The organism is Streptomyces sp. NEAU-sy36 (assembly GCF_013423905.1).
GTDB classification, from domain to species: Bacteria; Actinomycetota; Actinomycetes; order Streptomycetales; family Streptomycetaceae; genus Streptomyces; species Streptomyces misionensis.
In genome coordinates, this window is sequence record NZ_CP058977.1 from 6740705 (window position 1) to 7191318 (window position 450614).

The window sequence follows — 450614 nt, forward strand, 5'->3', positions numbered from 1 at the left end:
GGATGGCTTCGACGGCACCGTTGATGACGGAGCTGTCGTAGCCGAAGAGGAAGCCGCCCATGGCGGCGGCGGCCGCGATGAAGATGACATGCCCGAGATGTTCGGGATGAGCCGTCCCGGCTCCTGACTGAGGTGCCTGCGCTGTGCTGGTCACGTGAAACTCCTCGGGCCACGGCAACGCTGCCGGGGTGGGGGTGAGCCCTTCCAGGTCTCCAGTGGCGCACACGTCGGCGTCACTTACACCTGAAGGAAAAAGCAACGTTGCAGAGACTATGTCTTCAACTTTCGAAGTCAATAGGGGAACGGCTGTGAGTTTGTAGATAGATCACCTCACTCCGCGTTCAAGAAGTGAACGAGGAGCGGGGCGATCCCAGCCCTGCTATCGAATGGATCTTGAAAACGGGTCAGCGAAGGCGCTGCGAGATGACCTTCGACACACCGTCGCCCTGCATCGAGACGCCGTACAGCGCGTCCGCCACCTCCATCGTGCGCTTCTGATGCGTGATCACGATGAGCTGCGAGGCCTCCTGCAACTCCTGCATGATCCGGATCAGCCGCTGGAGGTTGGTGTCGTCCAGGGCCGCCTCGACCTCGTCCATGACGTAGAAGGGGCTCGGCCGGGCCTTGAAGATCGACACCAGCAGCGCGACGGCCGTCAGCGACCGCTCGCCGCCGGAGAGCAGGGACAGCCGCTTGACCTTCTTGCCCGGCGGGCGCGCCTCCACGTCGACGCCCGTGGTGAGCATGTCGTCCGGGTCCGTGAGCACGAGCCGGCCCTCGCCGCCCGGGAACAGACGGGCGAAGACCCCCTCGAACTCGCGGGCGGTGTCCCGGAACGCCTCGGTGAAGACCTGCTCGACCCGTTCGTCGACCTCCTTCACCACCTGGAGCAGATCGGCGCGGGTCTTCTTCAGGTCCTCCAGCTGCTCGCTGAGGAACTTGTGCCGCTCCTCCAGTGCCGCGAACTCCTCCAGCGCCAGCGGATTGACCTTGCCGAGCTGCTGGTACGCCCGCTCGGCCGCCTTGAGCCGCTTCTCCTGCTCGGCCCGTACGAAGGGGCGCGGCTGGTTGCGCGGGTCGTCCGGGTCCTCCGGCAGCCGCTCGCCGTCGGCGGGGGGCGAGGGCGGCACCGGCCGGTCCGGCCCGTACTCCGCCTCAAGCCCCGCCGGCTCGACACCCAGTTCCTCCAGCGCCTTGGTCTCCAGCTGCTCGATCCGCAGCCGCTTCTCGGCGCCGAGTACCTCACCGCGGTGTACTGAATCCGTCAACTTGTCGAGTTCCGACTTCAGTTCGCGTCCGGCGGTGCGGGCGGCGGCCAGTTCCTGCTCGCGCCGCGCCTTGGCGGCCTCGGCGGCGGTGCGCTCCCGGTCGGCGCGGGCGAGGGAGACCTCGACGTGCGCGAGCAGGGTGCGGGCGCCGTCGGCGACCGCCTGGGCGACGGCCGCCTCGTGCCGCAGCCGGGCCCGGCGCTGCTCGGCCCGCGCCCGCGCCTCGCGCTCCGTGCGGGCGGCCCGGTCGAGCGAGTCGGCCCGCCCGGCGATCCCCTTGACCCGCTCCTCGTGGGTCCGGACCTGGAGGCGGGCCTCCATCTCGGTCTGGCGGGCGTTGGCGCCGTCGATGGCGAGCCGGTCCCGCGCGGAGCTGTCCGGCTCCTCCTCGACGGGCATCTCCTCGGCGACCGCCAGCCGCTCCGCCAGTTCCTCGGCCTCCTCCACGGCCTTGTCCAGCGCCTCCTGTGCCCGCGCGGCAGCGGCGGCGGAACGCTCGGCCTCCCCGGCCGCGGCGCGTGCCTGGCCGGCGAGCCGGCCGAGCTGCTGGGCGGTGGAGGACTTCTGCCGGTCGGCGGCCCGGCGGCGTTCGCTCAGCTCTTCGGCGAGGGCCGCGGCCTCGGTACGGCGCTCGGCCGCCGCGCGCTGTTCCCCGGCCAGCTCCGCGCAGCGGACCTCCAGCTCCGCCAGTTCCGCCGCCGCCTCGTCCACGGACGCCTGGACCTCCAGCAGGCTGGGGGCGCCGGCCGAGCCGCCCTGCGCGAAGTGGGCGCCCAGCAGGTCGCCTTCCGCGGTCACGGCGGTGAGGTGGGGGTGGGCACGGACCAGGTCCTCGGCGACTTCGAGGGTGTCGACCACGACGATGCCGCGCAGGAGCCGGTGGACGGCCGGCATCAGGTCCTCCGGGGCGCGGACCAGTGCGCCCGCGGGGATCGCGCGTGCGCCGGGCGCGACATCGTCACCACCGGGCGCACCCACACCGCGGCTGCCGCACGCCGGGCACGGCTCCGCGTCCGTGCGGGGCGCGTCCGGCGAGCCCGCGAGGAGCAGGGCCGCCCGGCCCCCGTCCTGCTTGCGCAGGAGGCGAATGGCGTCCGCCGCGGAGGCCGGGTCGCTCACGGCGACGGCGTCGGCCGCGGCTCCGAAGGCCGCCGCCAGCGGGATCTCGTAGCCGGGGGTGACGGTCAGCAGTTCGGCGGCCGGACCCAGGACACCGGTGAGCCGGGCGTCCAGCAGGGTGCCGGTGCCGTCCTTGCGGCGCAGCCCGAGGGCCAGCGCCTCGTGACGGGCCTGGGTGGCGGCCCGGCGGCGTTCGGCGGCGGTGGCCGACTCGCGGGCCGTGGTCAGGGCGGCCTCGGCGGCGGCCAGCTGCCGTTTGGCGGCCTCGTGCCGCTCGGCGAGTTCGGTGTCGTCGGCGTCGAGCCCGTCGACCTCGGCCCGCAGCGCCTCGTACTCCTGCTGTGCGCGCACCGCGCGCTCCTGGGCCTCGTCGCGGGCCGTGGCCAGCCGTTCGACCTCGGCCTGGGCGGAGGCGGCGCGCGAGCGGGCCGCGTTGACCTGTCCGTGCAGCCGGGCCAGGCCCTCGCGGCGGTCGGCGATGGCGCGGGCCACGTCCTTGAGCCGGCGTTCCTCGACGGCCAGTTCCCGCTCCAGCTCGGCGCGGTGGGCGACCGTGTCGTCCAGGGCGCGCCGGGCCGCTTCGAGGGCGGCCTCCAGTTCGGCCTCCTGCTCGCGGACGCGGGCGGCCTCGCGCTCCAGGTCCTCGGGGTCGCGGCCGCGGCGCTCCTCGGGCGGTGCGGAGGTGGCGCTCCTGACCCGGGCCTCGGCCAGCGAGATCGTGCCGCGCACCCGCTCGGCCAGCTGGGACAGCTCGTACCAGGTCTGCTGGGCGCGCTGGAGGCGCGGGGCGAGCCGCCGCACCTCGTCCTCCAGGAGGGACTCGCGGTGCAGGGCCTTCTTCAGCTCCTGCTCGGCGCTCTCCTTGCGTTCCTTGAGGGCGGCCTCGTCGGCGATCTCGGCGTTGAGCGCCTCGCGCAGTCGTACGAGGTCGTCGGCGAGCAGCCGCAGCCGGGCGTCGCGCAGGTCGGCCTGGATGACGGCGGCCCGCCGGGCCACCGCCGCCTGCCGGCCGAGCGGCTTGAGCTGGCGGCGCAGTTCGTCGGTGAGGTCCTGGACGCGGGCGAGGTTGGCCTGCATCGCGTCCAGCTTCCGCAGCGCCTTCTCCTTGCGCTTGCGGTGCTTGAGGACGCCGGCCGCCTCCTCGATGAAGGCCCGGCGGCCCATGGGGTCGGCGTGCAGCACGGAGTCGAGCTGGCCTTGGCCGACGATGACGTGCATCTCGCGGCCGATGCCGGAGTCGGAGAGGAGTTCCTGGATGTCCAGCAGGCGGCAGGTGTCGCCGTTGATCTGGTACTCGCTGCCGCCGTTGCGGAACATGATCCGCGTGATGGTGACCTCGGCGTACTCGATGGGCAGCGCCCCGTCGGAGTTGTCGATGGTCAGCGACACCTCGGCGCGCCCCAGCGGGGGGCGCCCGGTGGTGCCGGCGAAGATGACGTCCTCCATCTTTCCGCCGCGCAACGACTTGGCGCCCTGCTCGCCCATGACCCAGCTCAGCGCGTCCACCACGTTGGACTTGCCCGAGCCGTTGGGTCCGACGACACACGTGATCCCGGGTTCGAAGCGGAGCGTGGTCGCGGAGGCGAACGACTTGAAGCCGCGCAGGGTCAGGGCCTTGAGGTGCACGCCGGTGGACTCTACCGGCCGCCGCTATCTCACTCCATGAACCCTCGCAAGCCCGCGGTTTCGCCGTTGGACATGCAGGGCACACCAGTTGTTGAAGAAGGTGAAAGGATGCGCGGGGGCAAGAAAGAAGGGACGCCGAAGCGTCCCTTGCGATTCTGAGGGGACGGCCTTGGTGCCGACCGTCCGATCGACTGAGCGGTTGTTACGGGCACCCTGGCCGCTGCGACTGCTGTTGTGGAGCTGATGCAGCGATCAGGTGAGCGCAGGCTCCGCCTGGTGTGCGTCGATGCTCTCCATGATCCTGTCCTGAGAGGCGGCAGCCGACAGCGCTTCGTTCTCCGCCTGGATCCTGACCAGCTCGGACTCCAGGTCCTGGACACGCTGCTGCAGCCGTCGCATCTCGGCGAGGAGTCGAGGGTCGGAGCCGCCGACGTAACCGAGAAGCGCCTTTGCCATGATGGATGGTCCTCCACACTGAGTGACCGACCGATGCGGTGTGGGTCGTGAGGGATTTCGCACCCGCGGTGCTTGGCACATCCGTGTTGCTCTGCTGTTGCTCGATGCCAAACAGCTAAGGTGCGCGGGGCTTTCAGCGTCTCACCAAAAAGTTTGACGGTCAACACGATCACACCCCGTATTGGGGGGCGAACCGGGGCGCGCGGCCGGGAGATGCGGCGGCGCTGCGAGTCATCCGGGCCCTCGGGGCTCAGCGATCAGCTGTACCCCGGGAGCCTGCCACGCTGCGCCCTTCTTGGCAACCACCAGGCCGTTTCTGCTCCCGGCGGCCACCGCCCGGGGTTGGTGCGCCGCGGCCGGGCGGCTCCGGCTCAGCGGACGGCGAAGCCGTCGTAGCCGCCGCGAGGTGTGTCCCAGATCTCGGTGACACCGTCGACGCGGCCGGGCGTGTCGTCGCCCTGGAGCCAGTCGAGCAGTCCCTCGCAGCCCTCGCGCGCGCCCTCGGCGACGACCTGGACCCGGCCGTCCGCCAGATTGAGAGCAAAACCACTCAGGCCGCCGATCTCCAGTGCCTTGGCACGCGTGAACCAGCGGAATCCCACGCCCTGTACGTGTCCTCGCACCCAGGCGACCAGTCGAACATCCTCGCTCATGGGTGCAACCTAACCGGCCGGTGTCGTCCGGCACACATCGCCTCCGCGGGGCATGAGGTACCGTCCGCTTCCGGGGCATCTCATACGAAACTCACTCGATCGAGTGGATTGGGATGCTCGTAAGGACGTACGAGGAAGAGGACCAGGACATGGGACGCCACCGACGCTCGGACGCCGGCCGCGCCGGGGACGGCGACGCCGCGCAGGGCTCCGCCGCCGAGGGCGGGCGGCCGCCGTTCCCGTCGCGGTCTCCGTCCCCCTCCGCGCACCCGGCCCCGCCCTCGTCCCCCTCCTCGGACACGGTGCCGATCCCGATGGGCACCGTGCCCGGTCCCGACCCGGCCTACGCGGAGGCCAAGGCCAAGGCCGAGGCGTACCTCTTCGCGGCGCAGGACCCGGCGCCGGCGGACGCGGGACCGCAGGCGCCCGGAGCCGATGGCGACGGACCCCGGGACGATGAGCACCAAAAGCGCGCCGGCCGTTCGGTGAGCGTGGCCCTGCTCGGGCTGTCCGTGGCCGTCGTCCTGGGCACCGCCGCCGTGGCCGCGGGCGTGGTCCCGGGCTTCGACGGCTACCGGCTCGGGGACGGCGCCCACGCCACCGGGGACCGGACCGTGGTCGCGAGCTCCCCCGGCAACACGGCCGCCGCACAGGGCGGTACGTCCGGGAGCGCGAGCACCGGCGTCGGCGGCGCGACGTCCGGCGGGGACGCCGTACGGCCGTCCCCCGCCGCTCCGACGGCGTCCTCCTCCCCCGTACCGCCGAAGTCCGCACCGGCCTCGCCGGCCCCTTCGCGGTCGGCGTCACCGTCCGGGAAGCCCGGCACGAAGGCCACCGCTCCGAAGCCCCGCGCGCCGAAGAGCGACGCCCCCGGGACCGCCGCCCCGAAGAGCGACACCCCCGGGACCGCGGCCCCGAAGACCACGGCGCCGAGGACCAGCCCCGCGGCCACCCCGTCGCCCGCCCCCTCGTCCGCGAAGCCCCGTCCGTCCCGCCGTACGACCAAGACTCCCGCCGCCCCGGCGATCACGGTGTCGGCACGGGCCGCCGCCGAGGCCGAGGTGCTGAAGCTGGTCAACGACGAGCGGGCGAAGGCGGGACTGGGCGCGCTGTCCGCGAACTCCTCGCTGACGAGGCTCGCCGAGGCGTTCAGCGACGACATGGCGGCGCGGGGCTTCTTCGGCCACACCGACCCGGGCGGCAGGTCGCCCTGGGACCGGGCGGCGGCGGCCGGCGTCACCGGCCTCGGCGGTGAGAACATCGCCCGCGGTCCGGCGGACCCGAAGGCCGTGGTGAAGGCGTGGATGGCCGACCCCGGCAATCGCGCCGCCATCCTGAACCGTGATTTCAAGACCCTCGGCGTCGGTGTGCACTACGGTCCGGGCGGGCCGTGGTGGACCGAGGAGTTCGGCTCCTGAGGCCCCGGGGCGTCCGGGGCCCGTGAGCCCCCGGGGCCCGGGACGGCCGGTGGGACCCGAGGCCGCCGGGGCCCCGCTCACGCGGCGGCGCGACCCCGCGCGAACGTCAGCGCCGTCCGCGTCACCCGGCGCCCGAGGTGCTCGGCCGTGGCTATGTCCGCCTTGTGCACGCCCTCCGGGCCCTGGTCCGTGTCGGTCTGGGCGCCTGCGCCGGCGAAGATCCCGAGGCGGTTGAGGTCGTTCTCGGAGGCGGTGCTGGAGTTCCAGCCCGGAAGCAGGCCCAGGTTCACCCAGTGCATGCCGTGCTGCGCGGCGAGGATCTGGAAGAACTGAAGGGTGTGCAGCTTGTCGCCGCTCTTGGAGCCGGAGTTGGTGAAGCCCGCGGCCAGCTTGTCCTGCCAGTCCTGACCGGCCCAGCGCGAGGAGCTGGCCTCGGCGAAGCCGTGGAAGGCGCCGGAGGCGGTGCCCATGTAGGTGGGCGAGCCGAAGACGATCGCGTCGGAGCGGTCCAGCGTCCCCCAGTCCTCCTCGGTGATCTCGTCCACCTTGATCAGGTGCACCTCGGCGCCGGCCTCCGCGGCACCGGTGCGGACGGCCTCGGCGAGGACGGCGGTGTGGCCGTAACCGGAGTGGTAGGCGATGGAAACGACAGGGGTGGTCATGACTCTCCTCGGAAGGGCAGCTCAATGCGGTGTGGAAATGAAAGCACTAACCAGAAGTTAGTGCAACCCAGCAGTGAGCGCTGCGGACGCGTACCCTTGGGGTATGACCGCCTGTCCTGAGGAGCACGAAGAGCTCGCCTACAACGTCTTCGCCAAGGCCTGCCCGTCCCGGGGCACGCTGGAGCACGTCACCGGCCGCTGGGGCGCGCTGACGCTCGGCGCGCTGCACGAGGGCTCACTGCGCTTCAACGAGCTGCGCCGCCGCGTCGACGGGGTGAGCGAGAAGATGCTGTCCCAGACCCTGCACGCGCTGGAGCGGGACGGGCTGGTGCACCGGGAGGCGCAGCCGACCAACCCGCCCCGCGTGGACTACGAGCTGACCGCGCTGGGCCGCGAGATCGCCGGCCGGCTCCTCGCGCTCATCGAGTCGGTGGAGGGCTCCATGGACGAGGTGCTGGCGGCCCGCGGGCGTTACGACGAGGCGCGCGGCGCCCGCTGACACTTCGGGCAGAAGTAGCTGGAGCGGTTCATCCAGGGGCGGCGCCGGATGAGGGTGCCGCAGCGGTTGCAGGGCTCGCCCTCGCGGCCGTAGGCGTCCAGGGAACGGTCGAAGTAGCCCGACTCGCCGTTGACGTTCACGTACAGGCTGTCGAAGCTGGTGCCGCCGACGGCGAGGGCCGCGTTCATCACGTCCCTGATGTGGCCGAGGAGTTCGGCGGTGACCGGGCGGGTGAAGTTCGCGGTCGGGCGCTCGTAGTGGATGCGGGCGCGCCACAGCGCCTCGTCCGCGTAGATGTTGCCGACGCCGCTGATCAACGACTGGTCCAGCAGGGCCCGTTTGACGGTGGTCCGCTTGCGGCGCAGGGCCTGGTGGAAGGCGTCGTCGTCGAACAGCGGGTCGAGGGGGTCGCGGGCGATGTGCGCGATGACGTCGGGCAGGCCCTCGGGGGTGTTGTCGTGCAACGACAGCCCGCCGAAGGTGCGTTGGTCCACGAAGCGCAGTTCGGTGCCGAGGGAGTCGGCGAACCGGACGCGGATGCGCAGATGCTTCTCGTCCGGCGCCTCGTGCGGCTGCACCAGCAGCTGGCCGCTCATGCCGAGGTGCGCGAGCACCGACTGGTTGGTCTCCTCCAGCGGCAGCCACAGGTACTTGCCGCGCCGGCTGGGCTCCCCGATGTGGTGCCCCTTGAGCCGCTGCGCGAAGTCCTCGCCGCCGGCCACGTGCCGGCGCACGGCACGCGGGTGCAGCACCTCGGTCTCGGCGACGGTGCGGTGGGCGACCCACCGCGCCAGCCCACGCCGGACGACCTCGACCTCGGGCAACTCGGGCATCGGGACCCCCGTGGAAAGCGCTGGGTGAACCGAGCGCCCGCCCCTCGCGAAACGGTGGGGCGGGCGCTCGGGTGTGCTGCTCGTCAGGCGGTGGCGGACGACGTGTCGTCGTCCTTGACAGCTTCCGCGACGGCCTCCTTGGCCTGCTGCACCGTCGTGGCCCGCTCGTCCGCGGCGGCCTTGATGGCCCGCCAGGCGGACTCGGCGGCCTGCTGCTCCGCCTCCTTCTTGCTGCGGCCGGTGCCGGTGCCGTACGAGACGCCTCCGACGCGGGCGGCAGCAGTGAAGGTCTTCTCGTGGTCGGGGCCGGTCTCCGTGACCAGGTACTCGGGCACACCGAGTCCCTCGATCGCGGTCAGCTCCTGGAGGGACGTCTTCCAGTCCAGGCCGGCGCCCAGGTTGGAGGACTTCTCGATCAGCGGGTCGAAGAGCCGGTGCACCAGCTCGGACGCCGCGTCGAGGCCCTGGTCGAGATAGACCGCGCCGATCACCGCTTCAAGGGTGTCGGCGAGGATGGACGCCTTGTCCCGGCCGCCCGTGCCCTCTTCACCCCGGCCGAGCCGGATGAAGGCGCCGAGGTCGAGGCCACGCCCCACCTCCGCCAGCGCACGCGAGTTCACCACCGCGGCCCGCAGCTTGGCCAGCTGGCCCTCGGGCAGGTCGGGGTGGGTGCGGTACAGCGTGTCCGTGACGACGAGACCGAGCACGGAGTCCCCGAGGAACTCCAGCCGCTCGTTCGTCGGCAGACCGCCGTTCTCGTACGCGTAGGAACGGTGGGTCAGCGCACGCACCAGAAGGGCGGACTCGAGCTGATACCCGAGCCGCCCTTCCAGAAGCGTGTGGGACGAGGCCTGGTTGTCCGTGCCTCCACCGGCGCGGGGAGTGTTCTTCTTCGGACTGGACACAGTGCCTCTCACCAGCCCGCTCAGACTTCGAGGACCTGGCGCTTGTTGTAGGTGCCGCAAGACGGGCACGCGATGTGCTGCTGCTTGGGCTCGTGGCAGCGCTCGCACGCAACCAGGGTGGGGACCGCAGCCTTCCACTGCGACCGGCGGTGGCGCGTGTTGCTGCGCGACATCTTCCGCTTCGGAACAGCCACGGCTACTTCTCCTGCTTCTCGTCGACGCCCGCTTCGGCGCCGCTCATCTCGTCCTTCTCGCCGTCCGTCATGGTGTCGGCGAGTCCCTGCAAAGCCGCCCAACGGATGTCGACGGCGTCATGGTGGTGGTCCGGGTCGTCCGCGAGCCGCGCCCCACACTCGGAGCACAGGCCCGGGCAGTCTTCCTGGCACACCGGCTGCATCGGCAGTGCGAGCACCACCGCATCGCGCAGCAGAGGTTCGAGGTCGATCAGGCCGTCCTCGATGAAGAGCCTGTCCTCGTCGTCCTCGGCGTCGTCGCCCGGTTCCGCGATCACGCGGCCCCGGTCGTCGGCGTCAGGGTACGAGAACATCTCCTGGAAGTCCGCTTCGAGCTCCAGCTCGACCGGCTCCAGACACCTTACGCACTCCCCCTTGGCCGTTGCACGGGCGGTGCCTGTGACAAGCACCCCTTCCATGACCGACTCCAGGCGGAGTTCGAGTTCCACCGGGGTGCCTTCCGGCACTCCGACGACTCCCGGGATGCCGAGATCCGCGGGGGCGTCGATCTCACGGGTCAGGCGCTGCAGCGCACCAGGACGCCGACCCAGCTCGTGCGTGTCGATCACGAGGGGGTTGCGGTGGTCGAGGCGGGCGTTGGAAGCCATTCCTGCTTTCGATCTACGTACTCGAAGGGACACCGCCCGTAGGTGTTTCCGGGCAGCGGCGGTCGCGGACGGCTCCGCACTCAGCATGAGGGCACGCGCGACCGAAGAGCCAGGATACTGGACCTTGGCCCCAGGACCCAATCCGGTCGGTCAGCTCAGCCCGCGGCCCTGCTCGTACGCCCGCAACTGCTCGGCGCTGATCATGCTGGTGTCGAAGAGGCTGGTCTCGTCCAGAGCGTAGTCCTGCTGCCCCTGTGACTGCTGGGGCACCTGGGCCTGCTGTGGCTGCGGCGGGTCGTAGGGGGCCTGCTGGGGATACCCCTGGTAGGCGTAGGGGTCCTGCTGCTGGTAGCCGTAGGGGTCCTGCTGCTGGGCCCCCTGCTCGTAGGCGGTCTGCTGCGGGAAGCCGGCGTATCCGCCCTGCTGCTGGTCGTACGACCCGTACGCGGGCTGCGGCTCGTACGACGGCTGCTCCGGCACGGGGTCGTAGACGGGCTGGTCCGCCGCCGGCTCGTACGCGGGCTGCTCCGGCCGGGGCCGCGCCGCCGGGCGCTCGGCCGGGGTGTCGGCGAGGGCGGCCAGGTCGGCCAGGTAGTCGGCGTCACTGGAGTGCTGGAAGGTCGTGGTGTCGTCGGCCAGGGCGCCGAGGTCGTCGGTGGCGATCCGGCCGTGCAGCTTCTGCCGGCCGCGGCCGACCGCCTCCAGGGTCTTGGCGAGCACCGCCTCGAAGGCGCCCAGCTTGGCGTCCACGTACGCGTCGGCGTTGTGCCGCAGGGTCTCGGGGTCCTGGCTGCGCTCGGGGGCGTCCTCGTCCTCGTAGCCGTGCTCGTCCAGGCCGGGGCCGGTGCCGAGCAGCTTCTCCCGGCCGCGGCCGACCGAGCCGAGGGTCTTGGTCAGGACGACCTCGAAGTTGGCGAGCTTGGAGTCGACGTAGTCGTCGGCCTCGGCGCGCACCTCCTCGGCCTCCCGGCGGGCCTCGGCGAGGATCCGGTCCGCCTCCGCCTGGGAGCGGCGGGCGATCTCGGTGCCGGAGATCAGCGAGCCGCGCTCGGCGTGCGCGCTCTCGATGATCCGCTCGGCCTCCTGCCGGGCCTGCTCGACCATCTGCTCACGGTCGCCGATCAGTTCCTGCGCCTGCGCGAGGGAGCCGGGCAGCGCCTGGCGCACCTCTTCCAGCATCGCGAGCAGATCGGCGCGGTTGATCACGCAGGACGCCGACATGGGCATGGCCCGGGCGCCGGCGACCGCGGAGACGATCTCGTCGAGCTTCTTCTGCACGTCCACCTGTGCTCGCCACTCTCTACAGCCGGGTTGGAGACGGACGGGACGACTGTAGCCCCCGCGCCCATCAGTCCTTGCGCAGACGCCTGTTGAGGGCGGCGACGACCTCCGGCGGCACCAGGTGGGAGACGTCGCCGCCCCAGGCCGCGACCTCCTTGACGAGCGAGGAGGACAGGAAGCTGTAGGTGGGGTTGGTCGGCACGAACAGCGTCTCGACGCCGGTGAGGCCGTTGTTCATCTGGGCCATCTGCAGCTCGTAGTCGAAGTCGCTGACGGCGCGCAGGCCCTTGACGATCGCGGGGATGTCACGCTCTTTGCAGAAGTCCACGAGCAGGCCGTGGTGGGACTCGACGCGCACGTTGGCGTAGTCGCCGGTCACCTCGCGGATGAGCGCGATCCGCTCGTCGACGTCGAACAGGCCCTTCTTGGACTGGTTGATCATCACCGCGACGTAGACCTCGTCGTACAGCCGGGAGGCTCGGGCGATGATGTCGAGATGTCCATTGGTGATCGGGTCGAACGACCCGGGACAGACGGCGCGGCGCACTTGAGATCCCTCGCTCTCCGGTCCGGTCATCGTGCGTCTTCGCACGTAGAGGCGGCGCGACCGTACCAAAACGTTCCCTCGCCGTAACGACGGGAGCGGATCGCCTCGAAGCCGTCCGGCCAGTGGAATTCGCCGCCTCTGGTGCTGCGCTCCACGGTGACGAGGGCGTTCTCCGCGAGCCAGCCCTCCGAGTGGAGTGTGAGGAGAATCTCGCGAAGATCGTCGTCTGTGACGGCATATGGGGGGTCCAGGAAGACCAGGTCGTACGGCTGGGCGGGGGGCGCGGTCCGTACGACCTGTTCCGCTTTGCCCGCTCTGACCTCCGCGCCGGGCAGGCCCAGGTTCCGCACGTTCTCCCGGACGGTTCGCGCGGCGCGGGCGTCGGCCTCCACGAGGAGGGTGTGGCTCGCGCCCCGGGAGAGGGCTTCCAGGCCCACGGCGCCGGAGCCGGCGTAGAGGTCGAGGACGCGTTCGCCCTCCAGGGGGCCGCCGAGGAGGGATTGCCAGGTGGAGAAGAGACCTTCGCGTGCGCGGTCGGAGGTCGGCCGGGTGCCGGTTCCCGGCGGGACGGCCAGGCGGCGTCCGCCGGCTGCGCCGGCGATCACGCGGGTCATGTGTGGTCCTTCGTGGTGGGCGGCTTCGACGTTCCATTGTGGCGGGTGACGCGGCCGCCCGCGCCCCTGGTCAGGATCGCTTCACCCCTTCTCCAGGTACTGTTCGCGCTCGTCGTCCAGCAGCGCGTCCAGGGCCGTCCGCAGGCCCGGCAGGTGCTCCAGCTCCGGGTCCGCCTCGACGACCCTCGCCGCCTCCTCCCGCGCCTGCGCGATGACCTCCTCGTCCTCGATGACGGCGAGGACGCGCAGGCTGGAGCGGGCGCCGGACTGGGCCTGGCCGAGGACGTCGCCCTCGCGGCGCTGTTCCAGGTCGATTCGGGAGAGTTCGAAGCCGTCGAGGGTGGAGGCGACCGCGTTCAGGCGCTGGCGGGCGGCGCTCGCCTCGGGCATCTCGGTGACCAGGAGGCACAGGCCCGCGGCCGAGCCCCGGCCGACCCGGCCGCGCAGCTGGTGGAGCTGCGAGACGCCGAAGCGGTCGGCGTCCATGATCACCATGGCGGTGGCGTTCGGGACGTTCACGCCGACCTCGATGACCGTGGTGGCGACCAGGACGTCGGTCTCGCCGGCGGCGAAGCGGCGCATCACCGCGTCCTTGTCGTCGGGGTGCATACGGCCGTGCAGGACCTCGACCCGCAGGCCCTTGAGGGGGCCCTTGGCCAGGTGGTCGGCCACGTCGAGGACCGCGAGCGGGGGGCGCTTCTCTGCCTCGTCCTCGGGGGACTTCTTCCCGGCCGCCTTCTTCGGGTCGTCCTCCTCGTCGCCGATGCGGGGGCAGACCACGTACGCCTGGTGTCCCGCCGCCACCTCCTCGCGGACCCGTTCCCAGGCGCGGGCCAGGAAGTGGGGCTTGTCGGCGGCCGGCACGACGTGGCTGGCGATCGGGGAGCGGCCGGCCGGGAGCTGGTCGAGGACGGAGGTCTCCAGGTCGCCGAAGACGGTCATGGCGACCGTGCGCGGGATCGGGGTGGCGGTCATCACCAGGAGGTGCGGGGGCTGTTTTCCCTTGCCGCGCAGGGCGTCGCGCTGTTCGACGCCGAAGCGGTGCTGTTCGTCCACGACGACCAGGCCGAGGTCGTGGAACCGGACCTTGTCCTCGATCAGGGCGTGGGTGCCGATGACGATGCCGGCCTCGCCGGTGGCCAGGTCGAGCAGGGCGTGGCGGCGGGCCGCGGCGCCCATCGAGCCGGTGAGCAGCACCACCTTGGTGGCGTGCTCGGTGCCGCCCAGCATGCCGCCCTCGGCCAGCTCGCCCATCATCTCGGTCACCGACCGGTGGTGCTGCTGGGCCAGCACCTCGGTGGGCGCGAGCATGGCGGCCTGCCCGCCGGCGTCGACCACGGCGAGCATGGCGCGCAGGGCCACCATGGTCTTGCCCGAGCCGACCTCGCCCTGGAGCAGCCGGTGCATGGGGTGTTCGGTGGCGAGGTCGTCGAAGATCTCCCGGGAGACCTTCCGCTGGCCCTCGGTGAGGGTGAAGGGGAGGCGGGCGTCGAAGGCGGCCAGGAGACCGTCCGGCGCGGGGACGCGGGCGACCGCGGGGAGCTGGGCGTCGGCGTGCCGGCGGCGGGCCAGGGCGACCTGGAGGACGAAGGCCTCGTCCCACTTCAGGCGGGCGCGGGCGTCGGCGATGTCGGCCTTGGTGTGCGGGCGGTGGATCTTGAGCAGTGCCTCGGAAAGGGGCAGCAGGCCACGGCCCTCGCGGAGGGCCGGGGGCAGCGGGTCGACGGCCTCCTGGGCGGTGGGCAGGACCGTCTGGACCGCCTTGCCGATCTTCCAGGACTCCAGTTTGGCGGTGGCCGGGTAGAGGGGGATCAGGGCGCCGGCCCAGTTCTCGACGGTCTCCTCGCCGTCGCCGCGCAGCAACTCGTAGGCGGGGTGGGCGAGCTGGAGGCGGCGGTTGAAGACGGAGACCTTGCCGGCGAACATCGCGCGGGTGCCCGGCAGCAGCTCCTTGTGCGGCTTGTGCACGCCGTTGCCGAAGAAGACCAGCTGGAGGCGGCCGCTGCCGTCGGTGATCGTGACCTCCAGGCGCTGGCCCTTGCCGCGGGGCGCCCGGGCGGAGGCGAAGCTGTGCAGCCGGGCGTCGGCGACCTGGGCGACCACGGTGACGTGTTCGTCCATGGGCAGGTCGGCGAGGTGGGTGAGCTGGCCGCGCTCCTCGTATCTGCGCGGGTAGTGGTGCAGGAGGTCGCCTACGGTGTGCAGGCCGAGGTGCTCGGCCATCACCTTGGCGGTGGCGGGGCCGAGCACTGACTTCAGCGGCTGTCTCAGTGGTTCTTCCAGTGCGGGCACGAGTCCCATTGCACACCACGGCACCGACAACGCGGCGGCACGCCCGCCCGCGAATGCGCCGCGGGGTCCGGCTACTCCACGCCGATGAGCAGCAGGCTGCCCTGGCCGCCGCCCCGGTAGACCACCGTGTCCACGGCCAGGTAGGACTCCCGTACCCGGGTCTCCAGGTGTCCCGCGACGGTCTCGGGCGCCTCGTCGCCGACGACGAGGGTGACCAGCTCGCCGCCGGCCTGGAGCATGCGGTCGAGGACGGTCTCGGCGGTGGCGGTGACGTCCGCGCCGATCACCGCCACGTCCCCGTCGATCAGGCCGAGCACGTCCCCGGCCTGGCAGATGCCGGCCGTGGTCCAGGAGCGGTGCTCGGCGACGACGACCTCGGCGTACCGGGTGGCGCCCGCCGCCGAGGTCATCTGCACGACGTCCTCGTCGAAGCGGCGTCCGGGCTCGTGCACCGCGAGCGCGGCGATGCCCTGGACCGCGGAGCGGGTGGGGATCAGCGCCACCCGGACGCCCTCGGCGCGGACCTGCTCGGCCGCGGCGGCCGCGGTGTCGCGCAGCTCGGCGTCGTTGGGCAGCAGGACGACCTCGCGCGCGTGGGCCCGGCGCAGGGCCGCCACCAGTTCCCCGCTGGCCGGCGGCTCCCCGGGGCGCGCGAGGACGGCGGTCGCGCCGGCCTCGGCGTACAGCCCGGCCAGGCCCCGGCCCGGCACGACGGCGACGACGGCCCGCTGGGCCCGCTCGGGCGCCGGTCCGGGGCCGCCGGTGTGCACGTCCCCGGCCCCGAAGTGGGTGATCCGGATCCGGTACGGCCGCCCGGCCTCCACGCCCGCCTCCACGGCGGCGCCCGCGTCGTCCACGTGCACATGGACGTTCCACAGCCCGTCGCCGCCCACCACGACCAGGGAGTCCCCGAGGGCGTCGAGCCGGTCCCGCAGCCGGGCCACGGCGGCGTCGTCGGCCTCCAGGAGGTAGATCACCTCGAACGCGGGGCCGCCGGGCCCCTCGTCGCACCCCTCGGTTCCGGTGTCCGGGACCCCGGTGACCTCCGGGGCCCCGGCGGTCTCCCGCACCGCCTCCCCCGTGCACGCCTCCACCAGCGCCCCGAGGACCGCCACCAGCCCCCGGCCGCCCGCGTCGACCACCCCGGCCCGGGCGAGGACCGCCAGCTGGCCGGGGGTCGCCGCCAAGGCCGCGCGGGCGCCCTCGTAGGCGGCCCGGGCCACCGCCGCGCAGTCGCCCGCCGCCCCCTCGGCGGCGTCGGCGGCGGCCGAGGCGACGGTGAGCACCGTGCCCTCGACGGGGTGGGCCACGGCCCGGCGGGCGGAGTCGGCGGCCCGGCGCAGGGCGAGCCGCAGGCCGGGGCCGTCGCAGCGGGGCTCCGCGCCGTCCGCGGCGAGGACCTGGGCCATGCCGCGCAGCAGCTGGGCGAGGATGGTGCCGGAGTTGCCCCGGGCGCCGATCAGCGCCCCGTGGGCCATCGCGCGCACCGCGTCCGCGAGCCGGGGCCCGGCGGGGTCCGTCTCGTACCCGGCGAACACGGCCTCCACGGCCGTCGCGGCCGACTCCAGGGTGAGGTAGAGGTTGGTGCCGGTGTCGCCGTCCGCCACCGGGTAGACGTTGATGGCGTCGATCTCCTCGCGCGCGCGGCCCACCGCGCGCAGCGCCAGACCGCACCAGGTGCGCACCGCGAGAGCATCGAGGAATGTCTGCGGCACCTGCGCCACCTGCGCCTCCCTGAGCTGGCTGGACGTGCTCGCAGCGTAGACCCCGGGGCGGTGCCCGCCGGAAGTGGGCCGGGGGCGGGACCCCGCTCCGCCATGGTAGTTTCGCTTCCCGGACGCAGCCTTGGTATGCTGCTCCGGTTGCCCGATCCGATCGGGCTCTTCCCCCTGGCACCGCCACTCAGATCTCAGGTCGTACGATCTCGATCCCGGCATGCCGGGATTATCCGTAAGTGCATCTGAAGTCTTTGGAGTGACCCGTGGCTGCCAACTGCGACGTCTGCGGCAAGGGGCCGGGCTTCGGCAACAACATCTCGCACTCGCACCGCCGTACGTCCCGTCGCTGGAACCCGAACATCCAGCGTGTGCGTACCGTGGTGGGCGGGACGCCGAAGCGCGTGAACGCTTGCACCTCGTGCATCAAGGCGGGCAAGGTCTCGCGCTGACGCTACAGCAGCGCGCGGCCACCGCTTGGTTCGCTGCACTGAGCCGGTCCACCTCAGGGTGGGCCGGCTTTTTGCCGTGCCCGCAGGCACCCCCGGCGCGCCCGCCCCGGGTCAGCCCCGCAGCCGCCACCCATGGTCCACCGGCCCGATCCCGGCGCCCAGCGGGAACCCCGCCGCGATCGCCCCGGTGACGTACTCCTTGGCCGCGGCGACCGCCTCCGGCACGGCGAGGCCCCTGGCCAGCCCCGAGGCGATCGCGGAGGCCAGGGTGCAGCCCGTGCCGTGGGTGTGCCGGTTGTCGTGACGGGGCGCCCGCAGCCAGTGTTCCTCGGCGCCGTCGGTCAGCAGGTCCACCGCGTCGCCCGCCAGATGGCCGCCCTTGATCAGCACCCAGCGCGGGCCGTACTCCAGCACCGCCGCGGCTGCCCGGCGCAGATCGCCCTCCGACTCGACCGCGACCCCCGTGAGTCGGGTCACCTCGTCCAGGTTCGGGGTGGCCACGGTCGCCGCCGGGAGCAACCTGGTGCGCACGGAGTCCAGGGCGGAGGCGGCGAGCAGCGCGTCGCCGTGCTTGGAGACGCCCACCGGGTCGACCACGGCCGGCACGTCCGTGCCGGAGATCAACTCGGCGACCGCCTCGACCAGTTCCGCCGACCCCAGCATGCCGGTCTTCACGGCCTGGACGCCGATGTCGTCCACGACGCTGCGGTACTGGGCCCGGACCGCCGCCACCGGCAGTTCCCAGGCGCCCTGCACGCCCAGTGAGTTCTGCGCGGTCACCGCGGTGATCACGCTCATGCCGTGGACGCCGAGCGCCAGCATGGTCTTCAGGTCGGCCTGGACACCCGCGCCGCCGCCCGAGTCGGAGCCGGCCACGGTGAGCACCCTGGGCAGGCTCATGACTCGATGTCCCCGAAGTGGTCCCAGCCGCCCGCGCTGGTCCAGGGCGCGCCGTCGACGGTCACCTGGGGCAGCGCGGAGGGGTTCAGCACCTCTCCGATGACCTTCCAGCGGGCCGGGAGCTTGGTGTCCGGCGGGAAGGTCGCCACGATGGCGTGGTCCTCTCCCCCGGTCAGCACCCACTGCATCGGGTCCACCCCGACGGCCTGCCCGATGTCGTTCATCTGCGTGGGCACGTCGATCGCGCCGGAGCGGATGTCGATGCGGACCTTGCTCGCCTCGGCGATGTGTCCGAGGTCGGCGATCAGCCCGTCGCTCACGTCGCACATCGCGGTCGCCCCGAGCGAGGCGGCGGCCGGGCCCGCGTGGTACGGCGGCTCGGGGCGCCGGTGGGCCTCCACGAAGGCGCGCGGCGAGCGGAAGCCGCGCGAGAGCACCGCGTAGCCGGCCGCGGACCAGCCCAGCCAGCCCGTGACGGCCACCAGGTCGCCGGGCTGGGCGCCGGCCCGGGTCACCGGCTCCTGGTTGCGCAGATCGCCGAGCGCGGTGATCGACACGGTGATGCCGTCGCCGCGCACCACGTCCCCGCCGACCACGGCGGCGCCCGCCACCTGGCACTCGTCGCGCAGCCCGTCCATCAGCTCGGTCGGCCAGCTGACCGGGAGTTCGGCGGGGACGACCAGGCCGAGCAGCAGCGCGGTCGGCACGGCGCCCATCGCGGCGATGTCCGCGAGGTTCTGCGCGGCCGCCTTGCGCCCGACGTCGTAGGCCGTGGACCAGTCGCGGCGGAAGTGCCGCCCCTCGACCAGGACGTCGGTGCTCGCCACCACCCGCCGGTCGGGCGCGGCCACCACGGCGGCGTCGTCGCCCGGACCGATCCGCACCGCCGGGGTCGTGGTGAGACGGGAGGTGAGCTCCCTGATGAGCCCGAATTCCCCGAGCTCACCAACCGTGCCCTTCATGTCCCTGACTCCCCTTCTCTGCCTCTGCCTGACCGTGCGAACTCGCGCGTCATCAGTGTCCCCGATACCGTCGAGATGACCCCGACGCGGTCCGCGGGGCCGCCGTCCGGTCCCGGCCGACCGTCAACTTCCGTCGTGCCTGCACCCTGGCGCGCAAGCCCGGTCCCCGCAGGTCTCCCCGCGGGGAGCGGCGACGCGATACCGTGGCGTTCCTTTCCCCCCACATGATCCTCGTGGCCGCCCTGGAGGTTCCGTGGTACAGGCGTACATCCTGATCCAGACGGAGGTCGGCAAGGCGTCGACCGTCGCCGAGACGATCAGCAAGATCCCTGGAGTGATCCAGGCCGAGGACGTGACGGGTCCGTACGACGTCATCGTGCGCGCCCAGTCCGACACCGTCGACGAACTCGGTCGCATGGTGGTCGCCAAGGTCCAGCAAGTGGACGGCATCACACGCACCCTGACCTGTCCGGTCGTGCATCTGTAGCCCCCGTCTACGCTTGGCCGGTGAACTTCTTCCGTCACCGGCCCATCGCCCTCGCCGCCCCGCTCGTGCCGGCCCTGCTGCTCGCGGTCGCGGGCTGCTCCGGGGACGGCGGCACCACGGTCGCGGCTCCCCGTCCCGACGCGAAGACCGCCCCGCTGTGCCGGGATCTGCACAAGGTGCTGCCCGCCGAGGTGGACGGGCGGCACCGGGCCGACCCCGAACCCCGGTCCGTCTACACGGCGGGCTGGGGAAACCCGGCGATCATACTGCGCTGCGGGATCGTCCGGCCGCCGAAGATGGTCGACCCGAAGGTGGCACAGGGACAGGACCCCGACGCGATCGCGGGCGGGGTCAACGGCGTGGACTGGCTGATGGAGAAGGAGTCCGACGGCACCTGGCGGTTCACCACGTCGGGCCGCCGCGCCTACGTCCAGGTGACCCTGCCGAAGAGCCTGTCGGGGCCGGACCACAGCACCCAGGTCCTGGAGGACCTGGGCCCGGCCGTGAAGAAGGCGATCCCCGGGGGGATCGCCTCCATGCGCGGTTGAGCGGTCGGTCCGGTCAGCGAAGACCGGTGGAGCGCCGCAGCGCGGCCTGCACCAGCCGGTCGATCAGCTCGGGGTAGCCGACGCCGGTCGCCTGCCACATCTGCGGGTACATCGAGATCGGCGTGAACCCGGGCAGGGTGTTGATCTCGTTGATGACGAACTCCCCGTCCTCGGTGAGGAAGAAGTCCGCGCGGACCAGTCCCTCGCAGGACGCCGCCTCGAACGCCTCCACCGCGAGCCGCCGCACCTCGGCGGTCTCCTCCTCGGTGAGCGGCGCCGGCACGATGCCGGGCGTGGAGTCGATGTACTTGGCCTCGAAGTCGTAGTACGCGTGGGTGTCCGGCGGCGGGATCTCGGCCGGCACGGAAGCGCGCGGGCCGTCCTCGAACTCCAGGACGCCGCACTCGATCTCGCGGCCGACCAGGGCGGCCTCGACGATGATCTTCGGGTCGTGCGCCTGCGCCTCGGCGATCGCCTCGTCCAGGCCGGACAGGTCGTCGACCTTGGTGATGCCGATGGACGAGCCGGCGCGGGCCGGCTTCACGAACAGCGGCCAGCCGTGCTCGCCGGCGAAGTCGACGATCTTCTTGCGGGCGGCGGCCTCGTCCCGCTGCCACTCGCGGGGCCGGATCACCACGTACGGACCGACCTTGAGCCCGAAGGAGGTGAAGACCCGCTTCATGTACTCCTTGTCCTGGCCGACGGCCGAGGCGAGCACGCCCGCGCCCACGTACGGCACCCCGGACAGCTCCAGGAGACCCTGGAGGGTGCCGTCCTCGCCGTAGGGGCCGTGCAGCACCGGGAAGACGACGTCGACCTCGCCGAGCGCCTTGGGCACGGAGCCGGGCTCGCTGTAGACGACCTCGCGGTTGGCGGGGGCGACGGGGAGCACCACGTCGCCCTCGTGCGACTCCGCCAGTTCCTCGACGGCGGGCAGGGAGCGGTCGGTGATGGCCATCCGCTCCGGCTCGTCCGCCGTCAGCGCCCAACGGCCGTCCCGGGTGATGCCGATCGGCAGGACGTCGTACTTCGTCCGGTCGATGGCCTTGAGGACGGCGCCGGCGGTGACCACGGAGATCCCGTGTTCGGAGCTGCGGCCACCGAACACGACGGCCACGCGCGGCTTGCGCTGCGGCTGCTCAGGGCTCTGGGGAAGGTTCTCGGTGCTCATATCGCGTTGAGAGTACCCGTTGGTAGAGCCCGGATACAGCGTCGGCTCCGCCCGAGAACGCACGAAAACGGGTGGATTTCGTTCAGCGTCCGTGCGGATTCGCTCAGCGCCGTTCGGGCTTCGCGCTGCGCGACATCAGTTCCTTGAGCGCGACGACCGGCGGCTTGCCCTCGTGCACGATGCCGGCGACCGTCTCCGTGATCGGCATGTCGACGCCGTGCCGGCGGGCCAGATCCAGCACGGACTCACAGGACTTGACGCCCTCGGCGGTCTGCTTGGTGACCGCGATGGTCTCCTCCAGGGTCATGCCCTTGCCGAGGTTGGTGCCGAAGGTGTGGTTGCGGGACAGCGGGGAGGAGCAGGTGGCCACCAGGTCGCCGAGACCGGCGAGCCCGGAGAAGGTCAGCGGGTCGGCGCCGAGCACCGTGCCGAGCCGCGCGGTCTCCGCGAGGCCCCGGGTGATCAGCGATCCCTTGGCGTTGTCGCCGAGCCCCATGCCGTCCGCGATGCCGACGGCGAGCCCGATCACGTTCTTCACGGCACCGCCCAGCTCACAGCCCACCACGTCGGTCTCGGTGTACGGCCGGAAGTAGGGCGTGTGGCAGGCGGCCTGGAGGCGCCGGGCGACGGCCTCGTCGGCGCAGGCCACGACCGCGGCGGCGGGCATCCGGGCGGCGACCTCGCGGGCCAGGTTGGGCCCGGTGACCACGGCGATGCGGTCCGCGCCGACCTTGGCGACGTCCTCGATGACCTCGCTCATCCGCATGGCGGAGCCGAGTTCGACGCCCTTCATCAGGGAGACCAGGACGGTGCCCGGGGCGAGCAGCGGAAGCCACTCGGCGAGGTTCTGGCGCAGGGTCTGGGAGGGGATGGCGAGGACGGTGAACTCCGCGTCGCGCAGCGCCTCGGCGGCGTCCGCGGTGGCGCGCAGGTTCTCCGGGAGTTCCACACCGGGCAGGTAGTCGGGGTTGACCCGGGTGGAGTTGACCGCCTCGGCCAGCTGCGGCCGGCGGGCCCACAGGGTCACCTCGCAACCGGCGTCGGCGAGCACCACGCCGAAGGCGGTGCCCCAGGAGCCGGTGCCCATGACGGCCACCCGCACAGGCGTGCTCACTTGCTCTGCTCCTCTTCCTGCCGGGCCTTGTTCTGCCGCTGGGTGCGGCGGCGCTGCTCGATCCGCTCGCGGCGCGGGTCGTACGGCGTCTCGGGCGCCTTCTCGCCGCGGATCTCCTCCAGGAGGCGGGTGATGGCCGCCATGATGACCTCGGTGGCCTCCTTGAGGAGGTCCGGGGTCATGTCCTTGCCGTAGAAGCGCGACAGGTCCACCGGCGGGCCCGCCAGCACATGGTGGGTCTTGCGCGGGAAGAGGTTCGGCTTCTTGGCGTACGGCGGCAGCAGTTCGTTGGCGCCCCACTGGGCGACCGGGATCACCGGGCACTTGGTCTGCAGGGCCACGCGGGCGGCCCCGGTCTTGCCGGTCATGGGCCAGCCGGCCGGGTCGCGGGTGAGGGTGCCCTCGGGGTAGAAGGCGACGCACTCGCCGCGCTCCACGGCGTCGATCGCGGCGCGGAAGGCGCTCAGCGCGTCCGTGGACTCGCGGTAGACCGGAATCTGTCCCGTGCCGCGCATGGCGGCGCCGACGATTCCCTTCTTGAAAAGCCCGCTCTTCGCCAGGAATCGCGGAACCCGTCCGGTGTTGTACTGATAGTGCGCGTATGCGAAGGGGTCCACGTGGGAATTGTGGTTCACCACCGTTATAAATCCGCCCTCGGCCGGAATGTGCTCCATTCCACGCCAGTCCCGCTTGATCAGAACCACCAGCGGCGGTTTGCAGATCACCGCGGCGAAGCGGTACCAGAAGCCGATTCTGCGGCGGGGCACAAGGACACCTTCCTCTAGGGCAGCCACCCCGGCGGGGGCCGCACAAGTGTCGCCCCGGAGCGCCGGTCTGTCGAGAACACCGTACGCCCGCCCGTCACCCGCCCCCGTCCTTGCGCGGGGCTTCGCGCGCCTCCCCGTGCCCCCGTGGCGGGCGGGGGCGGGTGACAATGATCGCGACGAGAGAGGGACGGTACGCCGGTGCAGTGGACGTTGGTCATCCCCCTTAAGCCCCTGTCCCGGGCCAAGAGCAGGCTCGCGGACACCGCGGCGGACGGGGTCCGCCCGGGACTGGTCCTCGCGTTCGCCCAGGACACGGTGGCCGCGGCCCTGGCGTGCGAGGCGGTCGCGGATGTGGTGGTCGTCACGGACGATCAACGGGCCGGGCGCGCGCTGTCCGAGCTGGGCGCTGGGATCGTGCCGGACACCCCGGCGCGCGGTCTGAACGCGGCGCTCGCGCACGGGGCGAGCACCGTGCGCCGATCGCGCCCGGGTGCGGCCGTGGCGGCCCTGAACGCCGATCTGCCGGCGCTGCGGGCGGCGGAACTCCAGCGGGTGCTTTCCGCCGCCGCGGAATTCCCCCGGGCATTTCTCGCGGACGCGGCGGGGGTCGGTACGACGCTGCTGGCGGCCGGGGCGGACGAGGAATTGCGGCCGGGCTTCGGGACGGGATCGCGGGCGCGGCACCGGGCGTCGGGCGCACGGGAACTTCTGCTGGCGGACGTGGATTCGGTGCGCCAGGACGTGGACACCGGGGACGATCTGCGGGCGGCGCTGGCCCTGGGGGTCGGGCCGCGCACGGCGGCCGTGTGCGCGGAATTGCCGGTTCCCGGTGCCTGACCGCCAGGGGGCCGGATCACTTGTCCGCGCGGTCCCCCGCAAAACGGTGGCCCGCGGTCCGGACGGCTACGCTGAACCCCATGCAGGCGACCGCGTACACCTACGACACCGAGACCCGTAGCGGACAGGTGCTGCTCGACGACGGCACCCCGGTGCCCTTCGACGGGGCGGCGTTCGACCGCGGCGGTCTGCGGCTCCTGCGGCCCGGGCAGCGGGTGCGGATCGAGACGGAGGGGACCGGCGAGGGGCTGCGGATCACGCTCGTGACCCTCCAGACCCTGTGACCGCCCCTGCACACGCCGCGGGCCGGACTCCCCGAGGAGTCCGGCCCGGCGCGTGAGTGCCCAGGTCGGTGACGTGGCGCCTAGCGGGCGGTGGCCTTCTTGGCGGTGGTCTTGCGGGCCGTCGACTTCCTGGCCGGGGCCTTCTTCGCGGTGACCTTCTTCGCCGGGGCCTTCTTCGCCGTCGCCTTCTTGGCGGTGGTCTTCTTCGCCGCGGTGGTCTTGGCGGTCGCCGTGGTCTTCTTGGCGGGCGCCTTCTTCGCGGTGGTCTTCTTCGCCGTGGCGGTGGTCTTCTTCGCCGCCGTCTTCTTGGCGGTGGTCTTCTTCGCGGCCGCCTTGGTGGTCTTCTTCGCGGCGGCCTTCTTCACCGTCGCGGCGGCGCCGCCGGTCAGGCTGCCCTTGGGCGCCTTCTTCACGGAGACCTCACCGCCCCGCGGCAGCTTCTTGGAGCCGCTCACCAGGTCCTTGAAGCCCTGCCCGGCGCGGAAGCGCGGCACGGAGGTCTTCTTGACCCGAACCCGCTCGCCCGTCTGGGGGTTGCGGGCGTAGCGGGCGGGGCGGTCCACCTTCTCGAAGGACCCGAAGCCGGTGACCGAGACCCGCTCGCCCGCGACGACCGCGCGGACGATGGCGTCCAGGACATGATCGACGGCATCGGCGGCCTGCTGGCGGCCGCCCACCTTGTCGGCAATCGCTTCTACGAGCTGCGCCTTGTTCACGTCTTCCCCTTCGGAGACATCGCCAGAACGAATGTGTTCAAGCTTTTTCGCACGTTAGGCAGATATATACCGCAAATCAAACACGAAACGGGCTTATCACCCTTGTGCCGCAACAGACTCGGCGTTCTCGGGCTGTTCAGCGGTCCTCGCCGGGGATCCGACCCTCGTCGAGGTCCGCGTTGAACCGCTCAAGCCGCCTTGCCGCACCGGCGAGATCGTGCTTGGCCGCGGCCGTAATGACCAGCAGCTTCCGGGTCAGCGCCATCCGTACGCCCTCCGGGACTTGCAGTGCGCGCACTCGTGAGTGCGCTTCCTTGAGTTGGTTCGCGACCGCCGTATAGAGCTGGAGTTGGCCGTCGTGTTCCATGCACAGATTGTGCCATCTGGGGCGAGTTGTCGCCTGCCCAGGGGGCAACTCCCGCCACAAATGGCCTTCCGGGCTCTTGCGGAAGGCATGATCCTCTGCCTCATCTACCCTGCCAACGCCCTTCATAACACGGGAAGTTGAGAGCGTCCCCAGAGGTGAGCGCGGCCGGAGGGGCCCGGACATGCCTGTACCCCCGATCGGGGCGATCGGGGGTACAGGTGGGTTGGTTGGAGTGGCCGAAACCCGACCCTCTGGGGGCCCGGGACAGGCTACCCGGTCAGCTCTGGAGCGTCCGCGGCTTGTAGGCGGGACGCTTCGCCTCGTACGCGGCGATGTCGTCCTCGTTCCGGAGCGTGATGGAGATGTCGTCCAGGCCGTTCAGCAGGCGCCAGCGGGAGTTCTCGTCCAGCTCGAAGGAGGCGGTGACGCCCTCGGCACGCACCTCGCGCGCCTGGAGGTCCACGGTGATCTCGGCCGTCGGGTCGGCCTCGGTCAGCTCCCACAGCGCCTCCACGACCTTCTGGTCCAGGACGACGGTGAGCAGGCCGTTCTTCAGCGAGTTGCCGCGGAAGATGTCCGCGAAGCGGGCGGAGATCACGGTCTTGAAGCCGTAGTTCTGCAGCGCCCAGACGGCGTGCTCACGGGAGGAGCCGGTGCCGAAGTCGGGGCCGGCCACCAGGACGGTGGCGCCCTGCCGCTCGGGACGGTTGAGGACGAACTCGGGGTCCTTGCGCCAGGCCTCGAACAGCCCGTCCTCGAACCCGTCCCGGGTGACCTTCTTGAGCCAGTGGGCGGGGATGATCTGGTCGGTGTCGACGTTGCTGCGGCGCAGCGGCACGGCCCGGCCGGTGTGGGTGGTGAAGGCTTCCATCGTTCTCAGACTCCAGCGGGCGTACGGTCGTCGGTCAGGTCGGCCGGGGCGGCCAGGTGGCCCAGGACGGCGGTGGCGGCCGCGACCTGCGGCGACACCAGGTGGGTGCGACCGCCCTTGCCCTGCCGGCCCTCGAAGTTGCGGTTGGAGGTGGAGGCGGAGCGCTCGCCCGGGGCCAGCTGGTCGGGGTTCATGCCCAGGCACATCGAGCAGCCCGCGTACCGCCATTCGGCGCCGGCCTCCTTGAAGACCACGTCCAGGCCCTCCTCGGCCGCCTGGAGGCCGACCCGCGCGGAGCCCGGCACGACCAGCATCCGTACGCCGTCGGCGACTTTGCGGTCCTTCAGGATCGCGGCGACGGCGCGCAGGTCCTCGATCCGGCCGTTGGTGCACGAGCCTACGAAGACGGTGTCCACCTTGATGGAGCGCAGCGGGGCTCCGGCCTCCAACCCCATGTACTCCAGGGCCTTTTCGGCGGCCAGGCGCTCCGATGCGTCTTCGTACGAAGCGGGGTCGGGGACGGACGCCGAAAGCGGCGCGCCCTGGCCGGGGTTGGTGCCCCAGGTGACGAACGGGGACAGCTCGGCGGCGTCGATGACGACCTCGGCGTCGAAGACCGCGTCCTCGTCGGTGCGCAGCGTCTTCCAGTACGCGACGGCCGCGTCCCAGTCGGCGCCCTCGGGGGCGTGCGGACGGCCCTTGAGGTACTCGAAGGTGGTCTCGTCGGGAGCGATCATGCCCGCGCGGGCGCCGGCCTCGATCGACATGTTGCAGATGGTCATCCGGGCCTCCATCGAGAGCTTCTCGATGGCGGAGCCGCGGTACTCCAGGACGTAGCCCTGGCCGCCGCCGGTACCGATCTTCGCGATGATCGCCAGGATCAGGTCCTTGGCGGTGACGCCCTCGGGCAGCTCGCCCTCGACGGTGATCGCCATGGTCTTGGGGCGCACCATCGGCAGCGTCTGGGTGGCCAGCACGTGCTCGACCTGGGAGGTGCCGATGCCGAACGCCAGCGCGCCGAAGGCGCCGTGCGTGGAGGTGTGGGAGTCGCCGCAGACCACGGTGGTGCCCGGCTGGGTCAGGCCCAGCTGCGGGCCGACCACGTGCACCACGCCCTGCTCGACGTCGCCCAGCGGGTGCAGTCGCACGCCGAACTCGGCGCAGTTCTTGCGCAGGGTCTCCAGCTGGACGCGGGAGACCGGGTCGGCGATCGGCTTGTCGATGTCGAGGGTCGGGGTGTTGTGATCCTCGGTCGCGATGGTGAGGTCGAGGCGGCGCACCGCGCGGCCGTTCTTGCGCAGCCCGTCGAAGGCCTGCGGGCTGGTCACCTCGTGCAGCAGGTGCAGATCGATGTAGAGGAGGTCGGGCTCGCCCTCGGCGCGCCGGACGACGTGGTCGTCCCAGACCTTCTCCGCGAGTGTCCTACCCATCGCTTTCCCTCCGGCCGGCATGCGTGCACCGGCCCAACTAGAGATCTTGAGGACGGCGCCCGCGCCCCTGCTTCCGGGCGTCCGCCGCCGGGCCCGTCGATGGACGGGCCGCCGTGTTCAACCAGAGTGGCGCGTTCCGCGGAAAATTGAACTTGCGTTTCACAGAGTGAGACGCGAGTATCGTTGCATGGACAACAGTAGCGGCGTCGGCGTTCTGGACAAGGCGGCCCTCGTCCTGAGCGCTCTGGAGTCCGGTCCGGCCACCCTCGCGGGTCTGGTCGGGGCCACCGGACTGGCACGACCCACGGCCCACCGCCTGGCCGTGGCCCTGGAACACCACCGCATGGTGGCACGCGACATGCAGGGCCGGTTCATCCTCGGCCCCCGGCTGTCGGAACTCGCGGCGGCGGCGGGCGAGGACCGCCTGCTGGCGACGGCCGGCCCGGTCCTCACCCACCTGCGGGACGTCACCGGCGAGAGCGCCCAGCTCTACCGGCGTCAGGGTGACATGCGCATCTGCGTGGCCGCGGCGGAGCGCCTGTCCGGCCTGCGGGACACCGTCCCGGTCGGCTCCACGCTCACGATGAAGGCCGGCTCCTCGGCGCAGATCCTGCTCGCCTGGGAGGAGCCCGAGCGCCTGCACCGGGGCCTCCAGGGCGCCCGCTTCACGGCGACGGCCCTGTCGGGCGTACGGCGCCGCGGCTGGGCCCAGTCCATCGGGGAGCGCGAGCCGGGCGTCGCGTCCGTCTCCGCGCCCGTGCGCGGCCCCTCCAACCGCGTGGTGGCCGCCGTCTCCGTCTCGGGTCCCATCGAGCGCCTCACCCGCCACCCGGGCCGCATGCACGCCCAGGCCGTCATCGACGCCGCCGCGCGCCTCTCCGAGGCCCTGCGCCGCTCGGGCTGACCTCCACCGCCCGGAAAACACCGGGGAGGGCCCGCCTCAACGCCGCGGCGGCCCCTCCCCTTTTTTTTCCCGCTCCCCCGCCCTCCCCCTTCCCCGCTCCCCCGGCCCCCGGCCCCCCGGCCCCCGGCTCAGTCGGCCTTCTCGCGCACCGGCTCGCGCCGCGGCCGCGCCGCGCGGTAGGCGAACCGGTCCGCGGCGTACCGCCCCCGCCGCTCCAGCGGCACCTGCCCGTACGCCTCCGCCAGCCCGAACGCCGGCATGTCCGCGTAGATCGCCTCGTACGACCCCTCCGGCACCACGTACGCCTCGTGCCAGATGCCGACCTGCCCGCGCAGCCTGCCCGCCCGCTCCGCGCGGTTGACCCGGGCCCACACCTCGTGGTGGAAGGCGTCGGGCGCGGCGGCGTAGGCGTACAGCTTCTCCTTGGACTCCCAGTACTGAACGACGTAGTACGTGCGCGGCGACGCCGTCAGCAGCACCTTCGCGCGCAGCCCCCGGGAAGGGTCCCGCGCCAGTTCCCGCAGCATTCGCAGCATCGCGAGCATCACCGGCACCCACAGGTGGACCGCCCGGAAACGGTTGATGCGCATGCCGATCAGCAGGACGACGACGTCGCCCTCCGCGCCGGCGGTCGTACGGGACACCATCGCTTCCCCCCTCGTTGGTGAGCGGCACTATCCAAACCGCGATGCTTGGATAGTGCTCCTGTCCAAGAGGAGATGCAAGAGATGCGGCTCGCCGAACTGAGCAGACGCAGCGGGGTGTCCACCGCGACGATCAAGTACTACCTGCGTGAAGGGCTGTTGCCGCCGGGCCGCCGGCACAACGCCACCACGGCCGAGTACGACGAGGAGCACCTGCGCCGGCTGCGGCTGGTGCGGGCGATGATCCAGGTCGGCCAGGTGCCCGTGGCGAAGGTGCGCGAGGTGCTCGGGCACGTGGACGACGACTCCCTGGGCCGCACGATCCGCCTGGGCGCGGCGCTGTGGGCGCTCCCCCAGGTGCCGGAGCCGGACGCGGACGACGAGCACGTCCGGGCCGCGCACGAGGAGGTCACCGCGCTCCTGGACCGGCTGGGCTGGGAGAACGCCAAGCGGCTGACGACCATCTCCCCCGCCTACCGCTCGCTGGTGGTGGCGGTCGCCGCGTTCCGCCGGCTCGGCTACCGCTGGGGCGCCGAACAGCTCGCGCCGTACGCCGAGTTGATGTACCGGACCGCGGTGCTCGACCTGGACAACATGGAGACGCATCCGTCCGAGGCCGAGGGGATCGAGTTCGCGGTGCTGGGGGCGATCCTCAACGAGCCGGCACTCCAGGCGTTGCACCGGCTGGCCCAGGAGGAGGAGACGGCGCGGCGGTACGGCTTCGAGTGAGCCGGACCGGCGCCGGGTACGGCGAAGGCCCCCCACCGAAGTGGAGGGCCTACCCGAGATGTACCCCCGACCGGATTCGAACCGGCGCTACCGCCTTGAGAGGGCGGCGTGCTAGGCCGCTACACAACGGGGGCGTGGACGCTGCGTTTCCGCAGGTCCGAGCTGGTCTACCTGGACTCGAACCAAGACTAACTGAACCAGAATCAGTCGTGCTGCCAATTACACCATAGACCAATGATGGTTTAGACCAGTCAGTACCCCCGACCGGATTCGAACCGGCGCTACCGCCTTGAGAGGGCGGCGTGCTAGGCCGCTACACAACGGGGGCCCTAGCGATCCCGACAAGATCAGGATCAGTACCCCCGACCGGATTCGAACCGGCGCTACTGCCTTGAGAGGGCAGCGTGCTAGGCCGCTACACAACGGGGGCTTTGCAGATAAGCTCTGCGAGCTGGCCTACCTGGACTCGAACCAAGACTAACTGAACCAGAATCAGTCGTGCTGCCAATTACACCATAGGCCACTGGAACTCAAGCCCCTGCGGGGTTCTCGTTCTAGCTTGCTCCTCGGGGTTCCGGCCTTCCGGCCCGTTCCCCTCGGCGCAGGAAGAACATTACCCGAAGGTGGACGGGGCTCCAAAACGAGTATCCGAGCGCAGCAGGGCGGGCAGTTCGGCGAGGCTGGTGATCCGGTGCACGCCCGCCTCCGCGGCGGCCCGCGCGGACGCCGCTCCCCGGTCGATCCACACGGACACCAGGCCGGCCTCGGCGGCGCCCCGCCCGTCGATCTCCGGGTGATCGCCGACGTACGCCACCCGGTGCGGGGGCAGGCCCAGCGCCTCGCAGGCCGCGAGGAAGGCGCCGGGGCGGGGCTTGGAGACGCCCAGCTCGGCGGCGCACAGCACGGCCTCGAAGCGGTCCAGCAGACCGAGGACGCGCAGCTTGCGCTCCTGGACGGTGATGCTGGAGTTGGACAGCACCGCGTGCCGGTGCGTGCCCGCGAGCGCCTCCAGCGCGGGCAGGACGTCCGGGAACAGGCCCCAGGCGGCCTCGTAGTGCCCGACGTACCGCTGGAACCAGGCGTCCGCCTCGGCGTCTTCCAGCTCCACGCCGAGGAACGTCCGTACGCGGTCGCGCCGCTGCTCCTGCCAGCCGCACTCCCCCGCCGCGTGCCGCGCCCAGTGCAGGTCGGTGATCCGCCGCCAGTGGGCCAGCGCGTCCTCCACGGTGCCGTACCGCCCGAGCAGGCCCTCGACGGCCAGGTGTGCCCGCATCCCGTGCCGGTCGGCGCCGGTGTAGTCGAAGAGGGTGTCGTCCACGTCCCAGACCACGGCTTCGATGCTCACGCCTTCGACCGTAACGCCGGGTGGCGGGGCGCGTCCGGGGAACCGGCGCGCGGCACCGGCCGGTGAGCGACCTCACACCGCGGGTGCCCGGACGCGCCGAGGGGCGGCACCCGGGGTTCCGGGTGCCGCCCCTGTCGTGCGGCGGACGGGCGCGGTTACGCGGCCAGCCTGGTCAGGGCCGCGTCGATGCGCTCCAGGGTCTTCTCCTTGCCCAGGACCTCGAGCGACTCGAAGAGCGGCAGGCCGACGGTGCGGCCGGTGACGGCGACGCGGACCGGGGCCTGGGCCTTGCCGAGCTTGAGGCCGTGGGCCTCGCCGGCGGCCAGGACGGCCTCCTTGAGGGACTCGGCCGAGGTCCAGTCCGCGGACTCCAGCTTCTCGCGGGCCGTGCGCAGCAGGGCGTCGGAGCCCTCCTTCATCGCCTTGGTCCAGGACGCCTCGTCGAAGACCGGCTCCGGCAGGAACAGGAAGTCGACGTTCTCGGTGATCTCCGACAGCACCTTCAGCCGGGTCTGCGCGTGCGGGGCGATGGCCTGCCACTTCGCCTCGTCGAAGGCCTCCGGGGCCCAGGGGGCGAAGGGCGCCTTCAGCCAGGTGCGGCAGCGCTCGGTGAACTCCTTCACATCCAGCATGCGGATGTGGTCGGCGTTGATCGCCTCGCACTTCTTCAGGTCGAAGCGCGCCGGGTTGGGGTTCACATCGGAGATCTCGAAGGCCTCGACCATCTCCTCGATGGTGAAGATGTCCTTGTCGGCCGAGAGCGACCAGCCCAGCAGGGAGAGGTAGTTGAGCAGGCCCTCGGGCAGGAAGCCGCGCTCGCGGTAGAGGTTCAGCGAGGACTGCGGGTCGCGCTTGGAGAGCTTCTTGTTGCCCTCGCCCATCACGTACGGCAGGTGGCCGAAGGCCGGGACCCGCTTGGCGATGCCCAGCTCCATCAGCGCCTTGTACAGCGCGATCTGGCGCGGGGTGGAGGAGAGCAGGTCCTCGCCGCGGAGCACGTGCGTGATCTCCATCAGCGCGTCGTCCACGGGGTTGACCAGCGTGTAGAGCGGGGCGCCGTTGGCGCGGACGATGCCGTAGTCCGGCACGTTCTCCGCGGTGAAGGTCAGCTCGCCGCGCACCAGGTCGTCGAAGGTGATCGTCTCGTCGGGCATCCGGAAGCGGACGATCGGGGAGCGGCCCTCGGCCTGGTACCGCTCGACCTGCTCGGCGGACAGGTCGCGGCAGTGGCCGTCGTAGCCGGAGGGCTTGCCGGCGGCGCGGGCGGCCTCGCGGCGGGAGTCCAGCTCCTCCTGGGAGCAGTAGCAGTGGTAGGCGTAGCCGCCGTCGAGGAGCTTGCGCGCGACGTCGGCGTAGATGTCCATGCGCTGCGACTGGCGGTACGGCGCGTGCGGGCCGCCGACCTCGGGGCCCTCGTCCCAGTCGAAGCCGAGCCAGCGCATCGCCTCGAGCAGCTGGTTGTAGGACTCCTCGGAGTCGCGGGCCGCGTCGGTGTCCTCGATGCGGAACACCAGGGTGCCCTGGTGGTGCCGGGCGAACGCCCAGTTGAACAGGGCGGTGCGGACCAGGCCCACGTGGGGGTTACCGGTGGGCGAGGGGCAGAAACGGACGCGGATGGGAGACGGGGAGGCGGGTGCGCTAGCCACGCTTGACAACCTTGTTGGTGAGAGTGCCGATGCCTTCGATGGTGACGGCGACGTCGTCGCCGACGTTGAGGGGGCCGACCCCTGCCGGGGTGCCGGTGAGGATGACGTCGCCGGGCAGCAGCGTCATGGCCTCCGTGATGTTGACGATCAGGTCCTCGATGGGGTGGATCATCTCGCTGGTGCGGCCCAGCTGGCGCTGCTCGCCGTTGACGGTGAGCTGCACGGTGAGGTCGTTGGCACGGGCGAGGTCCAGATCGGTCTCCACCCAGGGGCCGAGCGGGCAGGAGCTGTCGAAGCCCTTGGCCCGGGCCCACTGCTTCTCGCGGCGCTGGACGTCCCGGGCGGTGACGTCGTTGGCACAGGTGTAACCGAAGATCACGTCCTTGACGCGCTCGCGGGGCACCTCCCGGCACATGCGGCCGATGACGACGGCCAGCTCGGCCTCGTGGTGCAGCTCCTGCGAGAACGACGGGTACCGGATCTCGTCACCGGGGCCGATGACCGAGGTGGACGGCTTGAAGAAGGCGAACGGGGCCTCGGGCACCTCGTTGCCCAGCTCCCGCGCGTGTTCCGCGTAGTTGCGGCCGAACGCCACGACCTTGTTGGGGAGGACCGGGGGGAGCAGCCTGACCTTGCTCAGCGGCACCTTGGTACCGGACAGCTCGTGGTCGGCGAAGGGGATGCCCTTGATGATGTCGAGGACGAGTTCGTCCTGCTTGTCGCCCTCGACCGCGCCGAAGGCTACGTTCCCGTCGATGGAGAACCTGGCGATGCGCACGGGTGCTTGCGCCCCTCACTGAGAACCGGCGTACTGACGCCCAAGGTTAACCGGTCGGGCGGCCCGGCGTTCGGCCGGGAGCGCATGGCGAGCTGTTTTTCCGGCGCCGTAAAGCGCTTAACGGGAATTCCCGTTTCCGGTGATTTCGGGGGCGTGGCGACCGTCTCGCGGGACGCCTCATGGGCGTGTGACCTGCGGCGACGGCATCCCGTGCGACCCGGCGGGCGAGGGCGGGAAGGGTGCGGGGGCCCGGGCCGGCGCCGCGGATAAACCCGGCGGCGCGAATGCGCCGGAAAAGATGTGCGGCGGCTCGTCCGCCGATCCGTCCACCGAAAAGACGAGCGCGGCCCGGAAGATCATCATCAGCGGTTGATGATCTTCCGGGCCGCGCCGGGTACCTCCGCGGGGTGTCCGCCGGTCACTCGCCGGCCGGGGCCGCCGCGGGCTCGGGGACGTCGACCAGGATGGTGCGACGGGGGTTGGCCGTCTGGGCCGGGAGTTCGACGGACTGCTCCGGCAGCGCGGGCGTCTGCAGTTCGCCGGCGTCCTTGAGGTGCGCCAGGGTCGTGCGTCGCGGGTTGGCTATCTTGTGGAACATCATCGTCGTCTTCACGGTTGTACGAGTCCTAGTCCTGTGTCGGCGGATGCCAGAGCGGCGTGACAGATACGTCCCTCATGTAAAGCGTCAGGCTAAACATCCGATTCCCCGACGAACTCGCCAACCGGCCTCGATCTTGGTGTGATTTTGCTCACCAACTCGCGGGCAAACCGGTCAATTCCGGCCGACAACCCGCCCTAACGAAACGGACATTGGGGTCTGGAAGCCACCATTCCGCTGCCGATCATGGCGACTCAGACACGTGCCACCGGACGACGACTCGCAGGGATACGCCCGTTATGGGAGAGATCGACTTCCACGACTGGTGACCGGACACTCACCCCTTGTCACAGTTGTCACAGCTCGCCACTCGGCCCTTGTTGGAGATCCGGCACTGTGCTGGAATTCCACGGACCGCCGCGGGATCGAGCCGGCGCGCAGGGGGCGCAACGCAGCGCCGAGTGGCGGCGAGACAAGGGGGAACCAGCGCCGGTCACTCAAGACCACCGGGGGGCGTTTTCAGGGCGCCCGCCACGACGCCGACACCGTGTTCCTCCGCTCACGCGGAGGGGCGCCTGGTCCAGAGGTTGCGACGCTAGTGCAGGGACGTTTCAAGAGGGATGGCAGCGCTTCGGCGGAGCCGGAGGCGCACGACGGGACTGGCCCCGGCAAGGGCAGCGCCTCTCCCCAGCACGCCCAGAACCCGGGCACGGCCCCGTCCGCGGACGGCGGTGAGCGCACCCGCCCCGGCGCGTCGGCCCCCTCCGCCGCCCAGGGCGCCGCGAAGCCCGCGGGCCCCGCGCCGGCCGCGAAGTCCGCGTCGGCCCCCTCCGGCACCGGCTCGCGCATGGCCCTGCGCAACTGGCGCATCTCCACCCGTCTGGTCTCGCTGCTCGCCCTCCCCGTGGTCGCGGCGACCTCGCTGGGCGCGCTGCGCATCAACGAGAACCTGAACGACATCCAGCAGCTCGACAACATGAAGCTGCTGACGGACATGACCAAGCAGGCCACCGAGCTGGCCGCCGCGCTCCAGGAGGAGCGCGACCAGTCCGCCGGTCCCCTGTCGCACGGGCTCAGCGCCGGCGACTACACGGTCAAGGGCTACCAGCAGAAGACCGACCGGGCCCGCGCCAACTTCCTCGACGCGTCCGAGCAGATCGACGAGGCCAGCAAGAACGGCCAGTTGCAGGGCGTGCGCGACGCCCTGGTGGGCCTCGCCAACCAGTTGGACGACCTGGCGAAGATCCGCCGGTCCGCCTATCAGTCCAAGGCCAACTCGTCCCAGACGATCGAGTCCTACCACCGGCTCATCACCCAGCTGATCGACCTGTCCCAGGACATGGCCGAGGCGTCCAGCAACCCGGAGATGATCTCGCGCACCCGCGCCCTGGCGGCCTTCTCCACCGCCAAGGAGTACGCGTCCGTGCAGCGCGCCACCATCGCCGCGGCGCTGCCCTCGACCACCTCCAGCAAGGCCGACCTCTCGGAGAACGACCGCCTCTACGGCGAGTCCGCGTACGAGAGCGAGAACTCCGAACTCGCCATCTTCCGCAAGATCTACGCGAGTCAGAACGCCGAGGAACTGCTCAAGCCGATCGACGAGGGCAACCCGACGATCGAGTCCGCGGACACCTACGCCAAGCGCGCCTTCGAGCAGCGCGGCGGTCTCGCGGACCTGCCCCCGCGGTCGTACCGCGACTGGGTGGACGACAGCTCGACCAAGATCGAGCAGATGAAGAAGATCGAGCACACGCTGCTCGAGGACATGGAGCAGAAGGCGCGCGAGCTCAAGAGCGCCACCCAGCGCGACGCCATCATCTCCGGTGCGCTGATCCTGCTGGTGCTCGGTGTCTCGCTGGTCGGCGCGTTCGTCGTGGCCCGCTCCATGATCCGTTCGCTGCGCCGGCTTCAGGAGACCGCCACCAAGGTCGCCCAGGAACGCCTGCCCGAGCTGGTCAAGCACCTGTCCGAGTCCGACCCGCAGGACGTGGACACCTCCGTGGAGTCGGTCGGCGTGCACTCCCGGGACGAGATCGGCCAGGTGGCCGCGGCCTTCGACGACGTGCACCGCGAGGCGGTCCGCCTCGCCGCCGAGCAGGCCCTGCTGCGGGGCAACGTCAACGCGATGTTCACCAACCTCTCGCGTCGCTCCCAGGGTCTGATCCAGCGTCAGCTCTCGCTCATCTCCGAACTGGAGTCCCGCGAGGCCGACCCGGACCAGCTGTCCTCGCTGTTCAAGCTGGACCACCTCGCCACCCGTATGCGCCGTAACGGCGAGAACCTCCTCGTCCTCGCGGGCGAGGAGCCCGGCCGCCGCTGGACCCGTCCGGTCCCGCTGGTCGACGTGCTCCGCGCCGCCGCGTCCGAGGTGGAGCAGTACGAGCGCATCGAGCTGGCCTCCGTGCCGACGACCGAGGTCGCCGGCCGGGTCGTCAACGACCTCGTGCACCTGCTCGCCGAGCTGCTGGAGAACGCCACCTCGTTCTCCTCCCCGCAGACCAAGGTCAAGGTCACCGGTCACGCGCTGCCCGACGGCCGGGTGCTGATCGAGATCCACGACACCGGCATCGGTCTGTCCCCCGAGGACCTGGCCGCGATCAACGAGCGGCTGGCCTCGCCGCCCACCGTGGACGTCTCCGTCTCCCGTCGCATGGGCCTGTTCGTGGTCGGCCGGCTGTCCCAGCGGCACGGCATCCGCATCCAGCTGCGCCCGTCCGACTCCGGTGGCACGACCGCGCTGGTCATGCTGCCGGTGGACGTCGCCCAGGGCGGCAAGAAGCCGGCTCCGGGCAAGCCCGGCGGGCCCGGCGCGAGCGGCGGTCCGGCCGCCGCGCAGGCGGCCGCGGGTGCCGCCGCGGCCCGGCGCGGTGGCGCGGGCGGCGGTGGCCAGGGCGGTGGGCTGCTCGGTTCCGGCCCCGGCTCGCGCGGCCAGGTCGGCACCGGCCAGGGTCCCCGGGCCGCGCTGCCCGGCACCGGCCAGGGCGGCGGCCGTCCGAACGGCCCCGGCGGCCCGCGCGGTCCGCAGCGCGGCGGCCCCGGCTCCCCCGCCGGCTTCGGCGCGCAGGCACCGGGCGGCCCGCAGGGGCTCCAGGCCGCAGACCCGGCCGGCCCGCAGCAGGACCTCTTCTCCGGCCGCGGCCCGCAGCGCGGCTCCGGCAACTCCGGCGAGCAGGGCCGCCAGGCCCAGCTGCCGGCCCGCGGCGGCCCGCGTGCCGAGCTGCCCGGCGGCGACGCCCGGCGCACCCAGGACTGGAACGACGGCCGGGCCTCGCTGGACACCCCGCGCGGCCACGACGAGCAGGACCCCTCGGGCACCGCGCCCATGCCGCGGATCGACGACCGGCAGGGTCCGGGCTCGACCGCGGAGATGCCCCGGATCGACGCCCAGGGCCCCGGCGCCACGGGCGAGTTCACCCGCCCGGAGCTGCCCGGCACCCCCGGCTCCCAGGGCACCGGCCAGTTCGAACTCCCGCAGCACACCGGGCAGTTCCCGCGTCCCGACGCCGGCCGGCAGCAGTACGGCCGTCCGGAGGCGGCGCAGGACACCGGTCAGTACCAGCGCCCGGACGTCCCGCAGGAGACCGGGCAGTACCAGCGCCCCGACCTCGGGCACGACACCGGCCAGTACCAGCGTCCCGACGTCCCGCAGGAGACCGGGCAGTACCAGCGCCCCGACCTCGGGCACGACACCGGCCAGTACCAGCGTCCCGAGGAGACGGGCCAGCACCGGCGTCCCGACGCCGGTCAGCACACCGGTCAGTTCCCGCAGGCCGAACTCCCGCGGCAGACCGGGCAGTTCCCGCGTCCGGACGCCGCGCAGGCGCCGGGCCGGTTCGACGGTGCGAACGGCGGGCAGGGCGACGGATCGTTCGTGCGCTCCGACATCTTCGGCACGCCCGCGCGGCAGGAGCAGCCGGCCCAGGACGACGGCCGGTTCGCGGCCCCGCAGCAGTACGACGGCGGCTTCGGCGACAACGGCACCGGTCGGCACGCGCTGCCCGGCCGCCAGGACCCCGCGCACACCGGCCAGTTCGAGCGCCCCCAGCCGCCGGTCCGCGACGACTTCGGCGCCCCGCGCCCGCCGGCCCCGCAGCCGGCCCCGGTCCGCCAGGAGCCGGAGGCGCTGCCGCCGGCCAGCGGCCCCGGGGACGGTCGTACCCCGCTGTTCGACACGCTGGAGACCAACTGGTTCCACGGCCAGCAGCAGCAGAACCCGGCCGCTCAGCAGCAGCCGCAGAACCCGCAGCGCCCCGCCGACGCCACCGGCTCCTGGCGCACCTCGCCGAACGACGAACTCGTACGGCAGGCCGAGCGGGTGCGCCAGCCCGCCTCGGGCGGTGTCACCACCTCCGGCCTGCCGCGCCGGGTGCCCAAGGCCAACCTGGTCCCGGGCACGGCTCAGCAGCAACAGCACCAGGCTGGTCCGCAGGTGTCGCGTGCGCCCGACGACGTACGCGGCCGGCTGACCAATCTCCGTCGGGGCATCGCCCAGGGCCGTCAGGCCGGCAGCGGCCAGACCGGCAGCTACCCGAGCCCCACTCACCAGCAGGAGCGTTAGTTGAGTCCGATGAGCCAGGCGGCACAGAACCTGAACTGGTTGATCACCAACTTCGTGGACAACACCCCCGGGGTGTCCCACACGGTGGTGGTCTCTGCCGACGGCCTGCTGCTGGCGATGTCCGAGGGCTTCCCACGGGACCGCGCGGACCAGCTGGCGGCCGTCGCCTCCGGGCTGACCTCGCTGACCGCCGGGGCGTCCCGGATCTTCGAGGGCGGCACCGTCTCCCAGACGGTCGTGGAGATGGAGCGGGGGTTCCTCTTCCTGATGTCCGTCTCGGACGGCTCGTCCCTCGCGGTGCTGGCTCACCCGGAGTGCGACATCGGCCTCGTCGGCTACGAGATGGCACTGCTCGTCGACCGCGCGGGAGCGGTACTCACCCCCGACCTGCGCGCCGAACTACAGGGCAGTCTGCTCCACTGACCGGCCCCGGCACCACCCACCTCACAAAAACACCGTCCGGCCGCCACAAACCCCCCACCGGCCCCGTCAGACGGCTTGACTGACCGACTTGCTGTCCCGCCCGGAGGATCCATGACCCCGCCCACCGCCCATCACGATCCGTACGCGGAACCGTACGGCGACGAGGGCGACCAGCCGCTGGTGCGGCCGTACGCCATGACCGGCGGCCGGACCCGGCCGCGGTACCAGCTCGCCATCGAGGCGCTGATCAGCACGACGGCCGACCCGGCGGCGCTCATGAGCCTGCTCCCCGAGCACCAGCGCATCTGCCACCTGTGCCGTGAGGTCAAGTCGGTGGCGGAGGTCTCCGCGCTGCTGAACATGCCGCTCGGCGTGGCCCGGATCCTGGTCGCCGACCTCGCCGAGGCCGGCCTGGTCGCCGTGCACCAGCCGGGCGGCGACGAGAACAACGGCGGCGCACCGGACGTGACGCTGCTCGAAAGGGTGCTCAGTGGACTTCGCAAGCTCTGACGCGGGCCGGGCCACCACCTCGGCGAAGATCGTGGTGGCGGGCGGCTTCGGCGTGGGCAAGACCACGTTCGTCGGCGCCGTCTCGGAGATCAACCCGCTGCGCACGGAGGCCGTCATGACGTCCGCTTCGGCGGGCATCGACGACCTGACCCACACCGGGGACAAGACCACCACCACGGTGGCCATGGACTTCGGCCGCATCACTCTGGACCAGGACCTCATCCTGTACCTCTTCGGCACCCCCGGCCAGGACCGCTTCTGGTTCATGTGGGACGACCTGGTCCGCGGCGCCATCGGCGCGGTCGTCCTCGTCGACACCCGCCGGCTCGCCGACTGCTTCCCGGCCGTCGACTACTTCGAGAACAGCGGCCTGCCCTTCGTCATCGCGCTGAACGGCTTCGACGGCCATCAGCCGTACTCCCCCGACGAGGTGCGCGAGGCACTCCAGATCGGCCCCGACACCCCGATCATCACCACCGACGCCCGCCACCGCGCCGACGCCAAGAGCGCGTTGATCACGCTGGTGGAGCACGCGCTGATGGCGCGGCTGAGGTAACACTCAAGTACAACGCCCCGTACGGCAGTTGTCGTAGGAGTGAAGGAGCCGACTGTGGCCTTTGACACGGTCGGCTCCGGTGTTCATAACAGTTCGGCAGAGGAATCGCCCGAGTTCACCACGCGACGCGGTCGTGCGATGCCGCTGCGCGCACAATTGCCCCGCCTTTTGGCGGGGCTCGCTCTTTATGACCGTTTTATCTCTCGCTTACAACGGAGCCGTCACAGGGTCTCCACTGTTTGGAACTGCGCTGGTCCACGTGCTGGAATGCCTGAACTGCCCCATGGTCAAAGACGTAGCGAGCGATCGATGACGAACCGGGCTCTGAGAGACTGCGGCACGAGGTAGGTGCCGACCGCCGAGAGGTTGTTGGTCGAGTGAGGCGAAGCAAGAACGGTCCCGAGCCGTCGGCACGGGGCAACTTCACCCCGCCGCCGCGCGCCGCGGCGCCCACCCCGGCGCCCGCGGAGCCGACGGCCGCGCCCGCGCCCCGCGGCGGCCGTTTCTCCCCGCGCAACTGGCGGGTGCCCACCCGTCTGAACGCGATCCTCCTCATACCCGCGGCCGTCGGCCTCGTCATGGGCGGCTTCCAGGTCAACAACTCGATCGACACCTGGCAGCAGGCCCGCGACGCCGAGAACACCGCCCGCCTGGTGCGCGCGGCCCTCACCTATGCCGACGCCGTCGAGAACGAGCGCGACATCACGGCCGAGCCGCTGCTGCTGAACAAGAAGGACGCCAAGAGCAAGACCGCGATCGCCAACGCGCGCAAGGCGACCGACGAGGCCGCCGCCGGCTTCGACGCGGCGACGAAGAGCATGCCGCACACGGCGGGCCTGGAGCGCCGCCTCAAGCTCTTCCGCAAGGCCGAGCCCGAGATCCAGGAGCTGCGCAAGAGCGCGTACACCTCCAAGCTCACCGGTGTGCAGACGGAGGAGCGCTACGTCGACGTCGCCCACCCCCTGATGGAGTTCGCCAACGAGCTGGGGCTGGGCACCGGCAACATCACCTCGTACGGCCGTACCGTCTACGCCATCTCGCTGACCAAGGCGGCGCTGTCGCTGGAACGCTCCATCGGCATGCATCTGCTGGTCAAGCCGGGTCCGGACGCGCCGAACCTGGCCACCCAGCGGGTCTCCCTGTCCTCGTACGCCTACCTCGAGCGCATCGCGATCGAGGAGTACAAGGGCGGTGGCACCGCGGCCGACTCGCAGGTGCTGGCCGACGCGGAGAAGAAGGTCACGGCGGACGCGGCGGCACAGGCCGCGCAGGCCAGGCAGAGCGACCCCAACTACGTGCCGCCGCCGTCCAACCCGACCAGCATGGTCTCGGCGCTGGCCACGCTGAAGGACACCAGCCCGGCCGCCCGGGACGCGCTCGCCGCGAACGGGGTCACCGCCGACAACTGGTGGGCGGTCAACACGCTGAAGTACCAGGCGTACCGCACCATCGAGTCGGACATGGCCGACAAGGCGGTGACCGAGGCGTCCGGCATCGCCGACGACGCCAAGACCTCGGCGCTGATCACCGGTACCGTCGTGGTGCTCGCCCTGCTGCTGGCGTTCTTCCTGGCCGGTGCCGTCGCCCGGCAGATGAGCCGCTCGATGCGCCAGCTGCGCAACGCGGCCTTCGGCATCGCCGAACAGCGCCTGCCGATGCTGGTCGACCAGCTCTCGCGCACCGACCCCGGCCGGGTGGACACCCGGGTCGCCCCGATCCCGATCCACACCAAGGACGAGATCGGCGAGGTCGCCCGCGCCTTCGACCAGGTCCACCGGGAGGCCATCCGGCTCGCCTCCGAGCAGGCCCTGCTGCGGGGCAACATCAACGCGATCTTCACCAACCTCTCGCGCCGCAACCAGTCGCTGATCGAGGGCCAGCTGACCCTGATCACCGACCTGGAGAACAACGAGGCCGACCCGGACCAGCTGGAGAACCTCTTCCGGCTGGACCACCTGGCCACCCGTATGCGGCGCAACGGCGAGAACCTCCTCGTCCTCGCGGGCGAGGAGCCCGGCCGCCGCTGGGACCAGCCGGTCCCGCTGGTCGACGTGCTGCGCGCCGCCTCCTCCGAGGTGGAGCAGTACGAGCGCATCGAGCTGTCCGGTGTGCCGGAGGCCGAGATCCACGGCCGCGCGGTCACCGACCTCGTGCACCTGCTGGCCGAGCTGCTGGAGAACGCCACCACGTTCTCCTCGCCGCAGACCAAGGTGCGCGTCACCGCCACCCGGCTGCCCGACGGCCGGATCATGATCGAGATCCACGACAAGGGCATCGGCCTGACCGCCGAGGACTTCGCGGACATCAACCACAAGCTGGCGAACCCGCCGACCGTGGACGCCGCGATCTCCCAGCGCATGGGCCTGTTCGTGGTCGGCCGGCTGTCCGACCGGCACGGCATCCGGGTCCAGCTGCGCCCCTCCGGCGAGCAGGCCGGCACGACCTCCCTGGTCATGCTGCCGGACGCGATCACGCACGGCGGTGGCGGCGAAGCCCCGCTGGAGCGCGAGGAGTTCACGGTCTCGCAGATCATCCCGGAGCAGCAGTTCCGGTCCGAGGCCCCGCAGCCGCAGCAGCCGCTGCGCACCGCCGCCGAACTCGGCTTCGACGACAGCCGGTACGGGGAGGTCCCCGACGACCTGCGCGAGCTGGACCCGGTCGGGCGCTCCCTGCTGCGCGAGGGCCGCCGTGCCGCGCTGGAGGCCCAGGCCCAGGGCCAGCAGCAGCCGGCCGAGCCGCAGCACGACACCGCGGAGACGTACGCGGACCCGCTGTTCGACGGGCAGAGCACCGGCTACCACGAGCAGCCGCAGCAGCCCCAGCAGCCCCAGCAGCCGTACGAGGAGACCCCGTACCAGGAGACTCCCTACCAGGAGGCCGCGTACCAGGAGGCCACGTACCAGGAGCCGTACACCGAGACGCACTCGGCCTCGTACGAGCGGCCGTACGACGAGCAGTTCTATGCGCAAGGCGGCCAACCGGCGGGCGCCGACGGCTACTCCGCGAACGGCGGTTACCCCCAGAACGGCTATGCGGAGCCGGTGCAGAACCCCGCTTACCAGGGCGAGTGGCAGCAGCAGGACGGTTACCAGAACGGCTACCCGGCCCACTACGCTCCGGAAGCGGAATCTTCGCAGGCCGCTGACGCGGGTGAGCAGAACCGCGTAGGCTTCGACAGTCCGGGAACGGCTTCTCCCGCCGCACACGAGCTGACCGACGCCGGGCTGCCCCGCCGGGGCTCCGTCGCGAGCGGTGCCGACGGCGCGAACGGCGCGGGACGTGTGCAGCAGGAAGCGCCGGCTCCCGCGGCCGAGACGGCGGAGACCGCGCCGGGGAACAACGGTGCGGGCGACTGGCGTTCGGCCAATGACGAGCGCTGGCAGCAGGCCTCCCAACTGCGCAAGCCCAAGGCAGGCGGGGTCACCGCCTCCGGGCTGCCGCGGCGGGTGCCCAAGGCCAACCTGGTCGAGGGCAGCGCCGAATCGACCCCCCAGGGAGGCCCCCAGGTCTCCCGCGCCCCGGAAGACGTCCGGGGCAGGCTGAGCAACCTGCGCCGGGGCGTCCAGCGCGGACGCAACGCAGGAACTGATACGAACGGCCAGGGCTTCGGTCCTGACAGCACCTACAACCAGGAGCGTTAGTGTGAGCCCGATGAGCCAGGCGGCACAGAACCTGAACTGGTTGATCACCAACTTCGTGGACAACACCCCGGGGGTGTCCCACACGGTGGTGGTCTCCGCCGACGGACTCCTTCTGGCGATGTCCGAAGGCTTCCCCCGTGACCGCGCCGACCAGCTGGCGGCCGTCGCCTCCGGTCTGACGTCGCTGACCGCCGGTGCCTCGCGCATCTTCGAGGGCGGCAGCGTGAACCAGACGGTTGTGGAGATGGAGCGGGGATTCCTCTTCATCATGTCCATCTCGGACGGTTCGTCCCTCGCGGTCCTGGCCCACCCGGAAGCGGACATCGGCCTCATCGGGTACGAGATGGCCCTTCTGGTGGACCGCGCGGGCACGGTCCTCACCCCGGATCTCCGCGCGGAGCTCCAGGGCAGCCTTCTCAACTAGTAATCGGACGGTGCGTATTCGCGTCCCGGGGCCGTAAGGTTTCGGGACGCGGCTCCACACGGATGGGTGCCCGGCACAGTCGGAGGAGGAGAAAGTGGCAACACCCCCAGGAGGTTCGCCCTCGGGCAATTGGTCGTACGGCCCCGCACAGGGACACGGCGACGGCTCGGCGAACCCGTACAACTTCCCCTCCGCTCCCCAGCACCGGCAGCCGTACGTCCCGCAGGGCCCCGGACCCTCGCCGTACGACCAGCCGCCGGCCCCGCGCATCCAGCCGGTCCAGCCGCAGCGCCGCCCCGAGCCGGCGCCCGCGAGCGCATCGAACAACCCCTTGGTGCGTCCGTACGCCATGACCGGCGGCCGGACCCGCCCGCGCTACCAGCTCGCCATCGAGGCGCTGGTGCACACCACCGCTGCTCCGCACCAGATGCAGGGCCAACTGCCCGAGCATCAGCGGATCTGCAACCTCTGCCGGGAGATCAAGTCGGTGGCCGAGATCTCGGCCCTGCTGACGATCCCCCTCGGCGTGGCCAGGATCCTCGTCGCCGACTTGGCGGAGGCGGGCCTGGTCGCCATCCATCAGCCCGGCGGCGACGAGAACGCCGGTGGCCAGCCAGACGTGACACTGCTCGAAAGGGTGCTCAGTGGACTTCGCAAGCTCTAGCGGAGGGCCGGTTTCTCAGAGTCGCTCCACCACCTCCGCGAAGATCGTGGTGGCGGGCGGCTTCGGCGTGGGCAAGACCACGTTCGTCGGCGCCGTCTCGGAGATCAACCCGCTGCGCACAGAGGCCGTCATGACGTCCGCTTCGGCCGGCATCGACGACCTCACCCACACCGGGGACAAGACCACCACCACGGTGGCCATGGACTTCGGCCGCATCACCCTGGACCAGGACCTCATCCTGTACCTCTTCGGCACCCCGGGCCAGGACCGCTTCTGGTTCATGTGGGACGACCTGGTCCGCGGCGCCATCGGCGCGGTCGTCCTCGTCGACACCCGCCGGCTCGCCGACTGCTTCCCGGCCGTCGACTACTTCGAGAACAGCGGCCTGCCCTTCGTCATCGCGCTGAACGGCTTCGACGGCAACCAGCCGTACTCCCCCGACGAGGTGCGCGAGGCACTCCAGATCGGCCCCGACACCCCGATCATCACCACCGACGCCCGCCACCGCGCCGACGCCAAGTCGACGCTGATCACGCTGGTGGAGCACGCGCTGATGGCGCGGCTGCGGTAAGGGCACGCACGACCACCGGACCGCCCGTGACGGCTGGACGCCGTCCGCGGGCGGTTCGCGCTCTCCCGGCCCGCGCCGCGGTGCCGCACGTGCCGGACACAGAAGCGGGGCCCCTCCGAAGAGGGGCCCCGCTTCTGTGTCCGGTCGGCTCAGTGCCAGCTGTGCGGCGCGCGGAAGCCTGGCTCGCGCTCCAGGCGGCGCCAGGCGGCCTTGGGGCGGGGACGGTGGTGGGCGGTGGGCTCGGGGCGGGCGGCCGCGCGGGCCAGAAGGACGGCCGTGATGGCGGCGACCTCCTCGGGCTCGGCGTGGCCCTTCTCGACGCGGATGTCGGCAGTGCTCATGGGTGTCAGTCTCCGTGAGAGGGATGTCCGCTCGGTTACTGCGGGGGGTTGCCGTGCTTGCGGGACGGGAGGTCGGCGTGCTTGGTCTGCAGCATCGCCAGCGACTTCACCAGCACCTCGCGGGTCTCGGCCGGGTCGATGACGTCGTCGACCAGGCCGCGCTCGGCGGCGTAGTACGGGTGCATCAGCTCGGACTTGTACTCCTTGACCATCCGCGCGCGCATGGCCTCGGGGTCCTCCGCCTCGCCGATCTGGCGGCGGAAGATGACGTTGGCCGCGCCCTCCGCGCCCATCACCGCGATCTCGTTCGTGGGCCAGGCGTAGGTGAGGTCGGCGCCGATCGACTGGGAGTCCATGACGATGTAGGCACCTCCGTACGCCTTGCGCAGGATGAGCGAAATCCTCGGCACGGTGGCGTTGCAGTAGGCGTAGAGCAGCTTCGCGCCGTGCCGGATGATTCCGCCGTGCTCCTGGTCGACGCCGGGCAGGAACCCGGGCACGTCCAGGAAGGTCACGATCGGGACATTGAAAGCGTCACACATCTGGACAAAGCGTGCAGCTTTTTCACTCGCCTCGATGTCCAGCACGCCCGCGAGGACCTGCGGCTGGTTGGCGATGATGCCGACCACCTGGCCGTCGAGACGGGCCAGCGCGCAGATGATGTTGCGGGCCCAGCGCTCGTGGACCTCCAGGTACTCGCCGTCGTCGACGATCTCCTCGATCACCTTGGCCATGTCGTACGGCCGGTTGCCGTCCGCCGGGACCATGTCGAGCAGGACGTCCGAGCGGCGGTCGGCCGGGTCGGTGCACTCCACCCGAGGCGGGTTCTCGCGGTTGTTCTGCGGCAGCAGCGACAGGAGGTAGCGCACCTCCGCGATGCAGGTTTCCTCGTCGTCGTACGCGAAGTGGCAGACGCCGCTGGTCTCCGCGTGGACGTCCGCGCCGCCGAGGCCGTTCTGGGTGATCTCCTCGCCGGTCACGGCCTTGACCACGTCCGGACCGGTGATGAACATCTGCGACGTCTCGCGGACCATGAAGACGAAGTCCGTCAGGGCGGGGCTGTACGCCGCGCCGCCCGCGCACGGGCCGAGCATCACGCTGATCTGCGGGATGACGCCCGACGCCTTGGTGTTGCGCTGGAAGATGCCGCCGTAGCCGGCGAGGGCGCTGACGCCCTCCTGGATGCGGGCGCCGGCGCCGTCGTTGAGGGAGACCAGCGGTGCGCCGGCTGCGATGGCCATGTCCATGATCTTGTGGATCTTGGTGGCGTGGGCCTCGCCCAGCGCGCCGCCGAAGATCCTGAAGTCGTGCGCGTAGACGAAGACCGTACGGCCCTCGACCGTGCCCCAGCCGGTGATGACACCGTCGGTGTACGGCTTCTTCGCCTCCAGGCCGAAACCGGTCGCCCGGTGCCGGCGCAGCTGCTCGACCTCCTGGAAGGAACCCGGGTCCAGGAGCAGCTCGATCCGCTCCCGTGCCGTCAGCTTGCCCTTGGCGTGCTGCGCCGCGGTCGCCTTCTCACTGGGACCGGCCACGGCCCGCGCACGGATGTCGTGCAGTTCGGCGACCCGTCCGCGCGCGTCCGTCGGCTCGCCGGTCGGCTCACCCGTCGTCTCTTCCAAAACGGTCATGTAGCGACCTTACGAAGGACAGCAAGGAAAGCGAGCCGTCGACTCCGTACAGTCTCCGGCCCGTTTTCCTGGTGCGAGTGAACAGAACCGCGGCAGCGTGCAGCCGTTCCGACTGCTCAGAGGCGCCTTGCGTTGTAGGGACACCACAAAGGCGAGACCATGGACCCGCCCCACATTAGTGGGTCGGGCGTGCCATCCCTGGAGTGACACCGCCCCTCGGACGGCCCCCTGCCACCCCCGCTCCCCCCACCGTATGCGCTCGGAGCGAGGCGCGCGCACAGTGACCGAGTGTGACCTGTCCGACACCGCGCGGATGAAGTTGAATTCTAAACGGAATAGGTCTACCGTCGGATCCGTTGGGTTCATTGAACGTTAAACAAGTAACCTCCGGGAGGAACGTCATGGGCATCTTCGGCCGCAAGGACAACCGCACCACCGCGCCCGCGCAGGCCGCCGGCGGCGACCTGGCCGCACTGACCGGCGACTACACGATCGACCCCGCGCACACCACGATCGAGTTCGTGGCCCGCCACGCCATGGTCACCAATGTGCGGGGCAGCTTCCAGGACTTCACCGGAAGCCTCCACCTGGACGGCCAGGACCCCGGTAAGTCCACCGCCACCCTCGACATCAAGATGGCCAGCATCGACACCGGCAACGCCGACCGCGACGGGCACCTGAAGTCGGCCGACTTCTTCAAGATCGACGAGTACCCGGACATGACCTTCCGCTCCACCAAGGCGGAGTCCCTCGGCGGCGACGACTACCGCATCACCGGCGAACTCTCCCTGCTGGGCGTGACCAAGCCCATCACCATCGACCTGGAGTTCAACGGCGTGGCCAAGGACCCGTTCGGCAACGAGCGCGTCGGCTTCGAGGGCAAGGCCGAGCTGCTGCGCTCCGAGTGGGGGCTGACCTGGAACGCGGCGCTGGAGACGGGCGGCGTCCTGGTCTCCGACAAGATCAAGCTGAACTTCGACGTCTCCGCGATCAAGAACGCGTGAACCGGCGGCGGCCGGACGGGCCGCGCGACCCCGGCACCGCGAGCGTGCCCGCCACCCCGTAGCCAGGGGACGGCGGGCACGCTCGACTGCTGTTCGGGGCGGCGAGCCCACACCGGTATGCGAGCAGCGCCGGAACTTCTTAAGTACTGCGTAGCAGTCCCCGGGCAACTGGCCGAGAACAGAGCCTGAGAGACGGCCATTTGATAAGCGCGTGCGTACGATGCCGCCATGGATCATCTCGCGGAAGCCGCCGCTCTGCGCCGTGCCGTCGTCCGGATCAACCGGCGGCTGCGACAGGAGCACGGCGAGGGGGGCCTGAGCCCCAACCAGCTCGCGGTGCTCGGCCATCTGCAAGCACACGGGTCGGCCACGCCGGGACGGATCGCGGCGCGGGAACGGCAGCGGCCGCAGTCCCTCACCCGCGTCTTCGCGGAACTGGAGGCGGCGGGACTGATCGTACGGGAGCCGGACCCGGACGACCGGCGGCAGTCCGTGCTGACCCTCACCGAGGCGGGACGGCGGACGCTGGAACGGGACATGGCCGAACGGGACATCTGGCTCGCCGCGGCTCTGAGCACGCTCGGCGAGACGGAGCGGGGGGTGCTGACGCTGGCGGGGGCCCTGCTGGAGCGGCTCGGCGCCATGGACATACCCGGCACCGAGGCCTGACACGGTCGGGCCCGGCGCGGGCCCGCCCGCCTCAGTCGCCGAAGCCGCCCCCGAAGTCGCCGCCCCCGCCGAAGTCCCCGCCGTCCCCGAAGCCGCCGCCGAAGTCGCCGGGGTCGAAGTCCGTGCCGGAGACGTCACCGCCCTGGTAGTCGCCGCCGAACCCGCTGAAGTCCCCGTATCCGGCGCCGTAGTCGGCGGCGTAGGACGGGGTGGCCATCATGGAGCCGAGCAGGGTGCCGACCAGCAGGCCCGGGAGGATGCCGCCGCCGAAGTAGCCGCCCGCCCAGGGGCCGTAGGCGGGACCCGCGTCCCAGTAGGGGCGGCGGCCCTGCTCGGTGTCCACCTGGCGGATCACCGGGGCGAGGCCGTCGGCGAGCCGGGCGGCGTCGGCGGCGCAGACCGGCACCTCGCGCGGGGCGCCGCCGGGCGGTGTCCAGACGGCGTCCGCCACCGAGGGGCCGTGACGGGGGTCGAAGAAGCAGGGCGGCCGGCGCTCGGGCAGCGGGCGGCCCGAGCGCCGGGCGGCCAGCCGGGCGAGCGAGAACCGGCCGTCCTCCAGCGCCTGGGTGACCGGGCGGACGTCCTCGGGCCTGGCGGCCTCGGCCATCCGCTGCTTCGCGGTCTCGTAGGCGTCCAGGGCGTGTTCGTAGTCGGCGCGCATGGCGTCGTCGGCGCCGGGTTCGGCGGGGTGGAAGTCCAGCCGGTCCAGTTCCTCGCCGAAGGCGGTGATGTCCTCGTCCACCACCACCCGCAGCCGCTCCAGGGCGGCCCGCTGCTCCTCCTCACGGCGCCGCCGGTTGCGGCGGACCAGGGCGTACGCGCCCGCGCCGCCCAGCACCAGCACCGCGCCGACCGCGATCAGCCCGGCGCCGGACCCGCCGGACCCGCCGGCCGCGTGCCAGCCGCGCGGGGCGTGGCCGCCCAGGTTGGCGAGGGCGCGGTCGGTGAAGTCGGTGAGCTGCGTCTTGGCGTCCTCGCCCTGGACGCTGTTGACCAGGTTCTGCCGGGCGGTCGGCGTCATCACCGAGGCGTCGGCGCGGGCGTCGAAGCGGTCGCCGAGGCGGATGCCGTACAGGCCGGTGATGCCGGTGGCGGCGCGGAGGTCGGCGAAGAGGTGCGCGGTGGGGTAGCCGGCCGGCAGGACGGCGATGAACAGCGGCTTGTCCGCCTTCTTGATCCGGTCGGCCAGCGCGTCGGCGTCCGCCCGGGACAGCTGGGCGGACGCCGCCGGGTCGACGTAGACCGGGCCGGTGCGCAGGGCGCGCGCGATGGTGGAGACGCTGGTCTGCGCGCTCGCGCCGGGGGCGAACGCGGTCGTCAGGACCAGGACGAGCACGGCCAGCAGGAGTGCGGTCAGGCTTCGGGTCCGCGGGACGGCGTTCATGTCTCGACGCTACCCGAAGCCTTCCGCGAGGGCTGGTTCAGGGCGGTTTGGCGGTCAGGCCGCCCGGTACGCCTGCGTCAGCTTCCGCACCGCCTCCCGGTAGTGGCCGGTGAGCAGCAGGTGGTCCGCGTCGGCGAAGGGCTTGGCCAGGGCCGCCGTCATCCGCTCCCCCGCCTTCTGCTGGACCAGCAGCCGGGCCTGGGTCACCAGTTGCCGCCCCTGCCGGTCGTCACCGCGCCGCTCGGCCGCCGCCGCCCGCGCGGCCAGCGACTTCAGGGCGGCCGCGCCCCCGTGCGGGACGGGGATACCGGTGGTCAGGCCCCACCCGTAGGGGAACTGGGGGTCGTACGACGCGTCGCCCACGTTGATCGGCAGCTGGGACTCGGACCTCGGCCAGGTGACCGGCAGCTGCCCGGTGAAGGGGCGGTCGCCGTAGAGGACGTCGGCGACGCCCTCGCCCTCGGTGCCCGGCAGCCAGGAGGCCACCAGGGAGTCGATCTCGCCGAGCCGGTCGCCGATCAGCTGGGGCCGGCCGGAGACGATCAGCACCACGCACTTCATGGCGCCGCACACCTTGTCCACGGCCGCCCGGTCGGCAGCCGACAGGGACAGGGAGTGGCCGTTGCCGACGTCGCCGACGCCCTCGGCGTACGGGGTCTCGCCGACGACGACCACGCCGACGTCGTAACCGCCCGTCGGGGCCGAGGCGTCCTTGGAGTAGGTGACGTTCCCGCCCGCCTCGCGCATGCCCTGGAGGATGGTGGTGCCCGGGACGGTGTTCCCGGAGGCGCCCTGCCAGGTGAGGGTCCAGCCGCCGGTCTGGTTGCCGATGTCGTCCGCGTCGGACCCGGCGACGTACACCTTCTGGCTCTTCTTCAGCGGCAGCAGCCCGCCGCTGTTCTTCAGCAGCACCTGCGACTCGGCGGCGGCCTGGCGGGCGACGGCGCGGTGGGCCGGCGAGCCGATGGCGGCGGCGCCGCTGGTGTCGGCGTACGGGTGCTCGAACAGGCCCAGCTCGAACTTCTCGGTGAGGATGCGGGAGACGGCGTCGTCGATCCGCGCCGTGCCGACCCGGCCCGCCTGCGCCTCGTCGACGAGCGTGGTGCTGAACTTCTTGTAGGTGGAGGGCACCATCATCATGTCGACGCCCGCGTTCACGGCGGTGCGGACCTGGTTCGGGTAGTCGCCGGGGAGCTGGTCGATGGCGTTCCAGTCGCTGATGACGAAGCCGTCGAAGCCCATCCGGTTCTTCAGCTCGCCGTTGATCATGTCGCCGCGGGCGGTCATCCTGACCGCGCCCTTGCCGTCGCCGGTGATGTCGAGGGAGGAGAACGACGGCATGACCGTGCCGATGCCGCGCCGGACGGCGGTCTTGAACGGCGCCAGGTGGATGTCCTCCAGCTGCTGCCGGGTGACGGTGGTGACGCCCTGGTCGATGGTGTACGTGCCGGTGGTGGAGGACCCGTAGGCGGTGCCGCCGTCGCCGACGTAGTGCTTGGCGGTGGCCAGGACCTTGTCGTCGCGGCTCAGGTCGCTGCCGTCGGCCCGGCCCTGGAGTCCCTGGATCACCGTCTCCATCGACTCGACCAGGGCGGGGTCCTCGCCGAAGGACTCGTAGGAGCGGCCCCAGCGTTCGTCGCGGCTCACGCAGACACAGGGCGCGAAGTCCCAGGGGACGCCGGTCGCCCGTACCTCGGCGGCCGTGACCGCGCCCGTTCGCTCGGCGAGGGCGGGGTCCCTGGTGGCGCCCAGGCCGATGTTGTGCGGCATGACCGTGGCGCCGTAGAGGTTGTTGTGGCCGTGCACCGCGTCCACGCCGTAGATCAGCGGGATCTGGAACCGCGTCGCCCGCGCGCGCAGCTGGAAGCCGTCGATCATCCGGGCCCAGGCCTCGGGGGTGTTGGGCGTGGGTGTGGAGCCGCCGCCGGACAGCAGGGAGCCGAGGTCGTAGGCGGCGATGTCGCCGGGGACCAGGCCGTCGCGCTCGGCCTGGGTCATCTGCCCGGCCTTCTCCTGGAGGGACATCCGCGACAGCAGATCGGCGACCCGCTTCTTCACCGGCAGCTTCGGGTCCAGATACGGCAGTCCGTGCGCGTCGATGACGATCTGCGGGGTCTCGGCGGGGGACTTGGCGCCGGTCACGGTGAGCTTGAGCGGGATCGTCTCGGCGGACTCGCCCGCCTTGTCCTTGCGGGTGGGCACCTGGACGGTCGCCGAGGCGCCGGAGGCGGTACCCGCCGGGAAGGTGAGGGTGCCGGAGACCGGGGTGTAGTCCTGGCCGGCGGTGGCGGTGCCGCCCTCGGTGCGGTAGGAGACGGTCACCGGTTCGTCCACGGGGCGGTCGCCGGTGGTGGCCAGGGTGACCCTGACCTTGGCGGTGCCGCCCTCCCGCACCGGGTAGACGGGCGCGTCGGTAGTCACGGCGGCGCGCAGGGCCTGATCCGCCTTGCCGTACAACTCCACGTCGTCCATGGCGAATTCGCCCTTGGCGCCCGCGGGGAGCGTCACGGCGTAGCCCCACATCCGGGTGAGGCCGAGGACGTGGTCGATACCGCCGACGGGCTGGTAGTCGGTGCGGTAGGTGAAGTCGCCGAACGGGAGCCGGATCTGCTTCCAGCCGGTGAAGTCGTCCGTGAAGGAGGTCGTCCACAGCTCGGAGGCCTCGCCGTTCGCGCCGCCGTCCTTGATCTCGAAGGCGACCTTGCGGCCGGTGTCGTGCCCCTCCCACCAGAAGCCGATGCCCTGGTGGGCGGACCAGTCGTGGGCCGGCCGGCCGGCGGCGAAATCGTGGGTGAAGCCACCGTAGCCGCTGATGTCGTAGGTGCCGGCGAGCACCTTGGCGCCCTCGGGGGCGTCGGCGCGGTCGGCGAGGCGGAGCGTGGGCGGGTCGTCGGTGTCGCCGCCCCAGGTGAAGATGCCGTCGGCGGGCTGGGACGCGAAGGGCACCTCGCCCTCGAAGCGGTCGACGGGCACGGGCGGCGGGTCGTCGGCGGCCCGGGCCGTCGCGGACAGGGGCAGCAGGGCGGCGAGCAGGGCCCCGGGGAGAAGCAGGGCCGTTCTTGGTCTTGGCATAGACCTTCCCTCGGCTCTCATGGTTCACTCATGGCTTAGCTCACGGCGTGAGTTAACTGACGCCTCCCCAACTCGTCAAGATGGCCCACCCGTTGGCGACCCCACTGTCGACCCGAGAGGAAGGGCGACGCACCATGAGGAGATCCCCCCGCGCGGTCCGGCTGCTGCTGGCCGGACTGCTCTCCGCCGCCGGTTTCACCGCGGCCGTTCCCCCCGCACACGCGGCCGGCGAGCAGGTCACGGCCTGGCTCACCACGACCGACGACTCCGCCGGACGCCATGTCGTCCGCGGCCTCCAGGCGCAGACGCCGTTCTCGTTCCAGTCCGGGACGGGTGGCGGCGGCACGAACATCACCGTGGACGAGAACACCCGCTACCAGACCTTCACCGGCGGCGGCGCCTCCTTCACGGACACCGCGGCCTGGCTGCTGAACAGCAGCGGCGCGCTGTCCCCGACGACCCGGGACGCGACCATGCGCAAGCTGTTCTCGCCGACGGACGGCATCGGGCTGTCGTTCCTGCGCAACCCGATGGGCGCCTCCGACCTCGCGCGCTACGGCTACACGTACGACGACGTGCCCGCCGGGCAGTCGGACCCGGACCTCGCCAAGTTCTCGATCGCGCACGACCTCGCCGACGTCGTACCGCTCACCAAGCAGGCGCTCCAGCTCGACCCGTCCCTGACGGTGATGGCCTCGCCCTGGACCGCCCCGGCCTGGATGAAGGACAGCGGCTCGCTCAACGGCGGCTGGCTGAAGGCGGAGGACTACGCCGCCTACGCCGCCTACTTCGTCAAGTACCTCCAGGCGTACCAGGACCAGGGGGTCAAGGTCGGTTACGTGACCCCGCAGAACGAGCCGACCTGCTGCTCCGGCTATCCCTCGATGAGCTGGAACGCCGACGGGCTGTCCTACTTCCTCAAGACCGACCTGCTGCCGCGGCTCCAGTCGGCCGGCCTGAGCACCAAGGTCCTGGTCCACGACTGGAACTGGGACGGCTACGACTCCTGGGCCGCCCCGCTGCTGGACGACACGGCGATCCGCAGCCACCCCAACTTCGGCGGCATCGCCTGGCACGGCTACGGCGGTGACGTCGGCGAGCAGACCACCGTCCACGACACGTACCCCTCGGTGGACGCCTTCGACACCGAGCACTCCGGCGGCACCTGGATCGCCGACCAGCAGCACGAGGACATGACCGACATCATCGACTACACCCGCAACTGGGGGAAGTCGGTGACCAAGTGGTCCCTGGCGGTGGACCAGAACATGGGACCGCACAACGGCGGGTGCGGCACCTGCACCGGGCTGGTCACCGTGCACAACGGGGACGGGCAGAGCGGGACCGTCGACTACACCGTCGAGTACTACGACATGGGCCAGCTGACCAAGTTCGTCCGCCCCGGCGCGCAGCGGATCGCCTCCACGGCGTCCACCACGGTGCCGAACGTGGCCTGGCGCAACCCCGACGGCAGCAAGGCGCTCATCGCCTACAACGGTTCCTCCGCCGCGCAGACGGTGACCATCGACTGGGGCTCCCAGCACGCCACCTACTCGCTGCCCGGCAAGACATCCGCCACCTTCACCTGGTCCGGCACCCAGAGCGGCGGCGGTGCCCGCACCGGCTCCTTCGTCGGCCTGGCCGGCAAGTGCCTGGACGTGGCGGGCGCCTCCAGCGCGAACGGCACGGCCGTCCAGCTCTACGACTGCAACGGCACCGCCGCCCAGCAGTGGACCGTCATGGCCGACGGTTCCGTCCAGGCGCTCGGCAAGTGCCTGGACGTGACCTCGGGCTCGACGGCCGACGGGGCCAAGGTGCAGCTCTACGACTGCAACGGCACCGGCGCCCAGCAGTGGTCGTACAACGCCGCCACCCACGACGTGGTGAACGTCGCCGCGAACAAGTGCCTGGACGTCACCGACAACTCCTCGGCGAACGGCGCCCGCGCCCAGATCTGGTCCTGCACGGGCGCGTCCAACCAGAAGTGGCAGTTGCAGTGACGCGTGGCCGGGGGACGACCGGGGAACCACGGGGAAACCGGCGTCCCCCGGCCGGACCATCGCTCGCCCGGGAGAGGAGGCGGGCCTCGGCGTGTGGCGCGCCGCCGGTGCCGGGCGGCATGCGAGGGTGCTCGGTACGCTGTGGCCCCGGCGACCTGGAGTCCTCATGACCACACCGCAGGATCTGTTCCTCGTCAGCGTCGACGTCCCCGGCGAGCGCCCCGTCGAGCAGGGGGACCTCTCGCTGGCCCTCGCGGGGGCCGAGCTGATCGATCTGCTCGGGACGCGGGCCGTGACCCTCGACGGCGAGCGCATCGTGCCAGGCCCGCCGCTGCCCACCGGCGACCGGATGCTGGACGAGGCGGGGGCGGCGCTGGTGCGCGAGGAACCGTACGAGACGGTCGAGGACTGGCTGTGGCGCCGGGGCCGCGGGCTGGCCGGGGCGTACCACGACTTCCTGGATACCGAGGGGCAGCTCACCGGGAAGCGGCGGCGCTGGCTGCCCCGCCCGGCCGAGACGCCCCCGGCCGACACCCCCGCGCGGCGGCACGCGGCCGAACGCTGGTGGTCCCACGAGCCCGTGCTGGCCGGTCTCGCCGACCCGCTGGGCATCGGCGAGGACCGGCCGCAGACGGAGTACGCGGACGACGCGGTCCTCACCGTGCTGACCGCCGTCGGCGACGCGGTGACGGAGCTGACGGCCGTGCGGGAGCGGCGGCGCATCGAGAACGCCGCCTTCGACAACATCTGGCGGGCGCCCTGACCGCCGCACCCGCGGCGCGCCCGCCGGCTACGCGGCCGGTGCCACGCCCGCCCGCAGCAGCCCGTACGTGTACGCGTCCTCCAGCGCCTGCCAGGACGCGGCGATGACGTTGTCCGCGACGCCGACCGTGGACCACTCGCCGGTGCCGTCCGAGGTGGAGATGAGCACGCGGGTGGTGGAGGAGGTGCCGTGCCGGCCCTCCAGGATGCGGACGCGGTAGTCGACCAGCTGGAGGCCGGCCAGCTCGGGGTAGATCTTCTCCAGGGCGACGCGCAGGGCCCGGTCGAGGGCGTTGACCGGGCCGTTGCCCTCGGCGGTGGCCACGATCCGCTCGCTCTTGGCCCACAGCTTGACCGTGGCCTCGTTGGCGTGGGTGCCGTCGGGGCGGTCCTCGGCGATGGCCCGCCAGGACTCGACGTCGAAGTACTTCAGCGCCCTGCCCTCGACCTCGCCGCGCAGCAGCAGCTCGAAGGAGGCGTCGGCGGCCTCGTACGTGTAGCCCTTGAGCTCGCGCTCCTTGACCCGGGCGACCACGCGCCCGATCAGTTCGCGGTCGCCGCCGAGGTCGACGCCGAGTTCCTTGCCCTTCAGCTCGACGGAGGCGCGGCCGGCCATGTCGGAGACCAGCATCCGCATGGTGTTGCCGACCAGCGCGGGGTCGATGTGCTGGTACAGGTCCGGGTCGACCTTGATGGCGGAGGCGTGCAGACCGGCCTTGTGCGCGAAGGCGGAGACGCCCACGTACGGCTGGTGGGTGGAGGGCGTGAGGTTGACGACCTCGGCGATGGCGTGCGAGATCCGGGTCATCTCCCGCAGCCGGCCCTCCGGCAGCACCTTCTTGCCGTACTTCAGCTCCAGGGCGGCAACCACCGGGAAGAGGTTGGCGTTGCCGACGCGCTCGCCGTAGCCGTTGGCGGTGCACTGCACGTGGGTGGCGCCGCCGTCGACCGCGGCCAGGGTGTTGGCGACCGCGCAGCCGGTGTCGTCCTGGGCGTGGATGCCGAGCCGGGCGCCGGTGTCGGCGAGCACGGTGGCGACGACCGCGTGCACCTGGGCGGGCAGCATGCCGCCGTTGGTGTCGCACAGCACCACCACATCGGCGCCCGCCTCCGAGGCCGCGCGGACGACGGCCTTGGCGTACTCGGGGTTCGCCCGGTAGCCGTCGAAGAAGTGCTCGCAGTCCACGAACACCCGGCGGCCCTGCTCGCGCAGGTAGGAGACGGTGTCGCGGACCATCTCCAGGTTCTCGTCCAGGGTGGTGCGCAGCGCCATCTCGACATGCCGGTCATGCGACTTGGCGACCAGGGTGATCACCGGGGCGCCCGACTCCAGCAGCGCTCTGACCTGGGGATCGTCGGCGGCCTTGGCACCGGCGCGGCGGGTGGCACCGAAGGCGACCAGCTGGGCGTGGCGGAAGTCGATCTCGTCCTTGGCACGGGCGAAGAACTCGGTGTCGCGGGGATTGGCACCGGGCCAGCCGCCTTCGATGAAGCCGACGCCGAAGTCGTCCAGGTGCCGGGCGATGGCGAGCTTGTCCGCGACGGTGAGGTTGATGCCCTCCCGCTGCGCTCCGTCGCGCAGCGTCGTGTCGAAGACGTGGAACGAGTCGTCGAGCTCGCTGGTTGCCGTCTCGGTCATGGTCTCAGGACTCCTGTTGTGGATCTTCGGTCTTACCGGAATGACCGGCTCCACCGTCCCCCCAATACTCCCCCGCGCTCGGTTCACGGCTGAAGGTGGGCCGTAAAACGAAAAAACCCCTCGCGGATGCGAGAGGTCTGCGCGCGGGTCGAGGACGACGGTGGCCACCCGCACCTGGTCGTACGAGATGGTCACTGCGGACCGGCGCGCCTGCTGCCAATAATCATGGCGGACGTAAGCACGGGGGCAGTCTGGCACAGCACCGCCCCCGGATCACCGTCCGTCTCAGGATGCGGTCGTCACGGTGGACTCCCCCGCACCCATGGTCCCCCGCTTTCCGGCCAGGTCCAGGTCCTTCGTCTCCCGCATGGCGACGTACACGACCAGCGACACGGCGGCACAGCCCGCCACGTACCAGAAGAATCCGGACTCGATCCCGGCGTTCTTGAACCACAGGGCGACGTATTCGGCGGTGCCGCCGAAGAGGGCGTTGGCGAGGGCGTACGGCAGGGCGACGCCCAGGGCGCGGACACCGGTCGGGAACAGCTCGGCCTTCACACAGGCGTTGATCGAGGTGTAGCCGGTGACGACGACCAGGGCGAGCAGGGAGAGGCCGAGGGCGGGCCAGTAGCCGTCGGCGTGCTTGAGCAGGGTCATGACCGGCACGGTGAGGACGGTGGAGCCGATCGCGAAGGTGATCAGCAGCGGCCGCCGGCCGATCCGGTCGGACAGGGCCCCGGCGAGCGGCTGGAGAGCGGCGAAGACGATCAGCGCGGTGAAGGAGACGAGGGTGGCGGTGTCCTTGGACAGGCCCGCCGAGTTGGAGAGGTACTTGGTCAGATAGGTGGTGTACGTGTAGTACGCGACCGTGCCGCCCATGGTGAGCGCGATGACGAGGAACGCCTCGCGCCGGTGCCGCCACAGGGCGCGCAGGGTGCCGCGCTCCTCGGCGGCCTCGGTCCGTCCGGCGTGGGCGGCGTCCTCCTCGTAGATCTCACTCTCCAGCATGGTGCGGCGCAGGTAGAAGACGACGGCCGCGCCGAGGGCGCCGACGACGAAGGGGATGCGCCAGCCGTAGCTGTGCAGGGCGGAGTCGGACATGGTGCGCTGGAGGATGATCTGGAGGCCGAGGCCGACGATCTGGCCGACGGTCATGGACACGTACTGGAAGCTGGAGGCGAAGCCGCGTTTCCCGGGGTCGGTGGCCTCGGTGAGGTAGGTGGCGCTGGCCGCGTACTCGCCGCCCACCGAGAGGCCCTGGAGCAGCCGGGCGACGAGCAGTACGAGGGCGCCGCCGTAGCCGGCGACGGCGTACGTGGGCGCGACGGCGATCAGCACCGCGGAGGCCGACATCAGTGTGACGGTGAGCGTCAGCGCCGCCTTGCGGCCCCTGCGGTCCCCGACCCGCCCGAGCAGCCAGCCGCCGACCGGCCGCATGAAGAAGCCGACGGCGAAGATCCCGGCGGTGTTCATCAGCTGGGCGGTGGGGTTGCCGCTGGGGAAGAACGCCCCGGCGAAGTAGGTGGCGAAGCTGGCGTACACGAACCAGTCGAACCACTCGACCATGTTCCCCGCCGAACCGACCCAGATCTTCTTCCAGTGTTCTCGTCCCATGGGCCGTTACCTGCCCGGCGGCCGAGCGGACGATTCCTCTACGCGAGAAGCCCGTCCGCCACGAACTCCCTCACATGGGCGAGCACTTGCTCCCGGTCGGTGCCGCGCAGCCCGATGGCGACGTGGATGGAGAACCCGTCGAGCAGCGCGCGCGTCCTGGTGGCGAAGCGGTCCGCGTCGACCGGCCGGAACTCCCCGCGTGAGATCCCCTCGGCGATCAGCGCGACGAGGTCCCGGTGCCAGGCCCCCTCGATCGCGCACTGGCGGGCGCGGGCGTCGTCGTCGGCGTTCTGGGACCGGTTCCAGACCTCCAGCCAGAGGGTCCAGTGCGGGTCGCGGTGGCCGTCGGGCACATAGAGGTCGACGTAGTCCTCCAGCCGCTCCCGCGCCGGCGCCGCCCGGGCGAGCAGCCGGGCCCGCTCGGCGCCCAGCCGCCCCTCGCTCCACTCCAATGTCTGCAGGAGCAGTTCGTCCTTGGACCGGAAGTAGTAGAGCAGATGGCCGCTGCTCATCCCGACCTCGCGCCCGAGCCCCGCCATGGTGAGCTTCTCCAGACCGTGCTCGGCGATCATGCGCATGGCCGCGGCGAGCAGGTCCTCGCGGGGCGGGGCGGGGGTGCGCCGGCGCGGCGCGGGGGCCTCGCTCATGCGGGCACCATGCGTACGGCGTCGGGCAGGAAGTGGGTCTCGTACGGCCCGTAGCACTCGGCGAACAGCGTGGCCACCGGTGTCCCGCAGCCGGGGCACCGGAAGTTGGGTCCCTTCCGCCCGGTGGGGCCGCAGCAACCGTAGTCCCGGCAGTCGTCGTTCCCCACCAGATGGCCGCGGGTGTCCTCGGGGTGCACCACCAGGGTGTCCCGCGGTCCGGCCGACATCAGGCAGCCCGGCCCCTCGGGATCCGCGATGGTCACGCCGGGCACCCCCGCCCCCATCCACTCGGGGTCGGGGTGCGGGACGAACGGCGCCCCGGACGGCTCGGGATCCACCGCGCAGGTCCCCGGCGGCACGGTGGAGGGGGCCTGCCGGAACCCGTCGGCGTCCTTGCGCCCGTTGTTCACGGGGCGCTCGGGCAACTCGGGCAACAGCCGGACCGGTTCGCTGAGCCGATGACCGCAGCAGGCACACACCAAGAGGTTCACCCGTATGTTCTACCCGACCCGGGACACCGGCGGCTGCCGGGCGGCCGGTTCCCCTATGCCCGGCGGGAGCGCGGCTGCTGCTGGGTGATGCAGTGGATGCCGCCGCCCGCGGCGAAGATCCGGCGGGCGTCGACCAGGGTGACGGTCCGCTCGGGGAAGAGGCGGCGGAAGATCGCGGCGGCGGTCTCGTCGCGGGGGTCGTCGAAGGCGCACAGCACGACGCCGTCGTTGCAGAGGTAGTGGTTGATGTAGGAGTAGTCGGCCCAGTGGCCGTCGGCCTCCAGCACGGTCGGGGCGGGCACCTCCACGACCTCCAGCGGGCGGCCGTGCGCGTCGGTCGAGGACCGGAGCAGGCCGATGACCTCCTTGGTGACCTCGTGGTCCGGGTGCGCCGGGTCCGGCTGGTGGTGGGCGACGACGACGCCGGGGCGGGCGAAGGCGGCGACGATGTCGACGTGGCCCAGGGTGCCGTAGCCGTGCGGGGGGTAGTCGGCGGTCAGGCCGCGCGGCAGCCAGATGGCCTTGCGGGTGCCGAGGTGGGCGTGGATCTCGGCCTCGACCCGCTCCCTCGTCCAGTGCGGATTGCGCTCGGGGCCGAGCTGCACGGTCTCGGTGAGCAGCACGGTGCCCTCGCCGTCGACATGGATCGCGCCGCCCTCGTTGACCAGCCGCGAGGCGTACGTCCGCGCCCCCGCGAGGCCGGCGACGTACGAGCCGATCTCGGCGTCGTGCTCCCAGCGGGCCCACTCCTGGGCGCCCCAGCCGTTGAACGTCCAGTCCACGGCGGCCAGTTCGCCCCGGTCGGAGGTGAGGAACGTGGGGCCGATGTCGCGCATCCAGGCGTCGTCCAGCGCGCGCTCCACGGTGTCCACGTCCGGGCCGAGCAGCTCCCGCGCCTCGGCCGACCGGCCGGGGCCGCAGACCACGGTGACCGGCTCGAAGCGGCGGATCGCGCGGGCGACCGAGGCCCAGGCGCGCCGGGCGGCGGCCAGCTCCTCACCGTCGTCGAAGGTGGGGTTGGGGCCCGGCCACGCCATCCAGGTGCGCTCGTGCGGGGTCCACTCGGCGGGCATGCGGAAGCCGTCGGCGGCGGGGGTGCTCATCGGTGCGGGTCCGTTCCGGGTTCAGAGGAAGTACAGGCGGTTGAGGGAGACGGAGTCGGCGGGCGCCGAGCGCAGCGGGTCGCCGTCGAGGGTGACCAGGCCGGTGCGCTGGTCGACGTCGACCGCTCCGGTACGGGCGTTGAGCCGCAGGTCGGCGGGGCCGATGCCGCGCGTGCCGCGGACCGCGACCCGGCGGCGCCGGGTGGGCATCGTGTCGTTGCCCTGGTCCACGGCCGCGCGGGCGACGAACGCCACGGAGAGGTCGGCCGCGGTGGCCCCGTACGCCCCGAACTGCGGGCCGAGGACGAGGGGTTCGCAGGTGTCCGTGGCCGCGTTGGGGTCGCCGACGACACCGTAGGCGGGGAAGCCGGACTTGAGGACGAGCTGCGGCTTGGCGCCGAAGTACTCGGGCCGCCACAGCACGATGTCGGCGAGCTTGCCCACCTCGATGGAGCCGACCTCGTGCGACAGGCCGTGCGCGATGGCCGGGTTGACGGTCAGCTTGGCCATGTAGCGCAGCACGCGGGCGTTGTCGTCGCCCTCGCCGTCGCCCTCCAGCGGGCCCAGTTCGGCCTTCATCTTGCCGGCCATGGCGAAGGTGCGCCGTACCGTCTCGCCCGCGCGGCCCATGCCCTGCGCGTCGGAGGAGGTGATGCCGATCGCGCCCAGGTCGTGCAGCACGTCCTCGGCGCCCATGGTGCTCGCCCGGATGCGGTCGCGGGCCATGGCCGCGTCGCCGGGCAGGTCGGGCTTGAGGTCGTGGACGGAGACGATCATGCCGTAGTGCTCGGCGACCGCGTCCCGGCCGAAGGGCAGGGTGGGGTTGGTGGAGGAGCCGATGACGTTCGGCACCCCGGCCATCTTGAGCACGTTGGGGACGTGTCCGCCGCCGCAGCCCTCTATGTGGAAGGCGTGGATGGTGCGGCCCTCCAGCACCTTCAGGGTGTCCTCGACCGACAGGCATTCGTTCAGCCCGTCGCTGTGCAGGGCCACCTGCACGTCGTGCTCCTCGGCGACCCGCAGCGCGGTGTCCAGCGCGCGGGTGTGGGCGCCCATGTCCTCGTGCACCTTGAACCCGCAGGCGCCGCCCTCGGCCAGCGCCTCGACGAGCGGTGCCTCGTGGGAGGACGAACCCCGGCCCAGGAAGCCGATGTTGACCGGCCAGGCGTCGAAGGCGTTGAAGGCGTGGCGCAGCGCCCAGGGGGAGTTGACGCCGACGCCCCACACCGGGCCGAACTCCTGTCCGATGATCGTGGTCACGCCGGAGGCGAGCGAGGCCTCCATGATGCGCGGTGACAGCAGGTGGACGTGGGTGTCGACCGCGCCCGCGGTGGCGATCAGCCCCTCGCCGGAGACGATGGACGTGCCGGTGCCGACGACGACGTCCACACCGTCGAGCGTGTCCGGGTTGCCCGCCCGTCCGATCGCGCTGATGCGGCCTTCCCGGATGCCGATGGACACCTTGCGGATGCCCTGCACCGCGTCGATCACGACGACGTTGCTGATCACGACGTCGCAGGTCTCGCGCACGGCGGCGGCCTTCAGATGCAGCCCGTCGCGGGCCGTCTTGCCGAAGCCGGCCAGGAACTCGTCGCCGTGGTGCTGGGCGTCGGACTCCACCCGGACGGTCAGGCCGGAGTCGCCGAGCCGGACGCGGTCCCCGGCGCGCGGGCCGTGGGTGGCGGCGTACGCCCGCGGATCGACATGGATCGCCCGGCTGACCTCGCGTCCCTTGGAGCGGCTCATCGGTCCTGTCCTTCCTCTTCCTCGCTGCGGGCGCCCAGATAGCCGCAGGCGGCGGCCCGGCGCAGCGCCTCCTGCCGGGCGCCCGGCGCGTCCAGCGGCCCGTCCACCAGCCCGGCGAAGCCGATCGCGATCCGCTCCCCGCCGATCGGTACCAGGCCGACCTCCTCGCTCTCGCCCGGCCCGAAGCGCACGGACGATCCGGCGGGCACGGCGAGCCGCATGCCGTAGGCGGCGGCGCGGTCGAAGTCGAGGCGCGGGTTGGCCTCGAAGAAGTGGAAGTGGGAGGTGACCGAGACCGGCACCGCCGCGGTGTTGGTGACGGTGAGCCGGACGACGGGCTCCGGGTCGGCGTGCGCGGGCCCGGGCAGCAGCGCGCCGGGGGCGTCGTCGCCCAGGCCGCCGCCGATGGGGTCGGAGACCACCGCGAGCCGGGAGCCGTCGTCGAAGACGGCCTCGACCATCACCTCGGTGACCACGTCGGCGACGCCCGGCAGCACGTCCTCGGGGCCGAGCACGGCGCGGGCCGCCTCGATGGCCTCCGCGAGCCGCCTGCCGTCGCGGGCGGCCTCGCAGACCGTGTCCGCGATCAGCGCGGTCGCCTCCGGCACGTTCAGCCGCAGCCCGCGGGCGCGGCGGGCCCGGGCCAGTTCGGCGGCCCCGAACAGCAGCAGCCGGTCACGTTCCGTGGGGGTCAGTCGCACGGCGCGGCGCCTCCTTCTCGGCAGCGGTTTAGAGCAGCACTCTAAACGCATGGCCCGTGAAAGAGAAGGTCTCGGCGGCAGCATCGAGGGTGATGGATCGAACACTGCTCAAGAAACGGCGGAGGGCCGCCGCGGACCCCCGGTGGGGTCCGCGACGGCCCTTCGTTGCCGTGCGGGCGTCAGCCGACGCGGTGCATCCAGCCGTGCTTGTCCTCGTCCATGCCGCGCTGGATGCCGAGCAGGGCCTCGCGCAGCCGCAGGGTGACCTCGCCGGGCGTGCCGTCGCCGTGGGTCCACTCGCCGGACTTGGTCTTGACGTGGCCGATCGGCGTCACCACGGCGGCGGTGCCGCAGGCGAAGACCTCGGTGAGGGCGCCGGAGGCGGCGTCCGCGCGCCACTGCTCCAGGGTGATCACACCCTCCTCTGCGGTGTAGCCGAGGTCGCGGGCGACCTGGAGGAGCGAGTCCCGGGTGATGCCCTCCAGGATGGAGCCGGTCAGCGCGGGGGTGACGATCCGGTCGCCGTAGACGAAGGCGACGTTCATGCTGCCGCTCTCCTCGACCTTGGTGCGGGTGACCGCGTCGAGGTAGACGACCTGGTCGCAGCCGTGCGCGGCGGCCTCGGCCTGCGGGAGCAGGGAGGCGGCGTAGTTGCCGCCGGTCTTGGCGTCGCCGGTGCCGCCGGGGACGGCGCGGACGTGGTCCTCGGAGACCCAGATGGTGACCGGCTGGACTCCGCCGGCGAAGTAGGCGCCGGACGGGGAGGCGATCAGCAGGAACAGGTACTCGTTGGCCGGGTGCACACCGAGCGCGGCCTCGGTGGCGATCATGAACGGGCGCAGGTAGAGGGCCTCCTCGCCGCCGTGCGGCGGCACCCAGTCGGCGTCCTGCGTCAGCAGCGCGTCCAGGGCCGCGATGAACAGCTCCTCCGGCAGCTCGGCCATGGCCATGCGGCGGGCGGAGGTGCGGAACCGGCGGGCGTTCGCCTCGGGGCGGAACAGCGCGATCGAGCCGTCGGGCTGGCGGTAGGCCTTCAGCCCCTCGAAGATCTCCTGGCCGTAGTGGAGCACGTGGGTGGAGGGGTCGAGGGAGATCGGGCCGTACGGAACGAGCTGTGCGTCGTGCCAGCCGCGGCCCTCGGTCCACCGGATCGTCACCATGTGGTCGGTGAAGTGGCGGCCGAACCCGGGGTTGGCCAGGATCGCCTCGCGCTCTGCGGCGGCGAGGGGACTGGCGGAGGGCTTGAGCTCGATCGTGGGCATCGTCATGAGTGGTTGTCCTTCACCGGTTGTTGTGACGGGCCGCGCTCACGTCTCGCGCACCGGCTGGCCGGTGCTGGGACGTCCGAGCATTCCCTCATACCGCGGCTCCGCGTTCGATTATCGCGCGGCGCTCCGGTCGACGGAATCGGGTGGTGGCGGCCCGGGGTCGATGGTTCCTACCCGGCGGAGACATGCGGAAGCCGCCGGGTGGTCGTCCGACCCGGCGGCTTCTTGCGGAGGAGCGCCGGGTCAGCCGGCTACTCGGGCGGCGAGCGCGTCGCCGATCTCGGACGTGCTGCGGGCGGGCTTGCCGGCGCGCTCGGTGAGGTCCGCGGCGACCGCCGTGTCGATGCGCTCGGCCTCGGCGTCGTAGCCGAGGTGGCGCAGCAGCAGGGCGACGGACAGGACCGTGGCGGTGGGGTCGGCCTTGCCCTGCCCGGCGATGTCCGGGGCCGAGCCGTGCACCGGCTCGAACATGGACGGGAACGCGCCGCTCGGGTTGATGTTGCCCGAGGCGGCCACGCCGATGCCGCCGGAGATGGCCGCGGCGAGGTCGGTGATGATGTCGCCGAAGAGGTTGTCGGTGACGATCACGTCGAAGCGCTCGGGCTGGGTGACCAGGAAGATGGTGGCCGCGTCGACGTGCAGGTAGTCGGTGGTGACCTCGGGGAACTCCTCGGCCACCTTGTTGAAGGTGTTCGACCACAGGTGGCCGGCGAAGGTCAGCACGTTGTTCTTGTGGACCAGCGTGAGCTTCTTGCGCGGGCGGGCCTGGGCGCGGGCGAAGGCGTCCCGGACGACGCGCTCGACGCCGTAGGCCGTGTTGACGGACACCTCGGTGGCGACCTCGTGCTCCGTGCCCTGGCGGATGGTGCCGCCGTTGCCGGTGTACGGGCCCTCGGTGCCTTCCCGGACGACGATGAAGTCGATCTCCGGCTGGCCGGCGAGCGGGGTGGCCACGCCCCGGAGCAGCTTGCTCGGCCGCAGGTTGACGTGGTGGTCGAAGGCGAAGCGGAGCTTGAGCAGGAAGCCGCGCTCCAGGACGCCGGAGGGCACGGACGGGTCGCCGAGGGCGCCGAGCAGGATCGCGTCGTGCCGCTTGAGCCGCTCCAGGTCCGCCTCGGTGAGGGTCTCACCGGTGGCGTGGTAGCGCTTGGCGCCGAAGTCGTACTCCTCGGTCTCCAGCTTCACGTCCCCCGGGAGGACGGCGGAGAGGACCTTGAGACCCTCGGCCACGACTTCCTGGCCGATGCCGTCACCGGGGATCACTGCGAGATTGATGCTGCGAGACATGCGGGCACCCTACTCCTCGTCCCAGGTGATGACACGGGCTGTCCACGATCCGGACGCCCCGTGTCGGCGCGACGGCGTGGCGCGAGCCTCGCGGGCGAGGTCAGTGGCCGGTCTGACCGCCGTTGTCCCGGCGGTCGAGGGCGCGCTGGAGGGCGGCGGCGGCGTTCTTGCGGTCGGACTCGCTCGTGCGGGACACGTGGCGGACGCGGCGGCGGACGGTCGTCTCGGCCATGGGAATCGACTCCTCGGATATGAAGGGAGTACGGCAATGACGGGTGTTCGAGACGCCGGAGCAGGCGGGGAGCACTGAGGCCGCAGGGGTTGCCTGCACAGGGCCCGGCTCACGACCGCCAATCGCTGGATCGAGCGAGACGTTCGGCTTGTTCCAAGCTAAGGGAGCGGCCCGCGTCTGTCTGCATCATTACTCGGACTTCCTACTATCTGAGACGGCGAACCGGCTGACCCCCCTCTGAGCTGGGCTTTTCCCGTCAGGTCACGTCGCCGTCGCGCCAGTCGAAGACCAGTGCGCGGGCGGGGTCGAGGGCTGCTGCGGCGGGCGTCGCCGGCCACACGTGGACGGCTCCCTCGTCGTCCGGCAGCCGGACGATCCCGTGCTCCGGCGAGAGGGCGTGCACCTGCCCCTCCCACCGCCGCCAGCCCCGGGCGGCGTACAGCCGGGCACCGTCCTCGCTGGCGGCCAGCGCGCCGAGGTCGTAGGCCCGCTCGATCACCCGCTCCAGCTCCGCCATCACCCGCCCGCCGAACCCGGTGCGCCGGACGTCGGCGCGTACGGCGACGGCCTCGACGTACCCGGTGCGCAGCCAGCGCCCCGCGTGCCGCACCCGCCGCATCACGACCGAGCCGTGGGCGGCGAGCCCGGCCGCGTCATGGATCAGTACGTGCAACCCCCCGAGCCCGTGGTCCCAGTCCTCGTCGGCGAAGTCCCCCTCGAAGGCGTCGTCCAGCAGGGCGCGCGCGGCGGTGAGTTCGTCGGGGCCGAGGTCCGCGGTGTGCGCGAGACGCATCCGATCGGTCATGACCGCATTGTCGCCACCGGGCGGTTGGCGGTCGAGTGCTTTACCGGCTGCGCGGCGGGGGCGAGTTGGGGAGGGACCCGCTCGTCACCGGGCCGCGGGGGCATGGAAACGGGCCGGGAAGCCTGCTCGGTGGCAGCCTTCCCGGCCCGTCGCTCGGGAGGGGCGGGGATCAGCCCATGTGCGGGTACGTGTAGTCGGTCGGGGCGACCAGGGCCTCCTTGATGGCGCGGGTCAGCGTCCAGCGCAGGAGGTTCTGGGGGGCACCGGCCTTGTCGTTGGTGCCGGAGGCGCGGCCGCCGCCGAAGGGCTGCTGGCCGACGACGGCGCCGGTCGACTTGTCGTTGATGTAGAAGTTGCCCGCGGCGAAGCGGAGCTTCTCCATCGTGTAGGCCGCCGCCGCACGGTCGTTGGCGATGACCGAGCCGGTGAGGGCGTAGTCGGAGACAGACTCCATCTGGGTCAGCATCTCGTCGTACTTGTCGTCCTCGTAGACGTACACGGCGAGGATCGGGCCGAAGTACTCGGTCGTGAAGACCTCGTTCTCCGGGTCGGTGCACTCGATGACGGTCGGGCGGACGAAGTAGCCGACCGAGTCGTCGTAGCTGCCGCCCGCGACGATGGTGCAGGTCGGGTCGGCCTTGGCGCGGTCGATCGCGGCCTTGTTCTTGGCGAAGGAGCGCTCGTCGATGACGGCGCCGATGAAGTTCGACAGGTCCGTCACGTCACCCATGGCGAGCGAGTCGACCTCGGCCGCGAACGCCTCCTTGAAGCCCGAGTTCCAGATGGAGGCCGGGATGTAGGCGCGGGAGGTGGCGCTGCACTTCTGGCCCTGGTACTCGAAGGCACCACGGGTCAGCGCGGTCTTCAGCACGGCGCGGTCGGCGCTCGGGTGGGCGACCACGAAGTCCTTGCCGCCGGTCTCGCCGACCAGACGCGGGTACGAGCGGTACTTCTCGATGTTGTTGCCGACCGTCTTCCACAGGTACTGGAAGGTCTTGGTCGAACCGGTGAAGTGGATGCCCGCGAGGTCGCGGTGCTCCAGGGCCACCTTGGAGACCTCGATGCCGTCGCCGGTGACGAGGTTGATGACGCCCTTGGGCAGACCGGCCTCCTCCAGCAGCTGCATCAGCAGCACGGCGGCGTGGGTCTGGGTCGGGGACGGCTTCCAGACCACCACGTTGCCCATCAGGGCCGGGGCGGTGGGCAGGTTGGCCGCGATCGCCGAGAAGTTGAACGGCGTGATCGCGTAGACGAAGCCCTCCAGCGGGCGGTGGTCCAGCCGGTTCCACACGCCCGGGGAGTTCGCCGGGGGCTGCTCGGCGAGGATCTGGCGGGCGTAGTGCACGTTGAAGCGCCAGAAGTCGACCAGCTCACAGGGGCTGTCGATCTCCGCCTGCTGGGCCGTCTTGGACTGGCCGAGCATGGTGGAGGCGGCGATCGTCTCGCGCCACGGGCCGGACAGCAGCTCGGCGGCGCGCAGGATGATCGCGGCGCGGTCGTCGAAGGACATCGCGCGCCAGGCCGGGGCGGCGGCCAGGGCGGCGTCGATCGCGTCCCGGGCGTCCTGCTGGGTGGCGTGCCGGCCGGTGCCGAGGACGGCCTTGTGGTTGTGCGGCTGCACCACCTGGAACGGCTCGCCGCCGCCCAGCCGCTTCTCGCCGCCGATGGTCATCGGCAGGTCGACCGGGTTCTCGGCCAGCTCCTTGAGCTTGGCCTCCAGGCGGGCGCGCTCGGGCGAGCCGGGGGCGTAGCCGTGCACCGGCTCGTTGACGGGGGTGGGGACCTGGGTCACAGCGTCCATGAGATCCGAACTCCTTGTACGTGAGCGGGTGGTGGGGCTCAGCCCTTGCTGACCATGCTGCGCAGGAAGAAGCGCAGGTTCGCCGGCTTCTCCGCCAGACGGCGCATGAAGTAGCCGTACCAGTCCGTGCCGTACGCCGTGTAGACGCGCATGCGGTGGCCTTCGGCGGCCAGTCGCAGGTGCTCGTCGCCGCGGATGCCGTACAGCATCTGGAACTCGTACTCGTCGAGCTTACGACCGGCCTTGTGGGCGAGCTCCTGTGCGATGGAGATCAGGCGCGGGTCGTGGGACCCGACCATCGGGTAGCCCTCGCCCTCCATCAGCGTCTTCAGGATGCGCACGTAGGCCTTGTCGATCTCGTGCTTCTGCTGGTAGGCGACCTCGGCGGGCTCCTTGTAGGCGCCCTTGACCAGGCGGACCCGGCTGCCGGCCTCGGCCAGGCGCTTGGCGTCGGCCTCGGTGCGGAACAGGTAGGCCTGGATCACGCAGCCGGTCTGCGGGAAGTCCTTCCGCAGTTCCTCGTGGATGGCGAACATCGAGTCGAGGGTGGTGTGGTCCTCGGCGTCCAGCGTCACGGTCGTGCCGATGGCGGCGGCGGCCTCGACGACGGGCCGGACGTTGGCGAGCGCCAGCTCGTGGCCGCCCTCCAGCGCCTGTCCGAACATCGACAGCTTCACCGACATCTCGACCTTCTCGCCGAGCTCCAGCTCCTTGAGGTGGTCGATCAGCGCCAGGTAGGCGTCGCGGGCGACCGTGGCCTGCTCGGGGGTGGTGATGTCCTCGCCGACGACGTCCATCGTCAGCTCCAGGCCCTTGCCCGTCAGGTCCTTGATGATCGGGACGATGTCGGACACCGTCTCCCCCGGGATGAAGCGGTCGACGACCTGCTTGGTCACCGGGGCCGCCGAGATCAGGCGTCGCATCCGGTCGCTGCGCGACGCGGCGAGAATCACGGGACCCAGCACGGGGCACCTCCACAGACAAGCACCGAAGAGGCCGTTGCCCGACGATTCGGGTACGGCACGGAGAACCACCGTGAAACCTACGGACCCTCGTGATCGTCAGCCATCGACAGCTGTCACGCATCCGTGCCCGAGATCTCAGACATCTGTATGAAGATGGCCGGAAAATGGGGGAGAATGCCCGAGTGGCGGCGGATTACAAGGGTGACTACCAGGAGCTGGTGGACGAGATCTCGGAGCTGCTGGGGGTCCCGGCGACCCTGGAGAACCGCGACTTCGAGCTGATCGCCTTCGGCGCGTACGACAGCGACGACGAGCTGGACGCGTCCGCGCTGGACCCGGTGCGCACCCGCTCGATCCTGACCCGGCGCTCCACGGCGACCGTGCGCTCCTGGTTCGAGGGCTTCGGCATCACCCGCGCGACCGGCCCGGTGCGCATCCCGCCGAGCCCCGAAGCCGGGGTCTACCGCGGCCGGATCTGTCTGCCGGTGCGCCACCGGGGCGTCGTCCTCGGCTACGTCTGGCTGCTCGACGGCGACCCGGGCCCGACGGACGCCCAGCTGACGGCGGCGATGCGGGTGGCCGGCCGGATCGGCGCGCTGCTCGCGGACGAGGCGGAGGCCGGGGCGGGGCTCAGCCGGGAGCTGCGGGCGGTGCTCACGGCGGAGAGCGGCTGGCAGCGGGACATGGCGGTGGCCGAACTGCGCACGGCGCTGGGGCCGCGGGCGGACGGCCCGCACACGCTGGTGTGTGTGGCCCCCTGGCCCTCCCCCGACCCGGACGACGCGCCGTCCGCCCGCTCCATCCCGCACGCGGCGGCGCTGTGCACGATTCCCTGGGGCGCGGCGGGGCAGAGCCTGGCGGTGCTGGTACGGCTCCGCTCCACGACGGTGGGCGCACCGGCGCTGGCGACGGCGGCGCGGGTGCTGGCGGAGGCGGAGGGCACGCGGGGCGCCACGGGGGCGAGGACGCGGGACCGCGCGGGCACGGGCGGCCGGGTGAAGGGTACGGCGGCGGCGCGAGGGGCCGGGGCCGCGGTGGCCGCGGCGGTGGCGGCCGGGATCGCCGGGGCGGGCGGCTTCGCGGCGGCCGCCGGGCCGACCGGTCCCGCCGCCGGTGTCGGCGAGCCGCGCACCGGCCTCGCCGAGCTGGGCACGGTGTGGCTGGAGGCCCGCGCGGCGGCGCGGGCGGCGCTGGCCGAGCCGCGCCTCGGGCCGGTCGCCGAGTGGCGGGGCATCGGGCCGTACCGCCTGCTGACCGCGCTTCCGCCGGAGTCCGCCCACGACCCGGCGGCGGGCGCCCTGCTCTCCCCCGCCCACCGGGAACTGGCCCGCACCGCCGAGGTCTACCTGGACTGCGCGGGCCAGGCGGGCCGCACGGCATCGGAACTGGGCATCCATCGCCAGACCCTCTACTACCGCCTCAACCGCGTGGAACAACTGACGGGCCTCGACCTGGACGACGGCGAGGACCGCCTGCTGCTGCACATGGCGTTGAAGAGGGCGCGGCTGTAGGGGGGACGGCGAGAGCCTTCGCGGATGACCGGAGCCGCTATGCGTCCCGGTCGCCGCGCGCCGCGCCTTCGCCGAGCCCCTGGGGGCTTTCGGGCCGCGTGTACAGAACCTCCCGTGCCTGTTCCGCCGCCCGGGTGATGCTCTCGGAGACGAAGTCCACGAAGCGGGCGACGTTTTCGAGGCGGGTGGCGGCCCGGGTGCCGGGGCCGAGGACGCCCACGCCCTGTCGTGCGACCTCGACGACCAGGGCGTTGGAGCGGGCGGCGGACATCATCGCCTGGTACCAGATGTCGTCGTCCACGAGATACCGCTCCCGGCGGCGTTCGTCGCGCTCGCGGCGCACCAGGCCCTGGCTGTCCAGGAAGGCGATCGCCTTGGACACGGACGCCGGGCTGACCTGGAGGCGCTGGACGAGTTCGGCGGCGGTGAGGCTGCCCGAGTCGGTGGTGTAGAGGCAGACCAGCACCCGCGCCATCATCTTGGGCAGCCCCGACTGGATGAAGACGTCGGCGAGTTTCTCCTCGTACGCGCGCACGGCCTGCGCGTCGCGCCCGTCGGGTCGCGCGGCCGTCTCCGTGTCCCGGGGCGCGCTCTGCCCGCGCCGGTGGGCGCGGCGCTCCGTGGCGCGGTGGGCCGCGTCCGCGCGGTAGGCGGTGGGGCCGCCGTTGCGCATGACCTCGCGGGTGATGGTCGACGTCGGACGGTCGAGGCGTCGCGCGATCTCCGCGTAGGCCAGGCCGTCGGCCAGTCCCAGCGCGATCCGCTGGCGTTCCTGCTGGGTGAGTCTGCCTCCCGGCATCCGCGCTCTTCTCCCTCACATCGGTGGTGCCCGGCCCGCAGCTTAGCGTTCAGCCCCAACCCATTGCAACGATCGACGAGTGCTCGTTGCATTAGCCCGGAGCGCCATTGCAATGAAATAGGCCATCTAGCCTGCGAGTTCAAGGATTCGTGGCGCTTAGGTCGTTGCCTGAATCGTGAATGCAACGTAGCGTTTCCATCACCGGAAACAAAGAAGCCAAGGAGTTCACGATGCAGAAGTTCGACACCCCCGCCCCCGTCTCCGTCGTCCTCGACATCCCCGCCGGACGCGTCCAGCTCATCGCCGCCGACCGGGCCGACACCACCGTCGAGGTCCGGCCGTCCGACGCCTCGAAGGGCCGGGACGTCAAGGCGGCGGAGCGGACCGAGGTGGCCTACGGCGACGGGGTGCTGCGGATCGAGGTCCCCGCGGCGGGCAACCGGATCCTCGGCCCGTCCGGCTCGATCGAGGTGACCGTCCAACTGCCCGCCGGCTCACGCGTCGAGGCGAAGACGGCCAGCGGCGAGTTCCGCGGCGTCGGGCGCCTCGGGGACGTCGTGTTCGAGGGCGCGCAGGGCACGGTCAAGCTGGACGAGACCGCGAGCGCTCGCCTCGCCCTCCAGGCCGGCGACATCTCGGTCGGCCGGCTGGGCGCCGACGCGGAGATCAGCACCCAGAAGGGAGACCTCCAGGTCACCGAGGCCATGGGCGGCACCGTCACCCTGCGCACCGAACACGGCGCCATCTCGGTCGGCGCCGCCCGCGGCGTCTCCGCGACCCTGGACGCCGGCACCTCCTACGGCCGTGTCCACAACACCCTGAAGAACGCCGAAGGCTCCGGCGCGGACCTGCACATCCACGCCACGACCGCCTACGGCGACATCACCGCCCGCAGCCTGTGACACCAAGGGAAGGAAGGCGTAGCGGATACCCGGGCGGGGCCCGCCCTGCCCGGCCCGCGAGCCGCCTGCCACGCCACCGGCTGCTCCGGCGTCGCGGGCCCTCTCGTCAGGAACGGCCTCTGCACCCAAGGTGCCGGGGCACCCACCACGTCCTACGCGCCTTCCTCGTTCTCTGCGGAGATCTCACCACGGCAAGGGGTCGGGACGGCGGTTCCACCACCAGCCGTGTGCTCCGGCGGTGCCCCTCACATGAGCCAGTTCCTTGCGGAGGAGGCCGCCGGTGTCATCAACCGTCAACTTGGCGAAGCGGGCGTCCAGGGAACCAAGGGCAGTGTCGAGCCACTCGCGGACATTCCCCGGAAGTTGACTGCGCATCCGCTCCAGCCCCTCCCGCGCGTCCAGCCGCTCGCCATAGAGATCGGACGGATACCAGCCGGATGGCGCCCAGGCCGCTTCCATCTGACGGACGAGTTTCTCCCAAGCGCCCAGAGCGCTGGTCGCCTTCCAGAACGGTGTGCCGGGAGTACTCGTCTCCTCGCCATACATGCGGTGCAGGTGCTCGGCGAAATCATCGCTCAGCGGAGTGGCGATTTTCGCTTCGCGGACCACCTCAGGGATACGGGCGACTGTGACCTGCGGAAGTCGATCGACGCGGTCCTCGATTCTGTCTATCGTGTAGCGAATTTCTTCTTCATCGGACTCGTAGAGACGTGCCCGCGTAACAAGGCCGGACTCGGTGACCAACCAATAAGCACTCGGCAGCTCTTCTTCGGCGGGGAAGAGAACAATGGCACCAGCCGCCCGGGCGAAAGCAGAAGCCAGTTCGCGCTCGCTGGGCTGCGGCTGTACAGACTCTTGGACGTAGATGTCAAGAGACGTAGCCAGGTCCCCCCGGACGGTCGCCTTATCGCACAAGACCGAGGCATCCCAGTTGCGCGCATCCTGGTCGGTGTCGTCATCGGCGGCATCCACCTCTTGCCTGCCCACACGCAGACACTGTGCGAGTGCCGCCGCGATGACGTCGAGAGGCAGGGACTCGACGGTTAGGAGGTTGTACGTCATGGTGGGTAGGTCCCGTTGTAGATGTCCAGAGCCTTTTGCACGACTCCTGGGTTGTCTGTGAAGCGACCCACGCACCAACCGGCTCCAGCAGGCTTACCCAAGCCCGATGCGGCACTCGCCCACAGAACAGCCGCCTGGTGTCAGCTGCGATTCGCCGCCGCCATCACCTGCCGCAACCCCTCCGTCAGCGCCTCCGCGTCCGGGGCGGTCTTCGGGTCGAAGGTCCACTGGGAGATCAGGCCCGTCATCAGGGTCACGTAGAAGCGGCCGAGGGTGTCGGCGGTCCCGTCCGAGACCTCCTCCTCCGCAACCCCCATCAGCAGTGAGACCAAGCCCCGGCCGGCCTCGCGCTGTGCGCGGGACAACTGGTCGCGCACCTCGGGCAGTTGATCGCCCATCGCGAGGATCTCCACGCTGAGCCGCCAGATCGAGCCCGGCTCGCGCAGGCTGTCGACGACGTTCGACCACACCTCGCGGAACCGCTCCAGCGAACCGGGGGCGGCGCTGATCCCCTCGCCGCCCTCCAGGGGCACGTCCTCCACCAGCGCGACGTACGCCTGCGCCAGCAGCGCGTCCTTCGAGCCGTAGTGGTAGCCGATGGAGGCCAGGTTCGTGCCCGAGGCCTTCACGATGTCGCGCGCCGTGGTCCGCGCGAACCCCTTCTCCAGCAGGCAGCGCTTCGCACCTTCGAGCAGATCCTCGCGATGTCCCATGCCGGGCAGCCTACCCCGCCTTCCATACAACCGTCTCAGACACATGACCTATACAAGCGTTCTAGACGTCTGTTTAAGACGTCCGTACATTGCCTGTCATGAAGCGTGAATGGACCGCCCTCTACGTGCTGATGCTGCCGCTGCTCCTGGTCTCGATGGATGTCTCGGTGCTGTACTTCGCCGCCCCGGCGATCAGCGCCGATCTGCACCCCACCGGCACCCAGCAGCTGTGGATCTTCGACATCTACGGCTTCTTGCTCGCCGGGCTGCTGATGACCATGGGGTCGCTCGGGGACCGGATCGGCCGCCGCAGGCTCCTGCTCATGGGCGCCGCCGCGTTCGGCGGTGCCTCGCTCCTCGCCGCCTGCGCCGACAGCGCCGCGACCCTGATCGCCGCCCGCGCGCTCCTCGGCGTCGGCGGGGCGACCCTGATGCCGTCGACCATGGCCCTGCTGCGCACGATGTTCACCGACCCGGCCGAACGCGCGAAGGCGATCGGCCTCTGGTCCGGCGTGATGACCGGCGGCGTGGCCCTCGGCTCGGTGATGAGCGGCATCCTGGTCGAGCACTTCTGGTGGGGCTCGGTGTTCCTGGTCAACCTGCCCGCGATGGGACTGCTGCTGGTGCTCGGCCCGGTGCTGCTGCCCGAGTCGAAGAACCCCTCCCCCGGCCCCTTCGACTGGCCGAGCGTGCCGCTGTCCCTGGCCGCCGTGCTCCCCGTGGTCTACGGCCTCAAGGAGATCCCCTCCGAAGGCTGGCACCCGCGGTACGTCGTCCCGGTCGCCGTCGGCCTGCTCTTCGCCGCCCTGTTCACGCACCGCCAGCGCACCCACGCCACCCCGCTGGTCCCGCCCGCCCTGCTGAAGGGCCGGGGGTTCGCCCCCGCCCTGGTGCTGAACCTCGTCGCGTCGCTGGCCATGATGGGCTCGGCCGTCTTCACCACGCAGTACCTCCAGTCGGTGCTGGGCAAGAGCCCGCTCTCGGCCGCCCTGTGGAGCCTGCTGCCCTCGGTGTTCATCGGCGTCGCCGGTCCCCTCACCGCACGGCTCGTGCGGCGGGGCGTCGACCGGGGGTATGTCGTCGCGGGCGGCTTCGCCGCGATGGCGGGCGGCTTCGCGCTGCTCGCCCTGCTCGGCACCGACTCGCTGTGGCTGGTGCTGGCCGGGGCCGGCGTGCTGGCCTGCGGGATGGTCGCGGTCATGTCCCAGCTGACCGACCTGGCCATGAGCGGCGCCCCGGTGGAGCGGGCCGGTACCGCCTCCTCCCTCCTGGAGACCAGCGCGGAGTTCGGCGGGGCGCTCGGAATGGCGGTCCTCGGGTCGATCGGTACGGCGGTCTACCGGCACCGGATGCCGGGCACGGCTCCGGCGGGGGCCCGCGAGACCCTCGGCGGCGCGCTCGCCACCGTCACCCGGCTGCCCGGCGAGGCGGGGCAGTCCCTGCTCGCCGCCGCCCGGCAGGCGTTCACCACCGGGATGCGGGACGCCGCGCTGGCGGGGGCGGTGCTGCTGGTGCTGGCCGCGGTGGGGGCGGCCGTGACCCTGCGGAAGACCGAGGGGTAGCGGACGCGCGAACGCCGGACGGGCCGAGGAAGACCTCGGCCCGTCCGGCGTTCGGGGATGCTCAGACCAGGTTCACCGAGCGGGCGGACGTCGCCCCGATCTCCTCGGCGACCTCGGCCAGCACGGCGGCCGTCACCGTGTCGTCCACGGTGAGGACGGCCAGCGCCTCGCCGCCCACCGTGGCGCGGGCGACCTGCATGCCGGCGATGTTCAGGCCCGCCTCGCCGAGGATGCGGCCGACGGTGCCGACGACACCGGGACGGTCCTCGTAGCGCAGGACGACCATGTGGTCGGCGAGGGCGAGGTCGACGTCGTACTCGCCGACCGCCACGACCTTCTGGACGTGCTTGGGGCCGGCCAGCGTGCCGGAGACCGACACCTCCTCGCCGGTGCCGAGCGTGCCGCGCACGGTCACCACGTTGCGGTGCTCGGTGGCCTCGGAGCTGGTGGTGAGGCGGACCTCGACACCACGCTCCTGGGCGAACAGCGGGGCGTTGACGTACGACACCGTCTCGTCCACGACGTCCTCGAACACGCCCTTGAGGGCGGAGAGTTCGAGCACCTTCACGTCGTGCTGGGTGATCTCGCCGTAGACCTCGACGTCCAGCCGGACCGCCACCTCGCCGGCCAGCGCGGTGAAGATGCGGCCGAGGCGCTCGGCGAGCGGGAGGCCGGGCTTGACGTCCTCGGCGATGACACCGCCCTGCACGTTGACCGCGTCGGGCACCAGTTCGCCGGCGAGCGCGAGGCGCACCGACTTGGCGACCGCGATGCCCGCCTTCTCCTGGGCCTCGTCGGTGGAGGCACCCAGGTGCGGGGTGCACACGACCTGGTCCAGCTCGAACAGCGGGGAGTCGGTGCACGGCTCCTTGGCGTAGACGTCGAGGCCGGCGCCGGCGACGCGGCCCTCCTTCAGCGCCGCGTACAGCGCCGCCTCGTCCACGATGCCGCCGCGCGCGGCGTTGACGATGCGCACGCTCGGCTTGACCTTGCGCAGCGCCTCGTCACCGATGAGGCCCAGGGTCTCGGGGGTCTTGGGCAGGTGGACGGTGATGAAGTCGGAGACCTCCAGCAGCTCGTCCAGGGAGACCACCTTGACGCCCATCTGGGCGGCGCGCGCGGGCTGCACATAGGGGTCGTAGGCGACGACCTTCATGCCGAAGGCGGACATGCGCTGCGCGACCAGGGCGCCGATGCGGCCGAGGCCGACGACACCGAGGGTCTTCTCGGCCAGCTCCACGCCCGTGTACTTGCTGCGCTTCCACTCGCCGTTCTTCAGCGCGGCGTTCGCCTGCGGGATGTTGCGGGCGGTGGACAGCAGCAGACCGCAGGCCAGCTCGGCGGCGGTCACGATGTTCGAGGTCGGGGCGTTGACGACCATCACGCCGGCCTTGGTGGCGGCGGAGACGTCGACGTTGTCCAGGCCGACGCCGGCGCGGGCGACGACCTTCAGCTTCCTGGCGGCGGCGATGGCCTCGGCATCGACCTTGGTCGCGGAACGGATCAGGATCGCGTCGACTTCGGCGATGGCGGGCAGCAGCTCAGCCCGGTCGGCTCCGTTGCAGTGCCGGATCTCGAAGTCCGGGCCGAGGGCGTCGACGGTCGCGGGCGAAAGCTCTTCGGCGATGAGTACGACGGGTTTCGAGCTCACGTGGGTCCTCACAAGTCCAATGCGGACGGCCGTCCCGACGGCCGCTGGCGGAGGGGTGCTAGCCGCGTGGAAGACGCACGACGCTGTGGGCCTGACGCGTTTGTTGTCAGCAGTCTAGTGGCGCCGCGGTCGTCGGTTTGCGCCGCTGCGGAAGGATCACCCGGACGGGGAACTCCATTGTGGAGTCATACCGGGAGGTCGTGGCGAAAGGGGGCCGGAGCAGCATGCCCCGGCCCCCTGACATGAGGCTTACGCCTCCTCGTTCACCCAGCTCATCAGCTGGCGCAGCTGCTTGCCCGTGGTCTCCAGCAGGTGCTCGGAGTCCTGCTTCTTGTACTCGTTGTACTTCTTCAGGCCGCCGTGGTACTCGTCCATCCAGTTCTTGGCGAAGGTGCCGTCCTGGATCTCGGCGAGGATCTTCTTCATCTCCGCCTTGGTGGCGTCGGTGATGATGCGCGGGCCGGTGACGTAGTCGCCCCACTCGGCGGTCTCGGAGATGGACCAGCGCATCTTCTCCAGGCCGCCCTCGTACATGAGGTCCACGATCAGCTTCAGCTCGTGCAGGCACTCGAAGTAGGCGATCTCCGGCTGGTAGCCGGCCTCGGTCAGGGTCTCGAAGCCCGCCTTGACCAGGGCCGCGGTGCCACCGCACAGCACGGCCTGCTCGCCGAAGAGGTCGGTCTCGGTCTCCTCGGTGAAGGTGGTCTTGATGACGCCGGCGCGGGTGCCGCCGATGCCCTTGGCGTACGACAGGGCCAGCGCGAAGGCGTTGCCGGAGGCGTCCTGCTCGACGGCGGCGATGCAGGGCACGCCGCGGCCCTCCTCGTACTGGCGGCGGACCAGGTGGCCCGGGCCCTTGGGGGCGACCATGCAGACGTCCACGCCGGCCGGGGGCTTGATCAGACCGAAGCGGATGTTGAAGCCGTGGCCGAAGAACAGGGCGTCGCCGTCCTTCAGGTTGGCGGCGATGGACTCCTCGTAGACCTGGGCCTGGATCGGGTCCGGGACCAGGATCATGATGACGTCGGCCTCGGCGGCGGCCTCGGCCGGGGTGACCACGCGCAGGCCCTGCTCCTCGGCCTTGACCTTGGACGTGGAGCCCTCGTGCAGACCGACCCGGACGTCGACACCGGAGTCGCGCAGCGACAGGGCGTGCGCGTGACCCTGGCTGCCGTAGCCGATGACCGCGACCTTGCGGTTCTGGATGATGGACAGGTCGGCGTCAGCGTCGTAGAACAGCTCGGCCACTTTGGGTTCTCTCCCTATGTGTGCAGGTGGTGCGTCCCACCGTATGCCGGTGAGCGGTGAGGTGGTTCGGGGGTCTCGGCATACGGGCGGCGATGATCGGGAGCCGCCCGTACGCGGTCGTGCTCGGTCTTACGCGGACCGGTCGAGGGCGCGCAGCGATCGGTCCGTGATGGAACGGGCGCCGCGGCCGATCGCGATGGTGCCGGACTGGACCAGCTCCTTGATGCCGAACGGCTCCAGCATCTTGAGCATGGCGGACAGCTTCTCGCTGGACCCGGTGGCCTCGATGGTCACGGCCTCCGGGGAGACGTCCACGGTCTTGGCGCGGAACAGCTGGACGATCTCCACGATCTGGGAGCGGGTCTCGTTGTCCGCGCGGATCTTCACCAGGACGAGTTCGCGCTGGACGGCCTGTGCCGGGTCCAGCTCGACGATCTTCAGCACCTCGACGAGCTTGTTGAGCTGCTTGGTGACCTGCTCCAGCGGCAGTTCCTCGACACCGACCACGATGGTGATGCGGGAGATGTCGGGGTGCTCGGTGACGCCCACCGCGAGCGAGTCGATGTTGAAGCCGCGGCGGGAGAACAGGGCGGCGATGCGGGCCAGGATGCCCGGCTTGTTCTCCACCAGGACGGAGAGCGTGTGCTTTGACATGGTCTTCCTACGTCTCTCTCGCTCAGTCGTCTTCGCTGTCGCCGAAGTCGGGGCGGACGTCCCGGGCGGCCATGATCTCGTCGTTGGAGGTGCCGGCGGCGACCATCGGCCACACCATGGCGTCCTGGTGGACGATGAAGTCCACGACGACCGGGCGGTCGTTGATGGAGTTGGCCTCTTCGATGACCTTGTCCAGGTCCTCCGGGCGCTCGCAGCGCAGGCCCACGCAGCCCATGGCCTCGGCCAGCTTCACGAAGTCCGGCACCCGCGTGCCCCGGGCCTCGGGGTTCACGTCGTCCGGGCCGCTGTGCAGGACGGTGTTGGAGTAGCGCTGGTTGTAGAAGAGGGTCTGCCACTGGCGGACCATCCCGAGGGCGCCGTTGTTGATGATGGCGACCTTGATGGGGATGTTGTTCAGGGCGCAGGTGGTCAGTTCCTGGTTGGTCATCTGGAAGCAGCCGTCGCCGTCGATCGCCCAGACGGTCCGCTCGGGCCGGCCGGCCTTGGCGCCCATGGCGGCCGGCACCGCGTAGCCCATGGTTCCGGCGCCGCCGGAGTTCAGCCAGGTGGCGGGGTGCTCGTACTGGATGAAGTGCGCGGACCACATCTGGTGCTGGCCGACGCCCGCCGCGAAGATGGTGCCCTCGGGGGCGAGCTGTCCGACGCGCTCGATCACGGCCTGGGGGGACAGCGAGCCGTCCTCGGGCTGGTCGTACCCGAGCGGGTAGGTCTCGCGCCAGCGGTTGAGGTCCTGCCACCAGGCGCTGTAGTCGCCCTTGTGGCCCTCGCTGTGCTCCTTCTGCACCGCCTGGACCAGGTCGGCGATGACCTCGCGGGCGTCACCGACGATCGGCACGTCGGCCTCGCGGTTCTTGCCGATCTCGGCCGGGTCGATGTCGGCGTGGACGATCTTGGCGTACGGGGCGAAGCTGTCCAGCTTGCCGGTGACGCGGTCGTCGAAGCGGGCTCCGAGGGCGACGATCAGGTCGGCCTTCTGCAGCGCGGTGACGGCGGTGACCGCACCGTGCATGCCCGGCATTCCCACGTGCAGCGGGTGGCTGTCGGGGAACGCGCCGAGCGCCATCAGGGTGGTGGTGACGGGCGCTCCGGTGAGTTCGGCGAGGACCTTCAGCTCGGCGGTGGCCCCCGCTTTGATGACACCGCCGCCGACGTAGAGGACGGGCCGCCGGGCGGCGGTGATCAGCTTGGCGGCCTCGCGGATCTGCTTGGCGTGCGGCTTGGTGACCGGACGGTAGCCGGGCAGGTCCATGACCGGCGGCCAGGAGAAGGTCGTCTTCTTCTGGAGGGCGTCCTTGGCGATGTCGACGAGGACCGGGCCGGGCCGGCCGGTGGAGGCGATGTGGAAGGCCTCCGCGATCACCCGCGGGATGTCCTCGGCCTTGGTCACCAGGAAGTTGTGCTTGGTGATCGGCATGGTGATGCCGACGATGTCCGCTTCCTGGAAGGCGTCCGTGCCGATCGAGGAGGAGGCGACCTGACCGGTGATGGCGACCAGCGGGACCGAGTCCATGTGCGCGTCGGCGATGGGGGTGACCAGGTTGGTGGCGCCCGGGCCGCTGGTCGCCATGCAGACCCCGACCTTGCCGGTGGCCTGGGCGTAGCCGGTGGCCGCGTGGCCCGCGCCCTGCTCGTGGCGGACCAGGACGTGGCGCACCCGGGTGGAGTCCATCATCGGGTCGTACGCCGGGAGGATCGCGCCGCCGGGAATGCCGAACACCGTGTCCGCGCCGACCTCCTCAAGGGAGCGAATGAGGGACTGCGCGCCCGTGACGTGCTCGACGGGGGCGGAGTGCTGTCCTCCGGATCGGGGCCGGGGCTGCGGATGGTGGGCCCCGGTGGCCTGCTCGGTCATCGGCTTCTCTTCTCGATGCTGAGGTTTTTGCGAGGTTCGGGCGGAGTTCGTGTGCCGCACGAGGGTCACTCGTGCAACAAAAAACCCCTCGTGCCGTAAGGCAAGCGAGGGGAGCGCGCCGGTGAGGGTCGCTGGGGATTCCGGATCGCCTTCCGGTGGGTCCCAGCTCAGCCGACGCGCTGTCCAAGTACGAGAATTCGGGTGCGCATAGAACTGACCCTCCACCCGGCACACACCACGTGTCAAGTAGGTGGGACGGGAGTCTCAGAATGTGAGCGAAGGGCACTGCCGCCTCCGAAAACAGCGGGTACTCCTCCGGTGTACACCCCCGCGGCGCCCTTCGCGCCGAGACGCCCCTGCATGTCTCTCGCCCGGCCCGCGAACGCCGGTTCGGCCGACGCGTGCGGCACCGCACAGGGCCCGGCGCCGAGCGTCCGGCGCAGCCGGTACTCGTCCAGCGGCCCGGAGAAGGCCATGCCGGTGCCGTGCGTGCAGCCCATCGCGCGCAGTGCCACCGCCTGTTCGGGCAGGTCCACACCCTCGGCGACCGACTGGAGCCCGAGGTCGCCGGCGATCCGCAGCAGCCCGCTGGTGATCTTGTGCAGCCGGGCGGACTCCACCACGCCGTCGACCAGGCTCCGGTCGAGCTTGAGGATGTCCACGGGCAGCCGTCGCAGGGCGGTGATGGCCGCCTGACCGCTGCCGAAGCCGTCCAGCGCGATGCGCACCCCGAGCCGGTTCAGCGCGGTCAGCCGCCGCTCCAGCTCGTCCAGACCGAGCCCGGGGTCGGTGTCGGACAGCTCGACGACCAGCGCCCCGGGCGGCAGCCCGTGCCGGGTCAGCAGCGCCTCCACCGAGCCCGGCGGCAGCGAACGGTCCAGCAGCCGCCGGGCACTCATCCGCACCGCCACCGGTACGACGAGCCCGCTCGACGCCCGTTCGGCGGCCTGTGCGACGGCCTCCTGGAGGATCCAGCGGTCCAGCTCGGCGGTCTTGTCGCCGTCCTCCGCCACCCGCAGGAACTCCGCCGGGGTGAACAGCACGCCCTGCGAGGAGCGCCAGCGGGCCTGCGCGCCGACCGCCGTGATCCGGCCGTCCTCAAGGCGCACCACCGGCTGGTGCAGCAGCGTGAACTCTCCGTCGTGCAACGCGGCGCGCAGCCGGTTGGCCAGCTCCGCCTTGCGTACGACGTCCTGCTGCATCTGCGGCCGGTACAGCTCGACCCGGCCCTTTCCGGCCGATTTCGCGCGGTACATCGCGAGGTCGGCGTTGCGCAGCAGCTCCCCCGCGCCGAGGCCGGGCTCGGCGAAGGCGACCCCGATGGAGGCGTTGACCCGGACGTCCCTGCCGTCGATCGCGTACGGCTGGGAGAGGGTCGTCCTGAGCCGGTCGGCCAGCTCCAGGATGTTGCGCTCCCGGGCTTCCCGGTCGTGGGTGCCGTCCCCGACGATCAGGGCGGCGAACTCGTCACCGCCCAGCCGGGAGGCGGTGTCGCCCTGGCGGACCGCGTCCTGGAGCCTCCGGGCGGCCTGGATCAGGAGTTCGTCGCCGGCCTGGTGCCCGATGGTGTCGTTGACGGCCTTGAAGCCGTCGAGGTCGATGAAGAGCACCGCCGTACCGCGCAGGGCGTCGCCCCGGTCGGTGGCCCGGCGCCCGGACAGCGCCTGCTGGACGCGCCGGGTGAACAGGGCGCGGTTGGGCAGGTCGGTGAGCGGGTCGTGCTCCGCGTTGTGCTGCAACTGGGCCTGGAGGCGCACCCGTTCGGTGACGTCCCGGCTGTTGAAGATCAGCCCGCCGTGGTGCCGGTTGACGGTGGACTCGACGTTCAGCCAGCCGCCGTCGCCGGAGCGGAAGCGGCACTCGATGCGGGTGGTCGGCTCCTCCGCCGGGCTGGCGGCGAGGAAGCGGCGCACCTCGTGCACCACACAGCCCAGGTCCTCGGGGTGGATCAGGGCGGCCAGCTCGGTGCCCACCAGGTCCTCGGCGGGGCGGCCGTACACCCCGGCGGCGGCCGGGGAGACGTAGCGCAGTATGCCGTTGGGCGCGGCGATCATGATGACGTCGCTCGACCCCTGCACCAGGGAGCGGAAGTGGTTCTCCTTCTGCGCCAGTTCCTGGGTGAGGGTGATGTTGTCCAGCAGCATGATGCCCTGGCGGATCACCAGCGCGAGCACGACGCAGCCCGCCGTGATCAGCACCACGTGATCGGGTCTGCGGCCGTTGAGGACGTTGTACAGGATGCCCAGGGTGCACACGGCCGCGGCGAGGTACGGGGTGAGCGCGGCGAGCGAGCCGGTGAGCGGCCGGCCCGCCGGATAGCGGCCGTGCTCGGCGCCCGGCACCGGCGCGAGGCCCGGGTGGTGGCCGGTCGCGCGCGGGCCCCGCGACTGCTCGGGGATCGCGCGGGCGTGCTCCTCCACCGCCTCGGCCCGCGGCGTGCTCCCGGGCCGGGGCGCGGCCCAGGGGGCGTAGGCGAGCAGCAGCGAGCCGGCGAACCAGCCCGCGTCCAGCAGTTGTCCGGAGCGGTAACTGCTGTGCAGCAGCGGCGAGGTGAACAGCGCGTCGCACATCACGGTCAGGGCGAGCGCGCCGATCGCGGTGTTCACCGCGGTGCGGTTGCCCGGGGCCCGGCGGAAGTGCAGCGCGAGCACCATGCTGACGAGGACGATGTCCAGCAGCGGGTACGCCAGCGACAGCGCGGTGTGCGCCACGCTCGGCCCGTCGAACCGGGCCGCCTGGGCGAGCGCGAGGCTCCACGAGAGGGTGAGCAGCGAGCCGCCGATCAGCCAGGCGTCCAGCCCGAGGCAGATCCAGCCGGCCCTGGTCACCGGCCGTTTGGCGAGCACCAGCAGACCGACGATGGCGGGCGGCGCGAAGCACAGGAAGAACAGATCGGCGTACGACGGGCTGGGCACGGGCCGGCCGAGCACGACCTCGTACCACCCCCAGACCGCGTTGCCGAGGGAGGCCATGGTCGAGGACAGGCCGAACAGCAGCCAGGCCGAGCGGAAGCGCACCCGGCGGCCGCGGGCGTACAGGAAGCAGGAGACGGCCGCGATCCCGGCCGCGGCGCTGAGCCCGAAGTCGCCCATGACCAGGGCGATCTCGTCCGTGCCCCAGTCGAACGCGGCGCCGACGGCGTACGCCGCGCAGACCAGGGCGAGGACGAGTTGTTCGGTGGCGCGGACGCGTTCGGAGCGGACCGGTCCGCACGGCTCCGGGTCCTGCTGCGGGTGCGGTGCGCGCACCTCTTCGTCGACGGTGGTGGTCACCGTGGTCGGCGCGTTCACCGGGGCCTCCCGGTGGACGCGCCCGCGTAGCGCCGGTCCCGGTGCGCCGGGTGGGCGTGCTTGCGCCGCTCGGCCGGCCGTCGCGGGTGGTGGGTGTGGTGGCCGGTGTGATGACCGCGCCTGCGCGCGGCCGTGCGGTAGGGCCGCCGTCGGCGGGTCCGCCGCGTCGGATCGTTCGTCCATAGGCCGTGCATCGCCCGTCGCCCCCCTCGCAGTTCTGGAATGTCATCCCCGGCGCCGTGGTAGGCGGCGCTGCCCCTGTCGGGACGATACACCAGTATCGTCACTCAGGGACATAGCTTCTCTACGCTCCGTGACGACCAGCGGCGATGCGGGCACGGGCCGCGTCCGAGAGGTCGCGGAGGGTGCCGGAAACGCCTTAACGCCCGTTCGTTCCGGGGGTGTCCAGGCCCGCCGGATCTATTCCGCCGGGTCCCTCCGGGACCGTTCCCGCCGGGTCCGTACCGGTCGTGAGGATCACGTTCCGCAGTGGCTCGCGGCGCGCGAACCGGGTCAGCTGGTCGACCAGCAAACGCTTGGCGCGCGGCAGGAAAGCCGAGGAAGGACCGCCCATGTGCGGGCTGATCAGCACACCGGGCGCCCGCCACAGGGGGTGGCCCGGCGGCAGCGGTTCGGGGTCGGTGACGTCCAGGGCCGCGGTGATCCGGCCCCGTTCCAGTTCGGCGAGGAGCGCCCCGGTGTCCACGACCGGACCGCGCGCCACGTTCACGAGCAGCGCCCCGTCCTTCATCCGCGCCAGGAACTCGGCGTCCACCAGTCCGCGGGTGGTTTCGGTCAGGGGGGTGGACAGAATCACGACATCGGCGTCCGGAAGCAGCGAAAGCACGTCCTCGGTCGCGTGCACAAGACCACGCGCCGTGGTGCGCCGGGAGCGTGCGACGCGTGCCACCCGCGCGACCTCGAAGGGCGTGAGCCGGTCCTCGATGGCGGCGCCGATGGGACCGTAGCCGACGATGAGCACGTTCTTGTCGGCGAGCGCCGGCCGGAACCCGCTCGCCCAGCGCTCCTCCGCTTGCGCCCGCACGAACTCCGGAATGCCGCGCAGCGCGGCGAGGGTCAGGGTGAGCGCCAGCTCGGCGGTGCTCGCCTCGTGCACCCCGCGGGCGTTGCAGAGCCGGACGCCGGGCGCGATGGAGGACAGGTTCGCGGTCATGTCGTCCACCCCCGCGGTGAGCGTCTGGATGACCCGGACGTTGGTCAGCCGCCGCAGCGGGCGGACCCGCACCGGCAGGGGGGTCATGTACGGCACCACGTACATCACGCACCGCGCCGGGTCCCCGGGAAAGGCCTGTTCACCGTCCTGTCCACCGTCCCAGAACAGATACCGGAACCCCTCGGGCAGGCCCTCGATCTCCTCCGGCGGGAGGGGAAGCCACACGTCTTCGCTCATGGTCAGGAGGCTATGTCAGGTACGCGCGGGCGCAGAGGTTAGGTTGGGGGCCGGGCTAAGGGAGGTTCCAGAGCAGGTGGAGCGCAGGACGATCGGCGCGGGGGCGCTCGCGGTGGGGGCCGTCGGACTCGGGTGCATGCCGATGAGCTGGGCGTACAGCGGGTCCAGGCGGCGGGGTGACGAGTCGCTGAGATGCGTCAACCGGGCGCTGGACCTGGGGTCGAGCCTGCTGGACACCGCGGACATGTACGGCCCGTTCACCAATGAGCTGCTGCTGGGCCGGGTGCTCAGACAGCGGCGCGCGGAGGCCTTTGTCTCCACCAAGGTGGGGCTGCTGGTGGGCGAGCAGCACATCGTGGCCAACGGCCGCCCGGGGTATGTGAAGCGGGCCTGCGACGCCTCGCTGCGCCGGCTCCAGACGGACGTGATCGACCTCTACCAGCTGCACCGCCCCGACCCCGAGGTGCCCATCGAGGAGACCTGGGGCGCGATGGCGGAGCTGGTGCGGGCGGGGAAGGTGCGGGCGCTGGGCCTGTGCGCCCTGGGAGCGCGGGGCGGACGCCGCTCGGGCGCGGGCCTGTACGACGGCACACTGCGCCAGTTGCAGCGGGTGCAGCAGGTGTTCCCGGTGACCGCGGTCGAGGCCGAGCTGTCGGTGTGGTCGCCGGAGGCGCTGCGGGCGCTGCTGCCGTGGTGCGAGACGCGGGGCGTGGGCTTCCTCGCGGCGATGCCGCTGGGCAACGGCTTCCTGACCGGCACGCTCACCCCGGGCGAGGGTTTCGAACCGGACGACGTGCGCGCCCGGCATCCCCGGTTCACCGCCGAGATGATGGCGGCCAACCAGCCGATCGTCGCCGGGCTGCGCCGCGTCGCCCGGCGGCACGGCCCGGAGGTCACCCCGGCGCAGGTGGCGCTGGCCTGGGTGCTGGCGCAGGGCCGCCATGTGATCGCGCTGCCGGGCACCAAGCGGGAACGGTGGGCCGCGGAGAACGCGGCGGCGGCCGGGTTGCGGCTGTCGGCGGCGGACCTGGTCGAGATCGCGCGGCTGCCCGCGGCGCAGGGTTCGTGGGACTGAGGGACCCTGGGGAGGGGAAGACCTGCCGCTGGAACGCCGCTCCGAAGGGACCGTGATCGTGCGACGTCGAGCTGTGCCGGCCGTGCTGGCCGCCTCCCTGCTGCTGGCGGCGGGCTGTTCGTCCGGCTCGTCCGGAGTGGGATTCCCCGGCCAGGGGCCGCGCACGGCGCCCCCGAGCACCGCCCCGGCCTCCCCGGCGACCGAGTCGGCGGCACCGGCCAAGGGCTCGGTGCGGGTGCTGCGCACGGTGGCCCGGAACCTCAAGTCGCCCTGGGGCCTCGCGGTGCTGCCCGGCGGCGATCTGCTGGTCTCCTCCCGCGACGACGCGACGATCACCCGTGTCGACCCGGGCAACGGCCGCACGACCGAACTGGGCACCGTCTCCGGGGTCTCCCCGGCCGGCGAGGGCGGTCTGCTGGGCATCGCGCTCTCCCCGCACTACGCGTCGGACCGCATGGTCTACGCCTACTTCACCTCCGCCTCGGACAACCGCATCGTCCGCATGCTGTACGACCCGCGCAAACCGGCCGGTGAGCAACTGGGCGCTCCCGACACGGTGTACAAGGGCATCCCCAAGGGCCCCATCCACAACGGCGGCCGGATCGCCTTCGGCCCGGACGGGATGCTGTACGCGGGCACCGGCGAGAGCGGCAAGCGGGGGCTCGCCCAGGACAAGAACTCACTGGGCGGGAAGATCCTCCGGCTGACCCCGGACGGCGAACCGGCCCCCGGCAACCCCTTCCCCGACTCCCCGGTCTACTCGTACGGCCACCGCAACGTCCAGGGCCTCGCCTGGGACGACCGGCAGCGGCTGTTCGCCTCCGAGTTCGGGCAGGACACCTGGGACGAGCTGAACGCGATCAAGCCCGGCGGCAACTACGGCTGGCCCGACGCCGAGGGCAGCTCCTCCGACCCCCGCTTCCAGAACCCGATCGCCCAGTGGCACACCGACGACGCCTCCCCCAGCGGCATCGCCTACGTGCACGGCGTGATCTGGATGGCCGCGCTGAAGGGCGAACGGCTGTGGCGCGTCCCGCTGCGCGGCACCCGGGCCGCGGCCGCGCCGCAGGCCTTCCTCACCGGCACCTACGGCCGGCTGCGCACGGTGGCCCCGGCCGGTGACGGCAGGCTGTGGCTGATCACCGACAACACCGACGGCCGCGGCCACCCGAAGAAGGGCGACGACCGCATCCTGGAACTCCAGGTGCGCTAGCGGGCCCCGTCCGGGGACTCGTCCTCCTCCCCCTCGTCCTCCTGCCCCTCGTCCTCCTGCCCCTCGTCCTCCTGCCCCTCGTCCTCCACCCCCTCGGCCGCCGCCTCCGGTTCGGCGGCGGCCGGCAGGCGTATGACCGCCTTGCCGGAGGTGAGGTCTATCGGGCCGCGGCCCGGGTCGCTGTCGCCGACCTGCTCACGGGTCAGTTCGAGACGGTTCTGCTCCTCCCGGGTGTGCTTGCGGCCGGGTGTGAACAGTTCGCTGAAGGCATCGAACACGGTTTCTCTCCCCTGCCTGGCGTCCGGTCGTCATTGTCCCGCCGCCACCGGGTCCTGGGCACGGGCCGGGAACAGGCCGAGCCGGTGGGCGAGTGCCGCCGCCTCCCCGCGGCTGGACACCCCGAGCTTGGCGAGGATGTTGGAGACGTGGACGCTGACGGTCTTCGGCGAGATGAACAGCTCCTCGGCTATCTGCCGGTTGGTGCGGCCGGCCGCGACCAGGCACAGCACCTCCCGCTCCCGGGTGGTGAGACCCAGGGCCGCGACCGGGTCGGCCGGGGCGGGTTCGGGGGCGGCGCCGGGAGCCAGGACCAGGCGGGCCCGGCGGGCGAGACGGGTGACAGCGGCGGCGAGGGGGCGGGCACCGAGGTGGTCGGCCACCGCCGAGGCCAGCCGGAGCAGTTCCAGCGCGCGGTCGCGTTCGTCGCCGCCGCCCTCCTCCAGCAGCGCCCCGGCCAGCCGGAGGCGGACCCGGGCGAGGTCGTAGGGACGGTCCAGGCACTCGAAGGCGGCGACCACCGGGGCCCAGGTGTCCGCCGTGTCCCGGCCGTCGGCCCGGCACAGTTCGGCGCGGGTCCAGTGCTCGTACGCCGCCCACACGGGGGCGCCGGTGGTGAGGGTGCGCACGGTCGACGCGAGCCGTCCGAGCAGTTCGGCGCGGCCCGGCTGGGCGGCCGGCAGGGCGCGGGTGTCGGCCTCGGCGGTGGCGGCGGCCAGCAGCAGCGGCCAGCCGTAGCGGTGTGTGCCCGGCGGGAGGCCGGTGTCCAGGGCCCGGAGCAGTTCGGCGCGGGCGTCGGCGATGCGGCCCTGCGCCGCGGCGGTCGCGAGGGCCACGCGGGCCAGGGGGAGGGACTGCTGGGGCATGGGGTCGTCGGTGCCGTAGCGGGCGCGGGCGGCGGCGAGTTGGCGTGCCGCCTCGGGGAGGTCGCCGCGGGCCAGGGCGAGCTGGGCCAGTTTGAGGGCGCCCGCACCCCCGGGTTTGGCTCCGTGCCCGGCCCGGGTGGCCTGTGCCGCCGCCTCGGCGGCCGCCGGCCACTGTCCGAGCGAGTAGAGCGCGTCGGACAGATTGCCCCACATCCAGGCCTCGGAGTCGGGCAGTCCGTGCCGGCGGGCGAAGGCGATGCCCTCGCGCAGCAGGGGGACGGCCTCGCGGTCGCGGCCGACGCTCATCAGCTCGGACGGCAGGTTCACATAGGCGCGGTCGGCGACATGGGGCACGCCCTCGGCGAGGGTGTCCGTGAGGACCTGCCGCATCTGGGTGAGCCCGGCCTCGTGTTCCCCGGCGTCCACCAGCAGTCCGCCCAGGGTGAGGCGGGCGTGCAGTTCTATGTCGCGGGCGCCGACCATCCGCGCGTACTGCACCGCCTGTTCGGCGGCGGCGAAGGCTTCCGGGCCCGGCCGGTGCAGCATGGACCAGTTGGCGGCCAGGGCCAGCACCTCGGCGTGCACCTCGGACGGGGGCAGGCCGCGCACCAGTTCCTGGGCGGTGGCCAGTTCCCGCCGGCCGTCGCCGCGGGCCAGGGCCTGGACGAGCCGGGAGCGCTGCATCCAGAACCAGGCCGCGCACAGCGGGTCCGGCTCGTCCTCCAGCAGGCGCAGGGCCCGCTTGGTGATCGCCAGGGCGCGCTCGCGTTCTCCGCCGAAGCGGCCGGCGACGGCCGCCTCGGCCATCAGGTCGAGCAGGCGCGGCGGGGCTCCGGTGTCGCCGCAGGGGGCGCAGGCCTCGGCGCCGGTGACGGGGCGCAGACCGGCGCGCACCTCCTCGGGAGCGCTGTCCCACAGTTCCATCGCCCGCTCCAGCAGGCGGAGTTGTTCGGTGTACGCGTGCCGGCGGCGGGCGACGACGGAGGCGTCGAGGACGGCGGGCAGGGCCTTGGCGGGATCGTGGGCGTGGTACCAGTAGCCGGCCAGGCGCGGGACCCGGGCGTCTGCCGGGACGAGGGCGGGGTCGGCCTCCAGCGCCTCGGCGTAGCGGCGGTTGAGGCGGGAGCGTTCGCCGGGCAGCAGGTCGTCGGCGACGGCCTCGCGGACCAGGGAGTGCCGGAAGCGGTAGCCGTCGCCGTCCGGGGCGGGGGTGAGGATGTTGGCGCCGACGGCGGCCCGCAGCGCCTCGATGAGGTCGTCCTCAGGGAGTCCGGCGACGGCCGCGATCAGCCGGTACTCCACGGTGGAGCCGGCCTCGGCCACGATCCGGGCGATCCGCTGGGCGGGTTCGGGCAGGGCCTCGACCCTGACCAGCAGCAGGTCGCGCAGGGAGTCGGTGAGGCCGGTGCGGCAGCCTTCGCAGGCGGCCGCGGCGAGTTCCTCGATGAAGAAGGCGTTGCCGTCGGAACGGGCGAAGACGGCGTCGACCTGGGCGGGGTCGGGTTCCGCGGCCAGGATGCCGGCGAGCTGGCGGGCGGCCTCCTCCCGGGTGAAGCGGGGCAGTTCGAGCCGGCGGACGGTGCGCAGCCGGTCCAGTTCGGCGAGCAGGGGGCGCAGCGGGTGGCGGCGGTGGATGTCGTCGGAGCGGTAGGTGGCGAGGACGAGGAGCCTGCCGGTGCGCAGGGTGCGCACCAGGTAGGCGAGCAGATGGCGGGTGGAGGCGTCGGCCCAGTGCAGGTCCTCCAGGACGAGCGCGACGGTGTCGGCGGCGGCGATGCGCTCCAGCAGTCGGGCGGTGAGTTCGAACAGGCGGGCCATGCCCTGTTCGTCATGGCGGCCCGCGCCGCTGTCGCCCAGTTCGGGGAGCAGCCGGGCCAGTTCCTCCTCCTGGCCGGCCGCCGCGGCGGCGAACGCCGCGGGCCGTGCGTCCCGCAGGGCGCGCAGCGCGGCGGAGAACGGGGCGAACGGGAGCCCGTCGGCACCGATCTCCACGCAGCCGCCGACGGCCACGATCGCGCCCCGGCGCCCGGCCGCGGCACCGAACTCCTCGACGAGGCGGGTCTTGCCCACGCCCGCCTCACCGGCGAGCAGCAGGGCCTGCGGCTCGCCCGCATCGGCACGGGCGAGCACTTCGTTCAGCACGGCCAGCTCTTCGGTGCGGCCGACGAACACGGGACTGACGGACCTGGTTTCCACGGGCCCGAGCATCGCACGCGGCCGCGGGACCGGGGCGCCGGTTTTCCACAGGCTCGGTGTGATCGTCGTACCGATGCCTGGGGGTGGGGCGAGAGACACAGCGGAACGCGTCGCGCCGGGGGCGCGCGGTGCCGTCGTCATGCGCGGTCCCCCGGCCGGTGGAAGCCGTGGTGCCCGCGCCTTCCGGTGCGGCGCGCCGCGCGCCGGGCCCGGGTCGCCGCGCGGGCCAGGCGGTGCCGGTCGGCCTCCAGCAGCAGCTGGTCGGTGTGCATACGGGCGTGGTTCTCGATCTCGATCACGGCGGGTCCTTCGTGAGAGGCGGGTCGGTGACGCCTCCACACTCCGCCCCCGGCCGGGTCCGGCGCATCGGGCGAGTTCCGCATCTTCGGGCGTCCGCCGGGCCCTGCCGCACGCATAAGGGGCCTCAGGGAACCGGTGACATGTGCACGGGTTCCCTAAGGCCCCTGGGGCTCGTGCCCGGTCAGCTCGCCGACGGCAGGGCGAGCAGCGCGTCCGAGTACTTCAGGACCGCGAGGATCAGGCCGACGACGCCGAGCGAGACGCCCGCCCAGGCCACCGACTTGATCCAGGGCGCCTGCGGGCGGCCGGGGGTGCCGAACGCGGGCCGGGCGAGCACCACCACGCCGGTGACCAGCGCGGCCAGCGCGAACAGGCCGGCCCACAGCGCGGTGGCGTGCCAGGCGTCGCCGTAGACCGCCTTGATCTGCTGGGCGACGCCCGCCGTGGAGGACGTCCGCAGCTGGCCGACGAGCTGCTGGCGGGCGCCGGCGACGGTGCCGACCCAGCCGCCGCTGAGCGAGACCAGGCCCAGTACGGCGGAGACGACGGCCCCGGCGCCCTGGCCGACCCCGGACGGGGTCTTGGCGTCCGTGGCCTCGTCCCGCGGGCCGTCGGCCGTCTCGTGCGCACCGCCGGCCACCGCCTCGGCGCCGTCGGCCGTCTCCTCGTCGGTCGCGCCCCCGGCCGTGGCCGCCGAGGCGTCCCGTGTGCCGTCCACCGCCCGCTCGGCGGTGCCGATCCCCTCCGTCGTCTCGTCCTCGTGCCGCACCGCGGCGTCTTCCGATGTCTTCGTTGCCATGCACAGCACCGTACGGACGCCGTCTGAGAGGTCCATTAATGATCGTCAATGGGCGTGTTGCCCGGTGTCCTCGCGTGCCTTGGCCCATTCGGGGGCGAGTACCGCCCAGATCTCGGTGCTGGTGCGCACGCCGTGGTGCGGATGGTTCTCCCGAAGTACACCCTCGCGGGTCATGCCGAGCCGCCGGGCCACGTTGATGCTGGGCTGGTTGCCGGGTGCCACGTGCCACTCGACCCGGTGCATGCCGCGTTCCCCGAAGGCCCAGTCGAGCAGCAGCCGCATGCCCCGGGTGACGAGCCCGCGTCCGGCAGCCGCGGGCTCCAGCCAGCAGCCCGCCTCGCACACCCCGCTCGGCGTGTCCCAGACCCGGAAGAGCAGCCCGCCGACGAGCGTGCCCTCCTGCCAGATGCCGTGCAGGGAGCCGCCGTCCACGGCGCGCTTGTCGGCGTACGCCCGCAGCCAGGCGCGGGCGCCGTCCAGATCGGCGACCACCTCGGGCAGGCCGACGTGCCGGCCGATGAACTCGCGCCCGCGGTCGATGTTGGCCAGCAGCTCCTCGGCGTGCCAGACCTCAAGCGGGCGCAGTTCGGCGCCGTCACCCAGGGATATCGCGTACATCGCGCTGCTCTTCCTCCCGCAGTTCGTCCAGGTGGACCCGGCCGAGCCTCTCATGCGCGGCCCGGCACTCGGGCGGCTCGATGCTGATGTGCGGCAGCCGGCGGTCCAGCCAGCGGGGCAGCCACCAGTTGGCGGCGCCCAGCAGGTGCATCAGGGCGGGCACCAGCAGGGTGCGCAGCACGAAGGCGTCGAGGGCCACGGCGGCGGCCAGGGCGATGCCGAACATGGCGATCACCCGGTCGCCGCTGAGGACGAAGGCGAGGAACACCGAGATCATGATCACGGCCGCGGAGTTGATCACCCGGCTGGTCTCGGCGAGGCCCACCCGGACCGCGCGCCGGTTGTCGCCGGTCTCCAGCCACTCCTCGTACATCCGGCTGACCAGGAAGACCTGGTAGTCCATGGAGAGCCCGAAGAGCACCGAGACCATGATCACGGGCAGGAAGGGTTCGATGGGGCCCTCGCGGCCGAGCCCGAGGAGTTCGCTGCCCCAGCCCCACTGGAAGACGGTGACGACGACACCGAACGCGGCGGCGACCGCGGCGATGTTCATCACGGCGGCCTTCAGCGGGATGCCGAGGGAGCGGAAGGCGAGGAGCAGCAGCAGACAGCCGAGCCCGATGACCGTGCCGACGAACAGCGGCAGCTTGCCGATGATCACGTCGGCGAAGTCGTCGTATCCGGCGGAGACCCCGCCGACCTGGATGTCGAGGGAGGTGCCCCGTTCGGCCTCGGGCAGCACCTGCCCGCGCAGCCGGTCCACGAGGGCGCTGGTCCGCGCCGACTGGGGCGCGGAGTCGGGCACGACGGTGAGGTAGGCGCTCTCGCCGCCGGTGGCGTAGGCGGCCGGGGTGGCGGCGGCGACGCCGGGGGTGTCGCGCAGGGTGGTGTCGAGGTTGTCCAGGGCGATCCGGTCGGCCGCGCCGTCCACCCGGGTGACGAGGGTCAGCGGACCGTTGACGCCGGGGCCGAAGCCTTCGGCGAGCAGGTCGTAGGCCTTGCGGGTGGTGGAGGTGCGGGGATCGTTGCCCTGGTCGGAGGTGCCGAGGTGGAGCGAGAGGGTGGGCAGGGCGAGCAGCGCGATCACGGCGACGGCGAGCGAGCCGAGCAGTTTGGGGCGCCGCTCCACCAGCGCGGACCAGCGGGCCGCGAAGCCGGTGGGCACCTCGGGGCGCGGGCCCTGGGTGGCGAGCCGGCGCCGTTCGCGGCGGCTGAGGGCGCGCGGGCCGATGAACGACAGCAGGGCGGGCAGCAGGGTGACCGAGGCCGCGACGGTGAGCAGGACGGTCAGACAGGCGGCCACGGCGACGCCGTTGAGGAAGCTCAGCCGCAGGATCAGCATGCCGAGCAGGGCGATGCAGACCGTGGCGCCCGCGAAGACGACGGCGCGTCCGGTGGTGGCGACGGCGTTCGTGGCGGCCTCGGTGACGCCGAGCCCGCGTTTGAGTCCGCGCCGGTGCCTGGTCACGATGAACAGCGCGTAGTCGATGCCGACGCCGAGACCGATGAGCATGCCGAGCATGGGGGCGAAGTCGGCGACCGTCATCGCGTGGCCGAGCAGCCCGATGCCCGCGTGGGCGGTGCCGACGCCGATCAGGGCGGTGGCGATGGGCAGCAGGGAGGCGGCGAGGGAGCCGAAGGCGAGGAGGAGGACGACGGCGGCGACGAGCACGCCGACCACCTCGGCGGTCTTGTCGTTCGGCGCCTCGGTGAGCCCGATCGCGCTGCCGCCCAGCTCGACCTGGAGGCCGTCGCCCTCGGCGGCCTTGGCGGTCCGTACGACGGAGTCGGCCTCGGGCTTGCCGATGTCCTCGGCCTGCTGCGCGAAGGTGACGGTGGCGTAGGCGGTGTGGCCGTCCCGGCTGATCTGATCGGCGCCCTGGGCGCTGTAGGGGCCGTCCACCGAGGACACGCCGGGCAGTGCGGCGATCCGGTCCAGGGCGCGGGTCATGCCCTGTTCGACGTCGGCGGCGCGCACGGTGCCGCGGGTGGTGTGCCAGACGACGGTGTCGCTGTCGCCGCCGAGTCCCGGGAAGCCCTCGTGGAGCAGTCGGGCCGCACGGCCGGACTCGGTGCCGGGGACGGAGTAGTCGTTCGAGTACGACGTGCCGGCCACGGAGGCGGCCGCGGTGGCGCCGCCGAAGGCGCACAGCCACAGCAGGACGGCGATCAGTCGGTGCCTGACGCACCAGCGCGCGAGGGCTGCCACGGACGTGCTCCCAGGGGGATGTGGGGATCTTTGACCGGGAAAAGTCGTCCATGAACCGAACGGCCCGCAAAGAACGCATGAGCAATCGCTTGCCACTCTTGCAGGCAGAAGAGATCGTTTGCTGTGTTCGTGGGCTTATTCACAGCAGCCGGGTGACATGCCGAAGGGGGACGCGCCGGACACGGCACGTCCCCCTTCGGGTCGGACGGTGGTTCAGCCCTCGCTGACGCCGAGCTTCTCCAGGATCAGCTCCTTGACGCGGGCGGCGTCGGCCTGGCCGCGGGTGGCCTTCATGACCGCGCCGACCAGGGCGCCGGCCGCGGCCACCTTGCCACCGCGGATCTTGTCCGCGATGCCGGGGTTGCCGGCGATGGCCTCGTCCACGGCGGTGCCGAGGGCCGAGTCGTCGGAGACGACCTTCAGACCGCGCTTGTCGACGACCTCGTCCGGCGTGCCCTCGCCCGCGAGGACGCCCTCGATGACCTGGCGGGCCAGCTTGTCGTTCAGATCGCCCTTGGCGACCAGCTCGGTGACCCGGGCCACCTGCTGCGGGGTGATCGCCAGTTCGTCCAGCGACGTGCCGGACTCGTTGGCGCTGCGCGCCAGTTCGCCCATCCACCACTTGCGGGCGGACGCCGCGTCGGCGCCGGCCTCGATGGTGGCGACGATCGGGTCCAGCGCGCCGGCGTTGAGGATCGCCTGCATGTCGGTGGCGGAGATGCCCCACTCGGCCAGCAGCCGGGTGCGGCGGGCCAGCGGCAGCTCGGGCAGCGCAGCGCGGATCTGCTCGACCCACTCGCGCGAGGGCGCGACGGGCACCAGGTCGGGCTCCGGGAAGTACCGGTAGTCCTCGGCCTCCTCCTTCACCCGGCCCGAGGTCGTGGACCCGGTGTCCTCGTGGAAGTGGCGCGTCTCCTGGACGATGGTGCCGCCGGAGGACAGCACGGCCGCGTGCCGCATGATCTCGAAGCGGGCCGCGCGCTCCACCGAGCGCAGCGAGTTGACGTTCTTCGTCTCCGAGCGCGTGCCGAACTTGTCGGCGCCCTTGGGCATCAGCGACAGGTTCACGTCACAGCGCATCTGGCCCATCTCCATGCGGGCCTCGGACACACCGAGGGCACGGATGACCTCGCGCAGCTCACGGACGTACGCCTTGGCCACCTCGGGGGCGCGCTCGCCGGCGCCCACGATCGGCTTGGTGACGATCTCGATGAGCGGGATGCCGGCGCGGTTGTAGTCCAGCAGGGAGTGGGACGCGCCGTGGATACGGCCGGTGGCGCCGCCGACGTGCGTCGACTTGCCGGTGTCCTCCTCCATGTGGGCGCGCTCGATCTCCACGCGGAAGGTCTCGCCGTCCTCCAGCTGCACGTCGAGGTAGCCGTCGAAGGCGATCGGCTCGTCGTACTGGGAGGTCTGGAAGTTCTTCGGCATGTCCGGATAGAAGTAGTTCTTCCGGGCGAAGCGGCACCATTCGGCGATCGAGCAGTTCAGCGCGAGGCCGATCTTCACGGCCGACTCGACGCCGGTCGCGTTGACGACCGGGAGCGCGCCGGGCAGGCCGAGGCAGACGGGACAGGTCTGCGAGTTGGGCTCGGCGCCCAGCTCCGTGGAGCACCCGCAGAACATCTTGGTCTTGGTGCCGAGTTCGACATGGACCTCAAGGCCCATGACGGGGTCGTACGACGCCAGCGCGTCCTCGTACGACACCAGGTCGGTCGTGGTGGTCACGGTGAAAACTTCCCTCTCAGCCCAGCAGGACGTCGTCGTCGCCCAGCCGCTTCAGCTCGCGGTAGAGGATCGCGAGGCCGGTCACGATCGCGACGGCGGAGACCGTGGCGTCGATCAGCCGCAGCGTGTCGTGCTCGGCGCGGGCCTTCTTGATCTGCTTGGTGACACCGATCGCGCCGAACGCGGTGGTGGCCATGGACAGGTACGTACCGGACTTGGACTTCTTGAAGTCCTTGGCCTTGGACAGCTTGCTCACAGCGACGGAGCCTCCTCAAGCAGCGGGTGTCCCCACTTTTCCACGAAGGCGGCCTCGACGGCGGCGCCCACCTTGTACAGGCGATCGTCCTGCATCGCCGGGGCGATGATCTGCAGACCCACCGGGAGGTTGTCCTCCGGGGCGAGACCGCAGGGCAGGGACATGGCCGCGTTGCCCGCCAGGTTGGTCGGGATGGTGCACAGGTCCGCGAGGTACATCGCCATCGGGTCGTCGACGCGCTCGCCGATCGCGAAGGCGGTGGTCGGGGTCGTCGGGGAGACGATCACGTCGACCTGCTCGAACGCCTTCTCGAAGTCGCGCGTGATGAGGGTGCGGACCTTCTGCGCGGAGCCGTAGTAGGCGTCGTAGTAGCCGCTCGACAGGGCGTAGGTGCCGAGCATGATGCGGCGCTTGACCTCGGGGCCGAAGCCGGCCTCGCGGGTCAGGGAGGTGACCTCCTCGGCCGAGTGCGAGCCGTCGTCGCCGGTCCGCAGGCCGTAGCGCAGGCCGTCGAAGCGGGCGAGGTTGGAGGAGCACTCGGAGGGGGCGATCAGGTAGTACGCCGACAGGGCGAGGTCGAAGGACGGGCAGTCCAGCTCGACGATCTCGGCGCCCAGCTCCTTCAGCAGCTCGACGGACTCGTCGAAGCGCTGGATGACGCCGGCCTGGTAGCCCTCGCCGCGGAACTGCTTGACGACGCCGACGCGCATGCCCGCCACGCTGCCGTTGCGGGCGGCCTCGACCACCGGCGGGACCGGGGCGTCGATGGAGGTGGAGTCCATCGGGTCGTGGCCGGCGATGACCTCGTGCAGCAGGGCCGCGTCCAGGACCGTGCGGGCGCAGGGGCCGCCCTGGTCGAGGGAGGAGGAGAAGGCCACCATGCCGAAGCGGGAGACCGCGCCGTACGTCGGCTTCACGCCGACCGTGCCGGTGACGGCGGCCGGCTGGCGGATGGAGCCGCCGGTGTCGGTGCCGATGGCCAGCGGGGACTGGAAGGCGGCGAGCGCGGCGGAGGAGCCACCGCCGGAGCCGCCGGGGATCTTGGTGAGGTCCCAGGGGTTGCCGGTCGGGCCGTAGGCGCTGTTCTCGGTGGAGGACCCCATGGCGAACTCGTCCATGTTGGTCTTGCCGAGGATGACGACGTCGGCGGCCTTGAGGCGCTTGGTCACGGTCGCGTCGTACGGCGGGATCCAGCCTTCGAGGATCTTCGAGCCGACGGTCGTGGGCACGCCCTCGGTGGTGAAGATGTCCTTGAGCGCGATCGGGACGCCGGCCAGCGGGCCGAGCTTCTCGCCGCGGGCGCGCTTCTCGTCCACGGCGCGGGCCTGGGCGAGCGCGCCCTCGCGGTCGACGTGCAGGAAGGCGTGCACCTTCTCGTCGACGGCGTCGATGCGCGCGAGGTGGGCCTCGGTGACCTCGACCGCGGTCAGCTCGCCGGAGGCGATCTTCTCGGCGATCTGTGCGGCCGTGAGCTTGATGATGTGGTCCGTCATGGTGGTCACTCCTCCCCCAGGATCTGCGGCACCTTGAAACGCTGCTGCTCCTGGGCGGGGGCGCCGGAGAGCGCCTGCTCGGGGGTGAGCGAGGGACGGACCTCGTCCGCCCGCATGACGTTCGTCAGCGGGAGCGGGTGCGAGGTCGGCGGTACGTCTTGGTCGGCGACCTCGCTGACGCGGGCGACCGCGCCGATGATGTCGTCCAGCTGTCCCGCGAAGTGGTCGAGCTCTTCGGGCTTCAGCTCCAGACGCGCCAGCCGGGCGAGGTGGGCGACCTCCTCGCGCGTGATGCCAGGCATGCAGCGATCCTCTGGGGTGAGTGTGTGTGTTTTGGGGCCAATCCTATGGGGCCGGGCGGGGTGGCCGTTAAACGGTTTCCCCGGGCACGCCGCCGAACGGTGCCGGCCGGCGCGCCCGGGGGGCCGGTCAGGCCGCGAAGAGCAGCGCGGCGCTGACCAGAACGACGACGGCGGTGGCGAGGTGGACGCCGAACGCGACGGCCTTAGGGCCGCGGTGGCGCAGGACTATCCGGGTGTCCAGGAGCGGGACGAGGGCCACGCCGGCCATGAACCAGGCCTCGGCCCGCGCCCCCGCGAAGGCGAGCAGGAGCAGGCCCACCACGCCGAAGGTGCCATCCCTGAGGCCCTTGACGGACAGGTAGGCACCGGCGTCTCCCCGAGGATCGGCCGGGACGCCGTAGCCGGCGGCGGCGGGGCCGGGCCGGAACCAGAAGCGGTAGCCGAGGAACAGGCAGAACAGATCGAGCAGCACGGCCAGGGTGTAGGCGGTGACGGTCACGACTCCCCCTTTTTGCTAGCAACGCTAGGAATGAGAGTGACGCTAACAGAGCGCCGACAGAATGGCTAGCATTGCTAGAATCACCGCCATGACGATCCAGACGCGCCGGGAGCGCGAACGAGCGGAGCGCAGGCGGCTGATCGTGACGGCGGCCCGGGAACTGGCCGAGGCGGAGGGCTGGGACGCGGTGACCACGCGCCGGCTGGCCGCCGAGATCGAGTACAGCCAGCCGGTCCTCTACAGCCATTTCAAGGGCAAGGGCGCGATCATGGCGGCGGTCGCGGTGGAGGGCTGCGCGGAGCTGGCGGTGGAGATGCGCCGCGCGCGGGAGGCGGCGCCGGGCACACGGTCCGCCCTGGCGGCCGTGGCGCAGACGTACACGTCCTTCGCCCGCCGCCGGCCCGCCCTCTACGACGCGATGTTCACCCACCTGGTCGACCTGCCGTTCGCGACCCCGGAGGCCCCGGCGGCCCTCCAGGAGGCCTTCGGCCAGCTGCTGGCGGTCGTGACGCCGGTCACCGCGCCCGGCGAGGAACCCGGCCTGGTGGCGGAGACCTTCTGGGCCGCGCTGCACGGCCTGGCGACACTCGTGCGCAGCGGCCGCCTGCCGGAACCGGCCCACGCCCGGCGCCTACACCTCCTGGTGGACCGCTTCGCGAAGGCCGGGGACGAGTAGCGGGAGGGGCACGGGGACCCGCGCGACGGGCCGCGCCGGGCCCGGGGCCGGCGCCGGGCCTGCCGTCAGGGGCGGGCCGGAGGAAGGGCCGAGGCGCCGCACGCGCTCGCTTCCCGGGCCCGGAGCCACCCCGTCGTCTCGTCCGCCGGCATCGCCGCCGCGACCAGCCAGCCCTGTACCGCGTCGCAGCCGAGGTCGCGCAGCCGTTCCCAGGTCTCGTCGTCCTCCACGCCCTCGGCGACGACGAGCAGGCCCAGGGAGTGGGCGAGGTCGACGGTACAGCGCACGATCTCCGCGTCCTCGGTGTCCACGGCCAGCCGGGCCACGAAGGAGCGGTCGATCTTCAGCTCGCTGACCGGCAGCCGGCGCAGGTGCACCAGCGAGGAGTACCCGGTGCCGAAGTCGTCCAGGGACATCTTCACGCCGTGCCCGGTCAGCGCCGCGAGGGTGTCCGCGGCCCGCTGCGGGTCCTCCAGCAGGACGTGCTCGGTGATCTCCAGTTGCAGCGCGCCCGCCGGGACCCCGTGCCGGGCCAGCCGCGCGGCGACCGAGCCGGCGAAGCCGGGGGTGTGGACGTCGCGCGGGGAGACGTTGACCGCGACCGGGACCCGCAGGCCCTGCGCCCGCCAGCGGGCGACCTGGGCGAGGGCGGTCTCCAGCACGTACTCGGTGAGGTGAGGCATCAGCCCGGACGACTCGGCGATCGCGATGAACTCGTCCGGCGGCACCTTCCCGCGTTCGGGATGCACCCACCGCACCAGCGCCTCCAGACCCGCGACCTGGCCGTCGAAGCGGACCTTGGGCTGGTAGTGCAGCTGCACCTCGTGCGCGTCCAGCGCCCGGCGCAGATCGCCGAGCAGGCCGAGCCGGTCGGGGGTGTTGGAGTCCCGCTTGGACTCGTAGACCTCGACCCCCGTGCGGTCCCTCTTCGCCTGGTACATGGCCACGTCGGCCCGGCGCAGCAGCCCCTCCGCCTCCATGGCGTGGTCCGGGAAGACGGCGACCCCGGCGCTGGCCTCCAGGACGAGGGTGAGGCCGTCCAGGTCGAGCGGGGAGCTGAGCGCGGTGACCAGGCCGCGGGCGACGCGCATCGCCGACGTGGTGGAGTCGGCGACGGGCAGTAAGACGGCGAACTCGTCCCCGCCGAGCCGGGCCGCCTCCGCGCCGCGCGGCAGGGCGAGCCGCAGCCGCTCGGCGATCTGCAACAGCAGCCGGTCGCCGGCGAGATGGCCGAGGGTGTCGTTGACCGAGCGGAAGCGGTCGAGGTCGATCAGCATCAGCGCGGAACGGGCCCCGACGCGGTCCGCCTCGTCCAGCGCGGTCCAGATCCGCTCCTGGAGCCACTGCCGGTTGGGCAGCCCGGTCAGCGGGTCGCGCAGCTGCTCCTCGGCCCGCGCGCGGGCCATCCACAGCGCCGAGTCGATGGCGATCAGCGGGATCGCGAACAGCGGCAGCAGGATCGGCTGGGCGTCGGCGACCACGCACAGCAGCGGCGCGATCCCGAGCAGGGCCACCGCCACCAGGCCCTGTCTGACCAGCGCGGGACGGGCGATGGCGGGCAACGCGCCGTCACGCGGGGCGTTCAGGTACCACAGCAGACCCCGGCTGACCGCCAGGTAGGCGACGGCGACCAGGACGATCTCGGGCACGGTGGCGACGCTCCAGCTGTGCGTGCGCCAGGGCGCCTCGACGCTGGGGAACCGGCCGAACGCGGCGAGCAGCAGGGCTCCGACGGCGATGCCGAGCAGGTCCGCCGCGCCGTGCAGCACGCCCTGCCGCCAGCGCTGCCGGCGGGCTATGCCCACCAGGACGACGACGGTGAGGCTGATCATGCCCGCGCTGACCCAGCCGAAGAGCAGCAGCACGGCGAGGGTGAGGGCGGCGCCCGAGCCGGTGCCGCCCCACCAGCGGGCGCGGCCCAGCATCACGAGGTGGCCGACGATGATCCCGGTGAGCAGGGCCAGCGACCAGCCGGCGGTGCCGGACGGGAAGAGGGCGTGCCGGCCGCTGAAGGCGCCGTAGAAGCCGGCGCCCAGGACGACGGCCGCGGCGGCGACGACGGCGGCGGGCAGCGCGGGCCGGGCCAGTCGGCGTCCGGGCTCCTGGCCGGCGCCGAGGCCGGGGACGGGTTCGACGGTCAGCGGCGGACGGGGAAGCGGCCGGGCGGCGCCGGCCGCGGCCGGGCGGACGCGCGGGCGGGTGCGCCCGGCGCCCGGACGCAGGATCTCCCGCCAGGCGACGGCGCGGCGGCGCAGGCGCAGCCGTGAGTCCGGGGCGACGCTCTCGGTCGGTTCCATTCCCGTCCCTCTCACAGCCGGCGGTGCCCACGCCACGCGGCCCGATGTCCGACACCATCGGCGGCTTCGCGCTGAAGAACCCTTGCCGCGCCCGCGGCGGGCAGGGGGATGCCCCGGCCGCCGCCGGGCTCGGCAGGTGCACATCTCAACACTAGGCCGCGCAGGGCTTCCACGGGCACCGGTCGTCGGCGGTTGCCCGAATGCGCCCGGACCACCCGTATGCAACTGGTATGCGCCGATCGGGTGGCCTTCAACCGCTACTCCTCGGTCGGAAGCGCCACTTCGGCCGCGGCCTCGGGGCCCTGCTCCAACAGGACGCCGAATCCGTCCTCGTCGAGCACCGGTACCTTCGATTGCACGGCCTTGTCGTACTTCGAGCCCGGGTTGTCACCCACGACGACGAACGACGTCTTCTTGGAGACCGAGCCGGTCACCTTGGCGCCCCGGCTCTGCAGCGCCTCCTTGGCGCCGTCCCGGGTGAACTTCTCCAGGGTGCCGGTGACCACGACGGTGAGCCCCTCCAGCGGACGCGGACCCTCCGCCTCCTCGCTGACCTGCTCCTCCAGCGGGACGCCCGCGGCCTTCCACTTGCGCACGATCTCCCGGTGCCACTCCTCCGCGAACCACTCCTTGACCGCCGCGGCGATGATCGGGCCGACGCCGTCGGTGGCCGCCAGCTCCTCCTCGGTGGCCTGTTCGATTCGGTCGACGGAGCGGAACTCGCGGGCGAGGGCCTGCGCGGCGACCGGTCCGACGTGCCGGATGGACAGTCCGTTCAGGAAACGGGCGAGCGGGCGGGACTTGGCCGCCTCGATGTTCTCCAGCAGGGCCAGGGTGTTCTTCTTCGGCTCGCCCTTCTGGTTGGCGAAGACGGTGACGACCTTCTCCTCGCCCGTCTTGGGGTCGCGCTTGGGCAGTCCGCTGTCCTGGTCCAGGACGTAGGCCTTGATGGGGAGCAGCTTCTCCACCGTCAGGTCGAACAGGTCGCCCTCGTCCACCAGCGGCGGGTCGGCCGGCTCCAGCGGGCGGGTGAGCGCGGCGGCGGCCACCTCGCCGAAGTGCTCGATGTCCAGGCACTCCCGGCCCGCCAGATAGGAGACCCGCTCGCGCAACTGGGCGGGACACGTACGGGCGTTGGGGCAGCGGAGGTCGATGTCGCCCTCCTTCATGGGCCGCAGCGGGGTGCCGCACTCGGGGCACTCGCCCGGCATCACGAACTCCCGCTCGCCGCCGTCCCTGAGGTCGACCACCGGGCCGAGAATCTCCGGGATGACGTCACCGGCCTTGCGGATGACGACCGTGTCCCCGATGAGGACGCCCTTGGCCTTGACGACCTCCTGGTTGTGCAGGGTGGCGAACTCGACCTCGCTGCCCGCCACCGTGACCGGCTCGACCTGGGCGTACGGCGTGACCCGGCCGGTGCGGCCGACGCCCACCTTGATGTCGATGAGCTTGGTGTTGACCTCCTCGGGGGCGTACTTGTAGGCGATGGCCCAGCGGGGCGCCCGCGCGGTGGAGCCGAGGCGGCCCTGGAGGCGCAGCTCGTCCAGCTTGACGACGACGCCGTCGATCTCGTGCTCCACGGAGTGGCGGTTCTCGCCGTAGTAGGCGATGAACTCCCTTACGCCGTCGAGGTCGTCGACCACCCGGTTGTGCCGCGAGGTGGGCAGGCCCCAGCTCTTCAGCAGGTCGTACGCCTGGGAGAGGCGGGTCATGCCGGTGAACCCCTCCAGGGCGCCGATGCCGTGCACCACCATGTGCAGCGGGCGGGTGGCGGTGACGCGGGGGTCCTTCTGGCGCAGCGAACCGGCCGCCGCGTTGCGGGGGTTGGCGAAGGGCTTGTCGCCGGCCGCTACCAGGCGCTCGTTGAGTTCGAGGAACTTCTCCATCGGGAAGTAGACCTCGCCGCGGATCTCCACCAGGGCGGGGACCTCGTCGCCCGTCAGACGGTCCGGGATCTCCGCGATGGTGCGGACGTTGGGCGTGATGTCCTCGCCGGTGCGGCCGTCGCCGCGGGTGGCGGCGCGGGTGAGGCGGCCGTGCTCGTAGGTGAGGTTGACCGCGAGGCCGTCGACCTTCAGCTCGCACAGGAAGTGGTACTCCTGGTCGCCGAGTTCACGGGCGATGCGGTCGGCCCAGGCGGCCAGCTCGTCGTCGTTGAAGGTGTTGTCGAGGGAGAGCATGCGCTGGCGGTGTTCGACCGCGGTGAACTCCGTCTGGTACGACCCGGCCACCTTCTGGGTGGGCGAGTCGGGGCCGCGCAGCTCCGGGTACTTCTCCTCCAGGGCCTCCAGGGACTTCAGGAGCTGGTCGAACTCCGCGTCGCTGATGACGGGAGCGTCCTTCACGTAGTACCGGAAGCGGTGCTCCTCGACCTGCTCCGCCAGCTGCGCGTGCCTGTCGCGGGCCTCTGCGGGCACCGCCGTCGTCTCCGCCTGCTTGTCGCCGGCCACCGTGTTGTCCTCCCGTTACTCTGGGTTGTCCGCGAGGGATCTCGCCGCCCGGACGCAGTGGGCGAGCGCCTGGCGCGCGTAGGCGGGGGAAGCGCCCGCGAGACCGCACGCCGGGGTGAGGGTGACCGCCTCGGCGAGCAGGCCCGGGTGCAGCCCCAGCCTGCGCCACAACGTCCTGACACCCATGACGCTACCGGCAGGGTCCGACAATGGGCCGTCCGTGCCCGGCACGACACCGGCGAACAGGCGGGTGCCGCCCTCCACGGCCTCGCCGATCGCCTCGTCGTCACGTTCGGTGAGGAGCGCGAAGTCGAAGGAGATCGCGTCGGCCCCGGCCCGGCGCAGCAGCGCGAACGGCACGTCGGGGGCGCAGGAGTGGACGGCCACGGGACCGCCGGGGTGGGCGCCGATCACGTCGCGCAGGGTCGCCTCCACGGTCTGGCGGTCGACGGCGCGGTGGGTGCGGTAGCCACTGGCGGTGCGGACCTGCCCGCGCAGCACGGCGGTGAGGGAGGGCTCGTCGAGCTGGAGCACGATCCGGGCGCCGGGGACGCGGCGCCGGACCTCGGCGAGGTGCAGCCGCAGTCCCTCGGCGAGGGAGGCGGCGAGGTCCCGGCAGGCGCCGGCGTCCGAGAGGGCCGCCTCGCCGCCACGCAGCTCCAGGGCGGCGGCGAGCGTCCAGGGCCCGACCGCCTGCACCTTCAGATCGCCCTCGTACCCCTGGGTGAACTCCTCGAGGGCGTCCAGGTCCTCGCGCAGGAACGACCACGCCCTGCGGGTGTCCCGGCCGGGCCGGTCCCCGAGCCGCCAGCCGCTGGGTTCCACGCGCGCGTACAGCTCGACCAGCATTCCGGCGGTGCGGCCGATCATGTCGGCGCCGGGGCCCCGGGCGGGCAGCTCGGCCAGAAACGGGAAGTCCTCGAAGGACCCGGTGACGGTCTTGGCGGCCTCCCGGGCGTCCCCGCCGGGCATGGACCCGACTCCGGTGGCCCCGGCGAACCTGAACACGCTGTTTTCGCTCACCAGGGAAGCCTACGGAATGCGTAGGCGCCGGTCAGCGGCCCGGGCGTACCGTCAGGTCGTTGACCTCGGCGTCACGGGGCAGGTCGAGGGCCATGAGGATGGTCGTGGCGACCGATTCGGGGTCGATCCACTTGCCGGCGTCGTACTCCTTGCCCTCCTGCTGGTGCACCTTGGCCTGCATGGGGCTGGCGGTGCGGCCGGGGTAGACGGAGGTGACGCGGACGCCGGCGGCGTGCTCCTCCTGGCGCAGCGCGTCGGCGAGGGCCTTGAGACCGTGCTTGGAGGCGGCGTAGGCGCCCCAGCCGGCGTTGGCGTTCAGGCCGGCCCCGGAGTTGACGAAGAGGACGTGTCCGCGGGACGCGCGCAGCTGGGGCAGCAGCAGCCGGGTCAGCTCGGCGGGCGCGACCAGGTTGACGCCGAGCTGGTGGTGCCAGGACTTCGGGGTCAGCTCGCCGATCCCGCCGAGGTCCACCACGCCGGCGATGTGCAGCAGGGAGTCCACCCGGTCGGGCAGGGTCTGGTGGGAGAACGCCCAGGAGAGCCGGTCCGGTTCCGCGAGGTCGCCGACCAGGGTGCGGGCGCCGGGGAACTCGGCGGCCAGTTCCTTGGCGCGGCCCGCGTCGCGGGCGTGCAGGACGAGTTCGTCGCCGCGCGCGTGCAGGCGGCGGGCGACGGCCGCGCCGATGCCGGAACCGGCCCCGGTGATCACATGTGTAGCCATACCCGCCATGCTCGCATCAGCGGGTGCCCGTCTGCTCCTCCAGGTAGGCCATCGCCCCGACCGGCTCCTCGGCGAAGAACACCAGGTCGGCCAGGGGCCGCGGCAGGAAGCCCTCGTCCTCCATGCGGCGGAACTGCTCGCGCAGGCCGTCGTAGAACCCGGCGGTGTTCAGCAGCACCACGGGCTTGTGGGTGCGGCCGTGCTTCTTCAGCTCCAGGATCTCGGTGGCCTCGTCCAGGGTGCCGGTGCCGCCCACCATGATGACCACGGCGTCGGCCTTGTCCAGGAGCAGCTTCTTGCGCTCGGCGAGGTCGGGGGCGATCACCATCTCGTCGGCGCCGGGCCGCGTCTTGTTGGCGAGGAACTCCACGGACACGCCCACCAGGCGGCCGCCGGCCTCCTCCACGCCGTCCGCGACGACCTTCATCAGACCGACGTTGGAGCCGCCCCACACCAGGGTGTGGCCGCCCTTGCCGATCAGTTTCGCGAACTCGCGGGCGGGACGGGTGTAGCGCTCGTCGAGGTCGGCGGCGGACAGGAAGACGCAGATGTTCATGGCCTCTACCGTACGCGGGAAGAACTCCTGCCCGTACGGCGCTGTCCAGGTATGGCCGAAGGACACACCATCACCATCGAACCCGGCGAGCGGCACGTGCGCGTGGTGCACGGCGACCAGGTGCTCGCGGAGACCGACCGTCCGCTGCTGCTGCGCGAGACGGGCTGCCCGGTGCGGTACTACATCCCGGCCGAGGACGTGCGCCTCGACCTGCTGACCCCCTCGGGGACGCACACGGTCTGCCCGTTCAAGGGCACGGCGTCCTACTGGTCGCTGCCGGACGCGCCCGATCTGGCCTGGGCCTACCCGGACCCGAAGCCGGAGGTCGCGCCGATCAAGGACCACCTCTGCTTCTACGACGTCGACGTGTCGTGACCGCCGTCCCCGCCGTCGTGCGGCAGTCTGCACCGACATGGACAACAAGACGACTTCCCGCGACGGCACCTCTCTCGCGTACCGGGTGACGGGCGAGGGGCCCGTGGTGATCCTGGTGAGCGGCGCGATGTCCACCGGCGGCACGCTGGCCCCCCTGGCCGAGCGGCTCGCCGGCCGGGTGACGGCCGTCGTCTACGACCGCCGGGGCCGCGGTGCGAGCGGCGACACGAAGCCGTACGAGGTGGCGCGCGAGGTCGAGGACCTGGCCGCGCTGCTGGCCGCGGTGGGCGGCGAGGCGGCGCTGTTCGGGGTCTCCTCGGGCGGGGCGCTGGTGCTGGACGCGCTGGCGGACGGCCTGCCGGTCACCCGGGCCGCGGTGTACGAGGTGCCGTACGCGGACCATCTGGCGGGCGGCGCCGAGCGGGAGGCCGTCTACAAGGAGAACCTGAACCGGGCGCTCGCGGAGGGCCGGCGCGGGGACGCGGTGGAGCTGTTCCTGCGGCTCACCGGGCTCGGCGAGGAGGTGATCCGGCGTGCCCGCCAGTCCCCCATGTGGCCCGGCATGGAGGCGGCCGCGCCGAGCCTCGCGTACGACGACGCCGTCATGGCCGACGGCCTGCTCCCGCGCGACCGGCTGGCCGCCGTCCCGGTGCCCCTGCTGGCGCTCGCGGGCGGCGCGAGCCCGGAGTGGATGCGCCGGGCCTGCCGGGACATCGCGGAGACGGTGCCCCGGGGCGAGTGCCGGGTCCTGGAGGGCCAGACCCACATGGTCGAACCGGACGTCCTGGGTTCGGTACTGGCCGACTTCCTCACGTCGTAGCCGGCGCACGCCGCGGTCCCGCCCGGTGGGTCCGCGGCGAACGCCGGGACGGGCGGACGGCCCTCAGGGGCCGGGTGGGGTCACGCCGCCGCCGTCGCCCGGGTGGTGGAGGCGATCGTCGCCGAGCCGACCACGCGGGTGCCGTCGTAGAGCACGATCGCCTGGCCGGGTGCGACGCCGCGGACCGGCTCGGTGAAGGTGACGCGCAGTTCGCCGTCGACCGGTTCGGCGCGCACCTCGGTCTCGCCGCCGTGGGCGCGCAGCTGGGCGGTGTAGGTGCCGGGGCCGGTGGGGGCGGTGCCGCACCAGCGGGGCTTGATCGCGGTCAGGCCCACCACGTCCAGGGCGTCGGCCGGGCCGACGGTGACCGTGTTGGTCACCGGGGAGATGTCGAGGACGTAGCGGGGCTTGCCGTCGGGGGCCGGGGTGCCGATGCGCAGTCCCTTGCGCTGGCCGATCGTGAAGCCGTACGCGCCCTCGTGCGTGCCCAGCCGGGTGCCGGACTCGTCCACGATGTCGCCCTCGGCCTTGCCGAGCCGCCGGGCGAGGAAGCCCTGGGTGTCGCCGTCGGCGATGAAGCAGATGTCGTGCGAGTCGGGCTTCTTGGCGACCGCCAGGCCCCGGCGCTCGGCCTCGGCGCGGATCTCCTCCTTGGTGGTGACCGTGTCGCCGAGCGGGAACATCGCGTGCGCCAGCTGCTTCTCGTCCAGCACGCCGAGGACGTACGACTGGTCCTTGGCCATGTCGGAGGCGCGGTGCAGCTCGCGGGAGCCGTCCTCGCGGACGATCACCTTGGCGTAGTGGCCGGTGCAGACGGCGTCGAACCCGAGGGCCAGCGCCTTGTCGAGCAGCGCGGCGAACTTGATCTTCTCGTTGCAGCGCAGGCAGGGGTTGGGGGTGCGGCCGGCCTCGTACTCGGCGATGAAGTCCTCCACGACGTCCTCGCGGAAGCGGTCGGCGAGGTCCCAGACGTAGAAGGGGATGCCGATGACGTCGGCGGCGCGGCGGGCGTCGCGGGAGTCCTCGATGGTGCAACAGCCCCGCGCGCCGGTGCGGAAGGACTGGGGGTTCGCGGAGAGCGCGAGATGGACGCCGGTGACGTCATGGCCGGCTTCCGCGGCACGCGCGGCGGCGACGGCGGAGTCCACCCCGCCGGACATGGCGGCGAGGACGCGGAGGGGGCGCTGCGAGGTCTCAGTCATAACGCTTCCAGGGTACGGGGCGGCGGGAACCGGGCCCGGAAAAATCATGGACCAGACCCTTTATGTCTGGTATGTGCGGTTCTATTCTGGACGCAGGCCTACGGGACGAGTGAGGGAGTCCAAGCGGAGTAGCCGACGTCAGCGTGACACCGCGAGGTATCCGCTGGTGCCGACGTCGACGCTCGGGCTGAGAGGCCGGAAGGTCGCGAGACCGGAAGGCGACCCCCAGTACCTGATCCGGACAATGCCGGCGAAGGGAACCCGCCTCGTAGGTCGTTTCGTGTGTCCGGGGCCGGTGCGCGGGGCTCAGGTGAGACCGGCCGCCCGGGCGCGTTCCACCGCCGGGCCGATGGCCTCGGCGACCGCGGCCACGTCCGCCTCGGTGGAGGTGTGGCCGAGCGAGAAGCGCAGGGTGCCGCGGGCCAGGTCCGGGTCCACCCCCGTGGCGAGCAGGACGTGGCTGGGCTGGGCGACGCCCGCGGTGCAGGCGGAGCCGGTGGAGCACTCGATGCCCTGGGCGTCCAGCAGGAGCAGCAGGGAGTCGCCCTCGCAACCGGGGAAGGTGAAGTGCGCGTTGGCGGGCAGCCGCCCGCCGGGCGCGGGGTCGCCGCCGAGGATCGCGTCCGGCACGGCGGCGCGCACGGCGTCCGCCAACCGGTCGCGCAGCGCGCCGACTTCGCTCGCGAACCGCTCCTGCCGCGCGGCGGCGATCCGGCCGGCGACGGCGAAGGAGGCGATGGCGGGGACGTCGAGGGTGCCGGAGCGCACGTGCCGCTCCTGACCGCCGCCGTGCAGCACGGGGACCGGGGTGTGCTCGCGGCCGAGCAGCAGCGCGCCGATGCCGTAGGGGCCGCCGATCTTGTGGCCCGAGACGGTCATCGCGGCCAGGCCCGAGGCGCCGAAGTCCAGCGGGACCTGCCCGAAGGCCTGGACCGCGTCGGCGTGCAGCGGGACACCGAACTCGGCGGCGACATCGGCGAGTTGACGGATCGGCATGATGGTGCCGATCTCGTTGTTGGCCCACATCACGGTGGCCAGGGCGACGTCCTCGGGGTTGCGGGCGATGGCCTCGCGCAGGGCCTCGGGGTGGACGCGGCCGTGGGCGTCGACGGGCAGGTACTCGACGGTGGCGCCCTCGTGCTCGCCGAGCCAGTGCACGGCGTCGAGGACGGCGTGGTGCTCGACGGGGCTGGACAGCACGCGGGTGCGGGCAGGGTCGGCGGCGCGGCGGGACCAGTACAGGCCCTTCACGGCGAGGTTGTCGGCCTCGGTGCCGCCGGAGGTGAAGACGACCTCGCTGGGACGGGCGCCGAGCGCTTCCGCGAGGGTCTCGCGGGATTCCTCGACCGTACGGCGGGCCTGGCGGCCGGAGGCGTGCAGGGAGGAGGCGTTGCCCGTGATGCCCAACCGGGCGGTCAGAGCCTCTGCCGCCTCCGGGAGCATGGGGGTGGTCGCGGCGTGGTCGAGGTAAGCCATGGTGTGCAGAGTCTACTTTGACCGGCCGGCACACCCCGGCGCGGCCGGACGTGGCGGCGGGGTCGCGGCGGCGCGGCGGCCGCCCGCCCGCTGCCGCGTCACAGGCTCCAGGAGACCGTGTGGGACATCTGCATCGCGGCCAGCAGGACCGCGAGGTCGGCCACGCCCAGGGCGAGACCCAGGTAGGCGCGGCCCCGGCGGGCGGTGCCGCGCCACAGGGAGACGGCGGCCAGGACGATGGCGACCGGGCCGAGGAAGAGGTTCAGCACGAGCAGGCCGAGCAGGCCGAGGATGAAGGACGCGACAGCCATGCCGTCGGCGTCGCGGGTGCGGGTGCGGGCCGGGGTGTCGGTGCGGCTCGTGGCCGGTGCGGTGAGTTGCATGGTGCTCAGCTCCCGATGGTGGTCGTCGGACGGTCAGTCGGCCGAGGTGTGGCGGCGGCGGCCGAGGCGCTCGCGGACGGCGAAGACGCCGAGCCAGACGGCGATGACGGCGGCCAGCGCGCCGGTGACGGTCAGCGGCGCGTGGGCCACGGTGCCCAGCACCACACCGAGCAGCATGAATGCGGCGACGAGGAACAGCATGGGAATCGGGTCCCCCCTCTGGGATGCCTCGCGTTCCGGTCTCTGTGAAGTCTCGGTGAACAGTTGTAGTAACAGTTGTTCACTGACTTCGAGGATAACCCGTCGGACGGCTTTCCAATTCCAGAGAACAGTTGTTAACTGGATGACATGAGTCACACCCTCGGCATCCGGCAGGCGCAGAAGCAGAAGACCCGGCAGGCGTTCCTCGACGCGGCGCTCGCGCTGCTGGCGGAGCAGAGCCTGAGCAGCCTGGGCCTGCGCGAGGTCACCCGGGCCGTCGGCGTCTCCCCCACCGCCTTCTACCGGCACTTCCGCTCGATCGCCGACCTCGGTGTGGCCCTGGTCGACGAGGCGCTGGGCAGCCTGCACCCGATGGTGCGCGAGACGGTGGCGACGACCGGCGACAGCGAGGAGCGCATCGCGCGCGGCATCGAGCTGATCGCCGACTACGTGGCCGCGCACCCCGCGCACGTGCGGTTCATCGCCCGCGAGCGCAACGGCGGGGTGCAGCCGGTGCGCGAGGCCATCGGCGGCCAGCTGGACCGGTTCGCCGAGGAAGTGAAGGCCGAGCTGGTCAAGGACCCGCAGACGGAAGGCTGGAGCGAGGCGGACGTGCTGATGCTCGCGCACCTCTACGTCGACCAGATGCTGATCACCGCCTCCCTGTTCCTGGAGGCGCTGGAGGGCCCGGCCGAGGAGCGCGCACGGGTCACCCGGCGGGCCACCCGCCAGCTGCGGCTCATCACCATCGGCCGCGACCACTGGCTGGACTGAACTCCCCGGCCCGTCACGGCCGTTCGTACAGCGCGCCGACCGCGCGCACCCCGTCGAGCAGTTCCGCGCGCGCCTCGGGCGGGTCCACGATCTCCACCTGGTCGGAGAACGCGAGGAGTTGGCGCACGGCGCGCAGCACCGGGTAGGTCAGCCGGGCGGTGACCCAGTCGCCCTCGCCGTCGTCCTCGGGCAGGTCCGTGAGGTCGGCCGCGGCCATCCGGCGGAACATGTCGAGCCGTTCCCGCCGCACCCGCACCGTGACCTCGATCCCGCCCGGCCGCTCCTCCACCTGGCGGCGCAACACCTCCCACACGTCCGCGAGTTCGACGCCGGGCCTGCGCCGTACGGGATCGTCGAGCAGCCGGGCCGAGCGGACCCGGTCGGCGCGGAACAGCCGGGGCCGCGCGCGGGCGTCGGCGACCAGGTACCAGATGCCGGCCTTGGCGACCAGGCCGTACGGGTCCACGGTGTACGCCCGTGCCTCCCGCTGCCCGCTGTGCCGGTAGCGCAGCGCGAGGCGCCGGTCGCTGAACACGGCGTCCCGCAGCACCTCCAGGTCGACGGCCTGCCGCGGGCCGCCCTTCCAGCGGGTGGCGTCGACCAGGACGCGGCGGCTGGTCACCTCGGCGGCGGGCCGGTACGGCGCCGGCAGCGCGGCCATCACCTTGCGCAGGGCCGAGCCGAGGGCCGCGTCGAGGCCGAGCGCGGCATGGGCGCCCTCGGCGGCCAGCACGAACAGGGCGCGGGACTCGTCGGCGGTCAGCCCCGTGACGTCGGTGCGGAACCCGGCGAGGAGCGCGATGCCGCCGTGCCGCCCGCGCTCGGCGTAGACCGGGACACCGGCGGCGGACAGCGCCTCGACGTCCCGGTAGACGGTGCGCACCGACACCTCCAGCCGCTCGGCGAGTTCACGCGCGGGCACCCGGCCCCGGGTCTGGAGGAGCAGCAGGATCGACAGCAGCCGGTCGGACTTCACGGGGCCAGCATCGCCCGGTCGCGGAACGGCCCGCAAATGTTGACGGATTCTGTCAGGTTATCGGCGCACCCTCGTCCCGTGACGCCTTACGAGAGGAACGCCATGACCACCGGTTTCACCGACCCCCGCCCCGTCTACACCCGCGCCACCGAGCAGGCGGCGGCCGTCATCGCGGCGGTGCGGCCCGAGGACCTCGCCGGGCCCACCCCCTGCTCCGAGTTCGACGTGCGGGCGCTGCTGAGCCATGTCGTCGGCGGCACCCGCCGGATCGCGGTCGTCGGGGAGGGCGGTGACGGACCGGCCGTCGAGCCGGTCGCCGAGGGCGTCCCGGACGACGGCTGGCCGGCCGCCTACGACGAGGTGCGGATCCGGGTGCTGAAGGCATGGGAGGGCGACGAGCGGATGACCGCGCCGGTGACGGTGCCCTGGGGCGAGTCGATCCCCGGGCACGCGGCCCTGTCCGGTTATGTGATGGAGCTGGTCACCCACACCTGGGACCTCTCCGAGGCGCTCGGCCACCCGCTCCCGCTCGACGCGGAGTTGGCCGAGTTCGCCCTCGCGACGGCCCGCCGGGTGCTGCCGGACTCGCGCCCCCGGGACGAGCGGACGCCGTTCGGCGCCCGCCGGGAGGCTCCCGGGGACACGGGCCCCTACGAGCAGCTGGCGGCCTGGCTGGGCCGCGCCCCGCTCAGCCGAGCCTGACCCGGGCGAGCTGCCGGGACTGGGCCACCAGCCGGTCCGCGCTGTCCCAGACCTCGGCGTCCTCCTCCAGGAAGCCGCCGGCCAGGTTGCGGGTGGTGATCGACACCCGCAGCGGGCCGGGGGCCGGGCGGTGCCGGACGTGGACCGTCAGTTCGACGGTGGGCACCCAGCCCGCGAGGCCCATCTCGAAGGCGGTGGGCGGCAGGGCGTCCACCGCGAGCAGCAGGGAGAGCGGGTCGGCGTCACGGCCGTCGGCGAGGCCGAACCAGGCGCGCATCTCGCCCCTGCCGGAGGGCCGGCCGAGCGCCCAGCCGAGGGTCGCGGGGTCCAGCCGCAGCATCAGCCGGTCGGCGATGGCGGAGCCGCCCTGGAGCGGATCGGGGCCGTCCTCGGGACCGAAGCACTGCTCCATCGGCGGGATCGAGGGCGGCGTCGCGGTCGTGCGGACGTCGTCGGGGAGACGGGCGAGGTCGCCGTAGGAGGCGAGGACGCGGATGCGCTCGACCTCGTTGCCCTCCTCATCGTACTGGAAGAGCGAGGCCTGGCCGGTGGAGAGGGTGCGCCCGGTGCGGACCGTCTGGGTGCGCACGACGGCCTTGCCGGGCCGCGAGGCGGTCAGGTAGTGCGCGGAGATGGTGAACGGGTCCGGGTGCGGGAGGGCGTCCCCGAGGGCCCGGCCGAGCACGGCCAGCAGATAGCCGCCGTTGACGGCGCCGAGGATGGTCCAGCCGGCCGAGAGTTCGAGGTCGTAGACCCCCTCCTCGCGGCGGAGGACGGCGGTGTCGCGGTCGAACTCGCTGTCGCCGATCAGGGCCCGTGCGGCTGCTGCGGAAGCTGCGTCAGACATGGCTTGAACGGTACAACAAGCAATTACTAAGCGGTAGCTTTTTAGGCTCCCGAGTGAGGTTCCGGCAATATCTCGGTAAGTGTCCGGACACGTCCGTAACCCCGGGCCCCTGTTTTCCCTCTATGGGGACATGAGCCTCACCGGGACTCCGTTCCTCTACACGACCGTCGTGCTGGCGGTGGTCGCCCTCATACTGCCGCTTCTGCTCTGGTCGCGCACACGCGGGCCCCGGCCCCTGCGCGTCGCGACCCGGGTGCTGATGCTGCTGTTCGCCCAGGGCACCGCCGTCACGCTGGTCTTCGTGCTGGTGAACAACCAGAACAACCTGTACGACAACTGGGCCGATCTCTTCGGTACCGGCAACCACGTCCAGCAGGCCGCCGACCTCGGCCGCGACGGCACCGGCGGCATAGCGGTGAAACGGTTGCCCAAGGTCAGGCAGACCTTCACGGCGGCCACCGGGCCCGGCATGCGCGCGGCCGGCGGGGTGCGCGTCACCCAGCTCAAGGGCCGCGTCTCCGGGGTGAACGCCGAGGTCTACGTCTGGCTGCCGCCGCAGTACGACGAGCCGGCCTACCGCGACAAGAAGTTCCCGGTGGTCGAGCTGCTGCCCGGATACCCCGGCTCGGCGAAGGCCTGGTTCGGCTCGATGAAGACGCACGAGCAGCTGCTGCCGCTGATGCGCAGCGGCCAGGTGGCGCCCTTCATCCTGGTCGCCCCGCGCACCAACCTGCTGGCCGGCGTGGACACCGGCTGCGCCAACATCCCGGGGCAGGTCAACGCCGACACCTGGCTCAGCATCGACGTGCCGAAGATGGTCATGGACAACTTCCGCGCCCAGCCGGCGCCGCAGGGCTGGGCCGTGGCCGGCTACTCGGCGGGCGCGCACTGCGCGGTCAAGCTGGCCGTGGCGCACCCCGACCGGTACCGGGCCGCGGTGAGCATGTCCGGTTACAACGACCCGATCGGCGAGCGGAACTCGCTGGCCGCGCAGAACCCCGCGCTGCGCGCCGAGAACAACCCGTTCCTGCTGCTGAAGAAGGCGGCCGTGCCGCCGCCCGTCGCCCTCTACGCCTCCGGTGAGTCCGGCGACGGCTACGAGGCGGGCCTGGCGCTGGAATCGGTCGCCAAGGCGCCGACCACCGTGCACGTGGTCTTCCTGCCGCGCAGCGCGGGCGGTCACACCATGGCGCTGTGGCGGCCGCAGGTGCCCACGGTGTTCCGCTGGCTGACGCTCCAGATGGGCCAGAACCGCGCCCGGGGCACGGACCACTCGCTGACCGGCCGCGCCGGACCGGCCCACGGCGAGGCCGGCTCTCCCACCGGCACGGCCGGCACCACCGGCAGCGCCGCGGGACCGGACGGGACTACTCCTCGGTCACCGTCGACCGGCGGTTCCACGCGCGCGGCGCTCGCCAGTGGTACCGCATCGCGAGCAGGCGCAGCACAAAGGCCGTGACGGCCGCGAGCCCACTGGTGAGGGGGGTCAGCGCGTCGTAGCGGATGCACAGCACCACCATGCCCGCGCCGACCATCGCCGGGACCGCGTACAGGTCGCGGTCCCAGCGCAGCAGCGAGGGGACCTCGTTGGCGAGGACGTCGCGCAGCACACCGCCGCCGACCGCGGTGGCGAGGCCCAGGGTCGCCGACGCGGTCAGGCCGAGGCCGTAGCCGTACGCCTTCGTCGTACCGCTGACGCAGAACAGGCCGAGGCCGGCCGCGTCGAAGACCAGGACCGCCGTCTGGATCCGCTCCACGTGCGGGTGCAGGAAGAAGACGACGAGCGTGGCGAGCAGCGGGGTGACGAAGTACCCGAGGTCCGTGAAGGCCGCCGGGGGCACGGCCCCGATGACCAGGTCCCGGAAGAGCCCCCCGCCCAGCGCGGTGACCTCGGCGAGGACGGCGATGCCGAAGACGTCGAAGTTCTTCCGGACGGCCAGCAGCGCGCCGGAGATCGCGAAGACGAAGATGCCGATCACGTCAAGCGTGTGCTGGACGGAGGGGCTGAAGAACTGTTGGAGCTGCACCCTGACATTCTCACCTGTCGCCCGGCCTGAACCTTACAAAGCCAGGCTCACAGGGCAGGTTTACCTGTGGTGAACAGCCAGGTGTCGAACAGGTCGTCGAGCTGCTGCCCGCTGACGCGCTCGGCGAGGCGGATGAAGTCGGCGGTGTCCGCGTTGCCGTACCGGTGGAGCTTCGTCCAGGCGGGCAGCAGTTCGAAGAACGCCTTGTCGCCGATCCGCTCGCGGAGCACCTGGAGCGTCATGGCGCCGCGGTCGTAGACGGCCGACGCGAACATGGTGTCCCGCTGCGGGTCGGCGACCTTGGTCCGCCAGAAGGAGGAGCCGGCGGGCGTGGCGTTGTACTCGGCGAGGAAGGAGTCGTGCGCCGAGCGGGTGCCCCGGTGCTCGGACCACAGCCACTGGGCGTAGGTGGCGAAGCCCTCGTTGAGCCAGACGTCCTTCCACCGCGCCACGCTCACCGAGTCGCCGAACCACTGGTGGGCCAGCTCGTGCACGATGGTCGCCTCGCCGCGCACGGCCGAGTACGCGGGCTTGGACTGCACCTCCAGCGAGAACCCGGCCTCGGGCATGTCGTCCACGATGGCGCCGGTCTCCTCGAACGGGTAGGGCCCGAAGAGCTTCGACCAGTAGTCGGTGGCCTCGGCGGTGACCGCGTACACGTCGACGCCGTTGCGGTTCTTCAGCACCGGGTCGATGGCGACGTAGACCGGGGTGCCGCCGGGGGTACGGCCGGTGCGCACGTCGAACCTGCCGATGGTGGCGGTGGCCAGATACGTCGCCATCGGCCTCGACTCGCGCCAGTGGGTGTACGTCGAGCCGCCCTTGTCGCGGGTCGAGACCAGCACGCCGTTGGAGACGCCGGTCAGGCCCTCGGGCGCCTTGATCCGGATGTCGTAGGTGGCCTTGTCGGACGGGTGGTCGCTGGACGGGAACCAGGTGGAGGCGGCGTTGGGCTCGCAGGCGACGAAGACTCCGTCGGCGGTCTTCATCCAGCCGTACTCGGAGCCGAAGACGATGGGGCCGCTGAGGGGCTGGGGTACGCCGCCGTAGGTGACGGTCACGGTGAAGCGCCGGCCCTTGGCCAGCGCGCCGCGCGGGGTGACGGTGACCTCGTCGCCGTCCCGGCTGAACGCGGCCCGTCTGCCGTTCACCTGGACCTTGGTGATCTCCAGTCGCTGGAGGTCCAGGTCGAAGGAGGAGAGGGCCTCGGTGGCGCGCGCGGTGAGGGTCGTACGGCCGTCCAGGCGGCCGGTGTCGGGGGCGTAGGCGATGTCGAGGTCGTAGTGCAGGGCGTCGAAGCCGCCGTTGCCCAGGTTCGGGAAGTAGGGGTCGCCGATGCCGGGAGCGCCCGGGGTGGGGGCGGGGGCCGCGCCGATCAGGAGGAAGGAGACCGCCGCGGTGGCGACGGCCCCTGCACGTGCCGAACGGGAGAGTGCCATGAGTCGTCCCTTTCGAGCGTGTACCGACCAGATGTCGGACACGGACGACTCTGCACTCTCCCGTTCAGGCATGTACATGCCCTTGCGTGGAGCTTCTGGGCTACTTGCCGCGCGGCTTCCTCGCCTTGGCCGGCTTCGCGGGCTCCTCCGAGGTCTCGGCGGCGGCCGCGGCCTCCGGCCCGGCGGGGGCGTCGGCCTCCGGCCCGGACGCGGAAGCGGACCCGTCGGACGCCTCTGAGGCGGACCCGGGAGCGGCCTCGGGGGCCGACTCCGGCCCGGAAGCGGACTCCGGCTCGGAAGCGGCCGCGGCCCCGGCCTCCGCCGAGGTCTCCGGCGCGGCCTCCGCCGAAGTCTCGGACTCGGCCGCGGGCTCCGCCTTCGTCCCGGACACCGCCTCGGACTTCGCGCCGCCGGGCTCGGCGTCGGGCTCGGCGTCGGCCTTCGCTTCTGCCTCAGTCTTCGCTTCTGCCTCGGGCTTCTCGTCGGCCTCGGCCTTCGCGTCCGCGTCAGGCTTCTCGTCGGCCTCGGCCTTCGCGTTCGCGTCAGGCTTCGCGTCCGCCTCGGCCTTCGCGTCCGCCGCAGGCTTCTCTTCCGCCTCGGCGTTCGCGTCCGCCCCGGCCTCCGCCTTCGGGCCGCTCGCCGCACCGGACCCGGGCTTCGCGTCGCCCGCGGATCCGGACGCGGTGTCCGTCCCGGGCTCCTCGGCACCACCGGACGTCACCGCGTCCGGCACCAGCTCCGACGCCTCCTTCGCCGCCGACAGCAGGACCGTGTCCTGCGGGGCCTGGTCGGCGAAGTTCTCCGGGTGGTGGCAGGCGACCCGCTGACCGGGCTTCAGCTCCACCAGCTTCGGCTCGGTCGTCTTGCAGATCTGCGTCGCCTTCCAGCACCGCGTGTGGAAGCGGCAGCCCGACGGCGGGGCGATCGGCGAGGGCACGTCCCCGCGCAGCAGGATGCGCTCGCTCTTCTGCCCCCGGCGCTGCGGGTCCGGCACCGGCACCGCGGACATCAGCGCCTTGGTGTACGGGTGCATCGGCGCCTCGTACAGCGCGTTGCGGTCGGCCAGTTCGACGATCTTGCCGAGGTACATCACCGCGATCCGGTCCGAGACGTGCCGGACCACCGAGAGGTCGTGCGCGATGATGACGTAGGTCAGGCCCAGCTCCTCCTGGAGGTCGTCCATCAGGTTGACGACCTGGGCCTGGATCGACACGTCCAGCGCGGAGACCGGCTCGTCGGCCACGACCAGCTTCGGCTTCAGGGCGAGCGCGCGGGCGATGCCGATGCGCTGGCGCTGGCCGCCGGAGAACTCGTGCGGGTAGCGGTTGTAGTGCTCGGGGCTCAGACCGACCAGTTCCAGCAGCCGCTGGACCTCCTTCTTCACCCCGCCCTCCGGCTCGACGCCCTGGAGCCGGAACGGCGCCGAGACGATCGAGCCGATGGTGTGCCGGGGGTTCAGGGAGCCGTACGGGTCCTGGAAGATCATCTGGATGTCGCGGCGCAGCGGGCGCATGTCGCCGGTCGACAGCCGGGTGATGTCCTGGCCCTCGAAGGTGATCTGTCCGCCGGTCGGGTCCTGGAGGCGGGTGATGACCCGGCCCATGGTCGACTTGCCGCAGCCCGACTCGCCGACCACGCCCAGGGTCTCGCCCCTGCGCACCTCGAAGTCGATGCCGTCGACGGCCTTCACCGCGCCGACCTGGCGGCGCAGGATGCCCTTCTTGATCGGGAAGTGCTTGGTCAGGTTCTCGACCTTGAGCAGCACCTCGCGCTCGTCCGGAGCCGACGCCTGCCCGGGGACCGTGGCCTCGGCGACGGAGTCCGTCTTCTTCGTCTCACTCACAGCTTCGGCGCAATCTCTTCGGTCCAGATCCGCTCACGGTCCTCGGCCGACAGGTGGCAGGCGGACCAGTGTCCGGCGCCGACCAGTTCCAGCTCGGGGCGCACCGTGCGGCTGACGTTCCCCTCGGGGATGTCCGCGTACGGGCAGCGCGGGTTGAAGGCACAGCCCGAGGGGACGTTGATGAGGCTCGGCGGCTGACCCTTGACGGGGATGAGCCGTTCGGAGGTCTCGCGGTCGATGCGGGGCATCGAGCCGAGCAGGCCCCAGGTGTAGGGGTGCTGCGGCTTCTCGAAGACCTGCGCGGCCGGGCCGCGCTCCACGCACCGGCCGCCGTACATCACGAGGACGTCGTCGGCGATCTCGGCGACCACGCCGAGGTCGTGGGTGATCATGACGACCGCGGAGCCGAACTCCTTCTGGAGGTCCCGGATCAGGTCGAGGATCTGCGCCTGGACGGTGACGTCGAGGGCGGTGGTGGGCTCGTCCGCGATGAGCAGTTCGGGGTTGTTCACCAGCGCCATGGCGATCATGGCGCGCTGGCGCATACCGCCGGAGAACTCGTGCGGGTAGCCGTCGACGCGCTTGGCCGGCTCGGGGATGCCGACGCGGTCGAGCATCTCGATGGCGCGCGCCCGGGCGACCTTCTTGCTGACCTTGTGGTGCACCCGGTAGGCCTCGACGATCTGGTCGCCGACCTTGTAGTAGGGGTGCATCGCGGACAGCGGGTCCTGGAAGATCATCGCCATCTCGCGGCCGCGGAGCTTGCGCACCTCGTCCGGGGAGGCGCCGACCAGTTCCTTGCCGTTCAGCCAGATCTCGCCGGACATCCGCACGTTCTTGCCGCGCGCGCCGAGCCGGTGCAGGCCCATGACGGCGAGCGAGGTGACGGACTTGCCGGAGCCGGACTCGCCGACGATGGCCAGGGTCTTGCCCTTCTCCAGCGAGAAGGAGAGCCCGTCGACGGACTTGACGACGCCGTCGTCGGTCGGGAAGTGCACCTTGAGGTCGCGGACCTCCAGGAAGGCCGAGGGCGCCTTGTCGCCGGCGGTCTCGTCCTTGGTGGTCTTGGAGAGTTCGGTCACGAGAGCCTCACCCGCGGGTCGGCGGCGGCGTAGAGCACGTCCACCAGGAGATTTGCGATGACGACGAAGGCGGCGGCGAGCAGGGTCACGCCGAGGATCTTCGGCAGGTCGTTGTCGGTGATGCCCTGGACCGCGTACTGGCCGACACCGGGCAGCGAGAACACGGACTCGGTGATCACCGCACCGCCGAGCAGCAGGCCGACGTCCATGCCGAAGACGGTGATGATCGGGGTGAGGGCGGCCCGCAGACCGTGCCGGACGACGACGGTGCTCTCGGGCAGGCCCTTGGAGCGGGCCGTGCGGATGAAGTCCTCGTTCATCGTCTCCAGCATGCCCGAGCGGGTGAGCCGGGCGTAGATCGCGGAGTACAGCAGGGCGAGCGAACACCAGGCGGGGAACAGGGTGTTGGCCCACTGCGCCGGGTTCTCGGTGAACGGGACGTAGGTGCGGCCGAAGATCGGCCACTTGTAGGTGAAGAGCAGGATCGCCAGGTTGCCCGTGAAGAACATCGGGAGCGAGACGCCCGCGAGGGCGACGCCCATGAAGGTGCGGTCGAACAGCGAGCGCGGCTTGAGCGCGGAGACGACACCGACCGCGACACCGGAGAGCAGCCACAGCACGGCGGCACCCGCGGCCAGCGAGAGGGTGATCGGGATGCGCGAGGTGAGCTGCGACCAGACCGCGACGTGATCCTTGAAGGAGTAGCCGAAGCAGGGAACGTCGCAGTGCACCGTCTTGGGGCCGAGGTTGTAGTCGGTGCCGACCACGATCCCCTTGATGAAGTGCCAGTACTGGACGTAGACGGGCTGGTCCAGACCGAGGTTGTGCTTGACCGCGGCGATGTCCGCCTTCGACGGGCTCTTTCCGATGTACTGCTGCGCCAGTTGGTCCGCTGTCTGGCCGACGAGCCGTGGCAGCAGGAAGAAGATGGCGAAGGTGACCGCGGTGACGACCAGCAGCAGGATCACTGCCGCGAACGTCCGGCGGAGGATGTACGAGATCACGGGGACCGGCGCTGGTGCCCGCGGGCCGCGAAGCCCGCGGGCACCAATGCCTTCACCTGCCTTCCGGGGCTGCTACTTCTTCGTGGTGCCGAGGTTGAGGTAGTCGTACTGACCGCTGAAGGCGGCCGTGGAGACCACGTTGGTGGCGTACGGCGAGCGGTACAGCAGAACCTTGAAGTAGGTCAGCGGGACCAGCGCGGCGTCGTCCATCGTCTGCTTGTCGATCTGCGCGTACAGGGCGTTGCGCTTGGCCGTGTCCGGCTCGGCGATCGCCTGCGCGAGCAGGCCGTCGACCTTCTTGTTCGAGTACTGCGACAGGTTGGTGTTGCCGGACTGGCTGATCGCCTTGCTGTTCAGGATCTGCTGCAGGAAGCCGTAGCCGGAGGGCCAGTCGGCACCCCACTGCATCATCATCAGGCCGATGTTCTGCTTCTCGGTGAACTTCGGCACACCGGCGTAGTCGGTGAAGTACTTGCCCGCCGGGTACTGCTTGAGGGTGGCGTTGATGCCGACCTTCTTCAGCGAGTTGATGATCGCGGTGGCCGCGTCGACCTCACCCGGGCGGTCGGACCGCGCCGTGATGTTGGTGTTGATGGTCTTCTGGCCGCAGGCCTTCATCTGGTCCTTGGCCTTGGCGATGTCGCCCTTGTTGCCGGCGGTCGCGTAGACGTCCGCCTTCTGGTAGCCGGTGATGTCCGGCGGCAGCACGGTGGAGGCGATGTCACCGCGGATCGGGCCGCCCATGGCGGTCTGCACGGAGACCTTGTCGATGGCGTACTCGACGGCCTTGCGGCAGGCGACGTTGTCGAACGGCTTCAGCTTGGTGTTGATCGCCGCGTAGACCAGACGGCCGCCGTAGGTGTTGTCCGTGCTGGCCTTGCCGTCGGCGGAGTTGAGCAGGTCCGCCTGGGTGGAGGCCTGGACGCCGGTGCCCACGAGGTCGACGGTGGCGTCGCCGGACTGGAGGTCCTTGTCGATCGTCTCCGGGTTGACCTTCAGGTTGACGACGATCTTGTCGGCGAGCTGCTTGCGCAGCGGGTCGGTCTTCGGGTCCCAGTTCTTGTTCGGGACCAGGACGGCCTGCTTGCCCTCCTGGTAGCTCTGGAACTGGTACGAGCCGGAGGACACGATGTGCTTGACGTAGTCGACGCCGTCGTCCTTGGCCTGCGGCACCGGGGCCGTCTGCGGCGTGGCGACCAGGTAGTCGAACTCCTGGAAGGCCCGGTTCAGGTGGAAGACGATCGTGGTGTCGTCCGGCGTCTCGATCGAGGACAGGCCCTTGGCGCTCTTGTCCTTGTAGGGGCCCTTGTACTTGTCGCCGTCCTTCATGAACTGCTGGAAGTAGTTCGGACCGAGCGAGAGCACGTCACGCGCGAAGTTGGACCGCTCGACGGCGTACTTGACGTCCTTCGAGGTGATCGGCGTGCCGTCCTGGTACTTCAGGCCCGCGCGCAGCTTGTACGTCCAGGTCTTGCCGCCGTCGCTGGCGACACCCTTGCTCGCGGCGAGGTCCGGGACCAGGGTGTTGCCCTTGGAACCGGGGCCGGGCTCGAACGTCATCAGCGGACGCGCGTAGAGACGGCTGAAGTTGTACATGTACGCGTAGTACGTGTTGCCGGGGTCGAAGGAGTCCGGCACGTCCGACATCTCGTAGGTGACCGTGCCACCCTTCTTGTCGGACGCGTTGACGACGCCCTTGGTCGCCGCGTTGGCGCCGGCCGCCTTCGGTGTGTCCTTGTTGTCATCGGCCTTGCTGCAGCCTGCGAGCAGCAAGCTTGCGGAGCCGATGGCCGCGACCGCGGCCAGCGCTGACCTTCGCATGATGGTCTGCTTCCCCTCCATTGATCGGAAACTTGATGGGCTCTCTGGCTGCCTAGCGGCTGCGCGGGTCGAGAGCGTCGCGGAGACCGTCGCCGAGCAGGTTGAACGCCAGGACGGTGATGAAGATGGCCAGGCCCGGCACGATCATGTACTGGGGATCGACCTGGTAGTAGGTGACCGCTTCGCGGAGCATGCCGCCCCAGGAGGCCTGCGGGGGCTGGATGCCGACGCCGAGGAAGCTCAGGGACGCCTCGAACAGGATGTTGGTCGGGATGAGCAGCGTCGAGTAGACGATGATCGGGCCGACCAGGTTCGGCAGCAGCTCGCGGAAGAGGATGTACGGGCCCTTGGCACCCATGCCGCGGGCCGCGTCGACGAACTCGCGCTCGCGCAGGGCCAGCGTCTGGCCGCGCACGATCCGGCCCAGATAGGGCCAGTTGAAGAAGCCGATCACGAAGATGAGCACCGCGAGGTGGAGCGGCAGCCCGTTCAGACCGAAGGCGCCGCCCTGGAGGGTGGCGGAGATCGCGATGGCGAACAGCAGCAACGGGAAGGCGAGGAAGACGTCCATCAGCCGGCTGATGATCGAGTCGACCCGGCCGCCGTAGTAGCCGGCGATCACGCCCATGATCGCGCCGATCACGTTGGACAGGATCGTGGCGCCGAAGGCGACGACGAGGGAGACCCAGGAGCCCTCGATGACACGGGTGGCGATGTCCCGGCCGAACTTGGGGTCCACGCCGAGCGGGTGGTCCATGCTCATGCCGCCCCAACTGCCCTTGGGCAGCGAGGTGTCCGGGACGATCAGGTCCTGGTGGAAGGCGTTGGGGTCGAGGCCGAAGAGTGCCTGGATGGGGCGCGAGAGGATGGCCAGGAGGATCAGCAGGATCACGATGACCCCGCCGGCCACGGCGACCTTGTCCCGCTTGAACCGGGCCCAGGCGATCTGGCCCAGGGAACGACCCTCGATCCGCCCCTTGTCGGCTCCCGCGAGCACAGCCTCCGGCTGCGCGTCGGCTGCCGCCCCGGTGGTCTCGATCGGTGCGGTCACGATGTGCGACCCCTCTCGCCGGTGGTGACCGGCCTGCGCTGCCGCGGTTTGCGGCTTTGTCGACTTGCCATCGATCACGAGGCTCGGCCTCATGTCTGAGTCGGGAGTCTTCAGCGTCGTTGCGATCACTCGCCAGAGCTGACGGTGAAAGTATGCGCAACCGTGATGCACTCCGGAGGATTCCGTTATCCGAACAGTGGGTAACGCCCCCCGGACACGGGGCAGTTGGGACACAACGCCGTAATGCCGCGGTTCGGGAGGTACGGCGGCAGGGGCGCCCGTACCGGTGGTGGCTCAGTAACCGCCGTGCACCGGGGGATAGCCGTACCCCGGGGCGGGGGCCCGGAGTTGGGGCTGGGGCGCGGGGGCGGGCGCGGCGGCGTGGGCCTCGCGGTCGTAGAAGGGCCGGGCGTTGGCGCGCATCCACATCACCACCGGGTCGTGGTCGTCGGTCAACGCGACCGTGGACACCGGCAGGCCCTCCGGGACGGCGCCGACGGACTGCTGCATCATCGCGCGCACCGAGTCGACGGCGGCCGGCGAGGCGTCGTACAGGTCGAGGCCGATGGCGAGGTACGGCGCGCCGAGCGCGGGCTGCACCCAGGCGCGGCGCAGGGAGCGCAGCGCGGGGGTGCGGTGGGCGTGCTGGGCGAGCAGAGCGTAGAACTGCGGGATCTCGATGCCCGGTTCGGACAGCCGCAGCGGTCCGGCGGGCTGGCGGTCCAGCCCGGTGGCGATGCGGCGCAGGTCCAGCCAGGGGATGCCGACGCCGCCGCCGGGGGCGTGCGGGTTGAGCCAGAGGCCGTAGTGGTCGGGGTAGAGGGTGCGGGCGACGTCCAGGCCGTCGATCACCTCGTAGGAACGGTTCCAGCCACTGGCCGACAGTTCCTGGGCGGAGGTCACACAGGGGGCGTAGTGGAAGCCGTCGACCTCCATGTTCCCGTACTGGGCGTCCGGGGAGCCGGCCTGGCCGTGCCACAGAAGCATCCAGATCTGGCCGGCGGAGGGGGTGGCGAGGGCGCGGAGGAGGGCCTCGTAGGCGTCGTAGCGTCCGGGCGTGACGTGGCGCAGCGTGTGTTCGACGCTTCCGCTGTGGGTGGCGCTCACCTTGTCATGCCCTTCTTTTTCATCATGCCCCGCGTGTGGGGACAGCTTATGCGCCGATGAGCTCCGGCCCCGTTGTCCGTACGCGGGTGCCCGGCCTACCGAACGTAGAAGGGTCGGACGCTTGACTTCAGCCACTCGGCGACCGGGTCGTCCGTGACGTCGAGGAGGATCAGGTTGACCGGCCACCGGACCGGGACCCGGCCGAGGGCGCGGCCCAGGGCCTCCAGCGGGGCGGCGCGGAAGTCCCCCTCCCACTGGGAGAGTTCGACACCGACGAACATGACCGGGTCGGCCGTCTCGATGGCGGCCAGGCAGCGGCGGGCGGTGAGCACCACGCCGGTCGCGGCGAACTCGGCGGACGCGGCGGAGAAGAAGTCGACCGGGTCGTCCTGCCAGTCGGGCTCGAAGAGGCGGACGCGGCCGCCGCCCGCCGGGCCGTCCAGCGGGGTGGCGCCGGCGCGGCACAGCTCGGCCACGGCCTCGGGCGGCAGCGGGATGCCGACCGTGCCGCCGGGGTTGACCGCGATGCCGGCCTGCGGGGGCAGTCCGCGGGCGAACTCCACGGCCGGGGCGATGGTGTACGCCATGTGGGAGCCGGTCGCCTGGCGCAGCTGCTCCTCGGAGCTGAACACCGGGACGTACGCCTGGCCGCCGATCTCCAGGCCGGGCAGGTCCAGCGGGCCGCTGCCCGGACCGCCGCCGTTGGGCAGCGGCACCCAGAGAAAGCTGCGGCCGAGGACCTCGATGATCCGGCCGCCCGCCGCGGGTATGCCGAGGGAGGCCGACAGCACCTCCTCCAGTTCGTTGCCGGGCCAACCGCCGTGCGGGTGGGGGTGCGTCTGTGCCGGGAAGTCAGCGGGAATGTCCGCCGGGAAGTCCATCTGCCTACCGCCTGCTGGGAACCACTGCTGTGACCACGAAGGCTATCGGGTGACGGTGACGAAGCCGCTACCCCGTGAACACGATCCGCTGTATCGCGTCCGCCGCGGGCCGGTCCAGCAGCACCGCGGAGCCGCAGCCCGCGGGCAGCTCGCCGCGCTGCACCGCGCCGAGCAGCCGGGCCGTGGTGCGGCGGTGGCGGGCGAAGGCGTACCCGGAGACGCCGCGGCCGCGCTCGCGCTGGCCAGCGCGGGCCGTCTGCTCGGGCACGTCCAGCAGGACCAGGTGCAGGGTGCCGCCGGCGCGCCGGGCCGAGCGGGCGAGCCAGGCGCGCACCCAGGGCTGGGTGCCGCAGTCGTGCACCACCACCGGCTGCCCCGTGCGCAGGGCGCGGCGCAGCGCGAGGTAGTGGGCGGCGCGCACCAGGGGGCGGTAGAGGGCGTACGGCAGGCAGCGGGGCAGCCGGGCGGCGAAGCGCTCGCGGGTGTCCTGGGAGTCGACGCGGCGGCCGGTGACCGCGCGGCGCATCAGCGTGGACTTGCCGCTGCCGGGCAGTCCGCTGAGAACCACGAGGTCGCGCGGGCCGAAACGCAGGGTGCGGGGCGCGTGGTCCGCCCGCTCGCGCAGGTCCCACGCCCGTGTCCGGTCCGCCATGCCCGCCCCCTCGTCCCCTGGCCCGGGTCGGCTCCCCCGCCCCCGGCCGGCCGCCCCGGTCTGTTCTCTGCCCGCCGGCGGTAAAGAGAAGGTAATGGAGCCCGTGCGACGGGCGGGTGCGCGCGCTGCCACGGGCCGGTCACGGATACGGGCCCTGACGGGCACGGGTGCGACGTGCAATGATGTGGCCGCCAACTGCATACCGGCCGCTTGAATCCGCGCGGGAGAGTCCCCAGCCGTCTGCGCTGGGGCGCCGAAGGAGCAAGTCCCTCCCTTGAATCTCTCAGGCCCCGTTACCGCGCGGGCGAGGCACATCTGAAAAGCGGGTCGCTGTGACAGTGGCTCCACCCAAGGTGCAAGCCGTGGTCGCCCCCGTGGCGGTCCCGGCGAACCTCTCAGGTTCCGATGACAGATGGGGAGGAACGTTCCTCGCCCCATCCCTGTTGCCCTGGGAGACGACCGACCGATGAGCAGTACCGAACTCCGACACACCGCGCTGGACGCCGTGCACCGCTCGCTCGGTGCGACGATGACCGACTTCGCGGGCTGGGACATGCCCCTGCGCTACGGCTCCGAGCGCGACGAGCACGTGGCCGTACGCACCAAGGCGGGTCTGTTCGACCTCTCCCACATGGGCGAGATCACCGTCACCGGCGCCGGGGCGGCCGCCTTCCTGAACCACGCCCTGGTCGGCAACATCGCCTCCGTCGGCGTCGGCCGCGCCCGCTACACCATGATCTGCCAGGCCGACGGCGGCATCCTGGACGACCTGATCGTCTACCGGCTCGCCGAGACCGAGTACATGGTCGTCGCCAACGCCTCCAACGCCCAGGTGGTCCTGGACGCGCTGACCGAGCGCGCGGCGGGCTTCGACGCCGAGGTCCGCGACGACCGGGACGCCTACGCCCTGATCGCCGTGCAGGGCCCCGAGTCCCCCGGCATCCTCAAGTCGCTCACCGACGCCGACCTGGACGGCCTGAAGTACTACGCCGGGCTGCCCGGCACGGTCGCCGGCGTCCCCGCGCTGATCGCCCGCACCGGTTACACCGGCGAGGACGGCTTCGAGCTGTTCGTGAAGCCCGAGCACGCCGTCGAGCTGTGGCAGGCGCTGACCAAGGCCGGCGAGGGCGCCGGTCTGGTGCCGTGCGGCCTGTCCTGCCGCGACACGCTGCGCCTGGAGGCGGGCATGCCGCTGTACGGGCACGAGCTGACCACCGCCCTGACCCCCTTCGACGCCGGGCTCGGCCGCGTGGTCAAGTTCGAGAAGGACGGCGACTTCGTCGGGCGCGCGGCGCTCACCGAGGCAGCCGCCCGCGCCGAGCAGAACCCCCCGCGCGTCCTCGTCGGCCTGGTCGCCGAGGGCCGCCGCGTCCCGCGCGCCGGGTACGCGGTGGTCGCCGGCGGCCAGGTGATCGGCGAGGTCACCTCCGGCGCCCCCTCCCCCACCCTGGGCAAGCCGATCGCCATGGCCTACGTCGACGCGGCGCACGCGGCGCCGGGCACCGAGGGCGTCGGCGTGGACATCCGCGGCAACCACGAGCCCTACGAGGTCGTGGCGCTGCCGTTCTACAAGCGCCGGAAGTAGCCGGCGAGCGCGGTCCCGCCCCCGCCCGGCCCCGGGCGGGCACGTGACCCTGCGCACATTCACCCGCCCAGCGGCGGTCCCCGCACTCCCCCCGTCATCAGCACTCCCGCGCGTACAGGAGAATTCAGGCCATGAGCAACCCCCAGCAGCTGCGTTACAGCAAGGAGCACGAGTGGCTGTCGGGCGCCGACGAGGACGGCGTCTCGACGATCGGCATCACCGAGTTCGCGGCCAACGCGCTCGGCGATGTGGTCTACGCCCAGCTCCCGGCCGTCGGCGACACCGTGACCGCGGGCGAGACCTGCGGTGAGCTGGAGTCCACCAAGTCGGTCTCCGACCTGTACTCCCCCGTCACCGGCGAGGTCACCGCGATCAACGAGAACGTCGTGGACGACCCGTCGCTCGTGAACTCCGAGCCCTTCGAGGGCGGCTGGCTGTTCAAGGTCCGCGTTTCCGAGGAGCCGCAGGACCTGTTCTCCGCCGCCGAGTACGACGCCCACATCGCCGGCTGAGGAGTCGTAGCCCCATGACTGTCCTGAACACGCCCCTGCACGAGCTGGACCCGGAGGTCGCGGCCGCGGTCGACGCCGAGCTGCTGCGCCAGCAGTCCACGCTGGAGATGATCGCGTCCGAGAACTTCGCGCCGCTCGCGGTGATGGAGGCGCAGGGCTCGGTCCTCACCAACAAGTACGCCGAGGGCTACCCGGGCCGCCGCTACTACGGCGGCTGCGAGCACGTCGACGTCACCGAGCAGATCGCCATCGACCGGATCAAGGAGCTGTTCGGCGCCGAGTACGCCAATGTGCAGCCCCACTCCGGCGCCTCCGCCAACCAGGCGGCCCTGTTCGCGCTGGCCCAGCCCGGGGACACCATCCTCGGCCTGGACCTGGCGCACGGCGGCCACCTCACCCACGGGATGCGGCTGAACTTCTCCGGCAAGCAGTTCAACGTGGTCGCGTACCACGTGGACGAGGAGACCGGCCTGGTCGACATGGCCGAGGTCGAGAAGCTCGCCAAGGAGCACCGCCCCAAGGTGATCATCGCCGGCTGGTCGGCGTACCCGCGGCAGCTGGACTTCGCCGCGTTCCGCCGGATCGCCGACGAGGTCGAGGCCTACCTGTGGGTCGACATGGCGCATTTCGCGGGCCTGGTCGCGGCGGGTCTGCACGCCAACCCGGTCGAGCACGCGGACGTGGTCACCTCCACGACCCACAAGACCCTGGGCGGCCCGCGCGGCGGCATCATCCTCGCGAAGAAGGAGTTCGCGAAGAAGCTGAACTCCTCCGTCTTCCCGGGCTTCCAGGGCGGCCCCCTGGAGCACGTGATCGCGGCCAAGGCGGTCTCCTTCAAGGTCGCCGCCTCGGAGGACTTCAAGGAGCGCCAGCGCCGTACGGTGGAGGGTGCCCGCATCCTCGCCGAGCGCCTGACGGCCGACGACGCCCGCGCGGCCGGGGTGAACGTGCTGTCCGGCGGCACGGACGTGCACCTGATCCTGGTGGACCTGCGCGCCTCCGAGCTGGACGGGCAGCAGGCCGAGGACCGCCTCCACGAGGTGGGCATCACGGTCAACCGCAACGCGGTCCCGAACGACCCGCGGCCCCCGATGGTCACCTCGGGTCTGCGGATCGGCACGCCCGCCCTCGCCACCCGCGGCTTCACGGCCGAGGACTTCGCCGAGGTCGCGGACGTGATCGCCGAGGCGCTCAAGCCGTCCTACGACGCGGAGTCCCTCAAGGCCCGGGTGAAGGCCCTGGCCGACAAGCACCCGCTTTACCCGGGTCTGAGCAAGTAAGTCACCTGGCGGGGCACTCGACGAGGAGTGCCCCGCCACTGCCCCAAGGAGTGACCGTGGCCATCTCGGTCTTCGACCTGTTCTCGATCGGCATCGGTCCGTCCAGTTCCCACACGGTGGGCCCGATGCGCGCGGCGCGGATGTTCGCCCGCCGGCTGCGCAACGAGGGACTGCTGGAGTCGGTCGCCGCCCTGCGCTGCGAGCTGTACGGCTCGCTCGGCGCGACCGGGCACGGCCACGGCACCCCCAAGGCGGTCCTGCTCGGCCTGGAGGGCGCCTCCCCGCGCACGGTGGACGTGGAGACCGCCGACGAGCGGGTCGAGTCGATCAAGCGGGCGGGCCGGCTCTCCCTGCTCGGCGAGCACGAGATCGCCTTCTCCTTCGACGACGACCTGGTCCTGCACCGCCGCAAGGCCCTGCCCTACCACGCCAACGGCATGACGGTGTGGGCCTACGACGCCTCGGGCGCGGAGGTGCTGAGCAAGACGTACTACTCGGTCGGCGGCGGCTTCGTCGTGGACGAGGACGCGGTCGGCGCGGACCGGATCGTGCTGGACGACACGGTCCTCAAGTACCCCTTCCGCACGGGCGACGAGCTGCTGCGCCTGACGAAGGAGACCGGCCTGTCGATCTCCTCGCTGATGCTGGAGAACGAGCGCGCCTGGCGCACCGAGGACGAGATCCGCGCGGGCCTGCTGGAGATCTGGCGCGTGATGCGCGCGTGCGTGCAGCGGGGCATGACCCGCGAGGGCATCCTGCCCGGCGGCCTCAAGGTGCGCCGCCGCGCGGCCGTCTCCGCCCGTCAGCTGCGCGCCGACGGCGATCCGCTGGCGCACGCGATGGAGTGGATCACGCTCTACGCGATGGCGGTGAACGAGGAGAACGCGGCCGGCGGCCGGGTGGTGACCGCGCCGACCAACGGCGCGGCCGGCATCATCCCCGCCGTTCTGCACTACTACATCAACTTCGTGCCGAACGCCGACGAGGACGGCGTGGTCCGCTTCCTGCTGGCCGCGGGCGCGATCGGCATGCTCTTCAAGGAGAACGCCTCCATCTCCGGCGCCGAGGTCGGCTGCCAGGGCGAGGTGGGCTCCGCGTGCTCCATGGCGGCGGGCGCCCTCGCCGAGGTGCTGGGCGGCACGCCCGAGCAGGTGGAGAACGCGGCCGAGATCGGCATGGAGCACAACCTGGGCCTGACCTGCGACCCGGTCGGCGGCCTGGTGCAGATCCCGTGCATCGAGCGCAACGGCATGGCCGCGGTGAAGGCGGTCACGGCCGCCAAGATGGCGATGCGCGGGGACGGTTCGCACAAGGTCTCCCTCGACAAGGTCATCAAGACCATGAAGGAGACCGGCGCGGACATGTCGGTGAAGTACAAGGAGACGGCGCGGGGCGGGCTCGCGGTGAACATCATCGAGTGCTAGGGCCTCTCGTTCTCCTGGCGGCCGGCCGCCAGGAAAGGGCGGAGCAGGGCGAGCAGTGCCCGCGGCCGGTGCAGCGGGATGATGTGGCCGCAGTCCTCGATGACGTGCCCGGTGAGGTCGTCGGCTATGGGACGGAGCTGGTGTTCCAGCGCCGCGCCCACGGGATGCGCGCCCACCGCCATCGTCGGCACCGTCAGCCGCGCGGCCGCCACGGCCTGCTCGATCTGGGTCGCGCTCTGCGGCAGTGCCCGGTAGTAGGAGAACGCGCGGCGCAGCGCCCCGCGGCCGGTGTAGGCGCGGACGAAGGCGTCCCGCAGCGGCGGGCGCAGCCCGTCCCCGAGGGTGCCCGTGCGCAGGAACCAGTCGACGTAGCGGGCCTCTCGGCCTTCCAGGACCGTCTCGGCCAGGCCCGGAACAGCGTGGAAGCCGAACCACCAGGGCGGGCCGCCGGCGAGGAAGTCCTCGGCGCCGGGCAGCCCGCCCAGCAAGGACTCCATGACGACGAGCCGCCGCACCCGGTCGGGACGGCGCAGGGCGAGGAGGAAGGCCGGCGGGGTGCCGGCGTCGATGCCCACCACGGCGGCCGAGGACACCCCGAGCGCCGTGAGCAGGGCCGCGGCGTCGTCGGCCAGGGACTGCGCGTCGTACCCGGTCCCGGCCCGGCCGCTCGCGCCGAACCCCCGCAGGTCCGGCGCGATGACCCGGTACCGGTCGGACAGGTCCGCCATGACGTCCGTCCACACCTCCCAGGTGTGGGGGAAGCCGTGCAGCAGCAGGACGGCCGGACCCGATCCGGCCTCCGCCACGTTCAGCTCGATGCCGTTGACGGACACGGAATGCAACTCGGGCATGGAAAGCTCCAGGTGCAGGCTGGTAACCATCGGTGACAACCGCACGCTAGGGAACTAACCTTGGCCCTCCAAGAAGGCACTTCTCCCACAGGTGGTGAGCTGCGGGTGACCACGGCGAAGCCGGCCCGGCGCGGGGACCTGTTCGACCCCCGGTGCCCGACGCGGCAGTTACTCGACCGCATCGGCACCAAGTGGACCTCGATGGCGGTCAAGGTGCTGGCCGAGGCCGCCCCGGGCGAGGTCCGCTTCGCGGAACTGCGGCGCCGCATGCCGGGCATCTCGCAGAAGATGCTCTCCGTCACCCTGCGCGGCCTCGTCCGCGACGGCCTGGTGGCCCGCCGCGTGGAACCCACCGTGCCGCCCGGCGTCCACTACCGGCTCACCGACCTCGGCCGGTCACTCGAAGCACCGCTGTCCGCGCTGCGCGCCTGGGCCGAGGCGCACATGGCGGACATCGAGCACAACAACCGGCTCGCCGACGACGTCGACCAGCCCGCCGACGACGCCTGAAAGGGCGTCAGCACCGGCGCGCGCCCCGGGGCGCGCCGTACCGCGCCGACGGGGTTCACCGGGCTCCGGCGTGAGCGGACGCGCCGCCGCCGGCGGTTGCGGCCGGCCGCGCATCGATGGGGTCCGGCGTCCTGGGCGCCCCGCGACCGGGGCAAGTTTCCGGGGGGTCGTGCGGCGGGCACACACTCTGCATGCTCCACGGCATCGACGTAAGTTCCTTCCAGTCCACGTCATATGACACGGACGGTCTGTCGTTCGTCTTCATGAAGGCGACGGAGGGCCGTTCGTACGTCAATCCCCGGCTCACCGCCCAGACCAAGACAGGCCGCGACGCCGGGCTGGTCGTGGGTTTCTACCATTTCCTGTGGCCCGGCGACCTCGACGCCCAGGCGGACCACTTCCTCCAGCACGCCCCGGACCGCCCCGGCGACATCCTGGCCGTCGACTGGGAGAACACCAGCGACGGCAGCCACGCCGGCAACGCGGAGAAGGACTCCTTCATCCGCAGACTGAAGCATCTGCGGCCGCACAACCGGGTCATGCTCTACTGCAATCGCGAGTTCTGGCTGAACGTCGACCGGACGTCCTACGCGGGCGACGGTCTGTGGATCGCCGACTACGTGACGGCGGGCAAGCCCCGCATCAAGGCGAAGTGGCGCATCCATCAGTACTCCAGCCAGCCCCACGACAAGAACGTGGCCGACTTCGCCTCGAAGGACGCGCTGAAGGAGTGGGCGGGGGGCTGACGCACACAGGGGTGCCCGCTCCGGGCAGAAGGGGCACCCCTGTCGAGCCGCGTCACTTGTTCAGGTAGGTCCAGAACTCGTCGAAGGACAGGACCTTGTCGCCGTTGAGGTCGCGGGAGCCGATGATGGCTTCGGCCACCGTGTCGGTGACGTTCCAGTCGCCCCCCTGGGCCAGGGCGGACTTGAACTCGGCGGCGGTGATGAACCCGTCGCCGTCCGCGTCGATCCGCTGGAATTCCTTGCGTGCTGCCTCGATGTCCGCCACCGATCCGCCCCTTTTCGTTCGTGTTTCTCGTGCCGTGCAGGCGTACTGACGCTGGTCAGATTAGCTGTCCGCGCGGGCGCGGAGTGCGGCGACCACCCAGGCGAAGTCCTCGGCGTGCGGCGGCGCCGGGGTGCGGCCGACGAGGGCGATCAGTTCGCGGTAGCGGGCGACGCGCTCGTTGAAGCCGGCGGTCATGCGGTCCAGGACGTCCTTCCGGTCGGCGTCCCCGAAGAGGTCGTGCAGGACCGCGTCCGCCTCCGGCGACTCGGGGTCGATGCCGCGTGCGCGGGCCGGGGCGGCCACCTCCACCAGCCGCTTGGCGAGCCAGGTCGAACGGCCGTGGGTCCGGCCCGGCTCCCCGTCCGCCGCGTTGAACTCCATCGCCCGGCGCAGCTGCGCGCAGAAGTCCGGGTCCTGCATCATCTCCGCCAGCTCCACCCACGCGTCGACCTCCTCGGGGGTGGGATCCTCCGCCGGCTCGACGGTGATGGCGCGCACGCGTTCACGCACCTCGGGGTCGACGGGGCCGAGCCCGTGCAGGGTCCTCGCCGTGAACTCCGTGATGATGCGCCGCCGTTCGCCGGCGGACAGCCGGGCCAGCCTGTTCATCAGGGTCGTCTCCTGCGTGGTCGAGCCGCGCCGTGCGATGGTCGACAGCACCGCGCGGGTCACCCTCAGCGACCTGATCTGCGCGTCGAGGGCCGCCACATGGGTGGCCGCCACCTCCGCCACGGTCCGCTCCCCCGCCAGCACCCGGCGCACGTCGTCCAGGCCGAGGCCCAGCTCGCGCAGGGTGCGGACCAGTTCCAGGCGGGCCACCGAGGCGGCGTCGTAGAGGCGGTAGCCGCCCGGCGAACGGGTCACCGGGGCGAGCACGTCCTCGTCGGACCAGTAGCGGATGGTGCGCACGCTCAGTCCGGTGGCCCTGGCCAGCTCGCCGATGGTGAGAAGTCCGGTGCCGTCGTCGTTCATGTCTGGGAGTCTGGGCCTTCCAGTGGGTGGAGACTCAAGGAGCGGTCTTGGAGACCTTGCGGGACATTCTGGACCGCGCCGCGCGGGACGTCTTCCCGGCCGCTGACGGCCGTACGCGCGTCGTGCCGCAGCCCTCCCCCCGGGACGCGGGGGTGCTGGCGTTCACCGCGCACAGCGTGGTGGTCACGGACGAGGACCCCGCCTGGGTGGCGCAGGTGCTGCGCTCGCTGGACTGCGACCCGCCGGCGGGCGCCCTGCACCCGGCGTTCCTGGCCGCGCTGCTGGAGCGGACCGGGCGGCGGGCGGAGACGGTGGACGCGCTGCTGGTCGGCGCCCCGCTGCCGGGTGCCCCCGCGCTCGCGCTGAGCGAGATCCGGGACGCCGGCCATCCGCGGATCCGGTACGCGCGCGAGCGCCGTGACGAGGTGCGGGCCTGGCAGGCGGACGGCGGGGTGCTGGTGCTGGGGCGGGGGATGGCCGGGCGGCTGGAGGTCGCCGTGGAGGTGGACGAGCAGGCGCGGGAGAAGGGGCTGGGACGGCTGCTCGCGGGGGCCGCCCGGCGGCTGGCCGGCGAGCCGCTGTGGGCGCAGGTGGCGCCGGGGAACGCCCGGAGTCTGCGGGCGTTCCAGGCGGCCGGTTACCGTGCGGTCGGCGCGGAGCTGCTGCTTCAGCGGAAGATGCCCGTGTGCCCCAGTGAGTAGCGGCCGGGCTGGGGGTAGACGGCGAGGCCGTGCGGGCCGCTGCCGACCGGGATGCGGGCCAGCTCCTTCCCGGTGCGGGTGTCGATGGCGTACACCTCGGCGTCGTACCGGCCGGACAGCCACAGGACCTTGCCGTCGGCGGAGACACCGCCCATGTCGGGGCTGCCGCCGCCGGGCAGTTCCCACCTCTTCGTGAGCCGGTTCCGGGCGAAGTCGAAGACGGAGATGGTGCCCTCGCCCCGGTTGGAGACGTACATCTCGCGGGAGTCGCGGCTGATGTAGAGGCCGTGGGCGCCCTTGCCGGTGGGCAGGAGCCGGGGCCGGGTGAACTTGTCGCCGTCCAGGACCCACACGCCGTTGGCCATCATGTCGGCGATGTAGAACAGCTTGCCGTCCGGGGAGACCTTGACGTCCTGCGGCATGGAGCCCTGCACGGGGAGCTTCTCCTGGCGGACCACCTCCATCCGCGCGGTGTCGACCTTGAGGATCTCGCCGCTGAACTCGCAGGAGACGATGAAGTAGCGGCCGTCGCGGGAGAAGTCGGCGTGGTTGACGCCGTAGCAGCTGACGGGGACCGCCTTGACGGTCTTCATGGTGTGGGCGTCGCGGAAGACCAGCTGGCGGTCCATGGAGGCCATGACGACGGCGTACTTGCCGTCGGGCGTGAAGTACAGGTTGTACGGGTCGTGCACGTCGACCGGCTTGCCCGCCTTGCCGGTGCGCGGGTCGATGGGGGTCAGGCTGTTGCCGAGGTCGTTGTTGACCCACAGGGTCTTCAGGTCCCAGGAGGGCACGACGTGCTGGGGCTGGCGGCCGACCGGGATGGTCTCGATGACCTTGTAGGTGGCGGGGTCGATGACAGTGACGGTGTCGGAGTTGGTGTTGGGGACGTAGATCCGCGAGGGGAAGTCCTTGACCACCGGGGACAGGCGGCCCGGCCGGTCGGCCGCGTAGACGTCGTCGGGGTCCTGGACCGGGGGCATGCCGGGCAGCACGTTCACCCGGGCCCGGTCCACCTGCGGCTGGGCGGGCGGCTTGCTGCCGAGCGCCGCGTTCCCGGAGTGCGTGCCGCCGCCGCTGCACGCGGAGACCAGGGCCAGTGCGGTGAGGGCGGCACCGGCGGCCAGCCGGCGGGCGGCTTTCGTGGTTCGCATCAGCTCAGCAGCTCCGTGGTGGTGACGGCGCGCAGGCCGCGGCGGTCGAGTTCCGTCAGGACGTCGGGGAGGGCGGCGACCGTGTCCTCGTATCCGAAATGCAAACTCACCACCGAACCCCCGCGCACCTCCGAGAGGACCTTGCGGGTGACGGCGGCGGCGCCGGGGCTGGTGTAGTCGAGTGAGTCGACGTCGTACGACAGCACGTGCGGGTAACCGGCCTGCTGGGCCAGGCGGGTGACGAGCGGGGAGGCGGTGGGCGAGCGGGAGGGGCGGAACCAGGTGCCGATGGAGCCGGTGAGGCGTACGAGCCGGTCGGCGCAGTCGGTGATCTCCTTGCGGGCCTCGGCCTCGGGGAGGTCGTTGACCGAGATGTGGTGCTGGGTGTGGTTGCCGAGGTCGTGGCCGCCGTCGAGGATGCGGCGGGCGAGATCGGGGTGTGCGTCCAGCCAGGTGCCGACGGCGAGCACGGTGAGGTGGGCACCGTGCCGTTCGGCGGTGGTGAGCAGGTCGTGGGCGAGGGCGGGTTCGCCCTGGCCGTGGAAGGTGAGGGCGACCCGGGGGCGGTTGCGCGGGCCGTGGGTGATCTGGGCGGGCTGCCCGGGGTAGGCGCGGGGGGCGGGGGCCGGGCGGGCGGAGGTCTTCGCGGCGGGGGCGGGGGGCTTCGGGGACGGGGCGGTGGGGGCGGCGGACCGGGCGGCGGGTTCGGTGCCGCAGCCGGCGGCGAGCGCGCCGCCCGCGACGAGCCCGGCACCCGCGCGCAGCACATCGCGACGGTTGGTGGTGGTCACGCGGGCCATTTAAAGCAGGAAAGGTAAGAAAATCGCGTTTTGCCCGAATTAGCCGACCGATCACGCGTCGCGCCACCGCGCCGCCGGTGGACCTCCCGGCATCCGGCTCCCCAAGCACGCGGCGTCCCGGCGGCGCCCCCTACCGGTCGCTCACCCTCATCTCGAACCACGTCGTCTTGCCGCGCGGCAGCAGATCGACGCCCCAGCGGTCGGAGAGCTTGTCGACCAGGAAGAGGCCGCGGCCGCTGACATCCAGCTCCTGGACCGGCAGCAGACAGGGCAGCCCGCGCGAGGGGTCGCGGACCTCGACCCGCATCCAGCCGGGGCGGCAGCGCATCCGCAGCCCGAAGACCCGGGCGCCGGTGTGCCGTACGGCGTTGCCGACCAGTTCCGAGACGAGCAGGACGGTGTCCTCGGTCAGCTTGGGGCCCAGCCGCCAGGTGCGCAGTACGACGACCTGGGCGAGGCGGCGGGCGGTGGCGGCGGATTCCGGGCGGGACGGCAGCTGCACCTCGCGCTCCGTCGGATCGCCGAACAGTTCGAGCGCCTTGAGCGCCTGTTCGTCCTCGACCGTGGGCGACCAGCGTGCCGCGGACGCGCGGCTGTGTCCCCGCGGCTGTTCGATGCCCTCCAGCCCCGCCATGCCCCCATGATGGCCGTCCGGCGCCGTCTTGGTGGGCGTTCCGGAGGAATACGCCCCCCGCACGCCCCCGCCCCGCACCGCCCGATCGGCATATGCCGCTGACATCTCAACGGTCGGTACGCACCGCCTGAGCTGCGATGACGGCTCGCTTTCGGGCAATCGCCGGGCTCCCTCGACGTGACGGACTTAAGGGTGCCTTAAGGCTCCCATAATCCGCCCCATCGAGGGACGCGAATGAGACGACGCGTCAACTACGAGTGGACGCAAGGTAGTTCATTCAACTATCACCGGTCGTTGAACGCGAACTCCCCGCCCTTCACAGGAACTTGGCCTTGCCCGGCCCCTCCTCGACGAAGCTGCGCATGCCGCGCTCGCGGTCCTCGGTGGCGAACAGGCCCGCGAACCAGTTGCGCTCGACGGTGAGCCCGGTGTCGATGTCGGTCTCCAGACCGGCGTCGACGGCCTCCTTGGCGGCGCGCAGCGCGATGGCCGGGCCCTGGGCGAGCCGCGCGGCCCAGGCGTGCGCCTGCTCGTAGACCTCGGCGGCCGGGACGACCCGGTCCACCAGGCCGATCGCGAGGGCCTCGTCGGCCTTGACCATACGGCCGGTGAAGATGAGGTCCTTGGCCTTGGAGGGGCCGACCAGGCGGGGCAGGCGCTGGGTGCCGCCGGCGCCCGGGATCAGGCCGAGCAGGATCTCGGGCTGGCCGAGCTTGGCGTTCTCGGCGGCGATGCGGTAGTCGGCGCACAGGGCGAGTTCGCAGCCGCCGCCGAGCGCGTAGCCGGTGACGGCGGCGACGACGGGCTTGGGGATGCGGGCCACGGCGGTGAAGGAGTCCTGGAGGGCGCGGGCGCGCAGGACCATCGCGGTGTGGTCCATGTTCTGCATCTCCTTGATGTCCGCGCCCGCCGCGAACACCCGCTCCCCGCCGTAGATCACCACGGCGCGCACGTCCTCGCGGCGCGTGGCCTCCTCGGCGAGTTCCTTCAGCCGGTCCTGGGTGGCGACGTCCAGCGCGTTCATCGGGGGACGGTCCAGGCGCAGGGTGCCGACGCCTTCGGCGACTTCGAGAGTGACGGTCATGCAGGTCAGGTTAACGGCGACTAACGGCGGCGGGCCCGGTGCCGTAGGTCACAGCACCGGGCCCGCACACGGAGCGTCCTACTTCTTCCAGTCCGCCCAGGACATGTTCCAGCCGTTGAACCCGTTGCCCGGGTCCACGGTGCGCTCGTGGGAGCGCTTGACGACCACCACGTCCCCGATGATCGAGTGGTTGAAGAACCAGGCGGCCGGGGTCGAGGAGTCGTAGCCGCCCTTCACGTCGCGCAGGCCGATGCACCCGTGGCTGGCGTTGTAGTTGCCGAAGGCGCCGCCGCCCCAGTAGTTGCCGTGGGCGAAGGTGCCGGAGGTGGTCAGGCGCATGGCGTGCGGGACGTCCTTGATGTCGTACTCGCCGCCGTAGCCGACCGTCTCGCCGTTCATCCGGGTCACGGTCAGCTTCTCGCTGATGACCATCTGGCCGTTCCAGGTGTCGTAGCCGGGCTTGCCGGTGGTGACCGGGAGGGTCTTGATCGTCTTGCCGTCCCGGGTGACCGTCATCGTGTGCCTGCTCGCGTCCACGACGGAGACCTGGCTGCGGCCGATGGTGAACTTCACGGTCTTGTGCTGCTTGCCGTAGACGCCGTCGCGGCCCTCGACGCCGTCCAGGTCGAGGTCGACGGTGACCTTGGTGCCGGCCTTCCAGTAGTGCTCGGGACGGAAGTCCAGGCGGTCGTTGCCGAACCAGTGGCCCTCGACGTCCACCGGCGGGTCGGTCTTGATCCTGATGGACTTCTCCACGGCGTCCGGGTGGGTGATGCCCCGGGTGAAGCTGACGGAGAACGGCATCCCGACGCCGACGGTGGAACCGTCGTCCGGGGTGAAGTTGCCGACGAAGGTGCTCTTCGGCGTGAGGGTGGTGAAGCTGGAGTCCTTGGCGGTCGCGCGTCCGTCGGTGTCCTTGGCTACCGCGTGCACGGTGTACCTCGTGCCGGCCGCCAGATGCGAGGACGGCGTCCAGGTGGTGCCGCCGCCGGTGATGCCGCCGGCGACCGTCGCGCCCTTGGCGTCCTTGACGGTGACCTCGGCGAGCTTGCCCCGGGCCGCGCTGACCTTGAGCGCTCCGCTGGTGTCGACGTCCGTGGCGCCCGCGGCGGGCGCGATGCTGACGGCGGCGGTGGACGCCCTGCCCTGCTGGGTCGTGGCGCCCTTGTCCTTGCCGGCGTCCTTGCCGCCGCCGCAGGCCGCGAGCGACAGCACCAGCGCGCCGGCTATGAGCCCCCCTGCCGCGCGCCCCCGCCGCCCCGCCACCGACGCCCCCGATATCGGCCGCACGTTCAAGTTGTTCTCCCCTCGCCGGGCCTGCTCGGCCCGCTCCCCACCACATCGGTGCGCGCATATTAACTGCCCGTGTTTGAGCGGGGTGTCAGGCGTAGGTCACCGTTCCGTCGCAACTTCCGCCCGGCACCCGCACCGTCCCCCCCGCGCGCCGCCGTGTGGCCGTTCCCCCGGGGTCACTTCACCGCGGCACCCGCCTTCCACGCCGCCCAGGTCATGTTCCAGCCGCTCAGACCGTTGCCCGGGTCGACGGTCTTGTCCCGGCTGTTGACGATCTCGACGACGTCACCGATCAGACTGCGGTCGAAGAACCACCCGGCGGGCGTGTCCGAGCTGCCGCCCTGGACGTCCCTGAGGCCCACGCAGCCGTGACTGACGTTGGAGACGCCGGGCGCGGTCGGGTCCCAGTAGTTGCCGTGCAGGAAGGTGCCGGAGTCGGTGAGCCGCATGGCGTGCGGGACGTCGGGGATGTCGTACTCGCCGCCGAAGCCGACCGTCTGACCGTTCATGCGGGTCTCCTCCAGCATGTCCATCACCACCATCTTCCCGTTGTAGGTGGGGGTGTCGGGGGCGCCCGCGGTGATCGGGACGGTGGCGAGCAGCCGGCCGTCGCGCCGCACCTCCATGGTGTGCGCCGCCGCGTCGACCAAGGAGGTCTGGCTGCGCCCGATGGTGAAGGAGAACGACTTGGCCTGGAGCCCGTAGACGCCCTTGGCGGCCTCGACGTCGCGCAGGCCCAGGTCGACGGTGACCTTGGTGCCCGGCTTCCAGTACCGCTCGGGCCGGAAGTCCAGCCGGTTCTTGCCGAACCAGTGCGGGCGGATCTCCACCGGGGGCCGCGCGCTCACGCGCACCGCGCGTTCGACGGCGGCCTTGTTCACGATGTCCGTGCTGAAGGCCAGGGAGACGATCATCCCGGTGCCGACGACGGAGCGGTCCTCGGGGGTGGCGTAGGCGATGAACCGCTTGTCGGGGACGTAGGTGGTGAACCAGGTGTGCCGGGCCGAGCGGTGGCCCTCGGAGTCCAGCGCCACCGCGTCCACGGTGTATCTGGCGGCGAGCGCCAGCCGGTCGTCGTCCGGCCGCCAGGTCAGCCCGTCGGTGCTGAGGTGCCCGGAGACCGGGGTGGCCCGCGCGTCCTGCTCCTTGACGACCTTCACCTTCTCCAGGCGCCCGTCGGGCACCTGCACCCGCAGCCGCCGGCCCCGCGGGACGGCCGTGCTGCCGTCGTCCGGGGTGACGCGGATCGCGTCCCGGGGTGCCGGTGTTCCGCCGGACCCACCGCCGAGGCCCAGCGGGCCCGAGCCCGCGGAGCATCCGGCCAGCAGTCCAACCCATGTCAGTACGGCGGCCAGTGCGCCCGCCGCGCGCCGTGCGCGTCCATTTACGTGCCTCACGCGGTACCCAACGACGGGGCACGCTCCCGGGAAACGTGAGTGCGAGCCATGCGGTGGGCAGAACAGTGGGAAGGACGACACGTCAGGGAAGCCGCGCCCGCACCGAAGCCGCCGGGCCGTGGCCGCACCGGGTGGCCGAAGGGGCCGGCGGCCCGGCGCGGCGGCCCGCGCCGCTCCCGGGCCGAGCCACGGGAAGAGGGGCCGACAGGTGACGAGCGCAGCCGAGCAGCGGGCACCGGCCACGGCGCCCTCCACGAACGGCGTCCGGCGTGCCGCGGTGCCCGCCCCGGTGGTGTGGCCGGGGTCGCCCACCCCGCTGGGGGCCCGCTTCCGGACGGGTCCGGACGGGGTGGCGGGCACCAACTTCGCGCTGTGGGCGGCGGGAGCGGAGGCGGTACGGGTGTGCCTGTTCGACGCGGAGGGCCGGGAGACCCGGATCCCGCTGACCGAGCTGACGCACGAGATCTGGCACGGCTTCGTGCCCGGGGTGCTGCCGGGGCAGCGGTACGGCTACCGGGTGGACGGCCGCTGGGACCCGTGGACCGGCGCCCGCTGGAACCCGGCGAAGCTGCTCCTGGACCCGTACGCGCGTGCGGTGGACGGCGAGTTCACGCTGCCGCCGCAGGTGTACGGGCATGTGCGGGACTGGCCGGAGCAGCATGTCGCCGACACCGTGCGCGACGAGCGGGACTCGGCGCCGTACGTCCCGAAGGGGGTCGTCGTCCACGACGACGACGACTGGTCCGACGACCGCCGCCCCAAGACGCCGTGGGCGGACTCGGTCATCTACGAACTGCACGTGCGCGGCTTCACCAGACTCCACCCGGACATCCCCGAGGAGCTTCGCGGCACCTACGCGGGCCTCGCCCATCCGGCCGCCGTCGAGCACCTGGTGAAGCTGGGCGTCACCGCCGTGGAGCTGCTGCCGGTGCACCAGTTCGCGCACGAGGACCACCTGCTGCGCCGGGGCCTGAGCAACTACTGGGGCTACAACTCCATCGGCTACTTCGCCCCGCACGCGGCCTACGCGGCCACCGGGACGACCGGGGCGCAGGTGGGCGAGTTCAAGCGGATGGTGCGCGCGCTGCACGCGGCCGGCATCGAGGTCATCCTCGACGTGGTCTACAACCACACCGCCGAGGCGGGCGAGCTGGGCCCGACGCTGTCCCTGAAGGGCATCGACAACCGCGGCTACTACCGGCTCCAGGCCGACGCCCGCCGCTACGCCGACTACACCGGCTGCGGCAACACCCTGCACGTGGTGCGGCCCCAGGTGCTGCGGCTGATCACCGACTCGCTGCGGTACTGGGTGACCGAGATGGGCGTGGACGGCTTCCGCTTCGACCTGGCGGCGGCGCTGGCCCGCTCCATGCACGACGTGGACATGCTCTCCCCGTTCCTCGCGGTGATCGCCCAGGACCCGGTGCTGCGCCGGGTCAAACTCATCGCCGAGCCCTGGGACATCGGCTCCGGCGGCTACCAGGTGGGCGCCTTCCCGCCGCTGTGGGCGGAGTGGAACGACCGCTACCGCGACGCCGTGCGGGACTTCTGGCGGCACGCGCTGCCCGACGTGCGCGAGATGGGCTACCGGCTGTCCGGCTCCAGCGACCTGTACGCCTGGGGCGGCCGGCGCCCGTACGCGTCGGTCAACTTCATCACCGCGCACGACGGTTTCACGCTGCGCGACCTGGTGTCGTACGAGCGCAAGCACAACGAGGCCAACGGGGAGGAGAACCGGGACGGCACCGACGACAACCGGTCCTGGAACTGCGGGGTGGAGGGCGAGAGCGACGACGAGGCGGTCCGCGCCCTGCGCCGCCGCCAGCTGCGCAACCTGCTCACGACCCTGCTGCTGTCCACGGGGGTGCCCATGCTGGTGGCCGGCGACGAGTTCGGCCGCACCCAGGGCGGCAACAACAACGCCTACTGCCAGGACAACCCGACCAGCTGGCTGGACTGGTCGCTGCCGGCCGAGCCCGGCTGGCGGGCCCTGTACGACCTCACCGCGCGGCTGATCGGGCTGCGCCACCGGCACCCGGTGCTGCGCCGCCGCGCCTTCTTCTCCGGCCGGGCGCAGAGCGCGGACGGGCTGCGGGACCTGGCCTGGTTCACGGCGCGCGGCGCGGAGATGACCGAGGGCGACTGGTACGCGCCCGCCGCCACCCTCGGCATGTACCTCTCCGGGCGGGACATCCCGGGCCGCGACGAGCGGGGCGCGCCGGTGACGGACGACAGCTTCCTCGCCGTGCTGCACGCGGGCGAGCGGCCGACCGGCTTCGTGCTGCCGGGCCCGCCGTGGGCCGAGCGGTACGAAATGGTGGTGGACACCTCCCGCGAGGACCAGGCCGGTGCGCCAGGCACGGTGCTCGCGGCGGGCACGGAACTGACGGTGCCGGGGCGGACGGTGCTGCTGCTGCGGGTGGTGTGACGGCGGGGGTCCGCCGTGCGTGACGCGGATCACGCCCGCCGGGTGCAGCGTACGAGGGGGTCCAGGGCCTTTCCCCTGGTGAAGAACGCCGGCGAGAACGGGGACCGTGGGAATGGAGCAGGCTCGGGCCGGTGAGTACGACGCGTTCGTGGCGGCCCGCTGGTCGGTCCTGTGCCACCTGGCCCGTCTGCTCACCGGGGGCGATCGGCACCGTGCCGAGGACCTGTTGCAGGAGGCCCTGGTCAAGCTGTGGTTCGCCTGGCCGCGGGTGGCCGACGAGGCGCCGGAGGCGTATGTGCGCACGGTGCTGGCGCGGGCCGCGGCCCGCTCGGCCCGCCGGCGCTGGTGGGGCGAGCGGCCGGTGGAGGAGCTGCCCGAGGTGGCGGCGGCCGGTGATCTGTCGGCGACCGTGGCGGAACGCTCCCGGCTGGAGGAGGCGCTGGCCCGGCTGACGCCGCGGCAGCGGGCCGCCGTCGTGCTGCGCTACTACCAGGACCTGCCGGACCGGCAGGTCGCCCAGACGCTGGGCTGCCCGGTGGGCACCGCCCGGTCCCATGCCGCGCGCGGGGTGGCCCGGCTGCGGCAACTGCTGTCGGACGTCATCGAGCCGGTGGGGTGAGAGGGGTCATGAAGCCCGGGAGTCATGTGGACGAGATCGACGGCGGGGACGGATTCGAGCGGCAGCTGGCGACGCTGATGCACGGCACGCTGCGGCCGGCCCCGTTCGAGCCCCGGCACCGCGAGCGGCTGCGCGCGGGCGTGCGTGCCCGCCGCCGGGTGCGCGCGGTGTACCGGGCCGCGGGCTCGGCGGCGGTGGTGGCGGGGCTCGGGCTCGGCCTGTTCCTGTGGCCGCACGGGCACACCGGGAACCTGCCGGGCGCGCCGGTGCCGGGGCCCGCCACCAGCCCGGCACCCGGACCGTCCGGCTCCCGGACGCCCTCGCCGGCCACGCCGCCCCCGAGCCCGCCGGACACCTCGCCGGACACCTCGCCGAGTTCGACGCCGACCGACCGGCCGAGTTCGACGCCGAGCACGTCGTACCCGCCGGCCGGCCCCACGACGAGCATCGCGCCGCCACCCACCACCACCATGTCCGCCCACCGTTGACGGGGAACCACCTGATGAACCTCCGACCGGGCCGGGTCCCGGCCCCGGCGCCCCGGCGCGCCCCGCTGCCCACGCACCACGACGAGCCCGTGCTGGACGTGGTCGTGCCGGTGTTCAACGAGGAGAAGGACCTGGCGCCGAACGTCCGCAGGCTGTACGCCCATCTGCGGGACACGTTCCCGTACCCCTACCGGATCACGATCGCCGACAACGCGAGCACCGACCGCACCCCGCTCATCGCCGCCGAGCTGGCCTCCGCCATCGCGGAGGTGACCTCGCTGCGGCTGCCCCGCAAGGGCCGCGGCCGGGCGCTGCGGGCGGCCTGGTCGGGTTCGCGGGCGCCCGTACTCGCGTATCTGGACGTCGATCTGTCCACCGGTCTGACGGCGCTGCTGCCGCTGGTCGCCCCGCTGATATCGGGCCACTCGGACCTGGCCATCGGCACCCGGCTGGCGAGCGGCGCCCGGGTGGTGCGCGGACCCAAGCGCGAGGTCATCTCGCGCTGTTACAACACGCTGCTGCGCTGCACGCTCGCCGTCGGCTTCTCGGACGCGCAGTGCGGGTTCAAGGCGGTGCGGCGCGAGGCCGCCGAGCGGCTGCTGCCGCTGGTGCGGGACGGCGAGTGGTTCTTCGACACCGAGCTGCTGGTGCTGGCCGAGCGGGCCGGGCTCAGGATCCACGAGGTGCCGGTGGACTGGGTGGACGACCCGGACAGCAGCGTCGACATCCTCGCCACCGCGCTGGCCGATCTGCGCGGCATCGTCCGGATGCGGCGCACCCTGGCCGCGGCCCGCCGCCGCCCGGGTGCGGCCCTGTGACCGCGATCCTGCCGCGCCCGCGGCCCCTCGCCCCGGCCACCGGACCCGGCTCCCGGTTCCGGGCGGCGGCCCGCCGGCACGGCCCGGTGCTCGCCCTGTTCGGGGCGCTGAAGCTGACCGGTTTCTGCTCGTTCATGTACCTGCTGTCCTCCGCCGGCGACTACCGCGCCAAGGACCCCCGGTTCGGCGGCGGCGCGCACGCCTGGGACGTGCTGGCCACCTGGGACGGCTGGTGGTACCAGCAGATCGCGCTGCACGGGTACGACCCGAAGCTGGTCCCCGTGCCGGGCGCCACCGGTCTGATCACGCTGGAGGGCAACTCGGCGGCGTTCTTCCCGCTGTACCCCGCGCTGATGCGGCTGACCTCCGCGGTGACCGGACTCGGCTCGTACGGCGCCGGGATGCTGGTGTCGGTCCTCGCCTCCTTCGCGGCGGCGCTCGGCGTGTACGCGGTGGCGGAACGCTTCGGCGGCCGGCGTGCCGGGCTGGCGGCGGCCGGGCTGTGGGCGGTGTGGCCGGGCTCGGGCGTGGAGTGGGCGGTCTACTCGGACTCCCTCTACGTGGCCCTGGCCGCCTGGGCCTGCCATGCCGTGCTGACCCGGCGCTGGCTCACCGCCGGGGTGCTCACCTTCGCGGCGGGCCTGAACCGGCCCACGGCCGGCGCGCTGATCGCCGCGCTCGCCGTGGCCGCGCTGCTGGCACTGCGCCGCCGCGAGGACGGGGTGCTGCGTCCGCTGCTCGCGCTGGCCGTCGCCCCGCTCGGGCTGCTCGGTTATCTGCTGTGGGTCGGCGACCGGATGGGCGACCTCGGCGGCTACTTCAAGCTCCAGTCGGGCGCGTGGGCGCACAGCTTCGACTTCGGCAGCCAGACCCTGGACGTGCTGACCTCGGTGCCGGTGGGCCACTTCGGCGGCTATCTGTTCGCGTACCCGTTCGCGGACATGATCGGGGTCGCCGTCGTGGTGCTCGCCTTCGCGCTGCTGCCGCTGCTGCTGCGGCTGCGCCCGCCGGCGGTGCTGGTCGTATACACCGTGCTGACCCTCGCGCTGGTCCTCGGCAGCCAGCAGATCTTCGCCAACGTCTCGCGCTATCTGCTGCCCTGTTTCCCGCTGTTCCTGCCGCTCGCCGCGGCCCTGCGCCGGCTCTCGCCGCCCGCGCTGTGCACCCTGCTCACGGTGGCGGCGCTGGCCTCCGGCTCGTACGCGGGGTACGCGCTGTTCGAGCTGGGAGTGCCGTGACCGTGCCCCGCCACAGCACCTCGCCCTCGTCCACCCGGTCCGTCGCGCGCAGCCCGAGCGACCGGGCGATGCCGGCCGACGCCCGGTGCCCGGGGTGGATGTGGGCGGTCAGTGCGTCCACCCCGTGCTCGCGCAGCCAGCGGGCCATGGCCAGGGCCCCTTCGCCGCCGTAGCCCCGGCCCTGGTGGGCGACGCCGATCACCCAGGCGAGCTCGGCCGCCGGCCCGCCCCGCTCGGGGCGGGAGAGGGTGGCCTGGACGGTGCCGACGAGCCGCCCGTCGGCGAGCCGCCGCAGCATCCAGTTAAGCCAGCCGTGCCGGCCGTCCGGGGACCGCCCGGCCGACTGCCGCCGGTACCTCGCCTCCAGCTCGTCGAGGGTGCACGGCGCCCCGCCGGTCCATTCGTGCAGGCGTACGTCGTCGAAGAGGGTGACGGCCTCGCGGGCGTGCCCCACCCGCAGCGGTTCGAGGCGCAGGCGGGCCGTCGCCACGGGGGTGGCGCTCGGCCAGAGCGGAGTGTCGGTCACGGGGTCCCCCTCAGGCCAGGCTGTCCCGCCAGGCCTTGTGCAGGCCCGCGAAGTTCCCGCTGCCGGCGACGAGTTCGGCGGGGCGGCCGTCCTCGATGATCCGGCCCTCGGCCATCACCAGCACGCGGTCGGCGATCTCGACGGTGGACAGGCGGTGCGCGATGACGACGGCGGTTCGGCCGCGCAGCACCGTGGACATCGCGCGCTGCACGGCCCGTTCGCCGGGGATGTCGAGGGAGCTGGTGGCCTCGTCCAGGATCAGGACGGCCGGGTCGGCGAGCAAGGCGCGGGCGAACGCGACCAGTTGGCGCTGACCGGCGGAGATGCGGCCGCCGCGCTTGCGGACGTCGGTGTCGTAGCCGTCGGGCAGGGCGCTGATGAACTCGTGGGCGCCGATGACCTTCGCGGCTCGCTCGATCTCCGCCCGGCTCGCGTCGGGGCGGCCGATCGCGATGTTGTCGGCGACCGTGCCGGAGAACAGGAACGCCTCCTGGGTGACCATCACCACCCCGCGCCGCAGCTCGGCCGTTGGCAGGTCGCGCAGGTCCACCCCGTCCAGCAGCACCCGTCCTTCGGTGGGGTCGTAGAAGCGGGCGAGCAGCTTGGCCAGCGTGGACTTGCCCGCACCCGTGGAGCCGACGACGGCCACCGTCTGCCCGGCCGGGAGGGTCAGGTCGAAGCGGGGCAGCACCTCGCCGCCGGTGCGGTAGGCGAAGCGCACCCCCTCGAAGACCACCTCGCGGCCCGGGAAGTCCCGCGCGGTGGCCGGGAGTTCGCGCGGCTCCCGGGGCTCGGGCACCGACGGCGTCTGCGCCAGCAGGCCCGCGATCTTCTCCAGGGAGGCGGCGGCCGACTGGTAGGAGTTCAGGAACATCCCGAGCCGGTCGATCGGGTCGTACAGCCGGCGCAGATACAGCACGGCCGCCGCCAGCACGCCCAGCTCCAGCGTGCCGTCCGCCACCCGGTAGGCGCCCCAGAGCACGATCCCCGCGACCGCCGTGTTGGCGACCAGCCGGGAGCCCACCACATAGCGGGCCATCTCCAGCAGCGAGTCGCCGTTGGCCCTCTCGTGCCGGCGGTTGAGCACCGCGAACTCGGCGTCGTTGGCCGCCTCCCGGCGGAACGCGCGCACCGGCCGGATGCCGTTCATCGTCTCCACGAACTTCACGATCACCGCCGCGATCGCCGTGGAGCGCGCCCTGAACACCCGCCCCGCGCGCCGCTGGTAGAGCCGGACCAGGAAGTACAGCGGCACGAAGGAGGCCACCGCGACCGCGCCGAGCCCGAGGTCCAGCCAGAGCAGCATGGCCGCGATGTAGACGAACGACAGCACGACCGTGACCAGTTCCTGGAGCCCCTCCTCCAGGAGTTCGCGCAGGGACTCGACGTCCGTGGTGGAGCGGGAGATCAGCCGCCCGGAGGTGTACCGCTCGTGGAAGTCGACGCTCAGCGCCTGAGCGTGCCGGAAGATGCGTCCGCGCAGGTCGAGCAGGACGTCCTGGCTGACCCGCGCGGAGGTCTGGACGAACGCGACCTGGAGTCCGCCGGAGACCAGGGCGCACAGCAGATAGCCGGCGCCCACCGCGATCAGCGGCCCGTGCCGGTGGTCGCGGAACGCCGGTACGGCGCGGTCGATGGCGTACGCCACCAGCAGCGGGCCCGCCTGCACCGCCGCCTGCTGGAGCAGCAGCAGGGTGCTGGTGAGGGCGACGCGGGCCCGCATCGGGGCGAGCAGGGAGCGCAGCAGGGCGGCCGTGGCGCCGGGCGGGGTGGGCAGCACGTCCCGGTCGAAGGGGTCGTCGCCGTCCCGGCCGCCGGGGGGCGCGGTGGTGTTCGCGGGGGTGGTGGCGGTCAACGGGAGTCCTCCTGTTCCCCGGACATGAGGTGGGCGTACTCGGCGTTGCCGCGCAGCAGTTCCTGGTGGGTGCCGACGGCGGCGATCCGGCCGCCGGACAGCAGGGCGACCCGGTCGGCGAGCAGCACGGTGGAGGGGCGGTGGGCCACGATCAGCGCGGTGGTGTCGGCGAGCACCCGGCGCAGCGCGGCCTCCACGGCGGCCTCGGTGTGCACGTCCAGGGCGGACAGGGGGTCGTCCAGCACGAGGAACTCCGGCCGGCCGACGACCGCGCGGGCCAGCGCGAGCCGCTGGCGCTGGCCGCCGGACAGGCTCAGGCCCTGCTCGCCGACCCGGGTGCCGGTGCCCTGCGGGAGGGCGTGGGCGAAGTCGGCCTGCGCGATGGCGAGGGCGCGGTCGAGTTCGGCCCCGCCGGTGCCCTCCGGGGCGCCCATCAGGACGTTCTCGCCGACGGTCGTGGAGAACAGGGTCGGTTCCTCGAAGGCCACGGCGACCTTCCTGCGCAGTTCCTCGCGGGGCATCTCGGTGATGTCGACGCCGTTCAGGGTGATCCGGCCCGAGGTGATCTCGTGCAGGCGGGGGACGAGGGAGGTGAGCGTGGTCTTGCCGCTGCCGGTGGCGCCGACCAGGGCCATGGACTCGCCGGGGCGGATGTGGAGGTCGATGCCGGTCAGCAGGGGCGGGGAATCGGGGGGCGCGTCGGGGTAGCGGAACCGGACGCCCTCGAAGCGCAGCCCATCGCCCGGCCGGCCCGGGCCGGTGGTCCGGGCCGGGGCCTGCCGGTCCTCCGGCTCCTCGTCCATCGCCTCGAAGTACCGCTCGGTGGCGGTCGCGGCCTCCTGGCTCATCGCCAGCAGGAACCCGATGGAGTCGACCGGCCAGCGCAGCGCGAGCGCCGTGCTGAGGAAGGCCACCAGCGTCCCCGCCGACAGTCCCCCGTCGGCGACCCGCACCACGCCCAGCACCAGCGCCGCCCCGATCGCCAGCTCGGGCAGCGTGACGATGACCCCCCAGATCGTCGCCAGCAGCCGCGCCTTGTGCAGTTCGGTCCCGCGCAGTTCGGCGCAGAGGGCGGAGAACGCCCGCGTCTGGGCGCGGTGCCGCCCGAACCCCTTGACGATGCGGATGCCGAGCACGCTCTCCTCGACCAGCGTGGTCAGATCGCCCACCTGGTCCTGCGCCCGCCTGGCCGCCCGCGCGTACCGCCCCTCGAAGACCACGCACGTCCACAGCACCGGAACGGCGGGCCCGAGCACGACCAGCCCGAGCACCCAGTCCTGGGCGAGCATGATGGCCACCCCGACGAGGATCGTGACGCCGTTGACCAGCAGGAAGGTCAGCGGAAAGGCGAGGAACATGCGCAGCAGCATCAGGTCGGTGGTGCCGCGCGACAGCAGCTGGCCGGAGGCCCAGCGGTCGTGGAAGGCGACCGGCAGCCGTTGCAGGTGCCGGTAGAGCGAGGACCGCATGTCCGCCTCGACGCGCGACAGCGGCCGGGCCACCAGCCAGCGCCGGACGCCGAACAGCACGGCCTCGGCGATCCCGAGCAGCAGCAGGTACAGCGCGCCGAGCCAGACCCCGGCCGGGTCCCGGCCGGCCACCGGGCCGTCGACCATCCACTTGAGGACCAGCGGGATCACCAGCCCCGTGCAGGAGGCGACGACCGCCACGAAGGCGGCCGTGCACAGCCGGGCGCGCACGGGCCGCACATACGGCCACAGCCGCAGCAGGGTGCGTACGGCGGAGCGGTCCTGGGTGGTTGCGGGTGTCGTGGGCATCACAGGCGAGCGTACGGACCGGCCCCGGCCTCGCCCACCGAGTTTTGGCCGGACCCGGATCGGCCGCTGGTCCTACGACCGTGCCGGGTGCCGGCCTCGTCCGAGGGGTCGTAGGGCGCATCATCCGATCGGCCGATGCCGGTTCGAGCGGGCCGGCCGATGCCGCGCGCCCGGCCCGCGCGGGAGTCTCGGAGCATGCCATCCGTCATCGAAGTCACCGATCTGCGCAAGTCGTACGCGGGCCGCTCCGTGGTCGACGGGGTCTCGTTCGCCGTCGAGGAGGGCGAGATCTTCGGGATCCTCGGCCCGAACGGCGCGGGCAAGACCACCACCGTCGAGTGCGTGGAGGGGTTGCGGGAGCCCGACGCCGGCCGGGTCCGGGTCGCCGGGTTCGATCCCGTGGCGGACCACGAGCGGGTCGCCCGCGTGCTCGGCGCCCAGCTCCAGCAGAGCGAGCTGCAACCGAAGCTGACCGTGCGCGAGGCGCTGGAGCTGTACGCGTCGTTCTACCCGGACCCGGCCGACTGGCGGCCGCTCGCCGAACGCCTCGGGCTCACCGCCAGACTCGGCACCCGGTTCGCCAAGCTGTCCGGCGGTCAGCGCCAGCGCCTGTTCATCGCGCTGGCGCTCATCGGGAACCCGCGGGTCGTCGTGCTGGACGAGCTGACCACCGGCCTGGACCCGCGCGCCCGCCGGGACACCTGGCAGCTGATCGAGGACGTCCGCGCGAGCGGGGTCACCGTGCTGCTCGTCACCCATTTCATGGAGGAGGCGCAACGGCTGTGCGACCGGATCGCGGTGCTCGACAAGGGGCGGGTCGCCGCCCTTGACACCCCGGCCGGGCTCATCCGCCGCTCGGCGGGCGCCACCGTCATCAGCTTCACCCCGTCGGCCCCGCTGGACGACCACGAACTCGCCGCCCTGCCGGCCGTCGCCTCGATCGCCCGCAAGGACGGCCGGATCACCCTCTCGGGCACGGACGAGACCGTGAACGCGGTCGTCACCCTGCTCGTCCGCCACCACGTCACCGCCCATGAGCTGCGCGTCACCGACGCCACGCTCGACGACGCGTTCCTCGACCTGACCAAGGAGGCCACGGCATGAACACCGCCGTCCTGCGCACGGAGTTCCGGCTGTTCCGCCGGGAGCCCGGCGCCGTGTTCTGGATCTTCCTGTTCCCGACGCTGCTGCTGGTGATCCTCGGCTCGATCCCCTCCTTCCGGGAGGCGGACAAGGCCCTGGGCGGGCTGCGGCCGGTCGACGCCTACGTGCCCATCGCGGTGCTGATCGCCCTGATCATGTCCGGGGTGCAGTCGCTGCCCCAGGTCCTGACCGGGCACCGGGAGCGCGGGATCCTGCGCCGGATGCGGCTCACCCCGGTGCGGCCCGCCGTGCTGCTGTCCGCGCAGATGGTCATGACGGGCACGGTGGCGCTGGCCTCGGCACTGCTCGCGCTGGTCGTCGGCCGGCTCGCCTTCGACGTACGGCTGCCCGCCCGGCCGGCCGGGTATCTGCTGGCCCTGCTCCTGGCCGCCGCGTCGGCGCTCGCCCTCGGCTCCGTCGTCTCGGCGCTGTCCCGGACCACGAAGATCGCGAGCGCGATCGGCACGGCGGTGTTCTTCCCGATGATGTTCTGCGCGGGCGTGTGGCTGCCGGTGCAGGAGATGCCGCACGCGCTGGCGCGCGTGGTGGAGCTGACCCCGTTCGGGGCGGCGGCCCGCGCGCTGGGCGAGGCGGCGGCCGGGGACTGGCCCGGCTGGGGGCACCTGGGGGTGCTCGCGGCCTGGACGGTGCTGCTGACGGCGGCCGCGGCCCGCTGGTTCCGCTGGGAGTGAGCGTGGGGTGGCCGACACTGTGGACATGACCGACACCGCTCGACAGCAGTCCCGGGTCTCCTTCAACAAGTGGGGGCCCTGGGCGCTGCTGGGCGTCAGCGTCGTCGCGGCGGCCATGTCCGCCCGGGCGACCGGCATGGACCGCACCGGGGCGGTCGTGTCGGTGGTGCTGGTGCCCGCGGCCGTCGTGCTCCAGGGGTGCTGGGCGTGGGTCCGGCGCAGACAGCCGGGCCCGAGCCGGACGGGCGTGTGCCTCTACGCCCTGCGCTGGGCCATCGGCTTCGTGCTGACCTGGGCCAACCCGTTCTTCGCCTTCTACGCGGTGACCGGCTACTACACCGCCGGCCTCGACCTGCCCCGCCGCCTGGTGCTGCCCGGCCTGTTCCTGACCGCCGTCACCATGTCGGGCAGCGAGATCGGCGGCTGGCCGCCGCACGGCCTGGTCCTGTGGCTGGGCTTCTTCCTCGTCCTCGCCGTGAACATGGGCATGGTCAGCGTGTTCACCCGGTACGCCCAGCAGGAGCAGGAGCACGCCGTGGTGCAGGCCGACACCATCGGCGAGCTGGAGCGCACCAACGCGGCGTTGCAGCGGGCGCTGGACGAGAACGCCGCGCTGCACGCCCAGTTGCTGGTGCAGGCCCGGGAGGCGGGCGTCGCGGACGAGCGGCGGCGGCTCGCCGCCGAGATCCACGACACCATCGCGCAGGGCCTGACCGGCATCATCGCCCAACTCCAAGTGGTCGCCGGCGCTCCCGACCTGATCACCGCCCGCACCCATCTGGAGCGCGCCGCCGCGCTCGCCCGGCACAGCCTGGGCGAGGCCCGGCGCTCGGTGCACAATCTGGCCCCGGTCGAGCTGGCCGCCGCCGGGCTGCCCGAGGCACTGCGCAAGACGGTCGTCGAGTGGGGCGAACGCACCGGTGTGCGAGCCGAGTTCACCGTCACCGGCACCGCCGAGACGCTGCACGAGGAGGTCTCGGCGACGCTGCTGCGGATAGCCCAGGAGGCGCTGTCCAACGCGGCCCGGCACGCCCGCGCGAGCCGTCTCGGCCTCACCCTGTCCTTCATGGGGGACGTGGTCAGCCTGGACATCCGCGACGACGGCACCGGCTTCGACCCGGCCGCCGTCCCCGTCCGCACCCGGGCCGGCGGCTTCGGCCTGGACGGCATGCGGGCGCGCGCCGAGCGGATCGCGGGCACGCTCACCGTGGAGTCCGAGCCGGGGCACGGCACGGCGGTGTCGGCTCGCGTACCGTTGGTCCGCGATGACCAGTGAATCCCTCATCACGCTGCTGATCGTCGACGACCACCCGGTGGTCCGCGACGGGCTGCGGGGCATGTTCGAGTCGGCGCCCGGCTTCCGGGTCCTCGGCGAGGCCGCGAGCGGCCCGGAGGGGGTGGCCCGGGCGGCCGAACTGGACCCCGACGTCGTCCTGATGGACCTGCGCATGCCGGGCGGCTCCGGCGTGGCCGCGATCCGCGAGCTGACCCGGCGCGGCGCCCGCGCCAAGGTGCTGGTCCTCACCACGTACGACACCGACTCCGACACCCTGCCCGCGATCGAGGCGGGCGCCACCGGCTACCTCCTCAAGGACGCCCCGCGCGACGAGCTGTTCACCGCGGTGCGCGCCGCCGCCGAGGGCCGTACGGTGCTCTCCCCCGCCATCGCCTCCCGGCTGGTGCGGGCGGTCCGCGCCCCCGCCCCCGGCAACGAGCCGCTGTCCGCCCGCGAGCGCGAGGTCCTCGCCCTGGTCGCCAGGGGCGCCGCCAACCGCGAGATCGCCCGCGAGCTGTTCATCAGCGAGGCCACGGTCAAGACCCATCTGACCCATCTGTACGCCAAGCTGGGCGTCAACGACCGCGCGGCGGCGGTGGCGGTGGCGTACGACCGGGGCATCCTCGGCTAGGGCCTCTCGTCTGGATCATGCCGGGCTCGCGGGGTCTGGCACGCACATCTGCGGCGTTGCCCCTCGGTCGCCAACTCCCCCACGCTCGGCTTCGCTCGCGCGGGGGCACCCCCATCGCGCTGACTCCCTCCTCCGCCTTGCATCTGCACGCACCAGACCCCGCTCCCTGATCCGGCCTGATCCAAACGAAAGACCCTAGAGCCCGTTCGCGGCGCGCCTTATTCGATGGAGCGGCCGCCGCCGCCCCGGCTACCGTCGGGAACTCCCGGGAAGTCCGAGGCGATCGGGGGTCGGATGGTCGACGCGTACGAGGATCCGGGGACGCCCGAGACGCGCGGCGGCTGGTGGTACCTGTGGTGGCTGGTGGCGCGGCAGCCTGGGCGGGCGGCGGCCGGGGCGGGCCTCGGCATCGTGTGGATGACGCTGCTGGCCGCGCAGCCGTACCTGATGCAACGGGCCGTGGACGGCGCTCTGGTGCCCGGGCGGCCGGGGGCGCTGGCCGGGTGGGCCGGGGTGATGCTCGCGGTGGGGGCGGTGACCGCCTGGCTGAGCGTCCTGCGGCACCGGACGATGACCCGGCTGCGCATGGACGCCTCTTTCCGTACGGCGAAGGTGGTCGTGGGGCATGTGGTGCGGCTGGGCGCCGCGCTGTCCGACCGGACCGGGGCCGGCGAGGTGGTGACGATCGGCGTCGGCGACGTGAAGTCCGTCTCGGACGCGCTCACCATGGTCGGGCCGGGCGTCGGCTCGCTCGTCTTCTACGGGGTGGTGGCCGGGTACGGGGTGGTGGCCGGGCTGCTGGTGACGGTGTCCCCGCCGCTCGCCCTGGTGGTGCTGCTCGGTCTGCCGGTGCTCGCGCTGGTCACCGGTCCGCTCACGCGCAGGCTTCAGGGCGTGGAGAGCGAGTACCGGGAGCGGCAGGCCGTGCTCACCGCCCGGATCGCCGATCTCGCGGGCGGGCTGCGGGTGTTGGGGGGCCTCGGCGGCAAGGGGCTGGTGGCGGACGCCTTCCGCGCGGACTCGCGGCGGCTGCTCGACCAGGGCTACCGGGTGGGCGCGGTGGCCAGCTGGGTGCAGGCGCTCGCCGTGGGGCTGCCCACCCTGTTCCTCGCGGTCGTCACCTGGCTGGCGGCCCGGATGACAGCCCAGGGCGAGCTGAGCGTGGGCCAGCTGGTCGCGGTGTACGGCTATGTCGCGGTGCTGGTCGGGCCGGTGACGTTCTTCGTGGAGATGGCCTACGACCTCAACCGGGGCGTGGTCGCCGCGCGCCGTGTCGTGGGGCTGCTGCGGCTGGCGCCCGACCCGGACGAGGGCACGCTGCCCGCTCCCGCGGGACCGGCCGAACTGTACGACCCGGCCTCGGGGTTGCGGGTGGCGCCGGGCCGGCTGACCGCCCTGGCCGCCGCCCGCCCCGCCGACGCCACCGCCGTCGTCGACCGGCTCGGCCGCTACGGCCCGACCGACGCCACCTGGGGCGGGGTCCGGCTGGACGCGATCCCACTGGCCGAGGTGCGTCACCGCGTCCTGGTCGCGGACCACGAGGCCCACCTCTTCGCCGGCCCGCTGCGCGAGATGCTGGCCACGGGGGAGCCGCCCGGCGGAGGCAGGGAGGCGGCCGGTGCGGGCCTGCCCGGCGGGAGCGCCCCGCACCGGGCGGCGGCCGCCCCCGGCACCGGCCGTCCGGTGGCCGGCCCGTCGCCCGGGACGCCGGGCGCCGAACGCCCGCGCGGTGCGGACGCCCTGCGCCGGGCGGTGTACACGGCCGCCGCGGAGGACGTCGTGCGCGGGCTGCCCGAGGGTTTCGACTCGGTGGTCTCCGGCCAGGGCCGCAGTCTGTCCGGCGGGCAGCGCCAGCGGTTGCGGCTGGTGCGGGCGCTGCTGGCCGACCCCGAGGTGCTGCTGGCCGCCGAGCCGACCTCCGCGCTGGACGCGCACACGGAGGCGACGGTGGCCGGGCGTCTGCGGGCGGCCCGGGACGGCCGCACCACCCTGGTCACCAGCACCTCCCCGCTCGTGCTCGACCAGGCGGACACCGTGGTGTTCCTGGCCGACGGCAAGGTCGTCGCGAGCGGCCCGCACCGGCGGCTGCTGGCGGAGCAACCGGGCTACCGCGCCCTGGTGGCCCGCGACACCGGCATCACCGGCACGGAGGCGAGCACCCCATGACCACGGACGAGACGCCGCTGCCGGTCGCCGGGCGGGCGCAGGTGCGACGGGCGGTGGCGCGGTTGGTGCGCGCCGATCCGCGGGCGTTCGCCGGGACACTGTCGCTGAACGCGCTCGCCGCGGCCGCGGGGCTCGCCGGGCCGTGGCTGGTCGGCCGGATCGTCGACGAGGTGCGGGCCGGGCGCGGGGTCGGCGCGGTGGACCGGCTGGCCCTGTGGATCCTGCTGTGCGCGCTGGCCCAGCTGGTGCTGGCCCGCTGGGCGCGCCGGGCGGGTTACCGGTTCGGCGAGCGGACGCTGGCGCGGGTGCGCGAGAGTTACGTCGACCGGGTGCTGGCGCTGCCCTCCGCCGTGGTGGAGCGGGCCGGCACCGGCGATCTGACCGCGCGCGGCACGGCGGACGTGACGGCCGTCGGCAACACCCTGCGGGACGCGGGCCCCGAGCTGCTGGTGAACACCGTGCAGGGGCTGTTCGTGCTGGGCGCGGTGTTCGCGCTCGATCCGCTGCTCGGCGCGTTCGGGGTGCTCGGGCTGACCCCGATCTGGCTGGTGCTGCGCTGGTACCTGCGGCGCGCCCGGGACGGCTATCTCGCCGAGGGCGCGGCCGGTTCCGCGGTCGCCGAGATCATCGCGACGACGGCCGAGGGCGCCCGTACCGTCGAGGCGTTCGGTCTCGCCGGGCGGCGGACCGCGGCGAGCCGGGACGCCCTCGACCGGTCCCGGCGGGCCCGGCTGTACACGCTGTTCCTGCGCACGGTGTTCTTCCCGGTGGTCGAGACGACGTACACCGTCCCGACGGTCGGTGTGCTGCTGCTCGGCGGCTGGCTGTACACGCGGGGCGCGGTCGGGGTCGGCACGGTGGTGGCGGCGGCTTTGTATCTGCGCCAGCTGGTGGAGCCGTTGGACCAGATCCTGATGCGGGTGGAGCAGATGCAGTCCGGCGGAGCCTCGTTCGCCCGGGTGGAGGGGCTGGCCCCGGCCCCGGGCGGCGCGGCGGAGGGCGACGGCGCGAGGCCCGCGGACGACCGGATCGAGGTGCGCGGTGTGCGTTACGCCTACGAGCACGGCGACGAGGTGCTGCGCGGGGTGGACCTGGCCGTGCGCCCCGGTGAGCGCCTCGCCGTGGTGGGCCCGTCGGGCGCCGGGAAGACGACGCTGAGCCGGCTGATCGCGGGCGTCGACCGGCCCGGGAGCGGCACGGTGACGGTGGGCGGGGTGCCGGTCGCCGGGCTGTCCCCGGAAGTGCTGCGCCGCCATGTCGTCCTGGTCACCCAGGAGCACCATGTGTTCCTGGGCACCGTCCGGGACAACCTGCGCATCGCCGAACCGGACGCCACGGACGAGCGGTTGTGGGCGGCGTTGGCGGCCGTGGGCGCCGACGGCTGGGTCGGCGAGCTGCCCGACGGGCTCGACACCCGCCTCGGCGCGGGAGGCCGCCCGACCGACGGCTCCCAGGCGCAGCAACTGGCGCTGGCCCGCGTGGTGCTGGCCGATCCGCACACCCTGATCCTGGACGAGGCGACCGCACTGCTGGACCCGGCGACGGCCCGGCACACCGAGCGCGCCCTCGCCGCCGTGCTGCGCGGCCGTACCGTCATCGCCGTGGCCCACCGCCTGCACACCGCGCACGACGCGGACCGGGTGGCGGTGATGGAGGGGGGCCGGCTGACCGAACTGGGCACGCACGAGGAGCTGGTGGCGGCCGGCGGTGCCTACGCGGCGCTGTGGCGGACGTGGCACCAGGACGCCCTCCGGCCATGACCGGTGGGCGAATCGGCCAACAGCGGAGAAGTTCTCGTGGACATGTTCCGGCCACGCCCGGCATAGGCGCGCGAGGCGACCGGAACCTGACGTTCCTGTGAATCACTTCCCAAAGCCCTGGTAATTCAAGGTCGTTGAGGGATTGACGCCTCTCGGAGTACCCCTGTTCACACGCCCGCAACATTTACCGGACAGTCGACTTCCAGCCAACATCACTTCAGGGTCATGACATGTACGCGCCCTTGATGTCACTCTCTCTCCACGCCGCAAGCAGCACAGCAGCTTCACAGCGAAATACTTCCCGGCCAGTAACCCCACGCTGACCGGTCTCCCCCACGAGAAGGAGCTTGCGTGAGCCCCCTCTACGCGCGTCACAAGCGCACCACCCTCGCCATCGCCACCGCCGTCGCCGCCGGAGCCCTGATCTCCGCCGGTATGGCCACGAGCGCCTCGGCCACCCCCGCCCCGGCCGCCGCCAAGGTGCCGGCCGCCGCCCCGGCGATGCTGTCCGCCTCGGCCCACACCTCGCTGATCAAGCAGGCGCAGGCCGACGCCCCCGAGACCGCGCAGCAGATAGGTCTCGGCGCCAAGGAGAAGCTGGTCGTCAAGGACGTCGTCAAGGACCTCGACGGCACGGTCCACACCCGCTACGAGCGCACCTACGCGGGCCTGCCGGTCCTCGGTGGCGACCTGGTCGTCCACACGTCCAAGGCCGGCAAGACCGAGGGCGTCACCAAGGCGAACAAGGCGACCATCAAGGTGGCCTCGCTCACGCCCAAGCTCACCCCGGCCAAGGCCGAGAAGCAGGCCGTGTCCGCCGCCAGGACCCTCGGCTCCGAGCAGTCCACCGCGGACGGCGCCCGCAAGGTGATCTGGGCCGGCTCCGGCACGCCCGTCCTCGCCTACGAGACCGTCGTCGGCGGCCTCCAGGACGACGGCACCCCGAACCAGCTGCACGTCATCACCGACGCCGCCACCGGCAAGAAGCTCTTCGAGTACCAGGGCATCGAGAACGCGACCGGCACGGGCAAGACCCTGTACTCCGGCACCGTCAGCCTCGACACCACCCTGTCGGGCTCGACGTACCAGCTCACCGACGCCGGCCGCGGCGGCCACAGCACCTACAACCTGGCGCACAAGACGTCCGGCAAGGGCACGCTGTTCACCGACGCCGACAACGTGTGGGGCACCGGCGCCGCCTCCAGCTCCTCGACGGACCAGACGGCCGCCGCGGACGCCGCCTACGGCGCCCAGGAGACCTGGGACTTCTACAAGAACACCTTCGGCCGCAACGGCATCAAGAACAACGGCGTCGGCGCCTACTCCCGCGTCCACTACGGCAACTCGTACGTGAACGCGTTCTGGGACGACAGCTGCTTCTGCATGACGTACGGCGACGGCTCCGGGAACAACCACCCGCTGACCGCGCTGGACGTGGCCGGCCACGAGATGAGCCACGGTGTCACCTCCAACACCGCGGGCCTCAACTACAGCGGCGAGTCCGGCGGCCTGAACGAGGCCACCTCGGACATCTTCGGCACCGGCGTGGAGTTCTACGCCAACAACTCGACCGACAAGGGCGACTACCTCATCGGCGAGAAGATCAACATCAACGGCGACGGCACCCCGCTGCGCTACATGGACAAGCCCAGCAAGGACGGCGGCTCGGCGGACTACTGGTCCTCCTCCGTCGGCAACCTGGACGTCCACTACTCGTCCGGCGTCGCCAACCACTTCTTCTACCTGCTGTCCGAGGGCAGCGGCGCGAAGACGGTCAACGGGGTCTCGTACAACTCCCCGACCTACAACGGCTCCACGGTCACCGGCATCGGCCGGGACAAGGCGCTCCAGATCTGGTACAAGGCGCTGACGACGTACTTCACGTCGACCACCAACTACAAGTCGGCCCGCACGGGCACGCTGTCCGCGGCGGCCGCCCTGTACGGCTCCGGCAGCACCGAGTACAACGCGGTGGCGGCGGCCTGGTCGGCGGTCAACGTCAACTGACCCCCGTACGGCGGTGACGAGGGCAGGGTTGTGAAGAGGGCGGCACCCGGAGCGGATCTCCTCCGGGTGCCGCCCTACTCTTGGGCCCCATGTCCTCGGCACCCTTCACCCACGAACCGGTCGGAGCCACCCGCGACGACCTGACCTTCTGCCCGCCCGGCTACCGCCCCTTGCTGGTGCGCGCCCGCCTCGGCGAGGGCCGGCGGGTCTTCGACCGGGCCGCCGAGGCGGTCCTCACCTGGGAGATGCACCGCGCGATAGGCGTCGGCATAACCGCCGCCGCCGACCGCGCCGCCCCCGGCGTGGACGTCACGGTCTCCCTGGCCGGCCTGGTCAGGGCCCCCTGCCGGATCATCTGGACCACCGAGGAGCCGCGCCGCGCGGGCTGGGCCTACGGCACCCTCGCCGGCCACCCCGAGTGCGGCGAGGAGGCCTTCGTCGTCGACCGCACCGGCGACGGCACGGTCTGGCTGACCGTCGCCGCGTTCAGCAAACCCGCCAGCTGGTACGCCAGGGCCGGCGGCCCGGCCACCCGGGGGCTGCAACACGCCTACGCCCGCCGTTGCGGCGCGGCCCTTCGCAGGCTGTGCGAGGGGCTGACGGAGGAGTGACGCGGCGCGCGCTGCCGGTCCCCCTGCTGACGCTCCTCTCGGCCGCCCTGCTGGCGGCGCACCTCTCCTTCGGCTCCGACATCTACCGGGACTGCGCCTACGTCGGCCCGTCCACCCGGATGTACCTCACCTCCTGGGCCGGTCTCGCCTGCGCCCTCGGCGCCCTGCCGGCCTTCGCCGGGCTGCCCCGGACCGAACGCCGCGGACTCGCGCTGCTGTCCGCGGTGGCCGCCGTGCTGCTGGCCCTCGCGGCCCTGACGACCACCTACTGGCTGTACGCCCCCGACCCGGCCGGCGGAGACGACTGCTCGGGCCTCGCCCGCCTGATCACGTCGTGGCGGGCTTTTCCTCCCTAGTGCTGTGACCGGAAGGGTTCACCGGCTCGCGACGCCCGGCACAGCACGGCACAACTCGGCACGGCACTAGCGCAGCAACACCCCCGAGTGCTCCACCAGTTCCTCCGACGGCAGTGCCACCAGGCCCAGTTCCGCGCCGGATGCCAGCAGGCGGTGGGTGGGCAGGATGCGGACCGTGTAGCCGTAGGGGCCGGTGCGGTCGAGGGCGAGGGGGCCCTCGTAGAGGTGGCGGCCCTCCAGGTCGGGGGTGCCGGCCGGCTTCAGCGGGACGACGGTGGCGTCGGTGATGCGGTCCTGCGCGTCCACCCGCCCGGACACCGCCTGCACCTCCACGTCGTCGGGGGTCAGCCCCCCGAGGCCGACCCGGACCCGCAGTCCGAGCGTCGTGCCCAGTTCGGCCGTGGCCGTGGTCTCGGTGGTCTCCACGTGGTCGACGCTCACCCCGTGCCAGGCCTGTCGCACCCGCGCCTTCCACCCGGCCAGCTCCCGCGCGGCGTCCGGGGTCAGCGCGCGGTGCGAGCGGGCTGCCGGGGTGTACAGCCGGTCGACGTACTCCCGGACCATGCGGCCGGCCAGCACCTTGGGGCCGAGCAGGGTGAGGGTCTGGCGGACCATCTGGATCCAGCGGTCCGGCAGTCCGCCCCGCCCGCGCTCGTAGAAGCGCGGGGTGATCCGCTGCTCCAGCAGGTCGTACAGGGCCGCCGCCTCGATGTCGTCGCGCCGCTCCGGGTCCGTGCCGGGGCCGTCGGCGGTCGGGATGGTCCACCCGAAGTCCGGCCGGAACCATTCGTCCCACCAGCCGTCGCGCACCGAGAGGTTCAGACAGCCGTTGAGCGCCGCCTTCATCCCGGAGGTGCCGCAGGCCTCCAGCGGACGCAGCGGGTTGTTCAGCCAGACGTCGCAGCCCGGGTAGAGCTTCTGCGCCATCGCCATGCCGTAGTCGGGCAGGAAGACGATCCGGTGGCGCACCTTCGGGTCGTCGGCGAACCGGACCAGCTCCTGGACGAGGCGCTTGCCGCCGTCGTCGGCCGGGTGCGCCTTGCCCGCCACCACGATCTGCACCGGCCGCTCCGGATGCAGCAGCAGCTCCCGCAGCCGGTCGCGGTCGCGGAGCATCAGAGTGAGCCGTTTGTACGACGGCACGCGCCGGGCGAACCCGATCGTGAGCACGTCCGGGTCGAGCACGCCGTCGATCCAGCCCAGCTCGGCGTTGCCCGCCCCGCGTTGCCGCCAGGAGGCGCGCAGCCGCTCCCGCACCTCCAGCACCAGTTGTTCGCGCAGGGTGCGGCGCAGCTCCCAGATGTCCTGGTCCGGGATGTCCGCCGCCGCGTCCCAGCGCTCGGAGCCGCCGACGGTCAGCGCGTCCTCGGCCCGCTGGGAGCCGATCCGCCGGGCGCCGAGCCGCAGCACCTCGGGGGCCACCCAGGTGGGCGCGTGCACCCCGTTGGTCACGGAGGTGATCGGCACCTCCTCGGCGTCGAACCCCGGCCACAGTCCGGCGAACATCTCCCGGCTGACCCGGCCGTGCAGCAGCGACACCCCGTTGGCGCGCTGGGCGAGGCGCAGTCCCATCACCGCCATGTTGAACAGGTTCGGCTCGCCGCCCGGGTAGGTCTCCATGCCGAGCGCGAGGATGCGCTGCGTCTCGATCCCGGGCAGCTCCGCGTCCGCCCCGAAGTGCCGGGCGACCAAGTCCCGTTCGAAGCGATCGATGCCGGCCGGTACGGGGGTGTGCGTGGTGAACACGGTGCCGCCCCGCACCGCCTCCAGCGCCGCGTCGAACTCCAGGCCGCCGGCGCACAGTTCGGCGATCCGCTCCAGGCCGAGGAAGCCGGCGTGCCCCTCGTTGGTGTGGAACACCTCCGGCGCCGGGTGCCCGGTGAGCCTGCAGTACACGCGCACCGCGCGGACCCCTCCTATGCCGAGCAGCATCTCCTGGAGCAGCCGGTGCTCGCTGCCGCCGCCGTACAGCCGGTCGGTGACGGAGCGTTCGCCGAGGTCGTTCTCCTCCACGTCGGAGTCGAGCAGCAGCAGCGGCACCCTGCCGACCTGGGCCAGCCAGATCCGGGCGTGCAGGGCCCGGCCGCCGGGCAGGGCGAGGGAGACGCGCGCACAGCTGCCGTCGGTCTCCTTCAGCCGGGTGAGGGGCAGTTCGTTGGGGTCGAGCACCGGGTAGTGCTCCTGCTGCCAGCCGTCGCGGGACAGGGTCTGCCGGAAGTAGCCGTGCCGGTACAGCAGTCCGACCCCGATCAGCGGCACCCCGAGGTCGCTGGCCGCCTTGAGGTGGTCGCCGGCGAGGATGCCGAGCCCGCCGGAGTACTGGGGCAGCGCGGCCGTGATGCCGAACTCCGGGGAGAAATAGGCCACCGCGGCGGGCAGGCCCTCGGCCTGGGCCTGGTACCAGCGGTCGCCGGTCAGATAGTCGTCCAGGTCGTCGGCGGCGGCGTTCAGCCGTCGCCGGAACCGCCGGTCCCCGGCCAGCTCGGCCAGCCGCGCGGGCCGCACCCGGCCGAGCAGCCGCACCGGGTCACAGCCGGCCGCGGCCCATGCCTCGGGGTCGACGGACTGGAAGAGGTCGCGCGTTTCCGCATGCCAGGACCAGCGCAAATTGTGCGCGAGGTCGCTCAACGGCCGGAGGGGTTCGGGGAGAACGGGACGGACGGTGAACCGACGGATCGCCTTCACATTCCACCTCGGACGCGTTACGGGATGAGACGTACGGCGGCGTACGTCTCGTTCGTCCCTCCCGACGGTAGTGGTTACCGGGGCGTCGGTGGGGACGTACCAACGGGGGTGTCGGGGCGTGGGGAGGCGGCGCCGGGGCACTCGTGGAAGTGGGCCGGTCTTGCGGGTGGACATACGCGCGAGTAGTTAACAAAGTTCCGGATTGCCCACCCGAAAAGGGTGGGAAGGCTCCTCCATATCCACCCCACAGGTCGCGCCCAGCACCTCCCGCAGGACCCACCTCCCCATAGTCATCCGCCCACAGCCTCGTTGACGCGGACAGGAGCGGTCATGCCCGCCACGAACCATTCGTCAGCAACCCCGCCGGGTCCCAGGGCCACGGCGTCCGGGAAGAAGCCTGCGGACCGGAAACGTCCGAAGTCCCCCGCCCCGAAGCCACCGGGGCCCGCCCCCGTGACCGGCCGCATCCCGGTCCTCGACGTGCGCCCCGTGGTGCAGCACGGGCGCCGGCCCGCCAAGGCGGTGACCGGGGAGTCCTTCGAGGTGTCGGCCACCGTGTTCCGGGAGGGGCACGACGCGGTCGCGGCGAACGTGGTGCTGCGCGACCCGGCGGGCCGGGCCGGGCCCTGGACGCCGATGCGGGAACTCGCCCCGGGCACCGACCGCTGGGGCGCCACCGTCACGGCGGGCGCGCCCGGCCGCTGGACGTACACCGTGGAGGCCTGGGCCGATCCGCTCACCACCTGGCACCACCACGCCCGGATCAAGATCCCGGCCGGGATCGACACCGAACTCGTCCTGGAGGAGGGCGCCCGGCTGTACGAGCGCGCCGCCGCCGGGGTCCCCGGGGCACGGCGCCGGCGCGTGCTGGAGGCGGCCCGCGCCCTGCGGGACGAGGAGCGCCCGGCCGCCTGGCGGCTCGCGGAGGCGCTGCGGCCGGAGGTGCGGGAGGTGCTCGCGCGGTATCCGCTGCGGGAGTTGGTGACCGCGTCGGATCCGATGCCGCTGCTGGTCGAGCGCGAGCGGGCGCTCTTCGGCTCCTGGTACGAGTTCTTCCCCCGCAGCGAGGGCACCGACCAGTGCCCGCACGGCACCTTCCGCACCGCCGCGCGGCGGCTGAAGCCGATCGCGGACATGGGCTTCGACGTCGTCTACCTGCCCCCGATCCACCCGATCGGCCACACCTTCCGCAAAGGCCGCAACAACAGCCTCACCGCCACCCCCGACGACGTCGGCGTGCCCTGGGCCATCGGCTCCCCCGAGGGCGGACACGACACCGTCCACCCCCGGCTCGGCACCATCGAGGACTTCGACCACTTCGTCGCCCGGGCCCGCGCGCTGGGCCTGGAGATCGCCCTCGACTTCGCCCTCCAGTGCTCCCCCGACCACCCCTGGGTGCACAAGCACCCCGAGTGGTTCCACCACCGGCCCGACGGCACCATCGCCCACGCCGAGAACCCGCCGAAGAAGTACCAGGACATCTACCCCATCGCCTTCGACGCGGACATGGACGGCCTGGTCGCCGAGACCGTGCGCGTGCTGCGGCACTGGATGGACCACGGGGTGCGGATCTTCCGCGTCGACAACCCCCACACCAAACCGGTCGTCTTCTGGGAACGCGTCATCGCCGAGATCAACGGCCGCGATCCCGACGTCATCTTCCTGGCCGAGGCCTTCACCCGCCCCGCCATGATGCACACCCTGGCCCAGATCGGCTTCCAGCAGTCCTACACCTACTTCACCTGGCGCACCACCAAACAGGAACTCACCGAGTACTTCACGGAGCTGACGGGCGAGGCGGCCGCCTACATGCGGCCCAACCTCTTCCCCAGCACCCCCGACATCCTGCACGCCTACCTCCAGCACGGCGGCCGCCCCGCCTTCGAGGTCCGCGCCGTCCTCGCCGCCACCCTCTCCCCCAGCTGGGGCGTCTACAGCGGCTACGAACTGTGCGAGAACACCCCCCTGCGCGAAGGCTCCGAGGAATACCTCGACTCCGAGAAGTACCAGCTCACCCCACGCGACTGGGACACCGCCGCACGCGAGGGCCGCACCATCGCCCCGCTGATCACCCGCCTCAACCACATCCGGCGCCACAGCCCCGCCCTGCGCCAGCTGCGCGACCTGCACTTCCACCACGCCGACCAGGACGCCGTGATCGCCTACTCGAAGCGCGGCGGCTCGAACACGGTTCTGGTCGTCGCCAACCTCGACCCCCACCACACCCAGGAGGCCACGGTCTCGTTGGACATGCCGCAACTCGGCCTGGACTGGCACGAGTCGGTGCCGGTGCGCGACGAGCTCACCGGCGAGACCTACCACTGGGGCAGGGCCAACTATGTGCGCCTCGAACCGGGCCGTCGGCCCGCGCACGTCTTCACCGTCCTGCGACCGTCCAACCCGCAGATCGGAGGGTCACCCATCACATGATCGTCAATGAGCCCGTCCCGGACACCTTCCAGGACACTCCGGCCGGGGACCGGGACCCGGACTGGTTCAAGCGCGCCGTCTTCTACGAGGTGCTGGTCCGCTCCTTCCAGGACAGCAACGGCGACGGCGTCGGCGACCTCAAGGGCCTGACCGCCAAGCTCGACTACCTCCAGTGGCTCGGCGTGGACTGCCTGTGGCTGCCGCCGTTCTTCAAGTCGCCGCTCAGAGACGGCGGTTACGACGTCTCGGACTACACCGCCGTGCTGCCGGAGTTCGGCGACCTCGCCGACTTCGTGGAGTTCGTGGACGCCGCCCACCAGCACGGCATGCGCGTGATCATCGACTTCGTCATGAACCACACCAGCGACCAGCACCCGTGGTTCCAGGAGTCCCGCCGCGACCCGGACGGCCCGTACGGGGACTACTACGTCTGGGCAGACGACGACAAGCAGTACCAGGACGCCCGGATCATCTTCGTGGACACCGAGGCGTCCAACTGGACGTACGACCCGGTACGCAAGCAGTACTACTGGCACCGCTTCTTCTCCCACCAGCCGGACCTGAACTACGAGAACCCGGCGGTGCAGGAGGAGATGATCTCCGCGCTGAAGTTCTGGCTGGACCTCGGCATCGACGGGTTCCGGCTGGACGCGGTGCCGTACCTGTACCAGCAGGAGGGCACCAACTGCGAGAACCTGCCCGCGACCCACCAGTTCCTCAAGCGGGTGCGCAAGGAGATCGACGCCCAGTACCCGGACAAGGTGCTGCTGGCGGAGGCCAACCAGTGGCCGGAGGACGTGGTCGACTACTTCGGCGACTACACCTCGGGCGGCGACGAGTGCCACATGGCCTTCCACTTCCCCGTGATGCCGCGGATCTTCATGGCCGTACGGCGCGAGTCGCGCTACCCGGTCTCCGAGATCCTCGCCAAGACGCCCGCGATCCCGTCGAGCTGCCAGTGGGGCATCTTCCTGCGCAACCACGACGAGCTGACCCTGGAGATGGTCACCGACGAGGAACGCGACTACATGTGGGCCGAGTACGCCAAGGACCCCCGCATGCGTGCCAACATCGGCATCCGGCGCCGGCTCGCCCCGCTGCTCGACAACGACCGCAACCAGATCGAGCTGTTCACCGCCCTGCTGCTGTCCCTGCCCGGCTCGCCGATCCTCTACTACGGCGACGAGATCGGCATGGGCGACAACATCTGGCTCGGCGACCGCGACGCCGTGCGCACCCCCATGCAGTGGACCCCCGACCGCAACGCCGGCTTCTCGTCGAGCGACCCGGGCCGGCTCTTCCTGCCCACGATCATGGACCCGGTCTACGGCTACCAGGTCACCAACGTGGAAGCCGCCATGTCCTCGCCGTCCTCACTGCTGCACTGGACCCGGCGCATGATCGAGATCCGCAAGCAGAACCCCGCCTTCGGCCTCGGCACGTACACCGAACTCCAGTCGAGCAATCCCGCCGTGCTCGCCTTCCTGCGCGAGTACGAGGACGACCTGGTGCTGTGCGTGCACAACTTCTCCCGCTTCGCCCAGCCCACCGAGCTGGACCTGAGCCGGTTCGGCGGGCGGCACCCGGTCGAGCTGTTCGGCGGGGTGCGCTTCCCGGCGGTGGGTGAGCTGCCGTATCTGCTGACCCTCGCGGGACACGGCTTCTACTGGTTCCGGCTGCGCCGGGAGGCGGTGTAGTCCCGCCGCTCGCGCCGCGGGGCGTTTCCCCCGCCCCGCCCCGGGCACGCGACAGTGACACCCCGACGACCCGGGGAAAGGACGTGACGCCCATGACGGAAGCGGTCACCCCTCCGACGAGCACCACCCTCGACGCACTGGCCCCCCTGCTGCGCGCCTGGCTGCCCCGGCAGCGCTGGTTCGCGGGCAAGGGGCGCCCGGTCACCGGCATCACCCCGGCGGCCGTCACCCAACTTCTGCCGCCCGAGGGGCAGTTGGGCCTGTACCACGTCCTGGTGCGGGTCCATCAGCCACCGGGGCCGCAGCCCGGCCACTGCTACCAGCTCCTCATAGGCGTGCGCGAGGCGCTGCCGCCCCGGCTGGCGCCCGCGCTGATCGGCCATGTGGACAGCGGCCCGCTCGCCGGACACACGGTGTACGACGCCCTCCACGACCCCCGGCCCGCCGAAGTGCTCTTGGAGGCCCTGCGCACCCGGGCCCGCATCGGCGGGCTCGTCTTCGAGCGGGACCCGCGCCGGGAGATACGCCCGCACCTGGTGGCCCGGCTGCTGGCCGCCGAGCAGTCCAACTCCTCGGTGGTGTACGGGGACGCGTACATCCTGAAGGTGCTGCGCCGGGTGGTCCCCGGGATCAACCCCGACCTGGAACTGCCGCTGGCGCTGGCCCGTGAGGGCTGCCCCCGGGTGCCCGCGCCGACGGCCTGGCTGCACACCGAACTGGACGGGGAGCCGCATGTGCTGGCGGTGCTCCAGCCGTTCGTGAGCGCAGCCGCCGACGGCTGGGAGCTGGCGCTGCGCGCCCTCGCCAAGGGCGAGGGCTTCGCCCCCGAGGCGCGGGCGCTGGGCCGGGCCACCGCGGAGGTGCACACCGCGCTCGCCCGCGCCCTGCCGACGGTCACCCTCGGCCCGGCCCAACTGGGGCCGCTGGTCCAGGGAATGACCGAGCGGCTGGCGGCGGCCGTCCAGGCGGTGCCCGCGCTGGTGCCCTACGAGGAGGGGCTGCGCTCGGCGTACACGGCGCTGGGCGAGCTGGTGACCCAGGGCCGGACCTGGACGGCGCAGCGGGTGCACGGGGACCTGCACCTCGGGCAGTGCCTGCGCGCGCCGTCCGGCGACTGGTCCCTGATCGACTTCGAGGGGGAGCCGGCCCGGCCGCCGGCCGAGCGGCGGATGCCGCAGCCGCCGGTGCGGGACATCGCGGGGATGCTCCGCTCCTTCGACTACGCGGCCCGCTCGGCGAGCCCGCCCGCATCGCGCTGGGCGCACGACTGCCGGGCCGCCTACTGCTCCGGGTACGCGGAGGTGACCGGGCGCGACCCGCGCACCGATCCGGTCATGCTGCGCGCCTACGAGACCGACAAGGCCGTCTACGAGGTGGTGTACGAGGCCCGCCACCGCCCCGACTGGCTGCCCGTGCCGCTGTCGGCGGTCCGCCGCCTCGCCGCGTCCGACCCGAACTGACCCGATCCACGCCCGGGAGACTCGCTCGTGACGTCGAAGAATCACGTATCCACCGCCGCCGGGACCGCCGCGCCCTGGGAGGCCGGGGACCGCGACCGGCTGCTGCACGGCACCCACCACGACCCGCACGCGGTACTCGGCGCCCATCCGGCGCCGGACGGTGTGGTCTTCCGGGCCCTGCGCCCGGGCGCCCGCTCGGTCACCGTCGTCACCGGCGAGCTGCGCGCCGAGCTGCGCGACGACGGCGACGGCTTCTTCTCCGGCCTGCTCCCGCTGACCGCCGTACCGGACGCCTACCGGCTGCGGGTGGCGTACGACGGCGGGGAGCACGAGACGGAGGACCCCTACCGCTTCCTGCCCACGCTCGGCGAGCTGGACCTGCATCTGATCGGCGAGGGCCGGCACGAGCAGCTGTGGCGGGCCCTCGGCGCCCACGTCCTGACCCACCAGGGGGTGAGGGGCACCCGGTTCGCGGTGTGGGCGCCCGATGCCCGGGGGGTGCGGATCGCCGGGGACTTCGACTTCTGGGACGGCACCGGCTTCCCGATGCGTTCGCTGGGTTCCTCCGGGGTCTGGGAGCTGTTCGTACCGGGGATCGGCGAGGGCGAGCTGTACAAGTTCGAGATCACCCGGCCCGACGGCTCCCGCACCCTGCGCGCCGACCCGCTGGCCCGCCGCACCGAGGCACCGCCGGCCACCGCGTCGGTCGTGCACGTCTCGCACCATGTGTGGCACGACGCGGAGTGGATGGCCCACCGGGGGGACGTACCGGTGCACGAGGCGCCGTTCTCGGTCTACGAGGTCCATCTGCCGTCCTGGCGTCCCGGCCTGACCTACCGCGACCTCGCGGAGCAACTGACCGCGTACGTCACGGAGATGGGCTTCACCCATGTGGAACTGATGCCGGTCGCCGAGCACCCCTTCGGCGGCTCGTGGGGCTACCAGGTCACCGGCTTCTACGCGCCGACGGCCCGCCTGGGCACCCCGGACGACTTCAAGTACCTGGTGGACCGGCTGCACCAGGCCGGCATCGGGGTGCTGATGGACTGGGTACCGGCCCATTTCCCGCGCGACGAGTGGGCCTTGGCCGAGTTCGACGGGCGCCCGCTGTACGAGCACCCCGATCCGCTGCGGGCCGCGCATCCCGACTGGGGCACGCTGGAGTTCGACCTGGGCCGGCGCGAGGTGCGCAACTTCCTGGTCGCCAACGCCGTGTACTGGTGCGAGGAGTTCCACGTCGACGGCCTGCGGGTGGACGCGGTCGCCTCCATGCTCTACCTGGACTACTCGCGCGAGCCGGGCCGGTGGACGCCGAACGAGCACGGCGGCCGGGAGAACCTGGACGCGGTCGCGTTCCTCCAGGAGATGAACGCCACGGTGTACCGGCGCTGCCCGGGCGTGGTGACCATCGCCGAGGAGTCCACCGCCTGGGACGGGGTGACCCGGCCGACCGGCAGCGGCGGGCTGGGCTTCGGGCTGAAGTGGAACATGGGCTGGATGCACGACTCGCTCCAGTACATGTCCCACGACCCCGTGCACCGCGCGTACCACCACCACGAGATGACCTTCTCGATGATGTACGCGTACAGCGAGAACTACGTCCTGCCGATCTCCCACGACGAGGTGGTGCACGGCAAGCGGTCCCTGGTCTCCAAGATGCCCGGCGACTGGTGGCGGCAGCGCGCGGACCTGCGCGCCTACCTGGGCTTCATGTGGGCCCATCCGGGCAAGCAACTCCTGTTCATGGGCCAGGAGTTCGCCCAGGGCGCCGAGTGGTCCGAGGCGCACGGCCCGGACTGGTGGCTCCTCGACCCGTCGTATCCCGCCGAGCCCGACCACCGGGGTGTCCGCGACCTCGTGCGCGACCTCAACGCCCGCTACCGGTCCACCGCGGCGCTGTGGCAGCGGGACACCGATCCGTCCGGGTTCCGGTGGGTCACCGGCGACGCGGCCGACGACAACGTGCTCGCCTTCCTCCGGCTCTCCGCCGACGGCGCCCCCGTCCTCGTCGTCTGCCACTTCTCCCCCGTGCCCCGCCCCGACTACGCGATCGGCGTCCCGGACGACGTCCCGGCCTGGTCGGAGATGCTGAACACGGACGCCGAGCGCTACGGCGGGAGCGGTGTGACCAGTCCGGGGCCGCTGAAGGCGGAGCCCCGGGCCGCCCACGGCCACCCGGCCTCCGTCCGGCTGACCCTGCCCCCCTCGGCCACGGTGTGGCTGCGGCCGGCCTGACGGCCGGGCGCCCCGCGGCACGCCGTCGCGGAGCGCCCGGCCCCGTGCGCCGGGCCGGCTACGCGGGCTGCCCGGCCAGGGCCGCGGGCAGGTCGCCGGTGTACAGCACCCCCAGCCGCTGGGTCGCCCGGGTCAGGGCCACGTAGAGGTCGCTGGTGCCGTACTCGCCCGGCTCGACCACCAGGACCGAGTCGAACTCCAGGCCCTTCGACTGGCGGGGGTCCAGCAGGACGACCGTCCGGGTGAGGTCGGGTTCCGCGCCGGCCGTGACGCCGTCGAGGCGGGCGGCGACCGCCCGGTGCAGGCGGCGTGGGGCGATGACCGCCAGGCGGCCCTCCGCCGGGGCGAGTTCGGCGACCGCCTTGGCCACCGCGCCGGGCAGGTCGTCGTCCGCCCGGCGCACCCAGGGCCGTACGCCCGTGGAGCGCACCGAACTCGGCGGCCGGAACCCGGGGTCCTCGGCCCGCACCACGGCCGCGGCGAGGTCCATGATCTCGGACGGGGTGCGGTAGTTGACGCCGAGGCGCGTGTGCTCGTAGCGGTCCCCGACGTACGGGGCGAGGATCTTCGCCCAGGAGCCGACGCCGGCCGCCTCCGCGGTCTGCGCCGGGTCGCCGACCAGGGTCATGGAGCGGGTCGGGCAGCGCCGCATCAGCAGCCGCCAGGCCATCGGCGACAGCTCCTGCGCCTCGTCCACGATGATGTGCCCGAACGCCCAGGTCCGGTCCGCGGCGGCCCGCTCGGCCGCGCTGCGGTGGTCGGCCTCCTCCTGCCGCTCGGCGAACCGCTCGGCGTCGATGATGTCGTGCGCGGACAGCACCTCGGAGGCTTCCGGGTCGTCCTCCTCCTTGTCCTCGAACTCGTACGTCCGCGAGGCGTACGACACGTCCAGCACTCCCTGCGCGTAAGCGATCTGCTCCTCGCGCTCCCGTTCCGCGCGGGAGCGGGCCAGCCGGTCGTCCTCGCCGAGGAGTTCGGCGGCCTCGTCGAGGAGCGGCACGTCGGCGACGGTCCACGCGCGGGTCACCGGGCGGCGGATCGCGGCGGCGTCCTCGGCGCGGAGGTACCCCTCGGGCTCGGCCAGGAAGTCGGCGACCAGCCGCTGCGGGGTGATGCGGGGCCACAGCCGGTCGATGGCGTCCCAGACCTCGGGGTTCTCCGCGAGTTCGTCGCGGATCTGGGTGATGTCGGAGGCGTCCAGCAGGCTGCCGCCGTCGTACGGGTCGGTGCCGACCCGCTCGGCGTACAGCTCGGTGAGGGTGTTGAGGATGTGGCCCTCGAAGTGCTCGCGGGCCGCGTTGTGCGGCAGCTTCGCGGCCCGGGTGCGTTCCCGGGCGACGCTCACCAGGCCGTCGTCCAGCATCAGCACCTCGCGGTCGTGCTCGATCGCGATGACCGGGTCGGGCAGCGCCTGCCGGTCGCGCACCACTTCGGCGAGCACGTCGGCCATCGCGGCGTCGCCCTTGACCGCGGCGGCCTCCGGGGTGTCGGCGGCGGTGGCCTTCACTCCGGGGAACAGCTCGCCGACCGTGGCCAGCAGCACACCGGTCTCGCCGAGGGAGGGCAGCACCTCGCCGATGTAGCCGAGGAAGGCCGGGTTGGGTCCGACGATCAGCACGGCGCGCCGGGCCAGCAGCTCCCGGTGCTCGTACAGCAGGTACGCCGCCCGGTGCAGCGCCACGGCGGTCTTGCCGGTGCCCGGGCCGCCCTCCACCACCAGCACGCCGCGGTGCGGCGCCCGGATGATGCGGTCCTGGTCGGCCTGGATGGTCCGCACGATGTCGCCCATCCGGCCGGTGCGCGCCGAGTTCAGCGCGGCCAGCAGCACGGCGTCGCCGTTGTGGTCCTCGTGCCCGGTGCGGGTGGCGTCGCCGAGGTCCAGGATCTCGTCGTGCAGGGCGGTGACGGTGCGCCCCTCGGTGGCGATGTGGCGCCGCCGCCGCAGCCCCATCGGGGTGTGCCCGGTGGCCAGGTAGAACGGCCGGGCGACCGCTGCCCGCCAGTCGACCAGCACGGGGGTGCGCTCGGCGTCGTCCTTCCGCAGTCCGATCCGCCCGATGTGATGGCTCGCGCCGTCGGCGAGATCGATGCGTCCGAAGCACAGCGATCCGTCCACGGCGTTCAGCGCGGCGAGCAGCCCGGACCGCTCGGCGACGAGGATGTCCCGCTCCAGCCGGGCCTGCATGGGCTTGTCGCCCTGTGCGAGCGCGTCCCCGACCGAGGCCTCCGCCTCCCCGCGCAGCACGTCCACGCGCGCGTACAGGCCGTCGATGAATTCCTGTTCGCGGCGCAATTCATCGTCTGGAAATTCGGTGTTTGACAATTCCGCTCCCGCCCGGATATACTGTGCTCACAAAGCTTTCCGTGACTCCGTGAACAGGAAGTCACGAACCACCGAATATACGCAAAGAAATCCCCCGGGCGCAATTGCCCGGGGGATTTCCGCGTTTCTCGGCCCGCTCAGAGCACGTCCGCCAGCTCGGCCAGCAGCCGCCGCTTCGCCCGCGCCCCCACCATCGACCGCACCGGCTCACCGCCGCGGAAGACCATGAGCGTGGGCGTCGCCAGCACCCCGTGGGCCATCGTGGTCCGCGGACTGCGGTCCACGTCCACCTGGACGACCTTCAGCCGGTCGCCCTCCTCGGCGGCGATGTCCCTCAGCACCGGTGCCAGCTGCCGGCACGGCCCGCACCACTCGGCCGTGAACTGCACCAGCACCGGCAGTTCGGCGCCGAGCACCTCCGCCTCGAAGTCGGCGTCGGACACCTCGGCCACTGCGCTCGTCACACTCACACCCGCTGCCCTCCCAGTTCGCACACGGGTTCCGGACCCCCCGGAACCGATGCCTCGGCGGCCAGCCCGTCCCGGGCCCGCTCGGCCCGCCGCAACTGCCCCGCGACCGTCTCCCGCACCGTCGTCAGCTGCCCGATCAGCGCGTCCAGCTCCGCGAGCTTGCGCCGGTAGACCACGAGCGACGCCGGACACGCGTCGCCCTGCGGATGCCCCGCCCGCAGACACTCCACGAACGGCCGCGTCTCCTCCAGCTCGAACCCGAAGTCCTGGAGCACCCGGATCTGCCGCAGCAGCCTGAGGTCGTCCTCGTCGTAACTCCGGTGCCCCTTCTCGTCCCGCCGTGCCGGAAGCAGCCCACGCGCCTCGTAATAACGCAGGGCACGCGTGGTGGTCCCGGCCCGGGCGGCCAGCTCGCCGATTCGCATGCGTGCGACGGTAGGCGTTGACGCCGGGGTCAAGGCAAGCGGCCGGACGTCAGACCAGCACCCCCGCCGACTCCTCCACCTCCAGCAGGGACGCGCTGTGGCGTTCCTCGTCGAATTTGCGGCGGCCGCCGCGCAGGCCGAACAGGCGCTTGGCGAGGGCGATGTAGAGGACGGCGAGGATGTTGAGGGCGAGGGTGGCGATCTTGAGGTAGCTGATCTTCTCCGTCAGCTCGTAGATCTCCAGCGGGAGGAACGCGGCCGTGGCGACGACCGTGAGGTATTCCGCCCAGCGCTTGGCGCGCCACAGGCCGACCGCCTCGACCAGTTCGATCAGGGCGTAGGCCAGCAGCACGCCGGCGACCAGGAGGAGCGTGGAGTGCTTGTAGCCGAAGGCCTTCTGGATGGAGCCGACCACGGGTGAGTGGTCGAGGTCGTAGTGGAAGTGGCGGAAGACCGGCCGCAGGACGGTCAGGTACTCGTTGAACAGCCGGCGTACCGCGTCCTGGCTGTTGCTGAACTTCCACACCGCCACCGCGACCAGCACTATGAACACCCCGCGCACGGCCCGCTCGACCGCGAGGAAGCGCAGGATGAACAGGTCCCGCAGCACCTTGCCGCGCGGCACCAGCGGCGCGTCCTCGGCCGGCCCCGAGCCGTCGGGCTCGCCGAGCACGAAATCACCACAGCGCAGACAGCGCCAGACGTCCCCGAGCCCGGTCCGCGCGTGCAGCCGCACCCGCAGCCGGGGGTCGTCGGGCGCGTAGGTCACGTGCCCCTTGCGGGCGCAGGTGCGCCGGTCCCAGTCGATCTTCATCCCCCGTGCCTCCATGCTCTCAGTGACGCCACGCGACGGCGTGCCGTTCCGGTCGATCCGGAACGGCACGTTAACCGATGCGGGTGGGAAGCCTTCAGCGAGCCGAGGTGTCCGCGGGTTCCTTCTCCGCTTCCGTCGCCTCCGCCGCCTGCGCCACCTTGGAGTGGCGCGGCAGCAGCAGGGCGACCAGGACCGTGCCGACGCCGAGCACGACCGCGCCGACGAGGCTGGTGTGGGCGACGGCGTCGGAGAAGGAGGAGCCGACCGCGTCGGCCATCTGGCGGGCGCCGGCGGCCAGTTCGCCGGCCTGCTGCTTGAGCTGGGCGGCCTGCTGGGGGCTGCTCGCGTGGGCGGCCTGCGCGGCGACCTGGTGCGCCTTGTCGGCGATGCCCTGCGCGACGGCGTACCCGGCGCCGACCGAGTCCTGGGCGGTGTCGAGGGCGCTCGGCGGGAGCTTGCTGCCGGCGGTGGCGTCGCCGAGGTGGTTGCCGTACGACGTCGCGAGCAGCGAGCCGAGGATGGCGATGCCGAGCGAGCCGCCCAGCTCCAGCGAGGTGTCGTTGACCGCGCCGCCGACGCCCAGCTCGGACTCCGGGAAGGCGCCCATGATCGCGTCGGTGCAGGGCGAGAGGGCGAGGCCGATGGCGAGGCCCAGGATGATCAGCGAAGCCAGGAAGTCGCCGTACGTGGAGCCCGCGTCCACCCGGGTGAGCAGGGCGAGCGCCACCGTGCCGAGGACCATGCCCGCGCCGACCGTCCACCGCATGCCGACGCGCGGGGTGAGCCAGCCGGTCAGGGCCGAGCCGACGAAGACCGCGCCGGCCAGCGGCAGCATCCGCACGCCGGTCTGGAGGGCGTCGTAGCCGAGGACGAACTGGAGGTGCTGGGTGAGGAAGTAGAACGCGCCGAAGACGGCCAGGAAGAACAGGGCCACGGCCAGGTTGGAGCCGGCGAAGCGGCGGTTCGCGAAGCGGCGGACGTCCAGGATCGGACGCGGGTGGCGCAGCTCCCACAGGACGAACGCGACCAGTCCGGCGCCCGCGATCACGGCGGCCGTGACGGCCTTGGCGCCCCAGCCGAAGTGCGGGCCCTGGATGATCATGTAGACGAGCGCGCCGGTCCAGAGCACGGACAGCAGGCCGCCCACGTAGTCGATGCGGTCGTGGTGGCCGGCCTTGGACGGCGGGACCAGGACGAAGGCGGCGACCAGGGCCACGGCCGCGATCGGGACGTTGATCAGGAAGGTCGAGGACCAGCCGTGGTCCCGCAGCAGGGCGCCGGCGACCACCGGTCCGGCGGCGATGGCGAGGCCGGCGGTGGCGGTCCACAGCGTGATCGCCTTGGCCCGCTCGGCCCGCGGGAAGGTCGCCGCGAGCAGCGACAGCGTGGCCGGCATGATCAGCGCCGCGCCGACGCCCATCACCGCGCGGGCGGCGATCACGGTCGCGGCGCTGTCGGCGAGGTAGCCGAAGACGGCGCCGCCGCCGAAGACGAGCAGGCCGAGCACGAGCGCCCCGCGCCGGCTGTACTTGTCGCCGATCGCCCCGAGCAGCAGCATCAGCGCCGCGTAGGGGACGGTGTAGCCGTCGATCACCCACTGGAGGTCGGCGCTGGACAGGCCGAGGTCCTTCGTCATGTCGGGCGCGGCGACCGTGAGGGCGGTGTTGGCCATCACGATGATCAGCAGGCTCAGGCAGAGCACCAGCAGTGCCCACCAGCGCCGGGCGTACGGGCGCTCCATCTTCTCGACCGGTTCGGTCATGACGAGTCGCATGGCAGCGGTTTGCCTTCCTCGGATTCACGTCGGTACTTGCACAGCAGCGTGCAATTGCACAACGATGTGCAATGTACGCCGTTGCACAGTGCTGTGCAACTCATGGGAGGACGTGCAGAATGACTGCCATGACCACGGGTAACCCCAGCCGCGCCGACGCGAACCGGCGCCGCATCCTCGACGTCGCCCTCGCCGAGCTGCTGCGCGACCCGGATGCCTCCATGGACCAGATCGCGCGCGCCGCCGGAGTCGTGCGACGGACCGTGTACGGCCACTTCCCGAGCCGTGAGGCGCTGATCAGCACCCTCACCGACGAGGCCGTGCAGGCCCTGGGGGACGCGGACGCGGCGGTGCGCACGGGGGCGGACGACCCGGCGAGGGCCCTGGCCCGCTCGGTGCTGGCGGTGTGGGCGACCGCGGACCGGTACCGGCTGCTGATCGCCCTCGCCCAGCGCACGGTCACCGTCCAGGGCATCCGCGAGCGGCTCGCCCCGGTGCGCGCGGCCAAGATCAGGGTGCTCCAGCAGGGCCTGGACGAAGGGGTGTTCACCTCACCGCTACCCGCGCCCGCGCTGGCCTACGTGCACGAGCAGACCCTGTTCGCGGTGATGGAGGCCGTCAACGACGGGCTGCTGCCGGCGCAGGAGGCGGGCCGCTCCGCCACGGTCACCGTCCTGACCGCGGCCGGCGTGCCCGCCGAGACGGCCACCGCCCTGGTGGCCGAGGTGAGTTCCGGCTCCTGACGCCGGCATGCCGGATGCCCGGCCCCGGTTCAGGCGGGGCCGGACATCCGGAGTACGAGGGGCGGAGCTAGGCCTTGGCCAGCTTCTCCTCCCGGGGCTCGGGAATCCGGGCAACCGTGCTCGCCTGCACGTCGAACGCCGCCTCGTCGAACGGCAGCTCGCCGGCGAGCACCTGCCGCACCCGCGCCTTGTCGATCTCCTTGGTCCACGTGCCCACCAGCACGGTGGCGATCGCGTTGCCCGCGAAGTTCGTCAGCGCCCGCGCCTCGCTCATGAACCGGTCGATGCCGACGATCAGACCGACGCCGTCCACCAGGGCGGGCTTGTGCGACTGCAGACCGCCGGCCAGGGTGGCGAGGCCCGCCCCGCTGACACCGGCCGCGCCCTTGGACGCCAGCAGCAGGAACAGCAGCAGCGGAATCTGCTCGCCCACCGACATCGGGGTGCCCAGCGCGTCCGCGATGAACAGCGACGCCATGGTCATGTAGATCATCGTGCCGTCGAGGTTGAAGGAGTAGCCGGTCGGCACGGTGATGCCGACGACCGGCTTGCTCACGCCCAGGTGCTCCATCTTCGCGATCAGCCGGGGCAGCGCGGACTCGGAGGAGGAGGTGGACAGGATCAGCAGGAACTCCCGCGCCAGGTACTTGCACAGGGAGAAGACGTTGACCCCGGCCACCAGCCGCAGCACCGCGCCGAGCACCACGAAGACGAACAGGACACAGGTGATGTAGAAGCCGAGCATCAGCACCGCGAGGCTCTTGAGCGCGTCCAGGCCCGCCGAGCCGGTGACCGCCGCGATCGCGCCGAACGCGCCGATGGGCGCCGCCCACATCACCATGGACAGGATGCGGAAGACCAGCCGCTGGAGGTGCTCGACGCCGCGCAGGACCGGCTGCCCGGCCGCGCCCATGGCCTGGAGGGCGAATCCGGCGAGCAGGGCGACCAGCAGCGTCTGCAGGACCTGCCCCTCGGTGAAGGCGGACACGAACGTCTTGGGGATGATCGACAGCACGAAGTCCACGGGCGGCAGCGCGTCCTTGCCGACCTGCGCCTGCCCCGTCTGCTTGAGGGCGTCCGTCAGATGGAGCCCCGAGCCGGGGTGCAGCACATTGCCGACGACGAGCCCGATGGCGAGGGCGACCAGCGACATCACGAGGAAGTAGCCGAGGGCTATGCCGCCGACGGCACCCACCTTGGCCGCCTTCCGCACGGACCCGATGCCGAGCACGATGGTGCAGAAGATGATCGGCGAGATCATCATCTTGATCAGGTTGACGAACCCGGCGCCCAGCGGCTGGAGCTTCACCGCGGCGTCCGGCCAGATCAGGCCGACCGCGATGCCGATCACGACCGCCACGATGACGGCGATGTACAGGTAATGGGTCCGGTCCCGCTTGGCGCGGGGTGCGGCAGGTGCCGTATCGGGAGTGGTGGCGGCCACGACTGCCCTCCTTGACGTCTTCGTCGGTGCACGACCGGCGTGCGGCTCACGTCCGGGGTGGTGCTGGGGAACGCGGTGACTATCTCCCGGCCTGTGAGGGCGGTCACGCTTGCGTTCATTTAGTTCACGCCACGGCCGGGGGGCACACTGGCTGGCATGCGTCTTCCGTCCCTGCCCCGTCCCCGCAGCCTGGCGGGCCAGCTGTTCGCCATGCAGGCCGTGCTGATAGCGGTGGTCGTGGCCGGATACGCGCTGTTCACCTACGTCAGCGACCGGCGGCAGGCCGAGGACGCGGCCGCCCGGCAGGCCACCGCGGTGGCCCGCTCGATCGCCGACACCCCCACGGTCCGTGACGCGATCCGCACCCCGGACCCGACCGCGCTGCTGGAGCCGTACGCCCTGAAGGTCACCCGGGACGCCAACGTCGACTTCGTCACGATCATGAACCCGGCCGGAATCCGCTGGACCCACCCGGACCGCCGCCAGATCGGCAAACGCTTCCTCGGCACCACCGCCCCCGCCCGGCAGGGGCGCACCTTCACCGAGACCTACACCGGCACCCTCGGCCCCTCCGTGCGCGCGGTGACCCCGGTCACGGACGGCGGCCGGATCGTCGGCCTGGTCAGCGCCGGCATCACCGTGGACCGGATAAGCGCGCGCCTCCAGGACCAGGTCACGGCGCTGCTCGGGGTGGCCGGCGGGGCGCTGCTGCTGGGCGCGGTCGGCACGTACGTCGTCAATGCCCGGCTGCGCCGCCACACCCACAACATGAACGCCACCGAGCTGAGCCGGATGCACGACTACCACCAGGCGGCGCTGCACGCGGTCCGCGAGGGGCTGCTGATGCTGGACGGACGGTACCGGGTGGCGCTGATCAACGACGGCGGCCGGGAACTCCTGGGCGTGGGCGAGGACGTGGTGGGCCGCTCGGTCGCCGGGCTCGGCCTGCCCGCCCCGCTGACCGGCGCGCTGCTGTCCTCCCGCCCCCGGGTGGACGAGGTGCACCTGACCGCCTCCCGGGTGCTGGTGGTCAACACCTCCCCCGTCTCCGGCGGCGAGCACCGCGGCACGGTCGTCACCCTGCGCGACGTCACCGAACTCCAGTCGCTGATGGGCGAGCTGGACACCGAGCGGGGCTTCACCCAGGCGCTGCGCTCGCAGGCCCACGAGGCGGCGAACCGGCTGCACACCGTGGTGTCGCTGATCGAGCTGGGCCGGGCGGAGGAGGCCGTGGAGTTCGCCACCGCCGAGCTGGAGCTGGCGCAGGCGCTGACCGACCAGGTGGTGGCGGCGGTGAGCGAGCCGGTGCTCGCGGCGCTGCTGCTGGGCAAGACCTCCCAGGCCAACGAGCGGGGCGTGGAGCTGGTGGTGTCCTCCGACAGCCGCCTGGACGACGGTCTGCTGCCCGACGAGCTGCCCGCCCGGGACCTGGTGACCATCCTCGGCAACCTGATCGACAACGCGGTGGACGCGGCGCGGGGCAGCGCGCGGGCGCGGGTGACCGTGACGGCGTACGCCTCGGCGGCCGAACTGGTGCTCCGGGTCACGGACACCGGCCCCGGCGTCGACCCCGGCCACGCCGACCTGGTGTTCCAGCGCGGCTTCTCCACCAAGCCGGCCGGACCCGGCGGGCGGGGGCTCGGGCTCGCCCTGGTGCGGCAGGCGGTGACCCGGCACGAGGGCACGCTGACGGTCACCGGCGCGTCGCCGGACGGGGGCGCGGTCTTCGAGGTGCGGCTGCCGCTGCGCCCGGCGCCCGCCCTGGCCGAGGGCGGTGCCGCGTGACGGACGGCAGACCGATCAGGGTGCTCGTGGTGGAGGACGATCCCGTCGCCGCCGACGCGCACGAGCTGTACGTGGGCCGGGTGCCCGGCTTCACCGCGGTCGCCAAGGCCCGCACGGGCGCCGAGGCCCGGCGCGTCCTGGAGCGCACGGAGGTGGACCTGCTCCTGCTCGATCTGCATCTGCCGGATGTGCACGGCCTCCAGTTCGCCCGCTCGCTGCGCGCCTCGGGCCATCACGCGGATGTGATCGCGGTGACGTCGGCCCGGGATCTGGCGATGGTGCGCGAGGGCGTCTCGCTGGGCGTGGTGCAGTACGTGCTCAAGCCGTTCACCTTCGCCACCCTGCGGGACCGGCTGGTGCGCTACGCCGAGTTCCGGGGCGCGGCGGGCGAGGCGAGCGGGCAGGACGAGGTGGACCGGGCGCTCGCGGTGCTGCGGGCCCCGGCGCCGGCCGCGCTGCCCAAGGGGCTCAGCGGGCCCACCCTGGAGCGCGTGACCGGCGCGCTGCGGGAGGCGGCCGGCGGTCTCACCGCGGCCGGGGTCGCCGAGGCCGTGGGCATCTCCCGGATCACCGCGCGCCGCTACCTGGAGCACCTGGTGGACACCGGACGGGCCGCGCGCAGCCCGCTGTACGGCCAGGTGGGACGGCCGGAGCTGGTGTACCGCTGGGTGCCGCAGCGGCACTGATCCGGCGGAGATCGCGAACTTCCTTACGGTGCACACGCATTGACCCGGCCGGACCGCCGCTCTTACCTTCACGGCTACCACCGAGGCCACTTTCCACGTGTGCCCGCAGGAGGTCATGCCCGTGCGCCCCACCGCCGCTCTCTCCGCCCTCCTCACCACCGTCCTCGCCGCCTGCGCCCTCACCGCGTGCGGCACCGGTTCCGGCTCCGGACCGAACACGCTGAAGGTGTCGTACAAGCAGTCCACCGACAACTCGGTCAAGGTGATGGACACCTACCTCGCCGGGATCAAGAAGCAGTTCGAGCGCGAACACCCGGGAAAGAAGGTCGAGTTCGTGCCGATCAAGGCACCGGATTCGGAGTACTACACCAAGCTCCAGCAGATGCTGCGCTCGCCGCGCACCGCCCCCGACCTGGTCTACGAGGACACCTTCCTCATCAACTCCGACATCACCAGCGGGTACCTGAAGCCCCTCGACGCGTATCTGCGCACCTGGCCGGAGTGGGGGCGGTTCATCGGCACCGCGACGGCCGCGGTCAAGGGGGCGGACGGCAGGACGTACGGCGTCCCGGACGGCACGGACACCCGCGGACTCTGGTACGACAGACGGGTGTTCCGCAAGGCGGGGCTGCCGGCCGACTGGCAGCCGAAGACCTGGGACGACATCCTCGCCGCCGCCCGCACCATCAAGCGGAAGGTGCCCGGCGTCACCCCGCTCAACGTCTACACCGGCAAGCCCGCGGGCGAAGAGGCCGCCATGCAGGGCTTCGAGGAGCTGCTCTACGGCACGAACGACGGGAAGAGCGACCCGCTGTACGACGCCGCGAGCAAGAAGTGGATCACGGGCAGCCGGGGTTTCCGGGACTCGCTCGCCTTCCTGCGGACGGTCTTCCGGGAGAAGCTCGGCCCGGACGTCTCCGACGCCCTCGACCCCAACTACGCCACCGCCGTGCGCGGTGAGCTCCTCCCCAAGGGCCGGCTCGGCATCGATCTGGACGGCTCCTGGCTGCCGCAGGACTGGCTGCCCGGCAGCGGGCACGAATGGCCCGACTGGTCGAAGCAACTGGGGCTGGCCTACATGCCGACCCAGCACGGACAGGCGCCCGGCAAGGTGAGCATGTCCGGCGGCTGGGCCTGGTCCGTCCCGGCCCGCGCGGCCCATCCCGACCTCGCCTTCGACTTCGTCAAGACGCTCCAGACCAAGGACAACGCGCGCACGTGGTACATCGCCAACTCCGGTATCGCCGTGCGGAAGGACGTCGCCGCCGACCCCGCGTACACCCGCGCCCAGCCCGGGATCAGGTTCTTCACCGGTCTGGTGGCCACGACCCACTACCGGCCCGCGTTCCCCGCGTACCCGAAGGTGTCGACGGCCATCCAGGAGGCGATGGAAGGCGTGACGACCGGCGACCGGTCGGTGGCGCAGGCGGCGGGTGACTACGACGCCACGCTCAAGGACGTCACCGGCGGCCAGGTGGTGCGCAGGTGAGGCAGCGGCTCACCCGGACGCTCCCGCTCGCGCCCGCCGTCGTCCTGCTGCTGCTCTTCCTCGCCGGGCCCATCGCCTACTGCGTCCTCATCGCCTTCACCGATCTGCAACTGACCGGCCAGGCCCACTCCTCCTTCGTGGGGCTCGCCAACTTCCGCCGGGCCTTCGGTGACGCCGGTTTCCTCAACGCCGTATGGCTGACGCTGGTGTTCACCGTGCTGTCCTCGATCGTCGGGCAGAACACCCTGGGGCTCGCGCTGGCCGCGCTGATGAAGCGGGCGTCGCGACCGGTGCGGGCGGTGGCCGGCGCGGTGGTGGTCACCGCCTGGGTGCTGCCGGAGGTGGTGGCGGGGTTCCTGCTGTACGCGTTCTTCCGGCGCGAGGGCACCCTGGACGCCGTCCTCGGCTGGCTGCACCTGCCCCGCCAGAACTGGCTGTACACGCTGCCGATCCTCGCGGTGTCGTTCGCCAACGTGTGGCGCGGGACCGCGTTCTCGATGCTGGTCTACTCGGCGGCGCTGGACGAGATCCCGGCCGAGATCACGGAGGCCGCCGAGGTGGACGGGGCGGGCGGCTGGCGGCGGCTGTGGCACGTCACCCTGCCGATGATCCGCCGCTCCATCGGCACCAACCTCATGCTCAACACCCTGCAGACCCTCTCGGTGTTCGGGCTGATCTGGGTGATGACACGGGGCGGTCCGGGCGACAGGAGCCAGACCCTGCCGCTGTTCATGTACGAACAGGCCTTCCAGGACAGCATGATCGGCTACGGCACCGCGGTCGCCCTGCTCCTGCTGCTGGTCGGCTCCCTGTTCTCGGTCGTGTACCTGCGGCTGCTGCGGACGGAGGTCTGATGGCCCGCTCCCGCCCCGCCCGCAGGCTCGCCGCGGACGCCTGTCTGCTGCTGGTGGCCGCCGCGTTCGCGCTGCCGCTGGCCTGGGTGGTACTGGCCGCCGTGGACCCGCACGCCGGTCTGCGGGTGCGGCTCCCGCACCCGCTCACCCTGGGCAACTTCCGGGCGATCCTGACCCCGGACATCACCTACACCCCGATGCTCAACAGCCTGGTCCTGTGCGGGTTCGCCACCGCGCTGACCGTCGCCTGCGCCGCGCTGGCCGCCTATCCGCTGTCGCGGTTCCGCTCCCGGCTCAACCGGCCGTTCCTGCTGACGATCCTGTTCGCCACCAGCCTGCCCATCACGGCGATCATGGTGCCGGTCTACGCGCTGTTCGTGCGGGTGAACCTGATCGACACCTTCGAGGGCACGATCCTGTTCTTCGCCGCCACCCAGCTCCCGTTCGCCATCTGGCTGACGAAGAACTTCATGGACGGGGTGCCGAGGGAACTGGAGGAGGCGGCCTGGACCGACGGGGCCTCCCCGCTCCAGTCGCTGCTGCGGATCGTGCTGCCGCTGATGGGGCCGGGCCTCGCCGTCGTCACGGTGTTCTCGTTCGTGATGATGTGGGGGAACTTCTTCGTCCCCTTCATGCTGCTGCTCAGCCCGGACCGGATGCCGGCCTCGGTCAGCGTCAACGACTTCTTCGGCAACCGCGGCATGGTCGCCTACGGGCAGCTGGCCGCCTTCTCCGTCGTCTACTCGACCCCGGTGATCCTGCTCTACGCCCTGGTCGCCCGCCGCCTGGGCAGCGGCTTCGCGCTGGGCGGCGCGGTCAAGGGCTGACGCCGGGCAACCGCCGGGGTTACCGCCGGACGGCGGCACCCCCGGCGGCGCGGGCCGGTCAGAAGACCGACTCCGCCTCCTCCATCCGGCTCTTCGGGACCGTCTTCAGCTCGGTGACCGCCTCCGCCAGCGGGACCATCACGACGTCGGTGCCGCGCAGGGCGGTCATCTTGCCGAAGTCCCCGCGGTGGGCGGCCTCCACGGCGTGCCAGCCGAAGCGGGTGGCGAGGACGCGGTCGTACGCGGTGGGCACGCCGCCGCGCTGCACATGGCCGAGGATGACCGGCTTGGCCTCCTTGCCGAGGCGCCGCTCCAGCTCGTACGCCAGCGCGGTGCCGATGCCCTGGAAGCGCTCGTGGCCGTACTGGTCGATCTCGCCCTTGCCGTAGTCCATGGTGCCCTCGGCCGGGTGGGCGCCCTCGGCGACGCAGATGACGGCGAACTTCTTGCCGCGGGCGAAGCGCTCCTCGACCATCTTGACCAGGTCGGCCGGGTCGAAGGGCCGCTCGGGCAGGCAGATGCCGTGGGCGCCGGCGGCCATGCCGGACTCCAGGGCGATCCAGCCCGCGTGCCGCCCCATGACCTCGACGACCATCACGCGCTGGTGGGACTCGGCGGTGGTCTTCAGCCGGTCCATCGCCTCGGTGGCGACCCCGACGGCGGTGTCGAAGCCGAAGGTGCGGTCGGTCGAGGAGATGTCGTTGTCGATCGTCTTGGGCACGCCGACGACCGGCAGGCCCGCGTCGGACAGCATCCGGGCCGCCGTCAGGGTGCCCTCGCCGCCGATCGGGATCAGCGCGTCGATGCCGAACTCCTCGACCATGTCGGTGGCCCGCTCACAGGCCTCCCGGAGCCGGTCGCGCTCCAGGCGGGACGAGCCGAGGATGGTGCCGCCGAGGGCCAGGATGCCGCCGACCGCGTCCAGGTCGAGGGTCCGGTAGTGGCGGTCCAGCAGACCCCGGTAGCCGTCCTCGAAACCGATGATCTCGTCGTCGTACTGCGTCACCGCCCGGTGCACGACCGAACGGATCACGGCGTTGAGGCCGGGGCAGTCGCCGCCCGCGGTGAGTACTCCGATGCGCATCGTGCTCTGTCTCCTGCTCGCTGTGGTCCGTGCGTGCGCCGTCTCCGATTCTTTCACGTCCGCCGGGCGCCCCCTCGAACCTGACGGGCGCCTTATCCCGGCTGAGGGGTACTGTCAAGAGGGTTCTGCTCACCTCGGTGAGCGATTTTTGTGCCGACCCTTTTGTGCCGACATGAGAAACGGAGTGGACACGTGACGCGCAGCGTGTACGTGACCGGCATCGACCGGGGCGACGGCCGCCAGGTCGTGGAGCTGGGGGTCATGGAACTCCTGACCCGGCAGGCCGACCGGGTGGGCGTCTTCCGTCCGCTCGTGCACGACGGGCCCGACCGGATGTTCGACCTGCTGCGGGCGCGCTACCGCCTCTCCCAGGACCCCGCGACCGTGGTCGGCATGGACTACCGCGAGGCGTCCGCGCTCCAGGCCGAGCGCGGCACCGACGAGCTGGTCTCCGCCCTCGTCGACCGCTTCCACCGGCTGGCCCGCGACTACGACGTGGTCCTCGTCCTCGGCACCGACTACGCCGCCACCCAGCTCCCGGACGAGCTGGCCCTCAACGCCCGCCTCGCCAACGAGTTCGGCGCCTCCGTGCTCCCGGTGGTCGGCGGCCGCGCCCACTCCGCCGAGTCGGTGCGCGCGGAGGTCCGCAACGCCTACCGGGCCTACCACGGCCTCGGCTGCGACGTGCTCGCGATGATCGCCAACCGGGTGGCCCGGGAGGACCGCGACGACCTCGCCGCACGGCTGTCCTCCCGGCTTCCGGTGCCCTGCTACGTGCTGCCCGACGAGCCCGCGCTGTCCGCGCCGACCGTCGCCCAGATCGCCCAGGCCCTCGACGCCAAGGTGCTGCTGGGCGACGACTCCGGGCTCGCCCGGGACACCCTCGACTTCGTCTTCGGCGGCGCGATGCTGCCGAACTTCCTGCCCGCGCTGACCCCGGGCTGCCTGGTCGTGACCCCCGGCGACCGCGCCGACCTGGTCGTCGGCGCGCTGGCCGCGCACAGCGCCGGCACCCCGCCGATAGCCGGTGTGCTGCTCACCCTGGACGAGGTGCCGAGCGAGGAGATCCTCACCCTGGCGGCCCGGCTCGCCCCCGGCACCCCGGTGCTGTCCGTGCGCGGCAACAGCTTCCCGACGGCCGAGCGGCTGTTCTCGCTGGAGGGCCGGATGACGGCGGCCACCCCGCGCAAGGCGGAGACCGCGCTGGGCCTGTTCGAGCGCCATGTCGACACCGTGGACCTGGCGAGCCGGGTCGCGGCGTCCAGCGGCGACCGGGTCACCCCGATGATGTTCGAGCACAAGCTGCTGGAGCGGGCGCGCGCCGACCGGCGCCGGGTGGTGCTGCCGGAGGGCACCGAGGAGCGGGTGCTGCACGCGGCCGAGGTGCTGATGCGCCGGGGCGTGTGCGATCTGACCCTGCTGGGCCCCGTCGACCGGATCCGCAAGAAGGCCGCCGACCTCGGCATCGACCTCGGCGACACCCGGCTGATCGATCCGGCCACCTCCGAGCTGCGCGACGCCTTCGCCGAGAAGTACGCGGCCCTGCGCGCCCACAAGGGCGTCACGGTCGAGCTGGCGTACGACGTGGTCTCGGACGTGAACTACTTCGGCACCCTGATGGTCGAGGAGGGCCTGGCCGACGGCATGGTCTCCGGTTCGGTGCACTCCACGGCGGCCACCATCCGCCCGGCCTTCGAGATCATCAAGACCCGCCCGGAGGCTTCGATCGTCTCCTCGGTGTTCTTCATGTGCCTGGCCGACAAGGTGCTGGTCTACGGCGACTGCGCGGTCAACCCGGACCCGGACGCCGAGCAGCTGGCGGACATCGCCGTCCAGTCGGCCGTCACGGCGGCCCGGTTCGGGGTGGAGCCGCGGATCGCGATGCTGTCGTACTCCACGGGCACCTCCGGCTCGGGCGCCGACGTCGACAAGGTGCGCGCGGCCACCGAGCTGGTGCGGGCCCGCCGGCCCGACCTGAAGATCGAGGGGCCGATCCAGTACGACGCGGCGGTGGAGCCGTCCGTCGCCGCCACCAAGCTGCCGGGCTCCGAGGTCGCCGGACAGGCCACCGTGCTGATCTTCCCGGACCTCAACACCGGCAACAACACCTACAAGGCCGTGCAGCGCTCGGCCGGCGCGATCGCCGTCGGCCCGGTCCTCCAGGGGCTGCGCAAGCCGGTCAACGACCTGTCCCGGGGCGCCCTGGTGCAGGACATCGTGACGACCGTGGCCATCACCGCCATCCAGGCCCAGACATCCGCCGACCGAGCAGAGAGTGTGCCCGTACCGTGACCGCGACCCGTGTCCTCGTCCTCAACTCCGGTTCCTCCTCGCTGAAGTACCAGCTGCTCGACATGCGGGACGCGAGCCGGCTCGCCGTCGGGCTGGTCGAGCGGATCGGCGAGCAGACCTCCCGCATCGAGCACACCTGCGTCCCCGGCGGCGAGACGCGGGAGCAGAACGGCCCGATCGCCGACCACGACGCGGCGCTCAAGGCGGTCGCCGGGGAGCTGGCCCGGGACGGCGTGGGCCTCGACTCGCCGGACCTGCTCGCGATCGGGCACCGGGTGGTGCACGGCGGGATGTTCTTCACCGAGCCCACGGTGGTCGACGACGGGGTGATCACCGAGATCGAGCGGCTGATCCCGGTCGCCCCGCTGCACAACCCGGCCAATCTGACCGGTATCCGCACCGCCCGGGCGCTCCGTCCCGACCTGCCGCAGGTGGCCGTGTTCGACACCGCGTTCCACACCACCATGCCGGAGTCGGCCGCACGCTACGCGATCGACCCGAGGATCGCCGACCGCTACCGCGTGCGCCGCTACGGCTTCCACGGCACCTCGCACGCCTATGTCTCGCGGGCGGCGGCGCGGCTGCTGGGCAAGGACCCGTCCGAGGTGAACGTGATCGTGCTGCACCTCGGCAACGGCGCCTCGGCCTCCGCGGTGGAGCGGGGCCGGTGTGTGGACACCTCCATGGGACTGACGCCTTTGGAGGGCCTGGTGATGGGTACGCGATCCGGTGATCTGGACCCGGCCGTCATCTTCCATTTGGCACGGGTTGGCGGAATGTCCATGGACGAGATCGACACTCTTCTCAACAAGAGGAGCGGACTGTTCGGTCTGTGCGGGGACAACGACATGCGCGAGATCCGCCGCCGGATCGACGAGGGCGACGAAGAGGCCGCTCTCGCCTTCGACATTTACATTCACCGGCTCAAGAAGTACATCGGCGCTTATTTCGCCGTCCTCGGGAAGGTGGACGCGATCGTCTTCACCGCCGGGGTCGGCGAGAACGCGGCGCCCGTGCGGGAGGCGGCGATCGCGGGCCTGGAGGGGCTGGGCGCGGCGGTCGACCCGGAGCTGAACGCCGTGCGCGACGGGCGGGCACGGCTGATTTCGCCGGCGTCCGCGCGGGTGGCCGTGGCCGTGGTGCCGACGGATGAAGAACTGGAGATCGCGACGCAGACCTATGCGCTGGTCGGAAAGAGCAATTGAGCAGCACCTGAGCAGGACGCCTCTCATTTGTATCTTCCGCCAGACGGAATATTCCGTAGCGAAACAAACCGATAGGATCGCCCCATGCGCCGTTCGAAAATCGTCTGTACTCTCGGCCCCGCGGTCGACTCCCACGAGATGCTCGTCGCCCTGATCGAGGCGGGCATGAACGTGGCCCGCTTCAACTTCAGCCACGGCTCCCACGCCGAGCACCAGGCGCGGTACGACCGCGTCCGGGCCGCGTCCAAGGAGACCGGCCGGCCCATCGGCGTCCTCGCCGACCTCCAGGGCCCGAAGATCCGTCTGGAGACCTTCGCCGAGGGCCCGGTCGAACTCCAGCGCGGTGACGAGTTCGTCATCACCACCGAGGACGTGCCCGGCGACAAGCACATCTGCGGGACGACGTACAAGGGGCTGCCGGGCGACGTCTCGCGCGGCGACCAGGTCCTGATCAACGACGGCAACGTCGAGCTGAAGGTCGTGGACGTGGAGGGCCCCCGGGTCCGCACCATCGTCATCGAGGGCGGTGTCGTCTCCGACCACAAGGGCATCAACCTGCCCGGCGCGGCCGTCAACGTGCCCGCGCTGAGCGAGAAGGACATCGAGGACCTGCGGTTCGCGCTGCGCATGGGCTGCGACCTGGTCGCGTTGTCCTTCGTGCGGGACGCCAAGGACGTCCAGGACGTGCACCGCGTCATGGACGAGGAGGGCCGCCGGGTCCCGGTCATCGCCAAGGTGGAGAAGCCGCAGGCGGTGGAGAACATGCAGGACGTCGTGATGGCGTTCGACGGCGTGATGGTCGCCCGCGGCGACCTGGCCGTGGAGTACCCGCTCGAGAAGGTCCCGATGGTGCAGAAGCGCCTGATCGAGCTGTGCCGGCGCAACGCCAAGCCGGTGATCGTGGCGACCCAGATGATGGAGTCGATGATCACCAACTCCCGCCCGACCCGCGCCGAGGCCTCCGACGTGGCCAACGCGATCCTGGACGGCGCCGACGCGGTGATGCTGTCCGCCGAGTCCTCGGTGGGCGCCTACCCGATCGAGACGGTCAAGACGATGTCGAAGATCGTCCAGGCGGCCGAGCAGGAGCTGCTCTCCAAGGGCCTGCAGCCGCTGGTGCCGGGCAAGAAGCCGCGCACCCAGGGCGGTTCGGTGGCCCGCGCGGCCTGCGAGATCGCCGACTTCCTCGGCGGCCGGGGCCTGGTCGCGTTCACCAAGTCCGGTGACACCGCGCGCCGGCTGTCGCGCTACCGCGCCGCCCAGCCGATCCTCGCCTTCACCACCGAGGAGGGCACCCGCAACCAGCTCACGCTGAGCTGGGGCGTGGAGCCGCACGTGGTGCCGTTCGTGAACACCACCGACGACATGGTCGAGCAGGTGGACCAGGAGCTGGCCAAGCTGGGCCGCTTCGAGACGGGCGCCACCGTGGTGATCACCGCCGGCTCGCCCCCCGGCGTCCCCGGCACCACCAACATGATCCGGGTGCACCACCTGGGCGGCGACAACTGACGTACCCCACGAGGGTCTTGTACGGCGCTGAGGGCGCCCCCCGTGAACGGGGGGCGCCCTCTGCTGTGTCGCGGCTCCCGGACGGGACTTCGGGACCGGTCAGCCGGTCGTGTACACGTGCATCCCGGGCACGTGCAGGGTGCCGCCGAACTGGGCCGCCTGGGTCACCTTCACATTGGTGAAGTAGATCAGCGGGAGGTTCAGCGGGGGCGGGCTGTCGGGGCTGAACGTCATGGGGATCAGCCCGAACAGGTTGCCCGAGATCTTCTCGGTGTACATCACGGTCTTGCCGTCGCGGATCGTCGACGTCGAGCCCTTGGCGGCCTGGACGTGGTACGTCTTGCCGGTGAGCTTGTCCTCCACCGTCTGGTGCAGGTCGCCGATGTCGGTGCCGTCGGAGACCACGTACTTCAGCGCCTTCTTGGTGGTGCCGTTCGCCGCCCTGACCTCGACGATGCCCTGGTAGTCGGCGCCCTTCAGCAGCAGCGAGCTGGCGCTGAGGTACCAGGGGTCGTCCGCCACCGGCACCTGGTTGTCGACGCCGCCCTCGGCGGTGGTGGCCGCCGGGCAGTCCTCGGCCGAGGGGGTCGCGCTCGCCGACGGGTCGGCGCTCGCGGACGGGTCGGCACTCGCGGACGGGCTCGAAGTGGCCGACCCGGCCGCGTCCTTGACCGCCTTGCCCGCGCCGTCGGCCGCCTTGGAGACCGTGTCCGTGGTGTTCTTCACCGTGTCGCCGACCGTCTTGACGGTCTTGGACGTGGTGTCCTTGACGGTGTCGGTGAGCTTCGAGCCCGACGCCGAGGCGGACGGGGTCGCCGTGGGCGTGGGGCTCGCGGACGCCGTGGGGGTGTCCTTCGCGCCGCCGGTGAGGATGTTCCCGAGCGTGTCGCCGATGGTGCCCAGCAGCCCGCCGCCGCTCTGGCCCGCCGACGACGTGGGCGTCGTCGCACCGGAGTCCGAGCCGGCGGACCCGGAGGTCTCGGCCGGCTTCGGCGCGCTCTTCCCGGCCGAACCCGAGTCGGCCGAACCCGAGTCGGCCGAACCTGAATCGGCCGAGTCCGAGCCGGCGGAGCCGGAACCGGAGCCGGAGGACGACGAACCGGTCGTGTCCTTGCCGGAGTCCTTGCCGGCGTCGGTGCTCGCGGAGGGCGAGGGCGTCGGCGACTCGGACCGGTCCGCCGAGGCGGACGGCGAGGGCGAGGCCGAGGGGTCCTTGGCGTCGTCCAGCGCCTTCACGCAGTCCTTGTACTCGTCGGCCGTCAGGCTCTTGGCCGTGGTCGACGGGGACGGGCTGCCGCTGCCGCCGCCCGCCGCGATGGCGAGCGTGGAGGTGAAGCCCATGCCCATCAGCACGGCCGTCGGCATCGCCACGGTGGCTATCGCCTTGCCGGCCGGCATGTGGAATCTGGTGAACAGCGGCTTTCTGGGGGCCGCGTGGCGGGGTCCGGTTCTGGCGCGGGGCTCCTCCGTGTCGCTCCCGCGCGTCACCTCGTCAGCCGGCACTGTGCCTCCCGTTCGCCCCGTTGGCCGGGCTCGTTCCTGACAGGTCGGTCGGCTCGCCCATGCGCTGTTCCGGCAGCGGTGCGGTGTCGGGGGCCCCGCCCGCGGCGGGGGCCGCCCCGGCCGGCGGCTGCGGCTGCGGCGGCGCGCCGGGCGCCCAGGCCACGGCCATCGCCCCGCCGATCAGCGCGGACAGGAAGCCGACGATGAAGCCGCCGATGTTGGACAGCGGAATGGACACCAGCGCCAGCAGGATCGCCGCGATGCCCGCGAAGACCCGGATGTGCTGCTGGACCCAGAGGGTGATGCCGAGAACGATGAGCAGCACACCGATGATCAGGGAACTGGAGCCGCCGGGAGTGCCCATCGTCATCGAGAGATGGCCCAGCTGGAGGTGTGCGTACGGGAAGTACAGGATGAGAAAGCCGCCGAAGATGACGAGCACACCGGCCCAGAACGGACGCGTGCCCCGCCAGGCGCGGAACTGCTGCCTCCGGCGGGTGAACTGGCCGGGGTCGGCGGCAGGGGTCTCGGCGCTCATGGAAAACAGCTCCCTGGTGCAGCGTTGCTGTGGTGGTGATGTGTGCCGCGTGTGAAAACGCGGTCCAAGTGGCGCGGGCGGGGGCGCCGTCGGCTCCCCCGCCCGTCATCGAGTGCCTAGTAGCACTCGTGCGTGCCCGCCGAGACGGACATGTGCAGACCGCTGAGCTTGAAGGTGCCGGCCGTGGTCGCCCACGCCGTCTGCTTCACACCGGTCAGCGTGGCCGAGTCGGCCTGCTGCGCGAAGCCGAACGGGTTGGCCTGCTCCTTGCCACCCTTCATGCCAGGACCCTTGCCGGCGTCCTTGGCGGCAACACCGATGTCGATGTTCTTGAAGGTGGCGTCGGCGCTGAGGTCGTCGACGTCGATGTACAGCTGGCTGGCCTCGACCGGCTTGTTCGCGCCCGCCTTCAGCACGAGGCTCACCGAGCCCAGCACCGGGATGTTGGGCGTGACGACCGACTGGCACATGTTGGTGATCTCGGCCGAGTTGAAGGCCGAGACCGCCACCGGGTGGGTGGTCTGATCACCGCTGAGGGTGTAGCCGTTGTCGAGCGCGCCGTACTGCTCGAAGCCCTGACCGACCAGCTTGTCCGCGGTCACCTTGAAGGACTGACCGGACACGCTGAACGAGGCGGCGAGCGCACCCTGCGCGAGGGCGACACCTATACACGCCGTGGCGGCCACGCTGGGCACCATGACCACAGCGAACCGCTTCCATCTGGTCCCGCCACGCACCTGGGACTCCATATTTCCTCCTTCTCGGACGTACATCTCCTGGCCCGGTCTCGCCCACGGACGGCGGCTCAGCCGGGCAGGGATGGGAGAAGTGCTACGTCCTCGGGAAGGAGAGCGCCCGCGCTCGGCGGCGCGTACCGCGCCCGAATCACCGGCGATCACCCCCGAGCGACAACCACTGGTCGCGCCTGACACACATCACGCACAACCTTGCTGGACAGGCTTCGCCGGCCGGCGAAGACCCCCCTGCCCAAGACCCGGCGCCACTGCCGCCGGCTCTGCTCGGTGGGGACCCAGAGTCTCCCTCGCCCCGACCGGATGCCGGGGTACGGGAATGGACCGAGCGTCGCCGATCGTGGTGCAAATTGGCCGCCCGCACAAGGGGGTTCGTTACTGGCTAGTAACGGCCGGATAACCGAGAAACGTCCGCGTGATCTCGGAGCGCGACACTCGGTCGCATCACAGGGCAGAACAAAGCCGTTGATCCCTGTACGAAACCAGACAGATCAACGGCCTTGATTTACTCGGAGTAACAGCCGCCCCGATTACCAAGATTTGGTAAAGCGGAGCGGCCTCAACGCCTTGTCGGCAAACCTTTCACCCCGGCGTCACAGGCCGTGGCGTTTACGGACTGGTCAGAAAAGCGCCCGCGCCAGCGCCCGGCGGGCACCGACCACCCGCGGGTCCTCGGGGCCCACGACCTCGAACAGTTCGAGCAGCCGGCGCCGTACCGCGTCCCGGTCGTCACCCACCGTGCGCGTCACCGTCTCGATCAACCGCCCGAAGGCGTCCTCGACATGACCGCCCACCAGATCCAGGTCCGCGGCGGCGATCTGCGCCTCGGCGTCCTTCGGGTTCTCCGCCGCCTCGCGGCGGACCTTCTGCGGGTCCATGTGCTGCACCCGGCGGAGCAACTCCGCCTGCGCGAGGCCCAGCTTGGCCTCGGGGTGGCCCGGGTCGTCGGCCAGGACGTTCTGGTACGCGCGCACCGCGCCGTCCAGGTCGCCGGCGTCCAGGGCCAGCGCGGCGGCGTTCAGGGCCGCGTCGTACGGTCCCTCCGGCGCCTCGGCACCGGCGGCGGCGCCGCCCGGCTCCGCTTCCGGGTCGACGGTCAGACCGGTCAGGCCGAAGCGCTGCTCGGCGACCTGCACCAGCTGGTCGAGGGTCCCGCGGATCTGCTCCTCGCTCGCGGCCCCCTGGAACAGCGGCAGGGCCTGGCCGGCCACGACGGCGAACACCGCCGGGATGCCCTGCACCCCGAACTGCTGCATCAGCATCTGGTTGGCGTCGACGTCGATCTTGGCGAGCAGGAAGCGCCCGTTGTACTCGACGGCCAGCCGCTCCAGGACCGGGCTCAGCTGCTTGCAGGGCTGACACCACTCGGCCCAGAAGTCGATGACGACCGGTACCTCTGCGGAGCGCTGGAGGATCTCTCGTTCGAAGCCGGCTTCGTCGACGTCGATGACGAGATCGGCCGGGGATACGGCACCCGTGCCGCCCTGCCGGGCGGCTTCGGCGCGCGCCTGCTCGGCCTTGGCCTTGGCCTCCTGGGCCGCCTTCACCGCGGCGAGGTCGACCACGCCGCTCATGGACATGTTCCGTGGCTGCATGCGTCTATCCTCCCCCGATACCGCGTCTGAAGAAAAAAGCGTCGATGTCCGGCGCCGGGTCCCCACCCGCGCCGTGCCGTTCCGCCCGCGTACGTCCCTCGCGAGCTTTCCGCTACGACCCGTAGCGTAATGGCAATCGGCGGGCGAACGACAGCTCTTCCCGGTGATCTCCCTCACGGCCCCGCAGAACCCGCCGGTTATGGTCATGGGATGCAGAGCCGCACCCCCGCCAGCCGTCCCGGGCGCCCGCGCAGCGCCGCCGCGGACGCCGCGATCCTGGCCGCGACCAGGGAGGCGCTGGTGGAACTGGGGTGGTCCAAGCTCACTCTCCAGGACGTCGCGACCCGCGCCGGGGTTGCGAAGACCACCCTCTACCGCCGCTGGGCCGGCAAGAACGAGCTGGTCGTCGACGCCGTCGCGGAACTCTTCGACGAGCTGCGCCTGCCCGACCGGGGCAGCCTGGCCGCCGACATCGAGGGCGTCGTGCTCCAGTTCGCGGCGCTGCTGGACCGCCCCGAGTGCCGCAGCGGCCTGATGGCGGTCGTCGCCGAGTCCACCCGCGACGACCTGCTGCGCGAACGCATCCGCGCCTCCATCGTGGAACGTCAGAAGCGGCTGGTTCTGGAGGGCCGGGCCCGGGCCACGGAACGCGGCGAACTCCCCCCGGAGAGCGAGGACGAGGAGGAGGCGGCCCGCACCGTCGACCTCACCTTCGACGTGGTGGCGGGCGCGGTGGTGCACCGCACCCTGGTGAGCGGCAAGCCCGCCGACGAGGCGTGGGTGCGCAGCTTCATCCGGGTCCTGCTGCTGGGGCTGGCCGCCCCGTCCTGAGCCCGGTCAGAACCCCGCCGACTCCGTGTACGCCCCCCACTCCTCGCGCAGCACCCCGCAGATCTCGCCGAGGGTCGCCTCGGCGCGCACCGCGGCCAGCATGGGCTCGATCATGCCCGAGCCGTCCCGGGCGGCGGCGAGCAGTCCGTCGAGGGCGGCGCGTACGGCGGTGCCGTCCCGTTTCGCGCGGCGCTCGCCGAGGGTCCTTACCTGCTCCCGCTCCACCTCGTGGCCCACCCGAAGGATCTCCAGGTCGCCGGTGACGGACCCGGTGTGGGCGTTGACGCCCACGATCCTCTTCTCCCCCTTCTCCAGGGCCTGCTGGTGGCGGAAGGCCGACTCGGCGATCTCCCCGGTGAACCAGCCGTCCTCGATCCCGCGCAGGATGCCGGAGGTCATCGGCCCGATCGGGTGCCGTCCGTCCGGGTGCGCCCGCAGCCCCCGCTCCCTGATCCGCTCGAAGATCTCCTCCGCCGCCGCCTCGATCCGGTCCGTCAACTGCTCGACGTACCACGAACCCCCGAGCGGGTCGGCGACGTTGGCGACACCGGTCTCCTCCATCAGCACCTGCTGGGTGCGCAGCGCGATCTCCGCGGCCTGCTCGCCGGGCAGTGCCAGCGTCTCGTCCAGGGCGTTGGTGTGCAGCGAGTTGGTCCCGCCGAGCACCGCGGCCAGCGCCTCCACCGCGGTGCGCACCACGTTGTTGTACGGCTGCTGCGCGGTGAGCGAGACACCGGCCGTCTGCGTGTGGAACCGCAGCCACTGCGCCTTCTCGCCGCGCGCGCCGTACACGTCCCGCATCCAGCGCGCCCAGATCCGGCGCGCCGCGCGGAACTTGGCGATCTCCTCGAAGAAGTCGACGTGGGCGTCGAAGAAGAAGGACAGGCCGGGCGCGAAGACGTCGACGTCCAGCCCGCGGCTGAGCCCCAGCTCGACGTACCCGAAGCCGTCCGCGAGCGTGTACGCCAGCTCCTGCGCGGCCGTCGCCCCGGCCTCGCGGATGTGGTAGCCGGAGACGGACAGCGGCTTGTAGGCGGGGATGCGGGCGGTGCAGTACTCCATGAGGTCGCCGATCAGCCGCAGATGCGGCTCGGGCCCGAAGAGCCACTCCTTCTGGGCGATGTACTCCTTGAAGATGTCGGTCTGGAGCGTGCCGTCGAGCACCGACGGGTCCACGCCCTGCCGCTCGGCGGCGACCAGGTACATGCAGAAGACGGGCACGGCGGGCCCGCTGATCGTCATCGACGTGGTGACCTCGCCGAGCGGGATGTCCCGGAACAGGACCTCCATGTCGGCGGCCGAGTCGATCGCGACCCCGCAGTGGCCGACCTCGCCGAGCGAGCGGGGGTCGTCGGAGTCGCGACCCATCAGCGTCGGCATGTCGAACGCCACGGAGAGCCCGCCGCCGCCCGCGGCGAGGATCATCTTGTACCGCTCGTTGGTCTGCTCGGCGGTGCCGAACCCGGCGAACTGCCGGATGGTCCAGGCGCGGCCGCGGTAGCCGGTCGGATGCAGGCCGCGGGTGAAGGGGTACTCCCCCGGCCAGCCGATCCGCTCGAATCCCTGGTACGTGTCTCCGGGCCGGGGCCCGTACACCGGCTCCACCGGGTCCCCGGAGAGCGTGGTGAAGTCCGCGTCACGCTTGCGCGCGGCGTCGTAGCGGGCCTGCCAGCGCCGGCGGCCCTCCTCGATGGCGTGAGCGTCCATACCGTCGAATTTACTTGGACGTCCTAGTAACTGTCGACGGCAGACCGCCGTACGGGAACCCGTACGGCGGTGGGGGCACCGGCCGAGGGAGCGCCCCGGTGGGCCTACGCCTTGGCGACGGCCGGGGTGCGCTCGGCGACCTTGCCGTCCAGCTCCCGGCTGATCTTCCGCTCCACGAAGAACGCGGCGGTGGGGATCGTGCCCGCCAGCAGCACCCACAGCTGCTTGCCGACCGGCCACTTCGCCTTGGAGCCCAGGTCGAAGGCGAAGACCAGGTAGACGACGTACAGCCAGCCGTGGGCGATGGCGACGACGCGGGTCATGTCGGCCGCGCCGCTGATGTCCAGCCCGTACTTCGCGATCATGCTCAGGCACAGCAGCACCAGCAGGACACCCGTGGTGTAGGCCATGACGCGGTAGCGGGTCAGCACGCTCTTCTTCATGGAGTCGAGCGTAACCACCCGTTCCGGGAGATCTTGGCCGGGGTCACCCCTCGTCGAAGTCGAGCGCCGCGACCCGCAGCGGGCGGAACATCGCGAAGATCTCCCGGCACTCCTCCGCGTCGTACACCCCCAGGCCGAAGTCCATGGCCATCAGGTCGCGGGTGGCCGCGTCGACCACCTCGCGGCCCTTGTCCGTGATCACGGCGAGGGTGCCGCGCCCGTCGTTGGGGTTGGGCCGCTTCGCCACCAGGCCGGACTTCACCAGCCGGTCCACGGTGTTCGTCACGGAGGTGGGATGCACCATCAGCCGCTCGCCGATCTTGGACATCGGCAGCTCGCCGGCCTTGGAGAAGGTGAGCAGCACCAGCGCCTCGTAGCGGGCGAACGTCAGCCCGTACGGCTTGACCACCGCGTCCACCTCGGCGAGCAGGATCTGCTGGGCCCGCATGATCGAGGTGATCGCGGCCATGGAGGGCACGTTTCCCCAGCGCTGCTGCCACAGCTCGTCGGCGCGGGCGATGGGGTCGAACGGGAGGCTGAGTGGCTTGGGCACGTCATCAGACCCTACCGGCCGGTCATATGCCGGTCAGCTCCGTCTCGCCTTTCGGATGCCCGACGATCACCAGGCGCGCCCCGGCCCTCACCGCCCGGCCTTCCGCAGCCGGTGCCGCACCGCCCGCTGCGCCACAGGACCCAGCTCCTCCACCGCGGCCACCAGCGCCGCGAGCTGGTCCAGCGCGTCCAGCGCCGCCCGCGCCCCCGCCTCGTCGGCCCCCTCGTACAGCTCGATGCCGACGAAGGACGCGGCCACCGCGCGCGCGAGCCCGGCGGGGTCGACGAACTCGGCGAACGGCGTCGCGGCGAGCAACCGGGTGAGCACCTGTTCGATCTCGGCGATCCACAGCCGCAGCCCCGCCGCCGTCGCGGGTCCGAGCGCCGGATGGGTCGGGGCGCCCGCGAGGAGCTGGCCGAGGAGGGCGACGTGGCCGCCGTCCCGCTCGCGTTCGTGGATCTCGCGGCCCACGGCGAGCAGCTCGGACAGGGAGGTGACGGTGGCGAGCCGCTCCCGGTAGCGGGCGACGGCCTGCTCCGCGCCGTACCGGCAGGCGGCGGCGAGCAGCTCGTCCACGGTGCCGAAGTGGTAGAAGACCAGCGCCTGGTTGACGCCGGCCGCGGCGGCCACCGTACGGGCCGAGGTCTTGGCGATGCCCTGCTCGGTGAGCGTGCGCAGGGCGCCCTCCAGCAGCCTGGTCTTGGTCTCCCGGGCCTTGGCCGTCTCGGGGCTCATACGGGTGCCTCCGTGCGGTTCTGGAGGGCGCGCAGCAGGCGCGGCGCCCGGGTCTGGGTGGCGGGGGCGCGCAGACATCGGCGGGCGGCCGGGGTGCCCTCCAGCGGGGACTTGAACAGGGCGACGCAGACGGCGGCGAGCAGCAGCACCGGGCACAGGTAGGCCATGGCGGCGGAGAACGGGCCGAACAGGCCGAGCAGCGGCTCCAGGGCGCCGAGTCCGGCCAGGCAGACGGTGAGCAGCAGGACGCGCACCGCGAGTTCGGCGAGCCAGTTGCGCAGGGCGCGCTCGGGGGTGATGCCGCGCTCCAGCCAGAGCCGCAGGCGGTCGAAGGACCAGGCGGTGGCCCAGCGGAGCAGCGGGCGCACCAGCAGCCGGTCGACGGCGGCGCCGGGGGCTCCGCCGCGCGGGCGGTAGTCGTAGCCGGCCAGGAAGCGGACGCCCTGCGCGTCGGGGACGTAGCGCCAGTAGCCGGCACCCTCGGCGATCAGGCCGAGGGGGTGGGTGGAGGAGAAGCAGAGCGCGGAGGTGCGGGTGCCGTCGGGGCGTTCCTTCTCGCCCGCCGAGACGCCGGTGCCGCTGAGGGCGAGGAAGGGCGGCAGGCGCGCGGTGAAGTGGAACGGGCGCGGCTCTCCCTGGACGTGCGGGAGATGGCGCAGCTCGGTGACGAGCAGGTCCCAGCGCCGGTGCCGGGCGGGGTCCTGGGTGTGCGCCCACAGCTCGTCCAGGTCGGCGCGTATGTGCGTCTCCGTATAGAGACCCATGTGTTCCCCCACGTCAGGCCACCGTTTGAGCGAACGCTCAAAGGATCTTCCACACGAAGATACTCCCTTTGAGCGGCCGCTCAAAAGGGTCAGCCGGCGAGGTGCCGCTCCACGGTCTCCACCTTGGAGGTCAGGCCGTCGGTGACACCGGGGCGGATGTCGGCCTTGAGGACGAGCGAGACGCGGGGGGCGCGCTCCTCGACGGCGGCGACGGCGCGCCGCACGACGTCCATGACCTCTTCCCAGCTGTCGCCCTCGATCGAGGTGAACATGGCGTCGGTGCGGTTCGGCAGGCCCGATTCGCGGACCACGCGGACGGCGTCGGCGACGTACTCCCCCACGTCCTCGCCGACGCCGAGGGGCGTCACGGAAAAGGCGACGATCATGCGTTCACGACTCCTTCCTTGCGGGCGCGGGCGGCGATCACGGCGTCCTCGGCCTCGCGGCGCAGCTTGCGCTCCGCGAAGAAGCCGCCGGTGGGCAGCACGGAGAGGACGAAGTAGAGGGCCGCGGTACCGAGGCTCCACCTGGCCTTGTTCCAGGCATCGGCCCAGAAAAGAACGTAGAGGACGAAAAGGACACCATGGATCGCGCCCATCACGGGCACCGCGTTGAAGTCCGTGGTCCGCTTCAGCACCGAGCAGGCGAGCAGGACGATGAAGGACACGGCCTCGGGGGCGGAGACGAGGCGGAGGCGGCGGAGGGCGGTGGCGGTCTTGATGTCCACGGGTCACCTTCGGTGGGAGTTGCGAGGAGTGGCTGCCGATTTGTGAACGTACGCACAAGCGTCCCGCCATTGTGACAAACGGTGCCCGTAGGGGTCCGCTCAGGGTGCGAGTCCACCTGTGGGTGCTGTTCGGCCCACCCGTCGTGCCGATACGTTCCCAGCGTGGCGATGTTCCGATTGCAGGGCACCAGGGTGCTCGCCGTCGACATGACCGGGGACGCCGTGAAGGCGAAGAACGGCTCGATGGTCGCGTACGACGGGCAGATGTCGTTCAAGAAGCTCACGGGCGGCGGCGAGGGGCTGCGCGGCATGGTGACGCGGCGCCTCACCGGCGAGCAGATGGCGGTGATGGAGGTGAAAGGGCACGGGACCTGCTGGTTCGCCGACCGGGCGACCGAGATCAACCTGGTGAGCCTGCGGGGCGAGAAGCTGTACGTCGAGTCGAGCAACCTGCTGGTGACGGACGCGGCGCTGCGCACGGGCACCACGTTCACCGGGCTGCGCGGCGCCTCCCAGGGCAACGGTCTGTTCACCACCACGGTGGAGGGGCACGGGCAGGCGGCGATCATGTCCGACGGGCCGGCGGTGGTGCTCAGGGTCACCCCCCAGTACCCGCTGACGGTCGACCCGGGCGCCTACGTCGCCCATCAGGGCAACGTCCGGCAGTCCTTCCAGTCCGGTGTGACGTTCCGCACCTTCCTCGGGGAGGGCGGCGGCGAGGCCTTCCAGATCCGCTTCGAGGGGGACGGCCTGGTGTACGTGCAGCCGAGCGAGCGGAACACGATCGCGGGGGATCTGTAGATGGCCTTCCGGGAAGTCAACTCCAAAATGGTCGAGGCGACCGTGCTGCCCGGGCAGCGGCTGTTCAGTCAGCGCGGGGCGATGCTCGCCTACAAGGGGGACGTGTCGTTCACGCCCAACATCCAGGGCGGCCAGGGCGGGGTGATGTCGATGCTCGGACGCCGGGTGACGGGCGAGGCGACCCCGCTGATGAGCGTCGAGGGCAGCGGCACGGTCTTCTTCGGGCACGGCGGCCATCACGTCCATGTCATCCACCTCACCGGCGACGCCCTCTGCGTGGAGGCCGACCGCCTGCTCGCCTTCGAGGGCACGCTGCGCCAGGGCACGATGTTCATGGGCTCCCAGGGCGGTGTCATGGGCCTGGTCCGGGGCCAGGTCACCGGCCAGGGGCTGTTCACCACCACCCTGCAGGGGCAGGGCTCGGTGGCCGTGATGGCGCACGGAGGCGTCTTCGAGCTGCCGATCACCCCGCAGCGCCCGGTCCACGTGGACCCGCAGGCCTACGTCGCCCATCACGGCGAGGTCCGCAACCGGCTGTCCACCGCCCTGGGCTGGCGCGAGATGGTGGGCCGCGGCTCCGGCGAGGCCTTCCAGCTGGAGCTCAGCGGCAACGGCACGGTGTACGTCCAGGCCTCGGAGGAGAAGCTATGAGCGCGTACGGCGCCCCCGTGCCCGGGGGCCCGGTGGTGTACGACCCGATGACCCTGCCCGCGGACGACAACGTGAACAGCTACACGTTCTGCGTCGAGCTCAAGGACGGGCAGTGGTTCCTCCAGAAAGGGAAGATGATCGCCTATTACGGGGCGATCGAGTTCAACGGCGTCGGACACGGACGACTCGACCACCTCGTCCGCACCTCGTTCCATTCGCCACTGCACGCGAGCGACTGGGTCGTGGCGCAGGGCTCGGGCAAGATGCTGCTCGCCGACCGGGCCTTCGACGTCAACTCGTACGACCTGGACGACGGGAACCTGACCATTCGCGCGGGCAATCTGCTCGCTTTTCAGCCAAGTCTCGCGCTCAAGCAGTCGATCGTGCCGGGTTTCCTCACCCTCCTCGGAACCGGGAAGTTCGTGGCCGCATCCAACGGTCCGGTGGTGTTCATGGAGCCTCCCCTGCGGGTGGACCCCCAGGCACTCGTGGGCTGGGCCGACTGCCCCTCCCCGTGTCATCACTACGACCACGGGTACCTGACCGGAGTACTGGGCAGTCTACGTGCGATGACGGGCCTGGGCGGGGTCTCCGGCGAGGAGCACCAGTTCGAGTTCGCGGGCGCGGGGACGGTGTTGCTCCAGTCGTCGGAGGCGCTGATGACCGAGGTGGAGACGGGGGTCGTCCCGGCCGAACCGGGGGTTCCGGGCGGTGGCGCACCGGCACCGGGTGGACACGGTCCGCAATCGGGCGGCGCACCGCGCCTTCCCGGACAGCTCGGAGACCTCCAACGTCGCTTCGGGCTGTGAGCGGTAGTCTGCGGAGTGTGACGTCGAACGCGTGCGCACTGTCACACCACCCGAATTAGTTCGCCATTCAACTTCTTAGGTAGACTTCATTCATGGAGACCGAGACGGCCACGCGCTGGCTGACCGATGCGGAGCAGTGCGCCTGGCGCACCCACCTGGAGGTCAACAGGCTGTTGACGTACCAGCTGGAGAAGGATCTGCAGCCGTTCGGCCTGACGATAAACGATTACGAGATCCTCGTGAACCTGTCCGAGTCGGAGGACGTACGGATGCGGATGAGCGACCTCGCCTCCGCGACGTTGCAGTCCAAGAGCCGGCTCTCGCACCAGATCACGCGGATGGAGAACGCGGACCTCGTGCGCCGCGAGAACTGCGAGTCCGACCGGCGGGGGCTGTACGCCGTACTCACCGAGCACGGCCTGGAGACGATGAAGAAGGTGGCGCCGCACCACGTCTCGTCGGTGCGGCGGCACTTCATCGATCTGCTGTCCCCGGAGGCGCTGCTCGAACTGGACAAGGCCCTGAAGCCGATCGCCGAGCACCTGCGGGGACAGCGGGGACGTCCCTAGCTCACCAGCTCACCGGGGCGGGTGCTCCCCGGCCCCCGTGAGGTGCCGGGGAGCCCGCGCCGCTCGGGTGGTCCGGCCGCCGGCGGCCAGGGCGGCGGAGGCGAGGGCCGTCGCGCCCGTCACCAGGAAGCAGACTCCCAGCGGCAGTCGGCCGATCAGCAGCCCCGCCGCCAGCGCCCCGGCCGAACTGCCGCCGTTCACCCCCATGTTGACCCAGGCCCCGGCCTGGGTACGGGACTCCGGCGCGGCCAGTTCGTCCGCCGCCAGATACGCCGTCGTCAGGGTCGGGGCGATGAACGCGCCGGCGACGGCCAGCGCCGCGGTGAGCAGCCACAGGTTCGGGGCCAGGCCCGCCACCGCGATGACGCAGCCCAGCGCCACCGCGAAGAGCACCAGCCGCGCACGGGCAGGCGCCCGCCACGCCACCGCGCCGTTCACCAGGCCGCCCACCGCGCTGCCCGCCGAGACCGCGCCCAGGACCCAGGGCACGAGCCCGGTGTCGTACCCGTGCTCCGTGGCGAAGGCCATGGTCAGCAGCTCCACCGCGCTGACGGCCAGCCCCGCGCCCAGCGCCACGACGACCGGTGGCACCAGCCCCGTGACGGCGCCCCGCCGGCCGCGCGGCGGGGCGGGACGGGGGCCGGGCACCACCGGGGAACTCAGGAAGACGCTCGCGCCGCCCACCACGAGCAGCGCGCTGAACAGGACCCCCGAGGCCGGCGGGGCGAACCCGGTCAGCACACCGACCAGGACGGGACCGGAGACGAACAGCAGTTCCTCGGCGACCCCGTCCAGGCTGTAGGCGCGCTGCAACATCCGCTGGTCGGGGGCGAGTTCGGCCCACACGGCCCGCATGACCGGCCCCAGCGGCGGCGCGCACGCGCCGGCCAGCGCGGCGACCGTGGCGATCAGCGCCACCGGCGCCCCGGGGCGCCACGTCAGGACGGCCAGGAGGGCCAGCAGGGCGCCGTACAGCACCGCCATGGGCAGCACGGCCCGGCGGGCGCCGTGGCGGTCGCTGAGGGCGGCGCGCAGCGGCGTCAGGAAGACGGTGGTGGCGCCGAACAGGGACATCACCGCGCCGGAGACGGCGTAGGAGCCGGTGGCCCGGGTGACGGACAGCATCACCGCGAGCCCCACGGTGCCGTAGGACAGCCGGGCGGCCAGGGCCGCGGTGAAGGTGCGGCGGACGTGCGGAAGGCGCAGGACGGCGGCGTACGAGGGCCGCACGGGAGCATGCGTGGACACGCTGGAGTTCCTCTGACGGAGGCGGAAAAGGGGACGCCGACGTGCGCGAGTGCCGTGGTGTCACCGGCCTCGCGCGGGGCGCGCCCTATGCCAAGAGGAGGAACATGGGCTCAATCTACCCGTTCCGTCCGGAAGTTGGCCAGCGTCAGCCTTCCGTCAGGCCCGCGATCAGTTCGTCCGCCGCGCGGTAGGGGTCGAGTTCGCCCGCCGTGATCCGCTCCGCGAGCGCGCCGAGACGGCGGTCGCCGTGCAGGTCTCCGATGCGCCGGCGCAGGGCCGTGACCGCGATGGTCTCCACCTCGTGGGCCGCGCGGGCACGCCGGCGCTCGGCGAGGACTCCGCGCTCCTCCATCCACGCGCGGTGCTTCTCCAGTGCCTCGACCACCTCGTCCACGCCCTCGGCGCGGGCGGCCACCGTCTTCACGATCGGCGGGCGCCAGTCACCGGGCCGCCGGGCCTCGCCGAGGCCGAGCATGTGGCCCAGCTCGCGGGCGGTGGCGTCGGCGCCGTCCCGGTCCGCCTTGTTGACGACGTAGACGTCGCCGATCTCCAGGATGCCCGCCTTGGCGGCCTGGATGCCGTCGCCCATGCCCGGGGCCAGGAGCACCACGGAGGTGTCCGCCTGGGCGGCGATCTCCACCTCGGACTGGCCGACGCCCACCGTCTCGACCAGGATCACGTCGCAGCCCGCCGCGTCCAGCACGCGGATGGCCTGCGGCGCGGCCCAGGCGAGGCCGCCGAGGTGACCCCGGGTGGCCATGGAGCGGATGTAGACGCCGGGGTCGGAGGCGTGCTCCGACATCCGTACGCGGTCGCCGAGCAGGGCGCCGCCGGAGAAGGGCGAGGACGGGTCGACGGCCAGGACGCCGACCCGCCTGCCCTGCTTGCGGTAGGCCGCGACGAGCGCGGAGGTGGAGGTCGACTTGCCGACGCCCGGCGAGCCGGTCAGGCCCACCACGTAGGCGTTGCCGGTCAGCGGGGCCAGCGCCGCCATGACCTCTCTGAGCTGGGGGGACGCCCCCTCCACCAGGGAGATCAGCCGGGCCACGGCCCGCGGCCGGCCTTCCCTGGCCTGGGCCACCAGAGAGGAGACGTCCTGCATCACAGCTCCGTTCGCTTCACCGGCCCGACGGGGGGCCTCAGGCCTTCGGTACCCGCACGATCAGCGCGTCGCCCTGGCCGCCGCCACCGCACAGCGCGGCCGCGCCGGTGCCGCCGCCCCGGCGCTTGAGCTCCAGCGCCAAGTGGAGCACGAGCCGGGCGCCGGACATGCCGATCGGGTGGCCGAGCGCGATCGCGCCGCCGTTGACGTTCACCTTTTCCGTGGACACGCCGAGGTCCTTCATTGACTGCACGGCGACGGCGGCGAAGGCCTCGTTGATCTCGATGAGGTCGAGGTCGGAGACCTCCAGGCCGTCCTTCTTGAGGGCGTGCAGGATGGCGTTGGACGGCTGGGACTGGAGGGAGTTGTCCGGGCCGGCCACGTTGCCGTGCGCGCCGATCTCGGCGAGCCACTCCAGGCCCAGTTCCTCGGCCTTGGCCTTGCTCATCACGACCACCGCGGCGGCGCCGTCGGAGATCTGCGAGGAGGAACCGGCGGTGATGGTGCCGTCCTTGGCGAAGGCCGGGCGCAGCTTGGCCAGGGACTCGGTGGTGGTCTCGGCGCGGATGCCCTCGTCCTTGCTGAACAGGATCGGGTCGCCCTTGCGCTGCGGGATCTCCACCGGGGTGATCTCGGCCTCGAACAGGCCGTTCTTCTGCGCGGCGGCGGCCCGCTGGTGGGACAGCGCGGCGATCTCGTCCTGCTCGGCGCGGCCGATGCCGAGACGGATGTTGTGCTTCTCGGTGGACTCGCCCATGGCGATGCCCTCGAAGGCGTCGGTCAGCCCGTCGTATGCCATGGCGTCGAGCATCTCGACGGCGCCGTACTTGAAGCCCTCGCGGGACTTCGGCAGCAGGTGCGGGGCGTTGGTCATGGACTCCTGGCCGCCGGCCACGACGATGTCGAACTCGCCGGCGCGGATCAGCTGGTCCGCCAGGGCGATGGCGTCGAGCCCGGAGAGGCACACCTTGTTGACGGTCAGGGCCGGGACGCTCATCGGGATGCCGGCCTTGACGGCGGCCTGGCGGGCCGGGATCTGGCCCGCGCCGGCCTGGAGCACCTGGCCCATGATCACGTACTGCACCTGGTCGCCGCCGATGCCGGCGCGGTCGAGGGCGGCCTTGATCGCGAAGCCGCCCAGCTCGGCTCCGGAGAAGGACTTCAGGGAGCCCAGCAGTCGTCCCATGGGCGTACGGGCGCCCGCGACGATCACCGAGCGGTTCGTTCCAGAAGACATGAGGTGCGATCCCCTTCCAGCTGCGCAGAGCCGAGGAGTGAACGAGGGTTTACTTCGAATGTACTGAGCGGCACTCAGTGCCGTCATCGCTCTGTCGGTGTGATCGCGCGCACGTTGCGTAACCACCGCGGTGGCGCTGCACTGAAACCATGCTGACGCGAATCGACCACATCGGGATCGCCTGCCACGACCTCGACGCCACCGTCGAGTTCTACCGGGCCACCTACGGCTTCGAGGTGTTCCACACCGAGGTCAACGAGGAGCAGGGCGTGCGCGAGGCCATGCTCAAGATCAACGAGACGTCGGACGGCGGCGCCTCCTACCTCCAGCTGCTGGAACCGACCCGCGAGGACTCGGCGGTCGGCAAGTGGCTGGCCAAGAACGGCGAGGGCGTGCACCACATCGCCTTCGGCACGGCGGACGTCGACACCGACGCGCGGGAGATCCGGGGCAAGGGCGTCCGGGTGCTCTACGACGAGCCGCGGCGCGGTTCCATGGGCTCGCGGATCACCTTCCTGCACCCCAAGGACTGCCACGGAGTCCTCACAGAACTGGTGACTTCGGCGCCTGTTGAGTCCGCCGAGCACTGACCCCCGTACATAAGGGCCGGTAGGGTTGGGGGCGGTCGTCCCGGAACCGGGGCGGCCGCATGCCGGGGTCCGGGTTTCGGGGGACGTGCGTCGGGGCAGCAGGCCGTGCTCCGCCGTTGATCTGACACCATTTCCCCGGGGGCCCCGTTCGGCGGTTGGACGTGGCTCGTTGGAGAAGCTGACCAGGGGACGGATGGGACCGCGCAGTGCGGGGCTACGAGAGCCAGGAGCGAGAGCCGGCGGCTGACGTCGACCACCTCTCTCGGTTCGAGGCCGAGATGAAGCGGCTGAGGACCGAGCGGGAGAAGGCGATCCAGCACGCCGAGGACCTCGGCTACCAGGTCGAGGTGCTGCGCGCCAAGCTGCACGAGGCGCGCCGCACCCTGATGACCCGTCCCGCCTATGACGGCGGCGACATCGGCTACCAGGCCGAGCAGTTGCTCCGCAACGCCCAGATGCAGGCCGAGCAGCTGCGTCAGGACGCCGAGCGGGAGCTGAGCCAGGCCCGGGCGCAGACGCAGCGGATCCTCCAGGAGCACGCCGAACAGGCGGCGCGGCTCCAGGCGGAGCTGCACCAGGAGGCGGTGACCCGGCGCCAGCAGCTCGACCAGGAGCTGGCCGAGCGCAGGGCCACCGTCGAGTCGCACGTCAACGAGAACGTGGCGTGGGCGGAGCAGCTGCGGGCCCGTACCGAGCAGCAGGCCCGCCGGCTGCTGGACGAGTCGCGCGCGGAGGCCGAGCAGGCGATGGCCGCCGCCCGCGCCGAGGCTGAGCGGCTGACCCGGGAGGCCCGGGACCGGCTGCGCGGCGAGGCCGAGGAGGCCCGCGCGGAGGCCGAGCAGATCCTGCGCCGGGCCCGCGCGGACGCGGAGCGGCTGCTGAACGCGGCCTCCACGCAGGCGCAGGAGGCCACCGACCACGCCGAGCGGTTGCGCACCACCACGGCCACCGAGTCGGACGCCGCCCGCCGGCAGGCCGCCGAGCTGAGCCGGGCCGCCGAGCAGCGGATGGCGGACGCGGAGGAGGCGCTGCGCAAGGCGCAGGCCGAGGCCGAGAAGCTGGTCACGCAGGCCGAGGAGACCGCCGCCAGGACCCTGGCGAGCGCCGAGAGCGCCAACGAGACGCGCACCCGCACCGCCAAGGAGCAGGTCGCCCGGCTGGTCCAGGAGGCCACCAAGGAGGCGGAGGCCACCCGCTCGGAGGCCGAGCAGCTGGTCGCGGACGCCCGCGCCGAGGCGGAGAAGATCGTCGCCGAGGCCGTCGAGAAGGCCCGCACGGTCACCGCGGAGGAGACCGCCACCCAGCTGTCCAAGGCGGCCAGGACCGCCGAGGAGGTCCTCAACAAGGCGTCGGAGGAGGCCCGGAAGACCACTCGGGCCGCCACCGAGAAGGCGGAGCGGATCCGCAAGGAGGCCGAGGAAGAGGCGGACCGGCTGCGCGCGGAGGCGCACGACATCGCCGAGCAGCTCAAGGGCGCGGCGAAGGACGACACCGAGGAGTACCGGGCCAAGACGGTCGAGCTCCAAGAGGAGGCGCGCCGGCTGCGCGGCGAGGCCGAGCAGCTGCGGTCCGACGCGGTGGCCGAGGGCGAGTCGATCCGGGCCGAGGCCCGCCGCGAGGCGGTGACGCGGATCGAGGAGGCGGCCAAGTCCGCCGAGGAGCTGCTGGCCAAGGCCAAGGCGGACGCCGACGAGCTGCGGCAGAAGGCGACCGCCGACAGCGAGAAGGTGCGCACCGAGGCCATCGAGCGCGCCACGTCGCTGCGCCGGCAGGCCGAGGAGACCCTGGAGCGGGCCCGCGCCGAGGCCGAGCGGCTGCGCACGGAGGCGGGCGAGGCGGCCGAGACGGTCCGGGCGGACGCCGAGAAGGCCGCGCGCGAGCTGCGCGAGGAGACCGACAAGGCGGTCGAGGCCCGGCGCGCGGAGACGGCCGAGGAGCTGACCCGGCTCCAGGGCGAGGCCCAGGAGCGGCTGGCGTCGGCCGAGCAGGCGCTCACGGAGGCCCGCGAGGAGGCCGCGCGGATCCGCAAGGAGGCCGCCGAGGAGGCCGAGCGGCTGCGTGCCGAGGCCGCCGAGCGGATCCGGGCGCTCCAGGAGCAGGCCGAGAACGAGGCCGAACGGCTGCGCGACGAGGCGGCGGCGGACGCGTCCGCCTCCCGTGCCGAGGGCGAGGCCGTCGCGGTACGGCTGCGTTCGGAGGCGGCGGCCGAGGCCGAGCGGCTGAGGACGGAGGCGCAGGAGAGCGCCGACCGGGTGCGCGCGGAGGCGCAGGCCGCCGCCGAGCGGCTGGCCGCCGAGGCGTCCGAGACGCTGGCGGCCGCGCAGGAGGAGGCCGCCCGGCGCCGCCGCGAGGCCGAGGAGCTGCTCGGCGCGGCCCGCGAGGAGGCCGACGAGGAGCGCCGGCGGGCCCGCGAGCAGAGCGAGGAGCTGCTGGCCTCGGCGCGCAAGCGGGTGGAGGACGCGCAGGCCGAGGCGGTGCGGCTGGTCGAGGAGGCCGACCGGCGGGCCGGCGAGATGGTGTCCGCCGCCGAGCAGCACGCGCAGCAGGTGCGGGACTCCGTCGCCGGGCTGCACGAGCAGGCGCAGGAGGAGATCGCGGGGCTGCGCTCGGCCGCCGAGCACGCGGCGGAGCGCACGAAGCGGGAGGCCGAGGAGGAGGCCGAGCGGCTCCGCGCCGGCGCCCACGCCGAGCGGGAGCGGGCGTCCGAGGACGCCGGCCGGCTGCGCCGGGAGGCGCACGAGGAGACGGAGGCCGCCAAGGCGCTGGCCGAGCGCACCCTCACGGACGCGACGGCGGAGGCGGAACGGCTGCGCGCGGACGCGACGGCGGAGGCCGAGCGGCTGCGGGCGGACGCGGGCGAGGACGCGGGCCGCATCCGGCGGGAGGCGCAGGAGGAGTCCGAGGCCGCCGCGGCGCTGGCCGAGCGCACCCTCGCGGAGGCCGCGGCGGAGGCGGAGCGGCTGCGCTCGGACGCGGGCGAGTACGCGCAGCGGGTGCGTACCGAGGCGTCCGACGCGCTGGCCGAGGCCGACCAGGCGGCGGCGCGGACCCGGGCGGACGCCCGCGAGGACGCCAACCGCATCCGGTCGGACGCGGCGACCCAGGCGGACACGCTCATCACGGAGGCGCGCAAGGAGGCCGAGCTTCTCCAGACGGAGACGGCGGCGGAGGCCGAGCGGGTGCGCACCGAGGCGCTCACCGAGGCGGAGCGGCTGCGGACGGAGACCGCGGCCGAGGCCGAGCGGGTGCGCGCGGAGGCGCGGGCCGGCGCGGACCAGCTGGTCGGGGAGGCCACCACGGAGGCGGAGCGGCTGCGTGCCGAGGCCGCCGAGACGGTGGGTTCCGCGCAGGCGCACGCCGAGCAGGTGCGCACCGAGGCCGAGCGGACCAGGACCGAGGCGCGGGCGGAGGCCGAACGGCTCCTCAACTCGGCCCGCGAGGAGGCCGAGCAGACCCTGGACGAGGCCCGCAAGGACGCGAACAAGCGGCGTTCGGAGGCGGCCGAGCAGGTCGACAAGCTCATCGGCGAGACCACCGCCGAGGCCGACAAGCTGCTCACCGAGGCACAGCAGCAGGCGCAGAAGACCACCGCGGACGCGGAGGCGCAGGCCGACACCATGGTGGGCGCGGCCCGCAGCGAGGCCGAGCGGATCGTCTCCGAGGCGACCATCGAGGGCAACTCGCTGGTGGAGAAGGCCCGTACGGACGCGGACGAGCTGCTGGTGGGCGCCCGCCGGGACGCCACGGCGATCCGGGAGCGGGCGGAGGAGCTGCGCGAGCGGGTCACCGCCGAGATCGAGGAGCTGCACGCGCGGGCCCGCCGCGAGGCCGCCGAGACGATGAAGTCCACGGGCGACCGCTGCGACGCGCTCATCAAGGCCGCCGAGGAGCAGCTGGAGAAGGCCCAGGCGAAGGCGAAGGAGATCCTCTCGGACGCCGACTCCGAGGCGGGCAAGGTGCGGATCGCGGCCGTCAAGAAGGCGGAGGGCCTGCTGAAGGAGGCCGAGCAGAAGAAGGCGCGGCTGGTCAAGGAGGCCGAGGAGCTGAAGGCGGAGGCGATCCGGGAGGCCCGGGCCTCGGTCGAGGAGGGCAAGCGCGAGCTGGAGGTCCTGGTGCGCAGGCGGCAGGACATCAACGCCGAGATCTCCCGCGTCCAGGACGTGCTGGACGCGCTGGAGTCCTTCGAGGCGCCGGGTTCCGGCAAGGACGGATCGGTCAAGGCGGGTGCGACGGTCGGAGCCCCCCGTTCGGGTGGCAAGTCGTCAGAGGGCTAGCATCTGAGGGGTGTTCGGGTGTCGACTGGGGGCTTTGCCCTGCTCGTTGGCAAGCCCTCCGGCGGTCAGCCACTCAAAAGAGGTGTCATTCTCCAGATCAAACACGTATCCGCTCGATGACACACCGCTTAGGCGCCTAGGATTCCCCCTATCACCTCACCGGTCTCATTTGACAGGAACCCCATGAGCGACACTTCCCCCTACGGCTTCGAGCTTGTGCGGCGTGGGTACGACCGCGCTCAGGTGGACGAACGTATCTCCAACCTCGTCTCCCAACGTGACCAGGCCAACGCCCGTATCACCGCCCTGGAGAAGCGGATCGAGGAGCTGCACCTCGAGACGCAGAACGCCCAGGCCCAGGTCAGCGACGCCGAGCCGTCGTACGCGGGTCTCGGCGCCCGGGTCGAGAAGATCCTGCGCCTGGCCGAGGAAGAGGCCAAGGAGCTGCGTGAGGAGGCCCGGCGCGCGGCGGAACAGCACCGCGAGCTGGCCGAGTCGGCCGCCCAGCAGGTCCGCAACGACGCCGAGTCCTACGCCGCCGAGCGCAAGGCCAAGGCCGAGGACGAGGGCGTCCGGATCGTCGAGAAGGCCAAGGGCGAGGCCTCCCAGCTGCGCGCCGACGCGCAGAAGGACGCCCAGTCCAAGCGTGAGGAGGCGGACGCCCTCTTCGAGGAGACCCGCGCCAAGGCCGCGCAGGCCGCCGCCGACTTCGAGACGAACCTCGCCAAGCGCCGCGAGCAGTCCGAGCGCGACCTGGCCTCCCGCCAGCAGAAGGCGGAGAAGCGGCTCGCGGAGATCGAGCACCGCGCCGAGCAGCTGCGCCTGGAGGCGGAGAAGCTGCGCACCGACGCCGAGCGCCGCGCCCGCCAGACGGTGGAGACCGCCCAGCGCCAGGCCGAGGACATCGTGGCCGACGCCAACGCCAAGGCGGACCGCATCCGTTCCGAGTCCGAGCGTGAGCTGGCGGCCCTCACCAACCGCCGCGACAGCATCAACGCCCAGCTGACCAACGTCCGCGAGATGCTGGCGACGCTGACCGGCGCGGCGGTCGCCGCCGCGGGTTCGACGGGTGAGGACGAGCCTGTTTCCCGTGGGGTGCCGGCCCAGCAGTCCCGGTAGGTACGAGCGGTTCCCCGCGACCCTTTGGTGCGCTTCGAAGCCCCCTGCTCCCAAGTGGCAGGGGGCTTCGTCGCGTCTTAGCGTGGCCGCATGATCGAGCTGGACGGGCTGACCAAGCGGTACGGCGAGAAGGTCGCCGTCGACGGTCTGACGTGCACCGTGCGGCCCGGCATCGTCACCGGGTTCCTCGGGCCGAACGGGGCCGGGAAGTCCACGACGATGCGGATGATCCTGGGTCTCGACCACCCCACCGCCGGGGACGTGCGCATCGACGGGGTGCGCTACGCCGAGCTGACGGACCCGCTGACGTACATCGGCGCGCTGCTGGATGCCAAGGCCGTGCACGGCGGGCGCAGCGCCTACCACCATCTGCTGTGCCTCGCGCAGAGCAACGGCATCCCCGGGCGCCGGGTGGGCGAGGTGCTGGAGACGGTGGGGCTGATGGCGGTGGCCCGGCAGAAGGCCAAGGGGTTCTCGTACGGCATGGGGCAGCGGCTGGGGATCGCGGCGGCGCTGCTCGGGGACCCGCGCATCCTGATGTTCGACGAGCCGGTGAACGGGCTCGACCCGGAGGGCATCCACTGGATCCGGAATCTGATGAAGTCGCTGGCCGCCCAGGGGCGGACGGTGTTCGTCTCCAGTCATCTGATGAGCGAGATGGCGCTGACCGCCGATCATCTGATCGTGATCGGTCAGGGCCGGCTGCTCGCGGACATGTCCATGGCCGACTTCATCCGGGAGCACGCGCGCTCCTGCGTCCGGGTCCGCTCGCCCCAGCGCGAGCGGCTGCTGGACGTGCTGCACGAGGCGGGGATCACCGTGGCGCAGGCGTCGGACGGGGCGCTGGAGGCGGAAGGCGACAAGGCCGAGCGGATCGGCGAGCTGGCGGCGGGCCAGGGCATCGTGCTGCACGAACTGAGCCCCCGGCAGGCCTCGCTGGAGGAGGCGTTCATGCGGCTGACGGCGGGGTCGGTGGAGTACCACGCACGGGAGGAGGCCGCGCCCGAACCGGAGGGCTGGGGCGCCGGGTGGCAGGGGGGCACGCGATGACGGCCGTCGGCTCCCGGGAGACCGCCGGCGTCCCCCGGTCCACCCGGGCCGCCCAGGTGCTGCGCTCCGAGTGGACCAAGATCCGGTCGGTTTCCTCCACAGCCTGGACCCTATTGATCGCCGCGGTGGTCACGATCGCGGTCGGGATGCTCATCTCCGCGCTGACCCGCAACGAGTTCGACTCGATGCCGATCCGTGAGCGGCTGCTGTTCGACCCGACCTTCGTCAGCTTCGCGGGCATGACGCTCGGCCAGCTCGCCATGATCGTGTTCGGGGTGCTGGTCGTCAGCAGTGAGTACAGCACCGGCATGATCCGGGTCTCGCTGGCCGCCGTGCCGCGCCGCGGCGCCTTCCTCTTCGGCAAGGTCGCGGTGGCCGGCGTGCTCGCCCTGGTCGTCGGCATGGCCACGAGCTTCGCCGCCTTCTTCCTCGGGCAGGCGATGCTCGGCCCCTACCGGGCCCGGCTCGGCGATCCCGGGGTGCTGCGCGCGGTGGTGGGCGGCGGGCTGTACATGACCCTGATCGCGGTGTTCTGTATGGGCGTCGCCGCGATGCTGCGCTCGCCGCTGCTGTCGCTCGGCATCCTGATGCCGTTCTTCTTCCTGGTCTCCAACATCCTCGCCGGCGTGGACGCCACGAAGAAGGTCGGCCGGTTCCTGCCCGACCAGGCCGGCAGCCGCATCATGCAGGTGGTGCCGCACGCCGACGAGGCGCCGTACGGCCCCTGGGGCGGCCTCGGGATCATGGCACTGTGGGTGATCGCCGCGCTCGCGGGCGGGTACGCCCTGCTCAGGCACCGGGACGCGCAGTAGCCCGCCCGTTCACCCACCGTATCGCTCGGGCTTTACTTTCCTTTGGGCGGAACCGTCAGCGTCCCGATATCCTCCTAACCCTTACGGGGGCGGGTCCCCGCTGTCCTGAACCGTCCGATGGGTGCGAGCATGATCGAGGCTGTAGGCCTGACGAAGCGGTACGGCGACAAGACCGCTGTGTACAACCTTTCCTTCCAGGTGCGGCCTGGTTCCGTGACCGGCTTCCTCGGGCCGAACGGCTCGGGCAAGTCCACCACCATGCGGATGATCCTCGGGCTGGACAACCCCACGTCCGGCTCGGTGACCATCGGCGGCCACCCGTACCGCAGGCTGCCCAACGCACCCCGGCAGGTCGGCGCGCTGCTCGACGCCAAGGCCGTGCACGGCGGCCGCTCCGCCCGCAACCACCTGCTGAGCCTCGCCCAGCTGTCCGGCATCCCGGCCCGCCGGGTGGACGAGGTGCTCGGCGTCGTCGGCCTCCAGGACGTGGCGAAGAAGCGGTCCAAGGGCTTCTCCCTCGGCATGGGCCAGCGCCTCGGCATCGCCGCCGCGCTGCTCGGCGACCCCCAGGTGCTGCTGTTCGACGAGCCGGTCAACGGCCTCGACCCCGAGGGCATCCTCTGGGTGCGCAACCTGATGAAGGCGCTCGCCGCCGAGGGCCGTACGGTCTTCGTCTCCTCGCACCTGATGAGCGAGATGGCGCTGACCGCCGACCACCTGATCGTGATCGGGCGCGGCCAGCTGCTCGCCGACATGAGTGTCACGGACTTCATCTCGGCCAACTCCGCCGACTTCGCGCGGGTGCGCACCCCGGACACCGAGCCGCAGCTGCGCGAGAAGCTCGCCACCGCGCTCACCGAGGCGGGCGGCCATGTGCTGCCCGAGCAGGACGGCGCGCTGCGCGTGACCGGGCTGGCGCTGCCCCGCATCAGCGACCTCGCGCACGAGGCGGGCGTACGGCTGTGGGAGCTGTCGCCGCACCAGGCCTCGCTGGAGGAGGCGTACATGCGGATGACCCAGGGCGCGGTGGACTACCGTTCGACGGCCGACCAGAAGGCGGGTCTCCAGCAGCCGCTGCCGCCCGGCGTCCAGCCGCCGCTGCCGGTCCCCGGCCAGGGCCAGCCCGGCTGGTACGCCCCGCCGCCGCCCCAGCAGGGCGGGCAGCCCTTCGCCATGCCCGCGGGCCCGTACGGCGCTCCGGGCGCCGCGGCGAACCCGTACGCGCAGCCGGGGCCGCAGTCGCCGCCGCCCGCCGCTCCCCCGGCCCCGGCCGCTCCCCCCGCCCCCTCCTCCGACCCGACCCAGCCCGAGGACGCCCGATGAGCACCCACCAGCCCCCGATGCCGCAGGCCCCCGCAGCCGCGCCCGACTGGCAGGCGGCGCCCGGCGGCTCGTACCCCGGCTACACCTCGCCGATCCCCGTCGTGCGCACGCATCTGGGGCACGCGGTGGCCTCCGAGTGGACGAAGATCAGGTCCGTCCGCTCCACGATCTGGACGCTCGGCGTCTTCCTGGTCCTGGTCGTGGGCATCGGTCTGCTGGCCGGGGCGCTGGTGAGCGCCCACACCGACGAGTCGTCGCTCGGCGGCACCAACCCGCTCTCCTTCGGGTTCTTCGGGCTGCTCGTCGGCAGCATGTGCATCATCACCCTCGGCGTGCTGACCACCGCGTCGGAGTACGGCACCGGGATGATCCGTACGACGATGACGGCGTGCCCGAGCCGGGGCCGGGTGCTGGCCGCCAAGGCGATCGTGTTCTTCCTGGTCGCCTTCGTCGTATCCATCGTGGCGACCACCTTCGTGGCCATGGTCCAGACGTCCATGCTGTCCGGCAGCGGCGCGCGCACGCCCTCGGGCGGGGACTGGGCCAAGGCCACCCTCGGCGTCAGCCTCTACATCGCCCTGCTCGGTCTGCTCGCGCTGCTGGTCGGCTCGATGATCCGGCACTCCGCGGGCGGCATCACCATCATGATCGGCCTGGTGCTCGCTCCGCTGGTCCTCGCGCTGTTCATGGCCACGGACTCGCTGCGCTCGGTGCGCAACTTCCTGTTCGAGTACTCGTTCCCGAGCCAGCTCAGCGTCTTCTACGACAACGCCATCAGCGACTCCGGCCCCACCGGCTGGGACCCGCTGTGGATCATGCTGGGGCTGACCGCGGTGGCCGGCGCCGGGGCGTACGCCCTGCTGCGCGGCCGGGACGTCTGAGCCCCGGCTAGAACCTCGGCGCGTTACGGGACCGCTGCACCCGCGTGGTGCGGCGGTCCTTCGCGTTCCAGCAGGCCTTGTGCCAGTGGCGGCGGTCGTCGACGCCCGCGTGGTCGGGCCAGGCCACCACGTGCGGGACGGCGGAGGGGATCAGCTGGTCGCAGCCGGGGCAGCGGTAGGTCTTGCCCTCGGCGCTCGCGCCCGCGACATGGCGCACGCTCCACTCCTCGCCCTGCCAGTGCTCCGTGGACTGGAAGCCGCCGTACCGGCCGGTGCGGTCGTCCTCGGCGCTGGGGCCGGACGAGCCGGCGGCCTTCGGTCGGTTGCGGCGCGGGGACACGGGACACCTCTCGGGGCTCGACGGCAGCAGGGTCTGCGTAAGGTCGGCGTCCAGCCTACGCGCCGCCGGCGGGGGTACGCGAAGGGCGCCAACCGGTGCAAGTACCCCTGCGGAACGGCGGATTCTGCAGACAATCCGTCAATTACCCCACCAGGCCGTGTCCTGCGCACGTGTCAGACGGTTATGCCGGTAGGGGAGCTCGGGTCGGAGCCGAGGAAGCGGGAAACGCGATGTACGTAGGAAGCTTTGTGCTGGGCGCCCAGTTCCCGGGCCAGGGCCAGGGTGAGGCGCTGCACCGGGCGGTCCGCTCGGCGGAGGTCGCCGAGGAGGCCGGTCTCGACTCGGTCTGGCTGGCCGAGCACCACTTCGTGCCGTACGGCACCTGTCCGTCGGCCGTCACCCTGGCCGCCCTGCTGCTCGGCCGCACCCGCCGCGTCCGGGTGGGCACGGCGGTCAGCGTACTGCCCACCGCCCACCCGGTCGCCCTGGGCGAGCAGGCCGCGCTGCTGCACCTGACGAGCGGCGGGCGGTTCACCCTCGGGGTGGGCCGCGGCGGCCCCTGGGTGGACCTGGAGGTGTTCGGCAAGGGACTCGACGCGTACGAACGCGGGTTCCCGGAGTCGCTCGATCTGCTGCTGCGCTGGCTGCGCGAGCCGGCCGTGGCGGCCTGCGGCGAGCGGTTCAGCTTCCGCGAGGTCCCCGTCGTACCGCGCCCCTCGGAGGCGCTGACCGACGCCCCGGGCCCCGAGGTCGTCGTCGCGTGCACCTCCCCGGCGACCGTCCGGCTGGCCGCCGAGCGCGGGCTGCCGATGCTGCTCGGGATGCACGCGGGGGACGAGGAGAAGGCCGAGATGGTCGCCCTGTGGCGGCGCTGCGCCCGCGCGGCGGGCCGGCCACCCGAGGAGATCGCGGACGCCGGACACGTCGCGGCCGGGGTCTGCCAGCTGGCCGACCGGCGGCAGGACGCGGTGGAGACCCTGCTGAAGGCCATGCCTGGTTGGCTGAAACAGGGGCTCGACGCGCATGTGACGGTCGACGGACGCAGGCGCGCGATGCGCGATCCGCACGCCTACACCGAACTGCTCTGCGGGCTGCACCCGGTGGGCACCCCGCGGCTCGCCGGCGACCGGCTCGCGGCCACGGCGGAGCGCACGGGCATCTCCCGGTTCGCCCTGCTGGTCGAGGGCTCGGGCGATCTCGCGGCGACGGAGGACACCCTGCGCCGCCTGGGCGCCGAGGTGCTGCCCCGGCTGCGCTGACCGGCGGACGCGAACAACGGGCGAGCCACCTGGGGGGCTTGCCGCCCCGGCACCGAATGCACCTCCCCGCGGGCGGAGCGGCAAGCAGGCGACGCGCTGCCCCGGACGTGCCGGGACCGCGGGTCAGCAGTCCCGAAGTTCCGGCGACTGGTTCAGCAGCTGGGCCCGCACCGAGGTGAAGCGGGCCAGTCTCTCGTCCACCGAGGGGTCCAGCGGGAACACCGCCACCCGGTGGCAGTTCTGGAAGGCCAGCCGCACACCGAAGTGCCGTTGCAGCGCACCGCGGATGGCGTCACTGGCGAGCGCACGCAGCAACTGGCCGCGCGCCTGCTCGTCCGGCGGCGGCGTCTGGTTGTCGGCGAAGGGCCCGCCGTCCACCTTCAGCTGGGCCACCAGGGAGCTGATCATCTCCCACGCGTAGGGCAGGGAGGTCCGGACGCAGTCGACGAATTCTGCTTCGTCGACCTCGCCTCGCTCGGCCGCTTCGAGTAGGGCCGGTGAGACGTCGAGCGACATGGGTTCTCCTCTCGCACCCCCGATGAACAGGGGTTGCCGGACGGACAAAGGGAGTTCGGCCGTCAAACACGCTGAGTACATGGACCGCGACCTCCCGTTCCTACGGTAGGCAACGGTCGGTGACGACACCACCAGAATGGGTATATGGAACGGTCGGGTTGCGCCCACAATCGGCCAAGGACGAACAAGAGTTTCCAGGGACAAAGCAGGGGCAACCGGGGCGATCCGCAACCGGTGGGACGGGCGAATCGCGTGGGGCGACGGGTGTCGAGTAGCGTTGCGGACCATGCGTCTCGTCATTGCCCGGTGCTCGGTCGACTACGCCGGCCGGCTCACCGCCCACCTTCCCTCGGCGCCGCGCCTGATCCTGGTCAAGGCGGACGGCAGCGTCTCCATCCACGCCGATGACCGGGCCTACAAGCCCCTCAACTGGATGTCGCCGCCCTGCACGCTGAAGGAGGGCACGGGTGAGGACGCGGGCGTGTGGACCGTCGTCAACAAGGCGGGCGAGAAACTGATCATCACGATGGAGGAGATCCTCCACGACTCCTCGCACGAGCTGGGCGTGGACCCCGGCCTGATCAAGGACGGCGTGGAAGCGCACCTCCAGGAGCTGCTCGCCGACCGCATCGAGACGCTCGGCGAGGGCTACACGCTCATCCGCCGCGAGTACATGACGGCGATCGGCCCGGTGGACATCCTGTGCCGGGACGCGAGCGGGCAGACGGTCGCGATCGAGATCAAGCGCCGGGGCGAGATCGACGGCGTGGAGCAACTCACCCGCTATCTCGACCTGTTGAACCGCGACCCGCACCTCGCCCCGGTCCGCGGCATCTTCGCCGCGCAGGAGATCAAGCCCCAGGCCCGTGTGCTCGCCACCGACCGCGGCATCGACTGCCACATCATGGACTACGACGCCCTGCGCGGCATCGAGGACGACAAGCTGAGGCTGTTCTAGTACCGCTTCAGGACGCCCGCCTGGCCAGGTGGCCCGGTTCCGGGGCCGCGCAGGTGTAGTCGCTCATCGCCTCCTCCACGGCCTCCCGTGCCTGGCCGGCCAGCCCCGGCGCCAGGCGCGCCCCCGCGGCGAGGATCACCGGCAGGTGCCGGGCGGGCTCGGGCAGGCGCCCGCGCGGGACGACGGGCAGGTTCCAGCGGTCCTCGGCCGCGGCGAACAGCAGGCTGACGCCGACCCCGGACCGGCAGACGCCCACGACGTCCTCCACCCCGACCCCCTGGTAGACCACGTGCCAGGGGCGGGACGCGCAGGTGAGGGTCTCCTCGGCGAGCTGCCGCAGGGGCGTGGTGCGGCCGGCGAAGACGGCGAGGGGCAGCGAGGCGTCGTCGAGCAGGGCCGTCTCGCCGAACCAGGCGCACTCGATGGCGCCGATGACCCGGTCCGCCGCCTTCCGGGGCTCGCCGACCTTGAGGAGCATGTCGATGGCGCCCTCGGCGAGCTGGTCGGTCAGCTCGTCGCCCGGCCCCGCGAGCACGCTCGTGTCCACCAGGGAGACGTGGGCCTTCAGCTCGGCGAGCAGCGTCGGGATCACGCCGACCAGGGTCTCGCACACGCCGAGCGCCAGGCGTCCGGTGGCGCGGTGGGCGGAGAGCCGGGTGACGAGTTCGTCGTTGGTGCGCACGAGCTGACGGGCGAAGCGCAGCAGTTCCTCGCCGCCGGCGGACAGTTTCAGGCTCGGGCCGGTCTCCCGGAAGACGGGCTCGCCGATCAGTGCGTCCAGGCGGCGGATGTGCTGGCTGACCGCGGGCTGGGAGATGCTGAGGACCTTGGAGGCCCGGCGGAAGCCTCCGACGTCCACGATGGTGACGAGAGTACGTAACGGACGTATGTCGAGATCGCGTCGCACAGTTTTTCCCCCGTTGTGCTGTTGCGTCGGCGTCGGCGCCCCCTCGGGGCGGCGCCGCCGTGTACCTAGACCGCCTCCGGGTCCGGAGGCAGCGGCGAGCGGCGCAGCATCGCGTTCACGAGCAGGTCCAGGGCTTCGGCGACCCGGTGCTGCTCTGCTTCGGAAAGCTGGGAGAGAAGGTCCGCCTCCAGGGAGAGGCGCTTGGGGAAGACGGTATCGGTCAACTGTTCCCCGGCGTCGGTGAGGCGGACCAGGACGGCGCGGCGGTCGGCGGGGTTGGGCTCCCGCACGACGAGGCCGCGCTTCTCCATCTTCGCGAGGATGTTGCTCATCGCGGCCCGCGAACAGCCGCGCAGGGCGGCGATGTTGCGGGCGATGAGCGGTGTGTCGGCGTGCCGCAGGGTGACCATCACGTCGAGTTCGCTCGACGTGAGCTGGACGCCGGCGAGGGTCGTGGAGGCCTCCAGCTCCACCAGGACCTGGAGGCGGCGCAGCCGTCCGAAGACATCCATGGAATGGGTGTCGAGATCCGGACGGGCCTGCCGCCACCACAGGGTGACTTGGTCGCTGGGGGTGGACGGGATCACAGAGACCTCCATATTGTTAACCACTGAACCATAGTGTAACTATCTCGGGGTCCGGCCGAGAACCGGCGGCCCGCGGGACCGACAACCCACACCACGAAAGGCTCGTCGGATGCAAGCTCGTCCGCTCCACGGCACGCCTCCGGCCCGGGGCGGGGCCGTGATCCTGCTGCTGGCGTCGCTGACCGCGATCACTCCCCTGGCCACCGACATGCTCTTACCGGCGTTCCCGGACATGGGCCACGACCTGCACGCCGCCGATTCCAGCGTCCAGCTGAGCCTGACGGCCTACCTGCTGGGCATGCTGGTCGGACAGCTGCTGATCGGCCCGGTCAGCGACTCCACCGGCCGCCGCAGGCTGCTGTTGTGGGGTTCCGCGCTGTTCGCCGTGTTCTCGGTGCTGTGTGCCGTCGCCACCAGCACGGAACTGCTGAACACGGCCCGCGTCCTGGAGGGCGTCTCCGGCTCGGCCGGCATGGTCCTCGCCCGCGCCGTGGTCGGCGACTGGTACCGGGGCCAGGAGGCGGCGAAGCGGTTCTCGATCCTGTCGGTCATCTTCGCGGTGGCCCCGATCATCGCGCCGGTGCTCGGCGGCCTGATCACCAACGTCTTCTCCTGGCGGGCCCTGTTCGTCGTCCTGGCCGCCCTCAGCGTGGTCCTGCTGATCGCGGTCGCCGTGGCCCTGCCGGAGTCCCTCCCGCCCGAGCGGCGCCACTCCGGGGGCGTCGCCACGGCCTTCCGGTCCATGCGGAGCCTGCTCGCCGAGCGCCCCTTCCTCGGCTACGTGCTGGTGTTCTCCTTCGCCAACGTCGCCCTGTTCTCGTACATCTCCGGCTCCAGCTTCGTCTTCCAGGACGTCTACAAGCTCTCCGCGACCCAGTACAGCCTGTCCTTCGCCGTCACCGCGGTCGGCATCCTGATCGGCGGCGCGATGGTCGGCAACCTCGCCGCCAAGGCCGGGCTGAACCGGCTGCTCACCATCGGCGTCACCGTCGGTCTCGTGGCCTCGGCCGGCCACGCGGTCGTCTCCGTGACCGCGGGCAACACCCTGACCACCTCGCTGGTCTTCATGTTCCTGTGCATGTTCGCGATGGGGCTGACGATCCCCTCGATCATGACCATCGGCCAGGAGATCGGCCGCCGGGCCGGCGGTGCCGCCTCGGGCGTCATCGGCGCCGGGCAGTGCCTCTTCGGCGGCGTCGCGGCGCCCGTCGTCGGCGCCCTGGGCACCGGCAGCGACAAGCCCATGGCCGCCCTCATGGTCGTCGGGTTCGGGTGCGCGTTCCTGTGCCTCGTCCTCATCGCCCGTCCGTGGCAGCGCCACGGCGAGAGCACCGTCATCGGCGGGCAGGCGCCGCAGGGCGCCGCCACCGTGCACTGAGCCCGGCACGACTCACCGCACGACTCTCAGGGGGAACCGCTCATGACCGTCACCGAGACCCACGCGGACACCGCCGCACCGCCGTCCTGGGACGCCCCGCCCGCCTCGGCGGCCGACGTCCTCGACCGGGCCCGGCAGACCGTGCCGTGGCTGCGGCGGGCCGCCGGCGAGATCGAGGAGGGACGCCGGCTGCCCGACCACGTCGTCGAGCTGCTGCGACAGGCGGGGGTGTGGCGCGCGGCCATGCCCGCCGACCGGGGCGGCCCGGACCTGACCTCCGCGCAGCAGGCGCGGCTGCTGGAGATCATCGCGCAGGGGGACGCCTCGGCCGCCTGGTGCGCGATGATCGGCATGGACTCCGGCATCTACGCCGGGTACCTGCCGGACGCGACGGCCCGCACCCTGTACGCGGACCTGGACACGATCACCGCGGGGGCGCTGCTGCCGACCGGCACCGCCGAGCGGACGGACGGCGGCTACCGGATCGGCGGCAGGTGGCGGTTCGCCTCCTGCGTCAACCACTGCCAGGTGCTCATGGCCTCCTGCATGGTGCAGGAGCGGGGGCGGCCCGTGCCTGACCCGCTGACCGGCGAGCCCCGGCAGTGGCGGGTCTTCGCGGCCCGACCCGAGCAGTTCCAGGTCCTCGACACCTGGCACACCACCGGGCTGGCCGGTTCCGGCAGCCACGACTACCAGACCGAGGACCTGTTCGTCCCCGACGACCACGTCTTCACGCTCGCCCGGCCCCGCCAGGACCGTGTCCTGCTGCGCACCCCGGACGCGGTGCAGCGCAAGATGCCCGGCATCCCGCTCGGCCTGGCCCGTGCCGCCCTCGACCATGTCATCGGCCTCGCCGCCGGCCGCCGCGACCGGGAGACCGGCACCCCCTGGCTCGACGACCCGCGGGTGCACGAGGCGATCGGGCGCAGCGAGATGGAGCTGGCCGCCGCCCGCGCCGGCGTCTACGAGACGCTGCGCGTCCAGTGGGAGCTGCTCGACTCCGGCGACGGCGACCTGCGGGCCGCGCGCGTCGGCACCGCGCTGTCGCGCACCTTCGCCTTCCGGACCGCCCGGGGCATCGTCCAGCGCCTGTACGACCTCGTCGGCGGCTCGGCGGTCTACCGCACCAGCCCGCTGGACCGCTGGCTGCGGGACGCCAACACCATGTGCCAGCACGCCGTCGCCCAGGACGCCGTGCTCCAGATGGCCGGGGTCGTCGCCCTGGGCGGCGAGCCGCCGAACCCCGTCAACCCCGCCCTCGCCGTGTCCCTCCCGGCCGCCGTGGAGGACCTGTCGTGAAGGTCGCCGTGATCGGGCACACCGGTATGACCGGCCGGGCCCTGACCGAGGCCCTGCTGCGCCGCGGGCACCAGGTCACCGGAGTCTCCCGCGGCCGGCTCGCCGGGTCCGCCGGGCAGCTCGCCGAGGCCGCCTGCGACGTGTTCGACGTGCCGGCCCTCACGGAGCGGCTGCGCGGGCACGACGTCGTCGTCTCGTGCTTCTCCGGCGGTCACGAGGTCGATCTGGAGGTCTACTACCGGCAGGCCGAGGGCACCCGGCGCATCCTCCAGGCCCATGTCCGCTCCGGCGCCGGCTATCTGATGTACGTCGGCGGCGCGGCCAGCCTGTACGTCGAGCCGGGGCTCCAGATGTTCGACGATCCCCGGTTCCCCGCCTGGTACTTCGGCGTGATGCCCGCCGAACACCTCACCTGGCTGGGCGAGATCACCAAGGAGTCGTTCTTCCACGAGGCCGCCCGCCGCAAGCTGAGCGGCGCGATACCCGCGGGGGCGACCGATCCCGAGCTGGAGGAGCGGGTCAGGAACTGGACCCGGGTGCCGCTCCTGGAGGGCTGCAGGATCGCCCTGGACCTGTTCGAGCACCGGCGCGACCTGCGCTGGTCGTTCCTGTCGCCGCCGTGGCTGTACCGGCCGGGCCCGGGTACCGGCGGCTACCGCCTGGGCGTCGACTTCATGCTGTTCGACCAGGGCGTGCCCGCCGGGATCGACCTGCCGGACCTGGCGCTCGCCCTCGCCGACGAGGTGGAGCGGCAGGCCCTGGTGCACAAGCACTGGACGGTCGCGGGACGCCGTCCCTGACGCGGTGCGCCGGTCCCGCGCCCGAGGCACGGGACCGGCGCGCGGCGAGCGGCACCTCGGTCAGGCCTCCGGGGGCGCCTCCCGCGCCAGCCGGGCGACGAGGTCGGTGCGCCGGATCTTCCCGGTGGGGGTGCGCGGCAGCCGGGGCACGAAGCGCACCGACCGGGGCACCTTGAAGGCGGCGAGCTCGCCGCGCAGCCGCTCCCGGATCTGCTCCCCGGTCAGCCGGGCGCCGTCCTCCAGGACGACGAAGGCGGCGCCGACCTGCCCCCACTCGGCGTCGTCCACCCCGACCACGACACTCTCCCGGACCCCTTCCAGGGCGTCGAGACGGGCCTCGACCTCGGCCGGGTACACGTTCTCGCCGCCGGAGATGAACATGTCCTTGACCCGGTCGACGACGTAGAGGCGGCCGTTGTCCAGGCGCACCGCGTCGCCGGAGCGGAACCAGCCGTCGTCCATGGCCTCGGCGGTCGCCTCGGGCTGCCCGTGGTAGCCGGTGAACAGGTGCGGGCCGCGCACCCACAGCTCGCCCGCCCCGCCCCGGGTGGTGCGGACGCTCAGGTCGGTGAAGAAGTGCGGAACGCCCGCGGACAGGGGCTCGGCGGCCGCCGTGCGCTCCGTGGCGAGGGTGACGCCCGGCGCGGCCTCGGTCATGCCGTAGCCCTGGAGGAGGGTGACGCCCTTGGCCCGCCAGGCGTCGACCACCTGCCGGTCGGCCGGGGAGCCGCCGTAGACGACGTAGCGCAGCGCGGACAGGTCCGCGTCCGCGAAGGCGGGGTCGGCGCTCATCATCCGCAGCATCGTCGGCACGGCCGTGAACGCGGTGATCCGCCGCTCCTCGATGGTCTTCAGCGCCTTCCCGGCCGAGAACCGCTGGACCAGCAGGCTGCCGCCCTTGAACAGGGTGGGCAGGCCGACCTGTCCGAGTCCGGTGGCGTGGAAGAGGGGGGCGATGACCAGCGCCCGGTCGGTGGACAGGACGTCGACGTGGGCGAGTTGGTTGACGGTGTTGAAGAGCAGGCTGCCGTGGGAGAGGACGGCGCCCTTGGGCATGCCGGTGGTGCCGCTGGTGTAGAGGATGACGGCGGGGTCGTCGAGGGTGACGTCGCGGCGCGGCGGGGTGTCCCCGGCCTCCGTCATGGCCTCCTGGCCGCCGGGGCCGCAGACGCGCGCGATGCCGCCCGAGGCGACCTCGGCGGTGGTGCGCTGGTCGTCGTCGTGGAACAGGGCGGCCGGGGCGCAGTCCTTGAGGACGTCGAGGAGTTCGGGGAAGGCCAGGCGGGGGCTGACGGGCACGAACACGGCGCCGAGCCGGCAGACCGCGAAGAAGAGCTCGAACGCCTCCGGGCGGTTCCAGCCGAGGTGGGCGACCCGGTCGCCGTGCCGGATGCCCGTGGCGGCGAGCGCGGCGGCGAGGCGGTCGACGCGGGCGGCGAGTTCGCCGTAGCCGATCGGGTCGCCGTCGCCGCCGAGCGCGGGGGCGGTGGGGTCGATACGGGAGCGCCGGTACGGCCAGCTCCCGGTTCCCTGGTCGCTCACCGGGCGTCTTCCCCGGTCCGGCCCTCGACGGACAGCAGGCGCCCGATGTCGAAGAACTCCCACTGGTTGGGCGGCATCAGCGCGCTGACGTGGATCAGCCGTTCGGCGAGGTCGAGGAGGAGGGTGACGTGGACGCCGGGCTTGACGGTCCAGGTCACCAGATACAGACCGGAGCGGACGAGCCGGGCCCGGTAGGGCAGGGTGACGGTGTGCGGCGGGGCGGAGCCCGCCAGTAAGCGGAAGGTGAGGGTGTCCGCTCCGAATTCCATCCGGTAGTGGTTTCCGGTGGAGTACACGTATTCGACGGACGTGCCGTCGAGTTCGGTGGTGGACGGCCCTCCGATCTTGTCTTCCTGTGCCGGAGGGGCGAATTCACTTGCCGTCATGATGCCTTTTCCTGTCGATATCCGGGAACCTTGGCCTCGGCGAATTCGGTGATGTGCCGGGCCATGATCTCCAAATGGCTCTGGATGTGCGGGTCCTGGCACGCCCCGGCCGGGCCGAAACGGACGCGCGAGCTGTCGACGGCGACACCGAGCGGGGTGGGCCAGCCGCGCAGCGCGTGGACGGTGGCGCGCAGGGAGGCGAGCGCCGAGGCGGCCCCCTGGGCTCCGTAGGCGGTGGCGAGACAGCCGACGGGACGCGAGCTGAAGTACGGCTGCGGCCGCCGGCGGAGGTCTTCGGCGTGGTCGAGGGCGTTCTTCACCAGGCCGGACATGCCTCCGTGGTAGGCGGGCGTGGCGATGACCAGGCCGTCGGCCGAGGCCATGAGGTCCACCAGGCGCCGCCGCCGGGGGTGGCCGGTGTCCTCCGGGGTGTAGTGGGGCAGGTCGAGGTCGTGCCCGCTCAGGCACACGGTGCGGGCGCCGAGCCGCTCGATCTCCTTCAGGGCCGCCCGGAGCGCCTGTTCGGTGGAGGAGCCGGGCCGAGTGGAGCCTCCGATTCCCACGATCGTCAAACGAGCGAGCGTCACCTGTTCTCCCTGTCGGCAAGAGGAATGAAGGCCTCCGTGGGCCGCTGAAAGGCGCGGGTGCGCATGGGGAACCTTATGCGGGTGGCGCCGCCGGATGCGATCGCCGGCCCTTATCGGGCCGATAAGCAGTCACTGTTGGCTCCCGGCCGACTGTCGAACGTAGTGTCGTTCGCAACCCACTTGAGCTTGGCACTCATCAGCGTGTCCGCAAGCGGAAAGGCACCCTTGTGAAGGACGTCATCATCGACGGAAAGTCCCTCACGCTGGACGACGTGGCAGCCGTCGCCCGCCCGGGCCGTGCACTCGGCCTCGTCCACACCGATGTCGCGCAGAAGGCGGTCAAGCGCTCCCGCGACCTCAAGCTGGACCTCATCGCCACCGGACAGCCGATCTACGGCGTCACCACCGGCTTCGGCGACAGCGTGGTCAACCAGATAGCCCCGCAGAAGGCCGCCGAACTCCAGCGGCACCTGGTCACCTACCACCTCAACGGCACGGGGCCGCTGGCGCCGGCCGAGGTCGTCCGCGCCACCCTCCTCATCCGCGCCAACTGCCTGGCCCGCGGCAACTCCGGCGTCCAGCCGGACGTCATCGGCCTGCTGCTCGACTTCCTGCGCCACGACGTCCTGCCCCGGGTGCCCGAGCGCGGCTCGGTCGGCGCCTCCGGCGACCTCGTTCCCCTCTGCTACGTCGCCAACGCCCTCTTCGGGGAGGGCGAGGTCGACTACCGGGGCGAGGTGCGGCCCGCCGCCGACGTCCTGGCACAGCTGGGGCTCACGCCCGTCGTCCCCGAGGCCAAGGACGGTCTCGGCCTGATCAACGGCACCAGTTTCTCGGCCGCGTTCGCCGTCCTCGCCACCCGGGACGCCGCACAGCTCGCGCGGGTCGCCGATGTCGCCACCGCCCTCGCCAGCGAGGCCCTGCTGGGCAACCGCGGGCACTTCGACTCCTTCATCCACGAGCAGCGCCCGCACCGCGGGCAGCTCGCCTCGGCCGCCCACCTGGGCCGGCTCCTCGACGGTTCCGGCCTGTCCCTCCCGCACGACCAGGTCGTCGGCTCCAACGACCCGCTGGACGGAAAGGGCCACGGCAAGCTCAAGCGCTCCATCCAGGACCGCTACTCGCTGCGCTGCGCCCCCCATGTCGCCGGGGTGCTGCGGGACACGATCGAGTGGGTGGACGGCTGGCTGGAGACGGAGATCAACGCCTCCACCGACAATCCGCTCTTCGACGCCGAGAGCGGCCGGGTGCACTCGGGCGGGAACTTCTACGCCGGCCATGTCGTGCAGGCCATGGACTCGCTGAAGGTCGCCGTCGCCTCCGTCGCCGACCTGCTGGACCGCCAGCTCCAGCTCCTGGTCGACGCCAAGTACAACAACGGCCTGACCGAGAACCTCGTCCCGCGCACCGAGGGCGACGCCTGGGAGAAGGGCCTGCACCACGGCTTCAAGGGCATGCAGATCGCCTGCTCCGCGCTGACCGCCGAGGCGCTCAAGCACGCCGGGCCCGCGACCGTGTTCTCCCGCTCCACCGAGGCGCACAACCAGGACAAGGTGTCCATGGCGCCGATAGCCGCCCGCGACGCCCGCCGCATCGTGGAACTCACCCAGGAGGTCGCCGCGATCCAGATCCTGGCCGCCTGCCAGGCCCTCGATCTGCGCGGCACCGGTGACATGGCCCCACGCACCAGGGCCGTGCACGCCCTCGTGCGCACGCGGGTGCCGTTCGTGGACGCCGACCGGCGGATGGACGGCGACATCGCCGAGGTCGTCGCGCTCATCCGCTCGGGCGCCCTGCTGGCGGCGACCGGCACGGAAGGGGAACCGCGGTGACCCGCGCCGCCCAGGCCGACCCGGTCCTGCTCGGGATCGCCGCCGAACTGCCCGGGTCCGCCATCACCACGGACGAACTGCTGGACTCCAGCCGTCATCTGCTGTCCGACCGGCTCGCCGCCATGCTCACCACCCTGGGCATCGACAAGCGGCACTCGGTCCTCGCCAACTACCCCGACGTCGTCTTCAAGGGCGCCGAACCCGAGACCGGCTTCCTCACCGCGGACCTCGCCGTCGCGTCCGCGCGGGCCGCCCTCGCCAAGGCGGGCACCGACCCGGCCGGCATCGGGCTCGTCCTCGGCGTCACCTCCAGCCCCGGCCGCCTGCTGCCCTCGCTGGTGTGCGACGTGATCGCCAAGATGCCCGAACTCCCGCGCGACTGCGCCAACCTAGCGATCGAGTACATGGGCTGCTCGGCCATGGCCAAGGTGGTGGACACCGCCCGCTGGTACCTGACCGCCAACCCGGGCCGTACGGTGCTCGCGGTGTTCACCGAGGCCATCACGCCCCTGTCCCCGCCGCTGGACGGCACCCTGTACCGGCACTTCACCGAGATCGCGCCCGCCGAGCGGCAGCGCACGGTCGACGCGCTGCACTCGTTCCTGTTCGCCGACGCCTCCGTGGCCATGGTCTTCGGCGACGAGGGCGGGGGCCCGGTGTTCGGGCCGGTCGCCAACCTGACCAACGACCTGCCGGAGGACACCGAGTTGGGCACGGTCCCCGACGGCGGCTCCGACATCCCCGTGGTCATCGCCGACCACGGCCGCCGGCTGTACACCCTCTCCCCCGACGTCACCCCGCGCGGCGGCCACTACGCCACCACCACCGCCGAGGCCGCCCTCGCGGGCTCCGCCCTGTCGTCGGCGGCGGATGCGTCGGTGCTGCTGATGCACACCGGCAGCACCCGGATCCTGGACTCGCTGTGCGCCGGGTTCGGCGTCGACCCGCACGACGCGAAGGTGGCGTCGTCGTACCGGGTGCTGCGCGACCACGCCAACACCCTCGGCTGTTCGGTGCCGTTGATGTTCGCGGAGGACACCCGCCGTCCGGCCGGGGAGGGGCTCGCGATCGCCTTCGGCCTCTCCTTCTCCGCCGGCGCCTTCACCGTCCGCTTCCCGGACGGCGGTTGGCGCCCCTGACCTGCCGGGCCGACCGGGCGGGCGGCGGCAGCGCCCGCCGCGGGGCCCCTACAGCGCGGGCCCCGGGTCCGTAGGCGTCGCCGGGTCGGTGGGCCCGGGGGCCGGCGCCGACCTCGTGAACGGCGCCATCGAGTCGCCGGTGGGGTCCGTGGACGGGTCCGTGGGCGTCGGCGGGGTGGGCGGGGTGGCCGGCGAGGACGACGTGGCGGGCGGTGTGGTCGGCTTGGTCGGCGGGTCCGTCGGCTTCGTCTTGGTCGGGGTCGGCGTCGGAGTCGGCGTCGGCGACGTGTCCCCGCTGCCGGTGCTCCCCGTCCCGCTCGGGTCGGCCGGCGCGCTGTCGGACGCGGACGGCCGCGGCGTGGCGCTCGTGCCGGTGTACCTGCCCGCCGGGCCCGAGGCCGAGGGCCGGACCGCGGGCGGCTGCGCGGGCGTCCCGCTGTCCTGGCCCGGGTCGGCGTCCACGGTGGAGTCCCCGGCGTCCTGGCTCGCCGACGGGTTGACGTCGGCCCGCCCGGCGGGATTCTTGTCGTCGCCCTCGTGGGACGTCATGCCCAGCGTCACCACGGTGCCGAGCACCGCCGCGAGCAGTGCCCCGGAACCGGCCGCCACCATGTTGCGGCGGGCGAGCCGCCGGATGCCGAGCCCCCGGGCGGGCGGCGCGGTCACCTGGGGCGTGATGAGGGTGTCGGGGACCGGGGCCGGGGTGGGCGGCGCGGCGCGGCCCGGCTCGGGCTCCCGCTCCCCCACCGCCGGTACCGGCACCCCGGGCAGTTCCCCGGCCCGGTCCGCGACCAGCGCGAGGGCCCGCCGTCCGGCGACGGTGCCCCGCTTGTCGGCGAGCGCGCCGCGCAGCCCGATCGAGGTCTCCAGTTCGGCGCGGGCCCGGTCGAGTCGGCCCGCGCACAGCGCGAGGACGCCCAACTCGTGGTGGAAGTAGGCCTGTTCGGTCACCTCGCCGGTGTGCAGCGAGGCTTCGGCGCCGTACCGCAGGGCCCGTTCCCAGGCGCTCCAGTGCAGGGCCGCCGCGAAGGCGGGCGCCGCCGTGCGGGCGAGCCGCACCGCGTGCTCGTCCTCGCCCTCGGCGGGCGGCACCACGGCCGCGAGCGCCGCGAGCACCGCGTCGGCCTCGGCGCCCACCCGCTCCGGGGTGACCGAGGGGTGCCCGGCCCACCAGGCGTAGTGCTGGGCGGCGGTACGGGCCCGCTCCGGGGCGTCGTCGCCGTACCCGGCGGCCTCCAGCTGGGTCTGGACACCGGCCGCGAGCCGGTAGCGGGAGCCGACCGGGGACACCAGCCCACAGGCCGCCAGCTCCCCGAGGGCCGCGTCGGCGTGGGTGTCGCCGACCATCGCGGGCAGGTGTGCCTGGTGCGGCACCTCGCCGCCGAGGGCGACCGCGAAGCGCAGGGCGGCGCGGGCGGAGGCGCTGAGCCGGGCGGCGAGCAGCGGGGCGGGCGCGGCGGCCTCGCCGAGCGAGGGCAGCGGCACGGCCGCGCCGTCGAGGTCCCGCGCCTGGCCCACCACGGGGCGGACGTCCTCGAAGACGCCGTACTCGTCCACCGCGCCGGTCTCGGCGCGCAGTTGGTCGCGCTGCCGCAGCAGGGCACCCGCCTGCACGAAGCGCAGCGGCAGTCCCTCGGACTCGAACCAGAGGTCGCCGGCCCAGTTGGCCTCCTCCTCGGTGAGCACCCGCCCGGCCGTGCGCTCCAGGATCTCCACCCCGCCGGCCCGGTCGAGTCCGGCCAGGAAGACCTCCTCGACGTCGGCTTCGGCGGAGGGCGCGGGCACGTCCGGGGTGGCGGCGAGCAGGTAGGCGCACTCGGGGGTGGCGTCCAGCAGTTCGTCCAGTTCGGCGCCGCCGAACTGGAGGTCGTCCAGGACGACGACCGCGCCGATCTCCGCGAGCGGTGCCCGCAGCTCGACGCGTTCGGGCCGGTGGCCGGGGGCGTCGTAGACGGTGTGGAAGAGGTCGTGCAGCAGGTCGTCGGCGGTGCGCTGGAAGCCGTTCAGGCGCACCACGCCGTCGGGCGCGAGGTCCTGGCAGTCCTCGGCGACCAGGTCGAGCAGGGCGGTGCGGCCGGAGCCGCCCGGACCGGTCAGCCGTACGGTGCGGCCCCGGGCGAGCAGCCGGACCAGCCGCTCGCGCACGTCCTGGCGCTCCAGCAGCGGCAGCGGCTGCCGGGTCGCGCCGGGCGGCACCGGCGGCCTGGCCGCGCGTTCGGCCTCGGCGCGCTCGGCGGCGGTGCGCTTGCGCGGACTGCCGGGGCGCTGGGCCGGCGGGCACGGCTCGATCTCGCTGCCGTCCACGGGGTTGACGGTCAGCAGCAGGTCGCCGGAGACGAGGTGCGCCGTGCGGGCGGGCGCGGGCGTGCCCGGGCCGAAGTCGGCGATGAGGGGGTCCCGGGGCGGACGGCGGCTGCCCGCCGCCATGTGCTCCTCGGGTCCCGGGCTGCTGATCGGGTCCATGGGTTCAAGCCCCCCATAAGCGTCGTGTGCTCGTGATCCGGCCCCTCCCGGTCTGCCGCACACCGCGCTGTCGCTCCGGTCCGGACCCGCTCGGTCGAGGGGTGCGAGTCAGGCGGGCGACTCGGGCGGGCGAGGGAACACTAAACCTTCGCCCAGTATCCACGACAGGGCGGGGGTGCCGTACCCCGCGACGGCGGGCTCCGTACGGTCCGACACGTCACGTTCCGGCGGGTATTGCGCCCGGGGCCGTCCTCGAACCCGCGACCGGGGGATCAGACGCGCGGCAGCGATTCGACGCCGATGCCGCCCTCGATGGCGAGGATGCGGTGCAGTCGGGTGGCCACCAACAGGCGCTGCATCTGCGGCGGTACGCCGCGCAGCACCAGACGGCGACCGCAGCGGCCGGCCCGCCGGTGGGCCCCCATGATCACCCCGAGTCCGGTGGCGTCCCAGGAGTCCAGTTCGGACAGGTCGAGCACCAGGTCGCCGGCTCCGTGGTCGACGGCCGCGTGCAGGGCCGTACGGGCGTCCGCCGCGCTGCGGACGTCGAGGCGCCCCCCGACGACCAGCTCGGCGTGGTCGCCCCTGATGTGCATATGCGCTCCCCGTTGAGTGCGGTTTGGCGTTCTCCGTGTCGATGCTGTGCACCGTCTGACTGAATGCGTGGCGGTGCGGTTGCTGCTTGTAAGCGAACCGATACCGAATTCACCCCTGAGGGTGATGTTCCCGGGGTGAATTCGGCGACGAGCCGCTTCCGTACTCGCTCGGTACCTGCTCAGTACGTGCTCAGTACGTGTAGAAGCCCTGCCCGCTCTTGCGGCCGATGTCACCGGCATCCACCATCCGGCGCATCAGCTCCGGCGGGGCGAACTTCTCGTCCTGGGTCTCGGTGTAGATGTTGCCGGTGGCGTGCAGCAGGATGTCCACGCCGGTCAGGTCGGTGGTGGCGAGCGGGCCCATGGCGTGGCCGAAGCCCAGCTTGCAGGCGAGGTCGATGTCCTCGGCGGTGGCGACGCCCGACTCGTAGAGCTTGACGGCCTCCACGACGAGGGCGGAGATGAGGCGGGTGGTGACGAACCCGGCGACGTCCCGGTTGACCACGATGCAGGTCTTGCCGACCGACTCGGCGAACTCCCGCGCGGTGGCGAGGGCTTCGTCGCTCGTCTTGTACCCGCGCACCAGCTCGACCAGCTTCATCATCGGCACCGGCGAGAAGAAGTGCACGCCGACGACCCGTTCGGGCCGCTCGGTGGCCGCCGCGATCTTGGTGATCGGGATGGCGGAGGTGTTGGAGGCGAGCACGGTGTCCTCGCGCACGATCTTGTCGAGCGCGCGGAAGATCTCGTGCTTGACCTCCAGCTTCTCGAAGACGGCCTCCACCACGATGTCCGCGTCGGCGGCGGCGTCCAAGTCGGTGGTCGGGGTGATCCGGCCGAGGGCGGCGTCGGCGTCGTGCGCCTCCAGCTTGCCCTTGCTCACGAACTTGTCGTACGACGCCTTGATGGCGTCGGTGCCGCGCGTGAGCGCCTCGTCGGTGACATCGCGGAGGACGACCTCCCAGCCCGCCTGCGCGGCGACCTGAGCGATACCGGACCCCATGAGACCGGCCCCGATGACGGCGAGCTTCCCTGCCACTCCGACTCCCTCTTCCCGCTGTTACCCGCTGTGGACGTGTGCCTCTTCGGCGGACGATAGCGCTCGTGAGGCCGGTTGAGTACGGTAAGTAACGCGCGTCACTGTCTCAGGGGCTGAGACTCCGGTCACGTCAATTCCGCGCGGACTCAAGCGTTTTGTCCCCCTGTCGACGGCCCGGCCGATACGCTGCGTGGCCAGATCGCCACGTTTCCCCTCGGGGGTGTGCCATGCCGCCGCGAAAAGTGGTCACGGGCCGCTGCCAGGAGCCTCGCCGGCGGTATGCGGAGGAACCGCGCCGGCTGCGTCTCGCCAAGGGCTGACCCTGCGTGAGCCGGCCGCGCCGGCCGGCTGGGACGCGTCTCTCTTCGGCTTAGCAACGTGGCGTGGCGCAAGAGCAGCTACAGCAACCCGGACGGCGGCCAGTGCCTCGGAGTCTCCGACGACCTCCCCTCCTCCGTCCCCGTCCGTGACAGCAAGCCCCCCACGGCCCCGCCCTCCTCTTCACGGACCCGGCCTGGGCGGCCTTCGTGGGGGCCGTCAGGCGCGGGGTGCTGGACTGACGCAGAAGCTTCCGGCGCCGCCCTTTCGGGACGGCGCCGGGGGTCGTGTCCGACGGCCGGGTCTCAGCCGGCCGCGCGCTGCTCGCGCACCGCGTACCCGAGCACCCGCTCGCTCAGCAGCCCCTCCATCTCGTCCAGCAGCGCCAGCACCTCCCGCGAGACCTCCGCGGGCGCCCGGCCCTTGACCATCTCCCGGCCGATGACCCCGACGACCGTGCTGTGGATCCAGCCGATCTGACCGGCCATCAGGTGGGGCAGCTCGTCGTCGCCGGCCGCGCCGGTCTCCTCGCGCAGGGCCTGTTCGAGGTTGGCCTGGACCTCCTGGGCGATGGCCCACAGCCGGGAGCGCAGCGGCGGGGCGGCCTCGATGACGCGCATGAAGGCCGCGTACCCCGGGAGCAGGCCGACCCGCGGGGACACCGCCTCGACCTCCTCGCGCAGCTCGCGCAGGACGGCCGCCGCCGCGGACTCCCCCTCACGGCGGCCGCGGACCCAGCGGGCCAGGCGGTCGACCATGCCCGCGGACCGGTCGAAGAACAGGTCCTCCTTGGCGGGGAAGTAGTTGTAGACCGTGTTGACGGAGACGTTCGCCGCGTCGGCGATCTCCGCGACCGTCACCGCGTCGAAGCCGCGCTCGACGAACAGTCCTGTGGCGACATCCGAGATGTACTGCCTGGTCTGCCGCTTCTTCCGCTCCCTGAGCCCCTCAGCCATGCTCCCGATCCTAGCTTCGCTGGTCCGCCTTAAAACTTGGAGTGATTGCAAATTTTCAGTGACTCTGTTTTTCTGAGGGCATGGCAGCAGTCATCAGCGCGGCGGGTCTCGCCCGCACCTTCCAGACGAAAGCCGGCCCCGTCGACGCCGTACGCGGCATCGACCTCACCGTCCACGAGGGCGAGATCCTCGGTCTCCTGGGCCCCAACGGCGCCGGCAAGACCACCACCCTGCGCATGCTCACCACCCTTCTGAAGCCGACCGGCGGCACGGCCACCGTCGCCGGGCACGACCTCGCGAGCGACGCGGCCGGCGTGCGACGGGTCTGCGGGTACGTCGCCCAGTCCGGCGGCGTCGACCCGCAGATCACCGTGCGGGAGGAGCTGGTCACCCAGGCGCGGTTCTACCGGCTGTCCAAGGCCGACGCCGTCGCACGGGCCGGGGAACTCGCCCGCGACCTCGGCCTCACCGGCCTGCTCGACCGCAAGGCGGGCGCCCTCTCCGGCGGGCAGCGGCGACGGCTGGACATCGCGATGGCCCTCACCCACCGCCCCGAGGTGCTGTTCCTGGACGAACCGACCACCGGCCTCGACCCGGGCAGCCGCGCCGACCTGTGGGACCTGGTGCGCCGGCTGCGCGACGAGGGCACCACCGTCTTCCTGACCACCCACTACCTGGACGAGGCCGACGCCCTCGCCGACCGGCTGGTGATCGTCGACCGGGGCGTCGTCGCGGCCGAGGGCACCCCCGCCGCGCTCAAGCTGAAGTACGGCGGCTCCCTGGACGCCACGCTCCAGGACACCTTCCTGGCCGTCACCGGCCGCGCCCCCGCCCCCGCCGGCGACGCCCCCGTCGCCGTATAGCCCCCAGGAGTCCACCGGCATGCTGCTGCACGACACGGCCCTCGTCTACGGCCGCTACCTCCGCCAGTCCCTGCGCTCCCGCTTCGCCCTCCTCTTCGGGGTCCTCACCCCGCTGCTCTACCTGCTCTTCTTCGGCCCGCTGCTCACCGGTCTGCCGCTGGGCGGGACGGGCAGCTCCTGGCAGGTGCTCGTACCCGGGCTGCTGCTCCAACTCGGCCTGTTCGGCGCCCTGTTCGCGGGCTTCACGGTCATCATGGAGAACGCCCAGGGGGTGGTGGAACGGATGCGGGTCACCCCGGTCAGCCGGCTCGCCCTGCTGCTCGGCCGCGCGCTGCGCGACGTCACGGTGTTCGTCTTCCAGGCGGTGCTGCTGGTGCTGGCCGCGCTGGCGATGGGCCTGCGCGCACCGCTGCCCGGCGTGCTCATCGGCTTCGGGTTCGTCGCGCTGCTCACCCTGTCCCTGGCCTCGGTGTCGTACGCGCTGGCCATGAAGGCCCGCACCCCGCAGGAGTTCGGCCCGCTGATCAACGCGGTGTCGATGCCGTCGATGCTGCTGTCCGGGCTGATGCTCCCGATGAGCCTCGCGCCCCGCTGGCTCGACGTGCTGTCGCACTTCGTCCCGTTCCGCTATCTGGTGGACGCGATGCGCGACGCCTACGTCGGCCACTACGCCACCGCGCACATGCTCTACGGCGTCCTCGTCGCCGTCGGCTTCGCCGCGCTGGCCGTGACGGCGGGCACACGGGTGTTCCGGACGGCCGGGGCGTAATTACGCTGGGCACATGGTCAATCTGACGCGCATCTACACCCGGACCGGCGACAAGGGCACCACCAGCCTCGGCGACATGAGCCGGGTGCCCAAGACGGACCTCCGGATCTCCGCCTACGCGGACAGCAACGAGGCCAACGCGGTGATCGGCACCGCGATCGCCCTGGGCGGCCTGGACGAGGAGGTCGTCGCCGTCCTCACCCGCGTGCAGAACGACCTGTTCGACGTGGGCGCGGACCTGTCGACCCCGGTGGCGGAGAACCTGGAGTACCCGCCGCTGCGGGTCGAGCAGTTCTACATCGACCGGCTGGAGGCGGACTGCGACCGCTTCAACGAACGGCTGGAGAAGCTGCGCTCCTTCATCCTGCCCGGCGGCACCCCGGGCGCCGCCCTGCTCCACCAGGCCTGCACCGTCGTGCGCCGCGCCGAGCGCTCCACGTGGGCGGCCCTGGAGGTACACGGCGACATCATGAACCCGCTCACCGCGACCTACCTCAACCGCCTCTCCGATCTCCTCTTCATCCTGGCCCGCATCGCCAACAAGGCCACCGGCGACGTGCTGTGGGTGCCGGGCGGGGAGCGCTAGGGTCTTTCGTTTGGATCAGACCGGATCAGGGAGCGGGGTCTGGTGCGTGCAGATGCAAGGCGGAGGAGGGAGTCAACGCGGAGCGTTGGCGACCGACGACAACGCCGCAGATGTGCGTGCCAGACCCCGCGAGCCCGGCATGATCCAGACGAGAGGCCCTAGCGGGCACGCTCCCGCTTCGGGAACAGCGTGTAGCTCCCGGCGATGATCACATTGAGGCCGATGAGCCACACCATCCGCAGCTGCCACGCCCGCAGCGAACCGGTGTCGCCGTCCGCGCCGACGTACCAGATCGCCGCCTGGAGCAGCCCCAGCGCGACCACGCAGGCGAGCGTCCAGCGCGCCGCCACCCGCCACTCGTGACGGGCGCGGGCCCGGCCGTAACGGGGCGGGCGCACCGGGGGCGGACCGCCGGTGAACCGGTGGGAGACCCGGGCGTCGGCCCACTTGACGGCGGAGTGGCCGAGGCCGACGGTGAAGCCGACGTAGACGGCGGCCAGCCCGTGCCGCCAGTCCGCCCGGCCGCCGTGCTTCAGATCGATCGCCGTGACGACGAGCAGCACCACCTCCAGCAGCGGCTCGCACAGCAACAGCGCCAGCCCGGTACGGGGCATCCGCAGCCCGTACCGGACACCCAGTCCGGCCGCCAGCAGCACCCAGAAGGCCACCTCACAGGCGACGATCATCCCGACGATCACGGCTCGCTCCCTTCCCCGTCCCTCCAGGCTCGCGCCGCCCCGGCGGCGGAACGTCGTCGCCCGGAGCGAATCCGGGGTAAGCGAAAGTGGCAGTCCCGGACCCTTCCCAGGGAGCAGCCGGGGGCGGCGGGGGCCGTGTTGGATGGGGACATGGCCGTACGACTGTCCCGACCGCACCGGTTCGACGTGTACCTCGCCTGCACCGGCCTGGCGGGCGGGGTGGTGCTGTGGGCGCTGGGACTGCACACCTCGGGCAGCGGGGTGCTCGGGGCGCGGTGGGGGCTGATCCCGCTGACGGTGACGGCGGGGCTCGAACTGCTGCGCCGCACCCGCCCCCAACTCGCTTTCGTCTGCGGCACGTTCGCCCTCACCTTCGACATGTTCACCCCGGGCAACGTGGCGACGATCCTGATGTTCACGGACCTCGCCTACACGGCCGTGCTGTACGGCTCGCCGGCCGCCGCCCGCCGTATCCCGGTCACCACCGGGCTGGTCAGCCTCGCGGTGACGCTCGGCTTCCTGGTCTGGTGGGGCGAGCCCCAGGCGATCCTGGTCGGCGTCGGCTGCGCCGTCGTCTCCTTCGGCCCCGCCGCCACCGGAGCCCTGGTGCGCAACCACCACGAAGCCGCCGAGGCCGCCCGGCTGCGGGCCGAACAGACCGCGCTGCTGGCGGAGATGGACCGGACCCAGGCGGTCACCGCCGAACGGGCCCGGATGGCACGCGAACTGCACGACATGGTGGCGGGCCATCTGTCGGCCATCGCCATCCACTCCACGGCCGCCCTCTCCCTCGACGACCCGGCCACCTCCCGCGAGGCCCTCACCGTCGTCCGGGAGAACAGCGTCGCCGGGCTGGCCGAGATGCGGCGGCTGATCGGCATCCTGCGGGACAGCGGCGGCACCGGGCCCGCGGCCACACCGACGCTCGACGGCCTCGGCGCGCTGGTCGACGGTGCCCGCGCCAACGGCCTGGACGTCACCCTGGACGCCGGGCACGGCAGCGTCCCGGCGCCGGTCGAACTGGCCGCCTACCGGATCGTGCAGGAGTCGCTGACCAACGCGCTCAAGCACGCGGCCCGGGGCCCCGTCCGGGTCGCGCTGCGCCGGGCGGACGGCGCCCTGCGGGTCCGGGTGAGCAGCCCCTACCGGCCCGGGGCGGCGTCCCGGGCACCCGGCTCGGGCACCGGACTGCCCGGGATGCGGGAGCGGGCCGCGCTGCTCGGGGGCACCCTGAGCGCGGGCCCGGACGGCGACCGGTGGATCGTGCGCGCCGCGCTCCCCCTGACCGACGGCACCGACGCCCGCGAAGGAGGGGTCCCCGCATGATCCGGGTCCTGGTCGCCGAGGACCAGTCGGCGGTCCGCTCCGGACTGGTGCTGATCCTGCGCAGCGCCCCCGACATCGAGGTGGCCGGCGAGGCCGCGGACGGCGAGCGCGCCGTCGCCCTGGCCCGGGAGCTGCGGCCCGACGTGGTGCTGATGGACGTCCAGATGCCACGGCTCGACGGCGTGTCGGCGACCCGGCTCATCGCGGCAGAGGGGCTCGCCGATGTCCTGGTGCTGACCACGTTCGACCTGGACGAGTACGTCTTCGGGGCGCTGCGGGCCGGGGCGGCCGGGTTCCTGCTGAAGAGCGCGGAGGCCCGGGACCTGATCGAGGCGGTGCGCACGGTGGCGCGCGGCGAGGGGATCGTGGCGCCGGCCGTGACCCGGCGGCTGATCGCCGAGTTCGCCGCCGGGCCGGGCCCGGGCACCCGGCCGGACCCGGCCGTGCTGGACGGGCTGACCCCGCGCGAACGCGAGGTGCTCTCCCTGCTCGGCGAGGGACTGTCCAACGCGGGGATCGGCCTGCGCCTGGAGATGGCGGAGGGCACGGTCAAGTCCCACGTCAGCCGGTTGCTGGGCAAGCTGGGGCTGCGCAGCCGCGTTCAAGCGGCCGTCCTGGCGCGCGAGTTGGGGGTTTAGGCGCACCACCGCCAGATTGGTCCAGACCTATTGACCCGTGGTCCAGACCTTTCTACCCTCGGGGCACCGTGGGCATGAAGGCTCAGTCATGCCCCCCTTTCACCCCCACCGACAAGGGAGGCGCAGCGTGCGCTTCAGACACAGAGCCGCGGCAGGACTCGCGACCCTGATACTCCCCCTGGCCGGACTGGTCGGCCTCGCCGGCCCCGCCCCGGCCGCGAGCAACGCCACGGCGGCGAGCGGCGTCACCGCCAGCTTCACCAAGTCCAGCGACTGGGGAACCGGGTTCGGCGGTCAGTGGACCATCAAGAACTCCGGCTCCGCCAGCATCAGTTCCTGGACGATCCAGTGGGACTTCCCCTCCGGCACGTCCGTCACCTCCGCCTGGGACGCCGACGTCACCAACTCCGGCAACCACTGGACGGCGAAGAACAAGTCCTACAACGGCACCCTCGCCCCCGGCGCCTCCGTCAGCTTCGGCTTCAACGGCTCCGGCCCCGGCTCCCCGAGCAACTGCACCCTCAACGGTGACAGCTGCGACGGCACCTCGGTCCCGGGCGACGCCGCCCCGAGCGCCCCCGGCACCCCGGCCGCCTCCGGCATCACCGACACCTCGGTCAAGCTGACCTGGGGGGCGGCCACCGACGACAAGGGCGTCAAGAACTACGACGTGCTGCGCGACGGCAAGGTCGTCGCCACCGTGACCGGCACCTCGTACACCGACACCGGGCTCACCGCCGGCACCGACTACTCCTACTCGGTGCAGGCCCGTGACACCGCCGGCCAGACCGGCCCGGTCAGCGCCGCGGTCGCCGTGCACACCACCGGGGGCGGCGGCACCACTCCCCCGCCGACCAGCGGCAAGATCAAGATGGGGTACTTCACCGACTGGGGCATCTACGGCCGCAACTACAACGTGAAGAACCTGGTGACCTCCGGCTCCGCCGCCAAGATCACCCACATCAACTACGCCTTCGGCAACATCACCGGCGGCAAGTGCGCCATCGGCGACTCCTACGCCGACTACGACAAGGCGTTCACCGCCGACCAGGCCGTCAACGGCGTGGCCGACACCTGGGACCAGCCGCTGCGCGGCAACTTCAACCAGCTGCGCGAGCTGAAGGCCAAGTACCCCAACCTCAAGGTCATCTGGTCCTTCGGCGGCTGGACCTGGTCCGGCGGCTTCGCGGACGCGGCCAAGGACCCGGCGGGCTTCGCCCAGTCCTGCTACGACCTGGTCAACGACCCGCGCTGGGCCGATGTCTTCGACGGCATCGACATCGACTGGGAGTACCCCAACGCCTGCGGCCTGACCTGTGACACCAGCGGGCCCGCGGCCTTCAAGAACGTCGTGGCCGCGCTGCGCGCCAAGTTCGGCACCAGCAAGCTGGTGACCGCCGCGGTCTCCGCCGACGGCTCCAACGGCGGCAAGATCGACGCCACCGACTACGCGGGCGCCGCCCAGTACCTCGACTGGTACAACGTGATGACGTACGACTTCTTCGGCGCCTGGGACGCGAAGGGCCCCACCGCCCCGCACTCCCCGCTCACCTCGTACAGCGGCATCCCGCAGGCCGGTTTCACCACCGCCGACGCGATCGCCAAGTACAAGGCGGCCGGCGTGCCCGCCGCCAAGCTGCTCATCGGCATCGGCTTCTACGGCCGCGGCTGGACCGGCGTCACCCAGGACGCCCCGGGCGGCACGGCCACGGGCCCGGCGACCGGCACGTACGAGCAGGGCATCGAGGACTACAAGGTGCTCAAGTCGTCCTGCCCGGTCACCGGCACCATCGCGGGCACCGCGTACGCCCACTGCGGCAGCAACTGGTGGTCGTACGACACCCCGTCGACCATCGCCGGGAAGATGAGCTGGGCCAAGACCCAGGGTCTGGGCGGCGCGTTCTTCTGGGAGTTCAGCGGTGACACCAGCGACGGCGAGCTGGTGAACGCCATCAGCAGCAACCTCTGAGCCGGACGGCTCCGCACGACAAAGCCCCTCTCCCGGCGTCCGGGAGAGGGGCGATGCGGTTAGGCCACGTTCACCCGCTGGCCGGGCGGCGCCGCCTCCAGCCACGCGAGGAATCCGGTCAGCGCGTCCTCGCTCATCGCGAGTTCGAGGCGCGTGCCCCGGTGGGTACAGGCGAGGACCACCGCGTCGGACAGCAGCGCCAACTCCTCCTCGCCCTCCGGCAGCCGGCGCCCGGCCACCTCGATCAGGGCGCGTTCCAGCACCCGGCGGGGGCGCACGGCGTAGGAGAAGACCCGGTACCACTCGATCCGGTCACCGTTGTAGCGGGCGACGCCGTAGCTCCACCCTTTGCCGCCGGCATCCGGTTTGTCGGCCACGTCCCAGCGCAGCGAACAGTCGAAGGTCCCGCCCGAACGCTGGATCAGCCGGCGCCGCAGGCCGAACAGGAACAGCCCCAGCACCACGAGCGCGACCACGATCCCGCACACAGTCAGAGCGAGGACCATCGGCACCGACCTCCTCGTCTCCTAGGTAACGGAACGGAAAAAACACCCGGATCTGCCTCAGCCGCGGCCAGGACCCTGAGGTCCCAGCCGCGGCTGAGGTTACGTCATCACACGGTGCGCGGTGTCAGCGCGCCGTCGCCGCACGAAGCCGGACGTCCGCGCGGCGCTCGGCGGCGGCATCGCCCTCCGCCTTCGCGCGTTCGAGCTCCCGCTCGGTGCGCTGGACATCGATCTCGTCCGACAGCTCGGCGACCTCGGCCAGCAGCGACAGCTTGTTGTCCGCGAACGAGACGAAACCGCCGTGCACCGCGGCGACGACCGTGCCGCCGTCACTCGTACGGATGGTCACCGGGCCCGACTCCAGCACACCGAGCAGCGGCTGGTGACCGGGCATGACGCCGATGTCGCCGGAGGTGGTGCGCGCGACGACCAGGGTGGCCTCGCCGGACCAGACCTGGCGGTCCGCGGCGACCAGCTCGACGTGCAGCTCAGCAGCCAAGGGTGGCTCCTCGGGTCACCACCCGGCAGGGGCGCCGGGTGTTGGGGTCAATTCTAGTGGGCGTTGCGGAGGGGGCGGGACGCGCCCGCCCCCTCACACGAGCACGGGGCTCAGGAGACGCCCAGCTCCTTGGCGTTGGCCTTGAGGTCCTCAAGACCACCGCACATGAAGAACGCCTGCTCCGGGAAGTGGTCGTACTCGCCGTCGCAGATCGCGTTGAACGCGGCGATCGACTCGTCCAGCGGCACGTCCGAACCGTCCACGCCGGTGAACTGCTTGGCGACGTGGGTGTTCTGGGACAGGAAGCGCTCCACGCGACGGGCACGGTGGACGACGAGCTTGTCCTCCTCGCCGAGCTCGTCGATACCGAGGATCGCGATGATGTCCTGCAGGTCCTTGTACTTCTGCAGGATGTTCTTCACGCGCATGGCCGCGTTGTAGTGGTCCGCGGAGATGTAGCGCGGGTCCAGGATCCGGGACGTGGAGTCCAGCGGGTCCACGGCCGGGTAGATGCCCTTCTCGGAGATCGGACGGGAGAGAACCGTCGTCGCGTCGAGGTGGGCGAAGGTGGTCGCCGGGGCCGGGTCGGTCAGGTCGTCGGCGGGGACGTAGATCGCCTGCATCGAGGTGATCGAGTGACCGCGGGTCGAGGTGATGCGCTCCTGGAGGAGGCCCATCTCGTCGGCCAGGTTCGGCTGGTAACCCACCGCGGACGGCATACGGCCGAGCAGGGTGGAGACCTCGGAACCGGCCTGCGTGAAGCGGAAGATGTTGTCGATGAAGAACAGCACGTCCTGCTTCTGGACGTCACGGAAGTACTCGGCCATGGTGAGGCCGGCCAGCGCGACGCGCAGACGGGTGCCCGGGGGCTCGTCCATCTGACCGAAGACCAGCGCGGTCTTGTCGATGACGCCCGAGTCGGTCATCTCCTCGATGAGGTCGTTGCCCTCACGGGTGCGCTCACCGACACCGGCGAACACGGAGACACCGTCGTGGTTGTTGGCGACACGGTAGATCATCTCCTGGATGAGCACCGTCTTGCCGACGCCGGCGCCGCCGAACAGGCCGATCTTGCCGCCCTTGACGTACGGGGTGAGCAGGTCGATGACCTTGACGCCCGTCTCGAACATCTCGGTCTTCGACTCGAGCTCGTCGAAGTTCGGGGCCTTGCGGTGGATCGGCCAGCGCTCGCCGTCGTACTGCTCGTCGACGTTCAGCACCTCACCGAGGGTGTTGAACACCTTGCCCTTGGTGAAGTCGCCGACCGGCACCGAGATCGGCGCGCCGGTGTCGACGACCGGGGCCTGGCGGACCAGGCCGTCGGTGGGCTGCATGGAGATGGTGCGGACCAGGCCGTCACCCAGGTGCTGGGCGACCTCCAGGGTCAGCGTCTTCTTCTCGCCGGCGTTGGCCGGGTCGGCCACCTCGACGTGCAGCGCCTGGTAGATGTCCGGCATCGCGTCGACGGGGAACTCCACGTCGACGACCGGGCCGATGACCCGGGCGACGCGGCCCGTAGCCGTCGCGGTCTCAACAGTGGTGGTCATTTATCGGTCACTCCCCGCGGTCGCGTCGGCCAGGGCGCTCGCGCCACCGACGATCTCGCTGATTTCCTGGGTGATTTCGGCCTGGCGGGCCGCGTTGGCAAGGCGGGACAGCGTGTTGATCAGCTCGCCCGCGTTGTCGGTGGCCGACTTCATCGCGCGCCGCGTGGCGGCGTGCTTGGAGGCGGCCGACTGGAGCAGCGCGTTGTAGATACGGCTCTCGACGTAGCGCGGCAGGAGGGCGTCGAGGACGTCCTCCGCCGAGGGCTCGAAGTCGTAGAGCGGAAGGATCTCGCCCTCGTGCTTCGTCTCCTCGGCGACCTCTTCGAGGCGCAGCGGAAGCAGCCGTGCGTCCATCGCGGTCTGCGTCATCATCGAGACGAACTCCGTGAAGACGATGTGGAGTTCGTCCACGCCGCCCTCGGCCGTGTCCTTCTCGATGGCCTCGATCAGGGGCGCCGCCACCTTCTTGGCGTCCGCGTACGACGGCTCGTCGGTGAAGCCCGTCCACGACTCCGCGATCTTGCGCTCACGGAAGTTGTAGTGGGCGACACCGCGCCGGCCGACGATGTACGTGTCGACCTGCTTGCCCTCGCGCTCCAGGCGCTCGGTCAGCTGCTCCGCGGCCTTGATGGCGTTGGAGTTGAAGGCGCCGGCCAGACCGCGGTCGCTCGTGAGGAGCAGGACCGCGGCACGGGTCGGGGTCTCGGCCTCCGTGGTGAGCGGGTGCTTGGTGTTCGACCCCGTACCGACCGCCGTGACCGCGCGCGTCAGCTCGGTCGCGTACGGCGTGGAGGCCGCCACCTTGCGCTGTGCCTTGACGACACGCGAGGCGGCGATCATCTCCATCGCCTTGGTGATCTTCTTGGTCGCGCTGACGGATCGGATGCGACGCTTGTAGACCCGGAGCTGGGCTCCCATGAGTCAGGTCCCTTCCTTACGTCACTTGGCGGCAGCGGCAGGAGTGTCCTCGCCGAGCAGCTTGCCGTCCGAGGTCTCGAACTGCTTCTTGAACTCGGCCACCGCGTCGTCGATCGCCTGGATCGTGTCGTCCGACATCTTGCCGCCCTCCTTGATGGAGGTCATCAGGCCCTGGTGCTTCCGGTGCAGGAAGTCGATCAATTCCTTCTCGAAGCGGCGGATGTCGGCGACCGGCACGTCGTCCATACGGCCGTTGGTACCGGCCCACACGGAGACGACCTGGTCCTCGGTGGCCATCGGCTGGTACTGGTCCTGCTTCAGCAGCTCGACCATGCGCTGACCGCGCTCCAGCTGGGCCTTGGAGGCCGCGTCCAGGTCGGAACCGAAGGCGGCGAACGCCTCCAGCTCACGGAACTGGGCGAGGTCCACACGGAGGCGGCCGGAGACCTGGCGCATCGCCCTGTGCTGGGCGGAGCCACCGACTCGGGAGACCGAGATACCGACGTTCAGCGCGGGACGCTGACCGGCGTTGAACAGGTCCGACTCCAGGAAGCACTGGCCGTCGGTGATGGAGATGACGTTGGTCGGGATGAACGCCGAGACGTCGTTGGCCTTGGTCTCGACGATCGGCAGACCGGTCATCGAACCGGCACCCATCTCGTCGGAGAGCTTCGCGCAGCGCTCCAGGAGGCGGGAGTGCAGGTAGAAGACGTCACCCGGGTAGGCCTCACGGCCCGGCGGGCGGCGCAGCAGCAGGGACACGGCGCGGTAGGCGTCGGCCTGCTTGGACAGGTCGTCGAAGATGATGAGGACGTGCTTGCCCTCGTACATCCACTGCTGGCCGATGGCCGAACCGGTGTACGGCGCCAGGTACTTGAAGCCGGCCGGGTCGGACGCCGGGGCGGCGACGATGGTCGTGTACTCCAGCGCGCCGTTCTCCTCCAGCGCGCGGCGCACGCCGGCGATGGTGGAGCCCTTCTGGCCGATGGCGACGTAGATGCAGCGGACCTGCTTCTTCGGGTCGCCGGTGCGCCAGTTGTCGCGCTGGTTGATGATGGTGTCGACGGCCAGGGCGGTCTTGCCGGTCTGGCGGTCACCGATGATCAGCTGGCGCTGACCACGGCCGATCGGGGTCATCGCGTCGACGGCCTTGTAGCCGGTCTCCATCGGCTCGTGCACCGACTTGCGCTGCATGACCGTGGGGGCCTGCAGCTCCAGGGCGCGGCGGCCGGACGTCTCGATCTCGCCGAGGCCGTCGATCGGGTTGCCGAGCGGGTCGACAACACGGCCGAGGTAGCCCTCGCCGACCGCGACGGAGAGCACCTCGCCGGTACGCGTGACCGGCTGACCCTCCTCGACACCGCTGAACTCGCCGAGGACGATGGCACCGATCTCGCGCTCCTCGAGGTTGAGGGCGAGGCCGAGGGTGCCGTCCTCGAACTTCAGCAGTTCGTTGGCCATGGCCGAGGGAAGACCCTCGATCTTCGCGATGCCGTCGCCGGCAAGGGTGACCGTACCGACCTCCTCGCGCGAGGCCGCGTCCGGCTTGTACGACTGGACGAAGTTCTCCAGCGCGTCCCGGATCTCCTCCGGCCGGATCGTGAGCTCCGCCATCTGGGTTCCCTGCTCTCCTTGTTGGGCCCGAAGTTTCACTTTGGGGGGATGGGGACTCCCCCCAACAGGAGGTGAATCCTCTGCACGGCCCAACCAGGGCCGTAAGTACGTACTGCTTTTCTCGGTCTGTCGACTTGCTGCTGCGTGGCTAGCTCGCCATGCGGCGGGCGGCCTCGTCCAGGCGGTCCGCGAGCGAACCGTTGATGACCTCGTCACCGACCTGCACGCGCATTCCGCCTACGACGTCGGGGTCCACGTCCAGGTTGAGGTGCATGCGGCGGCCGTAGAGCTTGCCGAGGGCGGCGCCGAGGCGCTGCTTCTGGGTTTCGCTCAGCGGTACCGCGGAGGTGACGACGGCGACCACGCGGTCCCGGCGCTCGGCGGCCAGCTTGGACAGGGACTCCAGTCCCGCTTCCAGGCTACGACCACGCGGCGCGGTCACGAGGCGCACGACCAGTCGCTCGGTGGCGGGCTTGGCCCGCCCGCCGAGCAGCCGGTGCAGCAGCTCGGTCTTGGCCTGGCCGTCCGCGGAGCGGTCGGTCAGGGCGGCGCGCAGCTCGGTGCTGGAGGAGACGATCCGGCCGAACCGGAACAGCTCGTCCTCCACCTCGTCGAGGGTGCCGCGCTTCTCCGCGGCGGTGAGGTCGGCGATGTCCGCCAGCTCTTCCAGCGCGTCCACCAGGTCGCGGGGCTGCGACCAGCGGGCGCGGGCCATGCCGGCCACCAGGTCGACCGCGGTGCCGCTGACCTGGGCGCCGAGCAGGCGCTGGACCAGCGCCGCCTTGGCCTCTCCGGACTGCGCCGGGTCGGTGACAACCCGGCGCAGGCCGGCCTCGCGGTCGAGCAGCGCGGTGACGGCCGCCAGCTCGTCGGCGAGCGTGACCGCGTCCACGGACGTGGAGTCCGTCAGCGTGTCAAGGCGCTCCCGTGCGGCTGCCAGGGCCTCGCGGCTCGCTCCGTTCATCGCGCGGCCTCGGCCTTCTCCTCAAGCTCGTCGAGGAAGCGGTCGATCACACGGCTCTGCCGGGCGTGGTCCTCCAGGGACTCGCCGACGAGCTTGCCGGCCAGGTCGGTGGCGAGCTTGCCGACGTCCTGGCGCAGCGCGGACGCGGCGGCCTTGCGGTCGGCCTCGATCTGGGCGTGACCGGCGGCGACGATCTCCTCGCGCTGCCGCTGGCCCTCGGCCCGCATCTCGGCGATGAGGGCGGCACCCTGCTCCTGCGCCTCCTGGCGCAGCCGGGCGGCCTCGTGCCGAGCCTCGGCGAGCTGCGCCTTGTACTGCTCAAGGACGCTCTGGGCCTCGGTCTGCGCAGCCTCGGCCTTTTCGATACCGCCCTCGATGGCCTCGCGGCGCTCTTCCAGAACCTTGTTGATGTTCGGGAGGAGCTTCTTGGCGAGGAAGCCGAAGACGATGACGAAAGCGATCAGGCCGATGACGAGCTCTGGGATCGGCGGGAGGAGGGGATTCTCGGTCTCCTCAGCCGCCAGCTGAACCAGGAGGCTCATATCAGTGCCTTTCGTCTATTGGTGCGAGGCGGTCGGGTCAGGAGGTCGGGTAGACGAACGGCATGACCAGACCGATCAGGGCGAGCGCCTCACAGAAGGCGAAGCCGAGGATCTGGTTGGCGCGGATCAGACCGGCCGCCTCGGGCTGGCGGGCGAGGGCCTGCGTACCGTTACCGAAGATGATGCCGACGCCGACGCCCGGGCCGATGGCGGCGAGGCCGTAACCGATGGAGCCGAGGTTGCCCTTGATCTGGACGCCGGCGGCAAGGGTTTCGAGAGCGGACATGCCGGTTCTTCCTTCTCTTTCAAAGACCGGTGGGGGTTGGCCACCGGATGTCTGGGTGGGTGGTCGGGAGGCTCAGTGGTGCTCGGCGAGCGCGCCCTGGATGTAGCTGCAGGTCAGCAGTACGAAGACGTACGCCTGGACAGCCTGGATGAAGAGCTCGAAGGCCGTCATGACGATGACCATCACGAACGAGACGGCGGAGTAGGCGATGCCGATGCCGTTGAGCATGTACCAGCTGGCGATCGTGAAGAGCAGCAGCAGGGTGTGGCCGGCGAACATGTTCGCGAACAGTCGGACGGCGTGGGTGAACGGCCGCACGAGCAGGTTCGAGAAGAACTCGATGGTCATCGACAGCGGGAGGACCGGGCCGAGCGTCTTGTCGTAGCCGGTGAAGTTCTTGAACGCGCCGACGAAGCCGTGTCGCTTGAACGTCAGCGAGACCCAGAGGACGTAGACGACCAGGGCCAGCCCGGCGGGGTAGGCGATGATCGACGTCACCGGGAACTGGGCGACCGGGATGATCGACCAGAGGTTCATCATCCAGACGAAGAAGAACAGCGAGACGACCAGGGGGACGTACTTCTCGCCCTCCTTCTTGCCGATCGTCTCGAAGACGACGCCGCGGCGCACGAAGTCGTAACCGGCTTCGGCCACCAGCTGGAGCTTGCCCGGGACGATCTTCGGCTTGGCGAAGGCGGCCCAGAAGAAGCCCACGATGATGATGGAACCGAGGAGCGCCAGCAGCATCGTCTTGTTGAAGTACAAGTTGCTGTCCGCGTCGCCGAAGAGCGGCTTGAACAGGAACGAGTGCAGGCCCGGAGCCGGGAAGCCGCACCCGTCGAACAGGTGACAGCTCGTGTCGAAAGCGAGCGTCTGCGACGGATCAGCACTCACCGCGGGCTCCTTCATCGTGGCGCATAGGTACGGCAACCTCGTTGTGTCGGCGCGGCGTGCAACCGCGGGTCGGCACGGGACTGGTGTTACGGATGTGGGGGCGGCTGGGGGGCATCTCGCCTCGCGATCGAACAGGCGTCAGCCGAGATGCCCGCGCCCGCGATGCCGCAGTTGGCACCGGACGATAGCAGCATGTCTCCTGCGCCTTTATCCCGGCCCTACCTCTCACGACGAGCGCCCTGTCTTCTCGGACTTTCCGCCCGGGGACGAGGCGTCGGGATCGACGTAGAGGGTCTTGGCCTTCATGTGCGCACGCGTCTGCGCGGCGATCCACGCGAGGGTGGCGACCACAAGCGTGATGGCGAAGGCACGCGGGTTGAAGAGCGTGGTGTTCTTGAACAGGGCGACGAAGATGACCAGCAGCAGCAGCTGAGCCGCGTAGAGCATCAGCCCCATCATCTGGAACAGCTGCGGAAATGACTTGGCGGTGCGCTGGAGCACGTAGAGACCGAGCCCCATGAAGAGGATCACGACCACCGTGGCGACGACGGCCCCGATCGCGCCCTTGCCACCCGCGACCACACCGCTGACGACGGCGGCGAGCGCGCCGACGGCAGCCGTGGGCACGGCGGCCTGGGCAAGGATCCGGGCGTCAGAAGACGGCATGGCGGCAACTCCGCTTTCACAGGGGGCAGGTGTCGTCATGGACGAGCGTAGTCCCGGGCTGAGTGATCGAGACCTCACACCAATGGACCGTCGCACTACGGTCCTTCGGCTCTATCCGGGGTTCTCGTGAACCGTATCACAAACTATTTGATGAGGTCTTTACCTGGTAGGTGTGCTTACTCTCACACATGAGAGTGACCCTGCACTTCTGCGCAAAAACCGAGGCCCTTTGTCTGGTATTAGGGGCCTTTGCTCCCCCACGACTTGGCAATGCTCTCGTCAGATTCTTACCTTGACCGTCTCAGGAACGATCGAGAAAACGCCCATGGGTGCCGATAGCGGTCGCTCCGTTGACGCCGGCCACACCGGCCGTGACCGGGGCCCGCTCGTCGCTCCCCGGCGCCTCCCCGGCCGCGTCCGCGCCGTCCTCCGCGGCCGCCGTGGACACCTCCGCTTCCGTGCCCGTGACCGCGCGGCGGCGGTACCGGGGCGGCACGAAGCGCTGCGCCCAGACCGGCACCCGCGGCCTGAAGCGCGGCAGCAGCAGGAGCACCAGGCCCACGGCGCTGAGGAACACCACGCCCAGCACGATCCACATCGACGCGGAGTTCACCGAGTACGCCAGCGCCCCGAAGGCGATCAGCGCCGACCAGAAGTACATGATCAGCACCGCGCGGCTGTGCGAGTGGCCGATCTCCAGCAGCCGGTGGTGCAGGTGCCCGCGGTCCGCGGCGAACGGCGACTGGCCCCGCCAGGTGCGGCGCACGATCGCCAGCACCAGGTCGGCGGCGGGCACGGCGATGATCGTCAGCGGCATCAGCAGCGGGATGTAGACCGGCACCATCTGGTGGACGGTCTCGCGCTCCGAACCGGAGAACAGGTTCATCACGTCCGGGTCCACCTGGCCCGTGATCGAGATGGCGCCGGCCGCCAGCACCAGGCCGATCAGCATCGACCCCGAGTCGCCCATGAAGATCCGCGCCGGATGCATGTTGTGCGGCAGGAAGCCCAGGCACATGCCCATCAGGATGGCCGCGAACAGCGTGGCGGGGGCGGCGGCCTCGATGCCGTAGGAGACCCAGACGCGGTAGGCGTACAGGAAGAACGCCGCCGCCGCGATGCACACCATGCCGGCCGCGAGACCGTCCAGGCCGTCCACGAAGTTCACCGCGTTGATGGTGATGACCACCAGCGCGACGGTCAGCAGCGTGCCCTGCCACTGGGTCAGCGCCACGTTGCCGACGCCGGGGATGGGCAGCCACAGGATCGTCAGACCCTGCATGACCATGACGCCGGCGGCGATCATCTGGCCGCCGAGCTTGATCAGGGCGTCGATCTCGAACTTGTCGTCCAGGACGCCGATCAGCCAGATCAGCGCGGCGCCGGAAAGCAGTGCCCGGGGCTCGTTGGACTTCTCGAAGACCCAGTTCAGGCTGGAGAGATGGTCGGCCGCCAGCAGGCCCGCGCACAGTCCGAAGAACATCGCGATCCCGCCGAGGCGCGGAGTGGGTTCCCGGTGCACGTCCCGCGCCCGGATCTCCGGCATCGCCCCCGCCACGATCGCGAACTTCCGTACCGGTCCGGTCAGCAGGTACGTCACCGCGGCCGTGATGCAGAGCGTCAGCAGGTATTCACGCACGGGCTTCCCCACAGGTCTCGCTGGCCATCACAGCCCCACAGCCTAGCGGCGGGTGTATATGGATGGGGACTGACGGGTAGCCAGGATGGTTGCACACCTCGCCGTGCCGGTGCCTTGTCCTGGTTCGCGTCTGCCCCCGACGGGCGCGATCCCGCCGGTCAGCCGGGATACGGCGGAAACGCGCCGGTCAGCTCGCGCACCCGGGCCCGCGCCCCGGCGGGCTCCGCCCGGCCGCGCACCACCGCGGCCGCCAGCTCCGCGATCCGCGCCATCTCCGCCTCCCCCATGCCCTGGGTGGTCACCGCGGCCGTGCCCAGGCGCAGGCCCCGGCCGTCGCCGTGCGGCAGCGCACAGCAGTCCAGCACGATCCCGGCGGCCGCGAGCCGGCCGCGGGCGGTACGGCCGTCCGTGCCGAGCGGCGCCGGATCGACGGTGATCAGGTGGGTGTCGGTGCCGCCCGTGGTGACGGCGAAGCCCTCGGCGGCCAGCCGGGCGGCCAGCGCCCGCGCGTTCACCACCACCTGGCGGGCGTACGCGGCGAACGCCGGGGTGGCCGCCTCGCCGAACGCGACGGCCTTGGCGGCGATGGTGTGCATCTGCGCCCCGCCCTGCGTGAACGGGAACACCGCCCGGTCCACGCGCTCGGCCAGCTCGCCGCCGCACAGGATCATGCCGCCGCGCGGGCCGCGCAGCACCTTGTGGGTGGTCGCGCACACCAGGTCCGCGTACGGCACCGGGCTCGGCGCCGCACCGCCGGCGACCAGGCCGATCGGGTGCGCGGCGTCCGCGATCAGATAGGCGCCGACCTCGTCGGCGACCTCACGGAAGAAGGCGTAGTCGATGTGGCGCGGATAGGCGATCGACCCGCACACGATCGCCTTCGGCCGGTGGTTGCGCGCCAGATGGCGCACCTGGTCGTGGTCGATCAGCCCGGTCTCGGCGTCGACGCCGTACGCGACGAAGTCGAACCAGCGGCCGGAGAAGTTGGCCGGCGAGCCATGGGTGAGGTGACCGCCGTACGGCAGTCCGAGCGCCAGCACGGTGTCGCCGGGGCGCAGCAGAGCCGCGTACGCCGCGAGGACGGCCGAGGAGCCCGAGTGCGCCTGCACATTGGCGTGCCGGGCGCCGAACAGCGTCTTGGCCCGCTCCACGGCGAGCCGCTCGGCCATGTCCACGAGTTCGCAGCCGCCGTGGTGCCGGGCGCCCGGGTATCCCTCGGCGTACTTGTTCGCGAGCGGTGAGCCGAGCGCGGCGAGCACCGCCGGCGAGGTGAAGTTCTCGGCGGCGATCAGCTGCAGCGCCGTCGACTGCCGCCGCAGCTCCCCCGCGAGGATCTCGGCCAGCTCCGGGTCCTGTGCCCGCAGCACATCGGCCTCGTACGGGATGGTGACCGACATGAGGGACTCCGGGCGGTCGGGGGTGACGTATCCCCAATGTAGGCCGGGGACGTGCGCGGCGCCCGACATGACGGGCGTGCCCGCCCCCTGCCGCTACCTGTGCGCGGGCACGCCGGTCAGCGCGGTCACCACCGGGTCCAGCGCGTCCCGTATCTCGTCCCCGATGGAGCGGAAGAACGTCAGGGGCGCACCGTAGGGGTCGTAGACCTCGTCCGCCTCCGCGGTGGGCGCCAGCAGCCAGCCGCGCAGGGCGGCCGCCGCGCGGACCAGGGCGCGGGCGCGCATGACGAGGCCGTCCTCCAGGGGCGGCAGCGTCGCCGGGTCGATCGCCCGGACCAACCGGGTGAACTCCTTGAGGGTGAACGTGCGCAGGCCCGCGGAGTGCCCCATCGAGATCACCTGGGCGCGGTGGTCGCGGGTCGCGGTCAGCACCAGGTCGGCGCAGATGACGTGCTCGTCCAGCAGTTCCCGCCCGGTGAAGCCGGAGGCGTCCGCGCCGAACTCGGCCAGCACGGTCTCCGCGTTGGCCTCCATGGGCGCGCCCTCGTGGCCCCAGGTGCCCGCGCTCTCCACGATCAGCCCGCCGCCGAGTACGCCGAGCCGCTCGGCGACGAAATGCCGGGTCAGCCGCTCGGTGATGGGCGAGCGGCACACGTTGCCGGTGCTGACGTGGAGGATGCGGAAGGTGTCACGCGGAAAACCGAAGGTGGTCGTCTGCTCCGCGACGCTCTCCCCGATGCCTATGCCACGCCCCGCTTCAGGGGCCGTCAATTCGCCACCTCAAGGTCGGGTACGACCTTGCGCAGCTCGTCCGCCGAGAGGGCGCCCTCGCGCAGCAGCACCGGCACGTCGCGGGAGACGTCGACGATGGACGAGGGCACGTTGGCCGGGGTGGGCCCGCCGTCGAGGTAGACGGAGACGGAGTCGCCGAGCATGCCCTGGGCCTCGTCGCAGTTCTCCGGCGCCGGGTGGCCGGTGAGGTTGGCGGAGGAGACCGCCATGGGGCCGACCTCGGTGAGCAGTTCGATGGCGACCGGGTGCAGCGGCATCCGCACCGCGACCGTGCCCCGGGTGTCGCCGAGGTCCCACTGGAGGGACGGCTGGTGCTTGGCGACCAGCGTCAGGGCGCCCGGCCAGAACGCGTCCACCAGGTCCCAGGCCTGCTCGGAGAAGTTGGTGACCAGGCCGTGCAGCGTGTTCGGGGAGCCGATGAGCACCGGGGTGGGCATGGTGCGGCCCCGGCCCTTGGCGGCGAGCAGATCGCCGACGGCCTCGGAGGAGAACGCGTCGGCGCCGATGCCGTAGACCGTGTCGGTCGGCAGCACCACCAGTTCGCCACGGCGGACGGCGGACGCGGCCTCGCGCAGACCCGTCACGCGGTCGGTCGCGTCGTTGGTGTCGTATCGCCGTGCCATCTAGCGGGCCTCCTCGTACGGGTACTGCGGAAATGAAGACGTCGGGCTGCTCACGGCAGCGCCTTGCGGGCGGTGGCGAACCGCGGCCGGTTGTTGAGGTCGGGGTGGTCGGCCGCGTCGGCCCAGCCGCGCTCCTCGGTGAAGATCCACGGCACCTGGCCGCCCTGGGTGTCGGCGTGCTCGATGACGACGACCCCGCCGGGGCGCAGCAGCCGGTGCGCGGTGCGTTCGATGCCGCGGATCAGGTCGAGGCCGTCCTCGCCCGAGAACAACGCCAGCTCCGGGTCGTAGTCGCGGGCCTCGGGGGCGACGTACTCCCATTCCGTGAGCGGGATGTACGGCGGGTTGGAGATGACCAGGTCGACCTGGCCGTCGAGGTCGGGGAACGCGGTCAGGGCGTCGCCCTGGCGCAGGTCCACCCTGGACCCCTGCACGTTCTTGCGGGTCCAGCGCAGCGCGTCCTCCGACAGCTCCACGGCGTGCACCCGGGAGCGCGGCACCTCCTGGGCGAGGGCGAGCGCGATGGCGCCGGAGCCGGTGCACAGGTCGACGATGCACGGCTCGACCACGTCCATGGCGCGCACGGCGTCTATGGCCCAGCCGACCACCGACTCGGTCTCCGGCCGGGGCACGAAGACGCCCGGCCCGACCTGGAGCTCCAGATAGCGGAAGTAGGCCCGCCCGGTGATGTGCTGGAGCGGCTCGCGCTGCTCACGCCGGGCGATGACCTCCCAGTACCGGGCGTCGAAGTCCGCATCCTTCACGGAGTGCAGTTCGCCGCGCTTGACGCCGTGCACGAACGCGGCGAGCTCCTCCGCGTCGTTGCGCGGCGAGGGCACGCCGGCGTCGGCCAGCCGCTGGGTGGCCTGGGCCACCTCTGCAAGCAGCAGGTTCACGCAAGTCCTCCGGAAGTCTGCAGGTCCTCGTGGTTGCCTTACGCCGCGGCGAGTTTCGCCGCGGAGTCGGCGTCGACGCAGGCCTGGATCACCGCGTCCAGGTCGCCGTCCAGGACCTGGTCCAGGTTGTACGCCTTGAAGCCGACGCGGTGGTCGGAGATGCGGTTCTCCGGGAAGTTGTACGTGCGGATCTTCTCGGAGCGGTCGACGGTGCGGACCTGGCTGCGGCGGGCGTCCGCGGCCTCCCGCTCGGCCTCCTCCTGGGCCGCGGCGAGCAGCCTGGAGCGCAGGATGCGCAGGGCCTGCTCCTTGTTCTGGAGCTGGCTCTTCTCGTTCTGGCAGGAGGCGACCACACCGGTCGGCAGGTGGGTGATGCGCACCGCGGAGTCGGTGGTGTTGACCGACTGCCCGCCGGGCCCGGAGGAGCGGTAGACGTCGATGCGGAGGTCGTTGGGGTTGATCTCCACGTCCACCTCCTCGGCCTCGGGGGTGACGAGGACACCGGCGGCGGAGGTGTGGATACGGCCCTGGGACTCGGTGGCCGGCACCCGCTGCACCCGGTGCACGCCGCCCTCGTACTTCAGCCGCGCCCACACGCCCTGGCCGGGCTCGGTCTGCCCGCGGGTCTTCACCGCGACCTGGACGTCCTTGTAGCCGCCCAGCTCGGACTCGGTGGCGTCGATGATCTCGGTCTTCCAGCCGACGCGCTCGGCGTAGCGCAGGTACATGCGCAGCAGGTCGCCGGCGAACAGCGCCGACTCGTCGCCGCCCGCGCCCGCCTTGATCTCCAGAATGACGTCCTTGTCGTCACTCGGGTCGCGCGGGACCAGCAGCAGGCGCAGCTTCTCGGTCAGCTCCTCGCGCTGCTGCTCCAGCTCCTTGACCTCGGCGGCGAAGTCGGGGTCGTCGGCGGCCAGCTCGCGCGCGGTGTCGATGTCGTCGCCGGTCTGCTTCCAGGAGCGGTACGTGGCGACGATCGGGGTCAGCTCGGCGTAGCGCTTGTTCAGCTTGCGCGCGTTCGCCTGATCGGCGTGGACCGACGGGTCGGCGAGCTTCTTCTCCAGATCGGCGTGCTCGGCGACGAGTTCCTCGACGGCCTCGAACATCTTGCGGCTCCTGTACTGCGGTGAAGGGAAGGGGCGGGCGACCAAAAACGCCGGTCCCGGACGCACGCCTCGCGGACGTGCGGCCGTGGACCGGCGGTCTGGGGCTCGCTACTTCTTGGAGCCGGCAGCCTTGCCGAAGCGGGCCTCGAAGCGGGCCACACGGCCACCGGTGTCGAGGATCTTCTGCTTGCCCGTGTAGAACGGGTGGCACTCGGAGCAGACCTCGGCCCGGATGGTGCCGGACTCGATGGTGCTACGGGTGGTGAACGACGCGCCACAGGTGCAGCTGACCTGCGTCTCGACGTACTCGGGGTGGATGTCGCGCTTCAAGGTGTCTCCTAGATTCCGGGAGGGCACCGGGTCGCCGCCGCGGGCTGCGGGGACGTGAACCGGGGCCGACGTACCAGTCTGCCAGGACTGGGGCCATCCCCCAAAACCGAGGCCCCGTGCGATCTATTCCGCGGGTCCCGGAAGGGGGGTCCCCGGCCCTGCCCGGCCCCTTCCTCGGCCCGTTCCCCGGCCCGTTCCTCAGGAGGACACCACGCCGTTCGCCTGGCCCGTCGCGGTGCCCTCGGTGGCCGACCGCGGGATCGGACGGTCGGCGCGCAGGGCGTTCCAGACCAGCTGGGCCTTGGACTTCTCCAGCAGCACGCGGTTGGGGTTGGCCGGGTCGTACCGCACGGGCATGGTGACCATCGTCATGTCCTTCGTGCCGACGCCCTTGAGGCCGTTCGCGAACTCGATGAGCGAGTTGACCGAGCCGAGGTCGGAGTCGGTGGTGACGGACTTGGTGGCGGTGTCGGCGAGGTCGTACAGCTTCTTGGGGTCGCTGAACACGCCGACGTTCTTGACCTGGCCGATGAGCGCCTTGACGAAGGCCTGCTGGAGCTGGATGCGGCCGAGGTCGGAGCCGTCGCCGACGCCGTGCCGGGTGCGGACCAGGCCGAGGGCCTGCTGTCCGTTCAGGGTGTGGGTGCCGGCCTGGAGGTCGAGGTGGCTCTGCGGGTCGTCGATGGCCCGGGTCGTGGTGACCGGGACGCCGCCGAGGTCGTCTATGAGTCTCTGGAAGCCCGCGAAGTCGACTTCCAGGTAGTGGTCCATGCGGATGCCGGTGAGCGACTCCACGGTCTTGACCGCGCAGGCCGCGCCCCCGGCGGAGTACGCCTCGTTGAACATCACGCCGGTCGCGGCCGGGTGCGCGGTGCCCTTGGTGTCGGTGCACTCGGGGCGGTCCACGAGGGTGTCCCGGGGTATGGAGACCACGTCGGCCTTCTTGTGGCCGGCGTGGACGTGCACGATCATCGCGGTGTCGGAGCGCGCGCTGCCGTCGTCCGTGCCGCCGCCGAGCTTCCGGTTGCCGCCGGCCCGCGTGTCCGAGCCCAGGACCAGGATGTTCTCGGAGCCGTTGTCGACCTTCTCGGGCCGGTCGGTGCCGAGCATCTGGTTGATGTCCACGCTGTGCAGGTTGCCGTTGAGCTTGAAGTACACGTAACCGGCTCCGGCACCGCCGAGCACCACCACGCCCGCGGCCACCCAGGCCGTCGCCAGCAGCGTCTTGCGGCCGGCGCTGCGCGGTTTGCGGCGCCGCCCCTTGCCCCCTCGGCCGGCCCCCTTGGCGCTCGGCTGGTTCATCGCGGGATCCGGCATGCTCTCGGCGGACACGGCACTCCTAGGTCTCGTCGATCGGTTACCCCCTGCTGTCAGGGACAGGCGCGGTCATCACCGCTCCATCGTCCCTCCGTGCACTGGGACGGAGAAACTCGGGACAGCGTTGCACAACGCACGGTGCCCACCGCGTGCGGCGATGGGCACCGTGCGTAGTCGAATGCGCCGGACGTACGGCGCTCACCTGCGCTTTCGACACCGGTCGTCGTATGTGCCGGAACCGGCACGGAGCGTGTCCCTTGTGGCAAAGATCTCTCGCCGGGACTTTCCCGCCCGGTACGGCGAAGAGGCCGCCCCCCGTCCGCGCGGGACGGGGAACGGCCTCTTCGGGCAGTGCGCGGATCAGTCGCCGTTGCCGGGGGTCGGCGTGGTCTTCTGGATCTGCATCAGGAACTCGACGTTCGACTTGGTCTGCTTCATCTTGTCCAGCAGCAGCTCGATCGCCTGCTGCTGGTCCAGCGCGTGCAGCACCCGGCGCAGCTTCCAGACGATGCCCAGCTCCTCGGCGCCCAGCAGGATCTCCTCCTTGCGGGTGCCGGACGCGTCCACGTCCACCGCCGGGAAGATGCGCTTGTCGGCGAGCTTCCGGTCGAGCTTGAGCTCCATGTTGCCGGTGCCCTTGAACTCCTCGAAGATCACCTCGTCCATGCGGGAGCCGGTGTCCACGAGCGCCGTCGCCAGGATGGTCAGCGAACCGCCGTCCTCGATGTTGCGCGCGGCACCGAAGAACCGCTTCGGCGGGTACAGCGCGGTCGAGTCGACACCACCGGACAGGATGCGGCCGGAGGCCGGGGCGGCGAGGTTGTAGGCGCGGCCCAGACGGGTGATGGAGTCGAGCAGCACCACCACGTCGTGGCCCAGCTCCACCAGGCGCTTGGCGCGCTCGATGGCCAGCTCGGCGACCGTGGTGTGGTCCTCGGCCGGACGGTCGAAGGTCGAGGAGATGACCTCGCCCTTGACCGACCGCTGCATGTCGGTGACCTCTTCCGGACGCTCGTCGACGAGGACGACCATCAGGTGGCACTCGGGGTTGTTGTGCGTGATCGCGTTGGCGATCGCCTGCATGATCATGGTCTTGCCGGTCTTCGGCGGGGCCACGATCAGACCGCGCTGGCCCTTGCCGATGGGCGAGACGAGGTCGATGATGCGGGTCGTCAGCACGCCCGGGTCCGTCTCCAGGCGGAGGCGGTCCTGCGGGTACAGCGGCGTGAGCTTGTTGAACTCCGGGCGGCCGCGGCCGTGTTCGGGCGCCATGCCGTTGACGGAGTCGAGGCGCACGAGGGCGTTGAACTTCTCGCGGCGCTCGCCCTCCTTCGGCTGGCGGACCGCGCCGGTGATGTGGTCGCCCTTGCGCAGGCCGTTCTTGCGGACCTGGGCGAGGGAGACGTACACGTCGTTCGGGCCGGGCAGGTAGCCGGAGGTCCGGATGAAGGCGTAGTTGTCGAGGATGTCCAGGATGCCCGCGACGGGGATCAGGACGTCGTCGTCGGCGACCTGCGGCTCGACGATCTCGTCGCGCCCACGACGGCCACGGCGGTCGCGGTAGCGGCCTCGACGGCCACGCCGGCCGCCCTCGAAGTCGTCGTCGTCCTGCCGGTCCTGCCGGTCCTGGCGGCCGCCCTGCTGGCCCTGCTGGCGCTGCTGGCCGCCCTGCTGGTCGTCGCCCTTGCCGCGGCGGTCGCGGTCACGGTCACGGCCGCGCTCACGGCGGTCGCGGCGGCCGCGGCCCTCGCCGTCACCGGCGTCGTTCTTGGCGGCATCGCCCTGCTGCTGCGGCTGCTGGGCGGGCGCCTCGGACTTGGTCTCGGTCTTCGCCTCGGCGGCCGCGGGCTCCGCGGCGGGGCTGCCCGCCTCGGCGGTGGCACGGCGGCGACGGCGCTCGGTCGGCGCGTCGTCACCCTCGCCCGCGCGGGCGGTGCCCCCGGCCGGCTGGCCCGGGATCTCGATCTGCTGCTGGGCGGCCTTCTCGGCCGGCTTCTCGGACTTGGCCGCCTTCTGCTCGCCGTCCGCGGCGTTCTCGCCGGTACGGGCCTTGGAGGTGGCCCGGCGCTTCGGCTTGGTCTCGGCGGCGGCCTCGGCCTTGGGGGCGCCGCCCTGGGCCTGCGCCTCCTTGATGACCTCGATCAGCTGGCTCTTGCGCATCCGCGCGGTGCCCCTGATGCCGAGGCCCGAGGCGACCTGCTGCAGCTCGGCCAGCACCATGCCCTCAAGGCCGGTACCCCGGCGCCGCCGGGAGCCGGCACCGGCGGCAGGCGCGGAGGCGTCCGTGGCGGGCGCGGCAGCGGTCTCCTCGACACGTGCGCCCATCAGATCGGTGGTGTCGCTCACGAAGGGTCCTTCCCTGGAGCGGACGTCGGCCTGTCTGGCTCGGCGACCGGTTGTGCTGTCCGGCTACGGTCCTGTCTTCGGTGAACCGTGCCGGGGCGGTGGTCCGCCAACGCGGCGGAAGAAAAATGTGCGATGACGGCGCTTCCGCGAGCCGTGACACCTGGTGTCACGTGGCGTGGAAGCACCGGTTCCGGAGCATGCCCGGCGGCCCGCTCAGTGCTCGCATCCGACGTACTGCCCAGGTACGGCGCACGGAACACGGAGTGGCGTGGGAGGCTCCCGGAAGAATGTCTGTCCCGGACGGGGACACGTGGCACCTCGCCATGGTGAGGTCGGGTGCAGACTTGAGATTAACACTACCGGATCCAACAAACATTCCCCCTCTCCAAATCCGGCAACCGTGTGTCAGGGCGCAAGCGGCAGCACGCTCGCTCCCCGCATGTCGAGGTCCAGCCGGTTGGCGGCCCAGCCCTCCCCCGCGAGGTGGGAGACCTTGTCGGCGGTGCCGGCGTCGGTGAGCGCCATGACGGTGGGTCCGGCGCCGGAGATGACGGCCGGGATGCCGTCCGCCCGCAGCCGCTCCACCAGCGCCGCGCTCTCCGGCATGGCCGGGGCGCGGTACTCCTGGTGCAGACGGTCCTCGGTGGCGGGCAGCAGCAGTTCGGGGCGCCGGGTGAGGGCCTCCACGAGCAGGGCGGCCCGGCCCGCGTTGGCGGCGGCGTCCACGTGCGGGACGGTGCGCGGCAGCAGTCCCCGGGCGGTCTCGGTCAGGACCGGCTTCCCGGGCACGAAAACCACCGGAACGATGGAATCGCTGGGGTCCATCCTGATCGCCCGGGCCGCGCCGGACTCCATCCAGGACAGGGTGAACCCGCCGAGCAGACAGGCGGCCACGTTGTCGGGGTGGCCCTCGATCTCGGTGGCCAGTTCCAGCAGGGCCGCGTCGTCCAGACGGGCCTCGCCGCCTATCGTCACGGCGCGGGCGGCCACGATGCCGGCGCAGATGGCGGCGGAGGAGGAGCCGAGGCCCCGGCCGTGCGGGATGCGGTTGGCGCAGACGATCTCCAGCCCCCGGGGCTGGCCGCCCAGCAGGTCGAAGGCGGTGCGCAGGGAGCGGACGAGGAGGTGACGCTCGTCGCGGGGCAGGGTCTCGCTGCCCTCGCCCGCGATGTCGATGTGCAGCCCGGAGTCGGCCACCCGGACGACCACGTCGTCGTACAGCCCCAGCGCGAGGCCCAGGGCGTCGAAGCCGGGACCGAGGTTGGCGCTGGTGGCGGGGGTGCGCACCCGGACGGCGGCGGCACGGAAGGCTGGACCGGCCATCGCTCGAAGACTCTCCTTGAGCTGCGTGACTGTCAAAGACATTCGATACGTACGGAAGACCCTCGGCCGCTCAGACGGCGCGGCGTTGCCCCTATGCGCAGTGCATATGCAACAAGTGGGTTCGGTACAGCGTATCGAAGGAAGGTTCAGTAGCGACATAGGGCGCACAGGAGGCGCACGATGCGTGTCGCAAGCCCCCTGTGCACCCGGTCAGGACCGCGTCGGGACCTGACCGGGCGTACCGGGATCCGCGGGGCCCTGGCGGGAGGTCTCCCGTGTGCCCCGGTACCTCAGGCCAGCCCGAGGCGCTCGGCCGCGGTGGCCGCATCGACCGGCACGGTGACCGGCTGCGGCGCACCGGCCACGGCCCAGTCGGGGTCCTTCAGCCCGTTGCCGGTGACGGTGCACACGATGCGCTGGCCCGGGTCCACCTTGCCCTGCTCGGCGGCCTTGAGCAGACCCGCGACCGAGGCGGCGGAGGCGGGCTCCACGAAGACGCCCTCCTGTGCGGCCAACAGCCGGTAGGCGCGCAGGATCTCACGGTCCGTCACCTCGTCGATGGCGCCGCCGGACTCGTCCCGCGCCGCCAGGGCGTACTGCCAGGAGGCCGGGTTGCCGATCCGGATGGCGGTGGCGATGGTCGACGGGTCCTTGACCACCTCGCCGCGCACGATCGGGGCGCTGCCGGACGCCTGGAACCCCCACATGCGGGGCGTCCGGGTGGCGATCTTGTCGGCGGCGTACTCCTTGTAGCCCTTCCAGTAGGCCGTGATGTTGCCCGCGTTGCCGACCGGCAGGACGTGGATGTCGGGCGCGTCGCCGAGCATGTCCACGATCTCGAAGGCGGCCGTCTTCTGGCCCTCGATCCGCACCGGATTGACCGAATTGACCAGCGCCACCGGGTAGTTCTCGCTCAGCGAGCGGGCCAGGGTGAGGCAGTCGTCGAAGTTGCCGTCGACCTGGAGGATCTTCGCGCCGTGCACCAGGGCCTGGCCCATCTTGCCGAGCGCGATCTTGCCCTGCGGCACCAGCACGGCGGAGACCATGCCGGCCCGCACGGCGTAGGCCGCGGCGGAGGCGGAGGTGTTGCCGGTGGAGGCGCAGATGACGGCCTTGGCCCCCTCCTCCTTCGCCTTGGAGATGGCCATCGTCATGCCGCGGTCCTTGAAGGACCCGGTCGGGTTCGCGCCCTCGACCTTGAGGTGGACCTCGCAGCCCGTGCGCTCGGAGAGCACCTGCGCGGGCACGAGGGGCGTGCCGCCCTCACGGAGCGTCACGACCGGCGTGGTGTCCGAAACCGGCAACCGGTCCCGGTACTCCTCGATGATTCCGCGCCACTGGTGGGTCATTGCTGGTTACTCTCCTTCAACCCGCATGATGCTGGCGACACCCCGCACGGTGTCGAGCTTGCGCAGCGCCTCGACGGTGCCGGACAGGGCGGCGTCGAGGGCGCGGTGGGTGACGACGACGAGGGACGCCTCGCCGTCCTTGCCCTGCTGCCGAACGGTGTCGATCGACACCCCGTGTTCGGCGAAGACGGTGGCGACCTGGGCGAGCACGCCCGGTTTGTCCGCCACGTCCAGGCTGATGTGGTAGCGCGTGACGACGTCGCCCATCGGGGAGACGGGCAGCGCGGCGTACGCCGACTCGCCGGGCCCGGTCGTGCCGTTGAGCCTGTTGCGGCAGACGGCGACGAGGTCGCCGAGCACGGCGGAGGCGGTCGGGGAGCCGCCGGCGCCGGGGCCGTAGAACATCAGCTGCCCGGCGGCGTCGCTCTCCACGAAGACGGCGTTGTACGCGCCGCGCACGGAGGCGAGGGGGTGGCTCAGCGGAATCATGGCGGGGTGCACGCGCGCGGTGACGGACGCCCCGTCCCGCGCCCGCTCGCAGATGGCCAGCAGCTTGATGGTGCAGCCCATCTCCTTGGCGGAGCGGAAGTCGGCGGCGGTGACCTCGGTCATGCCCTCGCGGTACACGTCGTCGAGGCGCACCCGGGTGTGGAAGGCGATGCCGGCGAGGATGGCGGCCTTGGCGGCGGCGTCGAAGCCCTCGACGTCGGCGGTCGGGTCGGCCTCCGCGTACCCCAGCGCGGTGGCCTCGTCCAGGGCCTCCTGGTAGCCCGCGCCCGTGGAGTCCATCTTGTCGAGGATGAAGTTGGTCGTGCCGTTGACGATGCCGAGCACCCGGTTGACCTTGTCGCCGGCCAGCGACTCGCGCAGCGGCCGGATCAGCGGGATGGCGCCGGCGACGGCGGCCTCGTAGTACAGGTCCCGGCCGTGCTCCTCGGCGGCGGCGTGCAGGGCGGCCCCGTCCTGGGCGAGCAGGGCCTTGTTCGCGGAGACGACGGAGGCACCGTGTTCGAACGCGGTGGTGATGAGCGAGCGGGCGGGCTCGATCCCGCCGATCACCTCCACCACGACGTCGATGTCGCCGCGTTTGACGAGGGCGGTGGCGTCCGTGGTGACGAGGGCCGGGTCGATGCCCTCGCGCACCTTGCTCGGGCGCCGCACGGCGACCCCGGCGAGCTCCACCGGGGCGCCGATCCTCTGGGCGAGGTCGTCGGCGTGCGTCGTCATGATGCGCGCCACCTCTGAGCCGACAACCCCACAGCCCAGCAGCGCCACCTTCAGCGGACGCGTACGCATCATCCGACCTCGTTTCCTCTTACCGTCTACGGTTGGACCAGTCTCACTCACCGGACGGGAGTTTCTACCCTTCGTCCGGATCCTGAGACGTTTATTTCATTTACGCGGGGCCGGCGGACCGCAGATCTTCCGCCCCCGCGGCCGGCGGCTCACCCGACGTCGAGACGCAGGAGGTCCTCCTCCGTCTCCCGCCGGACGATCACCCGGGCCTCGCCGCCCCGCACCGCGACGACGGGCGGCCGGAGCACGTGGTTGTAGTTGCTGGCCATCGACCGGCAGTAGGCGCCGGTGGCCGGCACGGCGATGAGGTCGCCCGGCGCGAGATCGGCCGGCAGGAACGCGTCCTTCACCACGATGTCCCCGCTCTCGCAGTGCTTGCCGACGACCCGCGCGAGCATGGGCTCGGCGTCGCTGGCCCGGGAGACGAGGGCGACGCTGTACTCGGCGTCGTACAGCGCGGTGCGGATGTTGTCGGACATGCCGCCGTCCACCGACACGTACGTGCGCAGCCCCTCCAGCGGCTTGACGGTGCCGACCTCGTAGAGCGTGAACGCGGTCGGGCCGACGATGGCGCGCCCGGGCTCGACCGAGATCCGGGGCGTGCGCAGCCGCGCGGCCTCGCACTCCCGGCCGACGATCTCCCCCAGCGCCTTGGCGATCTCGTGCGGCTCGCGCGGGTCGTCGTCGCTGGTGTAGGCGATGCCGAGACCGCCGCCGAGGTCGATCTCGGGCAGTTCGACGCCGTGCTCGTCCCTGATGTCCTTGAGCAGTCCGACGACCCGGTGGGCGGCGACCTCGAACCCGGACATGTCGAAGATCTGCGAACCGATGTGGGAGTGGATGCCGATCAGTTCGAGCCCGTCCAGCTGGAGCGCCCGCCGCACGGCCTCGGCGGCCTGCCCGCCGGCGAGCGGGATCCCGAACTTCTGGTCCTCGTGCGCGGTGGCGATGAACTCGTGGGTGTGCGCCTCGACCCCGACGGTGATCCGGATCTGCGCCTTCTGCCGCTTGCCCAGCGACTGCGCGATGTGCGCGACCCGCACGATCTCCTGGAAGGAGTCGAGCACGATCCGCCCGACACCGGCCTCGACGGCCCGGGTGATCTCGGCGACCGACTTGTTGTTCCCGTGGAAGGCGATGCGCTCGGGCGGCATGCCCGCGGACAGCGCGGTGGCCAGTTCCCCTCCCGAGCACACGTCGAGATTCAGCCCCTCCTCGCTGAGCCAGCGCACGACGGCGCGCGACAGGAAGGCCTTCCCGGCGTAGAACACGTCGGCGTTCGCCCCGAACGCGGTGCGCCAGGCCCGCGCCCGGGCCCGGAAGTCGGCCTCGTCGAGGATGTAGGCGGGCGTGCCGAACTCCTCGGCGAGCCGGGTCACGGGTACCCCGCCGACGGTGACGACCCCGTCCTCGCCGCGGCCGACGGTCTGCGCCCAGACCTTGTGGTCGAGCACGTTGAGGTCGGTGGGCGGCGCGGAGTAGTGCCCCTCGGGAAGCACGTCGGCGTGGCGGGGCCCGGCGGGATGGGCGGAACGGCTCATGACGGTGGCTCTCAGACTCTCTGTCTCTCTCCGGGGCGCATCTGCTCGTGGCCTCAGAGATGTTCGGGTGCGTCGATGCCGAGCAGGGACAGGCCGCCGGCCAGCACCGTCCCGGCGGCTTCGGCGAGCGCGAGCCGGGCGCGGTGGGCGGCCGAGGGTTTCTCCTCGCCGAGCGGAAGCACGCAGGTCACAAAGGGCAGCACGGCATCCGCGACGGTGACGAGGTGCCGGGCGAGCCGGTCCGGGGCGCGATGGGTGGCGGCCGCGGCGAGGATGCGGGGGTAGTCGGCAAGGGGGGACTGCAGGGCGTCGGAGTGGGCCGCGCCCTCCCCCAGGCGTCCGGGCTCGGCGTCGAAGCCCAGCCGGGCGGCGTTGCGGCCGGCCGCACGGACGCGGGCGTGCGCGTACCGGACCCGGAACAGCGGATTCGCCTCGCGCTGGACGAGGTGGTCGGCGGTGATGCGGGGCCGGTCGTGCGCAGCGGGGTGGAGCAGGGCCCAGCGGGCGGCGTCGGGCCCGAGCGGCGCGGGGTCCTCGGGCGCGGGCACGGGCCGCACGTTGACGGGCTCCCGGTGCTCGACGGTGGCGCGCCCGCCCTGGCTGGCGACGATCCGCACGACGGCGTCGGCGACGACCTCGGCCCGCACCTCGTACGGCACCCGCAGCGCGACGACCTCCCCCGCGAGCGCGTCACCGTGCCCGTACCGGGCACCGCTTCGGCGGATCTCCCGGACCAGCCCGCCGAGCGGATCGGCCCGCTCTTCGAGCAGGAAGTTCAGGAACCCGGGCCCGGTGACGACGACGTCCCGGACACCGCCGGCCCCGACGAGCCGGGGCCGCAGGATCTCGGCGACCTGGAGCGGCGGCTTCCCGGCGGCACGGGCGAGCTGGAGCGCCACGTTGGTCGCGTACTCCCCGCACCCCCCGGCCCCCGGCTCCCCCACGACGACCCGCTCGGGAACCTCACCCCCGAGCTCCCCCTCCGCCACGGCACGGCGCACCGCGTCCAGGACGACACGGGAGAGCTCGACGGGGGTCACGGGACAAGGGTAGGGGAGGAGGGGGGTGGGAGGGCGAGGAGGTTTCCCCAGTGAGACGGGGGACGTTTTCTCGGTGGGAGGGTGTGGCGGTGGGCGGGGGGTTTGGCGGGAGGGTGAGGCGGCGGGCCGGGGGTTTGGCGGGGGAGCGGGGGTTTGGCGGGGGGGGTGTGGCGGTGGAGCGGGGGTTTGGCGGGGGGTGTGGCGGTGGAGCGGGGGCTGGGGCCTGGCGCGGGGGGGGGCGGGGCTTGGCACGGGGGCCCGGGGCTTGGTGGGGCGCCGCTTCTCCGGTCCCTCGGGACCGGAGGCGCGCGGGGCACTCAGCCGCGGCAGGTGGGAAGTCCGGGAGGCCACCCACGCGGGAAGTTCCTCACGCAGGGGGCCACTCGCGGGGGGACCTCGTGCGAGGTCACCCACGCAAGAGGTGACCCACGTGCGAGGTCACCCACGCAAGAGGTGACCCACATGCGAGGTCATCCACGCAAGAGGTCACCTACGCGGGGAGTCACCCGAAGGAGACGCCGCCGGCCACCCCGTCGGCGAGCCCGTCGTCGTCACTGGCGTCGTCACCGCTGCGGCCGTCGCCACCACCGTCTCGACCGCCCCCTCCACCGCCCCGGCCCCCTCCCGGCCCGTCCCCGCCCTCTTCCCCGTCTCCCTCTCCCCCGCGCGCGGCCCGCCCGCTGACGATCAACCGCTTGACGACACGCACGAGTTCGCCGGGCTCGAAGGGCTTGGAGAGAAAGGCGTCCACGCCGACGCCGAGGCCGGTCTCGACCTCGTGCGGGCTGCACGCGCTGATGATGGCGAGCGGCAGATGGTTCGTCCGGGGATCGGCGCGGAGCCGGGCGGCAGTGCGCAACCCGTCCAGCCGCGGCATGACGACGTCGAGCGTCACGAGATCGGGCCGCACCTGGTGCACCACGTCCAGACACTCGGCACCATCGGCCGCGGTCACGACCTCGAGCCCTTCCAGCTCGAGATTGACCCTGATCAACTGCCGGATGACCTTGTTGTCGTCCACAACAAGCACCCGACCCGAAGCGCCCGGCACAAGTCGAGAGTAGGTCCGCCCGACCCACCGCGTCCGGGTTTTCCCTACTTCCACCCCGTGGGGGGGACGGGGGTTCCGGGCTGTGGGGGAGGCTTGGGCTGTGGGGGGCGGCTTGGGCTGTGGGGGGCGGCTTGGGCTGTGGGGGGCGGCTTGGGCTGTGGGGGGCTTCCAGCTTCGTGCCGGGGGACGCGGCTTACAGCCCGTGCGAGGGGGCGGCGTCCTGCTGGTGCGGGTGGGTGGTTGCCAGCTCGTACTGGGGACTGGGCTTCCAGGGCGTGCGGGTGAGACGACTCCAGCCCGTGTTGGGGGCGCGGCTTCCAGCCCGTGCGGAGGACTCGGCACTGCCAGCCCGTGCGGTGGGAGGCGACTTCCGCCCTTGCCGGGGGACGCGGCTTCCACCCCGCACTGGGGACGCCTCGATCCCGCACCAGGGGCGCGCTCGACCCCATCCCGTGCAGGGGGCGCGCTCGATCCGGCGGACGGGACATCGCTCGTCGGTATCCGGAGTCGGCCGCCCCCTCCTCCGGAACCCGCTTCGATCCCACGTCCGGCACGTAACCCGAGGGCACCCGAGGGCCGGCCACACTGCCGCGCGGAGCCCCTCTTCCGCCCCACCCCGGAAACGGGTTCCTGATCACCCCTCCGGACCTGCTAATGTTCTACCCGTCGCCGCGAGCACAACCCACCGCGACCGACACGCCCCCGTAGCTCAGGGGATAGAGCAACGGCCTCCGGAGCCGTGTGCGCAGGTTCGAATCCTGCCGGGGGCACCTGTTGTGAGGTGCCGAAAGGCCCCGTGACAGCGGAAACGCTGAGTACGGGGCCTTTGTGTTTGTGCAGGCGTGTGCCGCTCGGAGCGGCCGTACGTCGGGGGCTGTGGACGAGGCGTGGACGGGATCTTGGGGCGTTGTCCCAGGTGAGGCGCACTGTCCGCGACCTTCAGGCTCGGCGCGACAGTGTTCCTCCGGCAGCAACCTGAAGTGTCAGACGCGTGCGCTTGGATGAGCGGGTGACCGTTCATGACGTTGCTCGACACCTGCCTGAGATAACAGTCCTCCGTGAGCATTTGCCGCTCCATGGCCATCCTGGAGGCAGTCCTGAGCCCTGAGTGGGAGTGCCGCCGCCACTCCTTCAACGACCACTGGTCCGAGGCAGAGTCGGTGGCCTCCATGCGGAACGGAGCGGGGCGATGAGTAACCCATCGTTTTCTCGGCCGTCGGCGCCTACGTGCGGGGATTCGATCACGAGACGCCCATGAGTGCCTATGCAGAGGACGGGCCATGACCTGGGGTGCTCGACGAGGTTCCTGAGGTCTTCCGGCCGTATGTCGAGAAGCCGGCATTCTCGGATGAGGACGGAATACCCATCGTCACTGCCTGTATGTGGTGGGAGACAGCCGACGACCGCTGGAAGGCAGGAACGATCGATTTTCCCGATGCGGCAACCGAGGATCCAGACGGTGCCGGATACCTCTTCCAGCTTCTGGTGGATCGCACCCCAGAAGCGTTCAGCGATGGGCCGGGGACTACTACGAGGTCCCGGTCGATCTGGAGGCCGTTCGTCACGTCTTCTCTTGCCGGCCGCTGACCGAAGAAGTGGTCCGCCCGTTGAACCCGGAGATCGTCCTGGCGGATCTCTCAGACCGTGTTTGAGATCTTGTGTACCTTGCGGTCAGGGTGATCGTTGACTCTGATGTGGCTGGTGGGGGCTATCCGTCGGACCTGGCGGATGAACAGTGAGAGTTGGTCGAGCCGTTGCTGCCGCCCGCGCGGGTGGGGCCGAAGGGCGGGCGGCGGGAGAAGCATCCGCGACGGCGGATCATCGATGCGATCTTCTACGTGGTGCGGACTGGGTGCGCCTGGCGTCAGTTGCCGAACGACTTCGCTCCCTGGCCCACGGTGTACTGCTACTTCTCGTGGTGGCACGACGACGGTACGGTCGTACGGATCCATGACGCCCTGCGCAGCCAGGTCCGTGAGGCCGACGGCCGCACCGCCGACCCGAGCGCCAGGCTGATCGACTCGCAGTCGATCCGTACCGCCGACACCGTCCCGGCCGCTACCAGGGGATTCGATGCGGGCAAGAAGGTGAAGGGCCGCGAGCGGTTCATCGTTACCGACACCCTCGGCCTGCTCCTGGCGGTCCACGTTGGGGCAGCGAACCTCCAGGACCGCGACGGCGCCAGGCACCCGCTGTTGCGGACTCGCCTCGACCACCCCGGAGTCCGGAGGATCTGGGCTGACCTGGGCTTTGCCGGTCGCCTCGTCGACTGGGCCGCGCAGACCTTCGGCCGCGAGTTGGAGATCGTCCGGAAGCACCCCAATCAGCGCGCTTTCCAGGCCCAGTCGAAGCGGTGGTCGGTGGAACGTACCTCTCTCGTGGCTCACCGCCCACCGACATCTGGCCCAGGATTACGAGGTCAGCCCCGCCCGATCGGAGACCATGATCCGATGGGCAATGATCGACGTCATGGTCCGACGACTCACCCGCGGCCGTCCCGCCACACGGCCGGGCCCCAAGCCATTGATCCGGGTGAGGCCGGACGAGGGTACGGTTCGGGCGTGACCAGTGACGCTGCCGCCCCGAGCGGGACTTGGGACGGCGTCTCGGTGCGCTCTCGTGTTGCCGCGATGGCTCGGGAAGATCCCGGACGTCGCCGATTCAGCGCCTCTCCGACTCCAGCCGCCCCTGGCGGAGGAGGCGATCCGCTCGTTCGAGCATCTGCACCGCGTCACCCTTCCCGCCTCCTATCGAGGTTTCCTGAGCTCGGTCGCCGGCGGCGGAGCGGGACCGGACTACGGACTCCTGGGCCTGGCAGAGGAAGTCGATGATGAAGAGGCCCTGCACGACCTTCGGCAGAGTGTTTGCACGTGGGCTTCCTGGCCACCCCGTTCCCGCACCCCACGGCCTGGCCGGGACCTGGCACGGCAGTCAACGCCGACTACTCGGTCGCGGGGACGCTAGTCCTCGGCGAGACCGGCTGCGGCACCTTCTCCCGCCTGGTCGTCACGGGGAGCAATGCCGGACAAGTGTGGCTCGACGACCGGTCCTGGGGTGGACTGACCCCAGGGCCGGAATTCCGCGACTGGTACACTGCATGGCTGACATCCGAGTAGATCTCAAACGCGGTCTCAGCCCTCATGAAGACGCCGTGCAAGTCGAACGCCGATATTCACAAGCTACTTGACGTCTCACCAGGTTTAGCGCTATGAGCCTGCGGAATGCCTTCAGAACGTGGGCACGGCTCATGTGGATCAATGTGCGCGCGGCTAGGCCACTCGGATTTGGGCCGGACCTACCGAGGCGACGGCCCCTACCCTTCACTCAGAGGTCAATCTCTTTCCGAACCCTGCGTGCGGTTTGTGCTGGTCCGTCATGAGATGGCGACTGGCACGGAAGTCTCGGGCCGTTGCTGACCGAGCCCGGGGGCGGATGCCGTCGGTGCGGGCGGTGTTGAAAGTGAGGCAGGTGGCCGCGATGGTGCGGGTGGATGATCTCGAAGCCGAGCCGGAGCGGGTGGGCGCGGCTCTGGCTGAGCCGGAAGAGGGCTCAGGAGCCGGGTGATCGGCCTGCCGGATCTGGTCAAGTCTTGTTACAGCTCGCTGACTCGTGGGCCGCACATGTCTCCACCACCTCACGGATGCACTCGGCGACAGCATCCGGCGCTTCGTGCTCCCAGAAACGCAGGACCGTCCAGCCCAACCCACACAGATGCTCGGTCGTCTCGCGATCTCGCTTGATGTTGCGGTCCAGTTTCGCCCGCCACCACTCTGCATTCGTCCTCGGGCTGGAGCCATGATCGGGGCAGCTGTGCCAGAAGCAGCCGTCAAGGAAAACCGCGACCTTGTGCCTGGTGAAGGCTATATCGATGGTTCTCCGGGGCATGCCAGGTACACGGAAGTGAGTGCGATACCGTAGTCCTCCATGATGAAGGATGCTTCGAACAGCCAGCTCCTGAGGTGTGTCCCGACGCGGCTGTCGGCTCATGCGGGCGGTGACGGCAGGAGACGAGGGCACCATAAAGGCCATGCAACCAGTCTCCCGCACTCGCAGTGCTGTCGGTCAGTTTCACAGGAAGATCGCCCTATTCCAGAGCAGCCTAGATAACCGGCCCGGAGAGCGGGGCGGGCCCGACCAGTCGGGCCCCTCGCCTGCTCCGCCCCAGGTCAGTCCGACAACCAGCCGCAGGTAACACGATTTCGCCAAGCTGATGGAAGTCGGCCCTGCAGAGGGGAAGCGCTACGGGCGCGGGATGCCATGAACATCTAGATGCACGTCCGCCAGCGCGCAGTACACAGCGTCCTCATCGCCCCTGTCAGGAACTTGATCGCGTACTGGTGGGGGTACAGGATCGCGCCGTAGGCGGGCATTGGTCCGCGGTGCCCACTCGGCGAGCGCTTCAGTCACCTTCTGCATAGCCGAAGCCTTCCACCGCTGCACGCTAAGGGTGGCGAATCAGAAAAGTGACGAATCGCCCGCCGTTGTTGCTGCCCGGGCGCCCGCCGTACAGCAGCTAGTGCACCGCCGCCCGACTGATGTCACCAGTCCCGAGCTCAGGGCGTCCGATCCACTCCGTACGCGCGGCGACTAGAAATGTTTGCAAGCTCAGCCGGAGCCGGCCACCGGCACCGCACCCTCACGTCTTCGAGCCAAAGGAGCGATATGCCAGCCCGCTCGGCAGGAAGTACCCACCGTTGCCACGCCTTGATATCTCACCTGCCTAGCTGCACCAGCGTCTAGGCATCCGCAAAAGTGCGATAGTCGGAAAGCGTGCGAACTAAACGGCTTCCTGTACTACCCCAACCAGCTCCGCGCGGCTCAGTGCCTCACGAACTACTTCAACAATTCGGTCTGCCGCAGTAGTTGGATCCTCGTGCTCCCAAACGTGCAGTACCTGCCAACCAGCCGCAACCAGGAGCGCTGTGCTCTCCTCGTCATGCCTCTTATTTTCTGCGATATTGTCAGCCCACCATTTGGTGTTCGACTTGGTAGCCCTGGCATGTTCTGGACAGCCGTACCAGAAGCAGCCGTTCACAAACACAGCCACGCGCGCAGCATCAAATGCAATGTGTGCTACTCGTGGCATCCCGGCCAAAGGCTTGATGTCAGCAGCATGGGCCAACCCTCGGGTTCGAAGATTGGCACGCAGCTCCACTTCAGCGCCGTCACCCGCACCTCGACGCTGGGACCTGGCGGCCTCGTCTTCGGCCGCCGATCGAGGCAGAGGAAGCACGCGGGCCGGCTTCACTGGTGACGGTGCTTGGTGATGAGCAACCGCGACCTGGCGATCCACGCTGCTAGCTATCGCGCTAGCCAGCACCGCAGCCAGCTGGACAGGAACAGCATTGCCAATCTGCCTGCATTTAGAAGTTAGGTTCCCGACGAATCGGTAAGTGTCCGGGAAGGTCTGCAGTCGTGCACCCTCGCGCACCGACAAAGGCCGCTCCTCATACGGGTGTGTATTGCAGCCTGTAGTCACGTTGCTGAACTGGGTCGTAATCGTGTACGAGGGCAGTTTCGGATCAAGTCGGCCTAGCAAATTGGTGCTATCCGTGCGACGCATTCCCCGGTACCGATCAGGAAGCAGATATGGAGGAATGTCCCGCCAGGTTCCGCCGATGGGTACATGCGAGAGCAGCTTTTTATACTCGTCGCTGAGCGGTTGCACTTCGTGATCACGAAGTACCCTTGCTCCGTTCCGCAAAGTCTTACTCAGCGGGGTAGACCTGCGACCAGCTCCATAGGCCTGTTCAACCAGTCCAGACCCATCCTCGATAGGCGGCAGGTCACCAATCGCATCCCAAACGGTCAGATGCTTCAGCAGGCCCTTTTCTTTGCGCTTCTTCTCCCACAGATGCAGAGTGTCCCGCCTCCATCCACCCATGTGGGTAGGTTGAGGGAACTGAAACTCACCATCTCCCAGGATTCCGACAATAAAAAGCCTACGACGACGCTGCGGAACACCGTAATCAGCCGCCAGGAGAATGTCCTTAGAGACCGAATACCCTAGCTTCTCAAACTCTTCGAGAATCACCTTTCCGAACTGACCATCGCGCCAGTAGACCATGCCAGGTACGTTTTCCATGAGAAACGCCCTAGGGCGGAGGTGACTCACAACAGCCAGCATGTGCTTCCACAGGGCGTTGCGCTCGTCCGCCTCATCCACCCAGCGCGTACGCCTACCTGCGGTGCTAAAACCCTGGCAGCTCGGACCCCCGATTACCACGTCGACTTGTCCACCAGCGCGCCAAGCGATCTCTTCCGGAGTGAAGTCAGTGATCGATGCGCACTCAACCTCAACCTCAGGATGGTTCAGCTTGTACGTAGCGCAGGAGTCTTGGTCTAGGTCGAGTGCGAACTTAACGTCGAAACCAACAGACTTGAAGCCCTGAGTCAACCCGCCCGCACCACAGAAAAGGTCGATCGCGGTGAGCGGGCGGCTGGGCACTGAGCCGGGAGTCTCTAGCATAGCAAGAACAGTAGCGCGCCCATCTGTCACTCGTCGAGCCGACGCCGTCGCGCATGTGGCAAAGCACGCAGCTGCCAGAGCACCGCGGAGCTACACGCTCCGTCGGCCTACACAACACGCTGCCGAGTCTCGGCCAGCAGGTCGATCCAGGTCAGCATGGTGTCGTGAGCAAGCTGTCGGGTACCAGCGTCGGCCGACCAGACCTTGGTCGCTCGACAGAGACTCACCAGCACAGTAAGCCACTCCTGTGCCCCCCCAGGCTCTGGGCGATGGGCAAGCGCCAAACGTACCTGGAAGCCGACCCTAGTCCACATACGAACCGAGACCATGTAAGCGTGCAACCTCACGTGCGTGGCGTGCAGTCCAGGGGTCTCAGTTGCCTTGGCGTCTGCTACGAACAGCCGCGGTCGTCGAGGGTCCAACCGCACTACATCTGGGCAGAGTTGATCCCCAACGTCTATGCGGCTTGTGTAGCCAGCCAGCACGCCCAAAGCGTCCAAGGCCTGAACCCTGAGTTCGTGCTCGACGCTAGGCGCCCCCATGTCACCTCCCTCCTTGTAGCAGTTCCTTGGCCGCCAACAGGTCGGACAAGAACACCTGTCGGTTTCGACGCGGTTCTGATGGGTCGCCGAGCAGTTCGGCTTGAACCTGAGACTTGGTCAGCAAGCGTTGATACTCCAGCTCCTCAATGCTGTCGCGGCACAGCAGGGTTACGTATTCCACATCCAGCTTCTGCCCGCGTCGGTGAATTCGGTCCAAGCTTTGCAAGTAGTGGGCTGCCTGATTCGAAAGAGATTCATAAACCGCCACCCGCGACCGATGCAATGTAAGGCCGGCACCAGCCGCCGCCGGGTTGCCCAGAAAGATCATTGTGTGATCATCCTCCTGGAAGCTACGAACGGCCTCGCGCCGCTCATTTCGATCCACAACTGAGCCATCAATTCGCACCAAGCCGTATCGCTTATACCTACACGCCAAGCGTTCCAAGCTGGCCCGATAGAACGACCACAGCACGACTTTTTCGCGACGCACATGGACGAGGTCTTCGAGGATTACATCCAGTGCGGCCGTTTTTGACGGAGTCTGGTTGTATCCGGGGACCAAAAATGCCGGATCACTGCAGACCCTAAGAAGTGCTGCCCTTCGCTCCAGAAAATGCACCATCCTTTTCGAGAACGAGAGGTCTGTGGCGCCTTCTACCTCCTCAATCAAGCCATCGAGGATCTTCTCATACGCGGCTCGCTGTTCAGGCTCCATCTCTACATGAACGTCTGTGAATGCTCGCTGCGGGAGGTCGAACAGCACGTTCTTCTTGAGATTCCTCACGTATAGGCCCCGAGATGACATGGCGTCACGGATCTCATCTGCAAGATCAGGGTCTCTGAGGTCAACCTTCACTCCTCTGAAAGTGAGACCCAAATCAACCAAATCAAACTGGGCCACAATATCCGATGGCGAGTTTGGCGCTGGCGTCCCACACAATACATAAGCACGGGAGCACCACTCTCGCAGATCTTTGATTGCTTGAGTTCGCCGCGCATCAGGGTTTTTTACATTGAAGGATTCGTCAACCGCGAGGATAAGTCGGCAGCGCCGTGCCAGAAGTTCCAAGTCGGCAGCATTCGAGACGACCGTCTCGTAGTTGACCACGACAACGTCAGCGCCCGAGTGGAAGGCACGTGACTTAGCACGGCGGTCCCCATCTGCAATGGCGACACGATACAGGCCGCCGCAAAATCGTTCGAATTCTACGGCCCATTCGCCAATCATCGATTTTGGTGCGACCACGAGTAGCGCGTCAGCGTGGTTTCGTTCAACGAGGAGGTCGAACGTGGCAATCAGCGTCACCGTTTTGCCTGTCCCCTGCTCGTCAAAGACACAGCCACCCCAGGAGTCTGGGATAGTAAGTGCCGCCACGTTCAGTGCTTGGTGGTCATCGAGCATGTCAGTCAAGCTACTGTCACTGATCAACTGGCGAGCGACCTCTGCACTACCCGCCTTGATCTTCGTAGCTGCAAGGAGCACATCAGCTGCCGACTCCTGAATCGCCGCGCGGTTCGATGCAGCACGGCGTGCGAGTGGACTCCACTGAAGCTTGTCGCCTAGGGCTGCGTCGATCTTGGGAAGTGCTGCAAGGTCGAGGATGAAACCATCGGATGTTCTACGAAAACGCAGGTCCGGGTTGCTCCCCTTGAGGGAGCTCCGCAGCCTTCCCGCGTCGGCGAGGGGCGTAATCAACGCCCCTCGCCGGTCAGGTGTGAGGTCGATCTTGCCGATCAGTGAACTCACTGATCACCCCTAGGCAGCTTCCCCCGGCTGACAAGCTCGCCTTCAACTGCTCCCGTAGCACTGCGAAACACACGCGCGAGGTCGCAGAGAAGCTCCGTGTTCTCGATGCCCCGCCAGTGGTCGGGCGGGGCCTGGCCGAGCCGCTGAACGGCGGACTTGAGCCACTGCTCAAAGCCCAACCGCTTAGTGGGACTGCTGCGCTGTGATTCGGCGATTGCCTCGCGGACGAAGTTGAGAGCCTGATCCTTGCTCACCGCTGAGGCCTCATGGGCCTGCTGCAGCAACTTCAGAGAGTTCTCGTCAGCAACGACCTTGTGCAGGTGCCGAACCTCGGCACCGCTCTCCAGTACGTCGAACATCAAGTCGTAGACGACGGGCTTGAGGTCGTCGTCTTGATCAAGCTTGTTGGTCAGCTTGTCTGCGCCGCGGCCGGCATCAATCTCGTAGAACCACTGGAAGATGTCGTTCGACTTGTACCGAACATCTGCGGTGTCCTTGCCCCGCTCTTCAGTGTGGTACAGCTCGAAGTCTTCCGCCCATCGAACCATTCGAAGATAGCGCCGCACTTCCGCTGGCATGATGGCGAACTGCTTGGCTACCTCTGCGCGAACTTCACGGTCCTTCGCCTCAGTGATTCGTCCGGTGATATTTTCGCGCAGGATACGATACCTTTCGACTACGAGCCGGGCTTTGACGTATTCCGGCCAAGGTTCTTTGTGGTCGTCTTCGAAGTTAAGAGCAACTACGATCGCTTCAAATTGATCTTCAGTCGTTCCCAGAGGAGCACGCCAAACCCGGATCCAGCGCGCTCGCTCCTTCTCCTCGTGGGTGAAGTCAGAGCTGCCGACCACGTACTTGGCGGCCGCGATTCGCCGATTTCCGTCTTTGGGTTCCCCCTCATAAGTGATGATCGGAGGGCGTTCCACTCCCTTTCGCGCGATGCTTCGCGCGAGCGGAACGATGCCGAAAGGATCTCGATCATTGACGCTGGGAAGCGCGAGATCTCCCTGCACCAGCCGCAACAGTTCAACTTCATCAGGTTCGCGACCGTTACGCTCCTGGAACTCTTTCACATACAGCTCGACGCGATGATTTCCCTTCCAAAGGTCAAGCTGGGTCACATCCACGTAGCCCTCCTCCAACGGAACCTGTTGACCGTTAAAGATGGGCATCGGCGTAACACGATGCGGTTGCAGTCCGTTTCGTGCGACCAAGACGATTCCGCCAGAAACCTCCTCTCGTGGATTCCTCTGTCGGCCGATGACCAGCTGTGTGACCTCGTCCTGGACCATGGCAGCCACCCTCTCTCGATCCTGAGTTCCGAGGCCTACCCCTCCCCGCAACACGACCAAAATGCGGGTAAACAGGCTGCGGGCTGATTCCTCGTCCAGCGTTTGCTGGGCTGCGAGCTGCACTACGGCTGAAACCTCGTGGCCGTAATCTGCGGAAAGCGTCAAAGCCTCGTCCACGAGGTCCTTGGCTGCGTGCACGGCACGAATGGTGAAGAGGTCGTCTTGAATACCGTCCATGTCGTTACTCCTATGTCACTTGACGGTGCTGGAAATGTGTTCCCGATCGAGATTCCCAAGCTGCTCAGCCAGTCGGCGCAGCCCCCTCTCTTTCGTCTTGCCCACGGAATTTATGGGGACCTGTTCTCCGAGAATCTCGGAGGCCAGTCTGGCTGCTTCTACGAGCGACAATCTCTCCCCCTCGGACGCCGACTCCAAGAAGAGCAGGGTGATGGTGCGCATGCGACCACTCTCCCATTTGTCTACCAGTTTCTTGATAACTCGGAAGAGTTCTCGTCCGAGGATCTCGTCTTCTACCGAGCTTTCCGCTCTTCCGTGGATTTCGGCGTCATACTCAGCGGCACCACCGGCTTTCGCGCGTTTACGCAGTTCGTTTAACGCCACCGCGTACAGGTAGCCACGTGGTCCATCGATAACTTTTCTTTCTGAGGTAGCTTTGAGGACAGTGACGACGGCAGTTTCTACTGCATCCTCGACGTCATGCCAAGGCAAATTCGGAAACCTGGCTGACAACCGCCCGACCATGCCGTCGAAGTACCCCTCCCGAACCAGTTCCTCGATCTCCTCCGTGAGGCTCGTCGTTGAAGGTCTGATCCCGTCGTCATCAACGTCCACGCCACATAGAGTCCCTGGCCGCCTCGTTTTTGACGATGCTCCTGAACTTTTTCCACCCGCCCTGCCCCAGGGGAGGATTTTCATCCAGTAAAGGAAGATTGACCCAGTTAGCAACTTTCTGCTTTGTATGCCCTATTTTTTCGCGATTTACGATGCAGGGCGGCATACTTAGAACAGTGGAATGGCGAGCTCCGTTTTGTCGTAACGCCGTTCAAGCGGTCCGCCTGCACGGCTTACCTCTCACGTGGCACCCGAAGAGCACGCCCTGCCGTACATGCGCGCCTCGTTGACGCCTGACCCGAGGGACGCGGGCGACGGGTAGCGCGTGACGGCTGCTCACGGCCCATTCGTGGACCAGCGAGACGCACATCGGTGGGCACACCTCGCTGACCTGTTGAAATGCGCGTACTGCGCGTGCCCTCCGGAGCCGTGTGCGCAGGTTCCAATCCTGTCCAGGGGAACCCAGCATGGGATGTCCGAAGCCCCCGTCATCAGTGAAAGCTGAGGCCGGGGGCTTCGGGCGCGCGGAGTGAGCGTACGGCCTGGGGCTGTGGACTATTCATCGGCAGACACGGATCGACTGCGAGTCGATCAGCCTGGCGCTCGGGTCGGCGGTGCGGCCGTCGGCCTCACGGACCTGGCTGCGCAGGGCGTCATGGATCCGTACGACCGTGCCGTCGTCGTGCCACCACGAGAAGTAGCAGTACACCGTGGGCCAGGGAGCGAAGTCGTTCGGCAACTGACGCCAGGCGCACCCAGTCCGCACCACGTAGAAGATCGCATCGATGATCCGCCGTCGCGGATGCTTCTCCCGCCGCCCGCCCTTCGGCCCCACCCGCGCGGGCGGCAGCAACGGCTCGACCAACTCTCACTGTTCATCCGCCAGGTCCGACGGATAGCCCCCACCAGCCACATCAGAGTCAACGATCACCCTGACCGCAAGGTACACAAGATCTCAAACACGGTCTGAGAGGCAGTTCGTCGCCTCCGCGGCCAAGTCGCTCAAGCAGATGGTAAGCAGTCCGGAGGCCAATTCCTGGTGCCGCGCGGTGTACCTCGGTGACGAGCCAGTCGGCTTCGTGATGCTGTCGTGGAAGCCGCCGGCTGGTCCGTACGAAGGGCGGCATTTCATCTGGCGGCTCCTCGTCGATAAGCACCACCAAAGGCGAGGGATCGGCCGGGAGACGCTCACCCAGATCGCCGCCCTGGTCCGCGCGGATGGCGCCACGGAGCTGCTGACCAGCTACGATCCGGGTGATGGCGAGCCCTGGCCCTTTTACCAGAAGTTCGGATTTGAGCCGACCGGAGAAATCGACGACGACGAGATCGTTCTGCGGCTCGTCTTCCCCGACCCGTGAGCTCATGCGGGAAAAGGGAAGAAAGTTTCCCGCGGTGGTAAGTGAATAGAATTCGGTGCGGCTTCGGGATCTTGGGACGCCCTGGGCAGCTGAGGAGGTCGCCAGCGCTGGCCGGCTTTCCTCACGACCGGGGCGTCCCTTTCCCCGCATCCGGTCAGCTGCGGCCCCCCTCATAGGGTGCGGACATGCGGCCGGACGATCCCCGGCTCCGGTCCTTCGGGCGGCCGATCGAGGCGGCCATCAGGGCCACCAGCAGGCCTATGGCGCCGATGACGACGTTGTTGATGATGGTCTTCGTCGTGGCGACGTTCCCGGCCACGACCCACGGCGCGATGATCGTCCACACACTCAGCGCGCAAGCGGCCCACGCCATGCTGTGCACGCGTTCGTAGGCGCGGCCGAAGCCACCGCTCATGAGCAGTGCGTAGGCGATGCCGACGATCAGGTTGTTGACCGCCAGAGTGGAGAGGCCGTTGAAGCCCGTGATCCACGGCGAGGCCGCGAGGTACAGCCCGGTGAGGAGGGCCATGGTCTCCATGCCCTGTGCCTTCGGGGTGCTCGCGCTGCGCTCGGCCATCTCGTGGCGTTCGCGCATCTCGATGATGTCAGGATGGGTTGCCATGTCGGACCGAGGAGCGGTCGCCATGCCAATCACCTCCGGAATATCCGCTTTCGTATGGTTCGTTCGGCGGGTACCCAAAAGGTCTGCAGTAACTGCGGCGGCTTGAAGAATCCCGGACGGCCACCTGGCAGCGGGCAGGGCGCCCTGCGCTGATCAAGCTCGGATCACAAGGGGCGAGGCCCTTGGTCTCGGGCCAGGCATGGGCCTGAGGATGTCCCATGGGGGTGCGGGACCCGCCGCGCTCGGCCCTCACTCGTTCTCGGGCAGGGGACCGCTCGGCCGGCTGAAGGACGCTGTCAGAGCTACGAAGGCGACAGGAGATCCGTTTCGATGCGCTCCCAGCTGGGCCGGTCTTCGTCGATGCGGCGAACGACGGTCAGCAGCCTGCCGTCCAGGACGGCATCGATCCCGAGGGAACGCCGGCCGCGCTGTGCGCGGCCCGTGCGGGGTACGCCCGCTTCGAGAACGCCGACCAGACCTCATGAGTGGCCGGGCCGAGCGCGTTCGCGGTGATCCACTTGCCTCTGACCGGCACGCCGGCCACGCTTCCGACGGTCGTGGAGGAACGTCTGTACAGCTCGTCCATCGTTGCCTCCGCCCTCTCGTCGGCCTCGGCGGCGTATTCCTCCAGACGGAATCGCTGTGCCATTCCGGCTGGAGCCTGGGTCGAGTACGTGCGTGCGGAAAGGATTGGCCCGGTTTCAGGCGCCACATCCTCGGAAAAGTCGGCTATCGGGGTGGTGGGGCGCCGACGTCGGGATCGTTCGTGTTCCATAACCCATCGCTCGCCCTCGGCGCTGACCGTCCAATCCTTTGCGATGCTTTTCGTCACCTGCTCGTCGTCGGGGACGAAGATATCCACAACGACCCCAGAGGGGCCTATCCATACCCAGCTCATGAAGTACGGATGATCAGCGTGGTCGATGGACCAGTTCGCCAGGGTGAGCATGCGGCCTTTCTGGGGCTTGGTCGCGGACTTGGGAAAGAGCGTCTGCTCCTTGCGGCTGCGTCCGCGGGCTTCCCCGGCGATGGCACCGGATTCCAGGTGGAACAGCAGGTCCGGTCTCGGTCCTTTCCTTCCGAAAACGACGCCGAGTCGCCGCGGAAGCACGTCGAAGCTGTTCAGCGATCGCTTGCCGGGCTTCCATGCGAACAGCTCCTCACTCACGGCCGACATGACGCCGAGACCCGTGCACTCGCTGACGAAGCTGCGTATGTGTCGAGAAGCGGCCTGCAACCGAGAGTAGTGAGCAGTCAGTGGAGTCCCACTCGTTGCCTCCGCGATGTAGCTGGTCAGCAGGTTCACCTCGTGGTCGTGGACGCCTTCGTCGATGACGCCACGCAGGTCACACGCCAGCGCGTTGATGCTGACGAGCTGCGAAAGGGAGACGGGCAGGGAACGACGGCCGAGTTCGGTCGCGATCACCGCCTCCGCCAGACCGTCGGAGCCGATCGCGACTGTGGTCCGCCAGAGCCTGGCGTGGACGGTGTTCACACCCGAAGGGTAGTCAACTGCCCGTTGGGCCGCAGGGGTTACCGCACACGCGGCTCGGCCGCGGCCCGGGCGGTCACGGATGCGCAGGGGCTGAGACGTCCGCTTCCCGCTCGTCCTCCGCCGCCTGGATCTCCGTCTCCGGTCGCTGGCCCGGGATGTGGTCGTCGACCACCGGCTTGCCCATGGCCACCGCGATGTGGTCCTGGAGGACCTTCCGGCGTTGCTCGAAGAAGGCGTCGAAGTCGTCGGCGCGCATCAGGCCGGGGTCCGCGAGGTGGGTGCGGATGCGTTGCTCGACACCCTCCGGGCTGGTTTCGGCCGCCTTGGCGAGGCGCTGGAGGTACTCGGAGGGCGCGTGGCCGCCGATGATCCGGTTGGTGCGAGCCGTCAGCGGTGTCTTGTTGACGATGGAGTTGTAGACCGAGCGTTCGTGGCCGTTCTTCTGGCACCAGGCCTGCGGGAAGATGTGATGGATGTCCATCGCCTCGTCGAAGTAGACGCTGACCTCCGCCTTCTCGCCCGTCCGCCAGTCCGCGGCGCCCGCCTTGAGCAGGAGCGCGTAGATGCCCTTGTACGCGGCGCTCTGCCGGGTCCGCAGGGTCAGCAGGCGGCTCGCCGCGAACTGCGCCTGGGTGACCGTGCGAGGTTCGTTCGCCGACCCGTGGATCCAGTCGACGACGTCGGGAAGGTCCAGGTTGAACCGGGTCTCGGTCGTGCCGCCGTACAGTTCGCCGAACACTCCGCACCAGTACCAGCGGGCCAGTTTCTCCTGCGCGCCCGCGGTCTCCGCGTCCTTGCCGGCGAGGGCGAGGATCGCGGCCAGGGGAATGAGCTGAGTGCCGTACGGCAGGAAGCGCGTGTCGAAGACGAACTGCTGGCGCAGGAACTTCGCGGCGGCCTTGAAGCCGGCGACGACATCGGGTGCGTACCGGCGGTAGTCCTCCAGGCTCAGCGCGAGCATGTCCTTGCGCTTGCAGCCGATGCGTGGCAGGCGCTCCTCGTCCGTACCGGCCTCTTCCTCGCGGCGCCGCCGCTCGGCGGTGGCCAGGAGAGTGACCGCCTGGAGGAAGTCGGTGTTGGAGACGTCCCGCAGGATGGCGTACTCGGGCGCGTCCCAGGCGGAGCGGCACTCATGCCAGTGACGCCGCAGATCGAACTCGTCGGCGGCGTACGTCGCCGTCAGCAACTCGAAAACGGTGAGCGTGACTCCGCCCGTGTTGACCTTCTCGAAGACCTGGCAGACGGCCTGACGCGGGGTGTCCTTGCCGAGTTCGATGACCGGGAAGTGGTAGAGGTCGAACGACCGGATGAAGCTGTCCCGGAAGCCGTACCAGAGTTCCATCGCATCCGGTGCGAAACCCCAGTGGCGGGCGAATCCGTCGCCCCATGAGTTGTCGAAGAGGCATCGCAGCGGAAAGACGCGGTGCTGGTACTCCAACTCCCTCGTCGAGTAGTCCTCCAGGACCTCGCCTCGGAAGTTGACCACCTTGCGGGTGGGCGGGATGAAACGGATCGCGTCCTCGCGGTCCTCGTTCTCATCGAGGGCCTTGACCATGTCGACGTAGAACCAGCCGCTCACCCGGCGCTTGCGTTCGTCCTGCGTCTCCACCGGGCGGTCCATCGCAAGCGACTGGAACAGCGAGGTGAGCCGCTGCTGCCCGTCGAGCACCAGTGACTCGGGCTGCACCTGCTCGCCCGGGGCGGCACCCTCGATCGGCCTGTACTTGAACCGGACGTCTCCCCCGCCTTCAAGCAGCATCACGGTGCCGATCGGGTAGTTGAGCGACACCGAGGCCAGCAGACTCGCGATGTTGGGCCAGGGCCACACCCAGCCGCGCTGGAACTCGGGCAACTGGATCTTCCCTGACCGGACCTGTCGCAGCAGGTCCCGCAAGGGCCGCTTGTCGATGCTGAACGTCTCGGTCGCCACATGTCCTCCTTGTGCAGCACAACGCGCCCGTCGGCGATCGGTCACCGGGCCCGGGCGGATCGGGAACGTTCAGATCCGCTCAACTTCGGTCCTTGCGGCCCCGGCCCATAACGTGTGTCCCCCCACACTGCCTGAGCTGGTGCGTCTCGGTCTCCCTCTTGGTCATTTCGGTGGGATCCGAGGGAGGTGTCCTGCTCACCGCGCAGTTCCTGGCGGCCGGTCCGTCGGGGTCCAGGCTCCGTCGAAGAGTGCCAGTTCGAGGATGTCCGGGGACGCGGGCCAGCCGTTGACCTCGGTGGTGAGTTGGCTGTTGATCGCGTGCATCCATCGCAGGTAGACGTCGTACCGGTGGGAAGTCCAGCCGCCGTCTCGCCAGATCCGGCGGGCGATCGGGGCGGCCCAGTCGTAGCCCGCGTCGTGGCCGACCCTCGTGGCGTGCAGGCGGAGGACCCGGGCCAGCCGCATGTCGAGGATCAGCGGGGGCAGTCCCTTGGCCTCCGGCAGGACCAAGCCCGCGAAGTAGAAGAACTTGGTGAGGAAGGCAGGGCCTAGCCGGTGCACCCCGTTCAGCTTCTCGTACGCCGCCTTCGCTCCGTGGTTCCGGAGCAGGGACACCGCGCGCTCGAAGACCTCTCCGTGGGAAGAGTGGTCGAGCACCGTTCTCGTACGGCCCGGGCCGTAGCCCCTGCGGCCGTAGCCCCAGACCTGGCTCGCGACGAAGGCCTCGGCCCAGTTGTCCGAGTGCGACGCGGCCTGCGCCACGGCCGCCACGTCACCCCGGGTCACCGTGCGCGGCCCGGGCACCGACCGGTCGGCGAGTGATGCCGGCCAGGGCTCGACGGCCGTCCAGCTCGACGGGAGGTAGTCGATGCCGTGGCTCGCGGTGCCCCGCGCATACCGCCCGCCTCTGTCGGGGTCGGCCAGCCAGCGGGCCAGTGCGGCCACGGCGTCCGCGGGCAGTGGCTGCGCGAGGAGCGCCTTGTCCAGTTCGTCTGCCAGTTCTTGGTCGAACTTCATGTCGTCCCCCCGGACGTCGACTGCGGGAGACCGGTCAGCCGGCGGTCGGCTCGTGGTCGTTGATGCGGCACAGGTTGCGGTGGTAGGCGAGGTGCGCCTCGTCGATCGGGTGGGCGGGGGCGCGGCGGAGCGGGTGGGGGGCTCTGCCGTCTCTTGTTCCCCTGACCAGGCCGTCCGGGTCGACGTAGATCTCCAGGCCGTCGAAGAGGACGTGGCAGTTGGCGCACAGGCACAGGAGGTTCGGCAGTTCGTCGGGGCCGTGGTGGGGGCTGCCCAGGCCTCTGATGTGGGCCGCCTGGCTGTACGGGCGGTTCAGGTGGCGCAGGGTCGTGTCGCAGATCTGGCACCGGTCGCCCTCCAGTTCCTTGACCTTCCTGGCCAGGGAGACATCGCGGACGATGACGGAGCGGTTGGTGTCGCGGCGGGGAGCGGGGCCGGTCGCCCGGGTGGGGTCGTCCGTGCCGACATCGTCGTTCGCGTCTTCCGGAAGGCTCGCCAGACCGCCGGCCGTGGTGTATCCGGCCAGGCCCATGCGCGCGAAGAGGGTCTGGCGGTCGACGTCCTGGAGATACGTTTCGCAGAGCGTGGCGATGGCGTCGAGGCGGGTCACCGGGTCGAGGAGGAGGCCGGCGAACTCTTCCTTGAATCCGGCCCGGGGGTGGTGGGCGTCGAGGATGCTCAGCTTCGGCATGGCGTCGGTCAGTTCGGCCGGTATGCCCTGGACCTCCCACAGTCCGCTGCCGCGGAGGTGCCAGAAGGGGTACTCCGGGGTGGCCTTCGCGTTGGGAAGGCCGAACTCGACCAGGAGCGGGCCGACTTCTTCGCGGAACCGCGGCCACGGGGTCATGCGGGGCCGCTCGTCGGCAGCGCGGGATATGGCCCACAGGAGGCTCAACGGCTGGTGCCGGCTGGGCCCCGGGCTTCCGGGGCCGTGCGAGACCTTCAGTTTCCGCAGGCGCTCCAGGAGGGTCGCGCGGTTCGGGGGTGTCTCCCCCGTCTCGACCACGAAGCCCAGCTCGCGCAGGCGTCGCGCCACCGTGGCCGCGCCGCCGCTGAAGTCTCCCGCGGTTAGGAATGCGCCGGTGGCGTGTCCGTGGGCGACTCCGGCGATGGCCTTCGAGTCGTAGCGCATGCCGTCCAGGACCAGTTCGTACGACCTGGCTCGTCCGAAGCCGTACGTCTGCAGGAAGTTGTCCCGGCCCAGACGGCGGAACTCCTCGGTCGCCGCGATGACGTGTTCGTACTCGATGTCGCCAAGCCCCATGCGCGGAAGGCTAGTCGGACAGTACGACAATCCGTACTCCGGATTGGATTTCCTGCTCAAGCCCCCCGCCGCCGCAGCGACAGCCATGTAGGCCCCGGCCGTCGTCGGCCCGGCTGTTCCGTGGCGCGGAGTTCGAGGAGGGCGGGGAAGCGCTTGCGCAGTTCCGATTCCAGGCGGGAGTGCAGGGTGAAGTCCGCGGCCGGGCAGTGGGTGCAGGTGCCGGAGAGGCGTACCTCGGCCCTGCGGTCCTGGGCGGAGACGATCGTGGCCTCGCCGCCGTGGGAGCGGATGTAGTCGCCGGCCGGGCCGTTCAGGACGTCCTGGAGGGCGGCGTGGAGGAGGTCGTCCTCGGTCGGGGTGGTGGCCGGCCGCCACTGGTCGGGGTGGCCCAGTGCCGTGCCGAGCGCGTCGCGGACGCGGGGGCCGGTGGTGGCCCAGGCGTGGTCGGGGGCGAGGCGGATCAGGACGGCCTGGGGCTCCACCTCGATGGCGGCGATGGTGCCGGAGCGGAGCATGGTGCCGAGGTCGGCCGGGGCGTCGGTGACCGGGCCGACGAGGGGGAGGGTGCCGGCGGGGATGACCCAGCGGACCGTCCGGGGGTCGGTCGTGGGCTCGGGGTGCATGGGGACGGCGGTCATGTCAGGGCGCCCACGACGGTGTGGGTGACGAAGGCCATCGTCCAGGCCAGGACGAACATGTAGCCGAAGGCGACCGCCGGCCATTTCCAGGAGCCGGTCTCCCGGCGCATGACGCCGATGGTCGACATGCACTGGAGCGCGTAGAGGAAGAAGACCAGCAGCGCGGCCGTCGTGGCCGGGGTGAACAGCTTCTGTCCCTGGTGGGGGCCGTCCGTGTAGGTCATGTGGGTCAGGGCCTCGGTCGGCTGGTCGGGGTTCTGGGCCGCGGCGACCTGGCCGAGGGTGGCGACGAAGACCTCGCGGGCGGACAGCGAGCCCAGCACGCCGACGTTGATGCGCCAGTCGAAACCGAGGGGTTCGAAGACGGGTTCGATGGCGTGGCCGATGTCCGCGGCGTAGCTGTGGTCGACCTCGTAGGCCGAGACCGCGGTGCGGTCGGCCGGGTCGACGCCGGCGGAGCGCAGCTGGGCGTCGCTGTGCATGGGCAGGCTGAGGAGGAGCCACAGGCCGACGGTGACGACGAGGATGATGCGGCCGACCTTGGCGAGGAAGCCCTTGCACGCGCTCCAGATGGCGTCGGCCACCGAGCGCGGGCGCGGCAGGCGGTAGGACGGCATCTCCATGTAGAACGGCAGCACGGGGCCGCCCCGGCTGCTGAACCGTTTGAAGACCCAGGCGGTGGCCATGGCGGAGAGCGCGCCGACCAGGTACAGGGCGAACATGACGACGCCCTGGGCGCCGAACGGGCCTACCCTGGTGCCGGGGCTCACCAGCAGGCCGGTGAGCAGGACGTAGACCGTCAGCCGCGCCGAGCAGGTCATCAGCGGCGCGCCCATCATGGTCGCGAACCGGTCCTTGGCGGACGGCAGGGACCGGGTGGCCATGATGCCCGGGATGGCGCAGGCGAGGGAGGAGAGCAGGGCGACGAACGCCCGGCCCTCCAGGCCGGCCCTGGCCATGAGGCGGTCCATCAGGAAGGCCGCGCGGGAGAGGTAGCCGCTGCCTTCGAGCAGCGAGATCATCAGGAACAGCAGGGCGATCTGCGGCAGGAACACCACGACGCTGCCCAGGCCGCCGATCAGGGCGTTGCCGAGGAAGCCGGCGAGCAGGGGGTTGGAGACGTACTCGGTGACCAGGGTGCCGAGCCGATCGAAGACGCTCTGTACCGCGTCCTGGAGCGGTGTCGCCACGGTGAAGATGATCTGGAAGAACGCGAACATGGTCGCGAAGAAGATCAGCGTGCCCCACAGCGGGTGCAGCAGTACGGCGTCGATGCGCCGGGTGCGCTGGTCGGCCTCCGGCACCTCGTAGCCGGCGGTGGCCAGCACGGACTCCACCCAGGCCCGGCGCTGGGCCGGGTCGGTGGGCGGCGGGAGGACCGGTCGTTCCCAGGAGGCCGAGTCGGGCAGGGTGGCCTGCAGCTCGGCGAGATCGTTGCGCGAACCGCCGGTCACCGCGACGACCGGCACGCCGAGGGCGCGGCGGAGGGCGGCGACGTCGAGGGTGCCGCCGCGGCGGGCCAGCTCGTCGCGGAAGGTGAGCACCACGCAGATCGGCAGGCCGGTCCGCATGACCTGGGCGAGCAGGCCGAGGGAGCGGCGCAGTGTGGTCGCGTCCAGGGTGACGAGGATGCCGTCGGGGGTGCCGAGGTCCGGGTTGTCCGGGTCGAGGACGTCGGCGACGACCTGCTCGTCCGGGCTGATCGGGTCGAGGCTGTAGGTGCCGGGCAGGTCCTCGATGACCACCTCGTGCTTGCCGACGCGCGCGGTTCCCTCGTAGCGCGCGACGGTGACGCCGGGGTAGTTGCCGGTCTTGGTGCGCAGACCGGTCAGGGCGTTGAACAGGGTGCTCTTGCCCGAGTTCGGGCTGCCGACCAGAGCGAGCCGGGTACCGCCGTCGAGCGTGCCGGTCGTCGCGCCGGTCGGGCCGCAGTGCGCGCTCATGCGGTGCGCCGTACGCGGATGCCCACGGCCTGTTCCTTGCGCAGGGCGATCTCGTACTCCACGACCTGGAAGACGACGGGGTCGCCGAGCGGGGCCCGGCGCAGCACGGTGACCTCGGTGCCCGGGGCGAACCCCAGGTCGAACAGGCGTCGGGCGGTGCTCGGCTCGACGGACTCGTCGATGCCGGTGATTTCGCCGCTCATTCCGGGGCGCAGGTCCGAAAGCCGTGCGTCCGCCCCGGAGTCCACCGGCACGGACACACCGCTCTTGCGGCGCGCACCCAACTGCACTGAGACCATCGACACCCTCGCACCGGGATCGCCCAAACAACTTAGGGAAGGCTAACCTTTTGCCCCGGTTACGACAATATCGGCTCCGTCTCATCGTGGCCGCGGAGGGGGGCCGTGTTTGCGATGCCTTGGGTTCGCGGGCGTGTCGGGCTCACTCGATCGGCCGCCGGCGCCGAGTCGGAGGGGGCATGGCGGGCGGGGCGCGCTGCCGGTCGCGTGGACAGGCAACGGCCGTTTGCGTGGTGGACGCGACGCTCGGTGAGCTTGTCCGGTTTCAGGTGTGCGGGACGCCGGCCGACCCTTGGGACAGGCGTGTGTCGGCCGTCGGTCCACCGAGGGCGTCGACGCGCGGGCTGTCACCACCGCGGGAGCGGCACAGGGCCGGCTCCGACGGGGCGGCTGACGAACTCAGCCGTCCGTCCACGCCCTCTTCATCAGGCGCCGCCTGTCGTCCGGGGCCGGAATCCGCCTGAAGACACCCGGGGACACTCGGTGGATGCAATCGACGCCGTACCGGTGCAGCAGTCGCAGTTCCCGTTCGTCGAGGGGGCCGGGGACCAGTACGGCGAGTCGGTCCACGGGGCGGGGGCTGTGCGGGGCGTAGTCCAGCAACTGGGAGAGGGCTTCGCGAACGTACGCGTGCCCGGTGCGGCTCTTCGCTTCGATGACCTCCACACCGGCGGGGTCCTGTACATAGATGTCGCAGAGGCCCACGGGAGAGCGGAAGCGTTCGGGGGTGGTGGCGAGGGTGGCGCAGTACTCCGTGACCAACGGCTGTTCCTCACGCCTGTACAGGGCCGTCGACGCCGCACGCTCGAAGGTGACGACCGGGGTGTGCTGCCGTTCCAGGGGAGTGCGCTGCGCCGGGAGCGGATCACGGGCAGGCGGCTCCTCGACCCCGAGTCGCTCCAGTTCCGTCCTGGTCGTGATGCCGAGCCCCTCGATGACGGCCCGGGCTCTGTCGCCCTCCAGGACCAGCTGGCCGGGAAATCCGTAGTTCCTGGCATATCCGATCAATTCGGCCAGTTCCTCGTACGGAACCTCGGCCCTCACGAACTCGCGCAGGCTGTACACCGTATGCCAGCTCTTCCCGCCGGGTGCCGGAGGCCAGAGCACGTCGGCGACCTCGCGGTTGACGAAGATGGCGCCGACCTCCCCCACGGCGAGCACCTTCTTCGCCCCGGTGAACAGCGCTACGTCACCGGTGCGGACCTTTGACATCGCCTTGTCGTGAGTCGCCGTGGCACCCCAGAAGCGGGCCGCTCCCGCCGGGTGGAGACGGCTGAGGCGCTCACGTTGGAGAGGCGACAGGTACCTCGTCAACGACGGTTGCAGAAAGTCGACTTCGTTATCGAGCGTGTCACGCCAATGTTTTCGGGATTCCGGGCGTCCGTATGCCGGGCACACGAGCACCCTTGCCGAGAGGTCCGAGTTCGGCACGGAATCCGCCGTGCCCTGGGTGAGGTCAGCCGCGCACACGCAGCGATCGTAATCATTAGGCAGCTCATCACACTAACTAGCCCGATGTGGCCCGTCCTCGCGTCGGCGACGGCAAGTGCGGCCCTACGACGACCTGTTGGGCGGGCAGGTCACGAGGACCCATCACGCAGACCTCGACGCCCCTGCCTCCCCCTCCCCGCCCCGCCCACACGAAGCACGGACCGCCAGTGACGGTTGCAGGGTCAGGTGGTGGACCGGCAGGGGGTGCCGGGGTGTCCCGGTCCAGGCCCAGGGCACGCAGGCGTGGGTGTAGTCGAGGCGGACGGCGGGGGCCGTGGGGCCGAGGGTCCTGTCGCCGGACTCCCCGTTGTGCGACCTGGACAACGTCGTGCTGACGCCGCACATCGCCGGTTCCCTCGGCGGTGAGCCGCACCGGACGGCGGACTCGGCGCTGGACGGACTGGAACGCCTGGTCGCCGGCCGGCCGTTCGCCCGCCCCGTGGTGCGCGAGGAGTTCGAGCGCTCCGTCTGAACCGGACCGGCGGGCACGGGCACAGTGGGACCAGCGTCCGAGTCCGCACGTCCACCGGCCCGCACACCGAACGAGGAGCCATGACCCGTCACCTACCGCGCCCGTTCTCCGGCAACCCGCCGCACAGCCGCGCCGACTGGCAGCGCGCGCTGCTCGACCTGTGCGCCCCGCTCGCCGACGGCTTCGCCGACGACGCGGCGCTGTACGCGCCCGGCACCGCCTACCCGCCCCGGGTGGCCCACTTGGAAGCGACCGTGCGGCCGCTGTGGGGGCTCGCCCCGCTCGCGGCCGGGGGCGGGCGGTACGACGGCTGGGACCGCGTCCGCCGGGCCGTCGCCGCCGGCACCGATCCACGGCACCCGGCGTACTGGGGTGAGCCCGGCGCCATGGACCAGCGGCTGGTCGAGGCGTCGGTCCTCGGGTTCGCCCTCGCCCTGGCGCCCGGGGAGCTGTGGGAGCCGCTGGCCCCGGCGGAGCGGACCCGGCTGGCCGGCTGGCTGCGCCGGGCGGCGCGGGCCGAGCGCGTCCCCGACAACAACTGGCACCTGTTCCCGGTGATGGCGCAGCTGGGCCTGACCTCGGTCGGCGAGCCGCCCGAACCGGGTCTCACCGAGCGGGCGTTGGCCCGTGTCGAGGACTACCACCGGGGTGGCGGCTGGTACTCGGACGGCCCGGACGACAAGCCCCGTGACTACTACGGCCCTTGGGCGCTGCATCTGTACACGCTGCTGTACACGGTCCTTGCCCCGGACGCCGACGCGGAGGTGGTGGCGCGGGTACGGGAGCGGGCCGCGCTGTTCGCCGGGGAGTTCCGGCACTGGTTCGCGGCCGACGGTGCCGCGCTGCCCTTCGGCCGCAGCCTGACGTACCGGTTCGCGCAGGCGGCGTTCTGGGGCGCGCTCGCGTACGCGGGTGTCGAGGCGCTGCCCTGGGGGGTGGTGCGCGGGCTGTGGGCGCGGAATCTGCGCTGGTGGTTCCGGCAGCCGGTGTGCGCGCCCGACGGGACGCTGTCGGTCGGCTACGCCTACCCGAACCAGTTCATGAGCGAGCAGTACAACGCGGCGGGCTCGCCCTACTGGGCGTTCAAGGCGTTCCTGCCGCTGGCGCTGCCCGCCGGGCACCCGTTCTGGACCTGCGCGGAGGAGCCCCTGCCCGCCCGGGACGCCGTGCACCCGCAGCCGCAGGCGGGCCTGCTGGTCCAGCACGGCGGCGGGCACACCACCGCGCTGGCCGCCTGCACCGCCGACACCTGGGTGCGCAACGCCCCGGCGAAGTACGGCAAGTTCGCGTACTCGACGGCCTTCGGGTGCTCCGTCGCCACCGGCCCGCTCGGCGCGGAGGCGGCGGGCCCGGACGGCACGCTGCTGCTCAGCGACGACGGCCTGCACTGGCGGTCCCGGGTGGCCTGCGCGTCCCGCTCGGTGACCGCGCGGAGGGTGCACGCCCGCTGGCTGCCCTGGCCCGACGTCGGCGTCGACACCTGGCTGCTGCCCGCGGGGCCCGGCCGGCACGTCCGCGTCCACCGCCTGGTCACCCCCCGCCCGCTGCACACCGTCGAGGGCGGCTTCGCGGTTCCGCTGGACGGCGCCGGCATGGTCGCAGAGGGCTCCGGCGCGTGGGCCGGGTGCGGTGAACTCGACAGCTCGATACGGGATGTGCTGGACGTGCGCGCGGCCGAGGTCATGCTGCCCGACCCCAACGGCCATCTGCTGTGGCCCCGTACGGCGCTGCCCGCCCTGCGCGGCGAGCTGGCGCCGGGCACCCACTGGCTGGTGGCCGACGTGTGCGCCACGGTCGGGGGCGACGGCGGCGCTCCGGCGACGCTCGACTGGCGCGCGCTGCCCGGGCTGCCCCGCGCGCTGCGCGCCGAACCGGCGCCGGACCGGCACGGCCCGTCCGTGTGAGGCCCGGCTCGCGGGCCGTCCGCGCCGGCACCGGGCTCGTCTGCCCGCTGCGGGACCTGCGGGACCTGCGGGACGGCGAACAGGTCGACTCCAGCGAGAGCGTGGTCCGGCCCACCGCGCGGCGGTGACGGGTCGCGCGCCCGCACGGCCTCGGCTGGGTACCGGCGCGGGCCCGGTGAGTACGGGTACTCATGTCCGAGCGCGGCGGGCGATCCATCGTGGAACCGGCAACCCGGACCGACCGTGAGGAACCACCATGCCGAACGCCTCGCCCCGACGCCGTACGCCGCGCAGGCCGCTCAGGGCCCTGCTCGCGCCCGCCGTGGACAACTGGCTCGCCCGCGGATACCTGGCCGTGGTCGCCGCCGCGCTGGGGTTCTTCCTGTACGCCGTGTACCTGACGCCGGACCCGGGCTTCGCGGGCGTCTGGCCGCTCATGGCGACCGCTCCGCTCGGCTTTCTCCTCACCGCGCCGGCGTTCGCGATCCTTCCGTTCTCCTGGCTCACCCCGCTGGTCTTCTCCGCCGGTGTGGCGCTGTCCGGCCTGGTCAACGCCGCGCTGCTCGGGCTGCTCGTCCACTGGCTGCGGGCGCCGGGGACGCGCTCGGCCGCCTGAGGGACGCCTGGCCTCCCCGCCGGGGGCCCGGGGCGCACCGGCACCCCCAACGTCCGCAAGGCGTTCTTCCGATCGGTTCGCGATCGCCGGGAAGCCAGCCGGTTCCCGCGTGATCCTTGACGTTCGGAAGCCGGGGCTGTTTGCCTGCTCGCCATGAACGCCACTCCCCCGGTTCCGTCCCCCCACCGGCTACGGGGTGCGTTCGCCCCCGTGGTGCTCGGGGGCGCGGCGATGTGGTCGCCGGGCTGGCAGATCTGGTTCGACGGCGCGGGCTCGACCGGGCGCACCTACGACTGGCCGGGTATCGCCGACATACCGGAGCGCCACCAGCGCGAGGCGATGGTGTTGCCCGGCTGCCGGAGTTCACCGGCGGGTGCGCCGCCGCTTCGCCGACCCGCTGGACGCGCCGGTCGAGCGGCTGCCCGGCGCCGTGCGGCTGCGGTCCGCGTGCGGCGCGTGCACGTCTTCCCCCGGGTGCCGGGCCCGGGTGATCGACGTGGTGCTGACCGGCGAGCGCCCGGAGGTGTCCGTGCGCGCCTTCCCCACCGGCCGCGGGAGCCTGCCCGCCCTGGAGGAGCGGCCGCCCGTCGACACCGCGCGCGCCGGCACCCCGCCGCGGCTGCGCTGACCCGCTTCGCCGAGCTCTGAGAGAGGTCTCCCGCATGGACGCCCGCCTTCCCCGCCTCGCCCTGGGCTGCGCCGCCCTCGGCAACCTCTACCGCCCGGTCTCCGACGAGCAGGCGCACGCCACCGTCGACGCCGCCTGGGACGCGGGCATCCGCGGCTTCGACACCGCGCCGCACTACGGGCTCGGCCTGTCCGAACGCCGTCTGGGCGCCGCGCTGCGCGGGCGCCCGCGCGCCGAGTACACCCTGTCCACCAAGGTGGGCCGGCTCCTGGTGCCGCACACCGGGGGCGGCGACGATCTCGCGCACGGCTTCGCGGTCGCGGCCACCCACCGGCGCGTCTGGGACTTCTCCGCCGACGGGGTGCGCCGCAGTCTGACGGAGTCGCTGGCCCGGCTGGGTCTGGACCACGTCGACATCGCCCTGCTGCACGACCCCGACGACCACGGCGAGCAGGCGCTGCGCGAGGCCTACCCGGCGCTGGAACGGCTGCGCGCCGAGGGTGTCGTACGGGCCATCGGCGCGGGCATGAACCAGACCGCGATGCTCACCCGCTTCGTCCGGGACACCGACGTCGACATGGTGCTCTGCGCGGGCCGCTACACCCTGCTGGACACCTCCGCGCTCACCGACCTGCTGCCCGAGGCCGCCGCGCGTGGCCGGAGCGTGCTCGTCGGCGGGGTGTTCAACTCCGGGCTGCTGGCGGGGCCGGGGCCGGACGCGAGGTACGACTACGCCGCGGCGCCGCCGGAGTTGGTGGCGCGGGCCCTGCGGATGCAGGAGGTGTGCGCCCGGCACGGGGTGCCGCTGCGCAGCGCCGCGCTGCAGTTCCCGCTCGGCCATCCGGCCGTCTCCGGGGTGCTGCTCGGCGCCCGGTCGGCCGCCGAAGTGGCCGACGGCACCGCCCGGTTCGGCGAGGCGCTGCCGGCCGCGCTGTGGGCGGAGCTGCGCGCGGAGGGGCTGCTGGGCGCGGATGTGCCGGTGCCGGGGGAGCGCTGACGGAGGCGTCCGCGCCGAGGCGCGGCCCCGCGGGCCGTCAGGCCGGCCGTTTCCGCGATGTCGTCTTCTTCGCCTGGGTCTTCTTGCCCGTGGCCGACTTCGCGGTGCTCTTCTTCGACGCCCGCGCCGGCTGCGCCGCGGTCTTGCGGGCCGTGGTCGTCTTCTTGGCGGCGGTCTTCTTCGCCGCGGCCGTGGACTTCCCGGCGCCCGTCTCCTTCGGCGTGCCGCCACCGCGCCGCAGGGATCTGACCTCGGCGTCGCCCGCGGAGCCCGGTGCGCGGGACTCGCGGGCGGCGCGCACGCTGTTCTCCAGGGCGGCCATCAGGTCGAGGACCTTGCCGCCGTCCGCGGGGGCGGGGGCTTCGGGCAGGGCCTCGCCGGCGGCCTTCGCGGCGATGACCTCCTCCAGGGCCTCGCGGTACTCGTCGCGCAGGTCGTCCAGATCGACCTCGCCGAGGGTGTCCATCAGGGCGTCCGCGAGGTCCAGCTCCTTGTCGCGGATGGTGACGTTCGCGTCGGGGGCGACGCCCTCGGGGGCCCGTACCTCGTCCGGCCAGAGCAGGGCATGCAGGACGAGCGCGTCGTCGGCCACCCGGAGCATGCCGAGGCGCTCGCGGCCGCGCAGCGCGAACTTGGCGACGGCGACCTTGTCGCCGCGCTTCAGCGCCTCGCGCAGCAGGGTGTACGGCTTGGCCGCGGGGGCCCCGCCGGCGGCCAGGTAGTAGGGGGCGCCCATCTGGATCGGGTCGATCCGGTCGGCCGGCACGAAGGCGACGATCTCGATGGTGCGGGCGGTGGGGATGGGCAGGTGGGAGAGGTCCTCGTCGGTGATCGGGATGATGGTGCCGTCCGCGTCCTCGTACCCCTTGCCGATCTCGGACTGGCTGACCTCGCGGTCCTCCACCTCGCACACCTTGCGGTAGCGGATGCGGCCGTTGTCCTCGGTGTGGATCTGACGGAAGGAGATCGCGTGGCTCTCGGTCGCGTTGACCAGCTTGATCGGGATGCTGACCAGCCCGAAGGAGATGGCGCCGTTCCATATCGATCGCACGTGCCGCACCCGTCCTTTCCCACTCATCGCGGTTTGTCTGGGATTGTCATCGTATGACGCCTATCACAGAGGTGGCGGGGCGACGGGTGGCACTGAGCAATCTGGAGAAGGTGCTGTATCCGGAGACCGGCTTCACCAAGGCCGAGCTGGTGCACTACTACGCGACCACCGCCGACGCGCTGCTGCCGCACCTGCGCGACCGGGCGGTGTCCTTCCTGCGCTACCCGGACGGACCCGAGGGCCAGGTGTTCTTCAGCAAGAACGTGCCGCCGGGTACGCCCGAGTGGGTCACGACCGCCGAGGTGCCGCGCTCGTCGGCGGAGGCTCCGGCCCGGATGGTCGTCGTGCAGGACCTGCCGAGCCTGGTGTGGGCGGCGAACCTGGTCACCGAGTTCCACACGCACCAGTGGCTGGTGCAGTCCCCCGGCGAGGCCGACCGGCTGGTCTTCGACCTCGATCCGGGGGCGCCCGCGACGGTCGTGCAGTGCTGCGAGGTCGCCCTGTGGCTGCGCGAGCGGCTCGCGGCGGACGGCATCGAGGCCCACCCCAAGACGGCCGGGTCCAAGGGGCTGCATCTGCTGGCGGCCGTGCGCGGCGCCTCCTCGGAGCGGACCAGCGAGTACGCCAAGGCGCTCGCCGTGGAGGCGGAGCGGGCGCTGCCCCGGCTGGTGGTGCACCGGATGACCAAGAGCCTGCGGCCGGGGAAGGTGTTCGTGGACTGGAGCCAGAACGCGGCCCGCAAGACCACGGCCACCCCCTACACCGTGCGCGCCCGCCGCACCCCGCTGGTCTCCGCGCCGGTGACCTGGGACGAGGTCGCCGAGTGCCGCTCGCCGGCCGCCCTGGAGTTCCGAGCCGGGGACATCGCCGCGCGCCTCAAGGACCACGGCGACCTGCTCGCCCCGCTGCTCGACCCCGGCCGGGCCGCTCCCCTTCCCTAGGGCCTCTCGTCTGGATCATGCCGGGCTCGCGGGGTCTGGCACGCACATCTGCGGCGTTGTCGTCGGTCGCCAACTCCCCCACGCTCGGCTTCGCTCGCGCGGGGGCACCCCCATCGCGTTGACTCCCTCCTCCGCCTTGCATCTGCACGCACCAGACCCCGCTCCCTGATCCGGCCTGATCCAAACGAAAGACCCTAGACCCTCGCCCAGGTGCGCCGGTCGCGCGCCAGCGCGTGCAGCGCCTCCACGTCCGCCGGTTTCAGCACGCCGCCCAGCCGGGCCAGGCCGGAAAGCTCCTCGTCGGTCAGGACGCGAACGCCCCGCGGTACGGCGGTGAGGGTCACCCCGGCCGGGGCGGTGAGGGCGAGCACCGGGCGGACCTCGGCGGTCAGCGCGTGCGCGGCCCGGTCGGCCTGGGCGCGCAGCAGGCGCAGCAGCGGTTCGGCCGGGCGCCGGCCCACGGTGACCATCGGGTCGGCGACGCGCACCCGTGCCCTGCGGGCGTACAGGGCGTGCACGGCGAACAGGCCGCCGGGGCCGATCAGCAGATGGTGCACGCGGTCGCCGCCGGGCAGCGGCAGCGAGTGCAGGGTGTGCCAGCCGGCGCCCTCCATGGCGTCCAGGGCGTCGCCGACGGTCTGCTCGGCCAGCAGGGCGCGGCGGCGCGGGTCGGGGCGCAGCCGGTGGGCGGGGCCGGGTGCGCGGTCGAGCGCGATCAGCAGGGCCTCGCCGGGACGGTTGGGCGCAAGGTCGTCGTCCGGGTGCAGGCTGAGCCGGGCCAGTTCGGCGGGCGTGGGGACCGGGGGCGGGCCCACGGTCACCGGGCCGGTGAGGAAGGGTTTCAGCGCTTCGAGGACGCGGTCCCGCTCGTCCTCGCCGAGCAGGTTCACCCGGCCGGTGTCCCGGTCGTACCAGGCGATGTTGCCGCCGTCCGGACGCAGGACGTACAGCCGCTCCCGGCCGCCCCGGCGGGCCGGCACCACGCGCAGTCCGCTCATGCGCATCACCCCTCGACCATGGGAACAGGCCGGGTCCGGGTGGGGCAAGACCGGTTACCGTGGAGACCGGCCCTGCGCAAGGGAGTTGGGGAGGCGCCGTTGCGGACCCGCGGAATGCAGCCCGACGTGCCGGCTCCACGGAGTCCGTGGGACGAGATCGTGCCCGGTCTGTGGATGGGCGGGCACGAGTACCGGGCGCGTACGGGGCGGCTGGAGACGGCCGTCGTACGGGACGAGTTCGACGTGGTGCAGACGCTGCTGCGGCTGCCGGGGTACGGCCCCGACCCGGGCGTGGAGCACCATGTGTGGCCGATACCGGACGGGCCGCTGGACGGCACCCAGCTCGCCGGGGTGATTCGGCTGGCGCGGGCGGCGAACGAGTCGCTGGACGCCGGCCGCCGGGTGCTGGTGCGCTGCTACCACGGCTACAACCGCTCGGGGCTGGTCGTGGCGCACGCCCTGGTCCAGCGGGGCGCGGCGGCGGACGAGGCCATCCGGGTGATCCGGGCCCGCCGCTCGGCGTGGGCGCTGCACAACGAGCTGTTCGTGGCGTATCTGCGCGCCGGTCTGCACACCGTCCGGTTGCTGGAGGAACTGGCCGAGTAGCCTCTCTCCCGCGCACCACGGCCCGGTTGTACAGAACGGACGAAAAGGGGCTTCCTTGGAATCTATGTGCATACTGGCCTACTGACCTGAGAAACCATCGTCCCAGGAGCACCGTGCCCGTCCGTCGCCCTGTGCGCACCGCCCTCACCGTGGCCGCCGCCGCCCTGCTGGCCGCGACGGCGACGGCCTGCGGGGACGCCGGCGAGTTGCAGAGCGCCGGGCCGACGCAGACCGCCGACAGCCCCGCCAAGCTCTGGCCCGACCTGCGGCCGGCGTCTAGTCCGGCCTATCCGTACGCCGTGGCCACCCGGGAGACCGTCAAGGGGCTCACCGTCCCCGGCGACGACATCCGGCGGATCGATCCGGTGGACATCGTCGGGGCGGAGCTGCGGGCGCATCCGGCGGACTACGGGTCGAAGGGGGCGTACCACGCGACCGCGGAGCGGATGAAGGACTGCCGGGCGGGCGGCGAGCGGGCCCGGTGCCCGCTGCTGAAGCCGTACTACCGGGACCTCACCGGGGACGGCCGGCCCGATCTGACGCTCGGCTTCCGGCTGTACCCGACCAACCAGACGGCGGTGCGGGTCTACACCGTCGAGGGGCACCACCTGGTGCAGGTGCTCGCCGACAACGACGCGATCACCGGCGTGGAGCTGGCCGGCCGCGCGCTGGTCGAGCGCTCCCCGGCCGACATCTCCGGCTACGAGTACCGCACCACCTGGGAGTGGGACCCGGGCCAGCGCGCGATGGTGTTCTCCCGCGACGAGTACCTGCACATCGGCGGCGGCCGGGCCCGCCACCGGACGCCGTCGCCCTCGCCGTCGGCCGCCGCGAGCGCGTCATGAGGCTGATGCCCCGCTGGGCCGGGCCCCTCGCCGTCAAGGCGGCCGTGTTCATCACCGTGATGTGCTGTGCGCTGGCCGCGCTGCTCGGTGTGCTCGTGCACGTCTCCGTGACCAACCAGACCGTCGGGCAGGCCCGCGAGCTGGCCCTGTCCCGGCTCGCCGACGCGACCCACGCCTACGAGGCCGGGGACGCGCTGCTGCCGAACGCCGGGGTGGACCCGGAGGGGCTGCCCGGCTCGCTGCGGGCCCTCGCGGTCTCCGGGCAGCGCGGCACGATGGTCTCCACGCACCGGGGGCGGCCGACGATGTGGGCGGCCGGGCCGGTCTCCGGGCACCGGGCGCTCGCCGTGGAGATCGACTACTCGCAGCAGTCCCGCACCATCGCCGGGCTCGACACCTCGATCCTGTGGTCGTCCGTGCTCGCCATCGGGGCGACGGTGCTGGTCGGCGTGTTCGCCGTGTCCCGGGTCACCCGGCGGCTGCACGGCACCGCGCGGGTGGCCCGCCGGATCAGCGCGGGCGACCTGGACGCGCGCGTCGACGACCCGCGCACGAAGGACCCGACCCGCCCCCAGGACGAGGTGGCCGCGGTCGCCGCCGCGCTGGACTCGATGGCCGCCTCGCTCCAGGGCAAGCTGCTCAGCGAGCAGCGGTTCACCGCGGACGTGGCGCACGAGCTGCGCACCCCGCTCACCGGGCTGCACGCGGCGGCGGAGCTGCTGCCGCCGGGCCGCCCCACGGAGCTGGTGCGGGACCGGGTGGCCGCGCTGCGCACGCTCACCGAGGACCTGCTGGAGATCTCCCGCCTCGACACCGGCCGGGAGCGGCTGGAGGCGGACGCGGAGGAGCTGGGGGCGCTGGCCAAGCGGGTGGTGCGGGCCTCGGGCACGGACACCGAGATCCGCGTCGTCCGGGACGCCCTGGTGGAGACCGACCGGCGGCGCCTGGAGCGGGTGCTGGGGAACCTGGTGGCCAACGCGCACAAGCACGGGGCGCCGCCGGTGGTGCTGTCGGTCAACGGGCCGGTGGTGACGGTGCGGGACCACGGCAGCGGGTATCCCGGGTATCTCGTGGCCCACGGGCCCCAGCGGTTCCGCACGGAGGGCGGGGCGCGGGGGCACGGGCTCGGGCTGACGATCGCGGTGGGGCAGGCGGAGGTGCTGGGCGCGCGGCTGTCGTTCCGCAACGCGCCGGACGGGGGCGCCGTGGCGACGCTGATCCTGCCGGTGGCCGGGCGTTAGACCCGTCCGCCGGCCCGGACAGGGTTCCTTTTGGCATCCGATGTGGCGTTTGATCACCTCAGAGGATCTTTTGGATAGGTTCCCGGCATGAGCAACGCCGGAACCGCCGCGCCCACGGCCCGGGCGCCCGTGCCCGTCGTACGCCTCTCCCGGCGGCGCGGCGTGGAACTCGCGCTGATCGTGCTGGCGGTCACGCTGTCGGTGTACGGCTACTGCGCCGTGGGCCTCGCCCGTGCGGGGCGGGTGCCGCCCGGGGCGCTCGCGTACGGGGCCGGGCTGGGCTTCCTCGCCCTCGTCGCCCATCTCGCCGTACGGCTGCGGGCGCCGTACGCGGACCCGCTGCCGCTGCCGATCGGGGTGCTGCTCAACGGGCTCGGGCTGGTACTGATCTACCGGCTGGACCTGGAGACGCCGGGCGACCGCGCGGCCCCCGCCCAACTGGTCTGGTCCACGCTCGGGGTGGCCCTGTTCATCGTCGTCGTGCTGCTGCTGCGCGACCACCGGGTGCTCCAGCGGTACGCGTACGTGTGCGTGGTCGCCGCGCTCGTCCTGCTGCTGGTGCCGATCCTCTTCCCGGCGGTCAACGGGGCCCGGATCTGGATCCGGATCGCCGGGTTCTCCATCCAGCCGGGCGAGTTCGCGAAGGTGCTGCTCGCGGTGTTCTTCGCCGCCTATCTGGCCGCCAACCGCAACGCGCTGGCGTACACCGGCCGCCGGGTGTGGCGGATGCAGTTCCCGACCGGCCGGGTGCTCGGCCCGATCGTGACGATCTGGCTGCTCAGCGTGGGGGTGCTGGTCCTGGAGCGGGACCTCGGCACCTCGCTGCTGTTCTTCGGGCTGTTCGTGGTGCTCTTGTACGTCGCCACCGGCCGCACCGGCTGGATCGCGGTGGGGCTGCTGCTGGCGGTGCTGGGCGCCGTCGCCGTCGGCCGGGTGGAGCCGCACGTGGGCGGCCGGATCGCGGACTGGCTGCACCCGTTCGCCACCATCGAGGCCGGGCGGGGACCCAACCAGCTGTCCCAGTCGCTGTTCGCGTTCGCCGCGGGCGGGCTGCTGGGCACCGGGCTGGGCCTCGGACACTCGGTGCTCATCGGCTTCGCCACCAAGTCGGACTTCATCCTGGCCACGGCGGGCGAGGAGCTGGGCCTCGCCGGGCTCGCCGCGATCATCCTGCTGTACGCGCTGCTGGTAGAGCGCGGCTACCGGGCGGGCCTCGCGCTGCGCGAGCCGTTCGGGCGGCTGCTCGCGGTGGGGCTGGCCTCGATCGTGGCGCTCCAGGTGTTCGTGATCACGGGCGGGGTCACCGGGCTGATCCCGCTGACCGGCATGGCGATGCCGTTCCTCGCCCAGGGCGGCTCCTCGGTGGTCACCAACTGGGCGATCGTGGCCCTGCTGATCCGGGTGAGCGACTCGGCCCGCAGCCGGTACGACGGCACGGAGGCGCCGTGAGCGAGTACGCGGGCATGGGCGGCGGCGAGGGCGGGCGGCCGATGGCCCGCTGCATCCGGCACGCCTGCGCCTTCTGCACCCTGCTGCTCGCGGCCCTGCTGGTCAACGCGGCCCGGGTGCAGCTGGTGCAGGCCGGCACCTACACCGGCAACCCGGCCAACCGCCGGGCCGACATCGCCCGTTACCAGCAGCCGCGCGGGGACATCCTGGTCGGCGGCAGGCCGGTCACCGGCTCCGTGGACACCCATGAGCAGCTGCGCTACGAACGCGCCTACCGGAACGGCCCGTTGTACGCCCCGGTGACCGGCTTCGCCTCCCAGTCGTACGGCACCACGTTCCTGGAGCACGCCGAGGACGGGGTGCTCTCCGGCACCGATCCGATGCTCCAGCCGCTGCCGCTGTGGAACGACATGACGCGCGGGCGCAGTCCGGGCGGGAACGTGGTGACGACGCTGCACCGGGCGGCGCAGGAGGCGGCGTACCGGGGGCTCGCCGGGCGCAAGGGCGCGGTGGCCGCGGTCGAACCGGCCACCGGCCGGATCCTGGCGCTGGTGAGCAGCCCCTCGTACGATCCGGCGCAGCTGTCCGGCAACGGCGAGGCGACGGCCTCGGCGTGGGCGCGGCTCAACAGCGACCCGGAGAAGCCGATGCTCAACCGGGCGGTGAGCCAGACCTATCCGCCGGGTTCGACGTTCAAGGTGGTCACCGCGGCGGCGGCGCTGGACGCGGGCGCGGTCACCGACCCGGACGCGCGCACCAACTCCCCCGACCCCTACCGGCTGCCGGGCACCCGGACCCGGCTGACCAACGAGGCCGACGGCTGCGCGGACACCTCGCTGCGGGACGCCTTCGAGTGGTCCTGCAACACGGTCTTCGCCAAGCTCGGCGTGGACGTCGGGGTACGGGACATGAAGAACACCGCGGAGGCGTTCGGGTTCAACGACACGGGCCTGCGCATCCCGTTCCCGGTGGCGCCCAGCACCTTCGACTTCCGGGTGGACAAGGCGCAGTTGGCGCTGTCGTCGATCGGTCAGTACAACACGCGGGCCACCCCGTTGCAGATGGCGATGGTCGCGGCGGCCGTCGCCGACGACGGCCGGCTGCACACGCCGTACCTGGTGGAGCGGACCACCCGGCGCGGAGGCGAGACGGTCTCCGGCGGCGGGATGCGTCCGGTCCGCCAGGTGATGCGGCCGTCCACGGCCCGGCAGCTGAGGGACCTGATGACCGGCGTGGTCCGCGAGGGCACCGGCGCCCGGGCGGCCATCCCGGGCGTGGTCGTCGGCGGCAAGACCGGCACCGCCCAGCACGGGGTGGGCAACACCGGGGTGCCGTACGCCTGGTTCGTCTCCTGGGCGCAGGCCGACGGCGCGGCCGAGCCGGGGGTGGCGGTCGCCGTGGTGGTGGAGGACGCCTCGGCGGACCGCGGCGAGATCAGCGGCGGCGGCGACGCGGCCCCGATCGCGCGGGACGTGATGCGCGCGGTGCTCGGCCGCTGAGACGGGGCTACCGATGGCGGCCCGGGCCGATCTACGGTGCGCCCATGACGGATACGGCAGCCGTGCACCAACTGGCCCAGATCAACATCGCCCGACTCAAGTACCCGCTCGACTCACCGCAGTTGAAGGACTTCGTGGACGGGCTCGACCCGGTGAACGCGGTGGCGGACGCCTCGGACGGCTTCCTCTGGCGGTTGCAGAGCACCTCGGGCAACGCGACCGACGTACCGGTCCTCGGCGACCCGTGGCTGATCGTCAACCTGTCGGTGTGGCGGGACGCCAAGGCCCTGACCGCGTTCATGTACCGGGGCCGGCACCGGGAACTGCTGGCCCGGCGCAGGGAGTTCTTCGAACACGTCGAGGAGGCGATGACCGCGCTGTGGTGGGTGCCGGCCGGCCACCGCCCGACGGTCGCCGAGGCGGAGGACCGGCTGCTGCACCTGCGGGCGCACGGCCCGACGGCGTACGCGTTCACCCTGCGGGCGCCGTTCGAGCCGGGCGAGGAGCCGGCGGTCAGAGAATCGGCTTGACCGCCTCGGAGCGGATCCGGATGGTCTGCTTGGCGAGGGCCGCCAGGTCGATGGTCGACGGGTCCTTCGACACGGTCGCCATGTCCACGATCGCGACCGTGGCGCCGGTGTTGTCGTCGGCCCAGGCGCACATGGGCAGCGTGACGCTGGAGCCCATCTGGTCCTGGGTCAGCACCTCGCAGCTGACCGTGACCTCCAGGTCGAAGTCCTTGGGCTGCACGGCGACCTTGGCGCCGTCGGTCTGGGCGGCGCCCTTCATCATGTTGCGCCGGGCCGTGTCGGTGTTCTTGAACCGGCCGTACATGCCCGACACCACCAGGGTGCCCTTGGTCTCGTCGCCGCCCAGGCTGTAGCTGCCGACGACACCGTGGGTGTCCTTGGCGTCCCAGGCGCCGTCCGCCTCCTGCCCGATCTGCTTGCCCTCGGTGTCGGAGAGGTCCTTGGCCAGCTCGTACTTCCCGTCGAGCAGCGTCTGCGGCAGCGTCAGCTTCCGCTTGCCCTCGGGGAAGCTGGTCGCCGCCTTGTAGCCGATCGTGCCGAGGACGACCAGGACGCTCACGATCAGGGCGACGGCACCGCCGACGATCCCGAGGATCAGACCGGTCCGGCTCTTCTTCGGCGGCGGCGCCACGGGCGGCATGCCGTTCCAGCCCTGGTACGGGGGCTGGGGCTGCTGCGGATAGGGCTGCTGGGGGTACGGCGAACCGTACGGGCCGGGGTTCTGCGGAGGCTGCTGGCCGTACGGGCCGGGGTTCTGCGGGGGCTGCTGGCCGTACGGGGGCTGCCCGCCGTACGGGGGCTGCGGCTGATCGGGGTACGGCGGCGGCTGCGGAGGCATGGACACGCCAGCACGCTACTGCACGAGGGTGAACAAAGAGCCACCGAGTCCGGAATCAGCCGTCTTCTCCGCCCTCCCGGATCGCCTCCGTCACCTCGGCCACCCGCTCCCGCTCCTCCGCCGCGAACCGCTCGGCGTCCAGCCGGTCGGCCAGCTCCTCGTCCTGCGCCATCAGCTGGTCCAGGTTCGCGTCCCCCATCTCCAGCACGCCCATGTCGACGTAGGCCCGCTGGAGGCGCTCGCCCCACAGCCCGATGTCCTTGACACAGGGCACGATGCGGCTGAACAGCAGCTTGCGGAAGAGCTGGAGGAACTCGGAGCGCTCGCTGAGCCGTTCGGCCTCGGCGCGCGCGATGCCGAAGTTCTCCAGCACCTCCACCCCGCGCAGCCGGTCGCGCATCAGGTGGCAGCCCTCGATGACGAACTCCTCGCGCTCGCGCAGCTCGGCGTCGGTGAGCTGACGGTAGTAGTCGCGCAGCGCCATCCGCCCGAAGGCCACGTGCCGGGCCTCGTCCTGCATGACGTACGTCAGGATCTGCCGGGGCAGCGGCTTGGTGGTGGTGTCCCGGATCATTCCGAACGCGGCCAGCGCGAGACCCTCGATGAGCACCTGCATGCCGAGGTACGGCATGTCCCAGCGGCTGTCGCGCAGGGTGTCGTCCAGCAGCGACCGGAGGTTGTCGTTGATCGGGTAGAGGAGCCCGATCTTCTCGTGCAGGAACCGGCCGTAGATCTCGGCGTGCCGGGCCTCGTCCATGGTCTGGGTCGCGGAGTAGAACTTGGCGTCCAGGTCGGGCACCGACTCCACGATCCGGGCCGCGCAGATCATCGCGCCCTGCTCGCCGTGCAGGAACTGGCTGAACTGCCAGGAGGCGAAGTGCCGCCGCAGCTCGCCCTTGTCCTTGCCGGTCATCCGGTCCCAGTACGGCGTCCCGTACAGGACCATCGCCTCCTCGGGGGTCCCGAGCGCGTCGTACGGATCGACCTCCAGGTCCCAGTCGATGCGCCTGGTCCCGTCCCACTGCTTGTCCTTGCCCTTCTGATACAGGGCCAGCAGGCGGTCGCGTCCGTCGTCGTACTCCCAGCTGAACCTGGCCGCGCCGGACGCGGGCACGTGCCAGGCGGAGGCTCCGGGCTCGTTGGCGTACAGGTCTTGGGTCGGCATACCTCGCAGGCTCACACGCGCGGGCGCGGCCAACAAGTCCTGCGCGGGGGATTGACGGCCTTGCTGACAAGCAGTCTCATAAGAGACTGGACGACATACCCCCGGGTAACGAGGTGACGGAGCCATGACGACCCTGACGGAAGCGGACGCGCTGGACGGTCTGCGCGATGCGCTCGGCCTGCTCAAGGACCGGGAACAGGTGGCCGAACGACTGCTCGTCTCCTCCGCCAAGCACTCCTTCGACCCGGACAAGGAGCTGGACTGGGAGGCGCCCTTCGAGGAGGGCAAGTGGTTCTGGCCGCCGGAGCTGGTCTCGCTGTACGACACCCCGATGTGGCGGCGGATGAGCGAGGAGCAGCGCATCCTCCTCTCCCAGCACGAGGCGGCGGCGCTGGCCTCGCTCGGCATCTGGTTCGAGATCATCCTGATGCAGCTGCTGGTCCGGCACATCTACGACAAGGCGGCCACGAGCGCGCACGTCCGCTACGCCCTCACCGAGATCGAGGACGAGTGCCGCCACTCCAAGATGTTCGCCCGGCTGATCTCGCACGGCGGCACCCCCTGGTACCCGGTGAGCAAGGTCCACCTGAACCTGGGCCGCCTCTTCAAGACCATCTCCACGACCCCCGGTTCCTTCACGGCGACCCTGCTGGGCGAGGAGATCCTGGACTGGATGCAGCGGCTGACCTTCCCGGACGAGCGGGTGCAGCCGCTGATCCGGGGCGTGACCCGCATCCACGTGGTGGAGGAGGCCCGCCATGTCCGCTACGCGCGCGAGGAGTTGCGCCGGCAGATGGTGACGGCCCCCCGCTGGTCCCAGGAGTTCACCCGGGTCACCTCCGGCGAGTTCGCCCGCGTCTTCTCCGTCGCCTTCGTCAACCCCGACGTGTACACCAACGTCGGCCTCGACAAGCGCGAGGCCATGGCCCAGGTCAAGGCCAGCGCCCACCGCCGGGAGGTCATGCAGACCGGCGCCAGGCGCCTGACCGACTTCCTGGACGACATCGGGGTGCTGCGGGGCGTCGGGCGGCGGCTGTGGCGGTCGTCGGGCCTGCTGGCGTAGGGACCCGCCGCCTGGAAACGGTCACAGGGGCGCGGCCGTGCTGGTGAGGGTGACGAGCGCGGTGACGCCCGAGACGGTCAGGGCCTCGTCGCCCGCGTCGGTGGTGAGGGCCGCGTCGAGGCGGCCGAGGGCCGAGCCGGCCGTTTCCAGGACGGCGGAGCCCTCCAGCACCACCGCGAGCAGCGTGGCCCCGGCCGGGGCCGAGAACGCCGTCCGCCCCCGGACGATCTCCACCCGCGCGGCGGCCCGGCCGCGCCGGGTCATCACGTTGAAGTCGACGAGCGGGCCCCCGAGCAGCCGGCAGTCGGTGGCCGCGTCGCCGGGGAAGGCGAAGGGGGCGTAGCGCTCGGCCACGGTGTGGGACATACCGTCGACGGTCAGCACCATGCCGGGGCCGTCGACCAGGGTGATGATCCGGTCGACCCCTTCGAAGCGGGAGAACGGGCCGCCCCGGTCCACGTCGGCGAGGCTGACGCGCCACTCGAAGTCCGACGTCCCCGCGCCGTCGGGAGCCGCGGCGATCTCACGGGTCAGCCCGCCCCCGTTCTTCCACGGCGCCGCCGGACGTTCGTCCGCCCTCAACACCCGCACCGTCATACCGCACTCCCTCTCGTCCGCCGTCGACGCCGGCCCGGGGGCCGGCACCACGTGTGTATCCGTGGATCTCCCCGTTGTCGAGCGAGGTCCGCCGGCCGGCGGCCCGGCGCGCCCCGGTGCCCGGGGGTTACGCTGCGTGGCATGACCCCGCAGGCCGCCACCCCCGCCTACCGCCGGCTCAGCGTCGAGGAGCGCCGGCGCCAGCTGCTCGACGCCGCGCTGTCCCTGTTCGCGCACCGGGCGCCCGAGGACGTGTCGCTGGACGACGTGGCGGAGGCGGCCGGGGTGTCGCGGCCGCTGGTGTACCGGTACTTCCCGGGCGGCAAGCAGCAGTTGTACGAGGCCGCGCTGGGCTCGGCCGCCGACGCGCTGCGGCAGTGCTTCGACGAGCCGCGCCAGGGGCCGATGCTGGCCCGGCTGTCCCGCGCCCTGGAGCGCTACCTGACCTTCGTGGACGAGCACGACACCGGCTTCTCGGCGCTGCTGCGGGGCGGCAGCGTGGCGGAGACCTCGCGCACCACGGCCATCGTGGACGGGGTGCGCCGGGCGGCCGCCGAGCACATCCTCAGCCACCTCGGCGCCGCCGACGCCGGGCCCCGGCTGCGGATGACCGTACGGATGTGGATCACGGCCGTGGAGGCGGCCTCCCTGATCTGGCTGGACGAGGGCAAGCAGCCGCCCGCCGACGAACTGCGCGACTGGCTGGTGGACCAGTTCGTCGCCGTGCTCTCGGTCACCGCGGCCCGCGACGAGCAGACCGCGGCCCTCCTCGGCGCCTTCGCGCGCGATGGCCGAGACTGAGACCGTGAAGAGCCAGAACACCCCGTTCGAGGGCGGCCCCATGGACGGGCGCGTGCTGCCCGTCCTGGTCGGCCCGACCGGGCACCCCCCGAAGACGTACCGCGTCCCCGTCCCCGCCCCGGACGGCGGCCCGCCCACCGTCTACGTCTACCGGCGGGTGCCGCGCGGCCACAGCAAGCGGCTCGGGCTGATCCAGGGCTGGAAGTACGCGTACGACCCCGACGACACCTCCGGCGGCCGGCTCCGCTGGCCCTGGTCCAAGCCCCGTGCGACACCGCCCGGCAAGCCGGGTGACACGCGCGGGTGACAAAGATGCGCCGAACCGCCCACACGCGGCGCGCGCCCCACCCGGATACGTCTGATTATCGCGGTGCGATAGGGCCCGGCAATGCGCCCACCCCTTCCGCACCCGAGGTGATGACGTGTCAGGAAAGCTGCTGCGCCTGGCCTGCACGGCCGCCGTCGCGGCCCAGGCCGCCCTCGCGCCGGTGCCCGCCGACGCCGCACCGCAGCCGCAGCGGTCCGTCTCCCAGCTGCTGACGGACCTTCAGACGCTCTACCGGCAGACCGAACAGGCCACCGAGACCTACGACGCCACCGCCGACCGGCTCCAGCGGCAGAAGGCCGAGGTGACGCGGCTCGACGGCGAACTGGCCCGCGCCCGGCTCGCCCTCCAGGACAGCCGCGCCGACGCCGGCCGGCTGGCCCGCCAGCAGTACCAGAGCGCCTCCGGCCTCGGCCCCTACATCAGCCTCCTGCTCGCCCCCGACCCGCAGCAGATGCTGGACGAGAGCCATGTCATCGAGGAACTCGCGCGCCAACGCGCCCGCACGGTGGCGAAGCTGACCGGAGCCGAGCAGCGCAAGGACGCCGTCGCCCGCGCCGCCCGCAGGGCCCTCGACACCCAGCAGTCGCTCGCCGGCCGGCAGCGGAGACAACGCGACACCGTGCAGAACAAGCTCCACGACGTGGAACGCCTGCTGGCCGCCCTCTCCCCCGACCAGCTGGACGCCGTCACCCGCCTGGAACAGCGGGGCGTCGACGCGGCCCAGAAGGCCCTCACCGCCGCGGGCTCGCTCCCCGACGACCGCCCGCCCTCCCCCGGGGGCGAACGCGCCGTCCGCTTCGCGATGGAGCAGCTCGGCAAGCCCTACGTCTGGGGCGCGCAGGGCCCGTCGGCCTACGACTGCTCCGGCCTGACCTCCCAGGCGTGGCAGCACGCGGGCACCCCGATCCCGCGCACCAGCCAGGAACAGTGGCACCGGCTGAAGAGGGTCCCCCTGCGCCGGCTCCGCCCGGGAGACCTCGTCATCTACTTCCCGGAAGCCACCCACGTGGCCATCTACGTGGGCGACGGAAAGGTCGTACAGGCGCCGCGTCCGGGCGCCCGGGTCAAGATCTCGCCACTGGCGTCCAACCCGGTGCTCGGCGCCGTACGACCCGGATAGCGCCCCGGGGGCGCGGGGAACCGGGCGGCCCCTCGGCCGCCGGCACACCCGCGCCCCCGGACGATCAGGCCCCGGACACGGACGCCAGGTACGCCTGAGCCTTCTCCGGCTCGAAGAAGAAGTTCTCGAAGTCCGCCGGGTTGTCGAACCCGTTGGCGAACCGGTTCGCCACCGGCTGCAGCTGGCCCGCGGCGCCGATGAGGTTCAGGACGTGCTCCGGCGGCGGCGCCAGCATCGCGTTCGTCCACTTGGTGACGTGCTGCGCCGTCGCCCAGTACCGGTCGAACGTCTCGCGCATCCACGCCTCGTCGAACGGCTGGTCCCCGCGCTCCAGGATCGACGCGAGGTACGCGGCCGCGCACTTGGACGCGGAGTTGGAGCCCTGGCCGGTGATCGGGTCGTTGGCCACCACCACGTCGGCCACGCCGAGCACCAGACCGCCCGAGGGCAGCCGCCCGATCGGGTTGCGCACGGTCGGCGCGTACCGGCCGGCCAACGTGCCGCCCGCGTCGGTCAGTTCGACCTTCGTCGCCCGCGCGTACTCCCAGGGCGTGAACCTCTCCATGAGTTCCAGGGTCAGGGAGAGGTGCTCGGCCGGGTCCTTGACGCCGTTGAAGACGTCGAGCGGGCCGCCCGGTATGCCCTCCCAGAACAGGATGTCGGCGCGCCCCGAGACGGTGAACGTCGGCATGACGAACAGCTCGCCGACGCCCGGCACCAGGTTGCAGCGGACCGCGTCGAACTCCGGGTGCTCCGGGCGCGGGCCCATCCCGTGCACATAGGCCACCGCGAGGGCGCGCTGCGGCCGGCTGTACGGGGAGCGCTCCGGGTCGCGGGCGAACATCGACACCAGCTCGCCCTTGCCGGCCGCGACCAGCACCAGGTCGTAGGTGCGGGAGAAGTAGTCGAGGTCGCCTACCGCCGCGCCGTGGATGACCAGCTGGCCGCCGCGCTGGGCGAAGGTCTCCATCCAGCCGGCCATCTTGACCCGCTGGTCGACCGACTGGGCGTAGCCGTCCAGCTTGCCCACCCAGTCGATGGCGCGCTGGGTGGGGCCCGGGTCATGCGAGCCGGGGGCCGCGACCGAGACGCCCAGACCCTCGATCTTCGGGGCCTGGGACTCCCAGAAGTTCAGCTGGAGGTCGCGCTCGTGCTGGAGGGCCGTGTGGAACATGCACTGCGTCGACATCACCCGGCCGGAGCGGATCTCGTCCGCGGTCCGGTTCGACATCAGGGTGACCTCGTAGCCGTGCGACTGCAGGCCGAGGGCGAGCTGGAGTCCGGACTGGCCGGCTCCGACGACGAGTATCTTCCGCATGCGGGTGGTGGCTCCTTACAGGGACTACTCGGGGGTTTCGTCCAGCGCGTGGCCGACCAGGGCCAGGAGGGTCTCGATGGCCGAAATCCGGCGGCGCGCATCCATGATCATGACAGGGATGTGCGCGGGTATCGTCAGCGCCTCCCGCACGTCCTCCACGTCGAACAACTCGCTGTTGTCGAAGTGGTTGACGGCCACGACGTAGGGCAGCCCGCAGCTCTCGAAGTAGTCCAGGGCCGGGAAGCAGTCCTTGAGGCGGCGGGTGTCGGCCAGCACGACGGCGCCGATCGCGCCGCGCACCAGGTCGTCCCACATGAACCAGAACCGCTGCTGGCCCGGCGTGCCGAACAGGTAGAGCACCAGGTCGTCGTCGAGCGTGATGCGGCCGAAGTCCATGGCCACGGTGGTGGTGACCTTGTCCGGGGTGTCGGACAGGTCGTCGGTGCCCTCGCTCGCCTGGGTCATCAGCGCCTCGGTCTGCAGAGGCGTGATCTCCGAAACGGCCGTGACCAGCGTGGTCTTGCCGACGCCGAAGCCGCCCGCCACCACGATCTTCGTCGCGATGGGGGCCCGCGTCCGGTCCGTCTGCCAGGCCTTCAGGTCCTCGTCGGGCTCGGCGAAGCCGGCGACGAGGGGGGCGGCGCCTCCGGGGGAGGCGGTGGCGTCAGAGACGGCGAAGTCCACTCAGCACCCTTTCCAGCAGAGCCCGGTCCGGGCGGCCGGTGCCGTGACCGGTTCCGGTGCCGTACACACGGATCTTTCCCTGGTCCGCGAGATCGCTCAGGAGGACGCGGACCACGCCGAGCGGCATCTTCAGCAGCGCGGCGATCTCGGCCACCGTGCGCATACGGCGGCACAGTTCGACGATGGCCCGCATCTCCGGCATGACACCGGCGAGCGATCCGTTCGTCAGTTCCTTGCGCTCCTCCGGGGCGTCGAGGGCCGCGGTGCTGGCCACGAACGTCTCCACGAGGAGGACGTGACCGAAGCGGGTGCGGCCGCCGGTGAGCGAGTAGGGGCGGACGCGGGCGGGTTTGCGCTCACCGCCGCGCACGGGGAGTTTCCCGGGCTTGTCGCTCATCGGTCGCTCCCCGCCGGCCCGGCCTCCATGGACTTGCGCAGCTCGCTGCGGAGTTCCGGGGTGAGGACGTGGCCGGCCCGGCCGACGAACAGCGCCATGTGGTAGGCGACCACGCTCATGTCGCACTCGGCGGAGCCGTGCACGCCGAGCAGCGAGCCGTCGCTGATGGACATCACGAACAGGCTGCCCTCCTCCATGGCGACCATCGTGTGCTTGACCCCGCCGAACGCCATCAGCTTGGCGGCGCCGACGGTGAGGCTGCCGATGCCGGAGACGATGGTGGCCAGGTCGGCGGAGGAGCCGCGGGGACCCTTGCCCGGACGGGCCTCGCGGGACTGCCGGCTGTGGCCCGGGTCGGACGACAGCAGCAGCAGACCGTCCGAGGACACCACGGCGACGGACTGGATGCCAGGGACTTCCTCCACCAGGTTGGTCAGCAGCCAGTGCAGATTGCGGGCCTCACTGCTCAGCCCGAAGGTACTGGGAGCGGTCAACTGCTTGCCTCCTCGACAGGGCCCCCCGTGGTGTCTTCGGTACGGTCTTCGATCTCTGCCTCGACGTCGCGGTAGCCGGCCTGTGCTCCTCGGCGGAAGCCGCCGAGCCTGCGGCGCAGGGCCTCGGCGTCGACGCTCGTGCTGCGCTGACGGGGCGGGGGTGCGGGTGCGGTGATCTTGGGAGTGCGCTTGGGCAGGCCCTTGCTGGTGAGCTTCTCCTCGGCCTCGCCGTCGCCGTCGGCCGCGCCGCCGGCCGGGGACTCGGCGGCCGCCGGGGACTCGGCAGCCGCCGGGGCCGGGGGCTCGGTGGGCGCGGGGCGGGTGTGCGTGGGCTCGGCGGGGGCGGGCTCGGCGGACGCGGGCCGGACGGGCGCGGGCTCCGTGGGGGTGGGCTCATCGGTCGCGGGCTCGCCGGTCGCCGGGTCCGTGAGCGGGAGCAGCAGCTCCATCGTGGTCTCGGCGAAGGTCTCCAGCGGCGCCTTCGGCCGGGCCTCGGCCTGCTCCTCGTCGGGGCCGGCCTGCTCGTGCACGGCCTCGTCGCCGACCGCTTCCTCAGGCTCCTGCTCGGGTTCGGGCTCGGGCCGAGGCCGCGCCTCCACCCCGGCGTCCCGCACCGCCTTCTCCGCCAGCGCGACCAGCGGGTCGGACTGGTCCGACGGCTCGGGCTGCCCGGACTGCTCGGCGGTGTCCTTCGGGCGGGTCGGCAGGACGTTGGAGTTGGCCTCGGCGGCGGCGCCCGGCAGGGTGAAGGTGCCGGTGGTGGAGGTGGCCGTCTGCGCGGGTACGGCGGTGGCGGGGGCGTCGGCGAGGAGCGTGGCCGGCAGCACCACGACCGCCGCGACACCGCCCTGCTTCTGCTCGCGCAGCTGCACCCGCACCCCGTGCCGGTGGGCGAGGCGGCCCACGACGTACAGGCCGAGCCCGAGGCCGTCGTCGCCCTCCTGGTCGTAGGCCGAGTCGGGGTCGAAGTCGGCGAGCCGGGCGTTGAGGCGGGTGAGGCGGTCCTCGGCCATGCCGATGCCCTCGTCCTGGACGGAGAGCATGACCTCGCCGGACTCCAGCAGCCAGCCGGAGACCTCGACCGGCACGTCCGGCGGGGAGAACGTGGTGGCGTTCTCCATCAGTTCCGCCAGCAGGTGGGAGAGGTCGTCGGCGGCGAAGCCCGCGATGTGCGCGTGCGGCGGCAGCGCGGCGATGCGCACCCGCTCGTAGCGCTCGATCTCGCTGACCGCCGCGCGGACCACGTCGACCAGCGGGACCGGCGCGTGGTGCTGCTGGACGTGCTCGGTACCGGCGAGGACCAGCAGGTTCTCGCTGTGCCGGCGCATCACCGTGGCGAAGTGGTCCAGCTTGAACAGGGTGGACAGCCGCTCCGGGTCCTGCTCCCGCTCCTCCAGTCCCTCGATCACGGCCAGCTGGCGCTCGACCAGGCCGAGGGTGCGCAGCGCCAGGTTGACGAAGGTGCCGCCGATGCCGGCGCGCACCCGGCGCAGTTCGGCGCTGACGTCGGCGAGTTCGGTGCGCAGTTCCTCGCGGGCGTCGGCCATCTTCTGCCGCTGCCCGACCAGGTGCTTGCGGTCGGTCTCCAGGGTGGCGACGCGTTCGTGCAGCGCGACGGCGTGCGCGTGCAGGGCGTTGACGGAGCGGACGACCTGCGCGAACTCGTCGTTGCGGCCGGTGAAGGCGATGGGCTCGCGGCCCGCCGCGTCACCGGGCTCGGCGAGCCGGGCGGAGCCGCGGCGCAGCACGGACAGGGGCCGGGTGAGGGTGCGGGCCGTCGCCGTGGCGACGCCGACCGCGACCAGCATCAGCACGCCGAGGGCGGCGACCCGGATCTCCAGGGCGGTGACGTCGTCGTCCCGCAGCCGCTCCAGGTCCTTGGTGCGGTGGTCGTAGAGGGCAGACTCCGCGCCGCGCATCAGGTCGATACGGCCGGACAGGGCCGCGTCCAGCTTCTTGGCGCTGGTGTCGAACGCGCTGTCGGGCGGGGTCGGCTGGGCGGTGAAGGTGTCCAGGTACTTCTCGGCCGAGTTGACGTCGGAGCCGGTGACCGTGGAGTCGTAGGAGTCGACGGCCGACTTGGGGGCGGTCTCGCGGAAGTCGGCGAGGGCCGCGTCGGCGCGCAGCCTGGCCTGCTGGGCGGCGGCGGTGAGCGCGTCGCGCTGCTTGCGGTCCGCCTCGCTGGGGACCGTCGTGGTGGTGGGCAGTCCGGTGACCGGGCTGATCACCGTCTGGGTGGTGGCGGGCACGTTCAGCGCGGCGAGCAGCAGACCGCGGGCGGCGGCGGACTGCTGGACCGCGCTGTCCAGCTCGGCGAGCGCGTGCCCGCCGGAGCCGGCCCGCGGGGGCGTCTTGTCGGCGAGCTGCTCGGCGAGCCGGTGCAGTTCGGTGATGGTGGCCGAGTAGGCCTGGTGGGTCTCCAGGGCCGTGCTCTTGCCGGTGAGGGCGGAGCGGCGCACGGCCGCGATGGCGTCGAGGTCGCCGCGCAGGCTCGCCGGGGTGTCGCTGTCGGCGCGCAGGTCCTCCACCTGGCGGTCGACACGGGTGCTGCGGTCCTCGGAGGGTGCCTTGGACCGCGGGCGCCCGGCCGCCACGTAGGAGGTGACCTCGTCGCGCTCGTCGGCCAGCGAGTTGGCGAGCGCGAGGGCGTCCTGGGTGCGGGTGGCCAGCGTCACCAGGTCCTGGGATTCGCTGACGTCGCCGGACGCGGTGAGCAGGGCGGGGGCCCCGGCCCCCGCGACGGCCGCCGCCACCACGGCGACGGCGACGATCAGCCGGTTGCGCACATGCGTGGGCCGGCCGGTGCCCACGGGAGTCTCGGGGGCGGTCCCCTGGGGGGCCGTCTGCCTGCCTGTGCGCCGAGGCCGCTTCATCTGCACCGGTGCTCGCATTCCTGAACTCGTCTACCCAAGGGCCGGGTGGCGCCCCGTCAGCTCGGTGCCAAGTGGTGCGTGCACCCGGTTCGTACGGTTCCCGACCCTCCCAGCGCCGGTGGGCAGTGGTCGCGCATCACCTGACCCGCCACCCGAAGGAGTGAACCCCGGAGGGGAGTTGGCGGGCAAGTTCCTCTGGCGTGTGCCGGGCCGTCGTACGGCGGGCCGGTTGGACGCGGCGGGCGGCGTTTGGCAATATTCGCCACCGCGCTTTTTCGGAGTAGGCCATTCCCGCCCAAACCAGGCGCCTGACCTGCGCGCTCATGTCAAACCGTGGGTGATTAACAGCCTTTGGCAGAACTCGTGAAGGCCTCGTGCAGACTGGCCGGATGCGAACTGATCTGGTTTCGGAGCCCGGTGACGCGACCCGGCCCAACGAGGACTTCGCCGGTGTCGGACTACCCGCCTGCGGACAGGGCGGTTGTGTGATCTTGCTGGACGGAGTCACGCCGCCCGCCACGGAGACGGGCTGTCTGCATTCCGTCCCCTGGTTCACGGCGCGGCTCGGCGGCGCGCTGACCGAACTGACCGTTTCCGGCCGAGATCTGACGCTGACGGAGATCCTCTCCCGCGCGATCGAGCGCACTGCGGGCGCACATGCGCGAACCTGTGAGCTTTCTCACCCGCGCACTCCTCAGGCGACGGTCGTCCTGGCCCGCTGGGGCGCGGAGGCGGTCGAGTACCTGGTGCTCTCCGACTCGGCGCTGCTGCTGCGCTCGCCCCGGGGCGAGGTCACCGCGGTGCTCGACGACCGGCTCGCCCGGCTGCCCCGCTCGGCGCTCGCCACCGACGCCGTGGTGGACGCCACCCTGCGCAACAAGGAGGGCGGCTTCTTCACGGCCGCCGCGGACCCCTCTGTCGCCGCCCGCGCGGTGACCGGGACCGTGCCCCGCCGCGCGGTGGGGGCGCTGGCCGCGCTGACGGACGGGGCGACCCGCTGGACGGAGACGTTCCGCCAGGGCGACTGGACGGCCCTGTTCGACGTGGTCGAGAAGGAGGGCGCCCGTTCGCTGGTCGACCGCGTGCGGCGGCTGGAGGCTGCGGACCGCGAGGAGCGGGCGTACCTCGGGCGGAGCAAGACGCACGACGACGCGACGGTGGTGTACGCCGACCTGTCGTGAACCGGGGCCGGCGTCGGTCCGGGGCCGGGCCCGTCGGGGCCCGGGGGGGGTTACTTCTCCATGACCCCGTTGAGCTGGTGCAGCAGCCGGGCCAGCTCGGCGACCTCGCGGCGGTCCCAGTGGGCGAGCTGGCTGACGTACCGGGCGCGGCGGGCCTCGCGGACCGTGCCGACCCGGCGGCTGCCCTCCTCGGTGAGCGTGACGAGCCAGGCGCGGCCGTCGGCGGGGTCGGGCTCGCGGGTGATCAGGCCCAGCTCCTCCAGGGCGCGCAGCTGGCGGGACATGGTGGCCTTGCCGACGCCGAAGTAGCCGGCGAGTTCGGTGGCCCGCCGCCCGCCGTGCTCGTCCAGCCGGATCAGCAGGCCATAGGCGGAGGACTCCAGATCGGGGTGGACCTCGCGGGCCATCTCCCCCTGATTGGCCCGGGCGCGCCGCAGCAACACGGTCAACTCCCGTTCCAGCGCGAGGAATTCCTGGTCTGCACCACTGGGCGTCACCTGCTCGGCGACGCGTGCTTCTGCGCCGTTTCCGTTCTTGTGCACGTCACACCCCTGATCGGTTTCGCGGTCCTGAAAGTTTCTGCCCGACGCCGCCATAGCCGCAGCTCGGTAAGTATTTCGCAGGCGTAGACCAACGGCGGCGCCCGGACCCCCTTCCCACGCCGTGGTCTACGTGCGTAGCTTTTCCGACGGGCATCGAATGACATGCCCACGACAGTGCACCTTCTCCCGAGGTCACTGCCATGTTCCCCCCACTCTCACCCCACCTCCCCGGAGGCACGTCATGCCTGCGCACAGACCCGGTTCCCACCGCCCGCGCCCGCTGGCCGTCCTGGTCACGGCCCTGCTCGCGGCGGCGGCCTGCGCCCTTCCCCTCACCTCCGCCCAGGCCGCGTCCGCCCCCACCCGCGGCACCGCCTACATGGGCATGGGCGTCGCGGCCCACGACGGCACGCACGGCACCCCCACCAGCGGCGACGCCACCCAGACCGAGGGCGTGGACGTCTCCAACTACCAGGGCAACGTGGCCTGGTCCACCCTCTACGGCAGCGGTGTGCGCTGGGCGTACACCAAGGCGACGGAGGGCACGTACTACACGAACCCCTCGTTCACCCAGCAGTACAACGGCTCGTACAACGTGGGCATGATCCGCGGCTCGTACCACTTCGCGACCCCGGACACCACCAGCGGCGCCACCCAGGCGAGCTACTTCGTGGCACACGGCGGCGGCTGGTCCAAGGACGGCAAGACGCTGCCCGGCGCGCTCGACATCGAGTGGAACCCCTACGGCGCCTCCTGCTACGGCAAGACCGCGAGCCAGATGGTCAGCTGGATCGCGGACTTCCTGAACACGTACAAGTCCCTCACCGGCCGGGACGCCGTGATCTACACCGCCACCAGCTGGTGGACCGAGTGCACCGGCAACTACGCCGGCTTCGCGGCCAACAACCCGCTGTGGATCGCCCGCTACGCCTCGGACCCGGGGACGCTGCCGGCCGGCTGGTCGTACTACACGATGTGGCAGTACACCTCCTCCGGTCCGACCGTCGGCGACCACGACAAGTTCAACGGCGCGCTCGACCGCGTCCAGGCCCTCGCCAACGGCTGACGCACCCCGCCACGGCAGAGGCCCGGGCCTCCCTCACGGGACCCGGGCCTCGCCTTTCCCGTGGCGTCCGTCACGCCGCCACGGGAACCTCCGGCGCCACGCCCTCGACCGCGGGCGACAACGCCAGCTCCAGGACCTGGCGGACGTCGGCGACCGTGTGCACGTCGAGCTTGTCCAGCACCTCGGCCGGGACGTCGTCCAGGTCGGCCTCGTTGCGCTTGGGGATGATCACGGTGGTCACCCCGGCGCGTTGGGCGGCGAGCAGCTTCTGCTTCACGCCGCCGATCGGCAGCACCCGGCCGGTCAGCGAGACCTCGCCGGTCATCGCCACGTCCGTGCGCACCAGGCGGCCGGAGAGCAGCGAGGCCAGCGCGGTGGTCAGCGTGATGCCGGCGCTCGGGCCGTCCTTGGGGACCGCGCCCGCCGGGAAGTGGACGTGCACGCCCCGGTCCTTCAGGTCGGTCACCGGCAGGCCCAGCTCGGCGCCGTGGCTGCGCAGGAAGCTCAGCGCGATCTGCGCCGACTCCTTCATCACGTCACCCAGCTGACCGGTGAGGGTCAGGCCCGCCGCGCCCGTCTCCGGGTCGGCGAGGGACGCCTCCACGAAGAGCACGTCGCCGCCCGCGCCGGTGACCGCGAGCCCGGTCGCCACCCCGGGCACGGCCGTACGGCGCTCGGCCGGGTCCTGCGCGGACTCGGGCACGTGGTGCGGCCGGCCGAGCAGGGCACGCAGATCGCCGTCCGCGACGGTGAACGGCAGCTCCCGCTCGCCCAGTTCGTGCTGGGCCGCGATCTTGCGCAGCAGCCGGGCGATCGACCGCTCCAGCGTGCGCACGCCCGCCTCCCGGGTGTACTCCCCGGCGAGCCTGCGCAGCGCGCCCTCCTCCAGGGTGACCTCGCTGGGCTCCAGACCGGCCCGCTCCAGCTGGCGCGGGAGCAGGTGGTCCCGGGCGATGACGACCTTCTCGTCCTCGGTGTAGCCGTCCAGGCGCACGATCTCCATCCGGTCGGCCAGCGCCTCCGGGATCGCCTCCAGGACGTTGGCCGTGGCGAGGAAGACGACGTCGGACAGGTCCAGTTCCACCTCCAGGTAGTGGTCCCGGAAGGTGTGGTTCTGCGCCGGGTCGAGCACCTCCAGGAGGGCGGCGGCCGGGTCGCCCCGGAAGTCCGAGCCCACCTTGTCGATCTCGTCGAGGAGCACCACCGGGTTCATCGACCCGGCCTCCTTGATCGCCCGCACGATCCGGCCGGGCAGCGCGCCGACGTACGTACGGCGGTGACCGCGGATCTCGGCCTCGTCGCGGACGCCGCCGAGCGCGACGCGCACGAACTTGCGGCCCATGGCGTGGGCCACGGACTCGCCGAGGCTGGTCTTGCCGACGCCGGGCGGCCCGACGAGCGCGAGCACCGCGCCCCCGCGCCGACCGCCGATCACGCCGAGACCGCGGTCACCGCGCCGCTTGCGCACGGCCAGGTACTCGGTGATGCGTTCCTTGACGTCCTCCAGGCCCGCGTGCTCCGCGTCCAGGATCTCCTTGGCGCCGCGGATGTCGTAGGCGTCCTCGGTCCGCTCGTTCCAGGGCATCTCCAGGACGGTGTCCAGCCAGGTGCGGATCCAGGAGCCCTCGGGCGACTGGTCGGAGGACCGCTCCAGCTTGTCGACCTCCTTCAGCGCTGCCTCGCGGACGCGCTCCGGGAGATCGGCGGCCTCCACGCGGGCGCGGTAGTCGTCGGACTCCTCGCCCTCCTTCTCGCCGTTCAGCTCGCGCAGTTCCTTGCGGACGGCCTCCAGCTGACGGCGCAGCAGGAACTCGCGCTGCTGCTTGTCCACGCCTTCCTGGACGTCCTTGGCGATGGTCTCGGCCACCTCCTGCTCGGCGAGGTGGTCGCGCAGCTGCTGGGTGGCGAGCCGCAGCCGGGCCACCGGGTCGGCGGTCTCCAGGAGTTCGACCTTCTGGTCGGTGGTCAGGAAGGGCGAGTACCCGGAGTTGTCGGCGAGGGCGGAGACGCCGTCGATGGCCTGGACGCGGTCCACGACCTGCCAGGCGCCGCGCTTGCGCAGCCAGCTGGTGGCCAGCGCCTTGTACTCCTTGACGAGTTCGGCGACCTGGCCGGGCAGCGGGTCCGGCACGGTCTCCGCCACCTGGGCGCCCTCGACCCACAGCGCGGCGCCGGGACCGGTGGTGCCGGCGCCGATGCGGACGCGGCTGCGGCCGCGGACCAGAGCACCGGGGTCGCCGTCGGCCAGCCGGCCGACCTGCTCGACCGTGCCCAGCACGCCGGTCCTGGCGTAGGTGCCGTCGATCCGCGGCACCAGCAGCACCCTGGGCTTGCCGGGTTCGGAGCGGGCGGCGGCCTGTGCGGCCTCCACCGCGGCCCGTACCTCGGCGTCGCTCAGGTCCAGCGGAACCACCATGCCGGGCAGCACGACCTCGTCGTCGAGCGGCAGCACGGGCAGGACGAGCGTGAACGCCGGTGACTCAGCAGCCATGATCTCCCCTTAGGCAGTCAACTTGAGCTATGCCGACTCAATGTTTGCCGCCGGGGGAATGTTCCCAACGCGGTGTTCGCTGTCAGCGATCACGGAACACCGCAGGTGAGGAGGGGGCGCGAAGAGCCGCGCGGGGAGGGGGCCGCGACTAGCCGCGCGGGTTCTGCGTCCCGTGGGCGGGCCGCGCCCAGCGGCGCACCACGGGCCAGGCGGCCGTGCCGATCGCCAGGGCGGTCAGATGGCCCCAGTCGGTCATCGGGTCCGTGTAGGCGAGCAGGTCGTCCAGCAGGAGGGCCGCCGTCCCGGCGAGCAGGGGCCAGCGCAGCCAGGGGTGCAGCAGGCCCGCCAGGGCGCCGGTGCTCGCGGCGACGCCGAAGCTGATGCCGTAGTCGAGGCGGTGCAGGGAGGTCGCCGGCAGCCGGCCGGCCAGCACCGCCAGGCCGACGGGGACCTCCGTCGCCAGGGTGGCCAGCACATGCCCGGCCAGGAAGACGCAGGCCGCCCGCGCCCCGCCGACGCGCCGCTCCAGCGCGGTCAGCACCAGGAGGAACGCGGCCGAGTACGGAGAGAGGATCCCGCCCGCGATCCACAGCGCGCTGGCCAGCAGCACCACCGCGGGCGAGCGCACCAGATGGGCCACGTCGGTGCTGGAGCCCTGGTAGAGGGCGTACACCAGGGAGGGCGGCGCCAGGGCCGCGATCAGCGAGGTGACGGCGAGGACCACCGCGTAACCGAAGGTGAACGGTGTCCCGGCGGGCGTCGGCAGCAGCCGCCAGGGCCGTACCCGCGGCGGCACGAGCCGGCGGCGGGCGGGCGGCACCCAGGGCCCGGCGGCCCGCTGGTGGGGCACGCCGTCCAGCAGGTCCGTGCCCACGGGGTCCGGGGCGGTCCGTTCCACGGTGGGGCGCTCCTTCCGTCGCGACCAGCCTCGACGCCACGGGAAGCCGCTGTCTATGACCGACGCCACCGGAGCGCGGATTCACGGCAACCTCCTACGTTCCGGCCGCGTCCGGCACCCGCACCCGGCCGGGCATCCGCAATTACCGTGAAAGCAAAGCCCCGTTCAAGCAGGATGGAGACATGGCTGCCACAGACGACTCCCCCGTGGTCCTGGACCGGCGTGACGGCCCGTACGGCGAAGTGGTGCTGCGCAGGCACGGCGCGCTGCTCCAGATCATCGCCAACGGCTGCTTCCTGATGGACACTTCGGACGGCCGCTCGGAGCGGCTGCTGATCGACCGCGCCTACGACGCTCTCGACGGACGGCCGGCGCCGTCGGTACTGGTCGGCGGCCTCGGCGTCGGATTCTCACTCGCACACGCGTCCGAAGACCCCCGCTGGGGACGGATCGTGGTCGTGGAGCGGGAGCGCGCGGTCGTCGACTGGCACCGCGCGGGCCCGCTGTCCGCGCTGACCGCGGCAGCGCTCGCCGACCCGCGCACCGAGATCGTGGAAGCCGACCTCGTCCGTTACGTCAATGAGACATCGGACACGTTCGACGCGCTGTGCCTCGACATCGACAACGGACCCGGCTGGACCGTCACCGAGGACAACGAAAACCTGTATTCACCGGCCGGACTTGCTTCCTGCGCAAGGGTGTTGAGACCCGGCGGGGTACTCGCGGTGTGGTCGGCGAAGCCATCTCCGGAATTTGAAGGAACCTTGCGGAATGCCGGGTTCCGACAGGTGCGTACCGAAGAGGTGCCCGTTGCCCGGGGAGTTCCGGACGCCGTGCACCTCGCCGTCCGCCCTGGATAGCGACGGCACGGCCGATCCCCGTAATGTGCTGCCCTGACGCGGATCTTTCGCGCGTCGATCGCAGTCATGGGATCACCCCACGGATTCCGGAAAGCAACAAACAGGGGCGGGCGATGGAGCAGACACACACCTCCCAGAGCGGCGCGGCGGCGACAACCACTCCCGGCGCCCAGCGCCGGGTGCTGGTCGTCGAGGACGACCCCACGATCGTCGACGCCATCGCGGCCCGGCTCCGCGCCGAGGGCTTCCTCGTGCAGACCGCGGCCGACGGACCGGCCGCCGTCGACACGGCCGAGGCCTGGCAGCCCGATCTGCTGATCCTCGACATCATGCTGCCCGGCTTCGACGGCCTGGAGGTCTGCCGGCGCGTGCAGGCCCAGCGCCCGGTGCCGGTGCTGATGCTCACCGCGCGGGACGACGAGACGGACATGCTGGTCGGCCTCGGCGTCGGCGCCGACGACTACATGACCAAGCCGTTCTCCATGCGCGAGCTGGCCGCGCGGGTGCACGTGCTGCTGCGCCGGGTGGAGCGGGCGGCCATCGCCGCCTCCACCCCCCGCTCCGGCATTCTGCGCCTCGGCGAGCTGGAGATCGACCACGCGCAGCGCCGGGTGCGGGTGAAGTCCGAGGACGTCCACCTCACCCCGACCGAGTTCGACCTGCTGGTGTGCCTGGCCAACACCCCGCGCGCGGTGCTCTCCCGCGAGCAGCTGCTGGCCGAGGTGTGGGACTGGGCGGACGCCTCCGGCACCCGCACCGTCGACAGCCACATCAAGGCGCTGCGCCGGAAGATCGGCGCCGAGCGGATCCGCACCGTGCACGGTGTCGGCTACGCCCTGGAGACGCCCACCCCGTGAGCGGAAACGGGCGCCAGACCGCAGGCGGGAACCCCCGGCCCCGCGCCGAGGATCCCTGGGGCGGCGTGCGCCCGTTCTCGATCAAGACCAAGCTGGGCGCGCTGGTCGTCATCGCGGTCCTGATCACCACCGGTCTGTCGATCGTCGCCGTGCACACCAAGACGGAGCTCCGCTTCATCATGGTGTTCTCGATGATCGCCACCCTGCTGATCACCCAGTTCGTGGCGCACTCGCTCACCATGCCGCTGGACGAGATGAACGCGGTGGCCCGCTCCATCTCCCAGGGCGACTACACCCGCCGGGTGCGCGAGTCGCGCCGGGACGAGCTGGGCGACCTGGCCCAGACGATCAACGTCATGGCCGACGAGCTGGAGGCCCAGGACCTCCAGCGCAAGGAACTGGTCGCCAACGTCTCCCATGAGCTGCGCACCCCCATCGCGGGGCTGCGGGCCGTCCTGGAGAACATCGTCGACGGGGTCACCGAGGCCGATCCGGAGACCATGCGGACGGCCCTGAAACAGACCGAGCGGCTCGGCCGGCTGGTGGAGACGCTGCTGGACCTGTCCCGGCTCGACAACGGCGTCGTACCGCTCAAGCTGCGGCGCTTCGAGGTGTGGCCGTACCTGTCGGGCGTGCTGAAGGAGGCCAACATGGTCGCCTCGGCGCGCGCCGGCATCGCCTCCGGCTCCGGCAGCCACACCCGCACCGACGTCCACCTGCACCTGGACGTCTCCCCGCCGGAGCTGACCGCGCACGCGGACCCCGAGCGCATCCACCAGGTCGTCGCCAATCTGATCGACAACGCGGTCAAGCACAGCCCGCCGCACGGCCGGGTCACCGTGAAGGCCCGCCGCGGGCCCCAGCCGGACTCGCTGGAGCTGGAGGTGCTCGACGAGGGTCCGGGCATCCCCCGCTCGGAGTGGCACCGCGTCTTCGAGCGGTTCAACCGGGGCGCCGTCACCCGGCCGCACGGCCCCGGCAGCGACGGCGGCACCGGGCTCGGTCTGGCGATCGCCCGCTGGGCCGTGGATCTGCACGGCGGCCGGATCGGTGTGGCCGAATCCGAGCGAGGCTGCCGGATCATCGTCACCCTTCCGGGACTGAACTCCGCTTCAAGTTGACGTAAAGTTCCAGCGAAGGCACAAGATCCACGACCGTCCGCGCCGTCTTCGCGCAGCTGGACACGTGTGATCCGCAGCAGCCCGCGCCGGCCGCGACAGCCCGGAGGCGCAGGGCCGGGCCCGCGCACCCTGGCACACCCGGAACCACGCTTGTTTCCCGCCATTTCAAGCCCTGAAACAAGATTTTCGATGTGACTTACACGACGATGAACCTGCCCGACCTGACCTTCCCCGTCTCCAAGGCGTAGCCTTTATTCCCGCTGTCCATCACCTTGTGAAGCGGAAGAGGGCGGTTGCCGCCGTGTCGCCACAGTCCCCCAGTAACTCGAGCATCTCCACCGACGACCAAGCCGGGAAGAACCCCGCGGCCGCCTTCGGTGCGAACGAGTGGCTCGTCGACGAGATCTATCAGCAGTACCTCCAGGACCCGAATTCGGTAGACCGTGCCTGGTGGGACTTCTTCGCCGATTACAAGCCCGGCGCGCCCGCCACGCCGGCGCCCGCGGCCGGTGCGGCGACGGGGGCCGAGGCCCCCGCCAAGGCCCCGCAGGCCCCGGCCGCACCGGCGCCGAAGCCCGCCGCGGCCCCCGCCCCGGCGCCCGCCCCCGCGGCCCAGGCCGCCCCCGCCCCGGCCAAGCCGGCGCAGCCCGCACAGGCGCCCGCTCAGCCCAAGGCGAAGGCCGCCCCCGCGAAGGAGGCCCCGGCCGGCCCGGAGCAGGTCACGCTGCGCGGCCCCGCCGCCGCGGTCGCCAAGAACATGGACGCCTCGCTGGAGATGCCGACCGCCACCTCGGTCCGCGCCGTCCCGGTGAAGCTGCTGTTCGACAACCGCATCGTCATCAACAACCACCTCAAGCGCGCCCGCGGCGGGAAGATCTCCTTCACGCACCTCATCGGGTACGCGATGGTGCAGGCCATCAAGGCCATGCCGGCGATGAACCACTCGTACGGCGTCAAGGACGGCAAGCCGACCCTGATCAAGCCGGCGCACGTCAACCTCGGCCTCGCCATCGACCTGGTCAAGCCCAACGGCGACCGCCAGCTCGTCGTCGCGGCGATCAAGAAGGCCGAGACCCTGAACTTCTTCGAGTTCTGGCAGGCCTACGAGGACATCGTCCGCCGCGCCCGCGAGGGCAAGCTGACCATGGACGACTTCACCGGGGTCACGGTCTCCCTGACCAACCCCGGCGGCCTGGGCACCGTGCACTCCGTGCCGCGGCTGATGCCCGGCCAGTCCGTGATCATGGGCGTCGGCTCCATGGACTACCCGGCCGAGTTCCAGGGCACCAGCCAGGACACCCTGAACAAGCTCGGTGTCTCCAAGGTCATGACCCTCACGTCGACCTACGACCACCGGGTCATCCAGGGCGCCGCCTCCGGCGAGTTCCTGCGCCAGGTCGCCAACCTGCTGCTCGGCGAGAACAACTTCTACGACGACATCTTCGAGGCGCTGCGCATCCCCTACGAGCCGGTCCGCTGGCTCAAGGACATCGACGCGTCCCACGACGACGACGTCACCAAGGCCGCGCGCGTCTTCGAGCTGATCCACTCCTACCGGGTCCGCGGCCACGTCATGGCCGACACCGACCCGCTGGAGTACCGCCAGCGCAAGCACCCCGACCTGGACATCGTCGAGCACGGCCTCACCCTGTGGGACCTGGAGCGCGAGTTCGCCGTCGGCGGCTTCGCCGGCAAGTCGATGATGAAGCTGCGCGACATCCTCGGCGTGCTGCGCGACTCGTACTGCCGCACCACCGGCATCGAGTTCATGCACATCCAGGACCCCAAGCAGCGCAAGTGGATCCAGGACCGCGTCGAGCGCGGGCACGCCAAGCCGGAGCGCGAGGAGCAGCTGCGCATCCTGCGCCGGCTGAACGCGGCCGAGGCGTTCGAGACCTTCCTGCAGACCAAGTACGTCGGCCAGAAGCGCTTCTCGCTGGAGGGCGGCGAGTCCGTCATCCCGCTGCTCGACGCGGTGATCGACTCGGCCGCCGAGTCCCGCCTGGACGAGGTCGTCATCGGCATGGCCCACCGCGGCCGGCTGAACGTGCTCGCCAACATCGTCGGCAAGTCGTACGCGCAGATCTTCCGCGAGTTCGAGGGCAACCTCGACCCGAAGTCGATGCACGGCTCCGGCGACGTGAAGTACCACCTGGGCGCCAACGGCACCTTCACCGGCCTGGACGGCGAGCAGATCAAGGTTTCGCTGGTCGCCAACCCCTCCCACCTGGAGGCGGTCGACCCGGTCCTGGAGGGCGTCGCCCGCGCCAAGCAGGACATCATCAACAAGGGCGGCACGGACTTCACCGTCCTGCCGGTGGCGATCCACGGCGACGCGGCCTTCGCGGGCCAGGGCGTGGTGGCCGAGACCCTGAACATGTCGCAGCTGCGCGGCTACCGCACCGGCGGCACCGTGCACATCGTCATCAACAACCAGGTCGGCTTCACCGCGGCCCCCGAGTCCTCGCGTTCCTCCATGTACGCGACGGACGTGGCCCGCATGATCGAGGCCCCGATCTTCCACGTGAACGGCGACGACCCCGAGGCCGTCGTCCGCGTCGCGCGCCTCGCGTTCGAGTTCCGCCAGGCGTTCAACAAGGACGTGGTGATCGACCTCATCTGCTACCGCCGCCGCGGTCACAACGAGTCGGACAACCCGGCCTTCACCCAGCCGCTGATGTACGACCTGATCGACAAGAAGCGCTCGGTGCGCAAGCTCTACACCGAGTCCCTGATCGGTCGCGGCGACATCACCCTGGAAGAGGCCGAGCAGGCCCTCCAGGACTACCAGGGCCAGCTGGAGAAGGTCTTCACCGAGGTCCGCGAGGCCACCACCTCGCAGCCGGCCGGCGGGGACGCCCAGGAGTCGCAGGACGGCTTCCCGGCCGCCGTGCCCACCGCCGTCACCTCCGAGGTCGTCAAGCGGATCGCCGAGTCCCAGGTCAACATCCCCGAGCACATCACCGTGCACCCGCGGCTGCAGCCGCAGCTGCAGCGCCGTGCGGCGATGGTCGAGGACGGCACCATCGACTGGGGCATGGGCGAGACCCTGGCCATCGGCTCGCTGCTCCTGGAGGGCACCCCGGTCCGCCTGTCGGGCCAGGACTCCCAGCGCGGCACCTTCGGCCAGCGCCACGCGGTGCTGATCGACCGGGAGACCGGCGAGGAGTACACCCCGCTCCAGTACCTCTCCGAGGACCAGGCGCGGCTGAACGTCTACAACTCGCTGCTGTCCGAGTACGCGGCGATGGGCTTCGAGTACGGCTACTCGCTCGCGCGTCCCGACGCGCTGGTGATGTGGGAGGCCCAGTTCGGCGACTTCGTCAACGGCGCCCAGACCGTCGTCGACGAGTTCGTCTCCTCGGCCGAGCAGAAGTGGGGCCAGACCTCCGGCGTCGTCCTGCTGCTGCCGCACGGCTACGAGGGCCAGGGCCCGGACCACTCGTCCGCCCGCCCGGAGCGCTTCCTCCAGCTGTGCGCGCAGAACAACATGACGGTGGCGATGCCCACCTCGCCGGCGAACTACTTCCACCTCCTGCGGTGGCAGGTGCACAACCCGGCCCACAAGCCGCTGGTCGTCTTCACCCCGAAGTCGATGCTGCGCCTGAAGGCCGCCGCCTCCAAGGCGGAGGAGTTCACCACCGGCGGGTTCCGCCCGGTCATCGGCGACGCCACGGCCGACGCGGCCGCGGTCCGCAAGGTCGTCTTCTGCTCGGGCAAGGTCTACTACGACCTGGAGGCCGAGCGGAAGAAGCGGGGCGTCACGGACACCGCGATCATCCGCATCGAGCGCCTGTACCCGCTGCCGGGTGCCGAGCTCCAGGCGGAGGTCAACAAGTACCCGAACGCCGAGAAGTACCTGTGGGTCCAGGAGGAGCCGGCGAACCAGGGTGCCTGGCCGTTCATCGCGCTCAACCTGATCGACCACCTCGACCTGGCGGTCGGCGCGGACATCCCGGCCGGCGAGCGGCTGCGGCGCATCTCGCGCCCGCACTCCTCGTCCCCGGCGGTGGGCTCCGCCAAGCGCCACCAGGCCGAGCAGGAGCAGCTGGTGCGTGAGGTGTTCGAGGCCTAGTCCTCCGGCACGGCGACACACCGAAGGGCCCGGTTCCGTCCAGGAACCGGGCCCTTCGGCCTGCCCGGGCTGCCGCCCGTCGCCCGCCTACTCGTCGTCCTCGTCGTCGAGCCGGGCGAGCCAGGTGGCCAGGCGCTCCACGGGCACCTCGAAGTCGGGGTTGAGGTCCACGAAGGTGCGCAGCTGCTCGGCGAGCCACTCGAAGGTGATCTCCTCCTCGCCGCGCCGCTTCTCCAGCTCCTCGATACCGCGGTCGGTGAAGTACATGGGGGTTGCGTCTCCTGCGTCTGCGTTGTGCGTCACGACCAGCGTATGCAATGCGCGCGGCCGCTCCGCGCGGAAGAGCGCCTTGACTTCACCGGTCCACGATATATCGTGTTTTCCCGTGGACGCGATATGGCGCGTCGCGACCCCGTGCGGCCGAGGAGGTCTCCCATGTCCGAGTGGTCCGTCACCGAGCCCGAGAAGCTGGCCTTCGACACACCCGTGAGCGACCTCCAGGTCCGCGTCGTCAACGGCACGGTGAACGTCGTGGGCACGGACGAGGGCCCGGCCCGGCTGGAGGTGACCGACATCGAGGGCCCGCCCCTGGTGGTCACCCAGGACGGCGGCACCCTGACGGTGGGATACGAGGACCTGCCCTGGAAGGGCTTCCTCAAGTGGTTCGACAAGGGCTGGCGGCGCAGCGCGGTCGTCACCCTGACCGTCCCGGCGGGGACCCGGGTGGAGGTGGGCGTGGTCGGCGCCGGCGCGGTGGTCTCCGGCATCCGGGGCCGCACCGTGGTCAAGGGCGTCACCGGCGACACCACCCTGGTCGGCGTCTCGGGCCCGGTCCGCGCGGACACGGTCTCGGGCAACGTGGAGGCGCAGGCGGTCACCGGCGAACTGCGCTTCAACTCGGTCTCCGGGGACCTGACCGTGGTCGAGGGCTCGGGCCCCTGTGTGCACGCCGACTCGGTCAGCGGTTCCATGATCGTGGACCTGGACCCGGACGGCCCCACGGACGTCCGGCTCACCAGCGTCTCCGGCGAGATCGCCATCCGGCTGCCGCACCCCGCGGACGCGGAGGTGGAGGCCAACACGGCGAGCGGCCGGATCTCCAATGCCTTCGAGGACCTGCGGGTGCGGGGCCAGTGGGGCGCCCACAAGATCACCGGACGGCTGGGCGCGGGTACCGGCCGGCTGCGGGCGACCACGGTCTCCGGCGCGATCGCGCTGCTGCGCCGCCCGCCCCGCGAGGACGAGGAGGCCGCGTCCCCCGGTGAGTCCGCCCCGGCCGGCGGCGCGTCCGACGGCTCGCCCCAAGGGCCGACCGACGGCCCGACCGACGGCCCGACCGACAAGAAGGTGCTCTGACATGCCCCCCGTCTTCGCCCACGGGCGCCTGCGCCTGTACCTGCTCAAGCTGCTGGACGAGGCCCCGCGCCACGGCTACGAGGTGATCCGCCTGCTGGAGGAGCGCTTCCAGGGGCTGTACGCCCCCTCGGCGGGCACCGTCTATCCCCGCCTGGCCAAGCTGGAGGCCGAGGGCCTGGTCACCCACACCACCGAGGGCGGCCGCAAGGTGTACGCCATCACCGACGCGGGCCGCGCCGAACTGGCCGGCCGCAGCGGTGAACTGGCCGACCTGGAGCTGGAGATCCGTGAGTCGGTGGCGGAGCTGGCCGCGGAGATCCGGGCCGATGTGCGCGGCGCGGCGGGCGATCTGCGCCGCGAGATGCGTGCCGCAGCCTCCGAGGCCCGCGGCGCGGACTCCGCCGGGGACGACAAGGACGCCTGGCGGGTCGCCAAGGAGGAGATGCGCCGGGTCCGCCAGGAGTGGAAGGAGCAGGCCCGCCGCGCCAAGGACGAGAGCCGGCGGGCCCGCGAGGAGGCCCAGCGGGCCCGCCACCAGGCCCAGGAGGCCCAGGCCCGGGCCCGCGCCCAGGCCCAGGAGGAGATGCAGCGCATCGCCCGCCGGGTCCAGGACCACTTCACCCGGGGCGACTGGCCGACGGGCGTCCGCGAGGGCCTGACCGAACTGGCCCGGGAGATCGGCGAGTTCAGCAAGGACTGGACGGCCCCCCGCACTCCCCCCGCCCCCGCCTGGTCCAAGGAGCCCCCGACCGACGACCCGGCCCGCGACCTGGACCGCCTCCTGGACCGCTTCCGCGACGACATCCGCGACCTGGCCCGCGACCACGGCGTGACGGCGGCCCAACTGGAGGCGGCCCGGCGGCATCTGGCGACGGCGGCGGCGGACATCACGTCCGTCCTGCGCCCGCCGGCCCCCTGACCCCGGCCGGCACCGGTACCCGGAGGGCGGGCCCGGAACCGGGCCCGCCCCGCCGACGCGCGAGGACTCAGTCCGTGGTCAGTACGATCTTGCCGAACTGACCCCCGGACTCCATCCGTTCGAAGCCCTCCCGGGCCCGGTCCAGCGGCAGCACCTCGTCGATGACGGGCCGCACCCCGGTCGCGGCGCAGAAGGAGAGCAGGTCGTCCAGCTCCTCCTTGGTGCCCATCGTGGAGCCGACCACCTTCAGCTCCAGGAAGAAGATCCGGGTCAGCTCGGCGTGCGAGGGCCGGTCACCGCTGGTGGCGCCGGAGATGACGATCGTCCCGCCGGGCCGCAGCGACTTCACCGAGTGGGACCAGGTCGCCGCGCCCACGGTCTCGATCACGGCGTCCACCCGCTGCGGCAGCCGCGCCCCGGTCTCCACGGCCTCCACCGCACCGAGTTCCATGGCCCGCTTGCGCTTGGCCTCGTCCCGGCTGGTGGCGAACATCCGCAGCCCCGCCGCCTTGCCCAGCACGATCGCGGCTGTGGCGACACCGCCGCCCGCGCCCTGCACCAGGACCGAGTCCCCGGGCCGTACGCCCGCGTTGGTGAAGAGCATCCGGTACGCCGTCAGCCACGCGGTCGGCAGACAGGCGGCCTCGGCGAAGGACAGTTCTTTGGGCTTGGGCAGCACGTTGAAGGTCGGTACGGCGACCTGCTCGGCGAAGGTGCCCTGGTAGCGCTCGGTCAGGATGGAGCGCGGCTCGTCCGGGCCGACGCCGTGGCCGGTCTGGCCGATGACGGAGTGCAGGACGACCTCGTTGCCGTCCGCGTCGATCCCGGCGGCGTCGCAGCCGAGGATCATCGGCAGCCGGTCCTCCGGGAGGCCGACGCCCCGCAGGGACCAGAGGTCGTGGTGGTTGAGGGAGGCGGCGCGCACATCGATGGTGCTCCAGCCGGGGCGGGCCTCGGGAGCCGGGCGCTCCCCCAACTCGAGGCCGTCGAGCGGCTGGTCGCGGTCGATTCGGGCGGCGTAGACAGCGAACATGGAGCCGACGATAGGTGCGCCGCGCCCCGGGCGGAACCGGGCCGCGCTGTGACACATGCCCTCTTGCCCGCAGGGCACCTGTTCGGCACGCGAGCCGGGCCGGGGTGAGAGGGAGCGGGAAAAGGGGGGAGGCCCCGCCCGGACGGACGGGGCCTCCTCCACCGGCGTCAGCGCCGGGCGACACCTTCCGCGCGCGCCGCGGCGGCCACGGCCGCCGTGACGGCGGGTGCGACCCGCTCGTCGAACGGCGAGGGGATCACGTAGTCGGCGGCGAGGTCGTCGCCGACCACCGCGGCCAGCGCCTCCGCCGCCGCGATCTTCATGCCCTCGGTGATCCGGGTGGCCCGCACCTGGAGCGCGCCCGCGAAGATGCCGGGGAAGGCCAGCACGTTGTTGATCTGGTTCGGGAAGTCCGAGCGCCCGGTGGCGACGACCGCCGCGTACTTGTGCGCGACGTCGGGGTGCACCTCGGGGTTCGGGTTGGCCATCGCGAACACGAAGGCGCCCTCGGCCATGGAGGCCACGGCCTCCTCGGGCACCGTGCCGCCGGAGACGCCGATGAAGACGTCCGCGCCCTTGAGCGCGTCCTCCAGCGTGCCGCTGATCCCGGCCTTGTTGGTGAAGCCGGCCACCTCGCGCTTGACCGGGGTCAGGTCCGCGCGCTCCGCGGAGACGACGCCCTTGCGGTCCGCCACGGCGACATCGCCGATACCGGCCTCGATCAGCATCTTGGCGATGGCGACACCGGCCGCGCCGGCGCCCGAGATCACGGCGCGAAGCTGCCCGATCTCCCGGCCGCTGAGCCGCGCCGCGTTGCGCAGCGCGGCGAGCGTCACCACGGCCGTGCCGTGCTGGTCGTCGTGGAAGACCGGGATGTCGAGGCGCTCCTGGAGCCGGCGCTCGATCTCGAAGCACCGGGGTGCCGAGATGTCCTCCAGGTTCACTCCGCCGAAGGAGGGAGCGAGCCGGACGACGGTCTCCACGATCTCGTCCACGTCGGTGCAGTCGAGCGCGATCGGCACCGCGTCCACGCCGCCGAACTGCTTGAACAGGATGGCCTTGCCCTCCATCACGGGGAGGGATGCCTGGGGACCGATGTCCCCGAGTCCGAGCACGGCCGTGCCGTCGGTGACGACGGCGACCACGGAGGACTTCCATGTGTAGTCGTTGACCAGCTCCGGCTGTTCCGCGATCGCGGTGCACACGCGCGCGACGCCGGGCGTGTACGCGAGGGAAAGGTCGTCCTTGTCGCGGACCGGCACGGTGGCCTGCACGGCCATCTTGCCACCGCGGTGCAGCGCGAACACCGGATCGAAGGAATCGAGGGGCTCGGCCCCGCCGTCCTGGTCCGTACCGATGTCGCTGCGAGGATTGACGATCTCCGCTGCCACTTGTTCTACCCCTTAGGTATGCATGGTTTGAGGGTCGACCACTCCTGGTGAGGGGTGGGCGGGCACCGCGCACGGCCCGATTGCGGATACGCACGGGTCATACGCGACGGGCGCGCCGCACACGCGCCCTGAGCCCCGGATGAGGGGTGTAAAGAACCTTCTTACCGGACGGACGGCGCCCACGACGAGTCCAATAGGTGCAAGGTCACATCACGGAACCAGAAAGCCACACGGGGGTGACACGCCGCTGACGGCCGTGCCGCAACGGGCCCGGAGCACCGAGGGACTCGACGGGGCGGAAACGGATACGGAATCCGCCGGTCCGGCCGTCCGCATGATGAGACACGCCGGAGATTTTCCGGCGGCGGGACGGGATTAACGCAGATGGTCCGGCGCGCTGCGGCGCCGTGCGACCAAGGATGTACCGACCTGTTGTGGTTCGGGGGTCACCCGTTATCCGATTTTGACATATCGGCGCCCCTGAATGGCGTAGTCCGAATGGCAAGATGCCGTAAACCCGCGAGGTCGCGCCACCCAATGGTGTGTGTTCTCGTCTACCCAGCGGCAAACTGTTCGCATACGCCGGAGGAACCAACCATGACCGCAAGCTCCACGCGTCGGACGACCGCCATGCAATCCCGGCTGGCAGCGGTCGGTGCGATCGCGGTCGCGGGCGCCCTGCTGCTCACCGGCTGCGGCGACCAGACCAAGGGCAAGAGCAACGACTCCGGTGCCGGCGCCACGACCGGCGCCCCGCTCGCGAGCAAGCTCCCGCAGAGCATCCGCAGCAAGGGCCGCATCCTCGTCGGCTCGGACATCGCGTACGCCCCGGTGGAGTTCAAGGACGCCGGCGGCAAGGTCGTCGGCCTGGACCCGGACATCGCGGCCGCGCTCGGCAAGCAGCTCGGGGTGCGCCTGGAGTTCCGGAACGGCACCTTCGACGCCCTGCTCACCGGTCTGCGCTCGGGTCGCTACGACATAGCCATGTCGGCGATGACCGACAACAAGAACCGCCAGGAGGGCGTGGACCCGGACACCGGCAAGAAGGTCGGCCAGGGCGTCGACTTCGTCGACTACCTGACCGCCGGCGTCTCGATCTACACCCGCAAGGGCGACACCCAGGGCATCAACGGATGGCCGGATCTGTGCGGCAAGAAGCTCGCCGTGGAGCGCGGCACCGTCTCGGAGGACCTGGCCAAGCAGGAGGCCAAGAAGTGTCCGGGCGGCAAGAAGCTCACCATCGAGGCCTTCGACGACGACCAGCAGTCCCAGACCCGGCTGCGCTCGGGCGGCGTGGACGCGGCCTCCTCCGACTTCCCGGTGGCCGCGTACGCGGTGAAGACCTCGGGCGGCGGCAAGGACTTCCAGGTCGTCGGTGACCAGGTCGAGGCGGCGCCGTACGGCATCGCGGTCTCCAAGGACGCGACCCAGCTGCGGGACGCGCTCAAGGACGCGATGGACGCGATCATCAAGAACGGCGAGTACCAGAAGATCCTCGAGAAGTGGGGCGCCCAGGACGGCGCCGTCAAGGAATCCGTGATCAACGGCGGCAAGTGACCCGCGGCGCACCCAGCGGCCACCGAGAGGCAGCACATCCGTGACTGACATCGAGAAGACGGCCGGGGAGCAGGGCACTCCCCCGGCCGGCCATGAAGCCATCCGAGCGATACCCGTCCGGCACTACGGACGCTATGTGACCGCGGTCGTCGCCATCGCGATCCTCGTCGCGATCGTCTACGCCTTCGGCCAGGGCAAGATCAACTGGCATGCGGTACCGCAGTACTTCTTCGACCACCGGATCCTGACCGGTGTCGGCAAAACGCTTCTGCTGACCGTGCTGTCGATGCTGATCGGCATCGTGGGCGGCGTCGTCCTGGCCGTCATGCGGCTGTCGAAGAACCCGGTGACCTCGGGCATCGCCTGGTTCTACATCTGGTTCTTCCGCGGCACCCCGGTCCTGGTCCAGCTGTTCCTCTGGTTCAACCTGGGCCTGGTCTTCGAGTACATCAACCTGATGCCGCTCTACAAGGACTACTGGTCGAACTTCATGACGCCGCTGCTGACGGCGCTGCTCGGCCTGGGCCTGAACGAGGCGGCGTACATGGCCGAGATCTGCCGGGCGGGCCTGCTGGCGGTGGACGAGGGCCAGACCGAGGCGGCCCACGCGCTGGGCATGAGCCACGGCAAGACCCTGCGCCGGGTGGTCATCCCGCAGGCGATGCGGGTGATCGTGCCGCCGACCGGCAACGAGGTCATCAACATGCTGAAGACGACCTCCCTGGTGGCGGCCGTCCAGTACCCCGAGCTGTTCCGCTACGCCCAGGACATCGGCCAGAACTCCGGTGCCCCGGTGGAGATGTACTTCCTGGCCGCGGCCTGGTACCTGATCATGACCTCGGTGCTCAGCGTGGGCCAGTACTACATCGAGCGGTACTACGCCCGCGGTTCCAGCCGCAGCCTCCCGCCCACCCCGTGGCAGAAGGTCAGGGCACATCTGACGACCTTCTCCAGCAGGAAGGTCATGGCATGAGCGACAAGCCGAACAAGCAGGACTCCGCGGCCGCGGGCACCGCCCCGATGGTCAAGGCGGAGGGTGTCCACAAGTCGTTCGGGCACGTGGAGGTGCTCAAGGGCATCGACCTGGAGGTGCGGCCGGGCGAGGTGTTCTGCCTGATCGGCCCCTCGGGCTCGGGCAAGTCCACCTTCCTGCGGTGCATCAACCACCTGGAGAAGATCAACGCCGGCCGGCTGTACGTCGACGGCGAGCTGGTCGGCTACCGCCAGCGCGGCGGCAAGCTGTACGAGCTCAAGGACAGCGAAGTCGCCATGAAGCGCCGGGACATCGGCATGGTCTTCCAGCGCTTCAACCTGTTCCCGCACATGACGGCGCTGGAGAACGTCATGGAGGCGCCGGTCCAGGTCAAGGGCGTCGCCAAGAGCGAGGCACGGGAGCGGGCCGCGCAGCTGCTGGAGCGGGTGGGCCTGGCCGACAAGGCGGGCAACTACCCCTCGCAGCTCTCCGGCGGCCAGCAGCAGCGGGTGGCGATCGCCCGGGCCCTGGCGATGGACCCCAAGCTGATGCTCTTCGACGAGCCGACCTCGGCCCTGGACCCGGAGCTGGTCGGCGACGTCCTCGACGTCATGCGCGACCTGGCCGAGTCCGGCATGACGATGGTCGTCGTCACCCACGAGATGGGCTTCGCCCGGGAAGTGGGCGACAGCCTGGTCTTCATGGACGGCGGTGTGGTGGTCGAATCCGGCCATCCGCGGGACGTACTGACCGATCCGCAGCACGAGCGGACGCAGTCGTTCCTGTCGAAGGTGCTCTAGCCGGGCGAAGGAGGGGGCGGTACACCGTGCCCGCACCACCCCCTCCCCGTGGCTCACTTGACGGCGAGCAGCAGCGTGTCGGACGGCGAGCACCACACCGGGCGGGCCTCGCCGAAGCCCTGCTCCCGCAGCACCCGCGCGTGCCAGGCGGCGGAGGGCATGTCGCCGTCCGCGTGCTCGCCGTAGATCTCGTAGCGGCGGGCGGTCGGCTCGGCGAGCACCGGGTCCTTGGCGGCCAGCTGCCACCAGTCGGCCCAGTCGAGGGCGCCGTCCACCTTGGCCTGATCCATGCGGGCGTGCCGCTGGGCGCGTTCGGCCGCGTTGATCCGGGGCGTGCTCTCATCGATCATGTGGTCCGCGTTCATGAACACACCGCCGTCGCGGACGAGCCGCGCGACCTGACCGTAGAGAGCCGCGAGGGGTTCGCTGTGCAGCCAGTGCAGGGCCGTCGCGGTCAGTACGGCGTCGTACGAGTCGTACGGCAGCTTCGCGGTCCAGTCGGGGTCCTTGAGGTCGGCGGTGACGAAGGAGACCCGTCCGTCGCCTTCGAAGGTGCCGCGCGCGATGGCGAGCAGGGCCGGGTCGAGGTCCACGCCGGTGCTGGTGGCCTCGGGGAACCTGGCCAGCAGCCGGGCGGTGATGCTGCCGGTGCCGCAGGCGAGGTCGAGCACGCGCGGGGCCGTGCCGACGAGGGCCTCGACCATGTCGAGCATGATCCGGAAGCGCTCCTCCCGGTCCGGCATGTACCACTCCTGCTGCCGGTCCCAGCTCTCCTGCCAGGCCGCCCAGTCGGTTCCGGTACTCGTGGTCATGGAACCCGCCTTTCCCCTCGGTTGGGTAATACCCTGGAAGCACGATCGGCTGTTACCCGACCGCAGGTACGACGATAGAGCGCCCCTCGTAAGGACTACAAGTGGAACTGGCCTATTACTCGGATTACGCCGTACGCCTCGTCAACAGCGAGGAGCCGGCCCGGGGCAAGGATTCCCTGACCTCGGTCGAGGCCGTGCGGGACCTCTTCGGCGCCAACGCGTCCGCGGCCCGGCGCGCGACCGACGCCGACGTCACCCGCTTCCGCTCGGTGCGGGCCCGGCTGCGCTCGGTCTTCGAGGCGGCCGACGGGGGCGACGAGACGCTCGCGGTGAACCAACTGAACTCGCTCCTGCTGGAGTTCCCGGTGAGCCCGCAGATCTCCGGCCACGACCACCGCGACGAGGACGGCCGCCCGCTGTGGCACATGCACCTGGCCGACCACCCCTCCAACGCCACCGCCGGCTACGCGGCGATCGCGGCGATGGGCCTCGCCTTCCACCTCACCGAGTACGGCGTGGACCGCCTGGGCCTGTGCCAGGCGCTCCCCTGCCGCAACGCCTACCTGGACACCTCGACCAACCGCTCCCGGCGCTACTGCTCCGACCGCTGCGCGACCCGGGCCAACGTGGCCGCCTACCGCGCCCGCAAGCGCCTGGAGGCCGACCGGTCGGTGAGCAGCGGCCGCGCGGCCGAGAACGCCCAGCGCAGCAGCGCGAGCGGCGAACGCTGACCGGGACGGAGCGGTCGGTAGCGCAGCCACGCGCGGCCCAGGATCAGCTCCTCGGGCACGACGCCGTAGTCGGTACTGTCCCCGCCCGCGTAGGGGTTGTCCCCGAGCACCCACCAGCCGCCCTCGCGCCGCTCTGCGGCCCGCTTGACGACCAGCAGGTCCTGCTGGAACGGGTGCCGCAGCACCACGACGTCCCCCGCCCTGACCCCGCCCCCGTACCGCACCAGCAGCTGGTCGCCGTGCTGGAGGGTGGGCACCATGGACGGTCCCGTCACCTCGGCCAGCCCGAACGGCGCGGCGGACCTCCCCCGCTCGCTCTCCTGCGACAGCTCCGGCATTCCCGGCACCTCCCCGGTCCGTTCCTCCACCAGTCTCAGTCTCACCCTGGACTTTTGTCCTAAGCCCTAGGGGGCACTCAGGAAAACAGGTCTCTCAGGGAGTAATGTCGCACCTGAGAAGACGATCACGAGGAAGGAATGCTCCATGCTTTCCCGCCTGTTTGCCCCCAAGGTCAAGGTCAGCGCCCACTGCGACCTGCCCTGCGGCGTGTACGACCCGGCCCAGGCCCGCATCGAGGCGGAGTCGGTGAAGGCCGTCCAGGAGAAGATGGCCGGCAACGACGACCCCCACTACCAGGCGCGTGCCACCGTCATCAAGGAGCAGCGCGCGGAGCTCGCGAAGCACCACGTCTCCGTCCTCTGGAGCGACTACTTCAAGGCCCCGCACTTCGAGAAGTACCCCGAGCTGCACCAGCTGGTCAACGACACCCTGAAGGCCCTCTCGGCCGCCAAGGCGTCCACCGACCCGGCGACGGGCCAGAAGGCGCTCGACTACATCGCCCAGATCGACAAGATCTTCTGGGAGACCAAGAAGGCCTGACCCTCGGTCTTGCCGTTCGGCCTGCGATTCTTCTGTCGCCTGGTCCACTTCCCGCACCCGGCCCGCAAGCCGCCGACCCAGCACGGCGGCCGCGCGGTCCGGGTGCGGTTTTTTCGTCCGGCCCTCCCCTCGGGGGGCACCGTGAGCGGGACCTCTGCCGCCGGTACTTCGTCCTCGTCCCGGGGCGGGCTGCGTCCTCCCGGCCCGGATGTCGGTGCCCTGTGCCAAGCTGTGGCCGTGACCCTGGAGGACCTGAGGCGACTGCGGCGCGTGCGCGACCGGATGGACCGCGAGTACGCCGAACCGCTCGACATGACCGAGCTGGCCCGTGACGCCCTGATGTCCCCCGGCCACTTCCAGCGCAGCTTCCGCAAGGCCTTCGGGGAGACGCCGTACAGCTATCTCATGACCCGCCGGATCGAGCGGGCCAAGGCGCTGCTGCGCCGGGGCGACCTCACCGTGACCGAGGTGTGCCTGGCCGTGGGCTGTACGTCACTGGGTTCCTTCAGCTCCCGCTTCACCGAGCTGGTCGGCCGCACGCCGAGCGCCTACCGGGCGGACTCGCACGAACCGGCCGCGGTGATCCCGTCCTGCGTGGCCCGCACCTTCACCCGGCCACGCCGCCGGCCCTGATGATCCGTCCGGGCCGCGCGCGGCGAAGCCCGCGGCGGCTTAGCGTGAAGCCATGGATGTGAGACTCGCGCAGTGCTTCATCGCCGTCGACGACCACGACAAGGCCCTCGCCTTCTACCGTGACGTCCTCGGTCTGGAGGTCCGCAACGACGTGGGCTACGAGGGGATGCGGTGGGTGACCGTCGGCTCGCCGCACCAGCCGGACGTGGAGATCGTGCTGGAGCCGCCGGGTGCCAACCCGGACGCCTCCCCGGCCGACCGGCTGGCGCTGGCCGAACTGCTCGCCAAGGGCATGCTGCGCGGGGTCATCCTGGCCACCGACGACTGCGACGCGCTGTGGGAGCGGCTGCGCGAGTACGGCGCCGATGTGCTCCAGGAACCGACCGACCAGCCGTGGGGCGTGCGCGACTGCGCCTTCCGCGACCCGGCGGGCAATCTGCTGCGCTGCTTCCAGCGGCCGACGGCCTGACGTTCTTCAGTCTCCCGGCGAGCCGGCCGCCCAGGGCGTCACTCCCACCACGGCCCCGACGGGCAACGGGCCGTACAGATGCGGGAATTCCTCGCCCCCGGGCTCGACGGGCTCGTACCGCAGCGGCGCGTCCAGCAGCTCCGGGTCCACCTCCAGCACCACCAGGTCCGCGCGGGCGTCGTCGCCGTACAGGAAGGCGGCGACGCGCGGGAGTTGGGCGCGGGTGGAGAAGTGGATGAAGCCCTCTTCCCGGAGGGTGCGGCCGCGGGTCGACACCTCGTAGGTGCCGCGCTCGCGCGCCGCCTCCCACAGGGAGCGCTCGGTGACGTGGAGGATGCGGGACGGTTTCGGCATGGCCCCACGGTAGACGGCGGGCCCCGCACACTGTGGGGATGTGCGGAGCCCGCCCGGCCGGAGCCCCCGGGACACCGTGCGGGGTCAGGAGCCGCACGGGCCCGGGGACTCCGGGTCCTTCGGGCCGCCGGACCGGCCGGCGGCGCTGGTGGTGGCGCTCAGCTGCTGCGCCGGGTCACGAACTCGGCGAGGGCCAGCAGCCCGCCCGCGGCCTCCGGGTCCGGGATCGCCCGGGCCAGTTCCTGCATCGCGCGGGCCATCCGGTCGGCCGCCTCCGCCTGCGCCCAGTCCCGGCCGCCGGCCTGCTCCACGGCCAGCGCGGTGCGCGCGATGCCCTCGCTGTCGCCGGATACGTACGGCTTCCCGTACAGCGCGGCGAGTTCGGCCGCCGCCGGGGTGCCGGAGGCGAGCGCCGCCACCACCGGCAGGGACTTCTTGCGGGCCGCGAGATCGGCACCGGCCGGCTTGCCGGTGCGCCGCGGATCGCCCCATATCCCGATCACGTCGTCGATCAGCTGGAAGGCCAGCCCCGCCTGGCGGCCGAAGCCGTCCAGCGCGGCCGCCTCCTCGGGTCCGGCGCCCGCGTACAGCGCGCCCAGCGCGCAGGCGCAGCCCAGCAGGGCCCCGGTCTTCGCCTCGGCCATGGCGAGCACCTCGTCCAGGGTGACCTCGTCAGGGGCGCGACGCTCCATGTCGGTGTCGGTGTGCTGACCGGCGCACAGCTCCACCACGCAGTCCGCGAGCCGGGCGGCGGCCCGGCCGGCCGCCGGGTGCGGGTCCTCGGCGAGCAGCCGCAGCGCGAGCGCCTGGAGCGCGTCCCCGGCGAGGATCGCGTCGGTGTCCCCGAACACGGTCCAGGCGGTGGGCCGGTGCCTGCGGGTGGGGTCCCGGTCCATCACGTCGTCGTGCAGCAGCGTGAAGTTGTGGACCAGTTCCACCGCGGCCGCGGCCCGGACGGCCGCCGACCGGGCCGCCGGGCCGCCGAGCGCGGCGGCCGCGGCGAGCACCAGGGCCGGCCTGATCGCCTTGCCGGCGTTGCCCTCGGCGGGGGTGCCGTCCGCGTGCTCCCAGCCGAAGTGGTAGCGCGCGATCCGGCGCATGGAGTCGGGCAGTGACTCGACGGCGGCGCGCAGCTCCGGGTCCACCAGGGCCCGGGTCCGCTCCAGCAGTGCCGCCGCCTCCTGCCCGTCGAGCGGGCCGGGGCCGGTGTCCCCGCCTCCGCGCCGGTCCCCCGGTGCGCCGATGTGCGACACACCGGTGGATCGGTGTTCGGTCTCCGTCATGAAGTCGGCCATGCCTCCCCCTCGCCAGGTCCGCGGGCGCCGGCGACGCCGGCCCGGCCGGACGCGTACCCCGAGGGTGTACCCGCCCGGACGGCCGGGGACACGGCCGCGACGTGCGGAAACGTCACCTCCAGCGGCCGATCTCGACGTTCTCCAGCACACCGAGCGCGTCCGGCACCAGGACGGCGGCCGAGTAATAGGCCGTGACCAGGTATTTGATGATCGCCTGCTCGTTGATGCCCATGAAGCGGACGGACAGGCTCGGTTCGATCTCGTCCGGGATGCCGGACTGCCGCAGGCCGATGACGCCCTGGTCCTCCTCGCCCGTACGCATCGCGATGATCGAGGTGGTCCGCGCCTCGCTGATCGGGATCTTGTTGCACGGGTACAGCGGCACCCCGCGCCAGGTGGGGATGCGATTGCCGCCGATGTCGATCGTCTCCGGCACCAGCCCCCGCTTGTTCAGCTCGCGTCCGAACGCGGCGATCGCACGCGGGTGGGCGAGGAACAGCTTGGTCCCGCGGCGGCGGCTGAGCAGCTCGTCCATGTCGTCCGGACTGGGCACCCCGGCGTGCGGCTGGATCCGCTGCTCGTACTCGCAGTTGCTGAGCAGGCCGAAGTCCGGGTTGTTGATCAGCTCGTGCTCCTGGCGCTCCTTCAGCGCCTCGACCGTGAGCCGCAGCTGCTGCTCGGTCTGATTCATCGGCTGGTTGTAGAGGTCGGCCACCCGGGAGTGGATGCGCAGCACCGTCTGCGCGATGCTCAACTCGTACTCGCGCGGCCGGGGTTCGTAGTCGACGAAGGTGTGCGGGATGTCCGGCTCGCCGGAGTGGCCGGCCGCCAGCTCGACCTCCTTCTCGCCGTACTTGTTGGTGCGCTGCTCCGGGATCGAGCGCACCCGCGCGAGATGGTCCCGCAGCGCGGGCGAGCGCTGCGCGATCTCCTCGAAGTCCTGGCGGCCGAGGATCAGTACGGTCGTGGTGGTGCCGGCGCGGACCGTGTACTCCCAGATGGACTCGCCGTCCAGCAGCGCCTGGTCGCCGAAGTAGGCGCCGTCGGCGAGGACGCCGAGGACCGAGTCGTCGCCGTAGGGGCCGGTGGCGACCTTCTCGACCCGGCCGTGGGCGAGCAGGTAGACCCCGTCGTTGCGGTTGCCGAAGTCGGCGATGACCTCGCCGGGCGCGAAGACACGCTGGCGGCAGCGGCGGGCCAGTTCGGCCAGCACCTCCTCGTCCTCGAACGAACGCAGGGCCGGCAGTTCGCCGAGCTCGGCCGGGATGACCTCCACCTGATCCCCGGTCTTCACGAAGGTGATGCGACCGTCGCCGACGGCGTACGTCAGCCGCCGGTTCACCCGGTATGTGCCGCCCTGGATGTCCACCCAGGGGAGCGTGCGCAGCAGCCAGCGGGAGGTGATCTCCTGCATCTGCGGAACGGACTTGGTGGTGGTGGCCAGGTTCCGCGCTGCCGCCGTCCCGAGGGACTGCTGCGGCCTGCCCTGATCCGTGCGGACCTCATCGCCTACCGACATAGAGAAATGCCCTCCCATGTAACGCGCCGGTCGCAGTGCACCGGTCTCGCAACGAGAGTCCCATCACTCACGGTGGTGGCACCATTACCCGAAAGAAGGGGAATGGATCATCGGATTACTGGGCACCAAGGGGAGTCACGTCGGCGGCGGGGCCGCTCGGGCCCCTGTCCGCACCCCCGCTGGGCGTCGGCGCCGGGGTCGGTGACAATGACACCGTGACCAGCAGCGATCCCCTCACCCCCCGGCTCCCGTCGCCCCTGACGGAAGTCCGGGACGAGCGGTTCGAGCGACGGGGGCTGCGGCTGGTGCTCAAGCGCGACGACCTCGTCCATCCCGAGCTGATCGGCAACAAGTGGCGCAAGCTCGTGCCGAACATCGCGGCGGCGCGGGGACGCCCGCTCGTCACCTTCGGCGGCGCCTACTCCAACCACCTGCGGGCCACCGCCGCGGCCGGCCGGCTGCTCGGGCTGGACACCACCGGGGTGGTCCGCGGCCAGGAGCTGGCCGACCGGCCGCTGAACCCGTCGCTGGCCCGGTGCGTGGCGGACGGCATGCGGCTGCACTTCGTCGACCGGTCGGTCTACCGCCGCAAGGCGGAGCCGCGGACCCTGGCGGCGATCCTGCGGGCGGCCGGGGCGCGCGACGCGTACGTCGTCCCGGAGGGCGGCAGCAACGCCGAGGCCGTGCGCGGCTGCCGGGCGCTCGGGGAGGAACTGCGCGGGCACGCCGATGTGGTCGCGGTCGCCTGCGGCACCGGTGGCACGCTCGCCGGGCTCGCCGCGGGGCTGGGGCGGGGGCAGCGGGCGCTCGGGGTACCGGTACTCAAGGGCGGCTTCCTGGAGGCCGAGGTGCGGGCGTTGCAGGAACGTGCCTTCGGCGGCCGTACCGGCGACTGGTCCCTGGACGACCGCTTCAACTTCGGCGGGTACGCGCGCACGACGCCCGAACTCGACGCGTTCGCCGAGGACTTCGGGCAACGGCACGGGCTGCCCGTGGAACGTCTCTATGTCGCCAAGTTGCTGTACGGACTTGTCGCCCTCGCCGAGGAGGGCGCCTGGCCGCGCGGGACGACCCTCGCGGCCGTCGTCACCGGCCGCCCGTTCCCCGGGACCGCCTGACCCGCCGGCCGCCCGCCCGTCTCACCACCCGGCCGCCCGCCGGTGCCTAGGCGGTGTCCCGGTGGGCCGCCGCCTCCTCCAGGTCCAGGTGCCTGAGCAGGGCGCGCAGCATCTCGTCGTCGATGTGGCGGCCGTCGCGCAGCCGCACGAAGACCTCGCGCTCGGCGCTGATCATCTCGCGGGACAGCCGGCGGTAGGTGTCGTCCACGGATTCGCCGGTGAGCGGGTTGACCTGGCCGAGGCGTTCCCAGACGGCGTTGCGGCGGCGCTCCAGGACGATGCGCAGGCGGTCGGCGAGCGGCGGCGGGAGGGCGTTGCGCTCGTCGGCGAGGAGTTCGTCCAGGCGGCGTTCGGCGGCCAGCGAGGCCTGCGCCTGGGCGTTGGCCTCGGCCAGCGTCTCGGCCTGCCGGTCGCGGCCGGGGAACCTCATCAGGCGGATCAGCGGCGCGAGGGTGAGGCCCTGCACGACCAGGGTGCCGATGACGGTGGTGAAGGTCAGGAAGAGGACCATGTCGCGCTGCGGGAAGGGGGCGCCGCCGCGCACGGTCTGCGGGATGGAGAAGGCGATGGCCAGGGACACCACGCCGCGCATCCCGGCCCAGGAGACCACGACCGGCGCCCGCCAGGTGGGGTTCTCCTCGCGCTCCCGCACGCGCCGCGACAGCAGGCGCGGCAGGAAGGTCGCCGGGAAGGTCCACACGAACCGGGCCGCGACGACGACCAGGAAGACGGCGACGGCGTACCAGACGGCGTCGGCGCCGTGGGAGGCGCCGAGCCCCTTCAGGACGGGCGGCAGCTGGAGGCCGATCAGCGCGAACACGGCCGACTCCAGCAGGAAGGCGACCATCCGCCACACCGCCTCCTCCTGGAGCCGGGTGGCGAAGTCGACCTCCCAGGAGCGGTGTCCCAGGTAGACGGCGACCACGACGACGGCGAGCACCCCGGAGGCGTGCACCTGCTCGGCGACCCCGTAGGCGACGAACGGGATCAGCAGCGAGAGCGTGTTCTGGAGCAGTGCCTCGGTCAGCCGGGTGCGCAGCCAGTGGATCGGCACCATGAGCACCAGGCCGACGACGACACCGCCGACCGACGCGCGCAGGAACTCCTCGAAGCCGCCAGCCCAGGTGGAGCCCGCGCCGACGGCGGCGGCGACGGCGACCTTGTAGGCGGTGATCGCGGTGGCGTCGTTCAGCAGCGACTCGCCCTGGAGGATCGTGGTGATCCGGGACGGCAGCCCGACCCGGCGGGCGATCGCCGCGGCGGCGACCGCGTCCGTCGGTGCCACGACCGCGCCGAGCACCAGGGCGGCGGGCAGCGGCAGCCCCGGTACGACGAGATAGGCGGCCCATCCCACCAGGAAGGTCGCGAAGAGCACGTACCCGACGGACAGCAGCCCCACCGGCCGCTTCTGCGCCCTCAGGTCGAGGTAGGAGCTTTCGGTGCCCTCCTTGTAGAGCAGCGGGGGCAGCACCAGGGGCAGCACGACGTCGGGTTCGAGCGTGTAGTCGGGCATGCCGGGGACGTACGACACCGCCAGGCCCACCGCGACCAGCAGCAGCGGGGCCGGCACCGGTGTGCGCCGGGCCGTCCCCGCCACCGCGGCACTGCCCGCCACCAGCAACAGCAGCGGCATCACGTCCATGCTTCCCGCCCACCCTCTTTTTCCGCGCGGCCACCCGCACACCCGTCGTAATCTGGCAATCATGAAACAGTGCACGCACGCCGACGCGCTGCCGCACCCGGAGCCCGCACCGCTGACCGCGACCTGCCCGGAGTGCCTGGCGGACGGAACGCACCCGGTGCAGCTGCGGCTCTGCCTGACCTGCGGGCACGTCGGCTGCTGCGACTCCTCGCCGGGCCGGCACGCCACCGGGCACCACGAGAAGTCCGGTCACCCGGTGATGCGGACCTTCGAGCCGGGCGAGGACTGGCGGTGGTGCTTCGTCGACCACGTCCTGGTCTGAACCGCGGGCGGGGCCGCCGGCGCTCGGGACGGGCACCGGATCCTTGATCGTGTTCCCGTCCGGCCACCTTCTCGTGTGACACTGCATGCGGCGGCGGTTGTACGACGGTTCGGGCGTCTGACGTCTGGGTACGTCAACCCGGCGCGCGCTCATCCGATTTGGGGCCGCACACCCCCTAGACACGGAGCGTATCCACAGCTTTACTGTGAGTGACGCCAGGGGGTTGGGGTCCCCGGACGGGAACATTCGGCGCGCGATAGCGTCACCGCTTGAACCATCTACGCGTTAGCCCCGGGGGGCGACCCTCGGCCCCGTAAAGCTTGTACCACCATGGAGGTGAGGGTGTCCCAGATCGCAGGCGAACCCGCGGCGAACCAGGATTTCGTGGAGGTCCGGCTGCCGGCCGCGGGTGCCTACCTGTCGGTGCTGCGGACGGCCACGGCCGGTCTGGCGGCCCGCTTGGACTTCACCCTGGACGAGATCGAGGATCTGCGCATCGCCGTGGACGAGGCCTGCGCGATCCTGCTGCAGCAGGCCGTACCCGGCTCGGTGCTCAGCTGCGTCTTCCGGCTCGTCGACGACTCGCTGGAAGTCACCGTCTCGGCGCCGACCACGGACGGCCATGCCCCTTCGCGGGACACCTTCGCCTGGACCGTGCTGTCGGCCCTCGCGGGGAAGGTCTCGTCCGCCGTCGACGAGGACAAGACGGTGTCCATCAGCCTCTACAAACAGCGCGGCGCGGGTCCCGGGCCGGCGTGAGGGAGAACGGGGACGGTCCGGTGCGGGACGAAGAGCGCGGCACGCGGGAGCTGCCGACCGGGGACGGGGGTGCCCCCTGGTCGAGTGCGGCCGAGACGTCCGGGGAGAGCCCCCGCGACGGTTCCCGGCGCATGGCGGACGGCATCGACGGCATCCCCGAGCAGGCCAGGCCCCATCCGGAGGACCACTCCGCGCGGCCCGGCGGTGCGGACACCCCGCCGAAGGCCCGCGGCGGTGCGGGTTCCGCCGACCGCGCGGGGGCGAGGGCTCGGGGAAGGGCTACGGGCGGGACGATGAGCGAGCACGAGCGGTACGCGGACGACGACGCGCTGGGCGCCGAGGCCGCGCAGGCCGCGGCGCACGACCCGCAGGACCGCAGCGGGGCCCGGGCGATGTTCGTCGAGCTGCGCGGGCTCGACGCGGGCAGCGCGGAGTACGCGGAGCTGCGCAACCAGCTGGTCCGCATGCACCTGCCGCTCGTGGAGCACCTGGCCCGCCGCTTCCGCAACCGCGGCGAGCCGCTGGACGACCTCACCCAGGTCGCCACCATCGGGCTGATCAAGTCCGTGGACCGGTTCGACCCGGAGCGGGGCGTGGAGTTCTCCACGTACGCCACCCCGACCGTCGTCGGCGAGATCAAGCGGCACTTCCGGGACAAGGGCTGGGCGGTACGCGTGCCGCGCCGGCTCCAGGAGCTGCGGCTTTCGCTGACCACGGCGACGGCCGAGCTGTCCCAGCTGCACGGCCGCTCCCCCACGGTGCACGAGCTGGCCGAGAAGCTGGCCATCTCCGAGGAGGAGGTCCTGGAGGGCCTGGAGTCCGCGAACGCGTACTCCACGCTGTCCCTGGACGTCCCCGACACCGACGACGAGTCCCCGGCGGTCGCCGACACGCTCGGCGCGGAGGACGAGGCGCTGGAGGGCGTCGAGTACCGCGAGTCCCTCAAGCCGCTGCTGGAGGACCTGCCGCCGCGGGAGAAGCGGATCCTGCTGCTGCGCTTCTTCGGGAACATGACCCAGTCGCAGATCGCGCAGGAGGTCGGGATCTCCCAGATGCACGTCTCCCGGCTGCTGGCGCGCACGCTGGCGCAGCTGCGGGAGAAGCTGCTGGTGGAGGAGTAGAGCGCCTGCCCTACTCGGCGCGGCCCGGTCCCTTGATGCCGAGGGCCTGGGTCGTCTCCCGGTTGACGAGGAGCACGAGCGCGGCCACGGCTACCGCCGCGAGCGCGATGCCCGCGGGCACGGCCATGCTGTCGGCCTTCAGCAGGTTGTAGGCCACGGGGAGGGCGATCAGCTGCGTGATCACGGCGGGGCCCCGGCTCCAGCCGCGGCGCAGCAGCAGTCCGCGGGCGGCGAGCAGCGGCAGCAGCGCGAGCACGGCCAGGGTGATGCCCAGGGTCACCGCCTGCTGCCGGTCGTCCGGCGAGCCGGTGAAGCCGAGTACCAGCACCCACAGGCCGCCGGCGAGCAGGGCGACACCCTCCACGGCGGCGAGGACGGCGGCGTACGTCAGCCGGCGGGGCCGGGTGCCGGCGCCCTCGGCGGTCTCCTGCGGGGAAGTCTGCTCACTGCTCACCCCAGCAGGGTAGCCGCCGGCGGGTCGCGGACGGGGGCGGGGACACTCGCCGCCCACACGCCGCGGACCCGGCCGCGCCCGCGCCACGTCCGGTTTCCCCACGACCCCAGTGCCACGCGGTACGTGTCCAGGGTCACGCCCCCGCCTCTTACCCGTTCCACACCTCGGGCTGGGGTGAGTACCACCCAGTAGGTACCCTGCCTTGCATGCGTGCTCTTCTCGTGGTCAATCCGGCGGCTACCACCACAAGCGCACGCAGGCGTGACGTGCTGATCCACGCGCTCGCCAGCGAGATGAAGCTGGAGGCGGTGACCACCGAGTACCGGGGACACGCACGGGACCTGGGACGGCAGGCCGCGGAGAGCGACGACATCGACATGGTCGTGGCGCTCGGCGGCGACGGCACCGTCAACGAGGTGGTCAACGGGCTGCTGCACGCCGGCCCCGACCCCGGCCGGCTGCCCGGACTCGCCGTCGTGCCCGGCGGCTCCACCAATGTCTTCGCCCGCGCGCTCGGGCTGCCCAACGATCCCGTGGAGGCCACCGGCGCCCTGCTGGACGCCCTGCGCGAAGGCCGGGAGCGGGTGGTGGGCCTCGGTCTGACCTCGGGGCCGCCCGGCTCCGAGGACGAGGGCGTGCCGAGCCGCTGGTTCACCTTCAACGCGGGGCTGGGCTTCGACGCGGGCGTCGTCGGCCGGGTCGAGCAGCAGCGCGAGCGCGGCAAGAAGTCGACGCACGCCCTGTACGTCCGCCAGGTGCTCCGGCAGTTCCTCGGCGAGGCCAACCGCCGCCGCGGCACGATCACCTTGGAGCGGCCCGGCGAGGACCCGATCGAGGACCTGGTTGTCGCCATAGTCTCGAACACGTCCCCTTGGACGTATCTCGGCAATCGCCCGATGTACACGTCGCCTAAGGCCTCGTTCGACACGGGCATCGACGTGCTCGGCCTGAGCCGCCTGTCGACGGCCGCGGTTGCCCGGTATGGCACCCAGTTGCTCACTTCGTCCCCCGAGCGCGGACCCCATGGCAGGCATGCGGTCTCGCTCCATGATCTGGACCGCTTCACCTTGCATTCGAAGGCTCCCCTCCCCCTCCAGATGGACGGTGACCACCTGGGGCTGCGCAGAAGCGTGACGTTCACAGGCGTACGCCGCGCACTGCGTGTGATTGTGTGAGTGGAAGAGGCGAAAGTCCTTTCACTCGAACGTTTAGGCCAGGGTCCACCCCATGGAAGTACGGCTGTGACCCAGTCGACACCGAGGAATCAAAAAAAACTTTCCGGAAGGGGTTGTATCCGCCGCTGAGGTTTGCGAGTCTCTACGTGGCGATCGGGACGGCCCGCAACACCGGCCTCCACTGATCACCGGAACCCCTCTTCATACCAAGGACCACGCCGGGGAAGACCCGGCGGTCGGCCCTTCACTTGTCGAGGGATTCGTGAAAGCGTTCACATTCACAAGCAACTTGCACGTAATACCAAGGAGAGGTAGCAGCCATGGACTGGCGTCACAACGCCGTTTGCCGCGAGGAAGACCCCGAGCTCTTCTTCCCCATCGGCAACACCGGTCCCGCGCTGCTGCAGATCGAGGAAGCCAAGGCCGTCTGCCGCCGCTGCCCGGTGATCGAGCAGTGTCTGCAGTGGGCGCTTGAGTCCGGCCAGGACTCCGGCGTCTGGGGTGGCCTCAGCGAGGACGAGCGTCGCGCGATGAAGCGCCGTGCCGCCCGCAACCGGGCCCGTCAGGCCTCCGCCTGACACACCCACCCCAGGTGACAGCCTGAGCTTGGCGGCGCGTACATCGCGTACGCATCTCCCGCCCCGAGCCGCAGCGCGCAGGACCCCCCGATGCCGCCAGCGAACAGCAGCGCAGCAACGAGCACAAGCCCCGGACCAACGACGGTCCGGGGCTTTCTGCTGTGTCCACCGCCGCGCTCCCCCGGCGCCCAAAGGCCCGTCGACCGGGACGCGCGTACTACTTCGCCGCGCGCACCGGGATGTCCAGCAGCACCCTGGTCCCCCGCTCCGGCGCCGGGACCATGTCGAAGGTGCCGCCCAACTCGCCCTCCACCAGGGTCCGTACGATCTGCAGCCCCAGGTTCCCCGAGCGGTGCGGGTCGAAGCCCTCGGGCAGTCCGACGCCGTCGTCCTGCACCGTGACCAGCAGGCGGGCCTCCTTGGTCGTACCGCCGCGCACCGCCGAGACCTCCACCGTGCCGGTCTCGCCCTCGCCGAAGCCGTGCTCCAGGGCGTTCTGCAGCACCTCGGTGAGGACCATGGACAGCGGGGTGGCCACCTCGGCGTCGAGTATCCCGAACCGCCCGCTGCGCCGGCCGGTCACCTTGCCCGGCGAGATCTCGGCGACCATCGCGAGCACCCGGTCGGCGATGTCGTCGAACTCCACCCGCTCGTCCAGGTTCTGGGACAGCGTCTCGTGCACGATGGCGATGGAGCCGACCCGGCGCACCGCCTCCTCCAGGGCCGCGCGGCCGCGCTCGGAGTCGATGCGCCGCGCCTGGAGCCGCAGCAGCGCGGCCACCGTCTGGAGGTTGTTCTTCACCCGGTGGTGGATCTCCCGGATGGTGGCGTCCTTGGTGATCAACTCGCGCTCGCGCCGCCGCAGTTCGGTGACGTCCCGGCAGAGCACCAGCGCCCCGATCCGGGACCCCTTGGGCTTGAGTGGAATGGAGCGGAACTGGATCACGCCGTCCGCCGACTCGATCTCGAACTCGCGCGGCGCCCAGCCGCTGGCCACCTTCGCCAGCGCCTCGTCCACCGGGCCCCGGGTGGGGGCCAGCTCGGCGGTGGTCTGCCCGAGGTGGTGCCCGACCAGGTCCGCGGCGAGGCCGAGTCGGTGGTAGGCGGACAGGGCGTTCGGCGAGGCGTACTGGACGATGCCGTCGGCGTCCAGCCGGATCAGGCCGTCGCCGACGCGCGGGGAGGCGTCCATGTCGACCTGCTGGCCGGGGAAGGGGAAGGAGCCGGCCGCGATCATCTGGGCGAGGTCGGAGGCGCTCTGGAGGTAGGTCAGCTCCAGCCGGCTCGGGGTGCGCACGGTGAGCAGGTTGGTGTTGCGGGCGATCACGCCGAGGACCCGGCCCTCGCGCCGCACGGGGATGGACTCCACCCGTACGGGGACCTCTTCACGCCACTCCGGGTCGCCCTCGCGCACGATCCGGCCCTCGTCCAGGGCCGCGTCCAGCATGGGCCGGCGGCCGCGCGGCACCAGGTGGCCGACCATGTCGTCCTGGTAGGAGGTGGGGCCGGTGTTGGGGCGCATCTGGGCGACCGAGACGTACCGGGTGCCGTCCCGGGTGGGGACCCAGAGCACCAGGTCGGCGAAGGAGAGATCGGACAGCAGCTGCCACTCCGAGACCAGCAGGTGCAGCCACTCCAGGTCGGAGTCGTCGAGGGCGGTGTGCTGGCGGACCAGCTCGTTCATGGAGGGCACCCTGCGAGCGTACCGGGGCTCCTGATCAGGCCGGAAAACACCCGCGGGCCGCGGCGCCTGGAAGGGACCCTCAACCCTCCCGGCACCGCAGCCCGGAGCATCATCGGCCGCGGGGTGTGCGGTCCCGGCCGGCCGAAGGCCGAGGAGCCGGAGCAGTCAGGGCAGAGAGCACCGGTTCCTCGATCCGCCTTCCTGTGCGGGGAAGACGGAGGCTTGTCCTCTTCGAGCGTCGAACCACCGGTTCGAACGGTTCGAACAGTTCTCTTCGATTGTGGACTAGACCATGGGGCATGTCCATGCCCCCGCGGGCACGCACGGCGCCGTCCGGCGGCCGTCCGCACCCTGGCACTGGATGCCACGCGCAGCCTAGCCCGCCCGGGTCGGCCGTGGGGACAGAAGGCGACGGCAATTTCCGCGACCCGCGCCGGGAGTCATCGGCAGCGTGGGCCCATTCTGTTAGATTGGTCTAAACCACATAGACGCACCGAGCCCTCTCCAGAACGGCAGGCCCACGTGGAAGTTGTCATCGTTCCGGACGCCGCGGCGGGTGGCGAGCTGATCGCCGAGGCCATGGCACAGCTGCTGCGACGCAAGCCCGACGCCCTGCTCGGCGTCGCCACCGGCTCCACTCCGCTCCCCGTCTACCAGGCGCTCGCCGCCAAGGTGCGGGCCGGCGCCGTGGACACCTCGCGGGCCCGCATAGCCCAGCTCGACGAGTACGTGGGGCTGCCCGCCGACCACCCCGAGTCCTACCGCTCGGTGCTGCGCCGGGAGGTGCTGGAGCCGCTCGGCATCGGCATGGACGCCTTCCTCGGCCCCGACGGCACGGCCGAGGACATCCAGGCGGCGTGCGAGGCGTACGACCGCACGCTCGCCGCGGCCGGCGGGGTGGACCTCCAGCTCCTCGGGATCGGCACCGACGGGCACATCGGCTTCAACGAGCCCTGCTCCTCGCTCGCCTCCCGCACCCGGATCAAGACCCTGACCGAGCAGACCCGCGTCGACAACGCGCGCTTCTTCGAGGGCGACATCGAGCAGGTCCCGCACCACGTCGTGACCCAGGGCATCGGCACCATCCTGGAGGCCCGCCACCTGGTGCTGCTGGCGACCGGCGAGGGCAAGGCGGACGCGGTCGCGGCGACCGTGGAGGGCCCGGTCGCGGCCGTCTGCCCGGCCTCCGCGCTCCAGCTGCACCCGCACGCCACGGTGGTGGTGGACGAGGCGGCCGCCGCCAAGCTGAAGCTGGCCGACTACTTCCGCCACACGTACCGCAACAAGCCGGAGTGGCAGGGGATCTAGCCCGCGGCAGGGGCGGCGACCGCACCCGTCGCCCCTGTTGGACTAGACCAGCCATGGTCGCGACGGTATACAGAGGGGATCACGGAGCGTGCGGGTGGAGTCCTGACACAGCAAGCCGTGCCACGATGTGAGCCGTGGCCGATGGGATGTCGGTCGCTTTCGGCGTCCGGAGCCGGGAAGGCAGAGCATGAGCACCGATGTCAGCAGTGCGGAGAACGAGGCCGGCACGACCGTCCGTACCGCGCGCGTGCCGAAGTACTACCGTCTGAAGAAGCACCTGCTCGACATGACGGAGACGCAGGCACCGGGCACGCCGGTCCCGCCGGAGCGCACGCTGGCCGCGGAGTTCGACACGTCCCGCACCACGGTCCGCCAGGCACTGCAGGAGCTGGTCGTGGAGGGCCGCCTGGAGCGCATCCAGGGCAAGGGCACCTTCGTCGCCAAGCCCAAGGTCTCCCAGGCGCTCCAGCTCACCTCCTACACCGAGGACATGCGCGCCCAGGGCCTGGAGCCGACCTCGCAGCTGCTGGACATCGGCTACATCACCGCCGACGACCGGCTCGCCGGGCTGCTGGACATCGCCGCCGGGGGGCGCGTGCTGCGCATCGAGCGGCTGCGCATGGCCAACGGCGAGCCCATGGCGATAGAGACCACGCACCTGTCCGCCAAGCGCTTCCCCGCGCTGCGCCGCTCGCTGGTCAAGTACACGTCCCTCTACACCGCGCTCGCCGAGGTGTACGACGTCCATCTCGCCGAGGCCGAGGAGACCATCGAGACCTCCCTGGCCACCCCGCGCGAGGCGAGCCTGCTGGGCACCGACGTGGGCCTGCCGATGCTGATGCTCTCCCGGCACTCCGTGGACCGCTCGGGCCGGCCGGTGGAGTGGGTGCGCTCGGTCTACCGGGGCGACCGGTACAAGTTCGTCGCCCGTCTCAAGCGGCCCCTGGACTAGTCCGGGACCCCGCCTTCGCCGAATCGATATACCGACCTGCGGACAGGGTCTTCCTCTGCCCGGACACCGTCACCTAGATTGCCTGCGCATTACACAGGTGATCAGCGAGGGGACGGAGCCGTGGCATGTCCGAAACACCTGAAGTGAGACCACCGGTCGTGACACCGGTGAGGGTGATCATCGGCCTGTGTCTCGTCGCGCCCTTCGTGGCGATGCTGTGGGTCGGCTCGTACGCGAAGACGGACCCCGCCTTCATCGGGATCCCGTTCTTCTACTGGTACCAGATGGTCTGGGTGCTGATCTCCACCGCGCTCACCATGATCGCGTACAAGCTGTGGCAGCACGACCAGCGCTCCCGCAAGGGCGCGCAGGGGGGTGCGGCACGGTGAAGGACGGCGTCAACGGCGTCGCGCTCGGCGTCTTCATCTTCTTCTTCCTGGCCGTCACGGTCATGGGCTTCCTCGCCGCACGCTGGCGGCGGGCCGAGAACGAGCACTCCCTGGACGAATGGGGCCTGGGCGGACGCTCGTTCGGCACCTGGATCACCTGGTTCCTGCTCGGCGGTGACCTGTACACGGCGTACACCTTCGTCGCCGTGCCCGCGGCGATCTACGCGGCGGGCGCGTCCGGCTTCTTCGCGGTGCCGTACACGATCCTGGTGTACCCGCTGATCTTCACCTTCCTGCCGCGCCTGTGGTCGGTCTCGCACCGCCACGGGTACGTCACCACCTCCGACTTCGTGCGCGGCCGGTTCGGTTCGAAGGGGCTGTCGCTCGCGGTGGCGCTGACCGGCATCCTCGCGACGATGCCGTACATCGCGCTGCAACTCGTCGGCATCCAGGCGGTGCTGGACGTGATGGGCGTGGGCGGCGGGGACAACACCAACGAGTTCGTGAAGGACCTGCCGCTGCTGATCGCGTTCGCGGTGCTGGCGGCGTACACGTACTCCTCGGGCCTGCGGGCGCCCGCGCTGATCGCCTTCGTCAAGGACGCGCTGATCTACATCGTGATCCTGGTGGCGATCATCTACATCCCGATCAAGCTGGGCGGGTTCGACGACATCTTCGCCAAGGCCGGCCACGCCTTCAGCCAGATCAGCCCGAAGACCGGCAAGCCGCGCGGGGCGCTCGCCCCTCCGGCGGCGGGCCAGTGGTCGTACGCCACCCTGGCGCTGGGCTCGGCGCTCGCGCTGTTCATGTACCCGCACTCGATCACCGCGACGCTCTCCTCCCGCAGCCGTGAGGTGATCCGGCGCAACACCACCATCCTGCCGCTGTACTCGCTGATGCTCGGCCTGCTGGCGCTGCTGGGCTTCATGGCGATCGCGGCCGGGGTCAAGGTGGACAACGGGCAGCTGGCGATCCCGCAGCTGTTCGAGAACATGTTCCCGGACTGGTTCACCGGCGTAGCCTTCGCGGCCATCGGCATCGGCGCGCTGGTCCCGGCGGCGATCATGTCCATCGCGGCGGCGAACCTCTTCACCCGCAACATCTACAAGGACTTCATCAAGCCGGACGCCACGCCGAAGCAGGAGGCCCAGGTCTCCAAGTTCGTGTCGCTGCTGGTGAAGGTGGGCGCGCTGGTCTTCGTGCTCGGCATGGACAAGACGGTCGCGATCAACTTCCAGCTGCTGGGCGGCATCTGGATCCTGCAGACCTTCCCGGCGCTGGTCGGCGGTCTGTTCACCCGCTGGTTCCACCGCTGGGCGCTGCTCGCCGGCTGGGCGGTCGGCATGGTCTACGGCACCCTCGCCGCGTACGGTGTCGCCTCGCCGACCCAGAAGCACTTCGGCGGCTCGGCCGACGAGATCCCGGGCATCGGCCAGATCGGCTACATCGGCATGACGGCGTTCGTGCTGAACGTCGTGGTCACCGTGGTCCTCACCGTCGTCCTCAAGGCCGTGAAGGCCCCCGAGGGCGTGGACGAGACGAGCCCCGCGGACTACACGGCCGACGCGGGTGACGCGGGGGTCGAGGTGGAACTGCCGCCGGCCACGGCGGGCACCACCCACTGACCGGATCCGGAGACGGGGAACCGCGCACGGGCCGCCGGAAAGCACATGCTCCGGCGGCCCGTTGTCGTGCACACTCGCCGGCATGGACCTCCGAATCCGCCCCGCGGACCCGGCCGAGTACGGCGAACTCGGCGAGCTCACGGCCGAGGCGTACCTCCTCGACGGCCTCCTCGACTTCGGCGAGAGCGACCCGTACCTGCCCGTGCTCAAGGACGTGGCCGCGCGAGCCGCCTCGGCCGAGGTGCTCGCAGCCGTGCTGGGGGACCGCGTCGTCGGCGGCGTGACCTTCGTCCCCTCGGGCGGCCCCGTCGCCGACATCGCGGGGCCCGGCGAGGCCGAGATCCGGGCGCTGGCGGTGCGGCGCGAGGCGCGCGGCAGGGGCGCCGGCGAAGCCCTCGTGCGCGCCTGTGTCGAGCGCGCCCGGGCCACCGCGGGGTGCTCGTCCGTCGTCCTCTCCAGCCAGCGCGCCATGCACAGCGCTCACCGGCTCTACGAACGCCTCGGGTTCGTGCGCACGCCCGAGCGGGACTGGAACCCCCTCCCGGAGCTGGACGACGTCACTCTCATCACCTACAAGTTGACGCTCTGACACCAGGGCGACACAACATCTGGGGGTGACACGGCGGCCCGGCACTAGATGTATGCTCATGCTCGCTGTCGCCGCAGGGGAATCCGGTGCGAATCCGGAACTGTCCCGCAACGGTGTACTTGTGCGTATCCGCGTACAGGAGTCAGTCCGAGGACCTGCCGACAGCGCACCCGGCCGTCCGGTCCGGGTGCCCTGAGACGTCCGGGCCTCGTGGAGTGGGCCGGTGGACGCGACGCCGTGTGCGCTCGTGGCTGCCCCCTGCCCTCCGCCAGGCCCCCGTGCCGAGCGAGGGAGAGCCCCCACGTGACCATCGCGCCAGCCGACCCGGCATCAGCCCCGGATCTGGAGAACGACGGTCCCGGTGCCGCGCTGCTGCGGACCCTGACCGAGCTGACCGCAGACCTCCCCGACGCCGACCCCGGCCGGGTCGCCGCCGCCGCGCTGCGCGGCCGGTCGGCCCACGCCGACGAGGCGGAGCTGCGCGAACTGGCGACCGAGGCCGCGGCCGGCCTGATCTCCGAGGACCCCGCGTACTCGCGGCTCGCCGCCCGGCTGCTGACCGTCTCCATCCGGGCCGAGGCCGCCTCGCAGGGCGTGACCTCGTTCACCGAGTCGGTCGCCGTCGGACACCGCGAAGGCCTCATCGCCGACCGGACCGCCGAGTTCGCGCGGGTCCACGCCGCCCGCCTCGACGCGCTGGTGGACACCGGCGCCGACGACCGCTTCGGCTACTTCGGCCTGCGCACCCTGCACAGCCGCTACCTGCTGCGCCACCCGATCACCCGCAAGGTCATCGAGACGCCCCAGCACTTCATGCTGCGGGTCGCCGCGGGTCTGGCCGAGGACGACTCCGTCCGCGCCCTGGACGAGGTCGCCGCGCTCTACGGGCTCATGAGCCGGCTCGACTACCTGCCCTCCTCCCCCACGCTGTTCAACTCCGGCACCCGGCACCCCCAGATGTCGTCCTGCTACCTCCTCGACTCCCCGCTGGACGAGCTGGACTCCATCTACGACCGCTACCACCAGGTCGCCCGGCTCTCCAAGCACGCCGGCGGCATCGGGCTGTCGTACTCCCGCATCCGGGCCCGCGGTTCGCTGATCCGGGGCACCAACGGGCACTCCAACGGCATCGTGCCGTTCCTGAAGACCCTGGACGCCTCGGTGGCCGCGGTGAACCAGGGGGGCCGGCGCAAGGGCGCGGCCGCGGTGTACCTGGAGACCTGGCACTCCGACATCGAGGAGTTCCTGGAGCTGCGGGACAACACCGGTGAGGACGCCCGCCGCACGCACAACCTGAACCTCGCGCACTGGGTGCCGGACGAGTTCATGCGCCGGGTCAACGCCGACGAGCAGTGGTCGCTGTTCTCCCCGGCGGACGTGCCTGAGCTGGTGGACCTGTGGGGCGCCGAGTTCGACGCCGCCTACCGCGAGGCGGAGCGCAAGGGGCTCGCGCGCAAGACCATGCCCGCCCGGGAGCTGTACGGCCGGATGATGCGCACCCTCGCGCAGACCGGCCAGGGCTGGATGACCTTCAAGGACGCCGCCAACCGCACCGCCAACCAGACCGCGGAGCCGGGCCAGGTCATCCACTCCTCCAACCTCTGCACGGAGATCCTGGAGGTCACCGACGACGGCGAGACGGCGGTCTGCAACCTGGGCTCCGTCAACCTGGGCGCGTTCGTCGACACGGCGACGGGGGACATCGACTGGGAGCGGCTCGACGGGACCGTCCGCACCGCCGTCACCTTCCTCGACCGCGTCGTGGACATCAACTTCTACCCGACCGAGCAGGCCGGCCGCTCCAACGCGAAGTGGCGTCCGGTGGGCCTGGGCGCGATGGGTCTCCAGGACGTCTTCTTCAAGCTGCGGCTGCCCTTCGACTCCCCGGAGGCGAAGGCGCTGTCCACCCGGATCGCCGAGCGGATCATGCTCGCGGCGTACGAGGCGTCCGCCGACCTCGCCGAGCGCAGCGGCCCGCTGCCCGCCTGGGAGCGGACCCGTACCGCGCGCGGGGTGCTGCACCCCGACCACTACGGTGTCCAGGAGACCTGGCCGGAGCGCTGGGCGGCGCTGCGCACCCGGATCGCGGCGGTCGGCCTGCGCAACTCGCTGCTGCTGGCGATCGCGCCGACGGCCACCATCGCCTCCATCGCGGGCGTGTACGAGTGCATCGAGCCGCAGGTGTCCAACCTGTTCAAGCGCGAGACGCTGTCCGGGGAGTTCCTCCAGGTCAACTCCTACCTGGTGCAGGACCTGAAGGACCTGGGCGTCTGGGACGCGCGCACCCGGGAGGCGCTGCGCGAGTCCAACGGCTCGGTGCAGGGCTTCGCGTGGATCCCCGAGGACGTGCGGGCGCTGTACCGCACGGCGTGGGAGATCCCGCAGCGCGGTCTGATCGACATGGCGGCGGCGCGCACCCCGTTCCTCGACCAGGCGCAGTCCCTGAACCTGTTCATGGAGACGCCGACCATCGGCAAGCTCTCCTCGATGTACGCGTACGCCTGGAAGTCCGGGCTGAAGACGACGTACTACCTGCGTTCGCGCCCGGCGACCCGGATCGCCCGCGCCGCCCGTGCGCAGCAGACCGTCCCCGTCCAGCAGGCCGCCGACCCCGAGGCCGTCGCCTGCTCCCTGGAAAACCCCGAGTCCTGCGAGGCCTGCCAGTGAAGACCGAACGAAACACCAACCTGCTCGACCCGGGCTTCGAACTGACCCTGCGCCCCATGCGCTACCCCGACTTCTACGAGCGCTACCGGGACGCCATCAAGAACACCTGGACCGTGGAGGAGGTCGACCTCCACTCGGACGTCGCCGACCTCGCCAAGCTCAGCCCGGCCGAGCAGCATCTGATCGGCCGCCTGGTCGCGTTCTTCGCGACGGGTGACTCGATCGTCGCCAACAACCTGGTGCTGACGCTGTACAAGCACATCAACTCCCCCGAGGCGCGGCTCTACCTGAGCCGTCAGCTGTTCGAGGAGGCGGTGCACGTCCAGTTCTACCTGACGCTGCTGGACACCTACCTGCCCGACCCGGACGACCGGGCGGCGGCGTTCGCGGCCGTCGAGAACATCCCGTCGATCCGCTCGAAGGCCGAGTTCTGCTTCAAGTGGATCGACTCGGTGGAGCGGATCGACCGGCTGGAGACGCAGGCGGACCGCCGGCGCTTCCTGCTCAACCTGATCTGCTTCGCCGCGTGCATCGAGGGCCTGTTCTTCTACGGCGCCTTCGCGTACGTCTACTGGTTCCGCAGCCGGGGCCTGCTGCACGGCCTGGCCACCGGCACCAACTGGGTGTTCCGCGACGAGACGATGCACATGTCCTTCGCCTTCGACGTGGTCGACACCGTCCGCAAGGAGGAGCCGGAGCTGTTCGACGACCGGCTCCGGCAGGAGGTCACCGACATGCTGCGGGAGGCCGTCGAGGCCGAGCTGCAGTTCGCGCGCGACCTGTGCGGTGACGGCCTCCCGGGCATGAACACCGAGTCGATGCGGCAGTACCTGGAGTGCGTGGCCGACCAGCGGCTGACCCGGCTGGGCTTCGCGCCGGTCTACGGCTCCGAGAACCCCTTCTCCTTCATGGAGCTCCAGGGTGTTCAGGAGCTGACCAACTTCTTCGAGCGGCGTCCGTCGGCGTACCAGGTGGCGGTGGAGGGCACCGTCGACCTGGACGAGGACTTCTGAGCCTCCTGCTCCCTGTGGGCCTCCTGGGCCTTCCTGATCTGCCGGTCGATGCGCCTGTCGCGCAGGATGCCGAGCACGGAGGGAAGGACCAGGAGGACCAGGATGCCGAGGGTGGCGGTCATTCCGATCAGGCCTTGGATCTGGTTTCCAGTCATGCCACTACTGTCCTGCCGGACGCTCCTGACCGGGAGTGGCAGGACTGCCGTACACCCTCGAATTGCTGCCAGTACTGCGGCACACTGGGAGCATGCTGAAGAACGTGGCCGCCGTGCTGCTGAACGGAGTGCACCCCTTCGAGCTGGGCGTCGTCTGCGAGGTGTTCGGCATCGACCGCAGCGACGAGGGACTGCCGGTGTACGACTTCGCCGTGGTCTCGGCCGAGGGGCCCGACCTCGGCACCCACTGCGGGTTCACCGTCTCCACCCCGCACGGCCTGGAGCGGCTGGAAGAGGCCGATCTGATCGCCGTGCCGGCCGGCGAGAGCTACGTCGAGCGGGACTATCCGCCGGAGCTCCTCGACGCGCTGCGCCGGGCGGTCGGGCGCGGCTGCCGGGTGCTGAGCGTCTGCTCCGGGGTGTTCGTGCTGGCCGCCGCGGGGCTGCTGGACGGACGGCGGTGCGCGGTGCACTGGCACCATGCCGAGCAGCTGGCCCGGCGCTATCCGCGGCTCGCCGTGGAACCGGACGTCCTGTACGTGGACGAGGACCCGGTGATCACCTCCGCCGGCACCGCGGCCGGCATCGACGCCTGTCTGCACCTGGTGCGCAAGGAGCAGGGCCCGGAGGTCGCCAACAAGATCGCCCGGCGGATGGTGGTCCCCCCGCACCGGGACGGCGGGCAGGCCCAGTACATCGAGCGGCCGCTGCCCAAGGCGCCCTGCGACACCGTCGGCGAGGTGCTGGTGTGGATGGAGGAGCACCTGGACACGGAGGTGACCGTGGAGCAGCTCGCCGCCCGCGCCCACATGGCCCCGCGCACCTTCGCCCGCCGCTTCCAGCAGGAGACCGGGACCACCCCCTACCGCTGGATCCTGCGCCAACGGGTGCTGCGCGCCCAGGAGTTGCTGGAGGGCACGGACGAGACCGTGGACGCGATCGCCGCCCGCACCGGGTTCGGCACGGCGGCCGCGCTGCGCCACCAGTTCGTCCGGGCGCTCGGCACCACGCCGAACGCCTACCGGCGCGCGTTCCGGGGCCCTCAGGCCGCCTGAGCGCGCGCCGGCGGAAGACGTCCGGACCTACCAGGGCAGCGGTCGCAGCCGCAGGTTGTCCGGGCGCAGGGTGATCCCCACGCGGACCGCGTCGTTGGAGTCGGCGGCCGGTTCGAAGCGGTACCTGGCCGTGACCGCCGCCGTGATCAGGCTCAGCTGGGCCATCGAGAAGTGGTCGCTGGGGCACTTGCGGTTGCCGACGCTGAACGGGCTCATGGCGTACTTCGGCACCTCCTTGGCCCGCTCCGGCAGCCAGCGGTCCGGGTCGAAGTCGAGGTGGCGGTCGTACGAGCGGGGGTCGCGCTGAATGGCGTACGGGCTGTAGACGATGTCCGCACCGGCCGGAATGCGATAGTCGCCCAGCGCGGTGTCGGTGGTCGCCCGGCGGGTCAGAATCCATACGGCGGGACGCAGCCGGATGGCCTCCAGGATGAGATTGTTGGTGTGCCTGAGGGAGCGGACGTGTTCGAATCCGACAGGCCGGCCGCCGGTCACGGATTCGACCTCCGCGCGCACCTTCTCCGCGTGCTCCGGGTGTTCCGCGAGCGCCTGGAGCAGCCACATGATCGTGGAGGCGATCGTTTCGGCACCGGGGGTGATTATCGCCACGACCTGATCGTGGATCTCCTGCTCCCCGATGGGCTCACCATTGTCGTCCTTCGCCTCCAGCAATGCCGTCAGCAAATCGTCCGGCTTTTGACCGGATGCCCTCCGCTCGGCGACGATCTCGTCCACGAGCAGATGCAAATCGGCCAGCGCGCGGTTGAATTCGCGGTTGGCCGGAAACGGCAGTCGGTACAGCGGCCCCAGCGGGACCACCATCCGCCGGTACATCCCGCGGAAAACGGTGGCGAGGTCGGTGCTCAGCCGCTCGGCGCGCTCGTCCATGAACTCGCCGCGCAGCAGGCAGCGGGCGGCCATCCGGACGGCCACCCGGAAGGACTCCGAGGTGCAGTCGACGGTCTCGCCGGAGCGCCAGCGCTCGGTGAGGGCGTGCGCCTCCTCCTCCATGATCGGGCCGTAGGCCGGGATCGCGTCCATCCGGAAGGCCGGCTGGATGGTGCGGCGCTGGCGCCGGTGCACGGGGCCGTTGGCGGTGGCCACGCCCTCCTTGCCGAGCAGGCCCACCAGGGACTCCCAGACCGGGCCGTCGATCTTGAAGTCGGGGCTGAGGGCGAGCGCGCCGGTGAGTTCGGGGGTGGTCACCGCGTACACGGTCTTGGGGCCGAGCCTGAGGCGCACGATGTCGCCGTGGTCGCGCAGCCGGGACATGAAGTCCAGCGGATCGCGGACCAGTTTGAGGCCGTGCCCGAACACCGGCACGGCGCCGCCGGCCAGGGGTGGTTCGCGCAACTGCACCGGGGCGCCGGAGGTCTGGGGCTGCACAGACTCGACGGTCATTTCTCACCTGCCGCTTCGTTCGTGACGTACGGGGGCGTGGAGCGGTCGTCCCAGCTGTCCACCATGTACCGGCCGGACTCGTGGTGGAACCAGTAGACGGAGCTGAACCAGTTGCGCATATTGCCGGCGCAGACGCGGACGGCGGTACTCAATTCCTTTCCGCGGACCGTGCCGTCGGCAAGTGCGTCCGCGAATTCCAGTACCTCGCGCTCGGCATCGAGAAATTCGTCGACGCACTCCTCGACGCGTCGCCTGACATCGTCCACCGCCTCTTCCAGGGTCAGCCCCTCATGGGTGATGAGACTGATCCCCAGATTGTGGACCTCGTCCCCCGCTATTTCCTTCGGAAGCGAACACAGATCGTTGTACCAGGCGGCGAATTCCTGACTGAGCAGGGCGGCACGGCGATAGGTGGGATGCTTGCGGACGGATTCCGGGAGTTCGCATCCGGCACCGGCTTCCAGCAGGTCCGTCCAGATCCAGTGCGCGAACGTGAGACGGCGCAGTGCCAGATATTCTTCGACGCCCGGTATGTATCCCCGGATGCGGTTCCGGAATTCACGGTCGTAGGCCTCGACGACCGCGTGGAAGTGCCGGGCGAACCGCTGGTTCCAGGTGCGCGGCAGGAACCCGTAGAGCCGCAGCACGCTGTCGGCGAAGCCCGCGACCAGCGGGTCCGGGTGGTGCAGATGGTGCCGGGGAGCATCGAGTGCCGCGTGCAGCCGGTGCCGCAGCCGCCGCCAGTCGCCCACCCGGCCGTGCACGATGTCGCGGTCGTGACGGTCGTCCCAGACGAAGAACCAGGCGCTGTAGTCCGCAATGGCCTGGAGCACGTCCTCGGAGGCGTCCGTGTAGTAGCCCGCCATCAGGTCGGTGTAGCGCAGATCGTCCGCGTACTCGCGCACCTTCTCCGCCGGCATCAGCCGTTTTTCCAGTAGCCAGTGCCGGGTCTTCTCCTGGAGCCGGGGCCAATACGGGTGCAGTTGCCGGGGAAAACGGGACTCGATCACCGGGAGTGCCAGTGAGGGTGGTACCGCGACCGCCGTCGGTGACTCTGTGGTGCTGTGTGGGAAAGCTTGCACAGAACAAACCCCTCTCAGCCGCCGGATACGCACGCCCTCGGGTGTGCCGGGCGCGCGCCGTGCCTATCCCTCACTTCCCATTCAGCACTACAACTGACCGCCGTGGGAACGGATTTGCTTCACTCACTACCCCAAGGTACCGAGAAGCCCCTCTTGTGTGACCGAGAAATGATCACCGGCGACGGCGGAAACGAGTGCCCGTACGACGCACTGAGGAGCGAAGAGAGCACGAAGAAGGGCGCCCGGCCGGGGTGGTCCCGGCGGGGCGCCCAACGGGCCGGCGGCCGCTAGTCGTTGGCGACCACGGGGTAGCGCGGCTCGTTCTCGGCCATCTGCCGCAGCGCGTCCTTGCGGTCCCGCTTGGACAGCCGGTCGATGTAGAGGTAGCCGTAGAGGTGGTCGGTCTCGTGCTGCAGGCACCGTGCGAAGTACCCGGTGCCGCGGACCTTGATCGGGTTGCCCTGCTCGTCCTGGCCGGTCACCTCGGCGTAGTCGGGACGCGCGAGCGCGGCGTAGGCGCCGGGCACGGACAGGCAGCCCTCGTTGCTGTCGTCCAGCCGGCGCCGGTCCGCGGGCAGCTCGACGAGCTTCGGGTTGCACACCACGCCGACGTGCCGGACGCCCTCGTCGTCCTGGCAGTCGTAGACGAAGACCTTCAGGTCGACGCCGATCTGGTTGGCGGCGAGCCCCACGCCCTCGGCGGTGCGCTGGCTGGCGAACATGTCGGCGACCAGCTGCCGCAGCTCCTCGCCGAACTCGGTGACGTCCTTGCACTCCTTGTGCAGCACCGGGTTGCCGACGACCGTGATCGGGCGCGAGGTCCCGCTCTCCCGCCAGGCCTTCTCGCGCCCCTCGCAGTCCTCCGTGTCCACGACATAGCCCTCGTCGTCGACGGGGAGCACGCCCGCGTGCTGCTGATCGGTGTCCTGCTGCGCCATGACCGACGTACGCCTTCCTGCAAGCCTGGAAAATTCTGCGTGTACAGCCTAAAGGTGGCCGGTCACCCGCTGCTCAGCAAACCTCTTCCAAGTCCCGCCAGTCCCTCGAATCGGGGCTGTCGGCCACCCAGCCGTCCAGCAGTCCCCGCACCAGCGAGGGCGGCGCGGCCACCCCGCACTCGCGCTCCGGGACCCACAGCTGGCCGTCGGTGCGATGGCCCAGCGGGCCCGGGTGACCGGGTTCGCTGTGGTCGTGCGGGTCCAGGTGGACCCCTTCGCCCTCGTCGGACGGCATGCGGGACTCGCTGCACATCCGGCACAGCAGCCGCACCGAGGACGACCAGTCCTCCGCCGCGAACCCGGCGTCGGCGGCCAGCTGCTCCAGCGCGTCCCGGTCCGCCTCGGTGGCCGCCTCCAGCAGCACCACCCAGGTCGGGACGGGCGAGGGCGCCCACAGCTCGATCTCGTCGAAGACCGGGTAGCTGTGCCCGGCGGAGGTGGTGCGCTCGCCGTGCGGAACGCCGTCGTGCAGGACGACCTCGCCCCAGCGCCGGCCGGAGGAGGGCAGCGGGATGGACAGCACCTCGATCCGCGCGGGGTCCAGACGGCGGCCCCACACCACCTCGGCCTCGCCCTCCGGGGAGAGCCGTACGGCCGCGCTGCCCAGCTCCATGCCGAGCGGCTCCCCGGCGGCGGCGACGCCCCCGGGCACCTTCAGTCCGTACGCCTGCCAGGCGCGGCGGGCCAGCGGCCAGTCCTGGAGGGCGGTGGCGGCGATGCCCACGTTCCACCAGTCGGGCGCGCCGGACTCCCGGTCGAGCAGGGCGACGGCGCGCAGCCCGGCGGCGCGGGCCTGCTCCCAGTCGTGCCGGAACTTGTGCAGCAGCGCCAGGTTGAACCAGGACTCGGACAGCCAGGGCTCCAGGTCGGCGGCGCGGGTCAGCAGTTCGCCCGCGTCCTCGTACCGGCCGTCGCCGATGAGCGTGAACGCGCGGTCGGTGGCCTGCCGCCAGGAGGCGGAGGGCCGGTGCCGTCCCTTGCCGAAGATCCTCACGATTCCCGCCTGCCAGTTCCGGTTCCGCACAGTGGGCTGGCTTGTGCCCCCGGGCGCCCTCTCCCTCGCATCCAACCACGTGCGGCGGGAACGGCGCTCATTACCCATGGGTTACCCAGGCGCGGGCGGGATCAGACAGTGCCGTGCGTCTCTCCGGCGGCGTCCGGCACCGGAGGCAGGCGCGTGCGCGCGAGGGCGGGGACCGGGCCCGGGTCGGTCAGCCGTCCTGGGCGGTGGTGACGTCGTGGTCGGGCGCGGGCTGCCCCGAGCGGAGCAGCTCCAGCCGCCCCATGACCTTGGCGCGCAGGTCCGCGGGCACGTCGTCATGGCCGCAGCACCGCTTGACCAGCTTCTTCACGGCCTGCTCCAGGCCGTACTTCTCCAGGCACGGCGAGCACTCCTCGAAGTGGTGCCGGAACTTGTCGCGATCGACGTCCGGCATCTCGCTGTCGAGGAACTCGTACAGATGGTCCAGGACCTCACCGCAGTCCGTCTCGTGCGGCTCTCCGCAGCTCATGAGCCCGAGCCTTTCGCTTCGTTCGACTCTCCGGCGCCCGCCGGGACCAGCCCGCGCTCACGGGCGTAGTCCTCCAGCATGCCGCGCAGTTGACGGCGGCCCCGGTGCAGCCGGGACATCACCGTACCGATGGGTGTCCCCATGATGTCCGCGATCTCCTTGTAGGCAAACCCCTCGACATCGGCGAGATACACGGCGATGCGGAACTCCTCGGGGATGGCCTGGAGCGCTTCCTTCACGTCCGAGTCGGGCAGGTGGTCGAGCGCCTGCGACTCGGCGGAGCGCAGCCCCGTCGACATGTGCGACTCGGCACGGGCGAGCTGCCAGTCCTCGATCTCCTCCGCCGCCGAACGCTGCGGCTCGCGCTGCTTCTTGCGGTAGGAGTTGATGAACGTGTTGGTGAGGATCCGGTACAGCCACGCCTTGAGGTTGGTGCCCTCGCGGAACTGGTGGAAGGACGCGTAGGCCTTGGCGTACGTCTCCTGCACGAGGTCCTCGGCGTCGGCCGGGTTGCGCGTCATGCGCAGGGCGGCCGAGTACATCTGGTCGAGGAATTCGAGCGCGTCCCGCTCGAAGCGCGCGCTGCGCTCCGCGGTCGACTCGGAGAACGCCTCCGCGTTCGCGCCCCGGCCCTCGGGCTGCTCCGCCTGGCCGCCGTTGTCGGTCCCCGCGTCGGTCCCAGTGACCGGACCCACCTCCTCAAGATCCCGGGTGGCACCGAAACCGGTCCCACTCGTTTCGGAGGATAGAACACGACCCTCGCCCGCCGCCCCTCGAATAGGACCGGTCTTGGGCGCGTGGAACACCGTCCAGTCCAGTTCGGTACTGGACTGCCGGGCCGGGCATACGGTCGAACCCATGCGGCGGACTTCCTTCCCACGACGTCGGTGCCGAGGCCTCAGCACTTCTGTCCGCCTCAACAGCGCCGCCCCGCACGGCATTCCCGGCCGTCACCCGAGTGACGCGGTCCACTCGGCGACCCCCTCGGTGATGATCTGGAGGGCCCGCTCCTGGGTGATGTCCGCGCGCTTGGGCACCGCGAAGCCGTGATCGCCGTACGGCACCTCGATCAGCCGGAAGTCGCCCTCGGGGAACTCGGCGGGCCTGCCGAAGGGGTCGCTGCCGCCCTGGACGACGAGGGTGGGTCTGCCGGTGCCCAGCAGCTCCTGCGCCCGGGACTTCTCCGGCTTGCCCGGCGGGTGCAGCGGGAAGCTCAGCGCGAGCACCGCGCGGGCGCCCAGCTCGGTTGCCGTGCGGCAGGCGACACGGGCGCCGGCGCTGCGGCCCCCGGAGATCACCGGCAGCTCCATCCCGGACAGCGAGGGCCAGATGCCCCGCCACCCGGCGTCCAGCGTCTTCGGGGCGGGCGCCACCTTCTTGCCCGCCACCCGCCAGGGCTGCTCCACCAGGGCGACGGTCACGCCGTGCGCGGGCAGGGCTCCCGCGAGGGCCTGGAGGTCTCGGGCCTCGATGCCACCGCCGGCGCCGTGGCTCAGCGCGAGCACGGCCCTGGGATCCGTCGCCCGGTGCCAGGTGATGCGGGCGGTTCCGGTGTCGGTCTCGACAATCTCGATCACGCTAGAAGAGTGTGCCCTCTTCCGGGCCCTCCAGCTCCTTCAGCAGCTCCGGTCCGTTGTTGCGGACGTTGCTGACGGCGGTGGCGACCGGGTAGGCGCGCATCAGTCCCGGCGGGGGCGGGGCGAGCAGGGCGCGCAGCTCCTCCGGGTCGGTGCGGGAGGGGTCCAGCCAGGCGTCCCAGCGGTCCGGGGTGAGCATCAGCGGCATCCGGGGGTGGATCTCCGCGAGCGAGCGGGGGCCCTCGGCCGGGGCGACGGCCAGCGGGGTCCGCTCGGCCTCCGTGGTGATCACCGAGCAGGTGACCCACCAGGCCTGGGGATGGTCGTCGGGCAGCGTCCGGTCGCGCCAGAACTCGTAGAGGCCGGCCATCGCGAACACCGAGCCGTCGGCGGGCAGCACGAAGTACGGCTGCTTGCGGGGCCGCTTCTTCTTCCCCTCGACCTCCAGGTCCCGTTCCTGCTGCCCGGTCACCCATTCGTAGTAACCGTCGGCGGGCAGGATGCACCGGCGGGCGGCGAAGGCGCGGCGGTAGGCGGGCTTCTCGTGCACGGTCTCCGCTCGGGCGTTGATCATCCGGGCGCCGCTCTCGGGGGTCTTGGCCCAGGACGGCACCAGGCCCCACCGCAGCCGGCGCAGCTGGCGAACCGGGCGCGGCGAGTCCGCGTCCTTCAAGGGGCGGTCGAGTACGGCGTGGACCTCCTTGGTGGGGGCCACGTTGTAGTCCGGCTCCAGGGCCTCCTCGGGCTCCCACCTCTCGATCCCGAAGACTCCGGCGAGGTCCTCGGGCCTACGACTGGCTGCATACCGTCCGCACATACGTGCCACACTGCCAGACTCCGCACCGACCCAGGGAGCCACTCGGACACATGAACGACCTCGCCGCCACCGCGCTCCCCGACCTCTGGGACCGGCTCACCGGCACCCAGCCCGACCCCGCCCTGTGGGTGGTGCTCGCCACCCTGGCCGCCGCTCTGGTGGTGATCGCCCCGCGCCCGCTGTGGCTGATATCGCGCAACGCGATCACCATCGCGCACGAGGGCGGCCACGGGCTGATCGCCCTGCTCACCGGCCGGCAGCTGACCGGCATCCGGCTGCACTCGGACACCAGCGGGCTCACGGTGAGCCGCGGCAAGCCGTACGGGCTCGGCATGATCCTCACCGCGGCGGCGGGCTACACCGCCCCCTCGCTGCTGGGCCTCGGCGGCGCCGCGCTGCTGGCAACGGGCCGCATCACGCTGCTGCTGTGGGCGGCCACCGCGCTGCTGGCGGTGATGCTGGTGATGATCCGCAACGCGTACGGCGTGCTGACCGTGGTACTCGCGGGCGGTGCGTTCCTGCTGGTGTCCTGGCTCGCGGGGCCGCAGGTGCAGGCGGCGTTCGCGTACGCCGTGGTGTGGTTCCTGCTGGTCGGGGGCGTACGGCCGCCGTTCGAGCTGCAGCGCAAGCGCCGGCGTGGCGACGCCGGGGACTCGGACGCGGACCAGTTGTCGCGGCTGACGCACGTCCCGGCGGGACTGTGGCTGTTCCTGTTCCACGCGGTGTCGCTGTGCTCGCTGATCGGCGGGGGCCGCTGGCTGCTGGAGGTCTGAGACCGCCCCGCGAGGCTGACCCGCGGCCCTTCTCATAAAGCCTTATAAAGTGGGCCCATGGCCCCGAACACCGCCTCCTCCGCCCTCTGGCCCGCCCCGCACGCGAGCGGAGCCGTCGACGCCACGGTCCACGTGCCGGGGTCCAAGTCGGTCACCAACCGCGCACTGGTGCTGGCCGCCCTCGCCTCCGAGCCCGGCTGGCTGCGCCGCCCGCTGCGCTCCCGCGACACCCTGCTGATGGCGGACGCGCTGCGGGCCATGGGCGTGGAGATCGAGGAGACGGTGTCGTCCAGCTCCTCCGTCGCGGCCGGCTCCGACGCCGCCGGCGAGGCGTGGCGGGTGCTGCCGACCGGGCTGCACGGCCCGGCCACGGTGGACGTCGGCAACGCCGGCACCGTGATGCGCTTCCTGCCCCCGGTGGCCGCGCTGGCCGACGGCCCGATCCGGTTCGACGGCGACCCGCGGTCGTACGAGCGTCCCCTGCACGGCGTGATCGACGCCCTGCGCGTGCTGGGCGCCCGGATCGACGACGACGGCCGGGGCGCGCTGCCGCTGACCGTGCACGGCGGCGGGGCGCTGGACGGCGGCCCGGTCTCCATCGACGCGTCGTCCTCCTCGCAGTTCGTCTCCGCCCTGCTGCTGTCCGCCCCGCGTTTCAACCAGGGCGTGGAAGTCCGGCACACGGGCGCGACGCTGCCCTCCATGCCGCACATCCGGATGACGGTGGACATGCTGCGCGCGGTCGGCGCCCAGGTGGACACCCCGGAGTCGGGCGGCGAGCCGAACGTGTGGCGGGTGACGCCGGGCGCGCTGCTCGGCCGGGACCTGACGATCGAGCCGGACCTGTCCAACGCGCAGCCGTTCCTGGCGGCGGCGCTGGTGACGGGCGGCAAGGTGCTGATCCCGGACTGGCCCGAGCGCACCACCCAGCCGGGCGACCGGCTGCGCGAGATCTTCACCGAGATGGGCGGCTCCTGCGAACTGACCGAGTACGGGCTGGTGTTCACGGGTTCCGGTGCCGTCCACGGCATCGACGTCGACCTCGGTGACGTCGGCGAGCTGACCCCGGGCATCGCGGCCGTCGCCGCGCTCGCCGACTCCCCCTCGACCCTGCGGGGCGTGGCCCATCTGCGGCTGCACGAGACCGACCGGCTGGCCGCGCTCACCAAGGAGATCAACGAACTCGGCGGCGACGTCACGGAGACGGCCGACGGACTGCACATCCGCCCGCGCCCGCTGCACGGCGGCACCTTCCACACCTACGAGGACCACCGCATGGCCACCGCCGGCGCGATCATCGGCCTGGCGGTCGAGGGCGTGCGCATCGAGAACATCGCGACGACGGCGAAGACCCTGCCGGACTTCCCCGAGCTGTGGACCGGGATGCTCGGGCAGTAGGGACACGCCATGCGCCGCTACGGCAAGCACACCGACGAGGACGACATCCGCACCCGCCCCAACCGCAAGGGCAACCGGCCGCGGACCAGCATCCGGCCCAAGCACGAGGACGCGGCCGAGGGACTGGTCCTCACCGTGGACCGCGGGCGGCTGACCTGCCTGGTCGAGGACCGGGTCGTGATGGCGATGAAGGCGCGGGAGCTGGGCCGCAAGGCCGCGGTGGTCGGCGACCGGGTGGCGCTGGTCGGTGATCTGTCCGGCAGGAAGGACACGCTCGCGCGGATCGTGCGGATCGAGGCGCGCGCCTCGGTGCTGCGGCGCACCGCGGACGACGACGACCCGTACGAGCGGGTGGTGGTCGCCAACGCCGACCAGCTGGCGATCGTCACGGCCCTCGCGGACCCCGAGCCGCGGCCCCGGCTGATCGACCGCTGTCTGGTCGCCGCCTACGACGGCGGACTCGAACCGCTGCTGGTGCTGACCAAGTCGGACCTGGCCCCGCCGGACAAACTCCTGGAGCTGTACGGCGATCTGGACATCCCCTACGTGGTCACCAGCCGCGACGAACTGGAGAACGGGGACGCGGCGGACCGGGTGCGCGAGCACCTCGGGGGCCGGATCACCGCCTTCGTGGGCCACTCGGGCGTGGGCAAGACGACGCTAGTGAACGCGCTGGTGCCGGAGGAGCGGCGGCGTACGACGGGACACGTCAACGCGGTGACGGGAAGGGGCCGGCACACCACCACGTCGGCGCTGGCGCTGCCGCTGGCGGAGGCGGACGGCTGGGTGATCGACACCCCCGGGGTGCGGTCCTTCGGGCTGGCGCACATCGATCCGTCCCGCGTCATCCACGCCTTCCCGGACCTTGAGCCGGGCACCGCGGACTGTCCGCGCGCGTGCAGCCACGACGAGCCGGACTGCGCGCTGGACGCCTGGGTGGAGGCGGGGCACGCGGACCCGGCGCGGCTGTACTCGCTGCGGCGGCTGCTGTCGACGCGGGAGCGCACGGAAGGCGACTGACCTTCGCGTTGTTCGCCCGGTCGGGGGTGTCGCGCGTGCATAATCACACCGGGTCGGAGATCCGGATCAACGGGAGGACAGCGCATGGCGTGGCTGCTGGTCATCGTGGCCGGAATGCTGGAGACCGGCTTCGCCGTGTGCCTCAAGCTCTCCCACGGCTTCACCCGGCTGTGGCCGACGATCGCCTTCGCGTCCTTCGCCCTCGGCAGCTTCGGCCTGCTGACCCTCTCCCTGCGCAAACTCGACGTCGGCCCGGCCTACGCGGTGTGGACCGGCATCGGCGCGACCGGCACCGCGGTCTACGGCATGATCTTCCTCGGTGACGTGGTCTCCACCCTGAAGCTCGTCTCCATCGCCTTCGTGATCGTGGGCATCATCGGTCTGCAACTGTCGGGATCGGCGCACTAGCTGCGCGGGATGCGGTCTTGCGGTGAGTGGCGGGCGGGTCAACCGCCGCCGCGCCGCGCCGAGTAGCCCGTCGCGGGGTGCCGGGTGAGGGTCAGCGCGCGGGGTGCGGCAGCACGGCCCGGACCAGTTCGGCGACCCCGCCCTCGGCCGGCGGTGCCGCCACGCAGGAGAGGGCGAGACGCACGACGAGCTCGCAGGAACGGGTGAGTTCGGCGGTGGCCGCGTCGCCCGTGCCGGGTGCGGTGAGCGCGGTGACGGCACGGTCGCGGACCATCCGGACGAGGTCCGGGGGCGTGGGCGGCGGCCGCTCCGCCCGGCGCGGGGCCGGCACTCGGACCGGGCCGCGCCACGGCCGGGGCAGCCGTTCGCTCCAGCAGCCGGTGAGCAACGCCCGGACCAGCGCGTTGTCCCGGGCCGCCGCTGTCGTCCACTCGGCGGTCGCGGTGAGCCGCTCCCCGGTGCCGCCGGTGCCGGCGAGGGCCCGCTCCACCCCGGCGAGATATCCCTCGGTCTCCCGGCGCACCAGGGCCCGCGCGAGGCCGTCCTTGCTGCCGAACTCGTTGTAGAGCGTCTGCCGGGACACGCCCGCCGCGGCGGCCACCTCCACCATCCGCACCGCCGGCCAGGGCCGGCGGTCGAGCGCCATGAAAGCGGCGTCCAGCAGGGACTCCCGGGCAGCAGCCATCCTCGCCTCCCTGGGCCGAAGGGCGTTCCGCCCAGATTTGACGGGCTTTCGGGAGGTGTCAAGGGGGGAGGGAGGGGCCACCTGGGCAGCCGGACGCCCGCCCCGGGGCCTCCGGGAGGCGGCAGCGCCGTCGGCCGCGACCGCGAACCGCCCGGAAAACCCCTCGCTGGCCCCGCGCCGACCTCGACCGATAGCGTGACGTACATGCCGGACTACCTCGACGACCTCCGTCTCGCCCACGTCCTCGCCGACGCGGCCGACGCCGCCACCATGGACCGCTTCAAGGCCCTCGACCTCAAGGTGGAGACGAAGCCGGACATGACCCCGGTGAGCGAGGCGGACAAGGCGGCCGAAGAACTCATCCGCGGCCAGTTGCAGCGCGCCCGCCCGAGAGACGCGGTCCTCGGCGAGGAGTACGGCATCGAGGGCTCCGGCCCCCGCCGCTGGGTGATCGACCCGATCGACGGCACCAAGAACTACGTGCGCGGCGTGCCCGTATGGGCCACCCTGATCTCGCTGATGGAGGCCGGCGAGGGCGGCTACCAGCCCGTCGTCGGCCTCGTCTCCGCTCCCGCCCTCGGCCGCCGCTGGTGGGCCGCGAAGGGACACGGCGCCTTCACCGGCCGCAACCTGACCTCGGCGTCCCGTATCCACGTCTCCGGCGTGAGCGACCTCGCGGACGCCTCCTTCGCCTACTCGTCCCTGTCCGGCTGGGAGGAGCAGGACCGGCTCGACGGCTTCCTCGACCTCACCCGCCAGGTCTGGCGCACCCGCGGGTACGGGGACTTCTGGCCGTACATGATGGTCGCCGAGGGCTCCGTGGACCTGTGCGCGGAGCCGGAGCTGTCGCTGTGGGACATGGCCGCCAACGCCATCGTCGTCACGGAGGCCGGCGGCACCTTCACCGGGCTCGACGGCCGCCCCGGCCCGCACAGCGGCAACGCGGCGGCCTCCAACGGGCTGCTGCACGACGAGATGCTGGGGTATCTCAACCGGCGCCAGTGAGACAGACGGGACGCTTGCGCACGCCCCCCGGCGGTCCGCGTGCGCCCTCTTGTTGGCCCGTCCTTGACCTGAGACGCTGAGACCACCCCCACTTGTGAATTTGTGAATCCGGGGACAAGGTTCCCGGATCCTCCAGGAGGTGGCCCCACCCATGCTGGTCCGCGACGCCATGAGCACGGTGATCCTCACCCTCGGCCCCGCCCACACCCTCCGTGAAGCAGCCACTTTGATGTCCGCTCGGCGCATCGGCGCCGCCGTCGTACTCGACCCGGACGCCGGCGGCATCGGCATCCTCACCGAGCGCGACGTCCTCAACTCCGTCGGCCTCGGCCAGGACCCGGACACCGAGCGCGCCCACGCGCACACCACCACCGACGTCGTCTTCGCCGCGCCGACCTGGACGCTGGAGGAGGCCGCCCGGGCCATGACCCGCGGCGGCTTCCGGCACCTGATCGTCCTGGACCACGGCGAGGTCGCCGGAATCGTCTCGGTCCGGGACATCATCCGCCGCTGGATCCCGGACCGCGAGCCCGCCGGACTGGCCCGGGCCGGCTCCTGACGCCGGCCGGGGCACCGCTCCGGCCCCGGCGGCGCCCCGGGCACGCGAAACGGGCCGGACCCCGAGCACCAGGGGATCCGGCCCGCACGGCAGGCGGAGGCGTGCCGTCGGCTCAGCCGCGCAGCGCCCGCACCGCCGCCTCCAGCCGCTTGCCGAAGTCGGCGTCCGCGGCCGCGAAGTTGCCGATCGCGCGCTCCGCGATGTCCTCGCGGGAGACCTGGGAGATCGCCCCGGCCAGGTTGGCGACCAGCCGCTCCTTCTCCTCCTCCGTCATCAGCCGGTAGAGGTTGCCCGCCTGCACGAAGTCGTCGTCCTCGGCGTGCCGCGGAGTCGGGTGGTCACCGGTGCCGGCGGTGAAACCGTCGTACGACGCCCACAGCGCGCGCCCGGTCTGCTGCGGCCCGCCGAAGCTGTTGGGCTCGTAGTTCTTGGCGCCGCCGTGCCGGCCGTCGTAGAGGTGGCCGTCCCGGGAGTTGGTGCGCGCCTCGGTGGCGTGCGGGCGGTTGACCGGCAGGTGGTCGGCGTTGATGCCGACGCGGTAGCGGTGCGCGTCGCCGTACGCGAAGAGCCGGCCCTGGAGCATCTTGTCCGGCGAGGGGCCGATGCCCGGCACGAAGTGCGAGGGGCTGAAGATCGACTGCTCGACCTCGGCGAAGATGTTCTGCGGGTTGCGGTTCAGCTCCAGCTTGCCGATCTCGATGACCGGGTAGTCCGCGTGCGGCCACACCTTGGTCAGGTCGAACGGGTTGAAGCGGTACGTCGCCGCGTCCGCCGCCGGCATGATCTGCACGCCCACGGTCCAGCTCGGGAACTCGCCCCGCTCGATCGCCTCGCGCAGGTCACGCTGGTGCGAGTCGGGGTCCTGACCGGCGAGGACGGCGGCCTCCTCGGCGGTGAGGTTCTTGATCCCCTGGTCGGTCTTGAAGTGGTACTTGACCCAGAAGGCCTCGCCGGCCTCGTTGTTCCACTGGAAGGTGTGCGAGCCGAAGCCGTCCATGTGCCGGTACGACGCCGGGATGCCGCGGTCGCCGAACAGCCAGGTCACCTGGTGCGTCGACTCGGGCGACAGGCTCCAGAAGTCCCAGACGTTGTCGGCCTCCGTGCTGCCGGTGTACGGGTCGCGCTTCTGGGTGTGGATGAAGTCGGGGAACTTGATCGCGTCCCGGATGAAGAAGACCGGGGTGTTGTTGCCGACGAGGTCGTAGTTGCCCTCCTCGGTGTAGAACTTCACCGCGAAACCGCGCGGGTCGCGGACGGCGTCCGCCGCGCCCAGGTTCCCGGCCACGGTGGAGAAGCGCAGGAAGACCTCGGTCTCCTTGCCGATCTCCGAGAGGAACGCGGCGCGGGTGTACGGCGTCACGTCCGCGGTCACCGTGAAGGTGCCGTAGGCCCCGGCACCGCGCGCGTGCACCACCCGCTCCGGGATGCGCTCCCGGTTGAAGTGGGCCAGCTTCTCCAGCAGCAGCTGGTCCTGGACCAGAACGGGGCCGCCGACGCCCGCCGTCTCGCTGTTCTGGTTGTCGGCCACCGGAGCACCGGCCTCCGTGGTGAGCGGTCCCTGTGTCACGTGCGCCTCCTGCGTCATCGCCGGCCAAGCCTGTCCCTTGGCCAAAGCCGAGTCCGATCCTACATTGGACTTAGTCCAAGTCAAACAGGATTCCAATCTCACACCTATTCCCGTCCTGGTCCCCCTTGCTGTTAGGCTGGTAGCCATGAGCGACCTTCTGGAACGACTGCGTGGACGCGGATGGCGGATGACCGCGCAGCGACGCGTGGTGGCCGAGGTCCTCGACGGCGAGCACGTCCATCTGACAGCCGACGAGGTCCATGCGCGGGCTGTCGCGAAGCTGCCGGAGATCTCCCGGGCGACCGTCTACAACACGCTCGGTGAGCTGGTCACCCTCGGCGAGGTCCTGGAAGTCACCACGGACAAGCGCGCCAAGCGGTACGACCCGAACGCGCACCGGCCGCACCACCACCTGGTCTGCGCCCACTGCGGCGCGATCCGTGACGTGCATCCGACGGGCAACCCGCTCGCCGACCTCCCCGACGCCGAGCGCTTCGGCTTCACGGTGTCGGACGTCGAGGTGACGTACCGGGGGCTGTGCCCGGAGTGCGCGGGCGCCTGACGCGAGGGCGCACGGATCGACGGAGGGGGCCGCGAGCCCCCTCTTTTTCTGCGCCCGCGCAGGGACGCCCCCGCCCACGGCCCCCCGCACACGACAGAGGGCCGGAACCCATTTCTGGATTCCGGCCCTCGGCCTTCAGTAGCGGGGACAGGATTTGAACCTGCGACCTCTGGGTTATGAGCCCAGCGAGCTACCGAGCTGCTCCACCCCGCGTCGGTGAACACGACATTACGCGAGGGAAGCCGACGGAAGCAAATCCATTCGAGGGCGAGTGACCGGGGCCACTCACGCCGACAGCTCCTCGCGCAGCGCGTCCCGCAGCCGCCCCGCCCGCTCCGTGACCTCCGCCGGGCCCAGCTCCGCCGCCCGGGCCGCCCAGCGCTGCCCCTCCGCCAGCTCGCCCCGGCGTGCGTAGACGAGCGCGAGCCGCAGCGCCGCGCGCCCGTGCCCGTCGTCCGCCGCCCGCGTCCACCACACCACGGCCTCCGGCTCGCTGCCCTCGCGCGCCAGCAGCAGCCCGAGGTTGAAGGCGCCGTTGCGCGACCCGGCCTCGGCCGCCGCCCGGTACCAGCGCGCCGCCTCCACCACGTCGCCGCGCGCGGAGGCGAGCATGCCGACCCGCACCTGGGCCCGCCGGTGCCCCTGCTGCGCGGCCCGCTCGTACCACTCCTCGCACTCGGCCTTCTCGTGCGCGCTCTCCCCCAGCTCGTGCGCGGGCCGCGGCGGCCGGCGGGCGTCCAGCAGGGCGGCCAGCCGGTATGCCGCCTCCGCGCTGCCGCCCCCCGCGGCGCAGCGCAGATGCCGCTCGGCGGCCCGCTCGTCGCCCTCGCGCAGCCGGGCCATGCCGACCTGGAGCGCTGCCTCGGTGTGCCCGGCGGCGGCCGCCCGCTCGTACCAGCGCAGCGCCATCGCCTCCTCGCCGCGCCCGGCGTAGAGGATGCCGAGGTTGAAGGCCGCGTCCACGCTGCCGGCCTCGGCCGCCTTGGAGAACCACGGCTCGGCGCCGGAGGCGTCGCCGACCTGGAGCAGGAGGATGGCCAGCGCGTTGGCGGCCTCCCGGTGGCCGGCGTAGGCGGCACGCCGGTACCACTGCTCGGCCTGCGCGGTGCGGCCCTGCTCGGCGCAGAGCAGGGCGAGGTTGTAGGCGCCGTTGTCGTCGCCCGCGTCCAGCGCGGCCCGGTACCAGCGCTCGGCGGTCTGGGTCTCGCCGCGCTCGGCGTGCAGCGCACCGAGCGCGTTGGCCGCGTTGCCGTCGCCCTCCTGGGCGGCCCGCAGCCACCACACGGCCGCGCTCTCGGTGTCCCCGGCGTCCCGCAGCAGGAAGCCGAGGGCGCAGGCGGCCCGCGGTTCGCCGTCCTTGGCGGCGGTCAGGTACCAGTGCCCGGCCTCCTTCAGCTCGCCGCGCTGCTCCAGGATCGCCCCGAGGTGCAGGGCGGCCCGCCGGTGACCGCGCGCGGCGGCCTGCCGGTACCACTGCTCGGCCTCCTCGGCGGCCTCGTCCTCCGCGGCCGCGTCCCGCCGCCCGGTCTCGCACTCGTCGTCGAAGCGCCCGGTCCCGCGGTCGAGGGCGCGCGCCACCCGGTAGGCGGCCTCCCGGTGCCCGCGCTCGGCGGCGAGCCGCATCCAGTGCCCGGCGGTGGCATCCCCGCGGTGCTCCAGCAGGTCGGCGAGCGCGTAGATGCCGAGGACGTGGCCCTGCTCGGCGGACTGGCGCAGCCAGTACTCGGCGGCGGGTTCGTCGCCGCGCTCGCGGTGGTAGCGGCCGAGCGCGTGCCCTGCGGCGGCGGAACCGGCGACGGCGGCGATGCGCCACCAGCCGGCGGCCTCGTCGGGGTACCCGCGCTGGTGCAGCAGGACGCCCAGGTTGTTGGCGGCGGCCCGGTCACCGGCCGCGGTGGCGGCACGCAGATGGGGTTCGGCTCCTTCGAGGTCGCCGCGGCGCAGCAGCATGGCGCCGAGGACGCTGGCGGCCTCCGCGTCACCGCTGCGCGCGGCGAGCGCGAGGCGTACCTCGTCGGCGGCGTCGGCCATGTCGCCCACCTCGTCGCGGACCGGCCCCTCACCAAAAGTCTGTACAAATCGCCCTGACTCGAACAGAGTTGCCTTGTCCCCCATAACGTCCATCGTCGCACCACCCGCAACCTGGGTACACCCGGTATACCCCACCCCGTGAGGTCACTTCAGCGTTTTGTCGACATGCCCACAGGACGACAAGTCAAACACACACCGCCCAACTCCTCACGGCGGCGCGGCCGTAACACCTTCCCCGATCCCGCCCCGATACGTGTCCGCACATCACGAAGGCCCGGATCCTCTTGAGGATCCGGGCCTTCGATTGCAGTAGCGGGGACAGGATTTGAACCTGCGACCTCTGGGTTATGAGCCCAGCGAGCTACCGAGCTGCTCCACCCCGCGTCGTTGTTCCTCAACCGTATCACGACACGGGACGGGCTCGGTCAGCCCTTGTCCCCGCCCTTCCTGCCCGCGGCCTCGTGCTCCGCCTTCTCGGCCCGCTCCAGCGCGGACTTGAGGTCCTTCTGGGCCTTGGCGTAGGCGCCCCAGTCCGGGCCGTCCGGCTGCTTCAGCGCCTTCTGTCCCGCGTCGAAGGCCTTCTGGGCGTCGGCCAGGGCCTGCCGGACCGTCGGATCGCCGGACGCGGGCGGGGCGGCGGCGCCGGTGTCCGGCGGCGCGGTCGCGTCGCCCTGCTTGCCGAAGATCTTGTCCAGTGCCTCGCCCAGCGTGTTCTCGAACGCCGGCGGCTTGCCCGCGTAGGTGACCAACACCTTGCGCTGCAAGGGGAGTTTGAGTCCACCGCCGCGTACGTAGACCGGCTCCACATACAGCAGTCCGCCGTCCAGCGGCACGGTCAGCAGGTTGCCGTACTCCACCTCCGAGTCGCCGCCCTTGAGGAGTTTGATGGCGGCGGCGATGTTCTGTTCGGAGTTGAACTGGCTCTGCACCTGCTTGGGCCCGTCGACCGTCTGGCTGGTGGGCAGTTTCAGGACTCTGATCTTGCCGTAACCGGCGCTGCCCGCCTCGGAGTCGACCGACATGAAGGCGCTGAGGCTGTACCGGCCGGCCGGCGTGAACGTGGTCGACAGCGAGAACGCCTGCTTGCTCTGGCCGGGCATCTTCATGCTCAGGTAGTACGGCGGCACCGCGTCACCCGACTTGTTGGTCGGGTCGGCCGGCACCTGCCACACCTCGCTGCCGGTGAGGAAGGTCTGCGCGTCCGTCACGTGGTAGCGGGTGAGCAGCTCGCGCTGGACCTTGAACAGGTCCTGCGGGTACCGCAGATGGGACAGCAGCTGCGGCGAGATGGCGCTCTTCGGCCGCACCGTGCCGGGGAACGCCTTCATCCAGGTCTTCAGCACCGGGTCCTGGGTGTCCCACTGGTAGAGCCTGACCTCGCCGGTGTACGCGTCGACGGTCGCCTTCACCGAGTTGCGGATGTAGTTGACCTGGTTCTGCTGGGCGACCACGCTGCGGTCGTCCCTGCCGGTGCTCAGCGAGTCGGCCGTGGTGTCGCCGAGGGTCGTACGCGAGGAGTACGGGTAGCCGTTCGACGTCGTGTAGGCGTCGACGATCCACTGTATGCGGCCGTCGACGACGGCCGGGTAGGCGTCGCCGTCGATGGTCAGCCAGGGGGCGACCGCCTCGACGCGCTCCTTGGGCGTGCGGTTGTACAGGATCCGCGAACCCTTGCCGATCGCGCCCGAGTAGAGGATCTGCGGCTCGTTGAACGCCACCGCGTACGCGGCCCGGTTGACCGGGTTGTCGAGGTTGACGCCGCTCTTGCCCGTGTAACTGGTGGTCTTCTCGCCGTTGTCGTCGGTGGAGTAGTCGATCTCCTTCTGGGGACCGCCGACGATGGAGTAGGTGGTGGTCTTCTCGCCGTAGTAGACCTGCGGCCGGTAGCTGCCCAGGTCGCCCTCGGGGGGCAGGTTGTACTCGGTGAAGACGGGCTCGCCGTCGTCGGCCTCGGTGCCCTTGGCGGCGACCACGCCGTAGCCGTGCGTGTAACGGAAGTGGTCGTTGATCCAGTTGTGCTTGATCCCCTTGCCCTTGAGGTTCAGCTCGCGCACGCCTATGACGGTGTCCTGGAGCTTGCCGTCCTTGGTGGGGTACCGGTCGACGTCCAGGTTGGCCGGGAAGCCGTAGTAGTCCTTCACCTGCTGCGCCTGCTGGAACGTCGGCGAGACGATGTTCGGGTCCATGATCCGGATGCTCGCCGCCTCGTCCGCGTCCGCGCGCAGCTTGGCGTCGTCCTCGGTGTCGGGCTTGCCCTCGTACTTGACGACCTGGGTGTCGTCGATGCCGTACGCCTTGCGGGTCGCCGCTATGTTCTTCTGGACGTACGGGGCTTCCTTGGCCTGCTCGTTGGGCTGGACCTGGAACTTCTGCACGATCGCCGGGTACAGCCCGCCGATCAGGATCGCCGACAGCACCATCAGGCCGAAGCCGATGACGGACAGCTGCCAGGTGCGCCGCCACAGGGTCGCGAAGAACAGCAGCGCGCAGATGACGGCGATGCAGAACAGGATCGTCTTGGCGGGCAGGTAGGCGTTGGCGTCGACATAGCGCAGACCGGTCCAGTCGCCGGACTTGAAGCCGCTGGACTTCACCGCGAGGCCGTACCGGTCGAGCCAGTAGGCGACCGCCTTGAGGGCGACGAAGAGGCCGAGCAGCACCGAGAGGTGCCCGGTCGCCGCGGCCGTGGCGCGCGCGCCGGGGCTGGTGAGGCGCAGGCCGCCGTACAGGTAGTGGGTGAAGGCGGCGGCGATCAGGCACAGGATCACGGCGGCGAAGCCGAAGGCCAGCAGGAACCGGTACCAGGGCAGTTCGAAGGCGTAGAAGGAGATGTCCAGGTGGAACTGGGGGTCCTTCTGGTGGAAGGGGACGCCGTTCACCCACATCAGCCAGGTGCGCCACTGGCCGGCGGCCGAGGCGCCCGCGATCAGCCCGACCAGGGCGCTGATCGCGACCAGCAGCCAGGTCTTGTACGGCGCGAGGCCCATCCGGTAGCGGTCCAGGTTCTGCTGCTCCATGGACATGGCGCTCAGCGGGGGCCGCAGCCGGTGCGCGAGCCAGATGTTCAGGCCGACCACGAACGCGGTGAGCAGACCGAAGACGAGGAACAGGCCGATCTTGGTCCACAGTGTGGTGGTGAACACGGACGAGTAGTGCACCGACCGGTACCACAGCCAGTCCGTCCAGAAGCCGGCGAACATGCTGAACGCCATGCCGAGGACGGCGAGCACGCCCAGGGTCAGGATGAGGACCCTGACCCGCCGGGACGGTCGGCCCGCTCCGGTCCGTGGCCCCCTAGGGCCTTGGCCGCGGTCCGGCATCTGGAAAGCCAAGGTGCGCCCCTCGAAGTTCGCTCTCGATCCATCAGGTCCCCGTTCTCGCGGACCCCTGGTGGCCCCCCGTGATCGCGGGCCGACACCTATGCAACTTACCCAGGCCCCGCTCGGTTCCCGATTCCGGTGGGGAACCAGGCAGGATTGTGCCCATGTCCAACACTCCCATGGCGGCGAGCCCGCTCACCCGGGCCGTACTCGAGATCGACGAGTACGTCTCCGGCCTCGGCTGGGATCAGCCCGCTCGCCTCTTCGCCCTCGTCGACACCGCCCGGCTGCGCAGCCAGGAACCCGCGCTCGCGGCCCAGCTGGGCCTTGATGACGAGTCCGAGACCGTCGGTCTCACCCCGATCGAGCAGGACGAGATCCCGTCCGGCAAGCCGCTCGACGAGTTCCTCGCCACCATCGCCTGGCCGGACGCGGTGGCCGGCTGCGCGCTCGCGGTGGAGCGGCTGATGCTGCCGCCGTCCGCCGAGGCGCAGGTCCCGAAGGACCTCAGCGAGGCCAAGCTGGCCAAGTGGGTGGCCGAGCACCCCGAGCGCCAGGAGGTCCGGATGACGGTGGCGGTGCTGCGCGACGGCGGCCGCGAGTCGGCGCTGCGGCTGCGCGAGAAGGACTCCCCCACGGAGGTCCTCACCGGCCCGGACCTGGTGCCGGGCCTCGCGGAGGCCCTGTCGGCGACGTTCGCCGACTGATCCGGCTGTGCGGTACGGCGGTGGGGGCGCCCCTGGTCGAAGGGGCGCCCCCAGCCGTGCCGGGGCCGTGTCCGCGCGGGTCAGCCCTTGGTGCCGCACAGCGGCAGTGCCGCGGTGTCCCCGCTGCGGATGTCCTTGAGGGCGCCCAGCGCGTCCTTGATCGTCTTCACCTTGACCAGGGTGAGCCCGCTCGGCTTGTCCGCGGCGGCCTCCGCGCAGTTGTCGGCCGGCGTCAGGAAGTACTGGGCGCCCTTGCCGCGCGCGCCGAGCGTCTTCATGTCGACGCCGCCGATCGGACCGACCGTGCCGTTGTCGTCGATGGTGCCGGTGCCGGCCACGAACCTGCCGCCGGTCAGGCTGCCCGGGGTGAGCTTGTCGTAGATGCCGAGCGCGAACATCAGTCCGGCGCTCGGGCCGCCGACGTCGGCGAGCTTGATGTCGATGCTGAACGGGAAGGTGTGGTCGGTCCCGGCCGAGATCCCGACGATCGCCCGCTTGGGGCCGCTGTCGTCGGAGGCGGCCGTGGTGATCGTGACGTCCCGCGTCGCCGTGGCCGTCCTGTGGGCCTTCTCCGCGGCGGCCTGCTCCTTGGCGGGCACGACGGTGAAGACGACCTTCTGGCCCGGCTTGTGCTTGGTGACCAGCTTGGCCACGTCGGAGGGCTGCTTGACCTCGGCACCGTCGACGGCCTTGATCACATCGCCGGCGTGCAGCCGGCCCTCGGCCGGGGAGTCCTTGACCACGGTGGAGACGATCACCCAGGACTTCACCGGGACGTTCAGCTGCTTCAGGGCGGCGACCTTGGCGCTCTCCTGGGACTGGCTGAACTCCTCCGCGTTCTGCTGGGAGGACTGCTCCTCCGTCGTGCCCTTCGGGTAGAGCGTGTCGTGCGGCACCACCTTGCTGTCGCGCGACAGCCAGCCGTAGACGGCCTCCACCAGGTTCATCCGGAAGTCCACGCCGGTCACCCGCACGGTGGTCATGTTGAGATGGCCGTCCGTCGGATACGTCTTGCGCCCGGAGATCTGCAGCACCGGCTCGCCCTGGTGCTCCCCGAGCGTGTTCACGGTCGGTCCGGGGGACATCTCCGCGTACGGCGCGGGAATGAGCATCCCGGCGCACAGGAACGCGATCAGCATCAGGGTCGAGGCGAGCATCGTCGCGGTGCGGCGTGGCATGCCCCGACAGTACGTGACGCCCCTGTCGGCGCACTGTCAGGGCACCCCTGTCAGACGCCGCCCGCGCCCGAGTGGGACTTCTCCATCGCCTCGCGGAACCGGGCGTACCCGTCCAGCTCGGGGCCGTCACTGCGCACCTTGCGCGTCCGGTTGGCCCAACTGCCCCACAGTCCGCCGCCGATCGCTGCCACAAGCGGAATCAACAGCCAGACAAGCGCGCCCATGCCGACCTCCCAACCCTGAGCGTCCGCAACTGACTGATCAGCAGATTAACCTTCCGCACCGACAACGCTCGCGTGCGGGGGCCGGTCACGCAACCGGAAAGAGCAGTGGGCGGGGAGTGACGGGCCCGCTCAGGTGAGCCGAACGGGTGATGCGTCAGCAGGCCCCGACCCACTCCTCGGTCCCGTCCGAGAACTTCTGGTGCTTCCAGATGGGCACCTCGTGCTTGAGGTCGTCGATCAGTCTGCGGCAGGCGTCGAAGGCCTCCGCCCGGTGCGGACACGCCACGGCGACGACCACGGCGACGTCCCCGACCGCCAGCTCCCCGACCCGGTGCACGGCGGCCAGCGCCCGCACCGGATAGTCGGCGGCGACCTTCTCCGCGACCCGCCGCATCTCGGACTCGGCACTGGGGTGGCAGGAGTACCCGAGCCCGTCCACGTCGGCACCGCCGTCGTGATTGCGCACCGTGCCCACGAACAGCGCGATCCCCCCGGCCGCCGCGTCCCCGACGGCGCCGAACACCTCGTCCACCGAGAGCGCGGTCTCCCGCACCCCGATCAACTTGACGGGATCCGCCGCCGCCCGCTCCCCGGAATGCCCACTCGTCTCAGCCATGCCCCCATCGTGCCGCACGGGTGTGACAGCGAGGAATACGAGGTTCACCCCGCCCGGGCCCGGCCCGTTTTGGACGCTCCTACAGCGGCCCGGCCGCCCGCGCCGCGAGCGCCGTCAGCGCCGCCGGGCCTTGCGGGCCCGCCGCACCACGGCCGCGGCGCCCAGCAGCGCCACCGTCGCACCAGCGGCCCCCGCCGCCGTCGCGTCCTTGCGTCCCAGCCGCCGGCCGGCGACCGTGTGCCGCCCGGCCACCTCCTCCAGCAGCTCGGCGAGCACCTCCTCGTTGGTCCACCGCGGCCGCCACCCGGCGTCGTGCAGCCGGCTCCCGCTGACCACCCACGGGTACATGGTGTAGGCCAGGTCGCCGGCCGGGGACGGGGTGAGCCCGATCCGGTGCAGCCGGGCCGCCGCGCCGAGCGCGACCGCCGAGGGCAGCTCCATCCGCCGGATGCCGCTGAGCTCCTCGACCTCCTCCTGCTCCAGCCAGCCGTCGCAGCCGACGGCCAGCTCCCCCTCGACCTTCTCCAGCACCGCGTACTCCAGGGCGGCGCACAGGTCCTCGACGTGGCAGAACTGCCACGCGGGCCGCGATCCGGCCACGACCAGGAGCCGCGGGGACTCGAAGTACCGGGTCAGCGCGGTGTCCGTGCCGCCGACGAGCAGGGCGGGCCGCACCACGGTGACGTTCAGACCGGGGTGCGCCCGGGGCGCGCGCCGCGCCAGGCGCTCGATCTCCAGCAGGTCGCCGACGCCGGTGGCCTCGGCGGTCGCCCGCAGCTCGGCGTCCTCCGACAGGGGCAGCTCGTTGTCCGGCAGGGCGCCGTAGACCATGGCGGAGGTGCACAGCACCACCCGGTGCACCCCGGCCGCCGCGGCGGCGGTCAGCACGGTCTGCGTCCCCCGGACGTTGTAAGCGGTCCGCGCGGCCGCGTCGCTGCCCAGGTCCAGGTCCAGGGCGAGGTGGACGACCACGTCGGCGCCGCGCAGTTTGTCCGCGATGGCCGGATCGCGCACGTCCAGGACGTGCCACTGGGCCTCGGCGCACTCCCCGCGCCGCTCGTCGATCGCGATGACCCGCCTGACCTCCTCCGACGCGGCGAGCCGCGCGGTGAGCAGGGCGCCCACGCCGGTCGCGGCGCCCGTGACCGCGACGACGGGCCCGCGCACGGCGGGGGTGTGCCCGGCGGACGGGGCTGACTGGTTTCGCGCTGCGCGAACCTGCGGATCTGGGGAACTCACCCGGCATCTCCAGCGGTTGTCTTCTGTACGGGCGTGAGTGACGCGCGCGTACGAGGTGCATCCATCCTGCCGCAGGCCTTCCGCGGGCGAAGCACCGAGGCCCGATCGGGTCCGGGTGTCTACGCTGGGTGGTGTTGTCGGGCAGCCGCGCCGCCGGAGAAGACCGGTGGCCTTACCAGCCGAGGAATCCCGTGAGTGACACCCCATTCGGTTTCGGCCTTCCGCCGGAGGAGCCGGAGGACGGCGACGAGGGCAAGAAGAAGGACCAGCAGAGCGGTGGTGGGCAGGGACCGGCCAATCCGTTCGGTTTCGGCGGCATGCCCGGAGCCGGTGGCTTTGGCGGCCCCGGCGCCGACAATCCGCTCGCAGCCATGTTCGGCTCGCTGAACCCCACCGATCTCGGTGCCGCGTTCCAGCAGCTGGGCCAGATGCTCTCCTACGAGGGCGGCCCGGTGAACTGGGACATGGCCAAGCAGATCGCCCGCCAGACGGTCGCCCAGGGCACCGCGGACGGCACCAAGGACGCCAGCGTGGGCCCCGCCGAGCGCAAGGCGGTCGAGGACGCCGTGCGCCTGGCGGACCTGTGGCTGGACGACGTGACGTCCCTGCCGTCCGGCTCCGCCTCCGCCGTCGCCTGGTCGCGCGCGGAGTGGGTCGAGGCGACCCTGCCCGCCTGGCAGGAACTGGTCGACCCGGTCGCCGAGCGGGTCGGCGCGGCCATGGGCGATGTGCTGCCCGAGGAGATGCAGGCCATGGCGGGCCCGCTGATCGGCATGATGCGCTCCATGGGCGGCGCCATGTTCGGCACGCAGATCGGGCAGGCCGTCGGCGTGCTCGCGGGCGAGGTCGTCGGCTCCACCGACATCGGCCTGCCGCTCGGCCCGGCCCGCAAGGCCGCGCTGCTGCCGGCCAACGTGGAGGCGTTCGGCAAGGACCTGAGCGTGCCGCTGGAGGAGGTGCGGCTCTACCTGGCCCTGCGCGAGGCCGCCCACCAGCGTCTGTTCGCGCACGTGCCGTGGCTGCGCTCGCACCTGTTCGGCGCGGTCGACGGCTACGCGCGCGGCATCAAGGTCGACACCGCGAAGCTGGAGGACGTGGTCGGCCAGTTCGACCCGCAGAACCCCGAGCAGCTGCAGGACGCGCTCCAGCAGGGCATGTTCCAGCCCGAGGACACGCCCGAGCAGAAGGCCGCCCTGGCCCGTCTGGAGACCGCTCTGGCGCTCGTGGAGGGCTGGGTGGACGCGGTGGTCCACGCGGCCGCGAAACCGCGTCTGTCGTCCGCCGACGCGCTGCGCGAGACCCTGCGCCGCCGCCGTGCGACCGGCGGTCCGGCGGAGCAGACGTTCGCCACGCTGATCGGCCTGGAGCTGCGCCCGCGCCGGCTGCGCGACGCCTCGCGCCTGTGGGCCTCGCTCGCGGACGCGCGCGGCACCGACGGCCGGGACGCCCTGTGGCACCACCCGGACATGCTGCCGACCGCGACCGACCTGGACGACCCGGACGGCTTCGTCCACCGTGAGCAGCTGGACTTCTCCGAGCTGGACAAGATCCTGGGCGAGGCGGCGGACAAGCCCGACCTGCACAAGAAGACCGACGACGGCGAGGCCGGCGACACCAAGGGCGACGACGCCGAGTGAGCCTGTACGACGACGCGGTCCTCGTGCTGAAGGGGTACGAGGGCCAGGACGAGCTGCGCCAGTCCTACCTGGACCATCTGGCGGCGCACCCGGACGGCATGTGGAAGGCCTGCCAGTTCGGCCATGTGACGGCGAGCGCCCTGGTGATCGACCCCGAGCGCGGCCGGGTGCTGCTCACCCTGCACCGGAAGCTGCGGATGTGGCTGCAGATGGGCGGCCACTGCGAGCCGGGCGACGCCACCCTGGCGGCGGCCGCGCTGCGCGAGGCGACCGAGGAGTCGGGCATGGCCGGGCTGACCCTGCTGCCCGGCGGCCCGGTGCGCCTGGACCGGCACCCCATCCCGCCGCCGTGCCACACGCACTACGACGTCCAGTACGCGGCGCTCGCCCCGCCCGGCGCCGTCGAGGCGATCAGCGACGAGTCCCTGGACCTGCGCTGGTTCCCCTACGACGAGGTCGCGGGCGTGGCCGACGGCTCGGTCGCCCAGCTGCTGGAAGCGACCCGCGCGCGACTGTGAACGGGTGAGGGGCGACCACCACGGCGGTCGCCCCTCACTGGCTCACCCGGTCAGCTCCAGACGTTGCCGCGGTTCTGGCCGCGCGCGCCCTGCTGGCCCATCCCCCACTGGCCGGCGATGCCCTGGATCTGCGCGTTCTGCGGCGGCAGCAGCTCGCTGGGCTGCACCAGGGCGAACCCGGAGCCCATGAAGCTCAGCTCCCAGCCCTCCCCGGTGTTGCCGCGCCTGCGCCACACCCCGGAGGAGTGCGTCTGGGCCTGCATCTGCACCCGCAGCCCGGTCGACCAGGCCACGATGGCGTCGGCGTCGCAGTTGACGTACCGGTCCGGTGTGACCCGCATCAGCAGCGGGGCGCCCGAGGTCATCAGGGCGACCCGGCCGCGCCCGGTGATGTTCAGCTGGTACTTCCCGGAGCCGGAGATGCCGTAGAGGCTGTCGACGGCGATGACCTCGTGGTGCAGCGAGGAGTCCATGGCGAGGACGTAGGAGCTGTCGACGGTCAGCCCCTCCGGCTCGATGTCCATGATGTGCACGTGCTGGGCGAGGTTGGCCAGGTAGACCGTGCCCTGTCCGTGACAGCGCATCAGGTCCAGGCCCTCGCCGGTGTGCGCACGCGCGCGCCGTTGGCTGCCGCTGCGGTACTCGGCGTCGAACTCGACGAGGCCCTGGTAGGCGACCATGGTGCCCTTGCGGGCCAGGATGTCGTCGTTGCACTCCATGACGACCCGGAGCAGCTGCGAGTTCTGGAGGCTCCAGCGCTCCTGCGTCTGGTTGTCGTTGTACGCGAAGATCGGGCTCTGCATGGTGTGTTCTGACTCCCCCTCAGCCCCGGAACCGCAGGCGGTCGGTGCTGTCCTCACTGGGCTGGACGACGACGATGCCCTGTCCGGAGAAGGCCATCTGGTAGGCCTCGCCGCTGCCCCGGCCGATCAGCGACTGCGCCTTGAAGCTGCGCTTGCCCTTGACCTTCAGGTTGGGCGACCAGGCGACGAGCGCGTCCGGGTCGACGTAGGTCTCGTCCTCGCCGCCGCCGCAGTCGACGACGATCGGCGTGCCCCGGGAGGTCAGCGCGACCCAGCCCTGACCGGTGATCCGCGTGTTCCACAGGCCCTGCCCGGCGAACTTGGCCAGCCCCTTGACCCGCTCCACGCCCCAGCTGAGGTGGGCGTCGAAGGCGAGCAGGTTGGTGGCGTTGACGGAGATGCCGTCGCCGTCGAGGTTGATCACGACGACGTTGGCGCCGTAGTCGGCGAGGTAGAGCAGTCCGTCCCCGGAGCACTTCATCAGCGGGGCGCCCTCGCCGGTGATCCAGTCGCGGGCGATCTGGCGCACGGCCGGAGGGTTGGGCTCGTACTGGACGAAGCCCTCGTAGGCGACCATCGAGCCGACGCGCGCGAAGAGGTCGTTGCCGGTCTGCATGGCGACCTTGAGCATGTGGTCGCCGTGGTTCTCCATGCGGGCGGTGACGGGTGCGGGAGCGAAGCCCGCGAGCGGCTGGTTCATGACGGGCTCCCTCAGACCTCGTACGGCTGGACGACGATGAAGTTGCCGGGCGCGCCCCGGAACTGCAGGTTGACGCTTTCGCCGGTGTCGCCGGGGTAGGCGTTGCGGCGCATCCGGACCTGGCTGGAGACGATCACCTGGGCGGCCGCCGACCAGGCCACCACCGCGTTGCAGTCGGCGAAGGTGGTCGGGGTGACCGGCAGCACCACAGGGGTGCCGTGCGTCTTGACGACGATGGTGCCGGTGCCCTGGAACTGCATGGTGAACAGCGCGCCGCCGGGGATTCCGTGGCCCTCGATGCGGCGGACCTCGTACTGGAGGCCCTCGTCGAAGGCGAGCACGTTCTCGGCGGAGACGCAGATCGCGTCGCCCTGGAGTTCGACGGGGTGCAGGTTGGTGGCGTTCTCGGCGAGGAACACCTGGCCCTGGCCGCTGCAGCGCATCAGCTGCATCTCCTGGCCGGTGGCGTTGCCGACGATCCGTCCGGCGAAACCGGCGCCCTTGTAGCCGAAGTCGACCTTGCCCTGGTAGAGCACCATGCTGCCCTGCTTGGCCAGCACCGGCTGCCCGCCGGCACCGAGGTCGACCCGCATGAGCTTCTTGTTCTGGAGGGTCCAGCGCTGTCCGGTGGGCGTCTCCTTGAACTTCTGGAGCGCGGCGCCCACTCCGGCGCCGCCCTGCGGGGCACCCTGGGGCACACCGTAGGCGGCGGCCTGGCCGGGGACCTGGCCGTGGCCCGGGGGCATGGGTGCACCGGGCTGACCGCCGTAGCCCGGGGGCAGCGGCGCGCCGGGCACGCCGCCGTGGGGCGGCTGCGGTGGCAGGCCGTAGGGCGCCGGGGCCGGCGCGGGAGCGGGCGGCGGGACCGTTCCCGCCCCGCCGGGCGGGGTCAGGGGGGCGATGACCGTCGGCGCGCCGTGCACGTCCGGCGCGGCCGGGGGCGGGGTCTGGCCGGGCGGGGTGAAGCCCTGCGGAGGTGTGCCGCCCGGCGGGGGCGTGAAGCCCTGCGGGGGCGTCCCGCCCGGCGCGGTGAAGCCGTGGGCGCCGGACTGCGGGCCCGGTGCGGCGGCCGACTGCGGGCCCGGCGCGGGGGCGGGGGGCGGGACGGGGGCCGTGACCGGCGCGGGGGCGGACTGCGGGTCCGGGGCGCCGAAGGCGGGCGGGGCGGCGGCCTCGGCCGGCGGGGCGAAGGCGGGCGGAGCGAAGCCGGGGGCGGCGCCGGACTGCGGCTGCTCCGGCGGCGCGGCGGGCGCCTCCTCCTCCAGCACCTCGCCGCCGAAGTTCCTCAGCAGCGCCTCCAGACCGCCGTCGAAGCCCTGCCCGACCGCGGCGAACCGCCAGCCGTCCTTGAAGTAGAAGTCACCGAGCATGACGGCGCGCTCGGTGGAGAACTCCGCGCCGTTGAAGGAGTAGCGGGCGACCTCCTCGCCGCCCGCGACGATCCGCAGGTAGCCGGGGCCGATCTGCGACATCTGCCCGGCGCCGTCGATGGTCGCCGTGAAGGACAGCTTGCGGATGTGCGCCGGGACGCGGTCGAGCGTGACCCGGAACGACTCCGTGTCGCCCGCCTGCGCGCCGAGCAGTTGGAGGGACTCCTCCGGCGACTTCGGCTGGTTGAAGAAGACGAAGTACCGGTCGTCCGAAAGCCGTTCGTCGGCGTCCAGCCCGAAGCAGCTGATGTCGAAGGTCAGTCCGGGGCCGGCGATCTGCACGCCTACGTACAGATCGGTGCCCGCGGTGAGATCACTGATCCTGGCCTTGTGGCCGCGTTGGAAGTCCCTGGCCATGCGATACGACCGTCCCCCATCCCGATGGTGAGTGCGTCGCGCCAGGCTAACGGCTGTGACCGACAACGAGCCCCGCCGGTCCCGGTCGGTACAGACCCGGTACACAACCGGACCCGCCCGCGCACATCGAGCGGCCGGAGGGCCGGGGCGGGCGGAGCGGTCACGCGCGCCGGCCTCGGAAGGCGGCCGCCCGCCGCGGGTCCGTCACTCGCCCCGTGCGCCGGGGAGGTGCGGCAGCCGTTCGGCGGCGACCACCCCTTCGAGATAGCCGCGGGCGCGTTCGGTGCGCGGATAGGCCTCCAGCAGCCGCCAGAAGTCGGCTCCGTGACCGGGGACCAGGAGGTGTGCCAGCTCGTGGCAGAGCACGTAGTCGATGACGTACTCGGGCATGCCCTGGAGCCGGTGTGACAGGCGGATGCTGCCCTCGGCGGGGGTGCACGAACCCCAGCGGGTGTTCTGATTGGTGACCCAGCGCACGGAGGCCGGGCGGGCACGGCCGTCGAAGAACTGGGCCGACAGCCGCTCGGCGCGCTCGGTCAGCGCGCTGTCACCGAGGACCCGCCGGCTCTCCTGGGCGGCGAGTTTGTCGAGCATGACGGTCACCCAGCGTTGTTCCTCCGCCTTCGACATCCGGGCGGGGATCAGCACGACGGTGCGATCGCCCTCGCGGTACGCGGAGACCGTCCGGCGGCGCCGGGCGCTTCTGCGGACCTCGATCGCGCTCGTCGTGCCGCGCTGTGTCTTTACGGCGCGGTGCAGTGGGTCGGCGGGCACGCCCCGACGTTACCCGCTGGGTCCGGGCAAAGTCCCGGCTCCGGAACGGTTCGGTGCGGATCCCCACCGCGGGTTGGATTCGCATGACGACCTGAGCATCCGATTTACACCTTATTCAGTCATTCGCTCTTTTCATCCCCGCCGATATGCCCGTCGATTGCCACCACCCTTGCCGGTTCATATGAAGAACTCCGTCGCCTGTGGATAACTTTCCGCGCCTCGCGGGCCGGGCGGGCATGCTGGCAGGTGTCGGCGGAACACGACCAATTCCGCCGGAGTCTCGACGGATACCCAGATACACGGACACGGGAGACGGGGGTCGGCATGCATCCGATGGTGAAACCCGCGCTGCGGCGCGGCTGGCGGGACCTCGGCACGGTGCAGTTCGGGATGACCCCCGCGCACGCGCTGACGCTGGGTCCGATGGACGCCGCCACGGGCGGTCTCCTCGACCTGCTCAACGGCACCCGGGGACTGCCGCTGCTGCGCGCGGAGGGCCGCCGCCTCGACCTGCCGGACGGCCGCGTCGACGAACTGGTGGACCGGCTGGCCCGCGCGGGCCTCGTCGACGACGCGCGCGGCGGCGGGCCGGCCGCGGACGCGCTGCGCGGGAAACCGGAGGTGCTGCGGCGGCTGCGCCCCGATCTGGCCTCGCTCTCGTTGACCACGCCCGAGCCGGGCGGCGCGCTCGCCCGGCTCGCCGCCCGGCGCGCGCTGCGGGTCCGGGTGCGGGGCGCGGGCCGGGTCGGGGCCTTGCTGGCGGCCGTGCTCGCGGGCGCGGGCGTCGGCGAGGTGGAGGTGCTCGACGAGGGGCGGGTGGGGCCGGAGGACGTGGCACCCGGCGGGCTGCCCGCCGAGTCGGTCGGCCGGCCCCGCGGGACGGCCGCGGCGGCGGCCGTGCGCCGGGCCGCCCCGGACCGCCCGCCCCGCCGCGCCCACTCCCCCGGTTCCGGGGCCGAGGAGCCGGGCCTCTCCCTGGTGGTCCTCGCGCCGCGGGACGAGGTGGCCGTGCACGCCCCGGACCCGCGCGCCGCCGAGCCGCTGCTCGCCTCGGGCACCCCGCACCTGTACGCCGGTGTGGTGGAGGGCACGGGCGTGGTCGGCCCGCTGGTGCTGCCCGGCGAGACGGCCTGTGCAGGCTGTCTGCACGAGAGCCGTACGGACCGGGACCCGGCCTGGCCCCGGCTGCTCGCCCAGTGGCGCTCCGGCGGCTCCCGCCACCCCGGTGCCTGTGACCTGGCTCTCGCCACGGCGGTCGCCGGGCTGGCCGCGGCCCACGCCCTGGCCTTCCTCGACGGCGTGTCGCCGTCCGGCCCGGGCACCCGCTGGGAGGCGTCCCTGCCCGGTCTGACCTGGCACGCACGCCCTCTGTGGCCGCATCCGGCCTGCGGCTGCGGCGCCGCGCGGCGGGCCGGTAAGAAAGCAGAGGCGGAACACACACCGACCGGCGGGCTCGCACGCGCGACAATGGCGGTGCAACGGCCGTCGACGGAGCGGGCACGCGAAGCGGGCGCGGCACGGCCGACAGGGACTTGGAGGGCGCATGTCTGATCTTCCGCGCAAGGCGGTCACCCGTACCGCCAAGCTCGCCGCGCTCCCGCTCGGCTTCGCCGGCCGGGCGACCTGGGGCCTGGGCAAGCGGATCGTGGGCGAGTCCGCGGAGATCGTCGGCCGGGAGCTGCAGCAGCGCACGGCGGAGCAGCTCTTCAAGGTGCTCGGGGAGCTGAAGGGCGGGGCCATGAAGTTCGGGCAGGCCCTGTCCGTCTTCGAGTCGGCGCTGCCCGAGGAGGTCGCCGGCCCCTACCGGGCGGCCCTGACCAAGCTCCAGGAGGCGGCCCCGCCGATGCCGACCCGCACGGTGCACACCGTGCTGGAGGAGCGGCTGGGCGCGGACTGGCGCGAGCTGTTCGTGGAGTTCGAGGACAAGCCGGCGGCCGCGGCCTCGATCGGCCAGGTGCACCGGGCGGTGTGGCACGACGGCCGCGAGGTGGCGGTCAAGGTGCAGTACCCGGGCGCCGGCGAGGCACTGCTGTCCGACCTCGGCCAACTGGGCCGCTTCGCCCGCTTGTTGGGACCGCTCATCCCGGGCATGGACATAAAGCCGCTGATCGCCGAGTTGCGGGACCGTGTCTCCGAGGAGCTGGACTACGGGCTGGAGGCCGCGGCCCAGACGGCCCACGCGGAGGAGTTCGCGGGCGACCCGGACGTGGTGGTCCCGGCGGTGGTGCACCAGTGCGACCAGGTACTGGTCACGGAGTGGATGGACGGCGTCCCGCTGTCCGAGATCATCACCGACGGCACCCCGGAGCAGCGGAACCGGGCCGGCCAGCTGCTCGCCCGCTTCCTGTTCTCGGGGCCGGCCCGCACCGGGCTGCTGCACGCGGACCCGCACCCGGGCAACTTCCGGCTGCTGCCCGGCGGCCCGGACGGCGAGGACGACTGGCGCCTCGGGGTCCTGGACTTCGGCACCGTCGACCGGCTTCCCGGCGGGCTGCCGACCCCGATCGGGATCTCCCTGCGGATGACGCTGGACGGCGACGCCGAGACGGTCTACGAGCTGCTCTGCGAGGAGGGCTTCGTCAAGGAGTCGATAGAGCTTGATCCGGACGCGGTCCTCGACTACCTGCTGCCGATCATCGAGCCGGCCCGTGTCGACGCGTTCACCTTCACCCGCTCCTGGATGCGCAGCCAGGCCGCCCGCATCGCCGACCCCCGCTCACCCGCCTACCAGCTGGGCAAGCAGCTCAACCTGCCCCCGGCGTACCTCCTGATCCACCGGGTGACCCTGAGCACCATCGGCGTCCTGTGCCAGCTGGGCGCCACGGTCCGCCTGCGCGACGAGCTGGAGTCCTGGCTCCCCGGCTTCGCCCTCGACGACCTGCCGGAGGACGACCCCACCGAGGAGGAGCCGGCGGCACAAGCCTGACCCGGGGCGCCCCGGGACGCCCGGAGCGGCCCCGGGGCGGGGGTCACCACCACGCCGAGTCCAGCCGGCCCTCGATGGAGCGGAGGTTCTCGCGCGAGCAGGTGGCGCAGAAGTAGACCGGGGTGCCGTTCTCCACGGAGCAGGTCCAGGTGGCCGGGTGGGGGCCGGGGGCGGGGATGCCGCAGCGGGCGCACAGCAGGGGTGCCGGGCGCTTCGGGGAGCCGCCCTGATCGCTTCCTGGGGGAAGACTCGTCACCCGGTGACGATAACTCCGTGAGCGTCCGGCGGCGCGCAGAACGCACCGCGGGGGCCGGTCCGTTCGGCCGGACCGGCCCCCGCGGGGAGCGTCTCGCCTCCCGGTCCGCGCCGGGAGGCCACCGCTGCTCGGGTGTGGCTCTTACTGCATGACCGCCATGGCGAGCGCCCGGCGGGCGCGCAGCGAGGCGCGCTCCGCCCGGCGCTGCATCCGCTGGGCAACGGCCAGGCGCGTGGCCTGGCGCTCCCGGCGGGCGTCATGCAACCGGTCGTGCATATGCGCACGTGCCAGGGCTTCTTGCATGAGTTGCATCTCTCGGGTCCTGTTCTGGCGCGCTTCGGTCGCGCCGGTGGTGCGGGAGTCTGGGGTCGCGGAGCCTGCGGGCTCGCTGGTGGACGGCTTCATCGGGGCCTGCTTCTTGGGGTCGTGCGTGAGGGGACGGTCGATTGTTCCTGGGGTGTTCATGCCGTGACCGGGTTCTTCCGCGGGCGGCCACGCGGCCGCTTCCGGGCGACGACGACACCCTGCACGAACAGCTCGCCACCCCAGACGCCCCAGGGCTCGCGCCGCTCCTTGGCCCCGGCGAGGCAGGCCTCGATCAGCGGGCAGGTGCGGCACAGGGACTTGGCGTACTCCACGTCCGCGGGCGACTCGGCGAAGAAGACCTCCGGGTCGTAGGAGCGGCACGGGACGGGTACGCCGAGGTTCTCGATGGCGTCGTCGAGCGCGGTGAGCGCGGTGAGGGGGATCAAGGCGGGGTCCTCCGTGAGGCCGGGCGGGGGGATCGTTTGCGAAGGCGGTACGGACGGGGCGTGCGCTTCGAGTTGCACGGTTGGTCTTCCTCGTCTGGTCGTTCCGGCCGGTTGACCGGGTGGCGGCTGGTACCGGGTTCTTTTCTTGTCCCGAGGCCCCTTCGCGGTGTCCTCCCCGTTCGGGAAAAACTGAAGGGCCGCGGATCCCGGATGGGGTTCCGCGGCCCTGAAGGCGCCGGCCTGATCAGGTCAGGCTGGATAGCTCCAGGGTTTTGGCCCACGGAAGGCCCACATCTGGTGGTGCTGCGTCGTCTGCTTCCGGAATCCGGCACCGGCCGCTGCAAAGGCATAGGCGCCTGCCTGTGCCACTACCGCTTCCAGTGCCTTGGTCGGTCGCTCATTGCGCTCATCGCGGGCAGGGAGGCCCGCGGGAGCCAGGGCGGAGGCCGGACGGACGGCACGAATGCCGGACAGACCGGTGCCCTGGTGGGAGGCGCCGAGCATGCACAGGGAGACGGTCGAGCGATCGGTCAGTTTGGCCGTGCCGATGGTGCTGAAGTTGATGCTGATCACTGGACTCGCCTCCTCTCGGCGTCTCAGGGACTGGTGAACCAGTCCGTTTCGTATGTGCAAGTACATCACGGAGGCCGGGCCTTGGAGAAGGCCGCTGCTTCCGTGCCTAGAACCTATGGGGATTCGCGGCGCGTGCGCAAACTATTTTTCCGACGAGTTCGCATCAGTCGTCCGCGTCCTCGCCGCCAACTTCCTGACCTGCGCAGATGGCCAGCACATCGGCTCCGTAGCTGCGCAGCTTGCGGCTGAGGACGCCGGGGATGCGGGAGAGTTCCGCGGCGCTGTCCGGCCGGGCCTCCGCGATGGCCATCAGGGTGCGGTCGGTGAAGACGCAGAAGTCCGGCTGACCGCTCCGCGCGGCCTGCGCCGCCCGCCACTCGCGCAGCCGCTCGTAGAGCCCTTCGTCCATGTCGGAGGGGCAGTCCTCACAGCGCATCAGTTTCATCTCGCCGGCGTCGGTGAGGGTGCGGCCGCAGACCCGGCAGCGGGCCGGGGTGCGCTGGGCGCGCCGGGGCGCCGCGGCCGCGGCCGCGGCGAGGACGCCGCGCTCGACGCCGCCGACGGCCGCGGCGGCGCCGCGGCCCACGGTGGGGGTGGTGCCGGGGCGCAGCCCGTCGAGGAAGCGGCTCGGCCTGCGGTTCGGGCGACCCCCGGGCGAGCGGGACAGGGCCCAGGAGACATGGAGGCGTTCTCGCGCGCGGGTGACGCCGACATAGAGCAGACGGCGCTCCTCCTCGACCTGCTCGTCCGTCTTCGCGTAGGTGATGGGCAGCATGCCCTCGGCGACGCCCACCAGGAAGACGGCGTCCCATTCGAGGCCCTTGGCGGCGTGCAGGGAGGCGAGGGTGACGCCCTGGACGGTGGGGGCGTGCTGGGCGTTCGCCCGCTCGTCCAGTTCCGCCACGAAGTCGCCGAGGGTGGCGCCCGGGCGGGCGGCGGCGAGGTCCTGGGCGAGGTTGACCAGCGCGGCGAGGGATTCCCAGCGTTCTCTGACGGCGCCGGAGCCGGCCGGGGGCACGGGGGTCCAGCCGCCCTCGCCGGACAGCACGGCGCGGACCTGGGAGGGCAGGTCCACGGCGCCGTCCAGCAGGGCGTCGTTGCCGCCGAAGCGGGCGGCGCCGCGCAGGGCGATGCCGGCCTTGCGCACCTCGGGCCGGTCGAAGAAGCGCTCGGCGCCGCGCAGCTGGTAGGGCACGCCGGCGTCGGCCAGGGCCTGCTCGTAGGTCTCGGACTGGGAGTTGGTGCGGAACAGAACGGCGATCTCGGCGGCCGGGACGCCGGCGTCGATCAGCTCGCGGATGCGGCGGGCGGCGCCCTCGGCCTCGGCCGGCTCGTCGGTGTACTCGGCGTAGACGGGTTCGGGTCCGGAGGGGCGCTGGGAGACGAGTTCCAGCCGGTGGTCGGCGGCGCGGCCGTGAGCCTGGGCGAGCAGGCCGTTGGCCAGGCGGACGACCTGGGGCGTGGAGCGGTAGTCGCGCACCAGCTTGACCACGGTGGCGCCCGGGTACCGGACGCGGAAGTCGAGGAGGTGGTCGGGCGTTGCTCCGGTGAACGAGTAGATGGTCTGGCTGGCGTCGCCGACGACGCACAGGTCGTCGCGCTCGCCGAGCCACAGTTCCAGCAGCCGCTGCTGGAGCGGGCTGACGTCCTGATACTCGTCCACCACGAAGTGCTGGTACTGGGCGCGGATCTGTTCGGCGATGTCGTGCCGGTCCTGGAGGATGGCGACGGTGAGCAGCAGCACGTCCTCGAAGTCGATCACGGCGCGGTCGCGTTTGAGGTCCTCGTAGGCCGCGTACAGGTGGGCGATCTCGGTGGGGTCGCGGGGGGACTCGCGGCCGGCCTTCGCTGCCGCGTACGGGTAGTCGGCCGGGATCGTCTGGGTGACCTTGCACCATTCGATCTCGCTGGTGACGTCGCGCAGCTCCCCGCGGTCGAGCCGGGTGCCGAGGGCCGCGGCCGCGTCGGCGACGAGCTGGATCTTGCGGTCGATCAGCCGGGGCATGCCGCCGCCGATGGCTTTCGGCCAGAAGTACTGGAGCTGGCGCAGGGCCGCGGAGTGGAAGGTGCGGGCCTGGACGCCCTGGGCGCCGAGCTGGCGCAGCCGGCCGCGCATCTCTCCGGCGGCGCGGTTGGTGAAGGTGACGGCGAGGACGCTGGCGGGCTGGAGGATGCCGGCCCGCACCCCGTAGGCGATGCGGTGGGTGATCGCCCGGGTCTTGCCGGTGCCCGCGCCGGCCAGCACACACACCGGGCCGCGCAGGGCGGTGGCCACCTCGCGCTGCTCGGGATCGAGCCCTTCGAGCACCGCGTCGGCGGAGTCCGGGAGGTCCGGTACCTGCGGGAAGAGGGGGGAGTGCGTTGCTGCTGTCACACCAGCCATGCTGCCAGGTCGCCCGGGGCGGCCGCGCCGGTTGTCCACAGGCGGGGTGGGATGGTCGTACCGGTGCGGCGGGAGTCACAGTCGGGGCGGCCGGTCCCGGCCGGATACCCCCCGTGGGAATGGCGGGCCGGTCGTCCGCGTTCACTTGGCGGACGACGTTTTTCCGAGCTGCCTGAGGAGCGCGAGAGATGCAGGGCACTGTGACGATGTACAGCACGACTTGGTGCGGCTACTGCCGTCGGCTGAAGAGCCAGATGGACCGGGAGGGCATCGCCTACACCGAGATCAACATCGAGCAGGACCCCGAGTCCGCGGCGTTCGTGGAGAAGGCGAACGGCGGCAACCAGACGGTCCCGACCGTGCTCTTCGCGGACGGCACCACCATGACGAACCCGTCGCTGGCCCAGGTCAAGCAGAAGCTCGCCGCGTAACGGCCCGAGCTGCGAAACGGCGGTTCCCGAGTCCGCGGTGGCTCGGGAACCGCCGTTTTCGTGTGCCGTACGGCACCCGGCGTGCCGTACGGCACCCGGCCGGTGGCCCGCCGGGGTGCCTCAGAAGGCGGCGCGGGTGGGGAGGGGCTTGCCGTACCACATCTCGATCAGGCGGGCCGCGATGGAGATGCCGTAGGGCGGCAGCACCTGGCCCGACTCGAATGCCTCGTGCAGTTCCTGGCGGGAGAACCAGCGGGCCTCGGAGATCTCGTCGCCGTCGACCTGGATCTCGGTGGTGGTGGCGCGGGCCATGAAGCCGAGCATCAGGCTGGACGGGAAGGGCCAGGGCTGGCTCGCCACGTACTCGACGCCGCCGATGGTGACGCCGACCTCCTCGGCGACCTCGCGGCGTACCGCCTGCTCGATGGACTCGCCGGGCTCCACGAAGCCGGCCAGCGTGGAGAAGCGGCCCTCGGGCCAGTGCACCTGGCGGCCGAGCAGGATGCGGTCCTCCGCGTCGGTGACCGCCATGATCACGGCCGGGTCGGTACGGGGGTAGTGCTCCGCGCCGCAGGCCTGGCAGCGGCGGATGTGACCGGCGGCGGCGATCACCGTGCGCTCGCCGCAGCGGGAGCAGAAGCGGTGGGTGCGCTGCCAGTTCTCCAGGCCGACCGCGTGCACCATGAGCGCGGTGTCGCGCGCCGACAGCAGCAGACCCGCCTCGCGCAGGCCCGCCGGGCGCGCGGACTGGTCGATGCGGCCGGGCAGCGCGTCCTTCTGGAGCGCGAAGTAGGCCACGCCGTCCTCGTCGATGCCGAGGAAGTAGCGGTGCGCCTCGGTGAGCGGTGCCTCGAAGGAGGGCGTCATGACGAGTTCGGTCCGGCCGTCGGGCGTCTCGTCGATGAGGACCTGGCCGCCGGAGACCACGAAACAGCGGGTCGTGGGGTGGCTCCACGCCGCCGCGAGCCAGGCCTCGTCCAGCCGGTGGTGGGCGGCGCGGTCGATGCCGCCGGGGGCGGTCAGCGAGATGGGTCGATCGGCTGTGTCGTCGGTCCAGGTGGTCACGGGTGCTTCCAACTCCCCCAGTGCGGCGGTTCGGTTCGGCGGGCGGTTCGGCGGGACGTACGACGGGACGCACCGGGTCGGGCGGGCGGGGGGGTCCTTCCAGTGTGCCCCTCGCCCCGGCGTCCCCGTGCCGGGGCCCGGTGCGGGCCGGTCAGGCTGAGGGCCGCCAGTTCTCGGCCAGGTCGGCCCACAGGTAGGCGCTGGTCTCGACGCCCTTGAGGAGGAGGTCCAGCTCGACCTTCTCGTTGGGCGCGTGCCAGCCGTCGGAGGGGACGGAGATGCCCAGGAAGAGCACGGGGCTGCCGAGGACTTCCTGGAGGTCGGCGGCGGGGCCGGAGCCGCCCTCGCGGGTGAAGCGGACCGGGCCCTCGAAGGCGCGGCCCATCGCCCGGGCCACCGAGCGCAGCGCCGGGTGGTCGAGCGGGGTCAGACAGGGGCGGGTGGCCGAGCCGAAGTCGATCTCGGCGCGGATCCCGGCGGGCACCTGCTCGGCGGCCCAGGCGCGGACCGCCTTCTCGACGTGGTCCGGGTCCTGCCCGGCGACCAGCCGGAACGACAGCTTGACCATGGCCGAGGACGGGATGATGGTCTTGCTGCCGGGGCCCTGGTAGCCGCCGCCGATCCCGTTGACCTCGGCGGTCGGGCGGGCCCAGATGCGCTCCAGGGTGGTGAGCCCGGCCTCGCCCTGGGTGGCGCGGGACTTGGCGGTGCGCAGCCAGCGCTCCTCGTCGAAGGGCAGCTCGGCGAAGAGCTCGCGCTCGCGCTCGGTCAGCTCCACGACGCCGTCGTAGAAGCCGGGCACGGCCACCCGTCCCCGCTCGTCGTGCAGGGCGGCGACCAGGCGGGCGACGGCGGTGGCCGGGTTGGGCACGGCGCCGCCGAAGGAGCCGGAGTGGATGTCCTGGTCGGGGCCGTGGAGGCGGATCTCGCACTCGGCCAGGCCGCGCATGCCGGTGCACACCGTCGGGGTGTCCTCGGCCCACATGCCGGTGTCGGAGACGATCACGGCGTCGGCCGCGAGTCGCTGCGCGCGCTCCTCCACCAGGGCCCGGAAGTGCGGGGAGCCGGACTCCTCCTCGCCCTCGATCAGCAGCTTCAGACCGACCGCGGGGGCGGTGCGGCCGGTCGCGGCGAGGTGGGCGCGCACGCCGAGGGTGTGGAAGAACACCTGGCCCTTGTCGTCGGCGGCGCCGCGCGCGTAGAGCCGGTTGCCGCGCACGACCGGCTCGAAGGGCTCGCTGTCCCAGCCGTCCTCGCGGGCGGCGGGCTGCACGTCGTGGTGGCCGTAGACCAGCACGGTGGGCGCTCCGGGGTCGTCGCAGGGCCACTCGGCGAAGACGGCCGGGGCGCCCTCGGTGGGCCACACCTCGACGGTCGGGAAGCCGGTCTCCCTCAGCTTGGCGGCGAGCCAGTCCGCGCTGCGCCGCACGTCGGACGCGTGGTCGGGCTGGGCCGACACGGAGGGGATGCGCAGCCATGCGGCGAGGTCGTCGAGGAAGGCGGCGCGGTGCTGCTCGATGTACGTGCGGACGGCGCTGTCCGGGGTCTGGCTCATGCTCACGAGCCTATCGGCCCGCGCGGGCATCCTCGGCGGGCGGTTCGTCACACTCGCGGTGGGTGCTGTGTCACGTCCGGCGCCGGCCCCGCCGTGCCGGACGTCCCGTCGGGACCGCCGCCGAGCAGCCGCTCCAGCGCGGTCCGGTCCGGCAGGTCCGCGGGGCGGACGACCTCGCCGGTGCGCACGTACAGGAACGCGGCGGTGACCGAGTCGAGCGGGACGCCCTGCTGCTCGGCCCAGGCCAGCCGGTAGACCGCGAGCTGGAGCGGGTCGGCGGTGTGCTCGCGGCCGGTCTTCCAGTCCACGATCTCGTACGTCGCCGTCGCGCCCTCGCCCGTGCGGTAGACGGCGTCTATCCGGCCGCGCACGATCCGCCCGGCGAGGGTGAGCTGGACCGGGGCCTCGACGCGGTACGGCGTGCGCCGGGCGTACTCGGTGCGCTCGAAGGCCTCCTTCAGCGCCTCCAGGTCCTCCTCGTCGGCGATCTCCGCGTCGCCGCCGGGCAGCTCGTCGGGCTCCAGCAGGGGCAGCGCCAGCTCCTCGTAGCGGGACTCCACCCAGGCGTGGAACCGGGTGCCGCGGCGTGCGGACCGCTGCGGGGGGCGCGGCATGGGGCGGGCGAGCTCCTGCGCGAGCCCGTCCGGGTCCTCGGCCAGGAGCAGCAGCTGGGTCGCGGTCAGCGTCACGGGCAGGGGCACGTCCGTGACGGTGCGGCGGGCCAGCAGCAGCTCCCGGGTGAGCGCGTCCAGATCGCGGTCCCAGGAGGCGATCAGACGGGTCTCCTCGGGGGTGAGCACCGGTTCCGCGGGGCCGGTGGCCTGGCGGGGGACGGCGGGCGTGGCGGGGGCCGGGCCGTCGTACGGGCCGTACGGCTCGTCGTCGTACGGCGGCTCGTCGTCGTACGGCGGCTCGTCCTCGTAGGGCGGTTCGTCCTCGTAGGGCGGTTCGTCGTGCGGCGGTTCCTCCGGCGGTGCGGGCCAGTCGGGGTCGCCGGAGGCGGCGGGAACGGCGGCGTCGGCCGGGTTCCGGGCCGCCAGGTGGGCGAGGACCGTCTCGGCGGCCGCGCGGCGGCGGGCGAGCGCCTCCGGGTCCAGGGGCAGCGGCCAGGCCTGCTCGGTGTCGGGCGCGCGCAGGGCCGGGTTCTCCTCGTCGTCGCCGGGTTCGTCCGCCCAGGCCTCGATCTCGCCGTACCCGGCGGCGCAGTGGTCGTGGAGCGCCCGGAGGAAGTCGGACGGGCCGCGCTTCTTCTTCTGGCTGGGCCCCCACCAGTGGCCGGAGCCGAGCAGGAGGGAGCGGGGGCGGGTGAAGGTGACGTAGCCGAGGCGGAGTTCCTCGGTGTGCTGGTGGTCCTTCATGGCCTCGTGGAAGGCCTTCATGCCGCGCGCGTCCCAGCCGTCGACGTCGGGCAGGGTGGCGGCGTCCCCGCGCAGGGCGTGCGGCAGCACCTTGGCCTGGGCGGTCCACTTGTCGCGGCCCTGAGTGCTGGGGAACGTGCCGGTGACGAGGCCGGGCACGGCAACGACATCCCACTCCAGGCCCTTGGACTTGTGCGCGGTGAGCACCTTGACGGTGTTCTCGCCGCCGGGCAGGGCGTTGTCGAGGCCCTTCTCGTACTGGGCGGCGGTGCGCAGGAAGCCGAGGAAGGCGAGCAGGGTGGCCTCGCCGTCACCCGCGGCGAAGGAGGCGGCCACGTCGAGGAAGTTGGCGAGGGTCTCGCGGCGGCGGGCGGCCAGCGCGTGCGGGGAGGCCGACAGCTCCACCTCCAGACCGGTGACGGCGAGGACGCGGTGCAGCACGTCCATCAGCGGGTCGGACAACGCGCGGCGCAGCTCGCGCAGTTCGGCGGCGAGGCGGGCGAAGCGCACCCGGGCGTCCGGGGAGAACGGCAGCCCGTCGTCGTCCTCGCCGGAGGCGTCCAGGAAGGTGTCCAGGGCGTCGGCGAGCGATATCACCTCGGCCGGGTCGGTGCCCTCCACCGCGGCGGCCAGCCGGCGGTCCGGGTCGTCGGCGTCGTCGGCGCGGGCGTGGGCGACCAGCAGGCGGGCGCGACGGCCGAGCAGGGCGAGGTCGCGGGGGCCGATGCGCCAGCGGGGCCCGGTGAGCAGCCGCACCAGGGCGGCGTTGGCGCCGGGGTCCTGGAGGACCTCGCAGACGGCGACCAGGTCGGCGACCTCGGGCAGGTGCAGCAGCCCGGACAGGCCGACCACCTCGACGGGGACGTCCCGGGCGACGAGCGCGGCCTGGATCGCGCCGAAGTCGCCCGCCGTACGGCACAGCACGGCGATCTCGCCGGGGGCGGTGCCGGTGCGCACCAGGTGGGCGATGGAGTCGCCGAGCCAGTCCAGCTCCTCGGCGTGCGTGGGCAGCAGGGCGCAGCGGACCCGGCCGTCGAGCTCGGCGCCGGGGGCGGGGCGGAGGGCTTCGACGCCCGCGTGCATCGCGCGCAGCGGGGCGGCGAGGCCGTTGGCGAGGTCGAGGAGGCGGCCGCCGCTGCGCCGGTTCTCGCTGAGCGCCTGGCGGGTGGCGGGGCGGCCGTCGGCGTGGCGGAAGTGCTCCGGGAAGTCGTCCAGGTTGGCGACGGAGGCGCCGCGCCAGCCGTAGATGGCCTGGCAGGGGTCGCCGACTGCGGTCACCGGGTGGCCGGTGCCGCCGCCGAACAGGCCCGCGAGCAGCACGCGTTGGGCGACGGAGGTGTCCTGGTACTCGTCCAGGAGGACCACCCGGAACTCCTCGCGCAGCAGGCGGCCCACCTCGGGCAGGCCGGCGAGGCGGGCGGACAGCGCGATCTGGTCGCCGAAGTCGAGCAGGTCCCGTTCGCGTTTGGCGGCCCGGTAGCGCTGGACCAGGTCGGTGAGTTCGCGGCGGGCGGCGGCGGTCTCGGGGACCTTGCGCAGCTCGGCGTTGCTGAGTTTCGCGCCGTCGAGGGCGGCCAGCAGTTCCGTGTCCCAGGCGCGCAGCCGGCCGGGCTCCACGAGGTGCTCGGAGAGTTCGGAGTCGAGGGCGAGCAGATCGCTGACGAGGTCGGCGAAGGAGCGGGTGAGCGCCGGGTAGGGGCCGGGGGCCTCGCGCAGCACGCGGGCGGCGAGCTGGTAGCGGGTGGCGTCGGCGAGGAGGCGGGAGGCGGGCTCCAGGCCGATGCGCAGGCCGTGGTCGGTGAGGAGGCGGCCGGCGAAGGAGTGGTACGTGGAGATCACCGGCTCGCCCGGGGGGTTGTCCGGGTCCCACCCGGAGGGGTCGGCGGAGGAAGCCGCCGAGGCGGACCGGCCGGGCGACGGGAGGGCGTCGGGGTCGGTGACGCCCGCCTTGACGAGGGCCTTGCGGACGCGTTCGGCCAGCTCGCCCGCCGCCTTGTTCGTGAAGGTCAGGCCGAGGACCTGCTCGGGGGCGACCTGCCCGGTGCCGACCAGCCAGACCACGCGGGCCGCCATCACGGTGGTCTTGCCCGACCCGGCTCCGGCCACGATCACCTGCGGGGCGGGCGGCGCGGTGATGCAGGCCGTCTGCTCCGGGGTGAAGGGGATGCCGAGGAGCTCCTTGAGCTGCTCGGGATCGGTGAGATGGGCGGGCATGTCGCAAAAGGCTAGCGGGGGGCACTGACAGACCCGTGCGCGCCGCTCCTCCAGGACGGGGTAGGCCCAGGTCAGCGGGGTGGGGTGCGGTACGTCACTCCACCACGTGCCGTCCCTCGGGCCGGGCGCTGCACGAGGCGCGGAAGGCGCAGTGGGCGCAGTGCTGGCCGGCGCTGGGCGAGAACCGCTCGTCCAGGACCTTCCCGGCGGCGGTGGCCAGCAGCTCGCCGACCCACTCCCCCGCGAGCGGTTCCTGGCTCTGCACCTTGGGCAGCGTCTCGCCGCCGTCGCGCTGGGCGGCGCCCTGGCGCAGGTGGACCAGTTCGGCGCCGCCGGGCTCGGGGCGGGCGCCGTCGAAGGCGGTGTCGGCGGCGCCCTCGCGGACGGCGAGCTGGTAGACGGCGAGCTGGGGGTGGCGGGCCACCTCGCGCGCGGTGGGGGCCTGTTTGCCGGTCTTGAAGTCGACCACGTAGGCGCGGCCCTCGGCGTCCGTCTCGACGCGGTCCATCTGGCCGCGGACGCGGACCTGGTAGTCGCCCGCCTCCAGGGTGACGTCGAAGTCCTGCTCGCTGGCGACGGGGGTGCGCCCCGCCCGGTCCAGGACGTGCCAGTTCAGGAAGCGTTCCAGCGCGGCGCGGGCGTTGTCCTTCTCCTGGCGGGACTTCCAGGGCGCGTCGAAGGCGAGCGCGTTCCACACCGAGTCCAGGCGTTCCATGAGGACGTCGAGGTCGGCGGGGGTGCGGCCGGAGGCGACCTCGTCGGCGAGGACGTGCACGACGTTGCCGAAGCCCTGGGCCGCGGTGGCGGGCGCGTCGGCCTTCACCTCGCGGCCCAGGAACCATTGCAGGGCACAGGTGTTGGCCAGCTGGTCGAGGGCGCTGCCGGAAAGCACCACGGGCTGGTCGCGGTGGCGCAGCGGCACCTTGCTCTCGGTCGGCTCGAACATGCCCCACCAGCGGTAGGGGTGCGCGGCCGGGACGAGGGGGCGGCCGTCCTCGTCGGTGAGCGCGGCGAGCCGGGCGAGGCGGCGGGCGGCGGCCTCGCGCAGCGCGGCGGAGGCACGCGGGTCGACGGTGGTGGCGCGCAGCTCGGCGACGAGCGCGGCCACGGACAGCGGTCGCCGGGGGCGGCCGGCGACGTCCCTGGGCTCGACGCCCAGCTCGGTCAGGAACCGGGAGGGCTGGTCGCCGTCCTCGGCGGGCGCCTTCACCGCGGTGACGACCAGGCGGTCGCGGGCGCGGGTGGCGGCGGCGTAGAACAGGCGGCGTTCCTCCGCGAGCAGCGCGCCCTGGGTGAGCGGCTCGGCCAGTCCGTCGCGGCCGATCCGGTCGGCCTCCAGCAGCGATCCGCGGCGCCTGAGGTCGGGCCACAGGCCCTCCTGCACACCCGCGACGACGACGAGCGGCCACTCCAGGCCCTTGGCTCGGTGCGCGGTCATCAGGCGTACGGCGTCCGGGCGTACCGCGCGGCGGGTGAGGGTGTCGGCGGCGATGTCCTCGGCCTCGATCTCGGCCAGGAAGTTCAGGGCGCCGCGGCCCCCGGTGCGCTCCTCGGCGCGGGCGGCGGTGGCGAACAGGGCGCAGACGGCGTCCAGGTCCCGGTCGGCGTTGCGGCCGGCCGCGCCGCCGCGCAGGGCGGCCCGCGCCAGGCGGCCGGGCCAGGGCGTGCCGGACCACAGGTCCCACAGCGCCTCCTCGGCCGTGCCGCCGTTCGCGAGGCGCTCGCGGGCCGTGCGCAGCAGCGCGCCGAGGCGCTGGGCGCCCCGGGCGTACGCCGGGTCGTGCACGGCCAGCCGCTCGGGCTCGGCGAGCGCCCTTGTGAGCAGCTCGTCCGAGGGCGGCGGCAACGGGTTCCCGCCGGCCCGCTCCTCCTCGCGCAGCGCCCGTCCCAGCCGGCGCAGATCGGCCGCGTCCATGCCGGCCAGGGGGGAGCCGAGCAGGGTGAGCGCGGTCTCGGTGTCCAGCCAGGGCGTCTCCCGGGGCGGCTCGGCGTGGTGCCGGGCGGGGGCGGGGTGCTCGTCCGCCGCCGCGCTCCGGTCCGGCGCGCGGGAGCCGTCCACGGCAGGACGCTCGCCCGGTGCCGGGCCCTCGTCGGCCGTCGGCCCCTCGGCGGCCACCGTGCCCGCGTCGCCCGCCGCGCCCGCACCGCTCGCCGCGCCCTTGTCGGGCGCCGCGCCCCCGTCCGGCTCCGAACCCCCGTCCGGCTCCGGGCGCGCCTGCGCCTCCGCCTGGGCCTGCGCCTCCGGCCGCTCCCCCGGCGCCCCGCCCTCCCGCTCCCGGGCCTCCGCGACCGCCACCGCCCGCAGGGCCGTGAGCAGCGGCGCCACCGCCGGTTCGTGGCGCAGGGGGAGGTCGTCGCCGTCGATGTCCAGGGGGACGCCGGCCGCGGTGAGGGCGCGGCGCAGGGTGGGCAGGGAGCGGGCGCCGGCGCGGACCAGGACGGCCATGTCGCGCCAGGGGACGCCGTCCTCAAGGTGGGCGCGGCGCAGGATGTCCGCGATGTTGTCCAGCTCGGTGCCCGGGGTCGGGTACGTGTAGACCTCGACCCGGCCGCCGTCGCGTACCGCGGCCGGCTCCCGGTGGGCGCGCACCTTGTCGGCGGGCAGCCGGGGCAGCGGCATGCGCCGGGTGATCAGCCGGGTGGCGGCCAGCAGCGCGCCGCCCGAGCGGCGGTTGGTGCGCAGCACCTGGACGGGGGCCGGGCGCCCGTCGGCGCGCGGGAAGGCCTCCGGGAAGTCGAGGATGCCGTTCACGTCGGCGCCCCGGAAGGTGTAGATCGACTGGTCGGGGTCGCCGAACGCGACCAGGGTGCGGCCGCCGCCGGCCAGGGCGCGCAGCAGCCGCACCTGGGCCGGGTCGGTGTCCTGGTACTCGTCGACGTACACGGCGTCGTACCGCGCGGCCAGGGCGGCGCCGACCTCGGGGCGGCCGGCCAGCAGCACCGCGCGGTGCACCAACTCGGCATAGTCGATCACGCCCTGGAGGTCCAGCACGTCCAGGTACTCGGCGAGGAAGGCGGCGGCGGCGCGCCAGTCGGGGCGGCCGATGCGGCGGGCGAACGCGTCCAGGGCGTCCGGGCCGAGGCCCAGCTCACGGCTGCGGGCGAGCACGGCACGGACCTCGTCGGCGAAACCGCGGGTGGTCAGGCAGGCGCGCAGTTCGTCCGGCCAGCGCACATGGGTCAGCCCGAGCCGCTCCAGCTCGGGCTGCCCGGCCAGCAGCTCGCGCACGGCGACGTCCTGCTCGGGGCCGGACAGCAGGCGCAGCGGCTCGGCGAACAGCTCGCCGTCCTGGTGGGCGCGGACCAGGGCGTAGCCGTACGAGTGAAAGGTGGTCGCCCGGGGCGCGCGGGCCGCGCCGATGCGCTGGGCCATGCGGTCGCGCAGGTCGAGGGCGGCCCGGCGGCTGAACGTCAGCACCAGGATGCGCTCGGGGTCGCCGCCCCGGGCGATCCGCGCGGCCACGGACTCGATCAGGGTGGTGGTCTTGCCGGTGCCGGGGCCCGCGAGGACGAGCAGGGGCCCGGCGCGGTGGTCAACCACGGCGCGCTGGGCGGCGTCCAGAACAGGGGAGGCCGGCCGCGGCGGCGGGGTGCGCACCAGTCGGTAGGCGCCACGGCTCCCCCGCCGCACCTCGGGGTGCGGCGGGCGTCCGGTGGTGGAAGAGGAGCTCACGTGGTCGGCCGGTCCTGGTGGTCGTACTGCTTGCTGGTGGTGCGGGCGGGCGGGCGCTCACGCGCGCGGGGCGGTGCCCTCCGGCTGGGGGACACACGAGCCGCCGGCGTGATGCCGCCGACTCTCGAACGTACGGCATGCCACGGGTGTCCCCGGTGTCACCCGGACGGGGCAGGGGTTGCCCCCGGGGCCCCCCGATGGCGGAAGCTGTCAGGTGTGACCCTCGTCGCCCGTACCGCCGTCCCACCGGGCCCGCCGCATGTCCAGCCGCGGCAGGTGGCCCTCGGCGCTCCTGCCCGCCTCCTTCAGCGGAGTGCCCTCGGCGCGGTAGTGCGCGAGCGCGCGCAGCTCGTGCCCGGGCAGCAGCACCCCGTCGGCGCGGACGATCCGCCACCACGGCACGGCGCCGCCGTAGAGGGCCATCACCCGGCCCACCTGGCGCGGGCCGCCCTCCTCCAGCCACTCGGCGACGTCGCCGTACGTCATGACCCGTCCCGGCGGGACCAGCTCGGCGACCTGGAGGACCCGCTCGGCGTACTCGGGGAGCTCCGCCGGGTGCGTGTCCAGGATGTCCTCACCGGGGCTCTGCTCGCTCATTCGCCCCATCCTGCCGCACCCCGCCGACATCGTGGCGCGGAGCGGACCGGACGCTCCTCTCGCCCCCGGGCGGCGCTTCCGGCAGACTGTGCGACCGCACATCCGCACCCTGACGCCCGCGTGTGTCGGTGGGGCATGCCACCATCGTGCGGGCGGTGACCGGTGATACGAGACCAAGAAGAGATCATGAAACAGCAGGGCGTGCACCCCGAGGGCGGGTCGGGCACCCCTGACGCCGGCGCACGCCCGCAGACCGGCCGTACGACGGGCAAGGACGACCAGGACGCGCGCCGGGAACCGCGGCAGGCGGCCCCGGAAAGCGCCGAGGCGGAACGCACCGAGGGGGCGCACATCCCGCAGAACCCGCCGGCAGACCGCGGGCCGGGAGGCGACGACGCCCCGCGCGCGGACCAGGAGCCGCAGGCCCGGGACCCGCACGGGGCCGAGGTCCCGAAGCCGGACCAGGACCCGCGGCCGGACCCGGAGCCGCACGCGGATCACCCGGACCCCGTGGAGGGCGACGAGCCGCTGCTCCCTGCCCGTGTGCACCGGCCCTCGGACCTGATGCGGCTCCTGGTGGGCCTGCTCGCCATCGTGGTGGTGCTCGCCGTCGCCGCGTTCGCGCACGGCACCACCTCCGGCCTCGAACAGGACATCAACAAGGGCACCGGACAGGCCCCCGACCTGCTGATCCGCTTCGCGGGGCTGGCCTCCAGCATCGCGATCCTGCTGGTCCCGGTCGCCTTCGCGATCGAACGGCTGATCAAACGGGACGGGCTGCGCATCGCCGACGGCGTCCTCGCCGCCGTCCTCGCGCACGGGGTGACGCTCGCCACCGACCTGTGGGTCGCGCGGGCCGCCCCGGGCTCGATCCAGGACGCCCTGACCCAGCCCTCGCCGGGCGACGTCCACGCCCTGACCGATCCGGTGCACGGCTATCTGGCACCCGTCATCGCCTATATGACGGCCGTCGGCATGTCCCGCAGACCCCGCTGGCGCGCGGTGCTGTGGATCGTGCTGCTGCTCGACGCGTTCTCCATGCTGGTCACCGGCTACACGACCGCCTTCTCCATCGTCCTGACGGTGCTCATCGGCTGGTCCGTCGCCTACGGCACCCTGTACGCGGTCGGCTCCCCCAACATCCGCCCCACCGGCCGGACCCTGCTGGCGGGCCTGCGGCACGTCGGTTTCCATCCGGTCGGCGCGGTCCGCGAGGAGGCCGTGGAGAGCGAGAACGGCGACCGCGGCCGGCGCTACTTCGTCACCCTGGAGGACGGCCCGCCGCTGGACGTCACGGTCGTGGACCGCGAGCAGCAGGCGCAGGGCTTCTTCTACCGGGCATGGCGCAATCTGACCCTGCGCGGCTTCGCCACCCGCTCCAGCCTCCAGTCGCTGCGCCAGGCGCTGGAGCAGGAGGCGCTGCTGGCGTACGCGGCGATCGCGGCGGGCGCCAACGCGCCGAAGCTGATCGCCACCTCGGAGCTGGGCCCGGACGCGGTGATGCTGGTCTACGAGCACACCGGCGGACGCACCCTGGACTCGCTGGCCGACGAGGAGATCACCGACGAGCTGCTGCGCAGCGCCTGGCGGCAGGTGCGCGCGCTGCAGTCGCGGCGCATCGCGCACCGCAGGCTGGCCGGCGACGCGATCCTGGTGGATCGTTCCGGTGAGGTGATCCTCACCGAGCTGCGCGGCGGCGAGATCGCGGCCGGCGAGCTGCTGCTGCGCATGGACGTGGCCCAGCTGCTGACCACGCTCGGCCTGCGGGTCGGCGCCGAACGGGCCGTGGCCTCGGCGGTCGGGGTGCTCGGTCCGGACGCGGTGGCCGACTGCCTGCCGATGCTCCAGCCGATCGCGCTCACCCGCTCCACCCGCGCCACGCTGCGCCGGCTGGGCCGCGAGCGCGCCGAGCGGGAGCGGGAGGCGGTCCTGGAGGCGTCCCGGCAGGCCAAGCTGGCCCGGCTCCAGGAGGCCGCCGACGCGAACGGCACCACCCTGGAAGAGGCCGACAGGCCGGACAAGAAGGCGGTGCGGGCGGAGCAGCGGGCCGAGCGGCGGGCGATCGACGAGGCCATAGAGGAGGCCCGCGAGGAGGACCTGCTCACCCAGATCCGGCACCAGGTGCTGCGGATCAGGCCCCAGGCCCCGGTGCAGCCGGCCCGGCTGGAGCGGGTGCGGCCGCGCACGCTGATCAGCTTCATCGCCGGTGCGATCGGCGCGTACTTCCTGCTGACGCAGCTCACCCACATCCAGTTCGGCACGCTGTTCGCCCAGGCGCAGTGGGGCTGGGTGGTCGCGGCCGTGCTGTTCTCGGCGCTGAGCTATGTGGCGGCGGCGATGTCGCTGCTGGGCTTCGTGCCGGAGCGGGTGCCGTTCCCGCGGACGGTGGCGGCCCAGGTCGCCGGGTCGTTCGTGAAGATCGTGGCACCGGCGGCGGTCGGTGGTGTGGCGCTGAACACGCGCTTCCTCCAGCGCGCGGGCGTGCGCCCGGGGCTGGCGGTGGCGAGCGTCGGCGCCTCGCAGCTGTTCGGGCTGGGCTGCCACATCCTGATGCTGCTGTCCTTCGGCTATCTGACCGGCACCGAGAAGACGCCGTCGCTGTCGCCGTCCCGCACCGTGATCGCGGGTCTGCTGACCGTCGCGGTGCTGGTGCTGGTGGTGACCTCGGTGCCGTTCCTGCGCAAGTTCGTGGTCACCCGGGTGCGGTCGCTGTTCGCCGGTGTGGTGCCGCGCATGCTCGATGTGCTCCAGCGGCCGCAGAAGCTGGTCACCGGCATCGGCGGCATGCTGCTGCTGACCGCCTGCTTCGTGATGTGCCTCGACGCGTCCGTGCGGGCCTTCGGCGACGGCTCGGCCTCGCTGAGCATCGCCAGCGTCGCGGTCGTCTTCCTCGCGGGCAACGCGCTCGGCTCCGCGGCGCCCACCCCGGGCGGCGTGGGCGCGGTCGAGGCCAGCCTCACCCTCGGTCTGATCGCCTTCGGCCTGCCCAAGGAGGTCGCGGCCCCCGCCGTGCTGCTGTTCCGGCTGCTGACCCTGTGGCTGCCGGTGCTGCCGGGCTGGCTGGCCTTCAACCAGCTGACCCGCAAGGGCGCCCTGTAGGGGGCCGGGTCCGCGGAGCACGGCCGGGGGCCCTTCGGGGAGCGTTCGGGCCGTTCGGGGCCCGGAGACGATCCTCCGGGGTGGTCCCTCCCGGGCCCCGTACCTCGTACGGACCGCGCCCCGCGCGGCGCGGCGCCCGGGCCCGCAGGATGGGCACATGGCCTCTGACTCCCGGCTGCGTGCCGTTGTTCCCCGCCGGCCGCGTACCACCACCACCGCCCTGACCTCGGCCGCCGTGCTGCTGGCCGCGCTGCTGACCGGATGCGGCGACGGCGACCTCCGCGCCACCGGCACGAGTGCCCGGTTCACGGCCCAGACGCTGGACTGGCGGGCGTGCCCGGCCCCGTCCGAGGCGGAGGGCGGCGGGAGCGCACCCTCTCCGCTGCCGAACGGCGCCACCTGGGAGTGCGCCACCATGAAGGCGCCGCTGGACTGGAGCAGGCCGCAGGGCCCGACCATCGGCATCGCCCTGATCCGGGCCAAGGCCAGCGGGCCGGCGAACCGGCGGATCGGCTCGCTGGTGTTCAACTTCGGCGGCCCCGGCGGCAGCGGCGTCACCGCGCTGCCCGCGTTCGCGCAGGACTACGCGACCCTGCGCACCCGCTACGACCTGGTCAGCTTCGATCCGCGCGGGGTCGGCCGCAGCGCGCCGGTGAAGTGTCTCGGCGATGCCCAGCTCGACACCTTCTTCCAGCAGGACGCGACGCCCGACGACAGCACCGAACGCGCCCAGCTGCTCGCGCGCACCCGGAAGTTCAACGCGGCCTGCGAGGCGAACTCCGGGAAGCTGCTGCCGAACGTGCGCACCACCGACGCGGCCCGGGACATGGATCTGATGCGGCGGCTCCTCGGCGATGCCAAGCTGCACTACTTCGGCATCTCCTACGGCACCGAACTGGGCGGCGTCTACGCCCACTTGTTCCCCCAGCACGTGGGCCGGGCGGTGTTCGACGGTGTGGTCGACCCCACCCAGAACCCCGAGCAGAGCGCGCTCGGCCAGGCCAAGGGCTTCCAGCTGGCGCTGGACAACTTCGCCGAGGACTGCGTCGCCAAGCCCGAGGGCTGCCCGATCGGGGACACCCCGCGAGACGTCAAGGACCGCATCGCGCAACTCCTGCACGACCTCGACAAGAAGCCGATCCCGGGGATCTCCCCGCGCCGGCTCACCGAGACGGCCGCCACCAACGGCATCGCGCAGTCCCTGTACTCCAAGGACTTCTGGGAGTACCTCACCGAGGGTCTGGAGCAGGCGTACGACGGTGACGGCAGGGTTCTGATGGTGCTGTCCGACGCGATGAACGGCCGCAACCAGAACGGCGGTTACAGCAACATCACCGCGGCGAACGTGGCGATCAACTGCGCCGACCAGAAACCCCGGTACACCGTCGCCGACGTCCAGCGGGCGCTGCCCCGGTTCCGTGCCGCTTCCCCGCTGTTCGGCGACTTCCTCGCCTGGGGCATGGTCAGCTGCACCGACTGGGCCGTACCCGGCGCCGCCTACCACCCCGACGTCAGCGCCCCCGGCTCGGCCCCCATCCTCGTCGTCGGCAACACCGGCGACCCGGCCACCCCTTACGCGGGCGCGCGCAGGATGGCGCAGGCGCTCGGCAAGGGCGTCGCGGTGGAGCTGACGTACAAGGGCCAGGGGCACGGGGCGTACGACAGCAAGAACAAGTGCGTCCAGAACACGGTGAACGCGTACCTGCTGGACGGGACGGTCCCCAGGAGCGGCGGGGTCTGCACCTGACGCCGCGCTCCCGGGAACGGCGGAAGCCCGCGGCTCCCGACCGAGGTCGGGTGCCGCGGGCTTCCGGAGAGCGCGGGTCGGTCAGTAGACCGGCTTGTCGGGCTCGATCTGGTTGACCCAGCCGATGACGCCGCCGCCGACGTGGACCGCGTCGGAGAAGCCCGCGGACTTCAGGACCGCGAGGACTTCCGCACTGCGGACACCCGTCTTGCAGTGCAAGACGATCTTCTTGTCCTGGGGCAGCGACTCCAGCGCGGTGCCCATGAGGAACTCGTTCTTCGGGATCAGCTTGGCGCCCGGGATGGAGACGATCTCGTACTCGTTGGGCTCGCGGACGTCGATGATCTCGATGTTCTCGCCGTCGTCGATCCACTCCTTGAGCTGCTTGGGAGTGATCGTGGAGTCCACCGCCGCCGCCTGCGCCTCCTCGGAGACGACACCGCAGAAGGCCTCGTAGTCGATGAGCTCGGTGACGGTCGGGTTCTCGCCGCAGACCGCGCAGTTGGGGTCCTTGCGGACCTTGACCTGCCGGTACTGCATCTCCAGGGCGTCGTAGATCATCAGCCGGCCGACCAGCGGGTCGCCGATGCCGGCGATCAGCTTGATGGCCTCGTTGACCTGGATGGAGCCGATGGACGCGCACAGCACGCCGAGCACGCCGCCCTCGGCGCAGGAGGGGACCATGCCCGGCGGCGGGGGCTCCGGGTAGAGGCAGCGGTAGCAGGGGCCGTGCTCGGACCAGAACACGGACGCCTGGCCGTCGAAGCGGTAGATCGAACCCCAGATGTACGGCTTGTTCAGCAGCACACAGGCGTCGTTGACCAGATAGCGGGTGGCGAAGTTGTCCGTGCCGTCCACGATCAGGTCGTACTGGCTGAAGATGTCCATCACGTTCTCGGCCTCAAGCCGCTCCTCGTGAAGGATCACGTCCACGTACGGGTTGATGCCCTTGACGGTGTCACGCGCAGACTCGGCCTTGGAACGGCCGATGTCGGACTGGCTGTGGATGATCTGGCGCTGCAGGTTCGACTCGTCGACCTCGTCGAACTCCACGATGCCGAGCGTGCCCACGCCCGCCGCGGCCAGGTACATCAGCGCGGGCGAGCCCAGCCCGCCGGCGCCCACGCAGAGCACCTTGGCGTTCTTCAGCCGCTTCTGCCCGTCCATGCCCACATCGGGGATGATCAGGTGGCGGGAGTACCTGCGGACCTCGTCTACGGTGAGCTCGGAAGCCGGCTCGACCAGGGGTGGCAGCGACACGGGGACTCCGTTGGTCGGTCAATCACTACGTTTGTTCTCCCGTCAACACTGCCACGCCCTTCTTCATTCCGAGACACCCGTTTCGAGGCGCGAGACGATTTCGTCCCAGTAGCCGGGCATGGCCTCCCAGGGGTCGCCCTGGCCCCGGCCGCCGGTCCGGTCCGTGAAGTAGATCGTCGCCGCGCCCTGCCAGCGGGCGATGCGCAGCGCCTCCTCCAGGTGACCGCGGGGCACTCCGTGCACGAAGTGGCAGAACCGGTCGGGCGGGTAGTCCGCCGTCCACTCCGCGACCTGGGACCAGCGGTAGTCGGCCCAGGGTCCCGCGAAGGTCACCAGTTGGTCGGCGCACTCCGCGTAGCCGGGGTGCGGATGGGTGCCGTGACCGAGGACGAGGTGGGCGGGGCCGGCGTCCGTCCGCAGGCCGGCGAGCAGCCGGCGGACGACGGGGAGTTCGGCCGCGCCGCCGGGACAGCGGTCCAGCAGGAAGCCGTCCACCTGGTACCAGTCGAGGTAGCGCAGGGCGTCGTGGCGCAGTTCGGCGTGGGCGCGGGCGCCCTGGGCGGCATCGAGGCGGCCGAGGACGCGGACGCCCGCCTGGTGCAGCCGGCCCGCGGCTTCCAGGCAGTGCGGGTCGGGCCGGGCGCCCGGGCCCGCGCAGACGTCGAGCGCCACCCAGTCCAGCGGGGTGCCGGGGCGGGCCAGCTCGGCCCACTGGGCGGGGGCGACCAGGGGGTGGGCGTAACCGGGGACACCGAGGGCGGTGCGCACCGCGGTGCTGGTCAGATGCGGCATGCCGCCTCCATCCAGATGTCCGCCAGGGATTCCTCCAGGTTGATCCGGGGCCGCCAGCCGAGCCGGTCGCGCGCGGTGCGCACGTCGGCCTGCTGCCAGCTGCCGCAGCCGTCCGGGTACGGGAACGCCGCCGGGGAGGTGTGCTCGGCCTCGGCCCGCGGGTGGCCGAGGGCGCCGCGCAACGGGCCGGGCGGGCCGTCGAGTTCGTGCAGGGCGCCGCCGTAGCCGGCCACGCGGGCGAGGATCCCGGCGGCGTCCCGCAGCCGTACCGCCCGGCCGGAACCGATGTTGATCACGCCCTGCGCGGCGGAGAGCGAGGCGGCGTGCACGGCGCGCGCGACGTCGCGCACGTCCACGAAGTCGCGCTGGATGCCGAGGCCGGCGAGCTTCAGCTCCCCGTCGCCGGACTGCATGGCGCGGCGCATCGCCTCGGCGAGCCGGCCCAGCGGGGAGCCGGCCGGGGTGCCGGGGCCCGCGGGCGAGAAGACCCGCAGCACGACGGCGTCCAGGCCCGAGCCGAGGACCAGTTCGGTGGCGGCGAGCTTGCTGACGCCGTACGGGCCGCCGGGGCGCGGTACGGCGTCCTCGGCGGTGGAGGAGCCGGGCTGGCTGGGCCCGTACTCGGCCCCGCAGCCGATCTGCACCAGCCGCGCCCCGCAGCCGCTGCGGCGCAGGGCCTCGCAGACGGTGGCCGCGGCGACGGTGTTGTGCCGGGTCAGCTCCCGCGCCCCGCCGCGGGTGGCGCCCGCGCAGTTGATCACGACGCCCGGGTGGACCGCGTCCAGGAACCGGGTCAGCGCCCCGGGGCTGCCGGTCGCGAGGTCGAACCGTACGTCCGCGTCGTCCCCCCGCCCGAGCGCGGTGAGCTGTACGGCGGGGTCGGCGAGCAGGCGCTCGGCGACGAACCGGCCGAGGTATCCGTTGGCACCCATCAGCAGGACCCTCATCGGGCGGCTCCCGGGGCGCCGGCAGGTTCGGTGGGTTCGGGGACTTTCCGGTGGGCGGTGAGCATGTCGGGTTCTCCTTCAACGGGTGGTGCCGGTGGCTTGTGGGGGACGCTCACTCGGGGGCTCCGACGGGTGCGTGGGCCGAGGCCCGGGTGAGCGTGCGGCCGACGTGGAGCAGCAGGGTCAGCGCCGCGATGCCGCAGGCGAGGACCGGTACGGCGGCCTCGCCCCAGGCGTCCACGAGGATCCGGACGGGTGTCGCCAGGAAGCCGCAGTGGGGCAGCCGGCCGGCCAGGGGCAGCGCCAGGGCCGCCGCCTGCGTGACCGCCGCGGCGCCCTGCGCGAGGGCGGGGGCGCGCCGGTGGCGGTGCACGGTGAGCAGGCGCGCGAGCAGGAGCAGGGCGCCGAGGGTGAGCGCCTGCGGACGGGCCGCGGGTTCGCCGAGGACCGGTCCGCACAGCGCGAGCAGTGCGGCGAGCGCACCGAGGAACAGGGTGAACGTGCCGAAGAGCAGGGGGCGTGCCGCCGCCGTGAAGTCCTTGAGGCCCCGGCTGCCGGCCAGTCTCCGGCGGGCGCCCGCGGCGAGGAGGTGCGCGCACCAGGCCGCCGGGGCGACGGCCAGGGCGAGGGCGAGCGGGGGCAGGAGTGCCGTGGGCCAGTCGCCGTCCGGGGTGCCGTCGGGCAGGGTGTCGGGGCCCCCGGTCAGGACGTTGTGCAGCAGTCCGTCGCCGAACAGCGCGTAGCCGAGCAGCCAGAGGGTCCAGGCGCGGGGGCCGGGCGGACCGGCGAGCGGCCCGGTGCGCAGTGCGGCGCGGACGGCGAGGGCCACGGCGAGGAGACCGGCGACGGCCACCAGGAGGCGGGGGTGGCCGTGGGTGAGGCGCAGCCCGGCGACGGTGGCCGCGCCGGCGGCGCCGGGCAGCAGGGCGGTCAGGGCCCAGCGGGCGCGGATGCGGGGCACGGGAAGCGGGGGCGCGGGCTCCGGGCGGACCTCGCCGGTGCGCGGCACGCGTGCGTACAGCTCCTCGGCCAGCGAGAACACGTCCCGGTGCCGGAACCGCGCGGCGGTCCGGTCGGTGATCCCCTCGGCCTCCAGCCCGGCCGCGATCTCCAGCGGGTCCACGGCCCGCTCGCACAGCTCCCGGTGCCGGTGCAGCAGTGCTTTGACGGGGTCGACGACGCCGGCCCCGGGGGCCGGTGCGCGCCCGCCGCCGGGCGCGCGGACCGCGGACTCGGGCCGGCCCGCCCGCGCGCCCGTGCCGGGGGCGCCCGGTTGGCGCGGGGCGGGCGGGTGTGGGACGGGCGTGTGTGGGACGGGCGTGCGTGCGGCGGGTGCGTGCGGGGCGCCGCCGGGCAGTGCACCCGGCGGCTCCTCGTCGGCCCCGGAACCGCGCCCCCCCGTCTGTGCCGACCGGGTCCACAGCGGCCCGGCGTCCACCGCTCCGGCGGACGGCCCCGCCGAGACCGGCTCGCCGGCCGTCCCGGAGGAACGTGTGGCCGCTCCCGGCGGGCCGCTCGCGGCCGGTGCCGTGAAGGCCCCCGCCGCGGTGCCCCACGGCTCCGCTCCCCTGGGCGCGCCCGGCATGTCGGTCATCGGGTGGCCTCCGGGGCGGCCCAGGCGGGGACGTGGGTCCTGGACCAGTGGGCGGGGACGTGGGACTCGGCGGGGGCGGCGAAGGGGAGGGGCGCGCCGGTCGTGTCCAGGACGTCCCGGCGGACCGGGCAGTGCGAGACGATCTCCAGGTAGATGCCGTGGAACGCGGCGATGTTCTGCTCGACCGTGAACAGTTCGAGCGCCCGGGCGCGCGCGGCGGCGCCGAGGCGCGCGCGGCGCTCGGGGTCGCGCAGCAGCGCCACGCAGGCATCGGCGAGCGCCCGCGGATTGCGCGGGGGTACGACGAGTCCCGTGCCGCCGATCACCTCCACCACGGCGCCGACGTCCGTCGAGACGGTGGCCCGGCCGCAGAACATGGCCTCGATGAGCCCGGTGGGGAAGCCCTCCGCCACGCTGGACAGCACGACGACCGCACCGGCCGCGTACGCGTCGGCCGGCGTGGGGGCCTCGGGGCCGCCGATCTCCTCGAAGGAGACGGGGTTGGAGCCCACGGCGTGGGCGCCGTCCGCCTCGTCCGGGAAGAGCTGGGCCGCCAGTGCCCGGCACTGGCTCAGATAGGCGGCGCCGTCGGGGCCGTTCGGCGCGCCGACGACACGCAGCCGGGCCCGCGGCTCCTCCTTGCGGACCTCGGCGAAGGCGTGCAGTAGCGAGATCAGGTCCTTGGCGGGTTCGACGCGCCCGACCCAGAGCAGGGTGCCCGGGGCCGCGCGGTCCGGGGCCTCGCCGACGTCGGCGAAGCGGGCGGCCTCCATGCCGGGGTGGACGGTGCGGATTCTGGCCCGGTCGGCGCCGCACCGCTGCTGCCAGCGGCGGGCGTGCGCGTTGCCGACGGTGAGGAGTTCGGCGCGGCGGTAGATCTCCGTGGCCAGCCGGCCGTGGAAGGCGGCGAGCAGGGTGCGGACGGCGGGCGCGGCGGCGTCGGGGCCGAGGGCCAGGTAGTGGGAGCGCAGCCGGACGCCGTACTCGGTGACCAGCAGGGGGACGCCGGAGAAGTGCCGGGCGAGCAGCCCGGGGAGGGCGGCCGGCCCGCCGGAGGTGGCGTGGCAGAGGTCGGCGGCGCCGAGGGCGTCGTCGCCGTACCAGTCGAGGGAGAGGGGGCGCAGGGCGCGTTCGAGGTGCGCGGTGACGGTGAGCAGATCGGCCACGCGCGCCGAGCGCGCCGAGCGCGGCGCGCCGGAGGCGCGGCAGGCGCGCTCCAGGGTGCGTACGGCGGTGTCGGAGCGCAGGGCGGCGCCGAGTCCCCCGTGTTCGCGGGCGAGGCCGGCGAGGCCGTAGAGCGCGGTGGCGAAACGGTCCGCCACCGCGTCACCGGCGGCGTCCGGCGCGGCGCACAGCGCGCCGGCCAGTTCGCCGTAGTGTTCGGCGAAGCTCCGGCGCGCACGCCGTCCGTACCCGGCCGCCCCGGCGTCGTCCCCCGCCGTCCACAGCGGTGCCGTACGGACCCGGGTCACCTGGGGCGGCAGCGGGAGCAGTCCCTGTTCCTCCTGGCGCCTGCTGCGGCTGAGCGCGTAGAGGTCGAACTCGTGCCGGTCCAGCCCGCGCACCAGCCGGTCGCACCAGAGGTCGGCGTCACCGCCCACATACGGATAACCACCCTCCGTAAGCAGTCCTGTGCGCACGTGTGCACCCCCGATCTTCCTCCTGGTCGGCCGCCGTCGGCCCGGCGGCTCGCAGCGGGACGAACGTAAGCGGACAAGCGGGTGGCGCGACGGACGGTTGTCCATCGCGCCACCAGAAGGGGTGAACGGCCGTAACTTTCCCGCGCGGAGGGCGTTTCGTCGCGCTAGGCGCGCACGCGGGCACGGAACGTCAAGTCCGCGCCGGTGCGTGCCGTCAGGCCGCCGCCGGTGCGCCGCGCGCGGCCCGGCGCCGGGCCGCCGACTCCGGGTCCAGGGAGGGCACCGCGGCCAGCAGCTGCCGGGTGTACTCCTCGCGCGGGCTGTCGTACACCTCGTCGGCCGGGCCGTACTCCACCACCCGGCCCCGGCGCATCACCACGAGCCGGTCGCTGACCTGGCGGACGACGGCGAGGTCGTGCGCGACGAAGACCAGCGCGAGGCCGAGTTCCCGCTGCAACTCGCCGAGCAGCGCGACCACTTGGGCCTGGGTGGTGACGTCGAGCGCGGAGACGGGCTCGTCGCAGACGATGACGCGCGGGTCGGCGGCGAGCGCGCGGGCGATGCCGATGCGCTGGCGCTGACCACCGCTGAACTCGTGCGGATAGCGGTCGTGGTGCCCCGCTTCGAGCCCCACGCGCTCCAGCAGTTCCGTCACCCGCCCCCGGATCCGCTCCTCGTCCTTCTCGCCCCGCGCGCGCAGCGGGTCGGCGATGGACTCGCCCACGCTGCGGCGGGGGTTGAGGGAGGAGACCGGGTCCTGGAAGACCATCTGGACGGCCGGGTTCACCCCGGTGTGCGCGGCCCCCGCGTACCGGATCGTGCCCGCGGTCGGCGCCAGCAGCCCGACCAGCATCCGGCCGAGGGTGGTCTTGCCGCTGCCGCTCTCGCCGACGACGCCGACGGTCTCGCCGCGCCGCACGGTGAGCGAGACGCCGTCCACGGCGGCGAACGCCCGCCTGCCGCGCCCGAACTCGCGCCGCAGCCCGGTGGCCTCCAGCACCACCTCGTCGGTGGCGGCCGAACCGGTGCGGCGCGCGTCCACGCGCGGCACGGCGTCGAGGAGTTCACGGGTGTACGCCTCGCGGGGCGCCGCCAGGACCGAGCCGACCGGACCGTGCTCGACGGCCCTGCCGTGCCGCATGACCAGCACCTCGTCCACGCTCTCCGCGGCCACGCCCACGTCGTGGGTCACCAGCAGCAGGCCCATGCCGGTCTCCGCGCGCAGGGTGTGCAGCAGATCGAGGATCTGGGCCTGGACGGTGACGTCGAGCGCGGTGGTCGGCTCGTCGGCGATCAGCAGCTCGGGGGCGCAGGCGAGCGCCATCGCGATCAGGGCGCGCTGGCGCATGCCGCCGCTGAACTCGTGCGGGCGGGAGCGGGCCCGGCGGGCGGCATCCGGGATCCCGACCCGGTCCAGGACCTCCACGGCCCGCGCGCGGGCGGCACGGCGCGAGGCCCGTGTGTGCACCCGGTACACCTCGGCGATCTGGTCGCCGATGGCGTAGTAGGGGTCGAGGGAGGACAGCGGGTCCTGGAAGACCATGGCGGCCCTGGCGCCGCGCAACCGCCGCAGTTCCCGCTCGCCGGCCGCCTGGACGTCGGTGCCGGCGACCCGTACGGTGCCGCCGACCCGGGCGCCGGTGCCGTGGTGCAGGCCCAGCAGGGCGCCCGCGACGGTGGACTTGCCGGAGCCGGACTCGCCGACCAGGGCGAGCGCGCCGCCCTCGGCGAGGCTGAAGGAGAGTCCGTCCACGGCCCGCAGGGAGCCGAACTCGACGGTCAGGTCCCTGACGTCCACCAGGCTCATGCGAGCACCACCCGTCGGTCGGCCACCGCGTACAGCACGTCCGCGACGGCGTTGGCGAGCACCACGGAGAACGAGATGACGAGGACCATGCCGACGACCACCGGCAGGTCCACCACCTCGACCGCGTGCACGAGTTCCTGGCCGATGCCGGGCAGCCCGAACAGGGCCTCGGTGAGGACGGCGCCGCCGACGGCGGAGCCGACGTTGTTGGCGTTGAGCGCGATGACCGGGGCGAGCGCCCCGCGCAGCGCGTGCCGTCCGACGATGGCCCGCTCCCCCACGCCGTACGCCCGGAAGGTGCGCACATGGTCCTCGGCGAGGGTCTCCAGCATGGCGCTGCGGGTCAGCCGGGCGAAGGTCGCCGCCTCGACCAGGGCCAGCGACAGCCAGGGCAGCAGCAGGTTCCAGGCCCACTGTTCGGGGTCGTCGGTGAAGTTCACGTACTGCGGGAAGGGCAGCAGCCCGAGTTCGCCGCAGACGACGATCATCAGCACCAGGCCGATGACGAACACCGGGGTGGCCATGCCCGCGAGGGTGATCGCGGTCAGTGTCCGCTCGGAGGCCCGGCCCCGCCGCCAGGCGGACAGCACCCCGGTGCCGACGCCGAGCAGGAGCCAGAGCACCATGGCGCCGGCGACCAGGGAGAGGCTGACGGGCAGCTTGCCCAGGATGATGTCCAGGACCTGCTGCCCGGTCTGGTACGACTCCCCGAGGCAGGGCGCCGCGCAGTGCTCCACGGAGGTGCCGGTGGAGAAGTCCTGGCCGACGAACAGGCCCTGGAGGAAGTGCCAGTAGCGCACGGTGAGGGGGTCGTCCAGCCGCAGCCGCTCGGCGACCTGGTGCACCTGTTCCGGCGAGCAGCGCGGGCCGCAGGTGATCTGGGCGACGTTGCCGGGGGTGGCGTAGAAGACGACGTAGACGATCACCGAGACGGCGAGCAGGGTGATCACCGTGGCCACGGCCCGGCGCAGCAGGAATCCGCCGAAGCCGCTCATGCGGTCGCCTCCTTCTTCGCGTCCGCGGCGGCCGCGCGGGCGGGGTCCGCGGGGCGCTTGCGGCCGGTGCCGACGCGCAGCCGGGAGGCGGCGCGCGGGTCGAGGGCGGTGCGCACGCCGTCGCCGAGCACGGTGAGGGCGAGGACGGTGACGAACAGGGCGCCGGCCGGCAGCAGCAGGTACTGGGGCGCGGCCTGGTACCAGACGTCGGCGGCGGTGAGCATCTGTCCCCAGGAGGGCGTGGGCGGCTTCACGCCGACGCCGAGGAAGGACAGCGCGGACTCGACCGAGATGTTCATGGGTACCAGGAGCGCCGCGTAGGTGATGACGGGCGCGGCGAGCCCGGGCAGCAGTTCGCGGCGGGCGATGTGCCGGGTCTTCCAGCCGCTGAGCCGGGCCGCGGAGACGTAGTCGAGCCCCTTCGCGGACAGGGTCTGGGCGCGCACGATCTTCGCGACGCCGCCCCAGGCGACCAGGCCGATGACGAGGGTGACCAGGACGGGCCGCGGGAAGCTCGGCGGCACGATCGCCAGCAGTGCCAACGACATGATCATCAGTGGCATGGCGACGATGACGTCGGTGATCCGGCTCAACACTTGATCAACCCATTGATTGCCGAGCGCGGCGCTCACGCCGACGACGACCCCGATGGCGACCTGGATCACCGTGGCGGCCAGGGCCACCCCGAGCGAGATCCGGGCGCCGTAGACCAGGCGCGCGAACAGGTCGCGGCCGGTCTGGGGTTCGACGCCCAGCCAGTGGTCGGCGCCGATGCCGCCGAAGGAGCCGACGGGCACGCCGCCGCGCGCGGAGTCGATCAGCGACGGGTGGTAGGTGGTGGGGTCCTGGCCCTCGACCGCGGTGAGCAGCGGCGCGGCGAGCGCGATCAGGACGAGCAGCGCGACGACCGCCGCGGCGACCAGGGCGGCACGCTGCGCCCGCAGCCGCCGCCAGAACAGACGGGCCCCCGAGGCCGCCGGGACGGTGCTGTCCGCCCCGGCGGCCTCGACGGCGACAAGTGCCTCGCTCACGGCGTCACGCCACCGCGACCTGGGAGATGTCCAGCACGCCGGTCCAGTCGCTGATGACGATGTTCCGGACGTCCTTGCCGTACAGGCGCTTGTAGACCGGGTGGAACAGCGGCACCACGAGGGCCCGCTCGCCGATCTTCCTGTCCAGCGCGCCCCAGCGCTTGGCGGCCGCGTCGAGGTCGGTCAACTTGTTGATCGCGTCAATCTCGTCATTGACCGACTTGTCGTCGAGCCGGCTCGCGTTGAAGTTGGCTCCGTTCTTGACGATCTGCCGGCCGTCGAAGATCGGGGCGAGGAACGGACCGCCGGAGGGCCAGTCGGCGCCCCAGCCGGCGAGGAAGAAGCCGGGCTCGGTCTTCACGTTGTGCACGGTGTCCCGGTAGTCGTTGTCCTCCAGGCCCTGGAGCTTCACCGTGATCCCGGCCTTCTTGAGCGCGTCCTGGAGGGCGGTGGCGATCTCCGGGCTGGTCGCGAAGTCCTTGGCGTTGGAGTGCGTCAGCGTGACGGTGAGCCCGTTCTTGTAACCGGCCTGCGCCAGCAGCTCCCTGGCCTTCGCCGGGTTGCCGGAGGGGCCGGCCGGGAACGGGTCGTACGGCGTGTAGCCGAAGGACTTCTGGTTCGGCAGGAAGGTGGTGGCGGGCTCGGCGAGCGCGCTGCCGCCGGCCGCGTTGACCACCGACGAGCGGTCGACGGCGTAGGCGATGGCCTCGCGCACCTTGGGGTTGTCGAAGGGCTTCACGGCCGGGTTGAACGCGATGTAGTTCGTGTAGCCGAAGTGCCCGGTGCCCACCCGCGCGGCGAGTTCCTTGTCACCGGTGACCTTGGCGAGTTCGGCCGGGCCGAGGTTGGTGTCCGTGGTGACGGCGGCGGCGTCCGCGCCCTGGGACGCGGACAGCCGCTGGTTGATCACCGAGGAGTCGAGCCCGGAGCGGACGTCGATGGTGTCCGGGTAGGCCTTGCGCTGGTCGTCGGTGGCCGCGGACCAGTGGGGGTTGCGCTTGAGCAGCACGTGCTCGCCGTCGTTCTCGTTCTCGACGACCTCGTAGGGGCCGGACGAGACCGGGTGCTCCTCGTACTTGGTGCCCGTGTCCTTGCTCCTGGGCACCGGTGCGAACTGCGTCTGGGTGGCCAGGAACGGGAACTCGCCCTCGGGCTTGTTCAGATGGAAGACGATGGTCCGGTCGTCGGGCGTCTCGATCGCCGACAGGCCCTTCTTGTCCTTGTACGGCCCCTGGTAGTCGGCCGCGCCGGCCAGCCAGTCCCGCAGATAGGGGGCGCCGCCGGAGAGTTCGGGGGCGAAGGAGCGCTCGATGCCGTACTTGATGTCGGCCGAGGTGATGGGGGTGCCGTCCTCGTACGTGAGGCCCTTCTTCAGGGTGTACGTCCACACGGTCGCGTCCTTGCTGGGCCGCCCGGTGTCGGTGGCCAGGTCCGGCACGACCCTGGCGCCGTCCGCGCCGTTCGCGCGGTTGCGGGTGGTCAGGGTGCGGAAGACCAGCGAGGGGACGTTCCCGCCGCCGGAGGTGTACAGGCGCGCGGGGTCGAAGTCGGTCTGCGGCTCGGAGTTCAGGACCGTGAGCGTGCCGCCCTTGTGGGGCGTGGAGTCGCCACCGGAACCCTTGGCATCGTTGTCCTTCGGGCCGCAGGCGGCGGCGCCCGCTGCCACGACCAGGCTGACGGATGCCGCTGCCACGCGGCGCGCTATGACGGACGGTTGACGCATCGGAATGACGACCTCTCGGGGCTGGTTCGAGGATTTCTCGAATGGTGAGACGTTTGGACGAGGATCGAGACGTCCATGGACAGACGTCGCCCCGGGCGCCGGGTCGTCGAGGAGTCCGTGACCGGGGGTCACGGACGGGAGAACGGGAAAAGGTCGCGACGCGAACGCCAGGGGGGCGGCGTCAGCGACAGTCGATGTCGGCCACGCAGAGTGCGGTCACGCCGATCAGCGCCAGCTCGATGGCGGCGCTGCAGGAGACGGCATGACGGGACGACATGCGCAGAAATATGAACGAACTCGCAGCTCATGTCAATGTGACATAAGCGGGCGAGGTCAACTCCTGGGATACGGCCAGGCGTTGGGCAGGCAGTGGATTCCGTCGTGGTCGAGGAACTTGGTCTGCTGCTGCATGACCGGCGCGAGTTCGCCGTTCTTCTGGCAGGTGACGTGGTTGTGGCCGAGCCGGTGGCCGACCTCGTGGTTGATCAGCATCTGTCGGTACATGTAGATCTTGTCGCCGTATGTCCTGCTTCCCTGGGCCCAGCGGTAGGCGTTGATCATCACGCGCTGGGTGGCGGCCGAGTCGCAGGAGACGTTGTCCTCGGTGGTGTCCAGGCCGGACTTGGCGCACCAGGTGGCCGTGGTGCCGGGGCTGGCCAGGGTGATCACGAAGTCGGGCTTGCCGGAGGAGATCCGCTCGAAGGTGCGGGCGCCGCCGTGCGCCCAGCTCCGGTCGTCGTTCAGCGTCTTCTGCACGGCCTGCGCGAACAGCGCGCCGTCCAGGCCCATCCCCTGCTCGATGTCGACCCGGTAGCGGTACTTCTGGCCCGTGCCGGGCGCCTTGTCGAAGCCGGGGACCGTGTCGAACTTCCCGGAGCCCTTCAGGGTCGCGCTCAGCGGATACGTCCGGTCCATCTTCTGCTGGTACGTCAGCGGCGCGGCGCTCGCCGGCGCGGAGGGACGGCCGCCCGCGTCGCCCTGGTCGGGCGCGGACCGGCCCGGCGCGGCGGCGTCGCCCCGCCCCTCGGTCACCTGTCCGGCGACGACCACCGCGAGCACCGTGGTGACGGCGGCCGCGGCGATGCCGGTGAAGGTCCGCCCCTTGCCGCCGCGCTGGGCGGGTACCGCCTTGTCCTTGTCCTTGCCCTTGTCCGCGCCCGCTGCGACGGCCTCGACGCGCTCGGCCGGCTCCTCCTTCGTACGCGTGGCCCCGGGTCCGCCGCGGCCCCGGCCGCCGTCGCCGTCGAAGGCGTCCAGGTAGTCCTGGCGGGGACCGCGCCCGGCCGGACCGCCCGGGCCCGCCTGCCGCTGCCGGGGCAGCACCGCACCAGGCGCGCCGGTTCCGGCCCGCCCCGCGAAGTCGCCCCAGCCGCCGCCGGGTTCACGCTGTTCGGGGTGTCCGCCACGGGCCGCGGCGGCACCGGGCACGCCGTGGGGCGGGGTGCCCTCGGGAAAACGCGGCACGCCGTGGGCCGGAGTCCCCTCCGGCGAGCGCGGCACACCACGGCCCGGAGTCCCCTCCGGCGAGCGCGGCACCCCACGCGCCGGAGTCCCCTCCGGCAGGCGCGGCACCCCGTGGGCGGGCGTCGCGTCCGGTCGTCTCCCCGCACCCGCCGGGCCCGGTGCTTCCCGTACACCGGCCCGCCCGCCGGCACCCGCCCCCGGCGCTCCGCGCTCCGTGTCCCGCTCGCTCCTGGCCGCTATGTCCGGACCGTTGTCCTTGGCGGCCGGCTGGGCCGGCCCTCGGCGGCTGTGGCGTCCCACGGTGTGCTTCAGCTCCCCGCTTCCGTACCGTCGGCGGCCCCGCGGCCACCCGTGTCCGTGCTGTCGTCCCCGTCGTCGTCAACGACGGCCCCCCGTCCGGCGTTTCCCTCCGCGTCCTGCTGCTGTGCCAGCAGTTCCCGGAACGCCCGCGCCACCACGTCCGGGTATTCCATCATCGCCACGTGCCCGGCGTCCGGCAGGGTCAGCAGCCGTGAGTCGCGGAAGGCGCGGGCGGCCTTGGCGGACATGCGGTAGCCGACGAGCTGGTCCCGGCCGCCGTAGACGAGCAGCGTCGGGGCGAGCACGCGCTCGGCCTGCCGCCACAGCCCGTGCTGCCCGCCGAGCGTGTAGGCGTTGACGATGCCGCGCGCCGAGCGGGCCATCGCGTCCCAGAAGTACGGCAGCCGCAGCCGCCGCTCCAGCTCCTCGACGGCGTACCGGAAGGCTTCCGGCGACACCCGGCCCGGATCGCCGTAGCAGAGGCCCATGACCCCGCGCACCCGCTGCTCGGCCGTCCACTCCTTGGTGAACCGGGTGAACAGGGCGGCGATGCCGGGCACGCCGAGCAGTCCGGTCGGCACCGCGGTGCGCTGGATGCGCAGCTCCGGCAGGGCGGGCGAGACCAGGGTGAGGGTGCGCACCAGGTCGGGGCGTACGGCGGCCACCCGGGTGGCGACGGCGCCGCCGAGCGAGTTGCCGAAGAGATGGACGGGACCCAGCCCGGCCGCGTCCAGGTAGCGGATCACCGCGCGCGCGTGTCCGGTGACCGAGTAGTCGCCGTCGTCCGGGGGCGGCGAGTCGCCGAAACCGGGGAGGTCGACGGCCTCGCTGTGCACGACACCGTCCAGGTGGGCCATCAGCTCCGACCAGTTCTGCGAGGAACCGCCGAGTCCGTGCACGTAGAGGGCGCGCGGCAGTCCCTCGCGCGCCGGCGGCCGGCAGCGCACCGACAAGGTGACCCCGGGCAGTCCGACCGAGCGCAGCCGCTCCCCTTCGCCGACCCGGACGGGCGCCACCCTGGGGAGCACACTGGCGGCCGGTACGGAAGGCGACTCGGTCGAAGACATGCGGCAATGTTACGAGATGATCACACCGGGGTTCATGTGTTCGCCGTCACAGCGTCCGCCACCGCGCAGGGGACACCCGGTGAGCGAACGGGCGCGTACGGCATGGCATCCGGAACGGCCGCATCCTAGGCTCGTACCGAGGGCACCCGCATGTGGCCCCTGCCGGTTCCAGGGACGTTCTAGGAAGGGAGCCCAACCATGGCCCACGACCCCACCGAGCCCGACACGATCGAGGAGCTGGACGACGAGACGGCCCCCGAGCTGGGTGTCGAGGACCCGGAAGTGGACGCCGTCGAGCAGCAGGCCGACGTCCGGCCGGAGCGCGACGACACGTTGACCGAGGTGGACAAGGACCGGGCGAACGAGGCCGATCTGCTCGAACAGGCACGCGTGGTCTCGCTGGACGAGGACGACTACCGCTGATCCCGGGGGACGCCCGCGGCTTTCGCCGCCGTCCGGTACGTGAAATTCTGCGTTCGCACCGCGCACTCCACGGTTACCGAAAAGTACGATGGCCGCGCGGTCGACACCGCATGTGGACGACTTTGGGAGGCGGCGTGACAGCCATCGAGCAAACTGAGGCAGCACGCCCGCGCGGCACCCGGCTGCCGCGCCGAGCCCGACGGAACCAGTTGCTGGGCGCGGCCCAGGAGGTCTTCGTCGCACAGGGCTACCACGCGGCGGCGATGGACGACATCGCCGAGCGGGCCGGCGTCAGCAAGCCGGTGCTCTACCAGCACTTCCCCGGCAAGCTCGACCTGTACCTCGCCCTGCTGGACCAGCACTGCGAGGCGCTGATCCAGTCCGTGCGCAGCGCGCTGGCGTCGACGACCGATAACAAGCAGCGCGTCCGGGCGACCATGGACGCCTACTTCGCCTACGTGGAGGACGACGGCGGCGCCTTCCGGCTGGTCTTCGAGTCGGACCTGACCAACGAGCCGGCGGTGCGCGAGCGCGTCGACAAGGTGACGAACGAGTGCGCCGAGGCGATCTGCGACGTCATCGCGGAGGACACCGGGCTCTCGCGCGCGGAGTCCATGCTGCTCGCCTCCGGCCTCGGCGGGCTCGCCCAGGTGGTGGCGCGCTCGTGGCTGCACAGCGACCGCAGCGTGCCGCGCGACCACGCGGTGCAACTGCTGGCCTCGCTCGCGTGGCGGGGCATCGCCGGTTTCCCGCTGCACGGCAACGAGCACCACTGAGACCGTTCTCGCACGGTGTTCGCTGATGGCGTTCCGGCCGCAGGCGTGTACGTCCCCTCCCCGGGCTAATGTGTGCAGGTACGGCGCGGAAGATCGCGCACATCACTGACCGTCGGAGGGACATAGCCGTGGAGGTCAAGATCGGCGTGCAGCACGCGCCCCGCGAGATCGTTCTGGAGAGCGGTCAGAGCGTCGAGGAGGTCGAGCGCCTGGTGTCCGACGCGCTGGCCGGGAAGACGCAGCTGCTGACCCTTGAGGACGAGAAGGGCCGGAAGGTCATGGTGCCGACGGACCGGCTGGCGTACGTGGAGCTCGGCGCGCCGACCGTGCGCAAGGTGGGCTTCGGCGCGCTCTAGCACAAGGCCGTGCGAGGGCCCGGCGGCATGCGGCCGCCGGGCCCTCGCACGTCCCGCGTCGCACACAGGAACGACACGGCTCCTCCACAGCGGAGGATTGCGCTCCGCAGGTCACGGGTAAGACGGGCTACGACCGATCAAGCAGACCGGCCGTGGGAGGGACCCCTCGTCATGATCCTGGAAACGCTCGGCGCCGCCGTGCTCGGTCTCCTGCTCGCCTGGGCCGCGGCGGGCCTTCTGGCGCACCGTCTTCCGGCCCGCCCCCTGATCTACTCGACCGCGGTCGCGGGCGCCCTGCTGGGCGACTTCGTCACGCGCAGCGCGCTCGACCCCGGCCCGGCCCTCGTCCCGCTCCTGGGCGCCTTCGTCATCTCGGCGGCGTCGCTGTCCCTGCTGCTGCGCCCCGCACGGGTGCGCCGTTCGGCACCGGCGTAGCGGAGCCCTCTGCGGGGGCGCGCGGACCACGGTCGGCCCGGCGCCCGCGGTCGCGCACTCCCCGGCAACCGCCCCTTCGGAGCGCGCCGCCGCTCAGGCCGCGAGGCCGAGCGCGGCCATCCGCTTGGTGTGCGCCTCCGTGATCCGGGTGAACATCCGGCCCACCTCCGCCAGGTCGAACCCGTCGGCCACCCCGCCCACGAGCATCGTGGACAGCGCGTCCCGATCCGCCACGACCCGCTGGGACTGCGACAGCGCCTCCCCCATCAGCCGCCGCGCCCACAGCGCGAGGCGTCCGCCGACCCGCGGATCGGCGTCGATGGCGGCCCGCACCTTCTCCACCGCGAACTCCGCGTGCCCGGTGTCGTCCAGCACGGCGAGCACCAGTTCACGCGTGTCGGAGTCGAGACGCGCCGCGACCTCCCGGTAGAAGTCGCTCGCGATGGAGTCGCCGACGTACGCCTTGACCAGGCCCTCCAGCCAGTCCGACGGCGCGGTCTGTCGGTGGAAGCCGTCGAGCGCGGCGACGAACGGGTCCATCGCCGCCGTCGGCTCCTCGCCGATCTCGGTCAGCCGGTCGCGCAGTCGCTCGAAGTGGTGGAACTCGGCCGAGGCCATCTTCGCCAGCTCCGCCTTGTCCGCGAGGGTCGGCGCCAGCTTGGCGTCCTCCGCGAGCCGCTCGAACGCCGCGAGCTCGCCGTAGGCGAGCGCACCGAGCAGGTCCACGACGGCGGCACGGTAGTGCGGCTCGGCGGCGGCCTGCGCCCAGTCCTGGGCGGCGACACCGGTCGGCGCGGGGGCGGCGGACGCCTTCTCAGCCTTGTCAGAGCTAGTCATGAGGCGCACAATAGCCCGCTCCGCGCCCCCCTCAAGCCCCTGGCCGCACACTGTGACCACGACTACGTGACCGAATCGGCCATCGCATGTGCGCCGATCCGGGGTATGGTGGTATTGCGCATGCTGAGTGCGTCGGCGGTGTTCGACGTGCCCTGACAGGGCGCACGCATGAGGATGCCCGGTCGGTGGCCCGATCGGCTCCGACCCGACAGCCCTCCGTGGCCGTACGGCTCAACGTACGACGACCGGAGGGACACCCTCAGCGGTACGAGCGCTAGAGCGTCGGCAGAGGTCCCGTGTCATACGGCTTGCCTTGACTGGTTGGCCCGTACGGCAAGCCGACGTCCCCGGCACGGTCAGCCACGACCCCCGCGCTCGCCTCGCACCGCGCCACACAGAAGAGGCAGCACCCTGACTACGACGTTTCGAGACCTTGGGATTCTCCCCGAGACCGCCGAGGCCCTGGAGGCCGTCGGCATCGTCAATCCCTTCCCCATCCAGGAGATGACGCTCCCCGTCGCCCTTTCCGGCACGGACGTCATCGGCCAGGCCAAGACCGGCACCGGCAAGACGCTGGGCTTCGGCCTCCCGCTCCTCGAGCGCGTGACCGTCCCCGCCGACGTGGAGGCCGGACGCGCCGCCCCCGAAGCCCTCACCGACGCCCCGCAGGCGCTCGTCGTCGTCCCCACCCGCGAGCTGTGCACGCAGGTCACCAACGACCTCCAGACGGCCGGCAAGGTCCGTAACGTGCGCGTGCTGGCCATCTACGGCGGCCGGGCCTACGAGCCCCAGGTCGAGGCCCTGCAGAAGGGCGTCGACGTCGTCGTCGGCACCCCGGGCCGGCTCCTGGACCTCGCGGGCCAGAAGAAGCTGGACCTGAAGCACGTCAAGTGCCTCGTCCTCGACGAGGCCGACGAGATGCTCGACCTGGGCTTCCTGCCCGACGTCGAGAAGATCATCGGCATGCTGCCGGCCAAGCGCCAGACCATGCTGTTCTCGGCGACCATGCCGGGCGCGGTCATCGGCCTCGCGCGCCGCTACATGTCCCGGCCCACGCACATCCGCGCCACCGCGCCGGACGACGAGGGCGCGACGGTCGCGAACATCAAGCAGTTCGTCTACCGCGCGCACAACATGGACAAGCCGGAGATGGTCGCCCGCATCCTGCAGGCCGAGGGCCGCGGACTGGCGATGATCTTCTGCCGGACCAAGCGCACGGCCGCCGACATCGCCGAGCAGTTGCAGCGCCGCGGGTTCGCCTCCGGCGCGGTCCACGGCGACCTCGGCCAGGGCGCCCGCGAGCAGGCGCTGCGCGCCTTCCGCAACGGCAAGGTCGACGTGCTGGTCTGCACCGACGTGGCCGCGCGCGGCATCGACGTCGAGGGCGTCACCCACGTCATCAACTACCAGTCCCCCGAGGACGAGAAGACGTACCTGCACCGCGTCGGCCGCACCGGCCGCGCGGGCGCCAAGGGCACGGCGATCACGTTCGTGGACTGGGACGACATCCCGCGCTGGCAGCTGATCAACAAGGCGCTGGAGCTGGACTTCAACGACCCGGTGGAGACGTACTCGTCGTCCCCGCACCTGTTCTCGGACCTCGGCATCCCCGAGGGCACCAAGGGCATCCTGCCGCGCTCGGAGCGGACCCGTGCCGGTCTGGACGCGGAGGAGCTGGAGGACCTGGGCGAGACCGGCGGACGGGGTGCGCGCGGCCGTGGCCGCGATGGCCGTCCCGACCGCTCCGGCGCCCCGGCCCCCGAGCGCGAGCGCGCGGCCCGTACCCCGCGCCGTCGCCGCCGCACCCGTGGCGGCTCCCCGGTGGACCCGTCCGCCGCGGCCCCGGCCACCGAGTCCGCGCCGTCCGTGGAGGAGCCGGCGTCCCCGCGCACCCCGCGCCGTCGCCGCCGCACCCGTGGCGGTGCCCAGGCCCCGGTCGCGGTGACGGCGGAGGCGACCACCGAGACGCCGCAGGCCGCACCCGTGGCCGTGCCCGTCGTGGAGTCCGCCGCGCCCGCCGTTGAGGCGCCCGCCGAGGAGAAGCCGCGTCGCCGACGCACCCGCGCGTCCGCGGAGCGCGCCGAGACGGCCGCGGTCGAGACGCCGGCCCAGGAGGCCGTGGCCGCCGAGGCCGCCGTCGCCGAGGCCCCGGCCGTGGAGACGCAGCCGGAGCCGGAGACCAAGCCGCGCCGTCGCACCCGCAAGACCGCGGAGGCCGCGGTGGACACGGTGGAGGCCACGGAGGCCAAGCCGCGCCGCACCCGCAAGTCGGCCGCCGCAAAGCCGGAGACCGAGGCGGAGGCCCCCGAGGCCGAGGCCAAGCCCCGCCGTACGCGCAAGACGGCCGCCGCCAAGGCGGAGGCCGACGCCCCCGAGGCCGAGGCCAAGCCGCGCCGCACCCGGAAGACCGCGGCGAGCGCCGAGGCCGCTGCGGAGACCGCCGAAGCCGCCGAGGCCAAGCCGCGCCGCACGCGGAAGACGGCCGCCGCCACCGAGGCCGCGACCGACGAGGCCGCCCCGGCGGCCAAGCCGCGCCGCACCCGCAAGACGGCGGAGGCCGCGGTGGACACGGCCGAGGCCGCGGAGGCCAAGCCGCGCCGCACCCGCAAGACCGCGGCCGCCAAGCCGGAGACCGAGGCGGAGGCCCCCGAGGCCGAGGCCAAGCCCCGCCGCACCCGGAAGGCGACCGCCGCCGAGGCGGACGCGCCGGAGGCCGAGGCCAAGCCGCGCCGCACCCGCAAGTCGGCCGCCGCAAAGCCGGAGACCGAGGCGGAGGCCCCCGAGGCCGAGGCCAAGCCCCGCCGCACCCGCAAGACCGCGGCGAGCGCCGAGGCCACCGAGGCGGAGGCCGCGGAGGTGAAGCCGCGCCGCACCCGCAAGACCGCGGCCGCGGCCGTGGACGCGGCCGACGGTGTCGAGCCGGCCGCTCCGAAGGCCCGGCGCACCCGTAAGGCCACGGCGGAGATCCCGGCGCAGGCCAGCGGCGAGCCGGAGACCAAGCCGCGCCGTACGCGGAAGACCGCCGCCGCCACCGAGGCCGCGACCGAGGAGGCCGCCCCGGCGGCCAAGCCGCGCCGCACCCGCAAGGCGACGGCGGCCGTGGAGGCCTCGGAGGCCTGATCCGCGCGCGTCGGCGGCAGTCGATGACGGCCCGGTCCACTCAGGTGGGCCGGGCCGTCGCCGTTCCCGGACGCCTCCCTGCGCACGGCCGGCCGCCCGGCACGCCCGATAGCCTCTCCCCATGAGCATGCCCAGCACCTTCGTCCCGCCCCCCGGCGCCCAGGCGTACCCGCTGCGTACCGCGCGCGGGGAGTTCGCCGTGGTGGACGCCCCCGTCGCGGCGGGTGTGGAGCCGAGGGGGGTCGTCCTGCTGGTGCCGGGGTTCACCGGCAGCAAGGAGGACTTCAACCCGCTGCACGTGCCGCTGGGCGAGCGCGGGTACCGGACCGTGGCCGTCGACGGGCGCGGGCAGTTCGAGTCGGACGGCCCGGAGCACGACGAATCCGCCTACGCACAGGCCGAGTTGGCGCGGGACGTGCTGGCACAGGCCGAGGCGCTCGGCGGGCCGGTGCATCTGCTGGGGCACTCGCTCGGCGGCCAGATCTGCCGCGCCGCCGTACTGCTGGACCACACCCCCTTCCGGTCGCTGACGCTGATGGCGTCCGGCCCGGCCCGGATCTCCCCGTCCCAGCAGGAGCGGGTGAAGCTGCTGCGGGACGCGCTCGCCGTGATGACGATGGCCGAGGTGTGGGAGGCGATGCGGGCCATGGAGGCGCCCGAGGAGACGCGGACGCCCGAACCGGGGGACACCCCGGCCGTGCGGGAGGACATGCGGCGCCGCTGGCTGGGCACGAAGCCCGCCCAGCTGATCGCCACCGGCCGTCAGTTGTGCGCGGAGCCGGACCGGGTCGCGGAACTGGCCGCCCTGCCGCTGCCGTTCCACGTGCTGTCGGGTGTCCGGGACGACACCTGGCCGGTGCCCCTGCTGGACGACATGGCGGTGCGCCTGGGGGCGCGGCGCACGGTCGTCGACGGCACCGAGCACTCCCCCAACACCGAGAGCCCCCTCGAAACGGCGCGCGCGCTCGCCGACTTCTGGGACGCGGCAGACGCGTCCGAACGGCACGCCTAGTCCTGGTCGTGCCGTCAGTACTGCGCTGGTCCTGCTCGCGCCGTCAGAACTGCGCTGGTCCTGATCGTGCCGTCAGTACTGCGCCTGGAGGTGGTCCCAGAAGCCGTCCCGCAGGGCCCGGCGCAGATCCGCCTGGCCGCGCAGGGAGTACTGGAGCAGGCCCTCGGCCTCGACCAGCAGGTCCTGGTCGACGGAGCCGGGCAGGTACGGGTGGCCGGGCAGCAGCTCGACCAGGGCGTCACGGCCCCGGGAGGCCAGCCATTTGGCGGCGATCTGGGCGCCGACGAAGCGCACGTCCTCGCGGGTGGGCCGGGCCCCCGCGCCGGCCTCGTAGGCGGCGGCCGTGCGTCTGGAGACGTAGGGCTTGAAGAACTCCAGGTCGAGGGTGCGCTGGCTGTCGACCTCCCACAACAGCGGCTCGGCCTGGTTGCGGCCCTCGGGCGCCTCGATGCCCCACAGGTGGACGCGGGCGCCGTAGCCCTGGGCCGCCTCGACCGCGGAGACCAGGTCCTCGTCGCCGCCGAGCAGGGCCGCGTCGCTGATGGCGCGGTGCCGGGCGAGTGACTCCAGATCCGTGCGGATCAGCGAATCGACGCCCTTCTGCTGGTTGTTGGCGTTGAGGTTGCCGAGGCGGACCTTGACGTCGGGGAGTTCGGCGATGGTCTGCTGCTCGGCGGTGTGGATGCGGCGCCGGGCGCCGTCGTACCAGTAGACGCGCAGCAGCCGGCTGTCCGCGAAGACGGTGCGGGCGCGGTCGATCAGCGCGTCGATCAGTCCTTCCGCGTCGACGTCGAAGGCCCGGCGGTCCTCGGTCCCGGCGACCAGCCGGCCCGCCGCCGCGTACAGATACCCCGCGTCCACGAAGATCGCGTGTGTCGAGGGTGTCTTCGCCACCTCGGCGAGCATGCGTTCGAGCAGCTCGTTCGTACGGTCGATACGGGCGGCAAGGGGCGCCAGGTCGTCGTTCATCACCTCCATTCTCCTCGTCGTCACACTGTGAACACAACCGGTCCCGATCTGTCTCGAACGATACTTATCAGTCAGTAATTAGATGCGCGAAAAATTTCCTTAGCGTAGGGAATGTTTGTCACCAGCAGCACGTTGACTCAGTACGACACCGGATACACATCCGGTGCCATCGAGTAGTTCTCCGCAGGAGGATGACCAGACGAAGGGAGAAGCCTGTGCGCTTCGAAATCATGCGACTCGACGAGGTCGACGGGACCACCGTGGACAGCACCGTCGTGGACGCCGCCTCCGTCAACCGGATCGTTCAGCAGGCCGCCGCCGTGGGGCAGCGCCTGTGGATCCGCCCGGCCGAGACCCCGGCCTCATAACGGGGTTCCCGCTCACGCCTTCCGGGGGAACCGAGCCGCGTCACGACGGCCCGGTCCCCCCGGATCACCTGAGCGTCAGCTTCCCCGGATCACCTGGGTGATCCCGTTGATGATCTGCTGCACGGCGATAGCGGAGAGCATCATGCCCGCGAGCCGCGTCACCAGGACCACGCCGCCGTCCTTGATCAGCCGGATGATCAGCAGCGAGTAGCGCATCACCAGCCACAGCACCACGTGGATCGCGACGATCGCGATCCACACGGATATCTGGGTGTCCACACTGTGGGCCTTCTGCACGGCCAGGATGACGGAGACGATCGCGCCCGGCCCCGCCAGCAGCGGCATGCCCAGCGGCACGAGGGCCACGTTGACGTCCTTGGTGGCCTTCGGCTCGTCGTTCTTGCCGGTGAGCAGGTCGAGCGCGATCAGCAGGAGCAGCAGACCGCCCGCGATCATCAGGGCGGGCACGGAGACGTGCAGATAGTCCAGGATCTGGTGACCCAGGACGCCGAAGACGGCGATGACCCCGAAGGCCACGCAGACGGCCTGGAACGCCATCCGCTTCTGCGTCTTCGCCGGGCGGCCGGCGGTCAGGGCGAGGAAGATCGGGGTGATCCCAGGGGGATCCATGATGACAAAAAGGGTCAGGAACAGAGAGCCGAAGACGGCGATGTCGAACATGGGGGAAGTACTGGCCTTGCCGGAAGAAGAAGAACTGAGGGTGTGAGTGCGCGCGGGCCGGCCGTCGGAGGGCGGCCTCAGGCTCCGCCGGCCCCCGGGACCGGGAACGCGCCGGTCGCCCGGCGGGTGATCTCCCCGTACACCTCGGGGTCGGTCGTGTACGCGCCGAGCGCCACGGTCTTGCGCGTGCCGTGGTAGTCCGAGGAGCCCGTCACCAGCAGTCCGAGGTCCTTCGCCAGACCACGCAGACGCTCGCGGGTCTCGGCGTCGTGATCCATGTGGTCGACCTCGATGCCGTCCAGACCCGCCGCGGCCATCTTCGCGATGGCGGACTCGGGGACCGTGCGGCCGCGCTTGGCGGCGGCCGGGTGCGCGAACACGCAGACCCCGCCCGCGGCCTTGACCAGCCGGATCGCCTCGAAGGGGTCGGTCTCGTGCTTCTCCACGTAGGCCCGGCCGCCGTCGGCGAGCCACTCCTCGGTGAACGCGTCGCCCACCGTCTCCACCACGCCCAGCTCGACCAGCGCGGAGGCGACGTGCGGGCGCCCCACGGAGCCGCCGGCGGCGATCCGCTCGACCTGCTCCCAGGTCACCGGCACACCGAGCGCGTTCAGCTTGGCGACCATGCCCTTGGCCCGCGGCACCCGGTCGTCCCGGACCAGCTCGCGCTCGGTGAGCAGGGCGGGCTCCTCGGGGTCGAAGAGGTAGGCGAGCATGTGCATCGAGACACCGTCGAGGCGGCAGGACAGCTCGGCGCCGGGGACCAGGGTCAGCCCGGCGGGCAGCGCGGCGATCGCCTCGGCGTGGCCGCGGGTGGTGTCGTGGTCGGTCAGCGCGACGACGTCCAGTCCGGCCGCGGCGGCCTCACGGACCAGCTCGGCGGGGGTGTCCGTACCGTCGGACGCGGTGGAGTGACAGTGCAGATCGATGCGCACGGTGACTCCAGACGGGACCAGGACGGAAGTGGACACCTCAGGATAACCGCCCCGCGCACCCCCTTTGTCACGGCCGCCGCCCGGGAGCGCCCCCTACATCCCTAGGGGTGCATCAGTCGCGGCGACAGGGCGCCGCAGGGCACCAGGTCCAGTTCGGCGCCCGCGTCGCGCAGATCGGTCAGGACCAGCTCGTCGTACAGGAGCAGGCCCGCCTGCTCGGGCCAGATCACCGCCCACAGCCACATGCCCAGCGCCTCGCCGGCGAAGACGGCGCGGTCGTCGGGGGTGCGGTAGACGTGCCACAGCGGGGTGGGGCGGCCGGCCGCGAGCACCTTGGTCTGGGGCGGCTTCTCGACGTTCATGTACGCCCCCGGGTCCGGGCCGTCGATGCCCGCGTAGCGCGCGCCGAGGCCGACGCCCATCTCCTCGGCGACCAGGATCAGCTCGCCCGGCCCGCCGAGCGGGCCGGGTCCGGAGCAGGCGACGGCGGTCGCCCGGCCGCCGCTGCGGTCGTCCCCGGCGTAGGCCGCCCCCGTGAAGAGCCAGCCGACCGGCAGCGGCCACGGCATCCACAGCGGCACATGCGTGCGGTGCACCACGGCACCGAGGGCCTCGACGCTGGGCGGGATCACGGGCTGCAGCGGAAACACCGCGCCGTGCGCATCGCACTGCCACGTATCGGCGAAGAGGCCGGGAGCCCTGACCCGGCCACCACACCGCGGGCAACTGGGTTCGCCCCTCATAGGGCCCCACGGTCCTACCCCGGCCCGTCCACGTCAAGGACGATCACCCGTCCGGAGGGAACCCCCGCGGCCACACCCGGCCGTGGCCCGCCGACCAGGGATTTAGGTGCATCTTGCACTAATTAGCCGAGCTAACTTACTATGTGTATAAGCCAACTATCTGGACTGCGTGCCACACGCGGATGGGAGAAGCACATGGACCCCCTCGACGCGGGAGCCGGCGGCATCCTGCGGCAGCCCAAGGCGGTCTGGGCCACGGCCGGCGCCTCCGTCGTCGCCTTCATGGGCATCGGCCTGGTCGACCCGATCCTGCCGTCGATCGCACAGGGTCTGCACGCCACACCCAGCCAGGTGTCCCTGCTCTTCACCTCGTACTTCCTGATCACCGCCGTGGCGATGCTGCTGACCGGCTTCGTCTCCAGCCGCATCGGCGGCAAGAAGACGCTGCTGCTCGGTCTCGCCTTCGTGGTGGTCTTCGCCGGTCTCGCCGGCACCTCCGGCACGGTCGGCCAGCTGGTCGGCTTCCGGGCGGGCTGGGGCCTCGGCAACGCGCTGTTCGTCTCCACCGCCCTCGCGGTGATCGTCGGCGCGGCGGCCGGCGGCAGCGCCGCGGCGATCCTGCTCTACGAGTCCGCGCTCGGCCTCGGCATGGCCTGCGGCCCGCTGCTCGGCGCGGTCCTGGGCAACGTCAGCTGGCGCTACCCGTTCTTCGGCACCGCCACCCTGATGGCGATCGGCTTCCTGTGCATCACGGCGTTCCTGAAGGAGCAGCCGAAGCCGGCCCGCAAGACCTCGGTCCTGGACCCGCTCAAGGCGCTCGGCCACGGCGGTCTGGCCTCGGCGGCGATCTCGGCGTTCTTCTACAACTACACGTTCTTCACCGTGCTGGCCTTCACGCCGTTCGTGCTGAACATGACCCCGTACCGCTCCGGCGCGGTGTTCTTCGCCTGGGGCGTGCTGCTCGCGGTGTTCTCGGTGCTCGTCGCCCCGCGCATGCAGAAGCGGTTCGGCTCGCTGAAGGTGCTCGGCGGCTCGCTGGTGCTGCTCGCGGCCGACGTCCTGGTGCTCGGCTACGGCGACCACACCGCCGCGATCGTCTGCACCATCCTGTCCGGTGCGTTCATCGGCGTGAACAACACCGTCTACACCGAGCTGGCCCTCGGCGTGTCGGACGCCCCGCGCCCGGTGGCGAGCGCGGGCTACAACTTCGTCCGCTGGTTCGCGGCCGCGGCGGCGCCCTACTTCGCGCCGAAGATCGAGGAGTGGACCGACATCCACGTCCCGTTCGCGGTCGCGGCGGTCACCGCGCTGCTGGGCGCCCTCGTGGTCGGCGTCCGGCGCCGGGCCCTCACCCACGAGGCCGAGGAGCTGGCGCCCCGGCACGCCGCCGAGGACGGCGTCACCGTCTTCGCCGACTGAGCCGGCCGAGCGGCGGCACGGTGAGCTTGCTCACTCCAGCGGCACGGACCTGCGGACCGGATCCCGCAGGTCCGTGCCGTGCGCGAGCCAGCGCTCCTGGAGCGCCTGGGCGCCGTGCACCCGCTTCCAGGCGGCCTCGTTCGGCGTCATGGGCAGCAGCGGCAGGAACCGTACGGGCTCCAGCGGGTCGTCCAGCTCCAGGTCCTCGACCAGCCCGCCGCCCTCGCCCACCAGGACCGAGGTGAAGGGGGCGCCCGGCCACAGCGGCTCACCCACGTCCAGAGAGCTGCCCGGGGCCACGACCAACCCCTCCACCTGCGGGGACGCGGCGAGCACGGCGAGCGGGCGGAGCACCTTGTCGGTGTCGGCGACGCCCGCGCGGACCGACAGCACCAGTTCGGCCCGGGGGCCCTTGACGGGGTCGGCGACCAGCGCGGTGGGATCGGTCATGGGATGCGCGGACATGCCGAGGGTCGCGTAGCGGACGACGTCCCCCTCGGTGAAGCGGAGCACCTCGATGCGGTCCGTGCCGAGGAAGGTGACGGCCGCCCGCGCGTCCGCCGCGCCCAGCGCGGTGGCCAACCGTGCCTCGACCAGAGGAAGAACATCAACCATGCGGTGAGCATAGAACTCGTCAGTAGCGGGCAAAGCGGCACCTTGACAGCGAGGGCGGCTGGTACTCTGAGCCGGTGGTTCGGGGCGGCACGCGAAGCGTCGCTATCAGGTCCCGGTACCGAAAGGACTCCCTTACGAGGGACCGGCCGGAGGAGGTGGGGCTGTCATGGATCGAAGTCGACCTGGTAGTACCACTCGCTCTTCCGCCCGCTGATGTAGTCACCGGCTCGTAGCCACTGGCTGATTCCCGATCTGGCCGGCTGCCGCCTTCCCGTGCGCGTCACTGTCCGGAAGAGCACTTCGTTTCGCTTTGCCTGATCTGCATCAGTTCTGCATCAGCAGCGAAGTCGCCACCGCAACGGTGCGGTGCTCCCCGCTTTGTGGACGAGCCAAACATCCTTCCCCTGCCTCGCGGGAGGGGAGACCCCTGAAGGACGTCCTCATTCCGGGTAGTTCCACCCGTCACCGGCGGTCTTTCGTTGCCTGCCGCGAAGGAGCCTGCCCATGTCGATGATCCGCGACCTGCGCGCCGTGGTCCGTCCCTCCCGCGTCGCGCCCCGCAAGGCCACGCCCGCGCCGTCGGCGC

407 protein-coding genes, 8 tRNA genes, 4 pseudogenes and 2 riboswitches (2 of these 421 running past the window's edge) are annotated in these 450614 nt (G+C 71.8%); of the genes and pseudogenes, 167 read left to right on the top strand and 252 right to left on the bottom strand.

All coding sequences use genetic code 11. From position 1 onward, the window contains the following. From HZZ00_RS29280 to HZZ00_RS29295, 4 genes are all read right to left on the bottom strand, one after another. Window positions 1–154: the 5' end (the start) of a sugar porter family MFS transporter gene (locus HZZ00_RS29280; RefSeq protein ID WP_180329236.1), read on the bottom strand. It extends 1265 nt beyond the left edge of the window; the window shows 154 of its 1419 coding nt (coding positions 1–154); it begins with the start codon at window positions 152–154; the stop codon falls past the left edge of the window. A gap of 250 nt (window positions 155–404) precedes the next feature. Beyond that, entirely contained in the window at window positions 405–4013 is a 3609-nt protein-coding gene (smc, locus tag HZZ00_RS29285; protein ID WP_180329237.1) for a chromosome segregation protein SMC, read from the bottom strand. A 252-nt stretch (window positions 4014–4265) separates the two neighbouring features. After that, complete coding sequence (locus HZZ00_RS29290) at window positions 4266–4469, bottom strand: hypothetical protein (protein ID WP_031167290.1); 204 nt, start codon at window positions 4467–4469, stop codon at window positions 4266–4268. 371 nt (window positions 4470–4840) lie between these two features. Further along, a complete protein-coding gene (locus HZZ00_RS29295; protein ID WP_070022305.1) occupies window positions 4841–5122 on the bottom strand; it encodes an acylphosphatase in 282 nt (93 codons plus the stop codon). Between the two features lie 149 nt (window positions 5123–5271). Here HZZ00_RS29295 and HZZ00_RS29300 point away from each other — a divergent pair, with 149 nt between their 5' ends. Continuing rightward, complete coding sequence (locus HZZ00_RS29300; RefSeq protein ID WP_180329238.1) at window positions 5272–6540, top strand: CAP domain-containing protein; 1269 nt, start codon at window positions 5272–5274, stop codon at window positions 6538–6540. A gap of 77 nt (window positions 6541–6617) precedes the next feature. On the opposite strand, the gene HZZ00_RS29305 is transcribed toward HZZ00_RS29300, so the two are convergent. Continuing rightward, window positions 6618–7202, bottom strand: coding sequence for a flavodoxin family protein (locus tag HZZ00_RS29305; protein ID WP_180329239.1), 585 nt, complete (start codon window positions 7200–7202; stop codon window positions 6618–6620). A 103-nt stretch (window positions 7203–7305) separates the two neighbouring features. On the opposite strand from HZZ00_RS29305, the gene HZZ00_RS29310 reads away from it, so the two are divergent. Further along, complete coding sequence (locus HZZ00_RS29310) at window positions 7306–7701, top strand: helix-turn-helix domain-containing protein (RefSeq protein ID WP_070022308.1); 396 nt, start codon at window positions 7306–7308, stop codon at window positions 7699–7701. Here HZZ00_RS29310 and mutM read toward each other — a convergent pair. From mutM to HZZ00_RS29355, 9 genes are all read right to left on the bottom strand, one after another. Beyond that, on the bottom strand, window positions 7674–8534 hold the full coding sequence (mutM, locus tag HZZ00_RS29315; RefSeq protein WP_180329240.1) for a bifunctional DNA-formamidopyrimidine glycosylase/DNA-(apurinic or apyrimidinic site) lyase: 861 nt from the start codon (window positions 8532–8534) through the stop codon (window positions 7674–7676). The two genes, HZZ00_RS29310 and mutM, sit on opposite strands and share 28 nt — an antisense overlap. 83 nt (window positions 8535–8617) lie before the next feature. Further along, on the bottom strand, window positions 8618–9451 hold the full coding sequence (rnc, locus tag HZZ00_RS29320; protein ID WP_374028490.1) for a ribonuclease III: 834 nt from the start codon (window positions 9449–9451) through the stop codon (window positions 8618–8620). Between the two features lie 8 nt (window positions 9452–9459). Next, window positions 9460–9633 (bottom strand): 50S ribosomal protein L32, encoded by a 174-nt coding sequence (rpmF, locus tag HZZ00_RS29325; protein ID WP_003951102.1) that lies wholly within the window; start codon window positions 9631–9633, stop codon window positions 9460–9462. 2 nt (window positions 9634–9635) lie between these two features. Next, a complete protein-coding gene (locus HZZ00_RS29330) occupies window positions 9636–10280 on the bottom strand; it encodes a DUF177 domain-containing protein (RefSeq protein WP_180329241.1) in 645 nt (214 codons plus the stop codon). A 150-nt stretch (window positions 10281–10430) separates the two neighbouring features. Continuing rightward, window positions 10431–11564, bottom strand: coding sequence for an ATP synthase F0 subunit B (locus HZZ00_RS29335; RefSeq protein WP_180329242.1), 1134 nt, complete (start codon window positions 11562–11564; stop codon window positions 10431–10433). Window positions 11565–11628: 64 nt separating this feature from the next. After that, on the bottom strand, window positions 11629–12108 hold the full coding sequence (coaD, locus tag HZZ00_RS29340) for a pantetheine-phosphate adenylyltransferase (RefSeq protein WP_219014138.1): 480 nt from the start codon (window positions 12106–12108) through the stop codon (window positions 11629–11631). Between the two features lie 26 nt (window positions 12109–12134). Then, the gene (rsmD, locus tag HZZ00_RS29345; protein WP_180329244.1) at window positions 12135–12722 is read right to left on the bottom strand and encodes a 16S rRNA (guanine(966)-N(2))-methyltransferase RsmD; all 588 of its coding nucleotides are present in this window, start codon (window positions 12720–12722) and stop codon (window positions 12135–12137) included. A gap of 81 nt (window positions 12723–12803) precedes the next feature. Beyond that, a complete protein-coding gene (gene recG, locus HZZ00_RS29350; protein ID WP_180329245.1) occupies window positions 12804–15023 on the bottom strand; it encodes an ATP-dependent DNA helicase RecG in 2220 nt (739 codons plus the stop codon). A 62-nt stretch (window positions 15024–15085) separates the two neighbouring features. Beyond that, complete coding sequence (locus HZZ00_RS29355) at window positions 15086–16738, bottom strand: DAK2 domain-containing protein (protein ID WP_180329246.1); 1653 nt, start codon at window positions 16736–16738, stop codon at window positions 15086–15088. Window positions 16739–16995: 257 nt separating this feature from the next. Between HZZ00_RS29355 and rpmB the strand changes: the two genes are divergently transcribed. Then, window positions 16996–17181, top strand: a complete 186-nt coding sequence (rpmB, locus tag HZZ00_RS29360; RefSeq protein WP_003993230.1) for a 50S ribosomal protein L28 — start codon at window positions 16996–16998, stop codon at window positions 17179–17181. Window positions 17182–17292: 111 nt separating this feature from the next. Here rpmB and thiD read toward each other — a convergent pair whose 3' ends face one another. Beyond that, entirely contained in the window at window positions 17293–18081 is a 789-nt protein-coding gene (thiD, locus tag HZZ00_RS29365; protein WP_180329247.1) for a bifunctional hydroxymethylpyrimidine kinase/phosphomethylpyrimidine kinase, read from the bottom strand. Next, the gene (locus tag HZZ00_RS29370; protein WP_070022318.1) at window positions 18078–19043 is read right to left on the bottom strand and encodes a thiamine-phosphate kinase; all 966 of its coding nucleotides are present in this window, start codon (window positions 19041–19043) and stop codon (window positions 18078–18080) included. Before HZZ00_RS29370 ends, thiD begins: the two co-directional genes overlap by 4 nt. A gap of 253 nt (window positions 19044–19296) precedes the next feature. On the opposite strand from HZZ00_RS29370, the gene HZZ00_RS29375 reads away from it, so the two are divergent. Together HZZ00_RS29375 and HZZ00_RS29380 are read left to right on the top strand one after the other, a co-directional pair. Then, the gene (locus HZZ00_RS29375; protein ID WP_019328745.1) at window positions 19297–19530 is read left to right on the top strand and encodes an Lrp/AsnC family transcriptional regulator; all 234 of its coding nucleotides are present in this window, start codon (window positions 19297–19299) and stop codon (window positions 19528–19530) included. Between the two features lie 20 nt (window positions 19531–19550). Further along, window positions 19551–20078 (top strand): DUF3515 domain-containing protein, encoded by a 528-nt coding sequence (locus tag HZZ00_RS29380; RefSeq protein ID WP_180329248.1) that lies wholly within the window; start codon window positions 19551–19553, stop codon window positions 20076–20078. A gap of 13 nt (window positions 20079–20091) precedes the next feature. Here HZZ00_RS29380 and HZZ00_RS29385 read toward each other — a convergent pair whose 3' ends face one another. The 3 genes from HZZ00_RS29385 to HZZ00_RS29395 all read right to left on the bottom strand — a co-directional run bounded on the left by HZZ00_RS29385 (window position 20092) and on the right by HZZ00_RS29395 (window position 23130). Continuing rightward, on the bottom strand, window positions 20092–21249 hold the full coding sequence (locus HZZ00_RS29385) for a D-alanine--D-alanine ligase family protein (RefSeq protein WP_070022320.1): 1158 nt from the start codon (window positions 21247–21249) through the stop codon (window positions 20092–20094). A 103-nt stretch (window positions 21250–21352) separates the two neighbouring features. Then, window positions 21353–22363 (bottom strand): NAD(P)H-dependent glycerol-3-phosphate dehydrogenase, encoded by a 1011-nt coding sequence (locus HZZ00_RS29390; protein ID WP_180329249.1) that lies wholly within the window; start codon window positions 22361–22363, stop codon window positions 21353–21355. Then, the gene (locus HZZ00_RS29395) at window positions 22360–23130 is read right to left on the bottom strand and encodes a 1-acyl-sn-glycerol-3-phosphate acyltransferase (protein ID WP_180329250.1); all 771 of its coding nucleotides are present in this window, start codon (window positions 23128–23130) and stop codon (window positions 22360–22362) included. Before HZZ00_RS29395 ends, HZZ00_RS29390 begins: the two co-directional genes overlap by 4 nt. A 198-nt stretch (window positions 23131–23328) precedes the next feature. Between HZZ00_RS29395 and cofC the strand changes: the two genes are divergently transcribed. Together cofC and HZZ00_RS29405 are read left to right on the top strand one after the other, a co-directional pair. After that, window positions 23329–23967, top strand: coding sequence for a 2-phospho-L-lactate guanylyltransferase (gene cofC / locus HZZ00_RS29400; RefSeq protein ID WP_180329251.1), 639 nt, complete (start codon window positions 23329–23331; stop codon window positions 23965–23967). A gap of 80 nt (window positions 23968–24047) precedes the next feature. After that, on the top strand, window positions 24048–24251 hold the full coding sequence (locus HZZ00_RS29405) for a hypothetical protein (protein WP_180329252.1): 204 nt from the start codon (window positions 24048–24050) through the stop codon (window positions 24249–24251). A gap of 80 nt (window positions 24252–24331) precedes the next feature. Here HZZ00_RS29405 and HZZ00_RS29410 read toward each other — a convergent pair whose 3' ends face one another. From HZZ00_RS29410 to leuC, 4 genes are all read right to left on the bottom strand, one after another. Next, complete coding sequence (locus tag HZZ00_RS29410; protein WP_070022325.1) at window positions 24332–24967, bottom strand: HU family DNA-binding protein; 636 nt, start codon at window positions 24965–24967, stop codon at window positions 24332–24334. Window positions 24968–25103: 136 nt separating this feature from the next. After that, the gene (locus HZZ00_RS29415; RefSeq protein WP_070022326.1) at window positions 25104–25334 is read right to left on the bottom strand and encodes a hypothetical protein; all 231 of its coding nucleotides are present in this window, start codon (window positions 25332–25334) and stop codon (window positions 25104–25106) included. 277 nt (window positions 25335–25611) lie between these two features. After that, window positions 25612–26205, bottom strand: a complete 594-nt coding sequence (gene leuD / locus HZZ00_RS29420; protein WP_074993467.1) for a 3-isopropylmalate dehydratase small subunit — start codon at window positions 26203–26205, stop codon at window positions 25612–25614. Window positions 26206–26210: 5 nt separating this feature from the next. Beyond that, window positions 26211–27635 (bottom strand): 3-isopropylmalate dehydratase large subunit, encoded by a 1425-nt coding sequence (gene leuC / locus HZZ00_RS29425; protein WP_180329253.1) that lies wholly within the window; start codon window positions 27633–27635, stop codon window positions 26211–26213. A 187-nt stretch (window positions 27636–27822) separates the two neighbouring features. On the opposite strand from leuC, the gene ndgR reads away from it, so the two are divergent. Further along, a complete protein-coding gene (gene ndgR, locus HZZ00_RS29430; RefSeq protein WP_067130667.1) occupies window positions 27823–28539 on the top strand; it encodes an IclR family transcriptional regulator NdgR in 717 nt (238 codons plus the stop codon). Window positions 28540–28667: 128 nt separating this feature from the next. Here the strand turns inward: ndgR and HZZ00_RS29435 are convergent, their stop codons facing one another. Continuing rightward, complete coding sequence (locus HZZ00_RS29435; RefSeq protein ID WP_180329254.1) at window positions 28668–29186, bottom strand: DUF4188 domain-containing protein; 519 nt, start codon at window positions 29184–29186, stop codon at window positions 28668–28670. An 81-nt stretch (window positions 29187–29267) separates the two neighbouring features. Here HZZ00_RS29435 and HZZ00_RS29440 point away from each other — a divergent pair, with 81 nt between their 5' ends. Next, entirely contained in the window at window positions 29268–29912 is a 645-nt protein-coding gene (locus HZZ00_RS29440) for a MerR family transcriptional regulator (RefSeq protein WP_180333762.1), read from the top strand. A 61-nt stretch (window positions 29913–29973) separates the two neighbouring features. On the opposite strand, the gene HZZ00_RS29445 is transcribed toward HZZ00_RS29440, so the two are convergent. The 8 genes from HZZ00_RS29445 to HZZ00_RS29480 form a co-directional block, all read right to left on the bottom strand. Beyond that, window positions 29974–30046 (bottom strand) — tRNA-Glu (locus tag HZZ00_RS29445). A gap of 28 nt (window positions 30047–30074) precedes the next feature. Further along, window positions 30075–30146, bottom strand: a tRNA-Gln gene (locus HZZ00_RS29450). Between the two features lie 21 nt (window positions 30147–30167). Then, a tRNA-Glu gene (locus tag HZZ00_RS29455) sits at window positions 30168–30240 on the bottom strand. Window positions 30241–30269: 29 nt separating this feature from the next. Further along, window positions 30270–30342, bottom strand: a tRNA-Glu gene (locus HZZ00_RS29460). Between the two features lie 21 nt (window positions 30343–30363). Then, window positions 30364–30435, bottom strand: a tRNA-Gln gene (locus HZZ00_RS29465). A 90-nt stretch (window positions 30436–30525) separates the two neighbouring features. Continuing rightward, window positions 30526–31257, bottom strand: coding sequence for an HAD family hydrolase (locus HZZ00_RS29470; protein ID WP_180329255.1), 732 nt, complete (start codon window positions 31255–31257; stop codon window positions 30526–30528). Window positions 31258–31412: 155 nt separating this feature from the next. After that, window positions 31413–32903: a glutamate--tRNA ligase gene (gene gltX, locus HZZ00_RS29475; RefSeq protein ID WP_180329256.1), complete on the bottom strand. Its 1491-nt coding sequence runs from the start codon at window positions 32901–32903 to the stop codon at window positions 31413–31415. Continuing rightward, window positions 32896–33681, bottom strand: coding sequence for a fumarylacetoacetate hydrolase family protein (locus HZZ00_RS29480; RefSeq protein WP_180329257.1), 786 nt, complete (start codon window positions 33679–33681; stop codon window positions 32896–32898). Before HZZ00_RS29480 ends, gltX begins: the two co-directional genes overlap by 8 nt. 187 nt (window positions 33682–33868) lie before the next feature. Here HZZ00_RS29480 and HZZ00_RS29485 point away from each other — a divergent pair, with 187 nt between their 5' ends. Then, on the top strand, window positions 33869–34054 hold the full coding sequence (locus HZZ00_RS29485) for a hypothetical protein (protein WP_180329258.1): 186 nt from the start codon (window positions 33869–33871) through the stop codon (window positions 34052–34054). A gap of 45 nt (window positions 34055–34099) precedes the next feature. Here HZZ00_RS29485 and HZZ00_RS29490 read toward each other — a convergent pair whose 3' ends face one another. Further along, window positions 34100–34294, bottom strand: a complete 195-nt coding sequence (locus tag HZZ00_RS29490) for a hypothetical protein (protein WP_180329259.1) — start codon at window positions 34292–34294, stop codon at window positions 34100–34102. A gap of 583 nt (window positions 34295–34877) precedes the next feature. On the opposite strand from HZZ00_RS29490, the gene HZZ00_RS29495 reads away from it, so the two are divergent. The 8 genes from HZZ00_RS29495 (at window position 34878) to HZZ00_RS29530 (ending at window position 45626) form a co-directional block, all read left to right on the top strand. Next, window positions 34878–38837, top strand: a complete 3960-nt coding sequence (locus HZZ00_RS29495) for a nitrate- and nitrite sensing domain-containing protein (RefSeq protein WP_180329260.1) — start codon at window positions 34878–34880, stop codon at window positions 38835–38837. 9 nt (window positions 38838–38846) lie between these two features. Next, window positions 38847–39260, top strand: coding sequence for a roadblock/LC7 domain-containing protein (locus tag HZZ00_RS29500; protein ID WP_070022333.1), 414 nt, complete (start codon window positions 38847–38849; stop codon window positions 39258–39260). 111 nt (window positions 39261–39371) lie between these two features. Beyond that, on the top strand, window positions 39372–39770 hold the full coding sequence (locus tag HZZ00_RS29505; protein WP_180329261.1) for a DUF742 domain-containing protein: 399 nt from the start codon (window positions 39372–39374) through the stop codon (window positions 39768–39770). Continuing rightward, the gene (locus HZZ00_RS29510; RefSeq protein ID WP_070022335.1) at window positions 39751–40326 is read left to right on the top strand and encodes an ATP/GTP-binding protein; all 576 of its coding nucleotides are present in this window, start codon (window positions 39751–39753) and stop codon (window positions 40324–40326) included. The genes HZZ00_RS29505 and HZZ00_RS29510 overlap by 20 nt, the downstream gene beginning before the upstream one ends. Window positions 40327–40703: 377 nt before the next feature. Further along, window positions 40704–43967, top strand: coding sequence for a nitrate- and nitrite sensing domain-containing protein (locus tag HZZ00_RS29515; protein ID WP_180329262.1), 3264 nt, complete (start codon window positions 40704–40706; stop codon window positions 43965–43967). A 10-nt stretch (window positions 43968–43977) separates the two neighbouring features. Further along, window positions 43978–44391, top strand: a complete 414-nt coding sequence (locus HZZ00_RS29520; RefSeq protein WP_004983065.1) for a roadblock/LC7 domain-containing protein — start codon at window positions 43978–43980, stop codon at window positions 44389–44391. A 94-nt stretch (window positions 44392–44485) separates the two neighbouring features. Then, window positions 44486–45055, top strand: coding sequence for a DUF742 domain-containing protein (locus tag HZZ00_RS29525; RefSeq protein WP_070022336.1), 570 nt, complete (start codon window positions 44486–44488; stop codon window positions 45053–45055). Then, window positions 45036–45626: an ATP/GTP-binding protein gene (locus HZZ00_RS29530; RefSeq protein ID WP_070022337.1), complete on the top strand. Its 591-nt coding sequence runs from the start codon at window positions 45036–45038 to the stop codon at window positions 45624–45626. Before HZZ00_RS29525 ends, HZZ00_RS29530 begins: the two co-directional genes overlap by 20 nt. 149 nt (window positions 45627–45775) lie before the next feature. On the opposite strand, the gene HZZ00_RS29535 is transcribed toward HZZ00_RS29530, so the two are convergent. Both HZZ00_RS29535 and HZZ00_RS29540 read right to left on the bottom strand, forming a co-directional pair. Beyond that, window positions 45776–45967, bottom strand: coding sequence for an acyl-CoA carboxylase subunit epsilon (locus HZZ00_RS29535; RefSeq protein WP_180329263.1), 192 nt, complete (start codon window positions 45965–45967; stop codon window positions 45776–45778). A 35-nt stretch (window positions 45968–46002) separates the two neighbouring features. Next, window positions 46003–47598: an acyl-CoA carboxylase subunit beta gene (locus HZZ00_RS29540; protein WP_074993461.1), complete on the bottom strand. Its 1596-nt coding sequence runs from the start codon at window positions 47596–47598 to the stop codon at window positions 46003–46005. Window positions 47599–47999: 401 nt separating this feature from the next. Here HZZ00_RS29540 and HZZ00_RS29545 point away from each other — a divergent pair, with 401 nt between their 5' ends. Together HZZ00_RS29545 and HZZ00_RS29550 are read left to right on the top strand one after the other, a co-directional pair. Further along, complete coding sequence (locus tag HZZ00_RS29545) at window positions 48000–48602, top strand: YceI family protein (protein ID WP_180329264.1); 603 nt, start codon at window positions 48000–48002, stop codon at window positions 48600–48602. Window positions 48603–48830: 228 nt separating this feature from the next. Continuing rightward, complete coding sequence (locus tag HZZ00_RS29550; protein WP_180329265.1) at window positions 48831–49271, top strand: MarR family winged helix-turn-helix transcriptional regulator; 441 nt, start codon at window positions 48831–48833, stop codon at window positions 49269–49271. Window positions 49272–49302: 31 nt separating this feature from the next. On the opposite strand, the gene HZZ00_RS29555 is transcribed toward HZZ00_RS29550, so the two are convergent. Both HZZ00_RS29555 and HZZ00_RS29560 read right to left on the bottom strand, forming a co-directional pair. Then, entirely contained in the window at window positions 49303–50655 is a 1353-nt protein-coding gene (locus tag HZZ00_RS29555) for a hypothetical protein (protein ID WP_180329266.1), read from the bottom strand. A gap of 54 nt (window positions 50656–50709) precedes the next feature. Next, a complete protein-coding gene (locus tag HZZ00_RS29560; protein ID WP_180329267.1) occupies window positions 50710–53727 on the bottom strand; it encodes a glycoside hydrolase family 3 N-terminal domain-containing protein in 3018 nt (1005 codons plus the stop codon). A gap of 134 nt (window positions 53728–53861) precedes the next feature. On the opposite strand from HZZ00_RS29560, the gene HZZ00_RS29565 reads away from it, so the two are divergent. Then, window positions 53862–55727 (top strand): ricin-type beta-trefoil lectin domain protein, encoded by a 1866-nt coding sequence (locus HZZ00_RS29565; protein WP_180329268.1) that lies wholly within the window; start codon window positions 53862–53864, stop codon window positions 55725–55727. Window positions 55728–55893: 166 nt separating this feature from the next. Further along, window positions 55894–56490: a GPP34 family phosphoprotein gene (locus HZZ00_RS29570; RefSeq protein WP_180329269.1), complete on the top strand. Its 597-nt coding sequence runs from the start codon at window positions 55894–55896 to the stop codon at window positions 56488–56490. A gap of 27 nt (window positions 56491–56517) precedes the next feature. On the opposite strand, the gene cimA is transcribed toward HZZ00_RS29570, so the two are convergent. The 13 genes from cimA to HZZ00_RS29630 form a co-directional block, all read right to left on the bottom strand. Continuing rightward, window positions 56518–58128: a citramalate synthase gene (gene cimA / locus HZZ00_RS29575; protein WP_180329270.1), complete on the bottom strand. Its 1611-nt coding sequence runs from the start codon at window positions 58126–58128 to the stop codon at window positions 56518–56520. A 285-nt stretch (window positions 58129–58413) separates the two neighbouring features. After that, on the bottom strand, window positions 58414–59742 hold the full coding sequence (locus tag HZZ00_RS29580; RefSeq protein ID WP_180329271.1) for an MFS transporter: 1329 nt from the start codon (window positions 59740–59742) through the stop codon (window positions 58414–58416). Window positions 59743–59780: 38 nt separating this feature from the next. Continuing rightward, the gene (locus HZZ00_RS29585) at window positions 59781–60389 is read right to left on the bottom strand and encodes a TetR/AcrR family transcriptional regulator (protein WP_180329272.1); all 609 of its coding nucleotides are present in this window, start codon (window positions 60387–60389) and stop codon (window positions 59781–59783) included. Then, entirely contained in the window at window positions 60386–60880 is a 495-nt protein-coding gene (locus HZZ00_RS29590) for a hypothetical protein (protein WP_180329273.1), read from the bottom strand. The genes HZZ00_RS29585 and HZZ00_RS29590 overlap by 4 nt, the downstream gene beginning before the upstream one ends. 53 nt (window positions 60881–60933) lie before the next feature. Continuing rightward, a complete protein-coding gene (locus tag HZZ00_RS29595) occupies window positions 60934–61983 on the bottom strand; it encodes an agmatine/peptidylarginine deiminase (protein WP_180329274.1) in 1050 nt (349 codons plus the stop codon). Window positions 61984–62004: 21 nt separating this feature from the next. Next, window positions 62005–63729 (bottom strand): urease subunit alpha, encoded by a 1725-nt coding sequence (locus tag HZZ00_RS29600; protein WP_180329275.1) that lies wholly within the window; start codon window positions 63727–63729, stop codon window positions 62005–62007. Next, window positions 63726–64430, bottom strand: a complete 705-nt coding sequence (ureA, locus tag HZZ00_RS29605) for an urease subunit gamma (protein ID WP_180329276.1) — start codon at window positions 64428–64430, stop codon at window positions 63726–63728. Before ureA ends, HZZ00_RS29600 begins: the two co-directional genes overlap by 4 nt. Window positions 64431–64609: 179 nt before the next feature. After that, window positions 64610–65698, bottom strand: coding sequence for a branched-chain amino acid aminotransferase (locus HZZ00_RS29610; RefSeq protein WP_070023043.1), 1089 nt, complete (start codon window positions 65696–65698; stop codon window positions 64610–64612). 243 nt (window positions 65699–65941) lie between these two features. Beyond that, the gene (locus HZZ00_RS29615; protein WP_180329277.1) at window positions 65942–66985 is read right to left on the bottom strand and encodes a 3-isopropylmalate dehydrogenase; all 1044 of its coding nucleotides are present in this window, start codon (window positions 66983–66985) and stop codon (window positions 65942–65944) included. Window positions 66986–67085: 100 nt separating this feature from the next. Then, the gene (locus HZZ00_RS38850; protein ID WP_086025501.1) at window positions 67086–67217 is read right to left on the bottom strand and encodes a hypothetical protein; all 132 of its coding nucleotides are present in this window, start codon (window positions 67215–67217) and stop codon (window positions 67086–67088) included. Between the two features lie 256 nt (window positions 67218–67473). Next, the gene (locus tag HZZ00_RS29620; protein WP_180329278.1) at window positions 67474–68022 is read right to left on the bottom strand and encodes a GNAT family N-acetyltransferase; all 549 of its coding nucleotides are present in this window, start codon (window positions 68020–68022) and stop codon (window positions 67474–67476) included. Between the two features lie 169 nt (window positions 68023–68191). Then, complete coding sequence (gene pruA, locus HZZ00_RS29625; protein WP_146469419.1) at window positions 68192–69823, bottom strand: L-glutamate gamma-semialdehyde dehydrogenase; 1632 nt, start codon at window positions 69821–69823, stop codon at window positions 68192–68194. Between the two features lie 38 nt (window positions 69824–69861). After that, on the bottom strand, window positions 69862–70788 hold the full coding sequence (locus HZZ00_RS29630) for a proline dehydrogenase family protein (protein WP_180329279.1): 927 nt from the start codon (window positions 70786–70788) through the stop codon (window positions 69862–69864). 164 nt (window positions 70789–70952) lie between these two features. Between HZZ00_RS29630 and HZZ00_RS29635 the strand changes: the two genes are divergently transcribed. After that, window positions 70953–72299, top strand: a complete 1347-nt coding sequence (locus HZZ00_RS29635) for a CdaR family transcriptional regulator (protein WP_180329280.1) — start codon at window positions 70953–70955, stop codon at window positions 72297–72299. A 37-nt stretch (window positions 72300–72336) separates the two neighbouring features. Here HZZ00_RS29635 and HZZ00_RS39290 read toward each other — a convergent pair whose 3' ends face one another. Next, entirely contained in the window at window positions 72337–73098 is a 762-nt protein-coding gene (locus tag HZZ00_RS39290) for a helix-turn-helix domain-containing protein (RefSeq protein WP_180329281.1), read from the bottom strand. 230 nt (window positions 73099–73328) lie between these two features. Here HZZ00_RS39290 and HZZ00_RS29645 point away from each other — a divergent pair, with 230 nt between their 5' ends. Continuing rightward, window positions 73329–74000, top strand: a complete 672-nt coding sequence (locus HZZ00_RS29645; protein WP_180329282.1) for a DUF4097 family beta strand repeat-containing protein — start codon at window positions 73329–73331, stop codon at window positions 73998–74000. A 183-nt stretch (window positions 74001–74183) separates the two neighbouring features. Here HZZ00_RS29645 and HZZ00_RS29650 read toward each other — a convergent pair whose 3' ends face one another. Both HZZ00_RS29650 and HZZ00_RS29655 read right to left on the bottom strand, forming a co-directional pair. After that, window positions 74184–75062 (bottom strand): hypothetical protein, encoded by an 879-nt coding sequence (locus HZZ00_RS29650; protein ID WP_180329283.1) that lies wholly within the window; start codon window positions 75060–75062, stop codon window positions 74184–74186. 140 nt (window positions 75063–75202) lie between these two features. Next, window positions 75203–75775 carry a TetR/AcrR family transcriptional regulator gene (locus tag HZZ00_RS29655; protein WP_180329284.1) on the bottom strand — a complete coding sequence of 191 codons (573 nt, stop codon included), beginning with the start codon at window positions 75773–75775 and terminating at the stop codon, window positions 75203–75205. Between the two features lie 98 nt (window positions 75776–75873). On the opposite strand from HZZ00_RS29655, the gene HZZ00_RS29660 reads away from it, so the two are divergent. Further along, the gene (locus tag HZZ00_RS29660) at window positions 75874–77337 is read left to right on the top strand and encodes an MFS transporter (protein WP_180329285.1); all 1464 of its coding nucleotides are present in this window, start codon (window positions 75874–75876) and stop codon (window positions 77335–77337) included. Between the two features lie 61 nt (window positions 77338–77398). Here HZZ00_RS29660 and serA read toward each other — a convergent pair whose 3' ends face one another. From serA to HZZ00_RS29690, 6 genes are all read right to left on the bottom strand, one after another. Further along, complete coding sequence (serA, locus tag HZZ00_RS29665; protein ID WP_180329286.1) at window positions 77399–78988, bottom strand: phosphoglycerate dehydrogenase; 1590 nt, start codon at window positions 78986–78988, stop codon at window positions 77399–77401. 249 nt (window positions 78989–79237) lie between these two features. Continuing rightward, the gene (ilvC, locus tag HZZ00_RS29670) at window positions 79238–80236 is read right to left on the bottom strand and encodes a ketol-acid reductoisomerase (protein WP_180329287.1); all 999 of its coding nucleotides are present in this window, start codon (window positions 80234–80236) and stop codon (window positions 79238–79240) included. A gap of 129 nt (window positions 80237–80365) precedes the next feature. Then, window positions 80366–80890, bottom strand: coding sequence for an acetolactate synthase small subunit (ilvN, locus tag HZZ00_RS29675; RefSeq protein WP_070023055.1), 525 nt, complete (start codon window positions 80888–80890; stop codon window positions 80366–80368). A gap of 22 nt (window positions 80891–80912) precedes the next feature. Beyond that, complete coding sequence (locus HZZ00_RS29680; RefSeq protein WP_180329288.1) at window positions 80913–82763, bottom strand: acetolactate synthase large subunit; 1851 nt, start codon at window positions 82761–82763, stop codon at window positions 80913–80915. A gap of 242 nt (window positions 82764–83005) precedes the next feature. Next, entirely contained in the window at window positions 83006–86053 is a 3048-nt protein-coding gene (locus HZZ00_RS29685) for a bifunctional diguanylate cyclase/phosphodiesterase (RefSeq protein WP_180329289.1), read from the bottom strand. A 379-nt stretch (window positions 86054–86432) separates the two neighbouring features. Further along, on the bottom strand, window positions 86433–87464 hold the full coding sequence (locus tag HZZ00_RS29690; RefSeq protein ID WP_180329290.1) for a 2-hydroxyacid dehydrogenase: 1032 nt from the start codon (window positions 87462–87464) through the stop codon (window positions 86433–86435). Window positions 87465–87540: 76 nt separating this feature from the next. Between HZZ00_RS29690 and HZZ00_RS29695 the strand changes: the two genes are divergently transcribed. Then, window positions 87541–88539, top strand: coding sequence for an aldo/keto reductase (locus HZZ00_RS29695; protein WP_180329291.1), 999 nt, complete (start codon window positions 87541–87543; stop codon window positions 88537–88539). Window positions 88540–88597: 58 nt separating this feature from the next. Then, on the top strand, window positions 88598–89752 hold the full coding sequence (locus HZZ00_RS29700; RefSeq protein WP_374028491.1) for a sorbosone dehydrogenase family protein: 1155 nt from the start codon (window positions 88598–88600) through the stop codon (window positions 89750–89752). Here HZZ00_RS29700 and HZZ00_RS29705 read toward each other — a convergent pair. The 11 genes from HZZ00_RS29705 to HZZ00_RS29755 form a co-directional block, all read right to left on the bottom strand. Beyond that, a complete protein-coding gene (locus HZZ00_RS29705) occupies window positions 89749–90030 on the bottom strand; it encodes a DUF6191 domain-containing protein (RefSeq protein WP_180329292.1) in 282 nt (93 codons plus the stop codon). The genes HZZ00_RS29700 and HZZ00_RS29705 overlap by 4 nt on opposite strands. A 30-nt stretch (window positions 90031–90060) precedes the next feature. Next, complete coding sequence (locus HZZ00_RS29710) at window positions 90061–93102, bottom strand: helix-turn-helix transcriptional regulator (protein ID WP_180329293.1); 3042 nt, start codon at window positions 93100–93102, stop codon at window positions 90061–90063. Window positions 93103–93227: 125 nt separating this feature from the next. After that, complete coding sequence (locus HZZ00_RS29715; protein WP_180329294.1) at window positions 93228–93389, bottom strand: hypothetical protein; 162 nt, start codon at window positions 93387–93389, stop codon at window positions 93228–93230. A 182-nt stretch (window positions 93390–93571) separates the two neighbouring features. After that, window positions 93572–94189 (bottom strand): hypothetical protein, encoded by a 618-nt coding sequence (locus HZZ00_RS29720; protein ID WP_180329295.1) that lies wholly within the window; start codon window positions 94187–94189, stop codon window positions 93572–93574. A gap of 45 nt (window positions 94190–94234) precedes the next feature. Further along, complete coding sequence (locus tag HZZ00_RS29725) at window positions 94235–94807, bottom strand: GNAT family N-acetyltransferase (protein ID WP_180329296.1); 573 nt, start codon at window positions 94805–94807, stop codon at window positions 94235–94237. Then, window positions 94785–97016, bottom strand: a complete 2232-nt coding sequence (locus HZZ00_RS29730; RefSeq protein WP_180329297.1) for an MMPL family transporter — start codon at window positions 97014–97016, stop codon at window positions 94785–94787. Before HZZ00_RS29730 ends, HZZ00_RS29725 begins: the two co-directional genes overlap by 23 nt. A gap of 213 nt (window positions 97017–97229) precedes the next feature. Further along, window positions 97230–98744 carry an Asp-tRNA(Asn)/Glu-tRNA(Gln) amidotransferase subunit GatB gene (gene gatB, locus HZZ00_RS29735; RefSeq protein WP_180329298.1) on the bottom strand — a complete coding sequence of 505 codons (1515 nt, stop codon included), beginning with the start codon at window positions 98742–98744 and terminating at the stop codon, window positions 97230–97232. A gap of 16 nt (window positions 98745–98760) precedes the next feature. Then, complete coding sequence (locus tag HZZ00_RS29740) at window positions 98761–99000, bottom strand: hypothetical protein (protein WP_053662973.1); 240 nt, start codon at window positions 98998–99000, stop codon at window positions 98761–98763. Continuing rightward, entirely contained in the window at window positions 98997–100493 is a 1497-nt protein-coding gene (gatA, locus tag HZZ00_RS29745) for an Asp-tRNA(Asn)/Glu-tRNA(Gln) amidotransferase subunit GatA (protein ID WP_180329299.1), read from the bottom strand. The genes HZZ00_RS29740 and gatA overlap by 4 nt, the downstream gene beginning before the upstream one ends. Before the next feature lie 5 nt (window positions 100494–100498). Then, on the bottom strand, window positions 100499–100795 hold the full coding sequence (gatC, locus tag HZZ00_RS29750; protein ID WP_006130840.1) for an Asp-tRNA(Asn)/Glu-tRNA(Gln) amidotransferase subunit GatC: 297 nt from the start codon (window positions 100793–100795) through the stop codon (window positions 100499–100501). 127 nt (window positions 100796–100922) lie between these two features. Next, complete coding sequence (locus HZZ00_RS29755) at window positions 100923–101294, bottom strand: DUF4267 domain-containing protein (RefSeq protein ID WP_180329300.1); 372 nt, start codon at window positions 101292–101294, stop codon at window positions 100923–100925. Window positions 101295–101382: 88 nt separating this feature from the next. Between HZZ00_RS29755 and HZZ00_RS29760 the strand changes: the two genes are divergently transcribed. Then, window positions 101383–101970, top strand: a complete 588-nt coding sequence (locus HZZ00_RS29760) for a TetR/AcrR family transcriptional regulator (protein ID WP_180329301.1) — start codon at window positions 101383–101385, stop codon at window positions 101968–101970. 65 nt (window positions 101971–102035) lie between these two features. Here HZZ00_RS29760 and HZZ00_RS29765 read toward each other — a convergent pair whose 3' ends face one another. From HZZ00_RS29765 to HZZ00_RS29785, 5 genes are all read right to left on the bottom strand, one after another. After that, entirely contained in the window at window positions 102036–104267 is a 2232-nt protein-coding gene (locus HZZ00_RS29765; RefSeq protein WP_180329302.1) for a bifunctional diguanylate cyclase/phosphodiesterase, read from the bottom strand. Between the two features lie 257 nt (window positions 104268–104524). After that, on the bottom strand, window positions 104525–106720 hold the full coding sequence (gene ligA, locus HZZ00_RS29770; RefSeq protein ID WP_180329303.1) for an NAD-dependent DNA ligase LigA: 2196 nt from the start codon (window positions 106718–106720) through the stop codon (window positions 104525–104527). 15 nt (window positions 106721–106735) lie between these two features. Next, window positions 106736–107743 carry a methionine synthase gene (locus HZZ00_RS29775; RefSeq protein ID WP_180329304.1) on the bottom strand — a complete coding sequence of 336 codons (1008 nt, stop codon included), beginning with the start codon at window positions 107741–107743 and terminating at the stop codon, window positions 106736–106738. Between the two features lie 31 nt (window positions 107744–107774). Beyond that, a complete protein-coding gene (locus HZZ00_RS29780) occupies window positions 107775–108473 on the bottom strand; it encodes an SDR family oxidoreductase (protein WP_180329305.1) in 699 nt (232 codons plus the stop codon). Between the two features lie 7 nt (window positions 108474–108480). Further along, a complete protein-coding gene (locus HZZ00_RS29785) occupies window positions 108481–109020 on the bottom strand; it encodes a TIGR00730 family Rossman fold protein (protein WP_180329306.1) in 540 nt (179 codons plus the stop codon). A 51-nt stretch (window positions 109021–109071) separates the two neighbouring features. Between HZZ00_RS29785 and HZZ00_RS29790 the strand changes: the two genes are divergently transcribed. Both HZZ00_RS29790 and HZZ00_RS29795 read left to right on the top strand, forming a co-directional pair. Next, a complete protein-coding gene (locus tag HZZ00_RS29790) occupies window positions 109072–109395 on the top strand; it encodes a DUF427 domain-containing protein (RefSeq protein ID WP_180329307.1) in 324 nt (107 codons plus the stop codon). A gap of 37 nt (window positions 109396–109432) precedes the next feature. Continuing rightward, entirely contained in the window at window positions 109433–110215 is a 783-nt protein-coding gene (locus HZZ00_RS29795) for an alpha/beta fold hydrolase (protein WP_180329308.1), read from the top strand. Window positions 110216–110295: 80 nt separating this feature from the next. On the opposite strand, the gene mnmA is transcribed toward HZZ00_RS29795, so the two are convergent. The 4 genes from mnmA to HZZ00_RS29815 form a co-directional block, all read right to left on the bottom strand. Beyond that, window positions 110296–111417, bottom strand: a complete 1122-nt coding sequence (gene mnmA, locus HZZ00_RS29800; protein WP_180329309.1) for a tRNA 2-thiouridine(34) synthase MnmA — start codon at window positions 111415–111417, stop codon at window positions 110296–110298. A gap of 306 nt (window positions 111418–111723) precedes the next feature. Further along, on the bottom strand, window positions 111724–112893 hold the full coding sequence (locus tag HZZ00_RS29805) for a cysteine desulfurase family protein (protein WP_180329310.1): 1170 nt from the start codon (window positions 112891–112893) through the stop codon (window positions 111724–111726). 98 nt (window positions 112894–112991) lie between these two features. Then, window positions 112992–113276 carry a DUF4190 domain-containing protein gene (locus tag HZZ00_RS29810; protein WP_180329311.1) on the bottom strand — a complete coding sequence of 95 codons (285 nt, stop codon included), beginning with the start codon at window positions 113274–113276 and terminating at the stop codon, window positions 112992–112994. A gap of 33 nt (window positions 113277–113309) precedes the next feature. Beyond that, window positions 113310–113477 carry a hypothetical protein gene (locus HZZ00_RS29815; RefSeq protein ID WP_146469391.1) on the bottom strand — a complete coding sequence of 56 codons (168 nt, stop codon included), beginning with the start codon at window positions 113475–113477 and terminating at the stop codon, window positions 113310–113312. Window positions 113478–113624: 147 nt separating this feature from the next. Between HZZ00_RS29815 and HZZ00_RS29820 the strand changes: the two genes are divergently transcribed. Beyond that, window positions 113625–114251: a TetR family transcriptional regulator gene (locus HZZ00_RS29820; RefSeq protein ID WP_180329312.1), complete on the top strand. Its 627-nt coding sequence runs from the start codon at window positions 113625–113627 to the stop codon at window positions 114249–114251. 13 nt (window positions 114252–114264) lie between these two features. Here HZZ00_RS29820 and HZZ00_RS29825 read toward each other — a convergent pair whose 3' ends face one another. Next, window positions 114265–115227, bottom strand: coding sequence for a YafY family protein (locus tag HZZ00_RS29825; protein ID WP_180329313.1), 963 nt, complete (start codon window positions 115225–115227; stop codon window positions 114265–114267). Window positions 115228–115329: 102 nt separating this feature from the next. Here HZZ00_RS29825 and HZZ00_RS29830 point away from each other — a divergent pair, with 102 nt between their 5' ends. Further along, window positions 115330–115929, top strand: coding sequence for a TIGR03086 family metal-binding protein (locus HZZ00_RS29830; RefSeq protein WP_180333764.1), 600 nt, complete (start codon window positions 115330–115332; stop codon window positions 115927–115929). On the opposite strand, the gene HZZ00_RS29835 is transcribed toward HZZ00_RS29830, so the two are convergent. Further along, a complete protein-coding gene (locus tag HZZ00_RS29835; RefSeq protein ID WP_180329314.1) occupies window positions 115916–116776 on the bottom strand; it encodes a thioesterase family protein in 861 nt (286 codons plus the stop codon). The two genes, HZZ00_RS29830 and HZZ00_RS29835, sit on opposite strands and share 14 nt — an antisense overlap. Window positions 116777–116906: 130 nt before the next feature. Here HZZ00_RS29835 and HZZ00_RS29840 point away from each other — a divergent pair, with 130 nt between their 5' ends. Further along, on the top strand, window positions 116907–118235 hold the full coding sequence (locus HZZ00_RS29840; RefSeq protein ID WP_180329315.1) for an esterase family protein: 1329 nt from the start codon (window positions 116907–116909) through the stop codon (window positions 118233–118235). Here the strand turns inward: HZZ00_RS29840 and HZZ00_RS29845 are convergent. The 10 genes and pseudogenes from HZZ00_RS29845 to HZZ00_RS29890 form a co-directional block, all read right to left on the bottom strand. Next, window positions 118144–118803 (bottom strand): trimeric intracellular cation channel family protein, encoded by a 660-nt coding sequence (locus HZZ00_RS29845; RefSeq protein WP_071828829.1) that lies wholly within the window; start codon window positions 118801–118803, stop codon window positions 118144–118146. The genes HZZ00_RS29840 and HZZ00_RS29845 overlap by 92 nt on opposite strands. 47 nt (window positions 118804–118850) lie before the next feature. Further along, window positions 118851–120242, bottom strand: a complete 1392-nt coding sequence (locus tag HZZ00_RS29850; RefSeq protein ID WP_180329316.1) for a M1 family metallopeptidase — start codon at window positions 120240–120242, stop codon at window positions 118851–118853. A 726-nt stretch (window positions 120243–120968) separates the two neighbouring features. Then, window positions 120969–122085, bottom strand: a pseudogene (locus HZZ00_RS39295) (ABC transporter ATP-binding protein); the annotation flags it as partial. After that, window positions 122082–123167 carry an ABC transporter ATP-binding protein gene (locus tag HZZ00_RS29860; protein WP_070023086.1) on the bottom strand — a complete coding sequence of 362 codons (1086 nt, stop codon included), beginning with the start codon at window positions 123165–123167 and terminating at the stop codon, window positions 122082–122084. The gene HZZ00_RS29860 and the pseudogene HZZ00_RS39295, both read right to left, overlap by 4 nt. Further along, a complete protein-coding gene (locus HZZ00_RS29865; RefSeq protein WP_070023087.1) occupies window positions 123164–124171 on the bottom strand; it encodes an ABC transporter permease in 1008 nt (335 codons plus the stop codon). Before HZZ00_RS29865 ends, HZZ00_RS29860 begins: the two co-directional genes overlap by 4 nt. 72 nt (window positions 124172–124243) lie before the next feature. Beyond that, window positions 124244–126013: an ABC transporter substrate-binding protein gene (locus HZZ00_RS29870; RefSeq protein ID WP_180329317.1), complete on the bottom strand. Its 1770-nt coding sequence runs from the start codon at window positions 126011–126013 to the stop codon at window positions 124244–124246. A gap of 31 nt (window positions 126014–126044) precedes the next feature. Next, window positions 126045–127043 carry an ABC transporter permease gene (locus HZZ00_RS29875; protein WP_070023089.1) on the bottom strand — a complete coding sequence of 333 codons (999 nt, stop codon included), beginning with the start codon at window positions 127041–127043 and terminating at the stop codon, window positions 126045–126047. 294 nt (window positions 127044–127337) lie between these two features. Beyond that, the gene (locus tag HZZ00_RS29880) at window positions 127338–128150 is read right to left on the bottom strand and encodes an enhanced serine sensitivity protein SseB C-terminal domain-containing protein (protein WP_070023090.1); all 813 of its coding nucleotides are present in this window, start codon (window positions 128148–128150) and stop codon (window positions 127338–127340) included. 95 nt (window positions 128151–128245) lie between these two features. Beyond that, on the bottom strand, window positions 128246–129031 hold the full coding sequence (locus HZZ00_RS29885) for an enhanced serine sensitivity protein SseB (RefSeq protein ID WP_180329318.1): 786 nt from the start codon (window positions 129029–129031) through the stop codon (window positions 128246–128248). Between the two features lie 67 nt (window positions 129032–129098). Beyond that, the gene (locus tag HZZ00_RS29890; protein ID WP_180329319.1) at window positions 129099–129683 is read right to left on the bottom strand and encodes an AAA family ATPase; all 585 of its coding nucleotides are present in this window, start codon (window positions 129681–129683) and stop codon (window positions 129099–129101) included. 211 nt (window positions 129684–129894) lie between these two features. After that, window positions 129895–129992: riboswitch (glycine riboswitch) on the top strand. A gap of 157 nt (window positions 129993–130149) precedes the next feature. Between HZZ00_RS29890 and gcvT the strand changes: the two genes are divergently transcribed. The 4 genes from gcvT (at window position 130150) to HZZ00_RS29910 (ending at window position 134484) form a co-directional block, all read left to right on the top strand. Beyond that, window positions 130150–131268: a glycine cleavage system aminomethyltransferase GcvT gene (gcvT, locus tag HZZ00_RS29895; RefSeq protein WP_180329320.1), complete on the top strand. Its 1119-nt coding sequence runs from the start codon at window positions 130150–130152 to the stop codon at window positions 131266–131268. Window positions 131269–131399: 131 nt separating this feature from the next. Beyond that, the gene (gcvH, locus tag HZZ00_RS29900) at window positions 131400–131780 is read left to right on the top strand and encodes a glycine cleavage system protein GcvH (RefSeq protein WP_180329321.1); all 381 of its coding nucleotides are present in this window, start codon (window positions 131400–131402) and stop codon (window positions 131778–131780) included. Between the two features lie 14 nt (window positions 131781–131794). Beyond that, window positions 131795–133060: a serine hydroxymethyltransferase gene (glyA, locus tag HZZ00_RS29905; RefSeq protein WP_180329322.1), complete on the top strand. Its 1266-nt coding sequence runs from the start codon at window positions 131795–131797 to the stop codon at window positions 133058–133060. Between the two features lie 56 nt (window positions 133061–133116). Continuing rightward, window positions 133117–134484 carry an L-serine ammonia-lyase gene (locus HZZ00_RS29910; RefSeq protein WP_180329323.1) on the top strand — a complete coding sequence of 456 codons (1368 nt, stop codon included), beginning with the start codon at window positions 133117–133119 and terminating at the stop codon, window positions 134482–134484. Here HZZ00_RS29910 and HZZ00_RS29915 read toward each other — a convergent pair. Continuing rightward, the gene (locus tag HZZ00_RS29915; protein WP_180329324.1) at window positions 134481–135335 is read right to left on the bottom strand and encodes an alpha/beta fold hydrolase; all 855 of its coding nucleotides are present in this window, start codon (window positions 135333–135335) and stop codon (window positions 134481–134483) included. The two genes, HZZ00_RS29910 and HZZ00_RS29915, sit on opposite strands and share 4 nt — an antisense overlap. A 105-nt stretch (window positions 135336–135440) precedes the next feature. On the opposite strand from HZZ00_RS29915, the gene HZZ00_RS29920 reads away from it, so the two are divergent. Both HZZ00_RS29920 and HZZ00_RS29925 read left to right on the top strand, forming a co-directional pair. Then, window positions 135441–135845, top strand: a complete 405-nt coding sequence (locus HZZ00_RS29920; RefSeq protein ID WP_180329325.1) for a helix-turn-helix domain-containing protein — start codon at window positions 135441–135443, stop codon at window positions 135843–135845. Window positions 135846–136036: 191 nt separating this feature from the next. After that, entirely contained in the window at window positions 136037–136591 is a 555-nt protein-coding gene (locus HZZ00_RS29925; RefSeq protein WP_180329326.1) for a glycoside hydrolase family 25 protein, read from the top strand. A 52-nt stretch (window positions 136592–136643) separates the two neighbouring features. Here HZZ00_RS29925 and HZZ00_RS29930 read toward each other — a convergent pair whose 3' ends face one another. Both HZZ00_RS29930 and HZZ00_RS29935 read right to left on the bottom strand, forming a co-directional pair. Further along, on the bottom strand, window positions 136644–136856 hold the full coding sequence (locus HZZ00_RS29930) for an EF-hand domain-containing protein (protein ID WP_070023098.1): 213 nt from the start codon (window positions 136854–136856) through the stop codon (window positions 136644–136646). 60 nt (window positions 136857–136916) lie between these two features. Next, window positions 136917–137828, bottom strand: a complete 912-nt coding sequence (locus HZZ00_RS29935; RefSeq protein WP_180329327.1) for a MerR family transcriptional regulator — start codon at window positions 137826–137828, stop codon at window positions 136917–136919. A 47-nt stretch (window positions 137829–137875) separates the two neighbouring features. On the opposite strand from HZZ00_RS29935, the gene HZZ00_RS29940 reads away from it, so the two are divergent. Next, the gene (locus HZZ00_RS29940) at window positions 137876–138529 is read left to right on the top strand and encodes a GNAT family N-acetyltransferase (protein ID WP_180329328.1); all 654 of its coding nucleotides are present in this window, start codon (window positions 137876–137878) and stop codon (window positions 138527–138529) included. On the opposite strand, the gene HZZ00_RS29945 is transcribed toward HZZ00_RS29940, so the two are convergent. The 6 genes from HZZ00_RS29945 to HZZ00_RS29970 all read right to left on the bottom strand — a co-directional run bounded on the left by HZZ00_RS29945 (window position 138496) and on the right by HZZ00_RS29970 (window position 144891). Further along, a complete protein-coding gene (locus HZZ00_RS29945) occupies window positions 138496–139683 on the bottom strand; it encodes a YncE family protein (protein ID WP_180329329.1) in 1188 nt (395 codons plus the stop codon). The two genes, HZZ00_RS29940 and HZZ00_RS29945, sit on opposite strands and share 34 nt — an antisense overlap. Further along, complete coding sequence (locus HZZ00_RS29950) at window positions 139683–140483, bottom strand: polysaccharide deacetylase family protein (RefSeq protein ID WP_180329330.1); 801 nt, start codon at window positions 140481–140483, stop codon at window positions 139683–139685. Before HZZ00_RS29950 ends, HZZ00_RS29945 begins: the two co-directional genes overlap by 1 nt. A 130-nt stretch (window positions 140484–140613) precedes the next feature. Beyond that, entirely contained in the window at window positions 140614–141117 is a 504-nt protein-coding gene (locus HZZ00_RS29955; protein ID WP_180329331.1) for an ATP-binding protein, read from the bottom strand. Window positions 141118–141433: 316 nt separating this feature from the next. Then, entirely contained in the window at window positions 141434–142201 is a 768-nt protein-coding gene (locus HZZ00_RS29960; RefSeq protein WP_074993370.1) for an enoyl-CoA hydratase/isomerase family protein, read from the bottom strand. Between the two features lie 78 nt (window positions 142202–142279). After that, window positions 142280–143497 (bottom strand): Ig-like domain-containing protein, encoded by a 1218-nt coding sequence (locus HZZ00_RS29965; RefSeq protein WP_180329332.1) that lies wholly within the window; start codon window positions 143495–143497, stop codon window positions 142280–142282. Between the two features lie 173 nt (window positions 143498–143670). Beyond that, window positions 143671–144891: an Ig-like domain-containing protein gene (locus tag HZZ00_RS29970; protein WP_180329333.1), complete on the bottom strand. Its 1221-nt coding sequence runs from the start codon at window positions 144889–144891 to the stop codon at window positions 143671–143673. Window positions 144892–145099: 208 nt separating this feature from the next. On the opposite strand from HZZ00_RS29970, the gene glgX reads away from it, so the two are divergent. From glgX to HZZ00_RS29995, 5 genes are all read left to right on the top strand, one after another. Then, on the top strand, window positions 145100–147319 hold the full coding sequence (gene glgX, locus HZZ00_RS29975) for a glycogen debranching protein GlgX (protein ID WP_180329334.1): 2220 nt from the start codon (window positions 145100–145102) through the stop codon (window positions 147317–147319). 112 nt (window positions 147320–147431) lie between these two features. Beyond that, window positions 147432–147938 carry a SigE family RNA polymerase sigma factor gene (locus tag HZZ00_RS29980; protein WP_180329335.1) on the top strand — a complete coding sequence of 169 codons (507 nt, stop codon included), beginning with the start codon at window positions 147432–147434 and terminating at the stop codon, window positions 147936–147938. A gap of 8 nt (window positions 147939–147946) precedes the next feature. After that, the gene (locus HZZ00_RS29985; protein WP_180329336.1) at window positions 147947–148426 is read left to right on the top strand and encodes a hypothetical protein; all 480 of its coding nucleotides are present in this window, start codon (window positions 147947–147949) and stop codon (window positions 148424–148426) included. A gap of 14 nt (window positions 148427–148440) precedes the next feature. Beyond that, window positions 148441–149244: a dolichyl-phosphate beta-glucosyltransferase gene (locus HZZ00_RS29990; protein WP_374028492.1), complete on the top strand. Its 804-nt coding sequence runs from the start codon at window positions 148441–148443 to the stop codon at window positions 149242–149244. Window positions 149245–149249: 5 nt separating this feature from the next. Continuing rightward, entirely contained in the window at window positions 149250–150482 is a 1233-nt protein-coding gene (locus tag HZZ00_RS29995) for a glycosyltransferase family 39 protein (protein WP_257586020.1), read from the top strand. Here HZZ00_RS29995 and HZZ00_RS30000 read toward each other — a convergent pair. Genes HZZ00_RS30000 through HZZ00_RS30010 form a run of 3 tightly spaced genes read right to left on the bottom strand, consistent with a single transcriptional unit; the run spans window position 150415 to window position 154641 of the window. Further along, window positions 150415–151008 (bottom strand): GNAT family N-acetyltransferase, encoded by a 594-nt coding sequence (locus tag HZZ00_RS30000; RefSeq protein WP_180329338.1) that lies wholly within the window; start codon window positions 151006–151008, stop codon window positions 150415–150417. The genes HZZ00_RS29995 and HZZ00_RS30000 overlap by 68 nt on opposite strands. Before the next feature lie 10 nt (window positions 151009–151018). Continuing rightward, window positions 151019–152863 carry an ABC transporter ATP-binding protein gene (locus HZZ00_RS30005; RefSeq protein ID WP_180329339.1) on the bottom strand — a complete coding sequence of 615 codons (1845 nt, stop codon included), beginning with the start codon at window positions 152861–152863 and terminating at the stop codon, window positions 151019–151021. Further along, entirely contained in the window at window positions 152860–154641 is a 1782-nt protein-coding gene (locus HZZ00_RS30010; protein ID WP_180329340.1) for an ABC transporter ATP-binding protein, read from the bottom strand. Before HZZ00_RS30010 ends, HZZ00_RS30005 begins: the two co-directional genes overlap by 4 nt. 195 nt (window positions 154642–154836) lie before the next feature. On the opposite strand from HZZ00_RS30010, the gene HZZ00_RS30015 reads away from it, so the two are divergent. The 9 genes from HZZ00_RS30015 (at window position 154837) to HZZ00_RS30055 (ending at window position 165283) form a co-directional block, all read left to right on the top strand. Next, a complete protein-coding gene (locus HZZ00_RS30015) occupies window positions 154837–155745 on the top strand; it encodes an ABC transporter ATP-binding protein (protein WP_180329341.1) in 909 nt (302 codons plus the stop codon). Continuing rightward, window positions 155742–156476, top strand: coding sequence for an ABC transporter permease (locus tag HZZ00_RS30020; protein ID WP_180329342.1), 735 nt, complete (start codon window positions 155742–155744; stop codon window positions 156474–156476). Before HZZ00_RS30015 ends, HZZ00_RS30020 begins: the two co-directional genes overlap by 4 nt. A gap of 25 nt (window positions 156477–156501) precedes the next feature. Continuing rightward, entirely contained in the window at window positions 156502–157752 is a 1251-nt protein-coding gene (locus HZZ00_RS30025; RefSeq protein ID WP_180329343.1) for a sensor histidine kinase, read from the top strand. After that, the gene (locus HZZ00_RS30030; RefSeq protein ID WP_180329344.1) at window positions 157742–158383 is read left to right on the top strand and encodes a response regulator transcription factor; all 642 of its coding nucleotides are present in this window, start codon (window positions 157742–157744) and stop codon (window positions 158381–158383) included. Before HZZ00_RS30025 ends, HZZ00_RS30030 begins: the two co-directional genes overlap by 11 nt. 294 nt (window positions 158384–158677) lie before the next feature. After that, a complete protein-coding gene (locus tag HZZ00_RS30035; protein ID WP_180329345.1) occupies window positions 158678–160549 on the top strand; it encodes an ABC transporter ATP-binding protein in 1872 nt (623 codons plus the stop codon). Beyond that, window positions 160546–162309 carry an ABC transporter ATP-binding protein gene (locus HZZ00_RS30040; protein WP_180329346.1) on the top strand — a complete coding sequence of 588 codons (1764 nt, stop codon included), beginning with the start codon at window positions 160546–160548 and terminating at the stop codon, window positions 162307–162309. Before HZZ00_RS30035 ends, HZZ00_RS30040 begins: the two co-directional genes overlap by 4 nt. Before the next feature lie 351 nt (window positions 162310–162660). Beyond that, window positions 162661–164316, top strand: coding sequence for a M4 family metallopeptidase (locus tag HZZ00_RS30045; protein WP_180329347.1), 1656 nt, complete (start codon window positions 162661–162663; stop codon window positions 164314–164316). Window positions 164317–164405: 89 nt separating this feature from the next. Then, window positions 164406–164927, top strand: coding sequence for a DUF1990 family protein (locus tag HZZ00_RS30050; protein WP_070023118.1), 522 nt, complete (start codon window positions 164406–164408; stop codon window positions 164925–164927). Further along, a complete protein-coding gene (locus HZZ00_RS30055; RefSeq protein ID WP_180329348.1) occupies window positions 164924–165283 on the top strand; it encodes a hypothetical protein in 360 nt (119 codons plus the stop codon). The genes HZZ00_RS30050 and HZZ00_RS30055 overlap by 4 nt, the downstream gene beginning before the upstream one ends. A 66-nt stretch (window positions 165284–165349) precedes the next feature. Here HZZ00_RS30055 and HZZ00_RS30060 read toward each other — a convergent pair whose 3' ends face one another. Continuing rightward, complete coding sequence (locus tag HZZ00_RS30060; protein ID WP_180329349.1) at window positions 165350–167968, bottom strand: glycosyltransferase family 1 protein; 2619 nt, start codon at window positions 167966–167968, stop codon at window positions 165350–165352. Window positions 167969–168298: 330 nt separating this feature from the next. Here HZZ00_RS30060 and HZZ00_RS30065 point away from each other — a divergent pair, with 330 nt between their 5' ends. From HZZ00_RS30065 to glgB, 4 genes are all read left to right on the top strand, one after another. After that, a complete protein-coding gene (locus HZZ00_RS30065; protein WP_180329350.1) occupies window positions 168299–170398 on the top strand; it encodes an alpha-1,4-glucan--maltose-1-phosphate maltosyltransferase in 2100 nt (699 codons plus the stop codon). Next, complete coding sequence (treS, locus tag HZZ00_RS30070) at window positions 170395–172095, top strand: maltose alpha-D-glucosyltransferase (RefSeq protein ID WP_180329351.1); 1701 nt, start codon at window positions 170395–170397, stop codon at window positions 172093–172095. The genes HZZ00_RS30065 and treS overlap by 4 nt, the downstream gene beginning before the upstream one ends. Before the next feature lie 92 nt (window positions 172096–172187). Continuing rightward, the gene (locus tag HZZ00_RS30075) at window positions 172188–173555 is read left to right on the top strand and encodes a maltokinase (RefSeq protein WP_180329352.1); all 1368 of its coding nucleotides are present in this window, start codon (window positions 172188–172190) and stop codon (window positions 173553–173555) included. 27 nt (window positions 173556–173582) lie between these two features. After that, window positions 173583–175790: a 1,4-alpha-glucan branching enzyme gene (gene glgB / locus HZZ00_RS30080; RefSeq protein WP_180329353.1), complete on the top strand. Its 2208-nt coding sequence runs from the start codon at window positions 173583–173585 to the stop codon at window positions 175788–175790. Between the two features lie 58 nt (window positions 175791–175848). Here the strand turns inward: glgB and HZZ00_RS30085 are convergent, their stop codons facing one another. The 5 genes from HZZ00_RS30085 to HZZ00_RS30105 form a co-directional block, all read right to left on the bottom strand. Beyond that, the gene (locus HZZ00_RS30085) at window positions 175849–178083 is read right to left on the bottom strand and encodes an AAA family ATPase (RefSeq protein ID WP_180329354.1); all 2235 of its coding nucleotides are present in this window, start codon (window positions 178081–178083) and stop codon (window positions 175849–175851) included. Between the two features lie 167 nt (window positions 178084–178250). After that, window positions 178251–178583, bottom strand: coding sequence for a co-chaperone YbbN (locus tag HZZ00_RS30090; RefSeq protein ID WP_279628616.1), 333 nt, complete (start codon window positions 178581–178583; stop codon window positions 178251–178253). Further along, window positions 178580–179008 (bottom strand): MerR family transcriptional regulator, encoded by a 429-nt coding sequence (locus HZZ00_RS30095; RefSeq protein WP_180329355.1) that lies wholly within the window; start codon window positions 179006–179008, stop codon window positions 178580–178582. Before HZZ00_RS30095 ends, HZZ00_RS30090 begins: the two co-directional genes overlap by 4 nt. A gap of 49 nt (window positions 179009–179057) precedes the next feature. Next, window positions 179058–179822 carry a DUF2127 domain-containing protein gene (locus tag HZZ00_RS30100; RefSeq protein WP_180329356.1) on the bottom strand — a complete coding sequence of 255 codons (765 nt, stop codon included), beginning with the start codon at window positions 179820–179822 and terminating at the stop codon, window positions 179058–179060. Window positions 179823–179916: 94 nt separating this feature from the next. After that, window positions 179917–181596, bottom strand: coding sequence for an MFS transporter (locus HZZ00_RS30105; RefSeq protein ID WP_180329357.1), 1680 nt, complete (start codon window positions 181594–181596; stop codon window positions 179917–179919). Between the two features lie 119 nt (window positions 181597–181715). On the opposite strand from HZZ00_RS30105, the gene HZZ00_RS30110 reads away from it, so the two are divergent. Beyond that, window positions 181716–182339, top strand: coding sequence for a TetR/AcrR family transcriptional regulator (locus tag HZZ00_RS30110; protein ID WP_180329358.1), 624 nt, complete (start codon window positions 181716–181718; stop codon window positions 182337–182339). 67 nt (window positions 182340–182406) lie between these two features. Here the strand turns inward: HZZ00_RS30110 and HZZ00_RS30115 are convergent, their stop codons facing one another. Then, window positions 182407–183783, bottom strand: a complete 1377-nt coding sequence (locus tag HZZ00_RS30115; RefSeq protein WP_180329359.1) for a cation:dicarboxylate symporter family transporter — start codon at window positions 183781–183783, stop codon at window positions 182407–182409. A 156-nt stretch (window positions 183784–183939) separates the two neighbouring features. On the opposite strand from HZZ00_RS30115, the gene HZZ00_RS30120 reads away from it, so the two are divergent. The 5 genes from HZZ00_RS30120 to HZZ00_RS30140 all read left to right on the top strand — a co-directional run bounded on the left by HZZ00_RS30120 (window position 183940) and on the right by HZZ00_RS30140 (window position 189424). Beyond that, window positions 183940–185568, top strand: coding sequence for a sensor histidine kinase (locus HZZ00_RS30120; protein ID WP_180329360.1), 1629 nt, complete (start codon window positions 183940–183942; stop codon window positions 185566–185568). Next, window positions 185565–186254, top strand: a complete 690-nt coding sequence (locus HZZ00_RS30125) for a response regulator (protein WP_180329361.1) — start codon at window positions 185565–185567, stop codon at window positions 186252–186254. Before HZZ00_RS30120 ends, HZZ00_RS30125 begins: the two co-directional genes overlap by 4 nt. Before the next feature lie 115 nt (window positions 186255–186369). Beyond that, window positions 186370–187743, top strand: coding sequence for an extracellular solute-binding protein (locus HZZ00_RS30130; protein ID WP_180329362.1), 1374 nt, complete (start codon window positions 186370–186372; stop codon window positions 187741–187743). Further along, entirely contained in the window at window positions 187740–188597 is an 858-nt protein-coding gene (locus tag HZZ00_RS30135; RefSeq protein WP_180329363.1) for a carbohydrate ABC transporter permease, read from the top strand. Before HZZ00_RS30130 ends, HZZ00_RS30135 begins: the two co-directional genes overlap by 4 nt. Beyond that, entirely contained in the window at window positions 188597–189424 is an 828-nt protein-coding gene (locus HZZ00_RS30140; protein WP_180329364.1) for a carbohydrate ABC transporter permease, read from the top strand. Before HZZ00_RS30135 ends, HZZ00_RS30140 begins: the two co-directional genes overlap by 1 nt. A 58-nt stretch (window positions 189425–189482) precedes the next feature. Here the strand turns inward: HZZ00_RS30140 and HZZ00_RS30145 are convergent, their stop codons facing one another. Beyond that, a complete protein-coding gene (locus HZZ00_RS30145; RefSeq protein WP_180329365.1) occupies window positions 189483–190508 on the bottom strand; it encodes an ATP-dependent 6-phosphofructokinase in 1026 nt (341 codons plus the stop codon). 192 nt (window positions 190509–190700) lie between these two features. On the opposite strand from HZZ00_RS30145, the gene pta reads away from it, so the two are divergent. The 3 genes from pta to pyk all read left to right on the top strand — a co-directional run bounded on the left by pta (window position 190701) and on the right by pyk (window position 195514). Beyond that, the gene (gene pta, locus HZZ00_RS30150; protein WP_180329366.1) at window positions 190701–192800 is read left to right on the top strand and encodes a phosphate acetyltransferase; all 2100 of its coding nucleotides are present in this window, start codon (window positions 190701–190703) and stop codon (window positions 192798–192800) included. Continuing rightward, on the top strand, window positions 192797–194005 hold the full coding sequence (locus HZZ00_RS30155) for an acetate kinase (RefSeq protein ID WP_180329367.1): 1209 nt from the start codon (window positions 192797–192799) through the stop codon (window positions 194003–194005). The genes pta and HZZ00_RS30155 overlap by 4 nt, the downstream gene beginning before the upstream one ends. A gap of 84 nt (window positions 194006–194089) precedes the next feature. Further along, complete coding sequence (pyk, locus tag HZZ00_RS30160; RefSeq protein WP_180329368.1) at window positions 194090–195514, top strand: pyruvate kinase; 1425 nt, start codon at window positions 194090–194092, stop codon at window positions 195512–195514. A 99-nt stretch (window positions 195515–195613) separates the two neighbouring features. Here pyk and HZZ00_RS30165 read toward each other — a convergent pair whose 3' ends face one another. From HZZ00_RS30165 to HZZ00_RS30180, 4 genes are all read right to left on the bottom strand, one after another. Next, complete coding sequence (locus tag HZZ00_RS30165; protein WP_180329369.1) at window positions 195614–197017, bottom strand: hypothetical protein; 1404 nt, start codon at window positions 197015–197017, stop codon at window positions 195614–195616. After that, entirely contained in the window at window positions 197007–197555 is a 549-nt protein-coding gene (locus HZZ00_RS30170) for a DUF6114 domain-containing protein (RefSeq protein WP_180329370.1), read from the bottom strand. Before HZZ00_RS30170 ends, HZZ00_RS30165 begins: the two co-directional genes overlap by 11 nt. Before the next feature lie 116 nt (window positions 197556–197671). Next, the gene (locus HZZ00_RS30175) at window positions 197672–198304 is read right to left on the bottom strand and encodes a DUF6230 family protein (RefSeq protein WP_180329371.1); all 633 of its coding nucleotides are present in this window, start codon (window positions 198302–198304) and stop codon (window positions 197672–197674) included. A 623-nt stretch (window positions 198305–198927) separates the two neighbouring features. Next, complete coding sequence (locus tag HZZ00_RS30180) at window positions 198928–199902, bottom strand: tetratricopeptide repeat protein (protein WP_180329372.1); 975 nt, start codon at window positions 199900–199902, stop codon at window positions 198928–198930. Between the two features lie 210 nt (window positions 199903–200112). Here HZZ00_RS30180 and HZZ00_RS30185 point away from each other — a divergent pair, with 210 nt between their 5' ends. Further along, window positions 200113–200733 carry a TetR/AcrR family transcriptional regulator gene (locus tag HZZ00_RS30185; protein WP_180329373.1) on the top strand — a complete coding sequence of 207 codons (621 nt, stop codon included), beginning with the start codon at window positions 200113–200115 and terminating at the stop codon, window positions 200731–200733. Between the two features lie 6 nt (window positions 200734–200739). Here HZZ00_RS30185 and HZZ00_RS30190 read toward each other — a convergent pair whose 3' ends face one another. The 7 genes from HZZ00_RS30190 to HZZ00_RS30220 all read right to left on the bottom strand — a co-directional run bounded on the left by HZZ00_RS30190 (window position 200740) and on the right by HZZ00_RS30220 (window position 205662). Next, entirely contained in the window at window positions 200740–202440 is a 1701-nt protein-coding gene (locus HZZ00_RS30190; protein ID WP_180329374.1) for a methylmalonyl-CoA mutase, read from the bottom strand. A 104-nt stretch (window positions 202441–202544) separates the two neighbouring features. After that, window positions 202545–202883, bottom strand: coding sequence for a DUF3817 domain-containing protein (locus tag HZZ00_RS30195; RefSeq protein WP_070027752.1), 339 nt, complete (start codon window positions 202881–202883; stop codon window positions 202545–202547). A 43-nt stretch (window positions 202884–202926) separates the two neighbouring features. Then, the gene (locus HZZ00_RS30200; RefSeq protein WP_070027751.1) at window positions 202927–203436 is read right to left on the bottom strand and encodes a MarR family winged helix-turn-helix transcriptional regulator; all 510 of its coding nucleotides are present in this window, start codon (window positions 203434–203436) and stop codon (window positions 202927–202929) included. Between the two features lie 87 nt (window positions 203437–203523). Continuing rightward, window positions 203524–204171 carry a TetR/AcrR family transcriptional regulator gene (locus HZZ00_RS30205; RefSeq protein ID WP_180329375.1) on the bottom strand — a complete coding sequence of 216 codons (648 nt, stop codon included), beginning with the start codon at window positions 204169–204171 and terminating at the stop codon, window positions 203524–203526. Then, a complete protein-coding gene (locus HZZ00_RS30210) occupies window positions 204168–204935 on the bottom strand; it encodes a hypothetical protein (RefSeq protein ID WP_180329376.1) in 768 nt (255 codons plus the stop codon). Before HZZ00_RS30210 ends, HZZ00_RS30205 begins: the two co-directional genes overlap by 4 nt. A gap of 89 nt (window positions 204936–205024) precedes the next feature. Further along, window positions 205025–205321: an MTH1187 family thiamine-binding protein gene (locus tag HZZ00_RS30215; RefSeq protein WP_180329377.1), complete on the bottom strand. Its 297-nt coding sequence runs from the start codon at window positions 205319–205321 to the stop codon at window positions 205025–205027. After that, complete coding sequence (locus tag HZZ00_RS30220; protein WP_180329378.1) at window positions 205318–205662, bottom strand: DUF3817 domain-containing protein; 345 nt, start codon at window positions 205660–205662, stop codon at window positions 205318–205320. Before HZZ00_RS30220 ends, HZZ00_RS30215 begins: the two co-directional genes overlap by 4 nt. A 168-nt stretch (window positions 205663–205830) precedes the next feature. On the opposite strand from HZZ00_RS30220, the gene HZZ00_RS30225 reads away from it, so the two are divergent. The 4 genes from HZZ00_RS30225 (at window position 205831) to HZZ00_RS30240 (ending at window position 208492) form a co-directional block, all read left to right on the top strand. After that, complete coding sequence (locus HZZ00_RS30225) at window positions 205831–206463, top strand: AIM24 family protein (RefSeq protein ID WP_070027746.1); 633 nt, start codon at window positions 205831–205833, stop codon at window positions 206461–206463. Further along, a complete protein-coding gene (locus tag HZZ00_RS30230; protein ID WP_180329379.1) occupies window positions 206464–207114 on the top strand; it encodes an AIM24 family protein in 651 nt (216 codons plus the stop codon). Continuing rightward, complete coding sequence (locus HZZ00_RS30235; RefSeq protein WP_180329380.1) at window positions 207111–207923, top strand: AIM24 family protein; 813 nt, start codon at window positions 207111–207113, stop codon at window positions 207921–207923. Before HZZ00_RS30230 ends, HZZ00_RS30235 begins: the two co-directional genes overlap by 4 nt. Before the next feature lie 92 nt (window positions 207924–208015). After that, window positions 208016–208492: a MarR family winged helix-turn-helix transcriptional regulator gene (locus HZZ00_RS30240; protein WP_180329381.1), complete on the top strand. Its 477-nt coding sequence runs from the start codon at window positions 208016–208018 to the stop codon at window positions 208490–208492. 9 nt (window positions 208493–208501) lie between these two features. Here the strand turns inward: HZZ00_RS30240 and HZZ00_RS30245 are convergent, their stop codons facing one another. The 3 genes from HZZ00_RS30245 to HZZ00_RS30255 all read right to left on the bottom strand — a co-directional run bounded on the left by HZZ00_RS30245 (window position 208502) and on the right by HZZ00_RS30255 (window position 212079). Next, on the bottom strand, window positions 208502–209740 hold the full coding sequence (locus HZZ00_RS30245) for an MFS transporter (protein WP_180329382.1): 1239 nt from the start codon (window positions 209738–209740) through the stop codon (window positions 208502–208504). A gap of 145 nt (window positions 209741–209885) precedes the next feature. Further along, window positions 209886–210842 (bottom strand): methylmalonyl Co-A mutase-associated GTPase MeaB, encoded by a 957-nt coding sequence (gene meaB, locus HZZ00_RS30250; RefSeq protein ID WP_070027741.1) that lies wholly within the window; start codon window positions 210840–210842, stop codon window positions 209886–209888. 37 nt (window positions 210843–210879) lie between these two features. Next, on the bottom strand, window positions 210880–212079 hold the full coding sequence (locus HZZ00_RS30255; RefSeq protein WP_180329383.1) for an acetyl-CoA C-acetyltransferase: 1200 nt from the start codon (window positions 212077–212079) through the stop codon (window positions 210880–210882). Window positions 212080–212228: 149 nt separating this feature from the next. Between HZZ00_RS30255 and mce the strand changes: the two genes are divergently transcribed. The 7 genes from mce to HZZ00_RS30290 all read left to right on the top strand — a co-directional run bounded on the left by mce (window position 212229) and on the right by HZZ00_RS30290 (window position 222128). After that, window positions 212229–212669, top strand: coding sequence for a methylmalonyl-CoA epimerase (gene mce / locus HZZ00_RS30260; protein ID WP_180329384.1), 441 nt, complete (start codon window positions 212229–212231; stop codon window positions 212667–212669). Window positions 212670–212875: 206 nt separating this feature from the next. Beyond that, on the top strand, window positions 212876–216943 hold the full coding sequence (gene scy, locus HZZ00_RS30265; RefSeq protein ID WP_180329385.1) for a polarized growth protein Scy: 4068 nt from the start codon (window positions 212876–212878) through the stop codon (window positions 216941–216943). A 183-nt stretch (window positions 216944–217126) separates the two neighbouring features. Further along, window positions 217127–218062 carry a cellulose-binding protein gene (locus HZZ00_RS30270; RefSeq protein ID WP_070027737.1) on the top strand — a complete coding sequence of 312 codons (936 nt, stop codon included), beginning with the start codon at window positions 217127–217129 and terminating at the stop codon, window positions 218060–218062. 90 nt (window positions 218063–218152) lie between these two features. Next, complete coding sequence (locus HZZ00_RS30275) at window positions 218153–219112, top strand: ATP-binding cassette domain-containing protein (RefSeq protein ID WP_180329386.1); 960 nt, start codon at window positions 218153–218155, stop codon at window positions 219110–219112. Then, on the top strand, window positions 219109–219924 hold the full coding sequence (locus HZZ00_RS30280) for an ABC transporter permease (RefSeq protein ID WP_180329387.1): 816 nt from the start codon (window positions 219109–219111) through the stop codon (window positions 219922–219924). Before HZZ00_RS30275 ends, HZZ00_RS30280 begins: the two co-directional genes overlap by 4 nt. A 129-nt stretch (window positions 219925–220053) precedes the next feature. Beyond that, entirely contained in the window at window positions 220054–221247 is a 1194-nt protein-coding gene (locus HZZ00_RS30285) for an ABC transporter ATP-binding protein (protein ID WP_180329388.1), read from the top strand. Further along, window positions 221244–222128, top strand: a complete 885-nt coding sequence (locus HZZ00_RS30290; RefSeq protein WP_180329389.1) for an ABC transporter permease — start codon at window positions 221244–221246, stop codon at window positions 222126–222128. Before HZZ00_RS30285 ends, HZZ00_RS30290 begins: the two co-directional genes overlap by 4 nt. 7 nt (window positions 222129–222135) lie before the next feature. Here HZZ00_RS30290 and HZZ00_RS30295 read toward each other — a convergent pair whose 3' ends face one another. Then, window positions 222136–222468 carry an ATP/GTP-binding protein gene (locus HZZ00_RS30295; RefSeq protein ID WP_070027779.1) on the bottom strand — a complete coding sequence of 111 codons (333 nt, stop codon included), beginning with the start codon at window positions 222466–222468 and terminating at the stop codon, window positions 222136–222138. 230 nt (window positions 222469–222698) lie between these two features. Here HZZ00_RS30295 and HZZ00_RS30300 point away from each other — a divergent pair, with 230 nt between their 5' ends. Further along, window positions 222699–223727 (top strand): LLM class flavin-dependent oxidoreductase, encoded by a 1029-nt coding sequence (locus tag HZZ00_RS30300; RefSeq protein WP_180329390.1) that lies wholly within the window; start codon window positions 222699–222701, stop codon window positions 223725–223727. Between the two features lie 123 nt (window positions 223728–223850). Here HZZ00_RS30300 and HZZ00_RS30305 read toward each other — a convergent pair whose 3' ends face one another. After that, complete coding sequence (locus HZZ00_RS30305) at window positions 223851–224243, bottom strand: SCO5389 family protein (protein WP_070027781.1); 393 nt, start codon at window positions 224241–224243, stop codon at window positions 223851–223853. A gap of 286 nt (window positions 224244–224529) precedes the next feature. Between HZZ00_RS30305 and nucS the strand changes: the two genes are divergently transcribed. Continuing rightward, the gene (gene nucS / locus HZZ00_RS30310; RefSeq protein ID WP_180329391.1) at window positions 224530–225201 is read left to right on the top strand and encodes an endonuclease NucS; all 672 of its coding nucleotides are present in this window, start codon (window positions 224530–224532) and stop codon (window positions 225199–225201) included. Window positions 225202–225208: 7 nt separating this feature from the next. Here the strand turns inward: nucS and HZZ00_RS30315 are convergent, their stop codons facing one another. Then, a complete protein-coding gene (locus HZZ00_RS30315; protein WP_180329392.1) occupies window positions 225209–226060 on the bottom strand; it encodes a LysR family transcriptional regulator in 852 nt (283 codons plus the stop codon). Window positions 226061–226173: 113 nt separating this feature from the next. After that, window positions 226174–226695: a MarR family winged helix-turn-helix transcriptional regulator gene (locus tag HZZ00_RS30320; RefSeq protein ID WP_180329393.1), complete on the bottom strand. Its 522-nt coding sequence runs from the start codon at window positions 226693–226695 to the stop codon at window positions 226174–226176. Window positions 226696–226804: 109 nt separating this feature from the next. On the opposite strand from HZZ00_RS30320, the gene HZZ00_RS30325 reads away from it, so the two are divergent. From HZZ00_RS30325 to HZZ00_RS30335, 3 genes are read left to right on the top strand one after another with little or no spacing between them, the layout of a single operon-like run. Beyond that, window positions 226805–228073, top strand: a complete 1269-nt coding sequence (locus HZZ00_RS30325; protein WP_180329394.1) for a multidrug effflux MFS transporter — start codon at window positions 226805–226807, stop codon at window positions 228071–228073. 42 nt (window positions 228074–228115) lie between these two features. Then, window positions 228116–229372: an acyl-CoA dehydrogenase family protein gene (locus HZZ00_RS30330; protein WP_180329395.1), complete on the top strand. Its 1257-nt coding sequence runs from the start codon at window positions 228116–228118 to the stop codon at window positions 229370–229372. Next, the gene (locus HZZ00_RS30335; RefSeq protein ID WP_180329396.1) at window positions 229369–230172 is read left to right on the top strand and encodes an NAD(P)-dependent oxidoreductase; all 804 of its coding nucleotides are present in this window, start codon (window positions 229369–229371) and stop codon (window positions 230170–230172) included. The genes HZZ00_RS30330 and HZZ00_RS30335 overlap by 4 nt, the downstream gene beginning before the upstream one ends. A gap of 60 nt (window positions 230173–230232) precedes the next feature. On the opposite strand, the gene HZZ00_RS30340 is transcribed toward HZZ00_RS30335, so the two are convergent. From HZZ00_RS30340 to HZZ00_RS30350, 3 genes are read right to left on the bottom strand one after another with little or no spacing between them, the layout of a single operon-like run. Continuing rightward, a complete protein-coding gene (locus tag HZZ00_RS30340) occupies window positions 230233–231714 on the bottom strand; it encodes an AMP-binding protein (RefSeq protein WP_180329397.1) in 1482 nt (493 codons plus the stop codon). Continuing rightward, complete coding sequence (locus HZZ00_RS30345; protein ID WP_180329398.1) at window positions 231711–232100, bottom strand: MoaF N-terminal domain-containing protein; 390 nt, start codon at window positions 232098–232100, stop codon at window positions 231711–231713. The genes HZZ00_RS30340 and HZZ00_RS30345 overlap by 4 nt, the downstream gene beginning before the upstream one ends. Then, complete coding sequence (locus HZZ00_RS30350) at window positions 232097–232663, bottom strand: NADPH-dependent FMN reductase (protein WP_257586022.1); 567 nt, start codon at window positions 232661–232663, stop codon at window positions 232097–232099. Before HZZ00_RS30350 ends, HZZ00_RS30345 begins: the two co-directional genes overlap by 4 nt. 251 nt (window positions 232664–232914) lie before the next feature. On the opposite strand from HZZ00_RS30350, the gene hutH reads away from it, so the two are divergent. Both hutH and HZZ00_RS30360 read left to right on the top strand, forming a co-directional pair. Next, the gene (gene hutH, locus HZZ00_RS30355; protein ID WP_180329400.1) at window positions 232915–234519 is read left to right on the top strand and encodes a histidine ammonia-lyase; all 1605 of its coding nucleotides are present in this window, start codon (window positions 232915–232917) and stop codon (window positions 234517–234519) included. Further along, window positions 234516–235658 carry a 3-oxoacyl-ACP synthase gene (locus tag HZZ00_RS30360; RefSeq protein WP_180329401.1) on the top strand — a complete coding sequence of 381 codons (1143 nt, stop codon included), beginning with the start codon at window positions 234516–234518 and terminating at the stop codon, window positions 235656–235658. The genes hutH and HZZ00_RS30360 overlap by 4 nt, the downstream gene beginning before the upstream one ends. Window positions 235659–235706: 48 nt before the next feature. On the opposite strand, the gene HZZ00_RS30365 is transcribed toward HZZ00_RS30360, so the two are convergent. The 3 genes from HZZ00_RS30365 to HZZ00_RS30375 all read right to left on the bottom strand — a co-directional run bounded on the left by HZZ00_RS30365 (window position 235707) and on the right by HZZ00_RS30375 (window position 239756). Then, on the bottom strand, window positions 235707–238121 hold the full coding sequence (locus HZZ00_RS30365) for an ATP-binding protein (protein ID WP_257585467.1): 2415 nt from the start codon (window positions 238119–238121) through the stop codon (window positions 235707–235709). A gap of 272 nt (window positions 238122–238393) precedes the next feature. Next, entirely contained in the window at window positions 238394–238717 is a 324-nt protein-coding gene (locus HZZ00_RS30370) for an STAS domain-containing protein (protein ID WP_180329402.1), read from the bottom strand. A 190-nt stretch (window positions 238718–238907) separates the two neighbouring features. Further along, a complete protein-coding gene (locus HZZ00_RS30375) occupies window positions 238908–239756 on the bottom strand; it encodes a 3-hydroxyacyl-CoA dehydrogenase family protein (RefSeq protein ID WP_180329403.1) in 849 nt (282 codons plus the stop codon). 378 nt (window positions 239757–240134) lie between these two features. Between HZZ00_RS30375 and HZZ00_RS30380 the strand changes: the two are divergent. Beyond that, a pseudogene (locus tag HZZ00_RS30380) lies at window positions 240135–240316 on the top strand (DUF397 domain-containing protein). Window positions 240317–240379: 63 nt separating this feature from the next. On the opposite strand, the gene HZZ00_RS30385 reads toward HZZ00_RS30380, so the two are convergent. Continuing rightward, on the bottom strand, window positions 240380–241030 hold the full coding sequence (locus tag HZZ00_RS30385) for a TetR/AcrR family transcriptional regulator (protein ID WP_180329404.1): 651 nt from the start codon (window positions 241028–241030) through the stop codon (window positions 240380–240382). Between the two features lie 80 nt (window positions 241031–241110). Here HZZ00_RS30385 and HZZ00_RS30390 point away from each other — a divergent pair, with 80 nt between their 5' ends. From HZZ00_RS30390 to HZZ00_RS30400, 3 genes are read left to right on the top strand one after another with little or no spacing between them, the layout of a single operon-like run. After that, window positions 241111–241893, top strand: coding sequence for an ABC transporter ATP-binding protein (locus tag HZZ00_RS30390; protein WP_180329405.1), 783 nt, complete (start codon window positions 241111–241113; stop codon window positions 241891–241893). Window positions 241894–241912: 19 nt separating this feature from the next. After that, entirely contained in the window at window positions 241913–242662 is a 750-nt protein-coding gene (locus HZZ00_RS30395; protein ID WP_180329406.1) for an ABC transporter permease, read from the top strand. A 13-nt stretch (window positions 242663–242675) separates the two neighbouring features. Further along, on the top strand, window positions 242676–243248 hold the full coding sequence (locus HZZ00_RS30400) for a cob(I)yrinic acid a,c-diamide adenosyltransferase (RefSeq protein ID WP_180329407.1): 573 nt from the start codon (window positions 242676–242678) through the stop codon (window positions 243246–243248). 158 nt (window positions 243249–243406) lie between these two features. On the opposite strand, the gene HZZ00_RS30405 is transcribed toward HZZ00_RS30400, so the two are convergent. Next, the gene (locus HZZ00_RS30405; protein WP_180329408.1) at window positions 243407–243946 is read right to left on the bottom strand and encodes a hypothetical protein; all 540 of its coding nucleotides are present in this window, start codon (window positions 243944–243946) and stop codon (window positions 243407–243409) included. A gap of 150 nt (window positions 243947–244096) precedes the next feature. On the opposite strand from HZZ00_RS30405, the gene HZZ00_RS30410 reads away from it, so the two are divergent. The 3 genes from HZZ00_RS30410 (at window position 244097) to HZZ00_RS30420 (ending at window position 247879) form a co-directional block, all read left to right on the top strand. Next, window positions 244097–245272 (top strand): sensor histidine kinase, encoded by a 1176-nt coding sequence (locus tag HZZ00_RS30410; RefSeq protein ID WP_180329409.1) that lies wholly within the window; start codon window positions 244097–244099, stop codon window positions 245270–245272. Continuing rightward, complete coding sequence (locus tag HZZ00_RS30415) at window positions 245269–245910, top strand: response regulator transcription factor (RefSeq protein WP_180329410.1); 642 nt, start codon at window positions 245269–245271, stop codon at window positions 245908–245910. Before HZZ00_RS30410 ends, HZZ00_RS30415 begins: the two co-directional genes overlap by 4 nt. Window positions 245911–246037: 127 nt before the next feature. Further along, entirely contained in the window at window positions 246038–247879 is a 1842-nt protein-coding gene (locus HZZ00_RS30420) for a glycoside hydrolase family 18 chitinase (protein ID WP_180329411.1), read from the top strand. Window positions 247880–247938: 59 nt separating this feature from the next. Here the strand turns inward: HZZ00_RS30420 and HZZ00_RS30425 are convergent, their stop codons facing one another. The 25 genes from HZZ00_RS30425 to HZZ00_RS30545 form a co-directional block, all read right to left on the bottom strand. Beyond that, entirely contained in the window at window positions 247939–248385 is a 447-nt protein-coding gene (locus HZZ00_RS30425; protein ID WP_070027806.1) for a DUF2550 domain-containing protein, read from the bottom strand. A 124-nt stretch (window positions 248386–248509) separates the two neighbouring features. Beyond that, window positions 248510–248884, bottom strand: coding sequence for a F0F1 ATP synthase subunit epsilon (locus tag HZZ00_RS30430; protein WP_070027808.1), 375 nt, complete (start codon window positions 248882–248884; stop codon window positions 248510–248512). Window positions 248885–248994: 110 nt separating this feature from the next. Beyond that, complete coding sequence (gene atpD / locus HZZ00_RS30435) at window positions 248995–250431, bottom strand: F0F1 ATP synthase subunit beta (RefSeq protein WP_070027812.1); 1437 nt, start codon at window positions 250429–250431, stop codon at window positions 248995–248997. Continuing rightward, complete coding sequence (locus tag HZZ00_RS30440) at window positions 250432–251349, bottom strand: F0F1 ATP synthase subunit gamma (protein ID WP_180329412.1); 918 nt, start codon at window positions 251347–251349, stop codon at window positions 250432–250434. A gap of 21 nt (window positions 251350–251370) precedes the next feature. Then, window positions 251371–252963, bottom strand: a complete 1593-nt coding sequence (gene atpA, locus HZZ00_RS30445; protein ID WP_180329413.1) for a F0F1 ATP synthase subunit alpha — start codon at window positions 252961–252963, stop codon at window positions 251371–251373. A 148-nt stretch (window positions 252964–253111) separates the two neighbouring features. Next, entirely contained in the window at window positions 253112–253927 is an 816-nt protein-coding gene (locus HZZ00_RS30450) for a F0F1 ATP synthase subunit delta (RefSeq protein ID WP_180329414.1), read from the bottom strand. Further along, window positions 253924–254469, bottom strand: a complete 546-nt coding sequence (locus tag HZZ00_RS30455) for a F0F1 ATP synthase subunit B (RefSeq protein WP_180329415.1) — start codon at window positions 254467–254469, stop codon at window positions 253924–253926. Before HZZ00_RS30455 ends, HZZ00_RS30450 begins: the two co-directional genes overlap by 4 nt. 37 nt (window positions 254470–254506) lie before the next feature. Next, the gene (locus tag HZZ00_RS30460; RefSeq protein WP_070027822.1) at window positions 254507–254755 is read right to left on the bottom strand and encodes a hypothetical protein; all 249 of its coding nucleotides are present in this window, start codon (window positions 254753–254755) and stop codon (window positions 254507–254509) included. A 72-nt stretch (window positions 254756–254827) separates the two neighbouring features. Then, on the bottom strand, window positions 254828–255664 hold the full coding sequence (gene atpB / locus HZZ00_RS30465; protein WP_180329416.1) for a F0F1 ATP synthase subunit A: 837 nt from the start codon (window positions 255662–255664) through the stop codon (window positions 254828–254830). 210 nt (window positions 255665–255874) lie between these two features. Continuing rightward, window positions 255875–256315, bottom strand: a complete 441-nt coding sequence (locus HZZ00_RS30470) for a hypothetical protein (RefSeq protein ID WP_070027826.1) — start codon at window positions 256313–256315, stop codon at window positions 255875–255877. 301 nt (window positions 256316–256616) lie between these two features. Next, window positions 256617–257954 carry an MraY family glycosyltransferase gene (locus HZZ00_RS30475; protein ID WP_180329417.1) on the bottom strand — a complete coding sequence of 446 codons (1338 nt, stop codon included), beginning with the start codon at window positions 257952–257954 and terminating at the stop codon, window positions 256617–256619. Between the two features lie 158 nt (window positions 257955–258112). Further along, the gene (gene glyA / locus HZZ00_RS30480) at window positions 258113–259351 is read right to left on the bottom strand and encodes a serine hydroxymethyltransferase (protein WP_180329418.1); all 1239 of its coding nucleotides are present in this window, start codon (window positions 259349–259351) and stop codon (window positions 258113–258115) included. Between the two features lie 93 nt (window positions 259352–259444). Continuing rightward, complete coding sequence (locus tag HZZ00_RS30485) at window positions 259445–260122, bottom strand: protein-tyrosine-phosphatase (protein ID WP_180329419.1); 678 nt, start codon at window positions 260120–260122, stop codon at window positions 259445–259447. Continuing rightward, window positions 260119–260766: an L-threonylcarbamoyladenylate synthase gene (locus HZZ00_RS30490; RefSeq protein ID WP_070027832.1), complete on the bottom strand. Its 648-nt coding sequence runs from the start codon at window positions 260764–260766 to the stop codon at window positions 260119–260121. Before HZZ00_RS30490 ends, HZZ00_RS30485 begins: the two co-directional genes overlap by 4 nt. 50 nt (window positions 260767–260816) lie before the next feature. Then, a complete protein-coding gene (gene prmC / locus HZZ00_RS30495) occupies window positions 260817–261662 on the bottom strand; it encodes a peptide chain release factor N(5)-glutamine methyltransferase (protein WP_070027833.1) in 846 nt (281 codons plus the stop codon). A 38-nt stretch (window positions 261663–261700) separates the two neighbouring features. Next, entirely contained in the window at window positions 261701–262768 is a 1068-nt protein-coding gene (prfA, locus tag HZZ00_RS30500) for a peptide chain release factor 1 (protein WP_180329420.1), read from the bottom strand. A 108-nt stretch (window positions 262769–262876) separates the two neighbouring features. Then, complete coding sequence (rpmE, locus tag HZZ00_RS30505) at window positions 262877–263098, bottom strand: 50S ribosomal protein L31 (RefSeq protein ID WP_015657814.1); 222 nt, start codon at window positions 263096–263098, stop codon at window positions 262877–262879. A 198-nt stretch (window positions 263099–263296) separates the two neighbouring features. Continuing rightward, window positions 263297–264430: an LCP family protein gene (locus HZZ00_RS30510; protein ID WP_257585468.1), complete on the bottom strand. Its 1134-nt coding sequence runs from the start codon at window positions 264428–264430 to the stop codon at window positions 263297–263299. A gap of 345 nt (window positions 264431–264775) precedes the next feature. After that, entirely contained in the window at window positions 264776–266761 is a 1986-nt protein-coding gene (gene rho, locus HZZ00_RS30515; RefSeq protein WP_180329421.1) for a transcription termination factor Rho, read from the bottom strand. Between the two features lie 405 nt (window positions 266762–267166). Further along, window positions 267167–268084: a homoserine kinase gene (thrB, locus tag HZZ00_RS30520; RefSeq protein ID WP_180329422.1), complete on the bottom strand. Its 918-nt coding sequence runs from the start codon at window positions 268082–268084 to the stop codon at window positions 267167–267169. A 290-nt stretch (window positions 268085–268374) separates the two neighbouring features. Further along, a complete protein-coding gene (thrC, locus tag HZZ00_RS30525; protein WP_180329423.1) occupies window positions 268375–269433 on the bottom strand; it encodes a threonine synthase in 1059 nt (352 codons plus the stop codon). A 6-nt stretch (window positions 269434–269439) separates the two neighbouring features. Further along, window positions 269440–270732: a homoserine dehydrogenase gene (locus HZZ00_RS30530; protein WP_180329424.1), complete on the bottom strand. Its 1293-nt coding sequence runs from the start codon at window positions 270730–270732 to the stop codon at window positions 269440–269442. A gap of 146 nt (window positions 270733–270878) precedes the next feature. Next, a complete protein-coding gene (lysA, locus tag HZZ00_RS30535) occupies window positions 270879–272270 on the bottom strand; it encodes a diaminopimelate decarboxylase (protein ID WP_180329425.1) in 1392 nt (463 codons plus the stop codon). A gap of 53 nt (window positions 272271–272323) precedes the next feature. Continuing rightward, window positions 272324–273310 (bottom strand): ArgS-related anticodon-binding protein NrtL, encoded by a 987-nt coding sequence (nrtL, locus tag HZZ00_RS30540; protein ID WP_180329426.1) that lies wholly within the window; start codon window positions 273308–273310, stop codon window positions 272324–272326. Window positions 273311–273812: 502 nt separating this feature from the next. After that, window positions 273813–274415, bottom strand: a complete 603-nt coding sequence (locus HZZ00_RS30545; protein WP_180329427.1) for a response regulator — start codon at window positions 274413–274415, stop codon at window positions 273813–273815. A gap of 644 nt (window positions 274416–275059) precedes the next feature. Between HZZ00_RS30545 and HZZ00_RS30550 the strand changes: the two genes are divergently transcribed. The 3 genes and pseudogenes from HZZ00_RS30550 to HZZ00_RS30560 all read left to right on the top strand — a co-directional run bounded on the left by HZZ00_RS30550 (window position 275060) and on the right by HZZ00_RS30560 (window position 276926). Beyond that, window positions 275060–275131 (top strand) — tRNA-Arg (locus HZZ00_RS30550). 239 nt (window positions 275132–275370) lie between these two features. Further along, a pseudogene (locus HZZ00_RS30555) lies at window positions 275371–276013 on the top strand (hypothetical protein). A gap of 90 nt (window positions 276014–276103) precedes the next feature. Next, window positions 276104–276926: pseudogene (locus tag HZZ00_RS30560) on the top strand (IS5 family transposase). Between the two features lie 1017 nt (window positions 276927–277943). On the opposite strand, the gene HZZ00_RS30565 reads toward HZZ00_RS30560, so the two are convergent. The 6 genes from HZZ00_RS30565 to HZZ00_RS30590 form a co-directional block, all read right to left on the bottom strand. Beyond that, window positions 277944–278390 (bottom strand): very short patch repair endonuclease, encoded by a 447-nt coding sequence (locus HZZ00_RS30565; RefSeq protein WP_180329428.1) that lies wholly within the window; start codon window positions 278388–278390, stop codon window positions 277944–277946. A gap of 748 nt (window positions 278391–279138) precedes the next feature. Next, window positions 279139–280830, bottom strand: a complete 1692-nt coding sequence (gene dcm, locus HZZ00_RS30570) for a DNA (cytosine-5-)-methyltransferase (RefSeq protein ID WP_180329429.1) — start codon at window positions 280828–280830, stop codon at window positions 279139–279141. Window positions 280831–281373: 543 nt separating this feature from the next. Next, entirely contained in the window at window positions 281374–283119 is a 1746-nt protein-coding gene (locus HZZ00_RS30575) for a DEAD/DEAH box helicase (protein ID WP_180329430.1), read from the bottom strand. Further along, window positions 283116–284648, bottom strand: coding sequence for a hypothetical protein (locus HZZ00_RS30580; RefSeq protein ID WP_180329431.1), 1533 nt, complete (start codon window positions 284646–284648; stop codon window positions 283116–283118). The genes HZZ00_RS30575 and HZZ00_RS30580 overlap by 4 nt, the downstream gene beginning before the upstream one ends. Before the next feature lie 15 nt (window positions 284649–284663). Further along, a complete protein-coding gene (locus HZZ00_RS30585) occupies window positions 284664–285263 on the bottom strand; it encodes an RNA polymerase sigma factor (RefSeq protein ID WP_180329432.1) in 600 nt (199 codons plus the stop codon). 559 nt (window positions 285264–285822) lie between these two features. Beyond that, the gene (locus HZZ00_RS30590) at window positions 285823–286128 is read right to left on the bottom strand and encodes a transposase (protein WP_180329433.1); all 306 of its coding nucleotides are present in this window, start codon (window positions 286126–286128) and stop codon (window positions 285823–285825) included. Window positions 286129–286195: 67 nt separating this feature from the next. Here HZZ00_RS30590 and HZZ00_RS30595 point away from each other — a divergent pair, with 67 nt between their 5' ends. After that, window positions 286196–286621 carry a GNAT family N-acetyltransferase gene (locus HZZ00_RS30595; RefSeq protein WP_265537424.1) on the top strand — a complete coding sequence of 142 codons (426 nt, stop codon included), beginning with the start codon at window positions 286196–286198 and terminating at the stop codon, window positions 286619–286621. 154 nt (window positions 286622–286775) lie between these two features. On the opposite strand, the gene HZZ00_RS30600 is transcribed toward HZZ00_RS30595, so the two are convergent. From HZZ00_RS30600 to HZZ00_RS30640, 9 genes are all read right to left on the bottom strand, one after another. Continuing rightward, window positions 286776–287243: an SPW repeat protein gene (locus tag HZZ00_RS30600; RefSeq protein ID WP_180329435.1), complete on the bottom strand. Its 468-nt coding sequence runs from the start codon at window positions 287241–287243 to the stop codon at window positions 286776–286778. Window positions 287244–287619: 376 nt separating this feature from the next. Further along, window positions 287620–288738: a hypothetical protein gene (locus HZZ00_RS30605; protein ID WP_180329436.1), complete on the bottom strand. Its 1119-nt coding sequence runs from the start codon at window positions 288736–288738 to the stop codon at window positions 287620–287622. Window positions 288739–288811: 73 nt separating this feature from the next. Then, window positions 288812–290668 (bottom strand): DUF262 domain-containing protein, encoded by a 1857-nt coding sequence (locus HZZ00_RS30610; RefSeq protein WP_180329437.1) that lies wholly within the window; start codon window positions 290666–290668, stop codon window positions 288812–288814. Between the two features lie 195 nt (window positions 290669–290863). Then, window positions 290864–291685 carry a hypothetical protein gene (locus HZZ00_RS30615; RefSeq protein ID WP_180329438.1) on the bottom strand — a complete coding sequence of 274 codons (822 nt, stop codon included), beginning with the start codon at window positions 291683–291685 and terminating at the stop codon, window positions 290864–290866. A gap of 34 nt (window positions 291686–291719) precedes the next feature. After that, the gene (locus tag HZZ00_RS38140; protein WP_257585469.1) at window positions 291720–292949 is read right to left on the bottom strand and encodes an HNH endonuclease; all 1230 of its coding nucleotides are present in this window, start codon (window positions 292947–292949) and stop codon (window positions 291720–291722) included. 56 nt (window positions 292950–293005) lie between these two features. Then, on the bottom strand, window positions 293006–293587 hold the full coding sequence (locus HZZ00_RS30625) for a NifU family protein (RefSeq protein ID WP_180329439.1): 582 nt from the start codon (window positions 293585–293587) through the stop codon (window positions 293006–293008). Continuing rightward, complete coding sequence (locus tag HZZ00_RS30630) at window positions 293584–295530, bottom strand: ferrous iron transporter B (RefSeq protein WP_180329440.1); 1947 nt, start codon at window positions 295528–295530, stop codon at window positions 293584–293586. Before HZZ00_RS30630 ends, HZZ00_RS30625 begins: the two co-directional genes overlap by 4 nt. Beyond that, entirely contained in the window at window positions 295527–295829 is a 303-nt protein-coding gene (locus HZZ00_RS30635; protein ID WP_180333769.1) for a FeoA family protein, read from the bottom strand. Before HZZ00_RS30635 ends, HZZ00_RS30630 begins: the two co-directional genes overlap by 4 nt. Before the next feature lie 399 nt (window positions 295830–296228). Continuing rightward, on the bottom strand, window positions 296229–297041 hold the full coding sequence (locus tag HZZ00_RS30640; protein ID WP_180329441.1) for a hypothetical protein: 813 nt from the start codon (window positions 297039–297041) through the stop codon (window positions 296229–296231). Window positions 297042–297594: 553 nt separating this feature from the next. On the opposite strand from HZZ00_RS30640, the gene HZZ00_RS30645 reads away from it, so the two are divergent. The 6 genes from HZZ00_RS30645 (at window position 297595) to HZZ00_RS30665 (ending at window position 301937) form a co-directional block, all read left to right on the top strand. Continuing rightward, window positions 297595–297792 (top strand): hypothetical protein, encoded by a 198-nt coding sequence (locus HZZ00_RS30645; protein ID WP_374028493.1) that lies wholly within the window; start codon window positions 297595–297597, stop codon window positions 297790–297792. 80 nt (window positions 297793–297872) lie between these two features. Beyond that, window positions 297873–299696, top strand: a complete 1824-nt coding sequence (locus HZZ00_RS30650; protein WP_180329442.1) for a DUF2264 domain-containing protein — start codon at window positions 297873–297875, stop codon at window positions 299694–299696. Next, on the top strand, window positions 299693–299824 hold the full coding sequence (locus HZZ00_RS38870) for a hypothetical protein (protein WP_257585470.1): 132 nt from the start codon (window positions 299693–299695) through the stop codon (window positions 299822–299824). The genes HZZ00_RS30650 and HZZ00_RS38870 overlap by 4 nt, the downstream gene beginning before the upstream one ends. 128 nt (window positions 299825–299952) lie before the next feature. Further along, a complete protein-coding gene (locus HZZ00_RS30655; RefSeq protein WP_180329443.1) occupies window positions 299953–300312 on the top strand; it encodes an SCO4225 family membrane protein in 360 nt (119 codons plus the stop codon). A 373-nt stretch (window positions 300313–300685) separates the two neighbouring features. Next, window positions 300686–300940, top strand: coding sequence for a hypothetical protein (locus HZZ00_RS30660; protein ID WP_180329444.1), 255 nt, complete (start codon window positions 300686–300688; stop codon window positions 300938–300940). A gap of 34 nt (window positions 300941–300974) precedes the next feature. Then, entirely contained in the window at window positions 300975–301937 is a 963-nt protein-coding gene (locus tag HZZ00_RS30665) for an aldo/keto reductase (protein WP_180329445.1), read from the top strand. A gap of 37 nt (window positions 301938–301974) precedes the next feature. Here the strand turns inward: HZZ00_RS30665 and HZZ00_RS30670 are convergent, their stop codons facing one another. Continuing rightward, complete coding sequence (locus tag HZZ00_RS30670) at window positions 301975–302988, bottom strand: Ku protein (RefSeq protein WP_257585471.1); 1014 nt, start codon at window positions 302986–302988, stop codon at window positions 301975–301977. A 53-nt stretch (window positions 302989–303041) separates the two neighbouring features. Between HZZ00_RS30670 and ligD the strand changes: the two genes are divergently transcribed. Continuing rightward, window positions 303042–303929, top strand: a complete 888-nt coding sequence (gene ligD, locus HZZ00_RS30675; RefSeq protein WP_180329447.1) for a non-homologous end-joining DNA ligase — start codon at window positions 303042–303044, stop codon at window positions 303927–303929. Between the two features lie 194 nt (window positions 303930–304123). Here ligD and HZZ00_RS30680 read toward each other — a convergent pair whose 3' ends face one another. Beyond that, window positions 304124–304927 carry a nuclease-related domain-containing protein gene (locus HZZ00_RS30680; protein WP_180329448.1) on the bottom strand — a complete coding sequence of 268 codons (804 nt, stop codon included), beginning with the start codon at window positions 304925–304927 and terminating at the stop codon, window positions 304124–304126. A gap of 114 nt (window positions 304928–305041) precedes the next feature. Here HZZ00_RS30680 and HZZ00_RS30685 point away from each other — a divergent pair, with 114 nt between their 5' ends. The 6 genes from HZZ00_RS30685 to HZZ00_RS30710 all read left to right on the top strand — a co-directional run bounded on the left by HZZ00_RS30685 (window position 305042) and on the right by HZZ00_RS30710 (window position 311097). Continuing rightward, entirely contained in the window at window positions 305042–305533 is a 492-nt protein-coding gene (locus tag HZZ00_RS30685) for a dual specificity protein phosphatase family protein (protein WP_180329449.1), read from the top strand. A gap of 113 nt (window positions 305534–305646) precedes the next feature. After that, a complete protein-coding gene (locus tag HZZ00_RS30690; RefSeq protein WP_180329450.1) occupies window positions 305647–306378 on the top strand; it encodes a hypothetical protein in 732 nt (243 codons plus the stop codon). Further along, the gene (locus HZZ00_RS30695) at window positions 306375–307619 is read left to right on the top strand and encodes a HAMP domain-containing sensor histidine kinase (RefSeq protein WP_180329451.1); all 1245 of its coding nucleotides are present in this window, start codon (window positions 306375–306377) and stop codon (window positions 307617–307619) included. Before HZZ00_RS30690 ends, HZZ00_RS30695 begins: the two co-directional genes overlap by 4 nt. Window positions 307620–307706: 87 nt before the next feature. Next, complete coding sequence (locus HZZ00_RS30700) at window positions 307707–309068, top strand: FtsW/RodA/SpoVE family cell cycle protein (protein ID WP_180329452.1); 1362 nt, start codon at window positions 307707–307709, stop codon at window positions 309066–309068. Window positions 309069–309109: 41 nt separating this feature from the next. After that, a complete protein-coding gene (locus HZZ00_RS30705) occupies window positions 309110–310567 on the top strand; it encodes a penicillin-binding transpeptidase domain-containing protein (RefSeq protein ID WP_180333770.1) in 1458 nt (485 codons plus the stop codon). Between the two features lie 44 nt (window positions 310568–310611). Then, window positions 310612–311097, top strand: a complete 486-nt coding sequence (locus tag HZZ00_RS30710; RefSeq protein WP_180329453.1) for a DUF3291 domain-containing protein — start codon at window positions 310612–310614, stop codon at window positions 311095–311097. On the opposite strand, the gene HZZ00_RS30715 is transcribed toward HZZ00_RS30710, so the two are convergent. Next, on the bottom strand, window positions 311081–311935 hold the full coding sequence (locus HZZ00_RS30715; RefSeq protein ID WP_180333771.1) for a hypothetical protein: 855 nt from the start codon (window positions 311933–311935) through the stop codon (window positions 311081–311083). The genes HZZ00_RS30710 and HZZ00_RS30715 overlap by 17 nt on opposite strands. A gap of 55 nt (window positions 311936–311990) precedes the next feature. Then, the gene (locus tag HZZ00_RS30720; protein ID WP_180329454.1) at window positions 311991–313100 is read right to left on the bottom strand and encodes a ferritin-like domain-containing protein; all 1110 of its coding nucleotides are present in this window, start codon (window positions 313098–313100) and stop codon (window positions 311991–311993) included. Between the two features lie 124 nt (window positions 313101–313224). On the opposite strand from HZZ00_RS30720, the gene HZZ00_RS30725 reads away from it, so the two are divergent. After that, the gene (locus HZZ00_RS30725; RefSeq protein ID WP_180329455.1) at window positions 313225–314163 is read left to right on the top strand and encodes a diiron oxygenase; all 939 of its coding nucleotides are present in this window, start codon (window positions 313225–313227) and stop codon (window positions 314161–314163) included. 21 nt (window positions 314164–314184) lie between these two features. On the opposite strand, the gene HZZ00_RS30730 is transcribed toward HZZ00_RS30725, so the two are convergent. After that, window positions 314185–314760 carry a HutD family protein gene (locus tag HZZ00_RS30730; protein WP_180329456.1) on the bottom strand — a complete coding sequence of 192 codons (576 nt, stop codon included), beginning with the start codon at window positions 314758–314760 and terminating at the stop codon, window positions 314185–314187. 141 nt (window positions 314761–314901) lie between these two features. Between HZZ00_RS30730 and HZZ00_RS30735 the strand changes: the two genes are divergently transcribed. The 3 genes from HZZ00_RS30735 to HZZ00_RS30745 all read left to right on the top strand — a co-directional run bounded on the left by HZZ00_RS30735 (window position 314902) and on the right by HZZ00_RS30745 (window position 317009). Then, window positions 314902–315561, top strand: coding sequence for a TetR/AcrR family transcriptional regulator (locus HZZ00_RS30735; RefSeq protein ID WP_180329457.1), 660 nt, complete (start codon window positions 314902–314904; stop codon window positions 315559–315561). Window positions 315562–315565: 4 nt separating this feature from the next. Continuing rightward, window positions 315566–315868: a hypothetical protein gene (locus tag HZZ00_RS30740; protein ID WP_070026991.1), complete on the top strand. Its 303-nt coding sequence runs from the start codon at window positions 315566–315568 to the stop codon at window positions 315866–315868. Between the two features lie 115 nt (window positions 315869–315983). Next, the gene (locus tag HZZ00_RS30745; protein WP_180329458.1) at window positions 315984–317009 is read left to right on the top strand and encodes a C40 family peptidase; all 1026 of its coding nucleotides are present in this window, start codon (window positions 315984–315986) and stop codon (window positions 317007–317009) included. 64 nt (window positions 317010–317073) lie between these two features. On the opposite strand, the gene HZZ00_RS30750 is transcribed toward HZZ00_RS30745, so the two are convergent. Genes HZZ00_RS30750 through HZZ00_RS30770 form a run of 5 tightly spaced genes read right to left on the bottom strand, consistent with a single transcriptional unit; the run spans window position 317074 to window position 322793 of the window. Continuing rightward, entirely contained in the window at window positions 317074–318327 is a 1254-nt protein-coding gene (locus HZZ00_RS30750) for a styrene monooxygenase/indole monooxygenase family protein (RefSeq protein ID WP_180329459.1), read from the bottom strand. Between the two features lie 24 nt (window positions 318328–318351). Further along, the gene (locus HZZ00_RS30755; RefSeq protein ID WP_180329460.1) at window positions 318352–319011 is read right to left on the bottom strand and encodes an ATP/GTP-binding protein; all 660 of its coding nucleotides are present in this window, start codon (window positions 319009–319011) and stop codon (window positions 318352–318354) included. Then, on the bottom strand, window positions 318992–319408 hold the full coding sequence (locus HZZ00_RS30760; protein ID WP_180329461.1) for a DUF742 domain-containing protein: 417 nt from the start codon (window positions 319406–319408) through the stop codon (window positions 318992–318994). Before HZZ00_RS30760 ends, HZZ00_RS30755 begins: the two co-directional genes overlap by 20 nt. Beyond that, entirely contained in the window at window positions 319405–319902 is a 498-nt protein-coding gene (locus HZZ00_RS30765; RefSeq protein WP_070026752.1) for a roadblock/LC7 domain-containing protein, read from the bottom strand. Before HZZ00_RS30765 ends, HZZ00_RS30760 begins: the two co-directional genes overlap by 4 nt. Beyond that, entirely contained in the window at window positions 319899–322793 is a 2895-nt protein-coding gene (locus tag HZZ00_RS30770) for a nitrate- and nitrite sensing domain-containing protein (protein ID WP_180329462.1), read from the bottom strand. The genes HZZ00_RS30765 and HZZ00_RS30770 overlap by 4 nt, the downstream gene beginning before the upstream one ends. A gap of 371 nt (window positions 322794–323164) precedes the next feature. Here HZZ00_RS30770 and HZZ00_RS30775 point away from each other — a divergent pair, with 371 nt between their 5' ends. After that, window positions 323165–323956 carry a protein phosphatase 2C domain-containing protein gene (locus HZZ00_RS30775; RefSeq protein ID WP_180329463.1) on the top strand — a complete coding sequence of 264 codons (792 nt, stop codon included), beginning with the start codon at window positions 323165–323167 and terminating at the stop codon, window positions 323954–323956. Between the two features lie 50 nt (window positions 323957–324006). On the opposite strand, the gene HZZ00_RS30780 is transcribed toward HZZ00_RS30775, so the two are convergent. Then, the gene (locus HZZ00_RS30780; protein WP_180329464.1) at window positions 324007–324498 is read right to left on the bottom strand and encodes a MarR family winged helix-turn-helix transcriptional regulator; all 492 of its coding nucleotides are present in this window, start codon (window positions 324496–324498) and stop codon (window positions 324007–324009) included. Between the two features lie 241 nt (window positions 324499–324739). Here HZZ00_RS30780 and HZZ00_RS30785 point away from each other — a divergent pair, with 241 nt between their 5' ends. Further along, window positions 324740–325564, top strand: coding sequence for a lysozyme (locus HZZ00_RS30785; RefSeq protein ID WP_180329465.1), 825 nt, complete (start codon window positions 324740–324742; stop codon window positions 325562–325564). A gap of 70 nt (window positions 325565–325634) precedes the next feature. Here HZZ00_RS30785 and lon read toward each other — a convergent pair whose 3' ends face one another. Both lon and HZZ00_RS30795 read right to left on the bottom strand, forming a co-directional pair. Next, the gene (lon, locus tag HZZ00_RS30790) at window positions 325635–328055 is read right to left on the bottom strand and encodes an endopeptidase La (protein WP_180329466.1); all 2421 of its coding nucleotides are present in this window, start codon (window positions 328053–328055) and stop codon (window positions 325635–325637) included. Window positions 328056–328203: 148 nt separating this feature from the next. Next, window positions 328204–328953 (bottom strand): rhomboid-like protein, encoded by a 750-nt coding sequence (locus HZZ00_RS30795; protein WP_374028494.1) that lies wholly within the window; start codon window positions 328951–328953, stop codon window positions 328204–328206. Between the two features lie 182 nt (window positions 328954–329135). Here HZZ00_RS30795 and HZZ00_RS30800 point away from each other — a divergent pair, with 182 nt between their 5' ends. The 4 genes from HZZ00_RS30800 to HZZ00_RS30815 all read left to right on the top strand — a co-directional run bounded on the left by HZZ00_RS30800 (window position 329136) and on the right by HZZ00_RS30815 (window position 335866). Next, window positions 329136–329813 (top strand): spermidine synthase, encoded by a 678-nt coding sequence (locus tag HZZ00_RS30800; protein WP_180329467.1) that lies wholly within the window; start codon window positions 329136–329138, stop codon window positions 329811–329813. A 113-nt stretch (window positions 329814–329926) separates the two neighbouring features. Beyond that, window positions 329927–330670: a response regulator transcription factor gene (locus tag HZZ00_RS30805; protein ID WP_070026761.1), complete on the top strand. Its 744-nt coding sequence runs from the start codon at window positions 329927–329929 to the stop codon at window positions 330668–330670. Continuing rightward, complete coding sequence (locus tag HZZ00_RS30810; protein WP_180329468.1) at window positions 330667–331791, top strand: ATP-binding protein; 1125 nt, start codon at window positions 330667–330669, stop codon at window positions 331789–331791. The genes HZZ00_RS30805 and HZZ00_RS30810 overlap by 4 nt, the downstream gene beginning before the upstream one ends. Before the next feature lie 301 nt (window positions 331792–332092). Continuing rightward, window positions 332093–335866: a multifunctional oxoglutarate decarboxylase/oxoglutarate dehydrogenase thiamine pyrophosphate-binding subunit/dihydrolipoyllysine-residue succinyltransferase subunit gene (locus tag HZZ00_RS30815; RefSeq protein ID WP_180329469.1), complete on the top strand. Its 3774-nt coding sequence runs from the start codon at window positions 332093–332095 to the stop codon at window positions 335864–335866. 87 nt (window positions 335867–335953) lie between these two features. Here the strand turns inward: HZZ00_RS30815 and HZZ00_RS30820 are convergent, their stop codons facing one another. Next, window positions 335954–336133, bottom strand: coding sequence for a DUF6104 family protein (locus tag HZZ00_RS30820; RefSeq protein ID WP_028420339.1), 180 nt, complete (start codon window positions 336131–336133; stop codon window positions 335954–335956). 168 nt (window positions 336134–336301) lie between these two features. On the opposite strand from HZZ00_RS30820, the gene HZZ00_RS30825 reads away from it, so the two are divergent. Further along, complete coding sequence (locus HZZ00_RS30825; protein ID WP_180329470.1) at window positions 336302–337222, top strand: DUF4097 family beta strand repeat-containing protein; 921 nt, start codon at window positions 336302–336304, stop codon at window positions 337220–337222. Window position 337223: 1 nt separating this feature from the next. Continuing rightward, window positions 337224–338141 (top strand): PadR family transcriptional regulator, encoded by a 918-nt coding sequence (locus HZZ00_RS30830; protein WP_180329471.1) that lies wholly within the window; start codon window positions 337224–337226, stop codon window positions 338139–338141. 67 nt (window positions 338142–338208) lie between these two features. Here the strand turns inward: HZZ00_RS30830 and HZZ00_RS30835 are convergent, their stop codons facing one another. Then, a complete protein-coding gene (locus HZZ00_RS30835; protein WP_180329472.1) occupies window positions 338209–339174 on the bottom strand; it encodes a zinc-binding dehydrogenase in 966 nt (321 codons plus the stop codon). 167 nt (window positions 339175–339341) lie between these two features. Next, entirely contained in the window at window positions 339342–340565 is a 1224-nt protein-coding gene (locus tag HZZ00_RS30840) for an NADP-dependent malic enzyme (protein WP_180329473.1), read from the bottom strand. Between the two features lie 597 nt (window positions 340566–341162). Between HZZ00_RS30840 and HZZ00_RS30845 the strand changes: the two genes are divergently transcribed. The 3 genes from HZZ00_RS30845 to HZZ00_RS30855 are packed head-to-tail and all read left to right on the top strand — an operon-like array spanning window position 341163 to window position 343895. Beyond that, complete coding sequence (locus tag HZZ00_RS30845; RefSeq protein WP_180329474.1) at window positions 341163–342122, top strand: ABC transporter substrate-binding protein; 960 nt, start codon at window positions 341163–341165, stop codon at window positions 342120–342122. A 40-nt stretch (window positions 342123–342162) separates the two neighbouring features. Beyond that, the gene (locus HZZ00_RS30850) at window positions 342163–343095 is read left to right on the top strand and encodes an amino acid ABC transporter permease (RefSeq protein ID WP_180329475.1); all 933 of its coding nucleotides are present in this window, start codon (window positions 342163–342165) and stop codon (window positions 343093–343095) included. After that, window positions 343092–343895, top strand: a complete 804-nt coding sequence (locus tag HZZ00_RS30855; RefSeq protein WP_306856134.1) for an amino acid ABC transporter ATP-binding protein — start codon at window positions 343092–343094, stop codon at window positions 343893–343895. Before HZZ00_RS30850 ends, HZZ00_RS30855 begins: the two co-directional genes overlap by 4 nt. 53 nt (window positions 343896–343948) lie before the next feature. Here the strand turns inward: HZZ00_RS30855 and HZZ00_RS30860 are convergent, their stop codons facing one another. After that, entirely contained in the window at window positions 343949–344707 is a 759-nt protein-coding gene (locus HZZ00_RS30860; protein ID WP_180329476.1) for a trans-aconitate 2-methyltransferase, read from the bottom strand. A 101-nt stretch (window positions 344708–344808) separates the two neighbouring features. Here HZZ00_RS30860 and HZZ00_RS30865 point away from each other — a divergent pair, with 101 nt between their 5' ends. Beyond that, window positions 344809–345438: an ABATE domain-containing protein gene (locus HZZ00_RS30865; RefSeq protein WP_070026779.1), complete on the top strand. Its 630-nt coding sequence runs from the start codon at window positions 344809–344811 to the stop codon at window positions 345436–345438. Here the strand turns inward: HZZ00_RS30865 and sodX are convergent. Then, window positions 345342–345776, bottom strand: coding sequence for a nickel-type superoxide dismutase maturation protease (sodX, locus tag HZZ00_RS30870; RefSeq protein WP_180333773.1), 435 nt, complete (start codon window positions 345774–345776; stop codon window positions 345342–345344). The two genes, HZZ00_RS30865 and sodX, sit on opposite strands and share 97 nt — an antisense overlap. Before the next feature lie 145 nt (window positions 345777–345921). Between sodX and sodN the strand changes: the two genes are divergently transcribed. The 3 genes from sodN to HZZ00_RS30885 all read left to right on the top strand — a co-directional run bounded on the left by sodN (window position 345922) and on the right by HZZ00_RS30885 (window position 347419). After that, window positions 345922–346317 carry a superoxide dismutase, Ni gene (sodN, locus tag HZZ00_RS30875; protein ID WP_064535234.1) on the top strand — a complete coding sequence of 132 codons (396 nt, stop codon included), beginning with the start codon at window positions 345922–345924 and terminating at the stop codon, window positions 346315–346317. A 282-nt stretch (window positions 346318–346599) separates the two neighbouring features. After that, window positions 346600–346950 (top strand): helix-turn-helix transcriptional regulator, encoded by a 351-nt coding sequence (locus HZZ00_RS30880; RefSeq protein ID WP_374028570.1) that lies wholly within the window; start codon window positions 346600–346602, stop codon window positions 346948–346950. 52 nt (window positions 346951–347002) lie between these two features. Next, on the top strand, window positions 347003–347419 hold the full coding sequence (locus HZZ00_RS30885; RefSeq protein ID WP_180329478.1) for a VOC family protein: 417 nt from the start codon (window positions 347003–347005) through the stop codon (window positions 347417–347419). Window positions 347420–347425: 6 nt separating this feature from the next. Here HZZ00_RS30885 and HZZ00_RS30890 read toward each other — a convergent pair whose 3' ends face one another. From HZZ00_RS30890 to HZZ00_RS30900, 3 genes are all read right to left on the bottom strand, one after another. Beyond that, entirely contained in the window at window positions 347426–347773 is a 348-nt protein-coding gene (locus tag HZZ00_RS30890; protein WP_180329479.1) for a DUF952 domain-containing protein, read from the bottom strand. Window positions 347774–347931: 158 nt separating this feature from the next. Next, a complete protein-coding gene (locus HZZ00_RS30895) occupies window positions 347932–349068 on the bottom strand; it encodes a family 2 encapsulin nanocompartment cargo protein polyprenyl transferase (protein ID WP_180329480.1) in 1137 nt (378 codons plus the stop codon). A gap of 112 nt (window positions 349069–349180) precedes the next feature. Beyond that, the gene (locus HZZ00_RS30900; protein ID WP_180329481.1) at window positions 349181–350587 is read right to left on the bottom strand and encodes a family 2B encapsulin nanocompartment shell protein; all 1407 of its coding nucleotides are present in this window, start codon (window positions 350585–350587) and stop codon (window positions 349181–349183) included. Between the two features lie 215 nt (window positions 350588–350802). Between HZZ00_RS30900 and HZZ00_RS30905 the strand changes: the two genes are divergently transcribed. Then, window positions 350803–351705 carry a 1-aminocyclopropane-1-carboxylate deaminase/D-cysteine desulfhydrase gene (locus HZZ00_RS30905; RefSeq protein ID WP_180329482.1) on the top strand — a complete coding sequence of 301 codons (903 nt, stop codon included), beginning with the start codon at window positions 350803–350805 and terminating at the stop codon, window positions 351703–351705. Window positions 351706–351751: 46 nt separating this feature from the next. On the opposite strand, the gene HZZ00_RS30910 is transcribed toward HZZ00_RS30905, so the two are convergent. After that, the gene (locus HZZ00_RS30910; protein WP_180329483.1) at window positions 351752–353347 is read right to left on the bottom strand and encodes a Na+/H+ antiporter; all 1596 of its coding nucleotides are present in this window, start codon (window positions 353345–353347) and stop codon (window positions 351752–351754) included. Window positions 353348–353408: 61 nt separating this feature from the next. Between HZZ00_RS30910 and HZZ00_RS30915 the strand changes: the two genes are divergently transcribed. From HZZ00_RS30915 to HZZ00_RS30925, 3 genes are all read left to right on the top strand, one after another. Continuing rightward, window positions 353409–353669, top strand: a complete 261-nt coding sequence (locus HZZ00_RS30915; RefSeq protein ID WP_180329484.1) for a UBP-type zinc finger domain-containing protein — start codon at window positions 353409–353411, stop codon at window positions 353667–353669. 342 nt (window positions 353670–354011) lie between these two features. Next, a complete protein-coding gene (locus HZZ00_RS30920; protein WP_009190566.1) occupies window positions 354012–354428 on the top strand; it encodes an anti-sigma regulatory factor in 417 nt (138 codons plus the stop codon). Window positions 354429–354448: 20 nt separating this feature from the next. Next, window positions 354449–355549 (top strand): RNA polymerase sigma factor SigF, encoded by a 1101-nt coding sequence (locus HZZ00_RS30925; RefSeq protein ID WP_180329485.1) that lies wholly within the window; start codon window positions 354449–354451, stop codon window positions 355547–355549. 10 nt (window positions 355550–355559) lie between these two features. On the opposite strand, the gene HZZ00_RS30930 is transcribed toward HZZ00_RS30925, so the two are convergent. Then, a complete protein-coding gene (locus tag HZZ00_RS30930; RefSeq protein ID WP_180329486.1) occupies window positions 355560–356003 on the bottom strand; it encodes a hypothetical protein in 444 nt (147 codons plus the stop codon). A gap of 206 nt (window positions 356004–356209) precedes the next feature. Here HZZ00_RS30930 and HZZ00_RS30935 point away from each other — a divergent pair, with 206 nt between their 5' ends. Both HZZ00_RS30935 and HZZ00_RS30940 read left to right on the top strand, forming a co-directional pair. Beyond that, entirely contained in the window at window positions 356210–357178 is a 969-nt protein-coding gene (locus tag HZZ00_RS30935; RefSeq protein ID WP_180329487.1) for a diacylglycerol kinase family protein, read from the top strand. Window positions 357179–357498: 320 nt separating this feature from the next. After that, a complete protein-coding gene (locus tag HZZ00_RS30940) occupies window positions 357499–357756 on the top strand; it encodes a WhiB family transcriptional regulator (RefSeq protein WP_003992873.1) in 258 nt (85 codons plus the stop codon). A 217-nt stretch (window positions 357757–357973) separates the two neighbouring features. On the opposite strand, the gene HZZ00_RS30945 is transcribed toward HZZ00_RS30940, so the two are convergent. Continuing rightward, window positions 357974–359440, bottom strand: a complete 1467-nt coding sequence (locus HZZ00_RS30945) for a sensor histidine kinase (RefSeq protein ID WP_180329488.1) — start codon at window positions 359438–359440, stop codon at window positions 357974–357976. 522 nt (window positions 359441–359962) lie between these two features. On the opposite strand from HZZ00_RS30945, the gene nagB reads away from it, so the two are divergent. The 7 genes from nagB to HZZ00_RS30980 all read left to right on the top strand — a co-directional run bounded on the left by nagB (window position 359963) and on the right by HZZ00_RS30980 (window position 367983). Continuing rightward, window positions 359963–360748 (top strand): glucosamine-6-phosphate deaminase, encoded by a 786-nt coding sequence (gene nagB / locus HZZ00_RS30950; protein WP_180329489.1) that lies wholly within the window; start codon window positions 359963–359965, stop codon window positions 360746–360748. 187 nt (window positions 360749–360935) lie between these two features. Beyond that, complete coding sequence (locus HZZ00_RS30955) at window positions 360936–361700, top strand: GntR family transcriptional regulator (protein WP_070026804.1); 765 nt, start codon at window positions 360936–360938, stop codon at window positions 361698–361700. Window positions 361701–361825: 125 nt separating this feature from the next. Beyond that, window positions 361826–362089, top strand: coding sequence for a DUF3311 domain-containing protein (locus HZZ00_RS30960; protein ID WP_180329490.1), 264 nt, complete (start codon window positions 361826–361828; stop codon window positions 362087–362089). Then, a complete protein-coding gene (gene mctP / locus HZZ00_RS30965; protein WP_180329491.1) occupies window positions 362086–363714 on the top strand; it encodes a monocarboxylate uptake permease MctP in 1629 nt (542 codons plus the stop codon). The genes HZZ00_RS30960 and mctP overlap by 4 nt, the downstream gene beginning before the upstream one ends. Window positions 363715–363796: 82 nt before the next feature. Continuing rightward, the gene (locus tag HZZ00_RS30970; protein ID WP_180329492.1) at window positions 363797–364303 is read left to right on the top strand and encodes a GNAT family N-acetyltransferase; all 507 of its coding nucleotides are present in this window, start codon (window positions 363797–363799) and stop codon (window positions 364301–364303) included. 17 nt (window positions 364304–364320) lie between these two features. Continuing rightward, window positions 364321–364481, top strand: a riboswitch (cobalamin riboswitch). 125 nt (window positions 364482–364606) lie between these two features. Further along, the gene (locus tag HZZ00_RS30975; RefSeq protein WP_180329493.1) at window positions 364607–366970 is read left to right on the top strand and encodes a ribonucleoside-diphosphate reductase subunit alpha; all 2364 of its coding nucleotides are present in this window, start codon (window positions 364607–364609) and stop codon (window positions 366968–366970) included. Window positions 366971–367026: 56 nt separating this feature from the next. After that, window positions 367027–367983 carry a ribonucleotide-diphosphate reductase subunit beta gene (locus HZZ00_RS30980; protein ID WP_239697933.1) on the top strand — a complete coding sequence of 319 codons (957 nt, stop codon included), beginning with the start codon at window positions 367027–367029 and terminating at the stop codon, window positions 367981–367983. On the opposite strand, the gene HZZ00_RS30985 is transcribed toward HZZ00_RS30980, so the two are convergent. Then, the gene (locus HZZ00_RS30985) at window positions 367896–368138 is read right to left on the bottom strand and encodes a hypothetical protein (RefSeq protein WP_146465646.1); all 243 of its coding nucleotides are present in this window, start codon (window positions 368136–368138) and stop codon (window positions 367896–367898) included. The genes HZZ00_RS30980 and HZZ00_RS30985 overlap by 88 nt on opposite strands. 92 nt (window positions 368139–368230) lie before the next feature. On the opposite strand from HZZ00_RS30985, the gene HZZ00_RS30990 reads away from it, so the two are divergent. Beyond that, window positions 368231–369193, top strand: a complete 963-nt coding sequence (locus HZZ00_RS30990; RefSeq protein WP_180329494.1) for a GlxA family transcriptional regulator — start codon at window positions 368231–368233, stop codon at window positions 369191–369193. 27 nt (window positions 369194–369220) lie between these two features. On the opposite strand, the gene HZZ00_RS30995 is transcribed toward HZZ00_RS30990, so the two are convergent. The 8 genes from HZZ00_RS30995 to HZZ00_RS31030 form a co-directional block, all read right to left on the bottom strand. Beyond that, the gene (locus tag HZZ00_RS30995) at window positions 369221–370594 is read right to left on the bottom strand and encodes a cytochrome P450 (protein ID WP_180329495.1); all 1374 of its coding nucleotides are present in this window, start codon (window positions 370592–370594) and stop codon (window positions 369221–369223) included. Next, complete coding sequence (gene cyc1, locus HZZ00_RS31000; RefSeq protein WP_180333774.1) at window positions 370591–371676, bottom strand: epi-isozizaene synthase; 1086 nt, start codon at window positions 371674–371676, stop codon at window positions 370591–370593. The genes HZZ00_RS30995 and cyc1 overlap by 4 nt, the downstream gene beginning before the upstream one ends. Before the next feature lie 287 nt (window positions 371677–371963). Next, window positions 371964–372614, bottom strand: a complete 651-nt coding sequence (def, locus tag HZZ00_RS31005; protein WP_070026817.1) for a peptide deformylase — start codon at window positions 372612–372614, stop codon at window positions 371964–371966. Window positions 372615–372687: 73 nt separating this feature from the next. Continuing rightward, window positions 372688–373668: a hypothetical protein gene (locus HZZ00_RS31010; protein ID WP_070026997.1), complete on the bottom strand. Its 981-nt coding sequence runs from the start codon at window positions 373666–373668 to the stop codon at window positions 372688–372690. Between the two features lie 217 nt (window positions 373669–373885). Then, window positions 373886–374185 (bottom strand): mycothiol system anti-sigma-R factor, encoded by a 300-nt coding sequence (gene rsrA, locus HZZ00_RS31015; RefSeq protein WP_180329496.1) that lies wholly within the window; start codon window positions 374183–374185, stop codon window positions 373886–373888. Beyond that, window positions 374182–374880 carry an RNA polymerase sigma factor SigR gene (gene sigR, locus HZZ00_RS31020; protein WP_219013969.1) on the bottom strand — a complete coding sequence of 233 codons (699 nt, stop codon included), beginning with the start codon at window positions 374878–374880 and terminating at the stop codon, window positions 374182–374184. The genes rsrA and sigR overlap by 4 nt, the downstream gene beginning before the upstream one ends. 255 nt (window positions 374881–375135) lie before the next feature. Beyond that, window positions 375136–375762, bottom strand: coding sequence for an alpha/beta family hydrolase (locus HZZ00_RS31025; protein ID WP_180329498.1), 627 nt, complete (start codon window positions 375760–375762; stop codon window positions 375136–375138). A 1-nt stretch (window position 375763) separates the two neighbouring features. After that, window positions 375764–376579, bottom strand: coding sequence for an SOS response-associated peptidase (locus HZZ00_RS31030; RefSeq protein ID WP_180329499.1), 816 nt, complete (start codon window positions 376577–376579; stop codon window positions 375764–375766). Window positions 376580–376629: 50 nt separating this feature from the next. Here HZZ00_RS31030 and HZZ00_RS31035 point away from each other — a divergent pair, with 50 nt between their 5' ends. From HZZ00_RS31035 to HZZ00_RS31050, 4 genes are all read left to right on the top strand, one after another. After that, complete coding sequence (locus HZZ00_RS31035; RefSeq protein WP_180329500.1) at window positions 376630–377352, top strand: M50 family metallopeptidase; 723 nt, start codon at window positions 376630–376632, stop codon at window positions 377350–377352. Window positions 377353–377409: 57 nt separating this feature from the next. Next, window positions 377410–378750, top strand: a complete 1341-nt coding sequence (aroA, locus tag HZZ00_RS31040; RefSeq protein ID WP_180329501.1) for a 3-phosphoshikimate 1-carboxyvinyltransferase — start codon at window positions 377410–377412, stop codon at window positions 378748–378750. A 9-nt stretch (window positions 378751–378759) separates the two neighbouring features. Continuing rightward, window positions 378760–379770: a ribosome small subunit-dependent GTPase A gene (rsgA, locus tag HZZ00_RS31045; protein ID WP_180329502.1), complete on the top strand. Its 1011-nt coding sequence runs from the start codon at window positions 378760–378762 to the stop codon at window positions 379768–379770. An 84-nt stretch (window positions 379771–379854) separates the two neighbouring features. Beyond that, complete coding sequence (locus tag HZZ00_RS31050; protein ID WP_180329503.1) at window positions 379855–380178, top strand: multidrug efflux SMR transporter; 324 nt, start codon at window positions 379855–379857, stop codon at window positions 380176–380178. A gap of 91 nt (window positions 380179–380269) precedes the next feature. Here the strand turns inward: HZZ00_RS31050 and HZZ00_RS31055 are convergent, their stop codons facing one another. Beyond that, window positions 380270–380863 carry a TetR/AcrR family transcriptional regulator gene (locus HZZ00_RS31055; protein WP_180329504.1) on the bottom strand — a complete coding sequence of 198 codons (594 nt, stop codon included), beginning with the start codon at window positions 380861–380863 and terminating at the stop codon, window positions 380270–380272. A 204-nt stretch (window positions 380864–381067) separates the two neighbouring features. On the opposite strand from HZZ00_RS31055, the gene hisN reads away from it, so the two are divergent. Together hisN and HZZ00_RS31065 are read left to right on the top strand one after the other, a co-directional pair. Then, complete coding sequence (hisN, locus tag HZZ00_RS31060; RefSeq protein WP_074993205.1) at window positions 381068–381868, top strand: histidinol-phosphatase; 801 nt, start codon at window positions 381068–381070, stop codon at window positions 381866–381868. Between the two features lie 151 nt (window positions 381869–382019). Continuing rightward, window positions 382020–382427, top strand: coding sequence for a cyclic nucleotide-binding/CBS domain-containing protein (locus HZZ00_RS31065; protein WP_180333775.1), 408 nt, complete (start codon window positions 382020–382022; stop codon window positions 382425–382427). Window positions 382428–382539: 112 nt separating this feature from the next. Here HZZ00_RS31065 and HZZ00_RS31070 read toward each other — a convergent pair whose 3' ends face one another. Next, window positions 382540–383994: a catalase gene (locus tag HZZ00_RS31070; RefSeq protein ID WP_180329505.1), complete on the bottom strand. Its 1455-nt coding sequence runs from the start codon at window positions 383992–383994 to the stop codon at window positions 382540–382542. A 145-nt stretch (window positions 383995–384139) separates the two neighbouring features. Between HZZ00_RS31070 and HZZ00_RS31075 the strand changes: the two genes are divergently transcribed. Further along, window positions 384140–384556 (top strand): Fur family transcriptional regulator, encoded by a 417-nt coding sequence (locus HZZ00_RS31075; RefSeq protein ID WP_071828860.1) that lies wholly within the window; start codon window positions 384140–384142, stop codon window positions 384554–384556. A gap of 139 nt (window positions 384557–384695) precedes the next feature. Here HZZ00_RS31075 and HZZ00_RS31080 read toward each other — a convergent pair. The 4 genes from HZZ00_RS31080 to HZZ00_RS31095 form a co-directional block, all read right to left on the bottom strand. Beyond that, window positions 384696–384769: transfer RNA gene (locus tag HZZ00_RS31080), tRNA-Met, on the bottom strand. Window positions 384770–384841: 72 nt separating this feature from the next. After that, window positions 384842–386680, bottom strand: a complete 1839-nt coding sequence (locus HZZ00_RS31085; protein ID WP_180329506.1) for a tetratricopeptide repeat protein — start codon at window positions 386678–386680, stop codon at window positions 384842–384844. A gap of 217 nt (window positions 386681–386897) precedes the next feature. Next, window positions 386898–386971, bottom strand: a tRNA-Met gene (locus HZZ00_RS31090). A gap of 41 nt (window positions 386972–387012) precedes the next feature. Beyond that, window positions 387013–389907, bottom strand: a complete 2895-nt coding sequence (locus tag HZZ00_RS31095) for a UPF0182 family protein (protein ID WP_180333776.1) — start codon at window positions 389905–389907, stop codon at window positions 387013–387015. A 164-nt stretch (window positions 389908–390071) separates the two neighbouring features. Here HZZ00_RS31095 and HZZ00_RS31100 point away from each other — a divergent pair, with 164 nt between their 5' ends. After that, window positions 390072–390614, top strand: coding sequence for a PPA1309 family protein (locus tag HZZ00_RS31100; RefSeq protein WP_180329507.1), 543 nt, complete (start codon window positions 390072–390074; stop codon window positions 390612–390614). A gap of 80 nt (window positions 390615–390694) precedes the next feature. On the opposite strand, the gene HZZ00_RS31105 is transcribed toward HZZ00_RS31100, so the two are convergent. The 4 genes from HZZ00_RS31105 to HZZ00_RS31120 all read right to left on the bottom strand — a co-directional run bounded on the left by HZZ00_RS31105 (window position 390695) and on the right by HZZ00_RS31120 (window position 393871). After that, window positions 390695–391792 (bottom strand): PDZ domain-containing protein, encoded by a 1098-nt coding sequence (locus HZZ00_RS31105; protein WP_180329508.1) that lies wholly within the window; start codon window positions 391790–391792, stop codon window positions 390695–390697. Window positions 391793–391842: 50 nt separating this feature from the next. After that, window positions 391843–392016: a hypothetical protein gene (locus HZZ00_RS31110; protein ID WP_180329509.1), complete on the bottom strand. Its 174-nt coding sequence runs from the start codon at window positions 392014–392016 to the stop codon at window positions 391843–391845. Between the two features lie 154 nt (window positions 392017–392170). Then, the gene (locus tag HZZ00_RS31115) at window positions 392171–392632 is read right to left on the bottom strand and encodes a molybdenum cofactor biosynthesis protein MoaE (protein WP_180329510.1); all 462 of its coding nucleotides are present in this window, start codon (window positions 392630–392632) and stop codon (window positions 392171–392173) included. 114 nt (window positions 392633–392746) lie between these two features. Beyond that, window positions 392747–393871: an SDR family oxidoreductase gene (locus tag HZZ00_RS31120; RefSeq protein WP_180329511.1), complete on the bottom strand. Its 1125-nt coding sequence runs from the start codon at window positions 393869–393871 to the stop codon at window positions 392747–392749. 191 nt (window positions 393872–394062) lie between these two features. On the opposite strand from HZZ00_RS31120, the gene HZZ00_RS31125 reads away from it, so the two are divergent. Together HZZ00_RS31125 and HZZ00_RS31130 are read left to right on the top strand one after the other, a co-directional pair. After that, complete coding sequence (locus HZZ00_RS31125) at window positions 394063–395508, top strand: zinc-dependent metalloprotease (RefSeq protein ID WP_070026849.1); 1446 nt, start codon at window positions 394063–394065, stop codon at window positions 395506–395508. After that, complete coding sequence (locus HZZ00_RS31130; protein WP_180329512.1) at window positions 395505–396026, top strand: NUDIX hydrolase; 522 nt, start codon at window positions 395505–395507, stop codon at window positions 396024–396026. Before HZZ00_RS31125 ends, HZZ00_RS31130 begins: the two co-directional genes overlap by 4 nt. 50 nt (window positions 396027–396076) lie before the next feature. On the opposite strand, the gene HZZ00_RS31135 is transcribed toward HZZ00_RS31130, so the two are convergent. The 4 genes from HZZ00_RS31135 to HZZ00_RS31150 form a co-directional block, all read right to left on the bottom strand. Next, complete coding sequence (locus HZZ00_RS31135) at window positions 396077–396829, bottom strand: AIM24 family protein (RefSeq protein ID WP_180329513.1); 753 nt, start codon at window positions 396827–396829, stop codon at window positions 396077–396079. Between the two features lie 19 nt (window positions 396830–396848). After that, window positions 396849–397529 (bottom strand): AIM24 family protein, encoded by a 681-nt coding sequence (locus HZZ00_RS31140; RefSeq protein WP_070026854.1) that lies wholly within the window; start codon window positions 397527–397529, stop codon window positions 396849–396851. Between the two features lie 11 nt (window positions 397530–397540). Next, the gene (locus HZZ00_RS31145; protein ID WP_180329514.1) at window positions 397541–399316 is read right to left on the bottom strand and encodes a TerD family protein; all 1776 of its coding nucleotides are present in this window, start codon (window positions 399314–399316) and stop codon (window positions 397541–397543) included. Between the two features lie 204 nt (window positions 399317–399520). Further along, entirely contained in the window at window positions 399521–400090 is a 570-nt protein-coding gene (locus HZZ00_RS31150; protein ID WP_180329515.1) for a M48 family metallopeptidase, read from the bottom strand. A 324-nt stretch (window positions 400091–400414) separates the two neighbouring features. Here HZZ00_RS31150 and HZZ00_RS31155 point away from each other — a divergent pair, with 324 nt between their 5' ends. Together HZZ00_RS31155 and HZZ00_RS31160 are read left to right on the top strand one after the other, a co-directional pair. Further along, window positions 400415–401641 carry a TOMM precursor leader peptide-binding protein gene (locus HZZ00_RS31155; protein WP_180329516.1) on the top strand — a complete coding sequence of 409 codons (1227 nt, stop codon included), beginning with the start codon at window positions 400415–400417 and terminating at the stop codon, window positions 401639–401641. Next, window positions 401634–403016 carry an AarF/ABC1/UbiB kinase family protein gene (locus HZZ00_RS31160; protein WP_180329517.1) on the top strand — a complete coding sequence of 461 codons (1383 nt, stop codon included), beginning with the start codon at window positions 401634–401636 and terminating at the stop codon, window positions 403014–403016. The genes HZZ00_RS31155 and HZZ00_RS31160 overlap by 8 nt, the downstream gene beginning before the upstream one ends. Window positions 403017–403059: 43 nt before the next feature. Here HZZ00_RS31160 and HZZ00_RS31165 read toward each other — a convergent pair whose 3' ends face one another. The 5 genes from HZZ00_RS31165 to HZZ00_RS31185 all read right to left on the bottom strand — a co-directional run bounded on the left by HZZ00_RS31165 (window position 403060) and on the right by HZZ00_RS31185 (window position 406971). Then, window positions 403060–403272, bottom strand: coding sequence for a hypothetical protein (locus HZZ00_RS31165; RefSeq protein ID WP_070026860.1), 213 nt, complete (start codon window positions 403270–403272; stop codon window positions 403060–403062). 141 nt (window positions 403273–403413) lie between these two features. Then, window positions 403414–403737, bottom strand: coding sequence for a hypothetical protein (locus HZZ00_RS31170; protein WP_180329518.1), 324 nt, complete (start codon window positions 403735–403737; stop codon window positions 403414–403416). Further along, window positions 403734–404102 carry a WhiB family transcriptional regulator gene (locus HZZ00_RS31175; RefSeq protein ID WP_070026864.1) on the bottom strand — a complete coding sequence of 123 codons (369 nt, stop codon included), beginning with the start codon at window positions 404100–404102 and terminating at the stop codon, window positions 403734–403736. The genes HZZ00_RS31170 and HZZ00_RS31175 overlap by 4 nt, the downstream gene beginning before the upstream one ends. Window positions 404103–404273: 171 nt before the next feature. Next, window positions 404274–404597 carry a hypothetical protein gene (locus tag HZZ00_RS31180; RefSeq protein WP_180329519.1) on the bottom strand — a complete coding sequence of 108 codons (324 nt, stop codon included), beginning with the start codon at window positions 404595–404597 and terminating at the stop codon, window positions 404274–404276. A gap of 163 nt (window positions 404598–404760) precedes the next feature. Further along, a complete protein-coding gene (locus HZZ00_RS31185; RefSeq protein WP_257585473.1) occupies window positions 404761–406971 on the bottom strand; it encodes an ATP-dependent DNA helicase UvrD2 in 2211 nt (736 codons plus the stop codon). Between the two features lie 197 nt (window positions 406972–407168). On the opposite strand from HZZ00_RS31185, the gene HZZ00_RS31190 reads away from it, so the two are divergent. Beyond that, on the top strand, window positions 407169–407411 hold the full coding sequence (locus HZZ00_RS31190) for a mycoredoxin (RefSeq protein WP_074993197.1): 243 nt from the start codon (window positions 407169–407171) through the stop codon (window positions 407409–407411). A 120-nt stretch (window positions 407412–407531) separates the two neighbouring features. Here the strand turns inward: HZZ00_RS31190 and nudC are convergent, their stop codons facing one another. The 5 genes from nudC to HZZ00_RS31215 form a co-directional block, all read right to left on the bottom strand. Further along, complete coding sequence (nudC, locus tag HZZ00_RS31195; protein WP_180329521.1) at window positions 407532–408476, bottom strand: NAD(+) diphosphatase; 945 nt, start codon at window positions 408474–408476, stop codon at window positions 407532–407534. A gap of 151 nt (window positions 408477–408627) precedes the next feature. Further along, the gene (locus HZZ00_RS31200) at window positions 408628–410031 is read right to left on the bottom strand and encodes a dipeptidase (protein WP_180329522.1); all 1404 of its coding nucleotides are present in this window, start codon (window positions 410029–410031) and stop codon (window positions 408628–408630) included. Window positions 410032–410078: 47 nt separating this feature from the next. Beyond that, a complete protein-coding gene (locus tag HZZ00_RS31205) occupies window positions 410079–413603 on the bottom strand; it encodes an ATP-dependent DNA helicase (protein WP_180329523.1) in 3525 nt (1174 codons plus the stop codon). A 94-nt stretch (window positions 413604–413697) separates the two neighbouring features. After that, a complete protein-coding gene (locus tag HZZ00_RS31210; protein WP_180329524.1) occupies window positions 413698–417276 on the bottom strand; it encodes an ATP-dependent DNA helicase in 3579 nt (1192 codons plus the stop codon). Window positions 417277–417486: 210 nt separating this feature from the next. Next, window positions 417487–417873: an MGMT family protein gene (locus tag HZZ00_RS31215; RefSeq protein ID WP_070026872.1), complete on the bottom strand. Its 387-nt coding sequence runs from the start codon at window positions 417871–417873 to the stop codon at window positions 417487–417489. Window positions 417874–418059: 186 nt separating this feature from the next. On the opposite strand from HZZ00_RS31215, the gene HZZ00_RS31220 reads away from it, so the two are divergent. Together HZZ00_RS31220 and HZZ00_RS31225 are read left to right on the top strand one after the other, a co-directional pair. After that, window positions 418060–420972 carry a lysylphosphatidylglycerol synthetase family protein gene (locus tag HZZ00_RS31220; RefSeq protein ID WP_180329525.1) on the top strand — a complete coding sequence of 971 codons (2913 nt, stop codon included), beginning with the start codon at window positions 418060–418062 and terminating at the stop codon, window positions 420970–420972. Between the two features lie 157 nt (window positions 420973–421129). Next, the gene (locus tag HZZ00_RS31225; protein ID WP_180329526.1) at window positions 421130–422719 is read left to right on the top strand and encodes an alpha/beta hydrolase; all 1590 of its coding nucleotides are present in this window, start codon (window positions 421130–421132) and stop codon (window positions 422717–422719) included. 81 nt (window positions 422720–422800) lie between these two features. Here the strand turns inward: HZZ00_RS31225 and moeZ are convergent, their stop codons facing one another. The 12 genes from moeZ to HZZ00_RS31280 form a co-directional block, all read right to left on the bottom strand. Beyond that, the gene (moeZ, locus tag HZZ00_RS31230) at window positions 422801–423979 is read right to left on the bottom strand and encodes an adenylyltransferase/sulfurtransferase MoeZ (protein ID WP_180329527.1); all 1179 of its coding nucleotides are present in this window, start codon (window positions 423977–423979) and stop codon (window positions 422801–422803) included. A 63-nt stretch (window positions 423980–424042) separates the two neighbouring features. After that, the gene (locus HZZ00_RS31235; RefSeq protein ID WP_180329528.1) at window positions 424043–424771 is read right to left on the bottom strand and encodes a spherulation-specific family 4 protein; all 729 of its coding nucleotides are present in this window, start codon (window positions 424769–424771) and stop codon (window positions 424043–424045) included. Further along, window positions 424759–425718: an NAD(P)-dependent oxidoreductase gene (locus tag HZZ00_RS31240; protein ID WP_070026882.1), complete on the bottom strand. Its 960-nt coding sequence runs from the start codon at window positions 425716–425718 to the stop codon at window positions 424759–424761. Before HZZ00_RS31240 ends, HZZ00_RS31235 begins: the two co-directional genes overlap by 13 nt. Before the next feature lie 112 nt (window positions 425719–425830). Continuing rightward, window positions 425831–427312, bottom strand: a complete 1482-nt coding sequence (locus HZZ00_RS31245; protein ID WP_257585474.1) for a hypothetical protein — start codon at window positions 427310–427312, stop codon at window positions 425831–425833. Then, on the bottom strand, window positions 427309–428952 hold the full coding sequence (locus HZZ00_RS31250; RefSeq protein ID WP_257585475.1) for a DUF3492 domain-containing protein: 1644 nt from the start codon (window positions 428950–428952) through the stop codon (window positions 427309–427311). The genes HZZ00_RS31245 and HZZ00_RS31250 overlap by 4 nt, the downstream gene beginning before the upstream one ends. A gap of 214 nt (window positions 428953–429166) precedes the next feature. Next, window positions 429167–430759 (bottom strand): ABC transporter ATP-binding protein, encoded by a 1593-nt coding sequence (locus tag HZZ00_RS31255; protein WP_180329530.1) that lies wholly within the window; start codon window positions 430757–430759, stop codon window positions 429167–429169. Then, entirely contained in the window at window positions 430756–431754 is a 999-nt protein-coding gene (locus HZZ00_RS31260) for an ABC transporter permease (protein WP_180329531.1), read from the bottom strand. Before HZZ00_RS31260 ends, HZZ00_RS31255 begins: the two co-directional genes overlap by 4 nt. Further along, a complete protein-coding gene (locus HZZ00_RS31265) occupies window positions 431751–432785 on the bottom strand; it encodes an ABC transporter permease (protein WP_180329532.1) in 1035 nt (344 codons plus the stop codon). Before HZZ00_RS31265 ends, HZZ00_RS31260 begins: the two co-directional genes overlap by 4 nt. Before the next feature lie 4 nt (window positions 432786–432789). Then, window positions 432790–434508, bottom strand: a complete 1719-nt coding sequence (locus HZZ00_RS31270; RefSeq protein ID WP_180329533.1) for an ABC transporter substrate-binding protein — start codon at window positions 434506–434508, stop codon at window positions 432790–432792. Window positions 434509–434689: 181 nt separating this feature from the next. After that, window positions 434690–434785 (bottom strand): Ms4533A family Cys-rich leader peptide, encoded by a 96-nt coding sequence (locus HZZ00_RS39300; protein WP_322734595.1) that lies wholly within the window; start codon window positions 434783–434785, stop codon window positions 434690–434692. A gap of 56 nt (window positions 434786–434841) precedes the next feature. Next, on the bottom strand, window positions 434842–436272 hold the full coding sequence (locus HZZ00_RS31275; RefSeq protein WP_374028495.1) for a DUF3152 domain-containing protein: 1431 nt from the start codon (window positions 436270–436272) through the stop codon (window positions 434842–434844). An 8-nt stretch (window positions 436273–436280) separates the two neighbouring features. Continuing rightward, the gene (locus HZZ00_RS31280) at window positions 436281–437339 is read right to left on the bottom strand and encodes an alpha/beta fold hydrolase (RefSeq protein ID WP_180329534.1); all 1059 of its coding nucleotides are present in this window, start codon (window positions 437337–437339) and stop codon (window positions 436281–436283) included. Window positions 437340–437537: 198 nt separating this feature from the next. Between HZZ00_RS31280 and HZZ00_RS31285 the strand changes: the two genes are divergently transcribed. The 4 genes from HZZ00_RS31285 (at window position 437538) to HZZ00_RS31300 (ending at window position 439329) form a co-directional block, all read left to right on the top strand. After that, a complete protein-coding gene (locus HZZ00_RS31285) occupies window positions 437538–437762 on the top strand; it encodes a hypothetical protein (RefSeq protein ID WP_180329535.1) in 225 nt (74 codons plus the stop codon). Between the two features lie 134 nt (window positions 437763–437896). Beyond that, the gene (locus tag HZZ00_RS31290) at window positions 437897–438538 is read left to right on the top strand and encodes a TetR/AcrR family transcriptional regulator (protein ID WP_070026895.1); all 642 of its coding nucleotides are present in this window, start codon (window positions 437897–437899) and stop codon (window positions 438536–438538) included. 128 nt (window positions 438539–438666) lie between these two features. Further along, window positions 438667–438894 (top strand): DUF3107 domain-containing protein, encoded by a 228-nt coding sequence (locus HZZ00_RS31295; protein ID WP_046421387.1) that lies wholly within the window; start codon window positions 438667–438669, stop codon window positions 438892–438894. A 171-nt stretch (window positions 438895–439065) separates the two neighbouring features. After that, complete coding sequence (locus HZZ00_RS31300) at window positions 439066–439329, top strand: hypothetical protein (protein WP_180329536.1); 264 nt, start codon at window positions 439066–439068, stop codon at window positions 439327–439329. Between the two features lie 93 nt (window positions 439330–439422). On the opposite strand, the gene HZZ00_RS31305 is transcribed toward HZZ00_RS31300, so the two are convergent. Continuing rightward, complete coding sequence (locus tag HZZ00_RS31305; protein ID WP_180329537.1) at window positions 439423–440166, bottom strand: ferritin-like fold-containing protein; 744 nt, start codon at window positions 440164–440166, stop codon at window positions 439423–439425. A gap of 504 nt (window positions 440167–440670) precedes the next feature. Between HZZ00_RS31305 and HZZ00_RS31310 the strand changes: the two genes are divergently transcribed. Then, on the top strand, window positions 440671–443286 hold the full coding sequence (locus tag HZZ00_RS31310; protein ID WP_180329538.1) for a DEAD/DEAH box helicase: 2616 nt from the start codon (window positions 440671–440673) through the stop codon (window positions 443284–443286). 121 nt (window positions 443287–443407) lie between these two features. Next, window positions 443408–444298 (top strand): alpha/beta fold hydrolase, encoded by an 891-nt coding sequence (locus HZZ00_RS31315; protein WP_180329539.1) that lies wholly within the window; start codon window positions 443408–443410, stop codon window positions 444296–444298. 72 nt (window positions 444299–444370) lie between these two features. Here HZZ00_RS31315 and HZZ00_RS31320 read toward each other — a convergent pair whose 3' ends face one another. Next, on the bottom strand, window positions 444371–445276 hold the full coding sequence (locus HZZ00_RS31320) for an NYN domain-containing protein (protein ID WP_180333779.1): 906 nt from the start codon (window positions 445274–445276) through the stop codon (window positions 444371–444373). 206 nt (window positions 445277–445482) lie between these two features. On the opposite strand from HZZ00_RS31320, the gene HZZ00_RS31325 reads away from it, so the two are divergent. Further along, on the top strand, window positions 445483–445635 hold the full coding sequence (locus HZZ00_RS31325) for a hypothetical protein (RefSeq protein ID WP_086805833.1): 153 nt from the start codon (window positions 445483–445485) through the stop codon (window positions 445633–445635). Window positions 445636–445710: 75 nt separating this feature from the next. On the opposite strand, the gene HZZ00_RS31330 is transcribed toward HZZ00_RS31325, so the two are convergent. The 3 genes from HZZ00_RS31330 to HZZ00_RS31340 form a co-directional block, all read right to left on the bottom strand. After that, the gene (locus HZZ00_RS31330) at window positions 445711–446316 is read right to left on the bottom strand and encodes a MarC family protein (RefSeq protein WP_070026900.1); all 606 of its coding nucleotides are present in this window, start codon (window positions 446314–446316) and stop codon (window positions 445711–445713) included. A gap of 77 nt (window positions 446317–446393) precedes the next feature. Then, window positions 446394–447251: a PHP domain-containing protein gene (locus HZZ00_RS31335; RefSeq protein ID WP_180329540.1), complete on the bottom strand. Its 858-nt coding sequence runs from the start codon at window positions 447249–447251 to the stop codon at window positions 446394–446396. 101 nt (window positions 447252–447352) lie between these two features. Continuing rightward, entirely contained in the window at window positions 447353–447994 is a 642-nt protein-coding gene (locus HZZ00_RS31340; RefSeq protein ID WP_180329541.1) for a DUF6758 family protein, read from the bottom strand. Between the two features lie 195 nt (window positions 447995–448189). On the opposite strand from HZZ00_RS31340, the gene HZZ00_RS31345 reads away from it, so the two are divergent. Next, a complete protein-coding gene (locus HZZ00_RS31345) occupies window positions 448190–449413 on the top strand; it encodes an MFS transporter (protein ID WP_180329542.1) in 1224 nt (407 codons plus the stop codon). 30 nt (window positions 449414–449443) lie between these two features. On the opposite strand, the gene HZZ00_RS31350 is transcribed toward HZZ00_RS31345, so the two are convergent. Beyond that, window positions 449444–450028: a suppressor of fused domain protein gene (locus HZZ00_RS31350; RefSeq protein ID WP_180329543.1), complete on the bottom strand. Its 585-nt coding sequence runs from the start codon at window positions 450026–450028 to the stop codon at window positions 449444–449446. Window positions 450029–450532: 504 nt separating this feature from the next. On the opposite strand from HZZ00_RS31350, the gene HZZ00_RS31355 reads away from it, so the two are divergent. Continuing rightward, on the top strand, window positions 450533–450614 hold the start of the coding sequence (locus HZZ00_RS31355) for a magnesium and cobalt transport protein CorA (RefSeq protein ID WP_070026906.1). 1046 nt of this gene lie beyond the right edge of the window; the window shows 82 of its 1128 coding nt (coding positions 1–82); its start codon is at window positions 450533–450535; the stop codon falls past the right edge of the window.

Excerpts from the sequence above, each read along its gene's own strand:
- HZZ00_RS30725 (WP_180329455.1), top strand. The coding sequence starts at position 313,225 with ATGACGACCCTGACGGAAGCGGACGCGCTGGACGGTCTGCGCGATGCG.
- HZZ00_RS30030 (WP_180329344.1), top strand. The coding sequence starts at position 157,742 with ATGACCAGTGAATCCCTCATCACGCTGCTGATCGTCGACGACCACCCG.
- lon (WP_180329466.1), bottom strand. The coding sequence starts at position 328,055 with ATGGCTGCTGAGTCACCGGCGTTCACGCTCGTCCTGCCCGTGCTGCCG.
- HZZ00_RS29960 (WP_074993370.1), bottom strand. The coding sequence starts at position 142,201 with ATGACCGTCACTCTCGAAGTCGCCGAAGGCGTCGGCACCCTGCGCCTG.
- rsmD (WP_180329244.1), bottom strand. The coding sequence starts at position 12,722 with ATGACCCGCGTGATCGCCGGCGCAGCCGGCGGACGCCGCCTGGCCGTC.
- HZZ00_RS29885 (WP_180329318.1), bottom strand. The coding sequence starts at position 129,031 with ATGGACTTCCCGGCGGACATTCCCGCTGACTTCCCGGCACAGACGCAC.
- HZZ00_RS29500 (WP_070022333.1), top strand. The coding sequence starts at position 38,847 with ATGAGCCAGGCGGCACAGAACCTGAACTGGTTGATCACCAACTTCGTG.
- HZZ00_RS30830 (WP_180329471.1), top strand. The coding sequence starts at position 337,224 with ATGCCCCCCGTCTTCGCCCACGGGCGCCTGCGCCTGTACCTGCTCAAG.
- HZZ00_RS31280 (WP_180329534.1), bottom strand. The coding sequence starts at position 437,339 with ATGTCTTCGACCGAGTCGCCTTCCGTACCGGCCGCCAGTGTGCTCCCC.
- HZZ00_RS29985 (WP_180329336.1), top strand. The coding sequence starts at position 147,947 with ATGAAGCCCGGGAGTCATGTGGACGAGATCGACGGCGGGGACGGATTC.
- HZZ00_RS29870 (WP_180329317.1), bottom strand. The coding sequence starts at position 126,013 with ATGGAGGGGAAGCAGACCATCATGCGAAGGTCAGCGCTGGCCGCGGTC.
- HZZ00_RS30770 (WP_180329462.1), bottom strand. The coding sequence starts at position 322,793 with ATGCGAGCACCGGTGCAGATGAAGCGGCCTCGGCGCACAGGCAGGCAG.
- HZZ00_RS30880 (WP_374028570.1), top strand. The coding sequence starts at position 346,600 with ATGGACCGCGAGTACGCCGAACCGCTCGACATGACCGAGCTGGCCCGT.
- HZZ00_RS39290 (WP_180329281.1), bottom strand. The coding sequence starts at position 73,098 with ATGCCGGGAGGCAGACTCACCCAGCAGGAACGCCAGCGGATCGCGCTG.
- HZZ00_RS31200 (WP_180329522.1), bottom strand. The coding sequence starts at position 410,031 with ATGAGCCAGACCCCGGACAGCGCCGTCCGCACGTACATCGAGCAGCAC.
- nucS (WP_180329391.1), top strand. The coding sequence starts at position 224,530 with ATGCGTCTCGTCATTGCCCGGTGCTCGGTCGACTACGCCGGCCGGCTC.
- HZZ00_RS31160 (WP_180329517.1), top strand. The coding sequence starts at position 401,634 with ATGTCTGATCTTCCGCGCAAGGCGGTCACCCGTACCGCCAAGCTCGCC.
- HZZ00_RS29935 (WP_180329327.1), bottom strand. The coding sequence starts at position 137,828 with ATGAACGACGACGGCACCGGACTTCTCACCATCGGCGAGCTGGCCAGG.
- HZZ00_RS29945 (WP_180329329.1), bottom strand. The coding sequence starts at position 139,683 with ATGCGAACCACGAAAGCCGCCCGCCGGCTGGCCGCCGGTGCCGCCCTC.
- HZZ00_RS30600 (WP_180329435.1), bottom strand. The coding sequence starts at position 287,243 with ATGGCAACCCATCCTGACATCATCGAGATGCGCGAACGCCACGAGATG.
- HZZ00_RS30565 (WP_180329428.1), bottom strand. The coding sequence starts at position 278,390 with ATGGCCTTTATGGTGCCCTCGTCTCCTGCCGTCACCGCCCGCATGAGC.
- HZZ00_RS29620 (WP_180329278.1), bottom strand. The coding sequence starts at position 68,022 with ATGACCGATCGGATGCGTCTCGCGCACACCGCGGACCTCGGCCCCGAC.
- HZZ00_RS31220 (WP_180329525.1), top strand. The coding sequence starts at position 418,060 with ATGAAACAGCAGGGCGTGCACCCCGAGGGCGGGTCGGGCACCCCTGAC.
- mnmA (WP_180329309.1), bottom strand. The coding sequence starts at position 111,417 with ATGACTGAGACCTCGCAGCGCCCCCTCCGCGTCCTCGCCGCCATGTCC.
- HZZ00_RS29540 (WP_074993461.1), bottom strand. The coding sequence starts at position 47,598 with ATGACCGTTTTGGAAGAGACGACGGGTGAGCCGACCGGCGAGCCGACG.
- HZZ00_RS30955 (WP_070026804.1), top strand. The coding sequence starts at position 360,936 with ATGAGCACCGATGTCAGCAGTGCGGAGAACGAGGCCGGCACGACCGTC.
- HZZ00_RS30170 (WP_180329370.1), bottom strand. The coding sequence starts at position 197,555 with ATGAGCGCCGAGACCCCTGCCGCCGACCCCGGCCAGTTCACCCGCCGG.
- HZZ00_RS29615 (WP_180329277.1), bottom strand. The coding sequence starts at position 66,985 with ATGTCTCGCAGCATCAATCTCGCAGTGATCCCCGGTGACGGCATCGGC.
- HZZ00_RS29595 (WP_180329274.1), bottom strand. The coding sequence starts at position 61,983 with ATGAGCACCCCCGCCGCCGACGGCTTCCGCATGCCCGCCGAGTGGACC.
- HZZ00_RS31350 (WP_180329543.1), bottom strand. The coding sequence starts at position 450,028 with ATGGTTGATGTTCTTCCTCTGGTCGAGGCACGGTTGGCCACCGCGCTG.
- HZZ00_RS29830 (WP_180333764.1), top strand. The coding sequence starts at position 115,330 with ATGACCACCGGTTTCACCGACCCCCGCCCCGTCTACACCCGCGCCACC.
- HZZ00_RS30900 (WP_180329481.1), bottom strand. The coding sequence starts at position 350,587 with ATGTCGGTAGGCGATGAGGTCCGCACGGATCAGGGCAGGCCGCAGCAG.
- HZZ00_RS30650 (WP_180329442.1), top strand. The coding sequence starts at position 297,873 with ATGACCCGTCACCTACCGCGCCCGTTCTCCGGCAACCCGCCGCACAGC.
- HZZ00_RS30095 (WP_180329355.1), bottom strand. The coding sequence starts at position 179,008 with ATGCGAATCGGCGAGCTGGCCGCCCGGGCCGGGACCACCACGCGTGCC.
- HZZ00_RS29765 (WP_180329302.1), bottom strand. The coding sequence starts at position 104,267 with ATGGAACCGACCGAGAGCGTCGCCCCGGACTCACGGCTGCGCCTGCGC.
- HZZ00_RS30710 (WP_180329453.1), top strand. The coding sequence starts at position 310,612 with ATGACGGATACGGCAGCCGTGCACCAACTGGCCCAGATCAACATCGCC.
- HZZ00_RS29635 (WP_180329280.1), top strand. The coding sequence starts at position 70,953 with ATGGGGGAGAATGCCCGAGTGGCGGCGGATTACAAGGGTGACTACCAG.
- HZZ00_RS31305 (WP_180329537.1), bottom strand. The coding sequence starts at position 440,166 with ATGACTAGCTCTGACAAGGCTGAGAAGGCGTCCGCCGCCCCCGCGCCG.
- rsrA (WP_180329496.1), bottom strand. The coding sequence starts at position 374,185 with ATGAGCTGCGGAGAGCCGCACGAGACGGACTGCGGTGAGGTCCTGGAC.
- HZZ00_RS30625 (WP_180329439.1), bottom strand. The coding sequence starts at position 293,587 with ATGACCGCCGTCCCCATGCACCCCGAGCCCACGACCGACCCCCGGACG.
- HZZ00_RS30530 (WP_180329424.1), bottom strand. The coding sequence starts at position 270,732 with ATGATGCGTACGCGTCCGCTGAAGGTGGCGCTGCTGGGCTGTGGGGTT.
- HZZ00_RS29580 (WP_180329271.1), bottom strand. The coding sequence starts at position 59,742 with ATGGGACGAGAACACTGGAAGAAGATCTGGGTCGGTTCGGCGGGGAAC.
- HZZ00_RS31315 (WP_180329539.1), top strand. The coding sequence starts at position 443,408 with ATGAGCATGCCCAGCACCTTCGTCCCGCCCCCCGGCGCCCAGGCGTAC.
- cimA (WP_180329270.1), bottom strand. The coding sequence starts at position 58,128 with ATGACCGAGACGGCAACCAGCGAGCTCGACGACTCGTTCCACGTCTTC.
- HZZ00_RS30300 (WP_180329390.1), top strand. The coding sequence starts at position 222,699 with ATGTACGTAGGAAGCTTTGTGCTGGGCGCCCAGTTCCCGGGCCAGGGC.
- HZZ00_RS29820 (WP_180329312.1), top strand. The coding sequence starts at position 113,625 with ATGAGTCACACCCTCGGCATCCGGCAGGCGCAGAAGCAGAAGACCCGG.
- HZZ00_RS29550 (WP_180329265.1), top strand. The coding sequence starts at position 48,831 with ATGGATCATCTCGCGGAAGCCGCCGCTCTGCGCCGTGCCGTCGTCCGG.
- HZZ00_RS30635 (WP_180333769.1), bottom strand. The coding sequence starts at position 295,829 with ATGGTCTCAGTGCAGTTGGGTGCGCGCCGCAAGAGCGGTGTGTCCGTG.
- def (WP_070026817.1), bottom strand. The coding sequence starts at position 372,614 with ATGGCGCAGCAGGACACCGATCAGCAGCACGCGGGCGTGCTCCCCGTC.
- HZZ00_RS30985 (WP_146465646.1), bottom strand. The coding sequence starts at position 368,138 with ATGACTGGAAACCAGATCCAAGGCCTGATCGGAATGACCGCCACCCTC.
- HZZ00_RS30580 (WP_180329431.1), bottom strand. The coding sequence starts at position 284,648 with ATGGACGGTATTCAAGACGACCTCTTCACCATTCGTGCCGTGCACGCA.
- HZZ00_RS30735 (WP_180329457.1), top strand. The coding sequence starts at position 314,902 with ATGACCCCGCAGGCCGCCACCCCCGCCTACCGCCGGCTCAGCGTCGAG.
- sodN (WP_064535234.1), top strand. The coding sequence starts at position 345,922 with ATGCTTTCCCGCCTGTTTGCCCCCAAGGTCAAGGTCAGCGCCCACTGC.
- HZZ00_RS30490 (WP_070027832.1), bottom strand. The coding sequence starts at position 260,766 with ATGGCACGGCGATACGACACCAACGACGCGACCGACCGCGTGACGGGT.
- HZZ00_RS29680 (WP_180329288.1), bottom strand. The coding sequence starts at position 82,763 with ATGACCGAGCAGGCCACCGGGGCCCACCATCCGCAGCCCCGGCCCCGA.
- HZZ00_RS29305 (WP_180329239.1), bottom strand. The coding sequence starts at position 7,202 with ATGACCACCCCTGTCGTTTCCATCGCCTACCACTCCGGTTACGGCCAC.
- HZZ00_RS29785 (WP_180329306.1), bottom strand. The coding sequence starts at position 109,020 with ATGAACATCTGCGTCTTCCTGTCCGCCGCCGACCTCGACGAGCGCTAC.
- HZZ00_RS29950 (WP_180329330.1), bottom strand. The coding sequence starts at position 140,483 with ATGGCCCGCGTGACCACCACCAACCGTCGCGATGTGCTGCGCGCGGGT.
- HZZ00_RS30050 (WP_070023118.1), top strand. The coding sequence starts at position 164,406 with ATGTCCTCGGCACCCTTCACCCACGAACCGGTCGGAGCCACCCGCGAC.
- HZZ00_RS31235 (WP_180329528.1), bottom strand. The coding sequence starts at position 424,771 with ATGCCGCATCTGACCAGCACCGCGGTGCGCACCGCCCTCGGTGTCCCC.
- HZZ00_RS30630 (WP_180329440.1), bottom strand. The coding sequence starts at position 295,530 with ATGAGCGCGCACTGCGGCCCGACCGGCGCGACGACCGGCACGCTCGAC.
- HZZ00_RS29570 (WP_180329269.1), top strand. The coding sequence starts at position 55,894 with ATGACCACACCGCAGGATCTGTTCCTCGTCAGCGTCGACGTCCCCGGC.
- HZZ00_RS29415 (WP_070022326.1), bottom strand. The coding sequence starts at position 25,334 with ATGGAACACGACGGCCAACTCCAGCTCTATACGGCGGTCGCGAACCAA.
- gatC (WP_006130840.1), bottom strand. The coding sequence starts at position 100,795 with ATGCCTGGCATCACGCGCGAGGAGGTCGCCCACCTCGCCCGGCTGGCG.
- HZZ00_RS30325 (WP_180329394.1), top strand. The coding sequence starts at position 226,805 with ATGCAAGCTCGTCCGCTCCACGGCACGCCTCCGGCCCGGGGCGGGGCC.
- HZZ00_RS31035 (WP_180329500.1), top strand. The coding sequence starts at position 376,630 with ATGAACGACCTCGCCGCCACCGCGCTCCCCGACCTCTGGGACCGGCTC.
- HZZ00_RS29835 (WP_180329314.1), bottom strand. The coding sequence starts at position 116,776 with ATGTCTGACGCAGCTTCCGCAGCAGCCGCACGGGCCCTGATCGGCGAC.
- HZZ00_RS30235 (WP_180329380.1), top strand. The coding sequence starts at position 207,111 with ATGAGCGCGTACGGCGCCCCCGTGCCCGGGGGCCCGGTGGTGTACGAC.
- HZZ00_RS30885 (WP_180329478.1), top strand. The coding sequence starts at position 347,003 with ATGGATGTGAGACTCGCGCAGTGCTTCATCGCCGTCGACGACCACGAC.
- dcm (WP_180329429.1), bottom strand. The coding sequence starts at position 280,830 with ATGCTAGAGACTCCCGGCTCAGTGCCCAGCCGCCCGCTCACCGCGATC.
- thrB (WP_180329422.1), bottom strand. The coding sequence starts at position 268,084 with ATGGCCGGTCCAGCCTTCCGTGCCGCCGCCGTCCGGGTGCGCACCCCC.
- aroA (WP_180329501.1), top strand. The coding sequence starts at position 377,410 with ATGGCCCCGAACACCGCCTCCTCCGCCCTCTGGCCCGCCCCGCACGCG.
- HZZ00_RS29795 (WP_180329308.1), top strand. The coding sequence starts at position 109,433 with ATGGACAACAAGACGACTTCCCGCGACGGCACCTCTCTCGCGTACCGG.
- HZZ00_RS30945 (WP_180329488.1), bottom strand. The coding sequence starts at position 359,440 with ATGAACGAGCTGGTCCGCCAGCACACCGCCCTCGACGACTCCGACCTG.
- HZZ00_RS30860 (WP_180329476.1), bottom strand. The coding sequence starts at position 344,707 with ATGACCACGAGTACCGGAACCGACTGGGCGGCCTGGCAGGAGAGCTGG.
- HZZ00_RS31170 (WP_180329518.1), bottom strand. The coding sequence starts at position 403,737 with ATGAACACCCCAGGAACAATCGACCGTCCCCTCACGCACGACCCCAAG.
- HZZ00_RS30285 (WP_180329388.1), top strand. The coding sequence starts at position 220,054 with ATGATCGAGGCTGTAGGCCTGACGAAGCGGTACGGCGACAAGACCGCT.
- glyA (WP_180329418.1), bottom strand. The coding sequence starts at position 259,351 with ATGTCGGTCACCATCCCGTACGAGGCCGATGTGCTGCGGGCACAGGAC.
- HZZ00_RS30075 (WP_180329352.1), top strand. The coding sequence starts at position 172,188 with ATGACGGAAGCGGTCACCCCTCCGACGAGCACCACCCTCGACGCACTG.
- sodX (WP_180333773.1), bottom strand. The coding sequence starts at position 345,776 with ATGCCGGAGCTGTCGCAGGAGAGCGAGCGGGGGAGGTCCGCCGCGCCG.
- HZZ00_RS29385 (WP_070022320.1), bottom strand. The coding sequence starts at position 21,249 with ATGAGCACCGAGAACCTTCCCCAGAGCCCTGAGCAGCCGCAGCGCAAG.
- HZZ00_RS30970 (WP_180329492.1), top strand. The coding sequence starts at position 363,797 with ATGGACCTCCGAATCCGCCCCGCGGACCCGGCCGAGTACGGCGAACTC.
- HZZ00_RS30825 (WP_180329470.1), top strand. The coding sequence starts at position 336,302 with ATGTCCGAGTGGTCCGTCACCGAGCCCGAGAAGCTGGCCTTCGACACA.
- HZZ00_RS30010 (WP_180329340.1), bottom strand. The coding sequence starts at position 154,641 with ATGCCCACGACACCCGCAACCACCCAGGACCGCTCCGCCGTACGCACC.
- HZZ00_RS30895 (WP_180329480.1), bottom strand. The coding sequence starts at position 349,068 with ATGGCCGACTTCATGACGGAGACCGAACACCGATCCACCGGTGTGTCG.
- HZZ00_RS29790 (WP_180329307.1), top strand. The coding sequence starts at position 109,072 with ATGGCCGAAGGACACACCATCACCATCGAACCCGGCGAGCGGCACGTG.
- HZZ00_RS30015 (WP_180329341.1), top strand. The coding sequence starts at position 154,837 with ATGCCATCCGTCATCGAAGTCACCGATCTGCGCAAGTCGTACGCGGGC.
- HZZ00_RS30100 (WP_180329356.1), bottom strand. The coding sequence starts at position 179,822 with ATGAAGATCGACTGGGACCGGCGCACCTGCGCCCGCAAGGGGCACGTG.
- HZZ00_RS31105 (WP_180329508.1), bottom strand. The coding sequence starts at position 391,792 with ATGCCACGCCGCACCGCGACGATGCTCGCCTCGACCCTGATGCTGATC.
- HZZ00_RS29725 (WP_180329296.1), bottom strand. The coding sequence starts at position 94,807 with ATGTACGCGATATCCCTGGGTGACGGCGCCGAACTGCGCCCGCTTGAG.
- HZZ00_RS31055 (WP_180329504.1), bottom strand. The coding sequence starts at position 380,863 with ATGGCTGCTGCCCGGGAGTCCCTGCTGGACGCCGCTTTCATGGCGCTC.
- HZZ00_RS30035 (WP_180329345.1), top strand. The coding sequence starts at position 158,678 with ATGGTCGACGCGTACGAGGATCCGGGGACGCCCGAGACGCGCGGCGGC.
- HZZ00_RS30305 (WP_070027781.1), bottom strand. The coding sequence starts at position 224,243 with ATGTCGCTCGACGTCTCACCGGCCCTACTCGAAGCGGCCGAGCGAGGC.
- HZZ00_RS30805 (WP_070026761.1), top strand. The coding sequence starts at position 329,927 with ATGGAGCAGACACACACCTCCCAGAGCGGCGCGGCGGCGACAACCACT.
- HZZ00_RS30655 (WP_180329443.1), top strand. The coding sequence starts at position 299,953 with ATGCCGAACGCCTCGCCCCGACGCCGTACGCCGCGCAGGCCGCTCAGG.
- HZZ00_RS31205 (WP_180329523.1), bottom strand. The coding sequence starts at position 413,603 with ATGCCCGCCCATCTCACCGATCCCGAGCAGCTCAAGGAGCTCCTCGGC.
- HZZ00_RS31050 (WP_180329503.1), top strand. The coding sequence starts at position 379,855 with ATGGCGTGGCTGCTGGTCATCGTGGCCGGAATGCTGGAGACCGGCTTC.
- HZZ00_RS31225 (WP_180329526.1), top strand. The coding sequence starts at position 421,130 with ATGGCCTCTGACTCCCGGCTGCGTGCCGTTGTTCCCCGCCGGCCGCGT.
- HZZ00_RS30145 (WP_180329365.1), bottom strand. The coding sequence starts at position 190,508 with ATGCGCATCGGAGTACTCACCGCGGGCGGCGACTGCCCCGGCCTCAAC.
- HZZ00_RS30750 (WP_180329459.1), bottom strand. The coding sequence starts at position 318,327 with ATGCGGAAGATACTCGTCGTCGGAGCCGGCCAGTCCGGACTCCAGCTC.
- HZZ00_RS30910 (WP_180329483.1), bottom strand. The coding sequence starts at position 353,347 with ATGGACGTGATGCCGCTGCTGTTGCTGGTGGCGGGCAGTGCCGCGGTG.
- HZZ00_RS30820 (WP_028420339.1), bottom strand. The coding sequence starts at position 336,133 with ATGTACTTCACCGACCGCGGTATCGAGGAGCTGGAGAAGCGGCGCGGC.
- HZZ00_RS31255 (WP_180329530.1), bottom strand. The coding sequence starts at position 430,759 with ATGAGCCTGGTGGACGTCAGGGACCTGACCGTCGAGTTCGGCTCCCTG.
- HZZ00_RS30255 (WP_180329383.1), bottom strand. The coding sequence starts at position 212,079 with ATGTCTTCTGGAACGAACCGCTCGGTGATCGTCGCGGGCGCCCGTACG.
- gcvH (WP_180329321.1), top strand. The coding sequence starts at position 131,400 with ATGAGCAACCCCCAGCAGCTGCGTTACAGCAAGGAGCACGAGTGGCTG.
- HZZ00_RS30210 (WP_180329376.1), bottom strand. The coding sequence starts at position 204,935 with ATGGGTCTCTATACGGAGACGCACATACGCGCCGACCTGGACGAGCTG.
- HZZ00_RS31330 (WP_070026900.1), bottom strand. The coding sequence starts at position 446,316 with ATGTTCGACATCGCCGTCTTCGGCTCTCTGTTCCTGACCCTTTTTGTC.
- HZZ00_RS29520 (WP_004983065.1), top strand. The coding sequence starts at position 43,978 with ATGAGCCAGGCGGCACAGAACCTGAACTGGTTGATCACCAACTTCGTG.
- HZZ00_RS30615 (WP_180329438.1), bottom strand. The coding sequence starts at position 291,685 with ATGAAGTTCGACCAAGAACTGGCAGACGAACTGGACAAGGCGCTCCTC.
- HZZ00_RS31190 (WP_074993197.1), top strand. The coding sequence starts at position 407,169 with ATGCAGGGCACTGTGACGATGTACAGCACGACTTGGTGCGGCTACTGC.
- HZZ00_RS31285 (WP_180329535.1), top strand. The coding sequence starts at position 437,538 with ATGGCCCACGACCCCACCGAGCCCGACACGATCGAGGAGCTGGACGAC.
- HZZ00_RS31320 (WP_180333779.1), bottom strand. The coding sequence starts at position 445,276 with ATGGAGGTGATGAACGACGACCTGGCGCCCCTTGCCGCCCGTATCGAC.
- HZZ00_RS29300 (WP_180329238.1), top strand. The coding sequence starts at position 5,272 with ATGGGACGCCACCGACGCTCGGACGCCGGCCGCGCCGGGGACGGCGAC.
- HZZ00_RS29815 (WP_146469391.1), bottom strand. The coding sequence starts at position 113,477 with ATGCTGTTCCTCGTCGCCGCATTCATGCTGCTCGGTGTGGTGCTGGGC.
- ilvN (WP_070023055.1), bottom strand. The coding sequence starts at position 80,890 with ATGTCAAAGCACACGCTCTCCGTCCTGGTGGAGAACAAGCCGGGCATC.
- HZZ00_RS30230 (WP_180329379.1), top strand. The coding sequence starts at position 206,464 with ATGGCCTTCCGGGAAGTCAACTCCAAAATGGTCGAGGCGACCGTGCTG.
- HZZ00_RS29955 (WP_180329331.1), bottom strand. The coding sequence starts at position 141,117 with ATGGCGGGGCTGGAGGGCATCGAACAGCCGCGGGGACACAGCCGCGCG.
- HZZ00_RS30700 (WP_180329452.1), top strand. The coding sequence starts at position 307,707 with ATGAGCAACGCCGGAACCGCCGCGCCCACGGCCCGGGCGCCCGTGCCC.
- gatA (WP_180329299.1), bottom strand. The coding sequence starts at position 100,493 with ATGACGGACCACATCATCAAGCTCACGGCCGCACAGATCGCCGAGAAG.
- ligD (WP_180329447.1), top strand. The coding sequence starts at position 303,042 with ATGACGCCTATCACAGAGGTGGCGGGGCGACGGGTGGCACTGAGCAAT.
- HZZ00_RS29435 (WP_180329254.1), bottom strand. The coding sequence starts at position 29,186 with ATGGTGTCCCGTACGACCGCCGGCGCGGAGGGCGACGTCGTCGTCCTG.
- HZZ00_RS29660 (WP_180329285.1), top strand. The coding sequence starts at position 75,874 with ATGAAGCGTGAATGGACCGCCCTCTACGTGCTGATGCTGCCGCTGCTC.
- HZZ00_RS30450 (WP_180329414.1), bottom strand. The coding sequence starts at position 253,927 with ATGAACGGAGCGAGCCGCGAGGCCCTGGCAGCCGCACGGGAGCGCCTT.
- HZZ00_RS29405 (WP_180329252.1), top strand. The coding sequence starts at position 24,048 with ATGCAGGCGACCGCGTACACCTACGACACCGAGACCCGTAGCGGACAG.
- HZZ00_RS31240 (WP_070026882.1), bottom strand. The coding sequence starts at position 425,718 with ATGAGGGTCCTGCTGATGGGTGCCAACGGATACCTCGGCCGGTTCGTC.
- HZZ00_RS30960 (WP_180329490.1), top strand. The coding sequence starts at position 361,826 with ATGTCCGAAACACCTGAAGTGAGACCACCGGTCGTGACACCGGTGAGG.
- HZZ00_RS30775 (WP_180329463.1), top strand. The coding sequence starts at position 323,165 with ATGCGAACTGATCTGGTTTCGGAGCCCGGTGACGCGACCCGGCCCAAC.
- HZZ00_RS29600 (WP_180329275.1), bottom strand. The coding sequence starts at position 63,729 with ATGAGCCGCTCCAAGGGACGCGAGGTCAGCCGGGCGATCCATGTCGAT.
- HZZ00_RS30940 (WP_003992873.1), top strand. The coding sequence starts at position 357,499 with ATGGACTGGCGTCACAACGCCGTTTGCCGCGAGGAAGACCCCGAGCTC.
- HZZ00_RS30730 (WP_180329456.1), bottom strand. The coding sequence starts at position 314,760 with ATGACGGTGCGGGTGTTGAGGGCGGACGAACGTCCGGCGGCGCCGTGG.
- HZZ00_RS31095 (WP_180333776.1), bottom strand. The coding sequence starts at position 389,907 with ATGCCGGACCGCGGCCAAGGCCCTAGGGGGCCACGGACCGGAGCGGGC.
- HZZ00_RS29805 (WP_180329310.1), bottom strand. The coding sequence starts at position 112,893 with ATGGCTTACCTCGACCACGCCGCGACCACCCCCATGCTCCCGGAGGCG.
- HZZ00_RS29545 (WP_180329264.1), top strand. The coding sequence starts at position 48,000 with ATGGGCATCTTCGGCCGCAAGGACAACCGCACCACCGCGCCCGCGCAG.
- HZZ00_RS31115 (WP_180329510.1), bottom strand. The coding sequence starts at position 392,632 with ATGGCTGAGACGAGTGGGCATTCCGGGGAGCGGGCGGCGGCGGATCCC.
- HZZ00_RS30995 (WP_180329495.1), bottom strand. The coding sequence starts at position 370,594 with ATGACCGTCGAGTCTGTGCAGCCCCAGACCTCCGGCGCCCCGGTGCAG.
- HZZ00_RS29370 (WP_070022318.1), bottom strand. The coding sequence starts at position 19,043 with ATGAAGGGCACGGTTGGTGAGCTCGGGGAATTCGGGCTCATCAGGGAG.
- HZZ00_RS30205 (WP_180329375.1), bottom strand. The coding sequence starts at position 204,171 with ATGAGCCCCGAGACGGCCAAGGCCCGGGAGACCAAGACCAGGCTGCTG.
- HZZ00_RS29650 (WP_180329283.1), bottom strand. The coding sequence starts at position 75,062 with ATGACGTACAACCTCCTAACCGTCGAGTCCCTGCCTCTCGACGTCATC.
- HZZ00_RS30175 (WP_180329371.1), bottom strand. The coding sequence starts at position 198,304 with ATGGAGTCCCAGGTGCGTGGCGGGACCAGATGGAAGCGGTTCGCTGTG.
- HZZ00_RS30225 (WP_070027746.1), top strand. The coding sequence starts at position 205,831 with ATGTTCCGATTGCAGGGCACCAGGGTGCTCGCCGTCGACATGACCGGG.
- HZZ00_RS30130 (WP_180329362.1), top strand. The coding sequence starts at position 186,370 with ATGCCCGTGCGCCCCACCGCCGCTCTCTCCGCCCTCCTCACCACCGTC.
- HZZ00_RS30190 (WP_180329374.1), bottom strand. The coding sequence starts at position 202,440 with ATGGACGCTCACGCCATCGAGGAGGGCCGCCGGCGCTGGCAGGCCCGC.
- HZZ00_RS29710 (WP_180329293.1), bottom strand. The coding sequence starts at position 93,102 with ATGCTCGGGCCCGTGGAAACCAGGTCCGTCAGTCCCGTGTTCGTCGGC.
- HZZ00_RS30470 (WP_070027826.1), bottom strand. The coding sequence starts at position 256,315 with ATGCCGTCTTCTGACGCCCGGATCCTTGCCCAGGCCGCCGTGCCCACG.
- gcvT (WP_180329320.1), top strand. The coding sequence starts at position 130,150 with ATGAGCAGTACCGAACTCCGACACACCGCGCTGGACGCCGTGCACCGC.
- HZZ00_RS29295 (WP_070022305.1), bottom strand. The coding sequence starts at position 5,122 with ATGAGCGAGGATGTTCGACTGGTCGCCTGGGTGCGAGGACACGTACAG.
- HZZ00_RS29310 (WP_070022308.1), top strand. The coding sequence starts at position 7,306 with ATGACCGCCTGTCCTGAGGAGCACGAAGAGCTCGCCTACAACGTCTTC.
- HZZ00_RS30395 (WP_180329406.1), top strand. The coding sequence starts at position 241,913 with ATGCTGCTGCACGACACGGCCCTCGTCTACGGCCGCTACCTCCGCCAG.
- treS (WP_180329351.1), top strand. The coding sequence starts at position 170,395 with ATGATCGTCAATGAGCCCGTCCCGGACACCTTCCAGGACACTCCGGCC.
- recG (WP_180329245.1), bottom strand. The coding sequence starts at position 15,023 with ATGGGACTCGTGCCCGCACTGGAAGAACCACTGAGACAGCCGCTGAAG.
- HZZ00_RS31135 (WP_180329513.1), bottom strand. The coding sequence starts at position 396,829 with ATGCAGAGCCCGATCTTCGCGTACAACGACAACCAGACGCAGGAGCGC.
- HZZ00_RS30680 (WP_180329448.1), bottom strand. The coding sequence starts at position 304,927 with ATGAGCGGACTGCGCGTGGTGCCGGCCCGCCGGGGCGGCCGGGAGCGG.
- hisN (WP_074993205.1), top strand. The coding sequence starts at position 381,068 with ATGCCGGACTACCTCGACGACCTCCGTCTCGCCCACGTCCTCGCCGAC.
- HZZ00_RS29440 (WP_180333762.1), top strand. The coding sequence starts at position 29,268 with ATGCGGCTCGCCGAACTGAGCAGACGCAGCGGGGTGTCCACCGCGACG.
- HZZ00_RS30215 (WP_180329377.1), bottom strand. The coding sequence starts at position 205,321 with ATGATCGTCGCCTTTTCCGTGACGCCCCTCGGCGTCGGCGAGGACGTG.
- HZZ00_RS29915 (WP_180329324.1), bottom strand. The coding sequence starts at position 135,335 with ATGCCCGAGTTGCATTCCGTGTCCGTCAACGGCATCGAGCTGAACGTG.
- HZZ00_RS31155 (WP_180329516.1), top strand. The coding sequence starts at position 400,415 with ATGCATCCGATGGTGAAACCCGCGCTGCGGCGCGGCTGGCGGGACCTC.
- HZZ00_RS38140 (WP_257585469.1), bottom strand. The coding sequence starts at position 292,949 with ATGGGGCTTGGCGACATCGAGTACGAACACGTCATCGCGGCGACCGAG.
- HZZ00_RS30695 (WP_180329451.1), top strand. The coding sequence starts at position 306,375 with ATGAGGCTGATGCCCCGCTGGGCCGGGCCCCTCGCCGTCAAGGCGGCC.
- HZZ00_RS30280 (WP_180329387.1), top strand. The coding sequence starts at position 219,109 with ATGACGGCCGTCGGCTCCCGGGAGACCGCCGGCGTCCCCCGGTCCACC.
- HZZ00_RS30440 (WP_180329412.1), bottom strand. The coding sequence starts at position 251,349 with ATGGGAGCCCAGCTCCGGGTCTACAAGCGTCGCATCCGATCCGTCAGC.
- atpB (WP_180329416.1), bottom strand. The coding sequence starts at position 255,664 with ATGAAGGAGCCCGCGGTGAGTGCTGATCCGTCGCAGACGCTCGCTTTC.
- HZZ00_RS30275 (WP_180329386.1), top strand. The coding sequence starts at position 218,153 with ATGATCGAGCTGGACGGGCTGACCAAGCGGTACGGCGAGAAGGTCGCC.
- HZZ00_RS29505 (WP_180329261.1), top strand. The coding sequence starts at position 39,372 with ATGACCCCGCCCACCGCCCATCACGATCCGTACGCGGAACCGTACGGC.
- lysA (WP_180329425.1), bottom strand. The coding sequence starts at position 272,270 with ATGAGCCGTTCCGCCCATCCCGCCGGGCCCCGCCACGCCGACGTGCTT.
- HZZ00_RS29655 (WP_180329284.1), bottom strand. The coding sequence starts at position 75,775 with ATGGGACATCGCGAGGATCTGCTCGAAGGTGCGAAGCGCTGCCTGCTG.
- HZZ00_RS30120 (WP_180329360.1), top strand. The coding sequence starts at position 183,940 with ATGCGTCTTCCGTCCCTGCCCCGTCCCCGCAGCCTGGCGGGCCAGCTG.
- HZZ00_RS31075 (WP_071828860.1), top strand. The coding sequence starts at position 384,140 with ATGAGCGACCTTCTGGAACGACTGCGTGGACGCGGATGGCGGATGACC.
- HZZ00_RS29850 (WP_180329316.1), bottom strand. The coding sequence starts at position 120,242 with ATGGCACTCTCCCGTTCGGCACGTGCAGGGGCCGTCGCCACCGCGGCG.
- HZZ00_RS31345 (WP_180329542.1), top strand. The coding sequence starts at position 448,190 with ATGGACCCCCTCGACGCGGGAGCCGGCGGCATCCTGCGGCAGCCCAAG.
- HZZ00_RS30705 (WP_180333770.1), top strand. The coding sequence starts at position 309,110 with ATGGCCCGCTGCATCCGGCACGCCTGCGCCTTCTGCACCCTGCTGCTC.
- HZZ00_RS39300 (WP_322734595.1), bottom strand. The coding sequence starts at position 434,785 with ATGTCGTCCCGTCATGCCGTCTCCTGCAGCGCCGCCATCGAGCTGGCG.
- HZZ00_RS30415 (WP_180329410.1), top strand. The coding sequence starts at position 245,269 with ATGATCCGGGTCCTGGTCGCCGAGGACCAGTCGGCGGTCCGCTCCGGA.
- HZZ00_RS29555 (WP_180329266.1), bottom strand. The coding sequence starts at position 50,655 with ATGAACGCCGTCCCGCGGACCCGAAGCCTGACCGCACTCCTGCTGGCC.
- HZZ00_RS30715 (WP_180333771.1), bottom strand. The coding sequence starts at position 311,935 with ATGCCTCCGCAGCCGCCGCCGTACCCCGATCAGCCGCAGCCCCCGTAC.
- HZZ00_RS29330 (WP_180329241.1), bottom strand. The coding sequence starts at position 10,280 with ATGGCTTCCAACGCCCGCCTCGACCACCGCAACCCCCTCGTGATCGAC.
- HZZ00_RS30890 (WP_180329479.1), bottom strand. The coding sequence starts at position 347,773 with ATGCCGAAACCGTCCCGCATCCTCCACGTCACCGAGCGCTCCCTGTGG.
- prfA (WP_180329420.1), bottom strand. The coding sequence starts at position 262,768 with ATGTTCGAGGCCGTCGAGGAACTCGTCGCCGAGCACGCCGATCTGGAG.
- HZZ00_RS30105 (WP_180329357.1), bottom strand. The coding sequence starts at position 181,596 with ATGCGACTCGTCATGACCGAACCGGTCGAGAAGATGGAGCGCCCGTAC.
- HZZ00_RS30855 (WP_306856134.1), top strand. The coding sequence starts at position 343,092 with ATGAGCGACAAGCCGAACAAGCAGGACTCCGCGGCCGCGGGCACCGCC.
- pruA (WP_146469419.1), bottom strand. The coding sequence starts at position 69,823 with ATGGACGCTGTGACCCAGGTCCCCACCCCCGTCAACGAGCCGGTGCAC.
- HZZ00_RS30980 (WP_239697933.1), top strand. The coding sequence starts at position 367,027 with ATGCGCTACCCCGACTTCTACGAGCGCTACCGGGACGCCATCAAGAAC.
- meaB (WP_070027741.1), bottom strand. The coding sequence starts at position 210,842 with ATGCAGGACGTCTCCTCTCTGGTGGCCCAGGCCAGGGAAGGCCGGCCG.
- HZZ00_RS29690 (WP_180329290.1), bottom strand. The coding sequence starts at position 87,464 with ATGAGCGAAGACGTGTGGCTTCCCCTCCCGCCGGAGGAGATCGAGGGC.
- HZZ00_RS30240 (WP_180329381.1), top strand. The coding sequence starts at position 208,016 with ATGGAGACCGAGACGGCCACGCGCTGGCTGACCGATGCGGAGCAGTGC.
- HZZ00_RS29565 (WP_180329268.1), top strand. The coding sequence starts at position 53,862 with ATGAGGAGATCCCCCCGCGCGGTCCGGCTGCTGCTGGCCGGACTGCTC.
- HZZ00_RS29760 (WP_180329301.1), top strand. The coding sequence starts at position 101,383 with ATGACGATCCAGACGCGCCGGGAGCGCGAACGAGCGGAGCGCAGGCGG.
- atpD (WP_070027812.1), bottom strand. The coding sequence starts at position 250,431 with ATGACCACCACTGTTGAGACCGCGACGGCTACGGGCCGCGTCGCCCGG.
- HZZ00_RS29925 (WP_180329326.1), top strand. The coding sequence starts at position 136,037 with ATGCTCCACGGCATCGACGTAAGTTCCTTCCAGTCCACGTCATATGAC.
- HZZ00_RS30270 (WP_070027737.1), top strand. The coding sequence starts at position 217,127 with ATGAGCGACACTTCCCCCTACGGCTTCGAGCTTGTGCGGCGTGGGTAC.
- HZZ00_RS29585 (WP_180329272.1), bottom strand. The coding sequence starts at position 60,389 with ATGAGCGAGGCCCCCGCGCCGCGCCGGCGCACCCCCGCCCCGCCCCGC.
- HZZ00_RS29645 (WP_180329282.1), top strand. The coding sequence starts at position 73,329 with ATGCAGAAGTTCGACACCCCCGCCCCCGTCTCCGTCGTCCTCGACATC.
- HZZ00_RS30425 (WP_070027806.1), bottom strand. The coding sequence starts at position 248,385 with ATGGTCCTCGCTCTGACTGTGTGCGGGATCGTGGTCGCGCTCGTGGTG.
- HZZ00_RS29780 (WP_180329305.1), bottom strand. The coding sequence starts at position 108,473 with ATGGCGGGTATGGCTACACATGTGATCACCGGGGCCGGTTCCGGCATC.
- HZZ00_RS30800 (WP_180329467.1), top strand. The coding sequence starts at position 329,136 with ATGGCTGCCACAGACGACTCCCCCGTGGTCCTGGACCGGCGTGACGGC.
- HZZ00_RS29535 (WP_180329263.1), bottom strand. The coding sequence starts at position 45,967 with ATGAGCACTGCCGACATCCGCGTCGAGAAGGGCCACGCCGAGCCCGAG.
- HZZ00_RS31300 (WP_180329536.1), top strand. The coding sequence starts at position 439,066 with ATGATCCTGGAAACGCTCGGCGCCGCCGTGCTCGGTCTCCTGCTCGCC.
- HZZ00_RS30185 (WP_180329373.1), top strand. The coding sequence starts at position 200,113 with ATGCAGAGCCGCACCCCCGCCAGCCGTCCCGGGCGCCCGCGCAGCGCC.
- HZZ00_RS30140 (WP_180329364.1), top strand. The coding sequence starts at position 188,597 with ATGGCCCGCTCCCGCCCCGCCCGCAGGCTCGCCGCGGACGCCTGTCTG.
- HZZ00_RS30370 (WP_180329402.1), bottom strand. The coding sequence starts at position 238,717 with ATGCACATCAGGGGCGACCACGCCGAGCTGGTCGTCGGGGGGCGCCTC.
- HZZ00_RS30935 (WP_180329487.1), top strand. The coding sequence starts at position 356,210 with ATGCGTGCTCTTCTCGTGGTCAATCCGGCGGCTACCACCACAAGCGCA.
- HZZ00_RS30845 (WP_180329474.1), top strand. The coding sequence starts at position 341,163 with ATGACCGCAAGCTCCACGCGTCGGACGACCGCCATGCAATCCCGGCTG.
- HZZ00_RS30195 (WP_070027752.1), bottom strand. The coding sequence starts at position 202,883 with ATGAAGAAGAGCGTGCTGACCCGCTACCGCGTCATGGCCTACACCACG.
- HZZ00_RS29560 (WP_180329267.1), bottom strand. The coding sequence starts at position 53,727 with ATGCCAAGACCAAGAACGGCCCTGCTTCTCCCCGGGGCCCTGCTCGCC.
- pyk (WP_180329368.1), top strand. The coding sequence starts at position 194,090 with ATGCGCCGTTCGAAAATCGTCTGTACTCTCGGCCCCGCGGTCGACTCC.
- HZZ00_RS30040 (WP_180329346.1), top strand. The coding sequence starts at position 160,546 with ATGACCACGGACGAGACGCCGCTGCCGGTCGCCGGGCGGGCGCAGGTG.
- HZZ00_RS30455 (WP_180329415.1), bottom strand. The coding sequence starts at position 254,469 with ATGAGCCTCCTGGTTCAGCTGGCGGCTGAGGAGACCGAGAATCCCCTC.
- HZZ00_RS30915 (WP_180329484.1), top strand. The coding sequence starts at position 353,409 with ATGAAACAGTGCACGCACGCCGACGCGCTGCCGCACCCGGAGCCCGCA.
- HZZ00_RS29980 (WP_180329335.1), top strand. The coding sequence starts at position 147,432 with ATGGAGCAGGCTCGGGCCGGTGAGTACGACGCGTTCGTGGCGGCCCGC.
- HZZ00_RS29810 (WP_180329311.1), bottom strand. The coding sequence starts at position 113,276 with ATGCAACTCACCGCACCGGCCACGAGCCGCACCGACACCCCGGCCCGC.
- HZZ00_RS30835 (WP_180329472.1), bottom strand. The coding sequence starts at position 339,174 with ATGTTCGCTGTCTACGCCGCCCGAATCGACCGCGACCAGCCGCTCGAC.
- HZZ00_RS30410 (WP_180329409.1), top strand. The coding sequence starts at position 244,097 with ATGGCCGTACGACTGTCCCGACCGCACCGGTTCGACGTGTACCTCGCC.
- leuD (WP_074993467.1), bottom strand. The coding sequence starts at position 26,205 with ATGGAAGCCTTCACCACCCACACCGGCCGGGCCGTGCCGCTGCGCCGC.
- HZZ00_RS30290 (WP_180329389.1), top strand. The coding sequence starts at position 221,244 with ATGAGCACCCACCAGCCCCCGATGCCGCAGGCCCCCGCAGCCGCGCCC.
- HZZ00_RS30640 (WP_180329441.1), bottom strand. The coding sequence starts at position 297,041 with ATGTCAAAGGTCCGCACCGGTGACGTAGCGCTGTTCACCGGGGCGAAG.
- HZZ00_RS30025 (WP_180329343.1), top strand. The coding sequence starts at position 156,502 with ATGACCGACACCGCTCGACAGCAGTCCCGGGTCTCCTTCAACAAGTGG.
- HZZ00_RS30990 (WP_180329494.1), top strand. The coding sequence starts at position 368,231 with ATGCTGAAGAACGTGGCCGCCGTGCTGCTGAACGGAGTGCACCCCTTC.
- atpA (WP_180329413.1), bottom strand. The coding sequence starts at position 252,963 with ATGGCGGAGCTCACGATCCGGCCGGAGGAGATCCGGGACGCGCTGGAG.
- HZZ00_RS29890 (WP_180329319.1), bottom strand. The coding sequence starts at position 129,683 with ATGGCGGACCGGACACGGGCGTGGGACCTGCGCGAGCGGGCGGACCAC.
- HZZ00_RS29610 (WP_070023043.1), bottom strand. The coding sequence starts at position 65,698 with ATGACGATGCCCACGATCGAGCTCAAGCCCTCCGCCAGTCCCCTCGCC.
- thrC (WP_180329423.1), bottom strand. The coding sequence starts at position 269,433 with ATGACCCACCAGTGGCGCGGAATCATCGAGGAGTACCGGGACCGGTTG.
- HZZ00_RS31100 (WP_180329507.1), top strand. The coding sequence starts at position 390,072 with ATGTCCAACACTCCCATGGCGGCGAGCCCGCTCACCCGGGCCGTACTC.
- HZZ00_RS31065 (WP_180333775.1), top strand. The coding sequence starts at position 382,020 with ATGCTGGTCCGCGACGCCATGAGCACGGTGATCCTCACCCTCGGCCCC.
- HZZ00_RS31270 (WP_180329533.1), bottom strand. The coding sequence starts at position 434,508 with ATGCGTCAACCGTCCGTCATAGCGCGCCGCGTGGCAGCGGCATCCGTC.
- leuC (WP_180329253.1), bottom strand. The coding sequence starts at position 27,635 with ATGGGTAGGACACTCGCGGAGAAGGTCTGGGACGACCACGTCGTCCGG.
- HZZ00_RS30785 (WP_180329465.1), top strand. The coding sequence starts at position 324,740 with ATGCCTGCGCACAGACCCGGTTCCCACCGCCCGCGCCCGCTGGCCGTC.
- mce (WP_180329384.1), top strand. The coding sequence starts at position 212,229 with ATGCTGACGCGAATCGACCACATCGGGATCGCCTGCCACGACCTCGAC.
- HZZ00_RS30460 (WP_070027822.1), bottom strand. The coding sequence starts at position 254,755 with ATGTCCGCTCTCGAAACCCTTGCCGCCGGCGTCCAGATCAAGGGCAAC.
- HZZ00_RS30720 (WP_180329454.1), bottom strand. The coding sequence starts at position 313,100 with ATGCCGACCCAAGACCTGTACGCCAACGAGCCCGGAGCCTCCGCCTGG.
- HZZ00_RS29720 (WP_180329295.1), bottom strand. The coding sequence starts at position 94,189 with ATGGCAACGAAGACATCGGAAGACGCCGCGGTGCGGCACGAGGACGAG.
- HZZ00_RS31215 (WP_070026872.1), bottom strand. The coding sequence starts at position 417,873 with ATGAGCGAGCAGAGCCCCGGTGAGGACATCCTGGACACGCACCCGGCG.
- HZZ00_RS30365 (WP_257585467.1), bottom strand. The coding sequence starts at position 238,121 with ATGGACCCGATCAGCAGCCCGGGACCCGAGGAGCACATGGCGGCGGGC.
- HZZ00_RS30385 (WP_180329404.1), bottom strand. The coding sequence starts at position 241,030 with ATGGCTGAGGGGCTCAGGGAGCGGAAGAAGCGGCAGACCAGGCAGTAC.
- HZZ00_RS31340 (WP_180329541.1), bottom strand. The coding sequence starts at position 447,994 with ATGAGGGGCGAACCCAGTTGCCCGCGGTGTGGTGGCCGGGTCAGGGCT.
- rsgA (WP_180329502.1), top strand. The coding sequence starts at position 378,760 with ATGCGCCGCTACGGCAAGCACACCGACGAGGACGACATCCGCACCCGC.
- HZZ00_RS30685 (WP_180329449.1), top strand. The coding sequence starts at position 305,042 with ATGCAGCCCGACGTGCCGGCTCCACGGAGTCCGTGGGACGAGATCGTG.
- HZZ00_RS31260 (WP_180329531.1), bottom strand. The coding sequence starts at position 431,754 with ATGAGCGGCTTCGGCGGATTCCTGCTGCGCCGGGCCGTGGCCACGGTG.
- HZZ00_RS29290 (WP_031167290.1), bottom strand. The coding sequence starts at position 4,469 with ATGGCAAAGGCGCTTCTCGGTTACGTCGGCGGCTCCGACCCTCGACTC.
- HZZ00_RS30665 (WP_180329445.1), top strand. The coding sequence starts at position 300,975 with ATGGACGCCCGCCTTCCCCGCCTCGCCCTGGGCTGCGCCGCCCTCGGC.
- glyA (WP_180329322.1), top strand. The coding sequence starts at position 131,795 with ATGACTGTCCTGAACACGCCCCTGCACGAGCTGGACCCGGAGGTCGCG.
- HZZ00_RS31310 (WP_180329538.1), top strand. The coding sequence starts at position 440,671 with ATGACGCTCCCCGTCGCCCTTTCCGGCACGGACGTCATCGGCCAGGCC.
- HZZ00_RS30065 (WP_180329350.1), top strand. The coding sequence starts at position 168,299 with ATGCCCGCCACGAACCATTCGTCAGCAACCCCGCCGGGTCCCAGGGCC.
- HZZ00_RS38850 (WP_086025501.1), bottom strand. The coding sequence starts at position 67,217 with ATGGCCGAGACGACCGTCCGCCGCCGCGTCCGCCACGTGTCCCGCACG.
- thiD (WP_180329247.1), bottom strand. The coding sequence starts at position 18,081 with ATGAGCCTGCCCAGGGTGCTCACCGTGGCCGGCTCCGACTCGGGCGGC.
- HZZ00_RS29840 (WP_180329315.1), top strand. The coding sequence starts at position 116,907 with ATGAGCCTCACCGGGACTCCGTTCCTCTACACGACCGTCGTGCTGGCG.
- ndgR (WP_067130667.1), top strand. The coding sequence starts at position 27,823 with ATGGACAACAGTAGCGGCGTCGGCGTTCTGGACAAGGCGGCCCTCGTC.
- HZZ00_RS30400 (WP_180329407.1), top strand. The coding sequence starts at position 242,676 with ATGGTCAATCTGACGCGCATCTACACCCGGACCGGCGACAAGGGCACC.
- HZZ00_RS30020 (WP_180329342.1), top strand. The coding sequence starts at position 155,742 with ATGAACACCGCCGTCCTGCGCACGGAGTTCCGGCTGTTCCGCCGGGAG.
- HZZ00_RS30345 (WP_180329398.1), bottom strand. The coding sequence starts at position 232,100 with ATGACGGCAAGTGAATTCGCCCCTCCGGCACAGGAAGACAAGATCGGA.
- HZZ00_RS31245 (WP_257585474.1), bottom strand. The coding sequence starts at position 427,312 with ATGACCGACATGCCGGGCGCGCCCAGGGGAGCGGAGCCGTGGGGCACC.
- mutM (WP_180329240.1), bottom strand. The coding sequence starts at position 8,534 with ATGCCCGAGTTGCCCGAGGTCGAGGTCGTCCGGCGTGGGCTGGCGCGG.
- HZZ00_RS30110 (WP_180329358.1), top strand. The coding sequence starts at position 181,716 with ATGACTGCCATGACCACGGGTAACCCCAGCCGCGCCGACGCGAACCGG.
- HZZ00_RS31110 (WP_180329509.1), bottom strand. The coding sequence starts at position 392,016 with ATGGGCGCGCTTGTCTGGCTGTTGATTCCGCTTGTGGCAGCGATCGGC.
- HZZ00_RS30760 (WP_180329461.1), bottom strand. The coding sequence starts at position 319,408 with ATGAGCGACAAGCCCGGGAAACTCCCCGTGCGCGGCGGTGAGCGCAAA.
- HZZ00_RS31145 (WP_180329514.1), bottom strand. The coding sequence starts at position 399,316 with ATGGCCAGGGACTTCCAACGCGGCCACAAGGCCAGGATCAGTGATCTC.
- HZZ00_RS30390 (WP_180329405.1), top strand. The coding sequence starts at position 241,111 with ATGGCAGCAGTCATCAGCGCGGCGGGTCTCGCCCGCACCTTCCAGACG.
- HZZ00_RS31085 (WP_180329506.1), bottom strand. The coding sequence starts at position 386,680 with ATGGACGTTATGGGGGACAAGGCAACTCTGTTCGAGTCAGGGCGATTT.
- HZZ00_RS30180 (WP_180329372.1), bottom strand. The coding sequence starts at position 199,902 with ATGCAGCCACGGAACATGTCCATGAGCGGCGTGGTCGACCTCGCCGCG.
- HZZ00_RS31140 (WP_070026854.1), bottom strand. The coding sequence starts at position 397,529 with ATGAACCAGCCGCTCGCGGGCTTCGCTCCCGCACCCGTCACCGCCCGC.
- HZZ00_RS30330 (WP_180329395.1), top strand. The coding sequence starts at position 228,116 with ATGACCGTCACCGAGACCCACGCGGACACCGCCGCACCGCCGTCCTGG.
- HZZ00_RS29990 (WP_374028492.1), top strand. The coding sequence starts at position 148,441 with ATGAACCTCCGACCGGGCCGGGTCCCGGCCCCGGCGCCCCGGCGCGCC.
- HZZ00_RS31030 (WP_180329499.1), bottom strand. The coding sequence starts at position 376,579 with ATGTGCGGACGGTATGCAGCCAGTCGTAGGCCCGAGGACCTCGCCGGA.